We start from the raw sequence: 450743 nt of genomic DNA, 5'->3' as shown, positions 1-450743 counted from the left end.
AACAAGAGCCACCTAGGTCAGCACACAGATTGTGTGGCCGTACCTTGCCCTAGATGGCGCCTTGAATTTGTGTAAGCGGGCGGAAAAAGGGAGGAGGCTGTTTGAGCGCAGCGAGTTTGCCTCCTCCCCGCCCGGTTACACAAATTCAAGGAAGGGGTCGCCATCTCGGGCGCGCCTTTCTTTGCTTACTTTCTTTGGCAAGACAAAGAAAGTGAGTCGCCCCCGGCAGGGGGTGAAAGGGAGTGGACCACCAAGGCCCAAATAAACAACCCCCACCGGAAACACCAAAATGCGCCGCTTCCGCAACACCAAAATCCTCGCCACCCTAGGCCCCGCCAGCAGCGACAAAGACACCATCCGCGCCCTCTTCGACGCCGGCGCGGACGTCTTCCGCCTGAACTTCAGCCACGGCTCGCACGAAGACCACCGCAAGCGCTACGACACCGTGCGCGCGGTGGAGGCCGAGACCGGTCGCCCGATCGGCATCCTCGCTGACATGCAAGGTCCGAAGCTGCGCATCGGCACGTTCGCCGACGGCCGCGTCGTGCTCAAGAACGGGGATCGCTTTGTGCTCGACCGCGACCCGACGCCGGGCGATGTCACGCGCGTGCATCTGCCGCATCCGGAGCTGTACGCTGCTACCGCGCCGGGCCAGTCGCTGTTGCTGGACGACGGCAAGATCCGCCTGGCCGTGGAAGCCGCCGACCCGACGGCCATCGTCACGCGCGTGGTCGATGGCGGCCCGCTGTCGGACCGCAAGGGCGTGAACGTGCCGGACGCTGTGATCCCCATCCCCGCGCTCACCGAGAAAGACCTGCGCGATCTCGACTTCGCGCTGTCATTGGGTGTGGACTGGATTGCGCTGTCGTTCGTGCAGCGCGCCGAAGACGTGATCGCCGCACGCGAGATCATCGGCGACCGGGCTGGGCTGCTCTCGAAGATCGAAAAGCCCGCCGCGCTGCTGCACCTCGAAGACATCGTGCAGGCCTCCGACGCGCTGATGGTGGCGCGCGGCGATCTGGGTGTGGAGCTGCCGCCCGAGCGCGTGCCCGGCGTGCAGAAGCGCATCCTGCGCATGGCGCGCCAGCATGGCAAGCCGGTGGTCGTGGCCACGCAGATGCTGGAATCGATGATCGAAGCGCCGGTGCCGACGCGCGCCGAGGCCTCCGACGTGGCCAGCGCCGTGTACGACGGCACCGATGCCGTGATGCTGTCGGCCGAGTCGGCCAGCGGCAAGCATCCGGTTGCGGCGGTCAGCATCATGAACCGCATCATTGCCGAGACCGAACGCGACCCGCTCTACCGCAACCTGATCGACGCGCAGCATCAACCGCCGCTGCCGACGCGCCAGGACGCCATCTGCGCGGCCTTGCGCGACGTGACGCACATCCTCGGCGCAGTGGCCACCGTCACGTACACGTCCAGCGGCAAGACGAGCCTGCGCGCCGCACGCGAGCGGCCACTGGCGCCCATCGTCAGCATCACGCCGCGCCTGGACACGGCGCGCCGGCTGGCCATCGCGTGGGGCGTGCACAGCACGGTCAGCCCCGATGTGAGCAATGTCGACGAGATGGTGGACGCGGCGTGCCGGGCCGCCGCACGTGAAGGCTTTGCCGTGTCGGGCGACCAGATCGCCATCACGGCGGGCATGCCGTTCGGCCAGGCCGGTTCGACCAACCTGCTGCGCCTGGCGGAAATCTGGCCGCAGACCGTGGCAGCCGCGACGGAAACGCGCGCCGAGCAGTTCGAAGCCGCGACGGCCTGACGCTGCGTCAGACCACCTTGGAGTAGCGCGGAACGAAGCCGACGGGCTTGCCCCCGGCTTCCACCGCACGCTCCGTGCCCGCCTGGCGCAGGTGCGAATCGAAGACCATCGCGATGCGGCGCACGAGCAGCCGCCCTTGCGGCGTGATGACGATGCGTTCGTCCCCCACCCGCACCAGCCCGGCTTCCTCCAGCGGCGCCAGCTCCCGCAGCTCATCTGCGAAGGTGCGCTTGAAGTCCAGCCCGTGGCGCGCGCCGAAGGTGCGCATGTTCAGTTCAAATCCGCACATCAGCTCGCCGATCAGCGCACGGCGCACGTGGTCGTCCGGCGTGAGCGACATGCCGCGCAGCACGGCCAGTTCGCCGGCATCGATGCGCGCGTAGTACGCGTCGAGATCCTTTTCGTTCTGCGCATACACATCGCCCACGCGGCTGATGGCGGACACGCCAAACGCCAGCATGTCGCAATCGGCGTGCGTGGAATAGCCCTGGAAATTGCGCTGCAGCCGCCCTTCACGCTGCGCGATGGCAAGCGCATCGTCAGGCCGAGCGAAGTGGTCCATGCCGATGTAGACATAACCCTCGGCGACGAGGCGCTCCACCGTCATCGCCAGCAAATCGAGTTTTTCGTCGGCGGTCGGCAGCGCGAGCAGATCGATGCGGCGCTGCGGCTTGAACAGGTGCGGCAGATGCGCGTAGCTGTAGACGGACAGCCGGTCGGGCGCCATCTCCAGCACGCGATCGAGCGTGGCGTTGAAGGTCTCGGTGCGTTGATGCGGCAAGCCGTAGATCAGGTCGAAGCTGATCGACTCGAAGCCGAGCCGGCGCGCGGTGTCGACCACGCGGCGCGTCTCTTCCACGCTCTGCGTGCGGTGCACGGCGCGCTGCACCTCGGGGTCGAAGTCTTGAATGCCCAGGCTTGCGCGATTGAAGCCGATCTCGGCCAGGACTTCGAGCGTGGCGTCGTCGGCGTGGCGCGGGTCGAGTTCGACGGAGATTTCGGCGTCGCCCATCAGCGCAAAATGCTCGCGCGTCGCGGCCATCACGGCGCGCATCTCGTCGTGCGCGAGGAACGTGGGCGTGCCGCCGCCCCAGTGCAATTGCGTCACGCGGCGCAGTGGGCCGATCTGGTTGGCCACCATGGCCATCTCACGCGCGAGCGTTTCAACATAGCGTGCACTGCGCGAGCGGTCCTTCGTGATGACCTTGTTGCAGCCGCAGTAGTAGCAGAGGTTCGCGCAAAACGGCAGGTGCATGTACAGCGACAGCGGCGCGTGCAGCGCAGGCGCGATCGCGGCGCGGCGGTGCAAGGCGTCGAGGTAATCGGCGTTACCAAACTGGTTGTGAAAGCGGTCAGCCGTCGGATACGAGGTATAGCGCGGGCCGTGCGTATCAAAACGCTGCGCGAGCGCGCGCACCTGGGGAGCCGACCAGCGGAAAGCGCTGTCGTTGGCGGCGGACGGAGGATCGGCCGGCTTGGCGAACGGAAACATGGGGCGGTTCTAGTGGGGCGATAGGTCATCCTAAAACCGCGATGTGAGTGTCGGGTTGATGTGTGTCAACGTCGGTCAATGCGGGTTCCAAAGCGTTGTGTACTGCACGCGTGGCGTCACGGCGGCACAACGGGGCTGGGCGTTGATGGGTGTTTTTTTTGAGTTCTGGATTGTTGGTGCATCCCTTGTTTCATCCCCTGCCGGGGCTGACTCACTTTCTTTGGTCTTGCCCAAAGAAAGTAAGCAAAGAAATGCGCGCCCGAGATGGCGACCCATTCCTTGAATTTCTGTCGCAGGGAGGGGAAGGGAAAAACTCGCTTCGCTCAGACAGTTTCCCTTCCTTTTTCCTCCCTGCAACAGAAATTCAAGGCGCCATCTAGGGCAGGGAAAGTCAAAGGACAAAAGCCACACCGCCTGGGCGCCAGTCCGAACGAAAAGGCCAACCGCACGATGGGTTGGCCTTTTTCTTTTGACGTTGAGCCCTTGATGGCGCCTTGAATTTTCGTAAGCGGGCGGGAAAAAGGTGGGGAACTGTCTGAGCGCAGCGAGTTTTCCCCCACCTCCGCCCGGTTACGCAAATTCAAGGGATGGGTCGCCATCTCGGGCGCGCCTTTCTTTTGCTTACTTTTCTTTGGCAAGACAAAGAAAAGTGAGTCGTGCCCGGCAGGGTACGAAACACAGATGGACCACCAAGGCAAAACCCAAAACCCAAAACCCAATCACGAAACCACAGTCTTCTTAGCCGCCAACAACCCCTTCAACGCCCCCAACCGATCCTTCGGCGACATCGCTGGCATCGTGTCCTCCGGCGTCGGCCCGGCATCCTCCCCAAGCTTCATCTCCGCGATATAGCGCGACGGCTCGCACACCACCGTCTCCCGCGCCCGCTTGCGCTTCTTGCACCAGCTGATATGCAGGCTGCGCTGCGCCCGCGTGATCCCCACATACATCAACCGCCGCTCTTCTTCGATCTTCTCGTCCGTCAGATCGTCGTCTTCGCGACAATGCGGCAGGATGCCTTCCTCCACACCCACCAGAAACACGTGCGGATATTCGAGCCCCTTGCTGGCGTGCAGCGTGGACAGGCGCACCGCATCCGGGTCTTCTTCCTTGCCTTCGAGCATGCTGATCAGCGCGATGGTCTGCGTGAGTTCCAGCAGGTTTTTACCGGCGTCCATCAGGCCATCGGCGTTGTCGAAACCGGTGGCTTCTTCGTCGTCATCCTTCTCCGGCTTGGTGCCCTTGCGCTTGAGCCAGTCGAGAAACTCCAGCACGTTGGTCCACTTGTTCTGCGCCTGGCGCTCGTCGTAGGTGTCGTACAGGTAGGCCTCGTAGTGGATGCCTTCCATCATCTCGTCGAGCAGCGTGGCGGCGGGCTCCCTGGCGGCGCGGTCCGAGAGCCGCACGATGAACTCGCAGAACACCCGCAGCGGCTCCAGCTGGCGCGGCGCGAGTTGCGCTTCGATGCCGCCCATCATTGCCGCCTCGAACAGCGACACCTTGGCCTGCCCCGCGAATGCGCCCAGCACTTCCAGCGTCGCATTGCCCACGCCCCGCTTGGGCGTGGTGATGGCGCGGATGAACGCGGGGTCGTCATCCGCATTGGCAATCAGCCGCAGATAGGCGCACAGATCCTTGATCTCGGCCTTGTCGAAAAAGCTCTGCCCGCCCGAGAGCACATACGGAATGCGTTCGCGCCGCAGGATCTGCTCGAACAGGCGCGCCTGGAAGTTGCCGCGATACAGGATCGCGTAATCGCGAAACTGCGCACGACGCTCGAACTTGTGGGCGGACAGCTTGAAGACGACGCTCTCGGCTTCGTGCTCCTCGTCATTGGCGCTGGTCACGGTGATGGGGTCGCCCATGCCGTGCTCGCTCCACAGCGTCTTCTCGAACAGCTTCGGGTTCTGCGCGATGACCGCGTTGGCGGCGTTCAGGATGCGCACCGTGGAGCGGTAGTTCTGCTCCAGCTTGATCACCTTCAGGTTCGGAAAATCGGTCTGCAGCAGCTTGAGGTTGTCGAGCGTGGCGCCGCGCCAGCCGTAGATGGCCTGGTCGTCGTCGCCCACCGCCGTGAAGGCCGGCGCACGCAGGTGCGAGCCGCCCGCCAGCAGCTTCAGCAGCTGATACTGGCAGGCGTTGGTGTCCTGATATTCATCAACGAGGAAGTAGCGCAGGCGGTTCTGCCACTTCAGGCGTACCTCTTCATTGCGCGCGAACAGCTCGGCGGGAATGCGGATCAGGTCGTCAAAATCCACCGCCTGATATGCATGCAGCGTCGCCACGTAGTTGCGGTAGACGAGCGCGGCCTGGTGGTCGTCGACGTTGTTGTTGGCGAGCGCCTCGGCAATCGCCGTGTCCGGATCGACGAGACCGTTCTTCCACAGCGAGATCGTGCTCTGCACGCGGCGGATCAACTGCTTGTCGGTGGTCGCGAGCTGCTCCTGGATCATGCCGAAGCAATCGTCGGAATCCATGATCGAGAAACGTGGCTTGAGGCCGACATGCTCGGCTTCCGCCCGCAGGATCTGTACGCCCAGCGAGTGGAACGTACAGACGGTCAGCTGCTTGATGGGGATGCGCTTGCCGTCTGCGCGCGTCTGGCCCTCCATCAGCTTGGCCACGCGCTCCTGCATTTCCTTGGCTGCCTTGTTGGTAAACGTGACGGCGGCGATGTGCTTGGGCTCGAAGCCCTTGTCGAGGATCAGGTGCGCGATCTTCTGCGTGATCACACGCGTCTTGCCCGAACCCGCTCCCGCCAGCACGAGGCAGGGGCCGTCGAGGTAGTGCACAGCTTCGGATTGGGCTGCGTTGAGCCCGTGGGCAAGACCGGAAGACATGGGGACAGGCGGAAGAAAAAGCAGGCGGGAACGACAGCGGAGGGCGATGGTAGCACGGCGCTTTTGCATCGATTGAGCCGACGAGGGGGCTGTTGCAGGGCACCTGCGGAGGTGCCCAATACCGCACCGCACGCGTTTGCGCCCCTCGCTTTTCGCAAGGGCGTTACACCGCTTACGCACCGTTACACGAACGGGGTAAGCGAGCCTGCGCGGCACGCCGTTATGGACAGGACAGCGGCTGAATCGGTCGGCCGCCCACCGGAGGAAAAACCATGAACCGCATCGTCAAAGCCCTGGCCATCAGCGCCGTCGCCCTGTCTGCCACCACCGGCGCCTTCGCCCAGACGCAATGGCAAAAGGACCACCCGCGCCGCGCCGAGGTCAACCACCGCCTCGCCAACCAGAACAAGCGCATCCACAACGAAGTGAAGGAAGGCGAAATCACCAAGAGCCAGGCGCGCCAGCTGCACAAGGAAGACCGCCAGATTCGCCAGGAAGAGCGCGACATGGCCGCCCAAAACGGTGGGCACATCACCAAACAGGAACAGCGCACGCTGAACCAGCAGGAAAACCAGGTCAGCCGCCAAATCGGCAAGTAAGTCAAAGCAAGACCAGCCACACCCGCACTCCGGCCACACCACAAGGCGCTCCCGCCCGCGCCCCGACGGTGTGGCCGTTGTCTTTCGTCTTTGACGTTCCTGCCCTAGATGGCGCCTTCAATTTTCGTAAGCGGGCGGAAAAAAGGCGGGGAACTGTCTGAGCGCAGCGAGTTTTCCCCGTCTCCGCCCGGTTACGGAAATTGAAGGAGTCTTTCGCCATCTCGGGCGCGCATTTCTTTGCTTACTTTCTTTGGGCAAGACCAACGAAAGTGAGTCAGCCCCGGCAGGGATGAAACAAGGGATGCACCACAAGCACAAAAAATCCAGCCCTCCCCACCACCCGAGACCGCCAAGTCCACCCCAATTGACAATCCCATCCCCCTTCCGTAAATTCCGCCCATCCATCCGGGAGAGCGTGCCCGCCGTACACGGCAAGGCGCCGCCGAAGGGGTAGCACCCGAAAACTCTCAGGCATCCAGGACCGGGCGGATCGGCGGACATGCGTCCGACCGCACTCTGGAGAGCTGGCGCCGCACGACCACTGCGGGCGCCCACCGAAGGGGCTCACGAACGGCGCGCACCGCTATGCGCACCGCTTCGCAATCTCTCAGGTACCAAGGACAGAGGGGCCATCTGCGCAGCTTGTTGATCTTCATGGCGTCACCATGGGGCATCAGGCTGCGCGGGTGGCCTTTTTGCTTTTCTGGTTCCGATCCATGCGCCGCGCCCTCAGCCACACCGGCGGCGCCTCAAGCCGAGAGACTCCATGACGCTCCAACACACGCCGCTCAATGCCATCCACCGCTCGCTGGGCGCCCGCATGGTCGACTTCGGCGGCTGGGACATGCCCGTCAACTACGGCTCCCAGATCGAAGAACACCACGCCGTGCGGCAGGACGCCGGCGTCTTCGACGTTTCGCACATGTGCGTGGTCGACCTCACGGGGCCGCGCGTGCGCGACTTCCTGCGTGGGCTGCTGGCCAACAACGTCGACAAGCTCCAGACGCCCGGCAAGGCGCTCTACAGCTGCATGCTGAACGCCAAGGGCGGCGTGATCGACGACCTGATCGTCTATTTCTTCCGTGAAGACTGGTTCCGCCTGGTGGTCAACGCCGGCACCGCGCCGACCGACCTCGAGTGGATCGTCGCGCAGAACAATGCCGCCGGTACCGGTGTGACGATCACGCCGCGCCGCTCCGACAACAACGCGGGCCCCGAGCCGCTGGGCATCCTGGCGGTGCAGGGCCCGAACGCCCGCGCCCGGACATACGCGGCACTGCCCGGCACGCAGGCGGTGGGCGACGCGCTCAAGCCTTTCAACGCAGGGTTCGTCACCGTGGAACACGTGGGCGAGATCATGGTCGCGCGCACCGGCTATACCGGCGAAGACGGCTTCGAACTGGTCGTGCCCGCCGCGCAGATCGCCGGCGTGTGGGAGCGCCTGCTGCAGGCCGGCGTGCGCCCGGCAGGCCTGGGCGCACGCGACACGCTGCGCCTGGAAGCCGGCATGAACCTCTACGGCCAGGACATGGACGAGCACGTCTCGCCGCTGGACGCCGGCCTGGCCTGGACGGTCGACCTGCAAAGCGAACGCGACTTCACTGGCAAGGCCGCACTGCTGGCCGGCGGTCAGCGCGAACAGTTCGTCGGCCTGATCCTGCGCGACAAGGGCGGCGTGCTGCGCGCCCACCAGAAGGTCATCACGCCCGTCGGTGACGGCGAAATCACCAGCGGCACGTTCAGTCCGAGCCTGTCGCAATCGATCGCACTGGCGCGCCTGCCGAAGAGCGTGGCCCTGGGCACCGACGTGCAGGTCGAAATCCGCGACCGCAAGCTGACCGCGACAGTGGTTAAACTGCCGTTCGTGCGCAATGGCAAGGCGCTGGTCAGCTGAACCCGAATTCCCACCATTCCCATCTTCCGGAGAACCTTTTCATGAGCAACGTCCCCGCCGATCTGAAGTACACCGAACACGACGAGTGGATCCGCGTTGAAGCCGACGGCACGCTGACCATCGGCATCACCGACTACGCGCAGGACGCACTGGGCGACATCGTCTTCCTGGATCTGCCGGAAGCCGGCCGCAGCGTCAACAAGGACGAGGCGATTGCGGTGGTCGAGTCGGTCAAGGCCGCTTCGGACATCTACGCACCGGTTGCCGGCGAGATCGTTGCCCGCAACGAAGATGCGATCGGCTCGCCCGAATCCGTCAACGGCGACGCGTACGCCGCGTGGCTCTTCAAGATCAAGCCGGCCAACGCCGATGACGTGAACGCGCTGTGGACGGCAGAGAAGTACGCCGCCGAACGCGCCTAAGCCGCACCCCGAGCCGATGCGCCTGACCCGCGCATCGGCTTTTGCCTGAATTTCGAGCCCTTGCCATGAACGCTCCGCACCCCGCTTCCTCGGCGCTTGCCGCTGAACGTCCTACCCTCGCCGAACTGGAGGCGCGCGACGCCTTCTCGCATCGCCACATCGGCCCGTCTGCCGAAGAGCAGGCGCAGATGCTGGCCACGCTCGGCTACGCCAGCCGCGCCGAGCTGATCGACGCCGTGATCCCGGCCGCCATCCGCCGCAAAGACGGGATGCCGCTGGGCGAATTCACGCAACCGCTGACCGAAGAAGCGGCGCTGGCCAAGCTGCGCGGCATCGCGGGGCAGAACCGCGTGTTCAAGAGCCTGATCGGCCAGGGCTACTACGGCACGCACACGCCGGGCGTCATCCTGCGCAACATCCTCGAAAACCCCGCCTGGTACACGGCGTACACGCCGTATCAGCCGGAAATCTCCCAGGGGCGCCTGGAAGCGATGCTGAATTTCCAGCAGATGGTGATCGACCTTACGGCGATGGACATCGCCAATGCGTCGATGCTGGACGAAGCGACCGCCGCGGCTGAAGCCATGACGCTGCTGCAGCGGATTGGCAAGTCGAAGTCGACCGTGTTCTTCGTGGCCGACGACGTGCTGCCGCAAACGCTGGAAGTCGTGCGCACGCGCGCCAAGCCGATCGGCGTGCAGGTGGTGACCGGCCCTGCCGCCGACGCTGCCAAGCACGACGCGTTCGGTGTGCTGCTGCAATACCCGGGCGCCAACGGTGCGCTGCTGGGCGATCTGGCGACGTACCAGGCGCTCACCGATGCCGTGCACGCCGCCGGCGGCCTGGTCGTGGCCGCCGCCGACCTGCTGGCGCTCACGCTGCTGGCCGCGCCGGGCGAATGGGGCGCTGACGTCGTGATCGGCAACACGCAGCGCTTTGGCGTGCCGTTCGGTTTCGGCGGCCCGCACGCCGGCTACATGGCCGTGCGCGATGCGTTCAAGCGCTCGATGCCCGGCCGACTGGTCGGCGTGACGATCGATGCGCAAGGCAACCCGGCCTACCGCCTCGCGCTGCAAACGCGCGAGCAGCACATCCGCCGCGAGAAGGCCACCTCGAACATCTGTACCGCGCAGGTGCTGCTGGGCGTGATGGCGTCGATGTACGCCGTCTACCACGGCCCGCAAGGCCTGAAGCGCATCGCCCAGCGCGTGCACCGCCTGACCGCCACGCTGGCCGCCGGCCTGCGCGCGATCGGCTACACGCTGGAAGCCGACGCCTTCTTCGACACGCTGACCGTCGCCACCGGCCCGCGCACCGCGAACCTGCACATCGCTGCGCAGGCGCACGGCATCAACCTGCGCCAGATCGACGACGCGCGACTGGGCATCTCGCTGGACGAGACGGTCACGCGCGCCGATGTCGTGGCGCTGTGGGACATCTTCGCGCATGCCGCGCACGCCGCCGCACCGGACTTCGACCAGACCGAAGCGGGCGTCGCCGATGCGTATCCGGCCTCGCTCATCCGCCAGAGCGCATACCTGACGCATCCGGTGTTCAACGCGCACCACTCCGAGCACGAAATGCTGCGCTACCTGCGCAGCCTGGCTGACAAGGATCTCGCGCTCGACCGCACGATGATCCCGCTGGGCTCGTGCACGATGAAGCTCAACGCCACCGCAGAAATGCTGCCGGTGACGTGGCCCGAGTTTTCGAACATCCATCCGTTCGCACCGGCCGACCAGACCGTCGGCTACCGCGAGATGATCGACCAGCTCGAGCAGATGCTCTGCGCCGCCACCGGCTACGCCGCCGTGAGCCTGCAGCCGAATGCCGGCTCGCAGGGCGAATACGCCGGTCTGCTGATCATCCACGCCTACCACGCCAGCCGTGGCGAAGCGCACCGCAACGTGTGCCTGATCCCGTCGTCGGCGCACGGTACGAACCCCGCATCGGCGCAGATGGCCGGCATGCAGGTGGTCGTGGTGGCCTGCGATGAGCGCGGCAACGTCGATCTGGCCGATCTGGAAAAGAAGGCCGCCGAGCACAGCAAGAACCTCGCGGCCATCATGATCACCTACCCGTCCACGCACGGCGTGTTCGAGGAAGGCGTGAAGCGCGTCTGCGAAATCGTGCACAGCCATGGCGGCCAGGTCTACGTGGACGGCGCCAACATGAACGCCATGGTCGGCACCGCCGCGCCGGGCCACTTCGGCGGCGACGTCTCGCACCTGAACCTGCACAAGACGTTCTGCATTCCGCACGGCGGCGGCGGCCCGGGCGTCGGCCCGGTGGCCGTGGGTGCGCACCTCGCGCCGTTCCTCCCGGGGCGCGCGGCGTCGGGTGAAGATGCCAGCCAGAACATCGGCAATGTGTCGGCGTCGGCGTTCGGCTCGGCGTCGATCCTGCCGATCTCGTGGATGTACATCGCGATGATGGGCGCCGCGGGCCTGACCGCCGCCACCGAGACGGCCATCCTGTCGGCCAACTACGTGGCCAAGCGTCTCGCGCCGTACTACCCGGTGCTGTACACGGGCGCGCACGGCCTGGTGGCCCACGAGTGCATTCTCGACATCCGTCCGCTGCAGAAGGAATCGGGCATCAGCAACGAAGACATCGCCAAGCGCCTGATGGACTTCGGCTTCCACGCACCGACGATGAGCTTCCCGGTGCCGGGCACGCTGATGATCGAGCCGACCGAAAGCGAGCCGAAGGTGGAACTCGACCGTTTCATCGACGCGATGATTGCCATCCGCGGCGAGATCGACAAGGTCATCTCGGGCGAATTCGACCGTGAAGACAACCCGCTCAAGCACGCGCCGCACACCGCAGCCGTGGTGATGGCCGATGACTGGTCGCACAAGTACACGCGCGAGCAGGCCGCTTACCCGGTGGCATCGCTGCGCGCACGCAAGTACTGGCCGCCGGTTGGCCGCGCCGACAACGTCTACGGCGACCGCAACCTGTTCTGCGCCTGCGTGCCGATGAGCGAGTACGCGCAGGACTAAAGCCGGCGACCCAGCGCGATTGCCATCGCGCCGCGCCTCAGGCGGCCGCCTCGCACCACGGGGCGGCCGTTTGCATCTGAACAACCCGAGCGCGGGCGGCCACAAGCCGACTCGCCCCTTTTGCAAAACGCCCCCCGGAGCCTGACCCCATGGCTGTTTCTGTTTTCGACCTCTTCAAGATCGGCATCGGCCCGTCCAGCTCGCACACCGTCGGGCCGATGCGCGCCGCGCTGATGTTCGCCTCCGGCCTCGAAGCCGACGGCCTGATGCCGCAAGTCGCCAGCGTGCGCGTCGAGCTGTATGGCTCGCTCGGCGCCACCGGCAAGGGCCACGGCACCGATCGCGGCGTCATCCTCGGCCTGATGGGCGAGGCGCCGGACACCATCGACCCCGACACCATCGAAGACAAGCTGGCGGCGCTGCGCGCGTCGCAGTCGCTGTCGCTGCTGGGCCGTCACGCGGTGCGCTTTACCGAGAAGGAGCACATCGCCTTCTATCGCCGCGAGGCGATGGCCGAGCACCCGAACGGCATGAAGTTCCATGCCTTCGATGCGGCCGGCGAGCGGCTGCGCGAGGCGCGCTACCTGTCGGTGGGCGGCGGCTTTGTCGTCACGGCCGGTGCGCCGAATACGCAAGTGCTGGCCGCGCACGACCAGTTGCCGCATCCGTTCCGCAGCGGCAAGGAATTGCTGGCGATGTGCGAATCGACGGGCAAGTCCATCGCCCGCCTGATGCTCGAAAACGAACTGACGTGGCGCACCGAAGCCGAAGTGCGCGCCGGCTTGCTCAACATCTGGCACGTGATGCAGGCGTGCGTGGCGCGCGGCTGCCGCACCGAGGGCGAACTGCCGGGCCCGTTCCACGTGCGTCGCCGCGCCGCCGAACTGTATTCACGCCTCACGGTGCAGGCCGAGCGCACGCTGTCCGATCCGCTGTCGGTCATCGACTGGGTGAACCTGTATGCGATTGCCGTGAACGAAGAAAACGCCGCGGGCGGGCGCGTCGTCACGGCGCCGACCAACGGCGCCGCCGGCATCATCCCCGCCGTGCTGCATTACTACGACCGCTTCGTGCCCGGCGCGAACGACAACGGCGTGGTCGATTTTCTGCTCACCGCCGGCGCGATCGGCATGCTGTACAAGATGAACGCGTCGATCTCGGGAGCGGAGGTCGGCTGCCAGGGGGAGGTCGGCGTGGCGTGTTCGATGGCGGCGGGTGCGCTGGCAGCGGTGCTGGGCGGCACGCCTGCGCAGGTCGAAAACGCAGCGGAGATCGGCATGGAGCACAACCTGGGGCTGACATGCGACCCAGTCGGCGGGCTGGTGCAGATTCCGTGCATCGAGCGCAATGCGATGGCCTCGGTGAAGGCCGTGAACGCGGCGCGCATGGCGTTGCGCGGAGACGGCACGCACTATGTCTCGCTCGATTCGGTCATCAAGACCATGCGTGAAACGGGCGCGGACATGAAGACCAAGTACAAGGAGACGGCCCGCGGCGGCCTGGCGGTCAACATCGTGGAGTGCTGAGGCTGCGCGCAGAACGGCGGCGAATGCCCCCACCACCAAACGCGAAATCCGGCCGGGCGGTGGGGCGTTAACATGCAAGGCGTTTCACCTTCCATTCCGCCATTTCGATCATGCAGATCTACCACAACCCGCGTTGCTCCAAATCCCGCGCTGCGCTTGAGCGGGCCCAGGCCTTTGCCCAGAAGACGGGCGAACCGCTCGACGTCGTCGATTACCTCGTCACGCCGCCCACGCTGGATGCGCTCAAGACACTGGCGGCGCAACTCGATGCGCCCGTGCGCAGCCTCGTGCGCGAGAACGAAGACGAATACGCGCAACTGAACCTGGCGGATGCCTCCGACGAGGCGCTGCTCGAGGCCATCGCGGCGCATCCGCGGCTGCTGCAGCGTCCGGTGCTCGTACGCAACGGGAAGGCCACCATTGGCCGGACGCCGGAAGCGCTCGACGCGTTCCTGAAGTAAGTCCACATCGGGGGCCCCACAGTTGAACGGCCTGCCGATTTCCATCGGGCAGGCCGTTCAGGGGTGGCCGTATCGCCTTGCGCGAGGGCCGGGGCTGCGTCCGTCAAGACGCGCTGGGGCACCGGATCATTCCAGGCCCATCCATCGGGCCATTTCTGACCCGAAACCAATGGCCAGCAGCGCTGCGAGCACCACTGCCAGCGCCACCGCGGTCGATACCGCAGTGACTTTCATGACCTCCGCATCGTCGTGCTCGCTGCTGTGCGCGCGATGCAGATGCACGCGCATGCTCAGCGGCATGGCCTTCGCGGACGGCTTGCGATGCCAGTGCAAGCGCTCCGCCATCGCTCGCAAGTGTTGCGTGTCAAACGCGTCACGGGAAAATCGCATCGCGGTACCTCCCGTCGTGTGTGTGGAGCCGACGCCGGCACGCACCGGCGTCGGGGGTACGTGCGGCCCGATGACGATACGACAGGCAAATGGCGTATGCGAGTGGCTTTGCTTGTCGGCGCCGGGTGGCGCAGTCGTCTGGTCGCCTCGCACAAGCCCAGCGTAGACGCGGGTTTGCGGCCCCGCAAGTTGCGCCGCGGCATGGTGCGCGCGTCACGCGCGCGAAACGCAAACGGTATGCGGCTTTTGCCGCGATGCGTGACGGTTTCTGCGCCCGACTGCACCGCGCCTGGGCGCTCAATCCTGAGCAGATTGGTGGGACACTTGCTCGGCGGCGCGCTCGGCCTCGCGCTTGCGCAACTCGGCCAGCATGTTGCAGAAGAGGGCGCCTTGCTCCTTCGCGTCGTCCAGCGCGATGTGCGTGTGCGGCAGCGGATCGTGCCAGTGCTCGGGAAACGCCGCCTTCACGTTGCGCCGGTACGGCATGCCCGTCAGCGCAAAGGCCAGCGTCTTGATGTCGAGCGCGGCCCACCCGAACGGCGAGCGCCCCGCGAACCGCATCATGTACCAGAACATGTACGTGAAATCGAAGCCCGCCGGAAACGCCACGAACACCGGCTTGCCCGGCAGGCTCTCGACCCACTCCACATAGCGCGGCAAGGCCACCTCAGGCGCCTCGAGATTGCTGCGGCACGCGGCCCACGCCTCGGGCTGCGTCTGCCACCACTGCATCTGGACCGGATGGCCTTCCGCGCCGGGCAGCGTTTCGAGGTTGGCTTCGAACGTGCCGACGAGCGTCTTGTCGGCCAGGTAGGCCGCGCTGGCAAAACTGAGCATCGAGTGCGGCCCGGGGATGGGCCCATCGGCCTCGACGTCGGTGCTGACGTAGATCTCGGGCCGCGTGTCGGGCGGCTGGCTGCCGCGCTTGCGGCGGGGCTTGTCCTGGGCCGCGGCGGGCGCGGTGTCGGCGAAGGTGTCGTCGCTCTCGTTGGTGTCGTCGCTCATGTTGTGCCTTCGTTGGCAAACAGCCGATCGGCGACGTACGGATTGGTCGCGCGCTCATCGCCAAAGGTGGAGACCGGGCCGTGGCCCGGCACGAAGGTGACGTCGTCGCCGAGCGGCCACAGCTTTGTGCGGATCGAGCGGATCAGATCCGCATGGTTGCCGCGCGGAAAATCGGTGCGGCCGATCGAGCCCGCGAACAGCACGTCGCCGACGATGGCGACGCGGTCTTCCGCACTGAAGAACACCACGTGGCCGGGCGTGTGGCCGGGGCAGTGGAACACCTGCAGCGTGCGGCCGGCGGCCTGCACGGTGTCGCCGTCGTCCAGCCAGCGATCGGGCACGAAGGCCTCGGCCGGCGGAAAGCCGAAGCGCTGGCTCTGCACCGGCAGCTGGTCGATCCAGAACGCCTCGTCCTTCTGCGGACCTTCGATGGGCACGCCGAGCTGCCTGCGCAGGGCGTCGGCGGCGGCGCAGTGGTCGACGTGGCCGTGCGTGAGCAGGATCTTTTCGATGCGCGCGCCGTGCTGCTGGGCGGCCGCCAGGATGCGCTCGACGTCGCCGCCGGGGTCGGTGACGGCGGCCGCGCCATCGTCGCCAATCAGCAGCGTGCAGTTCTGTTCAAACGGCGTAACGGGGACGACGACGACTTTCATGTGATTTTTTGTGCGCATTTGCGCGAGGCAGGGATAACCCGATTGTATCGGCCCGAGCCCGCGCCAGCACTGGGCTCGCGGGCCGGCCTGTTACATCAGAAAGAAAATTTTACAAAATTGATGCGAGATGACTGCATGATGTGATCGTTTTAATAGGAAATGTAAATAGTCGACCAAAGCATGCGTGTTAGACTCGCGCCCATGCTCAAGCTTTCCCACCCGATCTCCAGCCTTTTGGCCGGCCGCACGCTGCGTGCCTGGCTGACGCACGGCACCACGCTGCTGGTGCTGGCGGGCTGTGCCGCTGTCCCGGGCGAACCGCCTGCGGGCACACAGACCGGCGTGCAGGCCAGCAAGCCCGCCGCACCCGCGACTGCCCTCAAGCCGGCCGACCCGCGCGACAACCCCGACGCCTGGGGTTCGCTGTCGTTTCGCGGCGTGCCCGATTCGAACGGCCTCAAGCTCGACGAGAACACCGACACCACGCCCGGCCTGCGCGCAGACCTGGGCACCTTCGAAGAGCGCGGCATCGCCTCGTGGTACGGCCGCGGCTTCCACGGCCGGCGCACCGCCAGCGGCGAGCGCTTCGACATGAATGCCTTCACGGTGGCGCACCCGTCGCTGCCCCTGCAGAGCTGGGTGCTCGTGCGCAACCTCGCCAACGACCGCGTGGTCGTCGCCAAGGTGACGGATCGCGGCCCGTACTACGGCAAGCGCATCCTCGACATGTCGTACGCCGCCGCCAAGCGGCTCGATTTCGTCAAGCGCGGTTCGACCCGCGTGGAGATCTGCCGCCTGTCACGCGCAGAAGTCGAAGCGCTGCGCCCCGAGCTCACGCAAACCGACGTGGCCAGCAACGATGGCGATGCCGATGTGGGCGCCGACGACCCCACGCCGGCCAAGCGTGTGAAGCATCGCGCCAGGAAGGCGCGGCACCGTTAATCCTTCCCGTCGTTCTTGAGCGCCAGCGCGCTCTGGTACAGCGCATCGACCGGCGCACCGGTGATCGCGCCCGCCAGCTTTGCCGCGCGTTTGGCCGGCAGCTCGGCCAACAGCAGACGCAAGACCTGGTCCGCTGCCAGGGCCGTGGGCGCCGCGTCCTGCGCGCCCGCACCTTCCACCACCAGCACGAATTCGCCCTTGCCATGCGAGGCATCGGCGGCCAGCCATGCGGGCGCCTCCGCCGCCGGCAGCACGACGATCTGCTCGAACAGCTTGGTCAGTTCGCGCCCGATGAGCACGCGCCGCGCCGGCAGATGCTCGGCCAGCGCCGCCAGTGTCGCGTCGATGCGATGCGGCGCCTCGTACAGGACCCACGCCGGCCCGTGCGCCGCCCATTGGCGGATGGCCGCATCGCGCTGCCCCGCCTTGGGCGGCAGGAAGCCGACGAAGGTGAATTGCCCGGCGGACGTGTCGAGCAGCTCGCCAGCGGCCGAGAGCGCAGTCACCACGGCACTGGCGCCGGGCAGAGGAATCACGCGATGGCCCGCCGCGCGCACGGCCTGCACAATGCGCGAGCCGGGGTCGGACACGCCCGGCGTGCCGGCATCCGACACATAGGCGATGCGCTCGCCCTGCGCCAGACGCGCCACGATGCGCTCGGCTGCTTCGCGCTCGTTGTGCTCGTGTGCGGCCAGCATCGGGCGCGACAGTCCCAGCCGATTGAGCAGTTGCCCCGTGTTGCGGGTGTCCTCGCAGGCCACCGCATCGACCAGGCCGAGCACGTGCCGCGCCCGCAGCGATACGTCGGCGGCGTTCCCGATGGGGGTGGCCACCACATATAATGCGCCGGCGGGGTAATGCTGGTCGTGCGCCAGCAGGGTCCAGTCAGGATCACTCACGAGAACTTCTCTCCGTCACTTGGTTCAAACCGCCAATGCACGCGCCGCAGCCCGTCTCTTCGCAGTCCACGATGCCACTCACAGCCGCGACCGGCGATGCCGGCGAAGACCGCGCACTCCGCTATCTGCAAGCGCGGGGCCTGTCGGTGGTCACGCGCAATTATCGCTGCAAGGCCGGTGAGATCGACCTGGTGATGCGCGATGCGGCCGGCGCGCTGGTCTTCGTGGAAGTCCGTGCCCGCGTGGCACGCTCCACGCAGCGCTTTGGCGGTGCGGCCGCCAGCGTGACGCCGGCCAAGCAGCGCCGCCTGATCGCGGCGGCCGAAGATTTTCTCGCGCAGCAGGCGCAGGATGTCCCCGCCTGCCGCTTTGACGTCATCGCCATCGACGGCACGCGCATCGAGTGGATGCGCGATGCCTTTGGTGTCGAAGCGTGAATCTCGCTCTTGTCGCTCTTCTCTCTTCCGGACTTCATTCAAGGACAGCATGAAACCCTCGTCGCCTACGTCTGCCCGCTTGCGTCACTCGGTCAAGCGCACCGTTGTGCTGGCCGCCCTGGCCGGCATCACCGCCACGCAGCTGACCGCCTGCTTCCCGCTGTTTGCCGGCGCCGTGGCCGGTGGCGTCGCCCTGGCCACCGACCGACGCCCGACCGCCACGCAGACCATCGACCGCGGCCTGCAGATGGAGGCCGAGAACACGCTGATCTCGCGCTACAACGGCCGCGCGCACGTCAACGTCACCGTCTACAACCGCAAGGTGCTGCTGACGGGCGAAGCCGGCACCGAGCAGACCAAGCAGGAGATCGGCCAATACGCGCAAAAGCTCGAGAATGCGCGCGAGGTGGTCAACGAGCTGGTCGTGACGCCTGAATCGAGCACGATGAGCTCGCGTGCCAACGACACCTACATCACCACCAAGGTGAAGGGCGTGCTGGCCGGCGCGGAAGGCGTGCCCTGGAACTCCATCAAGGTGACCACCGAAGCGCAGACCGTCTTCCTGATGGGCGTGGTGACCGAAGCCGAAGGCAACCGTGCCACCGAAGCGGTGCGCACCGTGGGCGGCGTCAACAAGGTCGTGAAGGTGTTCGACTACGTGAGCGAAGACGAGCGCAAGCGCCTGGACGCGAATGCCACGTCGACCAACCCCTCGGTGGCGCCCGACGCGTCGCAAGGCACGCCCGCCACGGTGCGCGGCACGCCGACGGCCACGCAGGCCCCCGCGCCCGTGACCTCCGCATCGCCCGGGGTGACGGTGTCGCCGACCACCTCGCCGGCGCTGCCGCCGGGCAAGCAGCTGCCGTAACGGTGCCGGCAGCCTCGGCCCCCACCGCTTTGCAAAGAACGCAGCCATCGCGCTGCGTTTTTTGTTGGCTGCGCGCATCACCCAGGCACATGGCCGGCGGTGCGTGCTAGCGTATGACGCTTGCCCGACTTCGCTGCCCCCCATGCCCGTCGTCCACCGTCTTGCCGCCGCGGCTCTGCTGGCGGCACTGCCCACGGCCCGCGCGGCCGATCGTCCGCCCTCCGACCCCCAGGCCCGCACATGGGCGGCATCGTGCGCGAGCTGCCATCACGCCGATACCGCGCCGGGCGCCGGGCGCGCCGTACAGACGCTGCCCCCGCTCGCGGGCCGCTCGCAGGCCGAGCTGATCGATACGCTGCAGGCGTTCCGCAACGGCACACGCCCGTCCACGGTGATGGGCCAGATTGCGCGTGGTTATGACGATGCGCAGATCGCCGCCATTGCCGGCTGGCTGTCGCGCCAATCGCAGGAGGCACCATGACCGCATCTCCCTGCACGAAGGACCGGCGGGCCGTGCTGCGCGCGCTGGGCGCGACGGCGCTGGCCGGGCCGCTGGCGGCATGTGCGTCGCTGTCGGGCGCGCGCAATGCGCGTGTCGTGGTGGTTGGCGGCGGCTATGGCGGGGCCACGGCGGCCAAGTACGTACGCACGTTCTCCGGAGGGCGTGTCGACGTGACGCTGGTCGAGCCGAACGCGACGTTCGTTTCGTGTCCCTTGTCGAACCTCGTGGTGTCCGGCGACCGCGACCTGGCGTCGGTGACCGTGCCGTACGACGCGCTGGTCGGGCGCCACGGGGTGCGCTGGGTGCGGGATCGCGCATCGGCCATCGACGTCGGTGCAAGGCAGGTGCGCCTGGCCGGCGGCGGCACGCTGGATTACGACCGCCTGATCCTGTCGCCCGGCATCGATTTCATTGCGGGTGCGATTCCCGGCTTGGCGAACCCCGCCACGGCGGCACAGGCGCCGCACGCGTGGAAGGCCGGCATGCAGACGCTCGCGCTGCGCCACCGGCTCGAGGCCATGCCCAACGGCGGCACGGTGGCGATCAGCATTCCGCTCGCGCCGTATCGCTGCCCGCCCGCGCCGTACGAGCGTGCCTGCCTGATCGCGCACTGGCTGCAGCGCGCCAAGCCCGACTCGCGCGTGCTCATCCTCGATGCCAATGACGATGTGACGTCCAAGGGCGCGCTGTTCAAGCGCGTGTGGGCCGAGCGCTACCCCCGGCATATCGAATATCGGCCGCAATACAACGCCGTCGACATCGATGCGACCGGCCGCGTACTGAAGTTCGACGTGCAGGACGACGTGCAGGCCGATGTGGTCAACCTGATCCCGCCGCAGCGTGCCGGAGCGATTGCCGTGCAGGCCGGGCTGGCGACGGCCAACGGACGCTGGTGCGAGGTCGACTTCCTGTCGTTCGAATCGAAGGTGGCGACCGGCGTGCACGTGATCGGCGATGCCATCCAGACCGCGCCGCTGATGCCCAAGTCCGGCCACATGGCGAACCAGCACGGCAAGGTGGCCGCCGCCGCCGTGGTGGCGATGCTCGCCGGCCACGCGCCCGATGCGTCGCCGCTGTATACGAACACCTGCTACAGCTTCACCGCGCCGGACGAGGCGATGCACGTGGCAACTGTCCACCGCTATGACCCCGCCGAGCGCACCATGGTGACGGTGTCCGGCGCCGGTGGGCTTTCCGAGGCGCCGTCCGTGGCGGAGGGCAGGCTCGCGCAAGGCTGGAGCCGCGCGATCTGGTCGGACATGCTGGGCTGAGCACGCGGCTTCCCGCGGCGGCACGAACAATGCGCAAGATTGAGCAAGTCGCGCGTGCCGCGCGCGCCTAGAGTGCGTCAGATGGCCGCGCGGGCGGCCGCAACACCATTCCGATCATCATGTCTCCCAAGGATCTGCTGCTGGCCCTGACCGTTGTGCTGGTATGGGGCGTCAACTTTGTCGTCATCAAGGTGGGCCTGCACGGTGTGCCGCCCATGCTGCTGGGTGCGCTGCGCTTTGCGCTGGTCGCGTTCCCGGCCGTGCTGTTCGTGCCGCGCCCCAAGATTGCGCTCAAGTGGCTGGTGGCTTACGGCGCCACCATCAGCTTCGGACAGTTCGCGTTCCTGTTCTCGGCCATGTATGTGGGCATGCCGGCCGGGCTGGCCTCGCTGGTGCTGCAGTCGCAGGCCTTCTTTACGCTGACGATTGCCGCCATCGTGCTGCGCGAGCCGATCCGCTGGTTCCACCTGGCCGGCATGGCGGTGGCCGCGGGCGGGCTGGCCGTCATTGGCATGGCGGGCGGCGGCTCGGTCACGGGCATGACCACCGCCGGCTTCTTGCTGACGCTGTGCGCGGCGTTTTCGTGGGCCAGCGGCAACATCGTCACCAAGCGCGTCGGGCCGGTGAATGTGGTCAGCCTGGTGGTGTGGGGCGCGCTGATCCCGCCGATTCCGTTCCTGCTGCTGTCGTTCTGGATGGAAGGCCCGGAGCAGATCGCGCACAGCCTGGCGAACATCGGCGCATCGAGCATCGGGGCGATCGTCTACCTGTCGTTCGGCGCCACCATCTTCGGCTACAGCCTGTGGAGCCGTCTGCTGGCGCGCTACGCGGCCAGCCAGGTTGCGCCGCTCACGCTGCTGGTGCCGGTGGTGGGGCTGGTGTCGGCGGCCGTGCTGCTGGGCGAGCGGCTGGTGCCCGCGCAATGGCTCGGCGGCGCGGTCGTCATGGCGGGGCTGCTTCTGAACGTTTTCGGCGGCCGGCTGGCGGCGCGGCGGGCGATGGCCTGAGGCGCATGCCACCCGCCGCCAAGCGCCCGGGCCGCGACGTTGCCGGCGTTTGGCTTTGGGGCGGCGGCAGGGCGGTTGCCCACACTTGGGGCACAATACCGGGTCCGATTCTCACCATCTGGCCCGCGCACGCATGCGGGCAGCCCCACCGTCTGGAGACCACATGAAGTTCGCCCCCACGCTTGCTGCCGGCGCCGTGCTGGCCGGCCTCGCGCTGTCCGCCGCGCCCGTGCACGCCGCCGTTGACGCGGCCCGCGCGCAATCCATCGCCAACCAGAACGCCTGCATGGGCTGCCACGCCGTCGACCGCAAGCTCGTCGGGCCGGCGTACAAGGACGTGGCCACCAAATACAAGGGCGATGCGGGCGCAGAAGCCAAGCTCATCAAGAAGGTGCGCGAGGGCGGCATGGGCAACTGGGGCCAGATCCCGATGCCGGCCAATCCGAAGATTGCCGATGCCGACCTGAAAACCGTGATCGACTGGGTGCTCGCGGGCGCCCCGGCCAAGTGAGGGCAGGGCGATGAACGAACCGATCAACGTGAGCCGCCGCGACGTGTTGCGCGCGGGCGCGATGATGGCGCTGCTGGTCTCCGCCGGCATCGCCACGCCCGCGCAGGCGGCCGAGTGGAACAAGGCCGCCTTCAGCGTCAAGGGCGTAAACGACGTGCTCAAGCAACTGGGCGGCGGCGCGGTCGACAAGGGCGGCGCCGGCATCCAGCTCACCGCACCGGACATTGCAGAAAACGGCGCCGTGGTGCCGCTGGTCGTGACGAGCACGCTGCCGGGCACCGACCTCATCGCCATCCTGGTCGAAAAGAACCCGAACACGCTGGCCGCCACGTTCGCCATTCCGGCCGGCACCGACCCGTTTGTCAGCACGCGCGTGAAGATGGGCGAGACGTCAACGGTCTACGCCGCCGTGCGCGCCAACGGCAAATGGGTGCTGGCGAGCAAGGAAGTGAAGGTCACCCTTGGTGGCTGCGGCGGTTAAACCTCAGGAGAACACACCATGGCAGACCCGATGCGCATTCGCGCAATGGAAAACGGCGGCACCACCGACGTGAAGATCCTGATGAAGCACGACATGGAAACCGGCCAGCGCAAAGACGCGTCCGGCAAGGTCGTGCCCGCCTGGCACATCACCAACGTGACGGTGCAGCACAGCGGCAAGACGGTGCTGGACGCGCAGTTCGGCCCGGCCGTGTCGAAAGATCCGTTCCTCAACTTCAAGTTCAAGGGCGGCGCCAAGGGCGACAAGGTGACGGTCACGTGGGTCGACAACCACGGCGACAAGCGCACCGACGAAACGTCCATTCAGTAAACAGCAAAGGCCCGGAGGCCCACATGCGACGCAGCTTCTTTCGTGTGACCGCCGCGCTGGCGGCCTTGAGCGTGGCCGGCAAGGCCGCTGCCCAGAACGCCCCGCGCGCTGGCGGCGCCGGTGCCCGCTACAAGGTGGTCTACCAGCTGAGCGAAGGCATCGACCAGGCCGTGCGCGCCATCGGCAACCTGCGCAACCACCTGAACGGCGCACCCGGCACGAAGATCGTGGTGGTGGCGTTGGGCCACGGCATCGACTTCCTCGTTGAAGGCGCCAAGGATGCGCAGGGCCGCCCGTTTGATGCACCGGTGGCGGCGCTGGCCAGCATGGGCGTGGAGTTTCGCGTGTGCCACAACTCGCTGATGGCCTTCAAGGTGCCGGAAGACAAGCTGCTGCTCGAAGCCAAGGTAGTGCCGGCCGGCGTGGTGGAAATCACCCGCTTGCAGCAGGAAGAAGGTTTCGCCTATATCAAACCGTAGGCGACCCACGGAGGGGACCGTGAAACACAAGACATGGACGATGGCGCTGGCTGCGGCGTTGGTTGCCGGCAGCGCCGTCATGGCATCCGCGCAGGACGCCAAGGACAGCACCGCCGCCGGCATCGCGCAGTACCGCGAGATGCTGGCCGACGGCAACCCGGCCGAACTCTGGGAAGCCGCCGGCGAAGAACTCTGGAAGAAGCCCGCCGGCCCCAGGCAGGCCTCGCTTGAAGCATGCGACCTGGGCCTTGGCCCCGGCGTGGTGAAGGGCGCCTACGCCAAGCTGCCGCGCTACTTCAAAGACACCGGCCGCGTGATGGACGCCGAACAGCGCCTCATGCATTGCCGCATGACGCTGCAGGGGCTGACCAAGGAAGAGGCATCGGCCCGCCCGTTCTCGTCGCCCGGCAAGCCGTCGGACATTGAACGCCTGATGGCGTACATCACGTCCGAATCGCGCGGCGCGGCCATCGACATTCCGCTCGCCCACCCCGAAGAAAAGCGCGTGTACGAACTCGGCCGCCGCATGTTCTTCTACCGCGGCGGCGCGTACGACTTTGCTTGCGCCACGTGCCATGCCCAGCCGGGTTTGCGCATCCGCCTGCAGGAGCTGCCTGACTTGCTGACCGCCGACGGCGCGCGCTTTGCGTATTCCACCTGGCCGGGTTATCGCGTCTCGCAGGGCGAGGTACGCACGATGCAGCACCGCCTGTATGACTGCCTGCGCCAGCAGCGCTTTCCGGAACCGCTCTACGGCAGCGAGGTGATTACCGCGCTGGAGATGTTCCTCGCCCGCAACGCCAACGGCGGCAAGATGGACGCGCCGTCCATCAAACGATGACACGATGAGGCCACGTATGACCCGACTGACCCCCATCGTTCTGACGGCACTCACATTGGCCCTGGCTGCCGGCACCGCGCACGCAGCCGACGCCCCCAAGGCCGTCACCCCGCCCAAGCCCGAAGCCAAGGCCGACGCGGCGCTCGCCAAAGTCATCCAGGAGAGCTTTGTCTCCAAGGGCCCGGCCACCGTGGAAGGCGTGACCGAGCGCGACGACGTGCAGAAGGTCTGCAGCCAGTTTGCCGACCGCAATGCCGTGCCCGCTGCGGTTGCCAAGAAGCTGGAAGACGCGCAATTCAAGACCATCCGCTACCCGGCGGACAACACCTGGCTGGGCGACTGGAAGGAAGGCGAGAAGACCGCGCAGAGCGGCCGCGGCATGCAGTTCTCCGACCCGGCCGGCGGCGCGAACGGCGCCAATTGCTATGCGTGCCACCGCTTGTCGAAAGACGAACTGTCCTACGGCACCATCGGCCCCTCGCTGTACCAGTACGGCAAGCTGCGTGGGGATTCGGAAGCGATCCTGCGCTACACGTGGGGCAAGATCTACAACTCCAACGCGTATGCGGCGTGCTCCAACATGCCGCGCTTCGGGCACAAGGGCATCCTCACCGAACAGCAGATCCGCGACGTGATGGCGCTGTTGTTCGACCCGGCCTCGCCCGTGAACCAGTAAGCCGATAACGCCATGCGTACGCTTCGACGGTTCCTGATGTGGACGGCAGCGGCGATGGTGTTTGCCGCCGCGCAGTTTGCCAATCATGCGCAGGCCGTCGAAGTGGGCGATGTGGTGGCGCTGCCCGACGTGCAGTTGCTCGACGGCACGCGCTTGCCGGGCGATGCATGGCGCGGGCACCCCGTCATCATCGCCACGTGGGCGTCGTGGTGCCCGTTCTGCGCGCTGCAGAACCCGCGCCTGCAAAAGCTCTACGACGCCACGCGCGGCACTGACCTGCGCATCCTCACCATCAGCATCGACGCCAACCCGCAGCTCGCGAAGGACTACGTCGCCAAGCGCGGCTTCACCTTTCCGGTGACGATGGAAACCGACGCGCTGTGCGCCGCCACCGGCCCGCGCAAGGGCCTGCCCGAACTGCTCGTGCTCGACGCCAAGGGCCGCGTGGTGCGCAAGGAAGTCGGCGAGATGCTGGAAGACGACGTGGCCGACTTGGCACGCTACGCACACAGCCCCAAACAATGAACCGCCGCGAATTCGTTCAAGCCCTGGCGATTGCCGCAGCCGCCGGCCTGCGCCTGACCGACGCGCACGCCGATACGTTCAGCTATGACGTGCCGCGCTTCGGCAACGTCCACCTGCTGCACTTCACCGACTGCCACGCGCAGTTGCTGCCCATCGAATACCGCGAGCCCAGCGTCAACCTGGGCGTGGCGCAATGGGCCGGGCAGCCGCCGCATCTGGTCGGGCACGCGCTGCTCAAGCGTTACGGCATTGCGCCGGGCTCGCGCGCCGCGCACGCCTTCACCGCGCTCGACTTTACCGAGGCCGCCCGCCGCTACGGCCGCATGGGCGGCTTCGCGCACCTGGCCACGCTCATCAAGCGGCTGCGCGCCACGCGCCCGAATGCGCTGCTGCTGGATGGCGGCGACACCTGGCAGGGCTCCGCCACCGCGTTGTGGACGAACGGCCAGGACATGGTCGACGCGGCCCTCGCGCTGGGCGTGGATGTCATGACCCCGCACTGGGAGATGACCTACGGCGCCGACCGCGTGCGCCACGTGGTCGATCACGATTTCAAGAACAAGGTCGCCTTTGTCGCGCAGAACATCCAGACCGCTGACTTTGGTGACCCGGTGTTCGACCCATATGTGCTGCGCGAACTGAACGGCGTGCCGGTCGCCATCATTGGGCAGGCGTTTCCGTACACGCCGATCGCGCACCCGGCGGATTTCACGCCCGACTGGACCTTCGGCATCCGGGAAGAACGCCTGCAGAAGATGATTGACGAGGCGCGCGGCAAGGGCGCCAAGGTGGTCGTGCTGCTGTCGCACAACGGCATGGATGTCGACCTGAAGCTCGCCTCGCGCGTGCGCGGGTTGGACGCCATCCTGGGCGGGCATACGCACGATGCCGTGCCCGCGCCCGTCAAGGTCAGCAACCCGGGCGGCGTGACGCTCGTCACCAACGCGGGCGCCAACGGCAAGTTTGTCGGTGTGCTCGATCTGGATGTGCGCGGCGGCACCGTGCGCGACATCCGTTACACGTTGCTGCCCGTGTTTGCCGATCTGCTGCCGGCCGACCCCGCCATGACGGCGCTGATTGACCGCGTGCGCGCGCCGTACAAAGACAAGCTGGGCGAAACGCTCGCCACCAACCGCGGCCTGCTGTACCGGCGCGGCAACTTCAACGGCACGTTCGACCAGCTCATCGTCGACGGCCTGATGCACGCGCAGGGCGCCGAGATTGCCTTCTCGCCCGGCTTCCGCTGGGGCACCACGCTGCTGCCCGGCGAAGCCCTGACCATGGAAGCGCTGATGGCCCAGACCGCCATCACCTACCCGGCCACCACGCTCACCGAGATGACGGGCGCCACCATCAAGACCGTGCTGGAAGACGTGGCCGACAACCTGTTCAACCCAGACCCGTACTACCAGCAGGGCGGCGACATGGTGCGCACCGGCGGCCTGCGCTACACCATCGACCCGACCCGGCCGATGGGCCGCCGCATCACCGACATGCGCCTGGGCGACAAACCGCTCGACGCAGACCGCCGCTACAAGGTGGCCGGCTGGGCCGCCGTGTCGCCCGAAGCGCGCAAGGCCGGCGGCCGCCCCGTGTGGGACGTCCTCGCCGACTGGCTGCGCGACCAGCGTGAAGTGACCGCCCGGCCGCTGAATACGCCGCGCATCGTGGGCGTGGACGGCAACCCCGGCATGGAGGCCGGGGCGGGTTGACCCGCCATTGAAGCCGCCCGGGAATTTGGGATAAACTTTGCGGCTACGGGCCGATAGCTCAGCTGGGAGAGCGCCGCGTTCGCAATGCGGAGGTCGGGAGTTCGATCCTCCTTCGGTCCACCATTTACTCAAAGCCCAACCCTTATCGGTTGGGCTTTTTTCTGCCCGAAACGCCATTGTTGGCGCGGTTCCGGACACCTGCCTCTTGAGCGCGCCCTTGCCGGGCCGCCGACTTTCGGCCTCGACATCGCCGGTTTTCTCTCTCCGTTCTCTGTTGGCCTCTTGACCGTCCAAGTGCCCAAGTCCACTGTTTTCGCGGGTTTGAGAGCAGGCGGTTGCGGTTTTCGTCTGCTCAGGAGACGGCGACCGAGAACGCAGAGCAACCGGCCTGGATGTTCACGCCGCCTGCAACGCCGCGATCAGCGGACACTGCACCTGCCCGCTCGTCGCGCAGCAGCGCTCGACAAGCCCCTGCAGCGCACCCTCAATCCTTTGCAGATCGGCAAGCCGGGCGCGCACGTCTGCTAGTTTGTGCTCTGCCTGCTCGCGAGCCTCGGTGCAATGCGACCCATCCTCGAGCTTGAGCAAATCCCCGATCTCGTCGAGGCTGAAGCCTAGGCGCTGAGCGGACTTGATGAAGCGCACGCGCCCCCGATCCGTCTCGCCATAGCGGCGGATGCCGCCCAGCGGGCGGTCGGGCTCCTGCATCAAACCCTTGCGCTGGTAGAAGCGGATCGTTTCGACGTTGACCCCGGCGGCCTCGGCCAGCACACCGATGGTCAGGGTTTCGGGTAGTTCGTTCATGGCGCTTGACTCCGTACTTAAGTACGGAAGTAAGCTTACGCCATGAATGCAGATTCCCCAACCGAACCTCGACCCAGCGGTGGGCGTGGTGCGCTGTTGACCGGCGGTCTAGCGGCCATCCTCGCGTCCACCTGCTGCCTCGGCCCTCTGGTACTGATCACGCTGGGTGTCTCTGGCGCGTGGATCAGCAACTTGACCCTGCTCGAGCCGTATCAACCCTACTTCATCGGTGCGGCGCTCGTGGCACTGTTTTTCGCGTACAGGCGCATCTGGCGCCCCGTTGCAGCCTGTGAGCCTGGGCAGGTCTGCGCGCTGCCGCAGGTCAACCGCAGCTACAAGGCCTTGTTCTGGATCGTGGTGGCGCTGGTTATCGCTGCACTCGCATTCCCGCTGATCGCGCCCTGGTTCTACTGAAAGGAAACCGCCATGAAAAAACTCGTTGCCCTGGCCGCGTTGGCAGCGATGACCTCGCCCCTCTGGGCTGCCACCCAGAGCGTCACGCTGTCCGTGCCGGGTATGAACTGCGCCACTTGCCCGATCACGGTCAAGAAAGCGCTGACCAAGGTCTCCGGCGTCAGCAAGATCGACGTGAACCTGGATCGACGCGAGGCCAGGGTGACATTCGATGATGCGAAGGCGAATGTCGAGGCCCTCACACGCGCCACCAAGGACGCGGGTTATCCCTCGACCGTGGTGGGAGCCGCCAAGTGACGGTGGTGATCCTGGAATCGACGCTGACCTGTCCCGAGTGCGGCCACGCCAAGGCCGAGACGATGCCCACGGACGCCTGCCAGTGGTTCTACGAGTGCGAGCAGTGTCACTCCGTGCTCAAGCCCAAGCCGGGTGACTGCTGCGTGTATTGCTCCTACGGCACAGTGCCTTGTCCGCCGATACAGGAGCGTGGCAAGGACCGTTGCTGCGGCAGCTGATCACGCTAGGCGCAGTCGTTCACGCTGCTCGTCCCACCGTTGGGGAATGGCACGACGGCTGACGCTTTCCAGTGTCACGCCCGCAGCCGCGCCGATTGCGCAGGCTTCAACGATGCTGGGTGCCAACTGCGCCAATCGGGCGATCCGGCTGGCACGACCCAGATCGAGACCTTCAGCTTCGGCGATCTCAGTGATCGATGCGAAGCGTCCTTCGTCCATCAGCCTTTGCCAGTGGTGCGCGAGGCCGAGCGCGCGCATCAAAGGCGTGTCCTGCGCGGCCGCCTTCATCAATCGCTCGCGGCGGGCCTCGTCCAGGAATTCCTGCGGCGCGTCCAAGGGCGTGATGACCTGCTTCTTCAGCCCCCGCTTCACCAGCGTCCAGGGCACGAAGGTTTCCAGTTGCACGCCGCCTGCCGGGTTCGGCAGTTGATAGGTGACCGGATCACCCTTGAACCGGCCCCGGTGCTTCTTGCTCATGCGTCCTCCTCAAAGCGCTTCACGATCTGGCGTTGCGCCTCCCAATCCACCGGCAGCGGGTTGCGCTGGAACCAGATCAGGTTCATCCGGCGGGGCTGCCGCCCGGCCATCAGCAGTTCGAGGATGTCGGGCGCGAGCAGGGTCAGGCGCATCAGCTCGTTGGGCACCGAGGGGTGCAGTCCTTCGGCCCGGGCAATGTCTGACCCACTCTTCATCACGCCGGTGTCCACGAGGTGCTGCCAGTAGAAACCGCGTGCCACCCCCTCCAGCAGCGTCACATCGTGAACGTGGCGGTCGTCGGCGGCCACCCGCCGCGCGCCCCGGCGGCGAAACGTCAGGGGCACGAAGGTTTCCAGTGTGTCGTCCATCAGGCCTCAACCTCCACCAGCTCCGCGCCGATGCCCCTCGGGGCGAACTCACCGATCAGGGCGTCCCAGCCCAGTTCCCGCCACTTCACCTTGATGCCCTGCACCTCGCCAACGTGGACGAGGTCGATGCGCTCGATCATCAGGTTGGCGATGCGGTGACGCTCGACCGGGAACAACTGATCCCACACGTCGTTGAGCCGTCCCATCGCCATCACCGTGGTGGCCTCGTCGATCTGACCGCCGTTGCGCTGGATGTGGCGTACCACCGATGCGATGGATTCCGGGCTGGTCAGCACCGTGCGGATCTGAGCCACCACTGCAGCCTCAATCTCCGGCGCAGGTAAGCGCTCGTAGCTCTTGCCGGGTGCTCCGAACCGGCTTTCCGACTTGGACACGTAGTAGTGGTACTTGCGCCCGTTCTTGCGCGAGTAGGTCGGGTACATCCGTTCGCCCGAGGGGGCGTACAGCAGGCCGCGCAGCAAAGCGTCGGTGCGCGACCGGATCTTGGTTTCCACCGAGCGTGCGTGCCCGTCGCGGGCCAGCACCGCGTGAACCTTGTCCCACAGTTCCTGGTCGATGATTGGCGGGTGAGCGCCGGGGTACCAGTTCCCCTTGTGCGACAACTCCCCCAGGTAGATGCGGTTGCGCAGCAGCTTGTGCAGGTACTTCTTGTCGATGCGCGTGCCGTTGCGGGTCTGGCCCTCCTGCGTCGTCCAGGCCTTGGTCGTGATGCCGTCGGCGGTCAGATTGACGGCGATCTGGGTCGGAGAACCGATGGTCAGCATCTCCTCGAAGATCCGGCGCACCGCAGCCGCCTCGGTTTCATTGATGACCAGCAGGCGGTTGTCGACGTCGTAACCCAGGGGCGGGACACCGCCCATCCACATCCCTTTGCGCTTGGCGGCGGCGATCTTGTCGCGGATGCGCTCGCCGGTGACCTCGCGCTCGAACTGGGCGAAGGACAGCAGGACGTTGAGCATCAGCCGCCCCATCGACGTGGTGGTGTTGAACTGCTGCGTGACCGACACAAACGACACGCCGTGGCGCTCGAACACTTCGACCATCTTCGAAAAGTCGGCCAGGCTGCGGGTCAGGCGGTCGATCTTGTAGACCACCACGATGTCGATCTGGCCGCGCTCGATGTCGGCCATCAGGCGTTTCAGCCCCGGCCGCTCCGTGTTGCCGCCTGAGTACCCGGGATCGTCGTAGTCGTCGGCCACCGGAATCCAGCCCTCTGCGCGCTGGCTCGCGACGTAGGCGTGGCCAGCCTCCTTCTGCGCGTCGATGGAGTTGAATTCCTGATCGAGACGTTCATCCGAGGACACCCGGCAATAGACGGCGCAGCGTTTGCGGGGCTTGATGCTGGCGATCTCACTCATCGCGAACCTCCCTTGCTCAGGCCAAAGAACAGCGGCCCTGACCAGTGCGCGCCGGTGATGTGGCGCGCCACTGCCGTCAGGCTCTTGAAGCTGCGCCCCTGGTAATCGAACAGCCCCTCTGCGGTGACTGTCACCCGGTGTTCTCGTTCGCCCCATTCGCGCAGCAGGATCGTGCCCGGCGCGAAATCGAAATCACGCGGCTTGGCCCGCAGCTTGATCTTGGAGTGCTTTGCGCCGATGGCTTCCAGCCGCTGCTTGGTCTCGGGCGCAAGGCCACCGAAGGCTTCCTCCTGCAGCTTGTAGGCGAGGCGGGACTCGACGTGCGTACGGTTGGGGTAGTCCGGGCGGCGCGGAAAATACCGATCCCACACCATCCAGAGTTCGGACATTGGCAGGCAGGCCAGCTCGGCGATCCGTGCGGCGACGGATGCTTGTTTCTCGTTCATCACAACATCTCCTCTTGATAGGGGGTTGTATGAACGCGCTGGTCGGGCAGGAAGCCAAGGCCAACTGCTCTCTGGTTTTGCTCGTCTGCGACGAGGGTGCGGACGATGGCAGCCGCAAGGATGGTGGTGATTTCACCAGCACGGGCGCTGGCGGACATCTCCGAGGAAGATGCAAGTTCGAGGTTCTTCATGACGGCTCCGAGGAATTGCAACCGTCACAGATGATGTGCGTGATGCTCCGAAGCGGATGGCAATTCCGGGTAATCGGCGACGAAATTTTCGCGTTAACTAAACAGTTGACAGGCCGCAAGACCCGCAGTACGCTCACACAATTAACCAATCACGCAACTAGGAAACACCCATGCCTTTCGGAGCCTTCATTCGCAAAATGCGCGAAGAGAAGCAGATTCAGATGAACGAGTTCGCGCGTCAGCTCGAGATATCGCCTGCTTACTGGTCACGCATTGAGCGCGACATGGAAAAGCCGCCCAAGGACGAGCTGATCCGCAAGGCAGCCGAGATTCTGGGCATCGACCCCGACGACGCCTTCGTGGAGGCCAGCCGTCTGCCGCCCGACATGCGCGAGGACGTGGCCAGCGTGGTGCGGATGTACCGTCGTGAAGTAACGGAGAAGAAGTGAATGCCGGTTCTGACTCTCGACTACCGGCATTGCGACCGCAAGCGCCCCAAGTACGTCAAACACATCGAGATTGAAGGCATTGCTGCGCTGGCCCGCCAACAACTGGTTGGCTCCGGGCTCGACGCCATTCCCTTCGACGCGTTGCGCGAAATCAACCGCTTGAAGATCAACGGCATCGACTTCTCGGTTGAAGTCAGCACGGATTGCGAGGTGCACGACGACGATGGCAACCACGTCTTTGGGATCTGCGAGTACGACCCCGGCGTTCCAGACACCGCGATGGTGTGCGTTTCTCCTGTCGGCGAAAAACTAAGCGAACTGCTGGCTCTAAGCACGCTTGCGCACGAGTTGGGGCACGCAGTGTTCGATGCGCCGGGCTGGATCGTCGAGGGCAGCAAAGGGCCAGGGTTGTTCGACGCCTTGGAGCCAGCCGTGCAGCGTGCCTACCGCACAACCACGCCGGACAGTGAACATTTGGCGAAATCACCCGTTACACCCGCACAGGCCGTACTGGCCACGGAGGTTCATTTCGCCGAGTTGCGCGCCAACGAGTTCATGGGATCGCTACTGGTGCCGCGCCAGCACTTGAGCCTGGCAGTCGAAGAGCTTGCCCCGCTGTTCAGCATTGCGCTGCACCGTGGCCCGTCTCTCGATCCAGAGATTCCCGGTACCAGTTTGTATTTCTCGCCCGTCGGCGCAAACGATCTGGAGTTTTTCGAGAAAGCGCTCGCCGCGCGCTTTGGCGTTAATCCTCGATTTGTTCAGGTACGTCTGCAACGCTACGGCCTGATCCGAGCGGAGGCCGCCGTGCGCTGACCCTTGCCACCCCCGCCACGCCGACCCTGCGTCGGCATTTTTTGAATCTCGCAGTTAACAACTCGCGCAATCGCGCACTTTACGAAGGAGTCTGCCTATGCCTACCGGTCACACCACCACCGCCCAGCAGGAGAAAGCGGTCAACCCGAAGTCGTCACCGAAGCGGGCGCGCGAGCAACGGTCAGATGATGGCCCTGCCATCCTGCCCGGAATGGAGCATTTCGTCGATCTGCTGCGCAAGGTCAAGCGTCCGGCGCTGGTGGTGCGCCTGCTTGAACTGGCCAGCGGCGATGCGTTGCCGGAACTTCAGGCATTGGCCGATGCCTCGAAAGGAAAACTGCCGGTCGAATCCCGTCAGGCATTTTTCCACTGCGTGGCCAAACTGGATGCTGCCATCCGCCTGCGCCTCGAGGATGCCGTCGAACGAGTGATCCTGCTCAGCGATGACTACGGCGCTCAGGCTGTTCAGGCGGTGCTCGACGCCAGGCGCGAAGACGATGCCACCGTGCTCGCAATGCCCAGCGACCGCCATAGCCGCGCATTGCACCTCTATCTCCTGCAGGAGTTTCCCGAGGCTGGAGCACGCCGCGAAGCGCGCTTCGATCACGCGGAGCACGAACAGGTGATGCACCGCCAGTGGAAAAGCGAGCACTTCTCCAGCCACTACCTTGGCCCCAAGGGCGTGGAGCCGAAAAATGGCGATGACATCCAGGAAGCACTTCGCACACGGATTGCAGAGCTGTTCCCGCATGTGCCGAAAGAGCAAATCCTGATCGAGCAGTTTGTGCGGTGCGGCTTGTCCCACGCACAGCGCGATGACGATGAAGATGCCGACGACGAGCCGCTGACACAGCTGCACACGCTGTGCGCAACCTTCAATGGTTCTACGGCGCATTACCGGCAGGTGGAAGACGGCCAAGTGGTCGACCACGAGGAACCAGCTGCCATGTCGGCACGCTTTTCCTGGGAACCGGCAACCGGGGCGCTGACAGTGTTCTGCGAAGACCGGGAAAAGCGCCGGGAGCTTGCCACCATCTTCCGCGACGTGGCGCTGGCGCACGAGGGCGCGATTGACGACATGCCGATGCGTCAATTCGATCTGCTCGGGTTCTCGACCTCGGCCATGCTCAAGCGGCTGGAGCAGGATCGCATCGCGGACATCGAGCGCATCGACATTCTTCAGATCAAGGTGGCCAAGCCCTTTGAACAGTTGCTCGAGCTTGGCGGCAAGACCGTCGCTCGGCAGCTGGCGAGCAAGATGGAGATCACCCGCGATCGGCGTGACAGCCGCAACGTCTATCAGGTCGCCTACGAGGATTACAGCGCCGAAGATCTGAGCCAGTACGCACTGGTACAGGTGAAGCTGGTGATGCGCATGGCGACACAGCCCCACCGCAAGGCGCACAACGTCGCCGTCCAGATCACAGCCCCCAACGGCCTGAACGACAAGAGTAAGACCGAGGACGACCGCAAGCGCGTACTGGAGCAGTTGATTCGCCTCGGCGTCTTGAGCGAATTCTGAGGGAGCGTCGACGATGTCATTGCATCTACGCTTCTTCACCGCCATCGACAGGCTGTCGAGCCTGGATACACCAGTGCTGGCCACAACGTTCGGACGTGACCGTTCTCAGCTCCTGCAGCGGGGCTGGATCACCGACGAGGGTCATCTCACGCATGTCATGGCCCCGTTCCTCGACTCTGAATGCGAGGTCGAGATCGAGGCCGATCCCGATGCGGGCTGCTACCGCTATCGCAGTCCGCTGGATGGGCGCACTGTGGTGCAGCCCTTGAACGAGATCGCACTGTGCGGTATCCAGATCGAACGATGGCTGACCGATCTGGCACGCATGGTAGGCATCGAAGATCGGCGACGTGCCAGCCGCCCATGCCTCACGCCACAGCATCTCTGGCATCTCGGCGACCTGCGCGTCGCCGGGACGCATGATTTTGCCCCGGTGTTTGTTGGGCGCGCGTGGGCACGTGCGCAAGCCGTCAATACATCTTCTGTTCTGGCTGATCCTGCATGGTCACGCGGCGGTGTGATTTTGCAGGCCCGCCAAGTTCAGGCAGATCTGCCCCGTGATCATGTGATCCGGGCGCTCGATGAGTTCGTTCGCCTGGACGATGGGCAGGATGTTTTCGATGCAAGCGCATTCGACCGCGTGCTGCGCGGCTACGTCACGCCTAGCGGTGAGTCCGAGCCATTGCAGTACCTGCAGGGCACCCGCGTGAAATTGCCTCACTTTGCTTCATCACGATTGGTGAGTGATACGCGCGCAGCAATTCTGAAAGTGATGTGGGGCGTGGAAGGCAAGACACCTCCGGCCATGAAGTGGGCAGACGTCAAGACGCAAGTTCACTCTGCTGCCCGGTCATTTGATGAGGCCTTTGGTGACAAGGAAACAAGAGAGGACTTCCTCGTTCTCGTGAAGTCTGGCGGCTACTACCAAGTGCGCCGCCAGTAGAAGTCGTAGTTTTTTCCGGAGCCCGATCCGGATTCAGTCCGTAGTTCCATGCGGAGACTTCGATGTGCCCATTTCATCTAGGAGGCACATCGAAATGCAAACCCAAGTTCCAGCAACCCAAACAGGTCGGGATTCCTTCCGACCCAACCCCGGCAGTGCCGTGTGCATCGCCCTCGACGAAAACGAGCTCGCCATCCGCTGGGGGCTCTCCGTCAAGACCCTGCGCCGCTGGCGTCAGGAACAGCTCGGACCGATCTACTGCAAGCTCGGCCGCCGGGTCACCTACCTCCTGCACGAAATCGAAGCCTTTGAGCGGCGCGTCTCGCGTTACTCCAGCTTCACTCGTGCGTATCAGTGAGGAGGACGGCCATGAGCGATCTAACCATCTTCCCCGCCGACATCGCCGAGATGTCCGTCAGCCAACTGGCTGCACTGCCGCCCGAGCAGAAGCGCGAGATCGACAAGAACCTCGACGCGGCTATCGACTGGCTCAAGAAGGCCCGCACCAAGTTCGACGCGGCGCTGGATCAGTGCTACGGCGAGCAGGCCCGCGCCGCGCTGCGTGAATCCGGCCGCGATTTCGGCACCGCCCACATCAGCGATGGCCCGCTGCGGCTCAAGTTCGAGTTGCCCAAGAAGGTCAGCTGGAACCAGCAGCAATTGACCGAAATCGCCGAACGCATCGTGGCGTCAGGCGAGAAGGTCGAGGGCTACCTCGACATCAAGTTGTCCGTCTCCGAATCCCGCTTCACGAACTGGCCGCCTGCCTTGCAGCAGCAGTTCGCTGCCGCTCGCACCGTGGATTCCGGCAAGCCGTCTTTCACTCTTTCCCTTGATTCGGAGTAATGGCCATGAGTGCAATCATTCCCTTCCAGTTTGAAGCGCACGCTGTGCGCGTTCAGGTCGACGACGCGGGCCAGCCGTGGTTCAACGCCGCCGACGTCTGCGCAGCTTTGGAACTGTCGAATCCGCGCGATGCTCTCGCCAAACACGTCGATTCGGATGATGTCGCAAAACGCGACGTCATCGACAACCTTGGACGCACCCAGCGCGCCAACCACGTCAACGAGTCGGGCCTCTACGCCCTGATCCTCGGCAGCACCAAGGATGCCGCCAAGCGCTTCAAGCGCTGGGTCACCCACGAGGTATTGCCCGCGATCCGCAAGACCGGCAGCTATACCGCTCCCGCTGCGCTGGGGGCCTTGCCTGCACCGACCCATGACCGTGTATCCGCGATTCTGCTGATCGGCGAGGCTGTGGCGAAGGTGCCGGGCGTCAAGCCGGGCATCGCAGCGGCGGCAACGCTCACCTGCATTCAGGAGAACACGGGCATCACCACCGAGGTGCTGCGCCGCGCGCTGCCGTCGGCCAACGAACCGATCTGCGCGCTCAACGCCACCCAGCTCGGCAAGCTGCTCAACCGCTCGGCCAAAGCCACGAACCAGATGCTGGCAGCGGCTGGCCTGCAGTTCCGGAACGACCGTGACGAATGGGAACTGACCGAGGCGGGTGAAGCATGGGGCGAGGCCATGCCGTACTCGCGCAATGGCCACAGTGGCTACCAGATCCTCTGGAATCCCGCCGTCGCCGATGAGCTGAAGGAGGCCGCGTGATGAGTCTTCCCATCATCTCCGCGCAGCAGCGCATGGCCGAACGCAAGGGCGTGAAGCTGCTGATGCTCGGTAAATCCGGCATTGGCAAGACCACCCGGCTCAAGGATCTTGACCCGGCCACCACGCTGTTCCTCGACATAGAGGCTGGTGACTTGGCGGTGGCCGACTGGCCCGGCGACACCATCCGTCCGGCATCCTGGCCGGAGAGCCGCGACTTCTTCGTGTTTCTCGCGGGCCCGGACAAATCGCTGCCGCCGGAGTCGGCGTTTTCGCAGGCGCACTTCGATCACGTCGTCGAGAAGTTCGGTGACCCGGCGCAACTGGGCCGCTACCAGACCTTCTTCCTCGACTCGATCACGCAGCTGTCGCGCCAGTGCTTCGCGTGGTGCAAGACGCAACCCGGCGCGGTCAGCGACCGTACCGGCAAACCCGATCTGCGCGCCGCATATGGCCTGCTTGGCCAGGAAATGATCGGCGCACTGACTCATCTGCAGCACGCACGCGGCAAGAACGTGGTGTTCGTGGCCATCCTCGACGAGCGGCTCGATGACTACAACCGCAAGGTGTTCGTGCCGCAGATCGAAGGCAGCAAGACCGCACTGGAGCTGCCCGGCATCGTCGACGAGGTTGTGACGCTGGCCGAGATCAAGGCCCAGGAAGCAGACGGCAGTGGTAGCACATACCGCGCCTTCGTCACGCACACCGTCAATCCCTACGGCTTCCCCGCCAAAGACCGCAGCGGTCGCCTCGATCCGCTCGAGCCGCCCAACTTGCGCGCACTGATCGCCAAGTGCGCGGGTGAGTCCGCCACGCCCGTTCGCACTGCCACCACCCAATCCCACGAATCTCAGGAGTAATCGCCATGACCCAGCAATCCACCACCAGCAACAACTGGAACGACTTCAACGACGCCGAATCACAGCAATCCGGCTTTGACCTGATCCCCAAGGGCACCGTTGTCCCTGTGCGCATGACCCTCAAGCCCGGTGGTTATGACGATCCCAGCCAAGGCTGGGGCGGCGGTTACGCCACCGAGTCCTTCGACACCGGTTCGATCTATCTGGCCGCCGAGTTCGTGGTCACCGCTGGCGACCACGCCAAACGCAAGATGTGGTCGAACATCGGCCTGCATTCGCAGAAGGGGCCGACCTGGGGTCAGATGGGGCGCAGCTTCATTCGCGCCGCGCTCAACAGCGCCCGCAACGTCCACCCGCAGGACAACAGTCCCCAGGCCGCCGCCGCGCGCCGCATTCAGGGCTTCCACGAACTGGATGGCCTGGAGTTCCTCGCCCGCGTCGACATCGAGAAGGATGGCAAGGGCCAGGACCGCAACGTGGTCAAGGTCGCGGTCGAACCCGATCACCCCGACTACGCCAAGTTGATGGGCGTGCCGCCCAAGTCCACGGGTGGGGGCACTTCCGGTGCTCCGGCACAGCCAGCGGCACCCGCGTATCAGGCAGCGCCTGTCCAACGCGCACCCGTGACGGGCAAACCGTCGTGGGCGCAGTGAGGGAGGCCGATGAAATGCTGGGTCTGCAAACGACAAGCACGCGGCTACGGCCACACGGACGGTCGATTCAAGACCGGCGATGCGCGCCGCTACGTGCTCGACTGGGTGTTCTGTTCCCGTCGCTGCCAGGACGCGTTCCACGCGCTGTACGGCAACTGGCAACAGGCCAAGGATGGCTACATCGGCAAGACGGAGGTCGCCATGATCGATCCGTCTGAAGTCGAACTGGCCGCCATGCGCCAATGCCTCAAGTCCTTCGGCGAGGCGGCGGGCGAGATCGGTTTTACCAAGCCTCTGGGCGACTACTCCGAGGCCGAAGCGCTGCGGGTGATCGATGCCATCGTCACTTGCTGGTCGGAGGCGATGGTCGCGCACCACGAGGTCACCAAGTTCCCGCCCGTGCGGGGCTTGCCGCCCACGCCCGATCCGCTGGCACCCGATGCCGCCAATCCGTTCGCGGATCTGGAGGATGACCTGCCTTGGGATGAACCGAAGGGGAAGAAGCCATGATGGACTTCAATTCCTCATCAAGCATCGCGGGCCAGGTCACCGCCCTGGTCGACGCCGGGTTGCAACAGGCCCGAGCCCGTCAATCCGAGCGCCAGTACCTCGGGGCCTCGCGCCTCGGGGTGGCCTGCGAGCGCGCCCTGCAATTCGAGTACGCCAAGGCTCCCATCGACCACGGGCGGGACACCCCGGGCCGGATGCTGCGCATCTTCGAGCGTGGCCATGTCATGGAGGACTGCATGGTCGCGTGGCTGCGGGAGGCAGGCTTTGACTTGCGCACCCGCAAGCCTGACGGCGAGCAGTTCGGTTTCTCGGTGGCAGACGGTCGCCTGCAGGGCCACATTGACGGCGTCATCGTGGGTGGCCCTGAGGGCTTTGCCTATCCCGGACTGTGGGAATGCAAATGCCTGGGCAACAAGTCCTGGAGCGATCTGGAGAGAAAGGGCTTGGCGATCTCCAAGCCCATCTACGCCGCGCAAGTGGCGATCTACCAAGCCTATCTCGAACTGCACGAGCACCCGGCGATCTTCACGGCGCTCAACGCCGACACGATGGAGATCTACACCGAGCTCGTGCCCTTTGATGCAGCCCTTGCCCAGCGCATGTCGGATCGTGCGGTGAAGGTCATCTCAGCCACGGAAGCAGGCGAACTGCTGCCACGTGGCTTCCATGACCCGACCCACTTCGAATGTCGGATGTGTGCATGGCAAGACCGCTGCTGGAGGACGCAAGCATGACCGATCACTCAACACCGGCCCAAAGCGTCGAGCCGATGATCGACGCCAAGCAGGCAGCGGCCGCGCTGCGCCTGCCGTACTACTGGTTTGCCGACCACGCGATGCGCAGCAAGTACCGCATCCCGCATTACCTGATGGGTGGTCTGGTGCGCTATCGGCTGTCCGAGCTTTCTGCGTGGGCAGCTCGCAGTGCCGCAGTCCAAGGCCGTACTGAATACGAGGTGGATGCTGCCGCCGAGGAGGTCGAATGACACTCGACTTCAACGACATTGCGCCACCGCCCGAGAACAACCGCCGCACCCTCAGCGACGCCGAACGCGAAGCACTGCGCGCCGATTTGCTGGCGTGCCTCGAGTCCGTGCTGTTCACTCTGTTCCCGGCAGGCAAGAAGCGCCGGGGCAAGTTCCTGATCGGTGATGTGCTGGGTAGCCCTGGCGACAGCCTTGAGGTGGTGCTTGAGGGCGAAAAGGCAGGCCTATGGACGGATCGTGCCGACAACTCCGGCGGCGATGTGTACGCGCTGATCGGCAATCACTTCGGCATCGATGTGACCCGCGACTTTCCCCGCGTGCTTGATGCCGCTGCCGATCTGCTCGGACGCTCGCGCTCCGCACCAGTACGCAAGGCCAGCAAGAAGGACGTGCCGGTCGACGAACTCGGCCCCGCCACCGCCAAGTGGGACTACCTCGACGCCCAAGGCCATCTCATCGCCGTTGTCTACCGCTACGACCCGCCCGGGCAGAGGAAGCAGTTCCGGCCCTGGGATGCCAAGCGGCGCAAGATGGCACCGCCCGACCCGCGTCCGCTCTACAACCAGCCAGGGATGACCAGTGCCGCGCAGGTGGTACTGGTCGAAGGCGAGAAGTGCGCGCAGGCCCTGATCGACGCGGGCATCGTGGCCACCACGGCGATGCACGGCGCGAACGCTCCGGTAGAAAAGACCGACTGGTCGCCGTTGGCCGGCAAGGCCGTGCTGATCTGGCCCGACCGTGACAAGCCGGGCTGGGAGTACGCCACGCAGGCGGCACAGGCCATCCTGTCGGCGGGAGCCAAATCCTGCCACATCCTGTACCCGCCCGAGGAAGCCGCCGAGGGCTGGGACGTGGCCGACGCCATCGCCGAGGGCTTCGATGTCGCCACCTTCCTCACCCACGGCCCACGTTTGCAGATGCACGACGTCGCCGATGACGTTGATCCGGTGGTCAGCAGCGACGAATCCGTCTGGGGCACGGAGGACGCGCTGGCGCTGTCCTTCACGCGCCGCTACCACCGCGACTGGCGCTACGTGGCTGGCTGGGGAAAGTGGCTGGTGTGGGACGGGCAACGCTGGCGCACCGAGGACACGTTGGCGGCCACGGACTTGATCCGCAGCGTCTGCCGCCAGACGGCTGTACGCGCCGACAACCCCAAGGTCGCTGCCAAATTGGCCAGCGCAGGAACGGTCGGCGGTGTGGAACGCCTGGCGCGTGCTGACCGCAGGCACGCGGCCACCACCGACGAATGGGATGCAGATCCGTGGCTGCTCAACACGCCAGGCGGCGTGGTCGATCTCAAGACAGGCCGGATGCGCCCGCACGAGCGCGCCGATCGGATGACCAAGATCACCACAGCCACGCCCAGCGGCGACTGCCCGACCTGGAGGCAGTTCATCGACGAGGTCACGGGCGGTGACAAGGAACTGCATTCCTATCTGCAACGGATGGTCGGCTACGCGCTGACCGGATCGACGCAAGAGCACGCGCTGTTTTTCCTGTACGGCACAGGTGCGAACGGCAAGTCGGTGTTCGTCAACACGCTGGCCACCATCCTGGGTGATTACGCGACCAATGCGCCGATGGACACCTTCATGGAAACGCGCACCGACCGGCACCCGACCGATATGGCGGGACTGCGCGGCGCGCGCTTCGTGGCGGCCATCGAAACTGAACAGGGAAAGCGCTGGGCCGAGTCGAAGCTCAAGAACCTCACCGGTGGCGACAAGATCTCGGCGCGCTTCATGCGCCAGGACTTCTTCGAGTTCTTCCCGCAGTTCAAGTTGTTCGTGGCGGGCAACCACAAGCCCGCCATTCGCAATATCGACGAGGCGATGAAACGCAGGCTGCACCTGATCCCTTTCACGATCACCGTGCCGCCCGAGCGCCGCGACAAGAACCTGCAACAGAAGCTCCTGGCCGAACGTGACGGCATCCTCGCGTGGGCCGTGCAGGGCTGTCTCGACTGGCAGCGCCACGGACGACTCTCTCCACCGCAGCGCGTGGTGGACGCGACGGAGGAGTATTTCGAAGCCGAGGACGCCCTGGGCCGCTGGCTCGATGAGCGCTGCGTGCGCGAGCCCAACGCCAAGTCGCTGACCGCCGAGCTGTTCAACGACTGGAAGCTGTGGGCTGAAGCCTCTGGCGAGTTTGTCGGCGCACAACGCCGCTTCTCCGATCTGCTCATCACGCGCGGGTTGGACAAATGGCGCAACGGGATGGGCGTGCGCGGGTTCCAGGGCATTGGCCTCAAGCACCCGCCGACCCCTGCCTACACCCCCTACGCGGACGACTGACCCCCATGAAAACCACGCGGTCTGACGCAGCTGACGCAGTTTGTCGTAACTCCTACGCGTGCGCGTGTGCGCGCGCCTCATGGAGAGTTTCGTCACGAAGTGTCAGCTGCGTCAGATCCGCACCGGATAAGGACTGACACCATGACCACGACCATCCTCGCCCTCGATCTGGGCACCATCACCGGCTGGGCACTGCGCGGCAGTGACGGCCACATCACGAGCGGCTCCGAGAGCTTCCGACCGCAGCGCTTCGAAGGCGGCGGAATGCGCTTCCTGCGCTTCAAACGCTGGCTCACCGAACTGAAGGCCATCACCAGTGACATCGACTGCCTGCACTTCGAGGAGGTACGTCGCCACGTCTCGACCGATGCTGCCCACGCATACGGCGGTTTCCTTGCCACGCTCACGGCGTGGTGCGAGCACCACCAGATCCCGTACCAAGGCGTGCCTGTCGGCACGATCAAGAAGCACGCCACGGGCAAGGGCAACGCTGGCAAGGACGATGTGATCGCTTCCGTCACCGCACGCGGGCACGCGCCGGTCGACGACAACGAGGCCGATGCCCTGGCGCTGCTGCACTGGGCGATCCAGCATCACGACGACGGCCAGGAGGTGTGACGTGAAAGTTCCCACACCGCAGTACCGCTGCCCCCTCGGGCGGCTGCAACCTCAAGCCACGGATCTGGATGCGATCAAGGAACGTGGCTGGCATGACCAGCGCATCCTGGTCGTCTCCGCTGACGACGACCGTCTCGACTGGATGGAGCGTGAACTGGTGCGCCAGATCGGCGAGCGCCTCTACGGTGCGGGAGGACGACGCCATGGCTGACCGTCGCAACGCGTGGACAATCGAGGACGTAGCCGTCCGCTTCGAAGAGGCGGCCAGCACTGCACGCCGTTTGCCACCCGTTCGGGTGCAGGGCTACTTCAACTGCTGGCCTGCGATCAAACGCATGTCCTGGGAAAACCTCGGCGCGGAACCGACGGTCTACCGCTTTCCTCCCGACCCTGCTGCCATCGAACGGATGCTGGAAGTCATGCGCTGGGTCCAATGGCTGGAGGAGGAACACAGGCACTTGGTCTGGATGCGGGCCAAGCGCTACGGGTGGCGGGACATCACGATCCGCTTCGCCTGCGACCGCACGACGGCATGGCGGCACTGGCAGCGGGCATTGCAGACGGTCGCCGACCACCTCAATGCAGCACACGTCGATGTCACGGTGCGCACACAGTCAATACGCTCCGCGCAGCGAGACTTGACGAGGGATGTTCCAAAAACGTGAGCAATTTAGGGTAATGCTTGCCGTGTTTGTCCTCGCCTTGCCGTGCTTGTCCGTTTCGAGGCCCTGCAACCCTGCAACAAAACGGGCCGGTCGGGGGTAGTATTTCAGCTATCTTCTGGACAGAGGTGACGGCAGAGGGAGCAACCCATAAATCAACGGGTCCTTCCTGGCCAAAAACCAATGCGGGGGGCGCGAGCGCGGCGCTTTTTTAGCGTCAGGGTGCGAACCAAGGTTCGCACGGTTCGCAGTTCGCACCCCGTCAGTTCGCACCAACCCCAAAAACCCGCCCACGGTTGTCGTCGGCGGGTTTTCTATTTTCAGGACACCATCTTTGAATACGCTCAACGTCGAGTACCGCAAGGTCGAGGCGCTGATTCCCTACGCCCGCAACCCGCGCACACATTCCGAGGCGCAAGTCACCAAGATCGCCGCCAGCATCGTCGAATATGGCTGGACGAACCCGGTCCTGGTTGATGGCGACAACGGCATCATCGCGGGCCATGGTCGTTTGGCTGCTGCACGCAAGCTGGGGCTGGATCAGGTGCCAGTGATCGAACTGGCCCATCTCACCACCGCGCAAAAGCGCGCCTTGGTCATCGCCGACAACCGGCTGGCGCTTGACGCTGGCTGGGATGAGGAGATGTTGGCGCTCGAACTGGCGGAGCTTTCCGAAGCGGGTTTCGAACTGGCGCTGACCGGCTTCGAGAACATCGAGATCGATGTGCTGCTGGCAGATGCCCAGTCGACTGAAGGTGAACCGGCGGCGCAGGATGGTGTAGATGCCGATGAACCCGATACGACCGATGACGTACCTGACACGCCAGTGGTGGCGGTGTCGCGCGAGGGAGATGTCTGGGCCATCGGCTCGCACCGGTTGATCTGTGGCGACGCCACCGACCCAGCCGTGGTCGCCACGCTGATGCAGGGTGACACCGCGCAGCTTTGCTTCACCTCGCCGCCTTATGGCAACCAGCGCGACTACACCTCCGGCGGCATTGCCGATTGGGATGTCCTGATGCGCGGTGTGTTCGCACATCTGCCGATGGCGGGCGACGGACAGGTGCTGGTCAATCTTGGGCTGATCCACCGCGACAACGAAGTCATCCCCTATTGGGACGGCTGGCTGTCCTGGATGCGTCAGCTAGGGTGGCGGCGCTTCGCGTGGTACGTCTGGGATCAGGGGCCAGGCATGCCCGGCGACTGGCAGGGCCGATTGGCTCCCAGCTTCGAGTTTGTTTTCCACTTCAATCGCAGCACCCGCAAACCCAACAAGATCGTGCCTTGCAAGCACGCAGGCCAGGAATCGCACCTGCGCGCTGACGGGTCGTCCACGGCGATGCGCGGTAAGGATGGCGAGGTCGGCGGCTGGACGCACAAGGGTCAACCGACGCAGGACACCCGAATCCCCGACTCAGTGATTCGCGTGATGCGCCACAAGGGCAAGATCGGTCAGGACATTGATCACCCCGCCGTCTTCCCGGTGGCGTTGCCGGAGTTCGCCATCGAGTCCTACACCGACGCCGGAGACATCGTGTTCGAGCCGTTCGGCGGCAGTGGCACGACGATGCTGGCCGCGCAGCGCACTGGCCGCATTTGTCGCAGCGTCGAGATTGCGCCGGAGTACGTGGACGTGGCCATCAAGCGCTTTCAGCAAAACCACCCCGGCGTGCCGGTCACGCTCATCGCCACCGGCCAATCTTTCGACGAGATCGCCACTGAACGCGAAACGGAGGTGGCGGCATGAACTGGCTGGCCGACAAGATCGAGCAGTGGCCGACAGCCAAACTGCTGCCCTATGCCCGCAATGCGCGGACGCACTCGGATGATCAGGTGGCGCAGATCGCTGCATCGATTGCCGAGTTTGGCTTCACCAATCCGATCCTTGCGGGCAGTGACGGCATCATCGTCGCTGGGCATGGCCGCTTGGCCGCTGCGCAGAAACTCGGGCTGGAAATCGTGCCCGTGGTCGTACTGGATCACCTGAGCCCGACCCAGCGACGCGCCCTGGTGCTCGCGGACAACCGGCTCGCGGAACTCGCGACCTGGGACGATGCCCTGCTGCGCATCGAACTGGAGGCGCTGCAGGACGATGGCTTCGATCTCGATCTCACCGGATTCGACGCCGATGCACTGGCAGAACTGCTGGCCGATGAGGAACCACAGATCGAGGGCCGGACGGAGGACGATGCCATCCCGGAGATGCCGGAAGAGCCGGTGTCTCGGTCGGGCGACGTCTGGCGGCTCGGGCCGCACCGCCTGGTCTGCGGCGACGCGACCACCGCCGAGGCCTACGCGCGCCTGTTTCCGGACGGCGAGCGGGCGGACATGGTGTTCACCGATCCGCCCTACAACGTGAACTACGCCAACAGCGCGAAGGACAAGCTGCGCGGCAAACACCGCCCCATCCTCAACGATGCGCTGGGCGAAGGCTTCTACGATTTCCTCTACGACGCGCTGGCGCTGATCATGGCGCACACCCGCGGCGCGATCTACGTCGCCATGTCCTCCAGCGAACTGGACACGCTGCAAGCGGCCTTCCGCGCCGCCGGCGGGCACTGGTCGACCTTCATCATCTGGGCCAAGAACACCTTCACGCTGGGCCGCTCGGACTACCAGCGCCAGTACGAGCCGATCCTCTACGGCTGGCCCGAAGGCGCGACGCGCCACTGGTGCGGCGACCGCGACCAGGGCGACGTGTGGCAGATCAAGAAGCCGCAGAAGAACGACCTGCACCCGACCATGAAGCCGGTGGAGTTGGTCGAGCGGGCGATCCGCAATTCGAGTCGTCCCGGCGACGTGGTGCTCGACCCCTTCGGCGGCTCGGGCACGACCTTGATCGCCGCCGAGAAGGCCGGGCGCGTGGCGCGGCTGATCGAGCTCGACCCGAAGTATGCGGACGTGATCGTGCGGCGCTGGCAGGACTGGACGGGCCAGCAAGCCACCCGCGAGGCGGATGGCCTGGCCTGCCGTTATGTACCGAGGTGGCCTTGCTCTTGGCGATCCACGTCCTGACCGAGATCATGACTCGGACATGCGCTTTGCAACCACCTGCGCGCGAAAACCTCGGCCGGCTCCGGACGGGCGAAGTAATACCCCTGTGCTTCGTCGCAACCCAATGCCAGCAAGTGTTCCGCCTGCGCTGCCTCTTCCACACCTTCGGCCAGGGTCTTGAGGCCGAGGCTCTTCGCCATGGCAACGATGGCGGACACAATGGCGAGATCGTTGCGATCGGTCAGCATGTCCCGCACGAACGAGATGTCGATCTTCAGTTTATGAACGGGAAATCGCTTGAGGTAAGCCAGTGAGGAATACCCGGTGCCGAAATCATCGATGGACAGCGCAAACCCGGCCGAGGTCAGGGCGCGCGTGACCTCCACGGCACGTTCCGGGTCGCGCATCATGCCCGACTCGGTCAGCTCGAGCTCGATTGCAGAAGACGCTGCACCGGATTCGCGAGCGATCCTAAGACACCGGTCAACGAAATCGTCGTCCTCAAATTGTTTCGCGGCCACATTCACCGCGACCCTTCCGGGCAGCGGACACCCTCGTTCCTGCCAATGCCGCACCTGGCGGCATGCCCCGGCGAGCGCCCATTCGCCCAATGTACCGATCAATCCCCGTTCTTCCGCGATCGGGATGAATTCGGCTGGGGAAACCATGCCCCAATCCGCATCATGCCATCTCGACAGTGCCTCGGCGCCTACGATTTTGCCGCTGGGCAAATGCACCTGGGGATGATAGTGGAGTTGCAACCGTCCGGCGGCAAGCGCGGTTTCCAGGCGATGGACGATTTCCAGCTTCCTCGCCAAATCCGTACCCATCTCCGAACGGTAGAAGCGATAGCCCCCGCCGCTGGCCTTGGCCCGGTACATGGCGATGTCGGCGTGTTTGAGCAGCTCCTCGGCCGAGCGTCCATCTTCTGGATAGAAAGCAATGCCGATACTTGCCTTGAGCGCAAAAAACCGTCCATTGATTGCGAGAGGTTCGGCGAGCGCTTTTTGGATACGTTCGGCGATGAGGGCCGCGGCCGACTGGTTGGCCCCCATTGCAATCACGACGAACTCGTCGCCTGCCAGGCGCGCCAGGGTTTCCTCCTCTCGCAATGCGGCCTGAAACCGCCGGGCGATCTCGATGAGCGCCCGGTCGCCGATGGCGTGCCCCTGGGTGTCGTTGATCTCCTTGAAGCGGTCGAGATCCAAAAACAGAAGCGCCACCCGCTGTCCGTGGCGCTGGGCGCTCGCCAGCGCTTGCTTGAGCCGATCCAGGAACAACGCCCGGTTGGGCAGGCCCTGCAACGTGGTGGTGCGGGAGGACACGCCGGGGCTGAGCACCGTCGCGTTCATCGATCCGCAAACCATGGTCGCGTTGAGCGGCAACCCACAGGTGCGCGAGGTGGCCGATGACGCCGCGGCGCGGCTGGCTCGCGTGCGCGAACGCCTGGCGGCGGGATGAGGAACGCGGACCGGCGTCAGCGGCTCAGCACCCACTTCGCCAGCGTATCCAGCTCGGCCGGCGTCAGTCCCGGGTACGGCGGCATCGGCACCGTGCCCCACTTGCCGGCGCCGCCCGCGCGGATGTTGGCGGCCACCTGCTGCAGCGCATCGGCCTTGCCGGCGTATTTCGCCGCGACCTCCTTGAACGCAGGGCCCACGACCTTCTGCTCGACGGCGTGACAAGCGGTGCAATTGTTGGCCTTCAGCAGCGCTTCGGGCTGCAGCGACGCAGCGGTAGTGGGGGTTGCCGGTGCAGCGGTCTTCGGGGGCGGCGCGGCGGCCACCATGGCGGGTGCCGGTGTGGCAGCGGTGGTCTGCTCGGCGCCGTAGGTCTTGACGAGGTAGTCGACCATTGCCGGAATGTCCTCGTCGGAGAAGGGCGCACCGAACGGGTGTTTCATCTTCTTCACCGTGGCTTCCCAGTAGCTGCGCGGGGAGGTGGACGGCTGGTACTGCACATATTGCGCCGAATGACAGGTCATGCAGTTCTGCTGCACCAGCCGGTAGCCCGGCAGCTCGCTGGGCTTGTATGCGGCCGTCTCAGCGGGCAGCGTGATGTCCAGCGCGAAAGCGGCAGGCAGCGCGGCCGTCGCCGATATGATCCCCACGAGAACGCGCAGGCAGTAACGTTGTTTTGTGCTCATGCCTGTTCTCCTCATGCCGCGACGACGCGCGTGGTCTCGACGACGTTGCGCATGTAGCCGGCCGGGTTCCACAACGCGGACAGCGGCTGGCTTTGACCGATGCGGTTGACCGCGCGCACCTTCAGTTCATGAGCGCCTCGCTTGCTCGGCTTGAAGGCCACACTCCACTCGCGGAAGGAATACTTGCCCAAATCCTTGCCGAGCCGGGCTTCCGTCCAGGTGTGTCCACCATCGGCGGAGAAGGCGACTTCGGTGATGCCGAAGCCGCCGTCGAAGGCAATGCCGCGCACCACCGTCTCGCGCCCAACGCGCACCTTGTCGCCGTCGCGCAGGCTGGTGATGAACGAGCGCACGTTGAACCGGTTGATAGGCACGGTCTTGGCTGGCGCCTTGCCCGGCTCCACGCAGGCGCAGGCGTTGTCGGGAATGCGGTAGGCCGTACTCATCCAGAACCCGTCGAACGCCTTGTCCAGCACTTGAATGTCGGACAGGTGCTTGACCCAGTAGGTGCCGTAATGGCCGGGAACGATCAGCCGGACCGGATAGCCGTTGAGCATCGGCAGGTCCTCGCCATTCATCGCCCAGGCCAGCATCACCTCGCCGTCGAGCGCGTGGTCGACCGCGAGCGCCTTGACGAAGTCCGGGCTCTCGCCTTGCAGCGGCGGATGGTCCAGGCCATTGAAGCTCACCTGCACGGCACCGGCCTGCACGCCGGCCTTCTCCAACACTTTCTTCAGCGGCACCCCTGTCCAGCGTGCGTTGCCCATCGCGCCATTGGACAGCTGGCCGCCGTTGGCGCGCGGCGTGAAATGCCCGCGGCTGTTGCCGGAGCACTGGTTGACCGCCACCAGCTCCACCGGGTCGGCCAGACGCTTCAGGTCGTCCAGCGACAGCTCCAGCGGCGTGTTGACCTTGCCGCCCACGCGCAGCCGATAGCTTTGCGGATCGATCGAGGTGGGAATGCCGCTCCAGTGGTAGCGCACGAAGAACGCGTCGTTGGGCGTGATGACGCCTTCGTTGAAGACCGAAAACGGCGTCTCCAGCTGCGGCGGCCGGCTGGTCAGCAGGATCAGCGGGCGCTTCTGCGGAAAGGCCACCAACTCGCGCTCGCCATTGTCGAACGGCAACACGACGCGACCCGCAGTCGCCGCAAGCGCCTCGGCGGTCGGACCCATCAGGCCGGCACCGGCGCCGATGGCGCCCAAGGTCTTCAGCACACGGCGGCGCGCAGGCCAGGGGGGGGTGTCGTCACGCTCCATGTTTGTCTCCTTCTTCGAGTAGATGGGAAACCGCGCCCTATCGGGCGCTCACCAGAACTGCATTCGACGCCTGCGCCGCCGCATCACCTTCGACCACGAGAATCTGCGCGACGGAAGGCGTTTTCGACGACATGGTGGTCACCGCGTCTCGCAGCGGGCCGATCACCGTGCCGTTGGCCGCCCCGGCGGGGTTGGTCTTGAAACTCGCGATCGGCGAACGCTGGCTGCTCACATACACGTTGTACACCGTTTGCGGCTTGAGCTTGAAGAGGAAGACTTCCAGAGCGTCCACCAGCCCCAGGTTGCGCGCCACGACGAAGCCGCGGGCCTCTCCCTGCGTGGCTTTGAGCGTAATGTTGACTGGCTCGTCGTTGACGCGGGGCACGAGGTGGGCTGTGCCCGTGCCGCTGGGCACGGCGTTCGACACATAGACCAGCGCCTGCGGGGCCTGCCCCACGGGTGCGCGAGCGATCACCCGGTCGGTGGCGGTGTCGATCACGTCCACCGCGTCACCGTTTTCCAGCCCCACGTACATGCGCGTGCCATCGTCGGATGGCCAGATGCCGTGCGGTAGCGCGCCCACCGGGATGGTGGCCAGCAGCTTGGGCGTGGCGTCGGTGGTGTAGACCTTCACCACGTTCTCGCCGCCGATGGTCACGTAGGCCAGCGTGCCGCGTGCGGTCTTGGCGAACCCGAGGTGGTTGGTGATGAATCCGGTCTCGATCACGCCCTTGACCTGAAGCGTATCGGTGTCGATGCGGGTCACCTTGCCCACGTCCTTGTGCGTCATCCACACTTCCTTGAAGTCCGGGGTTAACTGCAGGAAGGGCGAGAACGGGCTGACCACCGGGATGCGCTTGATCACCTTGCGCGTGGGCACGTCGATCACGTCCACCTCCGGCGTGAAGCTGTGCACCACGAAGGCGATGTTCTTCTGCGGATGGAACAGCACCATGCCCGGCCCGGGCGCGGTTTCGATGCGGCCGACTTCCTTGAAGGTCGCGGCATCGATCACGGACACGTAGTTCTCGCCGCGCACGACCGCCCACACGTGCTTGCCGTCCGGCGTGAAGAACGCCTCGTGCGGCGAGCGGCCGATGTAGGCGATGCCTTTGACCTGGTTGGTGGCGGTGTCGATGAAGGCGACCGAATTGGAGCCGTTGGAAATCGCGACCAGGGTCTTGTGGTCAGGCGAGAAGCCCAGGCCGTGCACGTTGAGCTCACCCTTGTACAACGGCGACAGCACCTCCGGCCGCACGTTGCCCAGCCGGATCTGGCCCAGCAGCGTGTTGGACGAAGGATCGATCACCGACACCGTGTTGGTGTTCTGGTCGGCGGTGTAGACGCGATCGGCGGGGGCCGGCGCGGCCAGCACGATGCTGCTGAACAATGCCAGCGGCAGAGTGAGGGAGAGTCGTTTCATCACCGGGTTCCTTGTGTTGTGCTGGTGGAGTGGGATGGGTTGCCCGCTGCGTCCTGGGTGGCGGCACCGTCGGCATGTCGTGCGAGCCAGGCCTGCATCAGCCGGATTTCGTTGTGTTGCTCGGTGATGATCGACAGCGCCAGGTTGCGCAGCTCGGGGTCCTGGGTATGCAGGAGGACGGCCTTGGCCATGTCGATGGCGCCTTGATGGTGCGGAATCATCATCGTGACGAAGTCGTGGTCCGGGTTGCCGTTCATCGGCGCGGCGCGCATGTCGTGCTCCATCACCGCCATCGCGTCGTCCATCAATTGGGCGAAAGGTTTGGCCGTGCTCGCCACGAAAGCCGGCGGGGATTGCATTAGGGTTGCGGCCGGGTGGGAGTGGGCGTGTTGCGCCAGCGCCGGTGAAGCTACCAACATGGCCAAGGCAGCAAACACCAGCGGGCGGGTTGATCTCGAGAGCAACGTGATCGTGAAGGCGGGGGTCTGCATGCGTTCAGCTCGGTTGCAGTTGGGAATAGACGGCTGTTGCGATGCGCGCGAGCTCGCCCTTGTTGATACCGGCCGACAAAGCATTGCCGAATTTGCCGTCGATCCAATAGAACACGTTGACCGGCCCCTCCTGTGCGAAGCGGAAGCCGGTGTCCTGGTTGGCGGCCTGCTCGTGGGTGACATACAGGGTCAGCCGCTGCCCCGTGGCGTCGTGGTACATGAACTGCGCCACCGGGCCGCTTGATCCCGGCAGCAGGCGCCCGCCAATCAGCTCGTAGCCCAGCGCGCCCAGCTTCGGGGGGCGGATCTTTGCGCCCAGGCGCTTGGACAGCCAGGCGACCAGCTGGTCTTCCTGGTCGGCGCCGATCTCCACCGGGCGCCGCACGTCGGGGCTGTAGACCACGTGCGCGATGGCGGCTTGCCGGGACAGGCTGCCGGCCGCCGCGTTGATGATGGCCGCCGGTCCACGGGTCGATCGGGCGAGCATCTCTGGCGGTTGCAAGGCGCCTCGCCCCAGCCAGCCTGCGCCTGCACCCACAAACACCAGTGAAAAGCCCGCGGCCACGCGTTCGAGCGACCAGCGCGACAGGCGCGTTCCCGCGTGGGGTGCAGCGGAGCGCGTGCGCGGCGCACGGGCAGCCTGCAGCAATACGTCGGGAACGGGTTCATCCAGCAGCGACCCGTACAGCGCCTTGATCGCCTGCTTGTCTTGCCGGTAGGCCTGCAGGCGCTGCGCCTCCTGCGGGCGCTCTGCCAGGTAGCTTTCGATCTCGGCGCGCCGGTATTCGGGCAACAGGCCATCGACATAAGCCTGCAGATCGGCTTCGGTGATGGGCAATGCGTTCATTTCACCACCTTCAGAGTCTGGGGTTGAGAACGCCCCTCCATCACGCCACCCAGGCGAGCCCGCCCACGCGACAGGCGCGACACCACGGTGCCCAGTGGCACGCCGAGCGTACGCGCGATCTCCTCGTAGCTCATGTCTTCCAGCGCCACCAGCAGCAGCACCTCGCGCTGCTCGGTCGGAATCTGCCGCAGCGCGGTTTCGAGATCTCTCATGTCCAGGCCATCGGTCTGTGAAGCCCTCACCGGCAACGCCAGCGCTTCGTCATGCAGGGGCACGGTCGCCACGGCGGGCCGGCGGCGCTGGTCCACATGCAGGTTGTGCAGGATGCTAAACAGCCAGGCGCGCATGTCGCCGTCCGGCCGCCAACTGTCGATGCGCGCCCAGGCCCGCTCCAGGGTGTCCTGTACCAGGTCGTCGGCAGCGGCGCGGTCGCCCACGAGCGCGCAGGCGTAGCGGTGCAGGCGCGGCAGGGCGGCGACCATAAGCGCGCCCGCCTCGGTCAGTGACACCTCCTGCGCATTCATCGCGCCGGGGCCTGTGTGGCCGATCAGTAGCTGGCGACCGCCAGTTTCGGATCGATCTGCCAGGTTTCGTTGACGATCTTCGCGTCGCGGTAGATCAACACATAGCGCACTTTGATTGGCTGCTTGCCCTCGAACTGCACATTGGCGGTCACGGTCGCGCCCCTGGGGTTGGCGGCTTCCTCGACCTTGTCGACCGACACCTTCAAGGCCCCTTGGGACTTGGTGAACTTTTCCCACACGCCGCGGATCGCATCGGCGCCCGCGTAGCTGCCGTCCAGCGGCCCCCCAACCCAGGTGAGGTGGGCGTTGTCGGCATAGCCGCGCATCAGCGCGGCCAGATCGCCCGAGCCGATGGCCTGGAAGTGCGTGCGGGCGTCGTCGGCGGGTCCGGCGAACGCCGTGCCGCTGAACAGGGTCGCGAGAGCGAAAGCGGTGGCGGTGGCGGTGGCGGTGAGTCGTTTCATGATCGGTAGTCCTTAGTACGTGGGTGGAAGAAATGAGGTTGACATTGAGGTATACGGGAGCGTCGGCCGGTTTATTCCCGCCTGGGCGCAAAACTCATCGCCTCATCGCGGCATGCTTCACCCCAGCCAGTGGCTGACGGCCCGGTTCACACCATAGCCGCCGACCATCAGAAAACCGAACAGCGTGGCCGCCAGCAGCAAGGGCTTAAGGCCCGCTTGGCGGATGGCTCCCACGTGGGTACGCAGCCCGAGCGCGGCCATCGCCATGGCCAGCAGCACGGTGTCGAGCTGCACCAGGGCCGCGACCCATTGCGGCGGCAGCCACCCCAGCGAATTCACGCCGGCGGCGGCGATGAACACCAGCGCGAACCAGGGAATGGTGATGCGGGCCGCGCCACCCTGTCCGTCGGCCCGGTCGGCCCTTGACAGCGCCAGCAGGAACGGAGCAAGCATCATCACGCGCAGCATCTTGACGATGACGGCCGTGGCGGCGGCCGGCTCGCTGACGCTGCGCCCGGCGGCCACCACCTGCGCCACCTCGTGGATCGTCGAGCCCGCGTACACGCCATAGGCCTGCTCGGACAGGTGCAGGTACGGGTACAGCAGCGGGTAGGCGAACATCGCCAGCGTGCCGAACACGACCACCGTGGCCACGGCCACCGACACCTTGTGCGCCTGCGCGCGCACCACCGGCTCGGCGGCCATCACGGCGGCGGCGCCGCAGATCGCGCTGCCCGCGCCGATCAGCATCGAGGTCTGCCGGTCCAGCTTGAACACGCGCGTGCCCAGCTGCAGCGCGAGAACAAAGGTCAGCGCCACCATCAGCGCATCGATCACCACGCCGGCCCAGCCGATGGCGCCGATCTGCTGGAAGGTGATGCGAAAACCGTACAGCACGATGCCCGCGCGCAGCAGCCGGTTCTTGGAGAAATCGACCCCGGCAGCCGTGTGCGCGGCGATGGCCGGAAAGAACGTGTTGCCGGCCACGATGCCCAGCACGATGGCCAGCGTCAGCGCCGACAGGCCCCAGCGCCCCGCCCAAGGCGTCTGCGCCGCCACCATGGCGGCGGCGGCAAGTAGCCCCGCCAGCGCCAGGCCTTGCCACCAGGCACGCGTCCTCCAGCTCGGAGGCGCAGAGGTCGTGGCGGACAACGAGGTGGACATGGTCGGACTCCTTCACGGAAAACGTTGGCTGGCGCTTAGAGACCGCTATGAGCGCCGCGATGCACGTCAGCTTCCTGCATCTGGTACCATGAGTCCAATACATTCTTTTCAAGAAAACGTAACTTTAAGTTATGCGACTGAATCTTCACCTGCTGCGCGTGTTCTTCACTGTGGCTGAGCTGCGAAGCTTCTCGCGCGCGGCCGAGGCCCTGTTCATCAGCCAGCCCGCTGTCTCCAAAGCCGTGCGCGAGCTGGAATGCCAGATCGGCCTACCCTTGCTCGAACGTGGCGCGGGCGGCCCCAAGAGCGCCCGGGGCGTGCAACTGACGCCGGACGGTGCGGCGGTGTTCGAGCATGCACGGGGCATCTTTGCGCTGGAGCGGGCCGCGATCGAAGACGTGCAGGCGCGCGTGGGGCTGCAGCGCGGTCGCCTGCGGGTGGGGGCCAGCACCACCGTGGGTGCCTACTGGCTGCCCCAACTGCTGGCGGACTTTGTGCATCGCCATCCAGCCGTCGATGTGCAAGTGGTTCAGGGCAACACGCAGATGGTCTGCGAGGCCCTGCTCGACTGCCGCATCGACATCGGTCTGGTCGAGGGCGATGTGCACGACCCGCGTCTTGCAGCGCACACGTGGCGCGAGGAGCCGCTGTGCGTCGTCGCTGGCGTGCACTCGCCGCTGGCGCGCAGCCGACGCCTCACCGCCGCCACACTGAGCAGCGAGATCTGGCTGCTGCGCGAGCCGGGCTCCGGCACCCGCGACGTGGCCGACCGGCTGCTGCACGAACTCGCGATCCGGCCACAGCGATGCATAGAGATCGGCAGCAACGAAGGCATCGCCCGCGCCGTCGCGGCCGGCCTGGGGGTGGCACTGCTGCCGATGCGCGTGGTGCGCGAGCTGCTGGCGCTGCGTGAAGTGGCTGCCCTCAAGCTATCAGGCGCACCCAAGCTGGTCCGGCTCCTGTGGCGCGTGGAACTGAAGGGCCGTCCGCCGTCGCCGCTGGTGCTGGCCTGGCGTGAGGCGCTGGCGCGCCCGCTCGCGCACTGACCGGGCGCGAGCGGGCCGCTCTGCTGTCGTTGCCTTCAGGAGTAGTCGTCTGAGCTGCGCGAGTTACTGGCACCAGATCGCATTCACAAGCTGACCGAGCAGGAGTTCGTAGATGCCGTTTCCCGGGTGCACGCGATCCGAGACCAGGCCGTCAGGCAGGGATACGAGCACTTGGTCTTGCCTGACCGACCGCAGGCCGGCGACGACAAGGTGGAAAAGTTCGGCGAGTGGCTCTGACGGCAGCGATTCGCGGAACGCGATCCGCAGCGACGACTGCCGAAGTGGCTTATTGCTTCAATCGCCGATTCGATCTTAAAACCACCCTCCCGCGCCTGATCATCGCAGCGGCGCGTACGTGCGCTTGCCCGTTGCAGATGATCAGGTGGGCTGAGGGACATTGCTAATCAAGAGTACTTGTGGCGTCCCCTTGAAATCTACACACCAGGGCACCACATCGCAATTGTTTCCAAGCACCTGCAACGATTGAGCAGCGAACTAACGGTAGTGTGCGGTGGGCTGTGAAAACCGCCCAGCGAGACGTCTTCGCGCTCGACGAGTTGGCGGCCTATTTAAGGAAGGTCTGAACAACTCCGCCCCATTGCGCGACAATGCCTCACCGTGATCGGGGTGAGTGCGATGCAGCTGTCGTTCGGTGATGCCGAGGGTCTGGGGAGCCGCAAGCGCACGCGGCGCGAGGTGTTTTTGGCGGAGATGGAGCAGGTGGTGCCGTGGCAGGCGCTGCTGGGTCTGATCGAGCCGCACTACCCGAAGATGGGCCGTCCCGGTCGCCAGCCCTATCCGTTGGCGACGATGCTGCGCATCCACTTCCTGCAGCAGTGGTATGCGCTCAGCGACCCGGCGATGGAAGAAGCCTTGTACGACACGCCGGTGATGCGCCGCTTCGCGCAGTTGGGCGGGCTTGCCGACATCCCGGACGAGACGACGATCCTCAACTTCCGCCGGCTGTTGGAGACGCACGGGCTGGCCGAGAAGCTCTTCGAGCAGGTCAACGCCCATCTTCAGCGCAAGGGCCTGAGCCTGCGCAGTGGCACGATCGTGGATGCCACGATCATCAGTGCGCCGAGCTCGACCAAGAACAAGGCGGGCGAGCGCGATCCGGCGATGCACCAGACCAAGAAGGGCAACCAGTGGTTCTTCGGGATGAAGGCGCACATCGGCGTGGATGACGCGTCCGGTCTGGTGCACCACGTGGAATGCACGGCGGCGAACGTGGCCGACGTGACGCAGGTGTACAAGCTGCTGCACGGCCGGGAAGACACGGTGTGCGGCGACAGCGGCTACACGGGTGCCGAGAAGCGCGAGGAGCTGCAGGACGTGGACGCCGGATTCCTGATCGCGGAGAAGCCGTCGAAGCTGCGTGCGATGAAGAACGAGCGCGAGCGGCGCTACGCCGAGCGGTGGGAGCGCTACAAGGCCAGTCTGCGGGCGAAGGTGGAGCACCCGTTCCGGGTGATCAAGCGGCAGTTCGGCTACACGAAGGTGCGCTACCGCGGCCTGGCGAAGAACGCGGCGCAGGTGCTGACGCTGTTCGCGCTGTCGAACCTGTGGATGGCGCGCCGGCGTTTGTTGCCGACGACGGGAGCAGTGCGTCCGTAAGGCGGGGAAACCCGCCAAAAACCGCCCTGCACGGGCGAAATCCGGCTCGAAAGCGACGCCAGGCCGGCGCCACGATGCCGCAATCCGGGCGGCAGAGCGGGTTGTTCAGACCTTCCTTAGCTCTGAGCCGGAGGACGAGGACCGCGCGATCCTGGCCATCAGGGGAGAGCTAGAGAAGCTGTTGCCGAACCAGCAACTTGACTTCTACTGGTCGCCGCTCCGTGAGGCCTGGTACGACGACAGCGAGGGCGCATCTGAGGGAGCGCCGCTGGAGGTCATCCAGCACAAGAAGCAGATCGTTCTTTTCGGGCCTCCGGGCACCGGCAAGACATTCCGCGCCAAGAAGCTGGCGGAGCGCGTCATTCGATCTGCCGCCTTGAGCCAGATGGGGCCGGCTCTGTACTTCCAGTCTCAGTCCGTCATTGATGCGGCCATCCGGGAGAACGTCCACCGATTGCAGCTGCACCCGGCGTACAGCTACGAGGACTTCATCCGGGCGCTTCACATTTCCAGCAGCGGGGGCACCGAGTACCGGGCGGGCTACTTGCCCCGGCTCATCGAGGACATCGAGAAGAAGCCTCGCGCGGAGCGGCTGCCGCACGTCCTGATCCTCGACGAGATGAACCGTACCGACCTGAGCCGGATGCTTGGCGAATGCTTCTCGTTGCTTGAGGACCGCAACGAGACCATTGAACTTCCAGCCCGCGACGGTGATGGGGCTGCGATGAAGCTGCGCATCCCGGACGATCTCTACGTTATCGGCACGATGAATCTGATTGACCAGTCCATCGAGCAGATCGACTTCGCGCTCCGCCGCCGCTTCCTGTGGCTGCCGTGTCCGTTTGACGCTGAGGCTTTGGTCGGCGCCGCTGAGGCGCGGTGGAGGGATCTGAAATCGGGCCTGGACTGGGATCGCATCGAACCGGACTTCCGCAAGCTGGCTGCAGCAGCAGCGGCGTTGAACAGGGAGATCCACGACAGCCCGCTGCTCGGCGCCCAGTACGAAATCGGACACACCTATTTGCTCGACGTGGTCGTGTTCTTACGCAACTTCCTTGGCCCGCGGCCGACGCGCAAGCAGAACTACCTCTGGAACAAGAAGGGCGAGGCGCTTGAGCCGGTGGTACAGGTATGGAACCTATCCCTTCGCCCGCTGCTGGAGCAGTACCTCGCCGGGCTGGATGCGACCGCCCGCAACGCGGAGCTTGAGCGGCTGTCGAAAGTTCTCCTGAAGCCCACGGTGGCCGAGTGAGACTCGTCGCGTGCGATTGTTCGCCGCTCGCGCCGCAGCCGACTGCCGCTGAGGCTGCCTGGCTTCGCCGACTCGCGACCAACGCACGCGCGACGGATCTCGTGGTCCCGATTTCCGGCGAGCGCGACGAGGACGAGCCAGTCGTCTACTGCGCCTGGGATGGCACGTGGTGGGCTGGCCGGTACGTTGGCTCAATTTCCTTCGAGGGGCACAGCCTGACCATCGAGCCACGTTTTGGCCTGGCCACGCTTCGGAATTGGCTTTTTGAAGCAACGTCGGTCGTGCTGACCGACGCGCCCGGGAAGCTCAGGGAGGACGAATCGTTTATTGCCCAACTCCTCGCGTCCGTTTGGGCCCATGGTTTCATCGAGGCGGCACGGCATGGGCTGCCTGCGCTTCGCCGTGAAGTGGCTACGAAAGGCGCGACTGTCAGGGGACGGCTTGATGTCCCTGCATCTCTGCGCTTGATCGCCGCTGGTGGTGGGCAGGTTGTTTCCATCCGTTCAGAGCGAACGCTAGATCACGCTGCATCTGACGCCATCGTCGCTGCCTACGAAGTGCTGCGGCGGTGGCTTGGGGTGCCGGGCGAAAAATGGCTTCCGAAGCGTGCCAAGGAACTCCTGCCCCATCTGATGGCTGTCACCGGGGCGCGACCACGCGTACCGACGAAGGCTGAACTGGATCGGATTCGATATACGCCGATGACCGCAGGCTTTGCGCCTATCGCTGAGTTGTCGCGGCAGATTGCAAACCGAAGGGGGCTTGCTGCTGATATTGATGCCAGTGGCGAAACGAAAGGTGTGCTGCTCGACGTTGCCGAGCTGTGGGAAATGTATGTGCTCAGTATTTTGCGGAAAGCTGCTGCACCGTTGACCGTGACTCACGGCACCCGAGATAAGTCTGCCACCAAGAAGCTGCTCCACAGCGAAGTCTCGGGCCGAGGTTTGGGCACATTGATACCCGACGCCATCCTGCTTTCAGGCTCCACCATCAGGGGCGTTGTTGACGCCAAATACAAGTCCCTTCATCCGTCTGCCAGCTCACCAAATGGGCCGCAGCGCGACGACCTGTACCAGATGGCCGCCTATCTGGGACGCTTTCAAGCTCCTGAAGGACTGTTGACCTGGGGACTCTTGGCATATCCCTTCGACCCATCCAAACCTGACACCCCCCATGCCGAGCAGAACAGCCCATGGCACCTTGATGGCGTAAAAAAAATCAGCTTCGCCACGCTGCCCCATGATCCCGTCGATGCAGTGGCCAAGTTGCGCTCCTTAGTCGCCCATGTCGCCACGCCTACCCCTTGGGTAGAACGAGCTTGAAGTTCCGGTTGTCATGGGTTTGCTCTATGCCCACGCGCATTTGGCCAAGTCGTCGAATCGAAGGACTCAGGAGCCATGCGTTACTATCTGGTTCTGAAAGCGGACGCGGGTTCAGTTCCGTGTTCCACCTTCAAGGGACAAATGGCCGAAACGGTGGACTTTGGGCCAAAACAAGGGACATCTGTTCAGGCTACCGAACGGAATCGCACCGTTCTCCATCCTGCTCCCTCACAAGCTCATGCCAGCGCGGCACATGACCCGGGACGACCGGTTCAGGCTCTGGCTCGACGATTTGCGTCACCGGTTCCTGTACACCACCTCGAACGCTGTTCGCCAGTTCCCATTGCAGGATGGCCTCCAGCGAAAAACGCAGGTTCCTGACCAGCAGCAAATGTGGGATGCGCTTGCGCTCTCGCTCGATTCGGTCGGTGAACAGGTGCGCAGGTAGGCTCGTCGCCTCGACGATCTCCTTGGCACTGATGTACTGCAGCTCGGGCTCGGCGGCATCGGTGGCAGGAAGATTCGCACGACGCTCCCTGACGCCTCGGTGCCCTGCCCACTGGACCGGGTCAATCGGGTGTTCAAGGCCCGCCGCCCCAATGAGCTGTGGGTGTCGGACTTCACCTACGTTTCGACTTGGCAGGGGTGGTTGTATGTCGCCTTCGTCATCGACGTGTTCGCCCGGCGCATCGTGGGCTGGCGCGTCAGTCGCACCATGCAGACCGATTTCGTCCTCGACGCGCTGGAGCAGGCTTTGTACGAACGGCGGCCCGATGCCAACGGCTTGGTTCATCACTCGGACCGAGGCGCTCAGTACCTGTCCATCCGCTACTCCGAGCGGCTGGCCGAGGCCGGCGTGAAACCGTCGGTGGGCAGTCGTGGCGACAGCTACGACAACGCACTGGCCGAGACCATCAACGGCTTGTACAAGACTGAGCTGATTCACCGCCGCGCGCCCTGGAAGAGCAGGGAATCGGTGGAGTTGGCCACCCTGCAATGGGTGCACTGGTTCAACCACACCCGACTGCTCGAGCCGATTGGTTATATTCCACCGGTCGAAGCTGAGGCAAACTACTTCCGGCAACTCGCCGAGAAGACAGAGACCGCAGTCTTAACTTAAACCAACCGGCCTCCTCGAAACCCGGGGCGATTCAGGTCACTTCTGGGTGGAAATCAACAGTTATTCTTTGCCGATCCCCAGAAGTCCTCAACTCCAGATCAGGCGCCAGGTTGCAACTCCACGCGCACTTCCCGTGGTTTACCGGCCCGCTCAACTGACAAGACCACAACATCTCCTACCTTTCGGTCGTCAAGCCGTGCGAGCAGTTTGGCGACATCGTCGACGGGAGCGCCGTCTATGCCTGTGATACGGTCTCCCGGCACGATGCCTTCGGGGCCAACGGTGATACCGCTCAGCCCCGCCTTTTGCGCCGCTGAGCCAGGGGCGACACGGAGCACAAACACGCCTTGGGTACTGGTCAGTGCCTGCAATCGGCGGTTGAGCTGCTCGTCTACCTCGATCCCAAGCGCCGGACGGATGTATTTGCCGGTCTTGATGAGTTGTGGCACCACACGCATGACCGTGTCCACCGGCACGGCGAAGCCGATCCCCGCCGATGCACCGGAAGGGCTGTAGATCGCTGTGTTGATGCCGATCAGGCGGCCGGCCGAATCGAGCAACGGTCCACCCGAGTTGCCGGGGTTGATGGCGGCATCGGTTTGAATCAGGTGTTCGATGGTCACTCCGCCAGATTCCCCGGGCAGCGATCGATCGAGCGCGGACACGATGCCGGTGGTGAGTGTCCAATCCAGGCCGAAGGGGTTGCCGATAGCGAACACCTTCTGACCCACCTTGAGGTCGGCACTGGTGCCGACCGGCACGGCCGGCGGGCGCTTGAAACCGACGCCGATCTTGAGCACAGCGATGTCGTGCGCGGGGCTCGTCCCCACCAGTGCGGCCTGGTAGTCGCGGCCGTCGGCCAGTTTGACGGTGGCTTCGGACGCGCCCTGGATGACGTGGAAGTTGGTAACGACATGACCGGCGTCATCCCAGATGAAACCCGAACCCGTCCCGCGCGGCACGGAAAAGACGTTGCGCGTCCAGACATCTTGTACCAGTTGGGACGTCGTGATGTAGACCACCGATGCCCGGGATTTCTCGAACAGTTCGATGGTGGCCTGTTCGTCAGCGGCCAGATCGCCACGCGGCGTGACGGTGCGCTCAGCGGCTTGGCGCGGGCTGAACCAGGCCTCGATGGCGGGCAGGAACTGCCAGAACAGCATGAGTGCGGCAACGCACGCAGTGATGAAGAGCCACCGCCGGACGAAATGATCCGGAGCTGGGCGTTGTGGGTAAGGATCGTGGTAAGCCATGGCGGGGGTTCCTTTCGAGTGATTTAGCGCCAAAGGCCGCTCAGGCCCCGGCGTGGCGGGCGCATCGGGGCGAACGACCTTGGCGCGAGATATTCCGTTTGGAACGGCAGGGCCTGCGATGGCTGAGGCGCCAACGCCATCAGGCGCGCGATACGATCCTCTGTCGCCGGATGCGTGCGCAACCAGGACGGTTCGGGATTCCCCCAGCCGGGCAACAACCAGGCTCGCCACGAGCGGCTCACCCGCTCGATCTTCGCCAGCGCCGAGGCGAGCCCGTGCGGATCTCCCGTCAGCTCTACTGCCATCCGGTCGGCATCGAACTCTCGCACACGTGACAGACCCAACTGTGCGAGCAGTGCCAGTTGCGGCGAAGCGGCCAACAACAGTAAGCCAATCCAGTTAATTTCTGCTGCACCGACCAGCAAGACTGGAATGCTGATCAGGAGCGCGACCTGACCCAACAACGCCAGCAGGTTCGTGAGCCGGCTGATCGAATCGGCCAAGCCCATGACACGAAGATCTTCTTGAGCGATGTGCGCGACTTCATGCGCCAGCACGGCTTGCAGTTCGCGCATACTCAGGCTGCGGAGCAGGCCATCGGTGAGGGCAATGGAGGCAAGGCGCCTGGAGCCGGTGGCAAAGGCATTGACGATGTCGCTGGGCACATAGTACGGAACCGGCGTGTTCGGCAATCCTGCGCGAGCTGCGAGCGCTCGCAGCAACGACCAGATTGCGGGGGCTTCATCAGGGCGCAAGGGACGGGCGCCATACAGACGCAAGGTCATCGCGGAGGCGGCGACAGGTTCGATCAGCAGGGTCAATGCGCATGTTGCCAGTGCCAGCCAAAGGCCAATCTCGCCGAACAGCAGACTGCCAGCGGCAGCCGCGATCCCCACCAGGGTCAAAACCAGCAGCGCGGTTTGAAAGCGATTGAGCCAGCGGTGCCTCGACCTGGCATCGTGTCGGCCGACTAGACCATAGGGGGTCATGCCTCCATTACTCGCTCTTGCGGTCATCGCGTTCACGCATGAGCCAATAGGTCAGACCCAAGGCCAGTACCGTCCCCGCCAGCGCGGCCACTTTGGCAGGATCAACGTCGGGTTCGAGGATGATGAACTTGCGGGCCAGTGCCAGGATCGCGATCAGAATGATGGTCTTGACCTGGATGATGCTTTCCTTGCGCAGAGCCACTTTGACGATCGAATGCTTGAATTCCATGGCGATCAGCAGCGTCATGGTGGCACCGAACACCAGCTGGAAAACCTTATGATCCAGTGAATTCAGCGCATCCATGACGAGCAGCGTGAAGACGAGCCGAATCAACTGGATCAGCGAGATCACAATGACCACCGCGATGACGCCCGAAAGCGTGATGGCAACGACCTGCTCGAAGCGCTCGTATAAACTCATGATGGCCCATTGGTCACGGAAGACCTGAAATGGATTGCGGCCTGTTGACTTCATGCAGATGGACTCCCTGCGACATTGCCGCTGTCGAGACGGCGGCGCATTGCGCTGATGTGTCCTTCAATCAGCTCGGTCGACATGCCAAGCGTCGACATCACCTGTTCCGCCAGCCCAAGACCTGCGGCAAAGGATTGCTGGTACACACGCACGTTGGGCATGGCGCGAAATGCATCGGCCGCGGTCGTACTTCTGCATGACACCCACAAGGTCAGCGCCGGACGGCGCTCGGCAATCGCCTGGGCGATGCGCAGCACTTGCTGGGCATGGTCGAACGTGAGCACCACCAGACGCGCTTGCGCCAACCCGGCAGCCAGCAGGGTATCGGGCCGACTCGCATCGCCATGGAACACCGGCGCGCCGGCGGCACGCGCGGCCTCTACCTTCTGCTCGTCTGCTTCCAGCAGCAGATGCGCCACGCCGGCGTGGCGAAGAATCTCACTGACGGTCAGGCCAAGCTCGCCCGCGCCGCAAACGATGACGTGGTCTCGAAATCGCGCCGTCTGCGCGGCGATCTCGACTTCTTCAGCCTGGGGTGGCTGAATGACGCCGCCGGTGCGGCTCAAGAACCGGGCAAGTACATCGTGATGGCGGATCAGCAGCGGTGCCAAGGCCATGCTGAGCACCAGCGCGACCAGCATGGGTTGTACGACGGTCGCGGGAATCAGATGCTGCTGCAAGACCATGCCCAACAACAGCAGGGCGAACTCGCCGCCATGCCCCAACGCTATGCCCGTGCGCCAGGCATCGAGGGCGGACAGGCGCGTCGCCCGCAAGGCCAGGGTGTTGAGCCCGATCTTGACCGGCACCAGCACTGCCAGCCACGCCAACACCGTCAGCGGTGCCGAAAGAATCTGTGCTCCGTCCAGTTGCAGGCCGACAGTCACGAAGAACACCCCCGACAACACATCGCGAAACGGTTTGAGGTGGTTTTCCATGTGGTGCCGGAAGTCGCTCTCGCCCAGCACCATCCCGGCGAGGAAGGCCCCTAAGGCGGCGGATACGCCGACCGCGTGCGCAGCGGCGGCGGCAGCCACCACCACGCACAAGGAGACGAGCACGAACGATTCCTCGTGGCCCCGCCGCGCCACCCAGCCCAGCAGGCCATGCAACAGACGGCGCGAGGCGAGGGCCGCTGCCGCGAACAGCAGCAGCACACCGAATACTTCGAGCAGCACGCTCTCGATCTTCGGCGACTCGCCGCGCGCCCAGATCGCCAGCAAGGCCAGCAGGGGCACGCTGGCCAGATCCTGAAAGACCAGCACGGCGATGGCGCTGCGGCCGTGGCGGGTGGTGAGCTCGCCTTGGTCGGCCAGCTGCCGGCTGACCAGCGCCGTGGACGACATGGCCGCCGCAGTGCCGAGCAACGCAGCGCTCTGAACTGGCTGTCCCAGCCACATCAACATCAAGGTCAGTGGCGTGGCGACAGCGATCATCTGCAAACTGCCAGCCACCAGTACGGTCTTGCGAGTGAGCCAAAAGTGCCCGAGGGAGAATTCCAGTCCGACCATGAACAGCAGCAGCGCCACGCCCAGCTCGGACAGAAAATCAAGCGCTTCTCCCGGCGCGATCACGCCGGTGACTGAGGGGCCCAGTAAGGCGCCGACGGCGAGGTAACCCAGCAAGGTGGGTACTCTGAACGCCGCCGTCGCCACCGCCGCGAGGCTGCATGCCGGCAGCAGGATCAGGGTGGCGCCGAGCAAGTCCTGCATCGGTCAGCGCCCCACCTGTGCAGATGCCCAGCGCACGATGTCCTGCGCGCCCAAGGCGCCGGCCTGACGCCCGATCTCCCGCCCACCCTGGAACAGGGCGAGCGTCGGAATGCTGCGGATGCCGAACTGCGCGGCCAGGTGGGGTTCTGCCTCGGTATTGACCTTGGCCAGCCTGACCCTGGGTTCGAGCTGGCGCGCCGCTTGCTGGAACTGCGGGGCCATCATCTTGCACGGCCCGCACCAAGGTGCCCAGAAATCGACCAGCAGCGGCAGGTCGCTGCGCTCCACGTGGCGCGAGAACGTCGCCGTGGTCAACTCGATGGGTTCGCCCGTGAACAAGGGCTGCTGGCAGCGGCCGCAGTTGGGATGTTCCGATAGCTTCGCAGTCGGTACGCGGTTGATGGACTGGCAATGCGGACAGACGAGGTGAAGATCATTCTTCATGGTTCGCCTCCTTGGACCACGGTGAGGCTGCCTCGCTTCGGGTCACAGACAATGCCGACCAATCAACGCCTTGGAGCCAATCGTTCCCGTTTTTGCTTACTCCGGCCTCTTCCAGATGAGCAGCGATGAACGCTTCGGCCTGCATGAGCCACCTTCGGACAGCATCTTCCTTACCAGGAATCAGCAGGATTTCAGAGACGCTACTGGCATCCAGCCCGTCCACACGGATAAGCAGAAAAATGCGCCGCCACAAACGCGGCATGTCCTTCAGCAGGTCGAATGCAAAAGCGAACTCGCTCGACCGATCAACTAGCTCCTCCTGTTCCGCGATCGTTGCGGCATCGGGATGCTGACTGTCAGCGATGATATCGGCCAGCCTGAGTGTGTCATCGGGCTGATAAAATTCGAAGACTTCCTCTTCCACCATGGCCTCGGCGACGTCCTGGGCATCCGCTTCGACCGGCGCGTCCAGAGAAACGAATTCGCCAAATTGCCGGCTGCTTGCCACTTCGTGATCCAGGACGGCGAACAGATGCTTCAGAAGACCGGTGTAAGCCGCTTTTTCTTCCGGCACGGATTGCCATTCCACCTCAGCTCGGACAATCGCTTCATCCACCACGTCGCGCAGCGTCGGATAATCGCGCGGTAAATCGCCGACGGCCCGCAGATAAGCCAGCTCACGCCTTGCGACAGCCTCAAGTTTCGACAGTAGAGGCATTCGGGTCACCTCGGCCTCATGGGCGGCTGACGCGGGTTTTGCGGCAATCCGCACCTTGAGCTCGCGCAAGCGCTCGCGTCGTGCTTTGCGCTTGATTTGATCCTGAGCACGCAGTCGGTCAAAATGCTTCTTGGCCTGACGGAACAACGACTGTGCGAGCATCTGCGCGAGGGGCGTCAGCTCGTCATGTGATGCAGTGACGCTGACAATCTTTTTGCCGGGCAGGTGCATATAGCCACTGGCCAGAAATTGCCGCTTGGTCTTGTCGCGATCAAGGACGATTTGAAGTCGCACTGAATCTTTAGTGTGTTTGTCGAGCAATGGCCTGAGGTCGCGCTCGATCACATTTCCCAAAGCTCTCTGCCAAGGTTCATGAAACTCTTTGTCGATAGCTCGATAGCTATATTGAATCTGCATGCATGACTCCTTTGTTAGGCTGCGCGAGAGAGTTTGATCGGTTCTCTGTCACTGAAACTTCGCAACGTCCGTTCTGTTCGTTCGCAAGATCAAGAGCGGCGTTCGACTTGTCTCGTGTTGCGCCCAGCAATCAGACTTGTTGATCCGCCTTCGGAGTTACCCGAACCGTCGCCGCGTGGGACCGCGTGCGTTCTTCTCGCTTCGCTCGGCGGCTTGCGGGCTTGATACGGGCTGAAAGACCGCGGGCCTGCGCCCCAGCGTTTCGGCTCCGGAGGCTCTGAAACTCACGCGAATGCGCACCCTAACAATTCGTTCAAGCCGAACTTGCTTCGTTACACCGGCGCCGTGGCAGGTTAAGCTTGCCACGGTGCCGGCTACACTTCGCAAGTCGGCTTAACTCAGGCGATGTCATTCCTATGGAGGCACGAACCGAAAATGCTCATGTCCATAGAATTTAGTTTGACCTGCTCTTATCCCTGGCGCGTTTTGCGAAGACGCCAACTCAAGAACAAAAGCGTGACACCATAGACTGCCGCATAGAAGCCCAACAGCCAGCCTGCGGCCAGGAATGACTCGACCGGACGGGAAAAAAATATCCACAAGACGATAGCGCCAAGGACAATCGAGAGCAGTCCACTGAAGGCAAGCCAGATTTCACCCTTGATTTCTTGACGCAGCCGAACGGCGGCGGATATCTCCAGCACACCGGTGAAAATCGCCCAGAAGCCCACGCTAGCCCATAAAAAAGAAGCCAAGACTATCGTGGCGACCCAAGGAGCAACCAGGACGACGACGCCCGTAAGTATGCCGACAATGCCGCTGAACAGCAGCCAGCCCCAGCGCTCTTTTTTCTGGATATGGCGCACCGCTGCAACCAAGTTGAAAGCGCCATTGACCAAGGAAAATGCGCCGAACATGATGGTCATGGCCAACAGAGCCGATTGTGGCATCCAGAACGCAAGGGCTGCGAAAATCAATGCCAAGACACCGCGCAGCGCAAAAAGCCACCAATTCTGGCTCAGCGAACACAGTGCTTTGGTGGGGTCATCCGCATTGGAATTGGCGATGGTGTCTGTGTTCATGCAATATCTCCTAAAGATCTATACGAAATGAAAAATCAAACACTCATGGGACAAGAGAGGGGGCGCTATGCGCCCCCTCTCCAGGGGTTTCAGAACAACTTGGACAGTTTTGCCTTGACTTCATCGAGCCAGCCTTTTCCGCCGCCTCCCCCAGCCGTCTTTTGCTTGACTTTCTTGAGTTCAGCATACAGGGGCTCAAAGTCCTTCTTCTTTCCATAGCCCAGCAGTTCTGCCATTTCCAACTGCTGCCGCGCTTCGTTCAATAATGTCGCCAGGCGCTCATTGGACGCTTCGCTCCGCTGACCATCTTCTACCAAGGGCTCGGCGCGCTTCAGGAGCAGCTTCGCACGCAGGACGGGCAGCGGAAGCACGCTGCGCTCCTCGACCAGCGTGCTGAGCGCTGACTGCAGCGCGGCTTTGGCTTCTTCGATCTTGCCCTGATCGATCAGCGGCACGACTGCCTTCACGGCTGCGGGATAGGACGCCAGAGGGATGTTGGTGACCACGATCACGATTTCACTGGCCAGCAAAGCCAGCACGTGACGTGCCTGTTGCACCTCGCCATGTTTGAGGGCATCCAGCGCCTCGTCGATCATCGCCTCAATGGTTTCCGTGTTGGCGAACAAGTCGTGCACGATGGTGCGCACATCAACGGGGGCCAGGGCGAGCGTGGGTTCGCGCGCGACGATCAGCTCCAGCTTTCCCGTCACTTCGGCCAGCATTGCCACTGCGCGTGCAGTGTCCTTGCCGTCAAGTGCGGCCAGCGCTGATTTGGTCAGCGCCAAGGCCGAGACGGCCTCATCGAGGACTTGTTTACGTTTGTCTGCCGCCTGCGAGTCCGTTTCCTTCTGAACCTCAGGCTGTACCTCCGTGACGACTTCAGGCTTGGCCTCTGGACTGACAGGAAGGCTGCTTACCGCGGCCTGTTCGTTTATTTCTTTGTTCGTCGCATTGGGATTCGATGTTTGCTCATTCATGGTGATATGCCTCGTATGAGTTAGTGAAAATAGGCGAATCTATTGGGGCTGACTGCGAACATCGCGAGACTGACCGACCGAACAGGGCTCCATGTCGTTTCGTGTGGAAAGCAACACTGTCACTGGGGCATCGCCGGCGCGAACGGGCTGGCCGGCAGGTGCTTGAGCTTGGACATGCGCAGGTAGGCGATGGCGATGAAGTTCTGGCTCGTCCTGAAGCCGCGCGCGGCGCGCTTGGCCTGCTGCAGCAGCCCGTTCATCGCCTCGACGAAGGCGTTGCTGCGGTGATCGACCATGCCGCGCACCACCGCGTCGAACCGCTCCTTGAGCGTGGCGGCCAGCTTCTTGAACGGCTCGAGCCGACAGCGCCGCGCCCAGCTCAGCCAGGCCCTGAGGTCGGATGCGGCCTGTTCGATGCTGTTGTGCGCTGTGGCCCGCGCGTACACCTCGCGCAGCGCCATCTTCAGCCGCCACGCCCGCGCGCTTTTGAGCGTCGAGCGCTGCAGCCAGTGCATCGCCTGGATCTGGCGGGCGCTCCAGCTGCTGGGGTTGCGCCGCATGCCCCACAGCAGCTGCCTGAGCGTCTTACGCTGGCCAGTGCCCAGCGCGGCTCGCACCGCCTGCGCGTCGGTGGCCATCTCCGCGCGGCGCACCTGGTCCATCGCCTCGATGGCCATCGAGACGACGTGAAAGCGGTCGTAGCTGATCTGCGCCTCGGGCAGCGCCAGCGCCACGCCCTTGGCGTAGGCCGCGCTCATGTCCATGCACACGTGCCGCACCTGGGCGGGATCGCCGCCATGGGCCTTCAGATCCTCGGCGAACTCCACCACCGTGCGGTGCTCGCGCCCCTCGGTGGCGAACAGCAGCCGCTTGCGATCCAGGTCGTGCACGACGGTGATGTAGTGCTGCCCGCGCCGCAGGCTGGTCTCGTCGATGCCCACCGTGCGCACGCCGGAGAAGTCTTCCAGCGCACGCGCCTGCTCGACGTAGAACTCGATGCGCCGCCACAGCCGCTTGTCCTTGCAGCGCAGCAACTCGGCGGCCTGGCGCACCGGCAGGTCCAGGCACAAGGTCAGCGCCAGCGCTTCGAACGCCGCGGTGAAGCCCGAGCCCGGACGCGCCCAGGGCACGGCCACCTGCGTGGTCTTGCCGCAGGCACCGCAGGCCACGCGCGGCACGTCGCAGTGCAGCCAGGCCTCGAACTGGAAGAAGTCCAGGTGCCGCCAGGATCGGCGCAGCCGGTCGTGCACCGGTTGCGTGGCCGCACCGCATGCCGGGCAGGCGATCCTGCTGGTGTGGCAGCCGATCTCGAAGTCGATACGCCGCTTGGCGGTGTCGAGCCTGACGTCATCGACGACCCACGGCGGCTGCAAGCCCAGCGCGCTGGTGAACAGAGCTTCTACGGCAATGCCCATGGACTCATCCTCCTGCTCAAACCCGCCCGGTGGACATGTGCACAGGCCGACCAGCGGCCTGCACACATGCCCACCGGGCTCGACGACCAGGAGTCATTGTGAGTGTTGTGTTCCACACGAAATGACGAAGGACCCCGAACAGTCGGCCCCTTCATCACCTCAAAACAGCTTTTGGAGGCGCGTCTTCAACTCGTCGAACCATCCCTTGCCGCTTTTGCCACCAGCCGACTTTTGCTCAATGGACTTCACCTGATCGAAGATGGGTTTGAAATCCGCCTTCTTGCCATAACCCAGGACCTGCGCCATCTCGATCTCCGTGCGCACGGACGACAGCAAGGTGCTGAGCTCCTCGTTCTGCTTGGCATCGCGCTTGTCGGTCTCGGCCAGCTTTTCAGCTTTTGCTATCGCGGCTTCAGCCCGTAGCATGGGCAGAGGAAAGGCGACCGAGGTCACCACCAGCGTGTTCAGTGCTCGGGCGAGTTCCGCTTTGGCGTTGTCGATCTTGCCGCTGTCGATGAGCCGTGCGGCCGACTTGATCGCAGCCGGGTACGTTGCCATCGGCAGGTTGTCGGTTTCGATCACGATTTCGCTGGCCAGATTGGCGACGATGGGCCGGGCCTTTTGCACCTCGCCATCACCCAACAACTCCCGAGACAACTTGACCGCTTTCTTCACCGATTCCACGTTGGCGTGGATATCGTGGGTGATGACGCGTACATCGACCGGCGCCAAAGCAAGTTTGGCGTCGCGTGCCAATACCAGTTCCAGCTTTCCGCTGGCCAGTTCCAGCGCAGCGAGCGCCTCCTTGGTCTTCTTTGCATCAAGGAGGGTCAAAGCCTCCTGGGTCTTGGTGAGCGCCGTGATGGCGTCCTGAGTGAGCTCAGCACGCTTTTTTTCGGCTTCCCGGGCGGCCTTGTCATCTACCTGTGGCTGCGCCGCCTTGGATGCGGCAGAGGGTGCTGCAGCACCTGGGCTAGAACCTGCCGCCGATTGGGCCTGAGCCGGTCCGCTCAGTCCGACGACGACCGCCAGGGCTAGTGCGGAGAAGGTTGATTGGGGCTGTTTGATATTCATGATCTTGGGCTCCTAATTAAAGTTAGTTGACTGAGATTTCAATCTGTTTCGGTTTGGCTTGCTCGGCCTTGACAAGCCGCACTTCCAGCACGCCGTCTTTCATGGAAGCCGTCACCTTGGTCGGATCAACGTTGTCAGGCAAGACAAAGCTGCGCACAAAGCGGCCATACGCACGTTCGATGCGGTGGAACTTCTTGCCCTGCTCCTCTTTTTCCAGTTTGCGCTCGCCGCTGATGGTGAGCACACCGTTTTCCGCGCTGACGCGCACGGCATCCTTGGGGACCTCCGGCAGATCCAGCTTGAGGAGGAATGCGTTCTCATCCTCGCTGATGTCCGCCATTGGTGCCCAGTCCGCCGTGGTCATGGCTTCGTTGCCGGTACGGGCGCCCTGTCGCTGGGGTATTCGTCCGAACATCGTCGCCAGGCGGTTTTGCAATTCATCCAGTTCCCGGAAGGGGTCCCACGGAGTCAATGCAGACATATCGGTTCTCCTTGAACAATGCCGACGAATTGGATGACGCACCGAACAGAGCCGCCGGTTTACTCTGAATGGCACCTACTACTGTTTTCAGTTCCGAACAAGTCCTTGAGTCAATTGACGGATATCGCTTTCGTCGAGCGTTTCCCGCGCCAGCAGCTCGCGCGCACAGCGCTCCAGCACCGCGCGGTTGATGTCGAGAATCCGGTAGGCGCGCTCGAACACGCCCATCACGATGTCGCGGATAGCCTGATCGATGCGCGCCTGGGTCGATTCGGCCACCCGGCAGCCGCCTTGGGCCAGTTCCGGTGTATCGAGAAAGCGTGGCCGCTGCGCCTCGAAGGCGATGTAGCCCAGTCCTTCGTCCATGCCAAAGCGGGTGATCATGTCGCGGGCGATGTCGGTGGCTCGCGCCAGATCGTCCGCCGCCCCGGTAGACAACTCGCCGAACACCAGCTTTTCGGCGGCACGCCCGCCCAGCAGTACGGCGATCTTGTGCTCGAGATCGGTACGCGTCATCAGGAAGCGGTCTTCGGTGGGGCGCTGCAAGGTGTAGCCCAGCGCGCCGATGCCGCGCGGGATGATCGAGATCTTGTGCACGGGGTCGGTGCCGGGCAGCGCCAGCGCCACCAGCGCATGCCCCATCTCGTGATAGGCCACGGTTTCCCGCTCCTTGGGATTGAGCACTCGGTTCTTCTTCTCCAGGCCCGCCACGATGCGCTCGATGGCGGCGGTGAAATCCTGCAACTCCACGGCGGATGCTTTGCGCCGGGTCGCGGCCAGCGCGGCCTCGTTGACCAGGTTCGCGAGGTCTGCACCCGAAAAGCCCGTGGTCAGCGCGGCCACCTGTTCGAGGTCTACATCCTGAGCCAGCGTCACCTTCTTGACGTGGACTTTCAGGATGTCCAGCCGTCCCTTCTTGTCGGGCCGGTCCACCAGCACCTGACGGTCGAAGCGACCGGCGCGCAGCAGCGCCTGGTCGAGGATTTCGGGGCGGTTGGTGGCGGCGAGGATGATCAACCCGACCGAGCTGTCGAAGCCGTCCATCTCCGTGAGCAGCTGGTTGAGGGTCTGCTCGCGCTCGTCATGGCCGCCGATGGGGCCGCCGACGCCGCGCGCGCGGCCCAGCGCATCGAGCTCGTCGATGAAGATGATGGCCGGCGCCTGCCCGCGCGCCTGCTCGAACAGGTCGCGCACGCGCGCTGCACCCACGCCGACGAACATCTCGACAAACTCTGATCCGGAGATGGAGAAGAAGGGCACCGCCGCCTCGCCGGCAACAGCCTTGGCCAGCAATGTCTTGCCGGTGCCCGGTGGGCCGACCAGCAACACGCCCTTGGGAATGCGCGCCCCGAAGGATGTACTGGGTCGAGGACGATCAGACCGTCATCACCTGGCTGGATCACATCAAGCGACTTCTGCTGGCCGACGCAGGCCAGGGGTTGCTGGGCAACTTGCGCAGGACTGCGCCTTGGTTGGCTCACAACCCATTGCTCAAGATGGAGCGGCAACACAGCCGTGACATGGCCGCGCTCAAGGCGCTTTACACCAGTCTGGGCCATGACACCCAGACCACGCATTGATCAAGTGAAGGAAAGGGAAGGTTCACGATGACAACATCCATCACGTCCTACGAGAAACTCGAAGAGTTCGGGCGCGTCCCCCTGTCCGAGCACTTCTTCATGCGCGATTTCCTGCACAGCGAGATTGCCGCCTGGCACGGTTTGCGCAACATTCCTGATCACCCTGACGCGGCCATCTACGCTGGCGAGCAGCTTTGCCAACAACTGCTGGAACCGCTGCAAGCCACCTTTGGGCGCATTCATGTTCGCTCGGGTTACCGCTCGCCTGCCGTCAACGAGTTTGGCAATCAGAACAAGCTCAATTGCGCCAGCAATGCGTCCAACTACTCGGCTCATATCTGGGACTATCCGGATGCGCAAGGCAAGCGCGGTGCCACGGCTTGCATCGTGGTGCCCTGGCTGGTGGATCACATCGAGCGAGGTGGCAGTTGGACCAACATGGCCTGGTGGATCCACGATCACCTTCCCTACCACTCGCTGTACTTCTTCCCGCGCCTGGCGGCTTTCAACATCCGCTGGCATGAAGCGCCTGTCCGTCGAGTGGACAGCTACGCCGCCCCAAAGGGCTGTCTCATTCAACCCGGTACGCCGGGTGCGCCAGGCATGCATCAGGAGCACTACGTTGGGTTTCCCGACGTGGACGCGCCAATGATTGGGTCCGCCCCAGCCGTCTTCCCCACTCAAACCATCGTCCAGCCAGTCCAACACACCATGCAAACACCTGTCCCGACAAAACCTACAGCGGCTCGTCAAGGGTCAATCTTCTACCGTGCGGTGCATGCCACGACCGCTTGGCGGAAGGTGAACTCACACCACAGTCTGACGTCTGCGCTGACTGGCCCCCGAGGCGCCCGCGTGCTGTTGGCAGGCAAAGGTGCCATTGATTACGACTTGCATGGTGATGCGTTGTATGTGCTCGTGTGGGAAGCCGGTAGCCAAGAGGGGCAGGCTGTGCGACGTCATCCCACTCGAGCGGGCGAGTATCAGTTAGCCAAGGTACCCGTGGCCACACTCGAGCGCTTTGAAGCCGCAGGCCATGCGAGCCAAACTGATCTGGCATCACTTTTCGCGTGAGTTGTACAGAGGGCAACAGAGGCGCGACACCCATGCTTTGCGCATCAGTTGCATGGATGAGGCCAGGGTATGTGATCGCTCACACGCAAGGCTGGGATGGGCGCATGCTCCTCCCGGTCTTCAGTTAAGGACCCGGTGATATGAAACTCATCTCCAACATCCTCTTGTTCATCGCCTTGTACATCGCGGCCAGGATGCTTGATGCCATGCAGTACCACTTTTGGGGCTGGTCGGTCTTCTCCTTTCTTGGCTTCTGGGAGCACACGAGGAGATGACCACTATAGGCTGAGAGCTGCCCCTCGTGCTGCGCGCTTGGATCGGCGGCTATCGACCGATAGCAGGCGTCTATATTTGGCATAGATAGCACAACTTATTTCCCTCACAGGCACCCGCGACCATGTCTCAAAAATGACATCAACGAGTCATCAGGGTGTCATATCACGACATTACCATCGCTGCAATTCAGATTCGTAATCAGGTCATCATTTTTGATTACGATTTCAAATCTGCCGGAGGTGTCATGATCGAACTACAGAATGTCTCAGTCAGTTATGGTGATGCGATTGCACTGTATCCCACCACTCTCAAACTCCATCAGGGACAGTTCACCGTATTGCTCGGATCTTCCGGCGCTGGAAAATCCACGCTACTTCGCTGTATTAATTCGCTGCATGCGTCGCAGCGCGGCACCACCATTGTCGCCGGCTTAGGAAATTTGGCGAACTCGCGTGCATTGCGCATGCATCGCCGACAGACTGGCATGGTGTTTCAACAGCATCAATTGATTGGCCGACTGACGGCTTTGCAAAACGTTTCGATGGGCCGAATGGGCTACCACACGGCATTACGCAGTCTATTCCCCCTCCCGGCGAAGGATCAATCCATATGCCTGCAAAGTCTGGACCGAGTCGGCTTATTGCACAAAGCCTTAAGCCGTGTCGACGCATTGAGCGGCGGCCAGCAGCAACGCATCGGTATTGCCCGGGCTCTGGCTCAGCAACCTAAACTGGTGTTGGCTGATGAACCGGTAGCCAGCCTCGATCCTGCTACTGCAGAGCGAGTGCTAAGTCTGCTGCACCGCATTTGTAAAGAGGACGGGATTTCGGCGGTCGTCAGCCTGCATCAGGTAGACCTCGCTCAACGTTATGCCGACCGTATTATTGGCCTGTCCCATGGCCGAGTCATTTTTGATGCCGCCCCGCAGACTTTGGATCAAGCCAGTTACGACACGCTGTATGAACAAGTACCCCGTTCTTCTTTGAGCGTTCCACAAGACGCTCGAGAGGAACGGCTTATCGATACTTCATTTCCCATGCAACTTGCTACCGTAAAGGATTGATTATGAAAAAACTCGCATCCGCATTATTGTCTGTCTTGCTTGCCGCCGTCTGCAGCATTGGCCATGCATCATCCAATCCCGATCCAGAAACGCTCAAAGTTGCGCTGCTGCCGGACGAAAACGCATCGACCGTAATTAAAAACAACAAGCCGCTCGAAATCTATCTGGAAAAAGAGCTGGGAAAGAAAATTGAGCTGGTGGTTACCACTGATTACTCGTCAATGATCGAAGCCATGCGTCACGGCCGTATCGACATAGCATATTTTGGCCCCTTGTCGTATGTGCTGGCTAAGCAAAAGAGCGACATCGAGCCATTCGCAGCGATGAAGCAAAAGGGTAGCACTACCTACCAGTCCGTATTGATCGCCAATACTGGCGCCGGCATCGCCAAAATCAGTGATATCGTCAACAAGAATGTCGCTTACGGTGATAAGGCATCCACCTCCAGCCATTTGATTCCGAAGTCGATATTGGCGGAAAACGGTTTGAAAGCCGGCGAAAACTATCGCGAACACTTTGTCGGTGCGCATGACGCGGTGGCCATGGCCGTGCAAAACGGTCACGCGCAGGCTGGCGGCTTGAGTAAGCCGATTTTTGAATCCCTGGTTCAGCGCGGACTGGTCGATCCCAACAAAGTAAAAGTTCTTGCCGAATCGAAGCCATATCCGCAATACCCGTGGACCATGCGCAGCAATCTGAAGCCGGAACTGAAGGAAAAGATCCGTGCAGCCTTCTTGAATCTCAAAGATCCGGAAGTCCTGAAACCTTTCAAAGCCGATGGTTTCGGCCCGATCAGCGACAAAGACTATGACGTGGTGCGCAGCCTTGGCACACTGCTCAAGCTCGATCTGTCGAAGTTCTAAGTGAGCGACAGCATGCAAGCTGATTTTGGTTTGATTCTGGCCGAGCGCCAGCGCGTATGGAACCGCACGATACTGCAGTTTGCCGTTGTGCTGGCGATTGTGATCGGTTGCTGGTATTACGTCGGCCTATTTGATGCCGAGCGATTGAAGGATGGCATGCCAAGCCTGGTAAAAATTGCCGGCGAGATGTTCCCACCGAACTTCTCGCAGGCTGGCACCTGGGTCAAACCGGTACTGGATACCTTGGCCATGAGTATCGCCGGTACGGCAATCGCGGTATTGCTATCCATTCCCTTAGGAGTGCTCGCCGCGCGGAATACTAGCCCTCATCCACTCGTGTATCAAGCCACACGCGGCCTGTTAAACGCTTTGCGATCGATACCCGAACTGATCATGGGCATCCTGTTCGTGGCAGCCGTTGGCTTCGGCGCATTGCCGGGTGTTTTAGCCCTAGGCTTACATTCGGTTGGCATGATCGCCAAATTTTTTTCGGAATCGATCGAACATGCCGATCCGGCACCGGTAGAAGCCGCGCATGCAGCGGGCTGCACGCCATTGCAGGTGATTTTTCATGGGATCTTTCCCCAAGTGCTTCCGCAAATGGCCGATACCGCGATCTATCGATGGGAATACAACTTCCGTGCTTCGACCGTGATGGGCATGGTCGGCGCCGGTGGAATCGGGTTCGAGCTGATGGGCTCTCTGCGCATCATGCAATACCAGGATGTCTCGGCTATTTTGCTGGTTATTTTAGGCATGGTTACCCTCGTCGACGCCTTCAGCTCCTTCCTGCGTCGCAAGTTCAAATAACTCCCAAAGCTTACAAAGGTTTTTATGAAGCCCAAAGTCGTCCTCACCCACTGGGTGCACCCGGAAATCATCGAATTGTTGTCCGCTAGCGCCGATGTTATCCCCAACACCACACGGGAAACCTTGCCGCGTTCTGAGGTAATTGCGCGAGCCAAAGATGCGGATGCACTCATGGCTTTCATGCCGGACAGCATCGACAGCGCGTTTCTCGAGGAATGTCCAAAGCTGCGTGTCATCGGCGCCGCGCTTAAAGGCTATGATAACTTCGATGTCAACGCCTGCACACGCCACGGTGTATGGCTTACGATTGTGCCGGATTTGCTTACGATCCCGACCGCTGAACTGACTATCGGCCTTCTTCTCGGTTTGACAAGGCATATGCTGGAAGGCGATAGGCAAATCCGTAGCGGACACTTCCAAGGCTGGCGGCCGACACTATATGGCTCTGGTTTGACAGGAAAAACGCTTGGCATCATTGGTATGGGGGCGGTCGGCCGTGCAATCGCCCAGCGCTTGGCTGGCTTTGAAATGAATCTCTTGTATTGCGATCCGATTCCGCTCAATGCCGAACAAGAGAAGGCTTGGCACGTACAGCGCGTCACGCTCGATGAACTGCTCGAAAAATGTGATTATGTCGTGCCGATGGTTCCGATGGCCGCAGAGACACTGCATCTGATCGATGCCACCGCGTTGGCCAAGATGAAAACCGGTAGCTACCTGATCAATGCATGTCGCGGCTCGGTCGTGGATGAGAATGCGGTGATAGCAGCACTGGCGTCTGGAAAACTAGCTGGATATGCAGCCGATGTCTTCGAGATGGAAGAATGGATACGCGCTGATCGCCCGCAGGCTATCCCCAAGGCGCTGCTCGACAATACGGCACAAACGTTTTTTACGCCGCATTTGGGATCGGCGGTCAAGGAAGTTCGGCTTGAAATCGAGCGGCAGGCAGCGATGAACATCATCCAGGCACTCGCTGGTGAAAAACCGATGGGCGCGATTAATCAGCCGTATCCGGGAGTAAAGGCGGCGTGATAGATCTGGAGCGTGTGGCGACGTTCATTGCCGTCGTCAAATGCGGGGGCTTTCGCGAAGCGGCGAAGCAAACTGGATTGTCCCAGCCAACAGTAACGCAGCATATCAAGCGGCTGGAGCAGTCTTTGCAGGCCCGGCTGATTGACCGCGCAACAATGCCGCAAAGCCTGACATTGGAGGGAAAGATTTTTTTCCCCTATGCGGAACAATTGCTCCGTACTAGCCATAAGGCTACGGCAGCCCTCCACAATAAAAGCCTGGTCGTTGGTGCAAGCTCCAATATCGGCATTTATCTTTTACAACCCTATATCAAGGCGCTCCAAGATAAATTAGCAAACAAGATCGATGTGAGGATCGGCAAAAATATCGAGATTGCCGCTTTGCTGGAAACGCTTGAAGTGGATGTAGCGGTAATGGAGTGGTGGGACTCACGTCCTGGGTTCGTCTCAACAGTATGGCGGCGCGAGAGGATGGTTGTCATTGTTCGCCCCGGCCATCCTTGGGCTGCCGAGTCGACCATTCCACTTAAGTGGTTAAAATCCCAGATCTTGCTTGGAGGCGAAGCGGCTACCGGAACTGGGCGCCTACTACAACAATATGCCGGTGCCGACTCGGCAGAGTTCACAGTGGGTATGCAGTTAGGTAGCACCGAGGCGGTCAAACACGCGGTCCACGCAGGGCTAGGAATCTCGCTTGTGATGGAAAGCGCGGTCAAGCATGAACAGGCAAGCGGATGGTTACATGCAATTCCGATTGAAGAAGATGTTTACAAAGATCTTTATCTCGTACATCGCTCAGAAACTTCGTTAAGCGGTCCGGTGGCAAGCCTTGCAGATTTGATTCTCCATTCTCCGGATTTAGGCTCAATAGAATATAAATAGCAAAACGAATGTCTGCTTCTGGCCGAGAGCTGACCTTCTCTGCGCGCATCTCACTGACCGCAACCGCTGCAGAGCCGCCGGTCGCCCGGCGCCTTAAGGCTGGGTGCGTGGCGACCGGTGGCTTTCGACCCGACAGCGACGTTGACTGCGTCGGTGCCAAGCTGATCAGATAGAAGCGCGCAGAACGCGCAGAGAATATAGCCCATGACCGGGCAGCACATACCCATCGCCACACTGATCGCTTCAAAGCCCAAGAATCCAGATTTGCTGCGCCGTGCTCTGATCTCCGTCATCCAGCAGTACCGACGTCCAGACCTTTTGCTGCTCGCATTTGATCGTCGATTACCAGAGCCTGGCGCATTAGATGGTGTGATCAGTAATCCGTTTATCAATGGCGTCGTTGTCCTGCGGAACGAGCGCATGCAAGGGGCTGCTGGCACCTGGAACACCGGCTTGTCTTGGCTGCAAGAACAAGGCTTTGATGGCTACGTGGCGATACTCGATGACGACGATGAATGGGACCCCGATCACTTGAGCCAATGTGAGCGAGCAGGTGCCCGCGGTGGTGCTGACGTCGTCTTGTCTGGTCTTCGGGTGATGAAGGATGGCGTTGAGATTCCGAGAGCGCCGTTGTCTTCGGTCACAGTGGATGACTTCCTCGCCGGTAACCCCGGGTGGCAGGGCAGCAATACCTTTGTCAAGCTGGAGGCCCTGATGCGTGTCGGTGGCTTCACCGATGGTCTACCCAGCACCAATGACCGAGACTTGGCCGTGCGTTTACTCGGACTGCCTGATTTGAAAGTGGCATTCACCCACCGAATGACAGCGACCTGGCACATTGACAGCCAGGCAGATGCTTTGTCCCGCCCCGGCAGCCCTGAGAAGCGCGCAGGTCTGCTTCAGTTCCTGGCGATGCACGGTCACTTGATGTCGCCTGACGTCATGACCAGGTTCAAGGCGCGTGCCCGTGATCTGTTTGGCGTTGACATGCCATGAGCGTGAACGGGCATGAGCAGCCAGGGCTGCCAGATTGGTCAGAGCCGAGGGTACCCAAGGTACGCCTGACGCACCGAAACATTCACTTCCTCATCGCACCCGGTGACGTCGCCATGCAAGCATCGGTCATCGTGGGTCTGTCTCACCGCAACCACCCGAGTGGTTTGAACGAGGCGTTGCGGAGCGCCATGGCGCAAGACATGGCAGACGATCTGGCGTTCCTGGTGCTGGACGACAGTTCGGATGAGGGTTGGATGCAATCGCTGCATGCCGACCTCTTGTCTGACCCTCGGCTGGTAGTCGCAGCAGGGCACTTCGGTTCGCCCACCCAATCCAGGAATGGCTTGCTCGACCTGGTGGACGAGTGCTTTCCAAATGCGAAGTGGGTCGCTCGATTGGACGCCGACGATCGCTTTGCAGAACCCTCTAGCCTGCGGGCGCTGGTGCAAGCCGGCGATCAGCGTGGCACCTTGTTCGTCATTGGAAGCAATCGCCTGTCGGTCGATGGCGAGTTACTGCCCGCCGTGAACTGGGCAATGGCTGAAATCCTCCTGGATCAAAGCCGTCTCAATGGCTTCATTCAAGCGTTTTGTCGCCAGCAAGTCCCCAATGAGCTGCCGTCATGCAATTTGGTGCTTCGCACATGTTCGGGCATCAGGTACCCCAATGCCAACAGCGCCGAAGACCACTGGCTAGTTGCTGGCTTGCTGATGAATCGGCCAAACGAGGGCTGTGTGGTGACAGAGCCTGCCTACGCGGTGTACTCGCTGGATGGAGTGGTGACGCAGGCCAATCAGAAGTCAGATGCATGGGCAAAGTCCAGGCTGGCGTTGGCTCAGGCCGCGGAGGTGTGGCATCGCGCTCATATGACGTCTGACGCCTCGGTGTTGGGTTGGGGGCAAGAGGGCGTGGTCTGGCGAGATCCGTCTGGCACCTTCAAGAGTTTCTACCCGTACTCGCTGACCTATGAAGCGCTCAGTGAGATCAGGAGCCTGGCGGCATCCGTTGGGGATGCGGTCATTGCATTCGACATTTGCGATGACTCTGACCCTGGGGCACTGATTCGGCTTGACTCAGAACCTTTGCAGGAGCCGGGACGACGTTGGCCATTGGAGTTGTCTCGTCACTTCTTGCAGAAGCTTTATCGCGCAGGTGTGGTGACCAGCAATGTCAAGCGAGACAACCTGCGGATCACCGCTTCAGGCACTTTGCAGTACATCGACATTGGCCGAGACATCGTGCGTCTGACGGCTTCGCGCTTCCTAGATTGCGCCGCAAGGCTGTACGCCATTGGGGAGTTGGGATGGTCCGATCATGAATTGGCACGACGTAGGACACCTGAGCGCCAAGTGGAGGCCTTGAGTGCGCTGCCTGGCTTTGATACCTACTACGGCGAGTTGATGCGGTCATTGCACCCTGCTTGCGCGCTGGATACCGATAAAGAAGTGCCGATCCCCGAGCCGTCAGCTCACCCTGATGTGACGCTCTTGATCAAGTGCTGCCCGCAGGATGCGAGCTCTGCCCACTTGCAGGTGCAGCACCTGGTCAGTGAGTTGGGGATGCGTGCGCGTTTTGCGAAGAGGGTTCTTTTGATTGACCCTTTCGAGGGGCCTTACCTTCGGCAGTTCGCTGAGGGCGATCTGTCCGCGCTGCGTGTCGCAGCCAGTCAGTTGCATCAGTCGGGTTTTATTGACGAGGTGTGGGTTGCGCCCACCGATCCGGTTGAGAGATTCCACCTCAAGGACAACTGGTTTTCATCGAGGACCGGATACGTGATGACTGGCTCTTCCGGGCTGGCCACAACACCCTGTCTATCGGCATCAACCTTGGGCTTCATCGCGCGCCTCCGTCAGCGCGGCCTCGGCCGCTTCAAGACTGCCATACTGCGCGATGAGTGCGAAGGCCTCGCTCAAGTAATACCGCTTTGGTTCGGGGGCGGCGGGCGCGGGAGATTCGACAACGGGCTGCGAGTCGCACAAGGATGGCAACGGCGCTTCGTTGGACATGCCCTGGCGGATTGCCTGCTCATAGGTGACGATCTCATCGACTGGATAGCGGACGGCCTTTGAGAGCTTGATGTACGGCGGGCCGCGTTCTTCGCTGCGCCAGCGTTGCAGGGTCTTGATGCTGACGTTCCACCGACGTGCGAGCTCCGTTTCGGTGAAGGCGGGTTCGGTTTGCATGGCATTTCCTTTCGTCGTTCGTGCCGGGCATTACGGCGACAAACGAGAGGAAAGCCAAGTTGCATCCCCCAGATTCCCTGGCAGTTGCGGCAACTGCGAGTGCCAATCGGCCTCTCCGAACTTACAATCATGGGCATGTGCGGTTGCGCGAAATCCTTCCCCGGAATCGCGCGAGGGTCTCAAGGCTTCCGACCGGGGCTGAGAGACTGCTGATATGTGGGTTTGGTTTTCTGTTACACTCCACCACCAGATCCCAGAAGCCCAGCCATTCCCGGCTGGGCTTTTTGCTGCCTGCCAGGTCAGCATTAGCGCCGTTCAGGCCACCGTCTCCTGAACGCCATTGGCCGCGCTTTGCCGCTCCAGGCCGATGTTCGGCCCCATTGCGTCATCTCGACCCGCCTCCGCCAGACCGGGGTCATTCCTCGTATTGAGAATAAATCTCATTTATGATTGCGCGCTTCCGCCGGGTGAACGCTCGGCTGCAGACAACACAGCGCATATCAAACGAGAAGCGAGTTATGAACAGCAAGGAGTGGGCGGCCGGCATGGTGGCCGCCATCATCGGCGTGGCGAACGCAGCCGACGCGGCGGCGCAGGAAGTGCAACTGCCAACCACCACGGCGACAGGCCAGCGCCAGGCGCAGGGCTTTCGTGCCAAGCAAACGTCCACGGCCACGCGCACGGATTCCGACCTGATGGAGATCCCCTTTGCCGTGAGCAGCGTCAACGCAGAATTCATCAAAACGGTGGCCGCCGGACGGGGCGACGATCTGTACGACTGGGTGGCGGGCGTGTCGCGCCAGAACAGCTTTGGCGGCCTGTGGGACAACTACGCCGTGCGCGGTTTTGCCGGCGATGGCAACACCTCTGGCACCGACTACTTGCTCAACGGCTTCTCGTGGAACCGCGGGATGAGCGTGCCGCGCGACACCGCCAGCGTGGAGCGCATGGAGGTGCTCAAGGGGCCGGCCTCTGCGCTGTACGGGCGCGGCGACCCGGGCGGCATCATCAGCTACACCACCAAGCAGCCGCAGTTCAAAAGCGCCAACACCGTAAGCGTGTCGGCCGGCAGCTACGGCGCCACACGCGAAACGCTGGATTCCACCGGGCCGCTGTCCGACACGCTCGCCTATCGGCTGAACGTCATGAACGAGGACAACGGCAGCTTTCGCGACACCGTATCCAACAAACGCTACCTGGTGGCGCCCGGCTTTACGTGGAAGGCGGGGCCCGACACCATCGTCCACTACGAAATGGAAGCCGCGCGTCAGAGCGCCCCGCTCGATCGCGGCGTGGTGGCCGTCAACGGCGAACTGGGCGCGATCCCGACCTCGCGCTTCCTCGGTGAGCCGCGCGACGGCAACTACGAAGTGCGCAACCTTGGCCACCAGTTGACCGTAGACCACCGCATCAACGCAGACTGGTCGGTCAACGCGGGCGTGGCGCAGCGCGATACCGATCTGTACGGCCGCTCGTCGGAGGCGTTCTCGCTGCAGGCCGACGGCCGCACGCTGTGGCGCCGCTATCGCAATGTCAGCTTTCACAGCAACGACCTGCAAGGCCGGCTGGAGCTGACCGGCAACCTGCAGACCGGCCCCGTATCGCACACGCTGGTCATGGGCACCGACGCCTACCGCTTCAACTACGATCAGTTCGTTCAGCGCTCCACCCCCACGGCCGCCGCGCCGTATGCCGTCGACATCTTCAACCCTGTCTACGGCCAGCCAACGCCTGCGCTCAATACCGCAACCAACGCGCTGGAGCACGACGAGGGGCAGGGCGCCTACGTGCAAGACACCCTGGCCCTGGGCGAACACTGGAAGGTCATTGCCGGGCTGCGCTGGGACAACTACCGCCAGTCGATCGAAAACCGCCGCACCGGCATCACCACCAGCCAGAACCAGACCGCCGCCAGCCCGCGCCTGGGCTTGGTCTACCAGTGGAGCCCGGCGCTTTCCCTTTACGCCAACACCGCGTATTCGTTCCGCCCCAACAACGGCATCGATGCCAGCGGCAACGCCTTCGCCCCAGAAAAGGGCCACGGCTACGAAGTCGGCGTCAAATGGGCGGGCGCCAAATGGTTGGCCACCCTGGCCGCATTTGACGTGAGCAAGCGCAACGTGCTGACCGCAGACCCGGCCAACAGCGGCTTTTCGCGCGCGGCCGGCGAGGTCCGCAGCCGTGGCCTGGAATTCGAGTGGAACGGCGAACTGGGCGGCGGCTTCCGTGGCATTGCCAACCTGGCGTACATCGATGCGGAAGTCACGCGCGATACCGTGCTCACGCCGGGTGCCCGGCTGGTCGACATCCCGCGCGTGAGCGGCAGCGCGCTGCTGATGTATGAATTTGCGCCCCCCGTCGGGCAAAAGGCCGGCGTAGGTGCGGGCGTGGTCTACGTTGGCAGCCGTGCGGGCAATACCGCCAATACGCAGGACGGCTTCCAGCTGCCCGCCTATACCACCGTGCAGCTCAACGGCTACGTGCAGATCGACAAGCACCTGCGGGCATCGGTGGTGCTCAACAATCTGTTCAACCGCGGGTATTACGTCAGCTCGTACAACAGCCTGTGGGTCACGCCCGGCGCGCCGCGCAGCATTCTGGGCACGCTGTCGTATTCGTTCTGAGGTTCTGTTGGGCGATGGTTCTGACGCTGCGACAACCTGATGGCGATTCAGAGATAAGACCGGGGTCCGATCTTTGATCGCGCCGCCAAGTTACTGGCAGGGTTTGGCAAGCGAACCCAAAAACCCGCGAAGCGTAAATGCTCGCGGGTTTTTTGTTGCCCACATTCTGCCGCGCCGATGCGGTTTTCCTGCGTGCGGTTGCATGTCGCAATCAGGGCACGGAACAGACTTGGCAGCGTTACGCGAGGGCATATGCCTAACCCATTTGATTGACGGCGGGACGCACGCCAGGAGAGCGCCTCACCGTACCGTCACATCAAATGCACAGCGCTTTCCCCTTAAAAATCAAAGACAAACAACGAAGCAGGGGAAGGGACTGGGGAAGGGCGCACGGTAGTTGCAAGGCGTTATCTATTTTTGAGCCTTAGCAAGGCATGCATGCGATACCCCAATTTGTGGCATTTCGCGCCGGATAAATTCGTTGTAGCGTAGGTGCTCGCCGGAGCAGAGCGCCACTTATATCCGGCCAGCGGATTATGTCCGGCGCGGTTCCAGCAAATAACAAACAAGCCGCCATAGAAAGGGGTGAGGGTCGTGGGAGTACAAGATCGCGATTGGTTCAGAGACCGTCGAGAGCCGCAGCTGCGCAATCCCGACTGGCAAAAGGAATACGCCCGCTGGTATGGCAAGCCACCCCAGGGCGCCAAGCAAGGCGTGCACTGGATCGTTTCCTTGATGGTGTGGGTGGCCGTTCTTCTGGTCGTCTACATCGCCGCGAAGCAATTGCGGCTCACTGGTAACGGCGCAGCGGTGCCGAGCCAGCAGGCCGCTTCAACACAGCCGGCGCTCACCACGGCGCCGCCACAGCGCCAACCCATGGCCCCGGTGCAGCAACCCACTGCACGGAACACCACGCCTCCGGCCGGCGTGAACAAATGCGTGATCAACGGGCAGACGGTCTACACGGAAGCGCCGTGCGGCCAGGCGATGCGCGCGCTCGTCGGCAATGCGCCTACCGAGGCGCTGGGCAATGCTCGTCAACGTGAGATGGAAGAGGCAGCAGCAGCGGCGAAGCGAGCGGAAGAGCAGCTTGCGCGGCAGTGGGATCAGCGGATGGCGCAGCGGGATCGGGACTTGGCGGCTGAGGCGGTTGCGGTTCAGCAGCAGGTCGGCGCCGTCAACGCGGAATGCGCCCGGCTTAAGGTGGATCGAGATGGGATTTTGCGGCTGTCTGTGACTACGCAGCAGATGTCGCCGTGGCGGGACAACTTGAATTACATCCGTAAGCGGATGAATGAGTTGCGCTGCTGAAGAGTGATCGTGCTAGCTACAGGCGGTGGATGGCCGCACGCCGGCCTGCTGATATGTGACATTGGGAGGGGACATGCGACTGGCATCGCTTACCTTAAGCAACTTCCGAGGGTACAGAGAGCGAACAACGATTTCGTTTGATCGGTTGACCACGCTCATAGGGCGCAACGATGTAGGTAAATCGACGATCCTTGAAGCGCTCGAAATCTTCTTCAACAACAACATCGTAAAGATCGATTCGTCCGACTGCCACGTCTCGGTCCCTGGTGGCACCGTCGAAATTTCCTGCTCGTTTGCTGAGCTGCCAGCTACGCTCGTTCTCGATGCGCAGGCGGAAACCAGCCTAGCGGCAGAGTACCTGCTTGATGCAGATGGAAATCTGACTATCAAGAAGACGTTTCGCTGTACCACTGCAAAGCCGAAAGAAGAAGTATTCGTCGTTGCCCTACATCCGAGTGCAGTCAACTACGGTGACTTGCTGGAGCTGAATAACACGGCCCTCAAGAAGCGTTTAACAGACTTGCAGCTTGACAATGATGGTGTTCAGTTGAACAGCAATCCGTCGATACGGCAGAAGATTTGGGGAACTTGCCCTAATCTTGAGCTTACCCTCCGGGAGGTACCTGTTGGCAAGGAGGACGGGAAAAAGATTTGGGACAAACTGAGCGAACGACTCCCACTATTTGCCCTTTTTCAAAGCGATCGATCTAGCCGCGATTCAGACGCTGAAGTTCAGGACCCAATGAAGCTGGCAATAGCGACGGCAATTGCTGAACCAGAGGTTCAGGCGAGACTGAACGAGGTTGTTAACGCGGTGCAAACGAAGGCCCTCGAACTCGCGGCCCGCACGCATGCAGCGCTTTGCAACATTGATCCCACGCTAGCCGGCGAACTCACTCCTGAATTCAAAGCGGAGCCCAAGTGGGCGAACCTGTTTTCTGTGACTTTGGCTGGAGATCAGGGAATCCCCATTAACAAACGGGGCAGTGGGGTCAGGCGTCTAATTCTTGTGAGCTTCTTCCGAGCGGAGGCCGAGCGGAGGCATGGGGCCGACGCAAGCCGTGGAATCATTTATGCGGTGGAGGAGCCGGAGACCTCGCAGCATCCTCACAATCAAAGAGTTCTACTTGAATCATTCCAAGACCTCGCGGCAGAGCTGGGCTGTCAAGTTCTATTGACTACCCATAGTCCCGGCTTTGCTTCTTTCTTACCCGTCACCGGTTTTCGTTTTGTACGGCAAAGCGCTGACGGTTACCCGGAAATTGTCTCGGGAGACGATGCGACGTGGGAAAGCATAGTTGATGCGCTCGGGGTAGTGCCGGACAACCGGGTAAGGCGGCTAGTATGCGTTGAAGGGCCAACAGATGTGACAGCGTTAAAGTGGCTCAGCATGGCTTTGAACGCAGATGATCCGACCATCATCAATTTAGCTAGTGACCCGTCCATCGCCTTTGTCGTTCTCGGCGGCGGCACGTTAGGCTATTGGGTAAATGAACACTATCTGAAACCGCTAGGAAGACCGGAAGCGCACATCTATGACAACGACGTTGCCGCTTATGGCGACTCAATTGCTCAGGTAAATGCAAGAGGCGATGGCTCTATAGGGTTTTTGACCCAGAAACGAGAAATTGAAAATTATCTGCATCCCGACGCCATAGCGGAGGGTCTTAACTTGAACGTCGCGTTTGGTGACCAAGATGATGTGCCGGCGATCATCAGTGGCCAGACAGGGTGGAATACCAATACGGTCAAGAAGAAGCTTGCTCGATACGCCTTCCCAAAGATGACCGCCGCACGTATCCGAGCACGAGATCCGGGGGGTGAGGTCGAAGGCTGGTTGAGGCGAATAGCTGTTGTTCCCTAGGGCCAAGCACCGGAAATGTAATTGTCACCGAGTCTGCGCCATAGCGTCGATTGAGGGCCAAATTACAACCTATTGACTACGACAATAGCGCTGTCGATGCGCTGAATTGGCGTGCGACACGTGCTCGGTACAGCGAAGGAATCTCGTGATTGAATTCGAAGCGGTGGGCGAACATCTGCATCTTCTCTATCTTCCGCGAGATGACGCCTTATGGGTCTACAGGAAGTTCAAGCGCGGTGAGCCCCTCGTAATCAAAAAAACCTTTCATCTAACGAGGCACGATCTCCTGTCGGACGATGTCGATGAAGTTGATCTGGATGGGGTAGGCGACTTTGACTCTGAGTCGAGACTCGTCGAGTTCATGGAGCAGAGCCCGCTGCGATTCGTGGTGGCTACGGCGGATGGAGAGTACTTTCGATTCAACGCAGATGTGTTGGGCGTTGACGTACCTGTATTGCTGGCGCGAGATGCTGAACCAACATGGAAATGGTTCACCGCTGAGCAGAGAACGTCTATCGTAGGTGTGATGTCTGAGCTGCGTCCAACGCGGATCGTTATCGGTGGTCCGGCATCGGATGCAATTCCGTTGGACGAATATGTGCGGCTAATCGAGCGATTCCCTACAGGTTACGAGTTGAAAAGATATGTGTTGGCTCGTGTGGCTGCGGTGGTGCGCGAGTACACCGACGCCAGTGTCGACGCCGAAGCCAGCCTCCGTACGTATGTTGCAAAGCGGGCTCGGCGAAAACCTAGGGACCTCACAACACGGTTCCGAGAAGAAGAAGAGCAAAAGTACTTCTATCTGCTCGAACGCCTTAAGCAAATGCTTCGCTCAGAGGATGCCTACACTGAAGCTGCTTGGCAGGCGGAGATCCTTCAGATCGTCCGCTTGCTCAATCCCAAGTACATTGCAGCGTTCGAAGGTGTATCGGTCAAAGATTCGGTGCGCGGTGGTAGGAGGGAAATTGACATTCTGCTAGTCGATGCCTCCGGCAACGTGGATGTTATCGAGATCAAACAACCTTTTGGGAAAAGCGTTGTTACTGCGAGTGGCTACCGCGACAACCATATCCCCATGCGGGAGCTTTCCGGCTCCGTTATGCAGATCGAGAAGTACATCTTCCATTTGAACCGCTGGGGCACGGTCGGCGAGGCGGCTCTTACAAAGAGATTTGCTGAAAAGCTACCAATTGGGTTCAAGATCCAGATTACGAATCCGTGTGGAATTTTGATCTTGGGGCGTGACAACGAGTTGTCGGAAGCTCAGCGGAGGGACTTCGATATCGTCCGTCGAAAGTACAAAAGCGTGGTGGACATCATTACGTACGATGATCTGGTGCGGCGGCTTGAGTGTGTTCTTAGCCAGCTTCGAGCGAGAGCATAAGCCCTGCTATGGTGCTACTCATCGAGCATCGGAGTCACTCCGGGGCAATTTGGGGCGAGCTGCAGGGGTGTAAGTAGAAGTTCGGCCCGGCTATCGCGTTCCTTGACATTGCTCGGTAGCCCTTCGGCTCCAAAAAGTCGACAAACAACGTCCCCTTAAAACAAAAGAAAAAGCCCGCGAGCCTCTCAGCACCGCGGGCTTTCCCACATCTAGGCCACCATCAGCAGCCCATCACCTCACTCCCCAGCCACCTCCTCCACCTTCTTCCGCGGCCCCCGGCTAAACCGCGCCGACAACGTCCGCCGCGCCGATTCCAGCCCTTCCCCTTTGCCCGCAACCTTCAGGTACGTGTAACCCTCGAGCGCGGCCGTCATCAGGTCACTGCCCATTGCCAGTTGGGAATCCTCCATCCTTTCCAGCAACTTCTCCATGCGAGCGAGGCGAGGGCGCAGGGTGTCAAAGCCCACCAGGTCACGTCGCATTTCCTGCAGGTTGAAATTGGCAGGAAGCACGCTGGGGTTGTTGCTCAGCAGTTCCACTGCCTGGCGGCAGAACGCTTCGGACTTGCTGCCCATCTTCATGAGCGTGCTGCGCTGCTCGACTGACAGGCCAATCAGGCCGACGAGCTTTTCTTCCAGTGTCTTCAGCGCACCGTCAATGGCGGTCAGGTCGGTGGCGCTGGGTTGAAACGAGATCAAGTTCTGAGACATTGCGTTCCTCTAAAGCGGATATCAGCGTCATGCCGATTGGCACAACCCGGTGAGGTTGGCTACCGCTGCGGCGTATCGCAATGCTGTACACAACTTTTGACGGGAAACCGGTCCCCCATGGGCCAGCAAGCCTGCTCCCGCCTTTCGAGTGTGGGAGCGTGAAACGCGAGCTTCGGTCTGTCGAACTCGACGCTCTGACACTGACGCTCGACCCTCAGACAGTGGAACGTGACCCTCAGACGGTGAAGTTCGGGTGTTTGAGGCTCAAACGCGACCCTCAAAGGGTCGAATTCGACTGTTTGACACTGACGCTCGAGTGTCTGAGGGCGAAGCTCCAGTGTTTGACACTGACGTTCCACGCTTTGAGGGTCAAGCGCCAGCGTCTGAGGGTGAAGCGTGACGTTCGGCCCGGCGCCCAGTGCGAATCAATAATCCAACTTTCGCTGCTGCCCCCGTGGCTATAATTGCCCCGCTACCGCACCAACGGTAGTCGGGTGTAGCAGCCCGTCTCTTCTCACAGGCCGGATAGCCGCTGCCAAGCGGCTTTTTTCATCCGGAGCTTGCGCACGCCTATTGTTTCCATGGCGGGCCGGGCAGGGAGACCTTCGGGTCTGCCGGTGTCCTGTGAGACCGGTCTGCTACCCCTGCTGTCGGGCCCGCCACCCTCGTGTAGCAGCGAACGGCCGGGCCTCCCTTGTCTCACAGGAGGTTATATGTCCGGAGTTGCAAGCGGGTACCGCCCCGCCTCGTACCCGTCCCCGCCCAAGCACCACCCCCGTCCCCACGAATCACGGAGACACCAATGACGCCCGTCCAACGCCGCCACTACCTCACCGGCGCCTTGGCCGCGCGCGACTACCTGCTCCGCACGCAGACCGACCTGCACATCCACCGCGAGTTCCGCCCCGACAGCCTGCGCTGGGCACTGGCTCATGCAGCCAGGCACCCGCCGGAGTATCGCGCGGGGTTTCTGGATGGCATCGGCGCCTTCGTATCGATGGTGCTGGAGGGTTGTCAGATCAACCCTGAGACGTGGGAAGTGCTTTCCGCCATAGAGCGGGCTGGCGAAAGCCAATAACAACGGATTGACGCATTCCCGTGACGGGCGGGAATGCCATGGCGGAGGCAGAGTGGCCGTTGGGCGTTCGCGGCTGGATTTGCCGCTTCCGGCCAGAAGCGGTCGTTCCGATAGGTTCGAAGCGTCCTGCCGCCCCTCAGCCTGTCAGCCCGTCAACCCCTCAGCCAAACTTGCGCGCCGCATCGCGCGCCAGGCCTGAACCGATTCCGCCGAACAGGTCGCCCTCAACGCGCCGCGCCGACGGCAACACTTGCGCCAGTTGCTCGCGAAGCAACGGCACCCCGCTGGAGCCGCCGGCAAAGAGAATGGTATCGACCGCTTCCGCTGCAACGCCTGCCGTTTTCAGCATCGCTTCCACCGTGGACACCGTCTTGCCGACCAGCTTCCCAATCGACTGGTCGAAGTCTTCGCGCGTGACGGGCTGCTTCAACTCGGGCGCGATGCGGTGCAGGTCGATCTCCGCCACCGGGGCGTCCGACAGCGCGATCTTGGCGGCTTCCACCTGGATGGCGAGCCAGTGGCCGGCGCGCTCGCGGATCAGGCGGATGAGGCGATCGAGTTTTTCGGTGTCGGCGGCATCTCGGTAGTTGTCCATCACCACCGTCCATGCCTTGCGCGTGTACACGTGGTTGATGGTGTGCCAGCTCGCCAGGTCGAAATACTGGCCGGACGGCATCGCCTTGCCGTTGCGCAGCGTGCTGTTCAGGCCCAGTAGCGGCATCACGCTGGCCAGGCTCAAGGCGCGGTCGAAGTCGGTGCCGCCGATGTGCACGCCGCCGTTGGCGAGGATGTCGTCGCGGCGGTCAAGGCGTTTCGCGCGCTCGGGCGACAGGCGCACGAGCGAGAAGTCGGACGTACCGCCGCCAATGTCGGCCACCAGCACAAGTTCTTCACCGCTGATGCCGGCCTCGTAGTCGAACGCGGCGGCGATGGGCTCGTACTGGAAGGCGATCTCGTCAAAGCCGGCGTCGCGCGCGATGTCCGCCAGCGTGTCTTCGGCAAGCTGGTCGGCCTTGGGATCTTCGTCGATGAAGAACACCGGGCGGCCCAGCACGGCGCGGCGGAATTCATGGCCGGCGGCATGCTCGGCGCGCCGCTTGAGTTCGCCGATGAAATGCGCCAGCAGCTTGCGGAACGGCATGGCCTGGCCCATGACCTCGGTGCTGTCGTCCATCATCGACGTGCCGAGCAGGCTCTTGAGCGAGCGCATGAGGCGGCCCTCGTAGCCGGCAAGATAGTCGGCCAGCGCGGCACGGCCGTAGCTGACCGTCGGGTCTTCGGCGTGAAAGAAGATGACGGAAGGCAGCGTGGCCTTGCCGTCTTCGAGCGGCAGCAGGGTGGGTGCGTCCGGTCTCAGCCAGCCGACGGTGGAGTTGGACGTGCCGAAATCGACGCCGCAGGCGTTTGACATCATAGGATCGTGGCTTCTGGAGTGCAGCGGGAGGCATGCGCCCGCACGGGAATATCAGAGCGGGCGCCACCGGCGAAAGGGGCGCTATTGTAGTGGCTTTGTGCGACGGATCCCCTCACGGCGCACGCTGTTCACGGGCAACACGCGGGCGCTAAGAGTCCGGCACACACGCGATCACCGTCAGAGGCGATGGCGACAGGTGCCCAGGGGCGGTCGATGGTCCAGCAGTGCCGAAATACCTGAAAAAAGAACGCCTGCTGCTACCACGCGACGTGGGCAGAAGAACCGTGCGGGTGCGTCATTGCGCATCGGCGTCCAGTTTTTCTGCGTCAAATAGCCAAGCACGTCGTCCACCTTGTTCCGCCCACCTTTGTATAACCCCCCCCGCCCGGTCTCCTGCGCGCATGCGCTTGCCGCGAGCGCGCCCTGGAGTTGCGCGCCGGCCTGTGGCCCTGCATACAACGGCCCCGCCTGGTGCCGAGAATTCCCCTCCCACTGGGGCAAGGGGTCAGTAGGTGATGGTCACAATGATGGTGTCGTTATACGTGCCGGCGGGCGGAGTGCTCTGTGCTGGAACGCGACCATAGACAGTCGACACCTGCGAAACTCCGCTGCCCGTCCCAGTCACGGTTGCGGTGCCCGTCGTACCGTCGCCCCAAATGTTGGTGTAGCTCGAACTGGTGAACAGGTTGTAGCCGACAGTCTGCGAGCCGCCGCTGCGCGTCAGAAGCCGATTGCTCATCGTGGCGCCGCTGCCGGTTCCGGCGGAGAGCGCCAACGTCCACGGCGATTGGTTGGTGCAGTTGACTGTGATGGCACTTGTCGCTGTCAGTGCGGAATTCAGCAGCCCCGCTGTGCCGAAGTTCATGTTCGTTGCGCTGATGAGGCAGTCGCTGATGAGGTTTGCCGACGCAGACACGGAAAACGTGCTGGGATGGGACGTGATGGTCGTACACGTATTGGTGCCTGGATTGGGAAGTGCATACACCGTGGCACTGGTACCAGAGAAGCTCTGCGAATAGGCGCCCGCAGGCAAGGTCGTCTGCCCACCCTGAACCCTGCCGTAGACCGTGACGGTGGCCGACCCGGAACCGAGCACACCAAGCGGGACGTCGACAGAGATGGGCGGCGTGGAAGGGGTGGTGCGCTGTCCCCACACGATGGTCCGGGCGCTGTCCGCAAACAGGTTGTATTGGAGCTGATTGCTGCCCGCCGTCATGACACGGGGCGATATCCCGCCGCCTCCGCTGCCGACTCCAAGATTCAGGCATGCGCGCGCCACCGAACCTTGCAGCAGGAAACCACTGCAGCTGACCGTCAGCGTGGCCGTCACGTCGGTGTTCCCCGCCTGCACCGGACTGATGCTGCCGAAGCTGATGGTTGCCCCCGCGACCGAACACGACTGTGCACGCGCGCTCACCGGGAGCGCCGCCATCAGAACCAGCAGAGAGGCCCACAGCAGGCGCGTCATCACGGCATCGCTCCTGTGGGTTCCGGCTCGCAACGCAAGGGCCCGATGGTGGGAAGTGCGCCCGCATCCTGCGGGTAGGCAAAACGGGCAACGCAGGCGGGGCCTGCGTCCTCCACGCGGACAGTGTTGTCCAGTTGCAGCGCGTCGATGAACACGAGGCCATCGTAGCCAACGGGGTAGCGCAGACCGTTCTGCTCAAGTGTCGCTGTGCTGCCCGCCGGGAGCGGCTGCCCCCTGGTGTCCACCAGCCGTATCTGGGCGCCCCGGAACGTCTCGATGCGAAAGCGCGTCAAGACGCCGGAGCGGTCTGCCGGCGCAACGGTCACAGCGCTGGTGGCGAGCTTCGCATTGACGGGCAGCACAAGCGGGTCGATGGCCACATGGTTGTTCTCGTAGGACACCAGGTCTGGCACCAGCAGGTGCCCGCTGCCGTTCGTGCGGCCCATGAGCCGGTTCTCGAACGTCACCGGCACGTTGGCCACGCCCTCTGTGGACACCAGCGCAAACGCGTCATTGATGCGCCGGCCTGGCAGCACGTCGGCGTCCATGAGCACGAAGGCACCGGATATGTCGACCGCCGTGCTCGTGTGCCCGTTCACCTCCTGGGCAGCCACGAACGCATCGCCGTAGCGGCCACGATAGTTCAGTTGCGCCACCGAGCGGCGGTCGCTGCCGGACTGGTTGGCCTGCAGCTGCCAGCCGAAACCGCCCGCATAGTCGGGCGTACGCACGGCACTGACCGTGGCCGAAGCGTGGCCACGGTCCATGCCGACGCTCGCTGCCGCGCTGGTGTCGCTGCCCAGGGCCATGGTGAGCGTCATGAGCACGCCCCGCGCCCGGGTGTCAGCCAGATCCTGATAGGCGCTCGCGCTCAATGAGAAGTCCCGCCCAAGCTGGGTGCTGTACGAGAGCGACGCAATGCGCGAGTTTCCCGTGACAGGGTCGGATACCCCGATATAGCTGGCGGCGAGGCTGCCGGTCCGCCCGGCCGGCACGGAAACCGTGGCCCGCAGCAGTGAGCGGAAGAACGGCGACCCTGCGGCACTGGCCAGATCGCGATAGGTGCCAAAGGTCCGGGTACCCTGCACATCGACGTTGAATGCCGGGTTTCGATACTGATAGCCCAGCGTGGCCTGGGAGCCGGTCTGCCCGGCGCCCTGCGATACGGCAGCAGCGGCCGAGAAAACGCCGGCCTGGTTCAGCCGTACCAGCGCTGCCCCGCCCAGGTTGCCAAGGCCGCGCGTGGCCTCGGCATGTCCTTCCACCGTCAGGCCGCCCGTGAGCCCATAACGCAGTGACGCGCTGAGTGCGGGGCTGGACGCATAGTCGAATGACCGCAGGCCGTAACTGTTGCGCAGAAAGCCCGCTTCGACCGCGTAGTCGAACAGGCCCGCGGAGAGCAGGCGCGTATCGATGTAAAGCGGGACAGACGTCACGACGTCGCGGCCCAGGGCGTCCTTCACCACAATCACCGCCTGACCGGCGCCCGTAATGGCCGGGGCGTTGTTGACTACGAAGGGGCCGCTGCCGACCTGCCCCGTGAACTGGCGCACGCTGTTCACGTACAGGTCGACCGCGGTCGGCACGGCGGCACTGCCTCCGAGCAAGGGCAATGGATACGTGACGAGGTCGGGGCGCAGTGCAAAGTTGCGCCGCCACTGGATGCCGCCAAGGCGCACCGAGCGGCTCCAGCTCAGGGACGAGGTGACGGTGTCGCCAAGCGTCAATGTGTTGAGCTTGTCCGCATCGGAATGCGACCAGTTCGTATCGAGCCGTGTGTAGCGATGCTGGCTGGCGTCGAACGTAGCCACGCCGCTGTTGGAGAACACGCCGCCCGGGTGGAAGAACCGCTGCTCGCTGAACAACCCCAGGCTGCTCCCTCCGCCCCCCAGCGTGGTGGGCTGCAGATAGGCGTCGTAGTTCAACACCAGGCCCGTGCCACTGGTGGGCGCGACGCGCGGTTGGGTCTGAAAGCTCAGCACGTTCGGGACTCGCCGTGTGTCATCGACAGTCAACTGCGCTTGCTGCGCACGTACGTCGTACACGTAGCGCAGGCCCGGAATACTGTCGAGCGGAATGCGCCCGCTCGCGTCGGGCTGCAGGTCGTCTGTTCGAATGCCAATGGACTGCAGCTCGCCTGCCGTTGCGAACAGGTGCCCCTCCTGCAGCCGAAAGCGCGCAATCGTCTGTGTCGACGCCCCGTTGATGACCGCCTCCAGGTAGATGTCGCCAGCGCCCGGTGCCGGCAGCGGCCCATCGGGACGCACAGCGGCAAGCAGGGTCGGCTTGCCGCTCTCCTGCGCGGCGGCTGATGCCGCCATGACGAGGCCGCATCCCAGGGTGACAACGCAACGGCCTGTCATCTCCACCCAACGCATCAGTCTGCGCGGGTGAGTGGGAGGTCCACCGCGACGCCGTTGATATGTGCGCGAAGACGCTTCGGCGCCCGACGAGGGTGCGAATCAACGACCGGCCAGGCTCGCGTTGCACCGCCGAGCGCATAGCCGAGCAACCCCCCGGTAATTTCGCTTTGCGTGCCGTCGTTCCACTCGATGGACACCCCGGAGAGTTGCGCGTGGTGCGTCTCAGGGTTCCGGACCACGAGCAGGGTTTGGTCACCCTCGCGACGCAACACAGCGCTGAGCCTGGGCGGCGTATCCGCAGCGGCATTGACGAAGACCGGAACGGAGTACCGAAGCTGCATCGTTACGCCGGTAAGCGTCTGCGGACGGCGCTCCGGTATCTCGTCGATGATGAGGCGGTAGGCTTGTTCGGCAGCGCCTGGTGCAGGCGGTTGCGTCAGAACGAGCCGCACGAGCTGTTCGCCATCGGCAGGAATCTGCACGATGGGCGGACTGGCGACGAGCGCCGCGGAGTCATTGAGCTGGTCGCCTTGCGCATCCTGCGTCCAGCGGAACACCCGCACCTGTGCGTTGAGCGGCAGCGTGCCGCGATTGCGCAGCGTCAGGACGGCCGCCGCCTGGCCCGGGGGCAAGTCGATGCGAATGGGCGAAATCTGCAGCGAGGCGCCGCTTGCAGCACGAGACACCAGCGCACCGAGCAGAAGCAGTGCGCCTGCGTTGCTCAAGTCACGTGCATGCCGTTTGAGCGCAACCAGCCCGCAGCGTATCGCCGACACAATGGAACGGATACGGTGCAACTTAGAACGTGATGGTGGCTGTGACGGTCGATGTGTAGGTGCCGGCCGCCGGCGTGTTCTGAGGCGGGACACGTCCATAGACGGTCAGGGTCTGGGCCGTGCCCGTGCCTGTACCCGTCACGGTATCGGTGCCGACCGTGTTGCCCCAGATCTGGGTACGGGCACTGTCCCGGTAGAGCTGGAAGCCAACGGTTGCGGTGCCGGTGCCGGCGAGCAGCCGGGCGGCAATGGTCGACCCGGTGGTCGTGCCGGCATCCAGTCCGACGTTGTACGGTGCCGTGGCGCTGCAGGTGACGCTCAGGCTGGTGGTCTGGTCCACGTTCGCGGTCAGCACGCCCTGCGTGCCGAAGTTCAGTGCATTGGCACTGATGGCGCAGTCGTTCTGGAGCGTGAGCGAAACCGTGAAGGTGGTGGTTTTGGTTGCCGCGCCCAGGTATCCGGGAGCGGCAAGCAGGCTGGCCAGCACAAGGTAGTGCGGCTTGAGACGGAACGGACGCGCAGTAAGGCCTCGGCGCATGGGTTTCTCCTCCGAGCTGTCACACGGATGAGCCGGAGCCTCATGTGCCCAGGTCTTCATCCAGTCTGCCGCCCCCCGCGGCGCGTGAATCAAGCGTAGCAAAAAGAGAAGCCTACGTCCTAATTAAACTCAGAATTCGATGGTGACGACCTGAGATTGTGCTGAACCGGGCATCTGCACGGAGGCGGCGCTCGGCGCCGGGGCAGGCTCCCCGGTGTAGACCCGACTGGGCACCGGGCGATCGCACATGACGTGAGGCTGACCACTGGTGTCAGAGGCCACGGTGCATTTGTCGACGATTTGAAGGCTCGCAAACACACTCGCCGTCGCTTCGTGGGCAGGGGTGCTTCGGATTCCGAAGGATGCGAGAGCAGTCAGGACTGCAAGAAAGCGCAAGAATTTCACGGCTCAGACGGAAGACATGCAACGCCACCCGGCTAATGCGGGTGTTTCCGTCTATATCGGCAGCGAACGGAAAAGGTGTAACCCGAAAGTGCATCTCGGTCCGGGTAGGCTGGCCGAATGCCGAGAGCGACGTATCGGCCTTGACGAGCATTCCCGTCACCGACGTGGCGTGGATCAACGCAGCCCTGGCTGCGGGCCGTGTCGAGTCATTGTCGGTCCGACCCTCTGGGCGAATGGCGGACCGTTGCAGTCCGGGCACGCGCACGCGCGCCTTTCCGATGGCGGGCCGGGCGGAGCAGCGTTCCGGCTGCAAGCCTCGGGGTCAGTTTCCACCTCCGCTGCCGGGCCCGCCCACCCGATCACTTCAACCGCGCCTTCAGCTCTTCGCTGGCTTGATGCAGCGCTGCACGGGTTGCCGGCACACCGGCCAGCGCATTGAGCAGGCCGAAGTCGTGAATCATGCCGTTGTAGCGCGTGGCGGTCACATCCACACCCGCCGCGTCGAGCTTGCGTGCATACGCTTCGCCTTCATCGCGCAAGACATCCTTCTCGGCGGTAATCACCAGCGCGGGCGGCAGCCCCTTCAACTGAGCGGGCGTGGCCAGCAGCGGCGATGCGTAGATTTCCTGACGCTGCCCCGGATCGGTCGTGTAGGCATTCCAGAACCACTGCATCATCGGCTTGGTCAGGAAGTGCCCCTGCGCAAATTCGTCGTACGAAGCGTTCTCGAAGTTGGCATTCGTAACCGGCCAGAACAGGACTTGCGTGCGCAGTGCGGGCGTGCCGTGCGCCTTGGCCATCAGGGCCACCACGGCCGCCATGTTGCCGCCCACGCTGTTGCCGGCAATCGCCAGCCGCTTGCCGTCTACGCCGATCTGCGCACCGTTTTCTGCCACCCACTTTGTGGCGGCGTAGATCTGATTGATCGCCACCGGATAACGCGCCTCGGGCGAGGGCGTGTAGTTGACGAAGACGGCGACGGCGCCGGAGTCGGCCACCAGGTCGCGCACAAAGCGCTCGTGCGTGGGGAAGTCGCCCAGCACCCAGCCCCCGCCGTGAACGAAGATGAAGCCAGGCAACGTGCCTTTCGCGCCGGCCGGGCGCACGATCGTCAGGCTGATCGGCTTGCCATCCACGGTGATGGTTTTCTGGCTGACGTCAGCGGGCGGCAGCGACACCTTTGCCGCGGCTTGCGCGCCCACCAGCACGGCGCGGGCATCGACGGGTGACAGGGTTTCCAGCGGCTGTCCACCGCCGGCGGCCAGTGCGTCGAGGAATGCCTGGGTGGTGCGCTCCACGCCTGGGCTGCCCGCAGCAAGAGCAACGCTTGCTGCCACAGAGAGCAGGGTGCCGGCGGCAAATTTGGTCATGCGGTTCATGGCTGGGCCTCAAATCGTGTGTTGTGCGAAGGGTTGGAAGGGTGCGGAGTTGGGGAACGGCGTACGGGTCAGATCAGGCTCAGGCGTACGTCGATGTTTCCGCGCGTCGCGTTCGAATAGGGGCAGACGATGTGGGCGCGGTCGATGAGCGTTTGCGCTTCGGCCGGGTCCATGCCGGGCAGGCTGATCTTCAGGTCCACTTCAATGCCAAAGCCGTTCGGAATGACGCCGATGCCGACGCTGCCCTGCACGGACACATCTGCCGGCACGCGGATCTTGTCGCGCGCACCCACGAACTTGATCGCGCCGAGGAAACACGCGCTGTAGCCGGCGGCAAACAGCTGCTCGGGGTTGGTGCCTTCGCCGCCGGCACCGCCGAGTTCGGTTGGCGTGGTCAGGCGGACGTCGAGCCGGCCATCGTCGGTGATGGCGCGGCCATCGCGGCCGCCGGTGGCACGAGCATGGGCACGGTAGAGGACGTTTTCGATCGACATGGTGGTTCTCCTGTGAGAGGGGTGGTGGTGCGCGCATCGGCTGTCGAGGCCGCGCCGCATTGCTTACTATTAAATAGCGCGCTACTTAATCGGTCTAAAAAAACGGACGCGATCAGGCGCCCGTCGGCGATACGTGTGTGCTCAGGCGGCGTTCTTGAAGAGCCGTCCTCGCAATGCATTCAACTGTGTGCGCAGTTCTTCCAGCTCGCCGGGCGCACACTCCATGGCCGTAGCCATGCATGCCGGCACTTTCTCGGCCCGCTTCTCCAGCGCCTTGCCGGCCGCCGTGAGCGAGATGATCACCCGCCGTTCGTCCTCGGCCGAGCGCTGCCGCTCGATCAGCCCCGATGCCTCCAGCCGCTTCAGCAGCGGGGTGAGCGTGGCGGAGTCGAGGAACAGGCGATCGCCAATCTCCGACACCGTCTGGGCATCCTGCTCCCACAGCACCAGCATGACGAGGTACTGCGAATACGTCAGCTCCAGCGCCTTGAGCAGCGGCCGGTACGCCTTGTTGATCCCGATCATGGTCGAGTACAGCGCAAAGCAGAGCTGCTCGTCCAGGGCGAGGTCGCGGCGTGCGGAGGAAGGCTTGCGTGTGTTCATGGAGGGGAATATATATAGCGCGCTATTGAATTGCAAGCTAATTTTTCGGGTGTGGGTGCCGCACGCCGTGCGGGAGTGACGCGTCCCCTGAAGGCGTGCGCTCCCCGATGAGGATTGTTGACTTGCCTCGGTGGCGCCCTTCCACAGCCTCCACCCCTGGAAACTTGGGGGGAGGCGCGCCCTCTCCCCGGCCTTCCATGCAGTCCTACCTCGCCTCGGCCATCCGTCCCGGCCGGGGCCGCTCTTTTTTTTGTCGGGCGCCATGCCGATGCGGCGGCGGCACGTCGCAGTGCGGGATTGACCTCGATGACAGTCAGTCTTCCCGCGCAAGCCGCGACAAGACGTCAGCAAGCGCCCGAATCTTGGGCTGTGCGGCGCGTTGGGAGGGATAGACCACAAAGTACGACAAGCCGTTTTGCGCCACGTCGATAAAGGGCGTCACCAGTGTCCCGGCCCGCAGGCGGTCTCTCGCCATCCGGGGGTCGCCGATTGCAACGCCATGCCCTTCCGCGGCGGCGGTGAGCGTCAATTCAAGGGTATCGAAAACGAGTCCGCGGCCCGCATCGATGTGCGGTGCCCCAACGCTTTCCAGCCAGCATCGCCACTCCTCATGGCCGTGCCCGGGATGAAGCAATGTGACGTGAGCAAGATCGGCCGCCGCTCCGAGCGATGCGGCCATCTCGCTCGTGCACATCGGTGTGAGTCGCTCGGCGAACAACGGAACGGCATCCATGCCCGCCCACTGGCCGGTTCCCCGAACGACGACGGCATCAACGTCGGGTGTCGTGAAATCCGGCGTGTCGTCCGCCGAAGTGGAGATGCGGAGTTCTGTTCTCCGCAAGGCGTCATGGATGTCTTCCAGTCGTGGCAGCAACCAACGAATCGCAAAGGTGGATGGCACCCGCAGAGTGACGACGGCCGCCGTCTTGGCGTGGATGTCTGCGTGTTGAACCAGTTGCGTCAGCACGCTGACGGCGACGGTCAGCAGTTCGGTGCCTTCCGCCGTCAGTGTCAATCCCGACGCGTGGCGCAAGAACACTGCGCACCGGTAGTGCGCTTCCAGTTGCTGGATCTGACGGCTCACCGCTCCCTGTGTCCGACACAGATGCTCTGCGGCTTTGCTGATGCTCCCGAGATGCGCCGCGGCGACGAATGACTGGAACGCTGTCAGGGGCGGCAGTGTCCGCGTCAGGTCGGCCAAGGGGTATGCATGGGCTGCATACCCGGGTTGCGGAATTTTCGATTGTTCGGACATCGGTGCATCGATATCGTGCGTGCATCGCACGCGTCTGCACGAGCGCGCGGAGGTGTCAACGAATGACCGGAGAATGAACATGGCCTCATCGTCGGAAGCACTATACACGCGGCAGATTCGCACCTACCTTCGGGAGCTGGAGCGCGGCGATGTCGCGGCGATCTGTGCGTTGTTCGCGCCCGATGCCCAGATCTTCTCGCCGTTTCTCGGGTGGATGCGCCCTGCGCCGTTCTTTGCGAAGGTCGATGCGGCATCTGGTGAAAGCAAAATCACGCCGATCGACATCTGCGTGAGCACGACGGGAGCCCGACGCGCGACGGGCTACTTCATCTATGACTGGGGCCTCAAAGATGGAACAGCGGTGCGCTTCGAGTGCGTCGATGTTTTTGAATTTGACGACGATGGGCGCATCGAGCGGATGATCATCGTCTACGACACCCATCCGATTCGCAGTACGGTGGGGGACAAATACGCGTAGCGCAAAGGTGGTGCCTGCGGCGGACGGCAGGCCATGACGAGTCTTGCACGACACCGGGTCCGCATGACCTTGATCCTGCCGCAGGCCGCGGCGGGTCGTCACGGGCTGGACGCTGAGGGAAACGGCACCGAAGAAGGCGGCCCAATAGCAGGCAGCGGGGATGGCGACGCCGCTCGCCGGTGGCGAGGCGGGTATGATCGCCGGCAGTCGCCAGACTCCCTGGACACGACGCCAACCCGGCAAGGAGAACCGCATGATCAAAGTCAGCGTGATGTACCCGTACACCGAAGGCGCGCGCTTCGACCACTCCTACTACCGCGACCGGCACATGCCGATGGTGAAGGCGAGGCTCGGCAGTGCCTGTGCGTACTACACCGTCGAAAAAGGGCTGGCCGGCGGAGCGCCCGGCACGCCGCCCGCGTTTGTGGCGATGTGCGCGTTGATCTGTGATTCGGCCGAGGCATTCCAGTCTGCCATGAAGGAGCACGGCGCGGAGATCCTGGGCGATATCGCCAACTACACCGACATCGCCCCCGTGCTTCAGATCAGCGAAGTCGTCGTCGAGCGGTCGGATCCTTGAATGCACCGGATCGGGCCCCGCCTACAGATGACCTTTCCCATGACGACGAAGCAGAGGGTGACCGCTGCGCTGCTGGGAGCGCTCGCCTGGATCCTCATCGACCAGGCGACGAAGGCCGTATTCAAGCAGATACTGGCGCCCGGCGAAGTCGTGCCATTCCTTTCGGGCAGCTTGCTGGTTCTTCCCACCTACAACCACGGCGCGTTCCTCAGCCTCGGGGCGGGAATGTCTGATGCGACCCGCAATATCGTTTTGGTCTATGGCGTGCTGGCCATCCTGGTCGGACTGTTCGGCTGGCTGCTGCGTTCGTCCTCCCTCGGCCGCACCGAAGTCATTGCGATCGCGTGCATCCTGGGTGGAGGGCTCAGCAACCTGTTCGATTGTTGTGTCTACGATGGCCGGGTGTTTGATTTCCTCAGCGTGGGCATCGGGCAGTTGCGAACGGGGGTCTTCAACGTCGCGGACATCGGCATCATGCTCGGCGTGGCGCTCATTCTCTTGCGGGGTGCCAAGCGCGGGCCCACGCTGCCCGGGGCCTCTGCGATCTCAGGAGTGAAGGCCCAGGCGAAGCGGATGCGCTGGTGCCTCAGTACACGCGTCCGACCGGCCATTCTGGCCGACAGCAGACACCGTGGAGGACCGACGACATGACAGTCAAGCGAATGGACAACATCCTGATCGTTGTGGAGGACCTGGAGGCGGTGAAGGCCTTCTTCATCGATCTGGGTCTCACGTTTGAGGGCCAGACCACGGTGGAAGGGCACGCTGTCGGGCGCCTCATCGGGCTGGAGAACGTCCGGGCCACCCTTGCGATGCTGCGGACGCCCGACGGACAGGGCGTTGAACTCGACAAGTTCCATACGCCCGATCCGGTCCGGTTTGGTCCGGTGGACATGCCGGCGAACGCGCTGGGCCTACGTCGCATCATGTTTGCCGTCGACGACATCGATGAGATCGTTGCCCGCATGCAGACCCAGGGCGCCGAACTCATTGGCCGGATGGATTACGAGAACTCCTACCGGCTGGCGTATCTCCGGGGGCCGGAGGGCATCATGGTGGGGCTTGCTGAGCAGGTCGGTAGTTGAGCGGAGCGCAGGGCTCCCTCCGACAAGAGAGAATTGACGCATCCCCGCACGGAATGTGACGTGCAGCGCGTCAGGAAATACCGCAGCCCACGACACCGATATCGGAGTAGAGTGGGGCACGGATACCAGCGGGGCCTGTCGTCGGCCCCAGCAAGAGAAACCTGCCTCGCCTCTGATCGACGCGTCGCCGACGTCCCACCTCGCTCCAGCCTTCAACGCTGCCTTTCCGAGCCGGTTTTCCGGCGTGGTCCGCACTCCATCCGCCCCGGGGCTTCAGTCCTGCGCCAGCGCACGATGCGCAATCGCCCCGGTCTGCTCGCTTTTCCTATGGGAGATTTGCCATGGACGCCTACCCGACATCCTTCTACAAAGGGTTCGCGATTTACCCCCTGATTTACCCCTTCAACCCGCCGCGCGAGTGGCACGAGAAACGCCCCGACCGCGCGTACAGCGTCTCGGTCGTCATCTGCCTTGAGGGCGAGACGATGGACGATGAACGCTCCCGCGTCTTTCGCCTCAGAGGCGAGCCGTGGGACAACGTGGGCGCCGCCAAGCGTGCAGCTACGCAGGGTGCGGAAGACATCATCGATGGACTTGTGCCGGGCCAGTCCATGGCAGGCGACTAGAGGATTCTGCAGGAGTCCAATCGGAGGCCCGGTCCGGTGGCGTTCTCGAATGCCGCCGTCTGTGCAGTGCGCACACCCCGCACCCCGCAGGCTCGAGTCTTGCGGCGGTGTTGCATCCAACAGGCTGCCCGGGTGAAGCCATGCGAAACGCTCTCCTTGTCTGCGCCGTAGCCGCGCTCTGTTTTTACGGCTGTCATCGCGAGAGCGATACGCAGTCCAACGTCCGCGCGCCGGGGCAGGCGGAATCGCCAAAAACGAAAGTGCTGGAAGCGGGCGCAGTGGCGCTGCAGGACAAGCCGCCCATCGAGGCCATCAACGCCTACCTTGATGGCTTCCATTTCTACAACGGCCGGCAGAACGTCCAGATGGAAGCGCATCACTACTGCGCGATCGTCAACGAGGATGTCACGCAGTGCGTCATCTACGACGGCAACGTCGGGAACGCAAAGTTGATGGGCGTGGAATACATCATCAGCGCAAAGCTGTTCGCCACGCTGCCAGCCGCTGAGAAGGCGCTCTGGCACAGCCATGTCTGGGAAGTGAAATCCGGGCAGCTCGTCGCGCCCGGCATTCCCGAGCCCGCGGAGAGGGCGCTGATGAAGAAGCTGGTGGGCACATATGGCAAGACCTGGCATACGTGGCACACCGACCTCGACAAGTCGTTGCCGCTCGGGGTGCCGCAGTTGATGATGGGCTTCACGGGGGAGGGCCAAGCGAACGCCGCGATGGTTGCCGACCGGGACAAGCGCATGGGAGTCGACAGCGCGGCCAAGCGTAAGGACCGTGCGGACATTCCCGAGCCTCCTGTCGACCCCGATGCCAACGGCTGGCAGCATGGCAACACCTTTCAAATTGCCGATCCGACGGGAAGCCAGCATGCGCATGCGTCCGGTGGCGCCGGCGCCGCATCGAAGGCGCCGGACGTGAACGCCCGCGCGAACGAGAGGCAAGGCCAATAGCCGCTGGCAGGCGGGATGGCGGCGCGGCGCCGATGGCAAGACGGGCAGGATCGCCGGCATCGCCGGGCTCCCCTGGGCAGGACGCCACCCCGGCAAGGAGAACCGCATGATCAAGGTCCGTGATGTACCCGTACACCGAAGGCGCGCGCTTCGATCACGATTACGACCGCGACCACCACATGCCATGCCGCTGGTGAAGGCCCGGCTCGGCAAGGCCCGTGCGTACTACACCGTCGATGAGAGCCTGGCCGGCAGAACGCCCGCCGATCCACCCGCCTTCTTGGCGATGTGCGCGTTCCTTTGCGATTCGGCCGAAGGCTACGAGCCCGCCATCCAGCCGCACCGCGCGGAGATCGTGGCCGACATCGCCAACTACACCGACATCATGCCGCGCGGCCAGTTCAGCGAAGTCGTGGTCGAGCGGTCGGACCGTTGAGCGCGAGTTCCGACAGAGGAGTCATGCGGAATGATCGGTCACGCTGTGCTGCCGTACTTCCTGCAGCAGTGGCGCTCGTCGTCGCCATCCCCGGCCCGAACACGATCTGGGTGTCGACGACGAGGGTGAACCAGGGTTTCAAGCTTCCGCCAGCGGCTCGCGCAGCTGTCTGCGCGCCTGGGCGAGGCCGTCAAGCGTGCTGGATGCGTTTCCCAAACTGACCGCCTATGTCGCGCGCGGTGAAGCGCGGCCTGGCCATCAGCGGGCATTTGCGGGGCAGTTGGCTGCGTTCACGGGGCAGGCGCAGGCGGGCCGTCGGCACGCTGATGGCCCCGGGCCGTCTTCACGTCATCCACATATCCACCTGTGGATAAGACCGTGAAGAACGCAAGGGACAACCGTGTTTGCGGCGCGGGGGGTGGCCTGTCGAGGGCTGGCGGACAACTTCGGTGAGCTTGCACGAGGCCCGTGCGATGGCCCCCGGTTCATCCACCCCACGGCACACGCTGTCCAATCGGTTGTGCATTTCGCAAGCCCTTGAAGCCAAAGCGCTTTTTGCGGCTATCCACAGAAACGGCGGGCCGTTATCTACTACTACTATTTTTATATACAGAAGAAATAAAGAAGACAGCAAAGCCGCACGTGCAGCTGCGCCGCGGCTTTGCACGCTACATCAGCACGGCGGGCGGGGCGGATGCGCTCATCACCAGATTGCGGCCAGCCGCCTTGGCCTGGTACAGCGCGGCATCGGCGGATTCGACCAGCCCGTCGACCGAGACGCTTGCACCGGGTGCTGCCGTGGCACATCCGGCGCTGACGGTGACATAGCGCGATGGCGCCGCCGCGTCGATCCGCAGGCGCAGCACGGCTTCGCGCGCCCGCTCGGCCAGGGCCTGCGCCTCGTGCGCTGGCGTGTCGCCCACTGCCACGGGGCCGCCGATCAGCAGCCATGCCCACCGGGTGACCCGCTCCGCCGACACCGCATCGCGGGAAAGGCGCTCGCGCACGAGCACGGCAATGATCACGAACAGCGGAAAACCGCCGTGCCAGAAGACCCACATCCACACCGCGCTGGTAGGCCGGGCGCCAAACAGCCCCGTCGGGGAGAACACGCCCGGAAACATCAGCAGCTGCAGCGCCACGGCCACCGCCGTGAAGGCATAGGCGCCGCCCAGCGCGGCCAGCATCGGCTGCCGCGTGACGGTGAACTGTGCGCCAAGAAGAAAAGCGGCGATGCCGGCGGTGGTGAAGACCGTCAGCGCGCACATCGGCATGAAGGGGGCAATGGCCGGCCATTGCCAGTCGGCGCGGGGTGCGGCCACCGCCAGTGCCAGCAGGATCAGCAGTGCGATGGCACCGGCAAAGCTGGCTTGCCGGCGGGTTGCCCGCTGGATCAGGAAACTCTCCATCCCACCCCCGGTTGGTGTTGTGTGTCCGCTCGGCCGGCGCCCGCGGTCTGTTCCGGCGGGTTGGGCGGCGGGCTGCTGCCTGTGTGCCTCCATCATAGGCACGCGCCGGGGGGGGCGGAAAGCCCAGGCAGCAACACCAGAGTGGGCGAGCAGCCGCCATGCCGTGGCCGAATGGCCGGCCCGGCGTTGGTGCGTCCCGCCAATGAACGGGCCGGTTGGAAGGCATTTGAAGGGTACGTCCCGTACCGTGTTCGCCCAACCACGCTGTCGAATCACGCCCGTGCGCGGGCCGTGTTGTATGGAATCGCTCAATCACACGCTGTTTCTCTGGATCAACGCTGCGGCCGATCCGTCTCCTACCACCGTCTGGCTGGCCATGGCCTTTGCCGAATACGCGATCTGGCTGGCGCCGCTTGCCCTCGTGGCGGGCTGGCTGTGGGGTCAGCCCGCTACGCGCCGGCAGGCATTCCAGACCGGCATAGCTGCCGCGGTGGCGTTGCTGATCAACGCGGGCTTCGGCCTGCTGTGGTATCACCCCCGGCCTTTTGCCATTGGGCTGGGCACCAACCTGCTGCCCCACGTGGCGGATTCGTCCTTCCCGAGCGACCACCTGACGGCGCTGTGGACGGTGGCCTTCAGCCTGATGTGGAATGCACGCCTGCGCCGTGTGGGCGTGCTCCTGGCGTTGCTGGGTCTGCCGATGGCGTGGGCGCGCATCTACCTGGGTGTGCACTATCCGTTCGACATGCTGGGCGCTGGGGCCGTTTCCGCCTTCAGCGCGTGGCTGTGCAGCGGCCGCGTCGCACACACGCTCTCGGAGCCGCTGCACCGCCTGGGGCTGGCGGTGCACGGCGTGGTGCTCGCTCCGTGCGTACGGCGCGGGTGGGTGCGCAAGTAGGGCCGCTAGCCGTGCCGCCGCCACGCGCGCCAGAAGAAGACGAGCGCCAGCACCGTCGCCGCGACGTTGTAGAGCATCGCCAAGGCAAAGGCGTGGCCGTAGCGCGCAACATGAGCCGCGTGGGCGGCTGCGTCGGCGGTCTCGCTGCCATCATCGGCGCCCAGCAGCGAGAACAGCAGCACGCCCACCACCGTCACGCCCACCGCGTTGCCGACGGCTTGCATGGTCGTGACCGTGCCCGCGCCCATGCCGGCTTGCGCGGTTTCCACGGTGCTCAGGATCGTGTTGAGCGACAACGGAATCACCATGCCCTGTCCAAAGCCGCTGACGACGAGGGGCACGAGCAGCCACGCGTTGGCCGAACCGGTCTGCGCCATGGTGGCGAGCACCACGATGCCCACGGCAAAGAGCGCCATCCCGAGCAAGAGCGCGCGCTGCCCGATGCGTTCGGCCAGGCGGGGCGCAGTCAGCGAGCCGGCAAAGAATGCGATGGCCGCCGGCGTGAAGACCAGCCCGGCAGCCAGCGCCGTCAGGCCGCGCCCGAACTGCAGCAGGATCGTCAGGGCCAGGAAGTAGGAGCTGATCGCCGTGTAGAACAGGAAGATCGCCAGCACGCCGAGCACGAAGCTGCGGTTGCGGAAGAGCGCCATCTCGATGATGGGCACGCGGCCCGAGGCCGTCAGCGCCTCTTCCACGCGCACAAAGTGCCGGAACACCAGCAGCGACGCCAACGGCACGGCCCACGACCACCACGGCCAGCCGGACTCGCGGCCCTGCATGATCGGCACCAGCAGCATCGCCAGCCCCAGCGCGCCAACCAGCGCGCCATGCACATCGAGCCGCGCCGCCACCGGGGCGCGCGATTCGGCAACGAAGGCGCGCGCCGCCAGCAACGCCGCGATGCCGATCGGCACGTTGACGAGGAACACCGCGCGCCAGCCAGCCACATCGCCCAGCGGATGCGCGATCAGCCAGCCGCCGATGATCTGCGAGACCGACGCAGCCACGCCCTGCACGGCGCCCATGGTGCCGAACGCGCGCCGCCGCGCATCGCCGTCGAACAGCACGCGCAGCGACGCCATGACCTGCGGCATCAGGATGGCCGCCCCCAGGCCTTGGCCGACGCGCATGGCGATCAGCATCCACGGGCCCGTCGCCAGCCCGCACAGTGCCGAGGCAACCGTGAACAGCGCCATGCCCGCCATGAACATGCGCTTGCGCCCGAACAGGTCGCCCAGGCGCGCGCCGTTGAGCAGGAACACCGCATACGCGGCGCTGTAGCCGACCATCACGAGCTGGATCTCGGCAAAGCTGGCATGCAGCCCGTCGCGGATGTCCGGAATGGCCACGTTGACGATGAACAGGTCGAGAATGGTGACGAAGTTGCCGGTCAGCAGGGCGGCCAGGGCGGGCCACTGCCGCTTTGGCCGGGCGCCGGCGAGGGTGCCGGCCGAAAGGGAGTCCATTGACATGCGGGGATCTCGGTTATTAATATACGGTCGTACGTATACTAAGTTGCGGACGGCTTCCGTCAAGTGCCAATCGCTTGACCCCACGCATCGACAGGTTATTGCCATGAACGAAACCGACGGCCGCCGCGCGCGTGGCGAACGCGCGCGCGCGCAAGTGCTGGAACACGCCACCGCCATCGCCTCCACGGACGGCCTCGAGGGCCTGACCATCGGTCGTGTGGCCGCCGACGCAGGCGTCGGCAAGGGCAACATCCAGGTGCTCTTTGGCGACAAGGAAGCCCTGCAGCTCGCCACGCTCGATGCCGGGGTGGGCCCTTACCTCGCCACCGTGGTGGAGCCGGCCATGGCGCTGGAAAGCCCGCTCGCCCGGCTGCGCGCGCTCACCGACGGCTGGTTCGACTACGTGGCCAGCGGCCAATCGCCCGGCGGCTGCTTCGTCTGCGCCGCCAGCTACGAATACCGGGCGCGCCCGGGCCCGATCCAGGATCGCGTACGCCGTCACCGCGAGGCGGTGCGCGCGCGTTTTCGCGACACCATCGCTGCCGGCCAGGCCGCTGGCGAACTGCGGGCCGATCTCGACGTCGACCAGCTCATCTTCGAGATCGAATCGTTCCGCTCGAATGCCAACGTGGCGTTTCTGATGGGCGACATGGCCGTGTTCGAGCGGGCGCGGCGCAGCACCCGGGCGAGCATCGACGCGGCGGTCGCGTAGGCGGACGGGCGCGCCTCGCTTGCTGTCGTCACGCTTGGAATCAGTTCAGGCCGATTCGGTACCGGTCCCAAAGCCATTAATATGTGACTTTCCGACGGCACGGCCCCCGCACCCCGGCGATTTTGCCCGGCGGTGGCCTCCGATTTGTGCTTAAACGTTACCTGCGGCGCCATGTTCCGGCACCTTCTGCCGGCCGCCGCAGCTGTCCCAACATCAGCCGAAGAGGACCCGCCAACATGAACTGGACCGCGATCCGACCGATCCGCGTGGTCGTGCTAGACGACCATGCCGTCGTCCGTCACGGCACGGTTGCGCGTCTGACGCAGGAAGCGGACATCGAGATCACCGGCGTGTTCGAATCGGGCCGCGATCTGGTGCAGGCGCTCAAGCGCGGCGCCGCCGAGGCCGACGTCCTGCTGATGGACTACGCGCTCGGGCCGACCGAGATCGACGGCCTGAACCTGATCCGCCTGATCCGCGTGCGGTACCCGGATGTGAAGATCCTCGTCGCCTCGGCGCATCACAACAAGGCGACCGTCGGCATGGCGATGCATGCGGGCGCGCGCGGGTTTGTCGGCAAGGAAGAGGAACTGTCGGAACTGGTGGCGGCCATCCGCACCGTGGCGACGGGCGGCAAGCGGCTGAACGCCGCGCTGGCCGCCGAGATGGAAGGCGACGCGCTGGCCGACGCGCCCGCGGCGTCCGTCAAGACAGGCGACAAGCTGTCGCCGCTGGTCGACCGTCCTGAGCTGAGTCCGCGCGAGAGCGAAGTGCTGCGCTGTTGCCTCGCCGGCATGTCGGTGACGGACATTGCCGAGAAGTTCGCGCGCAGCATCAAGACGATCAGCTCGCAGAAGCAGTCGGCCTACCGCAAGCTGGGCATCCAGAACGACACCGAGCTCTTCAAGATCAAGCACGAGGTCCAAGGCCAGTGAGCGCACCGCCCGTGCGGGCCTGCGCAGCCTGGCGCAGGCGCTGACCGGCGCCGGCATCGCTGTCGCGCGCCGCGCGGTGCACGCGGGCGTCCCGATCGGCCGACCGGCCCCGCGGCGTCCCGCTCAAGCGTTGTGGAGCACCCGCAGCAGCAGGTTCTCCAGCTGCTTCACCTCGGCCTGCGAGAAGCCCCGCAGCAGGTGATTGAGCACGTCGATGATCAAGGGCTGGATTTCGGGGTACAGCGCGCGGCCCTGCTCGGTGAGCGAGACCACGACCGAACGCCGATCGGCGTCGCTCGGGGCGCGCTTGACGATGTTTTTCTTCTCGAGCCGGTCGATGAGCCGGGTCATCGCGCCTGGATCGTAGTGCAGCAGCCGTGACAGCTCGGCCGGGGTGCTGGCCAGGTCTTCGGCCAGGTAGACGACCACGGTCCACTGCGCCGCCGTCAGGTCCAGCGATGCGAGGGCACTGTCGATATGCGTGACCAGCGCATGCCGGACCCGATGCACGAGTCGGCCCACGTTGTTTTCCCGGTCCATGCTGTCAAGCTGGTAGGCGCCACCGGTGGCGCCACCTGCGGCAGCCTCAGGTGTCTGTACGTCGATGTTCATGGTGGTGCTCCCCGTTCTGCCGGTGATCCGGCTTGTAAGGCTTGCCGTCCGTGCCCTGCCTGTCTGCGCGTTCGCGCGGGCGTGCTTCATTGCACACTAATCGTCGCTTGCCCAGGCCGTCAAGCCGGGATCGACACCAACGCTCATCATCAAATCTGGTTGGATACCGCTGCAAAACGATTGCGGCTGCCCGGGGGTGGGGTGGTTCGTATCATGCTTGAAACGTCGCGGCTGCGCGTGGGTTGTCCGAAGTGGCGCGGCGTGCCTGTCCTCGTCCATCTTCCTGTTTTCAACGCCATGAACCTCCACCTTCAGAACAAGCTCGCTCTCGTATCCGGGTCCACCAAGGGCATCGGTCATGCCATCGCTGTAGCACTCGCGTCAGAGGGCGCCCGCGTGATCGTCAACGGGCGCACCGAGGCCTCCGTCGCCGATGCCATTGCACGCCTGCAGGCCGAGGTGCCCGGCGCGCAGGTCGAGGCGTTTGCCGGCGATCTGTCCAACCCGCTGCAGGCCGACGCGCTGGTGGGGCGCTTTCCGAAGGTCGACATCCTCGTCAACAACCTCGGCATCTTCGATCCGAAGCCGTTCGAAGAGATCGACGACGCCGAATGGCTGCGCTTCTTCAACGTCAACGTGATGAGCGGCGTGCGGCTGTCGCGCGCATACCTGCCCGCCATGCGTGCGCAGGATTGGGGCCGCATCGTCTTCATCAGCAGCGAAAGCGGCGTGCAGATTCCGGCCGAGATGGTCCATTACGGCGTGACCAAGACCGCGCTGCTGGGCCTCTCACGCGGACTGGCCGAGCTGTGCGCCGGCACCAACGTCACGGTGAATGCCGTGCTGCCGGGGCCCACGCGTTCCGAAGGCGTGGACGAATTCGTCGGCAAGCTCTCGGGCGGGCAGAGCTTCGAGGCGTTCGAGAAGACGTTCTTCGAGACCGCGCGGCCGACCTCGCTCATCAAGCGCTTTGCGACGACGCAGGAAGTCGCCAACCTCGTGGCCTATGTGGCAAGCCCGTTGTCCTCGGCGACCACGGGCGCTGCGCTGCGCGTCGATGGCGGCGTGGTCAAGTCGGCGTTCTAGGCACCGCGTCGGGCTGCATGCCGGGCCGCAAATGTTGCAATCGGCCGCGCGACCGCCACAATGCATCTTCGAGCAGCTTTTGAGGGTCCGGATGGAGCGCAGACACGCGGTGAAGGGTGATTGGCAGGGTTGGGAGGGTTGGCAACGGCGTTGCGTGGCGTGGCTCGCAACAGCCGCGTTGGGCATGTTGGGGGCGAGCGCATGGGCGCAGCCGGTGGCTTCAGCTTCCGAACCCGCCCCGCATATCGCGGTGTACTACGGCCGCGATGTGCCCGTGCCGGAATTGCAGGCGTTCGACTGGGTGGTGTTGGACCCGGCCAGCGCGGGTGACTTCAACCCCAAGCAGCCGTCGCCCACGCAATGGCTTGCGCGGGTCGACCTCCTGCCGCTGGCCGACGCAATGCGCGCCGCCGGCGCCCCGGACAGCGTTGTCGACACCGTCTTTGCGCCGCTGCTCGCGCAGGGCTACCACGGCTTCCTGCTGGATGGGCTCGACCGCCTCCAACGCTCCGCACCCGACGCCGGGCAAGCCGTGGCGGCGCTCGCGCAAGCGCTGCACCGGCGTGCACCGCACGCGAGGCTGCTGGCCGGGGGCACTGCGTGGCTGGATCAGATTGCGCCACAACTGGCGGGCGTGGTGACGCCAGGCCTGGTGCGTGAGCGTGCCGATGGCAGCGACGCGCTGCGCGATGTGGCGCCCGATGCGCGCGCCGCCCGCATTGCAACGCTGCGCAGCATCGCCGAGCAGTACCACCTGCCTGCGCTCGCGCTCGACTACTGCCCGAGCTATTCGCGCACCTGCCTGCGCGAGACCGCCAACGTTGCCCGCGCGGCCGGCGTGTCGAGCTATGCCACCACGCCGGGAGCAGACGCGGTCGGCATCGGCCGGCTCGAAGTGATGCCGCGTCGCGTGCTACTGGTCGAGCCGCAAGCGCCGGACACGAGCGCCAACACGCAGCCTTCGGTGCTGTATCTGGCCATGCCGCTGAACTATCTCGGCTACCGCGTCGAAGTGGCGGACGCCAACAAGCCCCTGCCGACCCTGACGCCGGACCGCTACGCGGGCGTCGTCACGTGGTTCGATACCAATGCCCCGCGCCCCGGCGCCTGGGCCGCCTGGCTCAAGCGGACCATCGGCGCCGGCATCCGGGTGGCGATGTTCAACCGCTTCGGCATGACGCTGGATGCCGCCATGGCCCAGACGCTCGGCCTGAAGACGGTGCCCGGTGCGCCGGCCGAAGCGATCTCGGTGGTGTCCCGCGACCCGATGGTCGGTTTCGAGCTGCAGCCGCACCCCGACCGGCGCCTGGCCGTGGGCGTGCAGGTCGACCCGGAGGTGCCGGGCATGCAATCGCTGCTGCGCCTGTCGGCCGGCAGCTATGTCTACGATGGGGCGGCCATCACGCCATGGGGCGGTTATGTGCTGCAGCCGTTCGGCGTCTTCCGCATGCCCGACGTGGATCAGGCGCGATGGGTGATCCAGCCGCTCGATTTCCTGCGGCGTGCGCTCGCGCTGCCCGCCATGCCCGTGCCCGACACCACCACCGAGAACGGCCGCCGCCTGATGACCGTGCATATCGACGGCGACGGGTTTGCCTCGCGCACCGAGTTTCCGCCGGGCGAGTTTTCGGGCCAGGCGCTGCTGCGCGAGATCCTGGCGCGCTACAAGGTGCCGACCACCGTGTCGGTCATCGAAGGGGAGGTGGCGGCCGACGGCATCTATCCGAAGCTCACGCCGCAGCTCGAGCCCATCGCACGCAGCCTCTTTGCGCAGCCGTATGTCGAGCTGGCCAGCCACACGTTCTCGCATCCGTTCAACTGGCTGCGCGTGGCGAATCCGCTCGAGCCGGGCGCCACCGCCACGGCCTCGGGCGCGGATGTCTTCACGCTCAACATCCCAAACTACCGGTTCGACCTGGACCGCGAGATTGCCGGCTCCATCAGCTACATCAACCGCCGTCTGGCGCCGGCGGACAAACGCGTCAAGGTGCTGCTCTGGAGCGGAAACGGGCAGGTGCCGCCCATCGCCGTGCAAAAGGCCAACGAGGCCGGCGTGCTGAACATGAACGGCGGCGACACCTACATCACGCGCTCCAACCCGAGCTGGACGGCGGTGGCGCCACTGGGTGTGGACAAGGGCAACGGCCTGTTCCAGGTGTTCGCGCCGCAGCAGAACGAGAACGTCTACACCAACCTCTGGCACGGCCCGTACTACGGCTTTGCGCGCGCCATCGAGACGTACGAGCTGACCGACAGGCCCTACCGATTCAAGCCGATCGGCATTTACTACCACATGTATTCAGGCACCAAGCTCGCCTCGCTGAATGCATTGCGCCAGGTGTACGACTGGGCGCTCGGGCAGCCGGTCATGCCGGTCTACGCGTCGGACTACATCCGCAAGGTGCTGGATTTCCGCGCGTTTTCCATCGCGCGGGACGGCGACGCCTGGGTCGTGCGCGGAGTGGGCGACCTGCGTACCGTGCGCTGGACCGGTACCGGCACGCCGCGTCTGTCCGACGCACGCGACGTGGCAGGCTATCGGCCTGGCCCGGGCGGCACGTATATCCACCTGGCCAGCGGTTCGGCGCGGTTCACGATCAGCGGCGCACCGGAGGCGCTGCCCTACGTGCGCGAGGCCAACGGCCGCCTGTCCAACTGGCAACGCGCGGCCGATGGCCGCTCGGTGGCGGTCGACGTGGCCGGTTATACGCGCCCGTTCATCCGCTTTGCCAACGCCGGGGGCTGCCGCGCGAGCGTGGACGGGCGGGACGCCGGCAGCGCGCCCGGCCCCGACTGGCGGATCGATCTCGGCCCGGGCCATGCCGCCGCGCCGAAACCCCAGCACGTGGAGCTGCACTGCGGCGGTTGACGGTGCGCAGCCGTCGCCGATGACCGCCCTCGGGTAGCAAAGCTCAACAAAGCGCAAAGAAAACGTTTGCGCTCAAGCTTTTCCTCGTTGATCCGTTGTTAACCCGACTGACGATCCCGAGGAAAAACAACATGCGAGCGTCTGCGCCCCTGTCTGCGTCTTCACAACCCGCCGCGAGCCTCGGCACCCGGCTGGCCCTCATCGGCCTGGCCGCGCTGGTGCTGGTCTTCGGCTTGTTCGCGTTTGCGATTTCGCAATCGAGCCTGCGTACGCTGGAGGCCAATGCGCAGTCGGCCATGCACGACCAGGAAGCCGCCATGCGCGACATGATCGGCCTGTTCGACGGCACCATGCGCACGGAAGCCGACCGCTTCCTGACGGCGTTCGCCGATGCCGCGCCCGGCCCGTACAGCGTCGATCCTGCCCAGACCGTGGAGATCGCCGGCAAGCCCACGCCCACGTTCAGGAGCGGCGACACGGTGCTGAACCTGAACTTCTCGGTGCCGGACAAGTTCTTCGCACGCACGGGGGGCACGATCGCCACCGTCTTTGCGCGCACGGGCGACGATTTCGTCCGCGTGACCACCTCGCTGAAAAAGGAAAACGGGGAGCGCGCCATCGGTACACTGCTCGACCGGGCACACCCGAGCTACAAGGCGCTGATGGCCGGCGAGCCGTTCCGCGGCCTGGCGTGGCTGTTTGGCGTGCCCTACATGAGCAAGTACGAGCCGGTGCGCGACGCCTCGGGCAAGGTCATCGGCGCGCTGTACGTGGGTGTGGACGTGCGCTCAGAACTGGCGCTGCTCAAGGACAAGATCCGCGCGCACGGGATCGGCAAGACGGGCGGCTACTTCGTCATCGACGGCAAGCCCGGCGCCGACCAGGGCAAGGTGCTCATCGACCGCAACCAGGCCCGCGAAGGCAAGAACCTGATCGACGTGAAGGACGCCGCCGGCCTGGCCTGGGTGCGCGAGATGATCGAGCGCAAGGAAGGCACGCTGCGCCATACGCTGCCCGATACCGAAGGCGGGCCCGCGCGCGAGCGCTTCACCGTCTTCACGCAGTATCCGGACTGGAAGCTGGTGATCGCCGGCACGGCGTATGTGGACGAGCTTGAAGCCGACCTCATCTCGGCGCGCAACCGGTTCCTGCTGCTCGGGCTGGCGCTGGGCGCGCTCCTCGCTGGCGGCCTCTACTGGATGTTGCGCCGCGCGGTAAGCGCGCCGCTGGCCGAAGTGGTGAACGTGGCCCAGCGCGTGGCCGCCGGCGACCTCACACACCGCCTGCCCACCGCGCGCCGCGACGAAATCGGCCAATTGATGCGCGCCATCAACGGCGTGGGCGATGGCCTGACGGGCATCGTCGACAAGGTGCGCGCGAGCGCCTCCACCATCGCCTCGAGCACCGGCCAGATCGCCGCCGGCAATGCGGATCTCTCCGCCCGCACCGAAGCCCAGGCCGGCAACCTCGAGCGCACGGCCTCCAGCATCGAAGAACTGGCCGCCACCGTACGCCAGAACGCCGACAGCGCCCAGCATGCCCACGACATGGTGCAAGCCGCCAGCGAAGCGGCGCGCATGGGCGGGCAGACGGTGGAGCGGCTGGTCGGCACCATGTCGGGCATTCACGCCACAGCGCAGAAGATTGCCGACATCACCGGCATCATCGACGGCATTGCCTTCCAGACCAACATCCTGGCGCTCAACGCCGCGGTCGAAGCGGCCCGCGCAGGCGAGCAGGGCCGCGGCTTCGCGGTGGTGGCTGGCGAAGTGCGCAGCCTCGCGCAGCGCAGCGCGGCCGCCGCCAAGGAGATCAAGGCGCTCATCAACCGCTCGGTCGAGGAAGTGCAATCGGGTAACGAGGCTGCCCGCGGCGCCGGCGAAGCGATGCAGGACATCGTCACGCGCGTCGAGCGCATTACCGGCCTGATGGGCGAGATCAGCCATGCCTCGCGCGAGCAGTCTCAGGGCATTGAAGAGGTCAACCGCGCCGTGACGTCGATGGACGAGGTGACGCAGCAGAACGCAGCGCTGGTGGAGGAGGCCGCCGCCGCCGCGGAAAGCCTGCGCCAGCAGGCGCAGGAGCTGCGCGGCGCGGTGGACGTGTTCCGCCTTGCCTGAAGCATAGGGTCGCGGCGTCTGTCACGTTGCGTTGCAATTAGCGAGAATCAGGCGCCCGATCGATGCAAACCTGTACGTGGCGGAACTGCAGCGCGGCAGGGGCGCTCGCAGCACGATATCCGCCGCTGTTTTTTGCAACAGAACGTGGCGGAAAGACGAACCCGCAAGCGCGCCACCGTTCATGTCCACCGCAGATTCCTCTTTCCATTCCGTCGTTGCCATCGACGATCACCCCATCGTCCTGGAATCCATTCACGCTCTGCTGGCCGGCTCGCCGCACCTGCGTCTCGTAGCCACTGCGGCGGATGGCGCCGAGGGTCTGCAGCTGATCCGGTCGGCGCGCCCCAAGCTCGCCATCGTCGACATCAACCTGCCGAGCCTCGACGGGCTTGAGCTCGTGCGGCGCGTGCGCGCCCAGCGGCACGACATCGGCCTGGTCGTCACGTCCGCTGACACGACGGGCCACGAGGCGCGGCTCGCGTTCCTCGCCGGGGCCAACGCCTATGTGCCGAAATCCGAAGCGACCTCCGTGCTGACCGCAGCGCTGCAGCTGGCCGCGCGCGGGTACCTGTCGTTCCCCCGTCCGGCCATCGGCGCGTCCGAAGGCTCGGGCCTCGATACGCTCACCAAACGCGAAATGCGCGTGAACCAGCTCCTGGCCGAGGGGTATCGGAACACGGAAATCGCCAGGCGCCTGGGCATCTCCCCGAAGACGGTGTCCACCTTCAAGCACCGGATTTCCCGCAAGATCGGACTGCCTGAGTGAGTGCTCCCAACGCTCAGCGCAGGCAAAAAAAAGAGGCCGCGGGTCGGCGGCCTCTTAAGGTCGATATGAAGCTGTGAAACTGTCATTCAAGCTTCGGCCGGAATCATAATCGAGAATTGCCGGCCCATTAGACTTTATTTTTCATCGTTTTTTTGATTACATTGCGCATATTCTGGATTACAGATCGTAAGGCATTGGATTTCACGCGTACAAGCGTGCCTTACGGTTTGGCTTCAGACAATGTAAGGTATTGATTTCAAAGAAAAAAATTTGCGTATTCATTTCGGTTTCGTATTTACCACAGCGTGATCGCTTTCAGTATCGCCCCCATTCCTTCGGCATACATAATTGCCACCCATCGCAATTCCCCGCGATAGTGTTTTTCAAGGAAAACGATATGAAGATCAAGCTGTTTGCGGCCGCTGCTGCCGCTCTGGTTTGCGCCGGCGCGTTCGCTCAATCGAGCGTGACGATGTACGGTGTGGTTGATGCCGGCGTTGAGTGGGTGAACAAGGCGCCGGGTAATGGCGGTTCTCGCGGTGCCGTGCAGTCGGGCGGCTTGTCCGGTTCGCGCTGGGGCCTGCGCGGCGCTGAAGACCTGGGCGGCGGCCTGAAGGGCATCTTCAACCTGGAAAGCGGTTTCAACCTGGACGACGGCAAGATGGGCGAGGGCGATCGCCTGTTCGGTCGTAACGCCTACGTCGGGCTGGAAGGCCAGTGGGGCCGACTGACCCTGGGGCGCCAGCAGACCCTGCTGTATGACTTCGGCCTGCAGTACGACCCGATGGCCGTTTCGCGCTATTCGCTGGCTTCGCAGGATGTCGCCATGGCGGGCCGCGCAGACAACGCGGTGAAATACGTCGGTACGTTCGCCGGCGTGACCGCGTCGGCGCTGTACTCGACGCGCAACGACGGCCAGGAGATCGCCGGCGCCAGCAAGCTGGGCCGCGAGTGGAGCCTGGGGCTGAATTACGCGATCGGCCCGTTCTCCGTGGGCGCCGTGTATGACCAGATGCGCGGGAACACGGACGTGCCGGCCGCCTACGGCATCGTCTCCGACCTCAAGGTGCAACGCGCGACGATCGGCGGTACCTACGTGTACGGCCCGGCCAAGCTGTTTGCGGGTTATCGCTGGCTCAACACGACGCACCCGCTGGCGTCCGAATCGGTGCTGCGTTCGAACCTGTACTGGCTGGGCGCCGGCTATCAGGCCACTCCGGCCCTGACGCTGACGGGTACGGCCTACTACCAGAACTTCAAGACCACCGGTGCAGGCAACCCGTGGCTGTTTGTCCTGAGCGGCGACTATGCGCTGTCCAAGCGCACCGACGCTTACCTGAATCTCGCCTACGCCAAGAACAGCAGCAATGCAGCCTTGCCGCTGGGCGTGGCCGGCCTGGGCGACGTCTTCACCAGCACGGACGGCAGCAGCAACAACCAGATGGGCGCCATGGTTGGTATCCGCCACAAGTTCTGATTGCGCTTGATCGGCTTGCAAAAAACCCGGGCACTGCCCGGCTCCATGTCGTTTCGTGTGGAAAGCAACACTGTCACTGGGGCATCGCCGGCGCGAACGGGCTGGCCGGCAGGTGCTTGAGCTTGGACATGCGCAGGTAGGCGATGGCGATGAAGTTCTGGCTCGTCCTGAAGCCGCGCGCGGCGCGCTTGGCCTGCTGCAGCAGCCCGTTCATCGCCTCGACGAAGGCGTTGCTGCGGTGATCGACCATGCCGCGCACCACCGCGTCGAACCGCTCCTTGAGCGTGGCGGCCAGCTTCTTGAACGGCTCGAGCCGACAGCGCCGCGCCCAGCTCAGCCAGGCCCTGAGGTCGGATGCGGCCTGTTCGATGCTGTTGTGCGCTGTGGCCCGCGCGTACACCTCGCGCAGCGCCATCTTCAGCCGCCACGCCCGCGCGCTTTTGAGCGTCGAGCGCTGCAGCCAGTGCATCGCCTGGATCTGGCGGGCGCTCCAGCTGCTGGGGTTGCGCCGCATGCCCCACAGCAGCTGCCTGAGCGTCTTACGCTGGCCAGTGCCCAGCGCGGCTCGCACCGCCTGCGCGTCGGTGGCCATCTCCGCGCGGCGCACCTGGTCCATCGCCTCGATGGCCATCGAGACGACGTGAAAGCGGTCGTAGCTGATCTGCGCCTCGGGCAGCGCCAGCGCCACGCCCTTGGCGTAGGCCGCGCTCATGTCCATGCACACGTGCCGCACCTGGGCGGGATCGCCGCCATGGGCCTTCAGATCCTCGGCGAACTCCACCACCGTGCGGTGCTCGCGCCCCTCGGTGGCGAACAGCAGCCGCTTGCGATCCAGGTCGTGCACGACGGTGATGTAGTGCTGCCCGCGCCGCAGGCTGGTCTCGTCGATGCCCACCGTGCGCACGCCGGAGAAGTCTTCCAGCGCACGCGCCTGCTCGACGTAGAACTCGATGCGCCGCCACAGCCGCTTGTCCTTGCAGCGCAGCAACTCGGCGGCCTGGCGCACCGGCAGGTCCAGGCACAAGGTCAGCGCCAGCGCTTCGAACGCCGCGGTGAAGCCCGAGCCCGGACGCGCCCAGGGCACGGCCACCTGCGTGGTCTTGCCGCAGGCACCGCAGGCCACGCGCGGCACGTCGCAGTGCAGCCAGGCCTCGAACTGGAAGAAGTCCAGGTGCCGCCAGGATCGGCGCAGCCGGTCGTGCACCGGTTGCGTGGCCGCACCGCATGCCGGGCAGGCGATCCTGCTGGTGTGGCAGCCGATCTCGAAGTCGATACGCCGCTTGGCGGTGTCGAGCCTGACGTCATCGACGACCCACGGCGGCTGCAAGCCCAGCGCGCTGGTGAACAGAGCTTCTACGGCAATGCCCATGGACTCATCCTCCTGCTCAAACCCGCCCGGTGGACATGTGCACAGGCCGACCAGCGGCCTGCACACATGCCCACCGGGCTCGACGACCAGGAGTCATTGTGAGTGTTGTGTTCCACACGAAATGACGAAGGACCCACTGCCCGGGTTTTTTCTTTGGCGTCCGAATTGCCGATCAGTGCAGCATGACGCGCCGCACCAGCGCGACCAGCGGCGGCCGGATCGAGCGCTCGAACCCCGGGCGCAGGCGCAGCGGCTTGAGCAGCATCTTGGCCGCCATGTCGATCGGCAGATGCGAGCGTACCAGCGCGCTCACACGCGAATTCAGGGCCCGCACATCGGCTTCGGGCACGTCTTCCTGGCCGCGTTCGATGCGCAGCACATTGCGCAGGGCGATCATCGAGTCTTCGTTCTTGATCTCACGCAGGCGCGAGGCGAGCGCCTTCAGTACGCGCGTGCGGCCGACGCCTTCGTATGCGTTGCATTCGTTGAAGAAGCGGAAGAAGTGCTTGTAATGCCGGACCTCGTCGGCGGAGATGCGGCTGGCCAGGTCGCGCAGCACGGGCTCGTCGGCATCGGCGGCGGCCTGGGCGATGGCGCGGTAGAACGTGGCGGTGCCGGTCTCGACCACGCAGCGCGCAACCATCTCCAGTGCCTGCGTGGGCTCGAAGTGGTCGACCGAGCAGGTGACCGAGTATTCCTCGAAGAAGCGCGCGTAGCCCCGCTCCCAGTCGAATTCGGGCCAGACCGTTTCGACGTAGCGGCGCAGCGCACGGCCGTGCTGGAGCTCTTCGCGCTCCCAATGGGAGATCAGCCAGTGCGCTGTTTCCGGGCGGTCGGCGTAGTACTGGGCGAGGTTGCCGGCGTAGAGATCGGAGCCGCTCTCGATGAACGAGGCACTGGCGACGAGGTAGAACAGCGTGCGGTTTTCCCGCACGCGTGCGACGTCGATGCTGTCGTAGGCGATCTCCTGGATCGTCCAGGGCAGCTGTCCACTCGCGGATTCGGTTTGTAGATGAACCTGTGACACGGCGCGTCCTCCGTTGGCGTGGCCGCAAAAAGCGGGCCGCCTCTAACGTGAGAATGAGACATCACGTACCAGGTTTCAAGACAGATTGGCTCGCGTAAAGGTTCCTGACAGCAATCTTCTGCGCGTCAAGTGGCGTCGAAGTTACGGCGATTGCGTCACGTCGCGACCGGGAAGCACCGTACGCGCGGGGCGACGCTGGGCCCGCCGCAGGCCATAGCTGAATGCCGCGAGTGCGACCAGCGCGGCTGCCACCATCGCCCACTCCACGGCGGCATAGCCTCCGGTGGCCTTCCACAGCAGCGCGCCGAGCCACGGCGCGCCGGCCTGTGCGAGCAGCACGGGCGTCATCATCAGCCCATTGAGCGTGGCGTACTGGTTGCGCGAGACCAGCTCCGGCATGGCGATCGCGCGGACCATGGTGTTGATGCCGTTGGCCGCGCCGTAGACGAGGGCGAAGCCGATCAGCAGCGGCCCGGTGGAGACGGCCAGCAGCACGAGGGCGAGGGCCATGGCGGCATACGTCCAGGGTGCGATGCGCACCGGCCGCGTGGAGTGCAGCCGCATCATGGCGAGGCGCCCGAGCACCTGCGCCGGGCCGATGAGGGCAGCGATCAGCAACTGGCGGCTGGTTGGCACGCCTTTTTCGGTCAGCAGCGGAATCAGGTGGGCCCCCAGTACGGTGGCGACCAGGCTCGTGGCCACGAACGCCAGGACCACCGCCCAGAACACCGGCATGTGCAGTGCCATGCGCCACGCCGATACATGGATCGGCGTGGTCGGATCCAGTGTCGTCGCGGCGTGGGCCGCCGGCCGCACGCGAAGCCGCGCGTGGATCGGCAGGCAGACCGCCACATGCGCCAGCGCAAACAGCTGCAGCGTGTGCCGCCAACCGATGGAGTTCACGCCCCACTGCGCAAGCGGGATGCAGATCGTGCTGGAGAACCCCGCAATCAGCGTGAGGCCGATGGTCGGGCGCTGATACGCATCGCCGAACGCCTGCCGCAGCACGACGAAGGCGGGGTCGTACAGCGTCGTGGCCATCGCGACCCCCATGGGCAGCCAGAGCAGCAGGAAGGCGGCCTCGCTGCCCACGAGCGACCACGCCAGCAGGCTTGCCGCCGCCAGCACCGTGCCGACGCCCATGACGCGCCGCGCCGGCCAGCGGTCCAGCATGCGCCCGACCCAGAACGAGCACAACGCCCACACCAGCAACCCCAGCGAGAAGCCGCCCGCCAGGAACGGCCGCGCCCAGCCGAGCGCGTCGTGCATCGGCGCCAGAAACACGGTGAACGTGAAATACAGCGTGCCCCACGAGACCGTTTGTGCGAGGCCGAGCAGCACGACAAGGCGCCGGCCTTCAGCCGAGGCCGGCGAGAGCATGGGGGGCATGGAGAAGACGCGTTGGCGCCGGACGAACGCCCGGCGTACGCGCATTCTAGCGACGCTGCTCCGATCGCGCGTGCCCCGTCGGCGGGGCATGCTCAGGCGTTGCCGCCGAACAGCCTGCGCAGTGCCGCCGTATCGACGAGCTCGACCGTCCGGTAGTGGCACCGCACCCATCCGGCACGCTGCCATGCCTGCAGGTACTTCGAGATCGTCTGCCGCGAGCGTGCCAGCATGCGCCCCAGTTCTTCGTTGCTGGCGGCTACGGTGCGGCCGTCGCCCGCCCGGGCGAGCTGCAGCAGGCGCTGGGCCAGGCGCGCATCGGCCGGCATCTCGCTGGCGCGCTCGAACTCGTCGAAGATCAGGCGGATGCGCTGGCAGAGCTGCTGCATCAGCGCCCACATGGCGGCCGGGTAGACGGATACCACCCGCGCAAATGCCGCGCTGCCGAGCAGGATCAGCGTGGTCGGCCCCTGGGCGTGCGCGCTGTGGGTGCGGCCGCCGCCGTCGATGAGGGCGATCTCGCCAAACCATTCGCCGGCGCGCAGCACGCCGTAGACGAGTTCGCTGCCGCCGCCGGTCGTGCGGCTGATGCGCACGCGGCCGCGCACGATCAGGAACATGCCCTGCGCCGGCCCGCCGTGCGGGTGGATGCATTCGCCGTCGGGGTAGGTGACGAGCCGGGTGGTGGGGGCGATCTCGGCCAGCAGTTCGGCCGGCGCATCGCGCAGCCAGCCCTGGGCCAGTTGGGCGGGCGTCGGCGCCGGAGCGGTATGGGAGACGTCTGCAGGCATGGCGGCATGGTGCAGCGATGGGCGACCGGCCCATTGTCAAGCGCTTGACAGTCTGCGTGCAAGCGCCGGGCACAGAATGGCCCTTCAGCCGCGCAAACGCCGTCCATACGACGCGGTACCCGACGCGACCATTCCGGCGACGAAGGAGACACCCCAATGACCGATCCCCAACACACCGCCCCGCGCGCGACGTTTTCCCATATGGAGCACGGCACGCGCGAAGACTGGGCCGCCATCTCGGCCGAGTTCATGCCCTATGCCCGCGCGCTGCCCGACCGGGTGCTCGCGCACCTGAAGCTGCTCGACGGCGATTGCGGCGGCTTCCCGATCGACCGTCTCGCGCATTCCCTGCAAACCGCCACGCTCGCCCACCGAGACGGCCGCGACGAGGAATACGTCGTCTGTGCGCTGTTGCACGACATTGGCGACACGCTGGGCAGCTTCAACCACCCGGACATCGCCGCGGCCATCCTCAAGCCGTTCGTGAGCCCGGAAAACCTGTGGATGATCGAGAAGCACGGCATCTTCCAGGGCTACTACTTCTTCCACCATCTCGGACTCGACCGCAACCTGCGCGAGCAGTACCGCAACCAGCCCGAGCTGTTCGAGCGCACCGCCGAGTTCTGCGCCAAATACGACGCCGCCGCCTTCATGCCCGACTACGACAACCTGCCGCTGTCGTTCTTCGAGCCGATGGTGCGGCGCGTGCTGGCCAAGCCACGCAACTCCATCTACGTGAAGGAAGGCGAGAGCGAACTGTCGCAGCCGAAAGCCGCGGCAGTGTGACGTGCCGGGCTAGGACCTCACCACATTGACGGGCGCGCCGGCCGCCCACGCCGCCACGTTGGCAAGCGTTGTGTCGGCAATGCCCGCCAGCGCCTCGCGCGTAAAGAACGCCTGATGCGCGGTGACGATGACGTTGGGAAAGCTCAGCAGGCGCGCCAGCACGTCGTCCTGCAGCACGTCGGCGGAGCGGTCTTCGAAGAACAGATCGGCCTCTTCTTCGTAGACGTCGAGCCCAAGGTGGCCGAGCTGGCCGCTCTTGAGCGCGTCGATCAGGGCGGGGCTGTCCACCAGCCCGCCGCGGCTCGTGTTGATGAGCATGGCGCCCGGCTTCATGCTGGCGAGCGCGCTGGCGTCGATGAGGTGGTGTGTGCCGGCGTTGAGCGGGCAATGCAGGCTGACGATATCGGCCTGCGCCAGCAATTCCGGCAGCGGCACGTAGCGCACGTCCAGCGCCGTCAGCGCCGCTTGCGGAAACGGATCGAATGCCAGCACGTGACAGCCGAAACCCGCCATGATGCGCGCGAACACCTGGCCGATCTGCCCCGTGCCGACGACGCCGACAGTCTTGCCGGCCAGGTCGAACCCCAGCAATCCGTCCAGCGAGAAATCGCCTTCGCGCGTGCGATTGCAGGCGCGGTGCAGCCGCCGGTTCAGCGTGAGGATCATGCCCACCGCGTGTTCGGCCACCGCGTGCGGCGAATACGCCGGCACGCGCACCACCGTCAGCCCCAGACGCTGTGCGGCCGCCAGGTCGACATGGTTGAAGCCCGCCGAGCGCAGCGCGATCAGCTGCGTGCCGCCCGCTGCCAGCGCCTCGAGCACTTCCGCATCGAGGCAATCATTCACGAACGGGCATACCACTTCAAAGCCGGCCGCGAGGGATGCCGTCTGCGCGTCGAGGTGCGCGCGCTGGAAGACGAGGTCGAAGCCGTGGCCGCCACGCGCGAGTGAGGCGCGGAAGCTGTCTTCGTCGTAACGGTGGCTGCTGAAAAAGAGAATGCGCATGGCGGTGGGGCAAGCGGACGTGATGCCTGCAGCTTACTCGCACCGCCGGGTGGCGGCGCTCAGAGCGTCAGGACGATGCGGCCATCTACCTTGCCGGCCTTCAGATCGGCGAACGCCTGGTTGATGTTGTCGAGCTTGTCGCGGTGAATGTGGGCGCGTACCAACCCCTCGGCGGCAAACTGCAGCGACTCCTGCAAGTCGCGCCGCGTGCCCACAATCGAGCCCCGCACGGTGATGCCGTTGAGCACCGTGGAGAAGATCGGCAGCGGAAAATCGCCCGGCGGCAGCCCGTTGAGCGAGATCGTCCCGCCGCGGCGCACCATGCCCAACGCTTGCGCAAAGGCGCTGCGTGACACCGCCGTCACCAGCACGCCGTGCACACCGCCGATCTCTTTCTGGATCACGGCCGCCGGGTCTTGCTGCGAGGCATCGACGGCGAGCTTGGCCCCCAGCTCGCGTGCCAGCGCCAGCTTGTCGGGCGCCACGTCGACGGCCACCACGTGCAGGCCCATCGCAATCGCGTATTGCACCGCCACGTGTCCCAGCCCGCCAATGCCGGAAATGGCGATCCACTGGCCGGGCCGCGTATCCGTCATGCGGATGCCCTTGTAGACCGTCACGCCCGCGCAGAGGATCGGTGCGATCTCTTCGAAGCTGACCTGCGCGGGCAGGTGGCCGACGTAGTTCGGGTCGGCCAGTACGTATTCGGCATAGCCGCCGTTGACGGAGTAGCCAGTGTTCTGCTGCTCGTGGCAGAGGGTTTCCCAGCCGCTCAGGCAATGCTCGCAGTGGCCGCAGGCGGTGTAGAGCCACGGCACACCCACGCGGTCGCCTTCCTTGACGGCGGTTACGCCTTCGCCCACGGCTGCCACATAACCCACGCCTTCGTGCCCGGGGATGAACGGCAGGCTGGGCTTGACGGGCCAGTCGCCCTCGGCGGCGTGCAAGTCTGTATGGCAGACGCCCGAGGCCGCGATCTTGACAAGAATCTGCCCGCGCCCAGGTGTGGGAACCTGCACTTCCTCAATGCGCAAGGGTTCACCAAACGCATGGACTACCGCGGCTTTCATCGACTGGGCCATGAGACATCTCCGGGTTGGGGGAGATACCAGTCTGGTCGACGCCTGCCCGATGCGGATTGATGTGAGTCAACCGCCAAGGAGGGCGAGCGGGATGGGCAACACTGTTAACATGCCGGCATCTTCAGTGTTTTCCAGCGAGCCGCTGCCTTGCCCGTCACTCCCACCTTTCTCTGGCACGACTACGAAACGTTCGGCGCCGTGCCGCGCCGTGATCGCCCCGCGCAGTTTGCCGGCATCCGCACCGATGCCGAGCTGAACGAGATCGGCGAGCCGGTCGAACTGTTCTGCCAGCCGTCCAACGACTGGCTGCCCGATCCGGTGTCGTGCCTCATCACCGGCATCACGCCACAGCAATGCGCCCGGCAAGGCATTCCGGAATACCGTTTCGCCCAGGCCATCGAGCGCGAACTCGGCACGCCCGGCACCATCGGCGTCGGCTACAACACCATCCGTTTCGACGATGAGGTGACGCGCCACCTGTTCTGGCGCAACCTGATCGACCCGTACGCGCGCGAGTGGCAGAACGAGTGCGGACGCTGGGATCTGCTCGATGTGGTCCGCACGACGTGGGCCCTGCGCCCGGAAGGCATTCAATGGCCGACGCACGAAGACGGCCGGCCGAGTTTCAAGCTGGAGCATCTGTCCAAGGCCAACGGCCTGGTGCACGAGGCGGCGCACGATGCGGTGTCCGACGTGCGCGCGACGATTGCGCTGGCGCGCCTGATTCGCAATGCGCAGCCGCGCCTGTTCGATTTCTGCCTGGCGCTGCGCAAGAAAGACCGCGTGGTGGCCGAGATTGGCGATGCGCCGCGGCCGTTGCTGCACATCTCCGGCATGTATGGCGTGGAGCGCGGCTGCATGGCGGTGGTGTGGCCGCTGGGTGGGCATCCGACCAACAAGAACGAACTGATCGTCTGGGATCTGGCGTTCGACCCGTCCGAGCTGTTCCACATGGATGTGGCGACGATCCGCGAGCGCATGTTCACGCGCACGGCCGATCTGGCCGAAGGCACCACGCGACTGCCGATCAAGTCGATCCATATCAACAAGTCGCCCATCGTCATCAGCAACATGAAGACGCTGCAGCCCGCGCAGGCAGAACGCTGGGGCATCGACTTCGCCACGATCGAACGCCACGCCGCCATCGCCCAAGGCGCGCCCGACATGCGCGAAACCTGGCGTCAGGTGTACGCCCGCGAACTGGAGCCGATCGAAGACGTCGACCAGAACCTCTACGGCGGATTCGTCGGCAACGACGACCGCCGCCTGCTCAACGAGTTGCGCACGCTCAGCGGCGAACAGCTCGCGCGCCTGCATGCGGAGTTTGCCGACGCGCGCCTGCCCGAACTGCTGTTCCATTACCGCGCACGCAACTTCCCTGACACGCTGAACGAAGAGGAATACGAGCAGTGGGAGCAGTTGCGCGCCGAGCGGCTGTTCGAAGGCCGTGACGGCTACATGACCTTCGAAATGTTCGGCGAGCGGCTTCAACAGTTGGGCGCGGAAGCGGCAGAGAACGGCGACACGCGTGCGCAGGGCATCCTGCAGGATCTGTACGACTACGCGCAGCAGATCGTGCCGGGCTGACGAAGCCGACGCATCAAGAAAAACGGAGGCCGAAGCCTCCGTTTTTTATTGGCGATGCCGAACGCTTGGCGCCGATCAGGCCGCCTGCTGTGCCGCCGCCGGATCGCGCCACTGGGCCAGCAGCTTGTTCCAGCGGATGCGCGCCGCAGCCAGGTTGGCCTCCTTCACATGGCCGAAGCCGCGGATGTCCTCCGGCAGACGAGCCAGTTCCACGGCTTGGGCCAGCTTTTGCGCCGTCAGGCCCTGCACCAGTTCATCGACCAGCGCGCGGTATTCGCCGATCAGCGCGCGCTCGGTGCGGCGTTCTTCGGTCTTGCCGAAGATGTCGAGCGCCGTGCCGCGCAGGCCCTTGAGCTTGGCGAGCAGCTTGAAGATGCGCATCGTGTTCGGGCCAAAGCGTTGCTTGACCAGGTGGCCCTTCTCGTCACGCTTGGCCGTCATGGGCGGCGCGAGCCAGAAGTTGAGCTGGTAGTCGCGGCCGGGTTCGCCTTCGAACTGCGCGCGCAGCTTGTCGAGGAAGGCCGGATCGGTGTACAGACGGGCGACTTCGTATTCGTCCTTGTACGCCATCAGCTTCGACAGGTTGCGCACCACCGCTTCCGTGAGCGCCAGCGGCTGGCCGGCCCCCACCACGGCGGCCTCTGCTGCACGCACGCGCTCGACCACCGCGCGGAATTCAGCGGCATACGCGGCGTTCTGGTATGCGGTCAGCAGATCGACGCGGCGGGCGATCAGCGTGTCGAGCGAGGGCAGGGCGATGACGTCGGCCTTGGCACGCGGTGCGTCGCCTGCCAGCTTGAGCACCGCCTCGCGGTCTTGCGCCAGGTGGCGGCCCCATTCGAACGCGGTCTTGTTCTTCTCGACGGCGACGCCGTTGAGCTCGATCGCGCGGATGAGCGCGTCGTGCGTCAGCGGAACCCAGCCCTTCTGCCATGCAAAGCCCAGCACCAGCGGGTTGGTGAAGATGGCATCGCCCAGCAGGCGCACGGCCAGCGTGTTGGCGTCTTCAAATGCGCAGGCATCGCCGACGGCCGCGCGGATGTCCGCCTCGGCCGAGCTGCCCGGGAAGCGCCAGTTCGGGTTCTTGATGAAGTCGGCCGTGGGCGATGCGGTGCTGTTGATGATGGCGCGCGTCCGGCCGTGCTGCACCTTCGACAGCACTTCGTCCGACGCCGACACAATCGCGTCGCAGCCGATCACGAGGTCCGCCTCGCCCATGGCGATGCGCGTGGCGTGTATCGAATCGGGGCGCTCGCCGATCTGCACATGCGAGAGCACCGCGCCGCCTTTCTGCGCCAGGCCCGCCATGTCGAGCACGGTCACGCCCTTGCCTTCGATGTGCGCGGCCATGCCGAGCAGGCCGCCGATCGTCACCACGCCTGTGCCGCCGACGCCGGTTACCAGCACGCCATACGCGCGGTGGATGGCCGGCAGCTCAGGATGCGGCAGCAGCGGCAGGCCGTCCATCGACACGCCGTGCGACTCCGGCTTGCGCACCTGCGCGCCTTCTGCCGTCACGAAGCTCGGGCAGAAGCCGTTCACGCACGAAAAGTCCTTGTTGCACGACGACTGGTTGATCTTGCGCTTCGTGCCCAGCTCCGTTTCCAGCGGCTCGACCGACAGGCAGTTCGACTTGACCGAGCAATCGCCGCAGCCTTCGCACACGGCGTCGTTGATGAACGCCCGGCGTGCCGGATCGGCCATCGTGCCGCGCTTGCGGCGACGGCGCTTCTCGGTCGCGCAGGTCTGGTCGTAGATCAGCACGCTGGTGCCCGGCACCTCGCGCAGCTCGCGCTGGATGGCATCGAGGCGATCGCGGTGATGCACCGTTACGCCTTCCGGGAGCTTGATGGCGGCGTTGTACTTCTCCGGCTCGTCCGTGACGATGACGATGCGCGACGTGCCTTCGGCGTAGACCTGCGCGGCGATCTGCGGGACGGAAAGCGGGCCGTCGACCGGCTGCCCGCCCGTCATGGCCACGGCGTCGTTGTAGAGGATCTTGTAGGTGATGTTCACCTTGGCTGCAATCGACGCGCGGATCGCCAGGAGGCCCGAGTGGTAGTACGTGCCGTCGCCGAGGTTGGCGAACACGTGCTGGTCGCCCGAGAACGGCATCTGGCCGATCCACGCCACGCCTTCGCCGCCCATCTGGCTGAAGGTGTCGGTGCGGCGGTCCATCCACACGGTCATGTAGTGGCAGCCGATGCCGGCCAGCGCGCGCGAGCCTTCCGGCACGTTGGTCGACGTGTTGTGCGGGCAGCCCGAGCAGAACCACGGCTTGCGCTCGGCGGTGATGCGCGGCTTGGCGAGCGCCTTCTCCTTGGCGTCGATGATGGCGATGCGCGCGGCAATGCGGGCGCGCACGTCCGAGGGCAGCTCGAACTTCTCCAGGCGCGTGGCGATGGCGCGCGCGATGAGTGCCGGCGACAGTTCGTAATGCGCGGGCAGCAGCCAGTTGGCCATCGGCACCGACCATTCGCCGCCCGCGTTGTCGCGCTCGTCAAACTTGCCGTACACGCGCGGACGCACGTCGTCGCGGTAGTTGTACAACTCTTCCTTGAGTTGGTATTCGAGGATCTGGCGCTTCTCTTCCACCACCAGGATTTCCTGCAGGCCTTCGGCAAAGGCGCGAGCGCCCTGGGCCTCGAGCGGCCACACGCAGCCGACCTTGTACAGGCGGATGCCGATGCGGCGGCAGGTGTCCTCATCGAGGCCGAGATCGACCAGCGCCTGGCGCACGTCCAGGTACGCCTTGCCGGCGGTCATGATGCCGAAGCGGGCCTGCGGCGAATCGAGCACCACGCGGTCGAGCTTGTTGGCGCGCACGTAGGCGAGGCCGGCATACCACTTGTAGTCGAGCAGCCGGGCTTCCTGCACCAGCGGCGGATCGGGCCAGCGGATGTTCAGGCCGCCCTGGGGCATGACGAAGTCTTCGGGCAGGAGGATCTGCGCACGGTGCGGATCCACATCCACCGAGGCGGACGATTCCACCACATCCGTCACGCACTTCATGGCCACCCACAGGCCGGAGTACCGGCTCATCGCCCAGCCGTGCAGGCCGTAGTCGAGGTACTCCTGCACGTTCGACGGATACAGCACCGGAATGCCGGCCGCCTTGAAGACGTGCTCGGACTGGTGCGCCAGCGTGGACGACTTGGCGGCGTGGTCGTCGCCTGCCAGCACCAGCACGCCGCCATGCGCGGACGAGCCGGCCGAGTTGGCATGCTTGAACACGTCGATCGTCCGGTCGACGCCCGGCCCCTTGCCGTACCACATGCCGAACACGCCGCTGAACTTGGCATTCGGATACAGATTCACCTGCTGCGAGCCCCAGACCGCCGTCGCGGCCAAGTCTTCGTTGAGCCCCGCCTGGAAGACGATGTTGTGCCCGGCGAGATGCTTCTTGGCCTTCCACAAGGCCTGGTCCAGCGCACCCAGCGGCGAGCCGCGGTAGCCGGAGATGAAGCCCGCCGTGTTCAGCCCAGCGGCGCGGTCGCGCTCCTGCTGCAGCATCGGCAGACGCACCAGTGCCTGCGTGCCGCTGATGTAAATGCGGCCACGCTCGAGCGTGTACTTGTCGTCCAGGGAAACGGTTTCGAGCGCGCGGCGTAGCGCGTCGTTCAGAGGGGCATTCATGCGTGCTCCGTGTGGGTGTGCCGGGATCACCAGCAGCAGGTCTCTTTTGATGCCGCCCCCGCCGTTTCTTGTGGAAACCGGAGGACAGCCGTGGGTCTGGGCATCGTAGCACTGCGTGACACGCGCAACACCGTGCAACGCAGCAAGAACGGGGGTGGGTTTTCCCGAGGTTGCGGCGTTTTCGGCACAGAAGTGGCGCATTGGACGGGGCAGCCACACCGATGTTGCAGCGCATGCAACGCCTGACGCGACAAGCGCCGTGCACGGCGAAGCGCGCCGACAAGCCGCGTCTGCCTGGACGAATGTGGTTGCCGCCGTTCTGTCGGATGCCCCGGCCTTCAGCGCCTCATCGCCGCATCGGATCGGGCGGCGGCGACCTGTTCAATCACGTCGCGCATGCGCAGGACCAGGCCGTCCATCGCCGCGGCAGGCACATTGCCGTAGCCGAGCACCAGGCCGTTGTACTGCGGACTGAACGTGCCGGGCAGACAGAAGCGCGACAGCGGCCGCAGCACCATGCCGCGTTCGCGCGCGGCGCGGCTGACGTCGGTGTCGGCCACGGGCGCATCGAGCCGTGCGGACAGGTGCATGCCGCCCGCACCGCCCGACACCGTCACGATGCCTTGCAGATGGCGCTCGATGGCCGCCTGCAGCGCGTCGCGGCGCTCGCCGTACAAGCGGCGCATGCGCCGCAGGTGCCGCGTGAAATGCCCGGCCTCGATGAATTCAGCCAGCGCCAGCTGGTCGGCCACGCGCCCGCGCAGCATCAGCGCACCCGCCGTCTTCTGCAGCGCGGGCACGAGGGCTGGCGGCACCACCATGTAGCCGAGCCGAAGCGCTGGGAACAGCATCTTGCTGAACGTGCCGAGGTAGATGACGGGGGCATCGGCGGTGAGGCCCTGGACGGCGGACAGCGGTGCGCCCGTGTGGCGGAATTCGCTGTCGTAATCGTCTTCGATGATCCACGCGCCGGCCGCGCGGGCATGCTGGATGAGCGCAAGGCGCCGCTCCAGGCTCATCACGGCGCCCAGCGGGTACTGGTGCGACGGCGTGATGTAGATGAGCTTCGGGGGCGTGCGGCGCCAGTCGCCCTCGTGCGGGGCAAGGCCGTCGGCGTCCACACCGATCGGCACCAGCCGCAGATCGGCGGCCTGCAGGGCGGCACGTGCCCCGTAGTAGCCGGGGTTCTCGATCCAGGCGGTGTCGCCCGCATCGGCCAGCGTGCGTCCGCACAGGTCCAGGCTGTTCTGCGTGCCGTCGGTGATGAACACCTGCGCCGCGTCGCACCGCACGCCGCGCGAAACACGCAGGTATTCCGCCACCGCCTGCCGCAGCGCCACGTTGCCTTCCACCGGGCCGTAGCCCATCTGGCCAGGCCCGATACGACGCCAGCCGCGCTCGATGCAGCGCCGCCACTGCGCGAGCGGAAATTCATCGAGCGCCGGCGTGCCAGGCAGGAATGGCAGGGGGTCGTCCATGCCGCCGCGCGGGCGCTCGAGCTCGCGCACGCGGTTCGACAGCACGGGCGACATCTCGGTCGCCTGCACGGGCGGTTGCTGCAACCCCACGCGAGCGACCACCGTGCCCTGCCGCCGGGTCAGCACAAAGCCCTCCGCGGCCAATTGCTCGTAGGCATACAGCACCGAATTGCGGGCGATACCGAGTTCTTCGGCCAGCGTGCGCGAGGGCGCCAGGCGCGTGCCTTCTTCGATCTGCCCGCTCAGGATGGCCGCGCGCAGGCACGCATACAGGCGATGCTGCTGCGACATGCGGGCACCCTCGCCGTTGCCGCGCGCGGCTGTGCGCTCGTAGTTCGACAGCAGGACGCCGTAATCCATCGTGGCTCCAGGAATGTGCGTTCAGGTGGGTCTACGCATGGTGCCACGCTTTTTCTATCGTCGGCAGACCAATGCATGACCGACAGCCCTGCCATGACGAACGAAGCCACCGCACCGACCGCACGCACGCGCGTGCGCCGTGTCGCCCACCGCGGCCACTACGACCGCACCACCCTGCATGCCATCCTGGACGCGGCGTACGTCTGCCACATCGCGTTCGCGGACGAGCATGGCGTGCATTGCATCCCCACCGCCTGCTGGCGCGAGGGCGATCATCTTTACGTCCACGGCTCCAACGGCAGCCGCATGCTCAGGCTCGCCGCCGGCGGCGCGCAGGTGTGCGTGACGGTGACGCACCTGGACGGGCTGGTGCTGGCACGGTCCGCGTTCAACCATTCGATGAACTACCGCTCGGCGGTGGTCTACGGCGCGTTCGAGGTGGTGCCTGACGAGCAGAAGCCTGCCGTGCTGAATGCCTTCATGGAGTTTCTTGCGCCGGGGCGCTCGCAGGAAGCGCGTGCCGGCAACGCCAAGGAGCTTGCGGCTACGACCGTGTTGCGTATCTCGCTGGACGAAGCGGCCTGCAAGGTGCGTACGGGCGGGCCGAAGGATGATGTGGAGGATCTGGCGTTGCCCGTGTGGGCGGGGGTGTTGCCGATGGCGTTGGTGCCGTTGGCGCCGGTGGTGGAGGCTGCGCCTGTGGGGACGCCTGTGTATGTGCGGGAGTGGGGGAGGGAGTGAGGGGCGCGTTGGTTTTGTTGTTTGTGGTGCATCCCTTGTATCGTCCCCTGCCGGGGCCGACTTACTTTTCTTTGTCTTGCCAAAGAAAAGTAAGCAAAAGAAAGGCGCGCCCGAGATGGCGACCCCCTCCTTGGATTTTTGTAACCGTGCGGAGACGGGAAAAACTCGCTTCGCTCAGACAGTTTCCCGTCTTTTTTCCGCCCGCTTACAAAAATCCAAGGCGCCATCTAGGGCAGGAACGTCAAAGGCCACACCGACGGTGTGCTGGCCTGGGCTGCACTGGTTTGCTGCTGTTGTTGCTCGCTTTGCTTCGCGTTGTGTTGTTGGTGCCTGCTGCACTCGTGGTCGATGGTTTGGCCTTTCCCTGCCCTATGCGGCGCCTTGAATTTGTGTTGCAAGGAGGAAAAAGGAAGGGAAACTGTTTGAGCGAAGCGAGTTTTTCCCTTCCCCTCCTTGCGACATAAATTCAAGGAGGGGGTCGCCGGATCGGGCGCGCCTTTCTTTGCTTACTTTCTTTGGCAAGACAAAGAAAGTGAGTCGCCCCCGGCAGGGGGAGAAACAAGGGATGCACCACAAGAACCCGCCCCCGCAGGGAAACACACCAAGAGATGCACCCCCAACAGAAAAGTCAGTGCACCAATTGATTGATCTCGATGATGGGCATCAACACCGCCAGAACAATCAGCAGCACCACCACCCCCATCGTCAGGATCAGCGCGGGTTCCAGCAGCCCGGTCAGGAACAGGGTCCGGCGTTCCAGCTCCTGCGCTTCTCCCTGAGCGGCGCGCTCGAGCATGGCAGGCAGGTTGCCCGTCGCCTCGCCGGAGCGGATCAAATGCACCAGCACCGGCGGAAACTGGTTCTGTGCCGCCAACGCCCGCGCCAGCGATGTCCCCTCGCGCACGCGCGTCGACGCATCCTCCACGTTCGTCTTGAGGGCGACGTTGTTCAGCGTCTCGCCCGCCGCCTGCAGCCCGCGGAGGATCGGCACGCCGGCGCTGGTCAGGATCGCGAGCGTGCTCGCAAACCGCGCCGTGTTGTACCCGCGGACGAGCTTGCCGAACAGCGGCGCGGTCAGCAGCCATCTGTGCCACGACAGCCGCAACGCCGGCTGCTGGAGCAGGTTGCGGACAAGCACGCCCACTGCCGCCAGCACGATCGCGGACAGCCACCCCCAGTTGCGCACGAAGTCCGACAGCCACAGCATGATGATCGTGAGCGTTGGCAGCTTCTGCTTGGTGTTGGCAAACACGCTCACCACCTGCGGCACCACGTACGACAGCAGGAAGATCACGATCGCAAACGCCACGACCGTCACGATGGCCGGATACGTAAACGCCAGCTTGATCTTGGACGTGAGCGCGTTGCGGCTCTCGATGTAGTCCGCCAGGCGCGAGAGCACGAGGCCGAGGTTGCCGGAGTGCTCCCCCGCGGAAACGAGCGCGCGGTAGATGTCCGGAAAATCCTTCGGATGCTGCGCCAGCGCCACCGACAGCGAACTGCCGCCCACCACCTCGGCGCGAATGGCGGCCAGCAATTCATGTACGTATGCACGCTCGGCTTGGTCGGCCAGTGCGGCCAGCGCTTCATCGAGCGGCAGTCCGGCGATCAGCAGGCTGGCAAGCTGGCGCGTGACGAGCGCGTTTTCCTGCGCAGACAGCCGCTTGCCGAAGCTGGACCCGCCGCGCTTGGTGGCCTGTGCGCCCAGCGCGTCCACCAGCAGCGGCGTCAGCCCGCGTGCACGCAGCAGCGTGCGCGCCTGGCGCGCGCTGTCGGCTTCGATGACGCCCTTGTCGGTCTTCCCGGTGGCGTCGGCGGCTTCGTAGCGGAAGGCTGGCATGCGCGACTCGCTCAATCGCGCGTGACGCGCAGCACTTCTTCCAGCGACGTGACGCCCGTGTCGATCCAGCGCTGCGCGTCGGCGCGCATGGTGTGCATGCCCTGCCCGATGGCGAAGGCCTTGATCTCGGATTCCGGGGCCTGGCGATGGATCATGGTCTGGATTTCGGGCGTGACGGTCAGCAGTTCATACACGCCGGTCCGGCCCTGGTAGCCGGAGTTGCTGCAACGCTCGCAACCGACGTGGTGCCACACCGACTTGCGCGCCGGCGTGGCCGGTGTCACGCCGTCGGCCACGGGCGTGCCGGCCACGGCTTCCACTTCTGCGGGCGTGAGTTCGAGCACTTCCTCGCGGCGGCAATGCACGCACAGGCGGCGCACCAGCCGCTGCGCCAGCACGCCCAGCAGCGACGACGACAGCAGGAACGGTTCGATCCCCATGTCGATCAGGCGCGTCACGGCCGATGCGGAATCGTTCGTGTGCAGCGTCGCCAGCACGAGGTGGCCCGTCAGCGAGGCCTGCACGGCAATCTGCGCGGTTTCCAGGTCGCGGATTTCCCCGATCATCACCACGTCCGGATCCTGGCGCAGGATGGCGCGCAGGGCCTTGGCGAAGGTCATGTCGATCTTCGGGTTGACCTGCGTCTGGCCGATGCCGTCGAGGTCGTATTCGATCGGGTCTTCCACCGTCATGATGTTGGTGGACGATGCGTCGAGCCGCGACAGCGCCGCGTACAGCGTGGTCGTCTTGCCCGAACCCGTGGGGCCGGTGACGAGCACGATGCCGTGCGGCTGGTTGATCAGGTGGTCGAAGCGCGCGAGCGTCTCGGCGCCCATGCCGAGCTTGCCCAGGTCGAGCCGGCCGGCCTCCTTGTCGAGCAGACGCAGCACCGCGCGCTCGCCGTGGCCGGTGGGCAGGGTGCTCACGCGCACGTCCACCGGGCGGCCGCCCACGCGCAGCGTGATGCGGCCGTCCTGCGGCAGGCGTTTCTCGGCGATGTCGAGCTGCGCCATGATCTTGATGCGCGAAATGAGCGCGCCGTGCAGCGCCTTCTTCGGGCGCACCACGTCGCGCAGCGTGCCGTCGACGCGAAAGCGCACCACCGAGGCGTTCTCGAACGGCTCGATGTGAATGTCCGATGCGCCTTCGCGCGCGGCCTGCGTAAGCAGCGCGTTGATCATGCGGATGATCGGCGCATCGTCTTCGGATTCGAGCAGGTCTTCCACGGCCGGAATGTCCTGCATCAGGCGCGAGAGATCCACTTCGCCTTCCACTTCGCCCACCACCTGGGCGGCGCTGCCGTCCTGCGCGTTGTAGGCGGTCTGCGTGGCCGCCGAGAGCGCCGCGGCATCAAGCGTCACCAGATGCAGCGCGCCGAACACGCGGCCGAGTTCGGCCAGCGCCGTGCGGGAGGTTTCCGGGCAGACCCACACTTCGAGCGTATCGACATCCTGTCGCGCCACGAGCAGCTTGGCGTCGCGCGCAAATGCGTACGGCACCAGCCGCACGGCCGACTGCGAGGGCGGCTCGAGGGTGCGGGCATCGGTGATGGGAGCTTGGGTCGTGGCCATATCGTTCTCAGCCGCTCTTAGCCACCATTACGCGGCGCGTTGCTGTCGTAGCCACCGGACGTGGGCGCCGCGAAGTTCTGCAGGCGTGGTTGGCTGCGTGTGGTCGACTGCGGCATCGGCAGGGGGGCGCCCGGCGGCACCTGCACGCCCGGGGCGCTTTTCGGCACGACCGACACATCGCCGTAGTTGGGGGCGGGGCGCACCGTCTCGGGGGCGGGCAGCACCGGCGTGTCCTTGTCGGATGTGGTCGGCAGCCAGTTGGGCGAGACGAAGCCCTGCTGGGTCTCGCGCATGTAGTTGTAGCGGTTGTCGGACAGTGCGCCGGTGGCTTCTGCCGTGCGCAGGATGATCGGGCGCAGGAAGACCAGCAGGTTGGTCTTCTTGCGCTGCTTGGTCTCGGAGCGGAACAGCGCCCCCAGGATGGGGATGTCGCCCAGGCCCGGCACCTTCTGCTCGCCGTCCTGGTAGTTGTCTTCGAGCAGGCCCCCGAGCACGACGATCTGGCCGTCGTTGGCCAGCACGTTGGTCTCGATCGAACGCACGTTGGTCGTCGGGCCCTGCACGGCGTTCTGCGTGCCGTTCACCACGGCGGAGGACTCCTGGAAGATCTGCATCTTCACCAGCCCGCCATCGGTGATCTGCGGCTTGACGCGCAGCGTGATGCCGACGTCCTTGCGGTCGAACGTCTGGAACGGCGTGACCGAGGCGGCGCTGCCCGTCTGTGCGTACGCACCGGTGGTGATCGGCACGTTCTGGCCGATGAGAATCTTCGCCTCTTCGTTGTCGAGCGTGATCAGGTTGGGCGTGGACAGCACGTTGACCGAGCCGTCCGAACCCAGCGCCGAGAGGATCGCGCCGAGCCCCGTGCTCTTGTTGAACACGCCAAAGTTGCCGCCGTTGAGCCCGGACACGTTGCTGCCGGTGATGGTGCCGATGGCCGTCTGCGCCGCCGTGCTGCCGATGCCGCCGCTGCCCACCGTGGCCGCAATCGCACCGAGGTTCAGGATGTTGCCCACGCCGCTGCCGAAGTTCGTGCCGCCAAAGCCGTAGGTGTTGGGCCCGCCCGCGCCGACCATCCACTGGATGCCGAGCTGCGAGGCCTTGTCCGACGTGACCTCCACGATCATCGATTCGATGTAGACCTGCGCGCGGCGTGCGTCGAGGTCGTCGATCACGGCGCGCAGGTTGCGGTAGACCGGCTCGCTGGCGGTGATGATGAGCGCGTTGGTGGCCGGGTCGGCCTGGATGATGCCGCCGGTGGCGGGCGTGTTGTTCTGCCCGAACGACGCGCGGAACGACGAGTTGCCGCTGCCCATGCCGCTGCCCGAGCCGGCGTTGCCGTAATTGCTGTTCTGCGTGTTCTGGTTGAACTGCGAGCCCGTCGTGCTGCCCGTCGGCTGCGAGGTGGCGCCCTGCGCGGCGCTCTGGCCGCCCGGGCCGGTGGCGGCGGAGGCCGACAGCGTGGCGTCCGCCGCGACGATGGCGCGCAGCGTGGTCGCCAGCTGCACGGCGTTGGCGTTCTTGAGCGGCACCACCCAGATGTTGCCGGGGCGTGCAGCGGGCATGTCGAGCTTGGCGATGAGCTGCTTGGCCTGCGCGAGGCGCGCGGCGCTGGAGGCGCGGACCATCACGCTGTTCGAGCGCGGCTCGGCCACCACCGACGTGCGCAGGCTCGGGTCGGACAAGGCCGCACCGGCGCCTGCACCGCCCGCGCCACCGGCCGACGGGTCGAGCAGCTTCTGCAGCGTGGCCGCCACGTCGATGGCCACGGCGTTCTTCAGCGGAATCAGCTCGGTCTCGCCCGCGGCCGGCGTGTCGATCGACGCGATGATGCGGCCGATGCGGCGCAGGTTGTCGGCGTAGTCGGTAATGACGAGCGTGTTGTTGGCCGGGTAAGCGGTGATGGTGTTGTTCGGCGCGATCATCGGGCGCAGCACCGGCACCAGGTTGTTGGCCGATTCGTGCTGCAGGCGGAAGACCTGCGTGACGACCTGCTCGCCGCCGCGCGCGCCCGCGTTGCCCACGGGGGAGCCCTGCAGCTTGGCGTCGGCTTCCGGCACGACTTTGGTGAACCCATTGCCCTCGACGATCGCATAGCCCTGCATGCGCAGGATCGAGCCGAGCGATTCCAGCGCCTGCGCGCGCGTCACCGGCTTCTCGGTGACGAGGTTGACGGTGCCCTTGACGCGCGGGTCGACGATGAAGTTCTTGCCGGTGGCCTGGCCCACCGCCTTGACGACCGAATCCAGATCGGCGTTGACGAAGTTGAGCGAGACCTCGTCCCCCGGATTGCCGGGGTTGCCGCTCTGCGCTGAGGTGGCGCTGGGCGGCGCGGCATAGACGGGCATCGAGCCGGCCACCATCGCTGCGCAACATGCCAGGACGATGGCGCGGACGGCGGGTCGGGAAGAGGCGTTGTGCATGGTCTCGTTCATGGTTGTCGGCGCGCTGGCTCGCACGCCGGCGTTCGGTCAAAAGCGTAGTCGATGGTGCGACCCGTCACGCGGGCCCAGCAGGCTCAACAGGCCGATCAGTTGTGGTTCCGACTCCGGCGTGGCACTGGCCACGCCGTCAAAATGTGCGCCTCGGCCAAGCGTACCCTGGCCCTGCAGGGACAGCGGCCCGGCCAGCGTGGACAGGGACAGCTGCATCGGCCCGCCCGCCACGCCGCCAAACGACACCACGGCCTGGTAGCTGCCCAGCGGCCGCACGCGGCTGAGGCTGGATGATACCTGCTCGAGCGTGACGGTCAGCGCGCCCTGGGCGGTGTCCGGCTGGCCTTTGCCGCGCCCGAACTGGCCCGACAGCGGCGTCCATTGCGCGCGCAGCCGGCCGTCCAGGTTCAGCGTGTTGAACGGCGCGCCGATGCCCTGCAGCAGCGAGGCGGGCAGCGTCATCGCGCCCGCTTCGGCCTCCCAATGGCCGGGCGACACCGTCAACGTGACGGCCTTTTCCAGCGCCCGGTCGTGCGTGAGGTGCGCGCGCAGCGTGCCGGTCAGCAGCGGCAGCATGTCGATCGACCACGACAGCCGGCCGGGCAGCACGGTCGCGTCGGCGCCGCCGTTGCCGGCCGTGAGCGCCAGCGTGGCGCTGCCGTGCCATAGCGTGCCCTGGCTGTCGGCAAGCAGCACGCGCTGCCCGGTGGCGGCAGCCACGCGCTCGGCAGCCCACGCGGCCGGATACTGCATCACGACCGTCACGGCAACGGCGAGCAGCGCCGCGACGGCCCACAGCACGCTCCAGCCGAGGCCCGCGCGCTCGTCGGCGTCGGCACGGCGGCGCAGGCGCAGCGGCGGCAGCGATTCAATGCGCATCGGCACGGTCGGCTCGTCAGTGGCCGGCGGCGGCAGGGCCTTGCAGCGTCGCCGTCACGTTGACCAGGGCGGTGGCGCCCACGTACCTGATGCTCGCGTCGATCACCTTCATGCGCTGGGCCTGCCGCACTTCCTGCAGCCATTCGGCGACGGCGCCAAACGGCACCTTGTCGAGCTGCACCTGCACACTCTCGCCCGACATTGCCATCCGCGTGGCCTTCAGGCCGTGGTTGGCGAGGCTCGTGGTGAGCGCCTGCTGCAACTCGGCGCCGTGCGGCACGGGCGCGGCGGCAATGGCGGACAGCGCGCGCGCCTCCTGGCCGAGCGTTTCCATCTCGGCGAGCTGCGTGCGCATTTGCGGCAGCGCTTTCTCGATGCGGCGCTGGCCTTCGAAGGCGGGCTCCCAGAGCAGCAGATACAGGATGACCAGCAGCAGGATCACGCCGCCGCCGGCCAGGATGCGGCGCTCGCGCGGCTCGCGCTGGTTCCAGAACGTCGTGGCCGCATCGCGCACGGAATCCGGCACGCCAATGCGCGGCAGGCGGCGGGACGTGGAGGAGGGGGAGGAAGTCGCCATGTCGGAAGCGTTATTGGGCGATGGAGACCGTCCAGCGCGAGCCCGGCACGGTGGCTTCGGCGCCGCGCGGGGCCTCGGCCGCGTCCATGTTCAGGCCGACGTTGCGGGCCGCGGTGCGCAGGGCGGCGGTGTCGGTGCCGTCCTTGAGCGTGACGGTGAGCGCGCGGCCGTGGTAGTCGAGCGCGAGCAGCGCATCGGGCGCGAGGCCCGTGGCTGCCTGGGCAAAGCGATCGGCCAGCGGCAGGAAATCCTCGGGCGCCGATTTGCCGGCGGCCAGGCGAAGCTGCTCGACCTGGCGCCGCATCTGCGCGGGCGGGTCGAGGATCACCGGCGTATTCGGGAACGCCGTCTGCAGTTGCGCGCGCATGGCGGTATCGAGTCGCTTCTGCTCGGCGCGCAGCGTGAGCCAGCGCGCGTTCATGCCGATCAGCTGCACGGCCACGATGAGCACGGCCAGCGCGATGGGCAGGCGCCACAGGCTCCAGTCCATGCCGGCCACGCCGCCGCGTGCAAAGTCGAACTGGCAGAGATCGGCTTCGCCTGAGGCGAGGGCGTCGCGGGCGCCGGCGGCCCAGGTGGACCAGTCCAGCGTGGCGGTGGCCGGGTCTGCCGAGAGGCCGGGGGCCAGCGCGCGCAACGCGGGCGAGACCATCAGCGTGGCCGGCGTGGGCGCAATGGCGAGCCAGTTGGCGACGTTTGCCGGCAGCAGGCGCAGGCCATAGCCCTCGGCAGGGCCGGTGCGTACGGTGATGTCGACCGCGACGGGCGCGTCCGGGTCCGTCGGCGGTGCCGCGTCGAGTGCGATGGTGGCCGGGGCGACGGGCGCTGCTGCCGCCACCGCAGGCACCTCGGCAGGCGCATCGAGCGACGGCTCCGCGCGCACGAGCTCGCCCGCCGCTTCCGCAGTCGGCGCGGGCACCGGGGCGGCCGTTTCAAACGGTACACAAAGCTGCGCAGGCAACAGATGGCACGTGCGGTGTTTGTGCACGGCGAAGGTATCCAGGATGAAGCGCACCCATGCCCGGTCGGCAATCATCAGCGCGCGCGACTGCGGCTCGCGCGGCGCGCGCCAGCCGCGGGCCGGTGCCGCACGCAGGCGCGGGCCCAGGGCGATATGGCATTGCTGCGCGTCCTGCACGAGGCGGTCTTCCACGAGGTTGGGCAGGGCCAGGCGCAGCTTGGGCGTTGCCAGCGGCGGCACGTTGGCCGGCACCAGCAGCACGTCGGCGGCGGGCAGCAGCAGGATCAGGCGGTCGGCCCCGGGCAGCTCGTCGGGCCGCGACGTGCCTTCGCGCTGGATGCGCTGGGCGCCTTGCGCGCCTTCCTCGCGCACCAGCGCAAACGGCACGGAGGCCAGTGCCCCCGCCGACCAGCGTTCGGGCGATTGAATGGGCCGGTGCGGCAGGCGCACGTACAGGGAGGTCGTCAAACCGCTCCTCTATTGATTTTGAGAGTTTGGGTGCGGGCTATCCACGGAGCCGAGAGAGCCGTCCGCTCGCGCAAAACCCGCGATGCTGAACGATGCGGATGACAATACGGCGAAGGTCGGGGCCTGTCTATAACTGGCGGCTACACAAAAAGAGGGGTGTTGCAGCGTCGTCATGACGGAATCTCGTCGATACGGCGGACCCACACGATACGGGTGGCGGTATTGTTCACGGGGTCGCCGCGTGAAACAAGCGCCACTTCGCCGATCTGCGCACGCTCGTGGCGCGCCATCCCGTAGACCAGGAAATAGTGCGTCTGCACGTCGAGCAGGTTGGCCGCCGCCGTGGTGTCGGCCCCTGGCGCGATGCCGCGCAACTGGTTGGTGACGTCGCCGATGTTGCGGAAGTACGCGCGGTCGCGCGCCTGCACCAGCGCGCGTGCGCGGTCCAGCCCGAGGTTGGGGATCACGGCCGCCAGCACCTCGGCGCTGGCCGTGTTGGCGTTGATGGGCGTGCGCGTGGGCAGCACGATCACGTACGGGCGCAGCTTGCGTACGATGTCGGCGGTGTAGCCGGGAATCGTCAGCAGGCTGTCGGCGCTGTCGAGCGGGCGCGGGCCGTTGCTCGCTTCGCTGCCGCCCCCGCTGTCTTCGCCGCCTGGCTGGCCGCCCTGGCTTCCTTCAACGGACTGGAAACCGCCCATCATCTGCGCCAGGTACGTCGCCGTGACGTTGGCCAGGCTCGGGTCGATGTTGAGCGACTGCAGCAGCAGCCCATACGCCTTGATGCCGTCCTTGTCGCGCGCGGTGACGACGGTGCGCGCGCCCAGCGTCTGCATCGTCAGCAGGTTCATCAGGTTGAAGCGCGCCTGGGCATCGAAGATGCGGCCCGACAGGTACGAGGCCTCGCCGGCGGTATCGGTGCGCAGCGAGCTGCCGAGAAAGTCCGACAGCTTGGTCTCCTGGATCGGCACGGCCCACACCTCGCCGAGGTGGTCGACCGCGCCGGTGCGGCGTTGATCGTCGCGCAGGATCAGGCGCGCCCAGTCGATGCCCGCGCGGGCGATCCACGTGGCCTGTGCCTTGAGGCGCTGGTTCTCGACCGCGCGGATCTCCACCTGCTGGCGCCACAGCATGCCCGAGACGATCACCACCGCGAGCGTGACGACCAGCAGCGCGGTGATGATGGCCGCGCCGCGCTGGCGTGATCCACGCTGGGGCCGTCGACGGGAGCATCGCGCCATGTCAGAGCCCCGTCATGCAGATGCGCGTGAAGCGCTGCGGCGTGCCTTGCGGCGTCATGCGCACGAGCAGGGCGAGTTCCATGGCGCGCACCGAAGCGGCCGGCACGACCACACCGGGGTTGTTGCCCGGCACGCCCGACGCCGCCGGGGTGGACGCCGACGGCAGGCCGCTCAGCGTGGTCGTATTGCTGCCGGCGGGAAACAGCGCCGCCGACAGCGTCCCGGCGTTGTCCATCCAGCCGCCGGGTTCGATCCAGGCGCGCGCGCTGATGCCTTCGACGTTGGTCGCCAGCACGTAGCGCGCCGCACCGGGGCCGCCCTGGCGCAAGCTGTCCAGCGCGCCGCGCAGGTCGCCGCGGTTGGTGATGGGCGCGCTCTGCAGACGTTCGAGCCGGCCGTCGACGATGCGGTAGACCACGACCTGCCACGCGGGCGGCTGGCCATCGTCGCGGCGGTCGCGCACCAGTAGCACGCGGTTCGCGTCCATCTCCACCGGTGCGCGCGAGAGCGTGTTGGGGTCCGCCAGTTGCGTGCAATCGGCATCGAACTGGGCGTAGGCGGTCTTGAGCGCCTCGATGCGTTCGTCGCGCTGGGCCAGCGCCTCGTGCGTGCGCGTCATGCTGTCCAGCCCGCGCCAGGCGATGACGGCCAGGATGGCCAGCAGCGTGATCGCCACCAGCAGCTCGAGCAGGGTGAAGCCGCGTGCGCGGTGCTTAGAAGACATTGCGCGCGTCGTTCGGTAGCAGCGTCACGAGCCAGGCCAGGCGCACGGACTTGGAAGCATCGGCATAGACCGACACCTCGGCGCGGCGGAACACCGGGTTGGGCGTGGTCGCGATGGTTTCTTCGCACCACAGCTGCGTATCGCCCTGCGGGCACGCGAAGCCGCGCGCCCCCGGGTCGGGAAACGCGCGCGACAGGCGCAGGTTGGCGAGGTGGTTCTCGGCACTCCAGGTGGCGATCATGCGGGTCTGCAGCGAATCGCTGGCGGTGGTCATGCTGCCCATCGCGCGCATGGTGGCGGTCAGCGCCACGGCCACGATGGTCAGCGCGACGAGCACCTCGAGGAGGGTGAAGCCCCGCAGGGCGGAGCCACGCGGGCGGGTCATTGCGTTTCCGTCAGCACGCGGGGGCCGCCGTCCGACACCACATCGACGCGCGAACCCTGCGAGGTCAGCGCCACGCGCCAGGGCAGGCCGATGGCCTCGCGCCCGAACACCAGCCGCTGCGGGGCGCCGGGTGCGGCCGCTGCACCGGCGACGATCTGAACGCCATCCATGCCTTGCCGCCAGTGGCCGGGTGCCAGCACGTCGCGCGTGAGCAGACGCCAGCCGTTGGGTGTCGATTCGTAGAAGCGCCAGCCCTGCGTGTCGCCTTCCCAGGCCACGGGGCGCGAGGTCAGTTGCGCCTCTTCCTGCGCCAGCTCGATGAGTCGCGCCAGCTTTTGCGCGTCATCGTTCAGCTGCGAGCGCGGGTTCGGGGTGGCGTTCACTGCCACCACCCCCAGCACGATGCCGATGATGACCACCACCACCAGCAGCTCCAGCAGCGTGAAGCCCTGGAAGCGCCGGGCGCGGTGTCGGTTGCCGAGCATGGACGGTGATGGCCGATGGCGCGGGCTCAGTTGTCCCAGTTGCCGATGTCGGCGTCGTTGCCCGTGCCGCCGGCCTGGCCGTCGGCGCCAAAGCTGAAGACGTCCACTTCACCGCGCACGCCGGGGTTCAGATATTGGTACGGATGGCCCCACGGGTCTTTGGGCAGGCGTTCCAGATAGCCGCCGCCCTTCCAGTTGTTGGGGATGGGCTCGGTGGTCGGCTTGGTGACCAGCGCCGCGATGCCCTGTTCGGTGGTCGGGTAGCGGCCGTTGTCCAGGCGATAGAGCTTGAGCGCCTGCGAAATGGAAGCGATGTCCTGCTTGGCGGCGATGATGCGCGCCTCGTCGGGCCGGCTCATGATTTTCGGCACCACCAGCGCGGCGAGAATGCCCAGGATCACCACCACCACCATGATCTCGATGAGGGTGAAGCCGCGCGCCGCGCGGCGGGCGTGTCCGGCGAGGGCGCGCTGGCGGAAAGAGGAGCGAAGTTGGCCTTGCATCATGGCGAGAGAGTTGGCAATGGGAGTAAGAGACACAGTATATCTGTGACATATGACCATAGATCGCGCGGCACGGTCATGCAGCGCCCGCCGTAGAGCCCCTCCTCCAGGCCGTTCACCGAGCCGGCACGAATGGCGGATAGAATCAGCGCATTCCTACGGTGCTCCGGCCATTTCATGAACGCTCGACAGTCGTCTCGCCTGCTCAGCCTTGTCCTGTTTGCTGCCTTGTGCGCGCTGTTGACGCATTGGGTGCTGACGCTGTCGTCGCTGCGCTCGCTGAGTGTGCCGCGCGAGGCCCGCGTGGCCCAGACCGACGCACTCGAGACCGGGGCGGCCATCACGCTGTTCGGTGGCGGCCCGCAGAACGGCCCGCGCGACGTGCAGGTGATCGGCGTGGTGGCGGACCTGGCCGATGGCTCGGGCGCGGCGATCGTGTCGGTGGACGGCGGCGCACCGCAGGCCGTGCGGGCCGGCAAATCGCTGTCGTCGAACCTGAAGCTGGTCGCAATCAAGGCGCGCTCGGTGGTGATCGAGCGCAACGGTGCGCGCCAGGAGATTCCGCTGCCGGCCAGCGCCGTCGCCGCGGGCGTCTCGCCGGCCAATCGCAATGCCCCGGCCATGCCGTTGCCGCCGTCGGGCGCCGCGGCGCCGCTGTCGACCCCCGCCACGCCGCCTTCACCCGGGCCCGCGCCGTCGGTGGCGAACAACCCGGCCAACACGACCATGCCGGGGGCCATGCTGCCGATCGCCCCGTCGCAGCTGAATACGGGCGAGAACGGCGTGGCCGAGGGCGGCATTGCCGGCCCGCGCCATCGTGCGGCCGCCGCCGCGCGCAAGGGCGAGGCTACGCAGCCGGGGGCTCCGCAGCCGCCGCAGGAGTAAGCCCGCAGCGGCGCCGCCGTGCGGCGGCGCGCATATTACAGCGCATGTCATTGGGGTAACAGCGTGTAAAACACGGCAACGTGCCGTCATTGTCGGGTTCTAATCGGCTACACAGTCCATGTGAAAAGGAGCTGACCATGACCAACAAACGTGCTGTCCAAACCTTTCTTGCCACCTCGGCCCTGTTCCTCGCCATGTCCGGTGTGAACGTCCGTGCGCAGGAGGCCAGCGCCCCCGCTGCCAGCGCCCAGGCACCGGCTGCCGCACCGGCGCCGCAGTCGACCGGCCGCGCCGGCAAGCCGGGCCACCACGGCGGGCTCAAGGCCATCGACACCAACGGCGACGGCCAGGTCTCGCGCGACGAAGCCAAGGGTCATGCCTGGCTCGAGAAGAACTTCGACCAGATCGACACCAACCACGACGGCCAACTCAGCAAGGACGAGCTGGCCGCCTGGCACAAGGCGCACAAGGGCGAAATGCGCGAAAAGATGGCGCAGCGCTTCGACGCCAAGTTCAAGGCCGCCGACAAGGACAACGACGGCAGCCTGACCAAGGACGAGGCGCAGGCCGGCATGCCGCGCCTGGCGAAGAACTTCGACCAGATCGACGCCAACCACGACGGCAAGATCACGCCGGACGAGATCCGCGCATACATGAAGGCCCGCCACGATGCCCGCAAGGCGCAGCAGAACACGCCTGCGGCCGCGGCCATGCCGGGCGGCCCGTCTGCCACGAAGGGCGAATAACCCGACCGTTGCGGCACACGCGGCGCCTGCGGGCGCCGTTTTTCATGCGCGCAAAACAAAACACCCCGATGGCGAGCCACCGGGGTGCGGGTCCAGCAAGCGCGACGTTGAGGGCGTCAGGCCGGCTGATCGTCGGCCTTGAGCACGCCGCGGCGCATCTGGTCGAGTTCGATCGACTCGAAGAGCGCCTTGAAGTTGCCCTCGCCGAAACCTTGGTTGCCCTTGCGCTGGATGAACTCGAAGAAGATCGGGCCGAGCTGGTTTTCCGAGAAGATCTGCAGCAGCAGGTCGCCCGGCGCACCGTCGATCAGGATCTTGCGCTTCTTGAGTTCCGCCACGTTTTCGCCATGGCCGGGGATGCGCTTGTCGACCAGCTCGTAATACGTGTCGATCGTGTCGAGCAGCTTGATGCCGTTGGCGCGCAGTGCATCCACCGTGTGGTACAGGTCGGTCGAGCCCAGGGCGATGTGCTGGATGCCCTCGCCGTGGTACATGTCCAGGTACTCCTGGATCTGGCCCGGCTTCTCCGTCCCTTCCTCGTTGATAGGGATGCGGATGTTGCCGCACGGGCTCGTCATCGCCTTGCTCTTCACGCCCGTGACCTGGCCTTCGATGTCGAAGTAGCGCACTTCACGGAAGTTGAAGAAGCGTTCGTAAAACTCCGCCCATTCCTTCATGCGGCCACGGTAGACGTTGTGCGTCAGGTGGTCGATGTAGGTCAGGCCATGCCCGGTCGGGTTCGGGTTGGCGCCGGGGATCGGTACGAAATCGACGTCGTAGATGCTGATGTTGCCGATGTCGCCCGCCTTGGCGCCGTTCTTGCCCGTCCAGCGGTCGACCAGGTAGATCAGCGAATCGCCGATACCCTTGATGGCCGGAATGTTCAGCTCCATCGGGCCGCTGTGGGTGTCGAAGCCCCAGGCGCCGAGTTCCAGCGCGCGCTTGTAGGCGAACGCGGCGTCCTGCACGCGGAACGCGATCGCGCAGATCGACGGGCCGTGCAGGCGCGCAAAGCGCTGCGCGAACGAATCCGGCTCGGCGTTGATGATGAAGTTGATCTCGCCCTGGCGATACAGCGTCACGTTCTTGTGGCGGTGCTTCGCGATGGCGGTGAAGCCCATGTTCTCGAACAGCTTGCCCATTGCAACGGGGTCCGGCGCGGCGTATTCGATGAATTCGAAGCCGGCGGTGCCCATCGGGTTTTCCCAAGGCGTGAATTGCATGGCGATGTCTCCTGCGGGGGCCGCACGTGTGGGGTGCTGGCGCTTTGACGATCCTCGCAGTGTAGGAGTGTCAGGGAAAGCAAAAATTGCGAAGTTGTGCCCACCTTGCTAAATTTGCGCAAGAAAATTGCCGAATTGATTGGTGCGGAGCAACAAAATGAATAAAGTCGAGCTCGACAAGATCGACCGCAAGATCCTTGAGGTTCTCCAGCACAACGGCCGCCTCACCAACCTGGAGGTCGCCGAGCGGGTCAATCTGTCGCCCAGCCCGTGCTTGCGACGCATTCGCCGCCTGGAGGAGAGCGGCGTGATCCGGCAGTACGCCGCGCTGCTCGACCCGGCCAAGATCGGCCTGGGCCTGTCGGCGTATATCAACGTGCGGCTGGAAAAGCAGGGCGGCGCGCCCAAGGGAAAGGGGCCGTCCGACCTGTTCCGAGCGGCCGTCGCGACGTGGCCCGAGGTGGTCACGTGCTACGCCATGACCGGCGAGATGGATTACCTGCTCAAAGTGTTCGTGGAAGACATGGAGCACTTCGCGCGCTTCATCCGCGACCAGCTGCTCGCGCACCCGGCGGTGATCGATGTGAAGAGCAGTTTTGCTTTGGAGCGGATCAAGGATACGACGGCGTTGCCGGTGGTGGTTTGAGGGATTGCCGACAGTGCGGCCATAGCCAAATACGTGAACGAGCGCAGTTCGTCGCATCCACTGTCAAGCAGCGATGCGTTATCAGATCGCGCGGATTTCGCCGGTAGATTAACGCTCGCTATAATTTGCGCGCCATCGCGGAAGCGATGGTACGGGTTTGGCGACCCACGTCAGGAGGATGGATGCGATATGCGTTCGTCCAGTACACTCGCGCGCCTTCCATGGCGGGCCGGGTGGGGAGACCTTCGGGTCTGCCGGAGTCCTGACGCCGGTTCGCCAACCTCATCGCGGGCCCGCCTCCCTCGTTTGGCGACGATAAGGCGGGCTTCCTTCAATGTCAGGAGGCTCTATGCCACATCAGCTCTGCGGGCACCGCCCCGCGTCCTACCCATCCCCGCCTTGCCCCCCAGCGCACACCGCTCACGGAGGTGCCCAATGACTCATCGCAAACGCGAGTACCTGACCGGCGCACTGGCTGCACGGCAGTTCCTGCGGCGCACGCAGTCGGATATGCGTGTGCATCGGCAATTCCGGCCGAACGTCTTGCGCTGGGAATTTGCGTTCGCTGTCGGCATGCATGCGCCCGAATATCGCGCCGGGTTTCTCGACGCAATTGGGGCGTATCTGCTGACCACGCTGGAGGGCGTGCTGGTCGATCCGTACCGGTGGGAAGTGTTGGACCTGCTTGAGCGGGAAGAAAACTAAAACAGTAGGAACGCTTCCCCGAGACGGGCGGGGATGCTGAATCAGGCGGGCTCTGGTGAGCCATCGCTGAATACGAGGGGTGCATGTTCCGTGGGCTCCCAACTTTTCAGTGCGGCGCCCAGGCGATTGATCGTCGCGGCCTCCACCGGGATCGCAAAGCGCACGATTTCGAGGTGCAAGCGGTTGCCCGGTTTTTTGTATTCGATTTCAACGGCGGTATTGCCGACGCCATCTGCTACGAACGCTCGTACAGCCAGCCAAAGATAGGCGTTTCCGTCCTTTGCGCCCTTCTCGAAAGCGATCTCTTCGTTGACGCCGGTAGGGAACGTCATCAGTCCCGCGCCCCATTTCTTCAGTTCATCTGCGTAGTCGTAGAAATCGGCGACAACAGACTGGTGCTCGCCTTCGATGGACAGCCGCAGTTCGAGCATGCCGTCATCTGGGTCACGCCAAAGTAGTTCTAGTGAAAGTCGCATGGCATCAGGTCTAGGTCGGCGGCAGGTGCTCTACCCAAACGGGCTCACCCGGATGATGCTCCGCGATCGTATCGATAGCATCTTGCAGCGCTTCGGCAGAGGCGCCGCGCAGCGGATAGACAAACCGCGAAACGTTGCGACCGGCGAGTTTGCCGTAGTCAACGTCGGATATTGCATCCGTTCCGCACCAGATTGGCAGATTCGCCTCGCTTGCCAGTTGTAGCGCGCGTTGCAAACCTTCAGGGCTGATTGCTAGGAAGACCATGTCGGTATCAGTTTGCCGAGTCTGCCATCACCAAATTCGCATCCCGCACCAACCGCCACTTCCCATCCGCCTCTTTCCGCAGAATCGTCAACGTCTGCCCCGAGCGCCGCACCTCCTTTCCATCCGGCATCGTGATGACGATGCGCAATGCGTTGCGCAAGTAAGCGACGTCACCAAACACCTGCACCTCCTGAATATCGCTCGTGCCGTCGATGTGCACGTCCTTCATGTCGCCCGACATCTTTGCGAAGGCTTCCTTGCCGAAGGGCGGCTGGCCGGGCGTGAGAAACAGCACGTCGTCGGTCATCAGGTCGAGCACGGTGGCGACGTCGCCGGTCTTGCTGGCGGTGATCCAGGTGTCCACTACATGGCGGATGGCGCGTTCGTCGTCGGTCATGGCGATGCGGGTGTCGGTGGGGCGGGGCATTCACTCTACACCGCACGCGGGGGCGCGGACGACCCTGCCCCTCGTTGGCAGTTCTGCTGTCGAGGGGCAGGGTCGCCAGCGCGGGGCGCAGGAGGGTTAAGGGGCGTTGATGTCGGCGCTTCAGCGGCTACTGGCTGGCAGTCGGATCGTCCTTCGGATCGACGTACTTGATATCCAGCGGGCCGGTGCCGTGGATCTGCACCACGGTCGTCGACTTCGTGAACGCGTAGTGATGCGCGCCACCGGGCAGGTAGTGGTAGCCGCCTGCCTTGAGGGCGTGCGCCGCGCCCATGTCCATCGTGTCGCCGGCACCGAGGTAGAGCGTGCCGGAGATCACCGTGAGGTTCTCGGTCTGCGAGTGCCAGTGCGGCGGCACCTTGTAGCCGCCGGGCGCCTTCAGGCGGACGACGTACGGCCCCTCCTTGGATGGGTCGCCCTGCAGCACTGCGAGCTTGGCGCCCTTGGGCAGACCGGGCGGCGCGTCGACCCACTTCATGGCGGACGGGTTTGTCATCGCCATGTTGCTCATGGCGGCGTCCTGGGCGTTGGCGGGCAACGCGGCCGCGTACAGCAGGGCCGCAGCAAGCAGCGGCAATCGCACGGAGGATGTGTTCATCGTCGTCTCCTTCTGGCCTTGGCATCGGCTCGCAGGCGACCGGCGCGGTCGCCTTGAAGGGCGAGAGGTGCCTTGCCCTCATCGTAGGGAAGCGACCCGTGCGGCTGACAAGCGCGCAATTGCACTAGGGCCGTCCATTTGGGACGGGGCGCGCCGGGCACAGGCGCCCGGCCGCGCGGTCTCAGGCGGCCATGGCCTCGGGATAGACGCGGATCTCCAGCGCATGGCCATCCGGATCATCGAAGTAGATGGCCGTTGCCATGCCGCGTGCGCCGTGGCTTTGTCCAACCTGGCCGTTGCGCCGGTCGAACGGCGAGCCGCCATAGACGATGCCGCGCTCGATGAGCCGTGCGTGGATGGCATCGAACGACGCGCGGTCGAGGCTGAAGGCGAGGTGTTCGACCTCCAGCGTGTCGACCTGCCGCAGATCCAGCGTCAGGTCGTCATTCACCCGCACAACATCGAATGGCCCCATGCGCCCCTCGTGCGCGAAGCCGAGCACCTGCGTGTAGAAGGCGACGGAGCGGGCGGTATCCCGCACCCGCAAGATGGTGTGATCGAGCACAATCATGGCGAATCTCCTGTTAGCCGACATAGCGAGCGATGACCATGCACACCAGCGCCACGGCCAGCAACGGCGCCGCAACGCGATGCGCCAATGCGGGCCGCTTGCGCAGCGCTCCTTGCACGCCGACCGCAACGATGGCCGCCAGGGCGCCCATCATCAGCACCGTGCGCGGCCAGCCGAGCAGCCCGGCGTGGACGAACGCGCCCAGCGCCACGCCGGTGAGCACGGCCACGGTAGCCGCGCCCATCTGCGGGCGGAACATGACAGCGGCATTGGCGCCGCCGGTGCGGGCGAGCATGAAAGTGGACCCGGCCCAGAACACCGTGGCCATGGCGTGAAGCGCAATCAGCAGAATCCATCCAAATTGCATGACGACTCCCCGTTTGAAGGTGATGGATTGACGCCAGAACAGCGCGCCGACCGGTGTGCCACTCTTTGACATCGAATAGTTCGATATCTATCATAGACGGGTATGAAGCCAATGCAAGCCCATAGCGTTCCTGTGGGATTCCTCCTCGCGCAGACGGCCAAGACCACGGCCCGCGCATTTGACGATGCGCTGCAGGCACACGGCGGCTCGCTCCCGGTCTGGCTGATCCTGAAAGCGCTGATGCAGGGCGGACACCGCACGCAGGCCGAGCTGGCCGCCACGGTCGGCGTGCAGGGGCCGACGCTGACGCACCACCTCAACGGCATGGAAAAGGGCGGCCTGCTGGTCCGCAGCCCGCTGCCGGAGAACCGCCGCGTGCATCAGGTGGCGCTCACGGACGCCGGCCGCGCCCTGTTCTTCAAGCTGCGCGATGCGGCAATCGCATACGACGCGCGCCTGCGCGCCGGCATCGACGAAGCCGATCTGGACGTGTTTCGTGCGGTGCTGCGCAAGATGGCGGCAAACGTGGGCGCGTCGCCGGAAGACGAGGCCGCTGGCTGAAGTTGGGCGCGCCAACAAAAACGCCCGGTCAGAGCCGGGCGTTTTCTTTGGCGGGATCGATCAGACGGTGTGCTTTTGCGGCACCAGCGAGCGCCAGAAGCGCTGGCCGAAGCGGCGTGCATTGCGCAGGTTGCGCTTGAGCAGGTAGTCGAGGTCGGCCACCTGTTCGTCGATGGCCTCGCTCAGTACGCTCATCGTGTCGGCGGGCGGCAGTTCCAGGTACGCATCGGCCTCGCCATAGGCGTATTGCACGCGCATGCCGGCTTTCTTGGCGATGTGCATCATGGCCGCGTTGCGCGACAGGCAGTGCATGTACAGCGTGCGCACCTTCGTGTTGCGGCCGTGGATGGCGGCACGCTGGAACAGCGCGCTACCCACGCCCTTGCCGCGCGCCGATTCCGACACCGACACGCCAAACTCGGCCACGCGCCCCTGCGGGTTGTCGCGCAGATACGCGAGGTGGCCCACGCCGACCAGCTCCAGCCGGTCGTCATACACGCCAAAGACCTTGTCGTGGTCGAAGTCGATGCTGTCGACGTACGCTTCGATCACGTGATTGCCCACCACCTGGCCAAAGCGCAGCAGGCGGTCTTCTTCGCCCAGGGCCAGCAGGTGTTTGAGCAGGCGCGACCGATGGTGCGCGGCAAGCTCACGCACCAGCACGGTGGAGCGCGGCGCCCCTTGCGCCGCTTCGGTCTTGTCGATGTCGTCCTGGGTGACGACGCCGATGGCCTTGCTCAATTCGAGCGGGTTCACGACAGGGTTTCCTATTCCGAGCGCCCCTCCACGCGGGGTCGCGAAGTGATCAGCCGAAGGCGGAACATCCGCCTTGGGGGCACGCAAGCGGCATGCGCCCGCGTGTTGTGCAACGCACCATGCGATTGTAGGCCAATCAGGGATTTCCCGTAAGCCTCGTGTCAGCTTCCTGCCGAGAAAGCCTCGTCACCCCTTGATCTAGCGCGGGTGAGTGCCGGCCCGCAAGATGTTGTGTGTAAGCAACGCTCAATGCTGCGGTGCGCAAAAGCGAAGCGGCGAGCGCTTTCCAGACGAGGTTTTCCTCTCCGTTTTGCAAGCGGCGGGACCGGTCCCGCAACGCCGCTCCACAGTAGCCGTGCGAAGATGCGCCATCAAGCCGCCGCCGTCTCCGGATTTTCCATGACTTCTTCGCGCATTCTCGTGGTCTACGCGCATCCTGCCCCGCGCCGCTCCCGCGTCAACAAGCCGTTGGCGCGCATGCTGGCCGGCCTGCCCGGCGTGGCCATGCACGACCTGTACTGGCATTACCCCGACTTCGATATCGATGTGCGCACCGAGCAGGAAGCACTGGAGGCGGCCGAGGTGCTCGTCCTGCAGTTTCCGGTGCAGTGGTATGCCACGCCGTCGCTGCTCAAGGAGTGGATCGACGTGGTGTTCGAGATGGGCTGGGCCTATGGGCCGGGCGGCACGGCGCTGCGCGGCAAGCACATGATGGTGCTCGCCACCGCCGGTGGCCGGGCGCATGCGTACAGCCAGGACGGCATCCATGGCCATGCGCTCGACATGTTCCTGCTGCCGCTGCAGCAGACCGCCGCGCTGTGTGGCATGCACTGGCAACCTCCGCATGTGCTGCACGACGCCGACGACGCGCCCGACGAGGCCATCGACGCCCACATTGCCCGCGTGCGTGCCGCGCTGCAGCCTTGGCTGCCCGAAGGGCACGCTGCCACGAGCGTCCGGGCCTGACGCTCCCTGACCTTTTCGCTCATGCAATCGCACGACCTGCTCGTCAATTTCGTCATCTACCTGGCTGCGGCCGTGGCCGCGGTGCCGCTGGCGCGCCGGCTGGGGTTGGGTTCGGTGCTCGGCTACCTGCTGGCCGGCGTCATCGTCGGGCCGTGGGGGCTGCGGCTCATCACCAATGTGCAGTCGATCCTGGATTTTTCGGAATTCGGCGTCGTGCTGATGATGTTCGTGATCGGCCTGGAGCTCGAGCCGGCGCGGCTATGGTCGCTTCGGCGCAGCATCTTCGGCTATGGCGGGCTGCAGTTGGCGGTATGCGCGCTGGCCGTCGGCCTGGCGGTGATGGCCGTCGGACAGCCGTGGCGCGCGGCCGTGGTGGCGGGGCTGGGGCTCGCGCTCTCGTCCACGGCGATTGCGCTGGCCACGCTCACCGAACGCAACCTGATGCGCACGCCGGCAGGCACGGCCAGCTTCGGCATCCTGCTGTTCCAGGACATTGCGGCCATCCCCATGATCGCCCTGCTGCCGCTCCTGGCGCCCGACACGGGCGACGCCTCGGGCGCACACAGCTGGATGGCCGCCGCCAAGGCGGTGGGCGTGGTCGCAGCGGTCATCTTTGGTGGCCGCACGCTGCTGCGGCCCGTGCTGCGTGCCATCGCGCGCACCAACATGCGCGAGATGTTCACCTCCTTCTCGCTGCTGCTGGTGGTGGGCATCGCGCTGCTGATGCACAGCGTGGGCCTCTCGATGGCGCTCGGTGCCTTCATCGCCGGCGTGCTCCTGGCCGATTCCGAATACCGCCACGCGCTGGAAACCGACATCGAGCCGTTCAAGGGTTTGCTGCTGGGGCTGTTCTTCCTGGCCGTCGGCATGTCGATCGACTTCGGCGTGCTGATGCGCCAGCCGCTGGCGGTGGCGGTGTTCGTGGCGGTGTTCCTGGTCGTGAAGATCGGTGCGCTGCGCGTGCTCGCCACGCGCTTCGGTATTGCGCGCGGGCAGGCGTGGCTGTTCGCGTTCTTGCTGTCGCAGGGCGGTGAGTTTGCGTTCGTGGTGTTTGGCCCCGGCGTCGCCGGCGATGTGCTCGGCCAGGAGATGGCCGCCACGCTGAACCTGGTCGTGGCGCTCTCGATGGCCGCCACGCCGCTGCTTCTGCTGCTCCACGACAAGGTGCTGATGCCGCGGCTGATGGACGGCAAGAAGCGCGCGCCCGACGCCATCGGCCCGCAGGATAACGAGGTCATCATCGCCGGCTTCGGCCGCTTCGGCCAGATCGTCGGCCGCATGCTCTACAGCCAGGGCTACAGTGCGACCGTGCTCGACCACGACCCCGACCAGATCGACATGCTGCGCCGCTTCGGCTTCAAGGTGTTCTACGGCGACGCCACGCGCATGGACCTGCTCGAAACCGCCGGTGCCGACAGGGCCCGCATGATGGTCGTCGCCATCGACGACATGGAAACCAGCCTGGAAGTCGTCGACCGCGTGCGCGAGCGCTTTCCGCACCTGCAGCTGTACGTGCGGGCGCGCAACGTGTCGCACGTGTATCAGCTGCGCGACCGCGGCGTGCACGTGATCGAGCGCGAGATGTTCGAGGGCTCGCTCATGCTGGCGCGTCGTGTGCTCGAGGGCCTGGGCAAGGCGCCGTACGAGGCGCACCGCATCGCACAGACCTTCCGCCGCCATACGCTCAACTCGATGGACCAGGTCTACCCCGTGTATCGCGACCAGAAGAAGCTGGTCTCGCTCGCCCAGCAGGGCCGCGATGAACTGGCCGAGATGTTCCAGCGCGACCGCGTGCAGCGCAAACGCCTGCGTGAATCCGGCATGCCGTGGGGCGAGGGCGATGTCCACAGCGAGGTGGAAAGCACACAGCCCGACGCCGACCTCGCCAACGAAGTCGACGGCGGCGAGCCCGGCACGCCGATCGACTGCCCGGCGCGCGCGGGCCTCCGCCGGGACGACTGATGCGGGGCTGCCCAGATAAAAAAAGGAGCGGCCCGGCGCTCCTTTTTTGTTTGGGCTGATCGGGCGGCGCGCTACACCGCCACGCTCACATTGCGCCGCAGCTCGCACGTGGCAAGCGAGTCCGCATCGCCGCGCAGCAGCAACTGGCCGTTGCCGATCAGTTCCCGGCAGCGCCAGAAGACGAACCAGTCGCTGGCGAGCAGTCCGTCGATGGCGCCCATGATGCTGCCGACCACGTCGCGCGCGCTGGCCCAGTCGGTGGGCACGTGCTCAAGGATCACCTCGTCCACGGTGCCGTACGACACCGGCACCAGCGTGTTGCCTTTCCAGAGGCGCACGTCGGCGTTCTCGCGCACGGTCTGCTGCCATTCGTAGGCCAGCCGCCCGATACGCAGCACCGACACCGGCGCGATGGTCGAAAACCGCCGCGCCAGCCGCGCCCCCGAATACATGCCGATGGCCGTGAGCGGCCCCTGTCCGTTGGGCGCCTCAAGTTCACGCACATCCATGCCGACTTCATTGATGCGCTGGGGCGATTGATGCAGGTGGAACGCCACGCGGCGCAGCATGAGCTGGTCCGAGGCGCTCTGGCCGTGCCAGATGGCGACTTCGGTGGCGGCTTCGCGCAGATCCGCCAGCGACGCCAGGGCGTCGCGCATCTCGGAAGCGAAGTCGATGTTGCTGCTCGGCGCCACACGCTGCCAGAAGCCCGAGCGCGCCATCGCCACGCTGTCGACGTCGGCCAGCGGCCCGACGGCAAGATCGTCGCGCAGTACGACTACGGAATCGGGGCGGCCAGCCTGTGCGAGCGCCTGCTTGAGCGTGGCGCCGGCAACATCGCCGTTGACGACATGGATGTATTGCATGGCAACAATTGTAGCGAGAGTGTTGCCGCTTCGCTTTCGTTTTGCGCAGGTCTGGCGGTATTCCCTTGCGCTGCGTCATCGTGCTTGCCGAAAGGGCGGATAACCCCACGGGCAACGCTCAGGACGGCGTGCGAGAATCGCCGTTTTGTTGCAGACCATAACTAAGAACAGGTGAGGAAACAGCCATGAACCTTCCGTCGTTCGGGCAGCGAATGCGCCCCTTGATGTTGTCCGTGCTGGTGGCCGCCGGCGCGCTGGCGGCCGGTCAGGCCGCAGCCGTGCCGCCCGCCGAGATCTACAAGCGGGCTCAGCAGGAAAAGCCCGCGCTCATCGAGACCATGAAGACGCTGGTGTCGATCGAATCCGGCAGCAAGGACATCGAAGGCTTGGACAAGATCGCCGGCGTGATTGCGGAACGTTTGCGCGCCCTGGGCGGCGAGGTCAAGCTGATCGACCCGAGCGACCACGCTTACCGCATGGCCGACACGCCCGAGAAAATCGGCAAGATGGTGCTGGCGCGCTTCAAGGGCGACGGCAAGCGCAACATCATGCTGATCGCCCACATGGACACCGTCTACCTGAAGGGCATGCTCGCGCAGCAGCCGTTCCGCATCGACGGCGACCGCGCCTACGGCCTGGGCATCGCCGATGACAAGAACGGCGTGGCGGTCATCCTGCACACCATCGCCATCCTGCAGGCCGTCAACTTCAAGCAGTACGGCACGCTCACGGTGCTGATCAACGGCGACGAAGAGATCAGCTCGCCGGGCGCGCGCGCCATGCAGGCGAAGCTGGGCGCCGAGCAGGACGCCGTGTTCTCGTGCGAAGGCACGCGCGTGACGTCGGACAAGCTGTCGCTGGCGACCAGCGGCATCGGCGCGATCCTGCTGGATGTGAAGGGCAAGGCTTCGCACGCTGGCGGCGCACCGGAGCAGGGCCGCAACGCACTGTACGAACTGTCGCACCAGGTGCTGCAGATGCGCGATCTCTCCAGGCCCGAGACCGGCCTGAAGGTGAACTGGACGGTGGCGCAGGCGGGCACCAACCGCAACGTGATCCCCGCTGTGGCCAGCGCCCAGGCCGATGTGCGCCTGCTGCGCGCGGCCGACGCCGACAAGCTGGAAGAGACCATCAACGAGCGCATCAAGAACAAGCTGATCCCCGACACCCAGGTGACGGCCCGCTTCGAACGCCGCCGCCCGCCGCTGGAAGCCACGCCCGCGTCGCGCGCGCTGGCCGAGCATGCGCAGAAGATCTACGGCGAACTGGGCAAGACGCTCGAGATTGACGACAAGGCCGAAGGCGGCGGCACCGATGCCGCGTTTGCCGCGTCGAAGACCAAGGCGCCGGTGATCGAGCGCTTCGGCCTGGCGAGCTTTGGCGCGCACTCCAACGATGCCGAATATGTCGATCTCAATTCGATCGTGCCGCGCCTGTATCTGCTCACCCGCATGATCATGGACGTGTCGCGCGACCGCACCGGCGCCGCCAGGTAACCGCACTGCAACGCGGCGCGTAAGCCTTACACGCGCCGCGGTACACGTCCCTCGCGAAGCCGCCGTCCGGTGGCTTCCACTGCCCGGGTGCCGGGTATTCCGCTTGCTTTCCCCTGACGCATGTCTTCAACTCCGGCCCCCCGCGCCGGTGGAGCACGCGACATGACAGAGCATCGGCCGGACCCTGCCCATGAATCGGATGGATCACCCACGCGGCCGAGCCGGCGTGGCTTTCTGCAAGGCGCTGCGGTAGCGGCCACGGCGCTGGCGCTGGCGCACGATGCGCCTGGCGCACAACGCTCGGCGGCGGCGCCCGCCCGCGCGCCGGCCGCCCTTGCGCCGGCGCGGCCGGTGTCGCTCAACATCAACGGCAAGCGGTATGCGCTGTCCCTGGAGCCGCGCGTGACGCTGCTCGACGCGCTGCGCGAAGTGCTCGGCCTGACCGGCACCAAGAAGGGTTGCGACCGCGGCCAGTGCGGCGCGTGCACCGTCCTCGTGAATGGCCGGCGCATCAACAGTTGCCTGACGCTGGCGATCATGCACGAAGGGGACGCGGTCACCACCATCGAAGGCCTGGCGCGTGCGCATGACGGGGCGGTCGACCGGGCTTCGCTGCATCCCATGCAGGCCGCGTTCCTCGAGCACGACGCCTTCCAGTGCGGCTATTGCACGCCGGGGCAGATCTGCTCGGCGGTGGCGGTGCTGGAGGAGGCGCGGCGCGGCATGCCAAGCACCGTCACGTCGCGAGCCGCGCTGGGCAACCAAGGCCCGGTGACGCTCACCGAGGAAGAGATCCGCGAACGGATGAGCGGTAACCTCTGCCGTTGCGGCGCGTACCCGAATATCGTGGCGGCGATTCGCGTGGTGGCTGCCAAACCGGGCAACATCGTTTGAGGAGGCGCCATGCAATCGATTGCCTATGACCGTGCGTCTTCCGTCGAGGCCGCCGTGCGCCTGGGCCGTGAGCCCGGCGCGCGCTATATCGGCGGCGGGACGAATCTGCTGGACCTGATGAAGGGCGGCGTCGAGCAGCCCCAGCGGCTGGTGGACGTGAGCCGCCTGCCGCTGGCCGACATCCGCCAGTTGCCCGACGGCAGCCTGCGCCTGGGCGCGATGGCGCGCAACGCCGACACGGCGGCGCATCCGCTGGTGCGTACGCATTACCCGCTGCTGGCCGAGGCGATCGTCTCCGGCGCCTCGGGCCAGTTGCGCAACATGGCGACCAACGGCGGCAACCTGATGCAGCGCACGCGCTGCCATTACTTCTACGACACTGCGTATCCGGCTTGCAACAAGCGGCAGCCGGGCTCCGGCTGCGCGGCGCGCGAAGGGTTCAATCGCATGCACGCCATCCTCGGCGCGAGCGAGGCGTGCGTCGCGACACATCCGTCCGACATGGCCGTCGCGTTGGCCGCCCTGGATGCCACGGTGGTCGTGCACGGTGCGCATGGTGAGCGCCGCGTTCCGATCGAGGCCTTCCATCGCCTGCCCGAAGCGCACCCCGAAGCCGACACCACGCTCGCGCCCGGCGAGTTGATCGTCGCCATCGATCTGCCGCCGCCGGTGTTCGGCACGCATGTGCACTACCTGAAGGTGCGAGACCGCGCGAGCTATGCGTTTGCGCTGGTGTCGGTGGCGGCGGCGCTGGCGTTGCAGGCGGATGGGCGGACGATCCGCGAGGCGCGCATCGCCTTGGGCGGCGTGGCGCACAAGCCGTGGCGCGCGCACGGGGCCGAGCAGATGCTGGCGGGGCAGGCCATCGACCCGCAGCTGTTTGCCCAGGCCGGTGCGCTGGCGGTGCAGGGTGCGCAGCCGCTGCGCGACAACGGCTTCAAGGTGCCGCTCGCCCAGCGCGCCGTGGCGCGCGCGCTGGCTGTCGCGGCCAACCCGACGGGAGGTGTGGCATGAGCAACGTCGGCCAACCGCTGGACCGTACCGATGGCCTGCTCAAGGTGACGGGGCAGGCGCGCTACTCCGCGGAGTTCCAGTTGCCGCGCCTGGTGCATGCGGTCCTGGTGCAGAGCACCGTACCGGCCGGCCGCATCACGCGGGTCGACACGCACGTCGCGCAGGCCATGCCCGGCGTGCTGCTGGTGATGACGCATGAGAACGCGCCGCGCCTGCCCAACGGCAGCAAGCCCGCGCTCGAGCCGCCGGCCGGCCGCGTGCTGTCGCTGCTGCAGGACGACCAGGTGCACTACAACGGCCAGCCGGTCGCGCTGGTGGTGGGCGACACGCTCGAGCACGCTCAGTCCGCGGCTCGCATGGTGCGCGTGGAGGTCGCGCAGCAGCCGGCGCGGCTCGATTTCGAGACGGCCCGCGCGGATGCGCACTCGCCGGGCAAGGTGCAGAACCAATCGGCGGACACCACGCGCGGCGACATGGCCGCCGGCATGGCGCAGGCCGCGCAGCGCATCGAGGCCGTCTACGGCACGCCCATGGAAACGCACAACCCGATGGAGCCGCACGCCACGATCGCCGTGTGGGATGGCGACGCGCTCACGCTGTACGACAGCACGCAGTACGTCTCGGGCGTGCGCCGCACCGTCGCCAAGACGCTGGGCATGTCGCCCGACAAGGTGCGGGTGGTGTGCCCGTTCGTGGGCGGCGGGTTCGGCTGCAAGGGCTCGGTGTGGTCGCATGTGGTGCTGGCGGCGATGGCGGCGCGGCAGGTCGGACGGCCGGTCAAGGTGGCGCTGGAGCGCCCGCAGATGTTCGGCCCCGTCGGCGGACGTCCGCGCACCGAGCAGCGCATCGCACTGGGCGCCGCCCGCGATGGCCGCTTCACCGCCATCTCGCACGATTCGCTGACCACCACGTCGATGATCGAAGACTGGACCGAGCCGTGCGCCATCGTCACGCGCATGCTGTACGAGACGCCCAACCAGCGGACCACGCATCGGCTGGCGCGCCTGAACATTGGTACGCCGACGTTCCAGCGCGCCCCCGGCGAGGCCACCGGCACGTTTGCACTCGAAGTCGCGCTCGACGAAATGGCCTACGCGCTGGGCATCGACCCTGTTGAGCTGCGCCTGCGCAACGACGCCCGGCAAGATCCGGAAAAGCGCCTGCCGTGGTCGAGCAAATCGCTGGCGGCGTGCTACCGCTCCGGTGCAGAACGTTTCGGCTGGGCGCGACGCGATCCGCGGCCGGGCAGCATGCGCGAGGGCAAGACGCGCATCGGCTGGGGCATGGCCACCGCCACGTACCCGGCCAACCGCAGTCCGGCCGGGGCCGCCGCGCGGTACTTGCCGGACGGCACGGCGCAGGTCGAATCGGGCTCGCAGGACCTCGGCACCGGCACCTACACGGTGATGACGCAGGTGGCGGCCGATGCCATGGGGCTGCCCGTCGACCGCGTGCACTTCGATCTGGGCGACACGCGCATGCCGGAGGCGCCGGTGTCAGGCGGCTCGCAGAGTGCGGCCAGTGTGGCGCCGGCCGTGCAGGCAGCGGGCCAGCAGGCGCGCGATGCGTTGATTGCCGTGGCGATTGCCGATGCGAGCTCGCCGCTGCATGGGCTGGGCGCCGGCGACATCACCGTGGCGGACGGCATGCTCACGGCCCGCAGCGGGGCGCGCGAGCCCGTCGCGGCCGTCGTTGCGCGCCACGGCCGTCCCATCGAGGCGACGGCCAAGGTCCAGCCGGGCGAAGAGAAGCAGAAGTTCTCGATGCACTCGTTCGGTGCGGTGTTTGCCGAAGTGCGTGTCGATGCGGACCTGGGGGTGATCCGCGTCTCGCGCATCGTGGCGAGCTATGGCGTGGGGCGGCTGCTCAACGCGAAGACCGGGCGAAGCCAGCTACTGGGCGGCATTGTGTGGGGCATGGGCATGGCCCTGTTCGAAGCGAGCCTGCTCGACCCGCGCTACGGTCGCATCGTCAACAACAACCTCGCGGAGTACCACGTCCCCGTCAACGCCGACGTGCCCGACATCGACATCCTCGTGCTCGATGAGGCCGACCCGCACATCAACCCCCTTGGCGCCAAGGGTATCGGCGAGATCGGCATCACGGGCGTGCCGGCGGCGATTGCCAACGCCGTCTATCACGCCACCGGGCGGCGTGTGCGCGAACTCCCGATCACGCTCGACAAGCTCATCTGAGCGAGCGCGCATGAAAAAGCCCCGCTGGCGCATCACCGGCGGGGCACGCGGGCCAAGAGGCGGAAAACGGAGGATGCCTGGAGACCGGCCCGTAAGTCGTACTGCCGATCAAGGCCTCAATTCGGTACTGGATACCCGTAGACCGTGCCGCCGCCCTCGCGGGAGCGGCCGGCGGGGTCGCTGCGCATGCCTTCGCTGTACGGATCGAAGCGGCCGCTGCGCGCGCCTTCTGTATAGGTGTCGAAACGGCCGGTGCGGGCGCCGTCGCTGTACACGTCGAACCGCTGGGCCAGTGCTGCCTGGCCAAACACTTCCACGCGGCTGGCCTGCGCCCAAGCGCCGCCTGCCGCCATGGCACCTGCCGCCAATAGCGCGGCCAACCCAATCTGCCTGAGTCGCATGGCGAACTCCTTCTTCAACTGATTTTCGATGCTGTTTTAGCGTGGTCTTTGTCTGCGTCCTGCCACGGACTGAAGCCTAGGTCAGCGCGCATACCGCATCCACGGTGGTGCGACGAACGGTTTGTTGTTGGCGCCGAAATGATGCAAGCCGGTGTGAATGGCGGTGAAAAACGCCTCAGTGGGTGGGCTGCCGCGGCAATTTCCTCGCCTTTTTATCTAATCAATCCGTGCTGGCGGGGCATGCTGCGGGTCTTTGTGCACCACAGCAGGGCGGCACGAGGTGGCAGGCCTTGTCAGAGGCGGTTTTGGTGCGATGCATTAAGAGCGATGCGCGCGTACCACACTTGGTAGAACGATTCCGTGAATTGTTTTGCCGCGCTTAGGGCCTTTTGTTAAATTTGCGCGGCACTTCCGACACGGAAGCAAAGGAAACGGAGGAGCCCAGCCTCATGCACACGGGGTCGGGCGGTCTGAGACAACTCTTTTAATTTCGAGCCCACATGAAAAAGTCTGCCATTCTGGTTGCAGTCGGCGCCCTGTTCGCAGGTTCGGCCTATGCCCAATCGAGCGTGACGCTGTACGGTATTGTTGACGCAACGATCCACTACACCACCAACGCCAATGCCAACGGCAACAGCCTGGTCCGTCTGGACAACGGTGCTGTGTCCAACAGCCGCTGGGGCCTGAAGGGCAATGAAGATCTGGGCGGCGGCAACAAGGCGCTGTTCGTGCTGGAAAGCGGCTTCGATCCGGATACCGGCCGCGCCAACGGCGGTGGTTTGTTCAATCGTCAAGCGTTCGTGGGCCTGTCCAACAAGGACCTGGGCACCATCACCCTGGGCCGCCAGTACAACTTCGGCTTCACGATGGGCGGTAACTTCGATCCGCTGGGCGTGGGCAACTACGACGAGAACTCGTGGATCTACTACGGCGTGACGGGCCTGCGCGTGTCCAACATGCTGAAGTACGAAGGCAAGTGGAGCGGCCTGTACGTTGGCCTCGGCTACGGCTTTGGCGAACAGGCTGGCAGCGCAGCTGACAACCGCTACATGGGCGGCGCGGTTTCGTACGAATTCGGCCCGGCCATGGTTGGCGCGTTCTACCAGCAGCAGCAAGATGCGCCCAACGCCCTGACGGGCAACCAGGGTGGCCACAAGCAGAAGGTCTGGGGTATCGGCGGCAACTACGCCGTTGGCCCGGCCAAGCTGTACGCTGGCTATATCGACAGCAGCGATAACACGGCGTGCGTGAACAGCACGACCACTTGCGCGGGCGACCGCAGCACGTTCGGTCTGAACCTGTACGGCAATGCCGCCGGTGCTGGCCTGACTCCGGGCGCCACCAAGCGCCGTGACCGTATCGGCTTGGTTGGTGTGACGTACCAAGCGACTCCGGCGCTGGCACTGACGGGTGCGTTCTACTACGACAGCATCAAGGACGCGGCGCTGGCCGCAGGTGCCGACGGCAAGCGCTACACGGGCGTGCTGCTGGCCGAGTACTCGCTGTCCAAGCGCACCCAGCTGTACGGCACGGTCGCTTACGACAAGGTCAAGGACGCTGCTGCTCCGGAACTGCCGGGTGGCACGGCCAATGGCCAGAACGGCAAGACGAACCAAGTGGGTGTGGGCCTGGGTATCCGCCACATCTTCTAATCGACGCTGTCACTCGATTGGGAACGGAAAAGGCGCCTTCGGGCGCCTTTTCTTTTGCCTGCGGCCAAGCGAACTTGCCTGGGCATCGGCCTACAATGTCGCTTCCTTTCTCTTCCCTCTGACACTGCGCCATGACTTCCGCACGTATCGCCCGTCGTCGCCTGATTGCTTTCGCTGCGCTGCTGTGCACCGGCGTGCCGCTGCTTGCCGCATCACCCGTGCAGGCGGAGGACTATCCGGTCAAGCCGATCCGCATCATCGTCGCGTATCCGACCGGCGGTATTTCCGACAACGTGGCGCGTGCGCTGGGCGAGAAGCTGTCTGCGCAGCTGGGCCAGCCGGTGGTGGTGGAGAACCGCGCCGGCGCCGGCGGCAGCATCGGCATGGACGCCGTGGCCAAGGCCGTGCCCGATGGCTACACGCTCGGGTTTTCCTCCGTGAGCCCGCTCACGCTGAACCCGCATTTCGGCAAGCTGCCGTATGACCCGTTCAAGGACATCGCCCCCGTGGCCAACGTCATGTATGCGCCGATGATCCTGCTGGGCACGCCGTCGTTCACGGGCAAGAGCTTTGCCGACATGCTGAGCCAGTCGCGCGCCAAGCCGGGTTCGATCCGCTGGTCGACCTCGGGCCTCGGTACGGTGGGCCATCTGGCGCTGGAGCAGGTCAAGGCGCAGGCGCATGTCGATATCACGCTGATCCCGTACAAGGGCGGCGGCCAGCAGCTGACCGATGCCCTCGGCGGGCAGGTGGAGGTGATGTCGACGAACGTGGGGCCGACGTTGATGCAGCACATCACCAGCGGCAAGCTCCGCCCGCTCGCGGTGGGCGCGCCACACCGGCTCGATGCGCTGCCGAACGTGCCGACCTTTGCCGAACTCGGTTACGCCAAGGCCAACATGGCTTCGACCTTCGGCGTGTTCGCGCCGGCCAAGACGCCTGCCCCGGTCATCGCGCGGCTGAACGCTGAGATCAACAAGGCCCTGGCCGCGCCCGATCTGCGCGAGCGCCTCACGCAGGCCGCCGTGGTGCCCGCCGGCGGCACGCCCGCGCAATTCGCGGCGAGCATCCGCGCGGAGTACGACAGCAACGGCCGCATCGTGCGGGCCGCCGGCATCCAGGCACCGTAGCGCAACGCGCGCACCGCCCATGAAAAACGGACCCCGCGGGGTCCGTTTTGCGTTGGCCGTGGGCCTGGCTCAAGCCTTCTTCGCCCAGGCGCTGCACCAGCCCTTGTTGGCGACGTCCTTGCCGGCAAACAGCGGGCAGCCGCCTTGTGCGGCCGTGCCGCCCTGGTACAAAGCGCAGTTGCCGCAGTGCTGATCCGGCGTGTGCTTCGGATACTTGGCCTTGTCAGCCTTGGTGGTGTCGGCCACATAGCCGAGCGCCTTGGACTGCGGGTCGCTCTCGGCAACCAGCGGCGCAGCCTTGGCCAGGTCCGAGATCGACATGCCGACGGCGCCGGCGGCGGCCACAATGGGGATGCTCTTCAGGAATTGACGACGATTGGACATGCTGATTCCTTTTGTGGGAGTGTGTTGTGTGGCGTCCCTTGCCGGGCCCGTGCGCCGCACCGGCTCGCCCCAGGGGACAGCGGACGGCGTCGGCGCGCCGTTTTTCCGCTCGTGCATTCTGGCACAGCTCCCAGCCTGCGGCATCTGCGTAGGGTCAATGTTCCGCATACCTGTGTGCAGCAATCGCTCACTTCGGCGCAAGCGGCGGCCGTGCATGGCCGGATCAGCAAACAGGAGGGAGCCGGGATGGAACACTTGGCGCGCCCGGCTGGGATCGAACCAGCAACCCCTGCCTTCGGAGGGCAGTACTCTATCCATTGAGCTACGGGCGCACATCGGCGCAGAACGCGCCGAAAGAGAAGCCCCGCAGGATAGCGCATTTGGCGGCAAGCGTCCATCGCCCGCCCGCGAAATCGCGTGGCATGCCGCATGCTGCGGTCGCGTTTCGCGGCCTGTTTGACGCCGGCCAAAAAGCGCTGCTTAGGGCTCTCCCGCGTGTCAAACGCCGAAACAATACGGATATAATCGCCCGTTATTTGACAGAAGAAATGCGGGGACAGGTCTGTTCGGGCCAATGCGGCGGCATCGCGTGGTCTTCCTGCCTCCATCGCGACCTTACGCGGCCCCACGCACTGCCGGCGATGCCCGTGCTTCATGCCGGTGGCGCCCCCGGGGGCTCCAGAGCGGTTCCACCATCCTGAGAGTTGAGCATGTCCGACGCGCAGCACGACGAACACGAGCCTCTGATCAAGACCCCGAAGCAGCTGATCATCACGGTGATCGCCGCGTTTGCCGTTCCCATCCTCGTCATCATCCTGCTGGCCAACTATGTCGGCCTGGGCGTCAAGGAAGGCGCCGGCAGTTCCGGCATGTCGGAAGAGGCCGTGAACGACCGCATCAAGCCCGTCGCGCACCTCGAACTGAAAGACCCGAACGCGCCGCGCGTCTACAAGACCGGCGAGCAGCTCTACAAGGAAGTCTGCGCGACCTGCCACGCGGCCGGTGTGGCCGGGGCGCCCAAGTTTGGCGATGCGGCCAGCTGGGGCCCGCGCCTGTCGCAAGGGCTGGAGGGCCTGACCAAGGTGGCGCTGGCCGGCAAGGGCGGTATGCCCGCGCGTGGCGGCACGTCGCCGGATGACGTGAGCGATTACGAAATCGAACGCGCCATTGTCTACATGGCCAACTCGGCTGGCGGCAAGCTGCAGGAGCCGCCCGCACCGGCCGGCGCGGCAGCAGCGCCTGCGGGCGCCTCGGCGCCGCAGGCTTCTGCTTCGGCTCCGGCTCCGGCCGCTGCCCCCGCTGCCGCTGCAGCGCCGGCGGCTCCGGCACCTGCCGCTGCGGCGCCGGCTGCCGCCGCTGCACCGCAAGCCGCTGCCGGCGACGTCGGCAAGAAGGTGTATGAATCGACCTGCCAGATGTGTCACGCCGCCGGCGTGGCAGGCGCCCCGAAGTTCGGCGACAAGGCCGCCTGGGCGCCGCGCATCGCCGAGGGCAAGGCGAAAATGTATGACATCGCGCTGCACGGCAAGGGTGCGATGCCACCCAAGGGCACGTACGCCGGCTCCGATGATGACGTGAAGGCCGCCGTCGATTACATGGCCGCTGCCGCCAAGTAACGGCCGCACTTTCCGCCAAGAAGCCCGCCCCGCGCGGGCTTTTTTATCGGCTGTCGCGGCAGCGTTGTATGGCCGGCACTTGGTTTGCTACGTCGATTCTCGATGTGCGGAGAACGCTGCAGCCCGCGGCAGCGCCCCGCACGCGCCAACGATGATGCACTTGGAGGTTGCGATGCGAAAAGCGCAAATAACGCCGGCCTGCTGGGTCGCGGCCGTGCTGGCTGTGGCCAGTTCGACGGCCGTGGCGGCGGACAACTGGGTCAAGCTGGCTCCGCTGGCCGACAACGCCGGCACGCTGTATCTGGACAAGGACTCGATCGAACACAACAAGGACGGCACCGTGCGCGCCACCACACGCGATGCCTATGACGCGCCGCGCAAGCTCTCCGACGGCAGGGCCTATCAGTACGACACGCGCACGTCGCTCTACGACTGCAAGAACGACCGCATCCTCCCCGTGAGCGCGCTGATCCAGGACAGCCAGCACGGCACGGTGCTTACCAAGACCATCGACGGCCCGCGCTGGGAAGCCATCGTGCCGCATTCCGAAGGCGAGGCGATCCTGCGCGCCGTGTGTCAGAAGTAAAGCCGGCGCGGGAAGGGCCGGGCGCTATTGGATGGACGCTGCCGGCGCCAGGTCGACGCGTAGCGTCCCATCCGCATCCATGCGCGTGGTGCCGCGCGCGGCGGCCTCGCGGTAGTGATACAGGTCGAAGCGCAGCGGCCCGCGCGTCGACGTATCGGTGACGAGCACGCGGCTGTTGGTCACCAGCACGTTGTACATCTTCAGGTCACCGGACTGGATCCAGATGCGGCTCTCGGCATCGGTCGGAGCGGGCGCGCACAGGGCCGGCGCCGGGCCAAAGCCGAGCACGAGCCCGTCGGGCGTCACGCGCGCCGTCTTCATCTGGCCGATCAGCCGGGGCGGCGGGAAGACCGTGTACTGATCGAGCACCATGGTGTTGCCCTCCAGCTTGGCGCCGCCGCGGTCCAGTGGCGCGAGCTGCGACAGCTGCAGCCCCAGCGCCTTGAGCAGCGCCAGCGTCTGGATGCCCATCACGCGCGCCTCGGTCGGCGTGTAGACGAGATAGCGCGACTCCTTCAACTCCAGGGTGCCGCGCATGCCGAACGGCATCCACACGCCGGGAACATGGTTGCGCAGCTTGAGCCCGCCCGATACGTCGAGCACGCCATCGCCCGGCGTGAGCGACAACGCATTGAGCGAGCGCGGGGAATAGTCCAGCAGGTACGTATTGAACAGCGCGTCGAGCGACGCCTTGGGTACCGTCACATCGCCGCCGAGGATGCGGATGTCGAACTGGCCCGGATCGTCCAGGTCGACCGCCTGCCCCGGCGTGCGCGGCACGAGTTGCGCGGTGAGCTGGTGCACGTGAAAGCCGATGTCGCCAGTGATGCGGAAATCGACATTGCGCATCTGCACGACGGGCGGTGCGGTGCCGGAATTGCGGGCCACGGCCGGGCCGCTCGCGTTGGGCGCACCGGAGGACGGATCGCAGCGCTGCGTCCATTGCTGGCGCGCGGTGTCGAGCGTCTTGCGCTGGGCGCTAGCCATGGGCGCTTCGGCGGCACGGCCGAGGGCGCTCGCCACGAGGGCGGCCAAGCCGAGTGCCACCAGCGCTAGGCGCAGCGTCAACGCGGCGAAGGTGAGGGCGGAGGCGATCATGGCGCGGTCCTCCGGGCGAGGTGTACGGCAGGCCTGGCGGTTTTCGGCATCTGCCCCGCGGCGAGCGTGTCGAACGACGGCATCCGCACGCGGATGCCGCCATCGGGCGAAAACCGCAGCGAGCCGGCCACGAGCTGGTCGCGGTAACGGTACAGGTTGAAGACGAACGGCCTGGCCGGATCGGCAACCACGATGTCGATGCGCGCGTTCATCGGCATCGAGCGCATGAAGCGGATGTCGCCGCCGCGGAAGAGGATGTACGGGCGCTGCGCATCGGAGGCGTTGGCCAACGGCGGCATCTGCGGATGACCGTCGCCGATCTGCATGACGAGCCCGTCGCGCGTGACGCGGATGGCAGAGAGCTTGAGGTCCAGCGCTGGCGGCGGAAACAGCCTGGGCACCTGCATGACGATCTCGCTGCCGGCCAGCTGCACCGACGGCGTGGATACCGGCAGCAGGTCGGCCAGTTCGATGCGCGCGGCGCCCATCAGCGGGCCCGCGTCCTGGCCGCGCACCTTGACCACGTTGGGCCGGAACACGATGGTCTGCGGGTCGCGCAGCACGAGCGGGCCGCGCAGCTCGATCGGCACCCATGCGCCGCGGCGGCGCATCTCGGCGTGCATGTCCAGCGCGTCGTCCTCCAGCGAGAACCTGAAGTTGCGCAGGGGCGGGTCACTGCCCGGCCCGCGCGCAAAGACCACGGTGTTGAACAACGCGGCCATGCTGTCGGCCGTCACGCGTACCGTCCCGTTCACTGGCTGCAGCGTGTACGACGACACATCATCGAGCCACACGGGATCGCCCGCCTCACGTGGCACCATGCGTAGCGCCAGTTCATCGATCACGAAGCCCACACCGCCGTCGAAGCGGAAATCCACATGCCGCAGATACGAGATTGCATCGGGCTGCCCCGAATCGCGCAACGTCACCGGCCGCACCGCGCGCGTGGCCAGCGCTCCGGCCTGAAACGGCGCCCGCGCCTGCGCCCGGGCATCTTCCAGCTGCTTGGCCTTCTCCGCCTCGATGCCGCCGTGGTCGTCCCCCGCACTGGCACAGCTCTGCAGCAACAACGCCGTCATCAACACCCCGGCAACCCGAAACCACCCGGCCCACCCCTGCCCGCCGACGGTTTGGCCGTACCCTGCCCTATGGGGCGCCTTGAATTTTCGTAGGCGGGCGGAAAAAAGAGGGGGAACTGTCTGAGCGAAGCGAGTTTTCCACGTCCCCTCTGTGCGACACAAATTCAAGGGGAAGTCGCCATCCTGGGCACGCCTTTCTTTGCTTACCTGTCTTTGGCAAGACAAAGCAAGTAGGTCGGACCCGGCAGGGGACGAAACAAGCGATGCACCCATACCGCCCGCAGACGGCGAGCCGAGCAGCCAACGCAAATGCAACACCGATTCCCACATCGACGGTCTCCTCGTCGTGAGAGGCCGGAAACCACCCGGCGACTGGCGCGTTCATGGCGATCCGTCACCTTGCCGCGCTCGTGTAGAATTTTTTCCATGCCCGCCCGCAAACCAACCGGCGATGCCGGTCCGCCCGCTGCTCAACCTGCCCGCGAGTTCACCATCGATGAACTCGCGCGCGCGGCTGACACCACCGTCCGCAACGTCCGCTCGTACCAGGACCGCGGCCTGATCGATCCGCCCGAGCGTCGCGGGCGCGTGGGCATTTATACGCAGGCGCATCTCGGCCGGCTCAAGCTCATCAACCATCTGCTGGCGCGCGGCTACACGCTCGCCAACATCCAGGAACTGCTCAAGGCCATCGTCGAGGGCCACGACCTGCGCTCGATCCTCGGGCTCGAATCGGCCATCAGCAGCCCGTGGTCGGACGAGGCGCCCAAGCACTATTCGCTGCTGGCGCTGGCCAAGCTGTTCGGGCGCTCCATGTCACGCGAGGCGCTGGGGCGGGCCATCTCGCTTGGCCTGCTCGAGCCTGACGGCCTGGGCTATCTCGCGCGCAGCCCCAAGGCGCTGATGGCCGGCGCGCAGATGGCCAAGGCCGGCTTCCCGCTGGTCGAAGTGCTCGACATCATCGAGCGTGCCCGGCCGCATACGCAGGCGGTGGCCGATGACCTGGTCTCCATGGTCGTGCGCGAACTCGACAAGTACGGCAGCGATCTGCCGCCGGTCGAAGACGTGCCGCGTCTGGTCGACGTGATCTGGCGCATCCGCCCGCTGGCGCTGGTGGCGGTCGAAGCCGAGCTGATGCGCGCGCTGGAGATCGCCGCCAACAAGTACCTCGGCGACCGCGTGGCGCAAGTCATCGAGCACATGCACGAGCCGTCGGGCCAGTCGCCCGCGTCGGACAAGGGTTAGTGTCTCCGGCGCGCCCATGCGTGGGGTGCGCCTTATCTATTTCTAGTTTGATCCCGATACCACGGGTGCCGCAGGCGTTTTGAATGCCTGTTCAGGAACCGGCCGCGCCCGCTGTCGACAGCTTGCGGCGGATCGACGGCGACGGTGCTTCGCCATGGGCTGCGGCATAGGCTTCGATCTCCGAGATCAGCTTGGGCAGGTGTTCCAGCGCGGCGCGGTTGTCCTCGTCCCACGGGTGGAACGACGGCCGGAAGAAATCGAAGAACTCGGGGATGATCTTGCGCAGCGGCGCCGGGTGAATCCACAGAAAGTGGAACGCTTTGCCGAGGCCCAGGAATTTGTGCTTGATGGTGCGGTCGGCAAAGATCAGCCGCAGGTGCACGTAGAACACCATTGCCCAGAAGGTCAGGGTCGTCAGCACCATCGTCAGCGTGCGCGTGAGGTAGCGGCCCACGCCCGGCTTGATGGCGAGGTTCCATACGTCGTAGCTGACGGCCTTGTGCTCGGTTTCTTCCATGGCGTGCCACAGCCAGACCTGGCGGTAACCGGGCTCGGAGTTGCGGCCCAGGCCGTCTTCATTGGCGAGCACCTGGCCGGCCAGCATGGCGGTGTAGTGCTCCAGCGCCACCGTCACCGCCAGCTGGTGCGACTTCGGCGTGTACTTGCGCAGCAGGTTCAGGAACTTGCCGACAAAGCGGTCGATGCGCGTGGCGGGCAGGCCGGCGCGATCGAGCAGGTCGTTGTACAGCACGTGCTCGCGCGTGTGCATGGCTTCCTGCCCGATGAAGCCGGCCACGGCCTGCTTGAGTTCGGGATCGGTCACCAGGTGGCGGTAGTTGCGCACACTGTCCATGAAGAAGCGCTCGCCGGTCGGGAAGAAGATCGACAGCGCGTTCAGAAAGTGGGTTACGTGCGGGCCTCGCTCGTGCCAGTTGCTGATGCGATCAGCCGGCAGGTGAGGATGCACGTCGCGACGGACTGGCATCATGGGCGGTTCTCCTGGAATGTGGTGTCTGAAAGGCGCGTCGACGCGCGCCCCTGATCGAGGAATGCACAGAGGTCGGTCCCCACGCGTACGGGGTCTTCCTCCATCGGGATATGGCCGAGCGCCGGATACATGCGCAGCGTGGCGCCGGGAATGCGGCGGGCGAATTCGCCGGCATGCGCGGGCGGGATCCACCGGTCGCGCTGGCCCCAGAGGATGAGCGTGGGCACTCGGATCGAGGCCAGCCCGCTGGTATCGACATCGTCAAAGCGGAACTTCGGCACCATCTTGCCGATGGCCTGTCGTGCACCGTCGGCATAGAAGAAATCGGCGTAGCGGCGCAGCGTGGGTTCGGACACGCGCGACGGGTCGCCATACACATCACGCGTGGCGGCGCGGATGATCCCCTCGGGCAGCATCCACGGTGACGTCATCCGCACGCCAATGTGATTGAACAGATCGATGTAGATCGGCAGCTTCATCGGGAAGCCGGCGGAGTCGATCAGCACGAGCTTCTCGACGCGGCCCGGGTGCCGCACGGCAAAATCCCACGACACCATGCCGCCGAGCGAATTGCCGATCAGCGTGAGTTTCGACAGGCCCAGCGTGTCGACAAACGCGTCGATGAAGTCGCGGTACAGCGGCAGCTCCATCGTGCGCGGGCGGCCCTGTGCATCGCGCAGCGGGCCGGTAATGCCGAACGGCGGCAGGTCAAGCCGGATCACGCGGTAGCGCCGCGTGAGCTGCGGCAGCACGCCGTCCCACGTATGCAGCGACGCGCCAAAACCGTGGATCAGCAGCAATGTGCCTTCGGCGTTGGCAGCGCCTTCGTCGGTGTAATGCACGCGCGTGCCCATCAATGGCAGGTAGCGCGATTGCGGCTTGGCGTAACGTGCGATCAGCACGTCGCGGCCGATGCTGCGCAGGCCGATGCGGCCGGGGCGCAGCATCGCGCGCGCGACGTGCAGCAGGTTCGCGCGCGGGGGGCTGGCGAACGTTTCTCCGGAGACCGCATGGAGCGGCGGGGGGGACGCGACGGTCTTCATCGATCGGCTCCGGGGCTATTTGGCGCGGGCGGTGGCGGGCGCGGTGTCTTCGCGCAGCGCCTTCTTGCGGGTGCGGCGGGCTTCGCGCACGACCAGCGCCTGGTAGGCGGCCGGCAGAATGCGCGCCATGGCGTCGGCGGCGTAGGCGTCGGGCCCGATCAGCACGCGGCGCTTGTTCTTGCGCACGCCGTCGAGGATCACCTGCGCAGCCTTCTCCGGCGTGGTGATGAAGAACTTCTCGAACTCGGCCTTGCCTTGCTGCTCGTCGCGCACGAGAAAGCCGTTCATGCTCGGCGACACGCGGCTCGACTTGGCGATGTTGGTCTTGATGCCGCCCGGGTGCACGCACGTGGCCGACACGCCGCAGTTCATCAGGTCGAGCTCTTGCCGCAGCGCTTCCGTATAGCCGCGCACCGCGTACTTGCTGGCGTTGTACGCGCCCATGCCGGGCTGCGCGAAGATGCCGAAGATGCTCGACGTGTTGACGATGTGCCCGTTGCCGCTCGCCTTGAGCAGCGGCAGGAACGCCTTGGTGCCATGCACCACGCCCCAGAAATTGATGTTCATGATCCAGGCGAGGTCATCGTCTTCCATGCCTTCGATCGTGCTCGACAGCGCCACGCCGGCGTTGTTGAAGATCAGGTTGACCTTGCCGTGCGCGGCCGCCGCTTCTTCGGCCCAGCGGTACACCGCGCCGCGGTCGGCCACATCGACGGCATGCGTGGTCACGCGGATGCGGTCGCCCTCATGTGCGCGGATGAGGTTCACGGTCTGCGCGAGCGCCGCTTCGTTGCGATCGGCGAGCGCGAGGTGGCAGCCCTCGCGCGCCAGCGCCAGCGCCAGCGCGCGGCCGATGCCCGACGCGGCACCGGTGATGGCGGCAACCTGGTTGTTGAATGACTTCATGGCGTGTCTCCTGATGGCCGGTGCGCGTCAGAGGTCAGGCGCGGTCGAGCGCTTCTTCGTTGGGGGTGTTCTGGACGGCGGCGGGCACCGTGCGGGCGGGGATGCGCAGCGGCACGCCCTTGGGCACGGCCATCGGGCGCGTGCGGTAGTCCGCCAGCCGGAAATGGGCCGTGGCGCGGCGAAACTGCCACGTGAAGCCCGGCCACAGCGTGGTGTTCCTGCCGGTCTTCGGATCGAGGTACCAGCTCACACAGCCGCCGGCCGACCAGATCGCATGCGAGAGCTTCTTCTGGATGCCGTCGTTGAAGCGGCGCTGCACATCGGGGCGTACGTCGATGGCCGCCACGTTGTGTGCGCGCATCGACTTGAGCGCGTCGACGATGTATGCCACCTGCGACTCGATCATGAACACCATCGACGAATGGCCGAGCCCCGTGTTCGGGCCCACCACCATGAAGAAGTTGGGGAAGCCCGCCACCGTGGTGCCAAGGTAGGCCTCGGCGCCGTGCCTGTCCCACACGTCGACGATGTCGGCGCCCTGGCTGCCGAGCAGCACGCCTCGCGGGAACGGGTCTGTCGCATGAAAGCCCGTACCGAAGATCAGGCAGTCGACCTCGCGCCGCGTGCCGTCGGTGGTGACGATGGCGTTCGGTTCCACGCGCGCGATGCCGGTGGTGATGACGTCGACGTTCTCGCGCGTGAGCGCCGGGTAGTAGTCGTTCGAGATCAGGATGCGCTTGCAGCCGATGGTGTAGTCGGGTGTCACCTTCCGGCGCAGTTCGGGATCGGCGATGCGGCGCCTGATATGGGCACGCGCCATGCGCTCGACCGCCTTCATCAGCTTCGGGTGGATCACGAAGCCGAGCACGCGCGATTCGAGCATCCAGTAGATGCCGGTGCGCACCAGCTTTTGCGTGAACGGCAGATGGCGGAACAGCCAGTGCTCCAGGCGCGAGACCTTGCGGTCGGGCTTGGGCAGGATCCACGGCGGGGTGCGCTGGTACAGGTCGAGCCGGCCGACCTTGGGCGCGATCTGCGGCACGAACTGAATGGCCGAAGCCCCCGTCCCGATCACGGCGACGCGCTTGCCGCGCAGGTCGTAGTCGTGGTCCCAGAGCTGCGAGTGGAACGCCTTGCCCTGAAATGTCTCGATGCCGGGAATGTTCGGCCACGCGGGGCGGCTCAGTCCGCCCATGCCGGAGATGAGTGTACGCGCGCGGTAGCGGCGCCCGTCTGCCATCTCGAGATTCCACACGCCGGCGGCATCGTCGAAGGCGGCGCGCACCAGTTCGTGGTGGAAGCGCACGTGCGGCCGCACACCGAACTGGTCGGTGCAGCGCTCCAGGTACGCCCGGATTTCCGGCTGCGGCGAATACATGCGCGACCACTCCGGGTTCGGCGCGAACGAGAACGAGTACAGGTGCGACTGCACATCGCACGCGCAGCCCGGGTAATGGTTGTCGCGCCAGGTGCCGCCCACCGAGCCGGCCTTCTCGAAGACCAGGAAGTCGTCGATGCCGTTCTGCTTGAGCTGGATCGCCATGCCCAGGCCGGCAAAGCCCGTCCCGATGATGGCGACCTCGATGAGGGCAGGGGCGTCGGGGCGGTGCGGGGCCGGCGCAACGGCGTCGGCGCGCGGGAAGTCGGTCCGTGCGTTCACGTGGTGTCTCCGTGGGCACCGCTGGGGCGCCTCTTAATGTGACATTGGTCGATGTCATCGTAGGAGGCGCTTCTGGCCGAGTCAATCGACCGATTGGAACACTTCGTCTAAAAGCGGTGCATGCGCCGCTTGAAACGGTTTTCCCTTATGAATCCGTCACTTGCGTGCGGTGCAGCATCGTGCCGCATGCGGAGATGAATGCATCGAGCAGCGCGTTGATGTGGTCGAGGAGCCGCTTGACTCTCGCCCCAGCCGTCCGGACGTCGGCGTGCGTGCCGTGGTGCACGGCGTCGCGGAAGGCTGCGGCCACCGCGTCCACGCACGCGTTGTGCAGCAGCGCCAACGCACCGCCCGTGCGGTGCGACCACTCGCGCAGCTCGGCGCGATCCGTTGCATCCAGCAGCGGCTCGAGCCGCCGCGCGTCATCGGTCAGCGACGACAGGAACACGCGCGCCAAGCCCGCGGCGGCGGCGTCCGTCCCGAGTGCGGCGCGCAGGTCGTCGAGCGCCAGCGCGAACGTTTCTTCCGCCGGAGCCTGCGCACCGGCCTGCGGGCTGAGCAGCGCAGACAGTGCCTCCTGCAGCGTGGCGAGCGTGGTCGGCTTCAGCAGGCTCGCATCCATGCCCACGGCCCGGCACCGTGCGTGCTCCTCGGCGAGCGTCGTTGCGGTGATCGCGATGATGGGCAAGCGCGGGCCGCCGTCTTCTTCGCGGCGGATGTGCCGGGCCAGGTCGAAGCCGTCCATGCCGGGCATATGGCAGTCCGTGAGCAACGCGTCGAAGCGGTGTTCGCGCAGCCGCTCGAGCGCGACGGCGCCATCCTCGGCCAGCGTCACCCGGTAGCCCAGCAGGCGGAGTTGCTTGGCGATCAGCTCGCGATTGATCGGGTGGTCTTCCGCCACCAGGATGTGCGCCCCCGGCGCTTCACTGGACGTGGCCTTGGGGCAGGGGGGCGCCGTGGCGCTCGGCGTGCGCCCGCGCTCGGGTTGCGGCAACGCGCGTTCGCACGCCTGCACGAAGGCATGCCAGTTCAGCGGGTTGACGCTCAAGGCGTTGCCCGGTTCGGCATAGCCGGCTTCGAGCATGAGGCGGACGGCGCCGTCGCGCGCATGCGCCGATAGGCTCAGGACGATGTCGGCGGTGGCGTCGTCGGCCGCGGTGACGCGCAGGCCCGCGGCGACCGCGAACGCCGTCAGGCTGTGCCGCAGGGCCGCATCGTCCACGGCAATGGCAATGCTGCGCCCGCTCAGCTTGGGCAGGGCATATCGCGCCTTCAGGATGGGCACGGCCAGTTCCAGCGTGACGGCTGTGCCGTGCCCGGGCGTGCTCTCCATGACGAGCTTGCCGCCCATCAGCTCCGCGAGCTGCCGCGAGATCGCCAGGCCGAGGCCCGTGCCGCCGTAGCGCCGCGTGGTCGTACGCTCGGCCTGCACGAACGGCGCGAACAGCGTGGCCTGCACCTCCGGCGAGATGCCGATGCCCGTATCGGCCACGCAGATGGCGAGACGCGCCGTGTCGCCGCTCACGCCCGCGCACGTGGCGCACAGCCGCACGCTGCCGGTGTCGGTAAACTTGATGGCGTTGGAGAGCAGGTTGAACAGAATCTGCCGCACGCGCACGCTGTCGACCGAGACGCTGGCCGGCACGTCGGCCGCCACGTCCACTCGGACCGACAGCGATTTCTCGTGCGCGCGGCTCGCCAGCAGGCCGACCGTGCTGTCGAACATCTCGCGCAGATCCGTCGCCGCGGGCGAGATGTCGAGGCGGCCGGCTTCGATCTTCGCGTAATCGAGGATGTCGTCGAGGATGTGCAGAAGCGCACGCCCCGAGTCCTGCACCAGCGAGACCATCTGCTTCTGCTCGCCGTCGAGCCGGGTCTGGCGCAGCAGTTCGATCAGGCCGAGCACGCCGTTCATCGGCGTGCGGATCTCATGACTCATCATCGCGAGGAAGCGGTCTTTGGCATGCAGTGCCGATTCCGCCGCGTTCTTGGCGGCCTCCAGCGCATCGGCCTGCTCGCGCTCCGTGGTGACGTCGCTCAGGTAGCCGTTCCAGACCGTGCGGCCATCGGGCTCGCGATGCGGGATCGAGCGCGCGTGTAGCCAGCGCACCGCACCGTCTTCGCCCACGTGGCGGAATTGCTGATCGAAGGGCGTGAGGTGCTGCGCCGAGACGAGCACCATGTCGAGCATGCGCTGTCGGTCGTCTTCGTGAATCAGCATTTCGGGCGTGGAGAGGTAGCCCAGCAGATCCTGCGGCTGGACGCCCAGGGTTTCGTGCGCCTTGCCGGCTACGTAAGTGATGCGACCGCGGCTCTGACCCGGTGACAGCTCAAACTGATAGACGAGGGCCGGCAGCGATTCGGTCACCTCGCGCAGGCGCCGCTCGAGGCGTTCGGCGCGTGCCTGCGCGTCGCGGATCTCGCTGATGTCGACCAGCGACGCCACGGTGCCGGCCGGTTGCCCGTCGGGCAGGTGGAAGGGTTCGATCCAGTACAAAACGTTGCGCGATGGCCCGTCGGGTGTCTCGATGATGAGTTCTTCGCGCGTGCTCTCGCTGTTCTGTTCGGCGCGCCGGTTGATATCGGACAGCGGCGACGTGTTGTCGGGCGTATGGAGTCCCAGCTCCTGCGGCGTACGCCCGAGCAGCGACGCGGGTGTCCGGCCGAACATGGTGCAGAACGCCGCATTCACGGCCACGTAGCGGTGCGCCGCATCCTTGGCGACAAGCGGGAACGGCACGGCTTCCATCAGCGCGCGCTGGAAGCTCAACTGGCGCGCCAGGGTCTCTTCGGCGAGGCGGCGCTGGCGGTTTTCGCGGCGCAGCTGCGTCTGCTTGATGAACAGCGCCGCCAGCGCCAACAGCACCAGCGCGGCCGCCGGCCCGAATTTCGCCAGCATGGCGGAGGCTGACGGGCCAAGCTGGTAGCTGACCGACAGCCACTTGTTGCGGATGCTGACCTGCTCGCCCTCGGGCATGGCGAACAGCGCGCGATTGATGAGCGGCACCAGGGCCGCATAGCGCGGCGAGACCCCCACGCCAATGTTCTCGATGGTGTTGGCCGAGCCTGTGACCTTGAGCTCGCCGGGAAAGTGATGGCGGATCACCGCATCGGCCACGGGCAGGTTGGCGATCGTGAAATCCGCCTGCCCTGTCGCCACCATGGTCAGCGCGTCCTTGACGGAGTCGGCCGGCACGATGCGGATCTTCGGCACGTTCCGGTGCAGCAGGGCAGCGAGGGAATCGCTGCTCGGCAGCGCCACCGTCTTGCCCGCGAGTTCGGCAAGCGCGGCCACGGTGAGCGCCTCGTTGCGTCCGACGATCACCATCGGCGTGGCGTCGATCGGGTGGCTCAGTACGAAGCCCGGCGGGCGGGCGTCCTGGTCGGACATGCCGAGCAGGATGTCGATCTCGCCCGCGCGCGCCTTCTCGAGCGCCTCGGTCCAGTCGTGTACCGTCACGCGCTCGAAACGCAGGCCCAGCGTGCGCCCCAGATAGCTCTGGTACTCCGGCAGGATGCCGAACACATCGCCCTGGACCTCGCTGAAGGTGTACGGCATGTAGTTCGGATCGGCGGCGTAGCGCAGCGGCGGCAGGGCGGCCAGCATTGCGCGTTCTGCGGCCGACAGGGGCAGTGCCGGCCTTGCGTTGGGCTGAGCGATCCAGCGCGCGCGCAGATCGGCCATGGTGCTGTCGGGTAACTGCGCGAGACGGCGGTCGAGATAGCGGATCAACGTGGCCTCGGAGCGGGGCGCGGCAAAGTGCAGCGCATCGACGCGCTGGTTGACGAGCTCGACGATCGACAGCGTCCTGTACCGCATCTGCGACAGGAGCTCCCGCGTGGTATGCGTGATGCCCACATACGTGTCGGCCGTGCCGTGCCGCACGGCGTCGAGCGCATCGGCGGCCGTGGGCAGGCTGAGGAGGTGCACGTCGGGGTGTTCACGCGCCAGCTCGTCTTCAAGCGGCGAACCCTGTTCCACCGCGATGCGCATGCCGGCGGAGAACGCGTTGCGCGCCACCTGCGGATTGTCGCTGCGAGCCACCACGGCGGTGGCGCGCTCGAGGTACGGGGCCGAGTATTCCAGGCAGTGATCGTACTGCGAGCGCGGCGCCACGCTCATGACGACGTCAACATCGCCGCGGCACGCAGCCATGAGCAGTTCATCCCGGCGCTGGAACACACGGGGCACCACGCGCACCTGGTCTTGCGGAATCAAGTGCATGAGCAGGTCGCCCGAGAAGCCCGTGAGCCGGTCGGCCGCCACCCCTTCGAGCGGCATCATCGTCTTGCCGATCACGCCGACGGTGATCTGGGGCGGCACCTGGTTCACGCTGTGCACGGCATGTGCGGCATCCTCGGCATGTGCGTCGGTCAGGCTGCCGGCCCAGGCCAGGACGGCCGCGCACACCAGCGTGCCCACGCCCACGCCGAGGCGGATGCGCTGCCGCATCGAGGCAGACGGTGTTGCGCGCGTGCCCGCCATCGCGTCAGCCCTCTGCGCTGCCGAGCAGCCCGTGGCGCACGGCAAAGTCGAACAGCGCCGCCTCGGTATGCAGGCCCAGCTTGCGCATGGCGTGCTGCTTCTGCGTGCTGATGGTCTTGACGCTGCGATTCATCTGCACGGCGATCTCGGTCACCGTCTTGCCCGTGACGTAGATGCGCAGCACCTCGAGCTCGCGCTTGCCGAGCAGGGCGATCGGGTCGTCGGCCGGGGGTTCCGCCGCGCGCGCGCGGCGGATCAGCTTGGCATCGAGCTGCGGCGAGAGGTAGATGCGGTCGTGCAGCGCCGCCTGGATCCCTTCGAGAATGTGCTGCGGCTCGTCTGCCTTGCTGACGATGACCTTGATGCCTGCGCGCAGGATGTTGCTCATCAGCGCGCGCGTCTCGAGCATGGTCAGCACCATGACGCGCAGGTCCGGGTAGCGGCGCGCGAGGAATTCGAGCAGGAGGATGCCGTCGCCGTAGCGGCTGCCCGGCATGGCGTAGTCGGTGATGGCAAGGTCGCAGCGCACGCGGCCGAGCAGGGCGAGCAGTTCGTCGGCGTTGCCGGCCTCGCCGACCACCTCGAAACCGCCGGCCGCCGACACGAGGCTGCGCACGGCGGCCACCACGCCCGGGTGATCATCGGCAATGACGAGTTGAATGGGATGCTGCATGGGGGCGAATCTCCGAAGGCACGTAACACGCGGCAACGTGTTGGCCGCGCTGCTGAGAATCGCTGATGCTGCAGGCCGGGAACATCGGAAAAGTCCTATTCATTGGCACCGATCTGCGCGCTTCTGGTGCAGATCTGTGCAAATCTGTTGGACCCTGCTCAGCCTGCGCCGCCAGCCCGTGCCGTGCGCCGCGCAGGGCGCGTGGCACAATGCGGGCGGTTTCCGGTATCGACCTCCATGACGTCAAATCAGCCGACTGCGCCGTCCGCCACGGCACGCCAACAAGGCGCCGAACGCTCCACGCTGGTGAGCGCGGGCGTGAACTGCCTGCTCTCGGCGGGGCAGATCGCCGCGGGGCTGTGGTCGCATTCGCAGGGCCTGGTCGCTGACGGACTGCATACGCTGTCGGACTTGATTGCCGACGGCATCGTCTTCGTCGCCAACCGCAACAGCCTCAAGGGGCCGGACGAAGACCACCAGTACGGCCACGCGCGCTACGAGAACGCCGCATCGCTGGGGCTGGGCCTGCTGCTGGTGGGGGCGGGCGCCGGCATGATCTGGGCCGCGGTGCAGAGCCTGCGCTCGCCGCAGGGGCCGACGCCCGTACATGGGCTGGCATTGGTGGTGGCCCTCGTTGCGCTGGGCGCCAAGGAAGGGCTGTTCCGTTACATGCTGGCCGTGGCCAAGCGCATCGGCTCACGCATGCTGATCGCCAATGCGTGGCATGCGCGTTCCGACGCGGTGTCGTCGCTGGTGGCGGCCATTGGCGTGGCGGGCAACCTGCTCGGCTATCACTGGCTGGACCCGGTCGCCGCGTGCGTGGTGGGGCTGATGATCGGACGCGTGGGCGTGCGCTTCGGGTGGGAGGCGCTCAACGACCTGATGGACCGCGCGCTGCCGCCGGCGCAGGTCGAGGCCATCCGCGCGAGCCTGGCGGCCACGCCGGGCGTGATGAACGTACACGATCTGCGCACGCGCGTGACGGGCGACCAGGCGCTGGTCGACGCGCATATCGAGGTGGACCCGCGTGTCTCGGTGAGCGAAGGCCACGCGATTGCCGTGCGGGCGCGCACGAACGCGCTGGCCGCCCATACGGCGATGGCCGTGCTCGACGTGCAGATCCACGTCGACCCGCGCGAGCGCATCGCCACCGACCCGGGGCCGCTGCCTGACCGCGACGCCCTGCGCGCGGCCCTGGCGCAGCTGCTGCCGGCCGGCACGCCGCTGGACGCCCGCCACTGCGTGCTGCACTACGTCGATGGCGCCGTGGAGGTGGACCTCATCCTGCCGGCTGCGCTCGCCGCCGAGCGTGCCCGCATTGCCGATGCCATGTACGCCCGCTGGGGCGGCCTGGTGCGCCTGCGCGTGCTGGCCAGCGACGCGTGAATCGTCACCGGCACTGATCGGTCGCGTTGGCGGGCTGCGCCTTGTTGGGGTCGAAGTGCAGCTGCTCCAGGCCTTGCTCCGTCAGCGATAGCCAGTCCAGCGTGCCCGAGGTGCGCAGCAGGCCGATGCTGCCAACCGGGCGCCAGCGCGCGGGCTTGCCGTCGGCGTTGCTCAGCGTGCCCGACAGTGTGAGGGAATCGGGGCCCGCCTGCAGCTGCAGCAGCCGGCCATCGGCGGCGGGGGTGTAGGCGGTGCGGTCGTTCACGGCGATGCCGGCCTCGCGCACCGTTGCCGGCATGCATGGGATCGAGGCGCGCACCTTGCCCGTGCTGTCGATCAGGTCGGCAAAGCCATTGCCCTTGGCCACCCCCACCAGCAGGAAACGCTCGATGGCGGGCATCCACGTGACGCTGTACGTGTAGTACTGCACGTGCTGGTGCAGCAGCTGCTCGCCGCTGACGCGGCCGGTGGCCGGGTCCAGGATGGCGATCTTCAGGTTGGCCTCGGTGCGATCGGGCACGAACTGCTGCCAGGCCAGCAGCGCATGGGTGCTGCCACCGGCCACCATGGGCCACCATTCGCGGCGCCCGTCGGCGATGTCGACGCTGTGCAGCCGGCGCCCGCGCCCGTCGTAGACCTTCACGTAGACGCCGTTGCCGCTGCCGAGGTTGTCCACGCCGCCGCCGTTGACCCAGCCATCGGAATAGAACACCACGAAGCGGTCGCCGACCGCCGCGATGTGGCCCGAGTGCCCGCCGGATTCCACCTGCTGCGGATACGCCTTGATCGGGCGCAGCGCCGTGTCGTAGATGCCGAAGCGCTGGTTGACGTTCTCGGGCGCATTCCAGCCGTCTTCAAACGACACCATGACTTGTCCCGCGCGGTTGCGGGCGACGCTCACCGGCTCCTGCGCCTCGGGCTTCTGGATGAAGATGCGCGGCGTGTCGAGCTTGCCCGTATCGGCGTGCCATTGCGCGACATACACGTCGTGGGGCCAGCTTCCGGAGCGGTCGGCACCGCGCGGCGGCAGGCCCGATGAGCTGAAGAACACGTTGAAGGTATTGGGCGCGCCGGCCGGCACCGCGCCAATGCCATGCATGTACTGGCGCGGGTCCGGCGCGCCGGCGGCAATGGCGGGCAGGGCCAGCGCGCAGGCGCAGCCCAGCAACGCACGGCGCAGGAAGGATGATCGAGACACGTGACACTCCATTGCAGGGGGCGTCCACAGCGGTGAACAGGCCCGGGGTGCGGTTTTCAGAACCGGTTGGGCCGCATGCGCGCGCCGAAGTTGCTGCGCGAATGGGGGAGACCCGTTTGGAGGAGCCCCGGGCACTGCACGCCGTCGGCCGGCAATCAAGTTTCGGCGCCGGGTGCCGTTTTTCCCAGGCAAGAGCGGAATCCCATCCGCCAACCCGCCAGTCGATCAGCGAGAACAACATGACCCAGCGTGTCGATGCGCGATGGCGTGCCGAAGTGACGCAAGCGCTCCGCACAGTGCAGGCACAAGTCGGCGCAGCGCCCCTCGGCCTGCCACGCGAGCGGCTCATCGCCGCGCTGGCAGAGGCCATCTGGGCGCAGCGTGCCGCGTACGCTCGCGTGCGCGAGACGCTGGTCGCTCCGCCCGTACTGGCCGACGAATCGATGTGATGCGCCGGCGCCCGGTGGCCACGGCTTTCTTCTGTAGGTGATGTGATGCGGTACTGCGGTTCGCTCGATCTGGACCATCTGCTGCGCCAGCCGTTTGGCGAGCTGGGCCGTCTTGTGCGCGACCGCCAGTCCGGTCGGCCGCTGCCTCCGGTGGAGGTCGCAACGCGCGCCGTGCTGCTGCGCGCCGCCGGCTACGAAGTGATGCCGATGTGCGCCCACCACGATCATCGCGGCTTCTGCCTCGGGCACGCAGACCAGCCCATCGGGATGTAAGTGCGAGGCCTACGACGCCTACGCCACCTGCGCGCACCGTCACGCACACGCTGTTGCGATCGCGCATCACAAGGCCGGAAAATGGGTCATGCGCGTGGAGCGGGAAGCACCCGCAAAGCGTTGCACAGCGCACCTTTGCGGGAAATCCGTTGCCAAAAAGCAAACGGTAAAAATGACTTACATTCCCGTCCTTTTTCGGCCCATGGTTCTGGTGCATCCTGAACCAAGATAGGTCGCACGGACGGCCTGTCACGCAACGTCAGACCGGAAGGGAAACACCGAATCGGCGACGCATGCAGACCTGGGGTCAGGGGAAAGAACATGAAGACGCAATATCTCAGCAAACAGGAAATCTACGATGGCGCCGTCCGCCATCTGTTCGGCCAGGGCGGCGCGGCGATCCTTCCGCGCGGCGGCGCGGCGTACCGGGGCCAGGGCGGCCGCTGCTGCCCGATCGGCAACCTGATCGGCGTGCAGGACTACACCACCTCCATGGAAAGCGTGCCGGTGCGTTACATCCTCAAGCCTGCCAACGAGATTCCGCGTTACATGGACGCCGGCGTCGTGGCGCTGCGCCGCGCGCTCAAGAAGGCCCGCATCGACGTGGACGACCGCGACACCGTCGAGTTGCTCTCCAAGCTGCAGAACGCGCATGACGTGTTCGGCACGTGGGAGTGGAAGGAACGCCTGCATTCGATTGCCCGCCAGTTTGGCTTGAGCGGCGCGCTCGTCGATACATTCTGACGCCAGACCGGCACCAGATCACCGCACATAAGGTGACACCCATGCAAGGGAAGGGGACGTTCCTCGCCATCGAGGACATTTTTGAACGCGTGCGCACGCATCTGCTCACGCAGCGCTGCCGCTCCGAAGACGCCGACGGCGAGCCGCGCTATCGTGGGCTGGACAACCGCCGCTGCGGTGTCGGCATCCTCATCGACGATGCGGTCTACTGCAGCGCCATCGAGCGCCTGGGCGTGAGCCTGCTGCGCGTGCCGGGCGATGACCCGCTCGCCTGCGCGCTGCGCGCCTCCGGCATCAACGTGGACGACGACCGCGTGGTCGATCTGCTGATCGATCTGCAGGACATCCACGATCTGCACGCCGTCGAAGGCTGGCCGGCCGCGCTCGAAGACGTGCGGCAGCGGTTGCCGGCCTGAACGCACCGCGCCACAGCATCGACCCGGCCTCGTGCCGGGCTTGTCATTGGCCGGCATCGAGCTCCGGATAGTGGCGAAAGATGCCCATCGTGTTGAACGGAATGCGCCGTGGCGATGCCAGATACGCCGCGATGTTGGGCAGCGCGGCCACCCGATCGTGCAGCGCCACGAGGTGCGGCAGTTCCCGCTCGTAGCGCCGCATGTGGCGCGGGAACGCATAGCGCAGCCCCGCCACGATCTGGAACAGCGATAGATCCACGTACGTCAGCGCATCGCGCACGGCCCAGGTCGGGCCGGCGGGGTTGCGATCGAGTACGCGCTCGAAGTAGCGCAGGAACTTGGGCGCGCGATGGGCGAGGAAACCCGCCGCGCGGCGCTTGGCTTCGGCTTGCTGCTCTTCGTAATAGGCACCTGCGGCGATGGGGTGGTGCGTGTCGTGGATCTCCACCACGAAATCGGCGAGGGTGAGCTGCAGGCCGTGCGTCCAGAGGCCTCCGGCTTCGTCGTGCGGCGCCAGGCCGTAATGCTGGCCGAGATAGAGCAGGATGTTGGCCGTCTGCGGGATCACCAGGTCGCCCACGACGAGGAACGGCGGCGCGAAGGGCGGCGTGGCGATCCCGGCGTCGTCGAGAAAGGCCTCGATGGCGGTTTCGTCTTCACGGCCGACGTCCACGTACGGCACGGCGGCCTGTTCGAGCGCGAGGCGGACGAATTCTCCGCGGCCCTGGATTTCGGGCCAGTAGTAGAGCGTGGTGGTGTCCATGGTTGGGCCAGAAGCATGCAGTGGCTGGCGCGCAGCAAGACCGATGCCGCGCCCCGTGCGTCGCGCGGCACGGCAAGCACGGCGCTTGCGAACGATAATAGGCGCCTGCCCCGCGCGCCTGTTCCCACCGCCCTCACGTGACCGATTCTTCCGCTTCCGCAGCCGTGGCGCCCATCGAGCCCGCTGATCCTTCCCGCTGGCTCGTGCGCGGCCACCCCGGCTATCTGCGGGCGAACCTCGCGCTGTTTGCAGCGGGGTTCTCCACGTTTTCACTGCTGTATTGCGTGCAGCCGCTGATGCCGCTGCTGGCGCACGACTTTGCCTTGACGCCGGCGCAGACGAGCCTCGTGCTGTCGGTGTCGACGCTGCTGCTGGCGTTTGCGATCCTGTTTGCGGGCTTGCTCTCGGAGTCGATCCATCGCAAGACGCTGATGGGCGTGTCGCTGCTGCTGTCATCGGCGCTGACGCTGGCGGCGGCCGTCCTGCCGGGCTGGCATGGGCTGCTCGCCACGCGGGCCGTGCTCGGCATCGCGCTGGGCGGGGTGCCGGCCGTGGCGATGGCGTATCTGGCGGAAGAGGTGCATCCGCAGGGCCTGGGCCTGGCGATGGGGCTGTACGTGGGCGGCACGGCGTTCGGCGGCATGGCCGGACGTGTGCTCACGGGCGCCGCCGCCGACTACGCCGGCTGGCGCGCCGCCATGGGCTTCACCGGCGCGCTCGGCCTGCTGGCCGCCTTGGCGTTCCTGTGGCTGCTGCCGCCGTCGCGCCGCTTCGTGCCGCGCCACGGTGTGTCGCCCGGCGACCTGTTCGACACGCTGGCCGCGCATCTGCGTGAACCGGGCCTGCGTGCGCTGTTCGCCATGGGGTTCCTGCTGATGGGCGGATTCGTCACGGTCTACAACTATGCGAGCTTCCGGCTGCTCGGTCCGCCGTACGCCCTGAGCCACACTGCGGTGGGCGGCATCTTCATGGTGTATCTGCTGGGGATCGGCGCATCGACGTGGTTCGGACGGCTGGCCGACCGCCATGGCCGGGGCCGCATGTTGATGGCCGGCACGGCGTTGATGACGGCCGGCGTGCTGCTGACGCTGGCCGTGCCGCTGGCGCTTGTCATTGGCGGCATTGCGCTGCTGACCTTTGGCTTCTTCGGCGCGCATGCGGTGGCCAGCGGATGGGTCGGGCGCCGCGCGCAGCGGGCCAAGGGACAGGCTGCGGCACTGTATCTGCTGGCGTACTACCTCGGCTCGAGCCTGATCGGCACGGCGGGCGGCAAGCTCTACGCCCCGTGGGGCTGGGCCGGCGTGGTCGCGCTGGTGATGACGTGCATGGCGAGTGCGCTTGCCACAGCGGCGTGGCTGTGGCGGCGTGCACCGCTGCCGCCTGGCGCCAGGCGATAACGCCGACGCGCCCGGCGCGAATTCGCGTATCGTGCCGTGATTGTTGTCTGCACGATCGCGCTTTCTTTCGTCATGCCTACTCGTATCCTGTTCTGCTGCCGGCGATGGTGGATCGCGGCATGGTTTCTCGTGATGGCCGGTACGGCGCAGTCGGCACCGGTGCCGTTTGCCAGGCTTGCCGGGCTGCCGACGTCCACCTCCAGTGCCTCGGCGCCCGCCGCCGATCCTGCGCAGACGCGCCAGTCGCTCGATACCGTCATCACGCTGCTCGACAACGACCAGCAGCGCGCCGCGCTCGTCAACGAGCTCAAGCAGCTGCGCGACGGTGTGGCGGCCCAGCAGCATGCGCAGGCCGAGCAGGCGCCGGGGCTGCTCGGCGCGGTGGCTTCGCTCATCGAGAACGGCTCGCTGCAGGCCGACGTCGAGGCCGGCGCCCCGCGCTACTGGCTTCGCCGCATCGAAGCGGCCAGCGGCGACGTGGGCCTCCTCCTCGCCCCCGACAAGCGCGCACGTCTTGCGGCCGACTTTGTCGGCACCGTGTGCATCTGGGCGGCGATTGCCGGCGGCCTGCTCGGGCTGGGCTGGGTGTTGCGCCGCGTCTTCGGCATTCAGGCGGGGCTGGGGCGGCACCCGACCACGCGGGCGCTGTTCATCGACGCCTTGCGCAAGATCGGCCCGTGGGCCGTGTCGTTCGCGGTGCTGATGCGCCTGGGCGAGAGCGCCTCGCCCGGCTTCGTGCTGGCGGTGGTGCTGGCCTACGCGATCGTGTGGGGCGCGATCATCACGGCGGGCGTGGCGATGCTGTTCTCGCTGTTTGCGGGCAGCGCGCACCGGCGCGTGGCGGTGGAGTACCTGCTGCGCCGCTGCATGTGGCCGATCTTCCTGGCCGCGAGCCTGGGCGCCTGCGGCGATGCGCTGGTGGATCCGCGCGTCGCGCTGGTGCTGGGTGGTGCGCTCAGCCTGCTGCTGGCCACCGCGTGCAACGCCGTTTCGTCCCTGATGCTCGCGGTGGGCGCGCTGTGGTCCCGTCGCGCTGTCGGCCAGTTGATCGCCAACCGCCCGCTCGAGCTGCGCCAGGGCGAGCATGCCGGCAACCAGCTCCGCAGCCTGATGGCGACGCTATGGCCGGTGCCGGTGGTGCTGCTGGCCGGCGTGACGTTGCTCGCCACGCTGACCATGCCCGACAACGTCGACGCCGTTTCGCGCCGTGCGGTGATGACGTCGCTGCTGCTGGTGGCAGCGCTCTTCCTGACGGTGGTGGTGCGCCCGCGCGCCAGCTGGCGCCTGCGCCTGCGGATGGCACGCACGTCGCCGTATGTGGAGCGGCTCAAGCAGTTCTTCACCGCGCTGCTGCAGCTCGGCATCTGGATCGTGTTCGTCGAGCTGGTGCTGCGCGTGTGGGGCCACACGCTGGTGGAGGTGACGCACAGCTCCGTCAACGGCAAGCGCATCGCCGATGCGCTGGTCGGGCTCATCAGCACGGTGTTTGCCACATGGCTCGTGTGGATCCTGCTCGATACGGCGATCCTGCAGGCGCTCTCGCCGGCCACCTCGCGCGCGCAGCCGAGCACGCGGGCGCGCACGATCCTGCCGCTGCTGCGCAACGGGCTGAAGGTCACGCTCGTGGTGACGGCGGGCATTGGCGTGCTGGCCAATCTCGGCGTGAACGTGACGCCGCTGGTCGCCGGCGCGGGGGTCATCGGCCTTGCGGTGGGTTTTGGCGCGCAGTCGCTGGCGCAGGATCTGATCACCGGCATCTTCATCCTGATGGAGGACACCATCAGCGTGGGCGACGTGGTCGATGTGGGCGTGGCCTCCGGCAGCGTCGTCAACCTGACCATCCGCACGGTGCGCCTGCGCGACGGCACGGGCGCCGTGCTGTCGATCCCGTTCAGCCAGATCAAGACCGTGCGCAACCTCTCGCGCGACTACTCGTTTGCCGATTTCGAAGTGCGGGTGGCCATGGATGCCGATCCGCAGAAGGCCATCGAGCTCGTGCGCGCTGCCGCGGACCAGGTGGCCGGCGAACCGCGCTTTGCGTACACGCTGCTGGGCGGGGCCGAGATTTTCGGGCTGGACCGCTTCGAGGGCGGCGCGATGATCGTCAAGGGCCGCTTCAAGACGCTGCCGCAGAAGCAGGCCGATGTGCTGCGCGCCTTCAACGTCGTGGTGAAGGACACGTTCGACAAGGAAAAAGTCGCGCTGGCGACGCCGGCGACGGTGCTGCAGACTTCGCCGGCGTTCGAGGAGTGGATGACGCGGGTTGGGCCGGCCGGCGAGAAGCGCGAGACGGCGGCGGTGGCGTCGTCCGCACCGCCGGCCTAGCGCGCTACAGGCGCGCGATGGCCAGACCGATCGCCAGCAGACTGCCCAATCCGAAGATCGTCCAGCCGACGGTGCGGCGCTTGGTGGTCAACACCCACAGCCACAGGCCTGAGATCGACAGGAAGATCAGGCAGCCGGCCAGCGTATCCACCAGCAGAATCCACGGCACCGTCATGCCGACGCCCTTGTGCAGGTTCATCAGCGTGCCGAGGAAGCCGTTGTCGGTCTGGCGGATCGCTACCGAGCGGTTGCCAGCCCAGTATTCCGCCTGGATCTGCGTGGTGGCGCTGCCGAAGTTGAATGTCCATTGCTCGGGCTGCATCAGCGGCTTGGCGGTGGTCTCGCCGTCCTTGCCCTTGGCGGGGCGCTCGGCCCAGGCCACCGGCTTGGCCTTTTCCACGCGCACGCGGGCGGCCGGCTCCGGCAGTTTCAGCGCCTGCTGCAGCCAGGCGTTCATGGCCTCCGGCGTGGCCGGCACGGGGTCAGGCAGCGCGATCTGCGTGTTGGTGCGCTGCTGCGCCACCGGCAGCTTCATCACCGCGCGGTGGTTCAGCCAGATGCCGGACACGCCAAAGATCAGCCCCATCACCGCACCCCATAGGCCAAACCAGCCATGCGTCTTGCGCAGCCAGCGCACGACCGTGGCGCGGCGATTCGCCGGGTGATCGGCCTTGGCCTTGGCAGGGCGGGCGGCCGGTTGGGTGGAAAGCGGGGGATGTGACAGGTCGGTCATCGAGCACATTGGCGGCGCCATGGCCGCCGGACGAAGGGCAAAATCGACCGGCCAATATAGATGAGAATGATTCTCGTTGCAATGCGGCGTGTCTTACAACGTCATACGCTCCAGCGCCCGCCGCGACGCCTCGTCGGCCGGATAGAAGCACTCGATGCGCATCTCCTGCAGCCCGGCGTCGCGCGGCGTACCCAGCGTGGTGAGCGTGGTGAACAGCGAGATCGTCAGGCCATCGCGCTGTAGCGTGACGGGGAGGAACGGCGGCGGGTCGCCGGCATCGGCTGCGGGCCCGGTCGGCAGGGGCGCATCGGCCGCTTCGAACAGCGCCGGCTGCAGCGCCCGGATGTCGTCCAGCAGCCGCTGCGTGGCCGGGTCGATGGCGTGCAGCGCCAGTTCCTGCCGAACGCGCCGGGCCAGGTAGCGCCCAACGGCCTCGCGGTTGACGATGGCCGGCCACAGCGCCGTCGGGTCGAACACCAGCTTCATCATGTTGACCGCGCCGGGCGCGCCTTCGGACCGGTCGTCGCCGATGGCCCAGCGCATCAGGCGGCGGTGGGCGGTGTTGGCATCCAGCAGGTGCCAGAAGCGGTCGAGCACGATGGCCGGATACGGCGCCTGCTTGTCGAGGATGAGCTTCACCGCGTGGCGCACGGCCTGCATCATGGGGGAGGCCTCGTCGGCCGGGGCGCCCAGGCCCTGCTCGGGGTAGGCCGGTGCGAAGCCCGCGGCCAGCAGCATCTGGTTGCGATGCCGCAGCGGCACGTTCAGCTCTTCGGCAAGCTGCAGGATCATGTTGCGGCTCGGGGCCGCGCGGGCCGATTCGAGAAAGCTCACGTGCCGCTGCGACACGCCAGCCGCCAGCGCGAGGGCCAACTGGCTGTAGCCGCGCCGGTTGCGCCAGAAGCGCAGCAGTTGCGCAAAGCGGGAGCCTGCCGCCTCGGGCGGCTCGGCGGGCACCGGGGCACTGCGGGCTTCATCAAGCATGGCGGGCGTGTCTTCGGACTGGCGCGGGTTCATGGCGGTATTGAAGCAGACGGAAGTAGGTGCCGCGATTACCTGTCGCGTAATTGTGACCCCGCCGGGCGCCGCCAATACTGCAGGCACCTCGACCCGCCCAGTGGAGTGCCCATGCAGCGCGATCCCATCGACTACCCCGCCGATGCGCTTCCCACCCGCGAAGACCACGTTCGCACCGCCGACGGCTGGACGCTGCCGGTGACCGTCACAAGCCCCGGCCTGGGCGCGCGCGGCACGGTGGTGATCTGCTCGGCGCTCGGCGTGCCGCGCCAGTTTTACGATGCCTTCGCGCGGGCGCTGTGCCTGGCCGGTTGGCGCGTCGTGACGTTCGACTATCGCGGCATCGGGCCGGCGCTTGCGAGCGGCCCGGGCGTGCCGCGCTTTGCCGACTGGGGCCGATACGACATCGACGCCGTGCTGAAGTGGGTGCGCGACACGCTCGTCCCCGAAGGCTGCGGCGGCCGCAGGCTGGTGGTGCTCGGACACAGCGCGGGGGGCCAACTGGCGGCCCTGGCCCCACACATCGTGCATGCCGATGCGCTCGTGCAGGTGGCGTCTTCCCTGGCCAATGCGCGGCTGTGGCCTTGGGGCGGCGGGCTGGGCCGCGTGCAGTTTGCGTGGCTGCTGCACGTGCGGATTCCGCTGGCCGTGCGGTCCGCGCGCGGCGGCTGTCTGCCGCTGTCGAGCATCGGCATGGGGCCGATGGAGATCCCTTCCACCATCCTCGCCGACTGGGCCAGGCTGGCGCGTCGGCGCGGCTACGTGTTCGCGCCGCGCGCCGGTCTGGACACGTCCCGCTACGCGCGGCTGAACGTGCCGCTGCTTGCCTGGGGATTCGACGACGATGCCTTCGCGCCCGCGCGCGCCATCGATGCGCTCGTCGCACAGTTTCCGGCCGCCCGTGTCACGCGGCGGCAGGTGGGTGGCGCCGCGCTGGGCGCCAAGGCCGTCGGCCACATGGGTTTCTTCCGTGCGTCGTCGGGGGCGCCGTGGTGGCGCGAGACCATCGCCTGGCTCGATGCGCTCGCCTGAGCGTGCCGCCTCAGAAGGTGTAGACGATCCCCGTGCCGCCAAAGTAGCTCTGCCTGGTCTGCACGATCGGGCTCCTGGAGGCGTTGCCGAGCAGGCGCGTGGCGCCCACGGCGGTCTGCAGTGCCCAGTGGCGCGAGAAGGTATGCCGCCACGCCACCGTGACGGAGACGGCCGTGGCGCCGCCCTTGGCGTCGTACTCGGCAAAGCCGCTGTTGGCCGACTGTTGCGGCGTCACCCCGAAATAGGTCTGCATGTACTTGCGCGAGCCGAAGTGCAGGCTCGGGTTCACGCTGATCGTGTCGTTGCCCCATTCCACGACGGGTGTGTTCAGGTCGAGATGCCCGGACCAGCCGCGCTCGCGGTGGCTGATCGGCACTTCCAACGTGGCGCTGGCGGTGGCGTCGCCCCACACCTTGGTGCCGACGGTGAACACGCCCAGGAACGCGCCCTTGATGTCGCCCATCCCCTTCAGGTGGTCCGAGCCTGCGCGCCCGTAGCGGTTGCGCTCGGTGCGGCCGGCGTCGTACGACAGCGCGGCCGACGCGAACATGCCGTTCAGGAAGCGGATGGCATAGCCGGCACCGCCCTGCAGCGGGTCGATGAACCAGCCGTTGCCGAAGTCCGCCCGGAAGCCTGGCCCGGCGGTCACGGTGTACTGCTTGCTGCCTTCGTAGCGCGGCGCCGCCCCCACGTTGAGCGACAGCGAATACGACGCCTCGTCGGCATGGACCGGCGACGGCAGCCACAGGCCGGTCAGCATGGCCAGACACGGCACGGAAAACCGCAGGGAAAGACGGGAGAGACGTTTGGACACGGTCGGGACCTCTTGAAGGATCTTCGGAAGAAGGAAGAGCCCGCAGTCTGGCCAGTGGCCGCCCGCACGTCTGTCTGGAAATTGCCGGGAAGTTGTGCGCAATTGTGTGCGAGTGTCTGCAAGTTTTTCCGGGCCAACCACTCGCAAGGCAGCGCGCATACACTGCCGGCCATCAAAAGAACAAACGGGGGTATGAGCGATGACCGAGGGGCCGCTCAAGACCAAGGTGCTGCTGATCGAGGACGACGATCGCCTCGCGCAGCTTGTCAGTGAATACCTGGGCAACTACGAATTTGCGGTCGACGTGGTGCGCCGCGGTGACATCGCCGTGGCCGCCGTGCGCGAGCACCAGCCGGCGCTGGTGATCCTGGATCTGATGCTGCCGCACATGGACGGCATGGAGGTGTGCCGGCGCATCCGGGCGTTTTCGCGCGTGCCGGTGCTGATCCTGACCGCCCGCGTCGACACGTACGACCAGGTCGCGGGCCTCGAGATCGGCGCCGACGACTACGTGCTCAAGCCGATCGAGCCGCGTCTGCTGGTGGCCCGCGCGCGCGCATTGCTGCGCCGCGCGTCGCCGGCCATGTCGACGTCCGAGCCGGCGACGCCGCGCGACGACACGCTGGTCTTTGGCGAACTCGTCATCTCGCCGCCGAACCGCACCGTCACGTGGCGCGGGCAGCCGGTCGATCTGAAGACGGCGGAGTTCAACCTGCTGCTGATCCTGGCGCGCGCCGCCGGCACCGTGCTCAGCCGCGACGACATCCTCAAGCAGCTGCGCGGCATTGAATTCGACGGGCTGGACCGCACGGTCGATTCCGGCATCTCGCGCCTGCGCCGCCGCTTTGGCGACGCGTCGCCCGAGCCGCACAAGATCAAGACGATCTGGGGGCGCGGCTACCTGTTCAGCCCCTCGGCCTGGGAGGATTGAGCGTGTTCAAGTCATTGTTCAAGCTGTATGCGATGGTCGTGCTGGCGGCTGCGCTGGCGCTGGTCGCCGTCAACAAGTCGTTCGTCCTGCTGTTTCATGACACGCTCACGCACGGCGAGCGCGAACTGCGCAAAGGCTACGCCTTCGCCCTGCGGGAATACCTCGATCGCGCCGGCGACGCCCGCGAGGCTGCCATCGCGCGGCTGAACGACAACGCGTGGGAGAGATTCGATGTCGTCGATCCGGCCGCCGTGCCTGCGTTGTCCGCGCAACAGCGGCGCGACCTCGCCCAGGACAAGCTCGTGCTGCTGACGAACGGCAAGGACTACTACCTGCCGCTGCGGGACGGCGCCGTGCTGCACGCGCACGCCGACGACATCGACTACAGCCATATCAAGGCGATGGCCTACGGCCTGATTGCCATTGCCGCGCTGCTGCCGCTGATGCTGTGGGTGTGGTCGCACTGGCGCGACCTGCGCACGCTCGAAGAGGCCGCACGCGCCTTTGGTGCCGGCAGGTTGTCCACGCGCGCCAATCTGCGCAAACGCTCGAACGTGTATGCGCTGGCGCGCCAGTTCGACGACATGGCCGAGCGCATCCAGGGCTCGATCCAGCACCAGCGCGAGATGATGAACGGTATCTCGCACGAGCTGAAGACGCCGATCGCGCGGCTGGAATTCGGCATCGCGCTGCTGCAGTCACCGCTGTCCGACGATCAGCGCGCCGTCCGCGTCGATGCCCTGCGCCGCGACGTGCGGGAACTCGATGAACTGGTGACCGAGCTGCTTGCGCTGAGCCGCCTCGAGCAGGGCGCCACGCACCTCGTGCTGATGCGCGTGGCGGTGGGCGAATGGCTCGACAGCGTGGTCGGCAGCGTTGCCAATGACGTGGCCGATCGCCAGCTCGCGCTGGTGGTACACGCCGATGCCGCACCTACGCACCATGTATGCGACCCGCGTCTGGTGGCACGCGCGCTGCTCAACCTGATCCGCAACGCCGCACGCTATGCGCAGCACACCATCATCATCCGGGCCGAAGCGGGCCCGGCAGGTGCGCTGTGCCTGACGGTGGAGGACGACGGGCCCGGCATTCCGCCTGCCGACCGCGCGCGCGTGTTCGAACCGTTCCTGCGCCTCGATGCGAGCCGCGATCGGCACACCGGCGGCTTCGGCCTCGGGCTGGCGATCGTGCGCCGCATTGCGCTCGTGCACGGCGGCGAGGTGCGCCTCGACGCGGCGCCCGGTGGCGGCGCACGCTTTGCGGTGCAGTTGCCTGCGATGGCGATGCCGCTGATTTAGCCCCGCGGCTTCGCGGCGGCTCAGTTGGGCTCGTCGCTGCCGGGCCGGTGCAGGAACGCGCTCGGGCTGCTGCCGAAGGCGCGCCGAAACATCGCCGAAAACGCGCTCTGGCTGTTGTAGCCGAGCGCCTGCGCCACCTGCGCGAGCGGCATCCCCTGCGACATCATCGGGATGGCGCTGGCGAGCACGGCCTGCTGTCGCCATTGCGAGAAGCTCACACCCAGTTCATCGCGGAACCGCCGCGCCAGCGTGCGCGTGCTGGCGCCCACGTGGCGGGCAAGATCGTCAAAGGTGAGCGATGTGCCGGGGTCGGCCATCACGCGCTCGCACAGGGCGCGCAGGCGCTTGTCGGCGGGCATCGGCAGATCGAGCGGCAGCGGCGCACTACGGCGCAGCTCGTCGAGGATGAGCGTGGCGAGCGCCTGCTCGCGCGCCGCGGGCAAGGGCTGGCGCACGTCCATCGCGGCAATCAGCTCGCGCAGCAGCGGCGAGACCTCCATGACGCGGCACTGCGTGAGCGTGCCCGTCACCACCGACGGGTCGGCATACAGCGTGCGCAGGAAGGCGGCCTCCACGACCCACACCTCGTGCTCGATACCCGGCGGAATCCAGATCGCCCGCGAGGGCGGCACGACCCACGCCGTATCGCCGGCCTGCACGCGCAGCACGCTGTTGTGGCTGTACGCCACCTGCGCCCACGGATGCGTGTGGCGCGGGAAGCGCGTGTTGGCGTCCATCTGCCGCGTGTAAAGCCGCACCGGCCGTGCCGGCGTGGGCGGCGTGCGGCCTTCGATGTCGGTGGGCAGGATGCGCTGCGGCATGGCGGGTTTGCGACAGGGACGATCCGGCGAGTCTAAAACGGCTGGCAGGGCTTGTCGAAAGCCCCTGCGCGATGGCAGGCTATCGGCCGCGTCACCGTGTTGGACGCCATACAACGACAAAGTGGATCGCAGGACGGACAACCGCCGCGATCTCGACAAAACGCCGCCGCCCATGAGGCCGCGGTGAAGGGTGCGAATCATGCAAACGGGAAATCACGCGCGCTGCCGGAGCGCGCGCTGGCTGGCGGGCCTGCGCCGGCCATGGGGCGCCGTGCTTGCGGCGGGCGCCATGCTGTCGGCATCGGCCGCCCAGGCCGATATCAGCGTCATCCAGTCCTTGCCGCTCACGGGCTCACAGGCCGCGACGGGGCGGGCGCTCCACGCCGGCGCGCGGCTGTATTTCGACTGGCTCAATCTCGAAGGCGGTATCAATGGCGAGACCATCCGCCTGGTCGCCCGCGACGATGAACAAAAAGTCGAGCAGACCGTGCGCAACGTGCGCGACATGGCGCGCATCGACAACCCTGTCGCGGTGCTCACGGTGGTCGGTACCGCCAATGTCGAAGCGCTGATGCGCAACCGCGTGCTGGCCGAAGCGAACCTGCCGCTCGTCGGCCCGGCCACCGGTGCCTCGACCATGACCGGCGACCCCCTCGTGTTCCCCATCAAGGCGAGCTACCAGCAGGAGATCGACAAGATGGTGAGCGCGCTCGTCACCATCGGCATTACGCGCATCGGCGTGCTGTACCAGGACGATGCGCTGGGCAAGGAAGCCCTGGCCGGCGTGGAGGGCACGCTCAAGGCCCACAAGCTGGCGATTGCGGCCACCGCCTCGTACCCGCGCAATACCGCAGCGGTGGGTGCGGCTGTCGACAAGCTGCTCGACGCCGATGTGCAGGCGATCTTCCTTGGCGCCACTGCCGAGCCGGCCGCGCAGTTCGTCAAGCAATACCGCGCGCGCGGCGGCGGCGCGCAACTGCTGGGACTGTCGTCCATCGACCCCGGCATCCTGCTCAAGGTGGCGGGCATCGATGCGGTGCGCGGCTATTCGCTCGCGTTGGTGATGCCCAACCCCGGCAAGGCCGTGAACCCGATCATCCGAGAATTCAACCGGGCGCGTGCCGTGGTGGGCGCCAAGGATGTTGAGCCGTCGTTCCGGGCAGTGGAGGGGTTTGTTGCCGCCAAGGTACTCGCTGAAGCGATGCGGCGTGCGGGGCCCAAGCCTACGCGGGAGCAGGTGCGTCGCGAACTGGCGCACCTGCGCAACTTTGATGTGGGCGGTGGGTTTGTGGTGGATTTTTCGGACCGGTCTCGGCCTGGGTCGCACTATGTGGAGTTGGGGGTGGTGGGGCCTAATGGGTTGGTGATTCAGTAGGGGTTTTGGGGGGGTGTTGCTTGATTTTGTTGCTGGTGGCGCATCCCTTGTATCGTCCCCTGCCGGGGCCGACTTACTTTTCTTTGTCTTGCCAAAGAAAAGTCAGCAAAAGAAAGGCGCGCCCGAGATGGCGACCCCCTCCTTGGATTTTTGTAACCGTGCGGAGACGGGAAAAACTCGCTTCGCTCAGACAGTTTCCCGTCTTTTTTCCGCCCGCTTACAAAAATCCAAGGCGCCATCTAGGGCAGGAACGTCAAAGGCCACACCGTCGGTGTGCTGACGTGGGTGGCTCTGGATTGTGTTGCTGTTGCTCGCTTTGCTTCGCGTTGTGCTGTGGATTGCTACGGCACTGGTAATCGATGGTTTGGCCTTTCCCTGCCCTGTGCGGCGCCTTGAATTTGTGTGAGCGGGCGGAAAAAGGAAGGAGGCTTGTCTGAGCGCAGCGAGTTTGCCTCCTTCCCCGCACGGTCACAGAAATTCAAGGAGTCTTTCGCCGCATCGGGCGCGCCTTTCTTTGCTTACTTTCTTTGGCAAGACAAAGAAAGTGAGTCGCCCCCGGCAGGGGGTGAAACAACGGATGCACCACAAACAAAAAAATCCCCCAGAGCCAACACCCCAGGGGACCTCCATACACAGCAATCAGCACCAGCCAATCAGGACACAGTCGCCGCCCCATGCACATGCTTGCCGGCCGGCTTGACCACCGCCAGCGTGGCAATCAACCCACACAGCGCAGCGAACGACACCCACACGCCCGGCATCGCCTTGTTGCCGGTAGCGTGGATGAGCCACGTGGCAATCGCCGGCGTGAAGCCGCCAAAGATGGCGGTGGCGAGGCTGTATGCCAGCGAGAAGCCCGTGGTCCGCACGGCCGGCGGCATGATCTCGGTGAGGGTGACGACCATTGCCCCGTTGTAGCTGCCATACAGGAACGACAGCCAAAGCTCCACCGCCAGCAGTCGCGCGAACGACGGTGCGCCCACCAGCCACACCATGGCCGGATAGGCCGTCAGCAGCATCAGCACCGTAAAGAGGATCAGCAGCGGACGGCGGCCGACGCGGTCGGACACCGCGCCCATCACCGGCAGCCAGAACAGGTTCGATGCGCCCACGCACAGCGTGACGATCAGGCTGTCCATGTCGGACAGGTGCAGCACGCTCTTGCCGAAGGTCGGCGTGTACGCGGTGATCAGGTAGAACGACACGGTGGTCATCACGACCAGCAGCGTGCCTGCACCCACCAGGCGCCAGTTCTCGACCATCGAGCGGAAGACCTCCGCCATGTCGGGGCGGTGCTTGCGCTTCTCGAATTCTTCCGTCTCGCGCAGCGAGCGGCGGATGATGAACAGGAACGGCACGATCAGGCAGCCGACCACGAACGGGATGCGCCAGCCCCATGCGCTCACTTCAGTCGGCGGCATCGCCAGCGAGAGCAGCACGCCCAGCAGCGCGGCAAACATCACGGCCACCTGCTGGCTGCCTGACTGCCAGCTCACGAAGAAGCCCTTGCGGCCCGGCGTCGCGATTTCGGCCAGGTAGACCGACACGCCGCCCAGCTCCACGCCCGCCGAGAAGCCTTGCAGCAGGCGTCCGATCAGCACGAGCAGCGGCGCGGCCAGCCCGATGCTGGCGTAGCTGGGCACCGCCGCGATCAGCAGCGTGCCGCATGCCATCAGCGCGAGCGTGAGGATCAGCCCCGCGCGGCGGCCGTGGCGGTCGATGTACGCGCCGAGGAAGATCGCGCCCAGCGGGCGCATCAGGAAGCCCGCGCCAAACGTCACCAGCGAGAGCATCAGCGAGAGGAACTCGTTGCCGGCCGGGAAGAAGGTGTCGGCAATGGCCTTGGCGTAATAGCCGTAGACCATGAAGTCGTACATCTCCAGGAAGTTGCCGCTGACCACCCGGAAGATGGCGCGGGCCTTGGATTCATTGGGGTTGTGGGTATGCATGATGTGTCTCACTCAACAGCTTGGGTACAACGTGCGGACGAGCCGGACAGGGCTGCCCGGATCGCCTCGTAGAACGTGGTGATGTGGTACGGCGTGCTCGACGGCATGTCGGCGCGCAGGCGCTGGCCCGTGGCGTCGATCACCTCGTTCCAGCCGTGCGCGTGCAGGAAGCGCGCCGACCACGCCGGCAGCATCTGCGCGAGCATCGCACCGTGCGTCCCGGTGCACAGCGCCAGCGCGCGGCCGTACTCGGTTTGCGCCCAGATGCGCTGGCTCGCGTCGCGCGGCGTGCCGTCCAGGTTGAGCGCCAGGCAGACGCCATGGGTGTCGGCATCCACGCCCAGGCGGCAGGCGCTGTCGACGGCGCGGGCCAGCGTCTCGGCCAGCCGGCGCCCGGCGCCGGCGCGCGAGAACACCTCGGCATGCGCGCGCACGAGGTAGAACCATTCGAACTGGTGGCCGGGCTCGATGCGGTTGTCGGTGTTCGGCGCGTCGATCGGCAACTCGGTGATGCTGCCGGTGTGCGTGTCGATGAAGCGCGCGAGGATGCCTTCTGCCAGGGCGTGCACGCGGGCTTCGGCCCAGGCGGGCGCCTCGCGCAGCGCGGCGGCGGCCAGGTACGCCTCGGTCAGGTGCATCACGGGGTTCTGCGCGACGCCTGACACGGTCTGGCTGAAGGTGGCGTCCATTGCTGCCACGGGTAGCGGCGTCGTGCCCACGTGCGCGAAGCGATGTGTGATCACGTCGTGCGCGTCGCGCATGAGCGCGGCGGCACGCGGGTCGTCGCTCACGGCCAGCCAGTGGGCCGCCGCAAACAGCACGAACGCGTGCGTGTACAGATCCTTCGTGGTGTCTTGCGGCGCCAGCGCGCTGTCGATCGCGAACACCCACCCGCCGTGGAGGGTGTCGCGAAACCGTGTGTCGAGTGCGTGGCACAGAGCGGCGGCGCGTTCGGCGCTGACATCGCGGTGCCGGGCGGAAAGCTGCGTCGCGCGGGCGAACGTGTACAGCTGCCGCGCACACGCCATCGCCCGGTAGCGCGAGGCAGAGGCAGGCACCAGCGCATCGCTGCCCTGGACGAGCGCTTCATAGCAAAGGCCGGCCTGTGCATTCCAGCCGGGGCCGAGCCACATGGGCAGCAGGACGTCGTCGTAGTACCGGTCGAAGGACTCCAGGGCAGCCGCAAGCGCGGCGGACGGCTCGGCCGGATCGGGCTGGGCGGGCGAGGAGGGCGTTGGAAACATGTGCGCCGTGATGATCGTGGCGCCGGGCCTCAGCGGTGCGTGCCTCGGCCGGCGGGAGCGGGAGTCAGTTCACCATAGGCGACGCACGGGCGTTCCACGTGTGAACGGACTCGGGATTGTGCTCCAACTGGCCGTGCGATGCCACGCCGATCTGTCCGAAACGTGCCATTCCCGGCCATGCCGCAGGGTTGTGGGGCCAATGAAAGGTTCGACCGGGAGACTGGCCGGGCGCGGTGTGCGAAGATGAGTGACCCCTGGCTCCGCTGTCTTCCATGCATCGTCGCGACCTGCTCAAGCAGTTGGCCGCCGGGCTCCTGGCCCTGGCACCTGGAATGTCCCGCAGCGCCCCCGGCGCGTCGGAACCGTTTGACGAAGCCCGCCTCCTGGCGCGCGCCCGGGCCTTGGCGGCCCGGCCATACCGGCCGCGCGGCATACAGCTTCCGCCCGCCGTCGCCGAGCTCGATTGGGACGCATATCAGTCGATCGGCTATCGCCCGGATCATGCGTTGTGGGCCGCGCAGCAGTTGCCGTTCGAGGCGAGGTTCTTCCACCTGGGCCTGTTCTTCAAGTCGCCCGTGCGCCTGTATGAAGTCGTGGACGGCCGGGCGCACCGCATCGCCTACGACGCGGCGATGTTCGACTACGGCAAAAGCGGCCTCGACCACGCATCGCTGCCCGCCGATCTCGGTTTTGCGGGGTTCCGGCTGACCACCCGCGCGGACCCGACGCGCGACGTGGCGGCGTTCCTGGGGGCGAGCTACTTCCGCGCGGTGGGCGGGCAGTGGCAATACGGCATGTCGGCGCGGGGGCTGGCGATCGACACCGGCTTGCCGCGCGCCGAGGAGTTTCCGGACTTCACCGAATTCTGGCTGGTGCGCCCAGCGCCCGATGCCGACGTCGTGCGGGTCTATGCGCTGCTTGATTCGCCCAGCGTGGCCGGCGCCTACCGCTTCGACATCCGCCCCGGCGACACGCTCGTCATGGATGTCGGCGCCACGCTGTTCGTGCGCAAGCCGATCGAGCGGCTCGGCATTGCGCCGCTCACCAGCATGTTCCTCTACGGCGAAAACGACCGCACCGACCGCGCAGGCGATCGCCACAGCGCGGCGCGACGCTGGCGCGCGTCGGACTGGCGCCCGGAGATCCATGATTCCGACGGCCTGGCCATCTGGCGCGGTTCGGGCGAGTGGGTCTGGCGCCCCTTGGCCAATCCGCCCATGCTGCGCAGCCAGCGCTTTGCCGACGACAGCCCGCGCGGCTTCGGCCTGCTGCAGCGCGACCGCAATCCCGATCATTACCAGGATGACGGCGTCTTCTACGAGAAGCGCCCAAGCGTGTGGGTCGAGCCCACGCATGGCTGGGGCGAGGGCGCGGTCGAACTGGTGGAGCTGTCGGCCAACGATGAAACCTTCGACAACATCGTCGCGTTCTGGCGGCCGGCCGTGGCCCCGCATGCCGGGCAGGAACTGGCGTTCGGTTATCGGCTGACGTGGGGCGCGCAGCCCGCGGCGGCCTCGCCACTGGCGCGTGTGGTCGCGACGCGCACGGGCATTGGCGGCGTGGTGGGGCAGCCGCGCAAGTACTTCTCGTGGCGGTTTGTCGTGGACTTTGCCGGCGGTGAGCTGTCGCGGCTGGGGCGCAGCACGGCGGGATCGACTGTGGAGCCCGTCATCCGCGCCTCGCGCGGGCGGGTGGAGATTGCGTCGGCGCGGCCGCTGGCGAGCATCGATGGCGTTCGGGCGATGTTCGATGGGGTAGTCGTCCTTTTCGCGCAAAATCTGGCGGTTTCGTCTGAATTTCCTTTTTAGATCAGTGACTTGGAAATTCAGCAATTTCGCGGCAGTCGTCCTTTTGATGCAGAATCTGGCGGTTTCATGCCGCCGGCGCCGCTACTCCGAGCTGCGCCCGGTAGTCAGCCAGTAGCGTCTGCTGGGCTTCGAGCCGTGCTGCCAGCTTGGCCAACTCCGTCGCCGTCTGCTCACGTTCCGCACGCGAGGCCGCAAGCTCATCGGCCTGGACCTGCACCGTCGCGCGCAACACATCCCGTTCCGTCTCCGCCCGCGTGTGGTCGGCGTGCGCTTGGTTCAGCGCCGCCAGTGTTTGCTCGCCGCGTGCTTCCAGTTCGCGGGCACGCTTCGTTGTGGCCCCGGCTTCGGCGACCAGCCTCGCGCCATCCCTGTTCAACTGCGTGATTTCTCCCTGCTTGACGATCAGCGCCTGGTTGGCCTGCCGGATTTCCGCCTGCAGTTGCTGGACCTGCTGCTCGTGCCGGCGCGCGTTCTGATCCCGCTGCTCCTTGCTAGCATTGCGGAAGTGGTCCAGCGCCTGGTGGGCGTGCTGCAGCTTTTCCTCCAGTGAGCGTCGGAAGCCTTCATGTTCGGCCAGCCGGGCCGTGAGGTCCTGAACCTGCTGCGCAGAGCGCTCCGCCTCGATGGTGCGCTGCTGTAGCGCCGCTTGCGTGTCGCTGTGCGCGGCCCGCTCCTTGGCAATGGTGGCATGAGCCTGCGCCAGTTCGGCGCGAAGCGCGACGAGATCTGCGGACAGCTTGTCGGCCTCTGCCCGGACTTGCTGGCGCTGTGCCGTGGCGGCCGTGACCTGCTGGTCGACCACCGCCTGCGCCTCTTCGTGCAGGCGCGCCGCCAATCTGCCCACCAGATCCAGGATGGCGTCGGAGGTGGTGCCGGCCCGCTTGAGCGCCGCGCCTTCCTCTTCTTCCAGTTCCTTCAGGTAGCGGTGGATCGTCGTCTTCGAGCCGGTGTTACCCAGCGCGATACGTATCGCATCAATCGAGGGGTGTTGTCCCTTGGCGAGCAGCGAATCGCGAGCACGCTTAATGTCAAGACGACTGAGTCCGGCACGGGCCATGGCGTTAGAATTTGATACTGTGGTACGTACCATGTATATACGTACCTAATTGACGCGTCAAGGTGATTGGTTTGAGTCGAAATCTCACATGTGATAATGGCGGATTATCACGTGTGAGGATCCTCGCGTGGGGCTTCAGTCCAAACCTTCGGTACGAAACTCCAGAAAAGCGCGATTCTCGAAATGCTGGCCGCACGCAGCTGTCTCACGGCGGAAGGCGACAGTACGTTGCGGCCTGCAACGCGAAAACTCACCTTGCGTAGCCGTGGTTCGTCGCTGGGCGAGATGCAGAGCGCCACACCCCAAAAACGTTCACCTTTTCACGGGCAGCGTATGGTGGTGCCCCGGCAGCCAATCTCCGCTGGTCTGGCATCTGTCGGGCCGGCTCGCATGAGTGTCCGATGCCAGACGCCAAGTATCGCTATACGCGCACAAGCTCGCTAATTGACGAACGGAAACCGGAGCGAGAACCGGGTGACGTTGCCAGGTAATGTCGCGACCGATGCAATGCCCGCATGCAACTCCATGATGGATCGCACGATGGCAAGCCCTAAACCGGTCGACTGATCAGAGTAGGAACGCGCTTGGTCGCCACGATAGAACCGATCAAAGACGCGTTCCCTATTCTCGTCCGGTATCGGGATACCCTGATTCAATACGTGCACTGTAACGGCGTCTTCATCACGCTCGCAGTTCAAGCCCACGATCGATCCATTGTCAGCATGGCGGACCGCGTTCGAGAGCAGGTTGCCCACGGCGCGCCGGAACATGCTCAGGTCGGCACTCACGCTGCCGGACGCCGAGACCTCAATCTTCACGCCCGTGTCTTCACCCAGCACGGCAAAGTAACTCGCCAGCTTGGACAACTCGGAGCTGAGCTCGATTGGCACACGATCCAGTTCGACCGTCGCCGCGTCGGCGCGTGCCAGGAAGAGCATAGAGTCAATCAACCGCGAGAGGCGCTGATATTCCGCCAGGTTGTCCTCCAGCAGGGTCACGTAGTCGGCTGCTTCTCGTTCACGCGAGAGCGCCACCTCGGTGTGGCCGATCAGGTTGTTCAATGGCGTGCGCAAATCGTGCGCGAGATCGGCGGAAAAACAATACAACCGCTCGTAGCCCGACTCCAGTCGCTCCAGCATGGCATTGAATGCGACACCAATTTCGTGGACTTCCGTTGGCGCACTGGGAGCGTCGACGCGATAGCTGAGTCGTTCGACGTTAATTCGGTGCACCTGCTGAATCAATGTCCGTGCTGGCCTGAGTTCTCGTCGGGTGATCAAGGCGCCCAGAAGCGCGGTGAGAACCGCGCCCACCAGAATGCCGACGGCGATGCTATTGCCCAGCCGGGTCACCACCTGGCGCCGATCGTTCCCGCTCTTGGCCACCGATACCGTGGCGAACGGTACGCCATCACTTGCCTCGACGATACGCTTCCCAATGATCCATGTGCCGTCGTCATGAATTCCGGACCTAGTGGCCGCCAGATCGAAATCCGATCGCAGGTCGTCAGCCGTTCGATAGACGAGCCTGCCTTGCGGTGTTCGAAGTCTCAACGCCAAACCATCGTATCCCCTGACCAGATCGAACAAGCTGTGTTCGAATTTCTCGGTCTGCTCAAGGCTGCCTGCGTCTCGTACCAAGTGGCTTACCTGCGTTAGCTTGGCCTCGATGATTTCTACGTCCCTCGAGCGTAGTTGAGTATCCAGGGCGTAGTAAGCGTAGGCCCCCATGCTGGCCAGCGCGAACGTGACCAGGATTGAGAATAGCGAGGTCAGCCGACCGATCAGTGAACGCGCCACGTCTTATTTTCCGCGATGAGGATCAAGGACATAACCCATGCCTCGGACGGTATGGATCAGTTTGGTATCGAACGGCTCATCGAGCTTGGCGCGAAGACGGCGTATCGCCACGTCCACGACGTTCGTGTCGGTATCGAAGTTGACGTCCCAGACGTGCGAGGCGATGGACGTGCGGGAAAGCACCTCCCCACTACGGCGAGCCAACAGATGGAGCAGGACGAACTCCTGGTTGGTCAACTCCACCTTGACGCCGGCGCGTACGACTTTGCGGCCAAGGACATCGATATCGAGATCGCCGACGCTCAGATGCTCGGATTCGCGACCGCTGCTTTGCCGCAGGCAGCGGCGAATTCTGGCGAGCAGCTCGGCAAACGCGAACGGCTTCACCAAGTAGTCGTCGGCGCCGAGTTCGAAACCACGTACCCGATCGGCGACGTCATCCCGCGCCGTCAGAAACAGAACCGGGACATCGCTCTTCTGTCGGATCATCTTGATCACGCTCCAGCCGTCCGCACCCGGCAGCATGACATCCAGCAGGATCAGGTCGTACCGCACCTCACTGGCGAGATGCGCCCCGTCCATGCCGTTTGCGGCAATATCGACAACAAATCCGGATTCAGTCAGGCCCTTGAGCAGGTATTCCGCGGTTCGAGCCTCGTCCTCGATGACCAGTATTTTCAATGAGAGTGTCCTTGATGACTGTGGCGTTCGTCGGGTTGGCCGCTCGTCGCAGCAGCAATAGGCTCGCTGGGCAGGAAATGCGCCACGGTATCCGCCTGCGCGCACGGCCGCAGTTCGAACTGGATGGTGATATGCGTGATGCCGAAGCGCTCGGCAAGCCTGTCTCGGGCGACCGGCAGTATGTCGCGTTCGGGATTGACGGCGGGATCGTTGACTAGGTGCGCCGTCAGGCTTGCCTTGCCGCTCGTCAAAGACCACACATGCAGGTCGTGCATGCTGCGAACGCCGGGAATCGTCAACAGCGCCTGCTCCACGGATGGCAGGTCGATATCCTCCGGCACGCCTTCAAGCAGAATGTTGATGCTGGATTTGAGCAGGATCCAGGTGCGAGGCAGCACCCAGAGTCCAATCAGCACGGCGATAGCCGAATCGACCCAGGCCCAACCGGTGAACCGGATGACGATCGCAGCAAAAATGACGCCGATCGAGCCTAGCAGATCGCTCCAGACTTCCAGGTAGGCCCCCTTGATGTTGAGGCTCTGTTCCCGGCCGCCTGCAAGAACTCGCATGCTGACGATGTTGACAGCGAGGCCGATGGTGGCGATCACCAGCATGCCCGACGATTGCACTTCGGCAGGCGCGCGCAAGCGCTGATACGCCTCGTAGAGGATGTACAGCGCTACCCCAAACAGCAATAGCGCATTGAAAGCCGCCGCCAGAATTTCAAAACGGTAGTACCCGAACGTCCGCTGCTTGTCCGCCGGCCGCTTGCCGATCTGAATCGCTGCGAGCGCGATGGCCAGTGCTGCGGCATCCGTGAACATATGCGCGGCATCGGAGATCAGCGCCAAGCTCTTGGTCAAGATGCCGCCGACCAACTCGGCGACCAGAAAAGTGCTGGTCAGCGCGAGCGCGATCTTCAATGCACGCTCGTTCCCGGTTGCATGGCTGTGGTCATGTCCTGCGCCCATGGCGAAAGCTCCTTATGTAAGAGGCGCGGACCATCGAGGTCCGCGCCGGCGACTCCATCTCCGTTAGGCAGTCCGCGGTGCCATCTCGCCCGCACGCTCCGTCTCCTCGGCTTCGTCTTTGCGGTGTGCCAGGCGATAGAGGACCGGCAATACCAGCAGAGTCAGTGCCGTCGATGACAGAATCCCCCCAATGACCACGGTGGCCAGCGGTCGTTGCACCTCGGCTCCCGTTCCCGTCGCAATGGCCATGGGGACAAAGCCAAGCGAGGCGACCAGCGCCGTCATCAACACAGGCCGCAAGCGCGTAAGGGCCCCGGTGCGGATCGCGGTATCGAGCGATTGGCCTTCTTCGCGCAGCGATCGGATGAACGACAGCATCACCAGGCCGTTGAGCACTGCGACACCGGAGAGCGCGATAAAGCCGACCGCTGCCGAAATGGAGAGCGGTATGCCTCGCAACCACAAAGCGAGAATACCGCCGGTCAACGCAAACGGAATGCCGGTGAACACGAGAAGCCCGTCTTTCACGTTGTTGAACATCGCAAAGAGCAGGACAAACACGAGCAGCAGCGCAACCGGCACCACGATCTGCAGCCGCGTCGTTGCGGACTGCAATTGCTCGAACGTACCGCCCCAGGTTATCCAGTACCCCGTGGGAATCTTGACCTGCCGCTCAATTGCGGCCTCGGCCTCCGGCACGAACGACCCAATGTCCCGGCCTCGCACGTTGGCGCTGATGACGATGCGGCGCTTGCCATTCTCGCGCGACACCTGATTTGGCCCGGGGGCCAAGTCGAGCGAGGCCACTTCACTCAAGGGGATATAGGTCGTCTTCGACTCGCCGGCACCGTTTTTGGGCAGTGGCACCGGCAAGCGGCGCAGTGCCTCCAAGTCACCCCGCACGGCATCGGGCAGGCGCACCAGAATGTCGAACCGTCGGTCGCCCTGGAAGAACGTGCCTGCCTCCTTCCCGCCGATCGCAATCGCAACCGCGTCCTGCACATCGCTCATGTTCAATCCATACCGGGCCGCCTTTTGGCGATCGATGTTGACCGACAGCATGGGAAGCCCAGTGGTCTGTTCGATCTTGACTTCCGTAGCACCCTGTATGCCTTGCAATACCGCCGCAACCTTGCCGGCTGTTTCATTGAGCACATCGTTGTCGTCGCCGAAAATCTTGATCGCCACATCGGAGCGAACGCCGGAGATCAACTCGTTGAAGCGCAGCTGGATCGGCTGCGAGAACTCGTAGTTGTTGCCAGGAATCTTCTCAGCTTCCGCCTGAATCGCACTGAGCAGCTCCTCTCTTGTCTTCTTTGGCTTGGGCCACTGCGCCTGCGGCTTGAGCATGATGTAGCCGTCCGAGATGTTGGGCGGCATTGGGTCGGAGGCGATTTCCGCCGTCCCGGTACGGGCGAAGATGCGCTCGATCTCGGGGAACTTGGCCTTGAGCGTCGACTCGACCTGCTTTTGCATCTCCAGCGATTGAGACAGGCTCGTCCCGGGAATGCGCAGCGACTGGATCGCGATGTCGCCCTCGTTCAAATTCGGCACGAACTCGCTTCCCAACCGGGACGCCACGGCCAGGCAGAAGACGATCGCAATGCACGCGAAAGTCAGTACGACGGGCGTGTTGGCCAGGGACGCTTCGAGCATCGGCTGATAGCGATGCTTGGCCCACTCCATCAGCCGGTTTTCCTTCTCCGCCACCTTGCGCCCGATAAACAGGGCGACCGCCGCCGGCACGAACGTCATGGACAGCACCATGGCAGCAAGCAACGCCAGTACCACCGTGAACGCCATGGGGTGGAACATCTTGCCCTCCACGCCAGTCAGGGCAAAGATCGGCAGGTACACGATCATGATGATGAGCTGGCCGAAGAGCAGCGGTCGCCGCGCTTCCCGCGCGGCCGCAAACACCTCGTGGAAACGCTCGCTGCGGGTCAGCTCTCGCTTGTGGTGCTCCTGCGCGTGCGCCAGGCGACGCACGCAGTTCTCGACGATCACCACCGCGCCATCAATGATGATGCCGAAATCCAGCGCCCCCAGACTCATCAGATTCGCACTGATCTTGTAGCTGACCATGCCGGTGAACGTGAACAGCATCGCCAGCGGGATGACCATCGCCGTGATGACAGCGGCGCGGATGTTGCCCAGGAACAGGAAAAGAATGGCGATAACGAGAGTCGCGCCTTCGAGCAGATTCTTCTTGACCGTAGCAATCGCCTTGTCGACCAGCACGGTCCGGTCATACACGGTCACGGCCTTGACGCCGGCGGGGAGCGTACGATTGATCTCCGCCATTTTCTTGTCGACGGCCTGGGATACCGCCCGACTGTTCTCGCCGATCAGCATGAACACTGTACCCAGCACGACCTCCTTGCCGTTCTCCGTGGCGGCACCGGTGCGCAGCTCCCGTCCGATGTCAACATCGGCGACGTCGCGGATGCGAATGGGCTGCCCTTGCGCCGTGCCCACGATGACGTCGCGTATATCGTCGAGCGATTTGACCTGTCCAGGGGCGCGTACGAGGTACTGCTCGCCGCGGCGCTCGATGTAGCCGGCGCCGACATTGCTGTTGTTCTTGTCGAGTGCGCTCACCAGATCCGTGAGCGTCAGCCCGTAGGAAGCCAGCCGTTCCAGGCTGGGCGCAACCAAGTACTCCTTGGCGTAACCACCAATCGAATTGATTTCGGTCACGCCGGTCACGTTGCGCAGTTGCGGCTTGACCACCCAATCCTGAATTTCCCGCAGATCGGTGGGCGTGTAGGCTGCCCCGTCGGGCTTGCGAGCGCCGTCTTCCGCTTCGACGGTCCACAGGTAGATTTCCCCCAGCCCCGTGGAGATTGGACCCATGGCGGGTGTGACCCCGCCGGGCAGCCGTTCCTTGGCCTCCTGGATCCGCTGGTTCACCAGTTGGCGAGCGAAATAGATGTCCGTGCCGTCCTTGAAGATCACTGTCACCTGGGACAGGCCGTACCGGGACAGCGAGCGCGTCTGCTCGAGCCCCGGCAAGCCGGCCATCACGGTCTCGATGGGGTAGGTAATCCGCTGCTCGGTCTCCAGCGGAGAATACCCAGGCGCCGCTGTATTGATCTGCACCTGGACGTTGGTAATGTCAGGCACCGCGTCGATAGAAAGCTTCCCGTAGTTGTAGACGCCGAGCGCCGCCATGCCGAGCACGGCGAGGATGACGAGCCAACGTTGCTCAATGGCAAACCGGATGATGCGTTCGAACATGCCCGTCTCCGTGTCAGTGCTCATGCTCGGCGCTTGCCTTGCCGAGTTCGGCTTTCAGGACGAAGCTGTTCGCGGCGGCATAGCGCGCGCCGGCGCTCAGGCCTTCTGTGATTTCTACCACCTTGCTCGCGGAGCGCCCGGTCGTGACCGGCTGGGCGACGAAACCGCCCGGCACCGCAACGAACACTGCCGGCTTGCCATTGACCTCCTGGATCGCATCCGCCCTGACTGCAACAGGGACTTGAACGGCTGGCCACAAGACCTGCACTGTCACGAACAGGCCGGGGCGCCAAGCCATGCCGGGGTTCGCCAGCGTGACGCGCGCCTTTGCCGTACGTGTCTGTTCGCCCAGCAGCGAGCCGACATAGGACACCGTGCCGGTCGCCTTGCTGTCGAAGGCGGTCGAACTAATCGTGACCTGCTGACCGACGCGCACATTGCCCAGATCCTTGGCCGCCACAACGAACTCCGCCCACACGGAGGACAGGTCGGAAATCGTGAAGACGTTCGCATCCTCCTTGACAGCTTCACCGATTGCCAGATGCTTCTCCACCACCATGCCGTCGAATGGTGCACGCAGTTCGAATCGGTTCAGGGCCGTCGTGGCCGGCGCGGCCCCGATCGCAACCAGCTTTTGCTGCGCGTTCAGCACGGCGATTTGCGCCTCCTGCAGTGCGGTCTGGGCCTGCAGGTAGTCCTGCTCCGCGGAGATCTTCTCTTCCCACAGGCGCTTCTCGCGCGCGTAGGTCGTTTGAGCCAGGCTCAAGCGCTTCTGGGCCGCAAGCAGCTCGCTGCGTTGCTCGGACAGTGCGGTGCTCGCAATGACCGCCAGCACCTGTCCGCTCTTGACTTGCTCGCCGATATTGGCGGGGACACGCTCGACGACCCCCGCAAGACGCGGTACCACATGCGCCGTACGGTCTTCATTGAAGCGGATTTCACCCGGGAATTGCACGCCCGATTGGACTGCTGCGGCGCCTGCGACTTCCACACCCACGCCGGCTTTGGCGATCTGGTCGACTGTCAATTCGATCTTGCCTTCCTCCTTGGAGAAGGCAACCGTCATCGGTTTCTGAACGCCCGGCAACGTGACGGACGCGGTCGCGTCAAAAACGTGGGGCTCGGCAATGGCGGCCTCGCTCTCCAGGCTGTCTTTCGTGGCCTTGAAGCCGATCGGCGTCGATTCGCCGGTCGCTCGCTTGATGGCGCCACTGGCCGAGATATTGGCAACCAGGGGCTTGCCGTCTCGGACCACCCACAGCTTCAGCTTCGGCTCCCCACCGTCCTCGGCCATGCCGAACTCGACGGTAGCGTCGCCTGCAGCGTAGACATTACCGCCGTGTGGGCCCTTCTTCGGCGCGTCATGGTGCTCCTGGTCGCCATGTGTTGCCGCGTCTTCATGCTTGCCTTGCGACGGCTCGCCGTGGTGTTCGCGGTCCTGGTGACCGGCAGATTCTGCGTGTTCGGCCGCCTCGCGAGCGGACTCATTGCCCTCTGTCGAGGGCCCCAACAATAGAACGGTGCCGGTGGCGATCAGGCCAGCAGCCACTAGAGCTGCGATCGCAGTCTTCTGCTTATTCGTGATAGACATGGTTCGGATTCTGAGTTAGCGGCCTAACAGGCGGTCGATGGTCGTCACGGATTGATAGACCTTCGCCAACACGTCGAGATAACGGATACGTGCTTGGAACAACGTTCTTTGTGCGTCCAGCACATCCAGAAAATTGAACTTCCCGGCTTCGAAGCCCCGTGCCGCTGCGCTATAGGCTTGCTCGGCGGCCGGCAGGATCGTCTCTTTGAGCGTCTGCGCGGAGCGACGAGAGACCGTCAACTCGTTCGACGCTTGCTGCATCTCATTTGCCAGCCGGATGCGATTAGCCAGCACCTCGTCCTGCGCCTTGTCGGCACGCCGGATGGCCTCGTACAGGTTGCCTTGATTGCGATCGAACAAGGGCAGCGGAATCGACACGCCTAGCACCGCCATGTTGCGATTCGCGCTGTTGTCGCGCTTGGCGCCCACGCTGACGGTCACATCGGGGTATTGGCGGCTGCGCTCCACGCCCACCAGGGCTTGCCGGCGATCCAGCTCGACCTGGTCGGCCAATACGAGCGGCGAGTGGTCGAGCTCGGTCAGCAGCTCCGTGAGACCGGGCCGTGACGGCAGCGCGTCGAGGCTACCCTGCGCCGCGGAGAACTGCGGCGTGGCGTTGCCCCAGAGCGCTGCAAGCGAGGCCCGTGCGGAACGCAGTTCGGCGTTGGCGTTGTCGAGTTCGAGTTCGGCGTTGGCTTGCTCGACCTTTGCCTTGGTTTCTTCGACCGGCGAGATCTTGCCCGCTGCCACTCTGCGCGTTGCTGCCTGCGCGCCCTTGGCGGCCAAGTCCGCCGAGGCCTGCGCGAGCTTGACCCGTTCCTGGGCAACCAGCACTTCAAAGAAGCCGCGAATCACGTTGGATCGCAGTTCGGCCCGCGTTGTCGCCAGTTGCGCTTGCGCGAGTTCCCGGCCTTTTTCGGCCGCGACGATACGCGCCGAACGCTTGCCGCCCAGCTCCACAGGAATATTGAGCTGTCCGGTCGTCGTGCGCGACTCCGAGCGCGTGTCCTCCATGGTCGCGGCCACTTCGGGGTTGGGAATGGTGCGTGCCTGCATGACCGCACCTTCATTGGCATCGACTTCTTTCTGCGCAGCAGAAAGCGTGAAGTTACCTGCACTCGCCAATTCCATGGCGCGCTCAAGCGTCAAAGGACCAGGAGCCTCCAGTACTGTGCCGGAAGAAACAAGGGGTGCCGCGTTGGAATTCGCAGCAAAAGATGGGCTGATCACAACAGCCGCTAGCCCAAGCGGCAAAAATAGTCGTCGCATCGAATTGCACCAGGATACAAACCGTGGGAATTCGGCGAGACGCAGGTTCAGTGGGTCTCGCCGTCTATGTGAGACGGCGCCATTGGGGGCGATCCGGTGCGCGGGTGCTAGATGAGGTCAATTTCAACGCATGTGAAACGGGCGGCGTCTGGGCGCGATCGACCGTGTCGAGGCGAAGTGGCTGACCGCAGGCCATTGCGGCGGAGACCAGATGACATACGCCGCAGTCCGTATCGATCACGGCCTTCTTGTCATGCCCCGCTTTTGTGCTGGATTGATGGTGGTGCTCGTGGTGGCCGAAATGCCACTTGGATTGGCTGGCCTCTTCATGCTGGCAATAGGCGGCCGCTACCGCCCAGTTGAACTGGAATGGCAGGATCAACAAAAGCAGGATCAAGCAGAACCGCCGCATGAATGGCTGAAGAAGTGTTGGCTGGCGCGCGCAAATGGCACCGCTTTACGAATTTGCGCGTCAGTTTACTCGAAGAGCGGGATACGGATGATGACAGGGCGAGGTCTAGCGGCGCGCGCGCCCAACACAAGACTGCATCCGGGAGCGAATCCGGCGGCTACGACCGAGACCAAAAGGCCTGCTTGTCGGAGAGAGCCGCGCAGTGCACGACGAGGTCGGCGCTACAGCGCGGTGCCGCATTCGGCACAAAATTTCGCGCCCGGCTGGGCCGTGCTCCCGCATTGACCACACACCACCCCGGTAAGTGATTTTTCGCACTGCGGACAAAACCGCGCCCGCTGCGATGCAATCGAGCCACACCCGAGACAAGTAAGCCCAGGATTCGAGGGGATCGACGCCTGGGCGCGTTCGCGGGCGTCGCCATGACGTCTGCCATGGTGACCGCCGTCCAGGCGATGGCCACCGTGGTGGCCACCTAACAATCGCTTGAGCAAACTCATGCGTTCACATCCGGGATGTTTTGGAGCGATACCATCGAGGACAAATGACTACCCGATATGGCGCGCCACTATCGAGGAACCACATAGTCTCGGACTTCGGCAGACATCCTTCCAAGGGCTGAATTACAGGCCGCTGGTGTAGACGTCGCGTTGTGCCGAGCTTGCACCGTCGGTATAGACGTCGCGCTGCGTGATGCTCTGGCCGTCGGTGTAAGGATCGCGCGACTGGATACGGCCACCGTCGGTGTACGGGTCGCGCGGGCCTTGGGTACGAGCGTTTTCCAGAACCGAGTTGAGCAGAGCGTTGCTGCCGGCAGCAAGCGCGGGCATCGCCGACACAAACAGCAGGATGCCGGCAATCGCAATCTGGGAAGTGGTCTTCATGGCTTTGTTCTCCGTGTCAGTGGTCAACCACCGTGGTTGACCGTGTGAGCAGTCTACGGAGACACCACCTACACACTCATGACGATGTCATTACAATCTCGTCATGTGAGCTCGACCGTAGTCGCGCGCTCATGCCGTTGCCGCTGGCGCCATCACGATGGGTCAGGCTGCGAGGCAAGCTCGCGTAGCGCTCGCAGCGTCCTGTCGGCGACAGTCGCAAGTCGCATGAATTCTTCCAGGTTGGAGCGCAACAGCACCTCGTATTCTTCGACGCTGCGATGAGCCATCAACGTCACTTCCGTCTGCACGGTGAGATTGTGCAGCGGTGTGCGCAGGTCGTGATTGAGGTCTGCGTAAATGGACCGTGCAAGCTCCAGAGCCTTTTCGTGCCGCGCCAAGACGGCACACAAGGCATCGACCCACGGTATGAAGTCAGTCGGTACGCATTTCTGTGGTGGCAAATCGGCTATGCCAACGCGGTGGCCCTTGGCAACAAGACGCCGCATTGGCAGCATGCCGCGAAGGACTAGATAGTGGACGCCCAGACCCACAATCAGCGCCAAAACTAAAGACCAGGCGAAATTCCAGGTGATAAACGGCGTCTGTGCAGCCGGCGCATAACCTCTCTGCCAAACCGCTTGGACGGTCAACGCTGCCAGCGCGCCCAAAGTTGCCAATCCACCAGCCTGCCACGCCAGTGAGCGGCGCACACGCGGAATACGAAGTTTCTTGAAGGCCTGCACGATAATTTCCTGTTGCTGGAGAGGGTCAACGGCATCGAGGTGATTTGGCCGGGTGGCGGGCGAGCAAGGTTCGGCGCTCCCCCAAGCGCCGTCTTCGACCATACCTTCGGCGCAGATACCATGCGAACCTCGGCATGATGACGATCCAAAAGATGAGAACCGGCGTCCCGTCCGTGTGAATGCTTGCCGGAAGATCGACGGGAGACATCCCTTTCACGGGTGGCCGTCCCTCGCCACGCGCATGGAGATCATCAACGGACCGTTCATCGCGGGCCTTTTGCGGTACTCGTGCGAATCAGTTGTAGGCCTGATACACGGTCGATTGACCGTCGGCGCCAATGAGCAGCACGTTGTAAGGCATGCGGCGGCCGCCGTAAGCGGGACCGTTCATGCCTGGCGCGCCCAGTGGCATACTCGGCACCGCAAGTCCAACCGCTTTTGGCCGTTCGCGCAGCAGCCGCTTGATCTCGCGCGCCGGAACGTGCCCTTCCATGGCATACCCCTGCACGATGCCGGTATGGCAAGAAGCGTAGCGCTCAGGAATCCGCGCCTTCTTCCTGGCTTCAACCGTGTCTTCGACATCGTGCGTCACGACGTCGAAACCGTTGTCTTGCAGGTGCGTGAGCCAGTCTTTGCAGCAGCCGCAATTGGGCGTCTTCCATACCTGAATCACGGGTTTCGCTCCGACCTTTTGCCCCAGAGCCATGGCCGGCAGCAGTACTAGACCCGCAACCATGAACCGTCTTATCGCGGACACTGGCGTGGCGATCTGCGATTTCATCATCGTCGTTCCTCCTGCGAACAGGTAATCAGTATCAGGTTCCAGGCGGCGAAAGCACGCCAAGCCAGGCGACCAAGGCCAAAATCAGTACGGCAAGGCTGGCTTCCGTGACCAGACTGCGGCGCAGCGCCATCACCGCACTGGCGTGGTCTGCGGCCCGAACCGCCGCCTCAAGCCGCGGGCTCAACCGATAACGATTGGCCGCGGCCAGTCCGAGCATCAGCGCGAACAGAGCCAGCTTGATCAACAACAAGCGCCCGTAAAGCGTGGAGAACAGCCCGTTAATCGTCGGCCCGACGATCAAAAGATAGTTGAACGTCCCGGTCGCCAGCAGCGTGGCAACGATCAGCGTCCCAAGACGCGCGAAGCCATTTGATGTGTGGCTAAGGATTTCCACCGCTTCCGAAGAGGCCCCTTGCCTTGTTGATGCCAGCAGCACAAACGCTGCCAATGCTCCGACCCAGGCGCCAGCGGCCAAAACGTGGGCGATATCGAATACGAGATGAAGGTATCCCCTCGCACCGTCGTCCATCGCCCCATGCCCGGCCCAAGTGACCGTTACCAAAGCCACCGCACCCAGCCCGGCACACACGCCGAAGTTAGGCGCTGGGTGCTTCCGCAAACGCGCAACGGCGACCAAGCATCCGGCCAGGGCCGCCAAACGTACCATCCAGGCTAGGCCAACCGCGGTGCTGGTCAGCAGCATGCCAAAGACATGGCTGGTCAGTTCAGCGTAGTCGGTGGCCCCCGTCATCGCCTTGGCCATCACAACGAAGCTCCAGAGCGACAGCACGATGCCCAAAGCGGCAGTGACTCCGATGGCTCGGACGTATCGGCGCGCAATCGCCGAGGCCCGGTGATCGGGCCGCAACGCCTGGACTCCGAACAGCGAGACCCCGAACAGGATCGTCAGGTCCAGGTACAACCCAAAGCGCAGGGCGATATTGAGCCAATCGTCCGCCATGGTTTTACTTCACCTTGAACGAGAAGTTTCCCGTCATCGGGTGGGTATCCGACGAGACCGCGCGCCACTCCACCTTGTACGTCCCGGTCGTCAACGGTTGTGCGGGCGTAATGATCATCGTCTTGGCGTCGTCGCCGGCGGAGACTTTTGCAGCAACCTTCATCGGGTTGTGTCCCGACATGCCGGGCATCTCCGTCATAACGAGGTTGGCCCCCGAGAATTGGGTCGTGAGGGTCTCCGAGAACTTCAGCTCGACCTTCGCCGGCGCGGTCACTTCCGCCTGATCAGCGGGCGTCGAAGACAAAAGCTTGGGATGCGCGAACGCTGCCGAAGCCAGGAGCGCCAGGGACGTGCCAATGATGGCCTTGGTAGCAAAACGAGACGTGAACATAGGAATACCCGTGAGGTTAGGGTTGAGAAAACTAGAACCAGAGGCGCACACCCGCAACAAAGCGGGTCTCGCCACGGCGCCCGCCCGCTGCTTCGATCATGTTGGCCGTCCCGCCAAATGACTGGCTGCGTTCGACGCCGATATAGGGAGCAAACTGGCGGCTGAACTCATAGCGCAGCCGCAAGCCGGCCGTCGCGTTGGAAAGCCCACTGCCGATGGCAAGGTCCGGATCGCGCTTGCCGTAGAAGTTGGCTTCAACGCGCGGCTGCAGAATCAGCCGCTGGGTCAGCAGCAGTTCATATTCGCTGGACAGGCGCAATGCGGTACGCCCACTGTTGCCCACATACGCCGTTGCTTCGAGATCAAACCAGTACGGAGCCAGACCTTGCACGCCGAACGCCACCCAGTTGCGCGCCGGCCGGCCAAAGCCTGTGTCGTTCCGAATCCCCAGTTGCGTATCCCAGAACGTCGACACCGCATGGCTCCATAGCAACTCGGTGCGCGCCTCTTCAAAGCGTCCCTTCGATACGTCGCCCTCGGCTTTGAGGACAGCTTTGTTGTACACGCTGCCGAACCGGGCCTGCAGCTCGTAGGCCGTTGCATTGGCGTCGCTGCCGTGCACCCACTCCAACCGGTCGACCAGCACGGAGCCAAAGTTGTGCTCATCCGCCATCATCATCATGTGGCGGGGGTCGCCCAGCGCGTATTTGCCGGTGCCGAGCTGGTATCCGCCCGAATAGGCGTCAGGGTCGCGCGCGTCGGGAGGTGCGGAACCGCCCTGCATGTTCATGCTGCCATGGTCCATCCCTTGCATGGAACCGTGGTCCATGCCTTGCATCGAGCCATGGTCCATTCCCTGCATCGCGCTGTGGTCCATTCCCTGCATTGAATTGCCCATGCCCTGATGCTCGGACTGGGACGCTGGAGCAGTCTCCCCATTCATCAGTTGGATGTCCTGGGCCGAGGCGACGCCAATGCCGGCGACAGCCAGCGCCACCGTCAATAGTGTCCTTGCGTGCTTGCGCATGATCGATCCGCTGTGAAAGTCGAGCATCAGGCCACCACCACTTCGCGGAACATGCCCGCGTCCATGTGCAACATCAGGTGGCAGTGCCACGCCCAGCGGCCCAGCGCATCCGCCGTGACAAGAAAGCTGATGCGCTGCGCGGGCTGCACAGGCAGGGTGTGCCTGCGTGCGAGGAAGGTGCCATCCGGCGCCTCCAGCTCGCTCCACATGCCGTGCAAGTGCATCGGGTGGGTCATCATCGTGTCGTTGTGGAGAATGACCCGCAGCCTTTCGCCATATTGGAAATGCACCGGCGTCGACTTGCCGAACTCCACACCGTCGATCGACCACGTGTAGCGCTCCATGTTGCCGGTGAGATGCAGTTCCACCTCGCGCCGCGGACCGCGCTTGTCCATCGGACCGCCGATCGTGTGCATGTCGGCCAGCACCAGGACACGCCGCCCGTTGTTGCGCAACCCAATGCCGGGATCGTCCAGGTTGGTGCGCGCCATGTCGACGTGCATATCGGTGCTCGGACCATATTCCGTGCGCGCATGCCGCGCCTTCTTGCTTGGCACCTTCAGGCTGTCCGGCGGTCCACCGGATTCCACATGCTGGCTATGGTCCATCATCGTCATGCCACCGGAGTCCATCATCGTCATGCCACCGGAGTCCATCATGGTCATGCCGCCATCGCCCATCATCTGCATGTCACCGTGATCCATGCCGGACATTCCGCCCATCCCACCCATATCCCCCATCATGTCGGCCATGGACAGCCATTCCACCTTGTCGAGCGCCGGCACCTCCGCCTTCAAACCTTGGCGAACCGCAAGCGTCCCACGGGCATAGCCGGTGCGGTCCATCGACTGCGAGAAGATCGTATAGGCGTCGTCCTTGGGTGAAACGAGCACATCGCACGTCTCGCCGGGGCCGAAGCGAAACTCGTCAACGGTGACCGGCTCAATGTTCTGCCCGTCGACCTGCACCACCTTGAGTTTCAGCCCGGGGATGCGGACGTCGTAGAAGGTGTTGCCCGACCCATTGATGAAACGCAGCCGCACCGTCTCGCCCGGCGAGAAAAGGCCCGTCCAGTTGCCGGCAGGTGTGACGCCGTTGGTCAGGTAGGTGAGCGTTGCAGCGGAGAGATCGGCCAGATCCGTCGGGTTCATGCGCATCTGGTTCCACATGCTCCGCTTGTCCATGGCCGCCTTCCAGCCATCGTTGGAGACGTCGCGGAAGAAGTCCACCACCGTGGGCTGGTGGTAGTTGTAGGTGTCGCTCTGCGTTTTGAGCTTGGACAGAACCCGCATGGGGTCTTCATCGGTCCAGTCCGACAGCAAGACGGTGTAATCGCGATCGGCACGGATCGGGTCTCCGTTTGCGGCGTCGATGATGAGACCGCCATACACCCCCGTCATCTCCTGGAAGCCAGAGTGCGAGTGGTACCAATAGCTGCCGCTTTGCTGAACCTTGAAGCGATAGGTGAACGTTTCGCCAGGCGGGATGCCGTGGAAGCTGATGCCGGGCACGCCGTCCATCTGGAATGGCAGGATGATGCCGTGCCAGTGGATCGAGGTCGGCTCTCGCAAGCGGTTGGTGACACGCAGAGTGACCGTATCACCCTCGCGCCAGCGGAGCGTAGGCCCGGGCAGCATGCCGTTGATGGTCGTCGCCATGGCCGGCTTGCCGGTGAAGTTGACCGGTGTCTCGTCGATCACCAGATCGAATTCGGTGCCGCGCAACACCGGAGCCGTCCCCAGCGCGGTGGACGCGGCAGATGCTGCCGAAGTGAAACCACCCAGCCCCAGGCCGGCAATGACCCCGCCGGCGGCCAAACCTTGCACGAACCGCCGCCGCGGCAGATTTGGTAGTACGAGGCCGGATGCACGATTGCTGCGCATGATCGAGTTTTCCTTACGTAGTGTCCGACTCAGAAAGCTGCGTGCAGGCTACCCAGTGCCAGGCTACCCCGACCTGACCGAAACATTACAAATCAGTCATCTTGGTGTGATGCGGCCCACAGCGCGGTACTCTACAGCCCATACAAGCCATAGAAAGTGATTCAGGCGCAATATGAAGCTGTTGGTCGTCGAGGATGAACCCAAAACCGGAGAGTACCTGCAGCAAGGCCTGACTGAAGCCGGCTTCGTGGTGGATCTGGCCCGCAACGGTACCGACGGCCGGCATCTGGCCATGACGAGTGACTACGACTTGCTGGTGCTGGATGTGATGCTGCCTGACGTGGACGGCTGGCAGATCGTCCAATCGTTGCGAGCCGCGGAACAGGCAGTGCCGGTGCTATTCCTGACCGCACGCGACAGCGTGGCAGACCGCGTCAAAGGCCTCGAACTGGGTGCCGACGACTATCTGGTGAAGCCGTTCGCGTTTGCCGAGCTGCTCGCGCGGGTCCGCACGCTGCTGCGCCGTGGAATCGGGGCCGTCTCGGCCGACCGCATCCAGGTGGCCGACCTGGTGCTGGATCTGGCCCGCCGCCGCGCATCACGCGGTGGCCAGAAAATCCCGCTGACGAGCAAGGAGTTCTCCCTGCTGGAGTTGTTGGTCCGGCGCCGTGGTGAGGTCCTGCCACGCTCGCTGATCGCCTCCCAGGTCTGGGACATGAACTTCGACAGCGATACCAACGTGATCGATGTCGCCATCCGCCGCCTGCGCGCCAAGATCGACGACCACTTCGAGCCGAAGCTGATCCAAACGGTGCGCGGCATGGGTTATGTGCTCGAAGCCCCAGAGGAAGCGGCTTGATGGGACGGTTCTCCCTCACGACGCGGCTGACCGCGTATTTCTCGCTGTGCTCGGCAGCCGTCTTGCTGGGCCTGGGTGTCGTGATTGCACTCGCGATGGACCGGCACTTCGCGGTTGAGGATTACACCGCGCTGCGTGAGAACGTCAGTGTCATCCAGAAAATCGTCGAATCGAGCCCCGCCCAGCAGGTGCCGGAGCGAATCCGCGAAGCGCTGCAGCACCGCTCTGATCTCGTTGTGCGCATCCAGGGTCCGGACCAGCAAATTCTGTACGCGTCCAAAGATTTCGACTTTCAGACTGCGATGCAAGCATTGGCACAGCAACGGCGCAACAGCGACGCCCTCGTCTGGGAACAAGGCGGCCAACAGTACCGGGGCATGCACGCGGCAATCCCGCTGCGCGATGGTTCGTCCGATGCCCTCGATATCCTGCTGGGCATCAACACGGACATCCATGCCCACTTCCTGCATACGTTCCGGGGTACGCTGGCCTTCTACATCGCCGTCGCAGCTTTGGCCACGGGCCTGTTCGGATGGTGGGCCGCACGCCGGGGTCTGGCGCCGCTGCGCACCATGGCCTCGCGTGCGCGCACGGTGACGGCCGACAAGCTCGACGAACGCATGCCCGTTGAAACCGTGCCAGTAGAAATGGCGGACCTTGCCGCCACCCTGAACGCCATGCTGGAGCGGCTCCAGAACGATTTCCACCGCCTGTCGGACTTCTCGACCGACATCGCGCACGAACTGCGTACGCCCATCACCAACTTGCTCACGCAGACTGAGGTCGTGCTGTCCCAGCCGCGCGAGGGCACCAAGTATCGCGACGTGCTGACCTCCAACGCGGAGGAACTGCAACGCCTGGCGCGCATGGTGTCCGACATGCTCTATCTCGCGAAGATGGAGCATAGCCTGACACTACCGAGCGCCGAGGACATTCATATCGCTGACGAAATCCGCGCGTTATTCGAGTTCTATGACGCGCTCGCCGAAGACAAGGTTGTCCAGCTCGAATTGCGCGGGGATGGTCACGTCACGGGCGACCGACTCATGCTGCGCCGCGCGCTGAGCAATTTGCTGTCCAACGCCATCCGCCATACCCCGCGACGTGGTCACGTGGTCGTCTCGGTCAGCGATGACCGCGAGGGCATGATGATTTCAGTGGACAACGACGGCGACGAAATCGCACCGCATTTGCTGCCGTTCATCTTTGAGCGCTTCTTCCGAGTGGACAAGTCACGCGCGCGGCCTGAGTCAGAAAGCGCTGGCCTCGGATTGGCTATCACCAAGGCGATCGTCGTGGCACACAGCGGCGCCATCACCGTGTCACGTATTAACGGGCGCACCCGGTTCTCCATTCGCTTACCCCATCGGGTCGAGGTGGCCGATGCGCTCGCTTAGCTTGGGAACCCTTTCGGGCCGGCGCACATTACCGACACATGGCGGTCCGATTACCATTCGGACAGGTACGGGAGTTTGTGGCCTTTCAGACACCGCACCATCGATGCATGGAGGTACCTCACACGATCGCGCATCGGCCTGACGAACTTGTAATACGAGGGTCACGTTTCTGTTATTCGCGAGTCTCTACACTGCATACGCAGAGTAAGACCTTGTTTCAACTTCAAGCAGGAGAGAACGCGATGAACTACCTCAAACAGTCCGCCCTAGTGGCAGCCGCATTGCTGACGCTGAGCATGAACGTAGCCGGCGCGGCCGGCGGCCCTGGACCGCGCGACGTCTATACCGATGGTGCTCAATCCGTTGGAGCGCGCGACCCCTACACTGATGGCAGGGGCGGAACTCGCGATGTCTACACCGATGGCGCGAATTCGATGGGTAAACGCGATCCGTACACGGACGGCGGCCATCAATAAAGATCGCCTGGAATTGCACTTCCCCGGTGGCTTGGAGAACCCCTTTTGGGGTTCTTTTCTTATCGCATGTTCGCGGCGGCCCTCTCCCAGTCAGGGTCGTCGAGCACGCTCGCGTTGTCCAGGAGCGTAGCACCTCAATCTCGCAGGTGCACTCGTGACGTCCGTCTTTGCCGGGCGCGTTCACTGGTCCTTTGTTTCGGCTGAAACGTGCAGGTGCAGAAAACGTTCAACCGGAATGACCGCCACAATCCCGGCGCCCGGCGCCGTTGATTTCCCGGCCAACCCTCTAACTGGCCTCGTCGGCATCTGATGGATCGGCGTCACAAAGCGCTCCACCGTAAAATCCATGCTTCGCCTCTTCGTCGACACCGCGGCGTGCTACAGCATCAATTGCCGTGCGGTTTTCACCACCTATACTCATCTCACACAACCGGGATTCCCAGGTCGTTGGTAGCAGCTTGCCGTCCCGACGCTAGCGTAGATATTGATCAACAACGCAAGGAGCACACTATGTCGCGTACCCTGATGATGTTGGCGCTGGGCGCGGTCGCATCGTTTCCGGCGCTTGCCGAGCCGCCCGAGGTTATGCAAGGCAAGCTGGTCGATGAGCACAAGATGACGCTGTATGTTTTCGACAAAGACACTACGGTTGGCAAAAGCGCGTGCAGCGGGACGTGTGCGACCAACTGGCCACCCGCGCTGGCCGATTCATATGACAAGGCGAGCGGCGACTGGAGTTTCATCACCCGTGATGACGGCAAGCGCCAGTGGGCCTACAAGGGCCACCCGCTGTACCGCTGGAGCAAGGACCAGAAGCCGGGCGACACCACCGGCGACGGCGTCATCGGCGCGTGGCACGTGGCCAGGCCTTGACTAGCGCGTTTGAGGGGCGCATGGAAGCCGGTATAAGACGCGGAGCGAACCGCTCCGCCTCGACAGGGCAGTCGGATATGTGTTTCCAGCCCCGACTTGCTCATCTGGTTGCCGCATTTGCAGTGCAATGCTCGTGCGCAGACCGGCGACCGGACCTGGGCGGACGATCTGGTGCAAGACACTTTGGAGCGGGTGTTGTGGCGCTCGCGCCTGCGGCCCAATGATTCAACGACCTGCTCTTCATGCGATCGGGATCGCTTTGGCCTCACTTGCCTTTGGCGCGCCGGCTCGTGCAGAGGGTGACCCCGCGCGTGGTGCACAAGCCGCCCGCACTTGCATGGCGTGCCATTCATTTGCACCGGGTCGCCACTTAACGGGCCCGAGCTTGGCGGGCGTTTTGGGACGCAAAGCAGGCACAGCCAACGGCTTTGCACGCTACTCTGACGCCGTCAAGCAATCAGGTCTGGTCTGGGACAAACGGAACCTCGATGCATGGCTCAAGAATCCGGCGGCCATGGTGCCAGGCAATACGATGACCTTTCCTGGTGTTGCCGATGCACATACGCGAGCCGATCTGGTCGCCTACCTTGAGGCAGTTTCCACGGGGCGCGTGAAGGTGCCCGATCATGGCCTACCGAACTTGAAGGAACTCGATGCGGCGTCGCGGGTTACCTCAATCCGCTACTGTGGCGATACCTATCGTCTGACCACCGCCGACCGGAAGACCCATGCCTTTTGGGAGTTCAACCTGCGATTCAAAACGGATGGCAGCGCTGCGGGCCCGGCTGCCGGCCAACCCGTGCTGATCGACACAGGCATGCAGGGCGACCGCGCCGCCGTGGTGTTCGCACGCCCTGAGGAAATCTCGGCCTTCATTCAAAGGCGGTGCCCATAAAAGAACTGGCCACCCAACCCGCTGCATCCGGAATGCGGTGGCAATGCCGTTGTATAGCTGCGGATGGGGAATCGGGCAGTCCTCAACGCTTCCCGCTGTCGTTCCACGCCGTCGAGAGACTGTCGAGGAAAAGGCCTGCGGACTGGAAGCCGATCACCCGCACCGGGCTCTCACGTCCGTCGACACCGTACAAGATGATCCCGGGTGGGCCGAACAGGCCGAAGCGTTTGAGCAGGGCGCGGTCTTCCTCAGTATTGCGGGTCACGTCCGCCTGCAGCAGTACAACACCAGCCAGCCGTGCCTGGACTCTCGGATCGCTAAAGGTCAAGCGTTCCATCTCCTTGCAACTGACGCACCAATCGGCATAGAAATCCAGTAGCACCGGCTTGCCGGCCGCGGCGGCCTGCACCAGGCGCGCGTCGAGTTCGACCACAGAACGGATGCGCTCGAAGCGCACCAGCGCCGGGCCAGCCGTGGAGGCAGGCGCCACCTGGCGATCCCGCAGGTGCGACAGCGGCTGGAGCAGATCTCGTCCACCTGACGCGAGACCGACCAGCAGGATCGCCCCTGCCAGCGCGGCCACCACGCCCATGCCTTTGCCCAACCGGGCCAAGCTGCGAGGCTCGGGACCAAGCGAATCAAAGGCACCCAGGAAGGCGGCGGCAATCAGCAGCAGCATGGCCCATGCTGCCATCAATACCCAGGGTGGCAAAAGCGGGCTGACAGCCCAGATCGCCTCGCCGAGCAACAGGAAACCCAGGAAGCGCTTCGTCACCTTCAGCCAGTGCCCAGCGTGCGGCACGAGATAGCCGGTAGCGACGCCGACCAGCACCAGCGGCACTCCCATACCGATCGCCATAGCGAATAGTGCGCCGCCAGCGCCAACGGCATCACCGGTTTGCTCGGCGTAGGCCAGCGCGCCCGCCAGCGGCGCAGGCACGCTGCGAACGACGACCAATGCTGCAACCACCCCCGATGCTGCGGCAATGGCAATCCGTCCGCCCGACCACCGGTTCGCGGACGCCGCCATAGGGGGTTGCCACCCCAGTTCACAGAGCCCGAACATCGACAGCGCCAGGGCCACCGCCAGCGCGGCAAAAACTCCCAGCGCCCACGGTCCCGCCGAGAATCGCTCGCCGAGCAATCCTGCAGCCATGCCGATACCGGCATGAGCCACCGCCGTTCCGAGCACGTAGGCTGACGAGACCAGCAAGGCGCGACCGCGCGTCACGTGCTCGCCGACGACGATAGACGACAGGATCGGCGCCATCGCCAGCACGCTTGGCGTGAGCGTCAGCAGCAGGCCGAAACCGAGGAAGACCGTGGCAATCTTCCCAAGCTGTTGGCTGGCCAGCACGCGGGCAATGCGGTCGCCGTTGTCCTTCCTTGGCGCGGCTGATGGAACAGCAAGCCGAGTTTGCCCCTCCCCAAAACTGGGCAAAGTCGGCGTCGCCGGCGGCACGAGCGACGTCATTGGTGTGCTGCTCCGATGCTTATCGAATAGGCCACCGAGCAGGCCACCGCCGACCTTGTACACATTCTTCATCGGCGGATAGCAGATTCCTTTGTCGGCACAGCCTTGTGACGTCACCGTCAGCGACCATTCGCCGTCTGCCGGCGCGACCGCCACCGGCACGCGAATGGTGACGCCGGCATGATAGGTCTCCATCTGCTTGCCGAGTGCTTCGTCGAACTTGACCTGCCCGGGCGGAAACTCGGGCGCACCGAGCTTGACCCCTGCCGGCTGCGCTGCGAACGCGAATCGCTCACGGTAGAGGTGATAGCCGTCGGCGATGTCGAAGTGCACCTCGATGGAGCGGTCGTCGAGTTGCCGCGCCGAAAAGCGGAAAGCCTGCTCCGGCGGCAGGAGATCCTGCTCGCCCGCAGCGTGAGCAACGCCAGCGGCGCCTGCGATGCAGAGCCACGTGAAAGCGAGCAGCAGCCAAACGAGCTGCGCCGGGGCGAGGCGTCGTATTCGCCCGCCATCGCCCGTGCGCGTCGCTGCCACGCTCCATCCCATACATCGCTCCCTGACCTCAATGACCGACCACGCCGTGCGATCGCGCTATGCCTCTTGGGGGTGCCCTCATACCTCGCCTGCCACACGGGCACGCGAGCCCGTGCCGTCTACGATGGGATCATTCCGCCGCGCCAGCTGACTCCCCAGCGGGAACGTGAAGATGCAAGAACGCCTCGACGGGAACAACCGCCACGATGCCGGCGCCCGGCACCGTCGATTTACCGACTTCAACGATCGCGTTGGTGATGGCCTGGACCTCGGCCTCATCCGCGAAGATTTCAACCTTGGTGTGCACGGTAGTCAGATCGCTGGAAAAGAAATTCTTGTACTCGCCGTACCCCTTGACCTTTGTGATCGTCAGGCCAGGAGCGTGGACGGTCGCAAGCTGTCTCTCTAGTGACTCAAGCAGTTCAGTGGGAATGATGGCGATGATCCATTTGGTACTCATAACACTCTCCTCGATCACCAAGGTACGACCGCGGCAGCCAGGGCAGTGAGGCGAGAAATCATGAGCCCACGCGCGTGCTGAATAGCTGTTTCCATTGACTGCGGCCCGGTAAGAACATAGGCACCCTGCGCCGATACGCTTCGTAAGCGGCTCCAAAACGGCCGACCATGTCTTGCTCTTCCTTGCGCGCCAGCCTGACATATGCAAACACAATGACTGGCAACAGCACCACGGTGATCAGAGTGGGCCAGTGCACCACCTGACCGAAGACTGCCAGCATGATGCCGAGGTACTGCGGGTGACGGACGAATCCATAAGGCCCCTCTTGGGCGATGCGCCCGGTGCGGCTTGCCCGATAGACTGTGCTCCACCCCCAAATCAACAACACGAGGCCCGGGAGGATGAAGACAGTAGCGATCACCATCTCGACCATTGCGCCTGCCATGCCATAACCGAGCAGCGTTGCCCACAGATGCCCACTGTAGGCGGTCAGCGGTATGTCGATTCCAAGGAAGCCCGTCAGGAGATAGATCGTGAGCGGGAAGCCGTACATTTCCGCATACAGCGCGATCACAAATGCCTGCACGAGACCAGCCCCAGTCCATTCGCGCCAACCTCGCGGCGCCACGTACCGATACAAGATCCACGACACCACCCCAACCAAAATCGCGACAAGGTTCCAGTGGCCGTAGTGCGCACTGAAACTGCTCATAATGTCCATGGCACACCTCCCGCCGACGACGGGATTGGATTTGCCCCGCATCTCCGGAAACCGTCTCACTCTCGCGTTGATCATTCACGCACCGTGCCGGCCTATGGCCCTTGTCCGGCTCGTGCTGGAACCCGCCTTTGCGATACGCGCGCGGCCTCACTGACGATTCACTTTTCGATCCGAAACGGCTCTTTCCGCTCTGGCGTCTGTTCTGGCGTCGGACGGTGTTGCCCCCCCTGATCATTCATCCCCTTCATCATCAGCCACATCGATAGCGGACAGATCAGGATCAGCAGGAAAGGTCCGATACCCAGTACGAACGCGCGGACTGGCGGGAAGATGGCGTAGGCGATCGCCAGGATCGCCACCAGGGCAACACCCATGGTGACCATGGTTCTCGTATTGCATTTCATAGCGCTACTCCTTTCACGGGATGCGGCTGCTTGCGATATGGCGCGGCATCCTTATTTGGTCGGCGAGGTTTGGATCTTGTCCGCGTACTTACGCAGGATTTCCCCCATCGCCTGCATCATTTCTCCATGCATCTGCATCGAGAGCTTCTCGTTGCCGGGCGGCAGCTGCCCCATCATCGGACAACCGCCCATCATCCCGCCTCCGCCGCCCATCATGTGGTCCATCATCATGGAGTGCATGGGGTCTTGCGAACCCGGCTTGGTGCCGTCAGAGCCGCGGCTGGGGCTGGCTGCCATGCTCCAGCCACCAGCCCCAAGCAGGGCAAGCGCTAGCGCAGCGGCCACGACTGATTGCGTCTTCATGTCAATCTCCATATTCGATTGAGTTGGATAGCGCTCACCTGATTTCGTGTGTCATCGACCTGGCGACTGGTCTCTCAGCACCCGCATCACGCTGACGCGGGCGCTTCGATCATCGGCCGCGGCACACACGCTCATTTCGCTTCGGGTAAGCCCTTCGGGCTGCCGCCGTCTGCCGGGCGGGCATCCGTCGATTTCATCATTTCAGCGCACTGCTTCTGTATCGCCTCTTTGCTCGATGCGGCGCCGGAAGCGGCGGCGGAATGCTTTGCTGCCGCGCGCGCACTGTTGATGACATCCCAGTTGGGACCCGCGAAGGCGGCGCTAGCGGCGACACCGAACAAAACAAGTACGGCGACTCTGAGAACGGAGTGCATGATGGTATTCCCCACACAAGGTTTCTTTCGGGCTCATTCCAGGCAGAGTCCGCAGACATCCTGCCGGGGGAGCGATTGAAATCAGTGCTCGCGGCGATGGATTGCCGCGTATGGGGAGTGATCAGATTCGCAAGCGCGCGGTTGCGAGGTAGATGGGCCCAGGTACTGCAGCGGGCCGAGAGGCCTTCAGGTAAGCTGGTCCGGCGTAAAGCGTCGGAGGAAGAATGTGCACGAGCCCGCTTGCGGCGGGCAACATGCCGAGATCGGGAGCATGGCCGTTGGCATCCGCCCAATGGCGGCCATCGTGCCGATGGTCCGCGCAAAGCGCGGGCTGCGCTTCGTCCATGTCCTGGCAATTCGAGGCAACCGCCATCGTCGAGGCGTCCATCATGGCCCCTGCCTCGGGCGGGCAAACGTATCCTGCAATCGCCACGCGCGTGAACAGCACCGTCGCGAGCAACGCGAACGCAAGCAACCGAGCGAAGGGGTGATGGTGATGCTTCATGTATCCCTGCAAACAAGTGCGTTCAGTCTAGGCCTGCTAAAACTTGACCACAAGCCGGGCGCGAATGGGGGACGGTAGGCGGTGGACATGATCTTCATCCCAAATACGGCGCTTAAGGCACCTGCGCTCTCAACCGCAGCGCATTGGAAATCACCGATACCGAACTCAGGCTCATGGCCAATGCCGCGATCATCGGCGACAGCAGCCACCCGGTGAACGGGTAAAGCACGCCCGCGGCCAGCGGGATGCCCAGCGCGTTGTAGACGAAGGCAAATCCGAGGTTCTGTTTCATATTGGCAATCGTGGTTTGCGACAGTTCCCGCGCACGTGCAAGGCCGCGCAGGTCGCCCTTGACCAGCGTGACCTGGGCGCTATGCATCGCCACATCGGTTCCAGTCCCCATGGCGATGCCGACGTCGGCTTTGGCCAGTGCCGGCGCGTCGTTGATGCCGTCGCCAGCCATTGCCACCACGTGGCCTTCGCTCTGGAGTTTTGCGACCAGCGCCAGCTTGTCAGCCGGTTTGACCTCGCCGTGAACCTCGTCAATGCCAAGCGGGCCGGCCACGGCTCGCGCTGTCGCGATGCTGTCGCCGCTGGCCATCACCACGCGAATCCCGGCCGCTTTGAGTGCCGCAAGCGCTTCGGGGGTGCTGGCCTTGACCGGGTCCGAGACCAACAGCAGCCCCGCCAATTTCCAGTCAATGGCCAAGTACATGACACTGGCGCCGTACTGCCCCAGCACATTTGCCCGCAACGCCTGTGATTCAATGGGGACTTGTTCCTGCCGCATCAGGGCGGCATTGCCGAGTATCAGTTGGTGCCCGTCAACCCGGCCCCGCACACCCATGCCCGCGTCCGATGCGAACTGCTCAGCCTTCCCTAACGCCAGGCCACGGTCACGGGCCGCCGCAACGATTGTGGCTGCCAGCGGGTGTTCGCTGCCCTGATCGAGACTCGCCGCCAGGCGCAGCACCGCGGCTTCATCCAACGAATCGACAGCCAACGCCCGCTCGAAGACCGGACGGCCTTCGGTCAGTGTGCCAGTCTTGTCGACGATCAGAGTGTCGACCTTGCGGAAATGCTCGATGGCCGCCGCATCCCGAAACAAGATGCCCTGGGTCGCCGCCTTGCCGCTCGCCACCATGATCGACATCGGCGTGGCCAGCCCCAGCGCGCATGGACAGGCGATGATCAGCACGGCCACCGCATTGACCAGCCCAAAGACCCAGCTCGGCTCGGGACCGAACAATCCCCAACCGAAGAAAGCAAGCACGGCGATCGCCACCACCACCAGCACGAACACGCCGGCCACCTGGTCCGCCATGCGCTGCATGGGCGCCTTCGAGCGCTGGGCCTGGGCCACCATCTGCACGATCTGCGAAAGCACCGTTTGGGCACCGACTTTTTCCGAGCGCATTACCAGGCTACCCGACGTATTGAGCGTGGCGCCGATCACGTGGTCGCCAGGGCGCTTGGAAACGGGCAATGGCTCACCGGTGATCATCGATTCGTTGATGGCGCTTGCTCCCTCGGTCACGACGCCATCGGTTGGCACCTTCTCGCCCGGTCGAATTCGAAGCAAGTCGCCGACATGCACGTGCGTGAGCGGAATATCCTCCTCGCTGCCATCCGGCTTGATGCGACGTGCCGTTTTGGGTGCCAGGCCAAGCAGCGACTTGATGGCGGCCGAAGTCTGCGAACGTGCCTTCAATTCGAAAATCTGGCCGAGCAGCGTCAGTGAAATGATGACGGCAGCGGCTTCGAAGTAGACCGCAATGCGGCCATGCACTACAAAGCTGCGGGGAAACAGCTCGGGCGCAACAGTGGCCGCAACGCTGTATATGAAGGCCGCGCCGGTGCCCAGGCCAATCAGCGTCCACATGTTCGGGCTGCGGTTGCGGAACGACTGCAGGCATCGGGCATAGATGGGGAAGCCGGCCCACAAGACCACGGGCGCGGACAAGGCAAGCTCTACCCAGCCTTGCGCCGCCGGAGCCACTCCCTTGACACGCCCCCCCAGCATTACCAGCGCTACGACAGCGATCGTCAGCGGCAAGCTCCACCAGAAGCGCCGGCGGAACGCCGCGAGTTCGGGATTCTCATCCGCCTCAAGACTCGGCATCGCCGGCTCAAGCGCCATGCCGCACTTCGGGCAACTCCCGGGATGATCCTGGCGGATCTCGGGGTGCATGGGGCAGGTATAGACGGTGTCCGGCGCCGCGTTGGCAGTGTCTACAGCGGAGGTGGCATGAGGATGCGTGTACCGCGTGGGGTCCGCCTCGAACTTCCGCTGGCATGCTGCGCCACAGAAGCTGTATCGGGTTCCCGCGTAGCTTGACTGGTACGGCGTATTGGGCTTGACCGTCATCCCGCACACCGGGTCCCGTTCCTCAGTGGCGGTCACGAGCGTCAGTCGCGTCGCCGTGGCATGCGGGTGACCCCCAGCTTGGGCTCGCTCCGGCTCGCCGTCGTGCCCGGGCGCGGCGGATGACATATGCGGATGCGGTTGTTGGTCGCGCATTTTCGCGGTGCCTCAATGCCTTGTGGCCTGCGGTGCGGGCAATTGCCGTGGGGCTGCGCTGCTGATGGCCTCCAGGATCGGACAAGCAGGTCGATCGTCGCCATCACAATGCTGCGCCAGATACAGCAGGGTGTCCCGCATGCCGCTGAGCGCGGCAATCCGAGCGTCCAGTTCCTGAATGCGCTGCAACGCGATGGCCTTCACCGCCACGCTCGCGCGGCGCTTGTTTTGCCACAGCCCGAGCAGCTCCCGAATCTGCGCCGTGGAGAAACCCAATGCCCGCGCACGCCCAATGAAGCGCAGGGTGTGGATGTCGTTTTCACGATACATCTGGTAGTTTCCCTCGCTCCGGGTAGCCGAAGCGACCAGGCCAATACTCTCGTAATAGCGGATCATCTTGGCCGAGACGCCGGAGACGCTCGCGGCTTGTCCGATATTCATGGCGTGCTCCTCGCTTCCTGTGCGCATGGCACCTTCGGTATCGAGCCTGTCAGGAATTTTGTGTTTGAGGCATAGCATGTTGGAAAGGAGCATCTATGCCAAGCAAGAAGAAACCGGCGGCAGCCGGCACGGCGGCGCTGCCGTCTATTCCCCACGAACTCATTGAACAACTGACCGGCGGCACCACGCCGATGACGGCCGAACAGATCAACGCCACCACCATGGCGCTGAAGAAAGCGCTGATCGAGCGGGCGCTGGGCGCAGAACTGTCGTACCACCTGGGCTACCCGCCCGGCAGCGCCCGCCCCGAGGATGCAGCCAACCAGCGCAACGGCAAGTCCGCCAAGACGGTGCTGACTCAGGACGGGCCGCTGCGCATCGAAGTGCCGCGCGACCGCGCAGGCTCCTTCGAGCCCATCCTGATCCCCAAGCACGAGCGGCGTTTCACCGGCTTTGACGACAAGATCGTAGCCATGTACGCGCGGGGCATGACGGTGCGTGAGATCCAGGGCTTTCTGGCCGAGCAGTACGGCACCGAGGTCAGTCCTGAATTCATCAGTTGCGTCACGGATGAGGTAATGGCCGAGGTCACCGCCTGGCAGGCACGCCCGCTGGAGCCGATGTACCCGGTCGTATTCTTCGACTGTCTGCGGGTCAAGATCCGCGAGGATGCCGTGGTGCGCAACAAGGCCATCTATCTGGCGCTGGGCGTGCTGCCCGACGGCACCCGCGACATCCTGGGCCTGTGGATCGAGAACACCGAGGGGGCCAAGTTCTGGATGAAGGTGTTCAACGATCTGAAGACCCGTGGTGTAGCCGACATCCTGATTGCCGTCACCGACGGCCTCAAGGGCATAGCCGAGGCGCTTGGGGCGGTGTTTCCGACCACGACGCTGCAGACCTGTATCGTGCACTTGATCCGCAACAGCCTGGACTATGCCAGCTGGAAGGACCGCAAGGCGCTGGCAGCGGCGCTCAAGCCCATCTACACGGCGCCCAGCGCAGAAGCCGCAGCGGCCCAACTCGATGCCCTGGAAGCTGGTCCCTGGGGGCAGAAGTTTCCCACGGTGGTGGCGGCCTGGCGCCGGGCCTGGGAGCGCGTCATTCCGTTTTTTGCGTTCAGCCCGGCGGTGCGCAAGGTGATTTACACGACCAATGCCATCGAGAGCCTGCACAGTCAGCTGCGCAAAATCATCAAGACGCGGGGGCACTTTCCCAGCGATGATGCCGCCACCAAGCTGCTGTGGCTGGCCTTGCGCAACATCACGGCTGACTGGGGCCGAGCAGCCAGGCAGTGGAAAGACGCCATGAACCAGTTCGCCATCGCCTATGGGGAGCGCTTTACACGACCGGCCGCGTAATATGTCCACCGGGCTCGTCTGAAACGGCAGCCCGAATAAAAAGCCTTGAACACAAAAATTCAGACAGCCCCTCGGTATCCGGTGTTCGTGGCATCTTTCACGGAACCGGCGCGTGCCCAAATCTTCACGATTTCACGCTACACCCTTCCCAAGTGGGAAGGTCAAGGACGTCGCAATCGTCCTTTTGCCCGACGCCCATGCGGGCGTCTGATCCTGTTTTCCGCGCAGTTGCATTGCGAGCAAAACACGGTATCCTTGCGAAAATCCTGCCACTGCAAAGAACCCTTGCGTCACACGCTGCGCCGGCATCCTTTCTTCGCTGGCATCCTCCTGCTGGTCTTCCTGTCAGTCCAACTGGCAGCGGCGGCGTACGCTTGTGCCGGCAGCCGATACCAAGTGGGCAGCGACAACATGAAGGCCGCCCCGACCGAATCCTGCGCCGACATGGCCAGCGGGACCGATCAGGGCAGCAGCCAGGACATGGACAACGGCGCGCTTTGCCAGGCTCACTGCCAGGCTGACTCCAAGAGCGCCGACCATGTCGCACCGCAACTGCCGGTATTCTTGCCGGTGCTGACGGGCGTCATCGAACCGGCCACCGTGGCTTTTGCCAATCTCCGCACCGTGCTGCGCGCTCAAGTGACAGCGCGCGCGCCACCGCCGCCACTGGCCATTCTTCACTGCAGTTTCCAAACGTAGCCTTCAGATCGACGTCATCCGGTGCTGCCCTCTCTAGACTGGGGTAGCTGTCGTCGTTCATGGAGGCTTTATGCTTTTTCCACGTCGCCTGACGCTGGCGTTGCTTTGCGCGCCTGCCTTCGGCATCGCGATGTCGCATGCCGCGACCTCGCAATCTGTTCCTCCGCTTTCTGTTGAGGAAACCGTTGCGCTTGCCACCGTGCATGCCGGCGACGCCGAATCCTCGCGCGGCACCATCGACGCCGCGACCCAAATGGCGGTCGCCGCCGGCCAGTTGCCGGACCCCGTACTCAAGCTCGGCATCAACAACGTGCCGGTCAATGGCCCGGACCAGTTCTCGGTCAGCCGGGATTTCATGACCATGCGCTCCATCAGCGTGATGCAGGAATTCACGCGTGCGGACAAGCGCCGCGCCAAGGCGGCACGCTTCGAAGCGGAAGCCGACGCTGCCGAAGCGCAGCGCGAGGTCAGCATGGCCAATGTGCAGCGCAACGCTGTCGGCGCATGGCTGGACCGCTGGTATGCCGAGCAGACGGGGACCTTGCTGGGCCACCATGGACACCCACTGGAACTTGCGTTGCAGGCGGCGACCGCCGCGTATCGCAGCGGACGGGGCACGCGCGCCGACGTGCTGGCGATGGAGCTGGAAATCCAGAAGCTTCACGATCGCCTGGACGAAAACCGCGCTGCCGTGGCGACCAGCACCGTCGCGCTCGAGCGCTGGGTTGGCCCGGCTGCGAGCCGCCCGCTATCCGGGCGCCCGCGCCTCGATATTCCTCAGCCGGTCGAGCAACTGGCGCGCGGCGAGTTGGACGCGGTGCCCGAGATTACCGCCGCGCAGCGCGAGGTGGGTCTGGCAGAGAGCGAGATCCGGGCCGCTGCGCAAGCAAAGAAGCCGGATGTCACGGTCGAGCTGATGTATAGCCAGCGCGGCTCCGCATTCTCGAACATGGGCTCCGTGAACGTCAGCTTTCCGCTGCCTTGGGACCAGGGCAGCCGGCAGGACCGCGAAGTCGCGGCCAAGCTGGCGCAGGCCCAGGCTGCACGTGCCAAGTCCGAAATCCTCCGGCGCGATACCCAGGCCATGATCGGCGCCAAGCTCGCCGAACTGCAGCGCAATCTCGAGCGGCTCAAGCGCTATGACGAGAAGACCCTGCCGCTGGCCAGCATGCAGGCGGAAGCGGCCCTGACCGCCTACCGGGCCAATACCGGATCGCTGCTGGCCGTGGCCGAGGCCGATCACCGCGCCATCGATACGGAATTGGAGCGGCTCGCGCTGGAAGCCAAGACGGCCAAGCTGTGGGCGGACCTGACTTTCCTGGTTCCGCTGCCCACCGCGCAGACCGAGTCCGCCATCAAGGAACGCAAATGAAAAAACAGGTCATTGCAGCGGCCGTGGGACTCGTTCTTGCCGGGACCGCCATCTATGGCGCCTACCGCGTCGGCGTCACGCAGGGTGCCAGGTCGGCACCATCGTCGATGCCGGCCAGCCCGGCATCCGGTCTCAAGGCCGGCGACGTCGATCCCAAGACCGGCAAGAAGGTGCTGTACTGGCACGACCCCATGGTGCCCGGGCAGCGTTTCGACAAGCCGGGCAAATCCCCCTTCATGGACATGCAACTGGTGCCCGTCTACGCAGAGGGGGATGGCGGTGCCAACGGCATCACGGTCGATAGCCGTGTCGCGCAAAACCTGGGCATCCGCACGGCCGAAGTCAAAGTCGGCCGGTTGAGCGCGGTGCTGGAGGCGCCCGGCAATATCGCCATCGACGAGCGCAGCGTGCAAGTGATCCAGGCGCGCACGAACGCTTTCGTGCAGCACGTCGCGGTCCGGGCGACCCTCGACCCCGTGCGGCGGGGGCAAGCGCTGGTGACGCTGTATTCGCCGGACTGGGTGGCGGCCCAAGAAGAGTATCTGGCTGTGTTGCGCCAGTCGGCACACGGTCAGGTCGATCTCGCCGGTGCGGCCAAAGCGCGCATGCTGCAAGCCGGCATGACGTCGGGTCAGGTCAGCGCGGTCGAGGCATCCGGACGGCTGCAGCCCAGTGTAGGCATCACAAGCCCCATCGACGGCATCGTGACCGAGGTCGCGGTGCGAGACGGGATGACGGTCTCCTCTGGCATGACGCTGTTCCGCCTGGCCGACTTGAGCCAGGTCTGGGTGGTTGCCGAGGTGCCGGAAGGCCAGGCTCGCACCATCTCGCCCGGCTTGGCGGTCAAGGTGCTGCCGACCGGGGCAGCCGAGCCGCTGGTCGGCAAGGTCGACACCGTGTTACCCGACGTCAACCCGGCGACGCGGACCATCAAGGTGCGCATCGTCCTGCCCAACAAGGGCCGGCACCTGTTGCCGGGCATGTTCGCCACGGTCCGCTTCGACAGCGGCGAGCAGCAGGACGTGCTGACCCTCCCGCTGGAGGCCGTCATCCGTACCGGTCAGCGCAGCATTGTCATGGTCGATGGTGGCCAGGCGGGCTTTGTGGCCACCGAGATCAAGACCGGGCGTGAGGCCGGCGGCATGGTCGAAATCCTGGCGGGCCTCAAGGCTGGCCAGAGGGTGGTCACCTCCGGCCAATTCCTGATCGATTCGGAAGCCAGCCTGCGTGGCACCACCGAGCGCATGGCGGCCCCGGCTGCGGCCTCCGCACCCGCAGCGGCCACCACCGAACACGAAGGCGTCGGCCGGATCGAGGCCGTCACGGGTGAGGGCCTGACGATCTCGCACGGGCCGATTCCCTCGATCCAGTGGGGTGCCATGACGATGGACTTCGCGGCGCCACCAACAGGTCTGCCGAAAGGCTTCAAGCCGGGCGACCGGGTGCGGTTCCGCTTCCACCTGGACAAGGACGGCATGGCGGTCCTGTCCTCGGTCGCGCCCGCCAGCGCGGATCAGGGGAGCAAGCCATGATTGCCCGGCTGATTCTGGCGTCCATCCGCAACCGCTTCCTGATCCTGCTGGCGACGCTGATGCTGACCGCGTGGGGATTGTGGGCCGTGCGCAGCACGCCCCTCGATGCGCTGCCCGACCTGTCGGACGTGCAGGTCATCATCCGCACACCGTTTCCCGGCCAGGCGCCGCAGATTGTCGAGAACCAGGTCACCTATCCACTCACCACCACGATGCTGTCGGTGCCGGGTGCCAAGACGGTGCGCGGCTACTCGTTCTTTGGGGACTCCTTCGTCTATGTGCTGTTCGAGGATGGCACGGACCTGTATTGGGCACGCTCGCGCGTGCTGGAATACCTGAACCAGGTGCAATCCCGCCTGCCTGCCGCCGCCAAGCCCGCGCTGGGCCCGGATGCCACCGGCGTGGGCTGGATCTACGAGTACGCACTGGTGGACAAGACCGGCCAACACGATCTCAGCCAATTGCGCGCGCTGCAGGACTGGTTCCTGCGCTTCGAGCTCAAGTCGCTGCCCAATGTGGCCGAGGTGGCTTCGCTCGGCGGGATGGTCAAGCAGTTCCAGGTCGTCCTCATGCCGGATCGGTTACGCGCCTACAACCTGTCCCAAGCCAAAGTACTGGCGGCGCTCAAGGCGGCCAACCAGGAGACCGGTGGTTCGGTGCTGGAACTGGGCGAGGCAGAGTACATGGTCCGTGCCAGTGGCTACCTGAAGACGCTCGACGACTTCCGGCAGATTCCGCTGGTGACCAGCGATGCCGGCATTCCTGTGCGACTAGGCGACGTCGCCACGCTCCAACTCGGCCCAGAGATGCGACGTGGCATTGCCGATCTCGACGGTCAGGGTGAAGTCGCCGGCGGCGTCATCGTGATGCGCTCCGGCAAGAACGCGCTGGAGACGATCGAGGCGGTCAAGGCCAAGCTGACCACGCTGCAGAAGAGCTTGCCGGCCGGCGTCGAGATCGTGCCGACCTACGATCGCTCCGAGTTGATCAACCGCGCGGTAGAAAACCTGACGCACAAGCTGATCGAGGAATTCATCGTCGTCGCACTGGTGTGCCTGGTGTTCCTGTTTCACTTGCGCTCGGCGCTGGTGGCGATCGTGTCGCTGCCGCTGGGCGTGCTGGCCGCCTTCCTGGTGATGCGCTACCAGGGCGTCAATGCCAACATCATGTCGCTGGGTGGCATCGCCATCGCCGTCGGTGCGATGGTCGACGCGGCTGTGGTCATGATCGAGAACGCGCACAAGCATCTGGAACACTGGCATGCGGACAATCCCGGCCTGAATCTGACCGGGCACGAGCGCTGGAGCGTGATCGGCGAATCCGCGGCAGAAGTCGGTCCGGCGCTGTTCTTCTCACTGCTGATCATCACGCTGTCGTTCATCCCGGTGTTCACGCTGGAGGCGCAGGAAGGCCGGCTGTTCTCGCCGCTGGCCTTCACCAAGACCTATTCGATGGCGGCGGCGGCCGGGCTGTCGGTCACGCTAGTGCCGGTGCTGATGGGTTACATGATCCGCGGACGGATTCCCACTGAGCAGTCCAACCCGCTCAGCCGATGGCTGATCCGCCTGTACCAGCCGATGCTGGCCAAGGTGCTCGCTTATCCCAAAGCCACCCTAGCGATCGCCGCCGTCCTGCTGATCGCAACCGCTTGGCCGGTGATGCGGATCGGCGGCGAGTTCATGCCGCCGCTGGATGAAGGCGATCTGCTGTACATGCCATCGGCGCTGCCGGGGTTGTCGGCAGGCAAGGCGGCTCAACTCCTGCAGCAGACCGACCGTCTCATCAAGACCGTCCCTGAGGTCGCCAGCGTGTTCGGCAAGGCAGGCCGCGCCGACACCGCCACCGATCCGGCCCCCATCGAGATGTTCGAAACCACCATCCAGTTCAAGCCGCGTGACCAGTGGCGGCCCGGCATGACGACCGACAAGCTGGTCGAGGAGTTGGACCGCGTGGTCAAGGTACCGGGCCTGTCCAACATCTGGGTGCCGCCGATCCGCAACCGCATCGACATGCTCGCCACCGGCATCAAGAGCCCGGTTGGCATCAAGGTGGCAGGCACGGACCTGAAGGAAATCGACCGGCTGACCACGCAGATCGAGGCGGCGGTTAAGACCGTCCCAGGTGTCACGTCAGCGCTGGCCGAACGCCTGTCCGGCGGGCGCTACGTCGATGTCGACATCGACCGAATGGCCGCTGGGCGGTATGGCCTCAATATCGAAGACGTGCAGAGCATCGTGTCGTCTGCCGTGGGTGGAGACAACGTGGGGGAAGTGGTCGATGGCCTGGCCCGCTTCCCGATCAACGTGCGTTACCCGCGGGACTACCGCGACTCGGTCGAGCAACTGCGCAGCTTGCCGATCGTCACCGACCGCGGCCAGCAGATCACGCTGTCTGACGTCGCTCGTATCCAGGTGGTGCAAGGGCCGCCGATGCTGCGCAGCGAGAACGCGCGCCTCTCCGGCTGGGTGTATGTGGACATCCGGGGGCGCGACTTACGCTCGGCGGTGCAGGACATGCAGGCGGCAGTGACCAAGGCGGTGCCGATGCCGGCAGGCTACGCGCTGAGCTGGTCCGGTCAGTTCGAGTACCTGGAGCGGGCCAGCGCCAAGCTCAAGGTCGTCGTGCCGTTCACCTTGCTGATCATCTTCGTGCTGCTGTATCTCGTGTTCGGCCGCATAGACGAGGCGCTGCTCATCATGGGCACGCTGCCGCTGGCGCTGATCGGCGGCTTTTGGTTGCTGTACGGGCTGGGCTACAACTTGTCGGTGGCCGGGATCGTCGGCTTCATTGCGCTGGCCGGCGTAGCGGCCGAGTTCGGTGTGATCATGTTGCTCTACCTCAAGCAGGCATGGTCGGAACGGCAGGAGGCCGGCCAGAACACCACAGCAGCACTACTGGAAGCGATTCAAGAAGGCGCTGTCCTGCGCGTGCGCCCGAAGGCCATGACGGTCGCCGTCATCCTGGCCGGCCTGATTCCGATCATGTGGGCGCATGGCACCGGGTCCGAGATCATGCAGCGCATTGCCGCCCCGATGGTCGGTGGCATGGTCACTGCGCCGTTGCTATCCCTGTTCGTTGTCCCAGCCGTGTATCTGCTGATCCGCCGTCGGCAGACGGAATCGTCACCGCTTTCCACCCAACCCTCACATCAAGAGGAATCAACATGAAACACAGCAAGACCTTCGCAATCGTGCTTGCGCTCGCTGCCGCACCGGCAGCGTTTGCGGCCGGCACCATGGATGGAATGGACATGAAGCCGTCGACCGAATCGAAGCAGGCACCCAGCCCGGTTGCTGCGGAGATAGAGAAGATCGATATGCAGGCGGGCAAAGTCACCCTCAAGCACGCTGCGATTGAGAATCTCGGCATGCCGGCCATGACTATGGAGTTTCCGGTGAAGAACCGCGCTGCGTTGAGAAACCTTAAGAAAGGCGAGTCGGTTTCGGTGATGTTTGACAAGGTTGGCGGCAAACCGACCGTGGTGGATATTCAGCGTAAGTAAAAACCGGGAGGCACTCCCGTTCATGAACGGGAGTGCCTCCCGAGCGCAGTGGCTCGGACACGTGCAGACATGCGAGGGTTGAGCCACTGACTTGAGATGGCAGTTGTCTGCCTGCGCTAGAGGTCCTCGGCCGTTTGGACGGCCGGGAACAATGAGCTGCAGGATTTCGGATATTTGCGACGCAACCCTTGACCTTCCCACGAATGGAAGGTTTATCTTGAAATCATCGCTTCGTTTACCAAACCGGAATCCCCGTCGTGAGAACTCAGGCCATGGACATGCTCCCCACACCGGCTGGCTTTGCTAGGCGGTGGCATGCGTGCGTCCGGTTTGACATCCACGGCCGCAACCTCGATCCAAGTTTGCAAATGGGGGCGCTCCGATGAAAGCCGGAAGCCGGATCCTCCGCCGATTGGCCGGCTGTGTCGTCCTGGCCAGCTTGTTCTTCACCCGTCTGGCGGTAGCAGGGTATGTGTGCCCGATGGAATCGGTGTACGGCCCCGCTCACCAGAATCTGGTGTCGCGCGATGGCTGCCTGGATGCCGGCGGCGACCAGTTGGCGCTGTGCGCCGACTCGTTTGGCGACGGGCGCCTCTGGGCCGACAACAAAGGCCATCCGCCTGTTGGCGATGGGCCACCGGTACAGGAAGCCCGCTATCCCCGCCCGGAGATATCGGGACGCAGTGATTCGTTGCGTCCTCTGTCGCTCTACACGGTGGCATCTGCGCCGATCTATCTTCAGACGGCCAGACTACGACTCTGATTGACCCCGAATGGCGGCAGTTGCTTGCTGCCAATTGCAGAAACTTCGCGCACGCCTTGCTGCTAACAAAGCACGCCATGTGGTGCTGCGCCTCTGACAGTCAACATTCGGGATCAATCATGAAAGCTATCCAAGTTCTTTCCACTATTACCTTCGCCGCACTCAGTGCATCCGCCTTTGCAGGCCCAAACTGGGACGCCATCAACAGCGCCCGCAAGGCCGCTCAACAACAAAGGGTTGCGAGTGCGGGCGACGCGTCCGATCAGGCGATGCGAGACCACTGCGCCATGATGGGGCAGATGTCTGCAACGGGAGACAAGATGCACGAGCAAATGATGCATCAGTCGGACGGCCAACTGAGCAATGCGAACGCTGCGCTGTTCGGCGAGCGGGCGGCAACGTCCGCCAACTCTCGCACGGTTGCCGTCGTCCCGGGGATGAAAGCCGTTCCCGTCCACGCTGGCGAAACGGTGCGCTTCGACTTCGGCTCAAGCTCAGCGACGTGGACCTTTGCCGCGCGGCCGGGCAACTCCGCGGTCGAATTGAGCACGCTCTTTCCGGAGATTCCTGCCGCCAAGGGCGTCTGGGCCTATCCCAATGGCACCAGCCTATACGCCGGCCACTAAATCAACTCATGGTGAGCTAACGGAATCCCAGGGGCCGGCGCATTTCGCGCCGCATCACTGGATATGAGAAGCACGGGATCCTGAGCGATGGCGACACAGCCCACTCAGATCCGCACGATTGGAGAAAAATCATGCAAACGATCAAGAAAATCATTCTCGCCAGCACGGTACTGGTGTCTCTTGGCGCAACCTCCGGTGTGGTGATGGCCGCGCAGAAGGTAGACCCCTACCACGATGGTGCGCACATCGCAGACAAGCGTGATATCTACACCGACGGCGCACGCTCGGTGAACGATCCGCGCGACCCGTACACCGATGGCCGCAACGCGCTGACAGGTCGGAACACATCAGCGGCCTGACGCTGTCCCGCCAACTGCATGATGAAGAAGCAAGGGATGCTGAGGCGTTCCTGGCTTTCAGTCGACCGTCGATGCAAATCGCAATGCGTGTGACTCACTGTGAATAGAGCCCCCGTCTTCGATCTTCCGCTCAATGTCATTGTGACCATCTTGGTCGCCGTGGCGCTGACATTTTGTGCGATCTGTTTATTCGCTTGGTACCTGCGCCGACGATATGGCACCGGTCATCCGCGTGGACAAGCCCGCGCGCGCACGCGTTCTCGCAAGACCGCGAGCCGCCGCCGCAAGTAAGTCACCGCCCTGCGGCCCCCATTGGGTAAAGCCTGGGCCGCTTCGAAGCATCCAGTCGCATAAATCGCGGCATGCGCTCGAGTCAGGAGTGCGGCGACCCGGACATCCATCGGCCAGACACAACATCTGTTTCCCAACCACCCTCTCATGACGAAGTCTCACGATGAAATACGTTTCCGCTCTTACATTCGCCCTGATGCTGGCATCCGCCCCCGCAGCCTTTGCCGCCACGCCGATGGAAGGTATGGATATGAAGCCGGCAGCGCAGTCTCAGCAAGCACCCAAGCCCGTTTCAGCAGAAGTCCGCAAGGTCTACCCCGACACCGGCAAGGTCACGCTCAAGCATGGCGCCATCGACAACCTCGGCATGGGCGCCATGACGATGACGTTTTCCGTCAAGGACAAGGCGTCGCTGAAGAATTTCAGGGAGGGCCAAGCTGTGTGGGCGGTCTTTGATACGGTCGATGGTCAGCCGACCGTCGTCGATTTGCGGAGCAAGTAAGCCGTCGGCGGCGTACGGGCCAACGGTCGTGCGCCACCCGGCTGAGCGGGATCAGTCGGGTGGGCTGCTCACGAAAGCGCCTTGTCGTGGCATCCACAGGGAAAGCAATGGCCCGTCGCAGCAACGTGGCTGTCCCTGAGTCATGCGTGGCGTACCTGGATGTATTTGGGTTTTCAGGACGGCTTTTTAAAGACAAGGTAGTCGAGATAAAGCCAAATTTCGCGCCACAGAAAGTTCGCTCGAGTGGTCAAGGATTCGAAACGGCTAGAGGACGTAGGCCCAGGCAGGGCCTGGAGTCCAAGATCGTTAGCCATTGCCGTTGCTCTTCGCAAATGTAGCGGATCGCTGACCAACAGAACCGTGCGAATCCCAAGTGGGTCTAATAATTTCTTTGCATTGACAAGGTTTTGCCAAGTCGTACGCGAGGTGGTCTCCGCCAAGATCGCGTCAGGTGGAACACCGTGCTTGATCGCATACTCGCGGCCGACCTCGCCTTCGCTGGGATAACCTGCCCCCGGTGTCCCGCCGGTGAAAACCAGGTATTTCACCTGCTTGTTCTGGTAGCGTGCAATCGCCTCGTTAATCCGCTCCCGATAAACGGGAGACGGCCTATTCCCCCATGCTGCAGCGCCAAGAACAACAGCCGCATCCACGGGAGCATTAAACGACTGCTCTCCGTAACTGACAATCTGCCATGCCACTGTGAGGAATCCAATGGCGATCAAGAGGGCCAGCATCGCTGGCCCGATGACAATGGCGCGTCGAAGTAACATGGAGCGTCGATTCACATCACTCAACCGGCTGACCTCGCTATAGCGAAAGGCCGAATATCGAAGCCTTCTGAAAAAGCTCCAATTCGGCAGAAGCACATGACAAACGTGGTTAGCCAATCCACAGTACCAACAGCGAAGCCAACAAGCAGTAACAGCCGAAGAAATGCCATCGGCCTTGCTCCAGCCAGCGTGACAGCCACCGCAGCGCAACCAAACCTGCCAAGAAGCTCAGCGCCATGCCGATCATGCTTGGCCCCATGAGGTGCAAGAGTCCATCCGAGTGCATTGCTGTGGTGGTAGCTGCGTATTCTTTGTAGAGTCGATACGCTTCTTTGGCGATCACTGCTGGGGTTAATACTACGGCCAACGCAAAGCTAAACTCTTCGGCACGCCGCCGCGTCACACCTAAGGCAAGCCCGGTCGAGATAGTGGCTCCCGAACGAGAGAAACCGCGAAATGGAAGACACAGCCCCTGCACGGCGCCAATCCATGCCGATTGGCGCAGGGTGAGGTTATCGATCCCCCGATCCTGGAGACGGGAAGACACAATGATCAACAGGCCGGCTGCAGCCAAGGCAGCGGCTATCAGACGCGAGTTGCCAAACAGATGTTCGATCTCGAAATTCGATGAATCAGCTACCACTACGTGCTTAATGAATTGCAGCAGCGCCACCCCCACGATACCGGTTGCGAGCGTTGCAACCAGTATGCACAGGGCGTTAGTGCGAAATGCCTGCCCTGAACTGAAATAGGTGGTGCGCCACGATTTCCAGAAATAGGCAATGACCGCGAACATCGTGCCGGTATGCAGCATGACCAGCAAAAGCGTCATTTGAGGCGCCGTTGGATCCAGCCCCATCAGCTTCTCGGCCGCAATGACATGGGCCGAGCTAGATACCGGCAGGAGTTCGGCTGCCCCTTGAATGACGGCAAGGACAAGAATCTGTAGCAAGTTCATCTGTGTGGCTTAGCGGTAATCTAAAATTGAAGCACGGGTGTAAAGGGTAGTACTTGGTATCGTTCAACTTGACTCGGCGCCCGACCGGGCGCACCGACTTTGCGTCCTGGTGGCCCCCAAGAGACAGATCACGCCAAGTGAAATCGCTACATCAGCCAAGTTGAACGCGGGCCAGTGCCACGCTCGCCAATAGAAGTCCAGATAATCGACGACCTGCCCACGCCCCATCCGGTCCGCTGCATTGCCGAGAGCGCCCGCGAGAATCAGCGCATAGGACACAGATTCCAATCGAGGCAACTTGCGGCGGAGCATCCAGATCAACCACGCAGATGCGGCGAAGGCGAGTGCGATCAAGAAATATCGTTGCCAACCGCCGGCCCCGGCCAGAAAGCTGAACGCCGCGCCAGGATTGCGCACATGCACGAGATTGAAGAACGGTGCGATCTCCAAACGCGTGCCGAGCGGTATGAAGACTGCCACGCCGAGCTTGACGGCTTGATCGAACAGCGCGATCAGCCCCGCCAGCAACAGCCAGCGCGGCCACTCGTCTGTTCGTGATGAATGAAGCATGACCATGGCGCAATCAAAGAGGTCCTTCCAGAAGCTTTTGCGGTGTCACGGTTGTCGCTGGTTGGAACTTCCCAGTCATTTGCGCAGCAACCTCAGCCCATTGCCGACCACCAGCAGGCTGGCGCCCATGTCGGCAAACACCGCCATCCACATGGTGGCCTGGCCGGTAAAGGTCAGCACCAGGAATACGGCTTTGATGCCGAGCGCCAGCGCAATGTTCTGCTTCAGAACACCCGCCGTAGACCGGGACAGCCGCACAAAGGCCGGGAGCTTGCGCAGATCGTCGTCCATCAGCGCGACGTCGGCCGTTTCGATCGCCGTGTCCGTCCCGGCGGCCCCCATCGCGAAACCGATATCGGCCCGGGCCAATGCAGGCGCGTCGTTGATGCCATCGCCGACCATGCCGATGGTCCCCTGTGCGGATAGCTGCTCGATTTCGCGCTGCTTGTCTTCCGGCAGCAGGTTGCCCCGAGCTTCGTCGATACCGACCTGCTGAGCGATCGCCTCTGCGGTATGCGGGTTGTCTCCGCTCAACATCAGGGTTTTGATGCCCAGCGCATGCAAGTCCTTGATCGCTTGGCGACTGCTGTCCTTGACGGTGTCGGCCACACCGAACAGCGCGCGTACGCCGTCCGGACCGATCAGCATCACGACCGTTTTGCCCTGAGTTTCAAGCGCGGCAAGGTTGGCTTCCAGCGCCGGCGAGCACACCGCGAGTTCCTCGACCAGGCGATGGTTGCCCAGGTGATAGAGCGCACCGTCGATATAACCCCGTACGCCACGCCCGGGCAAGGCCGCAAAGTCGGTAACGTCGCGCAGGGCTCGACCTTGGTCCCGCGCCGCGCGGGCCACCGCCTGGGAGACTGGGTGGTCGGAGCGAACCGCCAGACTGGCGGCGAGCCTCTCGGCGGCCGAAGTGTCCGCACCGCTCCAAGCCACGACGTCGGTCTGCGCCGGCTTGCCATGTGTGATGGTGCCGGTCTTGTCCAGCGCCAACCATTTCAGCTTGCGGCCTTCCTCGAGATAGGCCCCGCCCTTGATGAGGATGCCGCGCCGCGCGGCGGCGGCCAGACCGCTGACAATGCTCACCGGCGTCGAGATCACGAGGGCACAGGGGCAGGCGATCACCAGCAGCACCAAGGCCTTGTAGATCCAATCCAACCAGGAGGCACCGAATAGGAGCGGCGGGAAAATCGCCACCAGCAGCGCGACCGCAAACACGATGGGCGTGTACAACCGGGCGAACTGGTCAACGAAACGCTGCGTAGGTGCACGACTGCCTTGAGCGGCCTCCACAGCGTGGATGATGCGCGCCAGCGTGGAGTCGCTTGCCGCCGCGGTGACACGGTACTCGAACGACCCGGACTCATTGATGGTGCCGGCGAACACCGGGTCGCCTTCAGCCTTCTCGACCGGCAGGCTCTCGCCCGTGATCGGCGCTTGATTGACGGAGGAGCGCCCCTGCAGGACCGAGCCATCGAGCGCGATACGCTCGCCCGGCTTGACCCGCACCCGGCTGCCAACCGCAACGGTCTTGGCATCAACGTCGGACCAACTCCCATCGCTACGCTGAACCGTGGCGGTCTCGGGCGCGAGATCCATCAGACCACGAATCGCGTTGCGAGCGCGGTCAAGCGAGCGGGCTTCGATGACTTCCGCCAGCGCGAACAAGACCATCACCATCGCCGCTTCTGGCCAGTGGCCGATCACCATCGCGCCCGTGACCGCAATCGACATGAGGGCATTCATGTTCAGGTTGCGGTTCTTGAGTGCGATCCAGCCTTTCTTGTAAGTGGACAGCCCGCCGGTCAGGATCGCGGCCAGCGCCAGGATCACCACCACCCAGTGATTGCCGCCGTTGAGCCAGTAGACCACTTCTGCCAGCACGGCGTTCGCACCGGCAATGGCAAGCAGCCACCATTTGGTGGGCGCAGCATCCTGGACGTGAGCGGGTGCGGCAGCAGAGGTGTCACGGACCTCGGCATCGAAACCGAGCGATTGAATGGCAGCCAGCACTTGCGGTAGCGCGTCCGCAGCGTGCTGAACGGCGAGTGTGCGCTGTACGAGATTGAACTGCATGCCTGACACGCCGGGCATACCCGTCAGCTTGCCGCGAATCAGCGTTTCTTCTGTCGGGCAGTCCATCTGACGAATGGTCAGGACCGTGCTCTGCCCGGCGGGGCTTTCATCCGCGCGAACCGCCCGCATGCCGATAGCTGAGAGCGCCTGGTCGATCGGCGCCGGGGATGGCAGCCGGTGCTGGACGGCCAGCGAACGCTGCATCAGGTTGAACTCAAGGTTGACCACGCCCGGCAGCGCCGCCAGCTTATTGCGAATGAGCGCTTCTTCCGTCGGGCAGTCCATGTTGTCGATCCGGTAGCGAGATCGTTTCAGGTCGACAGCCGCCGTATCGCCGTCCGCCGGCGTCACCATGTTGGCGGCAGCACAACCGCATCCCTTGGAGCCGCAATCACTCACAGCATCTCCTTGTCGCTTGAAATGGATCGGACTCAAGTACACACTCTATAGTTACTATAGAGTCAAGATCTCCCTGTCCGACATCATGAGCATTCAGATTGGCGAGCTAGCCAAGCGCACAGCCTGCTCGGTTCAAACCATCCGGTATTACGAGCGCGAGGGCCTCTTGCTCCCGCCGGACCGCAGCTCGGGCAACTTCCGGCTGTATGGCGAGCGGCACATCGAGCAACTGCAGTTCATCCTCCACTGCCGGTCGCTGGACATGCCGCTGAACGACGTGCGGACGCTCCTGCGCTACCGCGAGCGACCAGACGAGGATTGCGGCGCGGTGAACACCCTCCTAGACAAGCACATCGAGGAAGTCGAGCGGCGTATCGACGCGCTGACGGTTCTAAAGCGCCACTTGTGCGTTCTGCGTGAAACCTGTTCCGATGGGCGAGCCGCTGAAGCCTGTGGAATCCTGCAGGGGTTGTCCGACGGCGGCTGCGCATGCGCTGGAGACGTCACGCACCCGCACTGACACGGGGGGGTGTGGCGAGGTGGGTTCGCAGCATGACCGCACCTCGGCCGCTTGTTTTTCGGTCAGCGCGATATCCGCGTCGCGAAACATGAATTACAATCATTCTCATTTAAAGCCATTTCTCCCGCTTCGCCGGTAGGCTCTTCATGCAACTGCAGCGCGTCGTCTCCCTCATCCTGTTTTACCTGCTGACATCGGTCTCAAGCGCGTACGCCGACACGCTGTCCACCCAAGACAAGACCAAGCAAGTCTGGCAGTTGCTCGACTATCTGGCGGTCGATTATGGTCGCTCCGTCAAGGACGGCCAGGTGGCCAATGCCGACGAGTACGCCGAAATGCAGGAGTTTGCGCATGCGGCGGAACGTCAGATTGCCGAGTTGCCGGCGGGGCCGCAGACGCAAGCCTTGCTCAAGGATGCAGGGGCATTGCGCACGCTCATCGCCGACAAAGCCGCACCCACCGTCGTCGGTGAACAGGCACATAAGCTCGCGGACAGCTTGCTGGCCGCCTATCCGGTGCCGATGGCGCCCAGCAAGGTGCCGGACCTCAAGCACGGGGCCACGCTGTATCAAAGCCAGTGCGCGTCCTGCCACGGCAGCTCCGGACACGCAGATGGCCCGCTGGCCGCCAAACTAAGCCCGCCGCCCATTGCCCTGGCCGACCATCAGCGGGCCCAGGAGCGCAGCGTCTTCGCGCTCCAGCAGATCATCACGCGCGGTGTTGAGGGCACCTCCATGCCCAGTTTCGCGCAGCTCACTGACGACGATCGCTGGGCGCTGGCTTATTTCGCGTCGACCTTGTCGTATTCCGATGCGGATCGGCAAGCCGGCGCCAAACTGTGGGCGTCCCGCCCGGAGCTGCATAGCGCAGTGCCCACACTCGCCAAGCTCAGCCAGACACCCGAGGCGTCGCTCGCCAAGACAGTCAGCCCGGATGCGGCACGGCAATTGACGGCGTATTTGAGAAGCGCGCCGGACGTGCTGAGCGCCTCCAATACAGACAGTCTCGCGATCGCCAAGGACAAACTGAAAGAAAGCGTGGCCGCCTTCGGCCAGGGCGATAAGGCAACTGCCTCACGCCTAGCGCTTTCCGCCTACCTCGATGGCTTCGAGCCGGTTGAACCCGCCTTGGCCGCCAAGAACCAGGCACTGTTCCAGGACATCGAAAAAACGATGGGCCTGTATCGCAACGCGATCACTACCGGTCAGGCCGAGCAGGTACGGGACATCGCGCAGCATCTGCAGACGATGCTGACTGAAGCCCAGGATGCACTGGGTGGCACTAACGATCCGCTCTCTACGTTCCTGGGCGCCTTGACGATCCTTCTGCGTGAAGGCCTGGAAGCGCTGCTCGTCGTGGTCGCCATGATGGCCTTCCTGAAGAAGGCCGAACGCACCGACGTGCTGCCGTACGTCCATGCGGGCTGGATTGTTGCGCTGGCCGCCGGTGGGCTGACCTGGGCCGTCGCTACCTACCTGGTGGACCTGAGCGGTGCCAGCCGCGAGATGACCGAAGGCTTCTCGGCAATCTTTGCGGCCGTGGTCCTGCTCGGCGTGGGCATGTGGATGCACCAGAAGAGCCTGGCCGGCCGCTGGCAGGCCTACGTGAAGCAGAAGCTGTCCTCCGCGCTGAACAAGCGCTCGGCGATCATGCTGTTCGTGCTGTCGTTCGTGACGGTGTATCGCGAGGTGTTTGAGACCGTGCTGTTCTACGCCGCGCTGTGGAGCGAAGGGAACGGCATCTACCTGCTGGCCGGCTTGGGTTCGGGGATTGCGATCCTGGCGGTCATCGCCGTCGTTCTGCTGCGCTCCTCCGCGCGCCTGCCGATCCGCCAATTCTTTGCCTTCAGTTCGGCCTTGGTTGCTGTCCTGGCGGTGGTGCTGATCGGAAAAGGGGTCGCTGCACTGCAGAAAGTCGGCTTCCTGCACATCACGCCGATTTCGATGCCACGCATCGACATGCTCGGCATTTATCCCTCCGTGCAGACGGTAATCGCACAAGTGGCGATCTTGTTCATTATTGCGCTCAGCATCGCGTATAACCTACGATCGCAGAAGGCATCGAGCAAAGCGTAGTCCCCACCTGTATTTGACAGTTCAATGGCGGATATCGACAGGTATTTGCAGGCTGCGACCCGCGATCACACGCGGCGCAGCTATCAGTCCGCCATCCGTCATTTCGAGCGGGAATGGGGTGGCTTCCTGCCGGCCAGCGCTGACAGCATCGCGCGCTATCTGGCCGAGCACGCGCAGGTGCTCTCCATCAATACACTGCGCCAACGGTTGGCTGCGATCGCGCAATGGCATGTTGCGCAGGGCTTTCCCGATCCCACCCGAGCACCGCATGTCCGCAAGGTGCTCAAGGGCATTCAGGCACTGCACCCAGCGCAGGAGCGGCGTGCCAAGCCGTTGCAGCTCGCCCAGTTGGAGCAAATGGTTGCCTGGCTGGATACGCAGATCGCCGCCTCGTCTGAGGGCAACGCCCATCAACTCCAGGTGCATACCCGCAACAAGGCGCTGGTGCTGATCGGCTTCTGGCGGGGCTTCCGGTCGGACGAACTGAGTCGGCTGCAGATCGAGCACATCACGGTGGAGCCCGGCCGGGGCATGACGATTTTCCTGCCGCGCACCAAGACGGATCGCAACCATGTCGGCACGACCCACAAGGCGCCCACGTTGTCGCGCTTGTGCCCAGTCGCCGCCTACGAGGCCTGGCTGGCGGCGTCCGGCCTGACTGAGGGCCCGGTGTTCCGCAGGATTGACCGCTGGAGCCGAATCGCCACCGATGGACTGCAGGCCAGCAGCATCGTGCCTTTGTTGCGCGCGCTGCTCCATCGCGCGGGACTGCCGCAATCGGACCGCTACAGCAGTCACTCGCTGCGACGCGGCTTTGCAACCTGGGCGAATTCGAACCAGTGGGATCTCAAGATGCTGATGGAGTACGTCGGCTGGAAGGACGTACGCTCGGCCATGCGCTATATCGACGCGGCCGACCCCTTTGCACAGCATCGGATCGAAGCAGCGCTGTCGGTCGCACCGCCGCCGGGCATTGCAGGCTGACAGGTTCGATCAAGCGGACCTCTTCAATTGCTTTGGCGAAGCGACCTTGCATGACCCGCTAACGGGCACGATTGGGGTTGACTAGGGCGCATGAGACGTGACGCCGCACCCGCACCAAGTTGTCCGTCACGCTTGGCTTGCGCGTCGCCGAGGTGCCGCCTCCAACAATGCGTCCTGGTACTGGTGGATCGGGAAGCTCAGAATGCCCCGGAAATTCACATGTGCGAAGTGTGCCGGCCCCATGCGTCGGAGCCAGTCATCGTCGACGCGTTGCCCCTTACCGCGCCATGCGTCGACTGTGACTTGCATCCGTTGCGTGTTCCAGCCGATCACCAGATTCGTCAGCAGCGTGAGCGATCCGGAAATCGCCATCATCTCGTCCTGACGCCGCCCACGATCGTGCTGGACTTTGCTGGAGTAGATGGCCCGCTGGAGCTGGTGTACCGATTCGCCACGGTTGAGCAGCGTGCGCAGCTCCCGCCGAAACTCGCTGTTGCTGAAGAAATCGCACAGGAACAGCGTGCGCAACAGCTTGCCGAGGTGATCGGCTGCCCGGTGGATCGGGTCGCCCTGGGCAGCACTGCCAAATCGCTGCAGCGCCACGATTGCGCTCACGCGCCCAGAGTGAATGGAGGCCACCAGGCGCAGCAAACCATCCCAGCCTTCACGGATCGCCTTGGGCGAGATGTCGAGCGAGACGGCACCCTCCAAACCGTCTGGCACCTGCAGGCCGCGCGGCAGGTACAGCTTGCGCTCCGACAGATTGCGCAGCCAGGGACACAGATCGAAGCCGAGCAACTTGGCTACCGCCATCCCCACGTTCGTGTATCCATGGGTATCCACGGCAAGACGGAGCAACCCGCCGTCGGCGCGGGTCTCGTTGTGGCGCATCACGCCTTCGATCGCAACGCCAGTCTGGCGCTCGTTGAGCACCATGGGCTGGTTGTAGACGATCCCGTGCTGGTCCAGCACGTGCGTATAGATCCCGACAGCATGGGTGCGGCGGCGTGGGTCGGCGCGAGCGTAGAACAGGTGGGGTGAGGTATCCAGGCTCATCGAATCGCTCGACGCCAGTTGCCCCGTTCCCCACAGCTCGGTGATCGGGTGCGTGCGCTGGAATTCCACCACCCGCTCGTTCGCACGGCGCAGCCGCCCAGGCATCTCCAGGGCGCGCATCGCGGTTGAGACGTGAGCGGGGTCCAGTTGCGGGATCATGGCCGCCACACCCTTGGCATCCAGTTCGGTGCCGTGGGCAATGAGCCCTGCGTAGAGCGCGATCAGTTCTTGCGAGTCTCTGGCCTTGCGGGCCAGCAGCACTTCACTGAAATTGGTACGCGCATCCATCTCCAGGATCATGTCGGCAAACTGCGCGTTGCCGATGTCCTTGAACAGCAGATCACGGGTGCGCGTGGGTATGCCGTCCGTGTCCGCCGCTTCGAGCGGCGACTGATGGAGCACGCCATTTGCATCAATGGTGAAGTGGCCGGCTTCGCGGGCCTCGTTCAGTGCGGCGAGACTCGCTTTCAGGTGGTCCGTCAGCCGGTTGAGATAGGTGTCCGCTTGGCTCGGCAAGCCGAGCGAGGACAGATACCGGTCACGTTCGGCATCCCACTGCGCAGGTGGGATCAGCAACTGATCGCGCTCACGGAACGACAGGCTGTGGTTGATCCACACCGTGCCGCGGCGCAGCCCTCGGCGCAAGCCCAGCATCGCGCTGGCTTCCATGGCGCGCATCGCGCGCTGACGGTCTTCGCTGTTAACCAAGTCGCGCCAACTGGCACTGACTGGCACCTGGCAGTCGGGCGGCAACTCCGTCGCCCCTCGATCATGCAATCTGCCGACGAACTCTAGCTGCTGCACAGCAGGATCGGCGCCGTTGCTGGCAAACTCCAAGCCGCGCAGAGCAGTCAGGAGATTGCGGATACGGTGTGGGTCTTCGGTGAGCGTCTCTCGCACACTGGCCGCGTGGCTCGCGGGTGGTTTGGTCGAGAAGCCCTCCAGCAACTTGCCGATGTCGGCCAGCCGGTCTTCCGCTGAACGACGGGTATCGTCAACCAGCGCTTTGATGTCGACCAACTGCTGCCGGTATTCAACCGCCGAGCGCACTTGCTTGGCCGTGGTCTTGTTGTAAGCCCGGCGGACCAGGTCGGAAACGCGCCGCCCGGATTGGTAGGCCATCGCATCCGTCAGCTCCAGCAGGGTCACACGCAGGAAGAACACCAGTTCGATCGTGCGCGTGGAGGTTTTCAGTTCGCGGACTTTGGCGGGGCGGCGAGCCTGGATGCGCTGGCCGTAGGCGCGCTGTTTTTCGATGGGGACAGCATCGAATGCCCAGGTATGTGCGCCGAGATCCTTCAGGAAGCGGATCTTGTCCAGCGTCTCGGTCATGGTTGACGGGCTGTGCCGGGCTGGTGGGGTCTTGAGCCATTCGAGTATGGTCGTACCCGATGTTGCATGCTGAACGAACACAGCCGCTTCGGCCTGTGCGATCTGCGTTAGCGGAACAACCGCCTCAATCATGGCCAGCAATTCGCGCTCGATGCCGGCCCAAATGGAGCGGGCAATATCCAGCAGTGCGCGGGTAGAAGGGATCAGAATCCGTCGCTCATACAGCCAGAAGTGAGCGTGCTGGAGCAACTCATCGATCGTCAGCGATTCGGCGGCATCCTGCCGCATCCAGGCTTCCAGCCCAGTCCACTGGTCGCCATCAAGCCGCGTCAGGCCAAGGTAGTCGCATGCCCAAACCTGATGTTCGTAAAGGGTCTTGTATCGCTGATAAATGGTGCGCAGCGAAGCAATGGTTGGCGTCGACACCCCCAGCCTTGCGCCGACATAGCGCAGCAACTGCCGGGGAAGGGTGTTGAGTTGGTCGAGGGTATGACCGCTGGCGCGAAGAAAGACCAGTTGGATGGCGGCTCCTGCGCGGCCGTCACGCCGGAATTTCTGGTTGATCGCGAAGATATCGCTCTCGGTCAGCGCGAAGTAGCGGTCGACGTCGAACTCTGACAACCGCGTGGGCAAGGAGTCCTTTCCCACATAGCGAAATTCCAAGCCCGGCATCTTCAGCCCCCATCAAGGTGGCGCGATCCGAAATCGCGGGCGAACATCGTACTCCTGAAGTCACTTGAGGACAGCAGACAATTGTCGACAAAGACCTGGGAGCCTTATGAATAAAGGCCTTGTGGGGAAACCGCCAGATTTTGCACGAAAAGTACGATTACCCCTCGATGTGGTGCCGGATGCGAGCAATGCGCCGATTGAGTTGTCGCTGACGTTGCAGTCGGGGGAGCGGTTGCTGTCTGAGACTTGGGCGTATCAGTGGACGCCGCCGGTGGATCGAGGCGTGTGAGCGTCGTTTCTTGGGGCGTCGGCTTTTATGGCTGGTGCCGGTCTATCCCTTGTTTCACCCCCTGCCGGGGGCGACTCACTTTCTTTGTCTTGCCAAAGAAAGTAAGCAAAGAAAGGCGCGCCCGAGATGGCGAAGGATTCCTTGAATTTATGTCGCAGGGAGGGGAAGGGAAAAACTCGCTTCGCTCAGACAGTTTCCCTTCCTTTTTCCTCCCTGCAACAGAAATTCAAGGCGCCATCTAGGGCATCAACGGCCAGACCGTCGCTGCCTTTGGTCAGTTGGTTAGTCGCGGGGCGGTATCTTGCCGAACTTCTTTGCCATTTCTGCCCAGCCTTCGGGGCCCAGCCGTTCCATCGTCGCGATATTGCGTTCGTAGATGTCGGCTGCATCGGGGACGGCCGCGGCGGCGCGGGCGATGCTGTCTTCGCGCAGCAGATGCAGGATGGGGGCCGGCGCGCGGTTGGTGGCGTTGGCGATGTCGTCCGGTGCGGCGTCGGCGAAGACGAAATCGGGGTGGAAGCTGGCCAGTTGCAGTTCGCCTTCGTAGCCGGCCTTGGCGAGCAGGGTTTCGGCGCGCTCGGTGAGGGTGTGGAAGTCCAGGAAATCCGCCAGCGCGGGGACAATGAGCAGCGTGGTGTCGATCTGTGCGGCGGGGGTGGTGCGCAGCAGCTCGGCTTCGGCGCGCAGGTGGTCGAGCACGTCGCCGTCCAAGGTGGCGCGGCTCACGACGTAGCGGACCTGCTGCTTGACGTGCACGGCCTTGGCGAAGGGGCAGAGGTTCAGGCCGATGACGGCGTCTTCGAGCCAGCGCTGTACGCGGGCAACGTGGTCGGCAGCAACACCGGCGTCCAGCGGCAGGGCGTCCGCGGGTGGGTCGAGCAGGGTGAAATCAGACGTGGGTTCAGGCACGGTGCGGCGGTGGCAGGAATGTCAGCGCGCAGTGTAGTCGATGGCCGGGAGCGCTTCTTGCGGCACTGAGGGTGTTGTGTATTGCAACACCCGGCGCGTGCGCTTTGAAGCGCGTCGAGACCGCTTCCGGTGTGCCTTACGCGCCACCGATGCGGTCAGACCTTCCCATGACCGTGTAAAAAGAAAGGAGCCCAACCATGATGGAACTGCGCCCGACCAAGACCACACTGAAAACCGCGCTTGCCATGGCGGCCGCCCTGGCTGCGTCGGCGGCTTTCGCCCAGATGACGCCGGCACCGCAGACTTCCCCGCAGACGACCGGCACCGTGCAGACCGCGCCGGGCGGCCAGGGTCCGGCCACGTCCTCACCCGACCCGCTGGTGCAGAAGCGCATCGAGGACAAGGCCGCGAATGACGAATACAAGGCGCGCAAGGCCGACGCCAAGGCCGCCTACAAGGAAGAAAAGAAGGCCGCCAAGGCCAACCGCAAGGCCCAGCGGAAGGAGGCCCGCGCCGAGCGCAAGGAAGCCATGAAGGAGCAGGGCGGCCCTGCCCAGACGCCGAACAGCGAAGGCAAGTAAGCCGCTCGCGGCACCATGAAGAAAGGCGACCCTCGGGCCGCCTTTTTTTTCTTGCGTGGCACGTCGACGTCGGCGTCAGTGGCCGCGCGTGGTCGGCAGGCGGACCTGGGCGACGGCCATTTCCCATTGGGCGATGCGGTGCGCGGCCTCGTCGCGGCTGATGACGGGGTGGAACGTGCGGGAGGCGCGCCATTGCTGCGCGACTTCCGCTTCATCGCGATAGAAGCCCGTGGCGATGCCGGCCAGGTAGGCCGCGCCGAGCGCCGTGGTCTCGATGATCTCCGGACGCACGACAGGAATGCCGAGCAGGTCCGCCTGGAACTGCAGCAGCAGGTTGTTGGCCGAGGCGCCGCCGTCCACGCGCAATTCCGAGATGGTGGAGACGGCGTCGCGCGTCATGGCCTGCAACAGCGCGGTGCTCTGGAAGGCAATCGACTCCAGTGCGGCTCGGGCGATGTGGCCGATCGTCGTGCCGCGTGACAGGCCAACGATGGCGCCCTGCGCGGTGGGATCCCAGTACGGCGCACCCAGCCCCGTGAACGACGGCACGAACACCACGCCGCCCGAATCCGGCACCGAGGCGGCCAGGCCTTCGACGTCTGCCGAACGCTGGATGGCGCGCAGGCCGTCGCGCAGCCACTGCACGACCGCACCGCCCACGAAGACGCTCCCTTCGAGCGCGTAGCTGCGCGTCGTGCCGCTCTGGCAGGCGGCCGTGCTGATGAGGCCGTTGTGCGATTGGACCGCCTTGTCGCCGGTGTTGAGCAGCATGAAGCAGCCGGTGCCGTAGGTGTTCTTGGCCATGCCGGGCTTGAAGCAAGCCTGACCGAACAACGCAGATTGCTGGTCGCCGGCAATGCCGCCAATGGTGAGCGAGGCGCCGAGCCAGTCGGCATCGGTCTGCCCAAATTGATACGCGGACGGATGCACCTCGGGCAACAGGCTCGGGTGAATGTCGAGCGCGCGCATCAGGTCCGCATCCCATTCGCCGGTGTGGATGTTCCACAGCATCGTGCGCGAAGCGTTCGATACGTCGGTCACGTGCAGGCGACCGCGCGTGAGTTGCCAGACGAGCCAGCTGTCGATGGTGCCGAAGGCGAGTTCGCCACGCGCGGCGCGCTCGCGGGCGCCATCCACGTGATCGAGAATCCAGCGCAGCTTGGTGGCCGAAAAATACGGGTCGATGATCAGCCCGGTGCGCTTGCGCACCTCGTCTTCCAGGCCCTCGGCGCGCAGGCGCTCGCAGATGGCTTCGGTGCGGCGGTCCTGCCAGACGATGGCGTTGAAGATCGGTTTGCCCGTGGCGCGTTCCCACACCATGGTGGTTTCGCGCTGGTTGGTGATGCCGAGCGCGGCCATGTCGGCGGCGGACAGCTTGGCTTGTTCGAGTGCGGCGCGGCAGGTGGCGAGCTGGCTGTTCCAGATGTCGAACGGGTCATGCTCGACCCAGCCGGGCTGCGGGAAATGCTGCGGAAACTCCTGCTGGGCACTGGCGACGATCTGGCCGGCGCGGTTGAAGACGATGGCGCGTGAGCTGGATGTGCCCTGGTCGAGCGCGAGGAGGTATTCCATAAGGCAGATTCAGGTGACCGCCGGGCCGGAGTGAACCTGTCCGGCGGTGGGTAAAACGGAAGCAGGCATGGTAGCCCGCCGGCCGATGGTTGGTCGACCGGCGGGCATGCGAATTAACGCACCTTGCCGGCCTTCCAGGCTGCGAGCAGCTTGTCGTAGGCCACCGTCTCACCCTTCGGACGCTCGTTGTCGAGCTTCTTCCACGGGGCGTGTTCGGTCGACAGCCACTTGTTCGGATCGCCCTCCGGGTTCAGCTTGGGCGCGCAGTTCTTCATGCCGGCGCGCTGCAGGCGGGACATCACCTGGTCCATTTCCTTGGCGAGGTTGTCCATCGCCGCCTGCGGCGTCTTCTCGCCCGTGACGGCCGTGGCGACGTTCTTCCACCACAGCTGTGCCAGCTTCGGATAGTCGGGCACGTTGTTGCCGGTCGGCGTCCAGGCCACGCGGGCCGGGCTGCGGTAGAACTCGATCAGGCCGCCGTACTTGGCCGCGTTCTTGGTGAAGTAGTCGCTGTGGATATCGGAGTCACGAATGAACGTGAGGCCGGTGATGGACTTCTTGAGCGACACGGTCTTCGACGTGACGAACTGCGCGTACAGCCACGCGGCCGCGCGGCGCTCGAACGGGGTGGACTTGAAGAACGTCCACGAGCCGACGTCCTGGTAGCCGTTCTGCATGCCGTCCTTCCAGTACGGGCCGTGCGGCGACGGGGCCATGCGCCACTTCGGCGAGCCGTCGGCGTTCACGACCGGGCCCGGCTTGGTCATCGGCGCTGTGAAGGCGCTGTACCAGAACACCTGCTGGGCGATGTGGCCTTGTGCGGGCACCGGGCCGGCTTCGTTGAAGGTCATGCCGGTCGCCTCGGGCGGGGCGTACTTCTTCATCCAGTCGATGTACTTGGTGAGGGCGTACACGGCGGCCGGGCTGTTGGTGGCGCCGCCGCGCGAGACCGATGCGCCCACCGGCGTGCACTTGTCCTTCTCGTCGACGCGGATGCCCCATTCGTCGACCGGCAGGCCGTTCGGGATGCCCTTGTCGGCGGAGCCGGCCATCGACAGCCAGGCGTCGGTGAAGCGCCAGCCAAGCGACGGATCCTTCTTGCCGTAATCCATGTGGCCGTAGACGCGCTTGCCGTCCAGCTCCTTCACGTCGTTGGTGAAGAAGTTGGCGATGTCTTCATAGGCCGTCCAGTTGACGGGCACGCCCAGGTCGTAGCCGTACTTGGCCTTGAACTTGTCCTGCAGGTCCTTGCGGGCGAACCAGTCGGCGCGGAACCAGTACAGGTTGGCGAACTGCTGGTCAGGCAACTGGTACAGCTTGCCGTCCGGCGCGGTGGTGAAGCTCGTGCCGATGAAGTCCTTCAGGTCCAGGCCCGGGTTGGTGAATTCCTTGCCTTCGCCGGCCATGAAATCGGTCAGCGGCATGATCACGCCGTAGCGGTAGTGCGTGCCGATCAGGTCGGAGTCGGAGATCCAGCCGTCGTAGATGCTCTTGCCGGATTGCATCGAGGTCTGCAGTTTTTCGACGACATCGCCTTCCTGCATGATGTCGTGCTTGACCTTGATGCCGGTGATCTCTTCGAAGGCCTTGGCCAGCGTCTTCGATTCGTAGGCGTGCGTGTCGAGCGTTTCCGACACGACGTGGATCTCGGTGACGCCCTTGGCCTTGAGCTTGGCGGCGGCGTCGATGAACCACTTCATTTCCGCCATCTGCTTGTCTTGCGACAGCGTGCTGGGCTGGAATTCGCTGCTGATCCATTTCTTGGCCTCGGCTTCACCGGCATGGGCCGCGCCGACTGCCAAGGCACTCGCCAGTGCAATGGCACTGATCTGTAGCGTCATGCGCCAGGATGTTTTCATCGGTATCTCCTCGTGCTTTTGTTCTCCCCGCAGCGAAAACATCCGACATTCCGACGCGGGGAGCGTGGTGGAATGCGTGTGCCCGACCGTCAATGCGGGCGTGGAAGCGCGGCATTCTGCCGACACTTCCGGACTTGCGAAATCGAGACTGCCCTCTAAGCTCGTGCGGCCCTCAGCCGCGCCACATGATCAGAACCAGCACCACCATCGAGGCGACGAAACCGCCCCAGGGCGTGGTGCCCTCCGACGTCAGTCCGACCCACGCCAGATTGATGTAGGCGGCAGTCAGCAACCCGATGAAGAGGCGGTCGCCGCGCGTGGTGGCAATGGGCAGGAACCCCTTGCGCTCCACGGTCGGCCGGACCACCTCCCATACCGTCATGCTGGCCAGCATCAACGCGATGCAGCCGAAGAAGATCGCCACCTCGGGCGTCCAGGCCATCCAGCTGAACATGTCCTTGTCTCCCAAAGCGAATTACACGCGGCCCATCGCGAAGCCCTTCGCGATGTAGTTGCGCACAAACCAGATCACCAGCGCACCGGGGATGATCGTCAGCACACCGGCTGCGGCCAGCACGCCCCAGTCCATGCCCGAGGCCGACACCGTGCGCGTCATCACCGCGGTGATGGGTTTGGCGTCGACCGAGGTGAGCGTGCGCGCGAGCAACAGCTCCACCCAGCTGAACATGAAGCAGAAGAACGCCGTCACGCCCACGCCGGCCTTGATGAGCGGCAGGAAGATCTTCAGGAAGAACTTGGGGAAGCTGTAGCCGTCGATGTAGGCCGTCTCGTCGATCTCGCGCGGGATGCCCGACATGAAGCCTTCGAGAATCCACACCGCCAGCGGCACGTTGAACAGCATGTGCGCCAGCGCCACGCCCAGGTGCGTGTCCATCAGGCCGACCTTCGAATACAGCTGGAAGAACGGCAGCAGGAACACCGCGGGCGGCGTCATGCGGTTCGTCAGCAGCCAGAAGAACATGTGCTTGTCGCCCAGGAAGCGGTAGCGCGAGAAGGCGTAGGCCGCCGGCAGCGCCACCACGGTCGAGAGCACCGTGTTCATCGTCACGTAGATGATGGAGTTGATGTAGCCCCAGTACCACGACGGGTCGGTGAAGATGATCTTGTAGTTGTCGAACGTGACGAGCTTCGGCCAGATCGAGAAGCCGGCCAGCGTCTCCTCGTTGGTCTTGAGCGACATGCTCAACATCCAGTACAGCGGCAGCACGGCAAACGCCACGTACACCGCCAGCGTGATCGCCCGGGCGATCTTGCGCTTGTGCTCGTTGTTGTTGTTGTTCTGCTTAGGCATGGTCGTCTCCCACGGCCGTGCTGGCGCTGCCCATGCGCTGCATCCAGTTGTAGAGGACGAAGCAGAACAGCAGGATGATGAGGAAGTACACGATCGAGAATGCCGCCGCCGGGCCCAGGTCGAACTGACCAACCGCCTTCTGCGTCAGGTACTGCGACAGGAACGTCGTGGCATTGCCGGGGCCGCCGCCGGTCAGGACAAACGGCTCGGTGTAGATCATGAAGCTGTCCATGAAGCGCAGCAGCACGCCGATCATCAGCACGCCGCGCATCTTCGGCAGCTGGATGTAGCGGAACACGGCCAGGCGGCTGGCGCCGTCAATCTCGGCGGCCTGGTAGAACGCATCCGGAATCGACCGCAGGCCGGCATAGGCCAGCAGCGCCACCAGCGGCGTCCAGTGCCACACGTCCATGATGAGCACGGTGATCCACGCGTCGAACGCGTTTGCCGTGTAGTTGTAGTCGATGCCCATCTGGTTGAGCCAGTAACCGGCCAGGCCGATATCGGAGCGCCCGAAGATCTGCCAGATCGTTCCGACCACGTTCCAGGGAATCAGCAGCGGCATGGCGAGCACCACCAGCGCGGCCGACGCCTTCCAGCCTTTGGACGGCATCGACAGCGCCAGGCCGATGCCCAGCGGAATCTCCACCGCCAGCACGCACAGCGAGAAGATCAGCTGGCGGGTGAGGGCGTCCTGCAGGTCGCCGTCACGCAGGATCTGGCGGAACCAGTCGACGCCCACGAACACGTGCTGCTCGGGGCTGATGATGTCCTGCACCGAGTAGTTCACCACCGTCATCAGCGGCAGGATGGCGGAGAACGCCACGCACAGGAACACCGGCAGGATCAGGAACCACGCCTTGTTGTTGAGCGGCTTGTTCATCGGCCGATCCTCTCGTCGTTGCAGTAGTACAGCGTCTGCGGCGCATCCAGGCGCAGCCACACGCGCGATTCGGTCACGCTCACTTCGTTCGGCAGCTTCGCCTTGACGGGCAGGCCACCGGCCTCGCCGAGGCTTGCGGTCAGCAGCTGGTGCGTACCGAGCTGCTGCACCTGGTGCACGCTGGCGGCCACGGCGCCCACTTCACCCGGCGCGGCCAGCTGGACGAACTCCGGGCGGATGCCGAGCTTCAGCGCGCCGTTGGCGCTCTTGAGCGCGGCGAGCGTGCCGGTGCTCACGGACAGGCGCTGGTCCCCCAGCGCAAGCACATCGCCATCCACCGTCACCGGGTAGAGGTTCATGCCCGGGCTGCCGATGAAGTAGCCGACGAAGGTATGGTCCGGCCGCTCGAACAGGGCTTCCGGCCCGCCTTGCTGCACGACTTTGCCTTCAGTCATGACGACCACCTCGTCGGCAAAGGTCAGCGCTTCCACCTGGTCGTGCGTCACGTAGATCAGCGTGAGCTTGAGCTGCTGGTGAATCTTCTTGAGCTGGCGACGCAGTTGCCACTTCAGGTGCGGATCGATGACGGTGAGCGGCTCGTCGAACAGGATGGCCGCCACGTCCTTGCGCACCAGGCCGCGGCCCAGCGAAATCTTCTGCTTGGCGTCGGCCGCCAGACCGGAGGCGCGGCGCTTGAGCGCGTGCTGCAGCTCGAGGATCTCGGCCACTTCCTCCACGCGCTTCTTCACTTCGGCTTCCGGCGTCTTGCGATTGCGCAGCGGGAAGGCGAGGTTGTCGAACACGGTCATCGTGTCGTAGATGACTGGGAACTGGAACACCTGCGCGATGTTGCGCTCGCGCGGACTGGCGTGCGTGACGTCGCGGTCGTCGAAGAGCACCTGGCCTTCGGACGGCGTCAGCAGCCCCGAGATGATGTTCAGCAGCGTGGACTTGCCGCAGCCCGACGGGCCGAGCAGTGCATAGGCACCGCCGTCGCGCCACGTCATGTTCATCGGCTGCAGCGCGTAGTCCGACAGGCTTTGCGGATTGGGGCGGTAGCTGTGCCCCAGGTTGCGGAATTCAATGCGCGCCATGGGCACCTCCCTGCTTGGGCGCGCTCACCAGCTTGCCCGCTTCGTCGAACAGGAACAGTTCGGCCGGATCGACAAACACATCCAGCGCCGCGCCCAGTTCGAACTGATGCACCCCCGGCAACTGCGCGACCAGGCCGATGGTGTTCGACTGGCCGACGGCCTGCGCCCGTACGTGCAGATACGTCTCGGACCCCGACAGCTCGGCCAGTTCCACCGTGCCCGGCAGGGCGACCGCGCCACCGTTGCGCGGCGACAGGCGGATGTGGCTCGGACGCAGGCCGATACGGCAGCGCGCGCCGGCCGGCATCGGCAGCGGGCGCGTCCAGCGCACATCGATGCCTTGCGGCAAGCGGATGTGGTTGCCTTCGGCCACGGTGGCGTCCAGCACGTTCATCGGCGGGTCGTTGAAGATCGCGGCGGCATCCACGGAGACCGGCACCTCGTACATCTCCAGCGTCGGGCCGTCCTGCAGCACACGGCCCTCGTGCATGACGATGGTGTGGCCGCCCAGGAGCAGCGCCTCCTGCGGCTCGGTGGTGGCGTACACCACCGTTGTGCCACCGTCGGCAAAGAGCGAGGCCAGCTCGGCCCGCAGTTCTTCGCGCAGCTTGTAATCGAGATTGACGAGCGGTTCGTCCAGGAGCACCAGCGGCGCCCGCTTGACGAGCGCCCGCGCCAGCGCGCAACGCTGCTGCTGCCCGCCCGACAGCTCGGCCGGCAGGCGCTGCAGCAGGTGGTCGATGTGGAGCTTGGAGGCGACGGCACGCACGCGCGTATCGATCTCGCCCTTGTTGATGCCCTGCAGGCGCAGCGGCGAGGCGATGTTGTCGTACACCGTCATCGCCGGGTAGTTGATGAATTGCTGGTACACCATCGCCAGATTGCGATCGCGTACGCCCACGCCGGTCACGTCCTGGCCGTCCACGAGGACGCGGCCGGTGGTTGGCCGGTCCAGTCCGGCCATGATGCGCATCAGCGTGGTCTTGCCAGCCTGCGTCGGCCCGAGCAGCACGTTGATCGCGCCGGGTGCCAGCCGCAGGCTGGTCGGGTACAGATGGGTCTGTGCCCCGACCACAGCCGTGACCTGGTCCAGTTCCAGAATCAATTGATGTCTCCCGTCTTACTGCTTTGATTTCTTGGTTGCTTGCGTCGGGCGCCCCGGCCCCGCGGCTTCAGGGCGTCCGTTGCGCGACCGGCGCGGCGTCGCTTTCCGGCAGATGCCGCGCCAACCAGCCTTCCAGGCGGCTGCGGTCGGCTTCGCCGGCGTGCAGCCCGAGTTTCGTCCGCCGCCACAGGATGTCCTGCGCCGTGCGGGCCCATTCGTGTTCGATCAGGTACCGGATTTCCGCTTCATACAGGCCCGGCGTGACTTCCGTGCCCAGCTCTTCGAGCCGCGTGGCGCCCGCCAGCAGCGTGTTCACGCGCGTTCCGTACTGGTGTGCATAGCGCGTGGCCAGCTGCATGGGCAGCCATGGCAAACGTTTCTGCAAGCGCGTCACGAAGTCCGTGAAGGTGTACTCGGCCACCAGCTGCCCTGGCGCTTCCAGGTCGCCGCCCGGCAGCGAGGCCGTGGCGGTCCACGACGGATTGCCGGCGGCTGGCAGGTGCGGCGCCAGTTGGTCCAGCGCCTCCTCGGCCAGCTTGCGGTAAGTGGTGATCTTGCCGCCCCACACGTTGATGAGCGGAGCGCTGCTGCCGTCGGCGCCGGTCTCGCATTCGACGAGGTAGTCGCGCGTGATGGCTGACGCGTTGGCGGCGCTGTCATCGAGCAGCGGTCGCACACCCGAGTACGTCCAGACCACGTCGGCCGGTGTCAGTTGCTGCTGGAAATAGCGGTTGGCCATCTCGCACAGGTATTGGATTTCATCGGCATCGATGGCGACCTGGTCCAGCGGGCCCTTGTATTCCAGGTCCGTCGTGCCGATCAGCGTGAAGTCGTTCTGGTACGGGATCGCAAAGACGATCCGCCCGTCGGGGTTCTGAAAGATATAGGCGAACGGGTGGTCGAACATCCGCCGCACGACGATGTGGCTGCCCTTGATCAGGCGCAGGCCGCGCGTGCTGGGCAAGGCGTGCGCCGAGCGGGCGAACTCCGCCGCCCAAGGCCCCGCCGCGTTGACGATCGCCTTGGCGCGCACCGAGCGGATGCCCTCCGGCCCCGCCAGAGACGCATGCCAGCCGTTGGCGCGCCGCTCGGCATTCAGGCAGCGCGTGCGCGTGAGGATGTGCGCGCCGCGGTCTGCGGCGTCCCGCGCGTTCAGCACGACGAGGCGGGCGTCGTCCACCCAGCCATCGGAATAGACGAAACCGCGCGTGTAACCGGGCTTGAGCGGCTTGCCCGCCGGATGCTGCCCAAGCCTGATCGACTCCGAGCCGGGCAGAAAACGCCGTCGCGCGAGATGGTCATATAAGAAGAGGCCCGCGCGGATCATCCACGCCGGGCGCTGCGCCGCGTCGTGCGGCATCACGAACCGCAGCGGCCACATGATGTGCGGCGCCATGCGCAGCAGCACCTCGCGCTCCTGCAGCGCCTTGCGCACCAGGCTGAATTCGTAATATTCGAGGTAACGCAGCCCCCCGTGAATCAGCTTGGTGGAAGCCGAAGAGGTGTGCTGAGCCAGATCGTCCTTTTCGCACAGGACCACCGAAAGCCCACGGCCCACGGCATCGCGCGCAATGCCGACCCCGTTGATGCCGCCTCCGACCACCAGCAGATCACAGTCCAGATGCGACGCGTCAGTGAGTTGCATGGGTTGGAATCTGTTGATTTTCGCGCCTTTCCTTGCGAATAGTGACGCGTTGGCGGATAGTTTAGTGAAGGGCGAAAATAAAGCAACATAGGGAATCGCCTAATCCGCTCACATATGTTCGTTTGTGTTCATTTCGTGACTTGATGCTTCCGCGACACCGCCAGATCCTCGAATACGTCCGCCAGCACGGCGATGCCTCCGTCGAGACGCTCGCCCGCGTGCTTGGCGTCACCACGCAGACCATCCGCCGCGACATCCGCCAGCTCGAAGACGAGCGCCTGCTTGCGCGCTACCACGGCGGTGTCGGTCTGCCGTCTTCGGTCGAAAACATCGACTACGACCAGCGCCAGGTGCTGCACATCGAGGCCAAGCGCCGCATCGCCGATGTCGTTGCGCGCCATGTCGAGCCCGGCCGCTCGCTCATCATCAACATCGGCACGACCACGGAAGAGATCTCCAAGGCACTGGTCGGCCGCAAAGGCCTGCGTGTCATCACCAACAACCTGAATGTGGCGTCCATCCTCTCGGGCAGCCCGGATGCGGAGGTCATCGTCGCCGGCGGCCTCGTGCGCAACCGCGACCGCGGCATCGTCGGCGAGGCCACGATCGATTTCATGAAGCAGTTCCGCGTCGACATCGGCATCATCGGCGTCTCCAGCATCGACGAAGACGGCACGCTGCTCGACTACGATTACCGCGAAGTGCGCGTTGCCCAAGCCATCATCGAGCAGTCGCGCGAAGTCTGGCTTGCCGCCGACCACTCCAAGTTTGGCAGGCGCGCCGTGGTCCGCCTCGGCCACGTCTCGCAGATCGACAAGTTCTTCACCGACGTGCCGGTGCCCGAACCGATGGCCGAAGTCTTCCGCGCCGCAGAAGTCGACGTCGTCGTCGCCAGCGAGGCGCGCTGACTCAGCATCGCCCGTCCCCAGTTTTTGCCCGGTCGACTACAGTGGAATGACAAGGCGCGCACCCTGCGGTGCGGCCTGTCCTGTCGTTGCGTCCACCCAGGCAGACGTACCGTGAGCAAGCACTCACATGCGGCAATTCGTCCGATCTTCGCCCACATCGTCGATGAGCACGTCGCTTCGTTGCGCGGCACCCTGTCCCGGCTCGCCGCGCCGAACCCCACGGACGAGGACCTGCACCAGTTTCGCGTCACGCTGAGGCGGCTTCGCTCGGCGTGGGTGACCTTCGGCCCGGTGCTGCCGTGCCGCTTCATGACCCAGTGGAAGCCCCGTCTGCGCGCGCTGGCCGCATCGACCGGCCCCGTGCGCGAATGGGATGTGCTGCTCTCCGACTGGCTGCCCGCCGCCCGGCATGGTCTGGCCGCTGACGATGAGGCCGCCCGAGCATGGCTGGACGAGGCCGAGCGGAAATCCCGGGAGGCCCGTCGCCGGGATTGGGAGTCGCTGCGGGCTGAGCTTGCCGCCCCGGATGTGCCGCAGGCGCTGGTGGACCTCGAGTGCGCGGTGGCTGCGTTCAAGCGGGACGGCGGGGCCGGTTCCCAACCGCGTTTCGCCCGGTCGCGCGCTTCGGCGCTAAGAAAGAAGCTGATCCGCCGCGGTCGCCGGCCAAAGCGGGCCTCGGCGCCGCGCCTGCACCGCGCCCGGATTGCAGCCAAGCAGTGGCGCTATCTCTATGAGGCGTTTTATCCCGCACTGGGCGTTTGCGCGCCCAAGCGCTATCGCGCGCAGTTGCGTAAGCTGCAGGATGCCTTGGGCGAAGTTCACGACGCTGAAGTTGCCCTCGGGCGCGTGGCGCGGTTGGTGAGGGCCGCGCCGCCCGCCTCCATAGTGAGCACCTTTCACAAGCGCGCCGCTGCCGCCCGCAAACGCGCCGCCAAGTTACTACGTTGGGTGCGCGATCACCGGGCGCCGTAGGCCGGCAAAAAAGTGCGGAAAGACCCCACAGAAAGAAAGGGCTTGCAGAGTTCGGAAAACCCCCCTAATATTCGCCCCTCGCTGCACGACGCAGCGCCGAAACGAAAGCGACGGCGGGGCGTGTGAAGCGGTGGAGAAGTAGGAGTGGTGCGGGTTTCCGGGTGGTTGAAGTTGTTGACCGGCTGGATGTCGCGAAGAGGTTAGCGGCGAGTTGAACGAAAAAATTTCTTCAGCAAGTTGTTGACAGCGACGAAAAAGCTCTGCATAATCTCGTTTCTCTGCTGCAGACAACGCAGCGACGCGATAAACAAAGTTGATCGCGAAGTTCTTTAACAAGCAAACAGCCGATAAGTGTGGGCGCTTGATGACGGATGCGACGAACGCGAGTTCGTTAGCTTACAAGTTATGAAGTGCTCGCACAGAAGTAAGGTTTGAACGAAAGTTCAAGTCAGATTCTGAGAGTGAGCGACCGCTCGTAAAGAGCGAAACAGCAGATTGAACTGAAGAGTTTGATCCTGGCTCAGATTGAACGCTGGCGGCATGCCTTACACATGCAAGTCGAACGGCAGCGGGGGAAAGCTTGCTTTCCTGCCGGCGAGTGGCGAACGGGTGAGTAATACATCGGAACGTGCCCTGTAGTGGGGGATAACTAGTCGAAAGATTAGCTAATACCGCATACGACCTGAGGGTGAAAGTGGGGGACCGCAAGGCCTCATGCTATAGGAGCGGCCGATGTCTGATTAGCTAGTTGGTGGGGTAAAGGCCTACCAAGGCGACGATCAGTAGCTGGTCTGAGAGGACGATCAGCCACACTGGGACTGAGACACGGCCCAGACTCCTACGGGAGGCAGCAGTGGGGAATTTTGGACAATGGGCGAAAGCCTGATCCAGCAATGCCGCGTGTGTGAAGAAGGCCTTCGGGTTGTAAAGCACTTTTGTCCGGAAAGAAATGGCTCTGGTTAATACCCGGAGTTGATGACGGTACCGGAAGAATAAGGACCGGCTAACTACGTGCCAGCAGCCGCGGTAATACGTAGGGTCCAAGCGTTAATCGGAATTACTGGGCGTAAAGCGTGCGCAGGCGGTTGTGCAAGACCGATGTGAAATCCCCGGGCTTAACCTGGGAATTGCATTGGTGACTGCACGGCTAGAGTGTGTCAGAGGGAGGTAGAATTCCACGTGTAGCAGTGAAATGCGTAGAGATGTGGAGGAATACCGATGGCGAAGGCAGCCTCCTGGGATAACACTGACGCTCATGCACGAAAGCGTGGGGAGCAAACAGGATTAGATACCCTGGTAGTCCACGCCCTAAACGATGTCAACTAGTTGTTGGGGATTCATTTCCTTAGTAACGTAGCTAACGCGTGAAGTTGACCGCCTGGGGAGTACGGTCGCAAGATTAAAACTCAAAGGAATTGACGGGGACCCGCACAAGCGGTGGATGATGTGGATTAATTCGATGCAACGCGAAAAACCTTACCTACCCTTGACATGCCACTAACGAAGCAGAGATGCATTAGGTGCTCGAAAGAGAAAGTGGACACAGGTGCTGCATGGCTGTCGTCAGCTCGTGTCGTGAGATGTTGGGTTAAGTCCCGCAACGAGCGCAACCCTTGTCTCTAGTTGCTACGAAAGGGCACTCTAGAGAGACTGCCGGTGACAAACCGGAGGAAGGTGGGGATGACGTCAAGTCCTCATGGCCCTTATGGGTAGGGCTTCACACGTCATACAATGGTGCATACAGAGGGTTGCCAAGCCGCGAGGTGGAGCTAATCCCAGAAAATGCATCGTAGTCCGGATCGTAGTCTGCAACTCGACTACGTGAAGCTGGAATCGCTAGTAATCGCGGATCAGCATGCCGCGGTGAATACGTTCCCGGGTCTTGTACACACCGCCCGTCACACCATGGGAGTGGGCTTTACCAGAAGTAGTTAGCCTAACCGCAAGGAGGGCGATTACCACGGTAGGGTTCATGACTGGGGTGAAGTCGTAACAAGGTAGCCGTATCGGAAGGTGCGGCTGGATCACCTCCTTTAAGAGCGTGCATCCTAGTTAGGCGTCCACACTTATCGGTTTGTTTGATGTTACAGCCAAGGGTCTGTAGCTCAGGTGGTTAGAGCACCGTCTTGATAAGGCGGGGGTCGTAGGTTCAAGTCCTACCAGACCCACCAAGTTACGGACGGTGGAAGTCTCTGCCGTGACTGGGGGATTAGCTCAGCTGGGAGAGCACCTGCTTTGCAAGCAGGGGGTCGTCGGTTCGATCCCGTCATCCTCCACCAATACCTTGTGGTAGCCAAACGCAAGCATCGACGCGGTGATGTCGATGGTGTTTGCGTTTGGCCTAGCCAAGACGAGCGTAAAAGTTCGGCTGTTCTTTAACAATATGGAATGTAGTAAAGGTGTCGCGGTGCGTTGATGAGGCGCACAGTCAAAACGCGACACTGGGTTGTGATTGTATCAACCAGTATTACCAGAGCAATCGAAAGATTGTCTTGGAATACGGCACAACGCGAGAACTCAGCCTATAGCGAGACATACTCGTTATAGGGTCAAGCGAATAAGTGCATGTGGTGGATGCCTTGGCGATCACAGGCGATGAAGGACGTAGTAGCCTGCGAAAAGCTGCGGGGAGCTGGCAAACAAGCTTTGATCCGCAGATGTCCGAATGGGGAAACCCGGCCCGTATGGGTCATCTTTTACTGAATACATAGGTAACAGAAGCGAACGCAGTGAACTGAAACATCTAAGTAGCTGCAGGAACAGAAATCAACCGAGATTCCCAAAGTAGTGGCGAGCGAAATGGGATCAGCCTTGTACTCTTTAGCAGTATTGTTAGCAGAACGGAATGGAAAGTCCGGCCATAGTGGGTGATAGCCCCGTATGCGAAAACAGTATTGTGGAACTAGGTGTACGACAAGTAGGGCGGGACACGTGAAATCCTGTCTGAAGATGGGGGGACCATCCTCCAAGGCTAAATACTCGTGATCGACCGATAGTGAACCAGTACCGTGAGGGAAAGGCGAAAAGAACCCCGGGAGGGGAGTGAAATAGATCCTGAAACCGCATGCATACAAACAGTCGGAGCCTGGAAACGGGTGACGGCGTACCTTTTGTATAATGGGTCAGCGACTTACATTCAGTGGCAAGCTTAACCGATTAGGGAAGGCGTAGCGAAAGCGAGTCCGAATAGGGCGTTCAGTCGCTGGGTGTAGACCCGAAACCAAGTGATCTATCCATGGCCAGGTTGAAGGTGCGGTAACACGTACTGGAGGACCGAACCCACTAACGTTGAAAAGTTAGGGGATGAGCTGTGGATAGGGGTGAAAGGCTAAACAAACTTGGAAATAGCTGGTTCTCTCCGAAAACTATTTAGGTAGTGCCTCGTGTCTCACCTTCGGGGGTAGAGCACTGTCATGGTTGGGGGGTCTATTGCTGATTACCCCGCCATAGCAAACTCCGAATACCGAAGAGTGCAATCACGGGAGACAGACATCGGGTGCTAACGTCCGGTGTCAAGAGGGAAACAACCCAGACCGCCAGCTAAGGTCCCTAAATATGGCTAAGTGGGAAACGAAGTGGGAAGGCTAAAACAGTCAGGAGGTTGGCTTAGAAGCAGCCACCCTTTAAAGAAAGCGTAATAGCTCACTGATCGAGTCGTCCTGCGCGGAAGATGTAACGGGGCTAAGCCATATACCGAAGCTGCGGATGCACGTAAGTGCATGGTAGGAGAGCGTTCTGTAAGCCTGTGAAGGTGTCTTGTAAAGGATGCTGGAGGTATCAGAAGTGCGAATGCTGACATGAGTAGCGATAAAGGGGGTGAAAGGCCCCCTCGCCGTAAGCCCAAGGTTTCCTACGCAACGTTCATCGGCGTAGGGTGAGTCGGCCCCTAAGGCGAGGCAGAGATGCGTAGCTGATGGGAAGCAGGTTAATATTCCTGCACCGTCGTATGATGCGATGGGGGGACGGATCGCGGAAGGTTGTCCGGGTGTTGGATGTCCCGGTCCCTGCATTGGAGATGGCACTTAGGCAAATCCGGGTGCGTGATTCAAGGGTGTGGGGCGAGCGACTTTAGGTCGCGAAGCAATTGGAAGTGGTTCCAAGAAAAGCCTCTAAGCTTCAGTCATACGAGACCGTACCGCAAACCGACACAGGTGGGCGAGATGAGTATTCTAAGGCGCTTGAGAGAACTCGGGAGAAGGAACTCGGCAAATTGGTACCGTAACTTCGGGATAAGGTACGCCCTTGTAGTTTGACTGGCTCGCGCCAGAAGGATGAAGGGGTTGCAATAAAATGGTGGCTGCGACTGTTTAATAAAAACACAGCACTCTGCAAACACGAAAGTGGACGTATAGGGTGTGACGCCTGCCCGGTGCCGGAAGATTAAATGATGGGGTGCAAGCTCTTGATTGAAGTCCCGGTAAACGGCGGCCGTAACTATAACGGTCCTAAGGTAGCGAAATTCCTTGTCGGGTAAGTTCCGACCTGCACGAATGGCGTAACGATGGCCACACTGTCTCCTCCCGAGACTCAGCGAAGTTGAAGTGTTTGTGATGATGCAATCTCCCCGCGGCTAGACGGAAAGACCCCATGAACCTTTACTGTAGCTTTGCATTGGACTTTGAACCGATCTGTGTAGGATAGGTGGGAGGCTTTGAAACCGGGACGCTAGTTTCGGTGGAGCCGTCCTTGAAATACCACCCTGGTTTGTTTGAGGTTCTAACCTTGGCCCGTGAATCCGGGTCGGGGACAGTGCATGGTAGGCAGTTTGACTGGGGCGGTCTCCTCCCAAAGTGTAACGGAGGAGTTCGAAGGTACGCTTGGTACGGTCGGACATCGTACCTAAAGTGCAATGGCAAAAGCGTGCTTAACTGCGAGACCGACAAGTCGAGCAGGTGCGAAAGCAGGACATAGTGATCCGGTGGTTCTGTATGGAAGGGCCATCGCTCAACGGATAAAAGGTACTCTGGGGATAACAGGCTGATACCGCCCAAGAGTTCATATCGACGGCGGTGTTTGGCACCTCGATGTCGGCTCATCTCATCCTGGGGCTGTAGCCGGTCCCAAGGGTATGGCTGTTCGCCATTTAAAGAGGTACGTGAGCTGGGTTTAAAACGTCGTGAGACAGTTTGGTCCCTATCTGCCGTGGGCGTTGGAATCTTGACGGGGGCTGCTCCTAGTACGAGAGGACCGGAGTGGACGTACCGCTGGTGTACCTGTTGTCTCGCCAGAGGCATCGCAGGGTAGCTATGTACGGAAGAGATAACCGCTGAAAGCATCTAAGCGGGAAACTTGCCTGAAGATGAGGATTCCCTGGAGACTTGATCTCCCTGAAGGGTCGTTCGAGACCAGGACGTTGATAGGCTGGGTGTGGAAGCGCAGTAATGCGTTCAGCTAACCAGTACTAATTGCCCGTGCGGCTTGATCCTATAACCGGTATGTTTCCGGCTGGGTCTGCCTTGTGCCTGATACAAACTAAGCACAACCCCAACTACATTCCATATTGGCGATGTTGACCCCCGCGTCAGCAACGCAACAAGTCATAGCCTGGTGACCATAGCGAGTCGGTACCACCCCTTCCCATCCCGAACAGGACCGTGAAACGACTCTGCGCCGATGATAGTGCGGATTCCCGTGTGAAAGTAGGTCATCGCCAGGCTCTCCCTCAAAACACCCCAGCTCCCGCGAGCTGGGGTGTTTGCTTTTACGCGTCCCAAACGCAGCGCTCCCCATCGCCCCAAGAAAAAAGCCACCCAGCGGTGGCTTCTTGCGTGGGCCCATCCCCCCCCTCAGCCCCGCGCCAGGTACCTCTCCACCAGCCTCACCCAATACGTCGCACCCAGCGGCAGCAGCTCGTCGTTAAAGTCGTAACTCGGGTTGTGCAGCATGCACGGACCCACCCCATGGCCCTGCTCTCGGTGATCCCCGTCACCGTTGCCGATGAACGCAAAACACCCAGGCCTCTCCTGCAGCATGAACGAAAAATCCTCCGCACCCAACGTCGGGTCGATTGTGGCGTCTACATTTCGCGCGGGCGCGTTGAGGTGGACCGGCAGGACGGGCGCCTGCCCCCCACGCTGGCGCTGATGTTCGACAAAATGCTGGTGGCGCATGATCGCCATGCCCACTGGATTGTGCGTGACAGCTCTGCTGTATTCCTGTGCTGTCGTCGCAGTCGCAGGCCCGCCGCTCCATTGCCATTGGAGTTTCTCTATTGTGGGCCGATGCCCTATCCGCCGCCATTGAGGAATGAAAACGCATTCCGCGGCCGGCCATGCTGGGATTTCATCAAGATTGCTTGACAAGGTGTCCTGATGGTCCCATAATCGCAAGTTCTCTTCGGAGAGGTGCCCGAGTGGCTAAAGGGGGCAGACTGTAAATCTGTTGGCTTACGCCTACGTTGGTTCGAATCCAACCCTCTCCACCAGAATTAAGCAGTGAGTTCGGTCCGCATGGGCCGAGCGGCAAGGGAAGAAGTAACCCAGGCGGGTGTAGCTCAATGGTAGAGCAGAAGCCTTCCAAGCTTACGACGAGGGTTCGATTCCCTTCACCCGCTCCATTCGCTGTTAGACGTTTCGCCCATGTGGCTCAGTGGTAGAGCACTCCCTTGGTAAGGGAGAGGTCGGCAGTTCGATCCTGCCCATGGGCACCACGCATCCACCACCGCAAATCGCTACCGAGACAGGAGTCGCGACATGGCAAAGGAAAAGTTCGAGCGGACCAAGCCGCACGTGAACGTTGGGACGATTGGTCACGTTGACCACGGCAAGACGACGCTGACCGCAGCGATCGCGACCGTGCTGTCGAGCAAGTTCGGTGGCGAAGCGAAGAAGTACGACGAAATCGACGCAGCGCCGGAAGAAAAGGCACGCGGCATCACGATCAACACCGCACACATCGAGTACGAAACGGCCAACCGCCACTACGCGCACGTTGACTGCCCGGGCCACGCCGACTACGTCAAGAACATGATCACCGGTGCCGCCCAGATGGACGGCGCCATCCTGGTGTGCTCGGCCGCGGACGGCCCGATGCCGCAAACGCGTGAGCACATCCTGCTGGCCCGCCAGGTTGGCGTGCCGTACATCATCGTCTTCCTGAACAAGTGCGACATGGTGGACGACGCCGAGCTGCTCGAGCTGGTGGAAATGGAAGTGCGCGAGCTGCTCTCGAAGTACGAATTCCCGGGCGACGACACCCCGATCATCAAGGGCTCGGCCAAGCTGGCGCTGGAAGGCGACAAGGGCGAGCTGGGTGAAGTGGCGATCATGAACCTGGCCGACGCGCTGGACTCGTACATCCCGACGCCGGAGCGCGCCGTGGACGGCACGTTCCTGATGCCGGTGGAAGACGTGTTCTCGATCTCGGGCCGCGGCACCGTGGTGACCGGCCGTATCGAGCGCGGCGTGATCAAGGTCGGCGAGGAAATCGAAATCGTCGGTATCAAGGCCACGCAGAAGACCACCTGCACGGGCGTCGAAATGTTCCGCAAGCTGCTCGACCAAGGTCAGGCAGGCGACAACGTCGGTATCCTGCTGCGCGGCACGAAGCGTGAAGACGTCGAGCGTGGCCAGGTGCTCGCCAAGCCGGGTTCGATCACCCCGCACACGCACTTCACGGGCGAGGTCTACATCCTGTCCAAGGACGAAGGCGGTCGTCACACCCCGTTCTTCAACAACTACCGTCCGCAGTTCTACTTCCGTACGACCGACGTGACCGGCTCGATCGAGCTGCCGAAGGACAAGGAAATGGTCATGCCGGGCGACAACGTGTCGATCACCGTCAAGCTGATCGCCCCGATCGCCATGGAAGAAGGCCTGCGCTTCGCCATCCGTGAAGGCGGCCGTACCGTCGGCGCCGGCGTCGTCGCCAAGATCATCGAGTAAGTGCTGTAACTCTTCCGTGCGGCTGTCAACCGGCCGCACGTGAAGTGCCAGAGTGGGGTTGACCGCACGGCAACCCCAAAGCTGTTTTAGGGGTATAGCTCAACTGGCAGAGCGTCGGTCTCCAAAACCGAAGGTTGGGGGTTCGATTCCCTCTGCCCCTGCCAATTCATCAGCCGCGTAGCGCGATATGGCGCCACGCGGCTTAGTCTCGTTTGGGAAACATGGCCAATCCGAACGTCGAAACCGTCAACACCGCCAGCGGCAAGTGGCTGCTGGTCGTGGCGTTCCTGCTGGTGGTCGCCGGGGTGATCGGTTTTTACCTGCTCGCACAACAACCGAGCTATGTCCGCGCAGCCTCGCTGATCGGCGGGCTGGTGCTGGGTGCCGGCGTTGCCCTGGTGTCCGCGCCTGGGCAGAGCTTTATCGAATTTGCCCGCGAGTCGTACCGCGAAGTTCGCAAGGTCGTCTGGCCGACGCGCAAGGAAGCGGGGCAGATGACCGGTTTGGTGTTCGCCTTTGTGGTGATCATGGCTGTGTTCCTCTGGTCTGCGGACAAGCTCATCGAGTGGGTGATCTTCTCGCTCGTGCTGGGCTGGAAATAATCGGGTGAAGCCATGACGGATAACGTAGCGAACGACACGTCGACGGATTCTTCCGCGCCGGCCTCAAAGAAGCGCTGGTATGTCGTGCATGCCTACTCGGGCATGGAGAAGAGTGTGCAACGCGCGCTGCAGGAGCGCATTGACCGCGAAGGCCTGCAACACCTGTTCGGCCAGATTCTGGTGCCGTCAGAAGAGGTCATGGAGAACAAGAGCGGTCGGAAGACTGTCACCGAGCGCCGCCTGTTTCCGGGCTATGTCTTCGTTGAAATGGAGATGACGGATGAAACGTGGCACTTGGTCAAGAACACGTCCAAGGTGACGGGCTTCATCGGGGGGTCGGGCAACCGGCCCTCGCCGATCTCCAAGGGTGAGGTCGACAAGATCATGGCTCAGATCCAAGAAGGGGTCGAGAAGCCGCGTCCGAAGACGTTGTTCGAGGTGGGCGAGATGGTGCGCGTGAAGGAGGGCCCGTTCACCGACTTCAACGGCAACGTCGAGGAAGTCAACTACGAGAAGTCGCGCCTGCGCGTTTCCGTGACGATCTTCGGTCGAGCGACACCGGTCGAGCTCGAGTTCGGCCAGGTCGAAAAGGTATAAGGAATTCGGTGCGGCGGGGAGAACCCGTTGTGCCAGTCGCCGGATCCAGCGGATGCGGCGGGCAACGGCGGCAAGGCCGCCTGCGCCAACAGAGGAGCGTCAGTCTTGTGCTGATGCGTTACCACTCAACAGGATTGCTCTCGCGTTGACGCTTGGCAATCCGGATTGGAGTCAAGATGGCCAAGAAGATTATTGGCTTTATCAAGCTGCAGATCCCGGCTGGTAAAGCAAATCCGTCCCCGCCCGTCGGCCCGGCCCTGGGTCAGCGCGGTCTGAACATCATGGAGTTCTGCAAGGCGTTCAACGCGCAGACTCAAGGCATGGAACCGGGCTTGCCGGTGCCGGTGGTGATCACCGCCTACGCCGACAAGAGCTTCACCTTCGTCATGAAGTCGCCGCCGGCGACCGTGCTCATCAAGAAGGCTGCTGGCATCCAGAAGGGTTCGTCGAAGCCGCATACCGACAAGGTCGGCAAGATCACCCGCGCCCAGGCTGAAGAGATCGCCAAGGCGAAGAACGCGGACCTGACCGCAGCGGATCTCGACGCCGCCGTGCGTACGATCGCCGGCAGCGCCCGTTCGATGGGTATCACGGTGGAGGGCCTGTAATCATGGCAAAGATTTCGAAGCGCGTGGCCGCAAACAAGGCCAAGGTGGAGCGCACCAAGTTCTACCCGATCGACGAAGCGCTGAGCCTCGTCAAGGAATGCGCGAGCGCCAAGTTCGATGAATCCATCGACGTGGCCGTGCAACTGGGCATCGACGCCAAGAAGTCGGACCAAGTCGTTCGCGGCTCGGTGGTCCTGCCCGCTGGTACTGGCAAGTCGGTTCGCGTGGCCGTGTTCGCCCAGGGCGACAAGGCTGAGCAAGCCAAGGCGGCTGGCGCAGAGATCGTCGGCATGGAAGACCTGGCTGAGCAGATCAAGGCTGGCAACATGGATTTCGACGTCGTGATCGCTTCGCCCGACACGATGCGTATCGTCGGTACGCTGGGTCAGATCCTCGGCCCGCGCGGCCTGATGCCGAACCCGAAGGTCGGTACCGTGACACCGGACGTCGCGACCGCCGTGAAGAACGCCAAGGCGGGTCAGGTGCAATTCCGCGTCGACAAGGCCGGGATCGTCCACGCAACCATCGGCCGCCGCTCGTTTGAGCCGGCTGCTCTGAAGAGCAATCTGGCAGCACTGCTGGATGCGCTGAACAAGGCCAAGCCGGCATCGAGCAAGGGGGTGTACCTGCGCAAGATCGCCGTCTCGTCGACGATGGGCGTGGGCGTGCGCATCGACCAGGCGACCCTGGCCGCCTGATCGTTCGATCATTCGCGCCGGGTGACCCGATAACCATCCCGGCGTTTGCTGTTTCTCTGCGTGGCTCCGGCCGCGCGGTCCCTGGCAGCTTCAGGGAAGAACTTTGGGCAGCGGCAGATGTTTGTGCGAACAGACAGATGCCGCTGGTTATCAAAGACCGTTGGCGGTGACGGGCTCCTTGGTTGGAGCCGGCGCCTTAATCGCGACGCGGCGTGGCAACGCACCGCGCTGCAGCCAACGCAGATGGCGCCCCCGAAGGGAATGAGTGACTTTGGTATTGCCGAAGTGATTTGTGCCAATCGGACGCCGTACTTTTGGACTGACCGAGGCGACCGCTGCATCCGCGGGAGCCAACGTCGTTTTGGAGCTTAACCGTGGCACTCAATCTCGAAGATAAGAAGGCCGTCGTGGCCGAGGTAACGGCGCAAGTCGCCAAGGCCTCGACCATCGTCGTTGCTGAATATCGCGGTATCACGGTTGGCGATCTGACCAAGCTGCGTGCGCAAGCACGCCAGCAAGGCGTCTACCTGCGCGTTCTGAAGAACACGCTGGCTCGCCGCGCTGTGGAAGGCACGCCGTTTGCCGAACTCGCCGAGCAACTGACCGGCCCGCTGATCTACGGTATTTCCGAAGACGCAGTGGCCCCGGCCAAGGTGCTGAACGATTTCGCCAAGGGCAATGACAAGCTGGTGCTGCGCGCCGGTTCGTACGATGGCAAGGTGCTCGATGTCAACGGCGTGAAGGCCCTGGCAACGATCCCGAGCCGCGAAGAACTGCTCAGCAAGCTGCTGTTCGTCATGCAGGCGCCGGTGTCGGGCTTCGCCCGTGCCCTGGCTGCGCTGGCCGAAAAGCAAGGCGAAGGCGCCGCAGCCTAATCGGCCGCGATACCTCGCACAGATCGCACGATCGATACCGAATCACATTCTGGAGTTATTCAAATGGCAATCACCAAAGACGACATCCTGGAAGCCGTTGGCGCGATGTCCGTGATGGAACTGAACGACCTGGTCAAGGCGTTCGAAGAGAAGTTTGGCGTGTCGGCAGCTGCAGTGGCAGTGGCCGGCCCGGCTGCTGCTGGCGGCGCCGCTGCTGCTGCGGAAGAGCAAACCGAATTCACCGTGACGCTGAAGAGCGCCGGCGCGAACAAGGTTGGCGTCATCAAGGCCGTGCGTGAAATCACCGGCCTGGGCCTGAAGGAAGCCAAGGACCTGGTCGATGGCGCACCGAAGCCCGTGAAGGAAGGCGTCGACAAGAAGACTGCCGACGAGCTGGTGAAGAAGCTGGTGGAAGCCGGCGCGGAAGCCGAAGCCAAGTAAGTGCAGGTCTCGCGTGCCGCATCCGGTACGCGACGGAGGCTGGCAAAGGGACATTTCCCGGCGCCAGCCTTTTTGCGCTTGTGGGACCGGTTGTTGAGCGATCCCGCAATCACGCGATAAGTCGGCTTGGAGTCTCTTTTACCGGATATCCGGTCGCAGGTCTGAGCCAGGCCAGCAGAGGCCAAACATCAGTGGCACACTAGGCAGTTCGCAGTCCGCTGATGTTTGTCTTCTGAACCGACTGCAGAAGGCAAGTTTGGTCGGGTGCTCCCCCGTCCGTGGCATGCGCTCCATGGGTGCATGTGCGGGCGGCGCGCGCAGTACCGTCAGCCAGAGGTTGGTAGCGGCCAACCGCCAAATCCCGTCACCAGTCGCTGAACACCTCAAGTGTTGGTCGTGACCTTCGCCCGTCCGTCTGCGCTTGCGATGATTCGGAGATCCCATGGCGTACAGCTTTACCGAGAAAAAGCGTATTCGCAAGAGTTTCGCGAAGCGCGCAACGGTTCATCAGGTTCCCTTCCTGCTTGCCACCCAGATTCAATCGTATACCCAGTTCCTGCAAGAAAACGTGCCTGTGGCACAGCGCAAGAACGAAGGCCTGCAAGCGGCGTTCAACGCCATTTTCCCCATCGTGTCGCACAACGGGCTGGCACGCATGGAGTTCGTGTCGTACCACCTGTCCAACCCGCCGTTTGACGTCAAGGAATGTCAGCAGCGTGGTCTGACCTATCACTCGGCGCTGCGCGCAAAAGTGCGCCTGATCATCAACGACCGCGAGAACCCCACCAAGGTCAAGGAGATCAAGGAGCAGGAAGTCTACATGGGCGAAATCCCGCTCATGACGTCCACCGGCTCGTTCGTGATCAACGGCACGGAGCGTGTGATCGTGTCCCAGCTGCACCGCTCGCCGGGCGTGTTCTTCGAGCACGACAAGGGCAAGACGCACAGCTCGGGCAAACTGCTGTTCTCGGCGCGGATCATTCCGTACCGCGGCTCGTGGCTCGACTTCGAATTCGACCCGAAGGACATCCTGTACTTCCGCGTCGACCGCCGCCGCAAGATGCCGGTGACGATCCTGCTGAAGTCGATCGGCCTGACGCCCGAGCAGATCCTGGCGCACTTCTTCGTGTTCGACAACTTCACGCTAAAGAGCGAAGGCGCGCTGATGGAATTCGTGCCCGAGCGTCTGCGCGGTGAAGTCGCTCGCTTCGACATTACCGACAAGAACGGCAAGGTCGTCGTCGAGAAGGACAAGCGCATCAACGCCAAGCACATCCGTGACCTGGACGCGGCCGGCACCAAGCTGATCAGCGTGCCGGAAGACTACCTGCTCGGCCGCGTGCTGGCGAAGAACATCGTCGATCCGGATACCGGCGAAGTCCTGGCCAACGCCAACGACGAACTCACCGAAGCCGTGCTCGAGAAGCTGCGCGACGCCGACGTGAAGGAAATCCAGACCCTGTACACGAACGATCTGGATCAGGGTCCGTACATCTCGTCCACGCTGCGCACCGACGATACCGCCGACCAGACCGCCGCGCGCATCGCCATCTACCGCATGATGCGCCCCGGCGAGCCGCCGACCGAAGACGCTGTCGAAGCGCTGTTCCAGCGTCTGTTCTACAGCGAAGATTCGTACGATCTGTCGCGCGTGGGCCGCATGAAGGTCAACAGCCGCCTGAACCGCCCGACCGGCGACGGCCCGATGGTGCTCACGGATGAAGACATCCTCGACACGATCAAGCTGCTGGTGAACCTGCGCAACGGCAAGGGCGAAGTCGACGATATCGACCACCTCGGCAACCGTCGCGTGCGCTGCGTCGGCGAACTGGCGGAAAATCAGTTCCGCGCAGGTCTGTCGCGCGTGGAGCGTGCCGTGAAGGAACGTCTGGGCCAGGCCGAGACGGAAAACCTGATGCCGCACGACCTGATCAACTCGAAGCCGATTTCGTCGGCGATCCGCGAGTTCTTCGGTTCGTCGCAGCTGTCGCAGTTCATGGACCAGACCAACCCGCTGTCGGAAGTCACGCACAAGCGTCGTATTTCGGCACTGGGTCCGGGCGGTCTGACGCGCGAGCGTGCGGGCTTTGAAGTCCGCGACGTGCACCCGACCCACTACGGCCGCGTGTGCCCGATCGAAACGCCGGAAGGCCCGAACATTGGTCTGATCAACTCGCTGGCACTGTATGCACGCCTGAACGACTACGGCTTCCTCGAAACGCCGTACCGCAAGGTCGAGAACGGCAAGGTGACCGACGAAGTGCATTACCTGTCGGCCATCGAGGAAGGCAAGTACGTGGTGGCGCAGGCCAACGCGACGGTGGACGAGGACGGCAACCTGATCGACGAACTGGTGTCGGCGCGTGAAGGCAGCGAGCGTGAGACCCGCATGGTCACGCCGGACCGCGTGCAGTACATCGACGTGGCGCCGTCGCAGATCGTGTCGGCTGCAGCCTCCCTGGTGCCGTTCCTTGAGCACGATGACGCGAACCGTGCACTGATGGGCGCAAACATGCAGCGCCAGGCCGTGCCTTGCCTGCGTGCGGACAAGCCGCTGGTCGGTACCGGCATCGAGCGCACCGTTGCGGTCGACTCGGGTACGGCCGTGCAGGCCACGCGCGGCGGCGTCGTCGACTATGTCGATGCCAACCGCGTGGTGATCCGCGTAAACGACGACGAAGCCGTGGCCGGTGAAGTCGGCGTGGATATCTACAACCTGATCAAGTACACGCGTTCGAACCAGAACACGAACATCAACCAGCGTCCGATGGTCAAGGTGGGCGACCACGTGGCCCGCGGCGACGTGATCGCCGACGGCGCCTCGACCGACCTGGGCGAGCTCGCGCTCGGCCAGAACATGCTGGTCGCGTTCATGCCCTGGAACGGCTACAACTTCGAGGATTCGATCCTGATCTCGGAGCGCGTGGTGGCCGAAGACCGCTACACCTCGATCCACATCGAGGAACTGTCGGTCGTGGCCCGCGACACGAAGCTCGGACCGGAAGAAATCACGCGCGACATCTCGAACCTGGCCGAGGCGCAGCTGGCTCGCCTGGACGAATCGGGCATCACGTACATCGGCGCGGAAGTCGAAGCTGGCGACGTGCTGGTCGGCAAGGTCACGCCCAAGGGCGAGACCCAACTGACGCCGGAAGAAAAGCTGCTGCGTGCGATCTTCGGCGAGAAGGCGTCCGACGTGAAGGACACCTCGCTGCGCGTGCCTTCGGGCATGAGCGGTACCGTGATCGACGTGCAGGTCTTCACGCGTGAAGGCGTGACGCGCGACAAGCGTGCCCAGTCCATCATCGACGAAGAGCTGAAGCGCTACCGCCTGGATCTGAACGACCAGCTGCGTATCGTGGAAGGCGATGCCTTCCAGCGTCTGGAGCGTCTGCTGATCGGCAAGGTGGCCAACGGTGGTCCGAAGAAGCTGGCCAAGGGGACCGCGCTCACGAAGGAATACCTGGACGACCTCGACAAGTGGCACTGGTTCGACATCCGCCCGGCGGACGACGACGTGGCCACCCAGCTCGAAGCCGTGAAGGAAGCCATCGAGCAGAAGCGTCACGACTTCGACCTCGCGTTTGAAGAGAAGCGCAAGAAGCTCACGCAAGGCGACGAACTGCCGCCGGGCGTGATCAAGATGGTCAAGGTGTACCTGGCCGTGAAGCGTCGACTGCAGCCTGGCGACAAGATGGCAGGCCGTCACGGTAACAAGGGTGTCGTGTCGAAGATCACCCCGATCGAAGACATGCCGTACATGGCTGACGGTACGCCGGCAGACATCGTGCTGAACCCGCTGGGCGTGCCTTCGCGGATGAACGTGGGCCAGATTCTCGAGACCCACCTGGGCTGGGCCGCACGCGGCCTGGGCGAGCGCATCGGCAACATGCTGAAGGCGCAAGCCAAGGCTGCCGAGATCCGCAAGCTGCTGAACCAGATCTACAACGAAAGCGGCAAGACCGAAGATCTGGACAGCCTGTCGGACGCCGAGATCCTGGAGCTGGCCGAGAACCTGAAGAAGGGCGTGCCGTTTGCGACACCGGTGTTCGACGGTGCGCACGAGGACGAGATCAAGCGCATGCTGGATCTGGCCTACCCGGACGACATCGCCAAGGAAAAGGGCCTGACCGCTTCCAAGCAGCAGGTCACGCTGTACGACGGTCGAACCGGTGAAGCCTTCGAGCGTCCGGTCACGCTGGGCGTGATGCACATGCTGAAGCTGCACCACCTGGTCGACGACAAGATGCATGCGCGTTCGACCGGTCCGTACTCGCTGGTGACACAGCAGCCGCTGGGCGGTAAGGCCCAGTTCGGTGGCCAGCGTTTCGGTGAAATGGAAGTGTGGGCGCTGGAAGCGTACGGCGCGTCGTACGTGCTGCAGGAAATGCTGACCGTGAAGTCGGATGACGTGAACGGCCGGACCAAGGTGTACGAGAACATCGTCAAGGGCGAGCACTCGATCGATGCCGGCATGCCGGAGTCGTTCAACGTGCTGGTGAAGGAAATCCGCTCGCTGGGTATCGACATCGACCTCGAGCGCAACTGAGCGCCGATGCGATGGGGGCGCGGCAGCACGATTGCCGCGCTCCGGTAACAGCAGCCATTGACGAAGATTTAGGGTCGGTGCCCTGGTAGCCGGGGTGCCAGCCTCAAACTCAAGGAGTTTGGAATGAAAGCATTGCTCGACCTATTCCGTCAGGTACAGCAAGAAGAGCAGTTCGACGCGATCAAGATTGGCCTCGCGTCGCCGGAGAAAATCCGTTCGTGGTCGTACGGCGAAGTCAAGAAGCCCGAGACCATCAACTACCGCACGTTCAAGCCTGAGCGCGACGGCCTGTTCTGCGCCAAGATCTTCGGCCCGATCAAGGACTACGAGTGCCTGTGCGGCAAGTACAAGCGCCTGAAGCACCGTGGCGTGATCTGCGAGAAGTGCGGCGTGGAAGTGACGCTGGCCAAGGTGCGCCGCGAGCGCATGGGCCACATCGAACTGGCTGCGCCCACCGCGCACATCTGGTTCCTGAAGTCTCTCCCGTCGCGTCTGGGCATGGTGCTCGACATGACGCTGCGCGACATCGAGCGCGTGCTGTACTTCGAGGCATTCGTCGTGGTCGAGCCGGGCATGACCCCGCTCAAGAAGAGCCAGATCATGTCGGAAGACGACTACCTGGCCAAGTGCGACGAGTACGGCGAGGGTGAGTTCGTCGCCATGATGGGCGCCGAAGGCATCCGCGAGCTGCTGCGCGGCATCGACATCGAGAAGCAGATCGAGACGATCCGCGCCGAGCTGCAGGCCACTGGCTCGGAAGCCAAGATCAAGAAGTTCGCCAAGCGCCTGAAGGTGCTCGAGGCATTCCAGCGTTCGGGCATCAAGCCGGAGTGGATGATCCTCGAAGTGCTGCCGGTGCTGCCGCCCGAACTGCGTCCGCTGGTGCCGCTGGACGGCGGCCGTTTCGCCACGTCGGACCTCAACGACCTGTATCGCCGCGTGATCAACCGGAACAACCGTCTGAAGCGTCTGCTGGAGCTGAAGGCGCCGGAGATCATCGTGCGCAACGAAAAGCGCATGCTGCAGGAAGCCGTGGATTCGCTGCTGGACAACGGCCGTCGCGGCAAGGCGATGACCGGCGCCAACAAGCGTCCGCTGAAGTCGCTGGCGGAAATGATCAAGGGTAAGGGCGGTCGTTTCCGTCAGAACCTGCTGGGCAAGCGCGTGGACTACTCGGGCCGTTCGGTCATCGTGGTGGGCCCGACGCTGAAGCTGCATCAGTGCGGCCTGCCCAAGCTGATGGCGCTCGAGCTGTTCAAGCCGTTCATCTTCCACAAGCTGGAAACGATGGGCATCGCCACCACGATCAAGGCGGCGAAGAAGGAAGTGGAAAGCCAGACCCCGGTGGTGTGGGACATCCTCGAAGAGGTGATCCGCGAACACCCGGTGATGCTGAACCGTGCGCCGACGCTGCACCGTCTGGGTATCCAGGCGTTCGAGCCGGTGCTGATCGAAGGCAAGGCCATCCAGCTGCATCCGCTGGTCTGCGCGGCGTTCAACGCCGACTTCGACGGTGACCAGATGGCCGTTCACGTTCCGCTGTCGCTCGAAGCGCAGATGGAAGCGCGCACGCTGATGCTGGCGTCGAACAACGTGCTGTTCCCGGCCAACGGCGATCCGTCGATCGTGCCGTCGCAAGACGTGGTGCTGGGTCTGTACTACGCGACCCGCGACAAGATCAACGGCAAGGGCGAGGGCATGACCTTCGCCGACATCTCGGAAGTCATCCGCGCCTACGAGAACAAGGAAGTCGAACTGGCTTCGCGCGTGAACGTGCGGATCACCGAGTACGAACTGGTGAACCCGGAAGCCGACGGCGACGCCCGTTTTGCGCCGAAGATCACGCTGCAGTCGACCACGGTCGGCCGCGCGATCCTGTCGGAGATCCTGCCGAAGGGTCTGCCGTTCTCGGTGCTGAACAAGCCGCTGAAGAAGAAGGAAATCTCGCGCCTGATCAACACGGCATTCCGCAAGTGCGGTCTGCGCGAAACCGTGATCTTCGCTGACAAGCTGCTGCAGTCTGGCTTCCGCCTGGCAACGCGCGCCGGTATCTCGATCGCCATCGACGACATGCTGGTGCCGCCGGCCAAGGAGAAGATCATCGCCGAGGCCGCCGCCAAGGTGAAGGAATACGACAAGCAGTACATGTCGGGTCTGGTGACGGACCAGGAGCGTTACAACAACGTCGTGGACATCTGGGGCGCCGCCGGCGACCAGGTGGGCAAGGCGATGATGGAGCAGCTCCAGACCGAAGACGTGGTCGACCGCCACGGCAACACCGTCAAGCAGGAGTCGTTCAACTCCATCTACATGATGGCCGACTCGGGCGCACGGGGTTCCGCGGCGCAGATCCGCCAGCTCGCCGGTATGCGTGGCCTGATGGCCAAGCCGGACGGCTCGATCATCGAAACGCCGATTACCGCGAACTTCCGCGAAGGCCTGAACGTTCTGCAGTACTTCATCTCGACCCACGGTGCACGTAAGGGTCTGGCCGATACGGCACTGAAGACCGCGAACTCGGGTTACCTGACCCGTCGTCTGGTCGACGTGACGCAGGATCTGGTGGTGGTGGAAGACGATTGCGGCACCTCCAACGGCGTGGCTATGAAGGCCTTGGTCGAGGGTGGTGAAGTGATCGAAGCCCTGCGTGACCGTATCCTCGGCCGCGTCACGGCCAACGACGTGGTGAACCCGGAAACGCAGGAAACCGCGATCGAAGCCGGCACGCTGCTTGACGAAGACCTCGTCGACCTGATCGATTCGATCGGCGTGGACGAAGTCAAGGTCCGCACGCCGCTGACCTGCGACACGCGCTACGGCCTGTGCGCCAAGTGCTACGGCCGCGACCTTGGCCGCGGCACGCTGGTGAACTCGGGTGAAGCGGTGGGCGTGATCGCCGCGCAGTCGATCGGCGAGCCGGGCACGCAGCTGACGATGCGTACGTTCCACATCGGTGGTGCGGCATCGCGTGCGGCAGTGGCGTCAAGCGTGGAAGCGAAGGCCACCGGTACCGTGCGCTTCACGGCGACCATGCGTTACGTCACCAACGCGAAGGGCGAGCAGATCGTCATCTCGCGTTCGGGCGAAGCGCTGATCACCGATGACCACGGCCGTGAGCGCGAGCGCCACAAGATTCCGTACGGCGCAACGCTGCTGGTGCAGGATGGCCAGGCCATCAAGGCCGGCACGCAGCTCGCCACGTGGGATCCGCTGACGCGTCCGATCATTTCGGAGTACTCGGGCACCATCAAGTTCGAGAACGTCGAAGAGGGCGTGACCGTCGCCAAGCAGATGGACGAAGTGACCGGCCTGTCGACGCTGGTGGTGATCGACGCCAAGCGTCGCACCTCGGCTTCGAAGGGCATCCGTCCGCAGGTGAAGCTGCTCGATTCGTCGGGCGCCGAAGTGAAGATCCCGGGCACGGACCACTCCGTGACCATCGGCTTCCAGGTGGGCGCGCTGATCACCGTGAAGGACGGTCAGCAAGTGCACGTGGGTGAAGTGCTCGCACGTATTCCGACCGAATCGCAGAAGACGCGTGACATTACCGGTGGTCTGCCGCGTGTGGCCGAGCTGTTCGAAGCGCGTTCGCCGAAGGACGCCGCCGTGCTGGCGGAAGTCACCGGTACCGTCTCGTTCGGCAAGGACACCAAGGGCAAGCAGCGCCTGGTGATCACGGACCTCGACGGCAACGCCCACGAGTTCCTGATTGCCAAGGAAAAGCAGGTGCTGGTGCACGACGGCCAAGTCGTCAACAAGGGCGAGATGATCGTCGAAGGCCCGGCCGACCCGCACGACATCCTGCGTCTGAAGGGGGTGGAAGAACTGGCGACCTACATCGTCGACGAAGTGCAGGACGTGTACCGTCTGCAAGGCGTGAAGATCAACGACAAGCACATCGAGGTGATTGTTCGTCAGATGCTGCGCCGCGTGCAGATCGTCGATGTGGGCGACACCAAGTTCATCCCGGGTGAACAGGTGGAGCGCTCGGAGCTGCTCGACGAGAACGACCGCGTGATCGCGGAAGGCAAGCGTCCGGCAACGTACGAGAACCTGCTGCTGGGTATCACGAAGGCGTCGCTGTCGACCGACAGCTTCATCTCGGCGGCGTCGTTCCAGGAAACCACGCGCGTGCTGACCGAAGCCGCCATCATGGGCAAGGTCGACGACCTGCGTGGTCTGAAGGAAAACGTCATCGTCGGCCGCCTGATCCCGGCGGGTACCGGTCTGGCTTACCACCGCGCCCGCAAGGCCAAGGAAGCCGCCGACCGCGACCGCGCGGCAGCGATCGCCGAGGAAGAAGCCGCTTCGATCTTCGAGACGCCTGTCGCTCACCAGGAGGAAGGCGGCGCAGCCTGAAGCCAGGCAGCGTCCTTCGCATCAAAAGCCCGGCCCCTTTTGGGGTGCCGGGCTTTTTCTTTTGCCCCCGCGGCTCGCATCGCGCCGCGGGCATGGCGCTGCTGGAAGATCGCCGGCACCGGCCAACACCGCTGCACCGTGGCCTCAAACCGGACCGGTGCTGTTGTATTTACCCGTTTTTTTCGCACGTTAACCCGCCTTAACATGCCTGCCGCTATGATCTCGCGGTTATAGACCGGCACATTCTGCAATCGCCGGCCCTCCTCAGTCTTGCCGACGATTCCTCCATGAAGCTCACACGCAAGCAGATCGCCGCCGGCGCGATTGTCCTGGTGGCTGCCGGTGCGGCAGTGGTGCAGATGGTCTGGCACCCGTTTGGCCGCACGCGCGCGCTGCACGCCCGCCAGGTCCAGCTCGACCTGACCTATCCCGACGCCCTCATCGACAGCCAGAGCCTGTCGCAACTGCCGCGCGACGTGCTGCGTGTGCCGCTGCTGCGCGACGTGCTGACCGAAGATTTCGTCGCCTATTACGAAGGCAACGAAGACCGCCTCTCGGTGGCCGGTGCGCTGCGCCGTCTGGCGTACGAGCAGAAGCTCGACCTGGCCGAGACCGTGCTCAGGCACGTGTTTGACGAGCCCGCGCGCGTGATGCTGTGGCGCGGCCCGGACGACAAGCTGCGCTACTGGGTGCTCTCGATGCAGCGCAACGGCCTGGCCAAGGCGCTGGAAGCCGTCGCCACCGTGGCAACGAGCGATGCACAGCTCAGCAAGGTCGCCGATGGGCTGGGCGATTCGGGCGCGCCGGTCTATGCGCTCAGGCTTTCGGCCACGCGTTCGATCCTGATTGCCAGCAAGGGCGACCGGCTGATCGCGCTGTCCGAGCCGGGCATGCTGCTGGACAAGGACGGCAAGCCGATTGCCAAGCAGGCGAATGCGCTGGCGGCGCTGTTCTCCGACGATGCGGACAAGCGCAACGTGCAGGGCACGGCGTACGCGCTGCCCGCGCAGCAGCCGACGGGCCATCACGTTGTGGTGAGCGCCAACTATCTGTCGTTCGGCTATCAGCAGTACTTCCCCGGCATTGAAGCGCTGCGTTTCGACTTCGGTGCGGGCAAAGACGGCGTGGGCAACGGCTGGCAGAGCGCCGCGCTCATCGACCCGGCCCGGCTTTCTGCGAAGTGGGATAACGCTGGGCTCTGGCGCGCGCTGCCGTCTGACCCTGCCGCGTGCGCGACGCTGCCGGTCGACTGGAAGGCCGCCGGCACGCTGCTGAAGTCCGTGGCGGGCGATGCCAAGGAGATCAGCGACGCCGCCGCGCATGTCGGCGGTGCATTTGCGGGCCCGGCGGCTGCGTGCTGGTACGGCAAGTCGTCGCTGGTGGCGCCGTTGTTCGTGGCGAAGCTGGCATCGGCGTCGCAGGCCGAGGCGGTCAAGCCGGCGCTCGGCGCGCTGTTCGGCCAGATTGTCGGTTCGTACGAAGCCAAGGCGCAGGCCGACGACAAGTCCGGTCCGTACAAGCGCCTGCCGGTGACGACAAAGCAAGGCCCCGCCAACGCCACGCTGTGGCAGCGCCCGGTCAGCGCGCGCTACGGTACAGCGCAATCGGCTGGCGCACCGTTTGCGGCGCAGCTGTCGGCGGATCGCTACTTCCCGGTCACGCTGGCGATTGCGGGTGACGTGGTCGTGTTCTCGCCGGACGCGCGCCTCGTTGAAGACGCCCTGGCGGTGCTCGCCAAGCGCTTCCCCGCCGTGGCAGATAGCCTGCCGAAGGACAAGACCGATCGCATCGTCCTGACGATGACGCCCGCAGCGCTCGCGCCGCTGGTTCGCCGCGAAGCCGGGGCCGCGCTGCCCGCCGATCAGGAAGCGGTGTTCCTGAACGCGGCACAGACGCATCTGTTTCCGAAGCTGAAAGCACTGTCGCGGTACGCGCCGGTATCGCTGGCGCTGGACGGCGGTGTGCCGTCGGCGCGCGGCTGGGTGCCCGTGACGTGGCTGTCGAGCGGCCGCGGTCTGCCTGCCGGTGGCGATGGCACGCCGCCCCCGGCTGACGCAACGGCAGCGCAAGCCCCGTCGGCCGACGCGCCCGCCACAGTGGCTGCGGCGCCCGCCTCCGAAGACAACACCAGCACGCAGCAATGACGTTGCGCGCCCAGGCCGCCGCGTTGAACCGCCGCCGTTGGTTGACGGCGGCGGGCGCCTGCCTGCTCGCTCCGTCTGTGCATGCGCTGTCGGGCTGGGCTGATACGGCGCCCGCTGGTGCCGATGCCCTTACGGCGGACCAATCGAGCGTGTTTCGCGCGTGGTTCGTTCGCATCGTCAACGAGCAGCTCCGCCAAGGCCCGACGCCGCGCTGGACGCATCGCGACTGCGCCGGCCTCGTGCGCTTTGCCGCCGGCGAGGCGCTGCGCCCCCACGACGCCCGCTGGCTGCGCGCCAACGGCATGCGCGATGCGGAATCCACACGGCAACTGCCGCCCGAGCTGAATCTCACGCCCGCCCAACGCACGCTTACGCAGCGGTGGGCACGCTTCGATGGCAGCACCGGCGCGTATGTCTCAGCGCTGGGGCTCATCCAGCAGAACAGCCGCTTCATCGCCAAGGACGTCAACCAGGCGCTCCCGGGCGATCTGCTCTTCTTCGATCAAGGCGACGACCAGCATCTGATGATCTGGATGGATCGCTACATCGCTTACCACACCGGCACCGTCACCCGCACCGACAACGGCCTGCGCGCGGTCCCGGTTTCTGAACTGATGCAATGGAAAGACTCGCGCTGGCAGCCGCAGAGCGGCAACCCCAACTTCATCGGCGTGTTTCGTCTGGCCTTTTTGACACGGTAGAAAAACGCATGCGCAACCGTTGGCTGTCGTTCAATCTCGTTGCCGCCGTCTGCGTGACGGTGCTGGCGTTGGTCGCTTCGGTGCCCGCAGCGCACGCGGCAGACGCGCCGAACCCAACGCTGTTCGACGTACCGGGCAGCGGCTACGAGCCGATCAAGGGCCAGCCGTTCTTCCTGCTCTCCGATGCGAGCTACGGCACCGATCAGGAAGCGCTGGTCCGCCTCGAAGCCCCGGGCCGCGAATACAAGGACGAACTCTCCCGCTACGGCGGCGCAGACATCCTCGTCTACCGCGTGCCGCAGCCGCTGGAGTTTCTGAAGGCGCAGAAGAACCTGCACCGCATCGACGTCAAGGCAAACTACACGGGCGAAGGCCTGGCCAACACGCTCGCCTATCTGTGGGACAACTGGACGCGCCAAGCCCGCCGTGCCTGGCAGCGCGTGTTGTCGTTCGCCACGCGCAGCAAGGCCGTGGAGACCGCGCCGCAGTTCAGCATGGGCGACCAGATGACCGCGCCCACGCGCTTCTCGAACAACCCGCAATACGCGCCGCTCAAGGGCTACGAGCTGCTGGGCCGCTTCCGCTACCCGATCTGGGATGCCAAGCCGATCGCGCCGCCCAAGGACGTGAAGCTCGAAGGCAGCAGCAGCGAATGGATGCCGCAGAACGCCGGCAACGTGATGATCCCGGTCGGCAAGCTGCCGGCGGGTCTGTACATCGTTGAAGCCGTGATTGGGGCGTACCGTGCGCACACGCTGCTATTCGTGTCGGACACCGTGGCCGTCACCAAGGGCACGTCGCAAGGGATGATGGTGTGGACGGCCGAACGCAAGAGCGGCAAGCCCGTCGGCGGCGCGTCGGTGAGCTGGATCGACGGCGTCGGTGTGCTGGCCTCGGGCACCACCGAAGCGGACGGCACGGCCGATCTGCGTCACGTCTCGCCTGAACGCAGCTACGTGATCGGCAGCGACCGCGCGGGCGGCGTGTTCATCTCCGAGAATTTCTATTACGACAGCGAGATCTACAACACCAAGCTGTACGCCTTCACCGATCGCCCGCTGTATCGGCCGGGCGACGAAGTGAGCGTCAAGTTCATCGGCCGCAATTTCAAGAACGCGACCGAATCGACCGCGCCGGCGGCCGGCGACATCAAGCTGCAAGTGCTCGACCCGAATGGTGCGCCGGTGGCCACGACGACCACGCGCCTGACGGGCGAGACGGGCGCTGACGCGCGCTTTACGCTGCCGTCCAACGCGCCGGCCGGCGGCTACTCGCTGCGCTTCGACTACAACGGCGGCACCTACGGCGGCGCCTTCCGCGTGGCCGAATACATCAAGCCGCACTTTGACGTGAACCTGTCGCTCGACAAGGCCAGCTACGGCACGGGCGAAACGGTCAAGGGCAAGATCAGCCTGCGCTATCCGGACGGCAAGCCGGTCAAGAACGGCAAGGTGTCGGTCAGCCTGCGCGCGCAACAGGTGACGATGGTGGAAGGCGAGCTGCGTTACGCGGGCCTGTTCCCCGTCAAGCTGGAGCAGCAGGAGCTTGTCACCGATGGCGACGGCAACGCCAAGCTGGAGTTGCCCGCCGCCAAGGAACCGAGCCGCTACGTCGTGACCGTGTTTGCCAACGATGGCGCGGCGTACCGCGTGAAGGTCACGCGCGAATTGCTGATCGCCCGTGGCGCGACGCCGTACAAGCTGTCGACCACGTCGAACTTCACCACGCCGGGGCAGAACGTGTCCTTCACGCTCACGCCGATGCCGGTGGTGGCGGGTGCGACCGGGCCGACGGCACCGCCGGCCAAGTGGGATCTCGTCCGCCTGGAGACGCGTACCCGCACTGAAGGCACGCTCGCGCCGGATGCCAAGGGCAACGCCACGTTCCCGGTCAAGTTTGACCAGCCGGGCTCATACACGCTGTCGGTGCGTGATGCTGCTGGCAACCTGCTCGCTGCATCGAGCCACTGGGTGGCCGGCGACGGCGTGCAGACCGTGCCGGGCAACATCGAAATGGTGTTCGACCGTGATCGCTACCAGATTGGCGACACGGCCGAAGCGCTGATCACGTTCCCCCTGCCGGTGGACGACGCGCTGCTCACGCTCGAGCGCGACAAGGTCGAGCGCCACGCGCTGCTCACGCGCGGCGGCGAATGGCTGAGCCTGCAGAAGGTCACGCCGTCGCAGTACCGCGCGCGCATCAAGATCGGTGCAGAGTTCGCGCCCAACATGACGTTCTCAGTGCTGTACGTGCGCGATGGCGACATGGTGTTCCAGAACGCCGGCATCGTCGTCACGCAACCGACGCTGGACCTGGGCGTGCATGCGGACAAGGCCGTCTACGCGCCGGGCGAGACCGTCACGCTGGACCTGACCAGCGCGCTGGCGGGCAAGCCTGTGCCGGCCAACCTGACCGTCTCGGTGGTCGACGAAATGATCTACGTGCTGCAGCCTGAAGTGGCGCCGAGCATCGTCGACTTCTTCTATCACCCGCGCCGCAACAGCGTGCGCACCACGTCGAGCCAGAGTTTCATCAGCTATGACCTCGCGCTTGCGTCGCTGCCGGGCAAGCCGGGCGGCACGTACGGCCGTCACAACGAGCGCGGCGTGAAGGTGCTCGAACGCCCGCGCCGCGACGAGAAGGACACCGCTGCCTGGGTCGCCAACCTGCAGACCGGCGCCGATGGCCGTGCGCGCATGACCTTCAAGATGCCGGATTCGCTGGCGCGCTGGCGCATCACGGTGCGCGCGGTGTCCACCACCGGCACATCGGACGGCATCGTTGGCCAGCGCACGGCGAGCATCCGCTCCGACAAGCCGCTGTACCTCAAGTGGACCGGCCCGCAGCGCTTCCGCGAAAGCGATCAGCCGCGCCTGGACATGGTCGCCTTCAACCAGACCGACAAGGACATCACCGCCGACTGGATCGTCTCGGGCGCCGGCCTGAACATCAACCAGCGCGTGACGCTCAAGCGCGGCGCCAACTACCTGCGCGCGCCCGTCACGGCGCTGCAGGCGGGTGTGGTCAATGCCGAGCTGAAGCAGGACGACAAGGTGTCGGACCGCCTGCAGACCACGCTCAGGCTGGATGCGACCGGCTGGCTGGCGGACCGCGAAAACGTCGTCCCGCTCACGCAGTTGCAAGGCACGCGCCTGCCGCTGGGCCTGCCCGCCGATGCGCGCGACGTGCGTCTGCGCGTGGTCGGCAACACGGCCAGCCAGTTTGCTCGTGTGGCCGATGACCTCATCGAATATCCGTACGGTTGCGCCGAGCAGACCGCCAGCCGGCTGATTCCGCTGGCACTGGCCCAGCAGAGTCTGGCGGCCAGTGGCACGCGCCTCGGCGACGGCGGCCCGGCCGGCACCCAGGGCGTCGACGCGCTGCTGCGCACGCAACGCCAGCGTCTGGCCCTGCTGGCCGGCACCAACGGCACCTTCGGCTGGTGGGGCGAGCTGACCACCAGTAGCGCGCTGATCACGTCGTATGCGTATTACGCGGATTGGCTTGCCAGCCGTTCAGTCGGCATCAGCCTGCCGGCAGACAACTGGAAGCAGGTGCTCGAAGCCTACAAGCGCACCAGCCAGAACGAGCCGCTGCTGCACCGCGCGCTGGCGCTGTGGTTCGCCAACGAGATGGGCTTGCCCGTGGCGACGCCGCTGTCGGGCGTGGCGAACGAGCTTGCGCCCAGCGGCGGTAAGGCGCCCAAGGCCTCGGTCGACGCCGACCCCGCCGCGGGCGACAGCCTGATCTTCGTGGCGCCGGATTCGCCGCGCGGCCGTGAGGTGGCGACGGTGCTGACGGCACAGCTGATGCGCCAAGTCGGCCAGCCGGTGCCGGAAGCGCTGGTCTCCGCTGACATCGCGGCGCGCAACGCGTTGGCTGCCGACAATTCCCCGCTGGTGCAAAGCCTGCTGCTGATGGGCGGTGGCCGCTCGGCTGCCGACCCGGCACCGCTGCTGGCTCGCGCCAGCGCCGCCATGCCGACGATGGACCGCGCTGTGGCGCTGGTCTGGCTGCAGAAGGGTTTGGGCGGCCTGCAAGGCGCCAGCGTTGCCACCCTCCAGCCGGCCGTCTCGGCGGGCGGCTGGCAGGCGACGCGCTCGCCGGTCGGTGTGCCGACGTGGCGCTGGACCGGCGCGCAAGCCCCCGCCGCGCTGGACCTGACGACGGCGCCGACCGATGTGACCACGCAATCGGCCATCGTGTCGTACCGCAGCCGCGCGCCGGAAGCGTCCAGGCTGCCGATCACGGTCGAGCGCAAGCTGTATCGCCTGGAGCCGACGGACGCGCCCAAGGCCGACACGAAGGCCGCCAAGCAGGCCGTAGCCGGCGCGGGCAGCACCAGCGGCATCACGCTCAAGGCCAAGCCGGTCAAGCCGGGCGACACGCTCGACAGCAATGCGCTCTACGTCGACGAGGTCGTGCTGACGCCGCGCCAGGGCACGTACCGCTACGGCCTGGTCGAGGTGCCGCTGCCGCCGGGCGCCGAAGTGGAGGCCACCACGTGGGGCATCCAGATCGACGGGCTGAAGGGTGAGCCGAACGAAGGCAACGGCCCGCAGCCGTTCGAGCGCAAGGCCGCGTATGAAATGGGTCAGCTCTCGTACAACCAGCCGGTGCCCGCGCTGGAGCGCCCGACCGTGCTGCGGCAGCTCGTGCGCTTCTCGCTGCCGGGCCGCTTTGCGCTGCCGCCGGTGCGCTACTTCCGCATGTACCAGCCGGAAGCCAAGGCGTTCCAGGGCGACGGCAAGACGGCCAGCTATCCGTTCAAGGTGGAGTGATCAGCGATGCCTTCCCGCCTGCTTGCGCGCGGTGTGCTGACCGGCCTGCTCTGGGCTGGCGGCGCGCTCGCGCTTGCCGGGCAGGCCGGACACGCCATCGCCGCGCCGGTTGGCCAGCCGGTTCCGCCACTGAAATATGCCGCGTTGCAGGGCGATGATGCCAAGCTCTGGCAGTTCAGCGCTGACCCGGCCGGCGGCGTGCCGCAAGCCACCGCGTTGCCGCGCGACGCCGAAACACCGCTCGGCAGCGTCTGGAAACTCTTCGTCTACAGCTACCTCGTCTCGCGCCGCATCAGCACGCCCGACTACACGTGCCACGGTAACGACCCCGAAGAGGTCTACTGCTGCACCGCCGGCAACAGCATCGACCGCGAGCGCGCGCTCATCCAGTCGTGCGGACGCTATTTCGAACCGGCGCGTCTCGGGCTGGACCGTGCGGATTGGCGGCGCTTCTGGCAGCAAGCCGCGTCGCCCACGTGGCTGCGCGAGCTGCGAGCCATGCAGCCGACGCATCGCGTGCCGGTCGCCGATCTGCTCGCGGCATTGCGCAGCGTGCCGGCGGAGGGCCGCGAGACCGCCGCGCAAACGCTCATTTCCGTGCTGACCATCGGGCGCGGCGAGGGCACGGTCTCGCACTTCGGTGGCCTGCTGCGCGCCAAGACGTGGACGATGCCCGACCCGCAGCGGCCCGGCGCGTCGATCGGCGGGGCAGCGGGCTGGCTGGCCGACGGCACGCCCGTCTGGCTCGGCGGTGCCGGGTCGAGCAACCAGGTGCTGGCCGCTGCCGCACCGCGCCTGACGCCGGTGATCGAACAGACGCCCGTGCCCGACGACGAAGCCTGTGTCGTGGTGGACTTCTTTGCGCGCTATCCGATTCGCGAGGTGCGCGACGCCAGCGGCAAGCCGGTCGCCGCCGGTCGCCTGGAAGGCCGCTACGCCGTGCGCTTCGTCAACGGCAACACGCTACCGATCGAGAGCCGGGGCGAGTTGACGCTCGCGCGCCCGAACAACGTGCCCGTCATCACTGGCCGCCTGGGCATGAACGATTACGTGGCGCGCGTGGTCGAGCGCGAAGGCGAGCTTGCCGAGCCGCAGGCCGCGCGTGCGTTGGCCGTGGCGGCGCGCAGCTACCTCGTGCAGCACGCCTCGCGTGACAAGGGCTGCTACCGCATCGCCGACAGCTCACGCACGCAGCGCGTGCTGCCGCGCCCGCCGCTGGCCGCTGCGCGCAACGCAGCCGAATTTACCGATGCGCTGGTGCTGACCGGCCAGCCCGTGCAGTACCACGGCACCATCAGCGCGCGCGGCCAGATGAGCTGGACCGCGGCGCGCGCCGCCGCGCAACGCGGCCAGGGGTTCGACGCGATCCTCGCGCAGTGGTGGCCGCAGGCGACGCTCACGTCGTTCCAGAGCCCGGTGGGGGGAGATTGCTCACCGGTGGCGGGTGCGCAGCAGTGGCTGCAGGCGCGCGCGCCGGGTTGGTCGGCCCGCCTGGCTGCCGAGCCAGGCTACGAGGCGCCGCCGCTGCCCGCCGTGTGCGTCGTGCACGAGGGCCGGCCGTACGCTGATGCACGCCGCAACCGGCTCTACGTGCACCGGCTTGCGACCGAGGAAGACCGCATCGCGCTGACGCACGAATATCTGCACCTTGCCTTTGCGCGTCACCCGCGCGGGCAGGACGAACAGTTTGTCGAGGCGATGGCGCGTCGCCTGATCCGAGGGGAGGGTTTGCTGTGAAGAGTGGGATGACGCGCTTGGCGCTGGGCACCGTTGCGCTGCTGCTGGCCGCTTCGGCGCTGGCTGAGCCGGTGGCCGATCTGGAAGGGCCGATCGGCGGCTGGCGCAACAGCAAGCTGACCAACGAGCTGGAGCAATACACCGCGGCGTATCCAAAACCGCCCGTGGACCGTGGCGCGCAAAAGTACCGCACGCTCATCGCCGGACGCCTCCGCGCAGCCGGCAAGCAACGCCGCCCGCCGGTGCTTGTCGTCAACGGCAACGCCATGCCGCTGTATGGCGATGGCGAAGGCCGCTTCGCCCGCCCCTGGGCGTTCGGCCCGGGCTCGAACAGCGTCGAAATCGTCAGTGCCGACGGCCAGTCGCGCCAACGCCTGCAGTTCTACGAGGCCGACACCACCAAGACGTCGGCCAGGCTGCGCGCTGTCCTCACGTGGGACGACCCGCGCGCCGAGGTCGACATGCACGTCATTTCGCCGATTGGCGATCACGCGTTCTGGGCGCAACCGCTGCTGTCCGACGGCGGCGGCCTCGACGTCGACAGCGTTGACGGTGCCGGGCCGGAGATCTTCTCGACCGCCGCGCCGCGGCCCGGCGTGTGGCTGTTCTACGTGAACTACTGGGGCAACTTCAACGCCGGCGGCTACAACTTCGACGAAAAAGCGCACGACCGCGATCTCATCACCGCGCAACTGACGCTCATCTATAACGAGAACACGCCCAACGAGCGGCGCGAGTTCGTGACCGTACCGCTGCGCAAGATCGGTGAGCTGGCGCTGATGAAATCGATCCGCTTCTAAGGCGATCCGCATGACGCTTTCCACTTTCCGTCTTGCCGTCGCGATTGCGCTGGCCACGTTTGCGGCCGCGGGCAGCGTGCTCGCGCAAACCGACACCGGCAATGTCGAGATCGCCGCGCCGCTCAACGGCTGGCGCAATTCCGCGGGCGACGAGTCCCGCTACACGCAGGACGTGCATTACCCGGCGGTGTCGGTGTCCACGCCGCAAGGGCAGGGCGTGGCGTCGATGATCGCCGGGCGCATCCGCAACCAGCCGAAGGCGGCCGCAGCAACCGACGAGAACAAGCCGCGCCGCCGCCGTGGCGCCGATGGCGCGTCGGTCGGCACGCTGATCGTCAACGGCGTGGCCATGCCGCAGCGCATCGAGGCCGACGGCACGTTCTCGCGTCCGTACGCATTTGGCGCGGGCAGCAACAGCGTCGAGGTGCGCAGCGCGCGCGGCGACGCCAAGCGCGTGCAGTTCTACGACAGCTACACCGGCAAGCAGCGTCCGCGCTTGCGCGTGGTCCTCGCGTGGGACACCGACGGCACCGATCTCGACCTGCATGTCATCTCGCCCGACGGTCAGCACGCCTGGTACGGCAACCGCGTCGTTGAAAACGGCGGCGCGCTCGACGTGGACGTCACCACTGGCTACGGGCCCGAGATCTATTCGAACCCGGCGCCGGTGCCCGGCACGTACCTCGTCTACGTGAACTATTACGGCAGCGGCAACGACCGCAGCGCGATCACCACCGCCACCGTCACCATCATCACCGACGAGAACACGCCGTCTGAACGCCAGCAGACGTTTGTCGTGCCGATGCGCAAGGCCGGCGATCTGACGCTGCTCCGCAGTTTCACGATGAAGTAGCCCACACGACCGGAGCCGCCATGGACACGCAGACCGTTGCCGCCTACGACGCGCTCGCCCAAACCTTCGCGCAGGAGTGGCGCGAGCAGCCGGCGCCTGAAGACCTGTACGCGCTGCTGCGCCGCGAGTTCAAGGCAGGCGGTGCCACCGCCGACATCGGCTGCGGCGCGGGGCGCGAGGTGGCGTGGCTCAACGCCAACGGTTACCCGGCGGTCGGCTACGACGCGTCTGCCGCGCTGCTGGAAGCGGCACGCGAGCAATATCCAGGGCTGTCGTTCCGGCAGGCGGTCTTGCCTGAATTGGTCGGCATTGCCGAAGGTGCGTTCGACAACGTCCTCTGCGAGACCGTCATCATGCATCTGCCGCCCGAGCAGATCGGCGCGGCCGTGCGGCGGCTGGTGTCGTTGCTGCGCCCGGGCGGCACGCTGTATCTGAGCTGGCGCGTCACGCCCGACGCCGACCAGCGCGATGGGCGCGGCCGGCTGTTCACGTCGTTCGATGCGGCGCCCGTGCGCGAGGCGCTGGCCGGCACTGAAGTGGTTTTCGACGAAGCGGCCGTTAGCCAATCGTCGGGGCGGACAATCCATCGCATCGTTGCGCGCAAGGTCTGACCGCAGCGTTTCCGACAATCCGACTGTCCTGATTGACCGCCCCTCGGCGGGGTTTGTCACAATAGCGGTTTCGCCCAGCCCGCGCGTGACACCGCGCGCACCCGCCGTCCCGATGTACGACTCTCCCGCCATAGACCACGCGCTGCAGGCGCTGCCCGAAGACACCGCCGCCGCCACGCATGCGGTGCTGCACGATGTGTTCGGCTACAGCGCCTTCCGCGGCCCGCAGGCGGAAATCGTCGCGCACGTCGCCGACGGCGGCGATTGCCTCGTGCTGATGCCGACCGGCGGCGGCAAATCGCTCTGCTATCAGATTCCGGCGCTCGTGCGGCACCGGCGCGGGCAGGGCGCCGGCATCGTCGTGTCGCCGCTCATTGCGCTGATGCAGGATCAGGTGGCCGCGCTGGAAGAGGCGGGCGTCCGCGCCGCGTATCTCAACTCCGCGCTGACGGGCGCCGAGGCCGCGCAGGTCGAGCGCGATCTCGCGGCAGGGCGGCTGGACCTCGTCTACGTGGCGCCCGAGCGGTTGATGACGCCGCGCTTTCTCGAGCTGCTTGAGCGATCGCGCATCGGCCTGTTTGCTATTGACGAAGCGCACTGCGTATCGCAGTGGGGGCACGATTTCCGGCCCGAGTACATTCAGCTCTCGGTGCTGCACGAGCGCTTCCCGCACGTGCCACGCATTGCGCTCACCGCCACGGCCGATGCGGTCACGCGCGACGAGATCATCGAACGGCTCGCGCTCACGGGTTCCCGCGTCTTCCTCTCCAGCTTCGACCGCCCGAACATCCGCTACACCATTGTCGAGAAGGACAGCGCGCGGCAGCAGCTGCTGCGCTTCATCCGGGCCGAGCACATGGACGGCGACACCTGCGACGCCGGCATCGTCTATTGCCTGTCGCGCAAGAAGGTGGAAGAGACCGCGCAGTGGCTGGCCGAGCAGGGCATCCGCGCGCTGCCGTATCACGCCGGGATGGATTCTGAAGTGCGCGCCCGCCATCAGGCGATCTTCCGCAAGGAGGAGGGCGTCGTGATGGTGGCGACCATCGCTTTCGGCATGGGCATCGACAAGCCGGACGTCCGCTTCGTTGCGCATCTCGATTTGCCCAAGAGCCTGGAGGGCTACTACCAGGAGACCGGCCGCGCCGGCCGCGACGGCCTGCCCGCCAACGCGTGGATGGCCTACGGCTTGGCCGACGTGGTGCAGCAGCGCCGCATGATCGACGAATCCGATGCGGACGATGTGCACAAGCGCGTCTCCACCGCCAAGCTCGAAGCGCTGCTCGGCCTGTGCGAAGCGGCAACCTGCCGCCGCGTGGCACTGCTTGCGTACTTCGGGGAAAGCAGCCAGCCCTGCGGCAACTGCGATACGTGCCTCACGCCGCCGCAAACCTGGGATGCCACGCGCGAGGCGCAGATGGCGCTGTCGTGCGCGTACCGCGTCCAGCAGGCCAGCCGCGTGAGTTTTGGCGCGGGCCAGCTCATCGACATCCTGCGCGGCAACGCGACCGAGCGGGTCAAGCAGTGGCACCACGAAACGCTGTCGACGTTCGGCATCGGCAGCGCGCTGTCGGAAGCGGCGTGGCGCAGCGTGTTCCGCCAGTTGGTCGCACAAGGCCTGTTTGCGGTCGACCACGGCGGCCATGGCGCGCTGATCCTCACCGATGCGGCGCGTCCGGTGCTCAAGGGCGAGCAGCGCGTGATCCTGCGCCGTCAGACAGAGAAGGCGCGCGGCACATCGTCCTCGTTGACGAAGAAGGAGCGCCGCGCCGATCCGGCCGCCGATCTTTCGCCGGAGGCGCAGGTGCGCTGGCAGGCGTTGCGCGCGTGGCGGACTCAGGCCGCGCGCGAGCATAGCGTGCCGGCGTACGTCATCTTCCACGACAGCACGCTCGCGCGCATTGCCGAAACCGATCCGGATTCGCGCGAGGCGCTGGGCGAGTTGCCGGGCATCGGCGTGGCCAAGCTGGACCGGTATGGGCAGGCGCTGCTCGACGTGTTGGCGAAGTGCCGCGAAGCGGCCTAGCTGGCTGCCAGGGGCAGTGGCCCCATCACGCCAGTGCGCGCCAGATGCTCGCCAAGAAAATCGACGAACGCGCGCACCTTCGGGAGCAGATGGACGCGCTGCGTGAACACGGCGTGCAGCGGCACTTCGCGCGCGGTGTAGTCAGTCAGCACGGCCTGCAGGCGCCCGGCCGCGATGTCCTCCCGCACGAGGTACGCCGGCCCCAGCGACACCCCCAGCCCTGAGCGCGCCGCCTCGCGCAGCACGAGGCTGTTGTTGGCCAGCATCGAGCCGGACACGTGCGCCACATGGCGCTGGCCTGCCGTATCCGTGAGGATCCAATCGTACGGCCCGTCGTAATTGGCATAGACGAGGCAGTTGTGTTGGCGCAGATCGTCCGGCGTGCGCGGAATGCCGTGCTTGCGGAAGTACGACGGCGCGCCGTAGATAGCATGTGCGCAGCTGGCCAGCCGCCGCGCGACGAGCGACGAGTCCTCTAGCATGCCGATGCGGACCGCCACGTCGATGCGCCCAGCGACCAGATCGGCATAACGGTCGTTCATGTCCAGGTCGATCTGCACGGCCGGGTAGCGCGCCTGGAATGCGCCCAGCAGCGGCGCCAGCAATGTCACCGCAAACGAGGCCGGCGCCGACACGCGCAACGTGCCGCGCGCCTCGTCGCGCAAGGCAGTCACGGCCTGCTCGGCGGCGTCCACGAGGGCAAGGCCTTCGCGGCTCTTCTCGAAGAACGCCGCGCCCGCCTCGGTCAGCGACAGGCGTCGCGTCGTGCGTTGCAGCAGGCGCGTCTGCAGCCGCGCTTCCAGCCGCGCGAGCGCCTTGCTGATCCCGCCGCGCGACATCCCCATTGCATCGGCCGCCGCCGACAGGCTGCCGCGCTCCACCACCTGCACGAAGACCACCACGTCAGAAAGCCGATCCATATTTGCGCACGTATGGAAACAATATGGCGCCAGAGGCTACCTTAATCTGCGCGAATCGGCTGGCTAGGATGGGGTCTCCGACTCCTCGTCCCGCGCATCATGACCACCGAAGCCCCAGCCGTTCCCAACACGCCCCTCGCCGACGCGCTTCCCCGTGGCGCCACGCCGCTGTTTGCCGCCGCCGTCGGGCTCATCGTCGTGAACCTGTTCGGCATACAGCCGCTCGTCGCCGAGATTGCCGCCAGCATCGGATGGACGACGGCCGCCACCGGGCTGCTGGTGACGGCCACGCTCGTCGGCTACGGCATCGGGCTGCTGCTGCTGATGCCGTTGACCGACCTGCAGGACAACCGCGCGCTAGTCTCGCGCACGCTGTGGGGCGCCGTGGCGTCGCTCGCGCTGACCGCCGTCGCGCGCAGCGGGCAGGTGCTGATGCTGGCCGCCTTCGCTATCGGCGTCACCTCGACCGTCATCCAGATGTTGATTGCGCTGGCCGGGCGCCTGGCGGGCGACCACCGGCGCGGCCGCGTGCTCGGCGACATCATGATCGGCCTGAACCTCGGTATCCTGCTGTCGCGACCGGCTGCGAGCCTGATCGCCGCGCAGTGGGGGTGGCGGGCGTACTACGGCGCCTCCGCCGTGGCGATTGTCGCGCTGGCGGTCGTGCTGCCACGCGTGATGCCGACCTTCGTGCCGCCGCGCGCGCTGTCTTACGGCGCGCTGCTGCGTTCATACGGACGCCTGTTGCGCGCCGAGCCCGTGCTGCGACGCCGCGCTGCCACCCAGGCGCTGCTCATGGCCGCGTTCACCTTGTTCTGGACGGCTGTGGCACTCCGGCTGGCGGCGGCGCCGTTCCACCTGTCGCAGAGCGGCATCGGCGTCTTTGCGCTGTGCGGCGCGGCGGGGGTGGTCGCCGCGCCCGTGGCGGGCCGCCTGGCGGATCGTGGCTTGGTGCGCGTGGGAACGCTGCTCGCCCATGGCATTGCGGCGGCCGGCTTGCTACTGGCGCTGGCGTCGGCGCTCGTGCCCGGCTTGGGCGTTCCCGTCGCGCTGACGATGCTGGCGGCGGCGGCATTGCTGCTGGATTTCGGCGCGATCGGCGACCAGGCGCTGGGCCGGTACACCGTCAACACGCTGCCGCCCGAAATCCGCGGACGAGTGAACGGGCTCTATACGGGGGCATTCTTTTTTGGCGCTGCGGCAGGCGGCGGGCTTGCGGGCGCGACGTGGGACCGTGCCGGCTGGGTCGGCGTGTCGGTCCTCGCGCTTGGTTTCGTGGCCGCCGCCGCACTGGCCTTCCTGTGGCCGGAGTCCGCACGCCGTGCTGCCCACGCGACACACCGGGGGTGCTGATCGGCACACCGCGCTACCAGAGCGGTAGCGCGCTTGACGCTTGCAACACACCCGGCTATAGTGCCAGATTCGAGTTTTTGGCTTCTGGCTCCGCACGTCCGTGCCCGGCAAAGCGCCGTGCAAGACATCTGAACCAGACGGGCTCGCGCTCTTTGGTCTTGATCTGTTCCCGCAGGTCCTCTTCCCAGAGCGTTCTGCTCGCCACTTCCATAAAACCCGATTGCGCCGTCCGCCTCATAAATGAGGCGTTCACGTTATGTGAGCCGGCGATTTTTCAAAAACCAAGCTGGATTGAACAATGCCAACCATCAACCAACTGGTTCGCAAGCCCCGCGTCTCGGAAAAGCTGAAGAGCAAGAGCCCGGCACTTGAGAACTGCCCGCAGCGTCGCGGCGTGTGCACCCGCGTGTACACCACGACGCCGAAGAAGCCGAACTCGGCACTGCGTAAGGTCGCCAAGGTGCGCCTGACCAACGGTTTCGAAGTCATTTCGTACATCGGCGGTGAAGGCCACAACCTGCAAGAACACAGCGTCGTGCTGATCCGCGGCGGCCGTGTGAAGGACTTGCCGGGTGTGCGTTACCACATCGTGCGCGGCTCCCTTGACCTGCAAGGCGTCAAGGACCGTAAGCAAGCGCGCTCGAAGTACGGCGCGAAGCGTCCGAAGGCAGCCTAAGCTGCGAGGATCGCGCCGCATCTGCGGTCACGGTCTTGTCATGAGCAGGCGGTACAACGGTGCGTTTTTTCGATCGCACTGGCACCGTCGAGTAAGTGGTCACCCGGCTCAGATTGTTGGAAGACAAGCTAGTTGGTGGCCGGAGAACCGAAGCGGTTCTCAACTGAACTGAAGAAGGAAAGAAGATGCCACGTCGTCGTGAAGTCCCCAAGCGGGAAATTCTGCCGGACCCGAAGTTCGGCAATGTGGAAGTCGCCAAGTTCATGAACGTCCTGATGCTGGACGGCAAGAAGTCGGTGGCTGAGCGTATCGTCTACGGTGCGTTCGACCAGATCGAGAAGAAAGCAGGCAAGGCGCCCATCGAAGTCTTCAGCGTTGCAATCAACAACGTGAAGCCGGTGGTCGAAGTGAAGAGCCGCCGTGTTGGCGGTGCCAACTATCAGGTGCCGGTCGAAGTCCGGCCGTCGCGTCGTCTGGCATTGGCGATGCGTTGGCTGCGGGAAGCTGCGAAGAAGCGCAGCGAGAAGTCGATGGCCCTGCGTCTTGCTGGTGAGCTGCTCGAAGCTGCAGAAGGCCGCGGCGGCGCGATGAAGAAGCGCGACGAAGTGCACCGCATGGCCGAAGCCAACAAGGCGTTCTCGCACTTCCGCTTCTAAGCGACGCGACAACGTTGTTGGTTGCTGGGCGGGCTGTGTGCGCACATCTCGCCCATTTGTATTAGGGGCGCTTGGCGATTGCCGGCGCCCCGTTGACGAATCTGAGGATTAACCGTGGCTCGTAAGACCCCCATTGAGCGCTACCGTAACATCGGTATTTCTGCTCACATCGACGCCGGCAAGACCACCACGACCGAGCGGATCCTGTTCTACACCGGTGTGAACCACAAGATCGGTGAAGTGCATGATGGCGCCGCCACCATGGACTGGATGGAGCAGGAGCAAGAGCGCGGCATCACCATCACGTCCGCTGCCACCACCGCCTTCTGGAAGGGCATGGCGGGCAACTACCCCGAGCACCGCTTCAACATCATCGACACCCCGGGCCACGTGGACTTCACCATCGAGGTGGAGCGTTCCATGCGCGTGCTGGACGGCGCGTGCATGGTGTACTGCGCGGTGGGCGGGGTGCAGCCGCAGTCGGAAACCGTCTGGCGTCAGGCCAACAAGTACAAGGTGCCGCGTCTGGCGTTCGTCAACAAGATGGACCGTACCGGCGCGAACTTCTTCAAGGTCTATGACCAGCTGAAGACCCGTCTGAAGGCCAACCCGGTGCCCGTCGTGGTGCCGATCGGCGCGGAAGACGGCTTCCAGGGCGTCGTCGACCTGCTGGAAATGAAGGCCATCATCTGGGACGAAGCCAGCCAGGGCGTGAAGTTCGAATACAAGGACATCCCGGCCGAGTTGCAAGCCACCGCTGAGGAATGGCGCGAGAAGATGGTGGAGGCCGCGGCCGAAGCCAGCGAAGAGCTGATGGAAAAGTACCTGGGCGGCGAAGAGCTGACCCGTGCCGAGATCGTCAAGGCGCTGCGTGACCGTACCATCGCCTGCGAAATCCAGCCGATGCTGTGCGGCACCGCGTTCAAGAACAAGGGCGTGCAGCGCATGCTCGACGCCGTGATCGACTTCCTGCCGTCGCCGGTCGACATTCCGCCGGTCAAGGGCGTGGACGAGAACGACGACGAGAAGAAGCTCGAGCGCAAGGCTGACGACAACGAAAAGTTCTCGGCGCTGGCGTTCAAGATCATGACCGACCCGTTCGTTGGCCAGCTGATCTTCTTCCGCGTCTACTCGGGCAAGGTCAATTCGGGTGACACGGTGTACAACCCGGTCAAGCAGAAGAAGGAACGTCTGGGCCGTATTCTGCAGATGCATGCCAACCAGCGCGAAGAAATCAAGGAAGTGCTGGCCGGTGACATCGCTGCGGCAGTGGGCCTGAAGGACGCGACCACGGGTGACACGCTGTGCGACCCGAGCGCGCCGATCGTGCTGGAGCGCATGGTGTTCCCGGAGCCGGTGATCTCGCAGGCCGTCGAGCCGAAGACCAAGGGCGATCAGGAAAAGATGGGCCTGGCGCTGAACCGCCTGGCTGCAGAAGATCCGTCGTTCCGCGTGAAGACCGATGAAGAGTCGGGCCAGACCATCATTTCGGGCATGGGCGAGCTCCACCTCGAAATTCTGGTCGACCGCATGAAGCGCGAATTCGGCGTGGAAGCCAACATCGGCGCGCCGCAGGTGGCCTACCGCGAAACGATCCGCAAGACGGCAACCGACGTCGAAGGCAAGTTCGTCAAGCAGTCGGGCGGCCGCGGCCAGTACGGCCACGCAGTGATCACGCTGGAACCGCAAGAGCCTGGCAAGGGCTTCGAGTTCGTCGACGCCATCAAGGGCGGTGTGATTCCGCGGGAATTCATCCCGGCAGTGCAGAAGGGTATCGAAGACACGCTGACTGCGGGCGTCCTGGCCGGCTTCCCGGTCGTCGACGTGAAGGTCACGCTGACGTTCGGTTCGTACCACGACGTGGACTCGAACGAAAACGCGTTCCGGATGGCCGGCTCGATGGCGTTCAAGGAAGCGATGCGCCGCGCCAGCCCGGTGCTGCTCGAGCCGATGATGGCCGTGGAAGTGGAAACGCCGGAAGACTACACCGGTACCGTGATGGGCGACCTGTCGTCCCGCCGCGGCATCGTGCAGGGCATGGACGACATGGCAGGCGGCGGCAAGATCATCAAGGCCGAAGTCCCGCTGTCGGAAATGTTCGGTTACTCGACCGCGCTGCGCTCGGCCACGCAAGGCCGCGCCACGTACACCATGGAATTCAAGCACTACGCTGAGGCACCGAAGAACATCGCCGAAGCCGTGATGGCCGCCAAGGGTACGAAGTAATCAACGTGTTTGGGCGACCGCACGTGCGGTCGCCCCGATCCATATCTAGTAATTAGCTGATTCCGAATTGAGGAGCTGACATGGCAAAGGAAAAGTTCGAGCGGACCAAGCCGCACGTGAACGTTGGGACGATTGGTCACGTTGACCACGGCAAGACGACGCTGACCGCAGCGATCGCGACCGTGCTGTCGAGCAAGTTCGGTGGCGAAGCGAAGAAGTACGACGAAATCGACGCAGCGCCGGAAGAAAAGGCACGCGGCATCACGATCAACACCGCACACATCGAGTACGAAACGGCCAACCGCCACTACGCGCACGTTGACTGCCCGGGCCACGCCGACTACGTCAAGAACATGATCACCGGTGCCGCCCAGATGGACGGCGCCATCCTGGTGTGCTCGGCCGCGGACGGCCCGATGCCGCAAACGCGTGAGCACATCCTGCTGGCCCGCCAGGTTGGCGTGCCGTACATCATCGTCTTCCTGAACAAGTGCGACATGGTGGACGACGCCGAGCTGCTCGAGCTGGTGGAAATGGAAGTGCGCGAGCTGCTCTCGAAGTACGAATTCCCGGGCGACGACACCCCGATCATCAAGGGCTCGGCCAAGCTGGCGCTGGAAGGCGACAAGGGCGAGCTGGGTGAAGTGGCGATCATGAACCTGGCCGACGCGCTGGACTCGTACATCCCGACGCCGGAGCGCGCCGTGGACGGCACGTTCCTGATGCCGGTGGAAGACGTGTTCTCGATCTCGGGCCGCGGCACCGTGGTGACCGGCCGTATCGAGCGCGGCGTGATCAAGGTCGGCGAGGAAATCGAAATCGTCGGTATCAAGGCCACGCAGAAGACCACCTGCACGGGCGTCGAAATGTTCCGCAAGCTGCTCGACCAAGGTCAGGCAGGCGACAACGTCGGTATCCTGCTGCGCGGCACGAAGCGTGAAGACGTCGAGCGTGGCCAGGTGCTCGCCAAGCCGGGTTCGATCACCCCGCACACGCACTTCACGGGCGAGGTCTACATCCTGTCCAAGGACGAAGGCGGTCGTCACACCCCGTTCTTCAACAACTACCGTCCGCAGTTCTACTTCCGTACGACCGACGTGACCGGCTCGATCGAGCTGCCGAAGGACAAGGAAATGGTCATGCCGGGCGACAACGTGTCGATCACCGTCAAGCTGATCGCCCCGATCGCCATGGAAGAAGGCCTGCGCTTCGCCATCCGTGAAGGCGGCCGTACCGTCGGCGCCGGCGTCGTCGCCAAGATCATCGAGTAAGGCGGACTGATGCGCCGCTGCTGCCCAAGGGCGCGGCGCATCGTCGGGTTATCGCTCTTTCCATCTTCCGGCGGCCTGGCCGCCACGCTCTTTAAGGAAACATCATGCAGCAGAACCAAAAGATCCGTATCCGCCTGAAGGCTTTCGACTATCGCCTGATCGACCAGTCGGCCGCTGAGATCGTCGAGACCGCCAAGCGCACCGGCGCGATCGTCAAGGGCCCGGTGCCCCTGCCGACCCGCATCCAGCGTTTCGACGTCCTGCGTTCGCCGCACGTCAACAAGACCAGCCGCGACCAGTTCGAAATCCGTACGCATCAGCGCCTGATGGACATCGTCGATCCGACCGACAAGACTGTCGACGCGCTGATGAAGCTGGACCTGCCGGCCGGCGTGGACGTCGAGATCAAGCTGCAGTAAGCAAGACAACGCTGCCGGTTCGCCGGCAACGGGCGCGGACGGCGAGCCAGGTGCTCGCCGTTTTGCTTTTTGCCAAGAATGTTGTTCCGTGCGCGACGCCCGGACGGGAATCCGCCAATCGTGCTTGCGGATTGTCCGTAACCGGGATATAGTGTAGGGCTACCCCTTTAGTCAAGGGGAGTGGGCTGGCCATTTGGCCGTGCGCTGTCTCTTTAGGCGCGGCCCAGTTCAAGATTCGTAGTATCAATCAGCCCCGGCCAATCGCAGCTGGGAATGGAGCAAACCATGAGCCTTGGCCTTGTAGGTCGCAAGGTTGGCATGACCCGTATTTTCACGGACGACGGCGATTCGATTCCCGTCACCGTGCTCGAGGTCGGCGACAACCGCGTGACGCAAATCAAGACGGACGAGACCGACGGTTACACCGCGGTTCAAGTCACCTTCGGCACCCGCCGTGCCAGCCGCGTCACCAAGCCGCTGGCGGGTCATCTCGCCAAAGCCGGTGTGGAAGCGGGCGAAGTCATCAAAGAATTCCGAGTGGATGCCGCTCGTGCCGCAGAATTCCAGCCCGGCGCGAACATCAGCGTCGACCTGTTCGAAGTCGGTCAGAAGATCGACGTCCAGGGCGTGACGATTGGTAAGGGCTACGCCGGTACCATCAAGCGTTACAACTTCTCGTCGGGCCGCGCGTCGCACGGTAACTCGCGTTCGCACAACGTGCCGGGCTCGATCGGTATGGCGCAGGATCCGGGCCGTGTGTTTCCGGGCAAGCGCATGACCGGTCACATGGGTGACGTCACCCGTACCGTCCAGAACCTGGAAATCGCCCGCATCGACGCAGAGCGCAAGCTGCTGCTGGTCAAGGGCGCCATCCCGGGTGCCAAGGGCGGTCAAGTCATCGTCACGCCGGCCGTGAAGGCTCGCGCCAAGAAGGCATAAGGAGCAAACGCATGGAACTGAAGCTGCTCCAGGACAACGGTCAACTCGGCGCGGGTGTTGCTGCCTCGCCGGAAGTGTTCGGCCGTGATTACAACGAGGCCCTCGTTCACCAGATCGTCGTCGCTTACCAGGCCAACGCGCGCAGCGGCAACCGTAAGCAGAAGGATCGTGAAGAGGTCAAGCACACGACCAAGAAGCCGTGGCGCCAGAAGGGTACGGGTCGCGCCCGTGCAGGTATGAGCTCCTCCCCGCTGTGGCGTGGGGGTGGTCGTATCTTCCCGAACAGCCCGGAAGAAAACTTCTCGCAGAAGGTCAACAAGAAGATGTACCGCGCCGGCATGCGCTCGATTTATTCGCAGCTTGCCCGCGAAGGCCGCATCAACGTCGTTGACAGCCTGTCCGTCGAAGCCCCGAAGACCAAGCTGCTGGCCGACAAGTTCCGCGCCATGGGCCTGGATTCGGTGCTCGTGATTACCGATAACCTGGACGAAAATCTCTTCCTGGCATCGCGCAACCTGGCGCACGTGCTCGTGGTTGAGCCGCGTCACGCCGATCCGCTGTCGCTCGTGCACTACAAGAAGGTGCTCGTGACGAAGGGCGCCGTCGCGCAGATCGAGGAGTTGCTGAAATGACGCAAGTTGCCAAGAACGACCATCGCCTGATGCAGGTGCTGCTGGCACCTGTGGTGTCTGAAAAGGCAACCCTGGTGGCCGAGAAGAACGAGCAGGTCGTGTTCGAAGTGGCCCGCGACGCCAACAAGGGCGAAGTGAAGGCTGCCGTCGAACTGCTGTTCAAGGTCGAGGTCGAGTCCGTCCAGATCCTGAACCAGAAGGGCAAGCAAAAGCGCTTCGGTCGCTTCATGGGTCGTCGTGACCACGTGAAGAAGGCCTACGTTTCGTTGAAGCCGGGTCAGGAAATCAATTTTGAAGCGGAGGCCAAGTAATCATGGCACTCGTCAAAACCAAGCCGACATCGCCGGGCCGCCGCTCGATGGTGAAGGTCGTCAATCCCGACCTTCACAAGGGCGCGCCGTACGCTCCGCTGCTGGAAAAGCAAATCCAGAAGTCGGGCCGTAACAACAACGGCCACATCACCACCCGTCACAAGGGCGGTGGTCACAAGCACCACTATCGTGTGGTCGATTTCAAGCGTAACGACAAGGACGGTATTCCGGCCAAGATCGAACGCCTGGAATATGATCCGAACCGCAGCGCCAACATCGCGCTGGTCCTGTTCGCCGATGGCGAGCGCCGCTACATCATCGCCCCGAAGGGCGCCGTGGTCGGCCAGGCCATCGCCAACGGCTCGGAAGCGCCGATCAAGGCCGGTAACAACCTGCCGATCCGCAACATCCCGGTCGGTACGACGATCCACTGCGTGGAGATTCTGCCGGGCAAGGGCGCACAAATCGCCCGCTCGGCCGGTACGTCCGCCGTGCTGCTGGCTCGCGAAGGCATCTACGCTCAAGTGCGTCTGCGCTCGGGTGAGGTGCGCCGCGTGCACATCGAGTGCCGCGCCACCATCGGTGAAGTCGGCAACGAAGAGCATAGCCTGCGCCAGATCGGCAAGGCCGGTGCGACGCGTTGGCGCGGTATCCGCCCGACCGTCCGTGGTGTGGTGATGAACCCGATCGATCACCCGCACGGTGGTGGTGAAGGTCGTACCGCAGCTGGCCGTGATCCGGTGTCCCCGTGGGGCACGCCGACCAAGGGCTACCGCACCCGTCGTAACAAGCGCACGGACAGCATGATCGTCCAGCGCCGCCACAAGCGTTAATCGGTAGGTAGGAGCTAAGAAATGACTCGTTCCGTAAAGAAAGGTCCGTTCATCGACGCCCACCTGCTGAAGAAGGTGGAAGCGGCGGTGAGCAGCAAGGACAAGAAGCCCATCAAGACGTGGTCGCGTCGCTCGACCATTCTGCCGGACTTCATCGGCCTGACGATCGCCGTCCACAACGGCCGTCAGCACGTTCCCGTGTATGTCACGGAAAACATGGTTGGCCACAAGCTCGGTGAATTTGCGCTGACGCGCACGTTCAAGGGCCACGCTGCCGACAAGAAAGCGAAGCGATAAGGGGCAATCATGGAAGTTAAAGCGATTCATCGCGGCGCCCGTATCTCCGCACAGAAGACGCGTCTGGTTGCTGACCAGATCCGCGGTCTGCCGATCGAGCGCGCGCTCAACGTGCTGACGTTCAGCCCGAAAAAGGCGGCTGGCATCGTGAAGAAGGTGGTTGAGTCCGCCATCGCGAACGCCGAGCACAACGAAGGCGCCGACATCGACGAGCTGAAGGTCAAGTCGATCTACGTCGACAAGGCAACGTCGCTCAAGCGCTTCACCGCACGTGCGAAGGGCCGTGGCAACCGCATCGAGAAACAAACCTGTCACATCACTGTGACGCTGGGCAACTAAGGGGTCACGATGGGACAGAAGATTCATCCGACTGGCTTCCGTCTGGCTGTCAGCCGTAACTGGGCATCGCGCTGGTACGCCAGCAACACCCAGTTTGCGGACATGCTCAAGGAAGACATCGAGGTTCGCGAGTTTCTGAAGAAGAAGCTGAAGAACGCTTCGGTGGGCCGCGTGGTCATCGAGCGTCCGGCCAAGAATGCACGTATCACCATTTACAGCTCGCGTCCGGGCGTGGTGATCGGCAAGAAAGGCGAGGACATCGAACTGCTGAAGGCCGAGCTGCAGCGTCGCATGGGTGTGCCTGTGCACGTGAACATCGAAGAAATCCGCAAGCCGGAAGTCGATGCACAGCTGATCGCCGATTCGATCACGCAGCAGCTCGAGCGCCGCATCATGTTCCGCCGCGCAATGAAGCGCGCAATGCAGAACGCGATGCGCCTGGGTGCCCAGGGCATCAAGATCATGAGCTCGGGCCGTTTGAACGGTATCGAAATCGCCCGTACCGAGTGGTACCGCGAAGGCCGTGTGCCCCTGCACACGCTGCGCGCCGACATCGACTACGGCTTCTCCGAAGCGGAAACCACCTACGGCATCATCGGTGTCAAGGTGTGGGTGTACAAGGGCGACCATCTGGGCCGCAACGATGCGCCCGTCGTGGAAGAGCCGAAGGAAGATGAGCGCCGTCGCCGTCCGGGTCGCCCGGAAGGTCGCCGCCGTGAGGGCGAGGGCCGTCCGGCTGGTCAGCGCCGCGGTGCTGGCGCAGGTGCCCGTCGTGGCGCCGACGCCAAGACTGGAGAATAAACATGCTGCAACCGAAGCGTAGGAAGTACCGCAAGGAGCAGAAGGGCCGCAACACGGGTATCGCAACGCGCGGTAATGCGGTCTCTTTCGGCGAGTTCGGCCTGAAGGCGATGGGCCGCGGCCGTCTGACGGCACGTCAGATCGAGTCGGCCCGTCGTGCGATGACCCGTCACATCAAGCGTGGCGGCCGCATCTGGATCCGGATTTTCCCGGACAAGCCGATCTCGAAGAAGCCTGCCGAAGTCCGTATGGGTAACGGTAAGGGCAACCCGGAATACTACGTGGCTGAAATTCAGCCGGGCAAGATGCTGTACGAAATGGATGGCGTCGGTGAAGAACTGGCACGCGAGGCGTTCCGCCTGGCGGCTGCCAAGCTGCCGATCGCGACCAGCTTCGTGGTGCGTCAGGTCGGAACGTAAGGAGCACACACCATGAAAGCATCCGAACTGCGCGACAAAGATGTCGCCGGGCTGAACCAGGAGCTCTCCGAGCTGCTGAAGGCTCAATTTGGCCTGCGCATGCAAAAGGCGACGCAACAGCTGCAGAACACCAGCCAGCTGAAGAAGGTGCGTCGTGACATCGCGCGCGTCCGCACCGTGCTGGGCCAGAAGGGGAACCAGAAATGACTGAAGCCGCAACGTCCCTGAAGCGCACGCTCGTCGGTCGCGTTGTCAGCAACAAGATGGACAAGACCGTGACGGTCCTGGTCGAAAACCGCGTCAAGCATCCGCTGTACGGCAAGTACGTGGTGCGCTCCAAGAAGTACCATGCGCACGACGAAGCCAACCAGTACAACGAAGGCGACAAGGTTGAGATCACGGAATCGCGCCCGATCTCGCGCACCAAGTCGTGGGTGGTGTCGCGTCTGGTTGAAGCTGCACGCGTGATCTAAAACAACAGCGAAGTAGTTTGCTGTTGCAAGACCGAGATTATGTGATATAGTCTCGGTCTTTCCCTTTGTAAGGGTGTCGGCTGCATCGCAGTCGGCTCGGGTCGAGGGAAAAAAAGAATGGGCCGGGCGGCGCTCGCCGTCGGGCAGCTACCGACTTCAAGTTGATCAACCCAATCGCGGCTGGCGCAATGCCAGCGGCCGGCGGGACCAAGACTGATCGCCTCCGCGCATTGTGTGCCTGGCGAATTAAGTTGGGACGAGAACACCATGATTCAGACAGAAAGCCGGCTCGAAGTGGCCGATAACACGGGTGCGCGTGAAGTCATGTGCATCAAGGTGCTGGGCGGTTCGAAGCGCCGCTACGCCAGCGTCGGCGACATCATCAAGGTCAGCGTCAAGGATGCTGCCCCGCGTGGTCGCGTCAAGAAGGGCGACATCTATAACGCCGTGGTGGTGCGTACCGCCAAGGGCGTGCGCCGTCCTGACGGCTCGCTCATCAAGTTCGACGGCAATGCCGCCGTGCTGCTGAACACCAAGCTTGAGCCGATCGGCACCCGTATCTTCGGGCCGGTCACTCGCGAACTCCGTACCGAGCGCTTCATGAAGATCGTGTCGCTCGCGCCGGAAGTGCTGTAATCGGAGGCCGCATGAACAAGATTCGCAAGGGCGATCGCGTCATCGTCCGCACCGGCAAGGACAAGGGTAAGCAAGGTACCGTGCTCGCTGTGCTCGGCGAGCACGTGACCGTGGAAGGCGTGAACGTCGCCAAGAAGCACGTGCGCCCGAACCCGATGCTGGGTACCACGGGTGGTGTGGTCGACAAGGTCATGCCCATCCATATTTCGAACGTTGCGCTCGTGGATGCCAATGGCAAGCCGTCGCGCGTCGGCATCAAGGTCGAAGGTGGCGTGAAGACGCGCGTACTGAAGACCACCGGTGCTGCCGTCGGCGCTTGATTCTGGGCGAGAGAGAGGAGTTGAGCATGACTGCGCGTCTGCAAGAGTTTTACAAAGAAAAGGTTGTGCCCGAACTGATCAAGCAGTTCGGCTACAAGTCCGTGATGGAAGTGCCGCGCATCACCAAGATCACCCTGAACATGGGTCTTGGCGAGGCTGTGAATGACAAGAAGGTCATTGAGCACGCCACCGGCGACCTCACCAAGATCGCGGGCCAGAAGCCTGTCGTGACGAAAGCCCGCAAGGCTATCGCCGGCTTCAAGATCCGCCAGGGTTACCCGATCGGCACGATGGTCACGCTGCGTGGCCAACGCATGTACGAATTCCTGGACCGCTTCATCACCGTGTCGCTGCCGCGTGTGCGCGACTTCCGCGGTGTGTCCGGCAAGGCGTTCGACGGTCGTGGCAACTACAACATCGGTGTGAAAGAGCAGATCATTTTCCCCGAGATCGAGTACGACAAGATCGACGCGCTGCGTGGCCTGAACATCAGCATCACCACGACGGCGAAGAGCGACGAGGAAGCCAAGGCGCTCCTCAACGCATTCAAGTTCCCGTTCCGTAATTAAGGGGTTACCGTGGCTAAATTGTCTCTGATCGAACGCGAGAAGAAGCGTGCCAAGCTCGTGGCCAAGTACGCTGAAAAGCGCGCCGCTCTCGAAGCCATCGTGGCCGACCAAAGCAAGTCGGAAGAAGAGCGTTACGAAGCGCGTCTGAAGCTGCAGCAGCTTCCGCGCAACGCGAACCCGACTCGTCAGCGCAACCGCTGCTCGATCACCGGTCGTCCCCGCGGTACGTTCCGCAAGTTCGGCCTGGCGCGTAACAAGCTCCGTGAAATCGCCTTCAAGGGCGAGATCCCGGGTCTGACGAAAGCCAGCTGGTAATCACGCACAGGCTACAGGAGAAACAGTATGAGCATGAGCGATCCGATCGCCGATATGCTGACGCGTATCCGCAACGCGCAAGCGGTGGAAAAAGCGTCGGTGGTCATGCCGTCGTCGAAGCTGAAGGTGGCAATCGCCAAGGTCCTGAAGGACGAAGGCTACATCGACGAATTCGCCGTGACCGAGCAGGGTGGCAAGGCAACCCTGACGATTGGTCTGAAGTACTACGCCGGCCGTCCGGTCATCGAGCGCCTGGAGCGCGTCTCGAAGCCTGGTCTGCGCGTGTACAAGGGCCGTAACGAAATCCCGCAAGTGATGAACGGCCTGGGCGTTGCCATCATCTCGACCCCGAAGGGTCTGATGACGGACCGCCGTGCCCGCGCAACCGGTGTCGGTGGCGAAGTCATTTGCTACGTCGCCTAAGGGAGGGGAACCATGTCTCGCGTAGGTAAGGCTCCCATCGCGCTGCCCAAGGGCGCCGAAGTCAATTTCGCTGGTGGTCTGCTGACCGTCAAGGGCCCGCTGGGTACCCTGTCGCAGCCGATTCACGAGCTGGTCAAGGTCAACACCGACAACGGCACGATCACGTTCTCGCCCGCGGACGAGTCGCGTGAAGCCAATGCGCTGCAAGGCACGATGCGCGCCCTGACGGCCAACATGGTGAAGGGTGTGACGACGGGTTTCGAGCGCAAGCTGAACCTGGTCGGCGTGGGTTACCGTGCTTCGGTTCAGGGCAACGCCCTGAAGCTGCAACTCGGTTTCTCGCACGACGTGATCCATGAGATGCCGGAAGGCGTGAAGGCGGAAACGCCGACGCAAACCGAAATCATCATCAAGGGTTCGGACAAGCAGAAAGTTGGTCAGGTCGCCGCTGAAGTGCGTGGTTATCGCCCGCCTGAGCCGTACAAGGGCAAGGGTGTGCGCTACGCCGATGAGCGTGTGATCCTGAAGGAAACCAAGAAGAAGTAAGGGTGCACATCATGAACAAAAATGACTCGCGTCTGCGCCGTGCACGTCAGACCCGCCTGAAGATTGCGGAACTGAACGTCGCCCGTCTGGCTGTGCACCGTACGAACCTGCACATCTACGCGCAGGTCTTCTCGGAAGACGGCACCAAGGTCCTGGCTTCGGCCTCGACGGCGGAAGCCGAAGTCCGCAAGGAATTGAACGGCAACGGTGGCAACACCGCTGCCGCCACCTTGGTGGGTAAGCGTATCGCCGAGAAGGCGAAGGCTGCCGGCATCGAAGCCGTGGCGTTCGATCGCTCGGGTTTCCGTTATCACGGTCGCGTGAAGGCACTGGCTGACGCGGCACGCGAAGCTGGCCTGAAGTTCTAAGCCGGCATAGAGGATATCGTCATGGCAAAAATTCAACCGAAGGTCCAAGGGGACGAACGCGACGACGGTCTTCGCGAGAAGATGATCGCGGTCAACCGCGTGACCAAGGTGGTCAAGGGCGGCCGTATTCTCGGTTTCGCCGCACTGACCGTGGTGGGTGACGGCGACGGCCGTATCGGCATGGGCAAAGGCAAGGCCAAGGAAGTGCCCGTGGCCGTGCAGAAGGCAATGGACGAAGCCCGTCGCAAGATGGTTAAGGTCCCGCTGAAGAACGGTACGCTCCAGCACGAAGTGGTTGGCAAGCATGGCGCCGCCAAGGTGCAGATGATGCCTGCAAAGGACGGTACTGGTGTGATCGCCGGTGGTCCAATGCGCGCCATCTTCGAAGTGATGGGCGTGACGAACATCGTGACCAAGTCGCACGGTTCGACCAATCCTTACAACATGGTGCGCGCAACGCTGGACGGCCTGCGCAAGATGAGCACCCCGGCTGAGATTGCTGCCAAGCGTGGCAAGTCGGTCGAAGAGATCCTCGGCTAAGCCGAAGGGATAGGTGAACGATATGTCGCAGAAAACCGTGAAAGTCCAACTCGTGCGCAGCCTGATCGGCACGCGCGAAGACCATCGCGCTACGGTGCGTGGTCTGGGCCTGCGCCGCCTGAACTCGGTGTCCGAATTGCAGGACACGCCCGCAGTGCGCGGCATGATCAACAAGGTGTCCTACCTGGTCAAGGTCATCGGCTAAGGGAAGACGGAGAAGAGCATGCAACTGAATAACCTGAAGCCGGCAGCCGGCTCCAAGCACGCCAAGCGCCGCGTTGGTCGCGGTATTGGCTCGGGCCTGGGCAAGACGGCTGGCCGTGGTCACAAGGGTCAGAAGTCGCGTTCGGGTGGTTTCCACAAGGTCGGCTTTGAAGGCGGCCAGATGCCCCTGCATCGTCGTCTGCCCAAGCGTGGTTTCACCTCGCTGACCAAGGAATTCACCGCTGAAGTGCGTCTGGGCGACCTGGCGGGGCTGCCGATCGAGGAAATCGATCTGCTGTCCCTCAAGCAAGCCGGCCTGGTGGGCGAGATGGTCAAGAGCGCCAAGGTGATCCTGTCGGGCGAAATCGACAAGAAGGTGACCCTGAAGGGTATCGGCGCAACGGCTGGGGCGAAGGCCGCAATCGAAGCAGCTGGTGGCTCGCTGGCTTAATCGCCTGCTGTTTCACACTGACGGAGCATCCGTTTGGCCACGGCGAAACCTAATGTGATGGCCCAGGCCAAGAACACGGCCAAGTACGGCGATCTTCGCCGTCGGCTCATGTTCCTGGTGCTGGCACTGCTGGTGTACCGGATCGGCGCGCACATTCCCGTGCCGGGTATCGATCCGGATCAACTGGCGCAGCTCTTCCAACGGCAGTCGGGCGGCATCCTCGGGATGTTCAACCTGTTCTCCGGCGGTGCGCTGTCGCGGTTCACGGTGTTTGCGCTGGGGATCATGCCGTACATCTCGGCGTCGATCATCATGCAGCTGCTGACGATCGTGCTGCCGCAGTTGGAGTCGTTGAAGAAGGAAGGTCAGGCCGGCCAGCGCAAGATCACGCAGTACACGCGCTACGGTACGGTGGTCCTGGCAACCTTCCAGGCGCTCGGCATTGCCGTGGCGCTCGAGGCGCAGCCGGGCCTGGTGTTGGATCCGGGCCTGATGTTCCGTGCCACCGCGGTGATCACGCTGGTGACGGGCACGATGTTCCTGATGTGGCTGGGTGAGCAGATCACCGAGCGTGGTCTGGGCAACGGCATCTCGATCATCATCTTCGGCGGGATCGCAGCGGGTCTGCCCAACGCGATCGGCGGGCTGTTTGAGCTGGTGCGCACGGGTTCGATGGGGATTTTCTCCGCGATCCTGGTGGTGGCGATCATTGGCGCGGTGACGTATCTGGTGGTGTTCATCGAACGCGGCCAGCGCAAGATCCTCGTCAACTACGCCAAGCGGCAGGTTGGTAACAAGATTTATGGCGGTCAGTCGTCGCATCTGCCGCTGAAGTTGAACATGGCCGGGGTGATTCCGCCGATCTTCGCATCGTCGATCATTCTGTTCCCGGCCACGATCGCGGGCTGGTTTACGGCCGGCAACTCGACGAATCCGGTTGCACGGTTCGTCAAGGATCTGGCGGCAACGCTGTCGCCGGGTCAGCCGGTGTACATCCTGCTGTATGCGGCGGCGATCATCTTCTTCTGTTTCTTCTACACCGCGCTGGTCTATAACAGCCGCGAGGTTGCAGATAACCTGAAGAAGAGTGGGGCGTTCATTCCGGGTATTCGTCCGGGCGAGCAAACCACGCGGTATATCGACAAGATTCTGGTGCGTCTGACCCTGGCGGGTGCGATCTACATCACGCTAGTGTGTCTGCTGCCGGAGTTCTTGGTGCTGCGCTGGAATGTGCCGTTCTACTTTGGTGGGACGTCGCTGTTGATCATCGTGGTGGTCACGATGGACTTCATGGCGCAAGTGCAGTCCTACGTGATGTCTCAGCAGTACGAATCTTTGATGAAGAAGGCGAATTTCAAGGGTAACTTGACGCTCCGCTAGGAGCGGTCGCACGAAGCTGAAGGGACATGGCTAAAGACGACGTGATCCAGATGCAGGGTGAGGTGCTGGAAAACCTCCCCAACGCGACGTTCCGCGTCAAACTGGAAAACGGCCACGTAGTGTTAGGCCATATTTCCGGCAAGATGCGAATGCATTACATCCGCATCTTGCCCGGGGACAAGGTGACGGTCGAATTGACCCCGTATGATCTGTCCCGCGCGCGCATCGTATTCCGGGCGAAGTGAGCGGACTGGAATTGAAGGAAGAGGAAAATCATGAAAGTGCTGGCTTCTGTTAAGCGCATTTGCCGCAACTGCAAAATCATCAAGCGCAAGGGCGTGGTGCGTGTGATCTGCTCGTCGGACCCGCGTCATAAGCAGCGCCAAGGCTAATTTCGCAAAGAGGATTGACGAATGGCACGTATCGCAGGGGTCAACATCCCCAACCACCAACATACCGTGATCGGCCTGACGGCTGTGTACGGTATCGGCCGCTCGCGCGCTCAGAAGATTTGCGAGGTGACCGGTGTCCCGACCGACAAGAAGGTCAAGGACCTGACGGACGCTGACCTGGAAAAGCTGCGTGACGAAGTCAACAAGTTCACCGTCGAAGGCGATCTGCGCCGTGAAACGACGATGAACATCAAGCGCCTGATGGATCTGGGCTGCTATCGTGGCGTGCGCCATCGCAAGGGCCTGCCGATGCGCGGTCAGCGTACCCGCACCAATGCCCGTACCCGCAAGGGTCCGCGCAAGGCCGGCGTTGCGCTCAAGAAGTAATCCGTCGGGTAAAGGATAGGAACTATGGCAAAAGCAGCGAATACCGCCGCCCAGCGCGCGCGCAAGAAGGTTCGCAAGAACGTCGCCGACGGCATCGCGCACGTTCACGCGTCGTTCAACAACACGATCATCACGATCACCGACCGTCAGGGCAATGCCCTGTCGTGGGCGACGTCGGGTGGCCAGGGCTTCAAGGGCTCGCGCAAGTCGACGCCGTTCGCCGCTCAGGTGGCTGCTGAGAGTGCTGGCCGCGTGGCGCAGGACCAAGGTATCAAGAACCTGGAAGTGCGCATCAAGGGCCCGGGCCCGGGTCGTGAATCGGCCGTGCGCGCACTGAACAACCTGGGTATCAAGATTCAGGTGATCGAAGATGTGACGCCGGTGCCGCACAACGGCTGCCGTCCGCCGAAGCGCCGTCGCATCTAAGTGATTCGGCCGGCCGCGCCAGTTGCTGGCGAGGTCGGTCTGCGGGTGCTATACTTGCCCGCTTGCCTGTCTTCCGGATTGTTCTGGAAGGCGGGTTTCGTCTTTTCATAAGCCCACTGTTCGTCATGGCTCCGATTGGAGCCCGATGACGGACCGTCCGCAGAGTTTGTGCTGCGGATGACTGAAAACAAAGGAACGCAACGTGGCACGCTATACCGGCCCCAAGGCGAAACTGTCTCGCCGCGAAGGTACTGATCTTTTCCTGAAGAGCGCACGTCGCTCGCTCGCCGACAAGTGCAAGCTGGACAGCAAGCCTGGTCAGCATGGCCGTACCTCGGGTGCGCGCACTTCCGACTACGGCAACCAACTGCGTGAAAAGCAGAAGGTCAAGCGCATCTACGGCGTGCTGGAGCGTCAATTCCGCCGCTACTTCGCCGAAGCCGACCGCCGCAAGGGCAACACGGGTGAAACCCTGCTGCAACTGCTGGAGTCGCGTCTGGACAACGTCGTCTACCGCATGGGCTTCGGCTCGACCCGCGCTGAAGCGCGCCAGCTGGTGTCGCACAAGGCGATCCTGGTCAACGGTCAGGCGCTGAACGTGCCGTCGGCCCAGATCAAGTCGGGCGACGTGATCGCCGTTCGCGAAAAGTCGAAGAAGCAAGTGCGTATCGCTGAATCGCTGTCGCTGGCTGAGCAGACCGGTTTCCCGAGCTGGGTGACCGTCGATGCGAAGAAGATGGAAGGCATCTTCAAGCAAGTCCCGGATCGTGCAGATATCGCCGGCGACATCAACGAAAGCCTGATCGTCGAACTGTATTCGCGTTAATGACGACGCCCGTACCGGAAGGTGCGGGTTCGTGCGCCTTTTGGGGACGCTCATCGTCTACAACATTGTGGTCGTGTGCCGAAAGTCTTTAGGCGCCGCAGCAATCCGAATCGCTACGTGCCGCAACGCGTTTGCGGCACGTGCGTCTTCCGTCGCGGGGTTCGCGATGGAATCTTTCCAGTCCAATCCGTCAGCCTTATCGGTGTAACGAGCCGAGGGTATTGAAACAGGACAACCTACATGCAAACAGCACTCCTGAAGCCCAAAATTATTGCGGTTGAGCCGCTTGGCGATCATCACGCGAAGGTCGTCATGGAACCGTTCGAGCGCGGCTATGGCCACACGCTCGGCAACGCGCTGCGCCGCGTGCTGCTGTCGTCGATGGTCGGCTATGCCCCGACCGAAGTCACGATCGCTGGGGTCGTCCACGAATATTCCACCATCGATGGCGTGCAGGAAGACGTCGTCAACCTGCTGCTGAACCTCAAGGGCGTGGTGTTCAAGCTGCACAACCGTGATGAAGTCACGGTGTCGCTGCGCAAGGAAGGCGAGGGTGTGGTGACGGCCGCCGATATCGAGCTGCCGCACGACGTCGAGATCATCAACCCGGGCCACGTGATCGCCAACCTGTCGGCTGGCGGCAAGCTGGATCTGCAGTTGAAGGTCGAGCAGGGCCGCGGCTATGTGCCGGGCAACGTGCGCAAGTTCGGCGACGAGTCGAGCAAGGTCATCGGCCGCATCGTGCTGGACGCCTCGTTCGCACCGGTGCGCCGCGTGTCGTACGCGGTGGAGTCTGCCCGTGTGGAGCAGCGTACCGACCTCGACAAGCTGGTCATGAACATCGAGACCAACGGCGTGATCTCGCCGGAGGAAGCGATTCGCCAGTCGGCTCGCATTCTGGTGGATCAACTCTCGGTGTTCGCTGCCCTGGAAGGCACCGAAAGCGCCGCTGAGGCCGCCGCTGCCCGCGCTCCGCAGATCGACCCGATCCTGCTGCGCCCGGTTGACGACCTCGAGCTCACGGTGCGTTCGGCCAACTGCCTGAAGGCCGAAAACATCTACTATATCGGCGACCTGATCCAGCGTACCGAGAACGAGCTGCTCAAGACCCCGAACCTGGGTCGCAAGTCGCTCAACGAGATCAAGGAAGTCCTCGCTTCGCGTGGCCTGACGCTCGGCATGAAGCTCGAGAACTGGCCGCCCGCAGGTCTCGAGAAGTAAATTGCAGTTGTCGGCCGGTGCCTGTGCATCGGCCGTTTTCCCGTCGCTGCGGTCTGAGCGGCATAGTCAAGGCTACCGGCCCGCGCCTCGTCAGGGGCGATAGAAGAGCTGGTCAAACACTCTTAAGAAGGAATCATCATGCGTCACCGTCATGGTCTGCGGAAACTGAACCGCACCTCGTCGCACCGTCTCGCGATGCTGCGTAACATGTCCAACTCGCTGTTCCAGCACGAGCTGATCAAGACCACCCTGCCGAAGGCCAAGGAGTTGCGCAAGGTTGTCGAGCCGCTCATCACGTTGGCCAAGAAGGACACCGTTGCAAACCGCCGCCTGGCATTTGCCCGTCTGCGCGACCGCGATATGGTCACCAAGCTGTTCACGGAACTGGGCCCGCGCTACGCGACCCGTCCGGGCGGCTACACCCGCATCCTGAAGTTCGGCTTCCGCCAGGGCGACAACGCGCCGATGGCGCTGGTCGAGCTGGTCGATCGCCCGGAAGTTGCCGAGGCTGTGGAAGCCGAAGCGGCTGCTGAGTAAGGTCAGCCGAAGTTCGCCGCTGCGACATGGCGTCGCGGCGGGGGCTATGAAAAATGCGTGCCTCGGCGCGCATTACAATGAAGCCAGGACTTACGTCCTGGCTTTTTTGTTGCCTGCCGCAACCGACATGTCGCCCCATGGCGCTGATGGAGGCTCTATGCCCGCTGGAACCGATGTACTGCTTGTGCTGACCAACCTGCCGAATGTGGATAGCGCGGATCGTGTCACCCGGGCCGTGTTGGAATCCCGCATGGCCGCTTGCGTCAACCGGTTGCCGGCGTGCATGTCGTCGTACTGGTGGAACGGCGCGATCGAGCAGGCGACCGAGATCCCGCTTCTGATCAAGACGACGCAGGCGGTGTACCCGGCGCTGGAAGCCGTGTTGCGCCAGGCGCATCCCTACGAGGTGCCGGAACTCATTGCCGTGCCGGTGACGGCGGGCTTGCCGGCGTATCTTGCGTGGGTAGCTGAAGAAGCTTCGCCGCCGCCCTCTGTCTGACGTCTGATTGTTGTTGATATGACCTCGTCTTCGTTCCTGTCCGCGCGGCGCATGCTGCAATGGCTCGTGCTGCTCGTCTTGGTGGCGCTTTTGCGGGTTCCCGCGCATGCCGCTGACGACTTCCTGCCGCCGGAGAAGGCTTTCCGTTTTTCGGCAACGCAGGTGGACGGGCAGACCGTCGAGGTCCGCTTCGGCATTGCCGATGGCTATTACATGTATCGCGAGCGCTTTGCCGTGGGCGCCGAACCGGCCACCGTCACGCTGGCCCCGCTCGACATGCCGCCCGGCAAGGTCAAATTTGACGAGACCTTCAACAAGGACGTCGAGACGTATCGCCATGAGGTTGCCTTCCGCGTGAAGGCGCTGAATGCAGACTCGCCGTTCACGATGATCGTGACCTCCCAGGGCTGCGCGGACCAGGGTCTATGCTACCCGCCGATGAAGAGCCGGTTCCAGGTGCGTCCGTCGCCTGCCTCGGCCGTACCCATGGCGCCGACTGCCGCGGCGGCAGACAGCACCGAACCGGAGGGCAAGCAAGGACGCATTGCCAGCACACTGGACAGCGGCAACCTCGGCGCGATCGCTGCGCTGTTCTTTGGTTTGGGCTTGCTGCTGACCTTTACGCCGTGTGTGCTGCCGATGCTGCCGATCGTGTCGGCCATCGTTGTGGGGGAGCACGCCACGCGTATGCGCGCGGCACTGGTGTCGGTGGCGTACGTGCTCGGCATGGCCGTTGTTTATACGGCGCTGGGCGTGGCTGCCGGGCTGGCAGGCCAGGGGCTGCAGGCAGCGTTGCAGAATGCCTGGGTGCTGGGTGCCTTTGCGCTGCTGATCGCGTTGCTGTCGTTGTCGATGTTCGGCTTGTACGAACTGCAGCTGCCGGCGGCGTGGCATCACCACCTGACGCAGGCGTCCAACAAGCTGAGCGGCGGCCAGGTGGTGGGAGCGGCCGTCATGGGCGCGCTGTCTGCCTTGATTGTGTCCCCTTGCGTCACCGCGCCCTTGGCGGGAGCGCTCGTGTACATCTCGCAAACCGGCAACGCGGCCGTGGGCGGTATGGCGCTGTTCGCGCTGTCTATCGGGATGGGGATTCCGCTGATTCTCGTCGGTGTGGGCGCTGGCAATCTGCTGCCGCGTTCGGGGCGTTGGCTGGTCGTCACCAAGGCGGTCTTCGGCTTCATCCTGCTGGCGGTGGCCTGGTACATCGTGCAGCCGGTCGTGCCTGCGTGGATGGCGATGGTCGGCTGGGGTACGCTGCTGATCGGCGCGTCCGTGTTTCTGCGGACGTTCGATTCGCTGCCCGACGGCGCCGGCAACCTGCAACGCCTGGGCAAGGTGATCGGCATGGTGCTGGCGCTGGCCGGCGTGGCACAGCTGTTGGGCGTGGCCGCAGGCGGGCGCGATCCGCTGCAGCCGTTGGCGGGCGTGCTGCGCACCTCGGCGATGACGAACGTACCGGCGTTGACCTTCAAGCGCGTGAAGAGCGTGACCGAGCTCGATGCCGAAGTGCGCAACGCCAGTGCAGCCGGCAAACCTGTGATGCTCGACTTCTACGCCGACTGGTGCGTGAGTTGCAAGGAGATGGAGCACCTGACGTTCACCGATGCGCGGGTGCGCGCGGCGCTCGCCGAGGTGGTGTTGCTGCAGGCGGACGTCACGGCCAACACTGCAGATGACCAAGCACTGCTCAAGCGCTTTGGCCTGTTCGGCCCGCCGGGGACCGTCTTCTTTGATGTGCGCGGCAGCGAGGTACAAGCCCGGGTGATCGGCTTTCAGCGTGCCGACACGTTCCTCGCCAGCCTGCGCCGCGCACTCGGCACGGCACAGGCGGCGAAACCTTCCACCTGATCATCAGGCCCGCAGCAGACGGGCGGCGTCCAGTGCGAAGTACGTCAGGATGCCGTTTGCGCCGGCACGCTTGAACGCCAGCAGTGATTCCAGCACGACCTTGTCGTGATCCAGCCAGCCGTTCTGCGCGGCGGCTTTCAGCATCGCGTATTCCCCGCTGACCTGGTACACGTACGTCGGGAAGCGGAATTCGTCCTTCACGCGGCGCACGATGTCGAGATACGGCATGCCGGGCTTGACCATTACCATATCGGCGCCCTCGGCGATGTCGAGCGCCACTTCGCGCAGCGCCTCGTCCGAATTGGCCGGATCCATCTGGTAGGTCATCTTGTTGCCCTTGCCCAGGTTCGCGGCCGAACCCACGGCATCCCGGAACGGGCCGTAGAACGCCGATGCGTACTTGGCGGCGTACGCCATGATGCGCGTGTAGATGTGGTTGTCGTGCTCCAGCGCCAGGCGGATCGCACCGATGCGGCCGTCCATCATGTCTGACGGAGCGACGATGTCCACGCCGGCTTCAGCCTGCACCAGCGCCTGGCGCGTGAGGATTTCCACCGTCTCTTCGTTGAGCACGTAGCCGTTGTCATCGAGCACGCCGTCCTGGCCGTGGCTCGTGTACGGGTCGAGCGCCACGTCGGTCAGGATGCCTAGCTCGGGAAAGCGCGCCTTGAGCGCCTTCACGGCGCGCGGGATCAGGCCGTCTGCGTTGGTCGCCTCGATGCCGTCCGGCGTCTTGAGCGACGGTTCGATGACCGGGAACAGCGCGAGCACCGGAATGCCCAGTTGCACGCACTGCTCGGCGACGCCCATCAGCACATCGATCGACACCCGCTCGACGCCCGGCATGGACGGCACGGCCTGGCGTACGTTGCTGCCTTCAAGGATGAACACAGGGTAGATCAGATCGTCGGGTGTGAGGCGCGACTCGCGCATCATGCGGCGGGAGAAATCGTCGCGGCGCATGCGGCGCGGACGATGGTCGGGGAAGCTCGAAATCATGTCAGCAGACTCTAAGAACACACTGTGAACTTTGAAAACTTTCTTGGCGATTATCCCTCTTACGCACGGACAATGCGCCAGCGACGCTGATGCAGCGTCCCCCGCGGCTCCTCCCTGACGCGGGTTCCCATCGATGGCTCGATGGGGTCGTTATCCCCGTTGCGCGTCTGGCGACGGGGTTTTTTTTGCCTTCGTGGCCGGCGGCACGGGCTCGGAGGCTTCGGGCAGGCACAGCCAGCCTGCGACAATTCGCTGCGCTTCTTCGATGCCGCGGCGCTTCAGGCTCGAGAACAGCTGCACCGTCAGCGATACATCGCCGTCGGTCTGCGCCTGATAATCCTTCAGTACCTTGCGCGCCCCCATCAGCGAGCGTGAGGCATCGTTGTTGGTCAGCTTGTCCGCCTTGGTGAGCAGCACGTGGATCGGCTTGCCCGTCGGCAGGAACCACTCGACCATCTGGCAATCGAGGTCGGTGAAGGGCCGGCGTGCGTCCATCATGATGACCAGGCCGGCAAGTTGCGGGCGGGTCTGGACGTAGTCGCCGAGCAGGTGTTCCCAGTGCGACTTCGCTTCGCCCGGCACCTCGGCATAACCATAGCCCGGCAGGTCGACGAGGAAGCCGAGCGGGTCTTCCGCCTTGGCCGGCATGACCGAGAAATAATTGATGTGCTGCGTGCGGCCGGGCGTCTTGCTCGAGAACGCCAGCCGCTTCTGGTTGCACAGGATGTTGATCGCGGTGGACTTGCCCGCGTTCGAGCGGCCCGCAAACGCCACCTCCGGCACGGCCGTTGGCGGAAGATCGCGCAGATGATTGACGGTGGTAAAGAAACGGGCTTGATGGAGGAGCGACATGCGCGGCGAACCTTGTAGACTGCGGTGTTGAAACTGCGTAGATGCTGCGCCGCTAGGTCGCATTGCAGAAGGGTTATTGTACAATACGCCGATTTACGGACGTCCCCGCCAGATCCGTCGCAGGACCGCCCCGAGGCCCGGGCCGGTCCGTTTTCATGTACCGATCTGGCAAGAGGAGAAGGGGATGCCGCGCGCCGCAGGGTCGGGCCGAAGTGTGTGGCATTAGGCGGCGCACGCAGCATTCGAAAACAATCTAAACAAGGTGTGCGAATGAACCGCATCGCGAACGTTGTTGCTGTCGCAGCGCTGTCCCTGGCATCGGCCTTTTCCGTGGCCTACGCTGCCGAGCAGAAAGTCGCCAAGGCTGACGCCGCCCGCGGCGAGACGCTCTTCAATACCGGTATCCCGGCCAACGGCGTGCCGGCCTGTACCAGCTGCCACGGCGCCGGCGGCAACAGCGCGATGAACGTCAACCCGAAGCTGGCCGGTCAGCACGCCGAATACATCGAAAAGCAGCTCAAGGATTTCAAGGCCAAGACCGAGCGCAACCAGCCGGTCATGTCGCTCTACGCGAGTGCGCTCTCCGAGCAGGATATGAAGGACATCGGTGCCTACCTGGGCAAGCAGGCCGCCTGGAAGCCCGGCTCGGCCAAGAACAAGGACACCATCGAACTGGGCCAGAAGCTGTATCGCGGCGGCGATGCCAAGCGCGGCATCGCAGCGTGCGCGGGCTGCCACGGCCCGACCGGCGCCGGCATCCCGGCGCAGTACCCACGCATCGCTGGCCAGTTCGCCGAATACACCGAGGCCCAGCTGGTGGCGTTCCAGAACGGCACGCGCAAGAACAGCGTGCAGATGCACGACCTAGCCAGCCGCATGACGGCCGAGCAGATCAAGGCCGTGGCGGATTACATTGCCGGCCTGCGCTAATCTGTCGCACCCGGCCGTCAATTGACGGTCGCACAATCCATAAGAAAAACAGGGTGGCAATGCGCCTGGCATCGCCACCCTGTTTTCGTTTCTGAATAGCGTTGTCCCGCATGTCTTCTGCCTCCACCTCCGGCGTTCAGATCCGCACCCGCCGCCGCGCGCTGCGCGAGACGGTCGAGTTGCTGTCGTCGATGCGCTTTGCCATCAGCCTGCTGACGGTGATCGCCATTGCCAGCGTGATCGGCACGGTGCTCAAGCAGAACGAGCCCTATCCGAACTACGTCAACCAGTTCGGGCCGTTCTGGGCCGACGTGTTCCGTTCGCTGTCGCTGCCGACGGTCTACAGCGCGTGGTGGTTCCTGCTGATCCTGGCGTTCCTGGTGGTGTCGACGTCGCTGTGCATCGTGCGCAATGCGCCGAAGATGCTCGCCGACATGCGCGCCTGGCGCGAGAACGTGCGTGAAGGCAGCCTGCGCGCGTTCCATCACAAGGACGAATTCGACGCGCCGGCCGATGCGGCCACCGTAACGGCCCGCCTTGCAGCACTCGCGCAGAACCGCGGGTTCCGCATCCGGGCGTTTGCACGCGACGGCGGCGCGACGCTCATCACCGCCAAGGCCGGCGCGGGCAACAAGATCGGCTACATCCTGGCGCATGCGGCCATCGTCATCATCTGCGTGGGCGGGCTGCTCGACGGCGACATGATGATCCGCCTGCAGATGTGGTTTGGCGGCAAATCGCCGATCAAGGGCAATGCGGTCATCAGCGAGATCGGCCCGGAGCATCGCCTGAGCACCGCCAACCCGGGCTTCCGGGGCAACGCCTTTGTGCCGGAAGGAGCAACGGTCGGCACGGCGATCCTGAACATTGGCGACGGGGCGCTCATCCAGGACCTGCCGTTCACCATCACGCTCAAGAAGTTCACCGTCGAGCATTACTCGACCGGCATGCCGAAGCTGTTCGCCAGCGACATCGTCGTGACGGACCGCCGCACCGGCAAGCAGACGGACGCACGCGTCGAGGTGAACAAGCCGTTCGTGTATGACGGCGTGGCGATCTATCAGTCGAGCTTCGAGGACGGCGGCTCCAAGCTCAAGCTCACAGGCTTTCCGATGCGCGGGGCGGAAGACAAGACCTTCGCCATGTCGGGCACCGTGGGCGAGAACGCGCGGCTCAGCGGCCACGGTACGGACTACACGGTGGAGTTCACCGATTTCCGGCTGATGAACATCGAGACCGTGACCGACGCCTCCGGCAAGCCCGACGCACGCGGCGTAGGCAAGCGCGGCGGCGATGCCGGAGGCTTGCGGGCCGAACTCGGCAACGCCACCCGGACCACGCGCGAGCGTGACCTGCGCAATGTCGGTCCGTCGGTGCAGTACAAGCTGCGCGACGCGAACGGCCAGGCGCGCGAGTTCAGCAATTACATGCTGCCCGTTACGCTGGACGGGCAATCCGTGTTTCTCGCCGGCGTGCGCACGCAGCCCGACGAGCCGTTCCGCTACCTGCGCATTCCCGCCGACGCCCAGGGCACCGTGAACGACTGGATGCGCCTGCGCGCCGCGCTGCAGACTCCGGCGATGCGCGCAGAGGCGGCGCGCCGGTTCGCGCTGCTGTCCATGCCCGGCGAGGACCGTGCAGAGCTGCGCAGGCAGCTGACGGAAAGCGCCCGGCGCGCCCTCGACCTGTTCGCGGGCGCCCCCGATGCGAAGGGCGATGCCCCGCAGGCGCAGGGCGGTTTCGCTGCGGTCGCCACCTTTCTGCAGAAGTCCGTCCCGGAAGCGGAGCGCGAGAAGGCCGCCGACGTCCTGATGAAGATCATCAACAGCTCGATGTGGGAACTGTGGCACCTCGCGCGGGCCCAGGCCGGCCAGGCCGCACCGGCGGTCGACGCGGCGAGCAGCCAGTGGCTGCAGAGCGCCATCAACGCGCTGTCGGACAGCGTGTTCTATGGTGCGCCTGTCTATCTGCAGCTCGCCGACTTCCAGCAGGTGCAGGCCAGCGTGTTCCAGCTCACGCGTGCGCCGGGCAAGAACATCGTGTATCTTGGGTCGTTGCTGCTGGTGCTGGGCGTGTTCTCGATGTTCTACGTACGAGAGCGCCGCTGGTGGCTGTGGATTCGGCCGCAACCCGGCGATACCACCTCTGGCGCACATGTGTTGACGGCCATGTCGACCACGCGCCGCACACTCGACTTCGACCGCGAGTTCGAGCGCCTCAAGCACGATGTCCGCGCCGCTGCCGGCATGGCGGACCCAAGCGGCGCCGCCAGTGCAGCGGATGCCGAGTCCAAACCAACGAAGTGAGCAGGCGATGGAAGCGACCACTCCTCCCCAAACCTCCGTGACGCGCGCCGATCTTGGTGCGTTGCAGCGGCCGTCGTATTTTCGCCGCCTGGGCTGGTTCGACTGGCTGTTCGCGGTGCTGCTGGCTGCCGGCGCCGGCTACGCCTTCTCGCGCTACGGCAACTATATGGATGGCTACGAGCGTGGAATCCTCGCCGCTGCCGTCCCCGCCTTCGCATGGCTGGGCTGGACGTGGAAGCCGGTGCGTGCCTTGATGATCGGCATCGCGGTGCTGGCGCTATTCGGCATCTCACAGTACAGCGGCGCCAATGGCCCTGAGCTTGCGCGCGCCGACCACGCTTTCTTCCTCAAGTATTTCCTCGCCAGCCAGTCGGCCATCTTATGGATGAGCGCGCTGATCTTCCTCTCGACGCTGTTCTTCTGGGCCGGGCTCGTGCTGCGTTGGGAAGCCGGCGGCGCCATCGGCAGCAAGCTGTGCTGGGCGGCGGTGGTGCTCGGCCTGACGGGCATGCTGGTGCGCTGGTATGAGTCGTATCTGGTGGGTGCGGATATCGGCCACATCCCGATCTCGAACCTGTATGAGGTGTTCATCCTCTTCACGCTGATCACCTCGCTGTTCTATCTGTATTACGAGCAGCGCTACAAGACGCGCGCGCTCGGGCCGTTCGTGATGCTCGTGGTGTCGGCCGCGGTGGGCTTCCTGCTCTGGTACACCGTGTCGCGCGGCGCGCAGGAGATCCAACCGCTGGTGCCGGCGCTGCAGAGCTGGTGGATGAAGATCCACGTGCCCGCCAATTTCATCGGCTATGGCACGTTTGCCTTGGCGGCCATGGTCGGTTCCGCGTACCTGCTCAAGGAGCACGGCATCCTGCTCGATCGCCTGCCCTCGCTGGAGGTGCTGGACGACGTGATGTACAAGGCCATCACCGTGGGCTTCGCGTTCTTCACCATTGCCACGATCCTGGGCGCGCTGTGGGCTGCCGATGCGTGGGGCGGATACTGGAGCTGGGATCCGAAGGAGACGTGGGCGCTGATCGTGTGGCTGAACTACGCCGCGTGGCTGCACATGCGGCTGATGAAGGGCCTACGCGGCCGCATGGCGGCGTGGTGGGCGCTGATTGGCCTGCTCGTCACGACGTTCGCCTTCCTGGGGGTCAACATGTTCCTGTCGGGCCTGCACAGCTACGGCGAGCTGTAAGCCACGAAAAATCCTCAGCGGACTGGAATAAGGACGCGCCTGGCGTGTTTACTGCTCTGTGAGGGCGCCTCGGTTGTCCCCTTTCCGGCGCCCCTCCACCAAGGAGAACAAGATGAGCCAGTCCGCAACTTTCCCCGCATTGTTCCGTCCGCGCATGGCCTCGGCCGGTGCGGTGATGCTCGTGTCGCTTTCCGCGCTTGGTCTGGCGGGTTGCGCCAGCATGGGCATGGGAGCGTCCTCCACGCCGACCGCCGTCAAGGTGACCAACGGCACGCTCACCGACGAGCATGGCATGACGCTCTACACGTTCGACCGCGACACCACGGCCGGCAAGAGCGCGTGCAACGGCAACTGCGCCAACAACTGGCCGCCGCTGGCCGCCAACAGCGCGGACAAGCCCTCCGGCGACTACACCATCGTCACCCGCGACGACGGCAAGCAGCAGTGGGCCTACCGCGGCAAGCCGCTCTATCTGTTTGCCAAGGACAAGATGCCCGGCGACCAGACCGGAGACGGCGTCCTGAACGTCTGGCACGTCGCCAAGCCGTAATCGTCTGCCGGCTGCGCGCCCATGACCGACCTCGCCGGCCGCCTGATCGCGCTGACGCCGCGCCTGCGCCGTCATGCGCGCGGCCTGGCCGGCGAGGCAAGCCGCGCCGATGACCTCGTCCAGGACACGCTGGAGCGCGCCTGGCGTTATCGGTGGCGCTTCCAGTTGCGTCCCCGGCTGGGTGCCACGGACGAGAGCGACGGGCTATTCGCGTGGTTGCTGACCATCATGCATCGCTTGCACCTGAACGCCGTGCGCCGGCCGGATCGGATCGAGCTGACCGACGCGCCGCCCGATATTGCCGTCGACGACAACCCGGGCCTGCGCCGCGATCTGCTGCGCGCGCTGGCCACCTTGCCGGAAGAGCAGCGTGCTGTACTGCTGCTCGTCGGGTTGGAGCAGTTCGCCTACAAGGAAGCTGCCGACGTGCTCGGTGTACCAGTGGGTACGGTGATGTCGCGCCTGTCGCGGGCGCGCGAGCGCATGCGCGTGGCACTCGACGGCACCCCTGCGGCATCCCAGCCGGCGGGTGGCGGCGCTGCGCTGCACCGTGTGAAGTGAGGCGAGCCATGTCTGCCGACATTCACATCGACGAACTCCACGCCTACGCAGACGGGCGCTTGCCGGCCACACGCCGCGCCGCGGTGGAGGCGTATCTGGCCGCCCATGCGGACGCCGCCGCAGAGGTGGCGCGGTGGCGGGCGATGAACGCCGACCTCCATCGCGCGCTTGACCCGCTGCTCAACGAACCCGTGCCGCCGCGGCGGATTCCGGCCGCGATCCAGGCTGCGGCACGGCGGCAGCCCACTGCGGGCTTTGGCGCACTGCGTGGATGGAGCACGTTGGCCCTCGGCGTGGCATGCATGACCATCGGGGCCGCAGCGGGCTGGTTCAGTCGGGGTGTTGCGGAAGTCACCGTGCCGATGCAGCGTTTCGCCAACGACGCGCTGGTGTCGCACGTTGTCTTTTCCCCCGAGTCGAAACACGTGGTGGAGGTGCCCGCCGACGAAGAAGCGCATCTCGTCACGTGGCTCTCACGGCGGCTCGATGCGCAGCTGCACATTCCCGACCTCACCTCGTTGGGCTACCGCCTCATCGGCGGCCGCCAGACGGTGGTGGCCGATGCGCCCACCGCCATGCTGATGTACGAAGGGCCGGGCGGGGTGCGCATTTCCGTGCAGTTGCGGCGCATGCCGAACAACCGCGACACCGGCTTCCGGCTCGAAACCCTCCCCCCGGACAACCGTGTGCTGCGGGCGCTTCAGCCGGCCGTGGATCATCCCCCCCCCATGGCGTTCTACTGGGCGGATCACGGCCTGGGGTTTGCGGTCTCGGGCCCGCTCGCGCGCACGCAACTGCTGGAGGTGGCACAGGCGGTCTACCGGCAGTACAGCGAGTTCACCGGGCCGACGGGCGGCAGGAAATAGTGCAGTTTTTTTTTTGCGATGCGCTGTCAGGTCGGCGGCAGGCGCACGACCAACGGACAGGGAGGGCGACCCTCCCCGCATAACGAGGACCCATCATGCTGATCAAGACCGATCGCTGGCTGCGCGGCGATGACATTCCCGCCAGCGAAATCACGCCGCAGCCTATCTTCGAGCAGCGGCGGCGCATCCTGGCCGCCGCAGCCATGGGCGCCGCGGGCGCAGCGCTGGCGCCCTGGACATCGCGGGAGGCCTTCGCGGCCAATCCTCCGCTGGCCAAACTGCCGGCCAAGCCGAACCCCGCCTACACCACCGTCGAAAAGCCCACGCCCTACGACGAGGTTACGACGTACAACAACTTCTACGAATTCGGAACGGACAAATCCGACCCGGCGCGCTATGCCGGCACGCTGCGCCCGCGCCCGTGGCAGGTCAGCGTGGAGGGCCTGGTGAAGACGCCCAAGACGTACGATCTGGACGACCTGACGAAATTCGCCCCGATGGAGGAGCGCGTCTACCGCCTGCGCTGTGTCGAAGGGTGGTCGATGGTGATTCCTTGGGTCGGCTTTCCGCTGGCCGAACTCATCAAGCGCGTGGAGCCGCAGGGCAGCGCCAAGTACATCCAGTTCATCTCGCTGGCCGACAAGCGGCAGATGCCCGGCATCGGCAGCCCGGTGCTGGAATGGCCGTACAGCGAAGGCCTGCGCCTGGACGAGGCCATGCACCCGCTGACGTTGCTGACCTTCGGTCTCTACGGCCAGGTGCTGCCGAACCAGAACGGCGCGCCGGTGCGCGTGATCGTGCCGTGGAAGTACGGCTTCAAGAGCGCCAAGTCCATCGTCAAGATCCGCTTTGTCGACAAGCAGCCGCCCACCAGCTGGAACATCGCTGCGGCCAACGAGTATGGCTTTTATTCCAACGTGAACCCGACCGTGGACCACCCGCGATGGAGCCAGGCCACCGAGCGCCGCATCGGCGAAGACAAGGGCGGCTTCGGCGGCCTGTTCGCGCCCAAGCGCAAGACGCTGATGTTCAACGGCTACGACCAGGTCGCGCCGCTGTATGCCGGCATGGATCTTCGCAAGAACTTCTGAGGCAGCGATGATGCATTTGCCGTCCATGCTGTCGCCCACGTCGCAGCGCGTGGTGAAGATCGCCGTGTGGCTGGCCGCGCTTGTGCCGTTTCTGCGCATCGTCTTCCTGGGCGCGACCGACCAGTTCGGGCCGAACCCGCTGGAGTTCGTCACGCGGTCGACCGGCACATGGACGCTGGTGCTGCTGTGCTGCACGCTGGCCGTCACACCGCTGCGCCGGCTGACAGGCATGAACTGGCTGATCCGCCTGCGCCGCATGCTGGGGCTTTACACGTTCTTCTACGGCACGCTGCACTTCCTGATCTGGCTGGTGGTCGACCGCGGGCTCGATCCGGCATCGATGCTCAAGGACATCGGCAAGCGGCCGTTCATCACCGTCGGCTTTACCGCCTTCGTGCTGATGGTCCCGCTCGCGGCCACGTCGACCAACGCCATGGTCCGCCGGCTCGGCGGCAAGCGCTGGCAATGGCTGCACCGGCTGGTGTATGCGACAGGCGTGCTCGGCATCCTGCATTACTGGTGGCACAAGGCGGGCAAGAACGACTTTGCCGAGGTGTCGATCTACGCCGCGGTGATGGCCGTGGTCTTGGGGTTGCGCCTGTGGTGGGCGTGGCGTGGGTCGCGGCAGAGCGCCATGCCGCGCACGATGCCGGCGCGCGATTGAGCCGCATGCAACGCACGTGAAAAAAGCCGCGGATGTTCGCGGCTTTTTTGTGCGATGACGCTGGCTTATGCCGGCAGCAGATGCTCGCCGCGGATCAGGTCTTCAAAGCGCTCGCGCTCGCGCACCAGGTGCACCTTGTCGCCATCGACGATCACCTCTGCGGCGCGATTGCGCGTGTTGTAGTTTGAGCTCATCGTGAAGCCGTACGCGCCGGCCGACAGGACGGCCAGCAGGTCGCCCGACTGCACGGCCAGCGACCGGTCGCGGCCCAGCCAGTCGCCCGATTCGCAGACCGGGCCAACCACGTCGTACATGACCGGCGCGCTTTCGCCTTCGCGCACCGGCACGATGTGGTGATACGCCTCGTACATCGCCGGGCGGGCAAGGTCGTTCATGGCCGCATCGACGATGCAGAAGTTCTTGCTCGCGCCGGGCTTGAGGTATTCGACGCGCGTGAGCAGCAGGCCGGCATTGCCCACCAGAGAGCGGCCGGGCTCGAACAGCACGGTGCGGTCGCCAAAGCCGCGCTGCTCGATGCGGTCGAGCAGCGTGCGGGCAAACGCGGTGATGTCCGGCGGCGTCTCATCGGTGTAGGTGATGCCCAGACCGCCGCCCACGTCGATGTGCGACAGGCGGATGCCGTCGGCGTCGAGTTTGGCCACCACGTCGAGCACCTTGTCCAGCGCATCGAGGTACGGCGAGACCTCGGTGATCTGCGAGCCGATGTGGCAGTCGATGCCGACGACGCGCAGGTTCGGCATGGCCGCGGCGGCGCGGTACGTCGGCAGCACCTCGTCGAAGGCCACGCCAAACTTGTTCCCCTTCAGGCCCGTCGAGATGTACGGGTGCGTCTTGGCGTCCACGTCCGGGTTGATGCGCAGCGACACGGGCGCGGCCTTGCCCATCGAGCCGGCTACGTCGTTCAGGCGGTGCAGCTCTGGAATGGATTCGACGTTGAAGCAGGCCACGCCGGCTTCCAGCGCGAAGCGCATTTCGTCCGCGCTCTTGCCCACGCCCGAGAACACGACCTTCGATGCCGGTGCACCGGCGGCCAGCACGCGCTTGAGTTCGCCCGACGAGACGATGTCGAAACCGGCGCCGAGCTGAGCGAACACCTGCAGCACGGCCAGGTTCGAGTTCGCCTTCATCGCGTACTGCACGTGGGCATTGCGGCCCTCGCAGGCCGCGGCGTACGCGCGGTAGTTGGCGGTGAGCGCGGCGCGCGAATACACGTAGGTAGGCGTGCCAAACTGGGCGGCAATCGCGTCGAGCGCGACGCCTTCGATCATCAGGACGCCAGCCTGGCGGATCAGGGACTCGGACATGGATGGGCAACGAGGGTGGCGCCGTTGCGGGCAGCAGCGCCGGTTGAGCGAGGATGCGGGGTCAGCGGTTTGCCGGCACGGCGCTGGCCGCGTCGGCGGGTTTGGCCCCCGGCACGGGCGGCTGCGGCACCGCGTTGGGGCCGGCGATGCCCGGGTCGGGGGTTTGCGGGGCCGTCTGCGCGGGTGGCACCTTCGGCATGTACAGCGGACCACGGATCCCACAGCCGGATAGGCCTGCGGCCGTCAGGGTCAGGCCGACAGTGGCTACAATGGCGGCGGTTCGTATCATCGGAGATGGTGCGGAAAGAGCCCCAAGGCTGCGGCCTTGCGGCGGTCGGAATCACAAGAGGCGGGGCGCCCAGCGGCGCCGGAACAGCCGCCGCGCAAGATTTTGGAGTGTAGCATGCCCCCCCTGAGCGAATCGGAGTTCCTGGCGCTGGCCAAGGCCGAGCTGGACCACATCGAAAGCCTTGTCGAGAGCGCCGCCGATGAGGCGGATGCCGACATCGACGTCACCCGCGAAGGCAACGTGCTGACGCTCGCGTTCGACGACGGCTCGAAGATCATCATCAACAGCCAGGCACCGATGCAGGAGTTGTGGGTGGCGGCGCGTGCGGGCGGCTTTCACTTCCGTCGCAACGATGGCCGCTGGGTCGACACGCGCAGTGGTGAAGACCTGTACGTCGCACTGTCGCGCTACGTGAGCCAGCAATGCGAGGTCGATGTGACGCTGGCCGCCAGGTAAGCACTGCGCATCTTCGATCCTCGCAAAAGAAAAGCCGCCCAGAAGGGCGGCTTTTTCGTGGCGGACGGATTCAGTTGCCGCGGAACATATCGAGGATGCGTTGCTTCTCCTGCTCCGGCGTCGGCGCCAGGTTGATGCCCGGCTGTTGGGATTGCGGCTGGTCGCCGCCCGGTGCCTGCGTCCCCGGCAATGCGTCGCCCAGGCCGACCGAGGCGATGCCCTGGCCGTTGGCGTATTCCTCGTAGGCCCAGTCGCCGGCCATCTGCACGACGCCTTCGGGCGGCTGGCGGTCCATCTCGGGCTGGCCCTTGAGCGCGTAGCTCATGTAGTTGATCCAGATCGGCAGGGCCAGGCCGCCGCCCGTTTCACGGTCGCCCAGGCTGCGCGGGTTGTCGTAGCCCATCCACGACACGCCGACCAGCTTGGGTGTGTAGCCGCAGAACCAGGCGTCGAACGAGTCGTTCGTCGTCCCGGTCTTGCCCGCCATGTCGTTGCGGCCGAGCTTGAGCTTGGCCTGATAGCCCGTGCCGCTCGACACGACGCTGCGCAGCAACGAATCCATGATGAAGTCGTTGCGCGGGTCGATCACGCGCACGGCGTCCTTGCCGGCCGTCATCGGGTGCGCCTGCTGGATGACCGTGCCGCGTGCGTCCTCCACGCGGTCGATGATGTACGGGTTCACGCGGTAGCCGCCGTTGGCGAACACCGAATACGCGCCGGCCATCTGCAGCATCGTCACCGAGCCGGCACCGAGGGCCATCGGCAGGTAGGCCGGGTGCTTGTCGGCCTCGAAGCCGAAGCGGGTGATGTACTGCTGCGCATACTGCGTGCCGATCGCACGCAGGATCCGCACCGACACCAGGTTCTTCGACTTCTGCAGCGCGCGGCGCATGGTCATCGGGCCATCGTAGCCGCCGCCGTAGTTCTTCGGCTCCCAGACCTGGCCACCGGTGTCGCCGGTCGGGATCGACAGCGGTGCGTCGTTGATCACCGTGGACGGCGAGAAGCCCTTGTCCACCGCTGCCGAGTAGATGAACGGCTTGAAGCTCGAACCCGGCTGGCGCCAGGCCTGCGTGACGTGGTTGAACTTGCTGCGGTTGAAATCGAAGCCGCCGACCATCGAATAGATCGCGCCGGTTTGCGGGTCCAGCGAAATGAAGCCCGACGCCACTTCCGGCAGCTGCGTGATCGACCACTTCTGCGTCTTGGCATCCTGGATCACGCGGATCACCGCGCCCGGGCGCAGCTTGATCTTCGGCTGCGCGTTGTTCGACAACGCCGCCTGCGCAAACCGCAGGCCGTCGCCAGACACGTCGATCGTCTCACCGGTCAGCATGGTGGCACGCACGAGCTTGGGTGACACGCTCACCACCACGGCCGACTGCAGATCGTCGCTGTTCGGGTGGTCGAGCAGCGCATCGTCGATCGCCTGCTCGCGCTCTTCAGGATCGGTGGGCAGGTCGATGAACGCCTCGGGGCCGCGGTAGCCGTGGCGGCGTTCGTAATCGAGAATGCCGCGCCGCACCGATTGGTAGGCCACTTCCTGATCGCCCTTGCGGATCGTGGTGTAGACGTTCAGGCCGCGCGTGTAGGTCTCTTCGCGGTACTGCGCGTACATGAGCTGGCGCACCATCTCGGCCACGTATTCGGCGTGCACGTCGAACTCATGGCCTTCGCTGCGCACCGGCAGCTGTTCGTGGATGGCCTGGTCGTACTGCTCCGGAGTGATGTAGTGCAGGTCGCGCATGCGCTGCAGGATGTACTCCTGGCGGATCTTGGCGCGCTTGGGGTTCACCACCGGGTTGTACGCCGACGGCGCCTTCGGCAGGCCGGCCAGCATGGCCGCTTCGGCCAGGGTGATGTCCTTGATGTTCTTGCCGAAGTAGATCTGCTCTGCGCTGGCAAAACCGTATGCGCGCTGGCCCAGGTAGATCTGGTTCATGTACAGCTCGAGGATCTGATCCTTCGAGAGGCTCGCCTCGATCTTGTACGCCAGCAGCATCTCGTAGATCTTGCGCGTATACGTCTTCTCGCTCGAGAGGAAGAAGTTGCGCGCCACCTGCATGGTGATCGTCGACGCGCCCTGCGAGAGCCCGCCGTGCAGGTTGGCCAGGCCCGCGCGCAGCACGCCGATGAAGTCTACGCCCCCGTGTTCATAGAAGCGGTCGTCTTCGATGGCGAGCACCGCGCGCTTCATCACGTCGGGCATCTGCGAGATCGGCACGAAGCTTCGGCGCTCTTCACCGAACTCGCCGATGAGGACGTTGTCGGCGGTGTAGACCCGCAGCGGAATCTTCGGGCGGTAATCGGTGATGGCGTCAAGCGACGGGAGGTTAGGCGCAGCAACGAGCAGGGCATAGCCCAACAGCAGCGCCCCGACGATGCCCATGGCAACGAACAGGCCGAACATCCAGAGCAGCAGGCGTGCCCACAGCGGGCGGCGGGCCTTGGGCGGCTTGGGCGAAGCAGGGTTGGTTTGGGCAGTAGCCATTACGAGGGGTGTCTGTCAGCGTGGCGGCGATTATATCGTCGCGCCCCGCGGGCCCCGGACGCCTGGGCGTAACAGCACGTAACGCCTGTCACGCCGGCGCCCCGGACAGCACTTGTGCGGCGCGGCAGGCACCGGTAACGCGCCGATTGTGCGCCCGGCGTACCCGGATTCAAGGCCGTGAAGAATCCGCCGTTAGAAGTAGGCGAAGCGGAAATCAAGTCAGGCGAAAGGGGTATCCCCCCGACCGTGGGGTTTTGACAACGCTTTGCGAACCGGTGCCTGCGAAATGCGCGGCGGGCCGCCGGAGCGTTTGCCTGATCTAAAGGATTTTGTGAGAATCCAGCAGCAAATCTAAGCAGGCTTTGGCGCACGTTGGATTTGCAGCGGGCGCCAGGGTTCAAAAAACTATAAACGGTGGGGTGTCTCTGTGCGACGGGGTTTGTTGTCCGGCCTGCTGCGCCGCAATATCGTCGGGATTGATATCGGGTCTTCCAGCGTCAAGGTGGTGGAGTTGTCCGCCAACGGCAAACAGGGAGATTTCCGTCTCGAAAAGTGCGCCAGCGAGCTGGTTGAACGCAGCGCCGTCGCCGACGGCAATCTGGTCAACATCGATGCGGTTGGCAATGCGCTCAAGCGTGCCATCGCCAAGGCGGGCATCCGCAGCAAGGATGCCGTGCTGGCCATTCCGTCGAGCCTGACGGAATCGCAGACCGTCAGCCTGCCTGACAACCTGACCGAAGACGAACTCTTCGTGCAGGTCGAGAGCGAAGCCAACCGGCTGTTTCCGCCCTCGCAGAACGTCAATTTCGACTATGTGGTGATCGGCCCGTCCGAAACCGAGGGCGGCATCGGCGTGCGCGTGACGGCCACGGTGTCGGAACGCGTGACGGAGCGCGTGACGGCCGCCGAGATGGCCGGCCTCAAGCCCATCGTCATGGATGTGGAAGAGAACGCCATCCAGCGCGCCATGACGCACATGCTTGCCGTCAAGCCGGACGCTACCGAGACCGAGATGCGCGACATGCCCGTGGTGGCGATGTTCCATCTGGGCGGCGCTCGCTCGCATGCGTTGTTCTACCAGGGCTGGAAGGAGCTGTACGAGCAGCCGCTGTCGGGCTCGGGCGACCAGCTCACGCAGAGCATCTCGCGCCTGTTCTCGCTCGACCTGCTCAAGGCCGAGGTCAAGAAGCGCAAGAACACGCTGCCCGACGAATACCGCAGCCAGCTGCTCAAGCCATCGCTGGAGACGCTGGCGATGGAAGTCAGCCAGACGATCCAGAACTTCCTGTCGACCTCCAGCGTCGGCCGCGTGGACGAGATCGTGCTCTCGGGCGGCCATGCATCGCTGCTCGGCGTGCAGACGGCCATTCAGCAACAGACGCAGATCAATACGACGCTGGCCAATCCGTTCGCCAACATGGGCGCGGCCAAGAACGTCAACGCGCGCTATCTGCAGCGTGATCTTCCGGCGTACATCGTCAGCGCGGGCCTGGCCCTGCGCGGGCTGCAATAAGGAGGCGCGATGGCCAACGAAAGCGCCAATGTGGCGAGCGCGCTCCCGAGCGTCAACCTGCTGCCGTATCACGCCGAGCGGCGTGCCGGCAAGCGCAAGAAAGTCTTCATTAGCCTGGCCGCAGCGGCCGCTGCAGGCGCCGTGGTGGTGTTGGCGGGCGGCATGGTGATCGATCACCAGACTGAAGAGGCCCAGCGCATCAACGACATTCTCACGCAGAAGAATGCCGAGATGGACAAGCAGATCGCCGAGGTCAACACGCTGAAGAAGGACATCGACGATCTGCTGCAGCGCCAGCAGGCCGTGGAAAGCCTGCAGAACGAACGCAACCGCCCCGTGCAGTTGCTCGAGGAACTGGTGCGTCAGGTGCCGGATGGCATCTACCTGACCTCGCTCAAGCAGGAGGGCGATCTCTACACCGTTTCCGGCATTGCGCAATCGAACGAGCGCGTCTCGGACCTGCTGCGCAACCTGGGCGGCGTGCCCTGGCTCGATCATGCGGAGCTGGGCGAGTCGGTCGCCACCACGATGACGAACAACCTGAAGGAGCAGCGCCGCCTGTTCAACTTCACGATCCGCTTCCAGTGGAAGGCCGAGCCCGCAGCGTCGGCCAAGCCGGGTGCGGCCGGTGCAGCGGCGAGGAAATGACCATGGCGCTCACGACCGATGTTTCCCTGGAAGAACTGGTCAGCCAGTTCCGCGGCCTGAACCTGAACGAGCCGGAAACCTGGCCGACCGCGCCGCGCATCCTGTTCATGATTCTGGCCGCCGTACTCGTGATCGGGCTGGGCTGGCAACTGTACTGGAACGGCAAGTTTGACGAGCGCGATGCGAAGCGCACCGAGCAGGAGGCGCTCAAGAGCGCTTACCAGAGCAAGCTCGCGCAGGTGGTGAACCTCGAGGCGCTGCGCAAGCAGAAGGCCGAGGTGGAGCAGCGCGTTGCCAAGCTCGAGCTGCAATTGCCGAACAAGACCGAGATGGACGCGCTGCTGGCCGACGTCAACCATGCCGGCATCGCCCGCGGGCTGACGTTCGACCTGTTCCGTCCGGCCGCCGCGGTGGTGAAGCCGTACTACGCAGAGATTCCCATCTCCGTGAAGGTCAACGGGCGCTATCACGACATGGCGCTGTTTGCCGCCGATGTGGCCGCGCTGTCGCGGATCGTCACGCTGCAGAACATCTCCCTGACGGGTACCAAGGACGGTGGCATGGTGATGGATGCCCGTGCCCAGGCCTACCGTGCGCTCGACGCCGACGAGCAGGCCGCGCAACGCAAGGCTGCTGCTGCCGCCAAGGGGGGCGCCAAATGAAGGGCCACGCCATGACCCGCCGCCGCATGTCACACCTCGTGCGCCTGTCGCCGCTGTGCCTGGCCGTCGTGCTGACGGCGTGCGGCGCGAGTGAAGACGAGGAGCTGCAGCAATGGATGCAGCAGGCCCGCCAGCAGGTCAGCACCACGGTGCCGCCCCTGCCGCAGCCCAAGCCTTACGCGCCGCGCGAATACACCACCACCAGGCAGACTGACCCGTTCAGCGTGCAGAAGGTGGCGGAACTGTCGCGAGCCCAGAACGAATCGCCGGAACCGAATCGACGTCGCGAGCCGCTGGAAGACTATCCGCTGGAGGCCTTCAAGCTGCTCGGCACGATGAAGCGCAATGGCGAGACGGAAGGTGTCCTGTCTGTCGGGGACAAGACGCAGCACGTGCATGTGGGGCAGTACATCGGACAAAACTATGGTCGCATCGTCCGCATCGGAGACCAGGAACTCACCCTGCGTGAGCTGGTGCGCGAAGGCACGACCGAATGGAAAGAAAAAATGACGACCCTGAAAGTTCAGGAGGGCGCGCAATGACGATGCGTCTCGTGAAGGGCGGCCTGTCCCAGGCTGCCCGAGTGGCCCGGGGGGGCGCGGTGGCATGGCTTGCGCTGTGCTGGGTTTTCATGGCGGGCCAGGCCGCTGCTCAGCAGGCCGCGCCGGCTGCGGCCGCCGCCGCCAATGCGATCGAGAAGGTGGAGCAGGCCACGGCCGGTGAATCCACCGTCGTGACGATCACGCTCAAGAGCGCGCCGGCGCAGAAGCCGGTCGAGTTCAGCACGCAGCAGCCTGCGCGCATCGCCATCGATTTCTTCGGCGCCGGTTTCGCACAGGGCCGTGCCAACTACCAATATGGCGGCAAGCTGCTGCGCTCGGCCAACGTGGTGCAGATCGGCGATCGCACGCGCGTGGTGCTCGATCTGGTGCGCCAGACTCAGTACAAGTCGGAAGTGCGCGGCAACCAGTATGTGTTGACGCTGGAGGCCGCGCCCGTGGCCTCGGCCGCGCCGGCGCCGACGTTCTCTGCACCGCCGCCCACGGCGGGCGCCGAGCGTCCGGCCGTACGCAACGTCGATTTCCGTCGCGGCGAAGACCAGGCGGGCCGCGTGGTCGTTGACCTGTCGACGGCCAACTCGGCGATCAACATTGCTCAGCAGGGCCAGAATCTCGTGGTCGACTTCGTGGGCGCCACGCTGCCGCAATCGCTGCGCCGCCGTTACGACGTGAGCGACTTCGGTACGCCCGTGCAGGCCATGCGCGCGACCGACAACGGCACCGGCGCACGTCTGATCATCGAGCCGCGCGGCAACTGGCAGTACAGCTCGTACCAGACCGACACGCAGTTCGTGGTCGAAGTGCGCCCGACCAAGGAAGACCCGAACAAGCTGATCGCTGGCCCGGGCTACCGCGGTGAGCGCCTGTCGCTGAACTTCCAGAACATCGACGTGCGCTCGCTGCTGCAGGTCTTTGCCGACTTCACCAACCTGAACATCGTCACGAGCGACAGCGTCACGGGCACCTTGTCCCTGCGGCTGAAGGACGTGCCATGGGATCAGGCCCTGCAGATCGTGCTCGACTCCAAGGGCCTGGCTTCGCGCCGCAACGGCAACGTGCTGTGGGTCGCGCCGCGCGGTGAGCTGGCCACGAAAGAGAAGGCCGAACTCGAGTCGCAGCAGCAGGTGACCGAACTGGAGCCGCTGCGCAGCCAGGTGTTCCGCCTGAACTACCAGAGCGCGGGCGACGTGCGCAACATGCTGCTGGGCGCCGGCGCTGCTGGTGGCGCCGGCGGCGCGGCCGGCGGGGCCGCAACGTCTCGCGTCCTGTCCAAGCGCGGCTCGCTGACCGCCGATCTGCGCACGAACCAGCTCTTTGTTTCCGACATCCCGAGCAAGCTGGAAGAGGTGCAGGCCTTCATCCAGAAGATTGACATCCCGGTGCGCCAGGTGATGATCGAGGCACGCATCGTCGAGGCCGACGACACGTTCAGCCGCAACCTGGGCGCCAAGCTGGGCTTCATGAACCGGACGAATGGTTCCGGCGTGGGCAACTCGTACACCAACGTGCTGTCGCCGATTACGGAAAACGCCAAATGGGACAACAGTCCGGCGATCAGCTTCCCGGCCAACGGCATTAACGGCGTGAATGCCGCAAGTTTGGCGGTGAGTCTGTTCAATGCCGGCGCGAATCGCTTCCTGGCGCTCGAGCTGTCCGCGCTGGAAGCCGATGGCCGAGGCAAGATCATCTCGAGCCCGCGCGTAGTGACCGCCGACAACATCAAGGCGCTGATCGAGCAGGGTACCGAGATCCCGTACCAGCAGGCGACGTCTTCGGGCGCCACGTCGGTGTCGTTCAAGAAGGCCAACCTGAAGCTGGAGGTCACGCCCAAGATCACGCCGGACGGCAACGTCTTTCTGGATGTGGACGTCAACAAGGACAGCGTCGGCATCCAGACCACCAACGGCTTCGCCATCGACACCAAGCACGTGCAGACGCAGGTGCTCGTCGAGAACGGCGGTACGGTGGTGATCGGCGGCATCTACACGCAGAACGAGCGGACCGACGTGAACAAGGTGCCGCTGCTGGGCGACATCCCGGTGGTGGGCAACCTGTTCAAGAGCACCAACAAGATCAATAACCGCACCGAGCTGCTCGTCTTCCTGACGCCGCGGGTGCTGTCCGACCAGCTGTCGCTGAAGTAACACAGCGGCGGGGGCGTGCGACCTCGGAGCCCGGCGTCCTTCGTGGAGCGCCGGGCTTTTTTGTGTTCTGCAGCCGGGTTTGTGCGGGATAGCGGGCAAATGCCACTACAATCAGGCACAACTTCCTGATTTCACGCGATTTTGTCTGTTTCCAACGTTTTTTTCGTCGGCCTGATGGGCGCGGGCAAGACTACGGTCGGGCGCGCCGTGGCTCGCCGGCTGGATCTGCCGTTCTTCGATTCGGATCATGAGATCGAGGCGCGCTGCGGGGTGCGCGTGCCGGTGATTTTCGAGCACGAAGGCGAAGTCGGCTTCCGCAACCGCGAGACGCACATGATCGACGAGCTCACATCGCGCCAGGGGGTGGTGGTGGCCACCGGCGGCGGCGCAGTGTTGCGGCCGGAAAACCGGGCGTTCCTGCGCGAGCGCGGCACGGTCATCTACCTGCGGGCGAATCCGCACGATCTGTATCTGCGTACGCGCCACGACAAGAACCGCCCGCTGCTGCAGACCGAAAACCCGCGTGCCAGGCTGGAAGAGCTGCATGCGGTTCGCGATCCGCTCTACCGCGAGGTGGCGCACTTCGTCATCGAGACCGGCAAGCCCACTGTCGCCCAGCTTGTTAATATGGTCCTGATGCAACTCGAGATGGCCGGCATCGTCGCGCCGCCTGCGGGTTCCCCCATTCCGTCGCAAGTCTCCCGCTCGTCATGATTACCGTTGATGTCGACCTTGGTGATCGCGCCTATCCGATCCATATCGGGTCGGGGCTGCTGGCCCAGGCCGAATTGTTTGCCCCCCACATTCGCGGCGCGCGTGCCGTGATCGTCACCAACGAAACGGTGGCGCCACTGTACGCGGCCAAGGTCGAGGCGGCCGTCCGCTCCCTCGGCAAGGCCGTCGACACCGTTGTGCTGCCCGATGGCGAGTCGTTCAAGAAGTGGGAAACGCTGAATCGCATCTTCGATGCGCTGCTCGCCTCGGGCGCCGACCGCAAGACCACGCTGGTCGCGCTGGGTGGCGGCGTGATCGGCGACATGACGGGCTTTGCCGCCGCCTGCTACATGCGCGGCGTGCCCTTCATCCAGGTGCCGACGACGCTGCTCTCGCAGGTCGATTCGTCGGTGGGCGGCAAGACGGGCATCAACCACCCGCTGGGCAAGAACATGATCGGCGCATTCCACCAGCCGCAGGCGGTGCTTGCCGACATCGACACGCTGCGCACGTTGCCGCCGCGCGAGCTGGCCGCCGGCATGGCCGAGGTCATCAAGCACGGTGCGATTGCCGATGCCGACTACTTCGCCTGGATCGAACGGAACATCGCCGGCCTCAACGCCTGCGATGCGGCGTTGATGGCCGAAGCCGTGCGCGGCTCGGTGCGCATCAAGGCTGCGGTCGTGGCACAGGACGAGCGTGAATCGGGCCTGCGCGCCATCCTCAACTTCGGCCACACCTTCGGCCACGCCATCGAGGCCGGCCTGGGTTACGGCGAATGGCTGCACGGCGAGGCCGTCGGCTGCGGCATGGTGATGGCGGCCGACCTGTCGCATCGCCTTGGCTTCATCGACGTCGACACGCGCAACCGCATCACCGCGCTGACGCGTGCGGCCAACCTGCCCACCGTGGCGCCGGACCTGGGCCTCGAACGCTTCATCGACCTGATGCGCGTCGACAAGAAGGCCGAAGCCGGTGAGATCAAGTTCGTACTGCTGCGCAAGCTCGGCCAGGCGTTCGTCACCACGGTACCCGATGCCGATCTGCGCGCCACGCTGCAGCATGCGGTGCTGCGGCCGCCGACCGAGGCGCCGGTCGCCTGATGCCGCAAGCGATGGCCCGATGAACGATCGCCTCGATATGCCGCCCGCGCCGTTCGACCTGGAAGGCCATCTCGCTCCCTACGCCGCGCATGCGGCGCAGTCGCGCGGCCGCGTGCACGCCGAACCGCCGTCCACCTCGCGCACCGAGTTCCAGCGCGATCGCGACCGCATCATCCACAGCACGGCCTTCCGGCGGCTCGAATACAAGACACAGGTCTTCGTCAATCACGAGGGCGACCTGTTTCGCACGCGCCTGACGCACAGCCTTGAGGTGGCGCAGATCGCCCGGTCGATCGCGCGCAGCCTGCGGCTGAACGAAGACCTGGTGGAGGCCATCTCGCTCGCGCACGACCTGGGCCACACGCCGTTCGGCCACGCAGGCCAGGATGCGCTCAACGATTGCATGAAGCCGTACGGCGGTTTCGAGCACAACCTGCAGAGCCTGCTGGTGGTGGACCGGCTGGAAGAGCGCTACGGCGGCTTTGACGGCCTGAACCTGACGTTCGAGACGCGCGAGGGCATCCTCAAGCATTGCTCGCGCAACAATGCGGCCACGCTCGGCGATCTGGGGCGGCGGTTCCTCCAAGGGCAGCAGCCCTCGCTCGAGGCACAGCTTGCCAACCTCGCCGATGAGGTGGCCTACAACAACCACGATATCGACGACGGCCTGCGCTCGGGGCTGATCACGCTGGAGCAACTCGAGGATGTGCCGCTGTGGACCGTCCATCGGCGCGAAGCGGAGGCGGCGTTTCCCGACGTCGGCGGCCGGCGCCTCATCAACGAGACGATCCGCCGCATCATCAACGCGCTGATCGTCGATCTCATTGCCACCACGCGCGCGGCCATCGCGGCGGCCGGACCGCAGAGCATCGACGACGTCCGCGCAGCCCCCGCACTGGTGGCGTTTTCCGAACCGATGCGTGAACAGGCGCGCGTGCTCAAGCGCTTCCTGTTCGACAATCTGTACCGCCACTATCTCGTGATGCGCATGGCCGCGAAGGCGCGCCGCATCATCGAAGACCTGTTTGGCGCCTTCCTGGATGACCCGCGCCTGCTGCCACCGCAGTACCAAGCCAAGGACCAGCCCGAAGAGCAGCCGCGCTGGATCGCGCACTACATCGCCGGGATGACGGACCGTTACGCCATCAAGGAGCATCGCCGCATCTTTGCGGTGGATGCGGTGTGAGGCCGGCATCGGGCGGGCGTTGAGCGCCCGTCGCGCTGAAAAAGCAAGCGAAAAAAAAGCCCGGCCGCCCCAACGCATGCCGGGCCCAACGCGCCAACCACCGCCGACGAGCGCCCCCGCCGTCGACGGCCCCTGCGGCACGCCGGAAAAGTCGATCAGGACAGTGTCTGTTCGCTGACCGCCTCCCTCAGAACCGATACCCCAGCCCGATGCCCAGCAGCCAGGGGTCGACCTTCACCTTGCTGATCGTCTGCCCGGCCAGCTTCACGTCGGCGCTGATCCATGTCTTCTTCAGGTCGACGTTGAAGTACAGGCGCTCGGTCAGGCGATAGTCGAAACCCACCTGCAGCGCAGGGCCGATGCTGTTCCTGCTCATGTCCAAGTTGCCGACGCCCGGAACGTGAAGGTCGACGTTTGAGATGCGCGTGTAGTTGATGCCCGCGCCCACATACGGCTTGAAGCGCGACGCGGGCGTGAAGTGATACTGCAGCGTCAGGATTGGCGGCAGGTGGCGGAAGCTGCCGATCTTGGTCGGGCCGCCGAGCGCGCTTTGCATGACCGTCACGTCATGCTGTTGCGGATACGTCAGGATCAGCTCGGCTGCCACATTCGGCGTGAAGAAGTACGAGACGTCCAGTTCCGGCAGCACCTTGTTGTTGATCTGGATCGCATCTGCCGGAATGGCGAGCGCCGGCACGGGGTCGGACTTGTTGGCCGCGGTCAGGTTGACAGCGCGCAGGCGCACCATCCAGTTGCCGGCGGCTGGCGGCAAGTCGGTGCTTTGTGCAAGCGCGGTTGAGCTCAGGCTGCCGGCCAGCAACCCGGCGGTGGCAACAACAGCGGCTAGGCGGACGCAGGCCATGAATCGCTCCCTCCAATCGTTTCGTGATGTGATGGGTGCCAGTCTCGCGGGGAGGTTGCCTACGCGATTTGCGCGCGATCAAGTCGACGCAGCCGCACGCCTGTGGACCGCGAGCCGGTTTGACGGTGCGCAAATTCGTGAGCGGTTCAGTAGCAAGCGTTTGCCAGCAAAAAAGTGGGGACAGGTTCATGCGGGCGGCGCTACGATACGCGTTTTCTCCTCCGGCTCTTCCCATGGCCCGCCTGCCTCGTCTCAGTCCGGTCGATGTGCCCGTACACGTGTTGCAACGCGGCAACAACCGCCAGCTCGTCTTTCGCGGCGACGACGACTACGCCTTCTACCTCGACACGCTTCGCATGGCCGCCCGCGAGCACGATTTCGCAATCCACGCCTTCGCGCTGATGCCGAATCACGTGCACCTGGTCGGAACGCCCAAGGTGGCAGAGAGTCTGTCGCGCACGCTGCAGGCGGTGGGGCGGCGCTATACCCGCTACTTCAATGCAGCGGCCCAGCGCAGCGGCACTTTATGGGAGGGGCGTTTCCGGTCCACCGTGCTGGATCCGGCCGAATGGGTGCTGCCCATGCTGTTGTATGTGGAATCGAACGCCGTACGCGGCGGGTTCGTTGCCACACCGGAAGAAGACCGGTGGAGCACGTATCGACACCATGTCGGCATTCAATCGATTCCGTGGGTGAGCGATCACTACTGCTACTGGCGGCTTGGGAATACACCGTTCGAGCGCCAGTCGCGCTATCGGACCCTGTGGCACGAGGGGCTGGGTTCGGATCAGATCGCGAAGATCCGTCAACACGTGCACAGCGGCTGGCCGCTCGGCAGCGATGCTTTTCTCGCTACGTTGGCGCGCACCGGAGGGCGCCGTGTCGCGCCGCTGCCCAAGGGGAGACCGCCCCGACAGGCCGCCGAGCCGGAGGCGGAAGACACGACGTCGGCGCGATAGGCGCGGGGCATGGGGCGCACAGTCGTGTGCACGAATTTGATCTGTCCCCATTTTTTTGACTGCACCGCATGTGTGCATTTATTAATTTAATCCGACCCCATTTAAAACCTTTTGCGTGTTACGGACCGCTCTTTTATATTCGTTTCACCCCGCATTCATGGTGCGGCGCGCCATTGGCTGTTCTGCCCGCATCCGCACCATCGAGAGGGCCGCCTACGGCGAGCTGCACCGATAACATCGGAAGAACGCCGTGGAACAACACTCCTTCCCCATCGCGCCTTCGGCGCCGTCGGCCCAGGGTCTGTACGACCCGACCAATGAACACGACGCTTGCGGCGTCGGCTTCGTCGCGCACATCAAGGGCAAGAAAAGCCACGAGATCGTCCAGCAAGGGCTGCGCATCCTGCACAACCTCGACCACCGGGGCGCTGTCGGTGCCGACCCCCTGATGGGCGACGGGGCAGGCATCCTGCTGCAGATTCCCGATCAGTTCTTCCGCGAAGAGATGGCCAAGCAGGGCATCAACCTGCCGCCGGCCGGCGAATACGGCGTCGGCATGATCTTCCTGCCGAAGGAACATGCCTCGCGCCTCGCCTGCGAACAGGAACTTGAGCGCACCGTGCGTCTGGAAGGCCAGGTCGTGCTGGGTTGGCGCGACGTGCCGGTCGACAAGACCATGCCGATGTCGCCCACGGTGCAGAAGACCGAGCCGGTGATCCGCCAGATCTTCATCGGGCGCGGCCGCGACATCATGACCACCGATGCGCTGGAGCGGAAGCTGTACGTAATTCGCAAGACCGCCAGCCACGCCATCCAGGCGCTCAAGCTCAAGCACGGCAAGGAATACTTCGTGCCGTCGATGTCGGCGCGCACGATCGTCTACAAGGGCCTGCTTCTGTGCGAACAGGTCGGCCGCTACTACCAGGACCTGGCAGACCCGCGCACGGTGTCGGCGCTGGCGCTGGTGCACCAGCGTTTCTCGACCAACACGTTCCCTGCATGGGAACTGGCGCACCCGTACCGCATGGTCGCGCACAACGGCGAAATCAACACCGTCAAGGGCAACGTCAACTGGATCAACGCGCGTACGGGCGGCATCTCGTCGCCGGTGCTGGGCGATGATCTGCCGAAGCTGTGGCCGCTGATCTATCCGGGCCAATCCGACACGGCATCGTTCGACAACTGTCTCGAGCTGCTGACGATGGCCGGCTATCCGCTGGCCCAGGCGATGATGATGATGATTCCGGAAGCGTGGGAACAGCACACGCTGATGGACGACAACCGTCGCGCCTTCTACGAATACCACGCTGCAATGATGGAGCCGTGGGACGGCCCCGCCGCCATCTGCTTTACCGACGGCCGCCAGATCGGTGCAACGCTCGACCGTAACGGCTTGCGTCCGGCGCGCTATTACGTCACCGACGACGACATGGTCGTGATGGCGTCCGAAGCCGGCGTGCTGCCGATTCCCGAGTCCCGCATCGTCAAGAAGTGGCGCCTGCAGCCGGGCAAGATGTTCCTGATCGACATGGAGCAGGGCCGCATCATCGACGACAAAGAGCTCAAGGACAACCTGGCCAATGCCAAGCCGTACAAGAGCTGGATCGATGCCGTGCGCATCAAGCTCGACGAGCTGGAAGCCAAGCCGGAAGACGTGGCCGCCGAAACCAAGCCGGCCGCCAAGCTGCTGGATCGCCAGCAGGCCTTCGCCTACACGCAGGAAGACGTCAAGTTCCTGATGGCCCCGATGGCCGCCAACGGTGAAGAAGCCGCCGGCTCCATGGGCAACGACAGCCCGCTGGCCGTGCTGTCCTCCAAGAACAAGACGCTCTACAACTACTTCAAGCAACTGTTCGCGCAGGTCACGAACCCGCCGATCGACCCCATCCGCGAAAACGTGGTGATGTCGCTCGTCTCGTTCATCGGGCCGAAGCCGAACCTGCTCGAGCTGAACAACATCAACCCGCCGATGCGTCTTGAAGTGAGCCAGCCCGTGCTGGACTTCAAGGACATGGCGAAGATCCGCAACATCGAGCACTACACCGGCGGCAAGTTCATGGCTTACGAGCTGGACATCTGCTACCCGGTCGCGTGGGGCAAGGAAGGCATCGAAGCACGCCTGGCCTCGCTGTGCGCCGAAGCCGTCGATGCGGTCAAGTCGGGCTACAACATTCTGATCGTGTCGGACCGCGGCGTGGACGAAAAGCAGGTCGCGATTCCGGCGTTGCTCGCCACGTCGGCCATCCACCATCACCTGGTGGAGAAGGGCCTGCGCACGAGCACCGGTCTGGTGGTCGAGACGGGTTCGGCCCGCGAAGTGCATCACTTTGCGCTGTTGGCCGGCTACGGCGCCGAAGCCGTGCATCCGTACCTCGCGATGGAAACGCTGGCCGAGCTCGCCCCGGGCCTGGGCCTGACCGCCGACAAAGCGATCTACAACTTCATCAAGGCGATCGGCAAGGGCCTGCAGAAGGTGATGTCCAAGATGGGCATCTCGACGTACATGTCGTACACCGGTGCACAGATCTTCGAGGCGATCGGCCTGTCGCGCGAGCTGGTGGACAAGTACTTCCACGGCACGGCATCCAACGTGGGCGGCATCGGCATCTTCGAAGTGGCCGAAGAAGCGCTGCGCCTGCACCATGACGCCTTTGGCGATGCGCCGGTCCTGGCCAACATGCTCGACGCCGGCGGCGAATACGCCTTCCGCATCCGCGGCGAAGAGCACATGTGGACGCCGGATTCGATCGCCAAGCTGCAGCACGCCACCCGCGCGAATTCGTACCAGACGTACAAGGAATACGCGAACCTCATCAACGACCAGAGCAAGCGCCACATGACGCTGCGCGGCCTGTTCGAGTTCAAGGTGGACCCGGCGCGCGCGATTCCGCTGGAAGAAGTCGAGCCGGCCAAGGAGATCGTCAAGCGCTTTGCCACCGGCGCGATGTCGCTCGGCTCGATCTCGACCGAGGCGCATACCACGCTGGCCGTGGCGATGAACCGCATCGGCGGCAAGTCGAACACGGGCGAGGGCGGTGAAGACGAGCGCCGTTACCGCAACGAGCTGCGCGGCATCCCGATCAAGCAGGGCACCAAGCTGTCGGACGTGATCGGCCGCGAAGTGGTCGAGCGCGATCTCGAACTGCAGGAAGGCGATTCGCTGCGCTCGAAGATCAAGCAGGTGGCCTCGGGCCGCTTTGGCGTGACGGCCGAGTACCTGGCGTCTGCCGATCAGATCCAGATCAAGATGGCCCAAGGTGCCAAGCCCGGCGAGGGTGGTCAGTTGCCCGGCCACAAGGTGACGGACTACATCGGCAAGCTGCGTTACTCGGTGCCGGGCGTGGGCCTGATCTCGCCCCCGCCGCACCACGACATCTACTCCATCGAAGACCTGGCGCAGTTGATCCACGACCTGAAGAACGTGAACCCGCGCGCGGACGTGTCGGTCAAGCTCGTTTCGGAAGTCGGCGTGGGCACGGTGGCCGCAGGTGTCGCCAAGGCCAAGGCCGACCACGTGGTGATCGCCGGCCATGACGGCGGCACGGGCGCTTCGCCGTGGTCGTCGATCAAGCACGCCGGCACGCCGTGGGAACTGGGCCTGGCCGAGACGCAGCAGACGCTGATGCTCAACGGCCTGCGCAACCGCATCCGCGTGCAGGCGGACGGCCAGATGAAGACCGGCCGCGACGTCGTGATCGGCGCGCTGCTGGGCGCGGATGAATTCGGCTTCGCGACCGCGCCGCTGGTGGTCGAGGGCTGCATCATGATGCGCAAGTGCCACCTGAACACGTGCCCGGTGGGCGTGGCGACGCAGGATCCGGTGCTGCGCAAGAAGTTCTCGGGCAAGCCCGAGCACGTGGTGAACTACTTCTTCTTCGTTGCTGAAGAAGTGCGCGAGATCATGGCGCAGCTGGGCATCCGCACCTTCAACGAGCTGATCGGCCGCGCCGACCTGCTCGACACGAAGGCCGGCATCGAACATTGGAAAGCGCGCGGCCTGGACTTCACGCGCATCTTCTATCAGCCGGCGAAGAAGGAAGGCGAGCCGTGCTACCAGGTTGACGTGCAGGACCACGGTCTCGATCGTGCGCTGGATCACCAGCTCATCGAGAAGGCCAAGGCTGCGCTGGAGAAGGGCGAACGTGTGTCGTTCATCCAGCCGGTGCGCAACGTCAACCGCACCGTGGGCGCGATGCTGTCGGGCGAGGTGGCCAAGCGCTACGGCCATGAAGGCCTGCCGGACGATTCGATCCACATCCAGATGCAGGGGACGGCGGGCCAGTCGTTTGGCGCCTTCCTGGCCCACGGCATCACGCTGGACCTTGTGGGCGACGCCAACGACTACGTCGGCAAGGGCCTGTCGGGCGGTCGTGTGATCGTGCGCCCGCCGCACGAATTCCGCGGTGAGCCGACGTCGAACATCATCGTCGGCAACACGGTGCTGTACGGCGCGCTGGCCGGCGAAGCCTTCTTCAACGGCGTGGCCGGCGAACGCTTCGCCGTGCGCAACTCCGGCGCCACCACGGTGGTGGAGGGCACGGGCGATCACGGCTGCGAGTACATGACCGGCGGCACTGTCGTCGTGCTGGGCGCGACCGGCCGCAACTTTGCGGCGGGCATGTCCGGTGGCGTGGCCTACGTCTATGACGAGGACGGCCTGTTCGACAAGCGCTGCAACACGGCGCAGGTCGCGCTGGAATCCGTACTGTCGGCGGCAGACCAGGAGAAGGCGCACACGCCTGCGACCTGGCACAAGGTCGGTGGCGAGCGCGTGCTCGACGAGCAGCTCCTCAAGGCGCTGGTGGAAAAGCACTTCCGCTACACCGGCTCCGAGCGCGCCAAGGAACTGCTGGCCGACTGGACCAACGCACGCCGCCGCTTCGTCAAGGTCTTCCCGACCGAGTACAAGCGCGCGCTGGCCGAGATGTACGAACGCGAACAGGAAGCCGGTCGCGAGCAAATCGCGGCTTGAGCCTGATCCAGCGACCAGGCGGATGACGGATCTTCGGTGATCCGCCGTCCGCCGCCACCGAATACAACGCAACTGATACGACGATCCGATGCACGCGTGCATCGGGTCAGGAAGGACACCATGGGCAAGGCGACCGGTTTTCTCGAATTTCCCCGCCAGAACGAGGCATACGAAGCGCCCGAAGCGCGCGTGAAGCATTACAAGGAGTTCGTGTTCGCACTGGCGGACAACGAAGCCAAGATCCAGGGCGCGCGCTGCATGGACTGCGGCATCCCGTTCTGCAACAACGGCTGCCCGGTCAACAACATCATCCCGGACTTCAACGACCTGGTGTACCGCCAGGACTGGAAGACGGCGATCGAGGTGCTGCACTCGACCAACAACTTCCCCGAGTTCACGGGCCGCATCTGCCCGGCACCGTGCGAGGCGGCCTGCACGCTGGGCATCAACGAGCTGCCGGTCGGCATCAAGTCGATCGAGCACGCCATCATCGACAAGGCCTGGGAAGAGGGCTGGGTGGCGCCGCAGGTGCCGAAGCACAAGACCGGCAAGACCGTCGCCGTGGTCGGCTCGGGCCCCGCCGGCCTGGCCGCTGCGCAGCAACTGGCGCGCGCCGGCCATGACGTGACGGTGTTCGAAAAGAACGACCGCATCGGCGGCCTGCTGCGCTACGGCATCCCCGACTTCAAGCTGGAGAAGGCGCACATCGACCGCCGCATGCAGCAGATGGAAGCCGAGGGCGTGACGTTCCGCACCGGCGTCATCGTCGGCGACAAGACGGTTCCGGCAGGCATCTGCAACGACGCGCGCGAGATGATCTCCGCCGACGACATCCTCAAGCAGTTCGACGCCGTCGTGCTGACGGGCGGTTCGGAAGTGCCGCGCGATCTGCCGGTGCCGGGCCGTGATCTGGATGGCGTGCACTACGCCCTGGAATTCCTGATCCCGCAGAACAAGGAGGTGGCCGGCGACGCGCCGAACCCGATCCGCGCGGATGGCAAGCACGTCATCGTGATCGGCGGCGGCGATACGGGTTCGGACTGCGTGGGCACGTCCAACCGCCATGGCGCCGCGTCGGTCACGCAGTTCGAGCTGCTGCCGCGCCCGCCCGAAGAAGAGAACAAGCCGCTGGTGTGGCCGTACTGGCCGATCAAGCTGCGCACGTCGTCGTCGCACGACGAGGGTTGCGAGCGCGACTGGTCGGTCGCCACCAAGGAGCTCATCGGCGAGAACGGCCGCGTGACGGCCCTCAAGGCAGTCCGCCTCGAATGGAAGGACGGCAAGATGAGCGAGATCGAAGGCAGCGAGTTTACGCTCAAGGCCGACCTCGTGCTGCTGGCGATGGGCTTTACCAACCCGGTCGGCGGCGTGCTGGACGCCTTCGGCGTGACCAAGGATGCGCGCAACAACGCACGCGCCTCCACCGAAGGCGACAACGCCTACGCGACCAACGTGCCGAAGGTGTTTGCCGCCGGTGACGTGCGCCGTGGCCAGTCGCTGGTCGTGTGGGCCATCCGCGAAGGCCGGCAGGCTGCGCGCTCGGTGGACGCGTTCCTCATGGGGCACTCGGAACTGCCGCGCTGACCACGCGGTTCGACCGGCTGACCCCAAGCCCCCAAGGCTCGCCTTGGCGGGCCTTTTTCTTTGGCGGTCGGCGGCTTCATGGTTTACATCGACATGGTTTACATGGGTGCAGGGCGGACGCGCCGATTTCTAGAATGCAATTTCCCCGGCCCCGTCTTCTTCGATGCGAATGCGCGCCCGCCATGCGTCCGTCACTGTTTCCGAAGCGCCCGATGCGCGGCGGCGGTGCGTCGTGGCGTCGCTCGCTGCGCTGTCGGCGTCGCTGGCGTTGCCCGCCCATGCGTTGCTGCAGGGCTATCCGTCTCAGTCGCTGCGTTTCGTGGTGCCGTCAGCCGAGGGCAGCGCGTTTGATGCGCTGGCGCGGGCGTTGGCCGCGCAGTTGCAGCAGCAGGTCGGCCGCCCCGTCGGTGTGGAAGACCGGCCCGCCGCCAATGGCATGGCGGCCGGCGAGGCGGTGGCCCGTGCCCCGTCGGACGGCCACACCCTGCTGCTTCAGCAGACGACGTTTGTCGCCCAGCCTGCGCTTGAAGCGGCGTCCTATGATCCGCTGCGCGACTTCCAGCCCGTGGCGATGGTGGCGGCGCTGCCGTTGTTCCTGGCGGTCGACGCGCGGTTGCCGATCCACACCATCACCGATCTCCTGGCACGGGCGCGTGCTGAAACCGTCACCGTCAATTGCGGGTCGGACGTGCTTGGCACGTGGTCCCACCTCGTTGCCGAGCAGTTTGTCCGGGACTACGCCTTTCACGCGCCGCATGTGGCCGTCCGCGGCGAGGCGGGGCTCGTCCAGCAAGTCCTCGCAGGGCGGATGGCGGCCTGCTTTGCGTGCTATCCGAGCGTGGCGGCGGCCGCCGCCAGTGGGCAACTGCGGCTGGTGGGCGTGACGGGCGGCGTGCGGTCGCGGTTTGCGCCCGCCGTCCCGACGTTGCGCGAGGGCGGCTTGGCGGGGTTCGACCGCAGTGCATGGATCGGCGCCTTCATGCCGGCGCGCACGCCGCGGCTGCTTGCCGTGCGGGCCGCGGCCGAACTGCGCCGCGCGGTCCGTTCGGTAGACGTGGGCGCGACACTGCGCGCTGGCGGCTTCGAGCCGGAATGGGACGGGCCGGACACTTTTACCCAGACCGTGCGCAGCGACGCCGCCCACTGGCAGGCGGTGATCCGGCACGCCGATCTGCGACTCGACAGCGGCGAATGAACGCAAGGGAATCGGCCTGCGCCGACAGTGCACCCTCAGCCACCTGCAAGGCCAGCGCAGCGAGCGCGGCACGCAAGCCACACAAACTGTCGGTAAGCATGGCGTGACTGACGGGCTACGCGGGTTTCCACCTATAATGGCGGGCCGCGTCGCAAGCCAGCGCGGCACCAAGAGAACAAGATGCGGCGAGCCAAAGCCGCCAATCCGCCGAGCCCTCAGCCGACAATATCCGTGTCCAGCCAGACTCCCAACGCCGTTGTCGAACTCGATCAGGTCGATTTCGCCTACCAGCCAGGCGAGCGGCGCATCCTGTCCGGCCTGTGCATGCGCGTGCCCAAGGGCAGCGTGGTGGCTGTCATGGGCGGCTCAGGTTGCGGCAAGACCACGATCCTGCGATTGATCGGCGGGCAGGTCGGCGCAGCGGCGGGCACCGTGCGCGTGCTCGGCCAGGACATCGGCGCATTGGACAAGCCTGCGCTGTACGCCGTGCGCCGCCAGATGGGCATGCTGTTCCAGTTCGGGGCGCTGTTTACCGATATGTCCGTGTTCGACAATGTGGCATTTCCGCTGCGCGAACACACCAAGCTGCCCGAGCCCCTCATCCGCGATCTCGTGCTGATGAAGCTCAACGCCGTCGGCCTGCGCGGCGCGCGCGACCTCATGCCCGCCCAGATTTCCGGCGGCATGGCCCGGCGCGTGGCGCTGGCCCGCGCGATCGCGCTGGACCCGTCGATCATCCTCTACGACGAGCCGTTCGCCGGGCTTGATCCGATCTCGCTGGGCCTGACCGCCTCGCTCATCCGCAAGCTGAACGACGCCCTGGGCGCAACGAGCATCATCGTCTCGCACGATGTGCAGGAAACGTTCCATATTGCGGACTACGTCTACTTCATCGCCAACGGCGGCATTGCCGCCGAGGGCACGCCGGCCGAGCTGACCGCCTCGACGGACCCGTTCGTGCGCCAGTTCGTGCACGGCCAGGCCGACGGCCCGGTGCCGTTCCACTACCCGGGGGTGCCGCTGGCTGACGATTTCGGCCTCGGCCAGGATGCGGCGAACGGAGGTGGGCGATGATCTCGACCATCGGCTTTCTCGTCCGCACGCTGATCAGTCGTCTCGGCTACGGCGCCCGCATGCTGCTGGCCATGTTCGCCGCATCCGGCGACGTGCTGCGCCGCCCGCGCCTGGTGATCGAGCAACTGCGCTTCATCGGCAACGATTCGTTCATCATCATTGCGGTATCGGGCCTCTTCGTCGGCTTCGTGCTGGGATTGCAGGGCTATTACACGCTGAATCGCTATGGCTCCGAGCAGGCCCTGGGCTTACTGGTGGCGCTGTCGCTGGTGCGCGAACTGGGCCCCGTGGTGACGGCGCTGCTGTTTGCCGGCCGGGCCGGTACGTCGCTCACGGCCGAAATCGGCCTCATGAAAGCCGGCGAGCAGCTGATCGCCATGGAAATGATGGCCGTGGACCCGCTGGCCCGTGTGCTGGCGCCGCGTTTCTGGGCCGGGTTCATTGCCATGCCGCTGCTGGCTGCGATCTTCAGCGCGGTCGGCATTCTGGGTGGATACTTTGTCGGCGTGGGCCTGATCGGCGTGGATGCCGGCGCGTTCTGGTCGCAGATGCAGGCCGGCGTGGATGTGGTGGACGACGTGCTCAACGGCGTCATCAAGAGTGTGGTGTTCGGCGTGGCCGTGACCTTCATCGCGCTGTTCCAGGGCTACGAGGCCAAGGCGACGCCCGAGGGCGTGTCGCGTGCGACCACGCGGACGGTGGTGATCGCGTCGCTGGCCGTGCTGGCGCTGGACTTCGTGCTGACGGCGCTGATGTTCAGCTAAGCCGCCGCCACATGGCGGCCGTTCAAAGAGAAAAAGATCATGCGTAAGAGCCTCCTCGATTTCTGGGTCGGACTGTTTGTGCTGGTAGGCATCGTGGCGCTGCTGTTCCTGGCGCTCAAGGCCGGCAACATGAGCGCGTTCTCGTTTGCCAAGACTTATCAGGTGAAAGCATCGTTCGACAACATCGGCGGCCTGAAGGTGCGGGCCCCGGTCAAGAGCGCGGGTGTGGTGGTCGGCCGCGTGTCGCAGATCCTGTTCGACGACAAGAGCTACCAGGCTGTCGCCGTGCTCGACATGGACCAGCGCTACCAGTTTCCGAAGGACAGCTCGGCCAAGATTCTGACCTCGGGGCTGCTCGGCGAGCAGTACATCGGGATCGAGCCCGGTGGCGACTCGGCGATGCTCGCCAATGGCAACAAGATCACCATGACGCAGTCGGCCGTGGTGCTCGAGAACCTCATCAGCCAGTTCCTCTACAGCAAGGCGGCCGATGCAGGGGCAGGCGGCACCAAGCCCGCCGGGGGCACTGGGAGTCAATAAACCATGAAAACAACAACATCCATCCGCACGCTGCGCAGTCTTGCGCTGGCCGTGGCGGCCGGCACCGCCTTGCTGGCGGGCTGTGCCACCGGCCCGAACGCCAATCCGGCCGACCCGATCGAGCCGTTCAACCGCGAGGTCTTCCGCATCAACGAAGACTTCGACAAGGGCGTACTGAAGCCGGTCGCGCAAACGTACGTTGACGTGGTGCCGTCCCCGGCGCGTACGGCCGTGTCGAATTTCTTCTCGAACGCGGGCGACGTCTACTCGGCCGTCAACAACCTGCTGCAGTTCAAGGGCACGGCTGCGCTGGAAGACACCATGCGCGTGGCCATCAACACCGTGTTCGGCCTGGGCGGCCTGATCGACATCGCCTCGGACGCCGGCCTGCCCAAACACAAGGAAGACTTCGGCCAGACGCTTGGCGTGTGGGGCGTGCCGGCCGGTCCGTACATCGTGTGGCCACTGCTGGGCCCGAGCACCGTGCGGGATACGGCGGGGTTCCTGGTCGACTGGCAACTGGATCCCCTCACTTACTTCGACGGCACGGTGACGTATTCGCTGGCCGCGCTGCGGGTGGTCGACGTGCGCGCCAGCCTGCTGGGCGCCAGCAACGTGCTCGAGGACGCCGCCGTGGATAAGTACACCTTCATGCGCGATGCGTATCTGCAGCGCCGGCGTTACCTGATCTACGACGGCAATCTGCCTGAAGACGGCGAGGGCGCGAAGGCCGATGGCGACGCGCAGGGGGGCGGCAGCGGGACGGTATCGCCGTCGCGGCGCCTCACCCCCAATTGGCCGATTTTCCGCCGCTGACGGCGGCCTTCGTAACAATGTCGCCTCAATGGTGACAAGCCGTAAAACCCGCCGGTGCAGCGCGAACTCGGCTGGAGGCCGCCTGTTCTAACGGCCAGCACAAGCGCAGCGACGACGCTGCAGGCGAAACCAAGATCACATCAGAAGGACGCGACTATGTTGAAGAAAGTTCTCCGCTCCGTGTTTGCCGGCCTCACGCTGACGGCAGCAGTGGCTGCCGCACCTGTCCATGCCCAGGAAGCGGACGCCCAGGCCACCGTCAAAGCCGCCGTGGACGACGTGCTGACCACCATCAAGAATGACCCGGAGCTGCGCAGCGGCAACATGGCCAAGGTCTTCCAACTCGTGGACGACAAGATCGTGCCGCGTGCCGACTTCAAGCGCACGACGCAGATCGCCATGGGCCGCTTCTGGAACCAGGCGACGCCGGAGCAGCAGCAGATTCAGGAGGGCTTCAAGACCCTGCTGATCCGCACCTACGCGGGCGCGCTATCGAACGTGAAGAACCAGACGGTCACGTACAAGCCGTTCCGCGCCGCGGCCGACGACACCGACGTGGTGGTCCGTTCGACCGTGAACAACAACGGCGAGCCGGTCGCCCTGGACTATCGCCTCGAGAAGACCGCCAATGGCTGGAAGGTCTACGACATCAACATCAGCGGCCTGTGGCTGTCGGAGACGTACAAGAACCAGTTTGCCGACGTCATCAGCAAGCGCGGCGGCGTTGCCGGGCTGGTCAGCTTCCTGAACGAGCGCAACGCGCAGCTCGAAAAGCGCCCGGCGAAGTAAGCGGCCTTCCGGTAGAATCGACGCAGCGGTCAAGTCTGGCCGCTGTTTCTTTTTCTGACTTCGACCATGTTGACCTTGTCCGGCCCGCTGACCCATCGCGAAGCGCCGCGCGTTCTGCGCGAGGGCGAGGCGCAGCTCGGCCGGGCGCGCGAGGCCGGCATGGCAGCCCTGCGTATCGACTGCGCGGGGCTGTCGCAGGTCGACTCCTCCGCCGTGGCGGTCCTGCTGTCCTGGCAGCGGACGGCCCGGGCGCACGGCATCGCGCTCGATATCGCAGGCGCGCCGGAAGCGCTTTCCAATCTTGCGACGCTCTACGGCGTCGAATCCCTGCTGGCGATGGCGCCGGCAGCCGCAACCCACCCTCACGTACGACATTGAGGCGGCGTCCGGTGCGAGGCGCGGGGTCATTCCCGCCACCCGACATCGCGATGCCGCGCTCCGCGCCGGGCGCCGCGTGCGTTCCGGGCATCCGGCCGGCGCCGTTTGCCGCGCCGCAGTCTCTTGGTGCAGTTCCCCTATAATTCTGGGTTTGTCGCTCTGCCGCCGCCGCGTGTGGCACCCGGGCCGCGGTCGCCACGTCGACCTGCGAGCCGGATATGCGCAGGGTAGTTCACTTTGTCGGCCATGAAAGCCATCGAAATCGCTGACGTCCGCAAGCGCTACAAGTCGTTGCAAGCGCTCAAGGGCGTGAGCCTGTCTGTCGAGCAGGGCGAGTTTTTCGGCCTGCTTGGCCCCAACGGCGCGGGCAAGACCACGCTGATCTCCATCCTCGCCGGGCTGAATCGCGCGGACTCCGGAAGCGTGCGGGTGCTCGGTCACGACGTCGTCTCCGACTACCGCACGGCGCGCCGCAAGCTCGGTGTGGTACCGCAGGAACTGGTGTTCGACCCGTTCTTCACGGTGCGCGAGACGCTGCGCCTGCAGTCGGGCTATTTCGGCCTGACCAAGAACGACGACTGGATCGACGAGGTCATGGCCAACCTGGACCTCACCAGCAAGGCCGACGCCAACATGCGTGCGCTTTCGGGCGGCATGAAGCGCCGTGTGCTGGTGGCGCAGGCATTGGTGCACCGTCCGCCTGTCATCGTGCTGGACGAGCCCACCGCCGGCGTGGACGTCGAACTGCGCCAGACGCTGTGGAAGTTCATCTCGCGCCTGAACCGGGAAGGCCACACGGTCGTGCTGACTACGCACTATCTCGAAGAGGCCGAGTCCCTGTGCGACCGCATTGCCATGCTCAAGTTTGGCGAGGTGGTGGCGCTCGATCGCACGGCCAATCTGCTGTCGCAATTTGCCGGTCTGCAACTGGTGCTCAGCTTCTCGCGCGGTGCGCTGCCGGCTTCGCTCGAAGGCCTGCGCCTGCCCGGCAACCATGGCGAGCGCGGCGTGCGCTTGCGCCTGTCGGGCTACGGCGAGGTCGAGCAGATCCTCTCCACCTGCCGTCAGGCAGGCTGCGAGATCGACGACATGGAAATCGCCAAGGCCGACCTCGAAGACGTGTTTGTACAGATCATGCGCCGCGAGGGTGGTATCCCTGCCGTGCCGCAAACGCCCGAAACCGCGCTGGAGCCCGCCGCATGAACGCCATCCCCGAAAGCCTGCCGGGCCGCTGGGTCGGCTTCCGCACGCTGCTGTACAAGGAGGTGCTGCGCTTCTGGAAGGTGAGCTTCCAGACCGTGGCCGCGCCGGTGCTGACCGCGCTGCTGTATCTGCTGATCTTCGGCCACGTGCTGGAAGACCGGGTCAAGGTGTTCGACCAGCTGAGCTACACCGCCTTCCTGGTGCCGGGCCTGGTGATGATGAGCGTGCTGCAGAACGCGTTTGCGAACAGCTCGTCGTCGCTCATCCAGTCGAAGATCACCGGCAATCTCGTGTTCATCATGCTGCCGCCGCTCTCGCACTGGGAGATGTTCGGCGCGTACGTGTGTGCGTCCGTCATCCGCGGCCTGGCCGTGGGCGCGGGCGTGTTGCTGGTGACGACGTGGTTTGCGCACCTGCACTTCGCGCAACCGCTGTGGATCATCGTGTTTGCCGTGCTGGGCGCGGCGGTGCTCGGCACGCTCGGACTGATTGCCGGCATCTGGGCCGAGAAGTTCGACCAGCTCGCGGCATTCCAGAACTTTCTGATCGTGCCGGCCACCTTCCTGGCGGGCGTGTTCTACTCGATTCATTCGCTGCCGCCGTTCTGGCAGGCGGTGTCCCACGCCAACCCGTTCTTCTACATGATCGACGGCTTCCGCTACGGCTTCTTCGGCGTGTCCGACGTGCCGGTGGCGACGAGCCTCGGCGTGATGCTGATCGCGCTGGTCGTGGTGGGGGGGATTGCCCTGCACATGCTGCGCACGGGCTACAAGCTGCGCCATTGACGCGTCGATAACAAAACGAACGACGCTCACCCTAACGTTTTGCAGGAGAAGGGACGGCCATGTTGCCCACACCCGAACAAGTCAAGCAGTACATCCAAACCGGCCTGCCGTGCGAGCACCTCGAAGTCGAGGGCGACGGGCAGCATTTCTTTGCCACCATTGTCAGCGCGCAGTTTGAAGGCAAGCGTCTGATCCAGCGCCATCAGCTCGTGTACGCGGCGCTGGGCGACCGCATGCGTGCGGAAATCCATGCGTTGTCCATGAAGACGCTGACGCCGGCGGAGTGGAAATCCTGATGGCCGAGCTCGATCCCACGGCTGTTGTCGCTGATCCCGATTCCGCTGCTGTTTCCGCTGCTGTTCCCGATTCCGCGCTCGCAGAGCGCCCCGCACGACGAGACGTCTCGCTCATGGACAAACTGCTGATCGAAGGCAATGGCCCGCTGTCGGGCGAAATCCGTGTCTCCGGCGCCAAGAACGCTGCGCTGCCCATCATGTGTGCTGCGCTGCTGACGCCCGAGCCGCTGGTGCTGCACAACGTGCCCAACCTGCAGGACGTGCGCACGATGCTCAAGCTGCTCCGGCAGATGGGCGTCGAAGGCACGCAGAACGGCCACGACGTGACGCTCGACGCGGGCACCATCCACACGCCGGAAGCCCCGTACGATCTCGTGAAGACCATGCGCGCCTCGATCCTGGTGCTGGGGCCGCTCCTGGCCCGCTTCGGCCACGCACGTGTGTCGCTGCCGGGCGGCTGCGGCATCGGGGCGCGTCCGGTCGATCAGCACATCAAGGGCCTGCAGCAGATGGGGGCCGAGATCGTCATCGAGCACGGCTACATCGAAGCCAAGCTGGCCAACGGCGCCAAGCGCCTGCGCGGCGCGCGCATCGTCACCGACATGGTGACGGTCACGGGCACTGAAAACCTACTGATGGCCGCCGCACTGGCCGATGGCGAAACCGTGCTGGAAAATGCCGCACGCGAGCCCGAGGTGACCGACCTTGCCAACCTGCTGGTGAAGATGGGTGCGCGCATCGGGGGCATCGGCACCGATCGCCTGGTGATTCAAGGTGTCGAAGCGCTGCGCGGTGCGCAGCACACCGTGATCGCCGACCGCATCGAGGCCGGCACCTTCCTGTGCGCCGTGGCCGCCGCCGGCGGTGACGTGACGCTGCGCGACGTGCCGCCAGGCATCCTCGATGCGGTGCTCGACAAGCTGCGCGAGGCGGGCGTGACGCTCACCACCGGGGAGGACTGGATCCGCGTGCAGATGACCGGCCGCCCGAAGGCCGTGAGCTTCCGCACGTCCGAGTACCCGGCGTTTCCGACCGACATGCAGGCGCAGTTCATGATGCTCAACGCCATTGCCGAAGGTTCGGCGACGGTGACGGAGACCATCTTCGAGAACCGCTTCATGCACGTGCAGGAGCTCAACCGCCTGGGCGCCAACATCGTCATCGAGGGCAAGACGGCGGTGGTGACCGGCGTCGAGCAACTGTCGGGCGCGACCGTCATGGCGACCGACCTGCGTGCCTCCGCGAGCCTGGTGATTGCCGGCCTGGTGGCGCAGGGCGAGACGCTGGTCGATCGCATCTATCACCTCGATCGTGGCTACGACCGCATCGAAGACAAGCTCTCCGCCGTTGGCGCCAAGATCCGCCGTATCCAGGGTTAAGCCCGCCATGAACGCATTCCAGTCCGCTTCCAACCAGCTCACGCTGGCGCTCTCCAAGGGGCGCATCTTTGAAGAGACGCTGCCGCTGCTGAAGGCGGCCGGCATCGAGGTGACCGAAGACCCGGAAACCTCGCGCAAGCTGATCCTGCCGACGTCGGACCCGGCGCTGCGCGTGATCATCGTGCGGGCCTCCGACGTGCCGACGTATGTCCAGTACGGTGCCGCAGATTTCGGCGTGGCCGGCCGCGACGTGCTGATGGAGCACGGGATGGCGGGCCTGTATGCGCCCATCGATCTGAACATCGCCCGCTGCCGCATGTCGGTGGCGGTGCCCAAGGGCTTCGATTACGCCAATGCGGTGCGCCAGGGGGCGCGCCTGGCCGTGGCGACGAAGTATCTGAATACCGCGCGCGAGCACTTCGCCAAGAAGGGCGTGCACGTCGACCTGATCAAGCTGTATGGCTCGATGGAGCTGGGCCCGCTGGTGGGCCTGGCCGACGCCATCGTCGACCTGGTCAGCACGGGCGGCACGCTGCGCGCGAACAACCTCGTCGAGGTGGAGGAGATCGTGCAGATCTCGTCCCGGCTCGTCGTCAACCAGGCTGCGCTGAAGTTGAAGCGCGAGCGGCTGGCGCCGATCCTCGACGCTTTTGACCGCGCCTCCGCCCAGGGCGAGCGCGTTGGGGAACCCGCATGAGCCTGACCATCCGTAAGCTGGATTCGGCCGACGCCGGATTCGCGGCGCAACTGCGCCAGGTACTCGCCTTCGAGGCGAGCGAAGACGAAGCCATCGACCGCGCCGCGGCGCAGATCCTGGCCGACGTGAAGGCGCGCGGCGACGCCGCCGTGCTGGATGCCACGCGCCGCTTCGACCGCATCGAAGCCGAGAGCCTGGCGGCGCTGGAACTGTCGCCCACCGTGCTGCAGGCCGCGCTGGACGGCCTGGAACCCAAGCGCCGCGCCGCCCTGGAAGCCGCGGCTGCTCGCGTGCGCGCCTACCACGAGAAGCAGAAGCTCGAGTGCGGCACGCACAGCTGGGAATATGCCGAAGCCGATGGCACGGTGCTCGGCCAGAAGGTCACGCCGCTGGATCGCGTGGGCATCTACGTGCCGGGCGGCAAGGCTGCGTATCCCTCGTCGGTGCTGATGAACGCGATCCCGGCACGCGTGGCTGGCGTCAAGGAAATCATCATGGTGGTGCCGACGCCGGGCGGCGTGCGCAATGACCTCGTCCTGGCCGCGGCCTGCATCGCTGGCGTGGACCGCGTCTTCACCATCGGCGGCGCGCAGGCCGTGGGGGCGCTCGCTTACGGTACGGAGACCGTCCCCGCCGTCGACAAGATCGTCGGCCCTGGCAACGCGTACGTGGCGGCCGCCAAGCGCCGCGTGTTCGGCACCGTGGGCATCGACATGATCGCCGGCCCGTCGGAAATCCTCGTGATCTGCGATGGCACGACCGAACCGGATTGGGTGGCGATGGACCTGTTTTCCCAGGCCGAGCACGACGAGCTCGCGCAGTCGATCCTGCTGTGCCCGAGCGCTGAGTTCATCGCGCAGGTGGAGGCCAGCATCACCCGCCAGCTCGAAGACATGCCGCGCCGGAGCGTGATTGCCCAGTCGCTGTCGGGCCGTGGTGCGCTCATCAAGGTGCGCGACATGGAAGAGGCGTGCGACATCGCCAACGACATCGCGCCCGAGCATCTGGAGATCTCCGCCGAGAACCCGCGCCAGTGGGCCGAGCGCATCCGCCACGCCGGGGCGATGTTCCTCGGCAAGTACACGAGCGAATCGCTGGGGGATTACTGCGCGGGGCCGAACCACGTGCTGCCGACCTCGCGCACGGCGCGCTTCTCGTCGCCGCTGGGCGTGTACGACTTCATCAAGCGCTCGAGCCTGATCGAGGTCAGCGAGGCCGGTGCGCAGATGCTGGGGGAGATCGCTGCCGAGCTGGCCTACGGCGAGGGCCTGCAGGCGCATGCCCGCAGCGCCGAATACCGCTTGCAACGCGCCGCATCCGAATAACATCCGACGCCTCACCATGACCGCCACCGCTCCAGCCCAGCCCACCCTTGATGATCTGCTCGCCCGCATCGTGCGCGACGACGTTCGCGCCATGGGCGCGTATCACGTGCCCGACGCGACCGGCATGGTCAAGCTGGACGCAATGGAGAACCCGTACCACCTGCCGGCGATGCTGCGCGAAGCGCTCGGCAAGCGCCTCGCAGACGTGGCGCTCAACCGGTACCCCGTGCCCACGGCCGATGCGCTCAAGGCGCAGCTCAAGCGCGTGATGCACGTGCCGGCCGGCGCCGAAGTGCTGCTCGGCAACGGTTCGGACGAGATCATCAGCCTGATCGCCATTGCCGCGGCCAAGCCGGGCGCGACCGTGCTGGCACCGGTGCCGGGGTTCGTGATGTATGCAATGTCGGCGCAGCTGCTGGGTCTGAACTTTGTCGGCGTACCGCTCAGGGGCGACCTCACGCTGGACCGCGAAGCGATGCTGGCCGCCATGGCCGAGCACCAGCCCGCGGTCATCTACCTGGCCTATCCGAACAACCCGACCGGCAACCTGTTCGATGCCGCCGACATGGACGCCATCATCCGCGCTGCACGCGGTCCGGTATGCCAGAGCCTGGTCGTCGTCGACGAGGCGTACCAGCCGTTCGCGCAGCACAGCTGGATGCCGCGCCTGACGGACTTCGACCACGTGCTGGTCATGCGCACGGTGTCCAAGCTCGGCCTGGCCGGTATCCGCCTCGGCTATGTGGCGGGGCACGCCAAGTGGATTGCCGAACTGGACAAGGTGCGGCCGCCCTATAACGTGAATGTGCTGACCGAGGCCACAGCCCAGTTCGTACTCGACCACGTCGATGTGCTCGATGCCCAGGCAGCGACCCTGCGCGCCGAGCGCAGCCGCCTGATGGAAGCGTTGTCTGCGCAGCCAGGCGTGACGGTGTTCCCGAGCGCGGCCAATTTCATCCTGCTGCGCGTACCGGATGCCGCAGGGCTGTTCAATCGGCTGCTCGATCGGCGGATTCTCATCAAAAACGTCAGTAAAATGCACCCGTTGCTGGCCAACTGTCTGCGCGTGACGGTCAGCAATCCCGAAGAAAACGCGCAATTTCTCGATGCGTTTGCCGCATCGCTGCAGGAAGCCCCATGAGCCGCCGTGCCGAGGTCACTCGCAACACCTCCGAAACGCAGATCCGCGTCGCCCTTGATTTGGACGGCACGGGCAAGCAGACGCTGAACACCGGCGTCCCCTTCCTCGACCACATGCTCGACCAGATCGCCCGTCACGGCATGGTCGACCTGGACATCTCGGCCACCGGCGACACCCATATCGACGATCACCACACCGTGGAAGACGTCGGCATCACGCTGGGCCAGGCCGTCGCCAAGGCCATCGGCGACAAAAAGGGCATCGTGCGCTACGGCCACAGCTACGTGCCGCTGGACGAAGCCCTGTCGCGCGTGGTCATCGATTTCTCCGGCCGTCCGGGCCTGGAGTTCCACGTGCCGTTCACGCGCGCGCGCGTCGGGAATTTTGACGTGGACCTGTCCATCGAATTCTTCCGCGGGTTCGTCAACCATGCCGGCGTGACGCTGCATATCGACAACCTGCGCGGCGTCAACGCGCACCACCAGATCGAGACTGTCTTCAAGGCCTTTGGCCGCGCGCTGCGCATGGCGGTCGAGATCGATCCGCGCGCAGCCGGCACGATTCCGTCGACCAAGGGCGCCCTGTAAATCACTGCGTCGGCCTGGCCGCGCCTACCCGACTCCAAAACCGGCCGCCGATCCGATGGATCTCACCAAGAGTTTTTTCTCGCTGCTCGCGCTGATCAACCCGATCGGCGCGATCCCGTTCTTCATCAGCCTGACGGAGAGCCAGACCGACGAAGAAAAGCAGCGCACGATCCAGGTCGCGGCGATTTCCGTGGCCATCGTGATCGGCCTGTCGGCCTTGCTGGGCGAGCAGATCATCAGCTTTTTCGGGTTCTCGGTCGGTTCACTGCAGGTGGGCGGCGGGATCATCATGCTCATGATCGCGCTGAACATGCTCAATGCGCAGACGAGCCGCACCAAGGCCACCCCCGAAGAAGAAGATGAGGCCGGCGCCAAGGCCAGCATCGCGGTCGTGCCGCTGGCGATTCCGCTGCTCACGGGCCCGGGCTCGATCAGCACCGTGATCGTCTATGCGGGCAAGACCCGGCACTGGTGGGAGCTGTTTCTCCTGGTGGGCGTGGGCGCGGCGATCGCGGCCGTGGTCTGGATCGTGTTGCGCGCCGCCGAGCCCATCGCGCGCGTGATTGGCCGCACCGGCATCAATGTCGGCACGCGGCTGATGGGCCTGATCCTGGCGGCGCTGGCGGTGGAATTTATCGTTGATGGGCTGAAAACCCTGTTGCCCGTCCTTCGGGCTTGAGTGAAGTCATGACTAAGATCGCAATCGTCGATTACGGCATGGGCAATCTGCGCTCCGTGGCGCAGGCCCTCATGGCCGTGGCTCCCGAGGCGGATGTGCGCATCAGTGCGCAAGCCGACGAAATCCGCGCGGCAGACCGCGTGGTGCTGCCGGGGCAGGGTGCCATGCCCGACTGCATGGCTGCGTTTGACCAATCCGGACTGCGCGACGCCGTGCTGGAGGCTTCCCGCACCAAGCCGATGCTGGGCGTGTGCGTGGGCGAGCAGATGCTGCTCGAGCGCAGCACCGAAGCGCGCGTCGGCGAGCAATACACGCCCGGTCTCGGCCTGATCAAGGGCGACGTGATCCGGTTCGATCTCGACGGGCAGTTGCAGCCGGATGGTTCGCGGTACAAGGTGCCGCAGATGGGCTGGAACCGCGTGCACCAGAGTCGTGCCCACGCCCTCTGGGAAAGTGTGCCCGATCAAGCTTATTTCTATTTCGTGCACAGCTACTACGCGCAGCCCGAAAACGCCGAAGAGTCGGTTGGAGAGACCGAATACGGCGTGCGGTTTACCTGCGCCATCGCCCGGGATAATATTTTTGCCACACAGTTTCACCCGGAAAAAAGTGCGCAGGCCGGCCTGCAGATCTACCGGAATTTCGTGCACTGGAACCCGTGAGTCGGCCTCGCTATCGTCGTTGCTGCAACCGAACCCCGTTTACCTCCACCCCCTCAACTTTGTCGTTACGACTATGCTGCTCATCCCGGCCATCGACCTGAAGGACGGTCAGTGTGTGCGCCTCAAGCAAGGCGATATGGACCAAGCCACCGTGTTCTCGGAAGACCCGGCCGCCATGGCGCGGCATTGGGTCGAGCAGGGCGCCCGCCGGCTGCACCTTGTCGATCTGAACGGCGCCTTCGTGGGCAAGCCGCGCAACGAGGCCGCCATCAAGGCCATCATCGCCGAGGTCGGTGACGAGATTCCGGTACAGCTCGGCGGCGGCATCCGCGACCTCAATACCATCGAGCGCTGGCTCGACGACGGCCTGTCGTACGTCATCATCGGTACGGCGGCCGTCAAGAACCCGGGCTTCCTGCAGGATGCCTGCACCGCATTCGGCGGGCACATCATCGTCGGGCTCGATGCCAAGGACGGCAAGGTGGCGACGGACGGCTGGAGCAAGCTGACCGGCCACGAAGTCGCAGACCTCGCCAAGAAATACGAGGACTACGGCGTCGAAGCGATCATCTACACCGACATCGGCCGCGACGGCATGCTGCAGGGGATCAATATCGATGCCACCGTCAAGCTGGCGCAGTCGGTCACCATTCCCGTGATCGCCAGCGGCGGTCTGTCCAACCTGAAGGACATCGACCACCTGTGCGCGGTCGAAGAGCATGGCGTGGAGGGCGTGATCTGCGGCCGCGCCATCTATTCGGGCGACCTGAACTTCAAGGAAGCGCAAGCCCTCGCGGACAAACTCGGCGCGGCATAAGCCGCGCGCAACGGGTGCTGTTGCGCCCGACTCATCATGCTAGCCAAACGAATCATCCCCTGCCTGGACGTGACCAACGGCCGGGTGGTCAAGGGCGTCAACTTCGTCGAGTTGCGCGACGCGGGCGACCCCGTTGAAATCGCGCGCCGCTACGACGAGCAGGGCGCCGACGAAATCACCTTCCTCGACATCACGGCCACGTCCGACGGGCGCGACCTGATGCTGGGCATCATCGAGGCCGTGGCCTCGCAGGTCTTCATTCCGCTGACGGTCGGCGGCGGCGTGCGTGCGCTCGAAGATGTGCGTCGCCTGCTCAATGCCGGTGCGGACAAGATCAGCATGAATTCCTCGGCGGTGGCGAATCCGCAGCTCGTGTCGGACGCCAGCGCCCGCCACGGTGCGCAGTGCATCGTCGTGGCGATTGACGCCAAGAAGGTGTCTGCCGAAGGCGAAACGCCGCGTTGGGAGGTGTTCACGCATGGCGGCCGCAGGAGCACGGGGCTGGATGCCGTGGCATGGGCGCGCGAAATGGCGCAGCGCGGCGCGGGGGAAATCCTGCTGACCAGCATGGACCGCGACGGCACGAAGGCCGGCTTCGACCTCGAACTCACGCGTGCCGTGTCCGATGCCGTGCCGGTGCCGGTCATCGCCTCCGGCGGCGTCGGCAACCTGCAGCACCTCGCCGACGGCATCCAGCAAGGCCACGCCGACGCGGTGCTGGCGGCCAGCATCTTCCATTATGGTGAATACACCGTTGGCCAGGCCAAGCAGTTCATGGCGGAAAAGGGCATTCCTGTACGGATCGGATCATGACCAAGAAGTGGCTCAACAAGGTCCGCTGGGACGATAACGGCCTGGTACCGGTGATCGTGCAGGAGCAGGGCAGCAACGATGTGCTGATGTTCGCCTTCATGAACCGCGAGGCGCTGCAGAAGACCGTCGAAACGGGCGAGGCGGTGTTCTGGTCGCGCTCGCGCAAGCGCCTGTGGCACAAGGGCGAGGAATCCGGCCACATCCAGAAGGTGCACGAAATCCGCCTCGACTGCGATGAAGACGTGGTCCTGTTGCGTGTCACCCAGATTGGCGGCATCGCCTGCCATACCGGGCGCCACGCGTGCTTCTTCCAGAAGTTCGAGGGCAGCGCGGAAGACGGCGACTGGCACACGGTCGAACCCGTGCTGAAGCATCCTGACGACATCTACGCCGGCAAGACCGGCCACCACCATGAGTGACACGCTGCGCCGACTGGGCGAGGTGCTCGAATCGCGCAAGCTCGCCAATGGGGGCAACCCCGAGAAAAGCTACATCGCCCGCCTGTTCAACAAGGGCGACGACGCCATCCTCAAGAAGATCGGCGAAGAGGCCACCGAGACCGTCATGGCCGCCAAGGACGCCCGCGCTGCCGGCATGACCGATGACGCGCGCGCCAAGGTCGTCTACGAAGTGGCCGACCTCTGGTTCCACACCATGGTGCTGCTGTCGCACTTTGACCTGACGCCGGAGGACGTCGTCAATGAACTCGCGCGCCGGGAAGGGCTCTCGGGCCTGGAGGAAAAGGCATTGCGCAAGTCGCAGGCGCGGGACGCGGTGGGCGAATAAGGTAGCGGGTGACTGACTACGGTGGCGAATCGTCGCAGGGAGGCAGCGTGGACAAGTACGGAGCGGCAATGGTGGTGACGGACGACGCGGAGCGTCTGGCCGGACTGCAGCGCCTGACGCATATCCTGTATGCCCTCTACGCCATATTCTGGCTGACCGGCGGCGTCACCGCGCTGATCGCCATCATCATCGACTACGTCAAGCGCGATGATGTGCGCGGTACGCTGTACGAATCGCACTTCCGGTGGCAGATCCGTTCGTTCTGGTGGTGCGTATTGTGGGGTTTGGTTGGCGTGGTGCTCATTCCCCTCGCGTTCATCGGCTTTGCGGTGCTTTGGGTTCTGGGCATCTGGATGCTGTATCGTATTGTGAAGGGCTGGCTGTATCTGAACGACAGCAAGCCGATGTACGCCAACCAGTAACATCAACCAATGGCGCTGCCACCGCTGCGGCGCCACTTGCGGTATTTCACGTGGGAGTAGGACATGGGTTCCTTTAGCATTTGGCACTGGCTGATCGTGCTGGTGATCATCATGATGGTGTTCGGCACGAAGAAGCTGCGCAACATCGGTTCGGACCTGGGCAGCGCCGTGAAGGGCTTCAAGGACGGCATGCGCGAAGGCGCCGCGGACGACAAGCCCGCCGCCCCGCAGCAGACCGCCGGCCAGCCGCCGCGCGAGTTGCATGACTCGACGACGATCGACGTCGAGGCGCGCGACAAGTCCAAGCAAGGCTGAGCACGGCTGCGCTGACCGATGATCGATCTCGGCATCTCCAAGCTGGCGTTGATTGGCGCGGTGGCGCTCGTCGTCATCGGCCCGGAGCGTTTGCCCAAGGTGGCGCGGACCGCTGGCGCCCTGCTTGGCCGCGCACAGCGCTACATCGCCGACGTGAAGGCCGAAGTCAGCCGCGAAATCGAACTCGAGGAACTGCGCAAGATGCGCACCGAGTTCGAACAGGCCGCACGCAATGTCGAGCAGACCATCCACCAAGAGGTCAGCAAACACACGAGCGAGATCAACGAGCGCCTGAATGAGGCGCTCGGCGATCCGGCATTGCAGCAGACGGCCACCTCGGCGCCCGATTGGCGGCCCGCACCGGCCAAGTCGCGCAACGGCCGCAACAGCTGGCGCAACAAGCAGCTCTCGATGCCCAAGTGGTACCGCCAGAAGCAGGGCGTGCGCATGTGGGCGCAATCGGGGGCGGCCCGCGTCAAGCGTCATCGCCCGCCCATCGTCGCCGCGCAATCGCGTGCGCGCTCTTTCTTCGAATGATCCTCCGGGCGCCGGCATGTGCGCCCTGACCGCATCCCCTTCCCACCCGACATGAGTGCCGCTCCGCTCGATCCGCAAGAGTCGCCCGAGGACGGCGCGCAGGAAACCTTCATCTCGCACCTGGTCGAACTGCGCGAGCGCATCGTCAAGGCCGGTGCCGGTGTCCTGCTGATCTTTCTCGGGCTCGTCTACTGGGCGCCGGACATCTTCAACCTGTTTTCCCGGCCGCTCATCCAGGCGCTCCCCAAGAATGGCCACATGATCGTGACCGACGTCACCGGCTCGTTCTTCGTGCCGATGAAGGTGACGCTGCTGGCTGCCTTCCTCATCGCACTGCCATGGGTGCTGTACCAGGTCTGGCGCTTCGTGGCGCCGGGGCTGTATGCGCACGAGAAGCGCATGATCATGCCGTTGGTGGTGAGCAGCTACGTGCTGTTCCTGTGCGGTGTGGCGTTTGCGTATTTCCTCGTCTTCCCGACGGTGTTCAAGGTGATGGCGCACTACAACGCGCCGCTCGGGGCCGAGATGTCGACCGACATCGACAAGTACCTGAGCTTTGCGATGACCACGTTCCTCGCCTTCGGTATCACCTTCGAGGTGCCGGTGGTGGTGATGGTGCTCGTGCGCTTCGGCATCGTCAGCCTGGAGAAGCTGCGCCAGGCGCGGCCGTATGTGGTGGTGGGAGCGTTCATCATTGCGGCGGTTGTTACGCCGCCGGATGTGATGTCGCAGTTGCTGCTGGCGGTGCCGCTGTGGCTGCTCTATGAGCTGGGGCTGATCCTGGCGGCGGTCTTCTTGCGGAAAACCGTGGCGCCGGAGGCCGAGCCGGAGCACCTCCCGGTAGTCAAGGACTGATGGCCGCATTCAACAACCGCTCCAAAGAAAAAGGCAGCCGAGGCTGCCTTTCTCATTTCTGCCGCGGGGCTTACGCCGCGTACAACCAGAACTGCTCGCGCGGGAAGGTCAGGGCGTACTGGCCGTCGGCGGGTGCGCTGTTGGCGTAGGCGCGCAGACCGGTACCGGCGTCCCCCGTGGCGCGGAACAGGCATTCCCACCGATCGCCGAGATACATGCGCGTCGCCAGCGGCAGGCGGATGGTGTTGTCGGCGTTGTCCTGCCCGACGCGCACCTGCTCCAGGCGGATCACGCCATGGGCGGGCGCACCGGGCTTCAAGTCGCCGCGCGCGACACCCCACAGCGACCAGCCGCCGGTCTCGTCCACCAGCCGGGCCATGCCGTCGCGCACCTCGGCGATCTTGCCGTTGATGCGGTTGTTGCTGCCCATGAACTCGGCGGTGAACAGCGTCTGCGGCGCGCCGTACATTTCTTCGGGCGTGCCTTGCTGCTCGATCACGCCGTTGTTCAGCAGCAGGATGCGATCGGACATGGCCATCGCCTCGCTCTGGTCGTGCGTGACCATCAGCGCCGACAGGCCCAGACGCACGATCAGCTCGCGCAGGAAGGCACGTGCTTCTTCGCGCAGCTTGGCGTCGAGGTTCGAGAGCGGCTCGTCGAGCAGGATCACAGGCGGGTTGTAGACGAGCGCGCGGGCGATGGCCACACGCTGCTGCTGACCGCCGGACAGCTGGCTCGGGAAACGCTCGCCGAGATGGCCGAGGCCCAGTTGCTGCAGCACGGCCTGCACGCGTTCCTTGATCTGCGCAGACGGCGTCTTGCGCAGCTTGAGCGGATAGGCGACGTTCTCGGCCACGGTCTTGTGCGGCCACAGCGCGTAGGACTGGAAGACCAGGCCCAGGTTGCGCCCTTCGGCCGGCACGTCGAGCTTCTTGGCGCCGTCGAACATGACGCGGTCGCCGATCTTGACGGTGCCCTGGCTGGCTTGTTCGAGGCCCGCCACAGCGCGCAGCAGCGTGGTCTTGCCCGAACCGGACGGGCCCAGCAGCGAGACGACCTCGCCCTTCTGCAGCTGCATCGAGACACCCTTGAGAACCGGGTTGTTGCCGTATTGCAGGTGCAGGTCGTTGACAGTGAGTTCAATCATGGAGCTTCACTCCGAAACGCAGTGCGATGCCGAGGCCCACGGCCACCAGCACGATATTGACGAAGGACAGCGCGGCGACGATATCGATGGCGCCGCCCGCCCACAGGGAAACCAGCATCGAGCCGATCGTCTCGGTGCCCGGCGACAGCAGATACACACCGGTCGAGTACTCGCGCTCGAAAATCAGGAAGATCAGCAGCCAGGCGCCGAGCAGGCCGTAGCGCGTGAGCGGCACGGTCACGTCGCGCGTGGTGCGGGCGCGGCTGGCGCCGACCGAGCGCGCGGCTTCCTCCAGCTCCGGTCCGACTTGCAGCAGCGCAGCCGAGATCAGGCGCAGGCCATACGCGAGCCACACCACCGTATAGGCGATCCACACGCTGAAGATCGTGCTGCGCAGGTCGCGCAGGCTCGGCACGATGTGCTCGATGATCCAGTTGGCGAACGGCACGCTGCTATCGGTGAGGGCGGTTTCGACCCAGTTCGGCACGAACAGGAAGACCCACAGGAACGCCAGGCCTGCCAGCAGCCCCGGAATGGCGCGCGGCACCAGCACGCTGTAGTCGAGAAAGCGCGTCCAGCCATCCGGCTTGCGGTGCATGGCCAGGCCGATGCACGTGTAGCACGCCACGGCAATCGCGCCGCCGATCACGCCAATGAGCACCGTATTGACCATCGCGCGCACGAACTGCGGCTGCTCGAAGATCTGCTGGAATGCCGTGGTGGAGAACGCCTGCACCAGCGACACGCCTTCACCCCAGTTCGACACGAACGCACGCAGCGCGATGCCCGACAGCGGCACCACCACCGTCACAAAGAACCACAGCACCACCACCGCCCACGCCGGCCAGCGCCAGCTGCCCAGCGGTAGCGGACGGCTGCGCGTGACCTTGCCCTTGACGGTGACGAAGCGGTTGGCCGACTTCAGCATGTAGCGTTGCAGCAGCACCAGCGGGAACGTCACCATCACCAGGCAGACCGCCACGGCGGCCATCAGGTGATACGCCGGGGTGCCGAGCTTGTTGGTCAGCTTGTACAGATACGTTGCCAGCACAAGGTGACCTTCCGGATCGCCCAGCACGAGCACCAGGCCGAACACCTCGAAGCCCAGGAACGTCACCAGCACGGCGGCGTACAGCAGGGCGGGGCGCACCATCGGCAGGCTCACGTTCAGCGCCACCGACAGCGGCGATGCCCCCGCGATACGGGCGGCTTCTTCCACGTCCGAACCGAGGCTGCGCAGCGCCGACGAGACGTACAGATACACGTGAGGCACGTGCGTCAGGCCGGCAATGATGATGATGCTCGTGAACGAATACACGTTCCACGGCGCACCGCCAAACAGGCTCTTGAACCACACCGTGTAGAAGCCCACGGGGCCGGCCGACACCACGTAGCCGAACGCCAGCACCATCGGCGAGACGAACACCGGAATCATCAGCAGCGGTTCGAGGATGCGGCGGCCGGGCAGGTCCGAACGCACCATCAGGAATGCCAGGATGCCGCCCAGCGGCACTGAGATCACCGCCAGGCCGAACGCCAGCGCGGCGGATTTCTCGAAGGCGTGCCAGAAATCCGAATCGGTAAAGATGAAGCGATACGCATCCAGCCCCGCCAGCGCGTCGGGCATGAAGAACGGCGCGGACAGAAAGCTCTGGTAGAAGATCAGCGCCAGCGGCGTGAAAATCGCCAGCGCGGTAAGCAGAATGACCACGCCGCGCGGCAAAGCCTGTCCCACACGCGTCCAGGGCGAGCGCTTGAGGGAGACTTCGGCGACGGCGGCACGGTCTTGCGCTAGAGAACGCATGGTGCCTCCAGGAGGGGCCGGCGCCAGAAACGGATGGCGCCGGAAGGTCGGTCAGAGAAAGGGTGTCGCGATCAGCAGTTCAGCAGATCAGCAGATCAGCAGATCAGCAGATCAGCAGATCAGCAGATCAGCGGCCGGCGGCGGTGCGCCATTGCTTGATGAACTCCAGACGCTTCTTCGGCTCCAGGAACGCCAGGATCGATTCGTCCACCGGGATCGGCTTGATCGTGTTGCCCAGAATCTTCTTCAGGCCGGCGGCGGTGGCTTCGCCCGTCACGTCTTCGCGCAGCGAGTGCAGATCCGACTTGTTGGCGAGGATTTCCTGGCCGCGCTTGGACAGGATGTAATCGAGCCACAGCTTGGCCGCGTTCGGGTTCCTGGCCTTCTTGGCGATCATCGCCACGCGCGACACCACGAGCGTGTAGTCCTTCGGATAGACGATGCCGATCGACGGATCCTTCTTGGCGCGCGCAATCGCGTACGAACCGAGGATGTTGTACGCCACCAGGTTTTCGCCCGAGGCCACGCGCTCCATCATCGTGCCCGTGGAGGACTGCAGCACCAGGTTCGGCCCGACCGCCTTGACGAAATCAAAGTACTGCGGCGAGTCGACGTTGTCCTGCGCGGCCATCATGAAGCCCACGGCGGACTTCTCGATGTCGTACGTCGTGACCTTGTTCTTGAAGCGTTCGGGCTGGCTGGCGATGAGCTTGGCGAAGTCGGCGTGCGTCTGCGGCACCTCGTTGTCCTTCACCAGGCGCTTGTTGTACAGGAACACGGCCGGCTCATACGTCGTGCCGTAGGCCAGGCCCTTGTAGACGGACCACTTCGGCAGGTTCGGGACTTCGGGCGAGTCGTACTTCAGGGCGTACGTCTGCGCGAGCTTGAGCTGCGAGTCCATCGACGAGTTCCACATCATGTCGGCCGAGGCGCCGCCGGCGGCTTGCTCGCTGATGAAGCGGTTGTACAGCTCGCTGCTGTTCATGTCGTTGTACTCGACCTTCACGCCGGGGTAGAGCGACTCGAAATCCTTGATCAGCGGGTCGGCAGCCTTGGTGTCCGTCGTCGCGTAGACCACGACCTTGCCTTCCTTCTTGGCGGCGGCGATGGTGTCAGCGTAGCTGGCCGGGTAGCCGGCCGGGACTTGCGCGAAGGCAGCGGTGCTGAGAGTCAGTGCGGCAGCGGCAATCGAAGCGAGAGCGGCGTGCGTGGGCACGAACGGGCCACGAAGCATGGGTTTGTCTCCTGTTTGCTTGTGATGGTGTGGGGCCGGCTACTTATGGCTTGCTGCGCGTAGCTCAGACGGATGGCCCCAGGTGCGGCGGAGTATAGAAGTCGCGCGCTTTCGCCACGCTTTCATTGCGGCTGCTGCGTTGCAGCATGCTGCGAGGGTGCGGCAGACGCCGCCAGCGGCACGCGAATCCGCGCAGACAGGCCGACGCCGCCGTGCCGGTTCGGCTCGCCGTCGGCCAGCTCGATGTGACCCCCGCTGCGAGCGGCATACGCGCGCGCGATCGCCAGACCCAGGCCGGAGCCTTCCGCGGCGTAGCGGGCGTCCTTCGGCTGCCCGGCGCGATGTCCGCCTTCATGCGCGCGCCGGAAGCGCTGGAACGCATGCGCACGTTCATCGGGGGTCATGCCGGGGCCGGTATCGTCCACGCAGACGAGCGCGTGGTCGCCATCGGCCATCGCCCGCACGGTGATGCGACCGCCGGCCGGCGTATAGCGCAGCGCGTTGTGCACCAGGTTCGAGAGCGCCTCGCGCAGGAAAGCCGGATAGCCGATCACGGGCAGCGGCACCCCCGCGCCGCCCTCGTCCCAGCCGAGGTCCTGCTGTTTTTCACGCGCGAGCGGAAGCGCATCGACGACGACGTCGCGTGCCAGCTCGCCGAGATCGAAAGTCTCGGCCGGCGCGTCCTGCCCCGCATGGCGTGCGCGTGCGAGCGCCAGCAACTGCGTGGTCAGCCGGTTCGTCGACTGCAGCCGGGCGATGATGGCGGACAGGCTTTCGCGCACGCGCGTCGGGTCCGTTTCGCGCAGCGCGTATTCGGCTTGCGTGAGCAGCACCGCCAGCGGCGTGCGCAATTGATGCGACGCATCGGCGAGAAACTGGCTCTGCGCCTCGGCAAGTTCTGCGTAGCGGTGGATGTGGTGGTTGATGGCATTCACCAGCGGGCGCACTTCGGCCGGCACGTCGGTGGTGTCGAGCGGGCGCAGGTCGTCGGACGCGCGCACGGCGATGCTGCGTGCAAGCCGATTGAGCGGCCGCAGCGCCACGGTCACGCCGAGCCACAGCAGTGCCGCGCTCACGGCCACGAGCGCGGCATCGCGCAGCAGCGTACCGCGCCAGACTGCCTGCTGCAGCGCGCGTCGCGTTTCAATGGTTTCGGCCACCTGGATCACGATGCGCGCCGGCAGCCCCGGTTGGTACAGCGGCTTGGCGACCGCGGCCACGCGCACCGGCTCGCCGTGATACGTGGCGTCGTAGAAGAGCGGGGTGTCGTTCTCCAGCCCGGATTTGGGCAGGGGCAGGTCCTCGTAGCCGGTCAGGGCGGCCTCCGGGGGCTTGCCTGGCAGGCTCTCGAATGCGACGCGGTAATAGACGTTGCTCTGCGCCGTCGATTCGAACATCGACAACGCCACATAGGGCACGTTGACCTGCACCTGCCCGCGCTCGATCGTCACGCCGTTCTCGATCGCGCGCACCGAGCCGAGCAGGGCGCGGTCATAGGCGCGGTCGGTGGCGCCGCGCAGCGCCTGGTACGCAGACACAATGTCGATGGCCAACACGCCCACCAGCCCCGGAAGCAGCAGCCAGAGCAGCGTGAGCTTCAGGCTGCGCGGCAGCCGCAGCCAGGTGCGCGTCCGCATCATGCCGGGCTGTTACCCGCAGCGCCCGGGTCATCCGCGCCGGCTTCGAGCAGGTAACCCAGGCCGCGCACGGTGACGATCTGCACGCCCGTGCCAGCCAGCTTCTTGCGCAGGCGGTGGACAACGACTTCCACCGCGTCGGGGCTCGAATCGCTGTCCAGATTGAACACCTTGTCGAACAGATGCACCTTGCTGATGGGCTGGCCGGTCTTGTGCAGCAGGGCCGACAGCGCCGCATGTTCGCGTGGCGTGAGCGAGAGTGGCTCGCCCGACAGCAGAAAGGCCTTGCGCCCGGTGTCGAACTCCAGCGGCCCGCAGCGTAGACGCGGAAACGCCCGGCCGCGGCTGCGGCGGATCAGCGCCATCAGCCGCGCTTCGAGTTCGGACAGCGCGAACGGTTTGGTGAGGAAATCGTCGGCCCCGGCGTTCAGGCCGCGCACGCGCTCATCCAGCGCCCCCTGGGCGGTGAGGATCAGCACCGGCGTGCGGTCATCGCGCGCGCGCATGTCGGCCAGCACGGCAAAGCCGTCCTTGCGCGGCAGCCGCAGGTCGAGCACGACCGCATCGAACTCGCCCGAGCCGAGGAACGCTTCAGCCACGACGCCGTCGGCGGCACGCTCGACCACGAAGCCGCTTTGCGCCAGCGCGCGGGCAAGCCACGCAGCCAGTTCGTCCTCATCCTCCACCAGCAAGATCCGCATCGGGTGTCTCTCAATATCGTTCTGTGTGCTTTTTCATGATAATGCGTGGCGCCCGCATCCCGATCACCTGTCCAACCGATGCGGTCTATCTGAATGTCGTCAATCCCGAATTCTCGCCGCCGCTGGTTGTGTCAGGCCGCCGCGCTGCTGACCGCGGGCAGCGCCGCTCCCCGCGAGGCGGGCGCGCAGTGGCTGGCCCGTCCTGCCCCCGAGTTGCCGTCGTACTACCCGCACGATTACGGCAGGATGATCGATGCCGCGCGCCGTGAGGGCCGCGTCACGGTGTACTCGACCACGGATTTCTCCGCGGCCTATCCGCTCATCCGCGCCTTCGAGGCACGCTACCCGGGTATCACGGTCGATTATCGCGAGCAGAACAGCGACGACATCTACCGCCGCTTCCTCGCGGAGTTTTCCACCAGATCGCCTGGCGCCGACGTCGTCTGGAGCTCGGCCATGCCGGAGCAGTTCAAGCTGGTCAACGACGGCCACGCGCTGCCATATGCGTCGCCCGAGCGGCCGTATCTGCCCTCATGGGCCATCTGGAAGAACGAGGCCTACGGCACGAGCTACGAGCCGGTGGTCTTCGTCTACAACGCGCGCCAGTTGCCGGCCGACCTGATTCCGTCGACGCATGCTGACTTCGCACGCATCTTGAACAGCCATCACGATCTGCTGCGCGGCCGCGTCGCGTCGTACGACATCGAGCACTCGGGCTCCGCCTTCCTTTTTGCCGCGGAAGATGCCCGCACCACGCCGGTGTTCTGGGATGTGGCCAAGGCGCTGGGTGGCGTCAACGTGAACCTGTACATCACCACGGCCGCCATGCTCGAGCGCGTGGCTTCCGGCGAAAGCCTGCTTGCCTACAACGTGATCGGGTCGTACGCCGCCCGCTATGCCGACCGCAACCCGGCGCTCGCCATCAAGATGCCGACCGACTACACGCTCGTCGCCACGCGCGTCGCCTTTATCGCGCGCCGGGCGGCCCGGCCCAATGCCGCGCGGCTGTGGCTCGATTTCATGCTCTCCCGCGACGGCCAGAGCGTCATGGCCGACCGTGCGTTCCTCTTCTCGCTGCGTCAGGACGTGGAGACGGGGCTGACCGCCAAGCGTCTCCTCGCCGAACTCGGCAACACGCACCGGCCGATTTCCGTCGGGCCCGGTTTGCTCGCCCATCAAGATCAGCTCCGCCGTGCCGATTTCCTTAAGCGATGGCACGCCGCCCTGGGCAAATAGAAGAGATTTGAGCGCCACTTTCCGGAAGGTGCGTGGCGAGAAGGCGACAATCCAAAACTGTCACGGAAGGACAAATTCGTTGCGCCCACCCGCCCGAGATTCGTCCGCCAACCCCCGTCCCGGCGGGAGAAAACGGCCCGTTGCCCCTCTTTTCGATGGGCTGCCCGCGTGTTGCCCATGAGCAACAACTTGGCCGCAAATCGCGTCCCAGAGCCAGAAAGGGTTTCCAGAATCCGTCATCGCTGGCCCATAATGCGGTCAGACGTGAGGTTTCTGCGTCGTCCATAAGGACAGTCAAGATTTCCCAATCAGTTGACAAGGAAAGTGTCGATATGAAGATGAAACTGTTTGCAGCTGCTGTTGCAGCTCTGGCCGCCGGTGGCGCCTATGCACAATCCTCCGTGACCCTGTACGGCGTGGTCGACGCTGGTCTGACGTACGCAAACAAGGTGCCGAACGGCAACGGTGGCGGTAGCTCGCGTTTCGGCCTGGATTCGGGTGGCCTGTCGGCCTCGCGTTGGGGCCTGCGTGGTGTTGAAGACCTGGGCGGTGGCCTGAAGGGTATCTTCAACCTGGAAAGCGGCTTCAACATCGACAACGGCACGTCGGCTCAAGGCGGCCGTCTGTTCGGTCGTAACGCTTACGTCGGTCTGCAAGGCCAGTGGGGTCAACTGACCCTGGGTCGCCAGCAAAACCTGCTGTACGACTTCTCGCTGATCTATGACCCGATGGCAATCGCCACGCGTTACTCGCTGGCCGGCCAAGACGCCTTCTTCTCGGGCCGTGCTGACAACTCCGTCAAGTACGTTGGTACGTTCGGTGGTCTGGGCGTCTCGGCTCTGTACTCGTTCAACCGTGACGGCAACGAGCAAGCCGGCCTGAACAAGCTGGGCCGCGAGTGGAGCCTGGGCGTGAACTACGCTGGTGGCCCGTTCGGCGTGGGCGTGGTGTACGACCAATCGAACAGCACGACCATCGCTACGGCTGACAACAAGGAACAGCGCGCCACGATCGGCGGCACGTACGCCTTCGGCCCGGCCAAGCTGTACGCTGGCTACCGTTGGTACAAGGCTAACTACGCAACCGTTGCTGGCAATGGCAACCTGCGTTCGAACCTGTACTGGGCTGGCCTGGGTTACCAAGCTACCCCGGCCCTGTCGCTGACGGGTACGGCTTACTACCAACAGTTCAAGAACAGCAACACCGGCAACCCGTGGCTGTTCGTGATCGGCACCGACTACGCTCTGTCGAAGCGCACCGACGCTTACCTGAACCTGGCCTATGCTAAGAACAGCAGCGGCTCGGGCCTGGGCGTGCTGGGTCTGAACAACACCGATGCTTACGCCAACACGACGCTGAACAGCGGCGGCGCTCAAGTGTTCTCGAGCCCGGCTGCTGGCAACGCCAACCAGTTCGGCGCTACCGTTGGTATCCGCCACAAGTTCTAATTTGACGCGCTCGTCAGGGCGCATCGAATTAAACGGTTAAACGCCGACCCCGAAAGGGGTCGGCGTTTTTCTTGGTGCTTTGCTCGAGCAAATGTTGGGCACGAAACGAGTCATGCTTCTCGCCGGTAAGGCCTCAATGTTGGGCGATGGGGGAGTGGTATCTGCTCAGCCCTCGATCAGGAACGCGCTTTCTGGGCCGGGTTGGGCCGATAGAGTCGCGGTGTGGAGTCGCCCTGATTGGGCGGAGCTCGCCGCGTCGTGCCTTTTTTCGTTGCGAGTTCAGCGGGCACTCTGACTGCACCGCCTGAATGGTGCCGGCCGCGGCGCAGCAAAGCGGCGGAGAGATGGTGGGCGCTGCTTGCTCGAAGCGGGGTGGCAAGAAAGCGCCGCAGCAACGACATCTCCGTGCTGCGCTTCCGCTTCGGGCCGCCAACAAAAAACGGCGGCACACCGGCCGCCGTCTGCTGTTGAGGCTGCAACGCTTACTGTTCGTCGTCCGGCGTGGGCATCGGCACGTTGCGCCGTGCCGGCGGCGGACGCTTGCCGACGATGATCGTCAGCTCCACGGGTCTGCCTTTGCGCGACACCGTCACTTTGGCCTCGGCTCCGGGCTTGAGCTGCGCAATGCTGTTGAGCAGCGCCGTCGTATCGAGGATCGACTCACCATTGACGCTGGTGAGAATGTCACCCGGACGCAGCCCGGCCCGATCTGCTGGCCCACCCTGGACCACCGCGGCGATCAGCGCGCCATCCTTGCGCGACAGGCCGAACGATTCGGCAATCTCCGGCGTCACATCCTGCGGCTCGACGCCAATCCAGCCGCGCACCACGCTGCCGGTCGAAATGATCGACTCCATCACTTGCTTGGCGAGCGACACCGGAATCGCAAAGCCAATGCCCAGCGAGCCGCCCGAACGCGAGTAGATCGCCGTATTGATGCCGACGAGGTTGCCTTCCGCGTCCACCAGCGCGCCGCCAGAGTTGCCGGGGTTGATGGCCGCATCGGTCTGGATGAAGTTCTCGAACGTGTTGATGCCGAGGTGGCTGCGGCCCAGCGCCGAGACGATCCCCATCGTCACCGTCTGGCCCACGCCGAACGGGTTGCCGATGGCGAGTACCACGTCGCCCACGCGCACGTTCTCGAGTCGGCCGAGCGTGATGGCGGGCAGGTCGGGCAGGTTGATCTTGAGGACGGCCAGATCCGTTTCCGGGTCAGAGCCCACCACCTTGGCGTTGCTCTTGCGGCCATCGGTAAGGGCGACTTCGATCTCGTCGGCGCCGTCCACGACGTGGTGGTTCGTTAGAATGTAGCCTTCCGAGCTGACGATCACGCCGGAGCCGAGGCTGGCCGTGGGCTCCTGGCGCTGCTCCGGCGCACGGTCCCCGAAGAAGAAGCGGAACCACGGATCCGCGCTGGCCTGCGGGTTACTGCGCTTGGGCGCATTCTTGCTGCTGAAGATGTTGACCACCGCAGGCATCGCCACCTTGGCGGCCTCCGCGTAGGAGTTGCTCGAGGTGCCGCCATGGCCGATCGGCGCAACTTCCTTGAGCGCGACGATGGGCGAGCCGGATTGCACCGCCACCCTGCCGCGCTGCAGCCACTCGGGCTTGAGCGTGGCGATCACAAACCAGATGGCCAGGACGACCGTGACGGCTTGCGCAAAAAACAGCCAAAAGCGGCGCAACATAGGGCGAAATTGAGTCGAAATGGATCGAAAAGAACTTGAATTGTACTTGAACGACCTGTTGCAGGCGGCCCGTTTTCGGGACTATTGCCCCAATGGTCTGCAGGTGCAAGGGCGCGAAACCGTGATGCACATCGTGACCGGGGTGACGGCCAGCCTGGCCTTGGTGGAAGCCGCCATCGACGCGCACGCCGATGCCATCCTCGTGCATCACGGCTATTTCTGGAAGGGCGAAGACGCCCGGATCGTCGGCCAAAAGCACGCGCGTCTCAAGGCGCTCCTTGCGCACGGCGTGAACCTCTTTGCCTACCATTTGCCGCTCGACGCGCATCCCGAGCTCGGCAACAACGCGCAGCTCGGCGCGCTGCTCGGCATCGAGCCTAAAGGCCGGTTCGGCGATGACGAGCTCGGCTGGATTGGCGAGCTGCCGCAGCCGACCACGCTGGCCGCGTTTGCAGAGACGATTTCGGCGCGGCTGGAGCGTGCGCCGCTGGTGATTGGCGATCTGGACCGCCCCGTGCGCACGGTCGGCTGGTGCACTGGGGGCGCGCAAGGCTGGTTCGATGCGGCCGTGGCGGCCGGCGTGGACGTCTATCTGAGTGGAGAGGCGTCTGAGCAGACGACGCATCTGGCGCGTGAATCGGGCGTGGCCTATATCGGGGCCGGCCATCACGCCACCGAGCGCGGCGGCGTGCGGGCGCTTGGCAACCACCTCGCCGGGCGTTTTGGCGTACGCCACACCTTCATCGACATCCCGAATCCGGTGTGATATCGCAACGCCTGTTCACGGCTTGTTCTTGAGGCTGTCGCGAATCTCGCGCAGCAGCACGATGTCTTCGGGCGTTTCGGCCGGGGCGGCCGGCGGGTTGGCGTCGATCACGCGCGTGATGGCACGTACCATCAGGAACACGATGAAGGCGAGAATCAGGAAGTTGACCGCCACGGTAATGAAGTTGCCGTAGGCAAACACCGGCACGCCGGCCTTCTTGAGGTCGGCCAACGTGTGGGGCACGCCTGCGGGCGCGTCGGCAAGCGCAATGAACAGGTTCGAGAAATCCAGCTTGCCGACGATGCGGCCCACCAACGGCATGATCAGGTCATTGACCAGCGAATCGACAATCTTGCCGAACGCGGCGCCAATGATGACGCCAACCGCCAGGTCGATCACGTTGCCGCGCATGGCGAATTTTTTGAAATCTTGCATCAGTGCCATCGGTTTTCTCCGGATTGTTTGATTCGAGACAAACGGTCAAGCTGCGGATCGGTTGACCTGAATTGTTGAAAACGGGGTTGCAATCCGCGTGCCGAAGCCTTGTCAGTGCTGGGTTGGCGGGCCATCGGCGCATTCACTATATCTGCAACCGCCGCCCCCCGCGACCGCTATCGTCGGCGACGTACGCTCGGGTATAATTTTCGGTTGACGCGAATCCATCTTGATTTCTCACCCTGGGGTCTTGAATGAGTGACCAGCAAAACGTGGACAAGGGTCGCCGCAATCTTTTGATTGCGACGTCCGTGGCTGGTGGTGTGGGAGGGGTAGCGGTTGCGGCCCCTTTCGTTTGCACATTCGCACCATCTGAAAAAGCCCGCGCAGCGGGCGCGCCCGTAGAGGCCGATGTAAGCGACCTGGCTCCTGGCCAGATGAAGGTGGTGGAATGGCGCGGCAAACCGGTCTGGCTGCTCAAGCGCACGCCCGAGATGCTGGAATCGCTCAAGAAGACCGACTCCGAAGTCGCCGATCCGAAGTCCGACGTGCCTTTCACCATGAAGACACCGGACTACTGCAAGAATGAAACGCGCTCGCGTGCCGAACATAAGGACCTGCTGGTCGTGGTCGGCATCTGCTCCCATCTGGGTTGCTCGCCCTCTGGCCCGTTTCCGGCCAGCTCCAATCCGCAGCTTGGCGCCGATCCGGGCTTCGTCTGCCCGTGTCACGGCTCGACGTTCGATCTTGCTGGCCGCGTGTTCAAGAACAAGCCCGCACCGCAGAACCTCGACGTGCCGCCGTACATGTTCCTGTCCGACACGAAGCTGGTGATCGGCAAAGACGAGAAAGGGGAGGCTTGATCATGGCCGAGAAGAAGGTGGAGACAACCGGGCTGCTGGGCTGGATCGACGCTCGCTTCCCGCTGACCGAGACATGGAAGGCGCATCTGTCGGAGTACTACGCGCCGAAGAATTTCAACTTCTGGTATTTCTTTGGTTCACTGGCGCTGCTGGTGCTGGTGATCCAGATCGTCACGGGCATCTTCCTGGTGATGAACTACAAGCCGGACGGCACGCTCAACGCTGCCGGCATTCCCGTCGCCTATGCGAGCGTCGAGTTCATCATGCGCGAGGTGCCGTGGGGCTGGCTGGTGCGCTACATGCACTCGACCGGCGCTTCGGCGTTCTTCATTGTTGTGTATCTGCACATGTTCCGCGGCATGCTGTACGGCTCGTACCGCAAGCCGCGCGAGCTGGTCTGGATCTTCGGCTGCCTGATCTTCCTGTGCCTGATGGCCGAAGCCTTCATGGGCTATCTGCTGCCGTGGGGCCAGATGTCGTACTGGGGCGCGCAGGTCATCGTGAACCTGTTCTCTGCCATTCCGCTGATCGGCCCGGACCTGTCGCTGTGGATCCGTGGTGACTACGTGGTGTCGGACGCGACGCTGAATCGATTCTTCTCGTTCCACGTCATCGCGGTGCCCCTGGTGCTGCTGGGCCTGGTGGTGGCGCACATCATCGCGCTGCACGAAGTGGGCTCGAACAACCCGGACGGCGTCGAGATCAAGGCCAAGAAGGACGAGCGTGGCATCCCGCTCGATGGCATTCCGTTCCACCCGTATTACTCGGTGCACGACATCGTCGGCGTTGCGGTGTTCCTGTTCATCTTCAGCGCGATCGTGTTCTTCGCGCCGGAAATGGGTGGCTACTTCCTGGAAGCCAACAACTTCATCCCGGCAGACTCGCTGAAGACGCCGCCGCACATCGCGCCGGTCTGGTACTTCACGCCGTTCTACTCGATGCTGCGCGCGACCACGTCGGACTTCCTGCCGTGGCTGTGGGCGTTCATCGCGATCATGCTGGGGCTGCTGTTCGTGCGCTCGAGGAGCTTCAAGGTCAAGGGCGTGGCCGTGGCTGTGGCCGTGATCCTGGCGCTTGGTTTTGCCTTCATCGACGCGAAGTTCTGGGGCGTCGTGGTCATGGGCGGCTCGGTGGTGATCTTCTTCTTCCTGCCCTGGCTGGACCAGTCGCCGGTCAAGTCGATCCGCTATCGCCCGGCCTTCCACAAGACGCTGCTGATCGTCTTCGTGATCGCCTTTGCGGTGCTGGGCTACCTGGGTATCCAGCCGCCGAGCCCGATCGGTTCGATCGTCTCGCAGATCGGCACCATTGTGTACTTCGCATTCTTCCTCGCGATGCCGATCTGGAGCCGGATCGGGACGTTCAAGCCAGTGCCTGAGCGCGTCACGTTCACGCCGCACTGATTCGAGCCCGCGCACAAGGACCCATGAAGGACACAAGAATGAAAAAGCTGCTTGCGATTTTCGCCTTGGCCGGTCTCGTGTTTGCCGCGCCCGTGATGGCCAATGAGGGTGGCGTGCCGCTCGATACGGCGCCCAACCAGTCCAGCGATGCGTCTGCGCTGCAGCGCGGCGCCAAGCTGTTCGTCAACTACTGCCTGAACTGCCACGGCGCCAGCGCCATGCGCTACAACCGCCTGCGTGACCTCGGCCTCACGGAAGAGCAGATCAAGCAGAACCTGCTGTTCACGTCCGACAAGATCGGTGACACGATGCACATTGCCATGGACCGGGACGACGCCAAGAAGTGGTTCGGCGCCGTTCCGCCCGACCTGTCGGTGATCGCCCGTGCACGCGGCAGCGACTGGCTCTACACCTACCTGCGCACGTTCTACCGCGACGACACGCGGCCGACCGGCTGGAACAACCTGGTCTTCGACAAGGTCGGCATGCCGCATGTGCTGTGGGAGCTGCAAGGCCAGCGCGTGCCGAAGTACGAGACGGTCAAGTCCGAGCACGGCGGCGAGCCCGAGCACAAGCTGGTCGGCTTCGACCAGGTCACGCCCGGCAAGATGAGCAACGTCGAATATGACCAGGCCGTCGCCGATCTCGTCACGTATCTGGACTGGATGGCTGAGCCCGCCGGTAACCTGCGCAAGCGCCTCGGCGTGTGGGTGCTGTTGTTCATCGGCGTGTTCTTCGTGCTCGCCTGGCGCCTGAATGCGGCCTATTGGAAGGACATCAAGTAAAATCGCTGTTTTCCGGGCAAGGGCTAGGCCGGTGAAACACTGGTCCTAGCCCTTTGCCTTTTCGCTTTTGTGCCGTGGCGATGCTGTTTGTCGCCGCGGTTGTACCGTCATCGGGCCGCCCCCGGCCCATGCGCCAAGGAACTACAACCATGATGGTCTTGTACTCGGGCACCACCTGCCCGTTCTCGCAGCGTTGCCGCCTCGTCCTGTTTGAAAAGGGCATGGATTTCGAGATCCGCGACGTCGATCTCTTCAACAAGCCGGAAGACATCGCGGTAATGAACCCGTACGGCCAGGTGCCTATCCTGGTTGAGCGCGACCTGATCCTGTACGAGTCGAACATCATCAACGAGTACATCGACGAGCGCTTCCCGCACCCGCAGCTGATGCCGGCCGACCCGGTGCAGCGTGCCCGCGCCCGCCTGTTCCTGTTCAACTTCGAGAAGGAACTGTTCACGCACGTCTCCGTGCTCGAGAACGAAAAGGGCAAGGCCGCCGAAAAGAACCACGAGAAGGCCCGTGCCGCCATCCGCGACCGCCTGACGCAACTCGCGCCCATCTTCCTGAAGAACAAGTACATGCTGGGTGAAGAGTTCTCGATGCTGGACGTGGCGATTGCGCCGCTGCTGTGGCGTCTCGACCACTACGGCATCGAAGTCTCGAAGAACGCCGCGCCGCTGATGAAATACGCCGAGCGCATCTTCAGCCGTCCGGCGTATATTGAAGCGCTGACGCCGTCGGAAAAGGTCATGCGCCGCTGATTGCCGCCGGGGTTGCCGGCCGCGCGGGTGTGCGGCCGCAGCTGCGTTGGTCACCATTTCATCATGCCGGAAACTTCCACCAAGCCCTATCTGATCCGCGCCATCTATGAATGGTGCACGGACAACGGCTTCACGCCATACATCGCGGTCTTCGTCGACAACAACACCAACGTGCCGCGCGAGTTCGTCAAGAATGACGAGATCGTGCTGAACGTCAGCTTCGACGCGACCAGCCAGCTCGACATGGGGAACGAGTGGATCACGTTCCACGCGCGCTTTTCGGGCGTGTCGCGCAAGATCGAGGTGCCGGTCGAGAACGTGCTGGCCGTTTATGCGCGCGAGAACGGGCAGGGCATGGCCTTCCCGGTCGAGCGCAGCAATCCTGTGACGCAGGCTGCGACCGAGCGCGAGAACAATCCGCCGCCCAAGCTGGCTGCTGTGGATGCTGAGTCCGCTCTTCCGCCGGCCCCCGCAGAAGCGGACGGCGGCCCGGACGACGAACCGCCGCCCAACGTACCGCGCATCGGCGGCAAGCCCGCGCTGAAAGTCGTCAAGTAGCACGGGTTGCTGTAGAATCGCCGTTCTTTGCCGGCTTAGCTCATCTGGTAGAGCAGTTGATTTGTAATCATCAGGTGGCGGGTTCGAGTCCTGCAGCCGGCACCAATACCGAAGCGGCTTCCCACTGGGAAGCCGCTTGTCTTTGGCGCTCGCCCATCCAGATCGCACATTCGGAATTGCACGGCGACAGTCCGCCGATCGGACTACTTCGGCTCCGTCAACGGCGCGTAAGCGACCGCCTTGATCTCCACCAGACCGCCTTCGGGGTTCAGTTCGGCAACGCCCAATTCCACTGCCACAGGGTACGGGGCCGGGAAAAATTCGTCCCGCACACGCGCAATGGCTGCGAGCTGCCCGGCCTTGTCCAGCGCAAGACGCGGGCTGCCGAGCACGTGGAACATCTGCAGCTCGATCACGTCGACCATCCGTGCCTGGCAGGCCGCCAGCAGCCCTTCGATCTGGCGGAAGACCTGACGCAGTTCGGCCTCGAAGGCGGTGGCGTCCATGGGCGTCGTTTCACGATTGCACGCGACGATGCCCGACAGGTAGACGAAATCGCCGACACGTCTTGCGGGCGCGTAGTGGAACTGTGCGACATCGGCTTCCAGCTCGGGCGGGATGACGACTTCTCCGGTTTCGGTAGGGATGTGGTGCATGGCCTTCGGGGTAGAGGGTGGAAGCGGATTGTGTCCGATCCCCCCGGGGCTTGCATGGCACCACCACGCGTAGGGCTTCCACGCGCCGTGCATGCGGATCGTCTCAGCTGACCGCGAATGGCGCAGCCGAGGCGGTGTCTTCAAGAAAGTCCGTCATTGCATCCCGGCTTGGCGTCAGGCCCCTTAGCTGCAGGAGCGCGCCGGCGTTGCCGCGATGGTAGGTGCCGTGCAGGCACACGTGCAGCAGGATCTCGCCGCGACGCATGCGCGCCGGCTTGCCGCTGGTGAAGGTGAATTCAAGCGGCTCGTCGAGCTTGGCCTGCGTCACGGTCTGCGCATAAGACACATACCAGTCGTCGACTTGCTGCGCGTGCTGGGCCAGCGTGCTGAGTTCTGGAAGCTTCTCGGATCTGGGCGCAGCGAATGGATGCGGCAGTCCCTGCAGATGGTGCTGGAAGATGCGGTCCACTGTGTGGACGTGATCGAGGACGCGCAGCATGAGCGTCGCGTCTTCATGGCTCAGCTGATCGAACTGCCGGCACACGGCGTCATACAGACCGCGGTCGGCCCATTGCTTGATGGCGAGCAGTTGCGTGTAGGGTGGGTGAGACATGAGGTGGCTCCTTGTCTTGCACGGTTGGCGAGCAACTCGCGCCATGCATAATATGAGCGATGACTCGTGTTTCATACCCGCATTCGACGCCCAGGAAAATGGCTCGCAAGCCGCTGACCCAACCCCGCAAACAAGCCGCGCAGGCGCGATCGCGCGCCACGGTGGATGCGTTGATCGAAGCCACCGCTCGCATTCTCGTGAAAGAGGGGTTCGATAAGGCGAGCACGAACCGGATTGCGGCCAAGGCCGGCGTGAGCGTGGGATCGCTGTACCAGTATTTTCCGAGCAAGGAGGCGCTCGTGGTGGCGGTGATGGAGCGGCACAGCAGCGAACTCATGGCGCTGACGCGTGATGCGCTCGCTGACGCTGCCACGCTCCCGGTGGCGCAGGCGGTGCGCAGGCTGGTGACCACTGCCGTTCACGCGCATGGCGTCGATCCCAAATTGCACCGCGTGCTCGCCGAGCAGATACCGCGCACCGGGCGGCTTGCGAACACCGAGCGCTTCAACGCCGAGATCTACAACATGTTCTTCGCGTACCTGGAGGCCCATCGCGATGAGCTGCGTCCGCTCGATCTCGAGCTTGCCGCGTTCGTGTGCGTGACCTCCATCGAGGCGCTCACGCACAACGCTGTCCTGCACCACGCCGAGCGCTTTGCCGAAGCGCGCTTCGCGCCGCTGATCGACGAGGCGACGCGGCTCATCGTTGGGTATCTGCAGTAGCGGCCACCAAGGGCTTGCCGGTCCCCGCGACACTTTGTTGCTCTGCGCCCCGTCACAGCTACGGAGTGGTCTCCATGGACAGTTGTTCCAGTCGATCTTCGATCGCCATTGAACGGCTAAGCATTCCAGGCGTGTTGGCTGTCCTTCCCGCCACTGCCTAGCCGCGTTGCACGGCAGGTGGTGGCTCTTGCGTGGGTTCTCTGCGCAAGCGTCTCCCTGAATCGAGTGTTGGTGTCCGGCACCGTATGCGTGGCCGCGTGCGTTTGCGCGCGCCATCGGCAAGCCGGCGGCCGGCGTCTGCCTGCGTCCACGTCGCACGCGGACGAGAGGCCTCATGCGTTCTACCGCTCGCCATCGATCAGGGCGCTGGCGGGCTGCCCTGATCTTCAGCGTATCGGGGCCCTGGCTACGGCCGCGATCGCGGCGTCGTCAACCGCGTGGGCATGCGCGCCCCCACCGGACTCCAAGACCTACGGAGGGCCCACATGGACAGTCCGAGTCGACCCTATCCGAACGCATTTTCCTCAAGGCGAGTCCGCTGCACGGTTGTTCCTTGCTGTTGACTTGCGGCCCGGCAAGGCGGCGGTGTCTCCCATCGCTCCTTGAATGTCTGAACACGCCGCGCGCAGCCGTGGCGATGGCGGCAGGCCGCGCCCACATGGCGGGCGTGCCGCAAGGAGTGCACCATGCGCAAATTCAACATCCCCGCCCGTCGTTTTTCGGCGATCGCACTGCCGTTCAGCTCGCCGTTCGTGCAGGCCCGGGCCGGTGCGCCCCAGCGTGCCGGTGCCGTGCCCGGGCCATCGACCCGCCGCGCCGGCGATGGCGGCCCAGCGCTCGCGAACCACGGTTACGTCGCGGCGGCCATTCGCCTGTCGCGCACGTACTGGTAACGCCAACAACGCGCACCAATTGGGGTCGATATGACGCAATTCGCTTCGGGCATCGGCGCGCCGCGTCATGCCGCACGCGACGACGCCCATGTGGGTGACATTCGGGGCGCGCTCGGCACCTGACGCGCGCTGGCGGACGTTGCTCGCCATCGTCGGGCCGGGCCTGGTCGTGATGGTCGGAGACAACGACGCCGGCGCCTTCGGCAGGTATTCGCGATCGCGTTGCCGGACGCCAGCATCATCGGCGCATGCGCGGTGTCGCTTTCGACCGCATATGCGATGGGCGATGTGTTTGCCGTGCGGCACTCGCTGCATCGCAGGCCGGCATGCTGCTGCCGAGCGCGACGGTGTTCCTGCTGCTGTTGTGCAACGACAAGGCCGTGCTGGGCCTGCGGAAGAACACCCGTGGATGAACCTCTTCGCTGGCTGCGTGGTGGCGGTGGTGCCGGTGATGCTGTCGGTGCTCTCCCGCCTCTTGCGGCCTGTCGTGGCCTGCGCGCCACTGTGGCCGATTGTCGCAGTGCAACAACATGCACTTTCGATTGGCTTACCCGCAAAGCCGCGTAAACCCTAGGCGGACGACGCAGCCGTCACTTGTCAATCGGCTCGCATTTCTATTTGCCTGAGCAAATTGCGCGATCCGAAGCGCCGTCTGGCGGTAAGATCGCGCCCGCATTCCACTCCATACCGCGCTCCCCCAACGAGCGCCTGACGTAGTGCCTGCTCCCATCTCAACCGCCCCCGATGTGTCGTACGCCGCTTTGTGCGACGCGGCGGCGCTCGGCCTCGCGCGTGCCCGGCATGAGCGAAGTCCGCCCCGTCGACGGGGCGCGCTGGGTTCAGCTTCTCCCTGACCGGCGCCAGATGTGATCGAAGATCCGCTGCCGCACCAGCCGATTCCGAAGTGCCGGCAGCACGGTCTTTTCTCATTTCCCGCGTTTTTCCGCCTGTGGCTGCAGTCTGGGCTGCTGGGCTCTCGTGATGTTGGTGCGCATCGCCGGCGCAATTGTGCAAGACATGAAGAATACACTCGTTCCACATATGAAGCGGCTCCTCGCCGCAAGCCTTCCGCTCCTGCTGGCGGGCTGCAACCTGACGGTCCTGGACCCGAAGGGGATGATCGCCGCCGAAGAAAAGACGCTGATCCTGGTGGCGACCGGCCTGATGCTGCTGGTGGTCATTCCCGTGATCGTGCTGACGCTGGTGTTTGCGTGGAAGTACCGCGCCACCAATACGAAGGCCCGTTACGAGCCGGACTGGTCGCACTCCAACGCCATCGAAGCCGTGGTGTGGCTGATCCCGTGCCTGATCATCGTTGTCCTGGGCTGGATCACGTACAAGTCCACGCACGCGCTCGATCCGTACAAGCCGATCGAATCGGATGTGAAGCCCATCACGGTCGAGGCCGTCTCGCTCGACTGGAAGTGGCTGTTCATCTATCCGGAGCTGAAGATCGCGACGGTCAACCAGCTCGCGTTCCCGGCCAACACCCCGATCAACTTCAAGATCACGTCCGACACGGTGATGAACGCGTTCTTCATCCCGCAACTCGGCAGCCAGGTGTACGCCATGGCGGGCATGCAGACCAAGCTGCACCTGATCGCCAACGAGACCGGTGTGTTTGACGGCATGTCGTCGAACTACAGCGGCTCCGGCTTCACGGGCATGAAGTTCAAGGCCACGGCCATGACCAACGAAGAATTCGACGCCTGGGTCAAGCAGGTCCGCGCGTCGTCGCAGAGCCTGACCAAGGAAGGCTACGCAGCGCTGGCCAAGCCGAGCGAGAAGGTGCCGCCGGCGATGTACGCCTCGGTGGACCCGACGCTGTACCACAGCATTCTGCACAAATACATGGGCGACTCGGACAAGGTCCTGACGCTCGACGAGGCGCTGGGCAATGGCGCCTGCACCGTGGAAACGGCCGAGACGATTGCGACGCCGGCCCCGGTGCAGTCGGCCCTGCCGGCGCCCGCCGCTGCCAACGCAGTGCGCAAGAATTCCTAGGAGTTGACGATGTTTGGCAAGTTGAGTCTGGAGGCCATTCCGCTGCACGAGCCCATCGTGGTCGTGACGGTGTCGGCCATTCTGCTGGGTGGGGCAGGGCTGGTGGGCCTGATCACCTATCTCAAGAAGTGGTCGTATCTCTGGAATGAGTGGATCACCTCGGTCGACCACAAGAAGATCGGCGTGATGTACTGCATTCTGGCCATCGTGATGCTGCTGCGCGGCTTTGCCGACGCCATCATGATGCGCTCGCAACTGGCAGTCGCCTCGGGCGGCGGTGCCGGCTATCTGCCGCCTGAGCACTACGACCAGATCTTTACCGCGCACGGCGTGATCATGATTTTCTTCATGGCCATGCCGCTGATGACGGGCCTGATCAACCTGATCGTGCCGCTGCAGATCGGCGCGCGCGACGTGGCCTTCCCGTTCCTGAACACGCTGTCGTTCTGGCTGGCGGCTGCCGGTGTGGTGCTGATCAACGTGTCGCTGGGCGTGGGCGAATTCGCCCGCACCGGCTGGCTGGCGTACCCACCGCTGTCGGAGCTGGCTTACAGCCCCGGCGTGGGGGTCGACTACTACATCTGGGCGTTGCAGATATCTGGCCTCGGGACATTGCTGACCGGCGTGAACTTCGTCGCGACCATCTTCAAGATGCGCGCGCCGGGCATGACGCTGATGCGCATGCCGATCTTCACCTGGACCTCGCTGTGCTCGATGATCCTGGTCGTGGCCGCCTTCCCGGTGCTGACCGTGGCGCTGGCGCTGCTGGGCGCCGACCGCTACCTCGACATGCACTTCTTCACGAACGAACTGGGCGGCAACGCCATGCTGTACGTGAACCTGATCTGGATCTGGGGCCACCCCGAGGTGTACATCCTGATCCTCCCGGCGTTCGGCATGTTCTCGGAAATCGTCTCGACGTTCTCGCGCAAGAAGCTGTTCGGCTACACGTCGATGGTGTGGGCAACCGCCGGCATCACCGTGCTGTCGTTCCTGGTGTGGCTGCACCACTTCTTCACCATGGGCTCGGGTGCGAACGTCAACGCGTTCTTCGGCATCGCGACGATGATCATCTCGATCCCGACGGGCGTGAAGATCTTCAATTGGCTGTTCACGATGTACCGCGGCCGCGTCGAGCTGAACTCGATGATGCTGTGGACGATCGGCTTCATGATCACCTTCGTGATCGGCGGCATGACCGGCGTGCTGCTGGCCGTGCCGGGCGCCGACTTCCTGCTGCACAACAGCCTGTTCCTGATCGCCCACTTCCACAACACCATCATCGGTGGCGTGGTGTTCGGCTACCTGGCTGGTATCACCTACTGGTTCCCGAAGGCCTTCGGCTTCAAGCTGGACGAGAAGTGGGGCAAGCGCGCCTTCTGGTGCTGGTTCGTGGGCTTCTACACGGCGTTCATGCCGCTGTATGTGCTGGGCTTCATGGGCATGACGCGCCGTCTGAACCATACCGACAACCCGGCATGGCAGCCGTGGCTGATCGTCGCCGTGATCGGCGCCGCCATCATCGCCTGTGGTATCGCTTCGCAGCTGATCCAGATCTTCGTCAGTATCCGCAACCGCCACGCACTGGCGGATGTGACCGGCGACCCGTGGGGCGGCCGTACGCTGGAATGGGCGACGTCGTCGCCGCCGGCGCACTACAACTTCCCGGTGCTGCCCGTCGTGCGCGACATCGACGCCTTCGCCGACATGAAGGCGCGCGGTGAAGTACCGACGCAGGCCGCGGCCAGCTACGAGAAGATCCACATGCCGAAGAACACCGGCGCCGGGTTCTTCATCGGCATGTTCTCGGTGGTGATGGGCTTCGCGCTGATCTGGCACATCTGGTGGATGGCCGTGCTTGGCCTGGCCGGCATGATCGTCAGCTTCATCCTCCGCAGCAACAACGACGACATCGATTACTACGTGCCCGCTCACGAGGTCCACGAGACCGAGTCGGCCTACTTCCAACGTATCGGATCGCAGGCGTAAACCATGGCTACCAATGTTCTAGACGGCCACGCGGCGCACGCCGCCGCGCATGGCCACGCGCATGACCATGCGCACCACCACGATGCCGCAGACACCAAGGTCTTCGGCTTCTGGGTGTACCTGATGAGCGACTTGATTATCTTCGCGTCGCTGTTTGCCACGTTCTGCGTGCTGCGCGGTGCGACGGCGGGCGGCCCGACGGGCAAGGAGCTCTTCGATCTGTCGTACGTGGCGATCGAAACCGGCATCCTGCTGGTGTCGTCCATCACCTACGGCATGGTGATGATCAGCCTGCAGAACGGCCGCAAGGATCAGGTGATGCTGTGGCTGGGCATCACGTTCCTGCTGGGCGCCGCGTTCGTCGGCATGGAAATCAACGAGTTCCACCACCTGATCGCGGAAGGCGCGGGTCCGAACCGCAGCGCGTTCCTGTCGTCGTTCTTCGTGCTGGTCGGCACGCACGGTCTGCACGTCGCGAGCGGCCTGCTGTGGATCGCCGTCCTGATGTGGCAGATCAGCCGCAAGGGCCTGACGCAGACGCAATCGACGCGCCTGGCGTGCCTGTCGCTGTTCTGGCACTTCTTGGACGTGGTGTGGATCGGCGTGTTTACCGTCGTGTATCTGCTGGGAGCGATGTAAATGGAACAGACCAACGCAACGACCGTCGTCGCGCATGATGACGCCCAAGGCCATGCCGCCGGCGGCGCAGGCCATGCCACGGTCAAGGGCTACCTGATCGGCTTCGTGCTGGCCGTGATCCTGACCGTCATCCCGTTCAAGATGGTCATGGACGGCGGCTATTCGCACCAGACCGTGCTGGTGACGGTGATGGCCCTGGCCGTGGTCCAGATCGTCGTGCACCTGATCTATTTCCTGCACCTGGACGGCTCGTCGGCTCAGCGCTGGAACGTGATGGCCTTCCTGTTCACGCTGCTGATCCTGGCGATTGTGATCGTCGGCTCGCTGTGGGTCATGCACAACATGAATGCCAACATGATGACGATGTAACGCAGGCCTGGCCTCCTGCAACGCCGGAAGGGCGCCCCGAGCGGGCGCCTTTTCTTTTGCCCATGCGGCTCGGCATCCTGGCTTTGCTACACTCCGCAGGTTCCCCAATTCGAGCGGTTTTCTCCGCTTTTACGCCCGCTTTTTACCTATGTCACAGTACGTTTTCACGATGAACCGCGTGGGCAAGATCGTTCCGCCCAAGCGCCAGATTCTCAAGGACATCTCGCTTTCGTTCTTTCCCGGTGCCAAGATCGGCGTGCTGGGCCTGAACGGTTCTGGCAAGTCGACGCTGCTGAAGATCATGGCGGGCATCGACAAGGACATCGAAGGCGAAGCCACGCCGATGCCGAACCTGAACATCGGCTACCTGCCGCAGGAGCCGCAGCTCGATCCGGCAAAGACCGTGCGCGAGGAAGTCGAAAGCGGCATGGGCGAAGTGATGGACGCGCAGAAGCAGCTCGAAGCCATCTACGCCGCCTATGCCGAGCCCGACGCCGATTTCGACAAGCTGGCCGAAGAACAGGCGCGCCTGGAGGCGATCATCGCGGCCGGTGCAGGCGACAACGTCGAACTGCAGCTCGAAATTGCCGCCGACGCGCTGCGCCTGCCGCCGTGGGATGCCAGGATCGAGCACCTCTCGGGCGGTGAAAAGCGCCGCGTCGCGCTGTGCAAGCTGCTGCTTTCGCGCCCCGACATGCTGCTGCTGGACGAACCGACCAACCACCTGGACGCCGAATCGGTGGATTGGCTCGAGCAGTTCCTCACGCGCTTCCCGGGCACCGTCGTGGCCGTGACCCACGACCGCTACTTCCTCGACAACGCCGCCGAGTGGATCCTCGAACTGGACCGTGGCCACGGCATCCCCTGGAAGGGCAACTACAGCTCGTGGCTCGACCAGAAAGAGACGCGCCTGAAGCAGGAAGAGGCCACGGAATCGGCCCGCCAGAAGGCGCTGAAGAAGGAACTCGAATGGGTGCGCCAGAACCCGAAGGGCCGCCAGGCCAAGTCGAAGGCGCGTCTGGCCCGCTTTGACGAGCTGAACAGCCAGGAATATCAAAAGCGCAACGAAACGCAGGAAATCTTCATTCCCGCCGGCGAGCGCCTGGGCAATGAGGTGATCGAATTCCAGAACGTGAGCAAGAGCTACGGCGACCGCCTGCTGATCGACAACCTCAGCTTTACGATTCCGCCTGGCGCCATCGTGGGCATCATCGGTCCGAACGGCGCGGGCAAGTCAACGCTGTTCCGCATGATCACCGGCAAGGAGCAGCCGGACTCCGGCACCATCAAGATCGGCCCGACCGTCAAGCTCGCCTACGTGGACCAGAGCCGCGATGCGCTGTCCGCCGACAAGACCGTCTTCGAAGAGATCTCGGGCGGCGCCGACATCCTGACCGTCGGCAAGTACGAAACGCCGTCGCGTGCGTACATCGGCCGCTTCAACTTCAAGGGCGGCGATCAGCAGAAGCAGGTCGGCACGCTCTCCGGTGGCGAGCGCGGGCGCCTGCACCTGGCCAAGACGCTGATCTCGGGCGGCAACGTGCTGCTGCTGGACGAGCCGTCGAACGACCTCGACGTGGAAACGCTGCGTGCGCTGGAAGACGCGCTGCTGGAGTTTGCCGGCTGCGTGATGGTGATCTCGCACGACCGCTGGTTCCTGGACCGGATCGCCACGCACATCATCGCGTTTGAGGGCGATTCGCACGTCGAATTCTTCCCGGGCAACTACCAGGAATACGAAGCCGACAAGAAAAAGCGCCTGGGCGAAGAGGGCGCCAAGCCCAAGCGCATCCGCTACAAGCCGGTCGTTCGTTAAAGGAAACGCGCGGGCTTGCCGGCCCGCGCTCCTTTTTAAGGCGACCGGTCGGCCTCGACCGGCGGCAACGCGTCGAGGTTGCTGTCGAACTCGATGCGCTTGTGCGAGCCGTCACAGAACGGTTTGTTCAACGAATGCCCGCATCGGCACAGCCAGACCTGGTCTGCTGCCACTGTCAACTCGCGCCCGTTCTGGGTGACGATCCGAAAGCTTCCCTTGATGTGACACGGCCCGTTGTTGCGGACCGTGACGACCGCGTCGTCGGCCATGATGGCCTCCTGCGAACAGCTCAGAACAGCACGCCCTGCATGCGATAGGCGAAGCGCGCGGGCTTGGCATCGCGCATCAGCGCCATGAACTGGTCCATGTCCATGTGGACCACGTTCTCGTGGTCGCCGGCTTCGAAGTACACATCGCCGTGGGTCATGAGGCTGCTATCGATGTAGGTCGGCATGCCGTACGCCATGCCCACCGGCGGCACGGCCCCCACGTCGCAGTCCTTGAAGACTTCGCGCAGCTCCGATTCGTCGGCCAGCGTCAGATCCTGACGGCCCGACTCCTTTTGCAGTTCCGAGAGATGCAGGTGGTACGTCGAGGGCAGCACGGCCGCCACGTAGCCGAGCTTGTCTTCGAGCAGCAGCGTCTTGGCCAGACGGTCGCCGGGCACGTGCGCGACCTGCGCGGTTTCAGTGCTGGTGTGGCTGTGCGGATGGCGAATCACCTCGTACAGGCAGCCTTTGCTGCGCAGGCAGCTGTCGAGGGTGCTGGAGATCGACATGGCGTCCTCCCGTATGGGTTGGCGGCCCGCGGCGGAATTGCTGTGGCCGCTACGTCAGCATAGGTCGGTTTCGCGCTGGTGCGAGGATAGGGCACAAAAGCATCGGGCCGCTCAGATGAGCGGCCCGGGCAGGACGTCGAACTGGAGCGGTTCAGCGCCAGCCGTGGCGTTCGCGCCATTCGTGTTCGCGCCAGGCGTGCTCACGCCATTCGTGGCGGCGCCAGGCACGTTCGCGCCAATCGTCGCGGTAGTAACCGCCGTAGACCACAGGGGCGGGCGCGTAGACCGGCGCCGGGCGATACACGACCGGGGGCGGCGGCACATATACAGGCGCCGGGGCGACATACACCGGTGCCGGCACGCCAATCGACACGCCAACGTCCACGTGCGCCAGCGCGGCCGTCGAGGCGCACAGCGCGGCGCCACCCAGAACGAATGCGAGCAGTGTGCGTTTCATGATGCTTCTCCTTACGGTTGCGAGGCCGGGCCGTTGTGCCGTCGACTTCGTATATCAAGTTCGTGATGCCATTCTATGAATCGGAGCCCGGTTCAGGTGATACGCAAATCCTACCGATGTAACGGAAAGTTAAAACGCCCCATCGGCAAGAGCCGGATGGGGCGCGGCGTTTCGTGCCTGCTCGTGTTCAGGCCTGGGCGGGCGGTCGCCACGCTGCACGCTGTTCGGGTGACGACCACACCGCAAGATGCAGCGCCGACAGCGAAAACGGATCCGAGAGCAGTACCAGCTTCTGCTTGCCCGTGAGCTTGTCCGGGCCCACTTCCAGCGCGTGTCGCACCGTCGCCTCCCGCACGGCGACCAAGCGCGGATCGTGTGGAAAGCGCGCCGTGCCGATCGCGCACATCAGGGCGTTCGTGACGGGATCGACGACAGCCTGGCGGAAGTCCGGCATCGGCGGCGCATTGCGCAGGTGCTTGCGCATGGCGCGCAGCTCGCGCGGCGGACGCACCTCTTCGGGAATCATGAACAGCCGCAGGCGGCGCATGCGCCGGCCCAGGCTGACTCGGCTCGAGAACACCGACAGCGGAATGGAGATGACCAACGCCCCGACCACCGGCGACAGCCACCACAGGAAGCTCGGGTTCAGCCAGTACACCAGCGCGGCCCACACGATGCCGATGAGAGTGTGCAGCCCATGGCGGCGGAAGGCGTCGCTCCAGTGGGTCTGTGCGTCTTCCCGCGGTGGCGACTTCCAGTGCACCTTCCAGCCGAGGAATGCCGCCGTCACGAAACGCGTGTGGAACAGCATGCGCACCGGCGCAGCCAGCACCGAGAACGCCGCTTCGATCACCATCGACAGCGCCAGGTGCAGCGCACCCCCGAACCGCTTCGGGCCCTGCGCCCACAGCACCAGCACGCTCAGTATCTTCGGCAGGAACAGCACCGTGGCCGTGGCCGAGAACAGCGCCGCAGCCTTTTCCGGGTGCCATTCCGGCCAGATCGGGAACAGCTGGCGCGGCTGCGTGAAGTACTCCGGCGCGATCAGCGTGTGCTTGGCCAGCAGCGCCGTCGACAGCAGCAGGAACAGGAACCACAGCGGCGCCGAGAGGTACGCCATCACACCGGTGATGAACACCGCGCGATGCACGCGATGGAACCCTGGGGTGCCAAACAGGCGGAAGTTCATCAGGTTGCCGTGGCACCAGCGGCGGTCGCGGCCCAGTTCGTCCAGCAGATTGGGCGGCATCTCTTCGTAGCTGCCGTCAAGGTCGTAGGCAATCCAGACGGCCCAGCCGGCGCGGCGCATCAGCGCGGCCTCGACGAAGTCGTGCGACATGATCTCGCCCGACAGCGACCCCTTGCCCGGAATCGGCGCGAGTGCGCAGTGCTTGATGAACGGGTCCAGCCGGATGATGGCGTTGTGGCCCCAGTAGTGCGATTCGCCCAGTTGCCAGTAGTGCAGGCCCGCCGTGAAGAGCGGCCCGTACACGCGCGTGGCGAACTGCTGGATGCGCGCATACAGCGTATCGCGGCCGGCAGCGCGCGGTGCGGTCTGGATGATGCCGGCCGAAGGCGCGCCTTCCATCAATTGCACCAGGCGCGTCAGGCAATCGCCGCTCATGACGCTGTCGGCGTCGAGCACGATCATGTAGCGGTACTTGCCGCCCCAGCGCCGGCAGAAGTCGTCGATGTTGCCGCTCTTGCGCTTCACCCGGTGGCGGCGCCAGCGGTAGAAGATGCGGCCGAAGCCGTTCAGCGCGCGACACAGGTGCAGCCAGGCGTCGGCCTCCGCGGTGCGGATGTCCGGGTCACCGGAATCCGACAGCACGAAAAAGTCGAAGTGTTCCAGGTGGCCCGTGCGCTCCAGCGATTCGTAGGTCGCGCGCAGCCCGGCAAACACGCGCTGCACGTCTTCGTTGGCGATCGGCATGACGATGGCGGTGCGCGCATCGTCCGGGATCACCGCATCGCGTGCGGCGCGGCGCGAGATGACAAAGCGGTCGCCATGGAAGGCCAGCAGCAGGAAGCCCGTGATGGCCGTCCAGAACCCCGCCGAGACCCAGCAGAACAGCACCGCGAACAGCACGATGATGACGGCTTCGAGCCAGTCGCGGCCGTGGTAGGGCAGCACGGTGCTCATCGCCCAGGTGGCGGCGACGGTCTGGGCGATCATCAGCGCAAGCAGCGTCAGGCGCCGCCGCGCGCCGACGAAGCGCCAGATGCCCTTCGGGTCCGGCGAGTCCGGCGCTTCATACGGCACCGGCTTCTTGCCGCCGTGCATCCAGCGCTCGACGGCCTTGCGCGCGCGCCAGATCGGCCCGAGCACCCACGGCCAAGGCACCATCGAGCGGCGCGCGGGCTGGGGCCCCGTGTCCAGATGAATGCGGCCTTCGCCGTCGTGCTGAATGGGCGGCGCCGGCTCGGCCGCGGACTCCGCTGATGCGGCGTTCGCGCGCGTGGCGCCGTACGCGGCGTCCAGGCGCGTGCCCACGGATGCGTAGGCGGGCGCTTGCGCTTCCAGCGAGGTGGTCTGCGCGGCGTCGAGCTTTGCCAGGGCGCGGTGGAGCTTGGTCAGCGCAACGGCGTCGTCGTCGCCACGGCCGATGCCGGCATCGCGCAGCAGCGCCGCGCGTGCGTCTGGCGCCAGCGGCAGCGCCTCAAGATAACGATCGGCCACGGATTGCGCCGTGGCCGGGCCGGTGGTGGCAGGGCCCGCGGCGCCGCCGGTCTGGGCGGTCAGCCCGGGGGTAGCAGGTAGCTCCACGTCTCAGAAAGTCCGGTACCGCGGCTGCGCAGGTAGCCGCGCAGCTCCACTGGTTTGTCGTCGTCGACCCGCTTGAGGCGCACGGTCACGCGCCAGCCGCCGGTCGCGGTGTTGGGTTGGCCGAAGATCGATTCGATCTTGCCGTTGGCGTCTGCAGAGAACACCGGCTCCACCGGTGCGTTGGGCGGCAGCTTCGCCAGTGCGGGCCCTTCGAAGTCGACCACGAAGGCGATCGTGTCGTCGGGCTTGCGTTCGTCCGGGCGCTTGGTCGTCCAGCCATGCGAGCGGCGCGTCTGCGCGACCCACGCCAGGGCCGGCTTCCTGTCGCTCTCCTTCTGCCACAGCATGCGGTACTCGAGATTGAACGGCTGCTGCGGCTTGGGCGGGTTTTCGGGCACCCAGTAGGCGACGACGTTGTCGTTGGTCTCGTCAGGCGTCGGGATCTGCACGAGTTCGACGCGCCCCGCGCCCCACTTGCCCACGGGTTCGACCCATGCGCTGGGACGCAGCTCGTAGCGGTCGCCGATCTCTTCGTAGCTCGAGAACGCGCGGTCGCGCTGCATCAGGCCGAAGCCGCCGGGGTTGGTGGTGGCAAACGAGCTCACCAGCAGGCGCTTCGGGTTGGTCAGCGGACGCCAGATCCATTCGCCGGTGCCTGAGAGCACCGACAGCCCGTCGGAGTCATGCACCTCGGGGCGGAAGTCGAGGTTGGCGGCCGGCTGGTTCTCGCCAAAGAAGAACATGCTGGTGAGCGGCGCAATGCCCAGCTTGCTCACGTTCTCCCGCATGTAGAGCTGCGCCTTCACGTCCACCACGGTATCGGTACCCGGCTTGATGACGAAGCGGTAGGCGCCCGTGGCGCGGCGCGAGTTGAGCAGCGCGTAGATCGTGAGTTCTTTCGCGTTGGCGGCGGGGCGCTCGATCCAGAAATCGGTGAAGCGCGGGAATTCTTCGCCCGAATTGAGCGCGGTGTCGATCGCCAGGCCCCGTGCCGACAGCCCATAGACCTGGTTCTTGCCGATCGCGCGGAAGTACGACGCGCCCAGGAAGACGATCACTTCGTCCTTGTACTTGGGCGTGTTCATCGGGTAGTGCACCCGGAAGCCCGCGAAACCGAGCTTGTGCAGCTGCTTCGGGTCCAGCTTGATGGGGCCGTAGTCGAACAGGCCTGGGTCGAAGCGGATCTCGCGCACGCCGGCCGGCGACACCTCGTTGATCTTCACCGGCTGGTCGTAATACGAGCCTTCGTGGAAGAAGCCGAGCTCGAACGGCAGCTTGTCCTTGCGCCAGTAGGCCAGGTCGGATTTGAAGCGGATTTCGCGGTACTGGTCGTAGCGCAGCTCGCGCAGTTCGCGCGGCAGGGTGTTGGCGGGCGCCTGGTACGGCTTGGCAGCCAGCTGGCGGGCGCGCAGGGCCACGTCGTTCAGGCCGAAGGCGAGCGCCGCATGAGCCGAGGCCAGCGCCAGCAGGCCCACGGCAAGCCGCGCATAGCCGGCCACCGAGCGGGCCCGGGCCGCCAGCGGGGAACGGGGGGGAACAGCGGAGGGAATGTTCAAAATGAGATCGCGTTTATGCGGCCGGCCCAAGGAACGTGACGCTGGGAGCCTGCCGGTCATTCGTCTGTGCCGCCGAGATTTTACCCGCCGGATCTTTGTGAGATCAAAAGTGGCAACATTTTGATAACGTTTTCGCCTCCATCTTGCCGGTAACCGCGTCAAACCGCGTGTAAAGCTGTGGCTCCCCGCCACTCAGCCGTTCGGTTGACGGGAACGCGGGCCGCCGGCCTACGGTCAGAACCGGTTCGCTGCGTGCCGGCGTTTCCGCATGGCACACTCTCGGCTCTTTTTTTCATGGAGTTCGCATGACCCGCTGGACGCGACGCGCTGCCACGATTGCAGCGCTTGCCTTTTCGACTTCGCTGCTGGCGGCCGCGGCGTTTGCCGCCCCTGCCGCCAAGAACGCGCCCCAGGCAGCATCGGCCAAGGCGGCGCGCGATCCCGGCGATGTGGCGGCGCTGCTGGACGCCTTTCCGCTCGGCAAGCCGCTGCCCAGGCTGCCTTCGTGCCAGGATGTGCGTGCGGCCGGCGGCAAGGACGTCTCCGAATACTGCTCCGACGTGCTCGAGTCGCATGGCCGCACCCGCTCGCTTGGCGTGCCGTCGGCCAAGCGGCCCGAGCTGATGGACGGCCCGCAAGCCGTGCTCCTCATCGATCAAGGCAACGTTGCCGGGCTGTTCGTGCCGACGCGCGGCGTCGATACGGAGCAGCGTGTGTTCCAGGCGCTGTCCGACCGCTATGGCAAGCCGGCGCAGGAAGGCAAGGCGCCGCTCAAGCTCAGGTCGGGCAAGACGGTGGAGTCGCTGCGTGCGCGCTGGACCGGCGCGCAGACCATCGTCACGATGTATGCCATTCCGGAAGAGCCGCAGAACGGCACGGTGGAGTTTCTCTGGGCGCCCCGCGCCGGCGCGGTGATGGACCAGATGCGCGCCGAGGTGGACCCCGACGCGCCCAAGCCCGCATCCGGTGTGGCGGCTTCTGCGCCGGCGGCGGCTGGCAAGGCGAGTGGCAGGAACTCGGCATCACATCAGTGAGGTGACCGACACGCGTCCGTCACCTTCCGTTACAGCGCTTACACGTGCATGACCCAGGCGTCGCGCGCCGCCGCTTATAACGTCCGCGTGGCCTCAATGGAGGGGCCGAAGGACACTCATCATGAAAATCGTGGCTCTGGCCTTGTTGGCCGCGACACTTGGGGGATGTGCCGTTTACCCGGCACCGGTGGCCGTGGCGCCCGCGCCGGTCTATGCGGCTCCGGCGCCGGTCTACTACGGTGGTTACGGCTACTGGGGGCCGGCGGTGCGCTTCAACTACTACCACCGCTGACGGACCTGCCCTAGTCCGGAGAATGCAGCCCGGGCCAGCCGGGCGCCAGGGTCTGCGGCAGGCCCAGCAGATCGAGCACGCGCCCGACCGTATGGTCGACGAGGTCGTCGATCGTCTTGGGCCGCTGATAAAACCCCGGCACGGGCGGGAAGACGATGCCGCCCATCTCGGTGACGGCCGTCATATTGCGCAAGTGCGCCAGGTTCAACGGCGTTTCGCGCACCATGAGGACGAGCCGGCGGCGCTCCTTGAGCGTGACGTCTGCCGCGCGGGCGATGAGGTTGTCCGACAGGCCGTGTGCCACGGCGGCGAGCGTCTTCATGGAGCACGGCGCCACCACCATGGCTTCGGCGGCAAATGAACCGCTGGCGATGGTCGCACCGATGTCGCGCACGTTGTGGACCACGTGCGCCAGCGCTTCCACTTCCTCGCGGGCCATGTGCAGCTCATGCTGCACGTTCATCAGCCCCGCCGGCGACATCAGCAGGTGCGATTCCACTCCCGCCGATTCCCGCAGTCCCTGCAGGACCTGCAGCAGCCGCACGCCATAGATCGCCCCCGACGCGCCCGTGATCGCCACGATGATGCGGCGCGGGCGCGCCGCATTGGCAGGGGGGGAAGGCGCGGGCGCAGTCACGCTGAACGACGCTGTCGACGCGCTCAGGCAGCCAGCAGCGGCTGCAGTTCACCGCTCTGGTACATCTCCATCATGATGTCCGAGCCGCCGATGAACTCGCCCTTGATATACAGCTGCGGAATGGTCGGCCAGTTCGCGTATTCCTTGATGCCCTGGCGGATCTCGTCATCCTCCAGCACGTTCACGGTGTACGGCTGATCGACGCCGCACGCCTTCAGGATCTGAATGGCGCGACCGGAGAAGCCGCACATCGGAAATTGCGCCGTGCCCTTCATGAAGAGGACGACGGGGTGGCCTTTGACGATCTGGTCGATCTTTTCGTGCGTGGTGCTCATGGGGAACTCGATTCGTTGGGGGAGCGGCGCAGCCGCGTCCACATTGGAAAACCCGTTCATTTTAGCGGGGTTCGTCAGGCGCGGTTCTCTGCCCGCCATTGTCCGCCGCTGCAGCGGTCCTGGCCGCCCAGATCCTGCACGGTGAAGACGTCGGCGAAACCGGCCCCCGCCAAGAGCGCACGCACGACCGCGCCCTGGTCGTAGCCGTGCTCGAGCAGCAGCCAGGCTCCGGCCGCCAGGCGTGCCGGCGCGCCCGCGACGATCGTGCGCAGATGGCGCAGGCCGTCGCCGTCGTCGGTGAGGGCGCCGGCCGGTTCGAAGCGCAGGTCGCCCTGGCCCAGGTGCGCATCGGCCGCGGCAATGTAGGGTGGGTTGCTGACGATCAGGTCGAATGCCGGCGGGGCGTCGGTTGCGGCGAGCGCGCCGTACCAATCGCCGAGCGCCGTCTGTACGTTCGGTGCGCCCAGCGCCTGTGCGTTGTCCCTTGCGACCGCCAGGGCCTCGGCCGAGGCGTCGGTGGCCCATACCCGCGCGTCGGGCCGTGCCAGCGCAATCGTGACGGCGATGATGCCGCTGCCGGTGCCCATGTCGAGCACGCTGGGCGCGTCGCGTTCTTCGAGACGGTCCAGCGCCTGTTCGACCAGCACTTCGGTATCCGGGCGTGGAATCAGCACGGCCGGCGACACCCTGAACACCCGGCCGAAGAACTCCCGCTCGCCGAGCAGGTACGCCATGGGTTCGCCCGCCAGGCGCCGCGTGGCCAGCTCGCTGATCCGGCGGCGGGCGGCGTCTTCCACTGCGCAGGCGTCCTGCGTAATGAGCTGCACGCGCGAGAGGCCCGTCACGTGCGATACCAGCATGCGGGCCTCGAGCGCCGGCAAGCCCGCACGCGCGAGTGCGGCCAGCGCATCGGCCACACGGGCGAGGGATTCGGGCGGAATGAGCGGGGCAGACGGCACGGCGGACGGACGGGCAGCAATCGGGCGCACAAAATAACACGGGCCCGGCCGATGTGGCGCGGGCCCGCGAGCGGGTCGGTGCGCAAGCAGGCGCGGCGCTTACTGCTTGGTCGCGTCCTTGACCTTGTTGGCCGCTTCCTTCGTGGCTTCCGCGGTCTTGTCGGCGGCGACCTTCGCGGCATCGGCCGTCTTGTCGGCGGCTTCCTTGGCGGCGTCCTTCGCCTGGGCGAGCGCGCCCGAAGCCGAAACCTGCGCATTCGACGCGGCTTGCGAGAGCTCGACCTTGGCGGCGTCGGCGGCCTTGCTCACGGCGGTGCCGGCGTTGTCGACCGCCTGCTTGGCCGCATCCTTCGATTGTTCCAGCGCGCTCTTCGCGGCTTGGTCGGCGGCATCGTCCTTCTTGCCGCAGGCGGCCAGGCCGAGTGCGAGGGTGGTGGCAACAGTGATGGCCAGCAGTTGGGTACGCATTGCGATTCTCCTGATCGTCGTGGTGGTTGCCGCGCCTGTCTGGATGGGAGGCCACCGGATGCGACCAGCGGCGCACTCGGCGCGATCGGATCGATTATAGGAACGGGTGGACGTCACGCCACCGCGCAAAGCTGTATCAAACGCAAGCGGATGTTACGAGGCCGGCGCTTTTTAACAATTCGCCGGCTCAGTTCTCGTCACTCAGCGCGGCGAGCTGCTCCGCCTGATGCTCGGCAGCGAGCGCGCCGAGCAGTTCATCGAGGTCGCCGTCCATGATCGCATCGATCTTGTACAGCGTCAGGTTGATGCGGTGGTCGGTCACGCGGCCTTGCGGAAAGTTGTACGTGCGGATGCGGTCGGAGCGGTCGCCCGAGCCGATCAGGCTCTTGCGCGCGCTCGCTTCCTTGGCCTGCGCCTCGCGCTCCTGGCGGTCCTTCAGGCGCGCGGCCAGGACCTGCATGGCGCGGTCCTTGTTGCGGTGCTGGCTGCGGTCGTCCTGGCACTCCACCACCAGGCCGGTCGGCAGGTGCGTGATGCGCACGGCGGAATCGGTCTTGTTGATGTGCTGCCCGCCCGCGCCCGACGCGCGGAACGTATCGATGCGCAGGTCCGCCGGGTTGATCTGAATGTCGGCCAGTGCATCGGCCTCGGGCATGATCGCCACGGTGCAGGCCGACGTATGGATGCGCCCCTGTGCCTCGGTGGCCGGCACGCGCTGCACGCGGTGCCCGCCCGATTCGAACTTCAGCCGCGAGTACGCGCCTTCGCCCACCAGCCGGGCGATCACTTCCTTGTAGCCGCCGAGGTCCGACGGCGATTCGCTTACGATCTCCACCTGCCAGCGCTGGCGTTCGGCAAAGCGCGTGTACATGCGCAGCAGGTCGCCGGCGAAGAGGGCCGATTCATCACCGCCCGTGCCGGCGCGGATTTCCACGAAGATGTTGCGGTGGTCGTTCGGATCTTTCGGCAGCAGCAGGCGCTGCAGTTCGCCTTCGAGCGACGCCATCCGTTCGCGCGCGGCCCGGATCTCGTCTTCGGCAAAGGCCTTCATGTCGGGATCGGCCAGCAGCTCCTGGGCGGTGGCGACGTCTTCCTGGGCCTGCTTCCACGCTGCGTACTGCGCAACCACGGGCTCGAGCTCGGCGTGCTCGCGCGTGAGCTTGCGGTATTGGTCGAGATTGGCGGTGGCGTCTTCGCGCGCGAGCAGCGCGTTGATTTCGACGGTGCGCTCGGCCAGTTGGTCGAGCTTGGACAGCATGCTGGGCTTCATTCGGGCAATCGCGAAAGAGGTGCCGAAGGCGGCGGACGGCGCGGGCCGCGGATGATACCGCGCCATGTGGAGCGCGCAGCAGCGGCGCGCATGCGAGGAAGCGCCGCTAGCGTTCGGAGTGGCTGGACTGGCGGAACAGTGCCGGCAGCAGGTCGATGAGCTGCTCGCGGCCTTCGCCCTGCGCGTGGTTCAGCGCGTGCGTCGGGCCGTGGAGGAATTTCTTGGTGAGTGCGTGCGACAGCGCTTCCAGTACCTGCGCCGGATCGTCGCCGCGCGCGAGCATGCGCTGGGCGCGTTCCAGCTCGCCCTGGCGCAGTGTTTCAGCGTGCGCGTGCAGGTCGCGGATCACCGGCACCACGCTGCGCGCATCGAGCCAGTGCATGAAGTTCTGCACGCGCGTCTCGATGATGGCCTCGGCCTGCGCCACCGCAGCCTGCCGCAGCGCATTGCCTTCGCGCACGATGGCGCCGAGGTCGTCCACGGTATAGAGGAACACGTCGGACAGGCGTGCGACTTCCGGCTCGATATCGCGCGGCACGGCCAGGTCGACCATGAACATCGGGCGGTGGCGCCGCTGCTTGATGGCGCGCTCCACGGCGCCCAGGCCGATGATCGGCAGTGTGCTCGCCGTGCACGAGACGACGATGTCGAACTCGGCCAGCTTGGTCGGCAGCTCGGCCAGGCGCACGGCGCGGGCGTTCAGTCCCTGGTTCGACAGCGCTTCGGCCAGCTTTTCGCCGCGCTCGAGCGTGCGGTTGGCGATCACCACTTCGCGCGGCGTCTGCGCGGCGAAGTGGGTGGCGCACAGTTCGATCATCTCGCCGGCGCCGATGAACAGCACGCGTTGCTCGGCAATCGACTCGAAGATGCGCTGCGCCAGGCGCACGGCTGCGGCGGCCATCGATACGGAGTGCGCGCCGATCTCGGTCGTGCCGCGCACCTCCTTGGCAACCGCAAAGGTGCGTTGGAACAGCTGATTCAGGTAGGTGCCGAGCGCGCCTGCTTCAGTGGCGGTGCGCACGGCGTCCTTCATCTGGCCGAGGATCTGCGTCTCGCCCAGCACCATCGAGTCGAGCCCGCTGGCTACGCGGAACGCGTGCCGCACGGCCTGCGACTGGCCCAGCGAATACACGTGCGGGGCGAGCTCTGCGGCGTCGATGTTGTGGTGATGCGCCAACCAGCGGATCGCGTGCTCGTGCGCGGTGTCTTCGGGCAGGTTGCCGTCGGTGGCGCAGTAGAGCTCGGTGCGGTTGCAGGTGGACAGGATGGCCGCTTCGGCGGTGCGCTTGCGGTGCGGCAGGTGCTGGCGCAGGGTGGCGAGCGCCGGTCCCACTTGCTCAAGCGGAAACGCCACCTTCTCGCGCAGGGAAAGCGGCGCTGTGTGGTGATTGATTCCAAGGGTGAGCAACTGCATGTGGGGCGGCCGGTTTTACGAAACGGCACAAATTTTGAGCACGCAGAATTATAACGCCGGGGCCCCGCCACGGCAGGGCGCGGCGCGCACGCCGCCAGGCCCCGGCGCCAAATGTAGGTTATGCATCACGCGGGGCACTCCTGGCCTGACCGTTGGCCTTCCGTGCCGTCCTGCGCTAAGGTACGCGTCCAATTGAGTCGAACCGGCAATACGGAGAACAGGCAAATGGGGTGGATTGGGCCGCTGTGGATCGGTCTGGCGGTGGGCGCGGCGGCGCGTTGGCTGCATCCCACCCATGCGGGCGGGCGGCGGATGGGGTGGCGGCCGGCGCTGTGCACGGGTGCCCTCGGCGCGCTGCTCGGGTACTACGGGGGCCAGTTCGCCCACCTGTATGCCGACGGCCAGATCCTGGCATGGACGGCTGCCGTGGTGGGCGCCATGCTGCTGCCGGCGGTGTGGGGCCTCGTGCGCCGCTAAGGCCGGGCCTGCGGCGGTGCCCGGTGCGGCATTCTTGCGCGGTCAGCCCGCGTGGGCGCCGGCGGTCCGCGCATCGCGCGCGGCCAGATAGCCGGCCAGCAGCGCCTCCAGGCGCTTGAAGTCCACCGGCTTGGTCAGGTGGTCTGTGAAGCCGGCCTCGCGGCAGCGCGCGATGTCATCTTCCATGCCGTACCCCGTGATGGCGATGGACGGCGCGGCCTGCCGTTCGGCAAAAACGCCCACCACGTCCAGGCCGCTGCCGTCCGGCAGGCCGATGTCGCTGATGAGCAGGTCGAAGGTGCCCGATTCCGCCGCCTGCATGGCCGTGCGCGCGCCGTTGGCCACGGTGACGGTGTGGCCCAGGATCTCCAGCATCTGCGACATGGCTTCGGCGGTGTCGACGTTGTCTTCCACCAGCAGCACGTGCAGCCCCCGCGTGGGCTGCGGACGCGGCATGGGTGGAGCGGGCGGCGTTTCCGGCTCTGCGGTTGCGGCGGCAAGCGGCAGCGTGAGCGTGAAGGTCGCGCCCTGATGGCGGCCGGCGCTTTCGGCGGTCAGCGAGCCCTCGTGCTTCTGCACCAGCGCATGCGCGATCGCCAGGCCCAGGCCCAGGCCGCCAAAACGCTGCGTGATCGACGCGTCGGCCTGCTCGAACGCGGAGAAGATGCGCGGCAGCGCTTCGGGCTCGATGCCGATGCCGTTGTCCTTGACCGCCACGGCGATGGTCGTCGGGCCCGGATTCCACACGCGCACTTCGATGGCGCCGCCCTCGGGCGTGAACTTGACCGCGTTGCGCACAAGGTTCCAGATCACCTGCTGAATGCGCGCGCCGTCGGCGAAGAGGCGGCTGCGGCTGGCCTCGAAGCGCGTCTTGAGCGACAGCCGCTTGCTCTGCATGTCGTTGCGCGACATGTCGAGCGTGCTCTCGAGCAACGCATACAGGTCGACCGGCGCAAAGCTCACGGCCAGCTTGCCGCGCGAGATGCCGGTGATGTCGAGCAGGTCGTCGATCAGGCGGGCTTCGAGCTCGGCGTTGCGCCGGATCACCTCCAGCTGGGCGACCACGTACTGGGGCAGGTCCTGGCGCAGTTCCAGCAGGTGCACGGCCGTGAGGATGGGCGTGAGCGGCGTGCGCAGTTCGTGCGACAGCACGGCGAGGAAGTGGTCCTTGGCGTGGTTGGCCGTCTCGGCTTCTTCCTTGGCGCGGCGCAGCGTGTCGGCCGCCACGCGTTCCTCGGTGGCATCGCGGATGATCTTCGAAAAGCCGATCAGCTGCCCGTTCTCGTTATGGATCGCGGTGACCACGCTCGATGCGTAGAACGGCGTGCCGTCCTTGCGCAGCATCCAGCGGTCGTCGGTGAGGCTGCCCTCGCGGCGCACGCGCTCGAGCTTGCGCTGGAAGTCGCCCGCCTCGCGCGCGGCCTGCGGGTACAGGATCTCGGCCGACTTGCCGAGGATGTCTTCACGCGCGTAGCCCAGGATGCTGTGCGAGGCCGCGTTCCAGGTGCGCACGATGCCCTGCGGATCGAGCGAGAGCACGGCATGCTCCTTGAGCGCGTTGATGAGCAGGCGGAAGTGCGTCTCGGTCTCGCGCAGCGCGGCTTCGGCGGCAATGCGCTGGCGGCGCTCGGCGGCTTCGGCCAGCGCGCGCAGCAGTACCACCGGCAGGCGTTGCAGGCGCTGCTTGATGACGTAGTCGGTGGCGCCGCGCTTGAGCATGTCGACGGCGTGTTCCTCGCCCAGCGCGCCCGACACGAAGATGAACGGCGTCTGCGGGGCCATGCGCCGCGCAATGTCCAGCGCCTCGGCGCCAGTGAACTGCGGGAGCATGTAGTCGGCCAGGATGGCGTCGAACGTGCGCGCGCTGAGCTGGGCGATGAAGTCGGTCTCGTTGTCGACGAGGACGGTGTCGGCGGGCAGGTTGGCTGCCTCCAGCCGTGCACGCGTGAGTTCGGCATCGAGCGGGTTGTCTTCGACCAGCAGCAGTTGCAGGTTGGGCATGAGAACGGATGCTCCGGAAATGACGGCTAGCCTGCCGCCTGTAATGGACGGCGCGCCCGTGTGGAGCCGGGCGGCGGTTCGTTGAGCACCGCCCAGAATACCCCGAGGTCGGCAATGGCATCCACAAACGCGCGGAATTCGACCGGCTTGACGACGTAGGCGTTCACGCCCAGTTCGTAGCTGCGCAGCAGGTCGGTCTCTTCGCGCGAAGACGTGAGCATCACGACGGGCAGGCTCTTGAGCGCGGCCGCGGCCCGGATCTCGGCCAGCACTTCGAGGCCGTCGATCTTCGGCAGCTTCAGGTCGAGCAGCACCACGGCCGGGTTCCCGGGCACACGGCTGGCATGGGCACCGCGCGCATGGAGATAGTCCAGCGCTTCGGCGCCGTCACGGGCGACAACCACGTCGTTGGCGAGCTGGCTGCGCTCAAGGGCCAGCAGGGTCAGCTCCAGATCGTTCGGGTTGTCTTCAACGAGCAAAATGGGTTTGAGCATGATGGCGTTGCGCTTGAAACGGGCGGTCAGGCGAGACCGCGGACAGACGGCCGCCCGGCGCCCGGCTCTGCGGCCTCGTGCGGCTCGGGCGTGCGGGGCAGGGTGAAATAGAACGTGGCGCCGCGGTCGAGCTCGCCTTCGGCCCAGGTGCGGCCTCCGTGGCGCTCGATGATGCGCCGGACGTTCGCCAGGCCGATGCCCGTGCCCTCGAACTCGTCCATCCGGTGCAGCCGCTGGAACACACCGAACAGCTTGTCGACGTATTCCATCGAAAAGCCCACGCCGTTGTCGGCGATGCGTACGACGGTTTCGGTGGGCGTGTCTTCGGCCTCGATCCGGATGCGGGCCGGATTGCGGTCGCGCGTGTACTTCACGGCGTTGGAGAGCAGGTTGCGCACGGCCAGCTGGAGGAAGGCGGGGTCGGCGCGCACCACGGGCAGTGCGGCGATGTGCCATTCGATGTGGCGGCCTTGCTGGTCGGCCGACACGTCGCGCGCGATGCCGCGCATCAGTTGCGTGAGGTCGACGTCGGCCAGCCGCAGCGCACCGCGGCCCATTTGCGAGAACGTGAGCAGATCGTCGACGAGCTTGCCGGCAAAGCGCGACGACTCCGAGATCGTCTGCAGGAAGTGCCGGCCGCGCGCAGAGACGTGGTCGCCCTCGGTCTCGTCCAGCAGTTCTGCATAGCCGGCGATGTGGCGCAGCGGCGCGCGCAGGTCGTGCGACACCGAATACGAGAACGCTTCGAGCTCGTGGTTGGCGCGGCGCAGCTCGCCGGCCAGTTCGGCCGCTTCCTCGGCGCGGCGCAGCACGATGTTGAGCACCGCGTAGCGGAACTCGGCGGCGGTTTCCACTTCGCTCGTGCGCCATGGGCGCGATGCGCGGGCGACCTGCCTGCGCCGCGGCTCTACGGAGGCGGGGGCGGCCGCGATCTCGGCATCTGCGTCGTGCGCGTCGTCGGCCCCTTCGAGCGGACCGGCCGGGCTGGGCACGCTGTGCGGCGCCTCGGTGCGGAACCACAGCACATAGTGACGATGCAGCTGCGACACCTGGACCGCCAGCACCCCGCTGGCCTGCGGCAGCAGGGCGGCGCCGTCGGGATACAGGGCGGCCAGGCGGTCCGTGTGGAAGATCTCGCCGGGGTGTTCGCGCGCAAGCCATTCGGTCAGCCGCAGGATGCTCTGCGCATCGGGCGCCGCGCCCACGCGCACGCATTCGTCGCGGCGGACGATGGCCGCGCTGTTGGCTGAGGCAAAGCGCAGCAGGTCGCTCGGGTGTTCCAGCAGGCCGTCCTGGAAGTTCTCGCGATCCGTCATGGCGGCCAGCAGCCGCACGAGGATGCGGCGCAGCTCCAGCCGGTGGGCGATCTCGGCGCGGTCTTCCTTGGCCTCGATCTGCAGCGCCAGGATCTGCGCCAGGTGCTCGCACGCCGTGCGGACTTCGAACGAGAGTGGGCACGGCCGTGCGTGGTGGCAGGCGATCACGCCCCAGAGTTGGCCGCGCACCGTCAGTGCCAGCGTGAGCGACGCGGCTGCGCCCACGCGCCGCATCGCGTCGCGCTCCGCCGGGGAGGCCCCGCGCAGCGCCACATATGTCAGATCGGTGGGCGCCTCGGTCAACGGGTTCAGCGGCGGCACCAGGCCCACGGGGGCCTCGTGGACGTCGGCCACGAGCCGCAGTGGATTGCGCCCATGCAGCGCGGGCACGTCCGGCGACACGTCGCTGATGGGCAGGTGCGCGCCGAGCAGCGAGCCGATGGCCGCGTCCCGCGCCTCGGCCAGCACCCGCAGGGCGCCATCGCCCTCGAGGCGGCACACCACCACGCGCCCGAAGTGGGTCAGTCGATGGACTTCGCGCGCCGCCAGTTCCGCCACCGTATCGACACTGCTGACCGCCTGCAGGCTGCTCACGAAGGTGCGTACCAGCGGATACATCGACGCAAACGCCCCGGCGGCGGCATGCGACGCAGGCTCCAGCTCCAGGATCAGCACGCCCTTGTGCCGATGCACCACGGCATCGAGCACCTGCCCGCGCGGCGTATGCACGGTGCCGAAGTAGAGCGGGTGATCGTCCACGCTGTGCATGGTCAGGGCGCGCTCCAGTGCCTCGCGGCCGGCCATGCCGATCACGAGCTCGACCGGCGCCTGCAACGCCGACTGCACCGCCGTATCCAGCGCCGCCTCCAGGTTCGCGCTCACCTGGCAGATCTGCAGGTCGGGCTCGGACAGGCACAGCAGGACGCCGCGCGGTTGGATCGTGGCCTCAAGGCCGGTGCCGTGCACGGCATCGACATCGGCGATCAGGGGCGAATGCAAACTCATGTTCTGGGGAAGGGAAGCGCCGGGCCGACCATGCAGACCCACGGTCGCGGCATGCCGCATGTCGAGCAAGGTTCAATCCATCTTTGCAGGGGCCGAGCAATCGTCGTGCCTGCCGGGTTTTTCCGGCGCTTGGGGTGGCGCGGCGCGCCTGCAAGGGCGCCTTTCGATCGGACGGCCTTGTAAAAAAGTGACCCCGGCTCGGCTCGGGTTGTAACGTCTGCCGCGCACCCGCTGCGCCCGTCGGGCGAACGCGCGGGAGTATCATCACCGCCTTTGCCCAAGGCCCGTGGACGACCGCACAGCGACCGGCGTTCGGCCGGCAGGGCGGAGCCATATCGTGGGCCGGGGGACGAGATGACGATCGCGTTTGTCGCGCGCGCTTTGCCGCGCGGAGTGTTGTAAGGGGCCGGGCATGGAAGCGAATGCAAGCGTGTCGGCCGCCGGGTCCGGGGCGTCGGCGCCTTTCCCGGCGCAGAGCTCGGCCTACGCCTGGAAGGCCTTGGCAGGCTCGGCCATCGGCTATGCGATGGACGGCTTCGACCTCCTGATCCTTGGCTTCATGCTGCCGGCCATCAGCGCGGCACTGGCGTTGTCGCCAAGCCAGTCAGGCGCACTGGTGACCTGGACACTGGTCGGCGCCGTGGCCGGCGGCATCGTGTTCGGGGCGCTCAGCGACGTCTACGGCCGCGTGCGCGTGCTGACCTGGACGATCGTGCTGTTTGCCGTCTTCACCGGCCTGTGCGCCTTCGCGCAGGGTTTCAGCGATCTGCTCGTCTACCGCACCATCGCCGGCATCGGCCTGGGCGGCGAATTCGGCATCGGCATGGCGCTGGCCGCGGAGGCATGGCCGGCGCACAAGCGGGCGCGGGTGTCGTCGTATGTGGCGCTGGGCTGGCAGGCGGGCGTGCTGCTGGCCGCGCTGCTAACGCCGTTGCTGCTGCCGCTGATCGGCTGGCGCGGCATGTTCGTGCTGGGCATGGCGCCCGCGCTGGTGGCCTGGCTCGTCCGCAAGACGCTGCACGAACCCGAGGTGTTTGTGCGCCGCGTCGACACCGCCGGCCGCAAGCGCAACGCGTTCAGGCTGCTGGTGGCCGATGCGCGCACCACGCGCACCAGCGCGGGCATCGTCGTCCTCTGCGCCGTCCAGAACTTCGGCTACTACGGCATCATGATCTGGATGCCGACGTACCTCGGCAAGACGCTCGGTTTCTCGCTGACCAAGTCGGCGTTGTGGACCTCCGTCACGATCGTCGGAATGATGGTGGGCATCTTTGCCTTCGGCCATCTCGCCGACCGCATCGGGCGCAAGCCGACGTTCCTGATCTTCCAGTCCGGTGCCGTGGCCATGGTGTTGACCTACGCGCGGCTGAACGATCCCGTCGCGATGCTGTGGGCCGGTGCCGTCATGGGCCTGTTCGTCAACGGCATGATCGGCGGCTACGGCGCGCTGATCTCCGAGGCCTATCCGACAGCCGCCCGCGCCACCGCGCAGAACGTGCTGTTCAACATCGGCCGCGCCATCGGCGGATTCGGGCCGATCGCGATCGGCAGCCTGGCGTCCGCGTATTCGTTCCAGGTGGCGATCGCGCTGCTGGCCGGCATCTACGTGCTCGACATGCTGGCGACGTTCTTCCTCATCCCTGAACTGAAGGGCGCTGAACTCCGCTGAAAACCGCCCGCCGGCGTTTCGGGCAGCCCATGAAAAAAGCCCCGCATTGCGGGGCTTTGTCGTTGCGCTCGCCTGGTCAGACGTTGAACAGGAAGTGCAGCACATCGCCATCCTTGACGATGTAGTCTTTGCCTTCCGCGCGCATCTTGCCGGCTTCCTTGGCGCCCTGTTCGCCCTTGTACTGGATGAAGTCGTCGTAGGCGATGGTCTGTGCGCGGATGAAGCCGCGCTCGAAGTCGGTGTGGATGGCCGCCGCGGCGCGCGGGGCCGTGTCGCCGATGTGGATCGTCCAGGCGCGCACTTCCTTCACGCCGGCCGTGAAGTAGGTCTGCAGGCCGAGCAGCTTGAAGGCCGCGCGGATCACGCGGTTCAGGCCCGGTTCGTCCATGCCCATGTCGGCGAGGAATTCGGCCTTGTCGGCGTCGTCCAGATCGGCGATTTCCGCTTCGATGGCCGCACACACCGCCACCACGGGCGAGTTCGTCTGGGCGGCGTAGGCCCGCACGGCGTCGAGGTGCGGGTTGTTCTCGAAGCCGTCGTCCTTGACGTTGGCCACATACATCGTCGGCTTGGCGGTGATCAGGCACAGCGGCTTGAGCAGCGCCCATTCCTCGTCGGTCAGGCTCAGCGTGCGCACGGCCTTGGCCTCGTCGAGCACCTTTTGCGCCTTTTCCAGCACGGCAACCAGCTTGGCGGCTTCCTTGTCATTGCCCGACTTGGCGGCCTTGGTGTAGCGCTGCAGGGCCTTTTCGACCGTACCCAGGTCAGCGAGGGCCAGTTCGGTGTTGATGACTTCGATATCGGCGATGGGGTCGACCTTGCCCGCCACGTGCACGACGTTCTCGTCTTCAAAGCAGCGCACGACGTGCGTGATGGCGTCGGTTTCGCGGATGTTGGCGAGGAACTGGTTGCCCAGGCCTTCGCCCTTGGATGCGCCCGCCACCAGGCCCGCGATGTCGACGAACTCGACGACTGCCGGCAGCACGCGCTCCGGCTTGACGATCTCGGCCAGCGCCTGCAGGCGGGCGTCAGGTACTTCCACCACGCCCACGTTGGGTTCGATCGTGCAGAACGGGTAGTTCTCGGCGGCGATGCCGGCTTTGGTCAGGGCATTGAACAGGGTCGACTTGCCGACGTTGGGCAGACCGACGATGCCGCATTGGAGGCTCATGGTGAAAAAGGCTCTAAATCAAGGGGTTGCGTGACGCTGGGGGAGGCGCCAGCACAGCGGAACCGGGGCTGCGCGCGTCGTTCACGGAAAGGCGTGATTGTAACCGGTCCGGCTCCGGTCAGACCGCCGTAGGGGCGTTGCCTACGCCCGCTTTCATGGTGCCGGGCCGCGCTTGCCACGGGTGATGTGCGCGTTACGAAGCCGTTACGCGTTACGTTCCATCGACGTAACAACTTCGCACCTGGCGATGGTCTTTCGGGGGGGCGGCCCAGCAGTTGCATGGCCGCCCCATATCGCGCGTAGCCAAGTCCGACAAGGCCTGACGGCCCTTCCGGCCCCAAGCGGAGCGACCGCGTTTGAGGCCAGGCACACCTATTGCACTGCCTCGCTCCAGAACAACAATACGCCTCTGGAGCACAGCATGTCCTGGACCGTCGCCACCACCACCTCGACCGGCCGCATCCACCCGACCCCCGCGGTTTCCGAGAGCGCCGGCATGTTCGCCTGCTACGAAGCCATCGCCGGCCTGTCCGAAGACATGGTCGACGCAGCCGAGCGCGCCGACTGGGAAGAGGTGAGCCGGCTCGAACGCGAATGCGCCGCCCACATGGAGCGCCTGGGCCACGCGCGGCGTCCGGCCCTGTCGGTGGAAGACGTCCGCCGCAAGCGCGACCTGATGATGCGCATCCTTGCCAACGACGCCCGCGTGCGTGCGCTCGTCTGCCCGCGGCAGGACGAACTGATGCGCCTGGCCAGCGGCGAGCGCCGCGCCATCGGCGTGCGCCAGGCCTACGCGGCGGTGTCCTACTACTAGCCGGCGGGCCAATCGCTCTGACTTGCGCCGATCCCGCGGCAGCCCGTCAAACGGCTGCCGCGACGCATTTGCGCGCCAGCAAAGCCGGGCCCACCCCCGCCGCTATAATCGGCCCACCATGAATACACCCGCGTTTTCCTCTTCCCGGGCGGCTGCCAAAGACGCCGTGGCGTACCACATCGCCGTGGTCGGCGGCGGCATCGTCGGGCGGGCGTGTGCGCTGCGGCTCGCGCAGATCGGCCTGCGTGTCGCGCACGTCGCGCCGCCGGCGCCGGCGTCTGCTCCCGCGGGGCCGGACGCCTGGGACGCGCGCGTCTACGCGTTCTCTGCCAGTTCGCAGGCGCTGCTGGAGCAATTGCGCATCTGGCCCGCGCTCGACATGACACGGGTGCAGCCCGTGCACGACATGCGCATCTTTGGCGACGACGCGGCCGCGCGCGGCGAGCACGCCCACGCCGACCTGCACTTTTCCGCCTACGCAGCCGGCGCACCGCAGCTGGCGTGGATCGCTGAATCGTCGCTGGTCGAGCGTGCGCTGGAGACGGCGCTGCGCTTTGCGCACACCGTGCAGACCTTCCCGCACGCCGCCACCGGCTTCGAGATGGACGCCGACGCGGTGCGCCTCACGCTGGCAGACGGACAGCCGATTCGCGCCGAATGCGTGATCGGCGCCGACGGCAAGCAGTCGTGGGTGCGCGAGCAGGCCGGCATCCAGGCCGAAGCCAAGCCGTACGGCCAGCTGGGCGTGGTGGCCAACTTCCAGGCCGAGCACTGGCACCAGGACACCGCCTGGCAGTGGTTTCTCGGCACCCCTGCCGAGCGGGCCGCCGCAGCAGGCGACGCCATGCCAGCGCGCGGCGAGATCCTCGCCATGCTGCCGCTACCCGATCGGCGGGTCTCGATGGTGTGGTCGGCCGATGAGGCGCACGCCCGCGAACTGCTGGCCCTGCCGCCCGAGGCGCTGTGCCGGGCCGTGGAGGCCGCCGCAGGCGGAGCCGTGGCCGCGCGATTCGGGCGCCTGACGAACATCACGCCGGCGCAAGGCTTTCCGCTTGTGCTGCAGCACGCCAGCAGGCTGGTTGCGCCGCGCGTGGCGCTGGTGGGCGATGCGGCCCATGTGATCCATCCGCTGGCCGGGCAGGGCATGAACCTCGGCCTCAGGGATGTGGCCGAAATCGGCCGTGTGATGGCCGAACGGGAAACCATGCGCGATCATGGCGATCTGAGGTTGCTGCGCCGTTACGAGCGTGCCCGCCGCGAAGACCTGCTCTCGCTCACGGCCGCCACGGACGGCCTGCATCGGCTGTTCGCCCTGCCCGGCGCGCTGCCCCGCACGGTACGCAACGCGGGCATGGCGCTGGTCGGGATGACGCCATTCATCAAACGCTTGTTGATCAAGCACGCGCTGGGTTGAGTCAGCAGCCTCTGGTGCGATTTCTCGGGGTTTCAGGAGCTTTTATGTCGTTTCGTATTCGGGTGGCGGCCATCGCCTCTGCGGTGGCTGTGGCGGCCATTGGCGCGAGTTACGTATTGAGCGCCGGTGCCGCCGAGCCCGCATTGGACAAGGTCAAGGCCACCGTGCAGAAGGCGCTGGGCTCCAACGTGGAGATCAAGAGCGTGGCCAAGTCGCCGCTGGCGGGACTGTACGAAGTGAACCTCGGCAGCCAGGTGATCTACACCGATGCCACCGGCCGCTACGTGCTCAACGGAGACCTGCTCGACACGCAGACCGCCACCAACATCACCCAGGAGCGCCTGGCCGAGCTGAACCGCGTGAAGTGGTCGGACCTGCCGCTGGACCGCGCCGTGAAGTGGGTCAAGGGCAATGGCTCGCGCAAGATCGCCGTGTTCTCCGATCCGAACTGCCCGTACTGCCACAAGCTCGAGCAGATGCTCACGCAGGTCGACAACATCACGGTCTACACCTTCCTCTTCCCGATCCTGTCGGAAGACTCGAACACCAAGGCCAAGCAGATCTGGTGCTCGGCCGACCGCGCCAAGGCCTGGCGCGAGTGGATGACGGCCAAGACCGCGCCGGGCGGCACGGGCACCTGCGACACGCCGCTCGAGGCCAACCTGAAGCTCGGGCAGCAGCTGAACGTGACCGGCACGCCGGCGATCATCTTCCCGGATGGCTCGCGCGCGCCGGGCCTGATCGACGCGGCCACGCTGGAGCGCAAGTTCGCCGCGCTGAAGAAGTCGTAAGCCATGCCGCAAAGAGCGCCGGTTTCGTCCGGCGCTTTTTCTTTGGGCATTTGCATTCACAACACGCTGGGAGACCGACATGTCGTTTCGCGCCCTGATGCTGGAAAAGCAGGACGGCGGGCCGCTGGCCCATATCGTTGACCTCGACGACGCGGCGTTGTCCACGCCAGAGGCGCGCGCCAACGAGGTGACGGCCGGCGACGTGCTCATCCGCGTGGACTGGTCGACCATCAACTACAAGGACGGCCTGGCCATCACGGGCAAGGGGCCGGTCGTGCGCAAGTGGCCGATGGTGGCGGGCATCGACGGCGCTGGCGTCGTCCTGGAGTCGTCGCATCCGGATTGGCGGACGGGGGATGCGGTCATCCTCAACGGCTGGGGCGTCGGCGAGACGCACTGGGGCTGCCTCGCGCAGCAGGCGCGCCTGTCGGGCGACTGGCTGGTGGCGCTGCCGGCGGGGCTCGATGCGCGCCAGGCCATGGCGATCGGCACGGCGGGCTACACGGCGATGCTGTCCGTGCTGGCGCTCGAGCGCGCCGGTGTGAAGCCGGGCGACGGCGAGGTGCTGGTGACGGGTGCGTCGGGCGGCGTGGGGTCGATCGCCATCGCGCTGCTGGGCAAGCTCGGCTATCGCGTGGTGGCCTCCACGGGCAAGACGGGCGAGGCCGATTTTCTGCGGGCGCTGGGCGCGACCGACGTGATCGACCGCGCGGAACTGTCCGCGCCCGGCAAGCCGCTGCAGAAGGAGCGCTGGGCCGCTGTGGTCGATTCGGTGGGCTCGCACACGCTCGCCAACGCGTGCGCGCAGGTGCGCTACGGCGGCGTGGTCACCGCGTGCGGGCTGGCGCAAGGCATGGATTTTCCGGCCACCGTCGCCCCCTTCATCCTGCGCGGCGTGACGCTGTGCGGCATCGACAGCGTGATGGCGCCGCGCGCCCTGCGCCAGGCCGCGTGGGAGCGCCTGGCCGTCGACCTGCTGCGCGACCGCCTCGCTGCCATCACGCGCGAGGTGACGCTCTCGGGCGCCATCGACGCGGCGCACGACATCATGGCCGGCAAGATGCGCGGGCGCGTGGTCGTCGACGTCAATCGATAGGCCGATTCGCGGACGATTTGCGCGCGGTGGCCGTCGGTAACATGGGGCGGCAACGCTACAATGCTCGCCATGAAGCCGATCCGCTACACCATCGTTCCGAGCGCGCCCGAGGCGCACGTGTTCACCGTCACGGTCACGGTCGATTCGCCTGACGGCCGGGGCCAGCGCTTCTCGCTGCCGGCGTGGATTCCGGGCAGCTATATGATCCGCGAGTTCGCGCGCAACATCGTGCGCATCGAGGCGTCGTCCGGCGACAAGCCGGTGCGGCTCACCAAGCTGGACAAGCACAGCTGGCAGGCCGCTCCGTGCAGCGGGCCGCTCACGGTGTCGTACGACGTCTACGCCTGGGACCTCTCCGTGCGGGCCGCACACCTCGATGCCACGCATGGCTTCTTCAACGGCACGTCGGTGTTCCTGCGCGTCGAGGGCGCGGATGCGCAGCGCTGCCTGGTCGACATCCAGCCGCCCGCCGGAGACGCCTACCGCAGCTGGCGCGTGGCCACGGCGCTGCGCGAAGCCAGCGGCCGCATCAACGGCAGGGCGGGGGCCAAGCGCTACGGCTTCGGCTGGTACGAAGCCGTCGACTACGACGAACTGATCGACCATCCCGTCGAGATGGGCACCTTCGATCTGGTGTCGTTCGAAGCGTGCGGCGCGCAGCATGACGCGGTCTTCACGGGCCGCGTGCCGAACCTCGACCTGGAGCGCATTGCCCGCGACTTCAAGCGCATCTGTGAGGCGCAGATCCGCCTGTTCGAGCCGCAGACGGCCACCGCGCCGTTTCTCGACAGCAACCGCCGCTACGTCTTCATGACGATGGTCACCACCGACGGCTATGGCGGGCTGGAGCACCGTTCCAGCACCGCGCTCATGTGCGCGCGCAACGATCTGCCCGTCGTCGGCCGCGACGAGACCACCGAGGGCTACCGCACCTTCCTCGGCCTCGTCAGCCACGAGTATTTCCACACCTGGAACGTCAAGCGCATCAAGCCCGCGGCCTTCGTGCCGTATGCGCTCGACCGCGAGGTCCACACGCCGCTGCTGTGGCTGTTCGAGGGCTTCACGAGCTACTACGACGATCTGATGCTGGTGCGCTCGGGGCTCATTTCCGAGGCGCAGTACCTCGAGATGATCGCCAAGACATGGAATGGCGTGCTGCGCGGCAGCGGTCGCCTCAAGCAGAGCGTGGCCGAGAGCTCGTTCGACGCGTGGACGAAGTACTACCGGCAGGACGAGAACGCGCCCAACGCCATCGTCAGCTACTACACCAAGGGTTCGCTGGTGGCGCTGGCGCTCGATCTGACGATCCGCACGCAGACCGGCGGCGAACGCTCGCTCGACGACGTGATGCGCGCTCTCTGGGCCGCCTACGGCCGCGATTTCTATGCGCCCGGCCATGTGCAGCGTGGCGTGACCGAAGCCGAGCTGATCGCCCTGATGGAAGAGATCACCGGCCTGCGCCTGCGCACGCTGGTGCGCCAGGCCACCGAAGGCCGCGATGACCTGCCGCTGCCGGCGCTCTTCAAGGCGATGGGCGTCAGCGCGACGCGCAAGGCGGTGGATTCCGCGCTTGCGCTTGGCGTCAAGGCGGGCGTCGAAAACGGCTTCGTCAAGCTGCAGCAGGTGTTCGACGGCGGCCCGGCGCAGCGCGGCGGCCTGTCGGCCGGCGATCTGATCGTCGCAGTCGACGGCCTGCGGGTGCCGGCGGGCCAGCTCGACAAGACCCTGACGCGCTACCGCGCCGGCGACACCGTCCCCGTGCACGTGTTCCGCCGCGACGAGCTGATGCAGCTGAACGTGAAGCTGGCCACCGATGCGACGCCGCAGTTCACGCTGGCGCTGGCCCCGGAGCCCTCGCCGCTGCGCTCGGCGTGGCTCGGCAAGCGGGCGGCGGCGCGCAGCACGCGTTCGGCGCGCGGGAAGTCGGCCTGAGCTGCGCAGCCCAATGGACTACGTCCACGATCCACGCACGTTTCTTTACAGCCATTACGTTTCACGCGGCATTCGCACGGCCACGGGCGTGATCGGCCTGACGCTGCTCGCGCTGCTGATGATGGACCTGCAGGGCGCGATGGTCGTCTCCATCGGGGCGTTGTGCACGAGTCTCATGGACCTGCCCAGCCCGCTGCGGCACAAGTTCAACGAGATGATGGCGTGCGTGCTGCTGACCACCGCAGTCACGTTCATCGTGGCGGTGGCCACGCCGTACGCGGTGCTGCCCGTGGTGATCGTGGCGGTGGCCTTTTTGGCCGGGCTGATGGTGGCGTACGGCAACAAGACGATGCCGCTGCAGTTTGCGGCGCTGTTCGTCATGACGCTGACCTTCACCGAGGAGTTCGCCTTTCGGGAGGCGGTCGAGCACACGCTGCAGTTCTTCCTCGGGGCCAGCGGCTACATGGCGTTCGCCCTGGTGGTCGCGTGGGTGCAGCGGCGCCGCATCAAGGAGCAGGTGCTGGCCGAATGCCTGTATGAACTGGCCGTCTACGTGGAGCGCAAGGCCGGTTTCTACGATGCCGCCAAGGATTTCGACGAGCAGTTCAACGCGCTCGTGCGCCAGCAGATTTCGGTGGCTGACAAGCAGCAGGTGGCGCGCGACTTTGTTTTCCGCGACAACCGCACCGCCAGCGACGGGCGTCTCGTGCAGATCCACATGCGGATGCTCGATCTCTACGAGTACCTGCTGTCGTCCAACACCGATTACCCCGTGCTGCGCCAGTGGCTGGCCGACGCCGAGGTGATGCGGCTGCTGCGCGACGTGATCGAGCGCATGCGCATGGACATCGAAGGCGTGGCCTATGCTGTTGGCCGCGACCGGCCGTCGCCCACGCCGATGTCCTACGAACAGGAGATGGCCGCCATCGAGGCGGCGTTGCACGAACTGCAGCGCAACCACCACGGTGTGCCGATCGAGGCGATTGCCGCGCTGGAAGAATCGGTGGCGACCGTGCAGGGCGCGATCCGCCTCATGGCGCAGCTGCATGCTGCAACCGCCACGCCGGTCGAGTTGTCGCAGGTGCTGCTGCGCCCCGACATGACGCCGTTCCTCACGCGCCAGAAGTACGAACTGCGGCTGGTGCTGGAGGAGCTGACATGGCGCTCGCCGGTGCTGCGCTTTGCGCTGCGCATTTCCATGGCCGTGGCGGCCGGGCTGTGGATTGCCGACCGCCTGCCGTACAGCTCGCACGGCTACTGGGTCTTGCTGACCATCGTTGTGATCCTCAAGCCGACCTTCAGCATGACGCGTCAGCGCAACGTCGACCGCGTGCTGGGTACGCTCATCGGCTGCGTGATCGCTGCGGTGATCCTGCGGTTCACCCATTCGACGTGGATCCTGATGAGCGTGCTGTACCTGTCGACGGCGGCCAGTGCGGCGTTCGTCACCGTGCGCTACCGCTATACCGCCATTGCGGCGTGCGTGCAGGTGCTCATCCAGATCAACCTGCTGCTGCCGGGCAGCAAGGGCGCGATCGGCGAGCGCCTGGTCGACACGCTGATCGGCGCGGCCATCGCCACCGTCTTCAGTTACGTGCTGCCCAGCTGGGAATATCGCAACCTGCCCAAGCTGGTGGACGACGTGCTGCGCACCAACCGCCGCTTCATCGAGGCCGCGCGCGATCTGCTGCTCGGCACGCTCAAGGACGACTTTGCGTATCGCGTGCAGCGCAAGCAGTACATGGAATCGCTCACGGGGCTGATCTCGGCCTTCGCCCGCATGCTCGACGAGCCCAAGAGCCGCCACCGCGCCGTCGACAACCTGAACCGCTTCATCGTGCAGAACTACCTGGTGGCGGCGCATGTGGCGGCGGTGCGCATCCTCGTGCGCCAGCGCGCGCAGGAGCTCGACGAAGCCGACACGCGCGCCCTCGTCGAGCAGACCGCCGAGGCGGCGCTCGAAAGCCTCGCCCGCGCCAAGGAGCGCTTCGACCAGGCCGTGCACGAAGGCGGCTGGGGCGTGCGCCCGCGAGATACGCAGGAACTCGGCGCTGCCGATTTCGCCGACAAGTCGGCGCGCTCCCGCATGGTGGAGGCGGCCACGCAGTCCGAGTCGCTGTCGGCCGCGCACTTGCTGGAGCGGCGCCTGCAGGCGCTGCGCGCCGATACGGCGAAGATCGCGCTGCGGTGTGGGGCGCTGGGTCGCGCGTTGCGGGTCGCCCGCGACTAGGCGGGGCGCGCCCTCAGGCTGCCTGGGGCTTCAGCCAGTCAATCGCGGGTTGGCCCTGTGCCGCGAGCCATTCATTCGCCCGCTTGAAATGCCCGCACCCCAAGAACCCGCGATGCGCCGACAGCGGCGACGGATGCGGCGCTTCCAGCACCAGGTGCCCGTCCGGCAGCAGCGCGCGCTTGGCCTGCGCGTGGCTGCCCCACAGCATGAACACGCGCTTGTGGCCGACGCGCGCGAGTTGTTCCAGCAGGCAATCGGTGATGCGTTCCCAGCCGCGCTTGGCGTGACTGGCGGCCTGACCTTGCTCGACCGTGAGCACGGTGTTCAGCAGCAGCACGCCTTGCCGCGCCCAGCCCTCGAGGTTGCCCGACGTGCCTGGCAGCTTGCAGCCGTATTCCGCTTCGATTTCCTTGTAGATGTTGCGCAGGCTCGGCGGCACGCGCACGCCGGCGGGTACCGAAAAGGCCAGGCCGTGCGCCTGCGGAATCTCGCGGCCATCGACCGTGCCGGTGCCGTGATACGGGTCCTGACCCAGGATGACGACGCGCACATCGTCCACCGACGTCAGATGCAGCGCGCGGAAAACCTCGGTCGGGAAGATCGGTTTGCCCGACGCGCGCTCCCCGTCGACGAAAGCGCAAAGCCCCGGCCAGTTGGTCTGCGCGATGCACGGCGTGAGCAGCGCCTTCCAGTCGGCGGGGAGGGCATCGAACTGCCGGGCCAGCGGGGTGAAGCCCACGGCAGCCGTGTCCGCAGCGGGCTCATCGAAGAGGGCGGCTTGCGCGGGATGGGCGCGTCGCGTCATGCCTGGCCCTCGATGGTCTTTGCACGCAAGTGGTAGCCGCGCTGCGCCTTGCTGATGTCGAGCGGCGTGAGGCCCGGCACTGCGGCGCGCAGCGTGCGCGTCCATGCGTGCAGGCGCTGGGCGATCGCCTCTTCGCCGAGCGTGGTGCCGGCGGCCGGCTTCCACTCCAGTTCCAGTTCGTCGATCGGCTCGCGTGCCTGGGTGCCGGGGATGAGGATGGCGCCGGCGTCCAGCGCAATCTCGATCTCGCCGTCCTCCACTGCCGCGCGCCACAGGCGGCGCGTGAAGTCGGTGCGGAACAGCGGGGCGAGTGCGGCGGCATGGGGCCGGACATAGTCGGCGGCTTCGGCGGCGTCGTGCGTCACGAAGGCATCGACCGACAGCGCATCGCTTTGCAGCGGCACTTCCCATTCATGCCGGGCGCTCAATCCCGCCGTACTTACTGCTGCGGTCTTGAGTGTCTGCAGCCACTGGTTGCCTTGGCGGCGCACGCGCAGCGCGGCGCGGTTGCGCGCGAGGGTCTGGTCGGGCGTGTCGTAATAGACGTTTGCCAACTCCACGGAGCCTGACGCCTTGGCGTTCGCATCCAGCCAGCCCACCAGCGCATCGTGCGCGCCCGCCGGCACGGACAGCTTCAGTTCGATTTCACGGGCCATCGATCAGGCAAACAGGCGGGCAAGTTCGGCGCCCGGGTCGTCGGCGCGCATGAATGCCTCACCGACGAGGAAGGCGTTGACGGCGGCGGCGCGCATCTTGCGCACGTCGTCAGGCGTGAGGATGCCCGATTCGGTCACGACGATGCGGTCATCCGGCATGTGCTTGAGCAGGCCAAGCGTGGTGTCGAGCGAGGTTTCGAACGTGCGCAGGTTGCGGTTGTTCACGCCGACCAGCGGGGTCTGCAGGCGCAGCGCGCGGTCCAGCTCGTGGCCGTCGTGCACCTCCACCAGCACGTCGAGGCCCAGTTCGAGCGCGCACGCTTCGAGTTCGACCATCAGCCCCTGGTCCAGTGCGGCAACGATCAGCAGGATGCAGTCCGCGCCCCACGAGCGCGCTTCGTACACCTGGTACAAGTCGACCATGAAGTCCTTGCGCAGCACCGGCAGCGCACAGGACGCGCGCGCCTCGCGCAGGTAATCGGCGTGGCCCTGGAAGAACTGCTCGTCGGTGAGCACCGATAGGCACGCGGCGCCGTGCTCCGCATAGCTGCGGGCGATGTCGGCAGGGTTGAAGTCCGGGCGCAGCACGCCCTTGGACGGCGAGGCCTTCTTCACCTCGGCGATGACGGCGGCGTGGCCGGCGGCGATCTTCTCGCGGATGACCGTGGCAAAGCCGCGCGGGCCGAGGGCGCTGTCGCTGCGGTTGGCTTCGGCCTCGGCGCGCACGCTGGCCAGGTCACGATGCTTGCGCGCGGCGGCGACTTCTTCGGCCTTCACGGCCAGGATCTTGTTCAGGATGTCGGACATGGTGAACAGGCTTAGGCTTTGAACTGGTTGCTCACGCGCACGAGCTCGTCGAGCTTGGCACGCGCCGCGCCGCTGGCGATGGCCTCGCGCGCAAGCTTCATGCCGTCGCCGATGGAGCCGGCAATGTTGGCGGCATACAGCGCCGCACCCGCATTGAGCGAGACGATCTCGCGCGGCGTGCCCGGCTTGTTTTCCAGCGCGTCGATCAGCATGGCTTTGGATTCTTCCGCATCGGCCACCTTCAGGTTGCGGTTCGACACCATCTGCAGCCCAAAGTCCTCCGGGTGGATTTCGTATTCGGTGACCACGCCGTCTTTCAGTTCCCCGACCAGCGTGGCGGCGCCCAGCGACACTTCGTCCATGCCGTCCTTGCCGTAGACCACCACGGCGTGCTTTGCACCGAGGCGCTGCATGACGCGCACCTGAATACCGACCAGGTCAGGGTGGAACACGCCCATCAGGATGTTCGGCGCGCCGGCGGGGTTGGTCAGCGGCCCCAGGATGTTGAAGATCGTGCGCACGCCCAGTTCCTTGCGGATCGGGGCGACGTTCTTCATGGCCGGGTGGTGGTTGGGCGCGAACATGAAGCCGATGCCGACCGTCTCGATCGACTCGGCCACCTGCTCGGGCGTGAGCATGATGTTCACGCCCAGCGCCTCGAGCACATCCGCGCTGCCCGATTTGGAGCTGACGCCGCGTCCGCCGTGCTTGGCGATGCGCGCACCGGCCGCCGCTGCCACGAACATCGAGGCGGTGGAGATGTTGAACGTGTTGGCGCCGTCGCCGCCCGTGCCCACGATGTCGACAAAGTGGTCGGACACCTCAGCGGGCACCTCGACCTTGGTGGCGAATTCGCGCATGACGGTGGCGGCGGCCGCGATCTCGCCGATGGTTTCCTTCTTGACGCGCAGCCCCATGGTGAGCGCGGCGGCCATGACGGGCGACATCTCGCCGCGCATGATCAGCCGCATCAGGTGCAGCATTTCGTCGTGGAAGATTTCGCGGTGTTCGATGCAGCGGACGAGCGCTTCTTGCGGGGTGATGGGCATGGTCGTTCGGGATTCAGTTGGGGGACGCCGGGGCCGGGGTTGCCGGCACAGCTTGGCGCAAGGCGCCGATGCGCTCGCGCAAGAGGTCGGCCTCGCATGCGGCTTCAGCCAGGTCGGCATCGGTGGTATTGCGGGCCAGGCGGCGGTGCAGGTCGCATTCGGCCTGCCGGTAGAGCTGGTGGGCGCGCACGGTGCGGTCGAACGCCATGGCGGCGCCTTTGTCCGTGCCGTTGTTGGCGGCGATGCCGGCGCGCAGCGCGGTGCGGCGTGCCGATTCGGCGGAGGCCAGTTCCGCCAGGGCCGCCTTGCGGGCAGCCTGCACGCAGCGCGACACGTCGCCGGCCTCGGGCTGGGCGGCGCGGCAGGCTTCCAGCGTACCGGCCATCGCCGGAAGGCTCGCCATCATCGCGACCGCGATCGCGCATGCGCGGCGCATCAGACGCGTTCCTTCAGGAAATTGGCGAGCAGCGCGTGGCCGTGTTCCGACAGGATCGACTCCGGGTGGAACTGCACACCCTCCACCGGCAGCGTCTTGTGGCGCACGCCCATGATTTCGCCGTCTTCGGTCCAGGCGGTAATTTCCAGGCAGTCGGGCAGCGTTTCGCGCTCAATGGCAAGCGAGTGATAGCGCGTCACCTTGAAATGCCGCGGCAGGTTGGCGAACACGCCCACGCCGGTGTTTTCGATGGTGCTGACCTTGCCGTGCATCACTTTCTGCGCGCGGATCACGCGGCCGCCAAACGCATCGGCAATCGCCTGGTGTCCAAGGCACACGCCCAGGATGGGCACGCGCCCCGCAAAGTGCTTGAGCGCCGGAACCAGGATGCCGGCTTCCGTCGGCGTGCACGGGCCGGGCGACAGGCAGATGCGCTCCGGATTCAGCTTTTCGATCTCTTCGATCGTGATCTCGTCGTTGCGCACCGTGCGCACATCCTGGCCGAGTTCGCCGAAGTACTGGACGATGTTGTAGGTAAAGGAGTCGTAGTTATCGAGCATCAGCAGCATGGTGGTCTCCTTAACCTCAGAAATCGGCGTCGAGGCCGTCTTGCACTTGCTCGGCCGCACGCAGCACGGCGCGCGCCTTGTGTTCGGTCTCCCTCCATTCGGCATCCGGGTCCGAATCGGCCACCACGCCGGCGGCGGCCTGCACATAGAGATTGCCGTCCTTGATGATGCCGGTGCGGATGGCGATTGCCAGATCCATCTCGCCCGAGAACGAGAGATAGCCCACCGCGCCGCCGTAGATGCCGCGCTTGACCGGCTCCAGCTCGTCGATGATCTCCATCGCGCGCACCTTGGGCGCGCCCGACAGCGTGCCCGCGGGGAAGGTCGCGCGCAGCACGTCCATGTTCGTCATGCCCGGTTTCAGGCGGCCCTCTACGGAGCTGACGATGTGCTGCACGTGCGAATACTTCTCGATGACCATCTGGTCCGTCACCTTGACCGAGCCGATCTCGGCAATGCGGCCGATGTCGTTGCGCGCCAGGTCGATCAGCATGACGTGTTCGGCGATTTCCTTCGGGTCGTTGAGCAGCTCGGTGGCGAGTTCTGCGTCGCGCTCGGGCGTGTTGCCGCGCGGGCGCGTGCCGGCCAGCGGGCGGATCGTCACGATGCGGGCGAATTCGTCGGCGCCGTTGCCGTTGGTGGATGCCGGGATGCGGCGCTCTTCCTGGCGCACTAGGATTTCCGGCGATGCGCCGACGATCTGCATGTCGCCGAAGTTGTAGAAGTACATGTACGGCGACGGGTTCAGCGAACGCAGCGCGCGGTACAGCGACAGCGGTGCATCGCGGAACGGCTTGACCAGGCGCTGGCCGATCTGCACCTGCATCATGTCGCCGGCAGCGATGTATTCCTTGGCCTTGAGCACGGCGGTGATGTAGTCCGCCTTGTCGAACTCGCGGATGGTGTCGGTGCGCACCGACGGCGATGTCACCGGCACATCCACCGGCTGGTGCAGCTTGGTGCGTAGGGCGCGCAGGCGCTGCTTGGCGTGCGAATACGCCTCGGGCTTCGACGGATCGGCGTAGACGATCAGGTAGAGCTTGCCGGACAGGTTGTCGATCACGGCCAGCTCTTCGCAGAGCATGAGCTGGATGTCGGGCAGCTGCAGATCGTCGGGCGGGGCGGTTTCAGCCAGGCGGGGCTCGATGAAGCGCACGGCGTCGTAGCCGAAATAGCCGGCCAGGCCGCCGCAGAAGCGCGGCAGGCCCGGGCGCAGCGCCACCTTCTGGCGACGCTCGAAGGCGGCGATGAAGTCCAGCGGGTTGCCCTCGTGCGTCTCGACGACCTTGCCGTCGGTCACGACTTCCGTGCGGTTGCCCTTCACGCGCAGCAGCGTGCGCGCATGCAGGCCGATGAAGGAGTAGCGCCCGAAGCGCTCGCCACCCACCACCGACTCCAGCAGGAAGGTGTTGGTGCCACGGTCGTGCGATTGCGCCAGCTTCAGATACAGCGACAGCGGCGTCTCCAGATCGGCCAGTGCCTCGGCAATCAGCGGGATGCGGTTGTAGCCCTGGTCGGCCAGCGATTTGAATTCGAGTTCGGTCATGAGCGGTCAGATCGATTCGCCGACAGGTGCTATTGCCCGCACCGGCATGCGTTCGCTCCACGGCAAAGCGCGTTGTGCCGTCGGAACGTTAGCAGAACATGAGGGATGGGAACGCGAAACACCATGCGATCCCGCAAGGGCCATCCGCAAGCCGACAGGGCAGTCAACGGAAGACCGGCGGGCGGTCAGCGTTTGGGGCAGGAGATACAGAGGTGGTTCTGGCAGGGTACGCCGAAACCGGGGGAAGAACGATCAGCAGCCGGTCAAACGCTTACGCCCGAGCGAGGGCGTGCCAGGGTCGCCAGGGCCAGGCCCCCCGGTCACCACGAGCGAAGATGCGTTTGCGATTCAGGAACATGGATCGTCAGTTGGAAGCGGCAGAGACGGCGTTGTGGGGTTCCGCATGGGGCCGGATCCACTCGGCTGCCGCAAAAAGTGTGTCGACTATAGCATCGGCTCCGGCGTGCTGTATAGGCTGGCCGTGGTTGTAGCCATACGGCACTGCCAGCACGCGCATGCCGGCGGCGCGGGCCGCGCGGGCGTCGTTTTCCGAGTCGCCGATCGCCACCACTTCGGTCGGATTCACGCCGAAGGCCTCCGCCACACGCAGCATGGGGTACGGATCGGGCTTGCGGTAGGCGAAGGCGTCGCCCGGGTAGACGAGGTCGAAATAGGTGTCCAGGCTGAGCTGCGCCAGCAGCGGTTGCGTGAAGTCGCGTGGCTTGTTCGTCACGCATGCCAGGGCGAGGCCCATGTCGCGCAGTGCCGCCAGCCCTTCACGCACGCCGTCATAGACGCGCACGTACTGGCCGTTGATGGCGATGTACGCGCGCTGGTAGGCATCCAGCGCCTCGGCGAAGCGGCTGTTGGCCTGGGCCGGCGGCAGGCGCGCGTCGAGCACACGCCGCACGAGGTTCTCCGAACCCTTGCCGACGTAGCTGACGACTTCCTCCACCGGCATGTCCGGCGTGGCGCCGAGCGCCTCAAGCATGGCGTTGATGGCGGCGTGGAAGTCGCCGGCCGTGTCGACCATCGTGCCGTCCAGGTCGACGATGACGGCGCGCACGGGCCTGTGCATCAGGCCCCCACGCCCGCCAGCGCCTGGCGCAGTGCGCCGACCGTGCCGCGGTAGCCGCCGTCCGCATCGGGCTTGCCGAAGACGGCCGAACCGGCCACGAATGTGTCGGCGCCGGCCTGGGCGATCTCGGCGATGTTGTCGGCCTTCACGCCGCCGTCGATCTCCAGCAGGATCTTGCGGCCGCTCTTTTCCTGGTACGCATCGAGCTTCTGGCGCACGGCGCGCAGCTTGTTCAGCGCCTCGGGAATGAACGACTGGCCGCCAAAGCCGGGGTTGACCGACATGATCAGCACCATGTCCAGGCGGTCCATCACGTGATCCAGGTAATGCAGCGGCGTGGCCGGGTTGAAGACGAGGCCGGCCTTGCAGCCGTTGTCGCGGATCAGCGCCAGCGAGCGGTCGATGTGCTCGGACGCTTCCGGGTGAAACGTGATCAGGTCGGCGCCGGCCTTGGCAAAGTCGGGGATGATGCGATCGACCGGGCGCACCATGAGGTGCACGTCGATCGGCACCGGCTTGCCATCCTTTTGTGCGTGCGGCCGGATGGCCTCGCACACGAGCGGGCCGACGGTCAGGTTCGGCACGTAGTGGTTGTCCATCACATCGAAGTGGATCCAGTCGGCGCCCGATTCGAGCACGCGGCGCACTTCTTCGCCCAGGCGGGCAAAGTCGGCGGACAGGATGGACGGAGCGATGCGGAAACCGGACGGGTCGATGGCGACAGGCATGATGGAGCGCTGATTGAACGCGGATGCAGGAAGAAGGCCGCCATTTTAGCCGGGTTCAGTGGCCCGGCCGCGCCTTGCCGCTGGTCCGGCCATGCCCCACAATGGGCGCCAATTCTGATTGTGGATCGACATGCCGAGCTACGAACTCACCGTCCAGGTCCGGACGCGCTATCTGCCGGAGCAATCCGAGCCGGAGCAGGGCAACTACGCTTTTGCCTACACCATCACCATCCGCAACACCGGCGACGTGCCGAGCCAGCTGATCTCGCGCCACTGGGTGATCACCGACGCCGATAACCGTGTGCAGGAGGTCAGCGGTCTGGGCGTGGTCGGTCACCAGCCGCTGCTGCCGCCGGGCGAATCGTTCGAATACACGAGCTGGGCGACCATCAACACACCCGTTGGGACGATGCGCGGCGAATACTTCTGCGTGGCCGAGGACGGCCACCGCTTCGAGGCGCCGATCCCCGAGTTTGCGCTGGCAATGCCGCGCATGCTGCACTGATTACGCTGAAGCCTTGGGCGGCTGCGAATCTTCCGGCTTGGCGTCGGTCGATTCCGAAGGACTGGAGCCCGAGCCCTGGCGCGACGGATGCTCGGGGGGCGCACGCAGCGGGCGAGGGTGCTTCTTGGCGCCCGACATCGTCCAGACCACGATGAAGATCAGCAGGAACAGCGCCACACCGGCCTCCAGGCCGAACAGCATCATCGGATGGTTTTCAAAGAATTCGCTCATGATCGACGGCGGGGTGCGTGCGCGGATGCGGGGCATTGTAGCCAAGCCCGCCGCCTCGCCGGACAGGATGGAACAGGCATGACAGCAGCAACTCCCGACGTATTGACGCCTGCCCGTGGCACGGCTTCGCGCCGATGGGCCGGCCTGGCCGCCACGCTCGTTGCCGCCCTGCTGGCGGCGTGCACCAGCGGCCCGCCGCCGCGCGTCGAAACGCCGCAGGCCCCCACCGGGACGCTGGGCGGCCATCTGGCGCCCGCCACCTGGGCCGACGTGGCGGGCTGGACCGCCGACGATCTCGCCACCGCCTGGCCGGCGCTGCAATCCAACTGCCAGGCGATGAAGCGCCGCGCCGACTGGGCGCGCGTCTGTTCCGCCGGCTTGATGGTCGACGCTGGCGACCCGATCGCCATGCGTGTCTTCTTTGAGGAGAATTTCACGCCGTATCGCGTGGTGAAGGACGACGGCACCGACAGCGGTCTGATCACCGGCTACTACGAACCCCTGCTGCGCGGCTCGCGCTATCGGCACGGGCCGTACCAGACGCCGCTGTATCGCATGCCCGCCGCGTGGCGCGGCAAGACGCTGCCGGCGCGCGCGCAACTGATCCGCAGCCCGGCGCTGCAAGGCCAGGAAATCGTCTGGGTGGATGACCCGGTGGAGGCCGCGTTCCTGCAGATCCAGGGTTCCGGACAAGTCCAGCTGGAAGAGGGCGGCATCATGCGCCTGGGCGTGGGCGGCACCAACAACCAGCCGTTCCGCTCCTTCGCGCGCTGGCTGCTCGACATGGGCGAGATCACGCCTCAGCAGGCCACCATGCAGGGCATCAAGGCCTGGGCGCGGGCCAACCCCGCCCGCGTGGAAGAGATGCTCAACATCAACCCGCGCTACGTGTTCTTTGCCGAAACGCCAGGCAACACCGCCGGCCCGATCGGCAAGCTGGGTGTGCCGCTCACGGATGAGCGCTCGATTGCGGTGGACCCGACGTACATCCCGCTGGGCTCGCCGGTATTCCTGTCGACGACCAAGCCGCTGTCGGCCGAGCCGATCCAGAAGCTGGTGTTCGCGCAGGACGTGGGCTCGGCCATTCGCGGCGCTGTGCGTGCCGACTATTACTTCGGCCACGGCGACGCCGCCGGCGATCTGGCCGGGCGCATGAAGCAGGCCGGCCGCTTGTGGGTGCTGGTACCCAAAGGCGGCAGCGTCGGCGTCGCCGCCCGTTAATTCGCTCACGATCCTACGGCGGGGCCCGCTTGGCTCCGACTTGCCAAATGCGTGTTTGCCATACTGGTTGGTGCACCGCTGTGCTTTCTGAGCCGATCAGGCGCGTTCGCTACGGAGCGTGAGCCCGTTCCAGGGCGCGACCTATCCGCGCCGCAAGTCGACCACGCGGCGCGCCTTGCCGACGGAGCGCTCGATGCCACCGGTGGCCAGGATCTCGATCGCAGCAGTCACGCCGATCAGCGACTTGATGTCATGCGCCAGCTGGCGGCTCGCCGATGCGGCGGCGTCGGCCGGTGCGCCAAGGGCGGCCTCAATGCGCACCGTCAGCGTATCCAGCGGCCCCTCCTTGCCGAGCACGCATTGGTAATGCGGGGACAGCGCCGCGTGCTTGAGGATCAATTCCTCGATCTGTGACGGGAACACGTTCACCCCGCGCACGATCATCATGTCGTCGCAGCGGCCGGTGATCTTTTCCATGCGACGGAAGCCGGGCCGCGCGGTGCCGGGCAGCAGGCGGGTGAGGTCGCGCGTGCGGTAGCGCACCACCGGCATCGCCTCCTTGGTCAGCGACGTGAAGACCAGTTCGCCGAATTCGCCGTCGGGCAGCACGTTGCCGGTGTTCGGGTCGATGATCTCGGGGTAGAAATGGTCCTCCCAGATGGTGGGGCCGTCCTTGGTTTCGGCGCATTCGCTTGCCACGCCGGGGCCCATCACTTCCGACAGGCCGTAGATGTCCACGGCCGACAGCCCCATGCGGGCCTCGATGGCCGCGCGCATCTCGGGCGTCCAGGGCTCGGCGCCGAAGATGCCGATCTGCAGGCTGGATGCGGCGGGGTCCATGCCCTGGCGCTCGAATTCGTCCGCGATCGCGAGCATGTAGCTGGGCGTCACCATGATGATCTGCGGCTCGAAATCACGGATGAGCTGCACCTGCCGCTCGGTCTGGCCGCCGCCGAACGGAATCACCGTCAGACCCGCGCGCTCGGCGCCGTAGTGCGCACCCAGCCCGCCGGTAAAGAGGCCGTAGCCGTAGCTGACGTGGACCTTGTCCCCGCGCCGTGCCCCGGCCGCACGGATCGAGCGCGCGACCAGCCCGGCCCATGTCTCGATATCGGCCAGCGTGTAGCCGACCACCGTGGGTTTGCCCGTCGTGCCCGACGATGCGTGGATGCGCGCAATCCGGTCCTGCGGCACCGCAAACATGCCGAACGGATAGTTCTCGCGCAGATCGCTCTTGGTGGTGAATGGAAATTTGGCCAGATCGGACAGGGAGCCCAGGTCCGACGGGTGCACGCCGGCCGCATCGAACTTGGCCCGGTAGGCGGGCACGTTTTCATACGCGTGAGCCAGGCTGCGTTTCAGGCGTTCCAGCTGCAGTGCCTGGACGGCGTCGCGGCTGGCGGTCTCGATCGGGTCGAGAGGCAGGTCGGTCGAGCGGGGGCGCATGCAGGTCTCCTCCGGGGCGCCGTCGTGCGAACCTGCTTAAGATCGTATTTCGCGTCCCGATCTTGGCCCTGCGATGCGCACCGTACCCATGCACGGTGGCGCCTCTCGGGCCGAGTCGGGCCGCTCGCTACGGATCGTGAACAGGTTCTAGGGCGTCCTCTAATGATGGTGTGCGGTGTCGGGGGTCTTCTATCGCGTCGGACTACGGTTCCGGGCTGCCGGGAACAGGAATGACGTGGCCGCGAATCTGCGCGGACTTGCCGCGGAACATGGCCACCACCTCGTCGTTCTGATTCGACACGCGCACGTCGTAGACCCCGTGCCGGCCGGACAGGACCTGCTCGGCGGCCTCGGCGGTCAGCACGTCCCCGCCCTGCGCGGGCCGCAGGAATTCCACACTGCAGCCCGCCGCCACCGTGTTGTGATTGTGGCTGTTGCACGCAAAGGCAAAGGCGGAATCCGCCAGCGTGAAGATCAGCCCGCCATGGCAGGTGCGGTGCCCGTTGAGGAACTCGGGCCGCACCGTCATCGAGAGGCGGGCGTAGCCGGGCCCGACGGCCTCCAGCCGCATGCCCAGCCAGCGGGTGCAGGCATCGGCGTCATACATGGATCGGCAGGCGGCCTCGGCCAGCGCCTGCGCATCTTGGAGGGCAGTCTCGGTCACGCTGATCCCTTATTCGCCGGTGAAATGCGCCACGCGCTTGTTGAGGAAGGCGTCGACGCCCTCCGCGTAGTCCCTTGATCTGCCCAGTTCCCGCTGCAGATCGCGCTCCAGGTCCAGCTGCGCATCGAGCGATTGCGTGGGCGCGGCGTGCATGGCCCGCTTGATGGCGGCCAGCGCCCGGGTCGGCTGCTTGGCAAGGTGCTCGGCCATCGCGTGCACTTCGGTCATGAGGATCCTGGCGTCGTGGTACACGCCCCAGATGAGGCCCCAAGCCAGCGCCGTCTTGGCGTCGAGCTTTTCCCCCAGCATCGCCAGGCCCATCGCCCGCGCCACCCCGATGCGCTGCGGCAGGAACCACGTCCCGCCCGAATCCGGCAGCAGGCCGATCTTGACGAATGCCTGCAGGAAGCACGCATTCTCGGCCGCCAGCACGATGTCGCAGGCCAGCGCCAGGTTCGCACCCGCACCGGCCGCGACGCCGTTCACGGCGGCAATCACCGGCAGGGGCAGGGCACGCAGGCGGCGCACCAGCGGGTTGAACTGCTCGTCGATGAGTTGGCCCAGGTCGGTCATCTGCCCGGGCGTGAAACTGAGTTCGGAAAGATCCTGCCCCGCGCAGAAGCCGCGTCCGGCCCCGGTCAGGATCAGCGCGCGGGCCTTCTGGCGCTCGACCTTGTCCAGCGCGTCACGCAGTTCGCCGTGCATGGCGGCCGTGAAGCTGTTGAGCTGATCGGGCCGGTTCAACGTGATCGTGGCCACGTGTTCATGCCAGTCGAGCAGAATGCTGGGGCTCGTCATGATCTTGTCTCCTCCTCGGTCATCGGTTCATTGATTAACCGACCGGTTGGTCGGCTAATATTACATCCATTCCAACAGGAGCTTCCATGTCCTACGAAAACATTCTGGTCGAAACGCGCGGTCGTGTTGGTCTTGTTACGTTGAACCGGCCGAAGGCGCTCAACGCCCTCAACGATGCGCTCATGGATGAACTGGGCGCCGCGCTGCTCGCCTTCGATGCCGACGCGAACATCGGCGCCATCGTCATCACCGGCAGCGAAAAGGCGTTCGCCGCCGGCGCGGACATCGGCGCCATGGCCGACTACGACTTCGCCACCGTCTATAGGAATGAATACATCACGCGCAACTGGGAGACCATCCGCCGCATCCGCAAGCCGGTGATCGCCGCGGTGGCCGGCTACGCGCTGGGCGGCGGCTGCGAGCTCGCCATGATGTGCGACATCATCCTCGCCGCCGACACCGCCAAGTTCGGCCAGCCCGAAATCAAGCTCGGCACCATGCCGGGCGCAGGCGGTACGCAGCGCCTGCCGCGCGCCGTATCCAAGGCCAAGGCCATGGACCTGTGCCTCACGGCCCGCATGATGGGCGCCGAGGAGGCCGAGCGCGCCGGCCTGGTCTCCCGCGTCATTCCCGCCGACAAGCTGCTCGACGAAGCCATCCAGGCCGCGGAAACCATCGCTGGCTTCTCCTTGCCCGCCGTCATGATGATCAAGGAGTCCATCAATGCGGCTTATGAGACCACGCTGACCGAGGGCGTGCACCTGGAGCGCCGCCTGTTCCATGCCACGTTCGCCACGGAAGACCAGAAAGAAGGCATGCGCGCCTTCCTCGAAAAACGGGCGGCCGCCTTCAAGCACCAATAAGCAGGGCCGGCGAAGCGTCTCTTCGGGAATACCCGAGTAACTGTCTCGGGTATGCTGGGTGCGGTTTTGGGGCGGCTGGAAAGCCCGCGAGCCAAGCTCTGGACTGGGCTCGCGGGCTTTTTTCATGGCTGCGTCATCAGCGCGTCACGACAAAGGTGTTGCCAAGCTCCGGAAACCCCCCTAATATTCGCCCCTCGCTGCACGACGCAGCGCCGAAACGAAAGCGACGGCGGGGCGTGTGAAGCGGTGGAGAAGTAGGAGTGGTGCGGGTTTCCGGGTGGTTGAAGTTGTTGACCGGCTGGATGTCGCGAAGAGGTTAGCGGCGAGTTGAACGAAAAAATTTCTTCAGCAAGTTGTTGACAGCGACGAAAAAGCTCTGCATAATCTCGTTTCTCTGCTGCAGACAACGCAGCGACGCGATAAACAAAGTTGATCGCGAAGTTCTTTAACAAGCAAACAGCCGATAAGTGTGGGCGCTTGATGACGGATGCGACGAACGCGAGTTCGTTAGCTTACAAGTTATGAAGTGCTCGCACAGAAGTAAGGTTTGAACGAAAGTTCAAGTCAGATTCTGAGAGTGAGCGACCGCTCGTAAAGAGCGAAACAGCAGATTGAA

428 protein-coding genes, 9 tRNA genes, 3 rRNA genes, 9 pseudogenes and 2 riboswitches are annotated in these 450743 nt (G+C 64.9%); of the genes and pseudogenes, 270 read left to right on the top strand and 179 right to left on the bottom strand.

What is annotated here, in order from left to right; translation table 11 throughout:
* Positions 1–289 precede the first annotated feature (289 nt).
* A complete protein-coding gene (pyk, locus tag TK49_RS02210) occupies positions 290–1765 on the top strand; it encodes a pyruvate kinase (RefSeq protein ID WP_045785247.1) in 1476 nt (491 codons plus the stop codon).
* Positions 1766–1772: 7 nt separating this feature from the next.
* Here pyk and hemN read toward each other — a convergent pair whose 3' ends face one another.
* Together hemN and TK49_RS02200 are read right to left on the bottom strand one after the other, a co-directional pair.
* On the bottom strand, positions 1773–3257 hold the full coding sequence (hemN, locus tag TK49_RS02205; RefSeq protein WP_045785246.1) for an oxygen-independent coproporphyrinogen III oxidase: 1485 nt from the start codon (positions 3255–3257) through the stop codon (positions 1773–1775).
* A gap of 719 nt (positions 3258–3976) precedes the next feature.
* Entirely contained in the window at positions 3977–6097 is a 2121-nt protein-coding gene (locus TK49_RS02200) for a UvrD-helicase domain-containing protein (protein WP_045785245.1), read from the bottom strand.
* 272 nt (positions 6098–6369) lie between these two features.
* Between TK49_RS02200 and TK49_RS02195 the strand changes: the two genes are divergently transcribed.
* The 6 genes from TK49_RS02195 (at position 6370) to TK49_RS02170 (ending at position 14004) form a co-directional block, all read left to right on the top strand.
* Entirely contained in the window at positions 6370–6696 is a 327-nt protein-coding gene (locus tag TK49_RS02195) for a hypothetical protein (RefSeq protein WP_027678500.1), read from the top strand.
* Positions 6697–7092: 396 nt separating this feature from the next.
* Positions 7093–7190, top strand: a riboswitch (glycine riboswitch).
* A gap of 12 nt (positions 7191–7202) precedes the next feature.
* Positions 7203–7330: riboswitch (glycine riboswitch) on the top strand.
* A gap of 132 nt (positions 7331–7462) precedes the next feature.
* A complete protein-coding gene (gene gcvT / locus TK49_RS02190) occupies positions 7463–8590 on the top strand; it encodes a glycine cleavage system aminomethyltransferase GcvT (RefSeq protein ID WP_045785244.1) in 1128 nt (375 codons plus the stop codon).
* 41 nt (positions 8591–8631) lie between these two features.
* A complete protein-coding gene (gcvH, locus tag TK49_RS02185) occupies positions 8632–9012 on the top strand; it encodes a glycine cleavage system protein GcvH (RefSeq protein ID WP_045785243.1) in 381 nt (126 codons plus the stop codon).
* A gap of 65 nt (positions 9013–9077) precedes the next feature.
* Entirely contained in the window at positions 9078–12017 is a 2940-nt protein-coding gene (gene gcvP / locus TK49_RS02180; RefSeq protein WP_045785242.1) for an aminomethyl-transferring glycine dehydrogenase, read from the top strand.
* A gap of 149 nt (positions 12018–12166) precedes the next feature.
* Complete coding sequence (locus TK49_RS02175) at positions 12167–13543, top strand: L-serine ammonia-lyase (RefSeq protein WP_045785241.1); 1377 nt, start codon at positions 12167–12169, stop codon at positions 13541–13543.
* A 110-nt stretch (positions 13544–13653) separates the two neighbouring features.
* On the top strand, positions 13654–14004 hold the full coding sequence (locus TK49_RS02170; protein ID WP_045785240.1) for an arsenate reductase family protein: 351 nt from the start codon (positions 13654–13656) through the stop codon (positions 14002–14004).
* Between the two features lie 126 nt (positions 14005–14130).
* Here the strand turns inward: TK49_RS02170 and TK49_RS02165 are convergent, their stop codons facing one another.
* The 3 genes from TK49_RS02165 to TK49_RS02155 all read right to left on the bottom strand — a co-directional run bounded on the left by TK49_RS02165 (position 14131) and on the right by TK49_RS02155 (position 16052).
* Positions 14131–14394, bottom strand: a complete 264-nt coding sequence (locus TK49_RS02165; protein WP_045785239.1) for a hypothetical protein — start codon at positions 14392–14394, stop codon at positions 14131–14133.
* Between the two features lie 297 nt (positions 14395–14691).
* The gene (locus TK49_RS02160; protein WP_045785238.1) at positions 14692–15399 is read right to left on the bottom strand and encodes a PolC-type DNA polymerase III domain-containing protein; all 708 of its coding nucleotides are present in this window, start codon (positions 15397–15399) and stop codon (positions 14692–14694) included.
* Positions 15396–16052 (bottom strand): MBL fold metallo-hydrolase, encoded by a 657-nt coding sequence (locus tag TK49_RS02155; RefSeq protein WP_045785237.1) that lies wholly within the window; start codon positions 16050–16052, stop codon positions 15396–15398. The genes TK49_RS02160 and TK49_RS02155 overlap by 4 nt, the downstream gene beginning before the upstream one ends.
* Positions 16053–16253: 201 nt before the next feature.
* Here TK49_RS02155 and TK49_RS02150 point away from each other — a divergent pair, with 201 nt between their 5' ends.
* Positions 16254–16994 carry a septal ring lytic transglycosylase RlpA family protein gene (locus tag TK49_RS02150; protein WP_045785236.1) on the top strand — a complete coding sequence of 247 codons (741 nt, stop codon included), beginning with the start codon at positions 16254–16256 and terminating at the stop codon, positions 16992–16994.
* Here the strand turns inward: TK49_RS02150 and rsmI are convergent.
* Entirely contained in the window at positions 16991–17893 is a 903-nt protein-coding gene (rsmI, locus tag TK49_RS02145) for a 16S rRNA (cytidine(1402)-2'-O)-methyltransferase (RefSeq protein WP_045785235.1), read from the bottom strand. The two genes, TK49_RS02150 and rsmI, sit on opposite strands and share 4 nt — an antisense overlap.
* Positions 17894–17928: 35 nt before the next feature.
* Between rsmI and TK49_RS02140 the strand changes: the two genes are divergently transcribed.
* The 14 genes from TK49_RS02140 to TK49_RS02075 all read left to right on the top strand — a co-directional run bounded on the left by TK49_RS02140 (position 17929) and on the right by TK49_RS02075 (position 27656).
* On the top strand, positions 17929–18330 hold the full coding sequence (locus TK49_RS02140) for a YraN family protein (RefSeq protein WP_045785234.1): 402 nt from the start codon (positions 17929–17931) through the stop codon (positions 18328–18330).
* A gap of 49 nt (positions 18331–18379) precedes the next feature.
* Positions 18380–19198 carry a BON domain-containing protein gene (locus TK49_RS02135; RefSeq protein WP_045785233.1) on the top strand — a complete coding sequence of 273 codons (819 nt, stop codon included), beginning with the start codon at positions 18380–18382 and terminating at the stop codon, positions 19196–19198.
* Positions 19199–19340: 142 nt separating this feature from the next.
* A complete protein-coding gene (locus tag TK49_RS02130; RefSeq protein WP_045785232.1) occupies positions 19341–19679 on the top strand; it encodes a c-type cytochrome in 339 nt (112 codons plus the stop codon).
* Positions 19676–20971, top strand: a complete 1296-nt coding sequence (locus TK49_RS02125) for an NAD(P)/FAD-dependent oxidoreductase (protein WP_045785231.1) — start codon at positions 19676–19678, stop codon at positions 20969–20971. Before TK49_RS02130 ends, TK49_RS02125 begins: the two co-directional genes overlap by 4 nt.
* A gap of 119 nt (positions 20972–21090) precedes the next feature.
* Entirely contained in the window at positions 21091–21978 is an 888-nt protein-coding gene (locus TK49_RS02120) for an EamA family transporter (RefSeq protein ID WP_045785230.1), read from the top strand.
* A gap of 163 nt (positions 21979–22141) precedes the next feature.
* Positions 22142–22489 carry a c-type cytochrome gene (locus TK49_RS02115; protein ID WP_045785229.1) on the top strand — a complete coding sequence of 116 codons (348 nt, stop codon included), beginning with the start codon at positions 22142–22144 and terminating at the stop codon, positions 22487–22489.
* 10 nt (positions 22490–22499) lie between these two features.
* Positions 22500–22970 (top strand): thiosulfate oxidation carrier protein SoxY, encoded by a 471-nt coding sequence (soxY, locus tag TK49_RS02110; RefSeq protein WP_045785228.1) that lies wholly within the window; start codon positions 22500–22502, stop codon positions 22968–22970.
* An 18-nt stretch (positions 22971–22988) separates the two neighbouring features.
* Entirely contained in the window at positions 22989–23300 is a 312-nt protein-coding gene (soxZ, locus tag TK49_RS02105) for a thiosulfate oxidation carrier complex protein SoxZ (protein WP_004628733.1), read from the top strand.
* 23 nt (positions 23301–23323) lie between these two features.
* The gene (locus tag TK49_RS02100; protein ID WP_045785227.1) at positions 23324–23779 is read left to right on the top strand and encodes a DsrE family protein; all 456 of its coding nucleotides are present in this window, start codon (positions 23324–23326) and stop codon (positions 23777–23779) included.
* A gap of 40 nt (positions 23780–23819) precedes the next feature.
* The gene (gene soxA, locus TK49_RS02095) at positions 23820–24620 is read left to right on the top strand and encodes a sulfur oxidation c-type cytochrome SoxA (RefSeq protein ID WP_045785226.1); all 801 of its coding nucleotides are present in this window, start codon (positions 23820–23822) and stop codon (positions 24618–24620) included.
* Between the two features lie 16 nt (positions 24621–24636).
* A complete protein-coding gene (gene soxX, locus TK49_RS02090; RefSeq protein ID WP_045785225.1) occupies positions 24637–25296 on the top strand; it encodes a sulfur oxidation c-type cytochrome SoxX in 660 nt (219 codons plus the stop codon).
* A 12-nt stretch (positions 25297–25308) separates the two neighbouring features.
* Entirely contained in the window at positions 25309–25821 is a 513-nt protein-coding gene (locus TK49_RS02085; RefSeq protein ID WP_045785224.1) for a TlpA family protein disulfide reductase, read from the top strand.
* Entirely contained in the window at positions 25818–27533 is a 1716-nt protein-coding gene (soxB, locus tag TK49_RS02080) for a thiosulfohydrolase SoxB (RefSeq protein ID WP_045785223.1), read from the top strand. The genes TK49_RS02085 and soxB overlap by 4 nt, the downstream gene beginning before the upstream one ends.
* 47 nt (positions 27534–27580) lie before the next feature.
* Positions 27581–27656: transfer RNA gene (locus TK49_RS02075), tRNA-Ala, on the top strand.
* Positions 27657–27929: 273 nt separating this feature from the next.
* Here the strand turns inward: TK49_RS02075 and merR are convergent.
* Positions 27930–28337: an Hg(II)-responsive transcriptional regulator gene (gene merR, locus TK49_RS02070; RefSeq protein WP_045785222.1), complete on the bottom strand. Its 408-nt coding sequence runs from the start codon at positions 28335–28337 to the stop codon at positions 27930–27932.
* Positions 28338–28379: 42 nt separating this feature from the next.
* On the opposite strand from merR, the gene merT reads away from it, so the two are divergent.
* From merT to TK49_RS24890, 3 genes are read left to right on the top strand one after another with little or no spacing between them, the layout of a single operon-like run.
* Positions 28380–28751, top strand: a complete 372-nt coding sequence (merT, locus tag TK49_RS02065) for a mercuric ion transporter MerT (protein WP_045785221.1) — start codon at positions 28380–28382, stop codon at positions 28749–28751.
* 12 nt (positions 28752–28763) lie between these two features.
* Positions 28764–29048 carry a mercury resistance system periplasmic binding protein MerP gene (gene merP, locus TK49_RS02060; RefSeq protein WP_045785220.1) on the top strand — a complete coding sequence of 95 codons (285 nt, stop codon included), beginning with the start codon at positions 28764–28766 and terminating at the stop codon, positions 29046–29048.
* Entirely contained in the window at positions 29045–29266 is a 222-nt protein-coding gene (locus TK49_RS24890; RefSeq protein WP_045785219.1) for a GDCCVxC domain-containing (seleno)protein, read from the top strand. The genes merP and TK49_RS24890 overlap by 4 nt, the downstream gene beginning before the upstream one ends.
* Here TK49_RS24890 and TK49_RS02050 read toward each other — a convergent pair whose 3' ends face one another.
* From TK49_RS02050 to TK49_RS02030, 5 genes are read right to left on the bottom strand one after another with little or no spacing between them, the layout of a single operon-like run.
* On the bottom strand, positions 29267–29743 hold the full coding sequence (locus TK49_RS02050) for a hypothetical protein (RefSeq protein ID WP_045785218.1): 477 nt from the start codon (positions 29741–29743) through the stop codon (positions 29267–29269).
* On the bottom strand, positions 29740–30111 hold the full coding sequence (locus tag TK49_RS02045; RefSeq protein WP_045785217.1) for a hypothetical protein: 372 nt from the start codon (positions 30109–30111) through the stop codon (positions 29740–29742). The genes TK49_RS02050 and TK49_RS02045 overlap by 4 nt, the downstream gene beginning before the upstream one ends.
* The gene (locus tag TK49_RS02040; RefSeq protein ID WP_045785216.1) at positions 30111–31490 is read right to left on the bottom strand and encodes a recombinase family protein; all 1380 of its coding nucleotides are present in this window, start codon (positions 31488–31490) and stop codon (positions 30111–30113) included. Before TK49_RS02040 ends, TK49_RS02045 begins: the two co-directional genes overlap by 1 nt.
* Positions 31487–31936 (bottom strand): DUF2924 domain-containing protein, encoded by a 450-nt coding sequence (locus TK49_RS02035; protein ID WP_045785215.1) that lies wholly within the window; start codon positions 31934–31936, stop codon positions 31487–31489. Before TK49_RS02035 ends, TK49_RS02040 begins: the two co-directional genes overlap by 4 nt.
* The gene (locus tag TK49_RS02030) at positions 31936–32127 is read right to left on the bottom strand and encodes a hypothetical protein (protein WP_045785214.1); all 192 of its coding nucleotides are present in this window, start codon (positions 32125–32127) and stop codon (positions 31936–31938) included. Before TK49_RS02030 ends, TK49_RS02035 begins: the two co-directional genes overlap by 1 nt.
* A 170-nt stretch (positions 32128–32297) precedes the next feature.
* Here TK49_RS02030 and TK49_RS02025 point away from each other — a divergent pair, with 170 nt between their 5' ends.
* From TK49_RS02025 to TK49_RS01940, 18 genes are all read left to right on the top strand, one after another.
* Positions 32298–32576, top strand: coding sequence for a helix-turn-helix domain-containing protein (locus tag TK49_RS02025; protein WP_045785213.1), 279 nt, complete (start codon positions 32298–32300; stop codon positions 32574–32576).
* Positions 32577–33392, top strand: coding sequence for a hypothetical protein (locus TK49_RS02020; protein ID WP_045785212.1), 816 nt, complete (start codon positions 32577–32579; stop codon positions 33390–33392).
* Between the two features lie 97 nt (positions 33393–33489).
* On the top strand, positions 33490–34914 hold the full coding sequence (locus TK49_RS02015; RefSeq protein WP_045785211.1) for a hypothetical protein: 1425 nt from the start codon (positions 33490–33492) through the stop codon (positions 34912–34914).
* Between the two features lie 13 nt (positions 34915–34927).
* The gene (locus TK49_RS02010; protein WP_045785210.1) at positions 34928–35857 is read left to right on the top strand and encodes a hypothetical protein; all 930 of its coding nucleotides are present in this window, start codon (positions 34928–34930) and stop codon (positions 35855–35857) included.
* 94 nt (positions 35858–35951) lie between these two features.
* Entirely contained in the window at positions 35952–36215 is a 264-nt protein-coding gene (locus tag TK49_RS02005) for a helix-turn-helix transcriptional regulator (RefSeq protein WP_045785209.1), read from the top strand.
* Between the two features lie 11 nt (positions 36216–36226).
* Positions 36227–36703 carry a hypothetical protein gene (locus tag TK49_RS02000; RefSeq protein ID WP_045785208.1) on the top strand — a complete coding sequence of 159 codons (477 nt, stop codon included), beginning with the start codon at positions 36227–36229 and terminating at the stop codon, positions 36701–36703.
* Between the two features lie 5 nt (positions 36704–36708).
* On the top strand, positions 36709–37470 hold the full coding sequence (locus TK49_RS01995; RefSeq protein WP_045787701.1) for a BRO-N domain-containing protein: 762 nt from the start codon (positions 36709–36711) through the stop codon (positions 37468–37470).
* Complete coding sequence (locus tag TK49_RS01990) at positions 37470–38327, top strand: ATP-binding protein (RefSeq protein WP_045785207.1); 858 nt, start codon at positions 37470–37472, stop codon at positions 38325–38327. Before TK49_RS01995 ends, TK49_RS01990 begins: the two co-directional genes overlap by 1 nt.
* Before the next feature lie 5 nt (positions 38328–38332).
* Complete coding sequence (locus tag TK49_RS01985) at positions 38333–38980, top strand: hypothetical protein (protein ID WP_045785206.1); 648 nt, start codon at positions 38333–38335, stop codon at positions 38978–38980.
* A gap of 9 nt (positions 38981–38989) precedes the next feature.
* Positions 38990–39490, top strand: coding sequence for a DUF6511 domain-containing protein (locus tag TK49_RS01980; RefSeq protein ID WP_045785205.1), 501 nt, complete (start codon positions 38990–38992; stop codon positions 39488–39490).
* Positions 39487–40224 carry a PD-(D/E)XK nuclease family protein gene (locus TK49_RS01975; protein ID WP_045785204.1) on the top strand — a complete coding sequence of 246 codons (738 nt, stop codon included), beginning with the start codon at positions 39487–39489 and terminating at the stop codon, positions 40222–40224. Before TK49_RS01980 ends, TK49_RS01975 begins: the two co-directional genes overlap by 4 nt.
* Positions 40221–40475 carry a hypothetical protein gene (locus TK49_RS01970; RefSeq protein WP_012479843.1) on the top strand — a complete coding sequence of 85 codons (255 nt, stop codon included), beginning with the start codon at positions 40221–40223 and terminating at the stop codon, positions 40473–40475. Before TK49_RS01975 ends, TK49_RS01970 begins: the two co-directional genes overlap by 4 nt.
* Complete coding sequence (locus TK49_RS01965) at positions 40472–42772, top strand: phage/plasmid primase, P4 family (RefSeq protein ID WP_045785203.1); 2301 nt, start codon at positions 40472–40474, stop codon at positions 42770–42772. Before TK49_RS01970 ends, TK49_RS01965 begins: the two co-directional genes overlap by 4 nt.
* A 141-nt stretch (positions 42773–42913) precedes the next feature.
* Complete coding sequence (locus tag TK49_RS01960; protein WP_045785202.1) at positions 42914–43390, top strand: crossover junction endodeoxyribonuclease RuvC; 477 nt, start codon at positions 42914–42916, stop codon at positions 43388–43390.
* Position 43391: 1 nt separating this feature from the next.
* Positions 43392–43601, top strand: coding sequence for a hypothetical protein (locus TK49_RS01955; protein ID WP_045785201.1), 210 nt, complete (start codon positions 43392–43394; stop codon positions 43599–43601).
* Positions 43594–44055 (top strand): DUF6362 family protein, encoded by a 462-nt coding sequence (locus TK49_RS01950; RefSeq protein WP_045785200.1) that lies wholly within the window; start codon positions 43594–43596, stop codon positions 44053–44055. The genes TK49_RS01955 and TK49_RS01950 overlap by 8 nt, the downstream gene beginning before the upstream one ends.
* 331 nt (positions 44056–44386) lie before the next feature.
* Positions 44387–45799, top strand: coding sequence for a site-specific DNA-methyltransferase (locus tag TK49_RS01945; protein WP_045785199.1), 1413 nt, complete (start codon positions 44387–44389; stop codon positions 45797–45799).
* Positions 45796–47067 (top strand): site-specific DNA-methyltransferase, encoded by a 1272-nt coding sequence (locus TK49_RS01940; RefSeq protein WP_045785198.1) that lies wholly within the window; start codon positions 45796–45798, stop codon positions 47065–47067. The genes TK49_RS01945 and TK49_RS01940 overlap by 4 nt, the downstream gene beginning before the upstream one ends.
* Here TK49_RS01940 and TK49_RS01935 read toward each other — a convergent pair.
* The 9 genes from TK49_RS01935 to TK49_RS01895 all read right to left on the bottom strand — a co-directional run bounded on the left by TK49_RS01935 (position 47025) and on the right by TK49_RS01895 (position 55364).
* Positions 47025–48398: a putative bifunctional diguanylate cyclase/phosphodiesterase gene (locus TK49_RS01935; RefSeq protein WP_205624844.1), complete on the bottom strand. Its 1374-nt coding sequence runs from the start codon at positions 48396–48398 to the stop codon at positions 47025–47027. The genes TK49_RS01940 and TK49_RS01935 overlap by 43 nt on opposite strands.
* A 125-nt stretch (positions 48399–48523) precedes the next feature.
* Positions 48524–49192, bottom strand: a complete 669-nt coding sequence (gene sorB / locus TK49_RS01930) for a SorB family sulfite dehydrogenase c-type cytochrome subunit (protein WP_221892517.1) — start codon at positions 49190–49192, stop codon at positions 48524–48526.
* 11 nt (positions 49193–49203) lie between these two features.
* Entirely contained in the window at positions 49204–50451 is a 1248-nt protein-coding gene (gene sorA / locus TK49_RS01925; RefSeq protein ID WP_045785196.1) for a SorA family sulfite dehydrogenase catalytic subunit, read from the bottom strand.
* A 37-nt stretch (positions 50452–50488) separates the two neighbouring features.
* Entirely contained in the window at positions 50489–51874 is a 1386-nt protein-coding gene (locus TK49_RS01920) for a beta-propeller fold lactonase family protein (RefSeq protein WP_045785195.1), read from the bottom strand.
* Positions 51874–52365 carry a CopM family metallochaperone gene (copM, locus tag TK49_RS01915; RefSeq protein ID WP_052698580.1) on the bottom strand — a complete coding sequence of 164 codons (492 nt, stop codon included), beginning with the start codon at positions 52363–52365 and terminating at the stop codon, positions 51874–51876. Before copM ends, TK49_RS01920 begins: the two co-directional genes overlap by 1 nt.
* Before the next feature lie 4 nt (positions 52366–52369).
* Positions 52370–53212, bottom strand: a complete 843-nt coding sequence (locus TK49_RS01910) for an anti-sigma factor family protein (protein WP_045785194.1) — start codon at positions 53210–53212, stop codon at positions 52370–52372.
* Positions 53209–53736, bottom strand: a complete 528-nt coding sequence (locus tag TK49_RS01905; protein WP_175851596.1) for an RNA polymerase sigma factor — start codon at positions 53734–53736, stop codon at positions 53209–53211. Before TK49_RS01905 ends, TK49_RS01910 begins: the two co-directional genes overlap by 4 nt.
* 23 nt (positions 53737–53759) lie before the next feature.
* Positions 53760–54200: a nuclear transport factor 2 family protein gene (locus tag TK49_RS01900; RefSeq protein ID WP_044305150.1), complete on the bottom strand. Its 441-nt coding sequence runs from the start codon at positions 54198–54200 to the stop codon at positions 53760–53762.
* Positions 54201–54317: 117 nt separating this feature from the next.
* Positions 54318–55364 carry a YeiH family protein gene (locus TK49_RS01895; RefSeq protein WP_045785193.1) on the bottom strand — a complete coding sequence of 349 codons (1047 nt, stop codon included), beginning with the start codon at positions 55362–55364 and terminating at the stop codon, positions 54318–54320.
* 131 nt (positions 55365–55495) lie between these two features.
* Here TK49_RS01895 and TK49_RS01890 point away from each other — a divergent pair, with 131 nt between their 5' ends.
* The 6 genes and pseudogenes from TK49_RS01890 to TK49_RS01865 form a co-directional block, all read left to right on the top strand.
* Positions 55496–56410 carry a LysR substrate-binding domain-containing protein gene (locus TK49_RS01890; RefSeq protein WP_200899120.1) on the top strand — a complete coding sequence of 305 codons (915 nt, stop codon included), beginning with the start codon at positions 55496–55498 and terminating at the stop codon, positions 56408–56410.
* Between the two features lie 636 nt (positions 56411–57046).
* A complete protein-coding gene (locus tag TK49_RS01885; protein ID WP_028915768.1) occupies positions 57047–58027 on the top strand; it encodes an IS5 family transposase in 981 nt (326 codons plus the stop codon).
* A 181-nt stretch (positions 58028–58208) separates the two neighbouring features.
* Positions 58209–59279 carry an AAA family ATPase gene (locus tag TK49_RS01880; protein WP_052698579.1) on the top strand — a complete coding sequence of 357 codons (1071 nt, stop codon included), beginning with the start codon at positions 58209–58211 and terminating at the stop codon, positions 59277–59279.
* A 101-nt stretch (positions 59280–59380) separates the two neighbouring features.
* Entirely contained in the window at positions 59381–60601 is a 1221-nt protein-coding gene (locus tag TK49_RS01875) for a 5-methylcytosine restriction system specificity protein McrC (RefSeq protein WP_157773975.1), read from the top strand.
* Between the two features lie 253 nt (positions 60602–60854).
* Positions 60855–61049 carry a hypothetical protein gene (locus TK49_RS01870; protein WP_157773974.1) on the top strand — a complete coding sequence of 65 codons (195 nt, stop codon included), beginning with the start codon at positions 60855–60857 and terminating at the stop codon, positions 61047–61049.
* Positions 61050–61094: 45 nt separating this feature from the next.
* Positions 61095–61721 (top strand): annotated as a pseudogene (locus TK49_RS01865) (IS3 family transposase); the annotation flags it as partial.
* A gap of 98 nt (positions 61722–61819) precedes the next feature.
* Here TK49_RS01865 and TK49_RS01860 read toward each other — a convergent pair.
* The 12 genes and pseudogenes from TK49_RS01860 to ftsH form a co-directional block, all read right to left on the bottom strand.
* Entirely contained in the window at positions 61820–62974 is a 1155-nt protein-coding gene (locus TK49_RS01860; protein WP_045785190.1) for a S1C family serine protease, read from the bottom strand.
* Between the two features lie 23 nt (positions 62975–62997).
* A complete protein-coding gene (locus TK49_RS01855; RefSeq protein ID WP_045785189.1) occupies positions 62998–63963 on the bottom strand; it encodes a zinc metalloprotease HtpX in 966 nt (321 codons plus the stop codon).
* Positions 63964–63970: 7 nt separating this feature from the next.
* Positions 63971–64438, bottom strand: a complete 468-nt coding sequence (locus TK49_RS01850; RefSeq protein ID WP_045785188.1) for a phosphate-starvation-inducible PsiE family protein — start codon at positions 64436–64438, stop codon at positions 63971–63973.
* Complete coding sequence (gene kefB-GI / locus TK49_RS01845; RefSeq protein ID WP_045785187.1) at positions 64435–66150, bottom strand: heat resistance system K+/H+ antiporter KefB-GI; 1716 nt, start codon at positions 66148–66150, stop codon at positions 64435–64437. The genes TK49_RS01850 and kefB-GI overlap by 4 nt, the downstream gene beginning before the upstream one ends.
* A 3-nt stretch (positions 66151–66153) precedes the next feature.
* A complete protein-coding gene (gene trx-GI / locus TK49_RS01840) occupies positions 66154–66594 on the bottom strand; it encodes a heat resistance system thioredoxin Trx-GI (protein ID WP_012761376.1) in 441 nt (146 codons plus the stop codon).
* Positions 66584–67729: a hypothetical protein gene (locus TK49_RS01835; protein ID WP_045785186.1), complete on the bottom strand. Its 1146-nt coding sequence runs from the start codon at positions 67727–67729 to the stop codon at positions 66584–66586. Before TK49_RS01835 ends, trx-GI begins: the two co-directional genes overlap by 11 nt.
* 470 nt (positions 67730–68199) lie before the next feature.
* The gene (gene hdeD-GI / locus TK49_RS01830) at positions 68200–68811 is read right to left on the bottom strand and encodes a heat resistance membrane protein HdeD-GI (protein WP_045785185.1); all 612 of its coding nucleotides are present in this window, start codon (positions 68809–68811) and stop codon (positions 68200–68202) included.
* Between the two features lie 89 nt (positions 68812–68900).
* On the bottom strand, positions 68901–69788 hold the full coding sequence (yfdX2, locus tag TK49_RS01825) for a heat resistance protein YfdX2 (RefSeq protein WP_045785184.1): 888 nt from the start codon (positions 69786–69788) through the stop codon (positions 68901–68903).
* Between the two features lie 119 nt (positions 69789–69907).
* Positions 69908–71203: an ISL3 family transposase gene (locus TK49_RS01820; protein WP_045218767.1), complete on the bottom strand. Its 1296-nt coding sequence runs from the start codon at positions 71201–71203 to the stop codon at positions 69908–69910.
* A gap of 159 nt (positions 71204–71362) precedes the next feature.
* Positions 71363–72277 carry a heat resistance protein YfdX1 gene (gene yfdX1, locus TK49_RS01815; RefSeq protein ID WP_045785183.1) on the bottom strand — a complete coding sequence of 305 codons (915 nt, stop codon included), beginning with the start codon at positions 72275–72277 and terminating at the stop codon, positions 71363–71365.
* A 22-nt stretch (positions 72278–72299) separates the two neighbouring features.
* Positions 72300–72758 (bottom strand): small heat shock protein sHSP20-GI, encoded by a 459-nt coding sequence (hsp20-GI, locus tag TK49_RS01810; protein ID WP_001275372.1) that lies wholly within the window; start codon positions 72756–72758, stop codon positions 72300–72302.
* A gap of 59 nt (positions 72759–72817) precedes the next feature.
* Positions 72818–74111 (bottom strand): annotated as a pseudogene (gene ftsH, locus TK49_RS01805) (ATP-dependent zinc metalloprotease FtsH); the annotation flags it as partial.
* 2 nt (positions 74112–74113) lie between these two features.
* On the opposite strand from ftsH, the gene TK49_RS24390 reads away from it, so the two are divergent.
* The 14 genes from TK49_RS24390 to TK49_RS01740 all read left to right on the top strand — a co-directional run bounded on the left by TK49_RS24390 (position 74114) and on the right by TK49_RS01740 (position 90702).
* Positions 74114–74338 (top strand): hypothetical protein, encoded by a 225-nt coding sequence (locus tag TK49_RS24390; protein WP_045785182.1) that lies wholly within the window; start codon positions 74114–74116, stop codon positions 74336–74338.
* Positions 74339–74365: 27 nt separating this feature from the next.
* Complete coding sequence (locus TK49_RS24845; protein ID WP_205624843.1) at positions 74366–75412, top strand: hypothetical protein; 1047 nt, start codon at positions 74366–74368, stop codon at positions 75410–75412.
* Between the two features lie 140 nt (positions 75413–75552).
* Complete coding sequence (locus tag TK49_RS25070; protein WP_255407782.1) at positions 75553–75687, top strand: hypothetical protein; 135 nt, start codon at positions 75553–75555, stop codon at positions 75685–75687.
* A 245-nt stretch (positions 75688–75932) separates the two neighbouring features.
* A complete protein-coding gene (phnC, locus tag TK49_RS01790; protein ID WP_020200553.1) occupies positions 75933–76751 on the top strand; it encodes a phosphonate ABC transporter ATP-binding protein in 819 nt (272 codons plus the stop codon).
* Positions 76752–76753: 2 nt separating this feature from the next.
* Positions 76754–77614: a phosphate/phosphite/phosphonate ABC transporter substrate-binding protein gene (phnD, locus tag TK49_RS01785; RefSeq protein WP_045785180.1), complete on the top strand. Its 861-nt coding sequence runs from the start codon at positions 76754–76756 to the stop codon at positions 77612–77614.
* Positions 77615–77626: 12 nt separating this feature from the next.
* Positions 77627–78424: a phosphonate ABC transporter, permease protein PhnE gene (phnE, locus tag TK49_RS01780; protein ID WP_009238668.1), complete on the top strand. Its 798-nt coding sequence runs from the start codon at positions 77627–77629 to the stop codon at positions 78422–78424.
* Between the two features lie 24 nt (positions 78425–78448).
* A complete protein-coding gene (locus TK49_RS01775; RefSeq protein WP_009238667.1) occupies positions 78449–79459 on the top strand; it encodes a phosphonate dehydrogenase in 1011 nt (336 codons plus the stop codon).
* A 14-nt stretch (positions 79460–79473) separates the two neighbouring features.
* Positions 79474–80340, top strand: a complete 867-nt coding sequence (locus TK49_RS23930) for a LysR family transcriptional regulator (protein WP_240479898.1) — start codon at positions 79474–79476, stop codon at positions 80338–80340.
* Between the two features lie 204 nt (positions 80341–80544).
* Positions 80545–81336 carry a glycosyltransferase gene (locus tag TK49_RS01770; RefSeq protein WP_045785179.1) on the top strand — a complete coding sequence of 264 codons (792 nt, stop codon included), beginning with the start codon at positions 80545–80547 and terminating at the stop codon, positions 81334–81336.
* Positions 81337–81449: 113 nt separating this feature from the next.
* Positions 81450–83405, top strand: a complete 1956-nt coding sequence (locus tag TK49_RS24490; RefSeq protein WP_157773973.1) for a glycosyltransferase family A protein — start codon at positions 81450–81452, stop codon at positions 83403–83405.
* Positions 83406–84037: 632 nt separating this feature from the next.
* Positions 84038–86143, top strand: a complete 2106-nt coding sequence (locus TK49_RS01755; RefSeq protein ID WP_045785177.1) for a TonB-dependent siderophore receptor — start codon at positions 84038–84040, stop codon at positions 86141–86143.
* 594 nt (positions 86144–86737) lie between these two features.
* On the top strand, positions 86738–87454 hold the full coding sequence (locus tag TK49_RS01750) for a hypothetical protein (protein WP_045787691.1): 717 nt from the start codon (positions 86738–86740) through the stop codon (positions 87452–87454).
* A gap of 73 nt (positions 87455–87527) precedes the next feature.
* Positions 87528–89318, top strand: a complete 1791-nt coding sequence (locus TK49_RS01745; protein WP_045785176.1) for an ATP-binding protein — start codon at positions 87528–87530, stop codon at positions 89316–89318.
* Between the two features lie 145 nt (positions 89319–89463).
* Positions 89464–90702: a Shedu immune nuclease family protein gene (locus tag TK49_RS01740; RefSeq protein WP_052698576.1), complete on the top strand. Its 1239-nt coding sequence runs from the start codon at positions 89464–89466 to the stop codon at positions 90700–90702.
* 236 nt (positions 90703–90938) lie between these two features.
* Here TK49_RS01740 and TK49_RS01735 read toward each other — a convergent pair whose 3' ends face one another.
* Positions 90939–91412 carry a hypothetical protein gene (locus TK49_RS01735; RefSeq protein WP_045785175.1) on the bottom strand — a complete coding sequence of 158 codons (474 nt, stop codon included), beginning with the start codon at positions 91410–91412 and terminating at the stop codon, positions 90939–90941.
* 802 nt (positions 91413–92214) lie between these two features.
* Between TK49_RS01735 and TK49_RS01725 the strand changes: the two genes are divergently transcribed.
* Entirely contained in the window at positions 92215–92490 is a 276-nt protein-coding gene (locus TK49_RS01725) for a hypothetical protein (RefSeq protein ID WP_045785173.1), read from the top strand.
* A 160-nt stretch (positions 92491–92650) separates the two neighbouring features.
* Here TK49_RS01725 and TK49_RS01720 read toward each other — a convergent pair whose 3' ends face one another.
* From TK49_RS01720 to TK49_RS01680, 9 genes are all read right to left on the bottom strand, one after another.
* Positions 92651–93904 (bottom strand): Hsp70 family protein, encoded by a 1254-nt coding sequence (locus tag TK49_RS01720; protein WP_045785172.1) that lies wholly within the window; start codon positions 93902–93904, stop codon positions 92651–92653.
* 505 nt (positions 93905–94409) lie between these two features.
* A complete protein-coding gene (locus TK49_RS01715) occupies positions 94410–95372 on the bottom strand; it encodes a Csu type fimbrial protein (protein WP_045785171.1) in 963 nt (320 codons plus the stop codon).
* Positions 95372–97693 carry a fimbria/pilus outer membrane usher protein gene (locus TK49_RS01710; RefSeq protein WP_045785170.1) on the bottom strand — a complete coding sequence of 774 codons (2322 nt, stop codon included), beginning with the start codon at positions 97691–97693 and terminating at the stop codon, positions 95372–95374. The genes TK49_RS01715 and TK49_RS01710 overlap by 1 nt, the downstream gene beginning before the upstream one ends.
* A 56-nt stretch (positions 97694–97749) precedes the next feature.
* Complete coding sequence (locus tag TK49_RS01705) at positions 97750–98460, bottom strand: fimbrial biogenesis chaperone (protein ID WP_045785169.1); 711 nt, start codon at positions 98458–98460, stop codon at positions 97750–97752.
* A gap of 73 nt (positions 98461–98533) precedes the next feature.
* Positions 98534–99049, bottom strand: a complete 516-nt coding sequence (locus tag TK49_RS01700) for a Csu type fimbrial protein (RefSeq protein WP_045785168.1) — start codon at positions 99047–99049, stop codon at positions 98534–98536.
* A 764-nt stretch (positions 99050–99813) separates the two neighbouring features.
* Positions 99814–100833 (bottom strand): alpha/beta hydrolase, encoded by a 1020-nt coding sequence (locus TK49_RS01695; RefSeq protein WP_045785167.1) that lies wholly within the window; start codon positions 100831–100833, stop codon positions 99814–99816.
* 68 nt (positions 100834–100901) lie between these two features.
* A complete protein-coding gene (locus TK49_RS01690; RefSeq protein WP_027680493.1) occupies positions 100902–101327 on the bottom strand; it encodes an organic hydroperoxide resistance protein in 426 nt (141 codons plus the stop codon).
* Positions 101328–101468: 141 nt separating this feature from the next.
* Positions 101469–101930, bottom strand: a complete 462-nt coding sequence (locus TK49_RS01685; RefSeq protein WP_045785166.1) for a MarR family winged helix-turn-helix transcriptional regulator — start codon at positions 101928–101930, stop codon at positions 101469–101471.
* Positions 101931–102243: 313 nt separating this feature from the next.
* On the bottom strand, positions 102244–103185 hold the full coding sequence (locus TK49_RS01680) for a LysR substrate-binding domain-containing protein (RefSeq protein WP_045785165.1): 942 nt from the start codon (positions 103183–103185) through the stop codon (positions 102244–102246).
* Between the two features lie 79 nt (positions 103186–103264).
* Between TK49_RS01680 and TK49_RS01675 the strand changes: the two genes are divergently transcribed.
* The 7 genes and pseudogenes from TK49_RS01675 (at position 103265) to TK49_RS01645 (ending at position 107349) form a co-directional block, all read left to right on the top strand.
* The gene (locus TK49_RS01675; protein ID WP_197742968.1) at positions 103265–103663 is read left to right on the top strand and encodes a nuclear transport factor 2 family protein; all 399 of its coding nucleotides are present in this window, start codon (positions 103265–103267) and stop codon (positions 103661–103663) included.
* A gap of 253 nt (positions 103664–103916) precedes the next feature.
* On the top strand, positions 103917–104243 hold the full coding sequence (locus TK49_RS01670; protein WP_045785163.1) for an EthD family reductase: 327 nt from the start codon (positions 103917–103919) through the stop codon (positions 104241–104243).
* A 39-nt stretch (positions 104244–104282) separates the two neighbouring features.
* A complete protein-coding gene (gene lspA / locus TK49_RS01665) occupies positions 104283–104894 on the top strand; it encodes a signal peptidase II (RefSeq protein ID WP_082076334.1) in 612 nt (203 codons plus the stop codon).
* Positions 104891–105328: a VOC family protein gene (locus tag TK49_RS01660; RefSeq protein ID WP_045785162.1), complete on the top strand. Its 438-nt coding sequence runs from the start codon at positions 104891–104893 to the stop codon at positions 105326–105328. Before lspA (TK49_RS01665) ends, TK49_RS01660 begins: the two co-directional genes overlap by 4 nt.
* Before the next feature lie 341 nt (positions 105329–105669).
* A complete protein-coding gene (locus tag TK49_RS01655) occupies positions 105670–105954 on the top strand; it encodes a hypothetical protein (RefSeq protein ID WP_045785161.1) in 285 nt (94 codons plus the stop codon).
* A gap of 107 nt (positions 105955–106061) precedes the next feature.
* Positions 106062–106913 (top strand): OBAP family protein, encoded by an 852-nt coding sequence (locus TK49_RS01650; RefSeq protein ID WP_240479896.1) that lies wholly within the window; start codon positions 106062–106064, stop codon positions 106911–106913.
* A gap of 122 nt (positions 106914–107035) precedes the next feature.
* Positions 107036–107349 (top strand): annotated as a pseudogene (locus tag TK49_RS01645) (EthD family reductase).
* A gap of 668 nt (positions 107350–108017) precedes the next feature.
* Here TK49_RS01645 and TK49_RS25255 read toward each other — a convergent pair.
* Both TK49_RS25255 and TK49_RS23715 read right to left on the bottom strand, forming a co-directional pair.
* On the bottom strand, positions 108018–108272 hold the full coding sequence (locus tag TK49_RS25255; RefSeq protein WP_476727115.1) for a diguanylate cyclase: 255 nt from the start codon (positions 108270–108272) through the stop codon (positions 108018–108020).
* A pseudogene (locus TK49_RS23715) lies at positions 108267–108758 on the bottom strand (MASE4 domain-containing protein); the annotation flags it as partial. The pseudogene TK49_RS23715 and the gene TK49_RS25255, both read right to left, overlap by 6 nt.
* 298 nt (positions 108759–109056) lie before the next feature.
* Between TK49_RS23715 and TK49_RS01635 the strand changes: the two are divergent.
* Complete coding sequence (locus tag TK49_RS01635; protein ID WP_045785159.1) at positions 109057–109656, top strand: undecaprenyl-diphosphatase; 600 nt, start codon at positions 109057–109059, stop codon at positions 109654–109656.
* 5 nt (positions 109657–109661) lie between these two features.
* Here the strand turns inward: TK49_RS01635 and TK49_RS01630 are convergent, their stop codons facing one another.
* Positions 109662–111128 carry an MFS transporter gene (locus tag TK49_RS01630; RefSeq protein ID WP_082076270.1) on the bottom strand — a complete coding sequence of 489 codons (1467 nt, stop codon included), beginning with the start codon at positions 111126–111128 and terminating at the stop codon, positions 109662–109664.
* A 103-nt stretch (positions 111129–111231) separates the two neighbouring features.
* Between TK49_RS01630 and TK49_RS01625 the strand changes: the two genes are divergently transcribed.
* A complete protein-coding gene (locus TK49_RS01625) occupies positions 111232–111840 on the top strand; it encodes a TetR/AcrR family transcriptional regulator (protein WP_045785157.1) in 609 nt (202 codons plus the stop codon).
* Between the two features lie 236 nt (positions 111841–112076).
* Entirely contained in the window at positions 112077–112775 is a 699-nt protein-coding gene (locus TK49_RS01620; RefSeq protein ID WP_045785156.1) for a response regulator, read from the top strand.
* Positions 112776–112898: 123 nt separating this feature from the next.
* Here TK49_RS01620 and TK49_RS01615 read toward each other — a convergent pair whose 3' ends face one another.
* Positions 112899–113387, bottom strand: a complete 489-nt coding sequence (locus TK49_RS01615) for a MarR family winged helix-turn-helix transcriptional regulator (protein WP_045785155.1) — start codon at positions 113385–113387, stop codon at positions 112899–112901.
* A 297-nt stretch (positions 113388–113684) separates the two neighbouring features.
* Here TK49_RS01615 and TK49_RS01610 point away from each other — a divergent pair, with 297 nt between their 5' ends.
* From TK49_RS01610 to TK49_RS01590, 5 genes are all read left to right on the top strand, one after another.
* Positions 113685–114473 carry an SDR family NAD(P)-dependent oxidoreductase gene (locus TK49_RS01610; RefSeq protein ID WP_045787687.1) on the top strand — a complete coding sequence of 263 codons (789 nt, stop codon included), beginning with the start codon at positions 113685–113687 and terminating at the stop codon, positions 114471–114473.
* Between the two features lie 109 nt (positions 114474–114582).
* The gene (locus TK49_RS01605; protein ID WP_394372232.1) at positions 114583–117342 is read left to right on the top strand and encodes a bifunctional glycoside hydrolase/polysaccharide deacetylase family protein; all 2760 of its coding nucleotides are present in this window, start codon (positions 114583–114585) and stop codon (positions 117340–117342) included.
* A gap of 131 nt (positions 117343–117473) precedes the next feature.
* Complete coding sequence (locus TK49_RS01600) at positions 117474–119462, top strand: methyl-accepting chemotaxis protein (RefSeq protein WP_045785153.1); 1989 nt, start codon at positions 117474–117476, stop codon at positions 119460–119462.
* A gap of 181 nt (positions 119463–119643) precedes the next feature.
* The gene (locus TK49_RS01595) at positions 119644–120228 is read left to right on the top strand and encodes a response regulator (RefSeq protein ID WP_045785152.1); all 585 of its coding nucleotides are present in this window, start codon (positions 119644–119646) and stop codon (positions 120226–120228) included.
* A 397-nt stretch (positions 120229–120625) separates the two neighbouring features.
* Positions 120626–121705, top strand: a complete 1080-nt coding sequence (locus TK49_RS01590) for a porin (RefSeq protein WP_045785151.1) — start codon at positions 120626–120628, stop codon at positions 121703–121705.
* Between the two features lie 73 nt (positions 121706–121778).
* Here the strand turns inward: TK49_RS01590 and TK49_RS01585 are convergent, their stop codons facing one another.
* From TK49_RS01585 to TK49_RS01570, 4 genes are all read right to left on the bottom strand, one after another.
* Positions 121779–123074, bottom strand: coding sequence for an ISL3 family transposase (locus tag TK49_RS01585; protein WP_045218767.1), 1296 nt, complete (start codon positions 123072–123074; stop codon positions 121779–121781).
* Positions 123075–123246: 172 nt separating this feature from the next.
* A complete protein-coding gene (locus TK49_RS01580) occupies positions 123247–124101 on the bottom strand; it encodes a ferritin-like domain-containing protein (protein ID WP_233902652.1) in 855 nt (284 codons plus the stop codon).
* Between the two features lie 141 nt (positions 124102–124242).
* Positions 124243–125490 (bottom strand): MFS transporter, encoded by a 1248-nt coding sequence (locus TK49_RS01575; protein WP_045787685.1) that lies wholly within the window; start codon positions 125488–125490, stop codon positions 124243–124245.
* 92 nt (positions 125491–125582) lie between these two features.
* Positions 125583–126278 (bottom strand): Crp/Fnr family transcriptional regulator, encoded by a 696-nt coding sequence (locus tag TK49_RS01570; protein WP_045785150.1) that lies wholly within the window; start codon positions 126276–126278, stop codon positions 125583–125585.
* Between the two features lie 156 nt (positions 126279–126434).
* Between TK49_RS01570 and TK49_RS01565 the strand changes: the two genes are divergently transcribed.
* On the top strand, positions 126435–127064 hold the full coding sequence (locus TK49_RS01565; protein WP_045785149.1) for an HD domain-containing protein: 630 nt from the start codon (positions 126435–126437) through the stop codon (positions 127062–127064).
* A gap of 9 nt (positions 127065–127073) precedes the next feature.
* Here the strand turns inward: TK49_RS01565 and TK49_RS01560 are convergent, their stop codons facing one another.
* Together TK49_RS01560 and adhP are read right to left on the bottom strand one after the other, a co-directional pair.
* The gene (locus TK49_RS01560) at positions 127074–128069 is read right to left on the bottom strand and encodes a 2-hydroxyacid dehydrogenase (protein ID WP_045785148.1); all 996 of its coding nucleotides are present in this window, start codon (positions 128067–128069) and stop codon (positions 127074–127076) included.
* Positions 128070–128128: 59 nt separating this feature from the next.
* Positions 128129–129151 carry an alcohol dehydrogenase AdhP gene (gene adhP, locus TK49_RS01555; protein WP_045785147.1) on the bottom strand — a complete coding sequence of 341 codons (1023 nt, stop codon included), beginning with the start codon at positions 129149–129151 and terminating at the stop codon, positions 128129–128131.
* Between the two features lie 147 nt (positions 129152–129298).
* Between adhP and sbcB the strand changes: the two genes are divergently transcribed.
* Positions 129299–130738: an exodeoxyribonuclease I gene (gene sbcB, locus TK49_RS01550; protein ID WP_045785146.1), complete on the top strand. Its 1440-nt coding sequence runs from the start codon at positions 129299–129301 to the stop codon at positions 130736–130738.
* A gap of 75 nt (positions 130739–130813) precedes the next feature.
* On the opposite strand, the gene TK49_RS01545 is transcribed toward sbcB, so the two are convergent.
* Both TK49_RS01545 and pdxR read right to left on the bottom strand, forming a co-directional pair.
* Entirely contained in the window at positions 130814–134374 is a 3561-nt protein-coding gene (locus tag TK49_RS01545) for an indolepyruvate ferredoxin oxidoreductase family protein (protein WP_045785145.1), read from the bottom strand.
* Between the two features lie 338 nt (positions 134375–134712).
* Positions 134713–136212, bottom strand: a complete 1500-nt coding sequence (gene pdxR, locus TK49_RS01540) for a MocR-like pyridoxine biosynthesis transcription factor PdxR (protein ID WP_045785144.1) — start codon at positions 136210–136212, stop codon at positions 134713–134715.
* 75 nt (positions 136213–136287) lie between these two features.
* Between pdxR and TK49_RS01535 the strand changes: the two genes are divergently transcribed.
* The gene (locus TK49_RS01535) at positions 136288–136953 is read left to right on the top strand and encodes a pyridoxamine 5'-phosphate oxidase family protein (protein WP_394372230.1); all 666 of its coding nucleotides are present in this window, start codon (positions 136288–136290) and stop codon (positions 136951–136953) included.
* Between the two features lie 628 nt (positions 136954–137581).
* Here the strand turns inward: TK49_RS01535 and gspF are convergent.
* The 11 genes from gspF to gspG all read right to left on the bottom strand — a co-directional run bounded on the left by gspF (position 137582) and on the right by gspG (position 149025).
* The gene (gene gspF, locus TK49_RS01530) at positions 137582–138793 is read right to left on the bottom strand and encodes a type II secretion system inner membrane protein GspF (protein ID WP_045785143.1); all 1212 of its coding nucleotides are present in this window, start codon (positions 138791–138793) and stop codon (positions 137582–137584) included.
* An 11-nt stretch (positions 138794–138804) separates the two neighbouring features.
* Positions 138805–140364, bottom strand: a complete 1560-nt coding sequence (gspE, locus tag TK49_RS01525) for a type II secretion system ATPase GspE (protein ID WP_045785142.1) — start codon at positions 140362–140364, stop codon at positions 138805–138807.
* Positions 140365–140381: 17 nt separating this feature from the next.
* The gene (gene gspD, locus TK49_RS01520; RefSeq protein WP_045785141.1) at positions 140382–142799 is read right to left on the bottom strand and encodes a type II secretion system secretin GspD; all 2418 of its coding nucleotides are present in this window, start codon (positions 142797–142799) and stop codon (positions 140382–140384) included.
* 36 nt (positions 142800–142835) lie between these two features.
* A complete protein-coding gene (locus TK49_RS01515) occupies positions 142836–143678 on the bottom strand; it encodes a type II secretion system protein N (RefSeq protein WP_045785140.1) in 843 nt (280 codons plus the stop codon).
* Between the two features lie 16 nt (positions 143679–143694).
* The gene (gene gspM / locus TK49_RS01510) at positions 143695–144255 is read right to left on the bottom strand and encodes a type II secretion system protein GspM (RefSeq protein WP_045785139.1); all 561 of its coding nucleotides are present in this window, start codon (positions 144253–144255) and stop codon (positions 143695–143697) included.
* Positions 144256–144265: 10 nt separating this feature from the next.
* Positions 144266–145684, bottom strand: a complete 1419-nt coding sequence (gene gspL, locus TK49_RS01505; RefSeq protein ID WP_045785138.1) for a type II secretion system protein GspL — start codon at positions 145682–145684, stop codon at positions 144266–144268.
* Positions 145685–145854: 170 nt separating this feature from the next.
* Positions 145855–146925, bottom strand: coding sequence for a type II secretion system minor pseudopilin GspK (gene gspK, locus TK49_RS01500; protein WP_045785137.1), 1071 nt, complete (start codon positions 146923–146925; stop codon positions 145855–145857).
* 1 nt (position 146926) lies between these two features.
* Positions 146927–147649: a PulJ/GspJ family protein gene (locus TK49_RS01495; protein ID WP_045785136.1), complete on the bottom strand. Its 723-nt coding sequence runs from the start codon at positions 147647–147649 to the stop codon at positions 146927–146929.
* Positions 147639–148034 (bottom strand): type II secretion system minor pseudopilin GspI, encoded by a 396-nt coding sequence (gene gspI, locus TK49_RS01490; protein ID WP_045785135.1) that lies wholly within the window; start codon positions 148032–148034, stop codon positions 147639–147641. Before gspI ends, TK49_RS01495 begins: the two co-directional genes overlap by 11 nt.
* Positions 148031–148519, bottom strand: a complete 489-nt coding sequence (locus TK49_RS01485; RefSeq protein WP_045785134.1) for a GspH/FimT family pseudopilin — start codon at positions 148517–148519, stop codon at positions 148031–148033. Before TK49_RS01485 ends, gspI begins: the two co-directional genes overlap by 4 nt.
* 26 nt (positions 148520–148545) lie before the next feature.
* Positions 148546–149025, bottom strand: a complete 480-nt coding sequence (gspG, locus tag TK49_RS01480) for a type II secretion system major pseudopilin GspG (RefSeq protein ID WP_045785133.1) — start codon at positions 149023–149025, stop codon at positions 148546–148548.
* Between the two features lie 174 nt (positions 149026–149199).
* Here gspG and TK49_RS01475 point away from each other — a divergent pair, with 174 nt between their 5' ends.
* Both TK49_RS01475 and TK49_RS01470 read left to right on the top strand, forming a co-directional pair.
* Entirely contained in the window at positions 149200–149907 is a 708-nt protein-coding gene (locus TK49_RS01475) for a type II secretion system protein N (protein WP_045785132.1), read from the top strand.
* A gap of 137 nt (positions 149908–150044) precedes the next feature.
* On the top strand, positions 150045–150653 hold the full coding sequence (locus tag TK49_RS01470) for an EF-hand domain-containing protein (RefSeq protein ID WP_045785131.1): 609 nt from the start codon (positions 150045–150047) through the stop codon (positions 150651–150653).
* A gap of 116 nt (positions 150654–150769) precedes the next feature.
* Here TK49_RS01470 and hppD read toward each other — a convergent pair whose 3' ends face one another.
* Positions 150770–151876, bottom strand: coding sequence for a 4-hydroxyphenylpyruvate dioxygenase (hppD, locus tag TK49_RS01465; RefSeq protein ID WP_045785130.1), 1107 nt, complete (start codon positions 151874–151876; stop codon positions 150770–150772).
* 157 nt (positions 151877–152033) lie between these two features.
* Here hppD and TK49_RS01460 point away from each other — a divergent pair, with 157 nt between their 5' ends.
* Entirely contained in the window at positions 152034–152522 is a 489-nt protein-coding gene (locus TK49_RS01460; protein ID WP_045785129.1) for an Lrp/AsnC family transcriptional regulator, read from the top strand.
* 435 nt (positions 152523–152957) lie between these two features.
* A complete protein-coding gene (locus TK49_RS01455; protein ID WP_045785128.1) occupies positions 152958–153227 on the top strand; it encodes a hypothetical protein in 270 nt (89 codons plus the stop codon).
* 41 nt (positions 153228–153268) lie between these two features.
* Here TK49_RS01455 and TK49_RS01450 read toward each other — a convergent pair whose 3' ends face one another.
* The 6 genes from TK49_RS01450 to TK49_RS01430 all read right to left on the bottom strand — a co-directional run bounded on the left by TK49_RS01450 (position 153269) and on the right by TK49_RS01430 (position 155949).
* Positions 153269–153658: a hypothetical protein gene (locus TK49_RS01450; protein ID WP_045785127.1), complete on the bottom strand. Its 390-nt coding sequence runs from the start codon at positions 153656–153658 to the stop codon at positions 153269–153271.
* 55 nt (positions 153659–153713) lie between these two features.
* Positions 153714–153968, bottom strand: coding sequence for a hypothetical protein (locus TK49_RS23905; protein WP_082076269.1), 255 nt, complete (start codon positions 153966–153968; stop codon positions 153714–153716).
* 7 nt (positions 153969–153975) lie between these two features.
* Positions 153976–154365, bottom strand: a complete 390-nt coding sequence (locus TK49_RS01445) for an SgcJ/EcaC family oxidoreductase (RefSeq protein WP_045787683.1) — start codon at positions 154363–154365, stop codon at positions 153976–153978.
* A gap of 157 nt (positions 154366–154522) precedes the next feature.
* Positions 154523–155011 (bottom strand): cupin domain-containing protein, encoded by a 489-nt coding sequence (locus tag TK49_RS01440; protein ID WP_045785126.1) that lies wholly within the window; start codon positions 155009–155011, stop codon positions 154523–154525.
* A 181-nt stretch (positions 155012–155192) separates the two neighbouring features.
* A complete protein-coding gene (locus TK49_RS01435; RefSeq protein ID WP_045785125.1) occupies positions 155193–155582 on the bottom strand; it encodes a VOC family protein in 390 nt (129 codons plus the stop codon).
* 13 nt (positions 155583–155595) lie between these two features.
* Positions 155596–155949 carry a hypothetical protein gene (locus tag TK49_RS01430; protein ID WP_045785124.1) on the bottom strand — a complete coding sequence of 118 codons (354 nt, stop codon included), beginning with the start codon at positions 155947–155949 and terminating at the stop codon, positions 155596–155598.
* A gap of 132 nt (positions 155950–156081) precedes the next feature.
* Here TK49_RS01430 and TK49_RS01425 point away from each other — a divergent pair, with 132 nt between their 5' ends.
* A complete protein-coding gene (locus tag TK49_RS01425; protein WP_197742967.1) occupies positions 156082–156510 on the top strand; it encodes a MarR family winged helix-turn-helix transcriptional regulator in 429 nt (142 codons plus the stop codon).
* A gap of 60 nt (positions 156511–156570) precedes the next feature.
* Here TK49_RS01425 and TK49_RS01420 read toward each other — a convergent pair whose 3' ends face one another.
* Positions 156571–157266, bottom strand: coding sequence for a GNAT family N-acetyltransferase (locus TK49_RS01420; RefSeq protein ID WP_045785122.1), 696 nt, complete (start codon positions 157264–157266; stop codon positions 156571–156573).
* 399 nt (positions 157267–157665) lie between these two features.
* On the opposite strand from TK49_RS01420, the gene kefF reads away from it, so the two are divergent.
* Both kefF and kefC read left to right on the top strand, forming a co-directional pair.
* On the top strand, positions 157666–158232 hold the full coding sequence (gene kefF / locus TK49_RS01415; RefSeq protein WP_045787682.1) for a glutathione-regulated potassium-efflux system oxidoreductase KefF: 567 nt from the start codon (positions 157666–157668) through the stop codon (positions 158230–158232).
* 21 nt (positions 158233–158253) lie between these two features.
* The gene (gene kefC / locus TK49_RS01410) at positions 158254–160194 is read left to right on the top strand and encodes a glutathione-regulated potassium-efflux system protein KefC (protein ID WP_045785121.1); all 1941 of its coding nucleotides are present in this window, start codon (positions 158254–158256) and stop codon (positions 160192–160194) included.
* A 71-nt stretch (positions 160195–160265) separates the two neighbouring features.
* Here kefC and TK49_RS01405 read toward each other — a convergent pair whose 3' ends face one another.
* On the bottom strand, positions 160266–161060 hold the full coding sequence (locus tag TK49_RS01405; RefSeq protein ID WP_045785120.1) for a DUF1835 domain-containing protein: 795 nt from the start codon (positions 161058–161060) through the stop codon (positions 160266–160268).
* A 185-nt stretch (positions 161061–161245) separates the two neighbouring features.
* Between TK49_RS01405 and TK49_RS01400 the strand changes: the two genes are divergently transcribed.
* From TK49_RS01400 to TK49_RS01385, 4 genes are all read left to right on the top strand, one after another.
* Positions 161246–162556 carry a M20/M25/M40 family metallo-hydrolase gene (locus TK49_RS01400; RefSeq protein WP_045785119.1) on the top strand — a complete coding sequence of 437 codons (1311 nt, stop codon included), beginning with the start codon at positions 161246–161248 and terminating at the stop codon, positions 162554–162556.
* 162 nt (positions 162557–162718) lie between these two features.
* Positions 162719–163450 carry a 2Fe-2S iron-sulfur cluster-binding protein gene (locus tag TK49_RS01395; RefSeq protein WP_045785118.1) on the top strand — a complete coding sequence of 244 codons (732 nt, stop codon included), beginning with the start codon at positions 162719–162721 and terminating at the stop codon, positions 163448–163450.
* Between the two features lie 9 nt (positions 163451–163459).
* Positions 163460–164464 (top strand): FAD binding domain-containing protein, encoded by a 1005-nt coding sequence (locus TK49_RS01390; RefSeq protein ID WP_045785117.1) that lies wholly within the window; start codon positions 163460–163462, stop codon positions 164462–164464.
* A complete protein-coding gene (locus TK49_RS01385) occupies positions 164461–166659 on the top strand; it encodes a xanthine dehydrogenase family protein molybdopterin-binding subunit (RefSeq protein WP_045785116.1) in 2199 nt (732 codons plus the stop codon). The genes TK49_RS01390 and TK49_RS01385 overlap by 4 nt, the downstream gene beginning before the upstream one ends.
* 116 nt (positions 166660–166775) lie before the next feature.
* On the opposite strand, the gene TK49_RS01380 is transcribed toward TK49_RS01385, so the two are convergent.
* Positions 166776–167060, bottom strand: coding sequence for a hypothetical protein (locus tag TK49_RS01380; RefSeq protein WP_045787681.1), 285 nt, complete (start codon positions 167058–167060; stop codon positions 166776–166778).
* A 500-nt stretch (positions 167061–167560) separates the two neighbouring features.
* Between TK49_RS01380 and TK49_RS01375 the strand changes: the two genes are divergently transcribed.
* A complete protein-coding gene (locus TK49_RS01375) occupies positions 167561–168712 on the top strand; it encodes a porin (RefSeq protein WP_045785115.1) in 1152 nt (383 codons plus the stop codon).
* A 131-nt stretch (positions 168713–168843) separates the two neighbouring features.
* Positions 168844–169842: a Bug family tripartite tricarboxylate transporter substrate binding protein gene (locus TK49_RS01370; protein ID WP_045785114.1), complete on the top strand. Its 999-nt coding sequence runs from the start codon at positions 168844–168846 to the stop codon at positions 169840–169842.
* A gap of 69 nt (positions 169843–169911) precedes the next feature.
* On the opposite strand, the gene TK49_RS01365 is transcribed toward TK49_RS01370, so the two are convergent.
* A complete protein-coding gene (locus tag TK49_RS01365) occupies positions 169912–170226 on the bottom strand; it encodes a high-potential iron-sulfur protein (protein ID WP_045785113.1) in 315 nt (104 codons plus the stop codon).
* A 256-nt stretch (positions 170227–170482) separates the two neighbouring features.
* Positions 170483–170558, bottom strand: a tRNA-Arg gene (locus TK49_RS01360).
* A 378-nt stretch (positions 170559–170936) separates the two neighbouring features.
* On the opposite strand from TK49_RS01360, the gene TK49_RS01355 reads away from it, so the two are divergent.
* Both TK49_RS01355 and TK49_RS01350 read left to right on the top strand, forming a co-directional pair.
* Positions 170937–171842, top strand: coding sequence for a c-type cytochrome (locus TK49_RS01355; RefSeq protein WP_045785112.1), 906 nt, complete (start codon positions 170937–170939; stop codon positions 171840–171842).
* A 172-nt stretch (positions 171843–172014) separates the two neighbouring features.
* Positions 172015–172428: a surface-adhesin E family protein gene (locus TK49_RS01350; RefSeq protein ID WP_045785111.1), complete on the top strand. Its 414-nt coding sequence runs from the start codon at positions 172015–172017 to the stop codon at positions 172426–172428.
* Positions 172429–172452: 24 nt separating this feature from the next.
* On the opposite strand, the gene TK49_RS01345 is transcribed toward TK49_RS01350, so the two are convergent.
* Entirely contained in the window at positions 172453–173526 is a 1074-nt protein-coding gene (locus TK49_RS01345; protein WP_045785110.1) for a hypothetical protein, read from the bottom strand.
* Entirely contained in the window at positions 173523–174605 is a 1083-nt protein-coding gene (locus tag TK49_RS01340; protein WP_045785109.1) for a hypothetical protein, read from the bottom strand. The genes TK49_RS01345 and TK49_RS01340 overlap by 4 nt, the downstream gene beginning before the upstream one ends.
* 426 nt (positions 174606–175031) lie before the next feature.
* On the opposite strand from TK49_RS01340, the gene TK49_RS01335 reads away from it, so the two are divergent.
* On the top strand, positions 175032–175850 hold the full coding sequence (locus TK49_RS01335) for a MerR family transcriptional regulator (protein ID WP_045785108.1): 819 nt from the start codon (positions 175032–175034) through the stop codon (positions 175848–175850).
* Between the two features lie 91 nt (positions 175851–175941).
* On the opposite strand, the gene TK49_RS01330 is transcribed toward TK49_RS01335, so the two are convergent.
* The 6 genes from TK49_RS01330 to TK49_RS01305 all read right to left on the bottom strand — a co-directional run bounded on the left by TK49_RS01330 (position 175942) and on the right by TK49_RS01305 (position 185606).
* Complete coding sequence (locus tag TK49_RS01330; RefSeq protein ID WP_045785107.1) at positions 175942–176838, bottom strand: metal-dependent hydrolase; 897 nt, start codon at positions 176836–176838, stop codon at positions 175942–175944.
* Positions 176835–177881 (bottom strand): alpha/beta fold hydrolase, encoded by a 1047-nt coding sequence (locus tag TK49_RS01325; protein WP_045785106.1) that lies wholly within the window; start codon positions 177879–177881, stop codon positions 176835–176837. Before TK49_RS01325 ends, TK49_RS01330 begins: the two co-directional genes overlap by 4 nt.
* A gap of 15 nt (positions 177882–177896) precedes the next feature.
* Positions 177897–178787: an SDR family NAD(P)-dependent oxidoreductase gene (locus TK49_RS01320; RefSeq protein ID WP_045785105.1), complete on the bottom strand. Its 891-nt coding sequence runs from the start codon at positions 178785–178787 to the stop codon at positions 177897–177899.
* A gap of 34 nt (positions 178788–178821) precedes the next feature.
* Positions 178822–180447 carry a flavin-containing monooxygenase gene (locus tag TK49_RS01315; RefSeq protein WP_045785104.1) on the bottom strand — a complete coding sequence of 542 codons (1626 nt, stop codon included), beginning with the start codon at positions 180445–180447 and terminating at the stop codon, positions 178822–178824.
* Positions 180448–180592: 145 nt separating this feature from the next.
* Complete coding sequence (locus TK49_RS01310; protein ID WP_240479895.1) at positions 180593–184933, bottom strand: ATP-binding protein; 4341 nt, start codon at positions 184931–184933, stop codon at positions 180593–180595.
* A 4-nt stretch (positions 184934–184937) separates the two neighbouring features.
* Entirely contained in the window at positions 184938–185606 is a 669-nt protein-coding gene (locus TK49_RS01305; protein ID WP_045785103.1) for a response regulator, read from the bottom strand.
* A gap of 237 nt (positions 185607–185843) precedes the next feature.
* On the opposite strand from TK49_RS01305, the gene TK49_RS01300 reads away from it, so the two are divergent.
* The gene (locus TK49_RS01300) at positions 185844–186992 is read left to right on the top strand and encodes a cation diffusion facilitator family transporter (RefSeq protein WP_045785102.1); all 1149 of its coding nucleotides are present in this window, start codon (positions 185844–185846) and stop codon (positions 186990–186992) included.
* Between the two features lie 4 nt (positions 186993–186996).
* On the opposite strand, the gene TK49_RS01295 is transcribed toward TK49_RS01300, so the two are convergent.
* Entirely contained in the window at positions 186997–188202 is a 1206-nt protein-coding gene (locus TK49_RS01295) for a hypothetical protein (protein ID WP_045785101.1), read from the bottom strand.
* Positions 188203–188429: 227 nt separating this feature from the next.
* Between TK49_RS01295 and TK49_RS01290 the strand changes: the two genes are divergently transcribed.
* The 4 genes from TK49_RS01290 to TK49_RS01275 all read left to right on the top strand — a co-directional run bounded on the left by TK49_RS01290 (position 188430) and on the right by TK49_RS01275 (position 190072).
* Positions 188430–188639 (top strand): hypothetical protein, encoded by a 210-nt coding sequence (locus TK49_RS01290; protein WP_045785100.1) that lies wholly within the window; start codon positions 188430–188432, stop codon positions 188637–188639.
* A gap of 45 nt (positions 188640–188684) precedes the next feature.
* A complete protein-coding gene (locus tag TK49_RS01285) occupies positions 188685–188912 on the top strand; it encodes a hypothetical protein (protein WP_045785099.1) in 228 nt (75 codons plus the stop codon).
* A 321-nt stretch (positions 188913–189233) separates the two neighbouring features.
* Positions 189234–189656 (top strand): hypothetical protein, encoded by a 423-nt coding sequence (locus tag TK49_RS01280; RefSeq protein WP_045785098.1) that lies wholly within the window; start codon positions 189234–189236, stop codon positions 189654–189656.
* A 41-nt stretch (positions 189657–189697) separates the two neighbouring features.
* Positions 189698–190072 (top strand): hypothetical protein, encoded by a 375-nt coding sequence (locus TK49_RS01275; RefSeq protein WP_045785097.1) that lies wholly within the window; start codon positions 189698–189700, stop codon positions 190070–190072.
* A gap of 43 nt (positions 190073–190115) precedes the next feature.
* Here TK49_RS01275 and TK49_RS01270 read toward each other — a convergent pair whose 3' ends face one another.
* The gene (locus TK49_RS01270; RefSeq protein WP_045785096.1) at positions 190116–190835 is read right to left on the bottom strand and encodes a glutathione S-transferase; all 720 of its coding nucleotides are present in this window, start codon (positions 190833–190835) and stop codon (positions 190116–190118) included.
* A gap of 137 nt (positions 190836–190972) precedes the next feature.
* Here TK49_RS01270 and TK49_RS01265 point away from each other — a divergent pair, with 137 nt between their 5' ends.
* On the top strand, positions 190973–192232 hold the full coding sequence (locus tag TK49_RS01265) for an MFS transporter (protein ID WP_045785095.1): 1260 nt from the start codon (positions 190973–190975) through the stop codon (positions 192230–192232).
* 72 nt (positions 192233–192304) lie between these two features.
* Positions 192305–194557, top strand: a complete 2253-nt coding sequence (locus TK49_RS01260; protein ID WP_045785094.1) for a mechanosensitive ion channel family protein — start codon at positions 192305–192307, stop codon at positions 194555–194557.
* Between the two features lie 4 nt (positions 194558–194561).
* Here TK49_RS01260 and TK49_RS01255 read toward each other — a convergent pair whose 3' ends face one another.
* Positions 194562–195290, bottom strand: coding sequence for a PepSY-associated TM helix domain-containing protein (locus tag TK49_RS01255; protein WP_045787679.1), 729 nt, complete (start codon positions 195288–195290; stop codon positions 194562–194564).
* 93 nt (positions 195291–195383) lie between these two features.
* Positions 195384–196274: a helix-turn-helix domain-containing protein gene (locus tag TK49_RS01250; RefSeq protein WP_099050669.1), complete on the bottom strand. Its 891-nt coding sequence runs from the start codon at positions 196272–196274 to the stop codon at positions 195384–195386.
* Between the two features lie 144 nt (positions 196275–196418).
* Between TK49_RS01250 and TK49_RS01245 the strand changes: the two genes are divergently transcribed.
* Positions 196419–197339, top strand: coding sequence for an alpha/beta hydrolase family protein (locus TK49_RS01245; protein ID WP_045785092.1), 921 nt, complete (start codon positions 196419–196421; stop codon positions 197337–197339).
* 10 nt (positions 197340–197349) lie between these two features.
* Here the strand turns inward: TK49_RS01245 and TK49_RS01240 are convergent, their stop codons facing one another.
* A complete protein-coding gene (locus TK49_RS01240; RefSeq protein ID WP_240479894.1) occupies positions 197350–198153 on the bottom strand; it encodes a MipA/OmpV family protein in 804 nt (267 codons plus the stop codon).
* A 199-nt stretch (positions 198154–198352) separates the two neighbouring features.
* Between TK49_RS01240 and TK49_RS01235 the strand changes: the two genes are divergently transcribed.
* Together TK49_RS01235 and TK49_RS01230 are read left to right on the top strand one after the other, a co-directional pair.
* Entirely contained in the window at positions 198353–199084 is a 732-nt protein-coding gene (locus tag TK49_RS01235; protein ID WP_045785090.1) for a response regulator, read from the top strand.
* A gap of 2 nt (positions 199085–199086) precedes the next feature.
* Positions 199087–200382 (top strand): ATP-binding protein, encoded by a 1296-nt coding sequence (locus TK49_RS01230; RefSeq protein ID WP_045785089.1) that lies wholly within the window; start codon positions 199087–199089, stop codon positions 200380–200382.
* Between the two features lie 20 nt (positions 200383–200402).
* Here TK49_RS01230 and TK49_RS01225 read toward each other — a convergent pair whose 3' ends face one another.
* Positions 200403–201203 (bottom strand): AraC family transcriptional regulator, encoded by an 801-nt coding sequence (locus TK49_RS01225; protein ID WP_045785088.1) that lies wholly within the window; start codon positions 201201–201203, stop codon positions 200403–200405.
* A gap of 199 nt (positions 201204–201402) precedes the next feature.
* Here TK49_RS01225 and TK49_RS01220 point away from each other — a divergent pair, with 199 nt between their 5' ends.
* Positions 201403–202578, top strand: a complete 1176-nt coding sequence (locus TK49_RS01220; protein WP_045785087.1) for an ABC transporter substrate-binding protein — start codon at positions 201403–201405, stop codon at positions 202576–202578.
* A 653-nt stretch (positions 202579–203231) separates the two neighbouring features.
* Here TK49_RS01220 and tcuC read toward each other — a convergent pair.
* On the bottom strand, positions 203232–204527 hold the full coding sequence (tcuC, locus tag TK49_RS01215) for an MFS transporter (RefSeq protein ID WP_045785086.1): 1296 nt from the start codon (positions 204525–204527) through the stop codon (positions 203232–203234).
* A gap of 8 nt (positions 204528–204535) precedes the next feature.
* Positions 204536–205771 (bottom strand): AGE family epimerase/isomerase, encoded by a 1236-nt coding sequence (locus TK49_RS01210; RefSeq protein ID WP_045785085.1) that lies wholly within the window; start codon positions 205769–205771, stop codon positions 204536–204538.
* Positions 205772–206043: 272 nt separating this feature from the next.
* On the opposite strand from TK49_RS01210, the pseudogene TK49_RS01205 reads away from it, so the two are divergent.
* A pseudogene (locus TK49_RS01205) lies at positions 206044–207522 on the top strand (glucan biosynthesis protein D); the annotation flags it as partial.
* A 121-nt stretch (positions 207523–207643) separates the two neighbouring features.
* On the opposite strand, the gene TK49_RS01200 reads toward TK49_RS01205, so the two are convergent.
* The 16 genes from TK49_RS01200 to TK49_RS01130 all read right to left on the bottom strand — a co-directional run bounded on the left by TK49_RS01200 (position 207644) and on the right by TK49_RS01130 (position 225272).
* The gene (locus TK49_RS01200; RefSeq protein WP_024979379.1) at positions 207644–208636 is read right to left on the bottom strand and encodes a DNA-binding protein; all 993 of its coding nucleotides are present in this window, start codon (positions 208634–208636) and stop codon (positions 207644–207646) included.
* A 440-nt stretch (positions 208637–209076) separates the two neighbouring features.
* Complete coding sequence (locus tag TK49_RS01195; protein ID WP_045220135.1) at positions 209077–210435, bottom strand: heavy metal sensor histidine kinase; 1359 nt, start codon at positions 210433–210435, stop codon at positions 209077–209079.
* 3 nt (positions 210436–210438) lie between these two features.
* On the bottom strand, positions 210439–211116 hold the full coding sequence (locus TK49_RS01190) for a heavy metal response regulator transcription factor (protein ID WP_045220137.1): 678 nt from the start codon (positions 211114–211116) through the stop codon (positions 210439–210441).
* On the bottom strand, positions 211113–212087 hold the full coding sequence (locus tag TK49_RS01185; RefSeq protein ID WP_045220140.1) for a cation diffusion facilitator family transporter: 975 nt from the start codon (positions 212085–212087) through the stop codon (positions 211113–211115). Before TK49_RS01185 ends, TK49_RS01190 begins: the two co-directional genes overlap by 4 nt.
* Before the next feature lie 63 nt (positions 212088–212150).
* Positions 212151–215327 (bottom strand): CusA/CzcA family heavy metal efflux RND transporter, encoded by a 3177-nt coding sequence (locus TK49_RS01180; RefSeq protein WP_045220142.1) that lies wholly within the window; start codon positions 215325–215327, stop codon positions 212151–212153.
* 13 nt (positions 215328–215340) lie between these two features.
* Complete coding sequence (locus TK49_RS01175) at positions 215341–216918, bottom strand: efflux RND transporter periplasmic adaptor subunit (protein WP_045220143.1); 1578 nt, start codon at positions 216916–216918, stop codon at positions 215341–215343.
* A 15-nt stretch (positions 216919–216933) separates the two neighbouring features.
* Positions 216934–218187 (bottom strand): TolC family protein, encoded by a 1254-nt coding sequence (locus tag TK49_RS01170; RefSeq protein ID WP_024979375.1) that lies wholly within the window; start codon positions 218185–218187, stop codon positions 216934–216936.
* Positions 218188–218251: 64 nt separating this feature from the next.
* Positions 218252–218599 (bottom strand): cation efflux protein, CzcI family, encoded by a 348-nt coding sequence (gene czcI, locus TK49_RS01165; RefSeq protein WP_009240712.1) that lies wholly within the window; start codon positions 218597–218599, stop codon positions 218252–218254.
* Between the two features lie 221 nt (positions 218600–218820).
* Positions 218821–219099 carry a zinc ribbon domain-containing protein gene (locus TK49_RS23895; RefSeq protein ID WP_082076267.1) on the bottom strand — a complete coding sequence of 93 codons (279 nt, stop codon included), beginning with the start codon at positions 219097–219099 and terminating at the stop codon, positions 218821–218823.
* Between the two features lie 123 nt (positions 219100–219222).
* On the bottom strand, positions 219223–219483 hold the full coding sequence (locus tag TK49_RS01160) for a hypothetical protein (protein WP_045220146.1): 261 nt from the start codon (positions 219481–219483) through the stop codon (positions 219223–219225).
* Positions 219484–219635: 152 nt separating this feature from the next.
* On the bottom strand, positions 219636–220328 hold the full coding sequence (locus TK49_RS24880; protein ID WP_240479892.1) for a sensor histidine kinase: 693 nt from the start codon (positions 220326–220328) through the stop codon (positions 219636–219638).
* Positions 220329–220521: 193 nt separating this feature from the next.
* Entirely contained in the window at positions 220522–221010 is a 489-nt protein-coding gene (locus TK49_RS01150; RefSeq protein ID WP_045220149.1) for a DUF411 domain-containing protein, read from the bottom strand.
* A 31-nt stretch (positions 221011–221041) separates the two neighbouring features.
* On the bottom strand, positions 221042–221971 hold the full coding sequence (gene copD / locus TK49_RS01145) for a copper homeostasis membrane protein CopD (RefSeq protein ID WP_045220151.1): 930 nt from the start codon (positions 221969–221971) through the stop codon (positions 221042–221044).
* A gap of 4 nt (positions 221972–221975) precedes the next feature.
* Positions 221976–222362: a copper homeostasis periplasmic binding protein CopC gene (copC, locus tag TK49_RS01140; protein WP_045220154.1), complete on the bottom strand. Its 387-nt coding sequence runs from the start codon at positions 222360–222362 to the stop codon at positions 221976–221978.
* Positions 222363–222393: 31 nt separating this feature from the next.
* Positions 222394–223416, bottom strand: coding sequence for a copper resistance protein B (locus tag TK49_RS01135; RefSeq protein WP_045220156.1), 1023 nt, complete (start codon positions 223414–223416; stop codon positions 222394–222396).
* The gene (locus tag TK49_RS01130; RefSeq protein ID WP_045220158.1) at positions 223416–225272 is read right to left on the bottom strand and encodes a copper resistance system multicopper oxidase; all 1857 of its coding nucleotides are present in this window, start codon (positions 225270–225272) and stop codon (positions 223416–223418) included. The genes TK49_RS01135 and TK49_RS01130 overlap by 1 nt, the downstream gene beginning before the upstream one ends.
* A gap of 172 nt (positions 225273–225444) precedes the next feature.
* Here TK49_RS01130 and TK49_RS01125 point away from each other — a divergent pair, with 172 nt between their 5' ends.
* From TK49_RS01125 to TK49_RS01115, 3 genes are all read left to right on the top strand, one after another.
* Positions 225445–226131, top strand: coding sequence for a heavy metal response regulator transcription factor (locus tag TK49_RS01125; protein WP_045220160.1), 687 nt, complete (start codon positions 225445–225447; stop codon positions 226129–226131).
* The gene (locus tag TK49_RS01120) at positions 226131–227528 is read left to right on the top strand and encodes a heavy metal sensor histidine kinase (RefSeq protein ID WP_045220162.1); all 1398 of its coding nucleotides are present in this window, start codon (positions 226131–226133) and stop codon (positions 227526–227528) included. The genes TK49_RS01125 and TK49_RS01120 overlap by 1 nt, the downstream gene beginning before the upstream one ends.
* 242 nt (positions 227529–227770) lie before the next feature.
* A complete protein-coding gene (locus TK49_RS01115; RefSeq protein WP_045220164.1) occupies positions 227771–228004 on the top strand; it encodes a hypothetical protein in 234 nt (77 codons plus the stop codon).
* Positions 228005–228184: 180 nt separating this feature from the next.
* Here the strand turns inward: TK49_RS01115 and TK49_RS24485 are convergent, their stop codons facing one another.
* Positions 228185–228352, bottom strand: coding sequence for a hypothetical protein (locus TK49_RS24485; RefSeq protein WP_154205931.1), 168 nt, complete (start codon positions 228350–228352; stop codon positions 228185–228187).
* Positions 228353–228514: 162 nt separating this feature from the next.
* Between TK49_RS24485 and TK49_RS01110 the strand changes: the two genes are divergently transcribed.
* The 3 genes and pseudogenes from TK49_RS01110 (at position 228515) to TK49_RS01105 (ending at position 229772) form a co-directional block, all read left to right on the top strand.
* Complete coding sequence (locus tag TK49_RS01110; RefSeq protein WP_045220165.1) at positions 228515–228877, top strand: COG4315 family predicted lipoprotein; 363 nt, start codon at positions 228515–228517, stop codon at positions 228875–228877.
* Positions 228878–228952: 75 nt separating this feature from the next.
* Positions 228953–229081 (top strand): annotated as a pseudogene (locus tag TK49_RS25185) (hypothetical protein); the annotation flags it as partial.
* 193 nt (positions 229082–229274) lie between these two features.
* Complete coding sequence (locus tag TK49_RS01105; protein ID WP_376717870.1) at positions 229275–229772, top strand: c-type cytochrome; 498 nt, start codon at positions 229275–229277, stop codon at positions 229770–229772.
* A gap of 82 nt (positions 229773–229854) precedes the next feature.
* On the opposite strand, the gene dsbD (TK49_RS01100) is transcribed toward TK49_RS01105, so the two are convergent.
* From dsbD (TK49_RS01100) to cueR, 9 genes are all read right to left on the bottom strand, one after another.
* Positions 229855–231792: a protein-disulfide reductase DsbD gene (gene dsbD, locus TK49_RS01100; RefSeq protein WP_045220169.1), complete on the bottom strand. Its 1938-nt coding sequence runs from the start codon at positions 231790–231792 to the stop codon at positions 229855–229857.
* A 118-nt stretch (positions 231793–231910) separates the two neighbouring features.
* Positions 231911–232240 carry a P-II family nitrogen regulator gene (locus TK49_RS01095; RefSeq protein WP_045220170.1) on the bottom strand — a complete coding sequence of 110 codons (330 nt, stop codon included), beginning with the start codon at positions 232238–232240 and terminating at the stop codon, positions 231911–231913.
* Between the two features lie 58 nt (positions 232241–232298).
* A complete protein-coding gene (locus TK49_RS01090) occupies positions 232299–232961 on the bottom strand; it encodes a methyltransferase family protein (RefSeq protein ID WP_045220521.1) in 663 nt (220 codons plus the stop codon).
* A 158-nt stretch (positions 232962–233119) separates the two neighbouring features.
* Entirely contained in the window at positions 233120–233365 is a 246-nt protein-coding gene (locus tag TK49_RS01085; protein WP_045220174.1) for a DUF2933 domain-containing protein, read from the bottom strand.
* Between the two features lie 51 nt (positions 233366–233416).
* Positions 233417–233728 carry a hypothetical protein gene (locus tag TK49_RS01080; protein WP_045220523.1) on the bottom strand — a complete coding sequence of 104 codons (312 nt, stop codon included), beginning with the start codon at positions 233726–233728 and terminating at the stop codon, positions 233417–233419.
* A 131-nt stretch (positions 233729–233859) separates the two neighbouring features.
* A complete protein-coding gene (locus tag TK49_RS01075; protein ID WP_154205932.1) occupies positions 233860–234102 on the bottom strand; it encodes a hypothetical protein in 243 nt (80 codons plus the stop codon).
* Positions 234103–234223: 121 nt separating this feature from the next.
* A complete protein-coding gene (locus TK49_RS23710; RefSeq protein ID WP_052698572.1) occupies positions 234224–234607 on the bottom strand; it encodes a hypothetical protein in 384 nt (127 codons plus the stop codon).
* Positions 234608–234719: 112 nt separating this feature from the next.
* Positions 234720–237128, bottom strand: a complete 2409-nt coding sequence (locus TK49_RS01065) for a heavy metal translocating P-type ATPase (RefSeq protein WP_045220178.1) — start codon at positions 237126–237128, stop codon at positions 234720–234722.
* Positions 237129–237140: 12 nt separating this feature from the next.
* Entirely contained in the window at positions 237141–237569 is a 429-nt protein-coding gene (gene cueR, locus TK49_RS01060; RefSeq protein ID WP_045220528.1) for a Cu(I)-responsive transcriptional regulator, read from the bottom strand.
* Between the two features lie 95 nt (positions 237570–237664).
* Between cueR and TK49_RS01055 the strand changes: the two genes are divergently transcribed.
* The 10 genes from TK49_RS01055 to TK49_RS01010 all read left to right on the top strand — a co-directional run bounded on the left by TK49_RS01055 (position 237665) and on the right by TK49_RS01010 (position 248576).
* Positions 237665–238930 carry an IS256 family transposase gene (locus TK49_RS01055; RefSeq protein WP_045220114.1) on the top strand — a complete coding sequence of 422 codons (1266 nt, stop codon included), beginning with the start codon at positions 237665–237667 and terminating at the stop codon, positions 238928–238930.
* A 285-nt stretch (positions 238931–239215) separates the two neighbouring features.
* A complete protein-coding gene (locus TK49_RS01050; RefSeq protein WP_024979368.1) occupies positions 239216–239629 on the top strand; it encodes a hypothetical protein in 414 nt (137 codons plus the stop codon).
* 70 nt (positions 239630–239699) lie between these two features.
* Positions 239700–241001, top strand: coding sequence for a TolC family protein (locus tag TK49_RS01045; RefSeq protein WP_045220180.1), 1302 nt, complete (start codon positions 239700–239702; stop codon positions 240999–241001).
* Positions 240998–242533 carry an efflux RND transporter periplasmic adaptor subunit gene (locus TK49_RS01040; RefSeq protein WP_045220182.1) on the top strand — a complete coding sequence of 512 codons (1536 nt, stop codon included), beginning with the start codon at positions 240998–241000 and terminating at the stop codon, positions 242531–242533. The genes TK49_RS01045 and TK49_RS01040 overlap by 4 nt, the downstream gene beginning before the upstream one ends.
* Positions 242530–245700: an efflux RND transporter permease subunit gene (locus tag TK49_RS01035; RefSeq protein ID WP_045220184.1), complete on the top strand. Its 3171-nt coding sequence runs from the start codon at positions 242530–242532 to the stop codon at positions 245698–245700. Before TK49_RS01040 ends, TK49_RS01035 begins: the two co-directional genes overlap by 4 nt.
* Entirely contained in the window at positions 245697–246035 is a 339-nt protein-coding gene (locus TK49_RS01030) for a copper-binding protein (RefSeq protein ID WP_045220186.1), read from the top strand. Before TK49_RS01035 ends, TK49_RS01030 begins: the two co-directional genes overlap by 4 nt.
* A gap of 382 nt (positions 246036–246417) precedes the next feature.
* Complete coding sequence (locus tag TK49_RS01025) at positions 246418–246798, top strand: hypothetical protein (RefSeq protein ID WP_157773972.1); 381 nt, start codon at positions 246418–246420, stop codon at positions 246796–246798.
* A 119-nt stretch (positions 246799–246917) separates the two neighbouring features.
* The gene (locus TK49_RS23705) at positions 246918–247424 is read left to right on the top strand and encodes a CzcE family metal-binding protein (RefSeq protein ID WP_052698571.1); all 507 of its coding nucleotides are present in this window, start codon (positions 246918–246920) and stop codon (positions 247422–247424) included.
* Positions 247425–247555: 131 nt separating this feature from the next.
* The gene (locus tag TK49_RS01015) at positions 247556–247783 is read left to right on the top strand and encodes a hypothetical protein (RefSeq protein ID WP_045220190.1); all 228 of its coding nucleotides are present in this window, start codon (positions 247556–247558) and stop codon (positions 247781–247783) included.
* A gap of 454 nt (positions 247784–248237) precedes the next feature.
* A complete protein-coding gene (locus tag TK49_RS01010) occupies positions 248238–248576 on the top strand; it encodes a copper-binding protein (protein WP_024979360.1) in 339 nt (112 codons plus the stop codon).
* 173 nt (positions 248577–248749) lie between these two features.
* On the opposite strand, the gene TK49_RS01005 is transcribed toward TK49_RS01010, so the two are convergent.
* From TK49_RS01005 to TK49_RS00990, 4 genes are all read right to left on the bottom strand, one after another.
* Positions 248750–249349, bottom strand: a complete 600-nt coding sequence (locus TK49_RS01005; protein WP_037032491.1) for a YdcF family protein — start codon at positions 249347–249349, stop codon at positions 248750–248752.
* Positions 249350–249458: 109 nt separating this feature from the next.
* Positions 249459–250307 (bottom strand): undecaprenyl-diphosphate phosphatase, encoded by an 849-nt coding sequence (locus TK49_RS01000; RefSeq protein WP_024979358.1) that lies wholly within the window; start codon positions 250305–250307, stop codon positions 249459–249461.
* A 63-nt stretch (positions 250308–250370) separates the two neighbouring features.
* Positions 250371–250883: a signal peptidase II gene (gene lspA, locus TK49_RS00995; protein ID WP_064809139.1), complete on the bottom strand. Its 513-nt coding sequence runs from the start codon at positions 250881–250883 to the stop codon at positions 250371–250373.
* 69 nt (positions 250884–250952) lie between these two features.
* A complete protein-coding gene (locus tag TK49_RS00990; RefSeq protein WP_024979356.1) occupies positions 250953–253355 on the bottom strand; it encodes a heavy metal translocating P-type ATPase in 2403 nt (800 codons plus the stop codon).
* A gap of 85 nt (positions 253356–253440) precedes the next feature.
* Here TK49_RS00990 and cadR point away from each other — a divergent pair, with 85 nt between their 5' ends.
* The 3 genes from cadR to TK49_RS00975 all read left to right on the top strand — a co-directional run bounded on the left by cadR (position 253441) and on the right by TK49_RS00975 (position 256934).
* Positions 253441–253875 (top strand): Cd(II)/Pb(II)-responsive transcriptional regulator, encoded by a 435-nt coding sequence (gene cadR / locus TK49_RS00985; protein WP_024979355.1) that lies wholly within the window; start codon positions 253441–253443, stop codon positions 253873–253875.
* A 146-nt stretch (positions 253876–254021) separates the two neighbouring features.
* Complete coding sequence (locus tag TK49_RS00980; protein WP_024979354.1) at positions 254022–255950, top strand: cytochrome c/FTR1 family iron permease; 1929 nt, start codon at positions 254022–254024, stop codon at positions 255948–255950.
* Positions 255951–255974: 24 nt separating this feature from the next.
* Complete coding sequence (locus tag TK49_RS00975; protein WP_045220193.1) at positions 255975–256934, top strand: site-specific integrase; 960 nt, start codon at positions 255975–255977, stop codon at positions 256932–256934.
* 126 nt (positions 256935–257060) lie between these two features.
* On the opposite strand, the gene TK49_RS00970 is transcribed toward TK49_RS00975, so the two are convergent.
* The gene (locus TK49_RS00970; protein WP_024979352.1) at positions 257061–259994 is read right to left on the bottom strand and encodes a Tn3 family transposase; all 2934 of its coding nucleotides are present in this window, start codon (positions 259992–259994) and stop codon (positions 257061–257063) included.
* Between the two features lie 571 nt (positions 259995–260565).
* Entirely contained in the window at positions 260566–261192 is a 627-nt protein-coding gene (locus TK49_RS00965; RefSeq protein ID WP_045785084.1) for a DUF1415 domain-containing protein, read from the bottom strand.
* Positions 261193–261389: 197 nt separating this feature from the next.
* On the opposite strand from TK49_RS00965, the gene TK49_RS00960 reads away from it, so the two are divergent.
* On the top strand, positions 261390–261773 hold the full coding sequence (locus TK49_RS00960; RefSeq protein WP_045785083.1) for a hypothetical protein: 384 nt from the start codon (positions 261390–261392) through the stop codon (positions 261771–261773).
* Between the two features lie 75 nt (positions 261774–261848).
* Here the strand turns inward: TK49_RS00960 and glpK are convergent, their stop codons facing one another.
* The 8 genes from glpK to glpD form a co-directional block, all read right to left on the bottom strand.
* Positions 261849–263345: a glycerol kinase GlpK gene (gene glpK, locus TK49_RS00955; protein WP_045785082.1), complete on the bottom strand. Its 1497-nt coding sequence runs from the start codon at positions 263343–263345 to the stop codon at positions 261849–261851.
* Positions 263346–263458: 113 nt separating this feature from the next.
* Entirely contained in the window at positions 263459–265204 is a 1746-nt protein-coding gene (locus TK49_RS00950) for an ABC transporter substrate-binding protein (protein WP_045785081.1), read from the bottom strand.
* Between the two features lie 172 nt (positions 265205–265376).
* Complete coding sequence (locus tag TK49_RS00945; RefSeq protein ID WP_045785080.1) at positions 265377–265658, bottom strand: DUF2160 domain-containing protein; 282 nt, start codon at positions 265656–265658, stop codon at positions 265377–265379.
* 21 nt (positions 265659–265679) lie between these two features.
* Positions 265680–266516: a carbohydrate ABC transporter permease gene (locus TK49_RS00940; RefSeq protein ID WP_045785079.1), complete on the bottom strand. Its 837-nt coding sequence runs from the start codon at positions 266514–266516 to the stop codon at positions 265680–265682.
* Positions 266509–267399 (bottom strand): carbohydrate ABC transporter permease, encoded by an 891-nt coding sequence (locus TK49_RS00935; RefSeq protein WP_045785078.1) that lies wholly within the window; start codon positions 267397–267399, stop codon positions 266509–266511. Before TK49_RS00935 ends, TK49_RS00940 begins: the two co-directional genes overlap by 8 nt.
* Entirely contained in the window at positions 267396–268493 is a 1098-nt protein-coding gene (locus tag TK49_RS00930; RefSeq protein WP_045785077.1) for an ABC transporter ATP-binding protein, read from the bottom strand. Before TK49_RS00930 ends, TK49_RS00935 begins: the two co-directional genes overlap by 4 nt.
* A complete protein-coding gene (locus TK49_RS00925) occupies positions 268480–269598 on the bottom strand; it encodes an ABC transporter ATP-binding protein (RefSeq protein WP_045785076.1) in 1119 nt (372 codons plus the stop codon). The genes TK49_RS00930 and TK49_RS00925 overlap by 14 nt, the downstream gene beginning before the upstream one ends.
* Before the next feature lie 67 nt (positions 269599–269665).
* A complete protein-coding gene (gene glpD, locus TK49_RS00920; RefSeq protein WP_045785075.1) occupies positions 269666–271243 on the bottom strand; it encodes a glycerol-3-phosphate dehydrogenase in 1578 nt (525 codons plus the stop codon).
* Positions 271244–271386: 143 nt separating this feature from the next.
* Here glpD and TK49_RS00915 point away from each other — a divergent pair, with 143 nt between their 5' ends.
* The 7 genes from TK49_RS00915 to rrf all read left to right on the top strand — a co-directional run bounded on the left by TK49_RS00915 (position 271387) and on the right by rrf (position 278779).
* On the top strand, positions 271387–272151 hold the full coding sequence (locus TK49_RS00915) for a DeoR/GlpR family DNA-binding transcription regulator (RefSeq protein WP_045785074.1): 765 nt from the start codon (positions 271387–271389) through the stop codon (positions 272149–272151).
* Positions 272152–272262: 111 nt separating this feature from the next.
* Positions 272263–273123 carry a CHAD domain-containing protein gene (locus tag TK49_RS00910; protein WP_045785073.1) on the top strand — a complete coding sequence of 287 codons (861 nt, stop codon included), beginning with the start codon at positions 272263–272265 and terminating at the stop codon, positions 273121–273123.
* Positions 273124–273620: 497 nt separating this feature from the next.
* Positions 273621–275158, top strand: a 16S ribosomal RNA gene (locus TK49_RS00905).
* A gap of 59 nt (positions 275159–275217) precedes the next feature.
* Positions 275218–275294: transfer RNA gene (locus tag TK49_RS00900), tRNA-Ile, on the top strand.
* 32 nt (positions 275295–275326) lie between these two features.
* Positions 275327–275402: transfer RNA gene (locus tag TK49_RS00895), tRNA-Ala, on the top strand.
* Positions 275403–275670: 268 nt separating this feature from the next.
* A 23S ribosomal RNA gene (locus tag TK49_RS00890) occupies positions 275671–278549 on the top strand.
* A 117-nt stretch (positions 278550–278666) separates the two neighbouring features.
* Positions 278667–278779: ribosomal RNA gene (gene rrf / locus TK49_RS00885) — 5S ribosomal RNA — on the top strand.
* The 16S, 23S and 5S rRNA genes sit together here with 2 tRNA genes alongside, the layout of an rRNA operon.
* A 130-nt stretch (positions 278780–278909) precedes the next feature.
* Here the strand turns inward: rrf and TK49_RS00880 are convergent.
* Positions 278910–279146: pseudogene (locus TK49_RS00880) on the bottom strand (amidohydrolase); the annotation flags it as partial.
* A gap of 315 nt (positions 279147–279461) precedes the next feature.
* Here TK49_RS00880 and TK49_RS00875 point away from each other — a divergent pair.
* The 21 genes from TK49_RS00875 to recQ all read left to right on the top strand — a co-directional run bounded on the left by TK49_RS00875 (position 279462) and on the right by recQ (position 307388).
* Positions 279462–279547: transfer RNA gene (locus TK49_RS00875), tRNA-Tyr, on the top strand.
* Between the two features lie 58 nt (positions 279548–279605).
* Positions 279606–279679: transfer RNA gene (locus TK49_RS00870), tRNA-Gly, on the top strand.
* Between the two features lie 18 nt (positions 279680–279697).
* Positions 279698–279772 (top strand) — tRNA-Thr (locus TK49_RS00865).
* A 43-nt stretch (positions 279773–279815) separates the two neighbouring features.
* Positions 279816–281006 carry an elongation factor Tu gene (gene tuf, locus TK49_RS00860; RefSeq protein WP_045785052.1) on the top strand — a complete coding sequence of 397 codons (1191 nt, stop codon included), beginning with the start codon at positions 279816–279818 and terminating at the stop codon, positions 281004–281006.
* Positions 281007–281094: 88 nt separating this feature from the next.
* Positions 281095–281170: transfer RNA gene (locus tag TK49_RS00855), tRNA-Trp, on the top strand.
* 57 nt (positions 281171–281227) lie between these two features.
* Positions 281228–281608: a preprotein translocase subunit SecE gene (secE, locus tag TK49_RS00850; RefSeq protein ID WP_045785071.1), complete on the top strand. Its 381-nt coding sequence runs from the start codon at positions 281228–281230 to the stop codon at positions 281606–281608.
* Positions 281609–281620: 12 nt separating this feature from the next.
* Positions 281621–282205, top strand: coding sequence for a transcription termination/antitermination protein NusG (gene nusG / locus TK49_RS00845; protein ID WP_045785070.1), 585 nt, complete (start codon positions 281621–281623; stop codon positions 282203–282205).
* 176 nt (positions 282206–282381) lie between these two features.
* Positions 282382–282813 carry a 50S ribosomal protein L11 gene (gene rplK / locus TK49_RS00840; RefSeq protein WP_045785069.1) on the top strand — a complete coding sequence of 144 codons (432 nt, stop codon included), beginning with the start codon at positions 282382–282384 and terminating at the stop codon, positions 282811–282813.
* A 2-nt stretch (positions 282814–282815) separates the two neighbouring features.
* A complete protein-coding gene (rplA, locus tag TK49_RS00835; protein ID WP_045785068.1) occupies positions 282816–283511 on the top strand; it encodes a 50S ribosomal protein L1 in 696 nt (231 codons plus the stop codon).
* 374 nt (positions 283512–283885) lie between these two features.
* Entirely contained in the window at positions 283886–284386 is a 501-nt protein-coding gene (gene rplJ / locus TK49_RS00830; RefSeq protein ID WP_045785067.1) for a 50S ribosomal protein L10, read from the top strand.
* 63 nt (positions 284387–284449) lie between these two features.
* On the top strand, positions 284450–284827 hold the full coding sequence (rplL, locus tag TK49_RS00825) for a 50S ribosomal protein L7/L12 (protein ID WP_045785066.1): 378 nt from the start codon (positions 284450–284452) through the stop codon (positions 284825–284827).
* Positions 284828–285269: 442 nt separating this feature from the next.
* Complete coding sequence (gene rpoB, locus TK49_RS00820) at positions 285270–289376, top strand: DNA-directed RNA polymerase subunit beta (RefSeq protein WP_045785065.1); 4107 nt, start codon at positions 285270–285272, stop codon at positions 289374–289376.
* 123 nt (positions 289377–289499) lie between these two features.
* Positions 289500–293735 (top strand): DNA-directed RNA polymerase subunit beta', encoded by a 4236-nt coding sequence (rpoC, locus tag TK49_RS00815; RefSeq protein ID WP_045785064.1) that lies wholly within the window; start codon positions 289500–289502, stop codon positions 293733–293735.
* Between the two features lie 287 nt (positions 293736–294022).
* Complete coding sequence (locus tag TK49_RS00810; RefSeq protein WP_045785063.1) at positions 294023–295879, top strand: DUF2138 domain-containing protein; 1857 nt, start codon at positions 294023–294025, stop codon at positions 295877–295879.
* On the top strand, positions 295876–296580 hold the full coding sequence (locus TK49_RS00805; RefSeq protein ID WP_045785062.1) for a DUF1175 domain-containing protein: 705 nt from the start codon (positions 295876–295878) through the stop codon (positions 296578–296580). Before TK49_RS00810 ends, TK49_RS00805 begins: the two co-directional genes overlap by 4 nt.
* Before the next feature lie 8 nt (positions 296581–296588).
* The gene (locus TK49_RS00800) at positions 296589–301361 is read left to right on the top strand and encodes an alpha-2-macroglobulin family protein (protein WP_045785061.1); all 4773 of its coding nucleotides are present in this window, start codon (positions 296589–296591) and stop codon (positions 301359–301361) included.
* A gap of 6 nt (positions 301362–301367) precedes the next feature.
* The gene (locus tag TK49_RS00795; RefSeq protein ID WP_045785060.1) at positions 301368–303098 is read left to right on the top strand and encodes a YfaQ family protein; all 1731 of its coding nucleotides are present in this window, start codon (positions 301368–301370) and stop codon (positions 303096–303098) included.
* Positions 303099–303106: 8 nt separating this feature from the next.
* Complete coding sequence (locus TK49_RS00790; protein WP_045785059.1) at positions 303107–303898, top strand: YfaP family protein; 792 nt, start codon at positions 303107–303109, stop codon at positions 303896–303898.
* Positions 303899–303908: 10 nt separating this feature from the next.
* Complete coding sequence (locus TK49_RS00785) at positions 303909–304751, top strand: YfaP family protein (RefSeq protein ID WP_045785058.1); 843 nt, start codon at positions 303909–303911, stop codon at positions 304749–304751.
* A gap of 20 nt (positions 304752–304771) precedes the next feature.
* The gene (locus TK49_RS00780) at positions 304772–305362 is read left to right on the top strand and encodes a class I SAM-dependent methyltransferase (RefSeq protein WP_045785057.1); all 591 of its coding nucleotides are present in this window, start codon (positions 304772–304774) and stop codon (positions 305360–305362) included.
* Between the two features lie 112 nt (positions 305363–305474).
* Complete coding sequence (gene recQ / locus TK49_RS00775; RefSeq protein WP_045785056.1) at positions 305475–307388, top strand: DNA helicase RecQ; 1914 nt, start codon at positions 305475–305477, stop codon at positions 307386–307388.
* On the opposite strand, the gene TK49_RS00770 is transcribed toward recQ, so the two are convergent.
* Positions 307385–308308 (bottom strand): LysR family transcriptional regulator, encoded by a 924-nt coding sequence (locus TK49_RS00770; protein WP_045785055.1) that lies wholly within the window; start codon positions 308306–308308, stop codon positions 307385–307387. The genes recQ and TK49_RS00770 overlap by 4 nt on opposite strands.
* A 99-nt stretch (positions 308309–308407) precedes the next feature.
* Between TK49_RS00770 and TK49_RS00765 the strand changes: the two genes are divergently transcribed.
* The 36 genes from TK49_RS00765 (at position 308408) to dsbD (TK49_RS00590) (ending at position 331841) form a co-directional block, all read left to right on the top strand.
* Positions 308408–309661 carry an MFS transporter gene (locus TK49_RS00765; protein ID WP_045785054.1) on the top strand — a complete coding sequence of 418 codons (1254 nt, stop codon included), beginning with the start codon at positions 308408–308410 and terminating at the stop codon, positions 309659–309661.
* 298 nt (positions 309662–309959) lie between these two features.
* Positions 309960–310337: a 30S ribosomal protein S12 gene (gene rpsL / locus TK49_RS00760; RefSeq protein WP_003265519.1), complete on the top strand. Its 378-nt coding sequence runs from the start codon at positions 309960–309962 to the stop codon at positions 310335–310337.
* Between the two features lie 185 nt (positions 310338–310522).
* Complete coding sequence (gene rpsG / locus TK49_RS00755; RefSeq protein ID WP_006576502.1) at positions 310523–310993, top strand: 30S ribosomal protein S7; 471 nt, start codon at positions 310523–310525, stop codon at positions 310991–310993.
* A 114-nt stretch (positions 310994–311107) separates the two neighbouring features.
* On the top strand, positions 311108–313219 hold the full coding sequence (gene fusA / locus TK49_RS00750) for an elongation factor G (protein WP_045785053.1): 2112 nt from the start codon (positions 311108–311110) through the stop codon (positions 313217–313219).
* Between the two features lie 80 nt (positions 313220–313299).
* Positions 313300–314490 (top strand): elongation factor Tu, encoded by a 1191-nt coding sequence (gene tuf, locus TK49_RS00745; protein WP_045785052.1) that lies wholly within the window; start codon positions 313300–313302, stop codon positions 314488–314490.
* Between the two features lie 104 nt (positions 314491–314594).
* Positions 314595–314909, top strand: coding sequence for a 30S ribosomal protein S10 (gene rpsJ, locus TK49_RS00740; protein WP_003264110.1), 315 nt, complete (start codon positions 314595–314597; stop codon positions 314907–314909).
* A gap of 285 nt (positions 314910–315194) precedes the next feature.
* Positions 315195–315848 carry a 50S ribosomal protein L3 gene (rplC, locus tag TK49_RS00735; protein WP_082063008.1) on the top strand — a complete coding sequence of 218 codons (654 nt, stop codon included), beginning with the start codon at positions 315195–315197 and terminating at the stop codon, positions 315846–315848.
* A gap of 11 nt (positions 315849–315859) precedes the next feature.
* A complete protein-coding gene (gene rplD, locus TK49_RS00730) occupies positions 315860–316480 on the top strand; it encodes a 50S ribosomal protein L4 (RefSeq protein ID WP_045785050.1) in 621 nt (206 codons plus the stop codon).
* Complete coding sequence (gene rplW / locus TK49_RS00725) at positions 316477–316791, top strand: 50S ribosomal protein L23 (RefSeq protein WP_004634476.1); 315 nt, start codon at positions 316477–316479, stop codon at positions 316789–316791. The genes rplD and rplW overlap by 4 nt, the downstream gene beginning before the upstream one ends.
* 2 nt (positions 316792–316793) lie before the next feature.
* Positions 316794–317624 carry a 50S ribosomal protein L2 gene (rplB, locus tag TK49_RS00720; RefSeq protein ID WP_045785049.1) on the top strand — a complete coding sequence of 277 codons (831 nt, stop codon included), beginning with the start codon at positions 316794–316796 and terminating at the stop codon, positions 317622–317624.
* A gap of 21 nt (positions 317625–317645) precedes the next feature.
* Complete coding sequence (gene rpsS / locus TK49_RS00715; RefSeq protein WP_045785048.1) at positions 317646–317921, top strand: 30S ribosomal protein S19; 276 nt, start codon at positions 317646–317648, stop codon at positions 317919–317921.
* A gap of 9 nt (positions 317922–317930) precedes the next feature.
* Positions 317931–318260 (top strand): 50S ribosomal protein L22, encoded by a 330-nt coding sequence (gene rplV, locus TK49_RS00710; RefSeq protein ID WP_003271370.1) that lies wholly within the window; start codon positions 317931–317933, stop codon positions 318258–318260.
* A gap of 9 nt (positions 318261–318269) precedes the next feature.
* The gene (gene rpsC / locus TK49_RS00705) at positions 318270–319061 is read left to right on the top strand and encodes a 30S ribosomal protein S3 (RefSeq protein WP_045785047.1); all 792 of its coding nucleotides are present in this window, start codon (positions 318270–318272) and stop codon (positions 319059–319061) included.
* Positions 319062–319063: 2 nt separating this feature from the next.
* Positions 319064–319480 (top strand): 50S ribosomal protein L16, encoded by a 417-nt coding sequence (gene rplP / locus TK49_RS00700; RefSeq protein ID WP_003264123.1) that lies wholly within the window; start codon positions 319064–319066, stop codon positions 319478–319480.
* A gap of 12 nt (positions 319481–319492) precedes the next feature.
* Positions 319493–319687 (top strand): 50S ribosomal protein L29, encoded by a 195-nt coding sequence (gene rpmC / locus TK49_RS00695; protein WP_004634481.1) that lies wholly within the window; start codon positions 319493–319495, stop codon positions 319685–319687.
* Complete coding sequence (gene rpsQ / locus TK49_RS00690; protein WP_045785046.1) at positions 319684–319953, top strand: 30S ribosomal protein S17; 270 nt, start codon at positions 319684–319686, stop codon at positions 319951–319953. The genes rpmC and rpsQ overlap by 4 nt, the downstream gene beginning before the upstream one ends.
* A gap of 267 nt (positions 319954–320220) precedes the next feature.
* Positions 320221–320589, top strand: coding sequence for a 50S ribosomal protein L14 (rplN, locus tag TK49_RS00685; protein ID WP_003264129.1), 369 nt, complete (start codon positions 320221–320223; stop codon positions 320587–320589).
* An 11-nt stretch (positions 320590–320600) separates the two neighbouring features.
* A complete protein-coding gene (gene rplX / locus TK49_RS00680; RefSeq protein WP_045785045.1) occupies positions 320601–320909 on the top strand; it encodes a 50S ribosomal protein L24 in 309 nt (102 codons plus the stop codon).
* A 26-nt stretch (positions 320910–320935) separates the two neighbouring features.
* Positions 320936–321478: a 50S ribosomal protein L5 gene (rplE, locus tag TK49_RS00675; protein WP_045785044.1), complete on the top strand. Its 543-nt coding sequence runs from the start codon at positions 320936–320938 to the stop codon at positions 321476–321478.
* 9 nt (positions 321479–321487) lie between these two features.
* Positions 321488–321793 (top strand): 30S ribosomal protein S14, encoded by a 306-nt coding sequence (gene rpsN / locus TK49_RS00670; protein ID WP_003264132.1) that lies wholly within the window; start codon positions 321488–321490, stop codon positions 321791–321793.
* Positions 321794–321820: 27 nt separating this feature from the next.
* Positions 321821–322216: a 30S ribosomal protein S8 gene (gene rpsH, locus TK49_RS00665; protein WP_003271376.1), complete on the top strand. Its 396-nt coding sequence runs from the start codon at positions 321821–321823 to the stop codon at positions 322214–322216.
* Positions 322217–322228: 12 nt separating this feature from the next.
* Positions 322229–322762: a 50S ribosomal protein L6 gene (gene rplF, locus TK49_RS00660; RefSeq protein WP_045785043.1), complete on the top strand. Its 534-nt coding sequence runs from the start codon at positions 322229–322231 to the stop codon at positions 322760–322762.
* A gap of 11 nt (positions 322763–322773) precedes the next feature.
* Positions 322774–323130, top strand: coding sequence for a 50S ribosomal protein L18 (gene rplR, locus TK49_RS00655; RefSeq protein ID WP_009241896.1), 357 nt, complete (start codon positions 322774–322776; stop codon positions 323128–323130).
* A 21-nt stretch (positions 323131–323151) separates the two neighbouring features.
* A complete protein-coding gene (gene rpsE, locus TK49_RS00650; protein ID WP_013211230.1) occupies positions 323152–323670 on the top strand; it encodes a 30S ribosomal protein S5 in 519 nt (172 codons plus the stop codon).
* Positions 323671–323692: 22 nt separating this feature from the next.
* Positions 323693–323875: a 50S ribosomal protein L30 gene (gene rpmD, locus TK49_RS00645; RefSeq protein ID WP_006576229.1), complete on the top strand. Its 183-nt coding sequence runs from the start codon at positions 323693–323695 to the stop codon at positions 323873–323875.
* A gap of 18 nt (positions 323876–323893) precedes the next feature.
* On the top strand, positions 323894–324325 hold the full coding sequence (rplO, locus tag TK49_RS00640) for a 50S ribosomal protein L15 (RefSeq protein ID WP_024977880.1): 432 nt from the start codon (positions 323894–323896) through the stop codon (positions 324323–324325).
* Positions 324326–324382: 57 nt separating this feature from the next.
* Positions 324383–325705, top strand: a complete 1323-nt coding sequence (gene secY / locus TK49_RS00635) for a preprotein translocase subunit SecY (protein ID WP_045785042.1) — start codon at positions 324383–324385, stop codon at positions 325703–325705.
* Positions 325706–325731: 26 nt separating this feature from the next.
* Positions 325732–325950: a translation initiation factor IF-1 gene (infA, locus tag TK49_RS00630; protein WP_003264140.1), complete on the top strand. Its 219-nt coding sequence runs from the start codon at positions 325732–325734 to the stop codon at positions 325948–325950.
* A 30-nt stretch (positions 325951–325980) separates the two neighbouring features.
* On the top strand, positions 325981–326097 hold the full coding sequence (gene rpmJ, locus TK49_RS00625; protein ID WP_003264141.1) for a 50S ribosomal protein L36: 117 nt from the start codon (positions 325981–325983) through the stop codon (positions 326095–326097).
* Between the two features lie 21 nt (positions 326098–326118).
* Complete coding sequence (gene rpsM / locus TK49_RS00620) at positions 326119–326484, top strand: 30S ribosomal protein S13 (protein ID WP_045785041.1); 366 nt, start codon at positions 326119–326121, stop codon at positions 326482–326484.
* Between the two features lie 24 nt (positions 326485–326508).
* A complete protein-coding gene (gene rpsK / locus TK49_RS00615) occupies positions 326509–326910 on the top strand; it encodes a 30S ribosomal protein S11 (protein WP_011002900.1) in 402 nt (133 codons plus the stop codon).
* A gap of 202 nt (positions 326911–327112) precedes the next feature.
* Positions 327113–327736, top strand: coding sequence for a 30S ribosomal protein S4 (gene rpsD / locus TK49_RS00610; protein WP_045785040.1), 624 nt, complete (start codon positions 327113–327115; stop codon positions 327734–327736).
* A 240-nt stretch (positions 327737–327976) separates the two neighbouring features.
* Entirely contained in the window at positions 327977–328957 is a 981-nt protein-coding gene (locus TK49_RS00605) for a DNA-directed RNA polymerase subunit alpha (RefSeq protein ID WP_004634508.1), read from the top strand.
* Positions 328958–329095: 138 nt separating this feature from the next.
* Positions 329096–329494 (top strand): 50S ribosomal protein L17, encoded by a 399-nt coding sequence (gene rplQ / locus TK49_RS00600; protein ID WP_045785039.1) that lies wholly within the window; start codon positions 329096–329098, stop codon positions 329492–329494.
* A gap of 157 nt (positions 329495–329651) precedes the next feature.
* Positions 329652–329993: a divalent-cation tolerance protein CutA gene (cutA, locus tag TK49_RS00595; RefSeq protein WP_045785038.1), complete on the top strand. Its 342-nt coding sequence runs from the start codon at positions 329652–329654 to the stop codon at positions 329991–329993.
* A gap of 18 nt (positions 329994–330011) precedes the next feature.
* A complete protein-coding gene (gene dsbD, locus TK49_RS00590) occupies positions 330012–331841 on the top strand; it encodes a protein-disulfide reductase DsbD (protein ID WP_045785037.1) in 1830 nt (609 codons plus the stop codon).
* A gap of 3 nt (positions 331842–331844) precedes the next feature.
* Here the strand turns inward: dsbD (TK49_RS00590) and hemB are convergent, their stop codons facing one another.
* A complete protein-coding gene (gene hemB / locus TK49_RS00585) occupies positions 331845–332840 on the bottom strand; it encodes a porphobilinogen synthase (RefSeq protein ID WP_045785036.1) in 996 nt (331 codons plus the stop codon).
* A gap of 150 nt (positions 332841–332990) precedes the next feature.
* Positions 332991–333692: a ribosome biogenesis GTP-binding protein YihA/YsxC gene (gene yihA, locus TK49_RS00580; protein ID WP_045785035.1), complete on the bottom strand. Its 702-nt coding sequence runs from the start codon at positions 333690–333692 to the stop codon at positions 332991–332993.
* 270 nt (positions 333693–333962) lie between these two features.
* Between yihA and TK49_RS00575 the strand changes: the two genes are divergently transcribed.
* The 8 genes from TK49_RS00575 (at position 333963) to msrQ (ending at position 341858) form a co-directional block, all read left to right on the top strand.
* The gene (locus tag TK49_RS00575) at positions 333963–334622 is read left to right on the top strand and encodes a c-type cytochrome (protein ID WP_045785034.1); all 660 of its coding nucleotides are present in this window, start codon (positions 333963–333965) and stop codon (positions 334620–334622) included.
* A 110-nt stretch (positions 334623–334732) separates the two neighbouring features.
* Entirely contained in the window at positions 334733–336928 is a 2196-nt protein-coding gene (locus TK49_RS00570; RefSeq protein ID WP_045785033.1) for a cytochrome c biogenesis protein ResB, read from the top strand.
* A gap of 7 nt (positions 336929–336935) precedes the next feature.
* Complete coding sequence (gene ccsB / locus TK49_RS00565) at positions 336936–338126, top strand: c-type cytochrome biogenesis protein CcsB (protein ID WP_045785032.1); 1191 nt, start codon at positions 336936–336938, stop codon at positions 338124–338126.
* Between the two features lie 112 nt (positions 338127–338238).
* Entirely contained in the window at positions 338239–338676 is a 438-nt protein-coding gene (locus TK49_RS00560; RefSeq protein ID WP_045785031.1) for a COG4315 family predicted lipoprotein, read from the top strand.
* 21 nt (positions 338677–338697) lie between these two features.
* Positions 338698–339237 carry an RNA polymerase sigma factor gene (locus TK49_RS00555; RefSeq protein WP_045785030.1) on the top strand — a complete coding sequence of 180 codons (540 nt, stop codon included), beginning with the start codon at positions 338698–338700 and terminating at the stop codon, positions 339235–339237.
* An 8-nt stretch (positions 339238–339245) separates the two neighbouring features.
* Positions 339246–340103: an anti-sigma factor family protein gene (locus tag TK49_RS00550; protein WP_045785029.1), complete on the top strand. Its 858-nt coding sequence runs from the start codon at positions 339246–339248 to the stop codon at positions 340101–340103.
* Positions 340104–340198: 95 nt separating this feature from the next.
* Positions 340199–341194 carry a protein-methionine-sulfoxide reductase catalytic subunit MsrP gene (msrP, locus tag TK49_RS00545; protein ID WP_045785028.1) on the top strand — a complete coding sequence of 332 codons (996 nt, stop codon included), beginning with the start codon at positions 340199–340201 and terminating at the stop codon, positions 341192–341194.
* 7 nt (positions 341195–341201) lie between these two features.
* Positions 341202–341858, top strand: coding sequence for a protein-methionine-sulfoxide reductase heme-binding subunit MsrQ (gene msrQ, locus TK49_RS00540; RefSeq protein WP_045785027.1), 657 nt, complete (start codon positions 341202–341204; stop codon positions 341856–341858).
* 65 nt (positions 341859–341923) lie between these two features.
* On the opposite strand, the gene lysA is transcribed toward msrQ, so the two are convergent.
* Both lysA and lptM read right to left on the bottom strand, forming a co-directional pair.
* Positions 341924–343183: a diaminopimelate decarboxylase gene (gene lysA, locus TK49_RS00535; protein WP_045785026.1), complete on the bottom strand. Its 1260-nt coding sequence runs from the start codon at positions 343181–343183 to the stop codon at positions 341924–341926.
* 61 nt (positions 343184–343244) lie between these two features.
* The gene (gene lptM, locus TK49_RS00530; protein ID WP_045785025.1) at positions 343245–343472 is read right to left on the bottom strand and encodes an LPS translocon maturation chaperone LptM; all 228 of its coding nucleotides are present in this window, start codon (positions 343470–343472) and stop codon (positions 343245–343247) included.
* A gap of 114 nt (positions 343473–343586) precedes the next feature.
* Here lptM and cyaY point away from each other — a divergent pair, with 114 nt between their 5' ends.
* Positions 343587–343928, top strand: a complete 342-nt coding sequence (cyaY, locus tag TK49_RS00525) for an iron donor protein CyaY (RefSeq protein ID WP_045785024.1) — start codon at positions 343587–343589, stop codon at positions 343926–343928.
* 70 nt (positions 343929–343998) lie between these two features.
* Here the strand turns inward: cyaY and TK49_RS00520 are convergent, their stop codons facing one another.
* Complete coding sequence (locus tag TK49_RS00520) at positions 343999–346419, bottom strand: penicillin-binding protein 1A (RefSeq protein WP_045785023.1); 2421 nt, start codon at positions 346417–346419, stop codon at positions 343999–344001.
* 442 nt (positions 346420–346861) lie between these two features.
* Here TK49_RS00520 and pilM point away from each other — a divergent pair, with 442 nt between their 5' ends.
* The 8 genes from pilM (at position 346862) to TK49_RS00480 (ending at position 354949) form a co-directional block, all read left to right on the top strand.
* Complete coding sequence (pilM, locus tag TK49_RS00515; protein ID WP_180964262.1) at positions 346862–347932, top strand: type IV pilus biogenesis protein PilM; 1071 nt, start codon at positions 346862–346864, stop codon at positions 347930–347932.
* Positions 347933–347941: 9 nt separating this feature from the next.
* The gene (locus TK49_RS00510; RefSeq protein WP_045785021.1) at positions 347942–348580 is read left to right on the top strand and encodes a PilN domain-containing protein; all 639 of its coding nucleotides are present in this window, start codon (positions 347942–347944) and stop codon (positions 348578–348580) included.
* A 2-nt stretch (positions 348581–348582) separates the two neighbouring features.
* Positions 348583–349242: a type IV pilus inner membrane component PilO gene (locus TK49_RS00505; RefSeq protein ID WP_045785020.1), complete on the top strand. Its 660-nt coding sequence runs from the start codon at positions 348583–348585 to the stop codon at positions 349240–349242.
* Positions 349239–349784 carry a pilus assembly protein PilP gene (locus TK49_RS00500; protein WP_045785019.1) on the top strand — a complete coding sequence of 182 codons (546 nt, stop codon included), beginning with the start codon at positions 349239–349241 and terminating at the stop codon, positions 349782–349784. Before TK49_RS00505 ends, TK49_RS00500 begins: the two co-directional genes overlap by 4 nt.
* Before the next feature lie 2 nt (positions 349785–349786).
* Entirely contained in the window at positions 349787–351946 is a 2160-nt protein-coding gene (gene pilQ, locus TK49_RS00495; RefSeq protein WP_276203705.1) for a temperature dependent type IV pilus secretin PilQ, read from the top strand.
* Between the two features lie 141 nt (positions 351947–352087).
* Entirely contained in the window at positions 352088–352660 is a 573-nt protein-coding gene (locus tag TK49_RS00490; protein ID WP_180964246.1) for a shikimate kinase, read from the top strand.
* Positions 352657–353763 carry a 3-dehydroquinate synthase gene (gene aroB, locus TK49_RS00485; protein ID WP_045785016.1) on the top strand — a complete coding sequence of 369 codons (1107 nt, stop codon included), beginning with the start codon at positions 352657–352659 and terminating at the stop codon, positions 353761–353763. The genes TK49_RS00490 and aroB overlap by 4 nt, the downstream gene beginning before the upstream one ends.
* Before the next feature lie 19 nt (positions 353764–353782).
* Complete coding sequence (locus TK49_RS00480; RefSeq protein ID WP_045785015.1) at positions 353783–354949, top strand: deoxyguanosinetriphosphate triphosphohydrolase; 1167 nt, start codon at positions 353783–353785, stop codon at positions 354947–354949.
* Between the two features lie 187 nt (positions 354950–355136).
* On the opposite strand, the gene TK49_RS00475 is transcribed toward TK49_RS00480, so the two are convergent.
* Positions 355137–355811, bottom strand: a complete 675-nt coding sequence (locus TK49_RS00475) for an OmpW/AlkL family protein (RefSeq protein ID WP_045785014.1) — start codon at positions 355809–355811, stop codon at positions 355137–355139.
* Positions 355812–356044: 233 nt separating this feature from the next.
* Between TK49_RS00475 and TK49_RS00470 the strand changes: the two genes are divergently transcribed.
* The 28 genes from TK49_RS00470 (at position 356045) to tatC (ending at position 382181) form a co-directional block, all read left to right on the top strand.
* Complete coding sequence (locus TK49_RS00470) at positions 356045–356770, top strand: transposase (RefSeq protein WP_045785013.1); 726 nt, start codon at positions 356045–356047, stop codon at positions 356768–356770.
* Positions 356771–357020: 250 nt separating this feature from the next.
* Positions 357021–361742, top strand: a complete 4722-nt coding sequence (locus TK49_RS00465; protein ID WP_045785012.1) for a glutamate synthase-related protein — start codon at positions 357021–357023, stop codon at positions 361740–361742.
* Positions 361743–361862: 120 nt separating this feature from the next.
* On the top strand, positions 361863–363326 hold the full coding sequence (locus TK49_RS00460; protein WP_045785011.1) for a glutamate synthase subunit beta: 1464 nt from the start codon (positions 361863–361865) through the stop codon (positions 363324–363326).
* Positions 363327–363489: 163 nt separating this feature from the next.
* Positions 363490–364521, top strand: a complete 1032-nt coding sequence (locus TK49_RS00455) for a tripartite tricarboxylate transporter substrate binding protein (RefSeq protein WP_045785010.1) — start codon at positions 363490–363492, stop codon at positions 364519–364521.
* 231 nt (positions 364522–364752) lie between these two features.
* On the top strand, positions 364753–365595 hold the full coding sequence (locus tag TK49_RS00450) for an ABC transporter ATP-binding protein (RefSeq protein ID WP_045785009.1): 843 nt from the start codon (positions 364753–364755) through the stop codon (positions 365593–365595).
* A complete protein-coding gene (mlaE, locus tag TK49_RS00445) occupies positions 365592–366359 on the top strand; it encodes a lipid asymmetry maintenance ABC transporter permease subunit MlaE (RefSeq protein WP_045785008.1) in 768 nt (255 codons plus the stop codon). The genes TK49_RS00450 and mlaE overlap by 4 nt, the downstream gene beginning before the upstream one ends.
* A 39-nt stretch (positions 366360–366398) precedes the next feature.
* Positions 366399–366899 (top strand): outer membrane lipid asymmetry maintenance protein MlaD, encoded by a 501-nt coding sequence (gene mlaD, locus TK49_RS00440; protein ID WP_045785007.1) that lies wholly within the window; start codon positions 366399–366401, stop codon positions 366897–366899.
* Between the two features lie 3 nt (positions 366900–366902).
* Positions 366903–367715 (top strand): MlaA family lipoprotein, encoded by an 813-nt coding sequence (locus tag TK49_RS00435; protein WP_045785006.1) that lies wholly within the window; start codon positions 366903–366905, stop codon positions 367713–367715.
* Positions 367716–367871: 156 nt separating this feature from the next.
* Complete coding sequence (locus tag TK49_RS00430) at positions 367872–368504, top strand: MlaC/ttg2D family ABC transporter substrate-binding protein (RefSeq protein ID WP_045785005.1); 633 nt, start codon at positions 367872–367874, stop codon at positions 368502–368504.
* A gap of 66 nt (positions 368505–368570) precedes the next feature.
* Positions 368571–368882: an STAS domain-containing protein gene (locus tag TK49_RS00425; protein WP_045785004.1), complete on the top strand. Its 312-nt coding sequence runs from the start codon at positions 368571–368573 to the stop codon at positions 368880–368882.
* A gap of 246 nt (positions 368883–369128) precedes the next feature.
* A complete protein-coding gene (locus tag TK49_RS00420) occupies positions 369129–370085 on the top strand; it encodes an ABC transporter ATP-binding protein (protein ID WP_045785003.1) in 957 nt (318 codons plus the stop codon).
* The gene (locus TK49_RS00415; RefSeq protein ID WP_045785002.1) at positions 370082–370870 is read left to right on the top strand and encodes an ABC transporter permease; all 789 of its coding nucleotides are present in this window, start codon (positions 370082–370084) and stop codon (positions 370868–370870) included. Before TK49_RS00420 ends, TK49_RS00415 begins: the two co-directional genes overlap by 4 nt.
* Positions 370871–370929: 59 nt before the next feature.
* Positions 370930–371166 (top strand): BolA family protein, encoded by a 237-nt coding sequence (locus TK49_RS00410; protein ID WP_045785001.1) that lies wholly within the window; start codon positions 370930–370932, stop codon positions 371164–371166.
* A 113-nt stretch (positions 371167–371279) separates the two neighbouring features.
* The gene (murA, locus tag TK49_RS00405) at positions 371280–372545 is read left to right on the top strand and encodes a UDP-N-acetylglucosamine 1-carboxyvinyltransferase (RefSeq protein WP_045785000.1); all 1266 of its coding nucleotides are present in this window, start codon (positions 371280–371282) and stop codon (positions 372543–372545) included.
* A gap of 7 nt (positions 372546–372552) precedes the next feature.
* Entirely contained in the window at positions 372553–373242 is a 690-nt protein-coding gene (gene hisG, locus TK49_RS00400) for an ATP phosphoribosyltransferase (protein WP_045784999.1), read from the top strand.
* Positions 373239–374567: a histidinol dehydrogenase gene (hisD, locus tag TK49_RS00395; RefSeq protein ID WP_045784998.1), complete on the top strand. Its 1329-nt coding sequence runs from the start codon at positions 373239–373241 to the stop codon at positions 374565–374567. The genes hisG and hisD overlap by 4 nt, the downstream gene beginning before the upstream one ends.
* A 16-nt stretch (positions 374568–374583) precedes the next feature.
* A complete protein-coding gene (gene hisC / locus TK49_RS00390; protein ID WP_045784997.1) occupies positions 374584–375708 on the top strand; it encodes a histidinol-phosphate transaminase in 1125 nt (374 codons plus the stop codon).
* A complete protein-coding gene (gene hisB, locus TK49_RS00385) occupies positions 375705–376295 on the top strand; it encodes an imidazoleglycerol-phosphate dehydratase HisB (RefSeq protein WP_045784996.1) in 591 nt (196 codons plus the stop codon). Before hisC ends, hisB begins: the two co-directional genes overlap by 4 nt.
* A gap of 55 nt (positions 376296–376350) precedes the next feature.
* On the top strand, positions 376351–376974 hold the full coding sequence (locus TK49_RS00380) for a MarC family protein (RefSeq protein WP_045784995.1): 624 nt from the start codon (positions 376351–376353) through the stop codon (positions 376972–376974).
* An 8-nt stretch (positions 376975–376982) separates the two neighbouring features.
* Entirely contained in the window at positions 376983–377636 is a 654-nt protein-coding gene (hisH, locus tag TK49_RS00375) for an imidazole glycerol phosphate synthase subunit HisH (RefSeq protein WP_045784994.1), read from the top strand.
* A gap of 73 nt (positions 377637–377709) precedes the next feature.
* Positions 377710–378453: a 1-(5-phosphoribosyl)-5-[(5-phosphoribosylamino)methylideneamino]imidazole-4-carboxamide isomerase gene (gene hisA / locus TK49_RS00370; RefSeq protein WP_045784993.1), complete on the top strand. Its 744-nt coding sequence runs from the start codon at positions 377710–377712 to the stop codon at positions 378451–378453.
* Positions 378454–378489: 36 nt separating this feature from the next.
* Positions 378490–379266, top strand: a complete 777-nt coding sequence (hisF, locus tag TK49_RS00365; RefSeq protein ID WP_045784992.1) for an imidazole glycerol phosphate synthase subunit HisF — start codon at positions 378490–378492, stop codon at positions 379264–379266.
* Positions 379263–379685, top strand: a complete 423-nt coding sequence (gene hisI, locus TK49_RS00360; protein WP_045784991.1) for a phosphoribosyl-AMP cyclohydrolase — start codon at positions 379263–379265, stop codon at positions 379683–379685. The genes hisF and hisI overlap by 4 nt, the downstream gene beginning before the upstream one ends.
* Positions 379678–380052 (top strand): phosphoribosyl-ATP diphosphatase, encoded by a 375-nt coding sequence (locus tag TK49_RS00355; protein ID WP_045784990.1) that lies wholly within the window; start codon positions 379678–379680, stop codon positions 380050–380052. The genes hisI and TK49_RS00355 overlap by 8 nt, the downstream gene beginning before the upstream one ends.
* Positions 380053–380099: 47 nt before the next feature.
* Entirely contained in the window at positions 380100–380474 is a 375-nt protein-coding gene (locus tag TK49_RS00350; protein WP_045787677.1) for a DUF4870 family protein, read from the top strand.
* Positions 380475–380537: 63 nt separating this feature from the next.
* Complete coding sequence (gene tatA / locus TK49_RS00345) at positions 380538–380789, top strand: Sec-independent protein translocase subunit TatA (protein ID WP_045784989.1); 252 nt, start codon at positions 380538–380540, stop codon at positions 380787–380789.
* Positions 380790–380807: 18 nt separating this feature from the next.
* Positions 380808–381326: a Sec-independent protein translocase protein TatB gene (gene tatB / locus TK49_RS00340; RefSeq protein WP_045784988.1), complete on the top strand. Its 519-nt coding sequence runs from the start codon at positions 380808–380810 to the stop codon at positions 381324–381326.
* 51 nt (positions 381327–381377) lie between these two features.
* On the top strand, positions 381378–382181 hold the full coding sequence (tatC, locus tag TK49_RS00335; RefSeq protein WP_045784987.1) for a twin-arginine translocase subunit TatC: 804 nt from the start codon (positions 381378–381380) through the stop codon (positions 382179–382181).
* Positions 382182–382251: 70 nt separating this feature from the next.
* Here the strand turns inward: tatC and TK49_RS00330 are convergent, their stop codons facing one another.
* The 5 genes from TK49_RS00330 to TK49_RS00310 form a co-directional block, all read right to left on the bottom strand.
* The gene (locus TK49_RS00330; RefSeq protein ID WP_045784986.1) at positions 382252–383328 is read right to left on the bottom strand and encodes an ABC transporter ATP-binding protein; all 1077 of its coding nucleotides are present in this window, start codon (positions 383326–383328) and stop codon (positions 382252–382254) included.
* Positions 383321–385132, bottom strand: coding sequence for an ABC transporter permease (locus TK49_RS00325; protein WP_082063011.1), 1812 nt, complete (start codon positions 385130–385132; stop codon positions 383321–383323). The genes TK49_RS00330 and TK49_RS00325 overlap by 8 nt, the downstream gene beginning before the upstream one ends.
* Before the next feature lie 127 nt (positions 385133–385259).
* Positions 385260–386366 (bottom strand): ABC transporter substrate-binding protein, encoded by a 1107-nt coding sequence (locus TK49_RS00320; RefSeq protein ID WP_045784985.1) that lies wholly within the window; start codon positions 386364–386366, stop codon positions 385260–385262.
* Between the two features lie 122 nt (positions 386367–386488).
* Complete coding sequence (locus TK49_RS00315) at positions 386489–388006, bottom strand: sensor histidine kinase (RefSeq protein WP_045784984.1); 1518 nt, start codon at positions 388004–388006, stop codon at positions 386489–386491.
* Entirely contained in the window at positions 388003–388704 is a 702-nt protein-coding gene (locus TK49_RS00310; RefSeq protein WP_045784983.1) for a response regulator, read from the bottom strand. The genes TK49_RS00315 and TK49_RS00310 overlap by 4 nt, the downstream gene beginning before the upstream one ends.
* A 93-nt stretch (positions 388705–388797) precedes the next feature.
* On the opposite strand from TK49_RS00310, the gene TK49_RS00305 reads away from it, so the two are divergent.
* Together TK49_RS00305 and TK49_RS00300 are read left to right on the top strand one after the other, a co-directional pair.
* Positions 388798–389940 carry an ABC transporter substrate-binding protein gene (locus tag TK49_RS00305; RefSeq protein WP_045784982.1) on the top strand — a complete coding sequence of 381 codons (1143 nt, stop codon included), beginning with the start codon at positions 388798–388800 and terminating at the stop codon, positions 389938–389940.
* Positions 389941–390272: 332 nt separating this feature from the next.
* Positions 390273–391388, top strand: coding sequence for a porin (locus tag TK49_RS00300; protein WP_045784981.1), 1116 nt, complete (start codon positions 390273–390275; stop codon positions 391386–391388).
* 482 nt (positions 391389–391870) lie between these two features.
* Here the strand turns inward: TK49_RS00300 and TK49_RS00295 are convergent, their stop codons facing one another.
* The gene (locus tag TK49_RS00295) at positions 391871–393076 is read right to left on the bottom strand and encodes a Do family serine endopeptidase (RefSeq protein WP_045784980.1); all 1206 of its coding nucleotides are present in this window, start codon (positions 393074–393076) and stop codon (positions 391871–391873) included.
* Positions 393077–393095: 19 nt separating this feature from the next.
* Between TK49_RS00295 and TK49_RS00290 the strand changes: the two genes are divergently transcribed.
* A complete protein-coding gene (locus TK49_RS00290) occupies positions 393096–393842 on the top strand; it encodes a Nif3-like dinuclear metal center hexameric protein (protein WP_045784979.1) in 747 nt (248 codons plus the stop codon).
* Between the two features lie 15 nt (positions 393843–393857).
* Here the strand turns inward: TK49_RS00290 and mscL are convergent, their stop codons facing one another.
* Positions 393858–394286: a large conductance mechanosensitive channel protein MscL gene (gene mscL, locus TK49_RS00285; protein WP_045784978.1), complete on the bottom strand. Its 429-nt coding sequence runs from the start codon at positions 394284–394286 to the stop codon at positions 393858–393860.
* A 245-nt stretch (positions 394287–394531) separates the two neighbouring features.
* Here mscL and petA point away from each other — a divergent pair, with 245 nt between their 5' ends.
* From petA to TK49_RS00255, 6 genes are all read left to right on the top strand, one after another.
* Complete coding sequence (gene petA / locus TK49_RS00280) at positions 394532–395140, top strand: ubiquinol-cytochrome c reductase iron-sulfur subunit (protein WP_045784977.1); 609 nt, start codon at positions 394532–394534, stop codon at positions 395138–395140.
* Complete coding sequence (locus tag TK49_RS00275) at positions 395140–396543, top strand: cytochrome b (RefSeq protein WP_045787675.1); 1404 nt, start codon at positions 395140–395142, stop codon at positions 396541–396543. The genes petA and TK49_RS00275 overlap by 1 nt, the downstream gene beginning before the upstream one ends.
* A gap of 38 nt (positions 396544–396581) precedes the next feature.
* Positions 396582–397328 carry a cytochrome c1 gene (locus tag TK49_RS00270; protein ID WP_045784976.1) on the top strand — a complete coding sequence of 249 codons (747 nt, stop codon included), beginning with the start codon at positions 396582–396584 and terminating at the stop codon, positions 397326–397328.
* A 149-nt stretch (positions 397329–397477) separates the two neighbouring features.
* Entirely contained in the window at positions 397478–398089 is a 612-nt protein-coding gene (locus TK49_RS00265) for a glutathione S-transferase N-terminal domain-containing protein (RefSeq protein WP_004634649.1), read from the top strand.
* Positions 398090–398152: 63 nt separating this feature from the next.
* Positions 398153–398647: a ClpXP protease specificity-enhancing factor gene (locus TK49_RS00260; RefSeq protein WP_045787674.1), complete on the top strand. Its 495-nt coding sequence runs from the start codon at positions 398153–398155 to the stop codon at positions 398645–398647.
* 29 nt (positions 398648–398676) lie between these two features.
* Positions 398677–398752, top strand: a tRNA-Thr gene (locus TK49_RS00255).
* Between the two features lie 98 nt (positions 398753–398850).
* Here the strand turns inward: TK49_RS00255 and TK49_RS00250 are convergent.
* A complete protein-coding gene (locus tag TK49_RS00250; RefSeq protein WP_045784975.1) occupies positions 398851–399303 on the bottom strand; it encodes a Rid family hydrolase in 453 nt (150 codons plus the stop codon).
* A 103-nt stretch (positions 399304–399406) separates the two neighbouring features.
* The gene (locus tag TK49_RS00245; RefSeq protein WP_045784974.1) at positions 399407–399916 is read right to left on the bottom strand and encodes a DinB family protein; all 510 of its coding nucleotides are present in this window, start codon (positions 399914–399916) and stop codon (positions 399407–399409) included.
* A 98-nt stretch (positions 399917–400014) separates the two neighbouring features.
* Here TK49_RS00245 and TK49_RS00240 point away from each other — a divergent pair, with 98 nt between their 5' ends.
* The 9 genes and pseudogenes from TK49_RS00240 (at position 400015) to ettA (ending at position 408348) form a co-directional block, all read left to right on the top strand.
* Positions 400015–400638: a TetR/AcrR family transcriptional regulator gene (locus tag TK49_RS00240; protein WP_045784973.1), complete on the top strand. Its 624-nt coding sequence runs from the start codon at positions 400015–400017 to the stop codon at positions 400636–400638.
* A gap of 686 nt (positions 400639–401324) precedes the next feature.
* Positions 401325–401531, top strand: a complete 207-nt coding sequence (locus TK49_RS00235) for a hypothetical protein (protein ID WP_045784972.1) — start codon at positions 401325–401327, stop codon at positions 401529–401531.
* Positions 401532–401561: 30 nt separating this feature from the next.
* A pseudogene (locus tag TK49_RS25180) lies at positions 401562–401751 on the top strand (divalent metal cation transporter); the annotation flags it as partial.
* Positions 401739–401997: pseudogene (locus TK49_RS24875) on the top strand (divalent metal cation transporter); the annotation flags it as partial. The pseudogenes TK49_RS25180 and TK49_RS24875, both read left to right, overlap by 13 nt.
* A 575-nt stretch (positions 401998–402572) precedes the next feature.
* Positions 402573–403535 (top strand): ubiquinol oxidase subunit II, encoded by a 963-nt coding sequence (gene cyoA, locus TK49_RS00230; RefSeq protein ID WP_099050666.1) that lies wholly within the window; start codon positions 402573–402575, stop codon positions 403533–403535.
* A 9-nt stretch (positions 403536–403544) separates the two neighbouring features.
* On the top strand, positions 403545–405524 hold the full coding sequence (gene cyoB / locus TK49_RS00225; protein ID WP_045784970.1) for a cytochrome o ubiquinol oxidase subunit I: 1980 nt from the start codon (positions 403545–403547) through the stop codon (positions 405522–405524).
* 3 nt (positions 405525–405527) lie between these two features.
* Entirely contained in the window at positions 405528–406163 is a 636-nt protein-coding gene (gene cyoC / locus TK49_RS00220) for a cytochrome o ubiquinol oxidase subunit III (protein WP_045784969.1), read from the top strand.
* Positions 406164–406532, top strand: a complete 369-nt coding sequence (locus tag TK49_RS00215; RefSeq protein WP_045784968.1) for a cytochrome o ubiquinol oxidase subunit IV — start codon at positions 406164–406166, stop codon at positions 406530–406532.
* Positions 406533–406680: 148 nt separating this feature from the next.
* Complete coding sequence (ettA, locus tag TK49_RS00210) at positions 406681–408348, top strand: energy-dependent translational throttle protein EttA (protein ID WP_045784967.1); 1668 nt, start codon at positions 406681–406683, stop codon at positions 408346–408348.
* Between the two features lie 35 nt (positions 408349–408383).
* Here ettA and TK49_RS00205 read toward each other — a convergent pair whose 3' ends face one another.
* From TK49_RS00205 to TK49_RS00185, 5 genes are all read right to left on the bottom strand, one after another.
* Complete coding sequence (locus TK49_RS00205) at positions 408384–408617, bottom strand: CDGSH iron-sulfur domain-containing protein (RefSeq protein WP_045784966.1); 234 nt, start codon at positions 408615–408617, stop codon at positions 408384–408386.
* Between the two features lie 20 nt (positions 408618–408637).
* The gene (locus TK49_RS00200) at positions 408638–409126 is read right to left on the bottom strand and encodes an aminoacyl-tRNA deacylase (RefSeq protein ID WP_045784965.1); all 489 of its coding nucleotides are present in this window, start codon (positions 409124–409126) and stop codon (positions 408638–408640) included.
* A 151-nt stretch (positions 409127–409277) separates the two neighbouring features.
* Positions 409278–409583, bottom strand: a complete 306-nt coding sequence (locus tag TK49_RS00195; protein ID WP_045784964.1) for a hypothetical protein — start codon at positions 409581–409583, stop codon at positions 409278–409280.
* A gap of 187 nt (positions 409584–409770) precedes the next feature.
* Positions 409771–412350, bottom strand: a complete 2580-nt coding sequence (gene mdoH / locus TK49_RS00190) for a glucans biosynthesis glucosyltransferase MdoH (RefSeq protein WP_045784963.1) — start codon at positions 412348–412350, stop codon at positions 409771–409773.
* A complete protein-coding gene (locus TK49_RS00185) occupies positions 412323–413849 on the bottom strand; it encodes a glucan biosynthesis protein G (RefSeq protein WP_164491291.1) in 1527 nt (508 codons plus the stop codon). The genes mdoH and TK49_RS00185 overlap by 28 nt, the downstream gene beginning before the upstream one ends.
* A 362-nt stretch (positions 413850–414211) precedes the next feature.
* On the opposite strand from TK49_RS00185, the gene TK49_RS00180 reads away from it, so the two are divergent.
* Positions 414212–414940 (top strand): hypothetical protein, encoded by a 729-nt coding sequence (locus TK49_RS00180; RefSeq protein WP_045784961.1) that lies wholly within the window; start codon positions 414212–414214, stop codon positions 414938–414940.
* Positions 414941–415061: 121 nt separating this feature from the next.
* Positions 415062–415232 (top strand): hypothetical protein, encoded by a 171-nt coding sequence (locus tag TK49_RS24740; protein ID WP_045784960.1) that lies wholly within the window; start codon positions 415062–415064, stop codon positions 415230–415232.
* Positions 415233–415242: 10 nt separating this feature from the next.
* Here the strand turns inward: TK49_RS24740 and TK49_RS00170 are convergent, their stop codons facing one another.
* The 6 genes from TK49_RS00170 to hemA all read right to left on the bottom strand — a co-directional run bounded on the left by TK49_RS00170 (position 415243) and on the right by hemA (position 420315).
* Positions 415243–415869: a UbiX family flavin prenyltransferase gene (locus tag TK49_RS00170; RefSeq protein ID WP_045784959.1), complete on the bottom strand. Its 627-nt coding sequence runs from the start codon at positions 415867–415869 to the stop codon at positions 415243–415245.
* A gap of 23 nt (positions 415870–415892) precedes the next feature.
* Positions 415893–416204: a Grx4 family monothiol glutaredoxin gene (grxD, locus tag TK49_RS00165; protein ID WP_045784958.1), complete on the bottom strand. Its 312-nt coding sequence runs from the start codon at positions 416202–416204 to the stop codon at positions 415893–415895.
* Positions 416205–416278: 74 nt separating this feature from the next.
* Positions 416279–417163, bottom strand: a complete 885-nt coding sequence (gene prmC / locus TK49_RS00160) for a peptide chain release factor N(5)-glutamine methyltransferase (RefSeq protein WP_045784957.1) — start codon at positions 417161–417163, stop codon at positions 416279–416281.
* 99 nt (positions 417164–417262) lie between these two features.
* Positions 417263–417631 carry a hypothetical protein gene (locus tag TK49_RS00155; RefSeq protein WP_045784956.1) on the bottom strand — a complete coding sequence of 123 codons (369 nt, stop codon included), beginning with the start codon at positions 417629–417631 and terminating at the stop codon, positions 417263–417265.
* Between the two features lie 187 nt (positions 417632–417818).
* Positions 417819–418901 carry a peptide chain release factor 1 gene (prfA, locus tag TK49_RS00150; RefSeq protein ID WP_045787673.1) on the bottom strand — a complete coding sequence of 361 codons (1083 nt, stop codon included), beginning with the start codon at positions 418899–418901 and terminating at the stop codon, positions 417819–417821.
* 106 nt (positions 418902–419007) lie between these two features.
* Positions 419008–420315, bottom strand: coding sequence for a glutamyl-tRNA reductase (gene hemA / locus TK49_RS00145; protein ID WP_045784955.1), 1308 nt, complete (start codon positions 420313–420315; stop codon positions 419008–419010).
* Positions 420316–420540: 225 nt separating this feature from the next.
* On the opposite strand from hemA, the gene TK49_RS00140 reads away from it, so the two are divergent.
* Complete coding sequence (locus TK49_RS00140) at positions 420541–420792, top strand: GlsB/YeaQ/YmgE family stress response membrane protein (RefSeq protein ID WP_045784954.1); 252 nt, start codon at positions 420541–420543, stop codon at positions 420790–420792.
* Positions 420793–420834: 42 nt separating this feature from the next.
* On the opposite strand, the gene TK49_RS00135 is transcribed toward TK49_RS00140, so the two are convergent.
* The 3 genes from TK49_RS00135 to TK49_RS00125 are packed head-to-tail and all read right to left on the bottom strand — an operon-like array spanning position 420835 to position 425608.
* On the bottom strand, positions 420835–422793 hold the full coding sequence (locus TK49_RS00135) for a response regulator (protein ID WP_045784953.1): 1959 nt from the start codon (positions 422791–422793) through the stop codon (positions 420835–420837).
* Positions 422794–422819: 26 nt separating this feature from the next.
* Entirely contained in the window at positions 422820–423287 is a 468-nt protein-coding gene (locus tag TK49_RS00130; RefSeq protein WP_045784952.1) for a response regulator, read from the bottom strand.
* A 26-nt stretch (positions 423288–423313) separates the two neighbouring features.
* Positions 423314–425608, bottom strand: a complete 2295-nt coding sequence (locus tag TK49_RS00125; RefSeq protein WP_045784951.1) for an ATP-binding protein — start codon at positions 425606–425608, stop codon at positions 423314–423316.
* A 412-nt stretch (positions 425609–426020) separates the two neighbouring features.
* On the opposite strand from TK49_RS00125, the gene TK49_RS00120 reads away from it, so the two are divergent.
* Positions 426021–427277 (top strand): MFS transporter, encoded by a 1257-nt coding sequence (locus TK49_RS00120; protein WP_045784950.1) that lies wholly within the window; start codon positions 426021–426023, stop codon positions 427275–427277.
* Between the two features lie 76 nt (positions 427278–427353).
* Here TK49_RS00120 and ychF read toward each other — a convergent pair whose 3' ends face one another.
* On the bottom strand, positions 427354–428448 hold the full coding sequence (gene ychF, locus TK49_RS00115; protein ID WP_045784949.1) for a redox-regulated ATPase YchF: 1095 nt from the start codon (positions 428446–428448) through the stop codon (positions 427354–427356).
* A gap of 421 nt (positions 428449–428869) precedes the next feature.
* Here ychF and TK49_RS00110 point away from each other — a divergent pair, with 421 nt between their 5' ends.
* From TK49_RS00110 to TK49_RS00085, 6 genes are all read left to right on the top strand, one after another.
* Positions 428870–429262 carry a flagellar protein FliT gene (locus tag TK49_RS00110; protein WP_045784948.1) on the top strand — a complete coding sequence of 131 codons (393 nt, stop codon included), beginning with the start codon at positions 428870–428872 and terminating at the stop codon, positions 429260–429262.
* A 118-nt stretch (positions 429263–429380) separates the two neighbouring features.
* Positions 429381–430676, top strand: coding sequence for a UbiH/UbiF family hydroxylase (locus tag TK49_RS00105; RefSeq protein ID WP_045784947.1), 1296 nt, complete (start codon positions 429381–429383; stop codon positions 430674–430676).
* A gap of 44 nt (positions 430677–430720) precedes the next feature.
* Entirely contained in the window at positions 430721–431467 is a 747-nt protein-coding gene (locus TK49_RS00100) for a DsbC family protein (protein ID WP_045784946.1), read from the top strand.
* A 79-nt stretch (positions 431468–431546) separates the two neighbouring features.
* Positions 431547–432563 carry an acrylyl-CoA reductase (NADPH) gene (gene acuI, locus TK49_RS00095; RefSeq protein WP_045784945.1) on the top strand — a complete coding sequence of 339 codons (1017 nt, stop codon included), beginning with the start codon at positions 431547–431549 and terminating at the stop codon, positions 432561–432563.
* Positions 432564–432632: 69 nt separating this feature from the next.
* Entirely contained in the window at positions 432633–434495 is a 1863-nt protein-coding gene (locus TK49_RS00090) for a M61 family metallopeptidase (RefSeq protein ID WP_045787672.1), read from the top strand.
* Positions 434496–434508: 13 nt separating this feature from the next.
* Positions 434509–436725, top strand: a complete 2217-nt coding sequence (locus tag TK49_RS00085; protein WP_045784944.1) for an FUSC family protein — start codon at positions 434509–434511, stop codon at positions 436723–436725.
* Positions 436726–436738: 13 nt separating this feature from the next.
* Here the strand turns inward: TK49_RS00085 and TK49_RS00080 are convergent, their stop codons facing one another.
* From TK49_RS00080 to rpe, 9 genes are all read right to left on the bottom strand, one after another.
* Positions 436739–437530, bottom strand: a complete 792-nt coding sequence (locus TK49_RS00080; protein ID WP_045784943.1) for a uracil-DNA glycosylase — start codon at positions 437528–437530, stop codon at positions 436739–436741.
* Positions 437527–438186: a CYTH domain-containing protein gene (locus tag TK49_RS00075; protein ID WP_045784942.1), complete on the bottom strand. Its 660-nt coding sequence runs from the start codon at positions 438184–438186 to the stop codon at positions 437527–437529. Before TK49_RS00075 ends, TK49_RS00080 begins: the two co-directional genes overlap by 4 nt.
* 3 nt (positions 438187–438189) lie before the next feature.
* Positions 438190–438993: an indole-3-glycerol phosphate synthase TrpC gene (gene trpC, locus TK49_RS00070; protein ID WP_045784941.1), complete on the bottom strand. Its 804-nt coding sequence runs from the start codon at positions 438991–438993 to the stop codon at positions 438190–438192.
* An 11-nt stretch (positions 438994–439004) separates the two neighbouring features.
* Positions 439005–440042: an anthranilate phosphoribosyltransferase gene (gene trpD / locus TK49_RS00065; RefSeq protein WP_045784940.1), complete on the bottom strand. Its 1038-nt coding sequence runs from the start codon at positions 440040–440042 to the stop codon at positions 439005–439007.
* Between the two features lie 13 nt (positions 440043–440055).
* The gene (locus TK49_RS00060) at positions 440056–440481 is read right to left on the bottom strand and encodes a lysozyme inhibitor LprI family protein (protein ID WP_394372256.1); all 426 of its coding nucleotides are present in this window, start codon (positions 440479–440481) and stop codon (positions 440056–440058) included.
* Positions 440478–441047 carry an aminodeoxychorismate/anthranilate synthase component II gene (locus tag TK49_RS00055; protein WP_045784938.1) on the bottom strand — a complete coding sequence of 190 codons (570 nt, stop codon included), beginning with the start codon at positions 441045–441047 and terminating at the stop codon, positions 440478–440480. The genes TK49_RS00060 and TK49_RS00055 overlap by 4 nt, the downstream gene beginning before the upstream one ends.
* A 16-nt stretch (positions 441048–441063) precedes the next feature.
* Positions 441064–442593 (bottom strand): anthranilate synthase component I, encoded by a 1530-nt coding sequence (trpE, locus tag TK49_RS00050; RefSeq protein ID WP_045784937.1) that lies wholly within the window; start codon positions 442591–442593, stop codon positions 441064–441066.
* Positions 442594–442957: 364 nt separating this feature from the next.
* Positions 442958–443671, bottom strand: a complete 714-nt coding sequence (locus TK49_RS00045) for a phosphoglycolate phosphatase (RefSeq protein WP_045784936.1) — start codon at positions 443669–443671, stop codon at positions 442958–442960.
* Positions 443671–444399 carry a ribulose-phosphate 3-epimerase gene (rpe, locus tag TK49_RS00040; RefSeq protein WP_045784935.1) on the bottom strand — a complete coding sequence of 243 codons (729 nt, stop codon included), beginning with the start codon at positions 444397–444399 and terminating at the stop codon, positions 443671–443673. The genes TK49_RS00045 and rpe overlap by 1 nt, the downstream gene beginning before the upstream one ends.
* 130 nt (positions 444400–444529) lie before the next feature.
* Here rpe and apaG point away from each other — a divergent pair, with 130 nt between their 5' ends.
* Positions 444530–444904 carry a Co2+/Mg2+ efflux protein ApaG gene (apaG, locus tag TK49_RS00035; protein WP_045787671.1) on the top strand — a complete coding sequence of 125 codons (375 nt, stop codon included), beginning with the start codon at positions 444530–444532 and terminating at the stop codon, positions 444902–444904.
* On the opposite strand, the gene TK49_RS00030 is transcribed toward apaG, so the two are convergent.
* On the bottom strand, positions 444905–445135 hold the full coding sequence (locus tag TK49_RS00030) for a hypothetical protein (RefSeq protein ID WP_045787670.1): 231 nt from the start codon (positions 445133–445135) through the stop codon (positions 444905–444907).
* Between the two features lie 78 nt (positions 445136–445213).
* On the opposite strand from TK49_RS00030, the gene mltA reads away from it, so the two are divergent.
* Complete coding sequence (mltA, locus tag TK49_RS00025) at positions 445214–446356, top strand: murein transglycosylase A (protein ID WP_045784934.1); 1143 nt, start codon at positions 445214–445216, stop codon at positions 446354–446356.
* Between the two features lie 141 nt (positions 446357–446497).
* On the opposite strand, the gene paaK is transcribed toward mltA, so the two are convergent.
* From paaK to paaG, 3 genes are all read right to left on the bottom strand, one after another.
* The gene (gene paaK, locus TK49_RS00020; RefSeq protein ID WP_045784933.1) at positions 446498–447802 is read right to left on the bottom strand and encodes a phenylacetate--CoA ligase PaaK; all 1305 of its coding nucleotides are present in this window, start codon (positions 447800–447802) and stop codon (positions 446498–446500) included.
* Between the two features lie 202 nt (positions 447803–448004).
* Positions 448005–448472 (bottom strand): hydroxyphenylacetyl-CoA thioesterase PaaI, encoded by a 468-nt coding sequence (gene paaI / locus TK49_RS00015; protein WP_226946993.1) that lies wholly within the window; start codon positions 448470–448472, stop codon positions 448005–448007.
* Between the two features lie 3 nt (positions 448473–448475).
* The gene (paaG, locus tag TK49_RS00010) at positions 448476–449264 is read right to left on the bottom strand and encodes a 2-(1,2-epoxy-1,2-dihydrophenyl)acetyl-CoA isomerase PaaG (protein WP_045784931.1); all 789 of its coding nucleotides are present in this window, start codon (positions 449262–449264) and stop codon (positions 448476–448478) included.
* An 86-nt stretch (positions 449265–449350) separates the two neighbouring features.
* On the opposite strand from paaG, the gene TK49_RS00005 reads away from it, so the two are divergent.
* Complete coding sequence (locus TK49_RS00005) at positions 449351–450127, top strand: enoyl-CoA hydratase (protein WP_045784930.1); 777 nt, start codon at positions 449351–449353, stop codon at positions 450125–450127.
* Positions 450128–450743: the final 616 nt, after the last annotated feature.

The sequence above is a fragment of the Ralstonia mannitolilytica genome (assembly GCF_000954135.1).
Classification (GTDB): domain Bacteria; phylum Pseudomonadota; class Gammaproteobacteria; order Burkholderiales; family Burkholderiaceae; genus Ralstonia; species Ralstonia mannitolilytica.
The sequence above is the reverse complement of the archived record's forward strand: the minus strand, read 5'-3'. Positions and strand labels throughout refer to the sequence as shown.

What these genes read in the sequence shown, in the direction of transcription:
- TK49_RS00055 (WP_045784938.1), bottom strand. Translation starts at nt 441,047, where the DNA reads ATGCTGCTGATGCTCGATAACTACGACTCCTTTACCTACAACATCGTC.
- TK49_RS02170 (WP_045785240.1), top strand. Translation starts at nt 13,654, where the DNA reads ATGCAGATCTACCACAACCCGCGTTGCTCCAAATCCCGCGCTGCGCTT.
- soxA (WP_045785226.1), top strand. Translation starts at nt 23,820, where the DNA reads ATGGCGCTGGCTGCGGCGTTGGTTGCCGGCAGCGCCGTCATGGCATCC.
- TK49_RS01075 (WP_154205932.1), bottom strand. Translation starts at nt 234,102, where the DNA reads ATGCACTCCGTTCTCAGAGTCGCCGTACTTGTTTTGTTCGGTGTCGCC.
- TK49_RS01535 (WP_394372230.1), top strand. Translation starts at nt 136,288, where the DNA reads ATGACCGACAGCCCTGCCATGACGAACGAAGCCACCGCACCGACCGCA.
- adhP (WP_045785147.1), bottom strand. Translation starts at nt 129,151, where the DNA reads ATGGCCCAGTCGATGAAAGCCGCGGTAGTCCATGCGTTTGGTGAACCC.
- TK49_RS00790 (WP_045785059.1), top strand. Translation starts at nt 303,107, where the DNA reads ATGACGCGCTTGGCGCTGGGCACCGTTGCGCTGCTGCTGGCCGCTTCG.
- paaK (WP_045784933.1), bottom strand. Translation starts at nt 447,802, where the DNA reads ATGCGCCCCCGCTCGACCGACCTGCCTCTCGACCCGATCGAGACCGCC.
- rplX (WP_045785045.1), top strand. Translation starts at nt 320,601, where the DNA reads ATGAACAAGATTCGCAAGGGCGATCGCGTCATCGTCCGCACCGGCAAG.
- TK49_RS01090 (WP_045220521.1), bottom strand. Translation starts at nt 232,961, where the DNA reads ATGGACATTATGAGCAGTTTCAGTGCGCACTACGGCCACTGGAACCTT.
- TK49_RS24390 (WP_045785182.1), top strand. Translation starts at nt 74,114, where the DNA reads ATGTACTGGGTCGAGGACGATCAGACCGTCATCACCTGGCTGGATCAC.
- cueR (WP_045220528.1), bottom strand. Translation starts at nt 237,569, where the DNA reads ATGAATATCGGACAAGCCGCGAGCGTCTCCGGCGTCTCGGCCAAGATG.
- phnC (WP_020200553.1), top strand. Translation starts at nt 75,933, where the DNA reads ATGATCGAACTACAGAATGTCTCAGTCAGTTATGGTGATGCGATTGCA.
- TK49_RS01200 (WP_024979379.1), bottom strand. Translation starts at nt 208,636, where the DNA reads ATGGCCCGTGCCGGACTCAGTCGTCTTGACATTAAGCGTGCTCGCGAT.
- rpsL (WP_003265519.1), top strand. Translation starts at nt 309,960, where the DNA reads ATGCCAACCATCAACCAACTGGTTCGCAAGCCCCGCGTCTCGGAAAAG.
- TK49_RS00195 (WP_045784964.1), bottom strand. Translation starts at nt 409,583, where the DNA reads ATGAAACGCACACTGCTCGCATTCGTTCTGGGTGGCGCCGCGCTGTGC.
- tcuC (WP_045785086.1), bottom strand. Translation starts at nt 204,527, where the DNA reads ATGCATACCCACAACCCCAATGAATCCAAGGCCCGCGCCATCTTCCGG.
- TK49_RS01715 (WP_045785171.1), bottom strand. Translation starts at nt 95,372, where the DNA reads ATGACGCGCCTGCTGTGGGCCTCTCTGCTGGTTCTGATGGCGGCGCTC.
- TK49_RS01210 (WP_045785085.1), bottom strand. Translation starts at nt 205,771, where the DNA reads ATGTTTCCAACGCCCTCCTCGCCCGCCCAGCCCGATCCGGCCGAGCCG.
- TK49_RS02200 (WP_045785245.1), bottom strand. Translation starts at nt 6,097, where the DNA reads ATGTCTTCCGGTCTTGCCCACGGGCTCAACGCAGCCCAATCCGAAGCT.
- rpoC (WP_045785064.1), top strand. Translation starts at nt 289,500, where the DNA reads ATGAAAGCATTGCTCGACCTATTCCGTCAGGTACAGCAAGAAGAGCAG.
- rplE (WP_045785044.1), top strand. Translation starts at nt 320,936, where the DNA reads ATGACTGCGCGTCTGCAAGAGTTTTACAAAGAAAAGGTTGTGCCCGAA.
- TK49_RS00560 (WP_045785031.1), top strand. Translation starts at nt 338,239, where the DNA reads ATGAGCCAGTCCGCAACTTTCCCCGCATTGTTCCGTCCGCGCATGGCC.
- TK49_RS02135 (WP_045785233.1), top strand. Translation starts at nt 18,380, where the DNA reads ATGAAACCCTCGTCGCCTACGTCTGCCCGCTTGCGTCACTCGGTCAAG.
- TK49_RS23705 (WP_052698571.1), top strand. Translation starts at nt 246,918, where the DNA reads ATGAAAGCTATCCAAGTTCTTTCCACTATTACCTTCGCCGCACTCAGT.
- TK49_RS01400 (WP_045785119.1), top strand. Translation starts at nt 161,246, where the DNA reads ATGAACCTTCCGTCGTTCGGGCAGCGAATGCGCCCCTTGATGTTGTCC.
- soxB (WP_045785223.1), top strand. Translation starts at nt 25,818, where the DNA reads ATGAACCGCCGCGAATTCGTTCAAGCCCTGGCGATTGCCGCAGCCGCC.
- TK49_RS01870 (WP_157773974.1), top strand. Translation starts at nt 60,855, where the DNA reads ATGACCCGGGACGACCGGTTCAGGCTCTGGCTCGACGATTTGCGTCAC.
- TK49_RS01275 (WP_045785097.1), top strand. Translation starts at nt 189,698, where the DNA reads ATGCAAGGGAAGGGGACGTTCCTCGCCATCGAGGACATTTTTGAACGC.
- TK49_RS00100 (WP_045784946.1), top strand. Translation starts at nt 430,721, where the DNA reads ATGTCGTTTCGTATTCGGGTGGCGGCCATCGCCTCTGCGGTGGCTGTG.
- tatA (WP_045784989.1), top strand. Translation starts at nt 380,538, where the DNA reads ATGGGTTCCTTTAGCATTTGGCACTGGCTGATCGTGCTGGTGATCATC.
- TK49_RS23905 (WP_082076269.1), bottom strand. Translation starts at nt 153,968, where the DNA reads ATGGTCTTCCTAGCAATCAGCCCTGAAGGTTTGCAACGCGCGCTACAA.
- TK49_RS00500 (WP_045785019.1), top strand. Translation starts at nt 349,239, where the DNA reads ATGAAGGGCCACGCCATGACCCGCCGCCGCATGTCACACCTCGTGCGC.
- TK49_RS01280 (WP_045785098.1), top strand. Translation starts at nt 189,234, where the DNA reads ATGAAGACGCAATATCTCAGCAAACAGGAAATCTACGATGGCGCCGTC.
- pilQ (WP_276203705.1), top strand. Translation starts at nt 349,787, where the DNA reads ATGCGTCTCGTGAAGGGCGGCCTGTCCCAGGCTGCCCGAGTGGCCCGG.
- TK49_RS01905 (WP_175851596.1), bottom strand. Translation starts at nt 53,736, where the DNA reads ATGAATGCGCAGGAGGTGTCACTGACCGAGGCGGGCGCGCTTATGGTC.
- sorB (WP_221892517.1), bottom strand. Translation starts at nt 49,192, where the DNA reads ATGAGCACAAAACAACGTTACTGCCTGCGCGTTCTCGTGGGGATCATA.
- TK49_RS01365 (WP_045785113.1), bottom strand. Translation starts at nt 170,226, where the DNA reads ATGTCCAATCGTCGTCAATTCCTGAAGAGCATCCCCATTGTGGCCGCC.
- TK49_RS02035 (WP_045785215.1), bottom strand. Translation starts at nt 31,936, where the DNA reads ATGAACGAGAAACAAGCATCCGTCGCCGCACGGATCGCCGAGCTGGCC.
- TK49_RS00260 (WP_045787674.1), top strand. Translation starts at nt 398,153, where the DNA reads ATGCCGGAAACTTCCACCAAGCCCTATCTGATCCGCGCCATCTATGAA.
- pyk (WP_045785247.1), top strand. Translation starts at nt 290, where the DNA reads ATGCGCCGCTTCCGCAACACCAAAATCCTCGCCACCCTAGGCCCCGCC.
- TK49_RS24485 (WP_154205931.1), bottom strand. Translation starts at nt 228,352, where the DNA reads ATGGATTTTACGGTGGAGCGCTTTGTGACGCCGATCCATCAGATGCCG.
- TK49_RS01285 (WP_045785099.1), top strand. Translation starts at nt 188,685, where the DNA reads ATGCGGTACTGCGGTTCGCTCGATCTGGACCATCTGCTGCGCCAGCCG.
- hisB (WP_045784996.1), top strand. Translation starts at nt 375,705, where the DNA reads ATGAGCCGCCGTGCCGAGGTCACTCGCAACACCTCCGAAACGCAGATC.
- TK49_RS00475 (WP_045785014.1), bottom strand. Translation starts at nt 355,811, where the DNA reads ATGGCCTGCGTCCGCCTAGCCGCTGTTGTTGCCACCGCCGGGTTGCTG.
- mltA (WP_045784934.1), top strand. Translation starts at nt 445,214, where the DNA reads ATGACAGCAGCAACTCCCGACGTATTGACGCCTGCCCGTGGCACGGCT.
- rplF (WP_045785043.1), top strand. Translation starts at nt 322,229, where the DNA reads ATGTCTCGCGTAGGTAAGGCTCCCATCGCGCTGCCCAAGGGCGCCGAA.
- TK49_RS01920 (WP_045785195.1), bottom strand. Translation starts at nt 51,874, where the DNA reads ATGAAACGACTCTCCCTCACTCTGCCGCTGGCATTGTTCAGCAGCATC.
- TK49_RS00950 (WP_045785081.1), bottom strand. Translation starts at nt 265,204, where the DNA reads ATGAAAACATCCTGGCGCATGACGCTACAGATCAGTGCCATTGCACTG.
- TK49_RS01345 (WP_045785110.1), bottom strand. Translation starts at nt 173,526, where the DNA reads ATGATCGCCTCCGCCCTCACCTTCGCCGCGTTGACGCTGCGCCTAGCG.
- TK49_RS00935 (WP_045785078.1), bottom strand. Translation starts at nt 267,399, where the DNA reads ATGAACAAGCCGCTCAACAACAAGGCGTGGTTCCTGATCCTGCCGGTG.
- tatB (WP_045784988.1), top strand. Translation starts at nt 380,808, where the DNA reads ATGATCGATCTCGGCATCTCCAAGCTGGCGTTGATTGGCGCGGTGGCG.
- gcvP (WP_045785242.1), top strand. Translation starts at nt 9,078, where the DNA reads ATGAACGCTCCGCACCCCGCTTCCTCGGCGCTTGCCGCTGAACGTCCT.
- rpsE (WP_013211230.1), top strand. Translation starts at nt 323,152, where the DNA reads ATGGCAAAAATTCAACCGAAGGTCCAAGGGGACGAACGCGACGACGGT.
- TK49_RS24740 (WP_045784960.1), top strand. Translation starts at nt 415,062, where the DNA reads ATGAAAATCGTGGCTCTGGCCTTGTTGGCCGCGACACTTGGGGGATGT.
- TK49_RS01175 (WP_045220143.1), bottom strand. Translation starts at nt 216,918, where the DNA reads ATGTCTATCACGAATAAGCAGAAGACTGCGATCGCAGCTCTAGTGGCT.
- TK49_RS00090 (WP_045787672.1), top strand. Translation starts at nt 432,633, where the DNA reads ATGAAGCCGATCCGCTACACCATCGTTCCGAGCGCGCCCGAGGCGCAC.
- TK49_RS00235 (WP_045784972.1), top strand. Translation starts at nt 401,325, where the DNA reads ATGCGCAAATTCAACATCCCCGCCCGTCGTTTTTCGGCGATCGCACTG.
- TK49_RS01135 (WP_045220156.1), bottom strand. Translation starts at nt 223,416, where the DNA reads ATGCTCGACTTTCACAGCGGATCGATCATGCGCAAGCACGCAAGGACA.
- TK49_RS01655 (WP_045785161.1), top strand. Translation starts at nt 105,670, where the DNA reads ATGGACGCCTACCCGACATCCTTCTACAAAGGGTTCGCGATTTACCCC.
- hemB (WP_045785036.1), bottom strand. Translation starts at nt 332,840, where the DNA reads ATGATTTCGAGCTTCCCCGACCATCGTCCGCGCCGCATGCGCCGCGAC.
- gspG (WP_045785133.1), bottom strand. Translation starts at nt 149,025, where the DNA reads ATGATGCAAGGCCAACTTCGCTCCTCTTTCCGCCAGCGCGCCCTCGCC.
- trpC (WP_045784941.1), bottom strand. Translation starts at nt 438,993, where the DNA reads ATGTCCGACATCCTGAACAAGATCCTGGCCGTGAAGGCCGAAGAAGTC.
- TK49_RS00960 (WP_045785083.1), top strand. Translation starts at nt 261,390, where the DNA reads ATGATGGAACTGCGCCCGACCAAGACCACACTGAAAACCGCGCTTGCC.
- TK49_RS01700 (WP_045785168.1), bottom strand. Translation starts at nt 99,049, where the DNA reads ATGCGCCGAGGCCTTACTGCGCGTCCGTTCCGTCTCAAGCCGCACTAC.
- ychF (WP_045784949.1), bottom strand. Translation starts at nt 428,448, where the DNA reads ATGAGCCTCCAATGCGGCATCGTCGGTCTGCCCAACGTCGGCAAGTCG.
- hemN (WP_045785246.1), bottom strand. Translation starts at nt 3,257, where the DNA reads ATGTTTCCGTTCGCCAAGCCGGCCGATCCTCCGTCCGCCGCCAACGAC.
- TK49_RS01685 (WP_045785166.1), bottom strand. Translation starts at nt 101,930, where the DNA reads ATGAACACACGCAAGCCTTCCTCCGCACGCCGCGACCTCGCCCTGGAC.
- trx-GI (WP_012761376.1), bottom strand. Translation starts at nt 66,594, where the DNA reads ATGAAGAATGATCTTCACCTCGTCTGTCCGCATTGCCAGTCCATCAAC.
- rpsG (WP_006576502.1), top strand. Translation starts at nt 310,523, where the DNA reads ATGCCACGTCGTCGTGAAGTCCCCAAGCGGGAAATTCTGCCGGACCCG.
- rplB (WP_045785049.1), top strand. Translation starts at nt 316,794, where the DNA reads ATGGCACTCGTCAAAACCAAGCCGACATCGCCGGGCCGCCGCTCGATG.
- merT (WP_045785221.1), top strand. Translation starts at nt 28,380, where the DNA reads ATGAATGCAGATTCCCCAACCGAACCTCGACCCAGCGGTGGGCGTGGT.
- TK49_RS02025 (WP_045785213.1), top strand. Translation starts at nt 32,298, where the DNA reads ATGCCTTTCGGAGCCTTCATTCGCAAAATGCGCGAAGAGAAGCAGATT.
- TK49_RS01010 (WP_024979360.1), top strand. Translation starts at nt 248,238, where the DNA reads ATGAAATACGTTTCCGCTCTTACATTCGCCCTGATGCTGGCATCCGCC.
- rpoB (WP_045785065.1), top strand. Translation starts at nt 285,270, where the DNA reads ATGGCGTACAGCTTTACCGAGAAAAAGCGTATTCGCAAGAGTTTCGCG.
- infA (WP_003264140.1), top strand. Translation starts at nt 325,732, where the DNA reads ATGGCTAAAGACGACGTGATCCAGATGCAGGGTGAGGTGCTGGAAAAC.
- TK49_RS00085 (WP_045784944.1), top strand. Translation starts at nt 434,509, where the DNA reads ATGGACTACGTCCACGATCCACGCACGTTTCTTTACAGCCATTACGTT.
- apaG (WP_045787671.1), top strand. Translation starts at nt 444,530, where the DNA reads ATGCCGAGCTACGAACTCACCGTCCAGGTCCGGACGCGCTATCTGCCG.
- TK49_RS01460 (WP_045785129.1), top strand. Translation starts at nt 152,034, where the DNA reads ATGAATAAAGTCGAGCTCGACAAGATCGACCGCAAGATCCTTGAGGTT.
- TK49_RS00045 (WP_045784936.1), bottom strand. Translation starts at nt 443,671, where the DNA reads ATGCACAGGCCCGTGCGCGCCGTCATCGTCGACCTGGACGGCACGATG.
- TK49_RS02005 (WP_045785209.1), top strand. Translation starts at nt 35,952, where the DNA reads ATGCAAACCCAAGTTCCAGCAACCCAAACAGGTCGGGATTCCTTCCGA.
- TK49_RS01725 (WP_045785173.1), top strand. Translation starts at nt 92,215, where the DNA reads ATGACGCCCGTCCAACGCCGCCACTACCTCACCGGCGCCTTGGCCGCG.
- TK49_RS01735 (WP_045785175.1), bottom strand. Translation starts at nt 91,412, where the DNA reads ATGTCTCAGAACTTGATCTCGTTTCAACCCAGCGCCACCGACCTGACC.
- gspD (WP_045785141.1), bottom strand. Translation starts at nt 142,799, where the DNA reads ATGAACGAGACCATGCACAACGCCTCTTCCCGACCCGCCGTCCGCGCC.
- TK49_RS01245 (WP_045785092.1), top strand. Translation starts at nt 196,419, where the DNA reads ATGCAGCGCGATCCCATCGACTACCCCGCCGATGCGCTTCCCACCCGC.
- lysA (WP_045785026.1), bottom strand. Translation starts at nt 343,183, where the DNA reads ATGTCCGAGTCCCTGATCCGCCAGGCTGGCGTCCTGATGATCGAAGGC.
- rplP (WP_003264123.1), top strand. Translation starts at nt 319,064, where the DNA reads ATGCTGCAACCGAAGCGTAGGAAGTACCGCAAGGAGCAGAAGGGCCGC.
- dsbD (WP_045785037.1), top strand. Translation starts at nt 330,012, where the DNA reads ATGACCTCGTCTTCGTTCCTGTCCGCGCGGCGCATGCTGCAATGGCTC.
- TK49_RS01985 (WP_045785206.1), top strand. Translation starts at nt 38,333, where the DNA reads ATGACCCAGCAATCCACCACCAGCAACAACTGGAACGACTTCAACGAC.
- TK49_RS02120 (WP_045785230.1), top strand. Translation starts at nt 21,091, where the DNA reads ATGTCTCCCAAGGATCTGCTGCTGGCCCTGACCGTTGTGCTGGTATGG.
- TK49_RS01855 (WP_045785189.1), bottom strand. Translation starts at nt 63,963, where the DNA reads ATGACCCCCTATGGTCTAGTCGGCCGACACGATGCCAGGTCGAGGCAC.
- TK49_RS00420 (WP_045785003.1), top strand. Translation starts at nt 369,129, where the DNA reads ATGAAAGCCATCGAAATCGCTGACGTCCGCAAGCGCTACAAGTCGTTG.
- kefB-GI (WP_045785187.1), bottom strand. Translation starts at nt 66,150, where the DNA reads ATGCAGGACTTGCTCGGCGCCACCCTGATCCTGCTGCCGGCATGCAGC.
- TK49_RS01130 (WP_045220158.1), bottom strand. Translation starts at nt 225,272, where the DNA reads ATGCGCAGCAATCGTGCATCCGGCCTCGTACTACCAAATCTGCCGCGG.
- TK49_RS00795 (WP_045785060.1), top strand. Translation starts at nt 301,368, where the DNA reads ATGCCTTCCCGCCTGCTTGCGCGCGGTGTGCTGACCGGCCTGCTCTGG.
- TK49_RS00355 (WP_045784990.1), top strand. Translation starts at nt 379,678, where the DNA reads ATGAGTGACACGCTGCGCCGACTGGGCGAGGTGCTCGAATCGCGCAAG.
- cyaY (WP_045785024.1), top strand. Translation starts at nt 343,587, where the DNA reads ATGCCCCCCCTGAGCGAATCGGAGTTCCTGGCGCTGGCCAAGGCCGAG.
- TK49_RS02155 (WP_045785237.1), bottom strand. Translation starts at nt 16,052, where the DNA reads ATGAAAGTCGTCGTCGTCCCCGTTACGCCGTTTGAACAGAACTGCACG.
- TK49_RS00470 (WP_045785013.1), top strand. Translation starts at nt 356,045, where the DNA reads ATGGCCCGCCTGCCTCGTCTCAGTCCGGTCGATGTGCCCGTACACGTG.
- TK49_RS01495 (WP_045785136.1), bottom strand. Translation starts at nt 147,649, where the DNA reads ATGTCTTCTAAGCACCGCGCACGCGGCTTCACCCTGCTCGAGCTGCTG.
- TK49_RS00810 (WP_045785063.1), top strand. Translation starts at nt 294,023, where the DNA reads ATGAAGCTCACACGCAAGCAGATCGCCGCCGGCGCGATTGTCCTGGTG.
- petA (WP_045784977.1), top strand. Translation starts at nt 394,532, where the DNA reads ATGAGTGACCAGCAAAACGTGGACAAGGGTCGCCGCAATCTTTTGATT.
- TK49_RS01340 (WP_045785109.1), bottom strand. Translation starts at nt 174,605, where the DNA reads ATGACGGCGTTGTTGCTGCAGAGCTGTGCCAGTGCGGGGGACGACCAC.
- hisA (WP_045784993.1), top strand. Translation starts at nt 377,710, where the DNA reads ATGCTGCTCATCCCGGCCATCGACCTGAAGGACGGTCAGTGTGTGCGC.
- TK49_RS00520 (WP_045785023.1), bottom strand. Translation starts at nt 346,419, where the DNA reads ATGGCTACTGCCCAAACCAACCCTGCTTCGCCCAAGCCGCCCAAGGCC.
- TK49_RS01220 (WP_045785087.1), top strand. Translation starts at nt 201,403, where the DNA reads ATGCAAACGGGAAATCACGCGCGCTGCCGGAGCGCGCGCTGGCTGGCG.
- TK49_RS01440 (WP_045785126.1), bottom strand. Translation starts at nt 155,011, where the DNA reads ATGAACACATCCTCCGTGCGATTGCCGCTGCTTGCTGCGGCCCTGCTG.
- TK49_RS00180 (WP_045784961.1), top strand. Translation starts at nt 414,212, where the DNA reads ATGACCCGCTGGACGCGACGCGCTGCCACGATTGCAGCGCTTGCCTTT.
- TK49_RS00575 (WP_045785034.1), top strand. Translation starts at nt 333,963, where the DNA reads ATGAACCGCATCGCGAACGTTGTTGCTGTCGCAGCGCTGTCCCTGGCA.
- TK49_RS00970 (WP_024979352.1), bottom strand. Translation starts at nt 259,994, where the DNA reads ATGCCGGGCTTGGAATTTCGCTATGTGGGAAAGGACTCCTTGCCCACG.
- msrP (WP_045785028.1), top strand. Translation starts at nt 340,199, where the DNA reads ATGCTGATCAAGACCGATCGCTGGCTGCGCGGCGATGACATTCCCGCC.
- TK49_RS25070 (WP_255407782.1), top strand. Translation starts at nt 75,553, where the DNA reads ATGAAACTCATCTCCAACATCCTCTTGTTCATCGCCTTGTACATCGCG.
- TK49_RS01680 (WP_045785165.1), bottom strand. Translation starts at nt 103,185, where the DNA reads ATGTCCGAACAATCGAAAATTCCGCAACCCGGGTATGCAGCCCATGCA.
- TK49_RS01895 (WP_045785193.1), bottom strand. Translation starts at nt 55,364, where the DNA reads ATGTCCACCTCGTTGTCCGCCACGACCTCTGCGCCTCCGAGCTGGAGG.
- grxD (WP_045784958.1), bottom strand. Translation starts at nt 416,204, where the DNA reads ATGAGCACCACGCACGAAAAGATCGACCAGATCGTCAAAGGCCACCCC.
- gspK (WP_045785137.1), bottom strand. Translation starts at nt 146,925, where the DNA reads ATGGCGCGATGCTCCCGTCGACGGCCCCAGCGTGGATCACGCCAGCGC.
- TK49_RS00325 (WP_082063011.1), bottom strand. Translation starts at nt 385,132, where the DNA reads ATGCGTTCTCTAGCGCAAGACCGTGCCGCCGTCGCCGAAGTCTCCCTC.
- TK49_RS00455 (WP_045785010.1), top strand. Translation starts at nt 363,490, where the DNA reads ATGCGAATGCGCGCCCGCCATGCGTCCGTCACTGTTTCCGAAGCGCCC.
- TK49_RS01755 (WP_045785177.1), top strand. Translation starts at nt 84,038, where the DNA reads ATGAACAGCAAGGAGTGGGCGGCCGGCATGGTGGCCGCCATCATCGGC.
- TK49_RS01045 (WP_045220180.1), top strand. Translation starts at nt 239,700, where the DNA reads ATGCTTTTTCCACGTCGCCTGACGCTGGCGTTGCTTTGCGCGCCTGCC.
- TK49_RS00200 (WP_045784965.1), bottom strand. Translation starts at nt 409,126, where the DNA reads ATGTCGATCTCCAGCACCCTCGACAGCTGCCTGCGCAGCAAAGGCTGC.
- TK49_RS01095 (WP_045220170.1), bottom strand. Translation starts at nt 232,240, where the DNA reads ATGAGTACCAAATGGATCATCGCCATCATTCCCACTGAACTGCTTGAG.
- TK49_RS01965 (WP_045785203.1), top strand. Translation starts at nt 40,472, where the DNA reads ATGACACTCGACTTCAACGACATTGCGCCACCGCCCGAGAACAACCGC.
- TK49_RS01940 (WP_045785198.1), top strand. Translation starts at nt 45,796, where the DNA reads ATGAACTGGCTGGCCGACAAGATCGAGCAGTGGCCGACAGCCAAACTG.
- copC (WP_045220154.1), bottom strand. Translation starts at nt 222,362, where the DNA reads ATGTTCACGTCTCGTTTTGCTACCAAGGCCATCATTGGCACGTCCCTG.
- TK49_RS01295 (WP_045785101.1), bottom strand. Translation starts at nt 188,202, where the DNA reads ATGGAGTGTCACGTGTCTCGATCATCCTTCCTGCGCCGTGCGTTGCTG.
- TK49_RS01370 (WP_045785114.1), top strand. Translation starts at nt 168,844, where the DNA reads ATGACTTCCGCACGTATCGCCCGTCGTCGCCTGATTGCTTTCGCTGCG.
- TK49_RS00410 (WP_045785001.1), top strand. Translation starts at nt 370,930, where the DNA reads ATGTTGCCCACACCCGAACAAGTCAAGCAGTACATCCAAACCGGCCTG.
- TK49_RS01455 (WP_045785128.1), top strand. Translation starts at nt 152,958, where the DNA reads ATGACTCATCGCAAACGCGAGTACCTGACCGGCGCACTGGCTGCACGG.
- TK49_RS00250 (WP_045784975.1), bottom strand. Translation starts at nt 399,303, where the DNA reads ATGCACCACATCCCTACCGAAACCGGAGAAGTCGTCATCCCGCCCGAG.
- TK49_RS00380 (WP_045784995.1), top strand. Translation starts at nt 376,351, where the DNA reads ATGGATCTCACCAAGAGTTTTTTCTCGCTGCTCGCGCTGATCAACCCG.
- TK49_RS01005 (WP_037032491.1), bottom strand. Translation starts at nt 249,349, where the DNA reads ATGTTACTTCGACGCGCCATTGTCATCGGGCCAGCGATGCTGGCCCTC.
- TK49_RS01270 (WP_045785096.1), bottom strand. Translation starts at nt 190,835, where the DNA reads ATGGACACCACCACGCTCTACTACTGGCCCGAAATCCAGGGCCGCGGA.
- TK49_RS00780 (WP_045785057.1), top strand. Translation starts at nt 304,772, where the DNA reads ATGGACACGCAGACCGTTGCCGCCTACGACGCGCTCGCCCAAACCTTC.
- TK49_RS00300 (WP_045784981.1), top strand. Translation starts at nt 390,273, where the DNA reads ATGAAGATGAAACTGTTTGCAGCTGCTGTTGCAGCTCTGGCCGCCGGT.
- TK49_RS01850 (WP_045785188.1), bottom strand. Translation starts at nt 64,438, where the DNA reads ATGAAGTCAACAGGCCGCAATCCATTTCAGGTCTTCCGTGACCAATGG.
- merR (WP_045785222.1), bottom strand. Translation starts at nt 28,337, where the DNA reads ATGAACGAACTACCCGAAACCCTGACCATCGGTGTGCTGGCCGAGGCC.
- TK49_RS01405 (WP_045785120.1), bottom strand. Translation starts at nt 161,060, where the DNA reads ATGCAATACATCCATGTCGTCAACGGCGATGTTGCCGGCGCCACGCTC.
- phnE (WP_009238668.1), top strand. Translation starts at nt 77,627, where the DNA reads ATGCAAGCTGATTTTGGTTTGATTCTGGCCGAGCGCCAGCGCGTATGG.
- TK49_RS00605 (WP_004634508.1), top strand. Translation starts at nt 327,977, where the DNA reads ATGCAAACAGCACTCCTGAAGCCCAAAATTATTGCGGTTGAGCCGCTT.
- TK49_RS01150 (WP_045220149.1), bottom strand. Translation starts at nt 221,010, where the DNA reads ATGATGAAATCGCAGATCGCCACGCCAGTGTCCGCGATAAGACGGTTC.
- rpsH (WP_003271376.1), top strand. Translation starts at nt 321,821, where the DNA reads ATGAGCATGAGCGATCCGATCGCCGATATGCTGACGCGTATCCGCAAC.
- TK49_RS00945 (WP_045785080.1), bottom strand. Translation starts at nt 265,658, where the DNA reads ATGTTCAGCTGGATGGCCTGGACGCCCGAGGTGGCGATCTTCTTCGGC.
- TK49_RS00290 (WP_045784979.1), top strand. Translation starts at nt 393,096, where the DNA reads ATGGATCGAAAAGAACTTGAATTGTACTTGAACGACCTGTTGCAGGCG.
- TK49_RS01390 (WP_045785117.1), top strand. Translation starts at nt 163,460, where the DNA reads ATGCAATCGATTGCCTATGACCGTGCGTCTTCCGTCGAGGCCGCCGTG.
- TK49_RS01185 (WP_045220140.1), bottom strand. Translation starts at nt 212,087, where the DNA reads ATGGGCGCAGGACATGACCACAGCCATGCAACCGGGAACGAGCGTGCA.
- TK49_RS01470 (WP_045785131.1), top strand. Translation starts at nt 150,045, where the DNA reads ATGACCAACAAACGTGCTGTCCAAACCTTTCTTGCCACCTCGGCCCTG.
- TK49_RS01310 (WP_240479895.1), bottom strand. Translation starts at nt 184,933, where the DNA reads ATGGCGGGCACGCGCGCAACACCGTCTGCCTCGATGCGGCAGCGCATC.
- hisG (WP_045784999.1), top strand. Translation starts at nt 372,553, where the DNA reads ATGAACGCATTCCAGTCCGCTTCCAACCAGCTCACGCTGGCGCTCTCC.
- TK49_RS00505 (WP_045785020.1), top strand. Translation starts at nt 348,583, where the DNA reads ATGGCGCTCACGACCGATGTTTCCCTGGAAGAACTGGTCAGCCAGTTC.
- TK49_RS01635 (WP_045785159.1), top strand. Translation starts at nt 109,057, where the DNA reads ATGGAATCGCTCAATCACACGCTGTTTCTCTGGATCAACGCTGCGGCC.
- TK49_RS00125 (WP_045784951.1), bottom strand. Translation starts at nt 425,608, where the DNA reads ATGAGTTTGCATTCGCCCCTGATCGCCGATGTCGATGCCGTGCACGGC.
- TK49_RS00765 (WP_045785054.1), top strand. Translation starts at nt 308,408, where the DNA reads ATGACCACCGAAGCCCCAGCCGTTCCCAACACGCCCCTCGCCGACGCG.
- TK49_RS24880 (WP_240479892.1), bottom strand. Translation starts at nt 220,328, where the DNA reads ATGGTCGAAGACGGCGCTTGGGGGAGCGCCGAACCTTGCTCGCCCGCC.
- ccsB (WP_045785032.1), top strand. Translation starts at nt 336,936, where the DNA reads ATGGAAGCGACCACTCCTCCCCAAACCTCCGTGACGCGCGCCGATCTT.
- TK49_RS02010 (WP_045785210.1), top strand. Translation starts at nt 34,928, where the DNA reads ATGTCATTGCATCTACGCTTCTTCACCGCCATCGACAGGCTGTCGAGC.
- lspA (WP_082076334.1), top strand. Translation starts at nt 104,283, where the DNA reads ATGACGACGAAGCAGAGGGTGACCGCTGCGCTGCTGGGAGCGCTCGCC.
- TK49_RS02030 (WP_045785214.1), bottom strand. Translation starts at nt 32,127, where the DNA reads ATGAAGAACCTCGAACTTGCATCTTCCTCGGAGATGTCCGCCAGCGCC.
- hisC (WP_045784997.1), top strand. Translation starts at nt 374,584, where the DNA reads ATGACCGCCACCGCTCCAGCCCAGCCCACCCTTGATGATCTGCTCGCC.
- TK49_RS00980 (WP_024979354.1), top strand. Translation starts at nt 254,022, where the DNA reads ATGCAACTGCAGCGCGTCGTCTCCCTCATCCTGTTTTACCTGCTGACA.
- TK49_RS02195 (WP_027678500.1), top strand. Translation starts at nt 6,370, where the DNA reads ATGAACCGCATCGTCAAAGCCCTGGCCATCAGCGCCGTCGCCCTGTCT.
- gspF (WP_045785143.1), bottom strand. Translation starts at nt 138,793, where the DNA reads ATGCCAGCCTTCCGCTACGAAGCCGCCGACGCCACCGGGAAGACCGAC.
- TK49_RS01775 (WP_009238667.1), top strand. Translation starts at nt 78,449, where the DNA reads ATGAAGCCCAAAGTCGTCCTCACCCACTGGGTGCACCCGGAAATCATC.
- TK49_RS02050 (WP_045785218.1), bottom strand. Translation starts at nt 29,743, where the DNA reads ATGAGCAAGAAGCACCGGGGCCGGTTCAAGGGTGATCCGGTCACCTAT.
- TK49_RS01430 (WP_045785124.1), bottom strand. Translation starts at nt 155,949, where the DNA reads ATGCAATTTGGATGGATTCTGCTGATTGCGCTTCACGCCATGGCCACG.
- TK49_RS02085 (WP_045785224.1), top strand. Translation starts at nt 25,309, where the DNA reads ATGCGTACGCTTCGACGGTTCCTGATGTGGACGGCAGCGGCGATGGTG.
- gspM (WP_045785139.1), bottom strand. Translation starts at nt 144,255, where the DNA reads ATGGCGACTTCCTCCCCCTCCTCCACGTCCCGCCGCCTGCCGCGCATT.
- TK49_RS01300 (WP_045785102.1), top strand. Translation starts at nt 185,844, where the DNA reads ATGACGTCAAATCAGCCGACTGCGCCGTCCGCCACGGCACGCCAACAA.
- murA (WP_045785000.1), top strand. Translation starts at nt 371,280, where the DNA reads ATGGACAAACTGCTGATCGAAGGCAATGGCCCGCTGTCGGGCGAAATC.
- TK49_RS00430 (WP_045785005.1), top strand. Translation starts at nt 367,872, where the DNA reads ATGTTGAAGAAAGTTCTCCGCTCCGTGTTTGCCGGCCTCACGCTGACG.
- rpmJ (WP_003264141.1), top strand. Translation starts at nt 325,981, where the DNA reads ATGAAAGTGCTGGCTTCTGTTAAGCGCATTTGCCGCAACTGCAAAATC.
- TK49_RS01980 (WP_045785205.1), top strand. Translation starts at nt 38,990, where the DNA reads ATGAAATGCTGGGTCTGCAAACGACAAGCACGCGGCTACGGCCACACG.
- trpE (WP_045784937.1), bottom strand. Translation starts at nt 442,593, where the DNA reads ATGACCGAACTCGAATTCAAATCGCTGGCCGACCAGGGCTACAACCGC.
- hdeD-GI (WP_045785185.1), bottom strand. Translation starts at nt 68,811, where the DNA reads ATGAACACAGACACCATCGCCAATTCCAATGCGGATGACCCCACCAAA.
- TK49_RS01435 (WP_045785125.1), bottom strand. Translation starts at nt 155,582, where the DNA reads ATGATTGTGCTCGATCACACCATCTTGCGGGTGCGGGATACCGCCCGC.
- TK49_RS01675 (WP_197742968.1), top strand. Translation starts at nt 103,265, where the DNA reads ATGGCCTCATCGTCGGAAGCACTATACACGCGGCAGATTCGCACCTAC.
- TK49_RS01575 (WP_045787685.1), bottom strand. Translation starts at nt 125,490, where the DNA reads ATGCCCCCCATGCTCTCGCCGGCCTCGGCTGAAGGCCGGCGCCTTGTC.
- TK49_RS01595 (WP_045785152.1), top strand. Translation starts at nt 119,644, where the DNA reads ATGTCCACCGCAGATTCCTCTTTCCATTCCGTCGTTGCCATCGACGAT.
- TK49_RS01545 (WP_045785145.1), bottom strand. Translation starts at nt 134,374, where the DNA reads ATGAATGCCCCTCTGAACGACGCGCTACGCCGCGCGCTCGAAACCGTT.
- rplO (WP_024977880.1), top strand. Translation starts at nt 323,894, where the DNA reads ATGCAACTGAATAACCTGAAGCCGGCAGCCGGCTCCAAGCACGCCAAG.
- TK49_RS01900 (WP_044305150.1), bottom strand. Translation starts at nt 54,200, where the DNA reads ATGAAACGACTCACCGCCACCGCCACCGCCACCGCTTTCGCTCTCGCG.
- rpe (WP_045784935.1), bottom strand. Translation starts at nt 444,399, where the DNA reads ATGCCTGTCGCCATCGACCCGTCCGGTTTCCGCATCGCTCCGTCCATC.
- msrQ (WP_045785027.1), top strand. Translation starts at nt 341,202, where the DNA reads ATGATGCATTTGCCGTCCATGCTGTCGCCCACGTCGCAGCGCGTGGTG.
- TK49_RS01225 (WP_045785088.1), bottom strand. Translation starts at nt 201,203, where the DNA reads ATGCCGCAGCGCATCCTGCCCACCGACATCGAAGGCCGCACGCCGCCC.
- TK49_RS01335 (WP_045785108.1), top strand. Translation starts at nt 175,032, where the DNA reads ATGCCCGCCCGCAAACCAACCGGCGATGCCGGTCCGCCCGCTGCTCAA.
- aroB (WP_045785016.1), top strand. Translation starts at nt 352,657, where the DNA reads ATGATTACCGTTGATGTCGACCTTGGTGATCGCGCCTATCCGATCCAT.
- kefC (WP_045785121.1), top strand. Translation starts at nt 158,254, where the DNA reads ATGCAATCGCACGACCTGCTCGTCAATTTCGTCATCTACCTGGCTGCG.
- TK49_RS00940 (WP_045785079.1), bottom strand. Translation starts at nt 266,516, where the DNA reads ATGCCTAAGCAGAACAACAACAACAACGAGCACAAGCGCAAGATCGCC.
- rplR (WP_009241896.1), top strand. Translation starts at nt 322,774, where the DNA reads ATGAACAAAAATGACTCGCGTCTGCGCCGTGCACGTCAGACCCGCCTG.
- TK49_RS01085 (WP_045220174.1), bottom strand. Translation starts at nt 233,365, where the DNA reads ATGAAATGCAATACGAGAACCATGGTCACCATGGGTGTTGCCCTGGTG.
- hisI (WP_045784991.1), top strand. Translation starts at nt 379,263, where the DNA reads ATGACCAAGAAGTGGCTCAACAAGGTCCGCTGGGACGATAACGGCCTG.
- rplC (WP_082063008.1), top strand. Translation starts at nt 315,195, where the DNA reads ATGAGCCTTGGCCTTGTAGGTCGCAAGGTTGGCATGACCCGTATTTTC.
- TK49_RS00080 (WP_045784943.1), bottom strand. Translation starts at nt 437,530, where the DNA reads ATGACGCGACGCGCCCATCCCGCGCAAGCCGCCCTCTTCGATGAGCCC.
- TK49_RS00270 (WP_045784976.1), top strand. Translation starts at nt 396,582, where the DNA reads ATGAAAAAGCTGCTTGCGATTTTCGCCTTGGCCGGTCTCGTGTTTGCC.
- hppD (WP_045785130.1), bottom strand. Translation starts at nt 151,876, where the DNA reads ATGCAATTCACGCCTTGGGAAAACCCGATGGGCACCGCCGGCTTCGAA.
- TK49_RS01585 (WP_045218767.1), bottom strand. Translation starts at nt 123,074, where the DNA reads ATGGGCATTGCCGTAGAAGCTCTGTTCACCAGCGCGCTGGGCTTGCAG.
- TK49_RS01885 (WP_028915768.1), top strand. Translation starts at nt 57,047, where the DNA reads ATGCAGCTGTCGTTCGGTGATGCCGAGGGTCTGGGGAGCCGCAAGCGC.
- rplV (WP_003271370.1), top strand. Translation starts at nt 317,931, where the DNA reads ATGGAAGTTAAAGCGATTCATCGCGGCGCCCGTATCTCCGCACAGAAG.
- TK49_RS01695 (WP_045785167.1), bottom strand. Translation starts at nt 100,833, where the DNA reads ATGAACCGCATGACCAAATTTGCCGCCGGCACCCTGCTCTCTGTGGCA.
- yihA (WP_045785035.1), bottom strand. Translation starts at nt 333,692, where the DNA reads ATGTCGCTCCTCCATCAAGCCCGTTTCTTTACCACCGTCAATCATCTG.
- TK49_RS01610 (WP_045787687.1), top strand. Translation starts at nt 113,685, where the DNA reads ATGAACCTCCACCTTCAGAACAAGCTCGCTCTCGTATCCGGGTCCACC.
- TK49_RS01255 (WP_045787679.1), bottom strand. Translation starts at nt 195,290, where the DNA reads ATGACCGACCTGTCACATCCCCCGCTTTCCACCCAACCGGCCGCCCGC.
- TK49_RS01160 (WP_045220146.1), bottom strand. Translation starts at nt 219,483, where the DNA reads ATGAAGACCACTTCCCAGATTGCGATTGCCGGCATCCTGCTGTTTGTG.
- rpsJ (WP_003264110.1), top strand. Translation starts at nt 314,595, where the DNA reads ATGCAGCAGAACCAAAAGATCCGTATCCGCCTGAAGGCTTTCGACTAT.
- TK49_RS01380 (WP_045787681.1), bottom strand. Translation starts at nt 167,060, where the DNA reads ATGCGACTCAGGCAGATTGGGTTGGCCGCGCTATTGGCGGCAGGTGCC.
- TK49_RS01990 (WP_045785207.1), top strand. Translation starts at nt 37,470, where the DNA reads ATGAGTCTTCCCATCATCTCCGCGCAGCAGCGCATGGCCGAACGCAAG.
- secY (WP_045785042.1), top strand. Translation starts at nt 324,383, where the DNA reads ATGGCCCAGGCCAAGAACACGGCCAAGTACGGCGATCTTCGCCGTCGG.
- TK49_RS00105 (WP_045784947.1), top strand. Translation starts at nt 429,381, where the DNA reads ATGAATACACCCGCGTTTTCCTCTTCCCGGGCGGCTGCCAAAGACGCC.
- TK49_RS01835 (WP_045785186.1), bottom strand. Translation starts at nt 67,729, where the DNA reads ATGCAGATTCAATATAGCTATCGAGCTATCGACAAAGAGTTTCATGAA.
- TK49_RS00030 (WP_045787670.1), bottom strand. Translation starts at nt 445,135, where the DNA reads ATGAGCGAATTCTTTGAAAACCATCCGATGATGCTGTTCGGCCTGGAG.
- recQ (WP_045785056.1), top strand. Translation starts at nt 305,475, where the DNA reads ATGTACGACTCTCCCGCCATAGACCACGCGCTGCAGGCGCTGCCCGAA.
- TK49_RS02115 (WP_045785229.1), top strand. Translation starts at nt 22,142, where the DNA reads ATGAAGTTCGCCCCCACGCTTGCTGCCGGCGCCGTGCTGGCCGGCCTC.
- TK49_RS01350 (WP_045785111.1), top strand. Translation starts at nt 172,015, where the DNA reads ATGCGAAAAGCGCAAATAACGCCGGCCTGCTGGGTCGCGGCCGTGCTG.
- glpD (WP_045785075.1), bottom strand. Translation starts at nt 271,243, where the DNA reads ATGCAACTCACTGACGCGTCGCATCTGGACTGTGATCTGCTGGTGGTC.
- TK49_RS00265 (WP_004634649.1), top strand. Translation starts at nt 397,478, where the DNA reads ATGATGGTCTTGTACTCGGGCACCACCTGCCCGTTCTCGCAGCGTTGC.
- TK49_RS01305 (WP_045785103.1), bottom strand. Translation starts at nt 185,606, where the DNA reads ATGCAGCATCCCATTCAACTCGTCATTGCCGATGATCACCCGGGCGTG.
- rpsC (WP_045785047.1), top strand. Translation starts at nt 318,270, where the DNA reads ATGGGACAGAAGATTCATCCGACTGGCTTCCGTCTGGCTGTCAGCCGT.
- hisD (WP_045784998.1), top strand. Translation starts at nt 373,239, where the DNA reads ATGAGCCTGACCATCCGTAAGCTGGATTCGGCCGACGCCGGATTCGCG.
- TK49_RS01970 (WP_012479843.1), top strand. Translation starts at nt 40,221, where the DNA reads ATGACCGATCACTCAACACCGGCCCAAAGCGTCGAGCCGATGATCGAC.
- tuf (WP_045785052.1), top strand. Translation starts at nt 313,300, where the DNA reads ATGGCAAAGGAAAAGTTCGAGCGGACCAAGCCGCACGTGAACGTTGGG.
- rplD (WP_045785050.1), top strand. Translation starts at nt 315,860, where the DNA reads ATGGAACTGAAGCTGCTCCAGGACAACGGTCAACTCGGCGCGGGTGTT.
- soxX (WP_045785225.1), top strand. Translation starts at nt 24,637, where the DNA reads ATGACCCGACTGACCCCCATCGTTCTGACGGCACTCACATTGGCCCTG.
- TK49_RS01630 (WP_082076270.1), bottom strand. Translation starts at nt 111,128, where the DNA reads ATGTCAATGGACTCCCTTTCGGCCGGCACCCTCGCCGGCGCCCGGCCA.
- trpD (WP_045784940.1), bottom strand. Translation starts at nt 440,042, where the DNA reads ATGCCCATCACCCCGCAAGAAGCGCTCGTCCGCTGCATCGAACACCGC.
- TK49_RS01485 (WP_045785134.1), bottom strand. Translation starts at nt 148,519, where the DNA reads ATGCTCGGCAACCGACACCGCGCCCGGCGCTTCCAGGGCTTCACGCTG.
- TK49_RS00550 (WP_045785029.1), top strand. Translation starts at nt 339,246, where the DNA reads ATGTCTGCCGACATTCACATCGACGAACTCCACGCCTACGCAGACGGG.
- TK49_RS02100 (WP_045785227.1), top strand. Translation starts at nt 23,324, where the DNA reads ATGCGACGCAGCTTCTTTCGTGTGACCGCCGCGCTGGCGGCCTTGAGC.
- TK49_RS00930 (WP_045785077.1), bottom strand. Translation starts at nt 268,493, where the DNA reads ATGGCGCGCATTGAATTCCGCAACCTGGGGCACAGCTACCGCCCCAAT.
- TK49_RS01025 (WP_157773972.1), top strand. Translation starts at nt 246,418, where the DNA reads ATGAAAGCCGGAAGCCGGATCCTCCGCCGATTGGCCGGCTGTGTCGTC.
- lptM (WP_045785025.1), bottom strand. Translation starts at nt 343,472, where the DNA reads ATGATACGAACCGCCGCCATTGTAGCCACTGTCGGCCTGACCCTGACG.
- TK49_RS00140 (WP_045784954.1), top strand. Translation starts at nt 420,541, where the DNA reads ATGGGGTGGATTGGGCCGCTGTGGATCGGTCTGGCGGTGGGCGCGGCG.
- TK49_RS02125 (WP_045785231.1), top strand. Translation starts at nt 19,676, where the DNA reads ATGACCGCATCTCCCTGCACGAAGGACCGGCGGGCCGTGCTGCGCGCG.
- TK49_RS01355 (WP_045785112.1), top strand. Translation starts at nt 170,937, where the DNA reads ATGTCCGACGCGCAGCACGACGAACACGAGCCTCTGATCAAGACCCCG.
- TK49_RS01055 (WP_045220114.1), top strand. Translation starts at nt 237,665, where the DNA reads ATGCCAAGCAAGAAGAAACCGGCGGCAGCCGGCACGGCGGCGCTGCCG.
- TK49_RS01770 (WP_045785179.1), top strand. Translation starts at nt 80,545, where the DNA reads ATGACCGGGCAGCACATACCCATCGCCACACTGATCGCTTCAAAGCCC.
- TK49_RS01615 (WP_045785155.1), bottom strand. Translation starts at nt 113,387, where the DNA reads ATGAACATCGACGTACAGACACCTGAGGCTGCCGCAGGTGGCGCCACC.
- TK49_RS01710 (WP_045785170.1), bottom strand. Translation starts at nt 97,693, where the DNA reads ATGGCGGCATCAGCCGCCGCGCAGGAGAGCGGCAAGCCGACCCTGCTT.
- TK49_RS00120 (WP_045784950.1), top strand. Translation starts at nt 426,021, where the DNA reads ATGGAAGCGAATGCAAGCGTGTCGGCCGCCGGGTCCGGGGCGTCGGCG.
- mlaD (WP_045785007.1), top strand. Translation starts at nt 366,399, where the DNA reads ATGCGTAAGAGCCTCCTCGATTTCTGGGTCGGACTGTTTGTGCTGGTA.
- TK49_RS00305 (WP_045784982.1), top strand. Translation starts at nt 388,798, where the DNA reads ATGTCGTCAATCCCGAATTCTCGCCGCCGCTGGTTGTGTCAGGCCGCC.
- TK49_RS01745 (WP_045785176.1), top strand. Translation starts at nt 87,528, where the DNA reads ATGCGACTGGCATCGCTTACCTTAAGCAACTTCCGAGGGTACAGAGAG.
- pdxR (WP_045785144.1), bottom strand. Translation starts at nt 136,212, where the DNA reads ATGGATTACGGCGTCCTGCTGTCGAACTACGAGCGCACAGCCGCGCGC.
- paaG (WP_045784931.1), bottom strand. Translation starts at nt 449,264, where the DNA reads ATGACGAGCCCCAGCATTCTGCTCGACTGGCATGAACACGTGGCCACG.
- TK49_RS01995 (WP_045787701.1), top strand. Translation starts at nt 36,709, where the DNA reads ATGAGTGCAATCATTCCCTTCCAGTTTGAAGCGCACGCTGTGCGCGTT.
- soxY (WP_045785228.1), top strand. Translation starts at nt 22,500, where the DNA reads ATGAACGAACCGATCAACGTGAGCCGCCGCGACGTGTTGCGCGCGGGC.
- TK49_RS00555 (WP_045785030.1), top strand. Translation starts at nt 338,698, where the DNA reads ATGACCGACCTCGCCGGCCGCCTGATCGCGCTGACGCCGCGCCTGCGC.
- rplW (WP_004634476.1), top strand. Translation starts at nt 316,477, where the DNA reads ATGACGCAAGTTGCCAAGAACGACCATCGCCTGATGCAGGTGCTGCTG.
- TK49_RS01325 (WP_045785106.1), bottom strand. Translation starts at nt 177,881, where the DNA reads ATGAAGACCGTCGCGTCCCCCCCGCCGCTCCATGCGGTCTCCGGAGAA.
- TK49_RS23895 (WP_082076267.1), bottom strand. Translation starts at nt 219,099, where the DNA reads ATGAGTTTGCTCAAGCGATTGTTAGGTGGCCACCACGGTGGCCATCGC.
- TK49_RS01975 (WP_045785204.1), top strand. Translation starts at nt 39,487, where the DNA reads ATGATGGACTTCAATTCCTCATCAAGCATCGCGGGCCAGGTCACCGCC.
- TK49_RS02015 (WP_045785211.1), top strand. Translation starts at nt 33,490, where the DNA reads ATGCCTACCGGTCACACCACCACCGCCCAGCAGGAGAAAGCGGTCAAC.
- rplQ (WP_045785039.1), top strand. Translation starts at nt 329,096, where the DNA reads ATGCGTCACCGTCATGGTCTGCGGAAACTGAACCGCACCTCGTCGCAC.
- TK49_RS01375 (WP_045785115.1), top strand. Translation starts at nt 167,561, where the DNA reads ATGAAAAAGTCTGCCATTCTGGTTGCAGTCGGCGCCCTGTTCGCAGGT.
- TK49_RS01950 (WP_045785200.1), top strand. Translation starts at nt 43,594, where the DNA reads ATGGCTGACCGTCGCAACGCGTGGACAATCGAGGACGTAGCCGTCCGC.
- yfdX2 (WP_045785184.1), bottom strand. Translation starts at nt 69,788, where the DNA reads ATGAATGAGCAAACATCGAATCCCAATGCGACGAACAAAGAAATAAAC.
- TK49_RS00130 (WP_045784952.1), bottom strand. Translation starts at nt 423,287, where the DNA reads ATGCTCAAACCCATTTTGCTCGTTGAAGACAACCCGAACGATCTGGAG.
- TK49_RS00110 (WP_045784948.1), top strand. Translation starts at nt 428,870, where the DNA reads ATGTCCTGGACCGTCGCCACCACCACCTCGACCGGCCGCATCCACCCG.
- TK49_RS24490 (WP_157773973.1), top strand. Translation starts at nt 81,450, where the DNA reads ATGCAAGCATCGGTCATCGTGGGTCTGTCTCACCGCAACCACCCGAGT.
- glpK (WP_045785082.1), bottom strand. Translation starts at nt 263,345, where the DNA reads ATGGAATACCTCCTCGCGCTCGACCAGGGCACATCCAGCTCACGCGCC.
- TK49_RS01670 (WP_045785163.1), top strand. Translation starts at nt 103,917, where the DNA reads ATGATCAAAGTCAGCGTGATGTACCCGTACACCGAAGGCGCGCGCTTC.
- dsbD (WP_045220169.1), bottom strand. Translation starts at nt 231,792, where the DNA reads ATGGGATGGAGCGTGGCAGCGACGCGCACGGGCGATGGCGGGCGAATA.
- TK49_RS00785 (WP_045785058.1), top strand. Translation starts at nt 303,909, where the DNA reads ATGACGCTTTCCACTTTCCGTCTTGCCGTCGCGATTGCGCTGGCCACG.
- lspA (WP_064809139.1), bottom strand. Translation starts at nt 250,883, where the DNA reads ATGGTCATGCTTCATTCATCACGAACAGACGAGTGGCCGCGCTGGCTG.
- TK49_RS01515 (WP_045785140.1), bottom strand. Translation starts at nt 143,678, where the DNA reads ATGCGCATTGAATCGCTGCCGCCGCTGCGCCTGCGCCGCCGTGCCGAC.
- TK49_RS02175 (WP_045785241.1), top strand. Translation starts at nt 12,167, where the DNA reads ATGGCTGTTTCTGTTTTCGACCTCTTCAAGATCGGCATCGGCCCGTCC.
- TK49_RS01030 (WP_045220186.1), top strand. Translation starts at nt 245,697, where the DNA reads ATGAAACACAGCAAGACCTTCGCAATCGTGCTTGCGCTCGCTGCCGCA.
- TK49_RS01570 (WP_045785150.1), bottom strand. Translation starts at nt 126,278, where the DNA reads ATGCCTGCAGACGTCTCCCATACCGCTCCGGCGCCGACGCCCGCCCAA.
- TK49_RS01125 (WP_045220160.1), top strand. Translation starts at nt 225,445, where the DNA reads ATGAAGCTGTTGGTCGTCGAGGATGAACCCAAAACCGGAGAGTACCTG.
- TK49_RS00330 (WP_045784986.1), bottom strand. Translation starts at nt 383,328, where the DNA reads ATGATTGAACTCACTGTCAACGACCTGCACCTGCAATACGGCAACAAC.
- TK49_RS01910 (WP_045785194.1), bottom strand. Translation starts at nt 53,212, where the DNA reads ATGAACGCATTGCCCATCACCGAAGCCGATCTGCAGGCTTATGTCGAT.
- rplA (WP_045785068.1), top strand. Translation starts at nt 282,816, where the DNA reads ATGGCAAAGATTTCGAAGCGCGTGGCCGCAAACAAGGCCAAGGTGGAG.
- prfA (WP_045787673.1), bottom strand. Translation starts at nt 418,901, where the DNA reads ATGAAGCCCAGCATGCTGTCCAAGCTCGACCAACTGGCCGAGCGCACC.
- TK49_RS00005 (WP_045784930.1), top strand. Translation starts at nt 449,351, where the DNA reads ATGTCCTACGAAAACATTCTGGTCGAAACGCGCGGTCGTGTTGGTCTT.
- rpsM (WP_045785041.1), top strand. Translation starts at nt 326,119, where the DNA reads ATGGCACGTATCGCAGGGGTCAACATCCCCAACCACCAACATACCGTG.
- TK49_RS00320 (WP_045784985.1), bottom strand. Translation starts at nt 386,366, where the DNA reads ATGCTTCGTGGCCCGTTCGTGCCCACGCACGCCGCTCTCGCTTCGATT.
- TK49_RS01170 (WP_024979375.1), bottom strand. Translation starts at nt 218,187, where the DNA reads ATGCGACGACTATTTTTGCCGCTTGGGCTAGCGGCTGTTGTGATCAGC.
- merP (WP_045785220.1), top strand. Translation starts at nt 28,764, where the DNA reads ATGAAAAAACTCGTTGCCCTGGCCGCGTTGGCAGCGATGACCTCGCCC.
- TK49_RS00245 (WP_045784974.1), bottom strand. Translation starts at nt 399,916, where the DNA reads ATGTCTCACCCACCCTACACGCAACTGCTCGCCATCAAGCAATGGGCC.
- TK49_RS01935 (WP_205624844.1), bottom strand. Translation starts at nt 48,398, where the DNA reads ATGAACGCGACGGTGCTCAGCCCCGGCGTGTCCTCCCGCACCACCACG.
- czcI (WP_009240712.1), bottom strand. Translation starts at nt 218,599, where the DNA reads ATGCGGCGGTTCTGCTTGATCCTGCTTTTGTTGATCCTGCCATTCCAG.
- TK49_RS00770 (WP_045785055.1), bottom strand. Translation starts at nt 308,308, where the DNA reads ATGGATCGGCTTTCTGACGTGGTGGTCTTCGTGCAGGTGGTGGAGCGC.
- cutA (WP_045785038.1), top strand. Translation starts at nt 329,652, where the DNA reads ATGCCCGCTGGAACCGATGTACTGCTTGTGCTGACCAACCTGCCGAAT.
- TK49_RS01035 (WP_045220184.1), top strand. Translation starts at nt 242,530, where the DNA reads ATGATTGCCCGGCTGATTCTGGCGTCCATCCGCAACCGCTTCCTGATC.
- TK49_RS00480 (WP_045785015.1), top strand. Translation starts at nt 353,783, where the DNA reads ATGAACGATCGCCTCGATATGCCGCCCGCGCCGTTCGACCTGGAAGGC.
- mlaE (WP_045785008.1), top strand. Translation starts at nt 365,592, where the DNA reads ATGATCTCGACCATCGGCTTTCTCGTCCGCACGCTGATCAGTCGTCTC.
- TK49_RS01625 (WP_045785157.1), top strand. Translation starts at nt 111,232, where the DNA reads ATGAACGAAACCGACGGCCGCCGCGCGCGTGGCGAACGCGCGCGCGCG.
- TK49_RS01600 (WP_045785153.1), top strand. Translation starts at nt 117,474, where the DNA reads ATGCGAGCGTCTGCGCCCCTGTCTGCGTCTTCACAACCCGCCGCGAGC.
- TK49_RS01040 (WP_045220182.1), top strand. Translation starts at nt 240,998, where the DNA reads ATGAAAAAACAGGTCATTGCAGCGGCCGTGGGACTCGTTCTTGCCGGG.
- TK49_RS00915 (WP_045785074.1), top strand. Translation starts at nt 271,387, where the DNA reads ATGCTTCCGCGACACCGCCAGATCCTCGAATACGTCCGCCAGCACGGC.
- soxZ (WP_004628733.1), top strand. Translation starts at nt 22,989, where the DNA reads ATGGCAGACCCGATGCGCATTCGCGCAATGGAAAACGGCGGCACCACC.
- mscL (WP_045784978.1), bottom strand. Translation starts at nt 394,286, where the DNA reads ATGGCACTGATGCAAGATTTCAAAAAATTCGCCATGCGCGGCAACGTG.
- rpmD (WP_006576229.1), top strand. Translation starts at nt 323,693, where the DNA reads ATGTCGCAGAAAACCGTGAAAGTCCAACTCGTGCGCAGCCTGATCGGC.
- TK49_RS02165 (WP_045785239.1), bottom strand. Translation starts at nt 14,394, where the DNA reads ATGCGATTTTCCCGTGACGCGTTTGACACGCAACACTTGCGAGCGATG.
- rpsK (WP_011002900.1), top strand. Translation starts at nt 326,509, where the DNA reads ATGGCAAAAGCAGCGAATACCGCCGCCCAGCGCGCGCGCAAGAAGGTT.
- TK49_RS01960 (WP_045785202.1), top strand. Translation starts at nt 42,914, where the DNA reads ATGACCACGACCATCCTCGCCCTCGATCTGGGCACCATCACCGGCTGG.
- kefF (WP_045787682.1), top strand. Translation starts at nt 157,666, where the DNA reads ATGACTTCTTCGCGCATTCTCGTGGTCTACGCGCATCCTGCCCCGCGC.
- TK49_RS01180 (WP_045220142.1), bottom strand. Translation starts at nt 215,327, where the DNA reads ATGTTCGAACGCATCATCCGGTTTGCCATTGAGCAACGTTGGCTCGTC.
- ettA (WP_045784967.1), top strand. Translation starts at nt 406,681, where the DNA reads ATGTCACAGTACGTTTTCACGATGAACCGCGTGGGCAAGATCGTTCCG.
- copD (WP_045220151.1), bottom strand. Translation starts at nt 221,971, where the DNA reads ATGGCGGACGATTGGCTCAATATCGCCCTGCGCTTTGGGTTGTACCTG.
- TK49_RS00425 (WP_045785004.1), top strand. Translation starts at nt 368,571, where the DNA reads ATGTTGACCTTGTCCGGCCCGCTGACCCATCGCGAAGCGCCGCGCGTT.
- TK49_RS01235 (WP_045785090.1), top strand. Translation starts at nt 198,353, where the DNA reads ATGACCGAGGGGCCGCTCAAGACCAAGGTGCTGCTGATCGAGGACGAC.
- TK49_RS00460 (WP_045785011.1), top strand. Translation starts at nt 361,863, where the DNA reads ATGGGCAAGGCGACCGGTTTTCTCGAATTTCCCCGCCAGAACGAGGCA.
- TK49_RS01445 (WP_045787683.1), bottom strand. Translation starts at nt 154,365, where the DNA reads ATGACCGACGACGAACGCGCCATCCGCCATGTAGTGGACACCTGGATC.
- TK49_RS00315 (WP_045784984.1), bottom strand. Translation starts at nt 388,006, where the DNA reads ATGATGCGGACGCGCACCTGGCTGCGGCTGCCGCGCAGCCTGAAGCTC.
- TK49_RS00295 (WP_045784980.1), bottom strand. Translation starts at nt 393,076, where the DNA reads ATGTTGCGCCGCTTTTGGCTGTTTTTTGCGCAAGCCGTCACGGTCGTC.
- TK49_RS00800 (WP_045785061.1), top strand. Translation starts at nt 296,589, where the DNA reads ATGCGCAACCGTTGGCTGTCGTTCAATCTCGTTGCCGCCGTCTGCGTG.
- acuI (WP_045784945.1), top strand. Translation starts at nt 431,547, where the DNA reads ATGTCGTTTCGCGCCCTGATGCTGGAAAAGCAGGACGGCGGGCCGCTG.
- TK49_RS01450 (WP_045785127.1), bottom strand. Translation starts at nt 153,658, where the DNA reads ATGCTCGAACTGCGGCTGTCCATCGAAGGCGAGCACCAGTCTGTTGTC.
- TK49_RS01395 (WP_045785118.1), top strand. Translation starts at nt 162,719, where the DNA reads ATGACAGAGCATCGGCCGGACCCTGCCCATGAATCGGATGGATCACCC.
- TK49_RS01385 (WP_045785116.1), top strand. Translation starts at nt 164,461, where the DNA reads ATGAGCAACGTCGGCCAACCGCTGGACCGTACCGATGGCCTGCTCAAG.
- TK49_RS01590 (WP_045785151.1), top strand. Translation starts at nt 120,626, where the DNA reads ATGAAGATCAAGCTGTTTGCGGCCGCTGCTGCCGCTCTGGTTTGCGCC.
- TK49_RS01065 (WP_045220178.1), bottom strand. Translation starts at nt 237,128, where the DNA reads ATGCGCGACCAACAACCGCATCCGCATATGTCATCCGCCGCGCCCGGG.
- rpsQ (WP_045785046.1), top strand. Translation starts at nt 319,684, where the DNA reads ATGACTGAAGCCGCAACGTCCCTGAAGCGCACGCTCGTCGGTCGCGTT.
- TK49_RS00570 (WP_045785033.1), top strand. Translation starts at nt 334,733, where the DNA reads ATGTCTTCTGCCTCCACCTCCGGCGTTCAGATCCGCACCCGCCGCCGC.
- TK49_RS00075 (WP_045784942.1), bottom strand. Translation starts at nt 438,186, where the DNA reads ATGGCCCGTGAAATCGAACTGAAGCTGTCCGTGCCGGCGGGCGCGCAC.
- TK49_RS01110 (WP_045220165.1), top strand. Translation starts at nt 228,515, where the DNA reads ATGTCGCGTACCCTGATGATGTTGGCGCTGGGCGCGGTCGCATCGTTT.
- rplN (WP_003264129.1), top strand. Translation starts at nt 320,221, where the DNA reads ATGATTCAGACAGAAAGCCGGCTCGAAGTGGCCGATAACACGGGTGCG.
- TK49_RS01820 (WP_045218767.1), bottom strand. Translation starts at nt 71,203, where the DNA reads ATGGGCATTGCCGTAGAAGCTCTGTTCACCAGCGCGCTGGGCTTGCAG.
- nusG (WP_045785070.1), top strand. Translation starts at nt 281,621, where the DNA reads ATGACGGATAACGTAGCGAACGACACGTCGACGGATTCTTCCGCGCCG.
- rplK (WP_045785069.1), top strand. Translation starts at nt 282,382, where the DNA reads ATGGCCAAGAAGATTATTGGCTTTATCAAGCTGCAGATCCCGGCTGGT.
- phnD (WP_045785180.1), top strand. Translation starts at nt 76,754, where the DNA reads ATGAAAAAACTCGCATCCGCATTATTGTCTGTCTTGCTTGCCGCCGTC.
- TK49_RS02130 (WP_045785232.1), top strand. Translation starts at nt 19,341, where the DNA reads ATGCCCGTCGTCCACCGTCTTGCCGCCGCGGCTCTGCTGGCGGCACTG.
- gspE (WP_045785142.1), bottom strand. Translation starts at nt 140,364, where the DNA reads ATGGCCACGACCCAAGCTCCCATCACCGATGCCCGCACCCTCGAGCCG.
- TK49_RS01475 (WP_045785132.1), top strand. Translation starts at nt 149,200, where the DNA reads ATGAACGCTCGACAGTCGTCTCGCCTGCTCAGCCTTGTCCTGTTTGCT.
- TK49_RS01120 (WP_045220162.1), top strand. Translation starts at nt 226,131, where the DNA reads ATGGGACGGTTCTCCCTCACGACGCGGCTGACCGCGTATTTCTCGCTG.
- TK49_RS00805 (WP_045785062.1), top strand. Translation starts at nt 295,876, where the DNA reads ATGACGTTGCGCGCCCAGGCCGCCGCGTTGAACCGCCGCCGTTGGTTG.
- TK49_RS02160 (WP_045785238.1), bottom strand. Translation starts at nt 15,399, where the DNA reads ATGAGCGACGACACCAACGAGAGCGACGACACCTTCGCCGACACCGCG.
- rpsS (WP_045785048.1), top strand. Translation starts at nt 317,646, where the DNA reads ATGACTCGTTCCGTAAAGAAAGGTCCGTTCATCGACGCCCACCTGCTG.
- TK49_RS01320 (WP_045785105.1), bottom strand. Translation starts at nt 178,787, where the DNA reads ATGAAGTCATTCAACAACCAGGTTGCCGCCATCACCGGTGCCGCGTCG.
- TK49_RS01290 (WP_045785100.1), top strand. Translation starts at nt 188,430, where the DNA reads ATGACCCAGCGTGTCGATGCGCGATGGCGTGCCGAAGTGACGCAAGCG.
- gcvT (WP_045785244.1), top strand. Translation starts at nt 7,463, where the DNA reads ATGACGCTCCAACACACGCCGCTCAATGCCATCCACCGCTCGCTGGGC.
- rpmC (WP_004634481.1), top strand. Translation starts at nt 319,493, where the DNA reads ATGAAAGCATCCGAACTGCGCGACAAAGATGTCGCCGGGCTGAACCAG.
- TK49_RS00215 (WP_045784968.1), top strand. Translation starts at nt 406,164, where the DNA reads ATGGAACAGACCAACGCAACGACCGTCGTCGCGCATGATGACGCCCAA.
- tuf (WP_045785052.1), top strand. Translation starts at nt 279,816, where the DNA reads ATGGCAAAGGAAAAGTTCGAGCGGACCAAGCCGCACGTGAACGTTGGG.
- gspI (WP_045785135.1), bottom strand. Translation starts at nt 148,034, where the DNA reads ATGACCCGCCCGCGTGGCTCCGCCCTGCGGGGCTTCACCCTCCTCGAG.
- TK49_RS01330 (WP_045785107.1), bottom strand. Translation starts at nt 176,838, where the DNA reads ATGATGCCAGTCCGTCGCGACGTGCATCCTCACCTGCCGGCTGATCGC.
- TK49_RS00135 (WP_045784953.1), bottom strand. Translation starts at nt 422,793, where the DNA reads ATGCCCAACCTGCAACTGCTGCTGGTCGAAGACAACCCGCTCGATGCC.
- TK49_RS00415 (WP_045785002.1), top strand. Translation starts at nt 370,082, where the DNA reads ATGAACGCCATCCCCGAAAGCCTGCCGGGCCGCTGGGTCGGCTTCCGC.
- TK49_RS00510 (WP_045785021.1), top strand. Translation starts at nt 347,942, where the DNA reads ATGGCCAACGAAAGCGCCAATGTGGCGAGCGCGCTCCCGAGCGTCAAC.
- hsp20-GI (WP_001275372.1), bottom strand. Translation starts at nt 72,758, where the DNA reads ATGTCTGCATTGACTCCGTGGGACCCCTTCCGGGAACTGGATGAATTG.
- TK49_RS01250 (WP_099050669.1), bottom strand. Translation starts at nt 196,274, where the DNA reads ATGCTTGATGAAGCCCGCAGTGCCCCGGTGCCCGCCGAGCCGCCCGAG.
- TK49_RS01115 (WP_045220164.1), top strand. Translation starts at nt 227,771, where the DNA reads ATGAACTACCTCAAACAGTCCGCCCTAGTGGCAGCCGCATTGCTGACG.
- hisH (WP_045784994.1), top strand. Translation starts at nt 376,983, where the DNA reads ATGACTAAGATCGCAATCGTCGATTACGGCATGGGCAATCTGCGCTCC.
- copM (WP_052698580.1), bottom strand. Translation starts at nt 52,365, where the DNA reads ATGCAGACCCCCGCCTTCACGATCACGTTGCTCTCGAGATCAACCCGC.
- cadR (WP_024979355.1), top strand. Translation starts at nt 253,441, where the DNA reads ATGAGCATTCAGATTGGCGAGCTAGCCAAGCGCACAGCCTGCTCGGTT.
- TK49_RS01660 (WP_045785162.1), top strand. Translation starts at nt 104,891, where the DNA reads ATGACAGTCAAGCGAATGGACAACATCCTGATCGTTGTGGAGGACCTG.
- TK49_RS00435 (WP_045785006.1), top strand. Translation starts at nt 366,903, where the DNA reads ATGAAAACAACAACATCCATCCGCACGCTGCGCAGTCTTGCGCTGGCC.
- TK49_RS02020 (WP_045785212.1), top strand. Translation starts at nt 32,577, where the DNA reads ATGCCGGTTCTGACTCTCGACTACCGGCATTGCGACCGCAAGCGCCCC.
- TK49_RS01860 (WP_045785190.1), bottom strand. Translation starts at nt 62,974, where the DNA reads ATGGCTTACCACGATCCTTACCCACAACGCCCAGCTCCGGATCATTTC.
- TK49_RS02140 (WP_045785234.1), top strand. Translation starts at nt 17,929, where the DNA reads ATGCACGCGCCGCAGCCCGTCTCTTCGCAGTCCACGATGCCACTCACA.
- rplL (WP_045785066.1), top strand. Translation starts at nt 284,450, where the DNA reads ATGGCAATCACCAAAGACGACATCCTGGAAGCCGTTGGCGCGATGTCC.
- TK49_RS00205 (WP_045784966.1), bottom strand. Translation starts at nt 408,617, where the DNA reads ATGGCCGACGACGCGGTCGTCACGGTCCGCAACAACGGGCCGTGTCAC.
- yfdX1 (WP_045785183.1), bottom strand. Translation starts at nt 72,277, where the DNA reads ATGAATATCAAACAGCCCCAATCAACCTTCTCCGCACTAGCCCTGGCG.
- sorA (WP_045785196.1), bottom strand. Translation starts at nt 50,451, where the DNA reads ATGGAGCGTGACGACACCCCCCCCTGGCCTGCGCGCCGCCGTGTGCTG.
- tatC (WP_045784987.1), top strand. Translation starts at nt 381,378, where the DNA reads ATGAGTGCCGCTCCGCTCGATCCGCAAGAGTCGCCCGAGGACGGCGCG.
- TK49_RS00240 (WP_045784973.1), top strand. Translation starts at nt 400,015, where the DNA reads ATGGCTCGCAAGCCGCTGACCCAACCCCGCAAACAAGCCGCGCAGGCG.
- TK49_RS01690 (WP_027680493.1), bottom strand. Translation starts at nt 101,327, where the DNA reads ATGTCGATCGAAAACGTCCTCTACCGTGCCCATGCTCGTGCCACCGGC.
- TK49_RS24845 (WP_205624843.1), top strand. Translation starts at nt 74,366, where the DNA reads ATGACAACATCCATCACGTCCTACGAGAAACTCGAAGAGTTCGGGCGC.
- TK49_RS02040 (WP_045785216.1), bottom strand. Translation starts at nt 31,490, where the DNA reads ATGAGTGAGATCGCCAGCATCAAGCCCCGCAAACGCTGCGCCGTCTAT.
- cyoC (WP_045784969.1), top strand. Translation starts at nt 405,528, where the DNA reads ATGGCTACCAATGTTCTAGACGGCCACGCGGCGCACGCCGCCGCGCAT.
- TK49_RS01620 (WP_045785156.1), top strand. Translation starts at nt 112,077, where the DNA reads ATGAACTGGACCGCGATCCGACCGATCCGCGTGGTCGTGCTAGACGAC.
- TK49_RS01015 (WP_045220190.1), top strand. Translation starts at nt 247,556, where the DNA reads ATGCAAACGATCAAGAAAATCATTCTCGCCAGCACGGTACTGGTGTCT.
- TK49_RS01260 (WP_045785094.1), top strand. Translation starts at nt 192,305, where the DNA reads ATGCCTACTCGTATCCTGTTCTGCTGCCGGCGATGGTGGATCGCGGCA.
- TK49_RS02150 (WP_045785236.1), top strand. Translation starts at nt 16,254, where the DNA reads ATGCTCAAGCTTTCCCACCCGATCTCCAGCCTTTTGGCCGGCCGCACG.
- TK49_RS00975 (WP_045220193.1), top strand. Translation starts at nt 255,975, where the DNA reads ATGGCGGATATCGACAGGTATTTGCAGGCTGCGACCCGCGATCACACG.
- secE (WP_045785071.1), top strand. Translation starts at nt 281,228, where the DNA reads ATGGCCAATCCGAACGTCGAAACCGTCAACACCGCCAGCGGCAAGTGG.
- cyoA (WP_099050666.1), top strand. Translation starts at nt 402,573, where the DNA reads ATGAAGCGGCTCCTCGCCGCAAGCCTTCCGCTCCTGCTGGCGGGCTGC.
- TK49_RS01560 (WP_045785148.1), bottom strand. Translation starts at nt 128,069, where the DNA reads ATGCGCATTCTCTTTTTCAGCAGCCACCGTTACGACGAAGACAGCTTC.
- TK49_RS00310 (WP_045784983.1), bottom strand. Translation starts at nt 388,704, where the DNA reads ATGCGGATCTTGCTGGTGGAGGATGAGGACGAACTGGCTGCGTGGCTT.
- TK49_RS23710 (WP_052698572.1), bottom strand. Translation starts at nt 234,607, where the DNA reads ATGAAGCATCACCATCACCCCTTCGCTCGGTTGCTTGCGTTCGCGTTG.
- cyoB (WP_045784970.1), top strand. Translation starts at nt 403,545, where the DNA reads ATGTTTGGCAAGTTGAGTCTGGAGGCCATTCCGCTGCACGAGCCCATC.
- TK49_RS01720 (WP_045785172.1), bottom strand. Translation starts at nt 93,904, where the DNA reads ATGATGTCAAACGCCTGCGGCGTCGATTTCGGCACGTCCAACTCCACC.
- gcvH (WP_045785243.1), top strand. Translation starts at nt 8,632, where the DNA reads ATGAGCAACGTCCCCGCCGATCTGAAGTACACCGAACACGACGAGTGG.
- TK49_RS01565 (WP_045785149.1), top strand. Translation starts at nt 126,435, where the DNA reads ATGACCGATCCCCAACACACCGCCCCGCGCGCGACGTTTTCCCATATG.
- TK49_RS01890 (WP_200899120.1), top strand. Translation starts at nt 55,496, where the DNA reads ATGCGACTGAATCTTCACCTGCTGCGCGTGTTCTTCACTGTGGCTGAG.
- TK49_RS00155 (WP_045784956.1), bottom strand. Translation starts at nt 417,631, where the DNA reads ATGCGTACCCAACTGCTGGCCATCACTGTTGCCACCACCCTCGCACTC.
- TK49_RS01080 (WP_045220523.1), bottom strand. Translation starts at nt 233,728, where the DNA reads ATGAAGACGCAATCAGTCGTGGCCGCTGCGCTAGCGCTTGCCCTGCTT.
- hisF (WP_045784992.1), top strand. Translation starts at nt 378,490, where the DNA reads ATGCTAGCCAAACGAATCATCCCCTGCCTGGACGTGACCAACGGCCGG.
- TK49_RS02045 (WP_045785217.1), bottom strand. Translation starts at nt 30,111, where the DNA reads ATGGACGACACACTGGAAACCTTCGTGCCCCTGACGTTTCGCCGCCGG.
- TK49_RS02000 (WP_045785208.1), top strand. Translation starts at nt 36,227, where the DNA reads ATGAGCGATCTAACCATCTTCCCCGCCGACATCGCCGAGATGTCCGTC.
- TK49_RS01000 (WP_024979358.1), bottom strand. Translation starts at nt 250,307, where the DNA reads ATGAACTTGCTACAGATTCTTGTCCTTGCCGTCATTCAAGGGGCAGCC.
- hemA (WP_045784955.1), bottom strand. Translation starts at nt 420,315, where the DNA reads ATGCAGTTGCTCACCCTTGGAATCAATCACCACACAGCGCCGCTTTCC.